This window comes from Stenotrophomonas sp. PvP093, assembly GCF_017876915.1.
GTDB classification, from domain to species: Bacteria; Pseudomonadota; Gammaproteobacteria; order Xanthomonadales; family Xanthomonadaceae; genus Stenotrophomonas; species Stenotrophomonas muris.
Genome location: NZ_JAGIOX010000004.1, coordinates 1530819 through 1985437 on the forward strand (window position 1 = coordinate 1530819; position 454619 = coordinate 1985437).

At 66.8% G+C, this 454619-nt stretch carries 404 protein-coding genes, 13 tRNA genes and 3 pseudogenes (2 of these 420 cut by a window edge); 217 read left to right on the forward strand and 203 right to left on the reverse strand.

The window, feature by feature from the left end; genetic code table 11:
- The 5 genes from J3A72_RS09585 to J3A72_RS09605 form a co-directional block, all read right to left on the reverse strand.
- On the reverse strand, positions 1–696 hold the start of the coding sequence (locus J3A72_RS09585) for an acyl-CoA dehydrogenase C-terminal domain-containing protein (RefSeq protein WP_075076312.1). The gene continues 1095 nt to the left of window position 1, outside the view; 696 of the gene's 1791 nt are visible here — the first part of the coding sequence; its start codon is at positions 694–696; its stop codon lies off the left edge, out of view.
- A 64-nt stretch (positions 697–760) separates the two neighbouring features.
- On the reverse strand, positions 761–1237 hold the full coding sequence (locus tag J3A72_RS09590) for an LEA type 2 family protein (RefSeq protein ID WP_075076313.1): 477 nt from the start codon (positions 1235–1237) through the stop codon (positions 761–763).
- Between the two features lie 165 nt (positions 1238–1402).
- Positions 1403–1954 carry a lipocalin family protein gene (locus tag J3A72_RS09595; protein WP_049405026.1) on the reverse strand — a complete coding sequence of 184 codons (552 nt, stop codon included), beginning with the start codon at positions 1952–1954 and terminating at the stop codon, positions 1403–1405.
- A gap of 142 nt (positions 1955–2096) precedes the next feature.
- Positions 2097–2172, reverse strand: a tRNA-Phe gene (locus tag J3A72_RS09600).
- Between the two features lie 72 nt (positions 2173–2244).
- Positions 2245–2320, reverse strand: a tRNA-Phe gene (locus J3A72_RS09605).
- A 334-nt stretch (positions 2321–2654) separates the two neighbouring features.
- Here J3A72_RS09605 and J3A72_RS09610 point away from each other — a divergent pair.
- Positions 2655–3680, forward strand: coding sequence for an NADP-dependent oxidoreductase (locus J3A72_RS09610; protein WP_075076314.1), 1026 nt, complete (start codon positions 2655–2657; stop codon positions 3678–3680).
- Positions 3681–3762: 82 nt separating this feature from the next.
- On the opposite strand, the gene J3A72_RS09615 is transcribed toward J3A72_RS09610, so the two are convergent.
- Positions 3763–4605 carry a methylated-DNA--[protein]-cysteine S-methyltransferase gene (locus J3A72_RS09615; RefSeq protein ID WP_075076315.1) on the reverse strand — a complete coding sequence of 281 codons (843 nt, stop codon included), beginning with the start codon at positions 4603–4605 and terminating at the stop codon, positions 3763–3765.
- Between the two features lie 132 nt (positions 4606–4737).
- On the opposite strand from J3A72_RS09615, the gene J3A72_RS09620 reads away from it, so the two are divergent.
- Positions 4738–5499 (forward strand): SDR family oxidoreductase, encoded by a 762-nt coding sequence (locus tag J3A72_RS09620; RefSeq protein WP_075076316.1) that lies wholly within the window; start codon positions 4738–4740, stop codon positions 5497–5499.
- Positions 5500–5505: 6 nt separating this feature from the next.
- Here J3A72_RS09620 and J3A72_RS09625 read toward each other — a convergent pair whose 3' ends face one another.
- Entirely contained in the window at positions 5506–5991 is a 486-nt protein-coding gene (locus tag J3A72_RS09625; RefSeq protein WP_075076317.1) for a hypothetical protein, read from the reverse strand.
- Between the two features lie 158 nt (positions 5992–6149).
- On the opposite strand from J3A72_RS09625, the gene J3A72_RS09630 reads away from it, so the two are divergent.
- Entirely contained in the window at positions 6150–6323 is a 174-nt protein-coding gene (locus J3A72_RS09630; RefSeq protein ID WP_006457496.1) for a hypothetical protein, read from the forward strand.
- A 61-nt stretch (positions 6324–6384) separates the two neighbouring features.
- Here J3A72_RS09630 and J3A72_RS09635 read toward each other — a convergent pair.
- Positions 6385–6460: transfer RNA gene (locus tag J3A72_RS09635), tRNA-Ala, on the reverse strand.
- A 231-nt stretch (positions 6461–6691) separates the two neighbouring features.
- Between J3A72_RS09635 and J3A72_RS09640 the strand changes: the two genes are divergently transcribed.
- Positions 6692–9022, forward strand: coding sequence for a TonB-dependent receptor (locus J3A72_RS09640; protein WP_049419229.1), 2331 nt, complete (start codon positions 6692–6694; stop codon positions 9020–9022).
- A 71-nt stretch (positions 9023–9093) separates the two neighbouring features.
- Here the strand turns inward: J3A72_RS09640 and J3A72_RS09645 are convergent, their stop codons facing one another.
- Together J3A72_RS09645 and rnd are read right to left on the reverse strand one after the other, a co-directional pair.
- Positions 9094–10167, reverse strand: a complete 1074-nt coding sequence (locus tag J3A72_RS09645; protein ID WP_053496412.1) for a hypothetical protein — start codon at positions 10165–10167, stop codon at positions 9094–9096.
- Between the two features lie 90 nt (positions 10168–10257).
- Positions 10258–11337, reverse strand: a complete 1080-nt coding sequence (gene rnd / locus J3A72_RS09650; RefSeq protein WP_032956162.1) for a ribonuclease D — start codon at positions 11335–11337, stop codon at positions 10258–10260.
- An 84-nt stretch (positions 11338–11421) separates the two neighbouring features.
- Between rnd and J3A72_RS09655 the strand changes: the two genes are divergently transcribed.
- Together J3A72_RS09655 and J3A72_RS09660 are read left to right on the forward strand one after the other, a co-directional pair.
- On the forward strand, positions 11422–13308 hold the full coding sequence (locus J3A72_RS09655; RefSeq protein WP_075076318.1) for a formylglycine-generating enzyme family protein: 1887 nt from the start codon (positions 11422–11424) through the stop codon (positions 13306–13308).
- Positions 13309–13392: 84 nt separating this feature from the next.
- Positions 13393–14289, forward strand: coding sequence for a M48 family metallopeptidase (locus tag J3A72_RS09660; RefSeq protein WP_005417787.1), 897 nt, complete (start codon positions 13393–13395; stop codon positions 14287–14289).
- Positions 14290–14917: 628 nt separating this feature from the next.
- Here J3A72_RS09660 and xseA read toward each other — a convergent pair.
- Complete coding sequence (gene xseA / locus J3A72_RS09665) at positions 14918–16249, reverse strand: exodeoxyribonuclease VII large subunit (protein WP_046431756.1); 1332 nt, start codon at positions 16247–16249, stop codon at positions 14918–14920.
- Positions 16250–16293: 44 nt separating this feature from the next.
- Positions 16294–17364 carry a tRNA epoxyqueuosine(34) reductase QueG gene (gene queG, locus J3A72_RS09670; RefSeq protein ID WP_032956157.1) on the reverse strand — a complete coding sequence of 357 codons (1071 nt, stop codon included), beginning with the start codon at positions 17362–17364 and terminating at the stop codon, positions 16294–16296.
- Positions 17365–17387: 23 nt separating this feature from the next.
- On the opposite strand from queG, the gene J3A72_RS09675 reads away from it, so the two are divergent.
- The 6 genes from J3A72_RS09675 to J3A72_RS09700 all read left to right on the forward strand — a co-directional run bounded on the left by J3A72_RS09675 (position 17388) and on the right by J3A72_RS09700 (position 24959).
- Positions 17388–18872 (forward strand): bifunctional ADP-dependent NAD(P)H-hydrate dehydratase/NAD(P)H-hydrate epimerase, encoded by a 1485-nt coding sequence (locus J3A72_RS09675; protein WP_075076319.1) that lies wholly within the window; start codon positions 17388–17390, stop codon positions 18870–18872.
- A complete protein-coding gene (gene tsaE, locus J3A72_RS09680) occupies positions 18869–19351 on the forward strand; it encodes a tRNA (adenosine(37)-N6)-threonylcarbamoyltransferase complex ATPase subunit type 1 TsaE (RefSeq protein WP_049405932.1) in 483 nt (160 codons plus the stop codon). Before J3A72_RS09675 ends, tsaE begins: the two co-directional genes overlap by 4 nt.
- 82 nt (positions 19352–19433) lie before the next feature.
- Positions 19434–21002 carry an N-acetylmuramoyl-L-alanine amidase gene (locus tag J3A72_RS09685; RefSeq protein WP_075076320.1) on the forward strand — a complete coding sequence of 523 codons (1569 nt, stop codon included), beginning with the start codon at positions 19434–19436 and terminating at the stop codon, positions 21000–21002.
- Positions 21003–21148: 146 nt separating this feature from the next.
- Positions 21149–23053, forward strand: a complete 1905-nt coding sequence (gene mutL / locus J3A72_RS09690) for a DNA mismatch repair endonuclease MutL (RefSeq protein WP_075076321.1) — start codon at positions 21149–21151, stop codon at positions 23051–23053.
- Between the two features lie 11 nt (positions 23054–23064).
- Entirely contained in the window at positions 23065–23994 is a 930-nt protein-coding gene (locus J3A72_RS09695) for a DUF1684 domain-containing protein (RefSeq protein WP_075076322.1), read from the forward strand.
- A gap of 2 nt (positions 23995–23996) precedes the next feature.
- Positions 23997–24959: a TraB/GumN family protein gene (locus J3A72_RS09700; protein ID WP_049405938.1), complete on the forward strand. Its 963-nt coding sequence runs from the start codon at positions 23997–23999 to the stop codon at positions 24957–24959.
- Positions 24960–25033: 74 nt separating this feature from the next.
- On the opposite strand, the gene phaR is transcribed toward J3A72_RS09700, so the two are convergent.
- The 3 genes from phaR to gluQRS form a co-directional block, all read right to left on the reverse strand.
- A complete protein-coding gene (phaR, locus tag J3A72_RS09705) occupies positions 25034–25567 on the reverse strand; it encodes a polyhydroxyalkanoate synthesis repressor PhaR (protein ID WP_041864232.1) in 534 nt (177 codons plus the stop codon).
- Between the two features lie 182 nt (positions 25568–25749).
- Complete coding sequence (locus J3A72_RS09710) at positions 25750–26490, reverse strand: beta-ketoacyl-ACP reductase (protein ID WP_053496487.1); 741 nt, start codon at positions 26488–26490, stop codon at positions 25750–25752.
- A 17-nt stretch (positions 26491–26507) separates the two neighbouring features.
- Positions 26508–27428 (reverse strand): tRNA glutamyl-Q(34) synthetase GluQRS, encoded by a 921-nt coding sequence (gene gluQRS / locus J3A72_RS09715; protein WP_053496486.1) that lies wholly within the window; start codon positions 27426–27428, stop codon positions 26508–26510.
- Positions 27429–27521: 93 nt separating this feature from the next.
- On the opposite strand from gluQRS, the gene htpX reads away from it, so the two are divergent.
- Positions 27522–28388: a protease HtpX gene (gene htpX / locus J3A72_RS09720; protein ID WP_014647806.1), complete on the forward strand. Its 867-nt coding sequence runs from the start codon at positions 27522–27524 to the stop codon at positions 28386–28388.
- Positions 28389–29059: 671 nt separating this feature from the next.
- Here htpX and J3A72_RS09725 read toward each other — a convergent pair.
- Positions 29060–29887 (reverse strand): inositol monophosphatase family protein, encoded by an 828-nt coding sequence (locus J3A72_RS09725; RefSeq protein ID WP_005417749.1) that lies wholly within the window; start codon positions 29885–29887, stop codon positions 29060–29062.
- A 120-nt stretch (positions 29888–30007) separates the two neighbouring features.
- On the opposite strand from J3A72_RS09725, the gene J3A72_RS09730 reads away from it, so the two are divergent.
- The 3 genes from J3A72_RS09730 to J3A72_RS09740 all read left to right on the forward strand — a co-directional run bounded on the left by J3A72_RS09730 (position 30008) and on the right by J3A72_RS09740 (position 33880).
- A complete protein-coding gene (locus J3A72_RS09730; RefSeq protein WP_032956141.1) occupies positions 30008–30778 on the forward strand; it encodes an RNA methyltransferase in 771 nt (256 codons plus the stop codon).
- A 103-nt stretch (positions 30779–30881) separates the two neighbouring features.
- Positions 30882–31757, forward strand: a complete 876-nt coding sequence (locus J3A72_RS09735; protein ID WP_230374571.1) for a phosphate/phosphite/phosphonate ABC transporter substrate-binding protein — start codon at positions 30882–30884, stop codon at positions 31755–31757.
- Entirely contained in the window at positions 31754–33880 is a 2127-nt protein-coding gene (locus J3A72_RS09740) for an EAL domain-containing protein (protein ID WP_014647803.1), read from the forward strand. Before J3A72_RS09735 ends, J3A72_RS09740 begins: the two co-directional genes overlap by 4 nt.
- Before the next feature lie 66 nt (positions 33881–33946).
- Here the strand turns inward: J3A72_RS09740 and epmB are convergent, their stop codons facing one another.
- Positions 33947–34987 carry an EF-P beta-lysylation protein EpmB gene (gene epmB / locus J3A72_RS09745; RefSeq protein WP_087948696.1) on the reverse strand — a complete coding sequence of 347 codons (1041 nt, stop codon included), beginning with the start codon at positions 34985–34987 and terminating at the stop codon, positions 33947–33949.
- Positions 34988–35083: 96 nt separating this feature from the next.
- Between epmB and efp the strand changes: the two genes are divergently transcribed.
- From efp to J3A72_RS09770, 5 genes are all read left to right on the forward strand, one after another.
- Complete coding sequence (efp, locus tag J3A72_RS09750) at positions 35084–35650, forward strand: elongation factor P (protein ID WP_005410381.1); 567 nt, start codon at positions 35084–35086, stop codon at positions 35648–35650.
- 206 nt (positions 35651–35856) lie between these two features.
- Positions 35857–37200, forward strand: coding sequence for a TRZ/ATZ family hydrolase (locus tag J3A72_RS09755; protein ID WP_014647801.1), 1344 nt, complete (start codon positions 35857–35859; stop codon positions 37198–37200).
- Positions 37201–37226: 26 nt separating this feature from the next.
- Positions 37227–37943: a bifunctional 2-polyprenyl-6-hydroxyphenol methylase/3-demethylubiquinol 3-O-methyltransferase UbiG gene (gene ubiG, locus J3A72_RS09760; RefSeq protein ID WP_032956138.1), complete on the forward strand. Its 717-nt coding sequence runs from the start codon at positions 37227–37229 to the stop codon at positions 37941–37943.
- Positions 37940–38635 carry a phosphoglycolate phosphatase gene (locus tag J3A72_RS09765; RefSeq protein ID WP_075076324.1) on the forward strand — a complete coding sequence of 232 codons (696 nt, stop codon included), beginning with the start codon at positions 37940–37942 and terminating at the stop codon, positions 38633–38635. Before ubiG ends, J3A72_RS09765 begins: the two co-directional genes overlap by 4 nt.
- Positions 38636–38646: 11 nt before the next feature.
- Positions 38647–39351, forward strand: coding sequence for a squalene/phytoene synthase family protein (locus tag J3A72_RS09770; protein WP_032956133.1), 705 nt, complete (start codon positions 38647–38649; stop codon positions 39349–39351).
- 89 nt (positions 39352–39440) lie between these two features.
- Here the strand turns inward: J3A72_RS09770 and J3A72_RS09775 are convergent, their stop codons facing one another.
- The 3 genes from J3A72_RS09775 to yidD are packed head-to-tail and all read right to left on the reverse strand — an operon-like array spanning position 39441 to position 41888.
- Entirely contained in the window at positions 39441–40286 is an 846-nt protein-coding gene (locus J3A72_RS09775; RefSeq protein WP_032956132.1) for a M23 family metallopeptidase, read from the reverse strand.
- Entirely contained in the window at positions 40286–41632 is a 1347-nt protein-coding gene (locus J3A72_RS09780) for a dihydroorotase (RefSeq protein WP_032956131.1), read from the reverse strand. Before J3A72_RS09780 ends, J3A72_RS09775 begins: the two co-directional genes overlap by 1 nt.
- Position 41633: 1 nt before the next feature.
- Positions 41634–41888 (reverse strand): membrane protein insertion efficiency factor YidD, encoded by a 255-nt coding sequence (yidD, locus tag J3A72_RS09785; RefSeq protein WP_014037867.1) that lies wholly within the window; start codon positions 41886–41888, stop codon positions 41634–41636.
- A gap of 271 nt (positions 41889–42159) precedes the next feature.
- Here yidD and dksA point away from each other — a divergent pair, with 271 nt between their 5' ends.
- Positions 42160–43386 carry an RNA polymerase-binding protein DksA gene (gene dksA, locus J3A72_RS09790; protein ID WP_075076325.1) on the forward strand — a complete coding sequence of 409 codons (1227 nt, stop codon included), beginning with the start codon at positions 42160–42162 and terminating at the stop codon, positions 43384–43386.
- 555 nt (positions 43387–43941) lie between these two features.
- Here dksA and J3A72_RS09795 read toward each other — a convergent pair.
- The 3 genes from J3A72_RS09795 to cysS are packed head-to-tail and all read right to left on the reverse strand — an operon-like array spanning position 43942 to position 47070.
- Positions 43942–45189 carry an MFS transporter gene (locus J3A72_RS09795; RefSeq protein WP_032956128.1) on the reverse strand — a complete coding sequence of 416 codons (1248 nt, stop codon included), beginning with the start codon at positions 45187–45189 and terminating at the stop codon, positions 43942–43944.
- Entirely contained in the window at positions 45186–45638 is a 453-nt protein-coding gene (locus tag J3A72_RS09800) for a SufE family protein (protein ID WP_053495087.1), read from the reverse strand. The genes J3A72_RS09795 and J3A72_RS09800 overlap by 4 nt, the downstream gene beginning before the upstream one ends.
- Positions 45639–45693: 55 nt before the next feature.
- Positions 45694–47070 carry a cysteine--tRNA ligase gene (cysS, locus tag J3A72_RS09805; protein WP_014647791.1) on the reverse strand — a complete coding sequence of 459 codons (1377 nt, stop codon included), beginning with the start codon at positions 47068–47070 and terminating at the stop codon, positions 45694–45696.
- 188 nt (positions 47071–47258) lie between these two features.
- Here cysS and J3A72_RS09810 point away from each other — a divergent pair, with 188 nt between their 5' ends.
- From J3A72_RS09810 to J3A72_RS09860, 11 genes are all read left to right on the forward strand, one after another.
- Positions 47259–47822 carry a hypothetical protein gene (locus J3A72_RS09810; protein ID WP_014647790.1) on the forward strand — a complete coding sequence of 188 codons (564 nt, stop codon included), beginning with the start codon at positions 47259–47261 and terminating at the stop codon, positions 47820–47822.
- Positions 47823–48153: 331 nt separating this feature from the next.
- The gene (locus tag J3A72_RS09815; RefSeq protein ID WP_014647788.1) at positions 48154–49164 is read left to right on the forward strand and encodes an N-acetylornithine carbamoyltransferase; all 1011 of its coding nucleotides are present in this window, start codon (positions 48154–48156) and stop codon (positions 49162–49164) included.
- A 119-nt stretch (positions 49165–49283) separates the two neighbouring features.
- Positions 49284–50480 carry an argininosuccinate synthase gene (locus tag J3A72_RS09820; RefSeq protein ID WP_014647787.1) on the forward strand — a complete coding sequence of 399 codons (1197 nt, stop codon included), beginning with the start codon at positions 49284–49286 and terminating at the stop codon, positions 50478–50480.
- A 151-nt stretch (positions 50481–50631) separates the two neighbouring features.
- Complete coding sequence (locus J3A72_RS09825) at positions 50632–51720, forward strand: acetylornithine deacetylase (RefSeq protein WP_032956124.1); 1089 nt, start codon at positions 50632–50634, stop codon at positions 51718–51720.
- A gap of 75 nt (positions 51721–51795) precedes the next feature.
- Entirely contained in the window at positions 51796–53124 is a 1329-nt protein-coding gene (locus J3A72_RS09830; protein WP_049406136.1) for an acetylglutamate kinase, read from the forward strand.
- 4 nt (positions 53125–53128) lie between these two features.
- Positions 53129–53728 (forward strand): GNAT family protein, encoded by a 600-nt coding sequence (locus tag J3A72_RS09835; protein ID WP_014647784.1) that lies wholly within the window; start codon positions 53129–53131, stop codon positions 53726–53728.
- Positions 53725–54678, forward strand: a complete 954-nt coding sequence (gene argC / locus J3A72_RS09840; protein ID WP_046431732.1) for an N-acetyl-gamma-glutamyl-phosphate reductase — start codon at positions 53725–53727, stop codon at positions 54676–54678. Before J3A72_RS09835 ends, argC begins: the two co-directional genes overlap by 4 nt.
- A 20-nt stretch (positions 54679–54698) precedes the next feature.
- Positions 54699–55994, forward strand: coding sequence for an argininosuccinate lyase (argH, locus tag J3A72_RS09845; protein ID WP_014647782.1), 1296 nt, complete (start codon positions 54699–54701; stop codon positions 55992–55994).
- The gene (locus J3A72_RS09850) at positions 55994–56257 is read left to right on the forward strand and encodes a YciI family protein (protein ID WP_014647781.1); all 264 of its coding nucleotides are present in this window, start codon (positions 55994–55996) and stop codon (positions 56255–56257) included. Before argH ends, J3A72_RS09850 begins: the two co-directional genes overlap by 1 nt.
- An 11-nt stretch (positions 56258–56268) precedes the next feature.
- Entirely contained in the window at positions 56269–57426 is a 1158-nt protein-coding gene (gene proB / locus J3A72_RS09855) for a glutamate 5-kinase (protein ID WP_053495084.1), read from the forward strand.
- Entirely contained in the window at positions 57423–58694 is a 1272-nt protein-coding gene (locus J3A72_RS09860; RefSeq protein WP_014647779.1) for a glutamate-5-semialdehyde dehydrogenase, read from the forward strand. Before proB ends, J3A72_RS09860 begins: the two co-directional genes overlap by 4 nt.
- 112 nt (positions 58695–58806) lie before the next feature.
- On the opposite strand, the gene pgaD is transcribed toward J3A72_RS09860, so the two are convergent.
- From pgaD to J3A72_RS09910, 10 genes are all read right to left on the reverse strand, one after another.
- Entirely contained in the window at positions 58807–59277 is a 471-nt protein-coding gene (gene pgaD / locus J3A72_RS09865; RefSeq protein ID WP_014647778.1) for a poly-beta-1,6-N-acetyl-D-glucosamine biosynthesis protein PgaD, read from the reverse strand.
- Positions 59274–60524, reverse strand: a complete 1251-nt coding sequence (gene pgaC, locus J3A72_RS09870) for a poly-beta-1,6-N-acetyl-D-glucosamine synthase (protein ID WP_169410987.1) — start codon at positions 60522–60524, stop codon at positions 59274–59276. The genes pgaD and pgaC overlap by 4 nt, the downstream gene beginning before the upstream one ends.
- Before the next feature lie 7 nt (positions 60525–60531).
- Complete coding sequence (gene pgaB, locus J3A72_RS09875; protein ID WP_209572011.1) at positions 60532–62418, reverse strand: poly-beta-1,6-N-acetyl-D-glucosamine N-deacetylase PgaB; 1887 nt, start codon at positions 62416–62418, stop codon at positions 60532–60534.
- A 1-nt stretch (position 62419) separates the two neighbouring features.
- Positions 62420–64447 carry a poly-beta-1,6 N-acetyl-D-glucosamine export porin PgaA gene (pgaA, locus tag J3A72_RS09880; RefSeq protein WP_075076328.1) on the reverse strand — a complete coding sequence of 676 codons (2028 nt, stop codon included), beginning with the start codon at positions 64445–64447 and terminating at the stop codon, positions 62420–62422.
- A 342-nt stretch (positions 64448–64789) separates the two neighbouring features.
- Positions 64790–65995 (reverse strand): MFS transporter, encoded by a 1206-nt coding sequence (locus J3A72_RS09885; RefSeq protein ID WP_075076329.1) that lies wholly within the window; start codon positions 65993–65995, stop codon positions 64790–64792.
- A gap of 221 nt (positions 65996–66216) precedes the next feature.
- Positions 66217–66293, reverse strand: a tRNA-Pro gene (locus J3A72_RS09890).
- Between the two features lie 140 nt (positions 66294–66433).
- Positions 66434–66510: transfer RNA gene (locus J3A72_RS09895), tRNA-Pro, on the reverse strand.
- Positions 66511–66565: 55 nt separating this feature from the next.
- A complete protein-coding gene (gene cydX, locus J3A72_RS09900; protein ID WP_005410354.1) occupies positions 66566–66682 on the reverse strand; it encodes a cytochrome bd-I oxidase subunit CydX in 117 nt (38 codons plus the stop codon).
- A gap of 58 nt (positions 66683–66740) precedes the next feature.
- On the reverse strand, positions 66741–67892 hold the full coding sequence (gene cydB / locus J3A72_RS09905) for a cytochrome d ubiquinol oxidase subunit II (protein ID WP_014647773.1): 1152 nt from the start codon (positions 67890–67892) through the stop codon (positions 66741–66743).
- Positions 67893–67907: 15 nt separating this feature from the next.
- Positions 67908–69497 carry a cytochrome ubiquinol oxidase subunit I gene (locus J3A72_RS09910; RefSeq protein ID WP_005410352.1) on the reverse strand — a complete coding sequence of 530 codons (1590 nt, stop codon included), beginning with the start codon at positions 69495–69497 and terminating at the stop codon, positions 67908–67910.
- Positions 69498–69725: 228 nt separating this feature from the next.
- Between J3A72_RS09910 and cydD the strand changes: the two genes are divergently transcribed.
- Positions 69726–71471, forward strand: a complete 1746-nt coding sequence (gene cydD / locus J3A72_RS09915; protein WP_014647772.1) for a thiol reductant ABC exporter subunit CydD — start codon at positions 69726–69728, stop codon at positions 71469–71471.
- Positions 71468–73147 carry a thiol reductant ABC exporter subunit CydC gene (gene cydC, locus J3A72_RS09920; RefSeq protein WP_075076330.1) on the forward strand — a complete coding sequence of 560 codons (1680 nt, stop codon included), beginning with the start codon at positions 71468–71470 and terminating at the stop codon, positions 73145–73147. The genes cydD and cydC overlap by 4 nt, the downstream gene beginning before the upstream one ends.
- Positions 73148–73259: 112 nt before the next feature.
- Here the strand turns inward: cydC and J3A72_RS09925 are convergent, their stop codons facing one another.
- From J3A72_RS09925 to ccmA, 11 genes are all read right to left on the reverse strand, one after another.
- Positions 73260–73604 carry a DUF1294 domain-containing protein gene (locus tag J3A72_RS09925; protein WP_075076331.1) on the reverse strand — a complete coding sequence of 115 codons (345 nt, stop codon included), beginning with the start codon at positions 73602–73604 and terminating at the stop codon, positions 73260–73262.
- A complete protein-coding gene (locus tag J3A72_RS09930; protein ID WP_046431707.1) occupies positions 73605–74717 on the reverse strand; it encodes a homoserine O-acetyltransferase in 1113 nt (370 codons plus the stop codon).
- A 180-nt stretch (positions 74718–74897) separates the two neighbouring features.
- Positions 74898–75887: a cytochrome C biogenesis protein gene (locus J3A72_RS09935; protein WP_075076332.1), complete on the reverse strand. Its 990-nt coding sequence runs from the start codon at positions 75885–75887 to the stop codon at positions 74898–74900.
- A complete protein-coding gene (locus J3A72_RS09940; protein WP_005417657.1) occupies positions 75881–76330 on the reverse strand; it encodes a cytochrome c-type biogenesis protein in 450 nt (149 codons plus the stop codon). The genes J3A72_RS09935 and J3A72_RS09940 overlap by 7 nt, the downstream gene beginning before the upstream one ends.
- Positions 76331–76334: 4 nt before the next feature.
- The gene (locus J3A72_RS09945) at positions 76335–76952 is read right to left on the reverse strand and encodes a DsbE family thiol:disulfide interchange protein (protein WP_014647766.1); all 618 of its coding nucleotides are present in this window, start codon (positions 76950–76952) and stop codon (positions 76335–76337) included.
- A gap of 8 nt (positions 76953–76960) precedes the next feature.
- Positions 76961–78880, reverse strand: a complete 1920-nt coding sequence (locus J3A72_RS09950) for a heme lyase CcmF/NrfE family subunit (protein ID WP_075076333.1) — start codon at positions 78878–78880, stop codon at positions 76961–76963.
- On the reverse strand, positions 78881–79342 hold the full coding sequence (gene ccmE / locus J3A72_RS09955; protein ID WP_075076334.1) for a cytochrome c maturation protein CcmE: 462 nt from the start codon (positions 79340–79342) through the stop codon (positions 78881–78883).
- Positions 79339–79527: a heme exporter protein CcmD gene (gene ccmD, locus J3A72_RS09960; RefSeq protein WP_005410342.1), complete on the reverse strand. Its 189-nt coding sequence runs from the start codon at positions 79525–79527 to the stop codon at positions 79339–79341. The genes ccmE and ccmD overlap by 4 nt, the downstream gene beginning before the upstream one ends.
- Positions 79524–80294, reverse strand: coding sequence for a heme ABC transporter permease CcmC (gene ccmC / locus J3A72_RS09965; RefSeq protein ID WP_032960090.1), 771 nt, complete (start codon positions 80292–80294; stop codon positions 79524–79526). The genes ccmD and ccmC overlap by 4 nt, the downstream gene beginning before the upstream one ends.
- Before the next feature lie 43 nt (positions 80295–80337).
- Entirely contained in the window at positions 80338–81033 is a 696-nt protein-coding gene (gene ccmB, locus J3A72_RS09970) for a heme exporter protein CcmB (protein ID WP_006456616.1), read from the reverse strand.
- A complete protein-coding gene (ccmA, locus tag J3A72_RS09975; protein WP_014037834.1) occupies positions 81030–81659 on the reverse strand; it encodes a heme ABC exporter ATP-binding protein CcmA in 630 nt (209 codons plus the stop codon). Before ccmA ends, ccmB begins: the two co-directional genes overlap by 4 nt.
- A gap of 186 nt (positions 81660–81845) precedes the next feature.
- Between ccmA and J3A72_RS09980 the strand changes: the two genes are divergently transcribed.
- The 3 genes from J3A72_RS09980 (at position 81846) to J3A72_RS09990 (ending at position 84361) form a co-directional block, all read left to right on the forward strand.
- A complete protein-coding gene (locus J3A72_RS09980) occupies positions 81846–82994 on the forward strand; it encodes a pyridoxal phosphate-dependent aminotransferase (RefSeq protein ID WP_075076335.1) in 1149 nt (382 codons plus the stop codon).
- Positions 82995–83008: 14 nt separating this feature from the next.
- A complete protein-coding gene (locus J3A72_RS09985; RefSeq protein ID WP_075076336.1) occupies positions 83009–83815 on the forward strand; it encodes an amidohydrolase in 807 nt (268 codons plus the stop codon).
- Positions 83816–83926: 111 nt separating this feature from the next.
- Positions 83927–84361, forward strand: a complete 435-nt coding sequence (locus tag J3A72_RS09990) for a hypothetical protein (RefSeq protein ID WP_014037831.1) — start codon at positions 83927–83929, stop codon at positions 84359–84361.
- Here the strand turns inward: J3A72_RS09990 and J3A72_RS09995 are convergent.
- Positions 84348–85478, reverse strand: coding sequence for an MFS transporter (locus J3A72_RS09995; protein ID WP_075076337.1), 1131 nt, complete (start codon positions 85476–85478; stop codon positions 84348–84350). The two genes, J3A72_RS09990 and J3A72_RS09995, sit on opposite strands and share 14 nt — an antisense overlap.
- A 90-nt stretch (positions 85479–85568) precedes the next feature.
- Between J3A72_RS09995 and J3A72_RS10000 the strand changes: the two genes are divergently transcribed.
- Positions 85569–86357: a helix-turn-helix transcriptional regulator gene (locus J3A72_RS10000; RefSeq protein ID WP_075076342.1), complete on the forward strand. Its 789-nt coding sequence runs from the start codon at positions 85569–85571 to the stop codon at positions 86355–86357.
- Between the two features lie 115 nt (positions 86358–86472).
- Here J3A72_RS10000 and J3A72_RS10005 read toward each other — a convergent pair whose 3' ends face one another.
- From J3A72_RS10005 to J3A72_RS10015, 3 genes are read right to left on the reverse strand one after another with little or no spacing between them, the layout of a single operon-like run.
- Entirely contained in the window at positions 86473–88110 is a 1638-nt protein-coding gene (locus J3A72_RS10005; RefSeq protein WP_075076338.1) for a pseudouridine synthase, read from the reverse strand.
- Positions 88103–88978, reverse strand: coding sequence for an SMC-Scp complex subunit ScpB (scpB, locus tag J3A72_RS10010; protein ID WP_075076339.1), 876 nt, complete (start codon positions 88976–88978; stop codon positions 88103–88105). The genes J3A72_RS10005 and scpB overlap by 8 nt, the downstream gene beginning before the upstream one ends.
- A gap of 13 nt (positions 88979–88991) precedes the next feature.
- Positions 88992–89900, reverse strand: coding sequence for a ScpA family protein (locus J3A72_RS10015; protein WP_014647754.1), 909 nt, complete (start codon positions 89898–89900; stop codon positions 88992–88994).
- Between the two features lie 375 nt (positions 89901–90275).
- Between J3A72_RS10015 and J3A72_RS10020 the strand changes: the two genes are divergently transcribed.
- From J3A72_RS10020 to J3A72_RS10065, 10 genes are all read left to right on the forward strand, one after another.
- Entirely contained in the window at positions 90276–90575 is a 300-nt protein-coding gene (locus J3A72_RS10020; protein WP_014037825.1) for a YciI family protein, read from the forward strand.
- Positions 90572–90847 (forward strand): BolA family protein, encoded by a 276-nt coding sequence (locus tag J3A72_RS10025; RefSeq protein ID WP_014647753.1) that lies wholly within the window; start codon positions 90572–90574, stop codon positions 90845–90847. The genes J3A72_RS10020 and J3A72_RS10025 overlap by 4 nt, the downstream gene beginning before the upstream one ends.
- Before the next feature lie 148 nt (positions 90848–90995).
- The gene (locus tag J3A72_RS10030) at positions 90996–92033 is read left to right on the forward strand and encodes a LacI family DNA-binding transcriptional regulator (RefSeq protein WP_032960106.1); all 1038 of its coding nucleotides are present in this window, start codon (positions 90996–90998) and stop codon (positions 92031–92033) included.
- Positions 92034–92111: 78 nt separating this feature from the next.
- On the forward strand, positions 92112–95168 hold the full coding sequence (locus tag J3A72_RS10035) for a TonB-dependent receptor (protein ID WP_032960107.1): 3057 nt from the start codon (positions 92112–92114) through the stop codon (positions 95166–95168).
- A gap of 243 nt (positions 95169–95411) precedes the next feature.
- Positions 95412–97016, forward strand: coding sequence for a glucoamylase family protein (locus J3A72_RS10040; RefSeq protein WP_014647750.1), 1605 nt, complete (start codon positions 95412–95414; stop codon positions 97014–97016).
- Between the two features lie 4 nt (positions 97017–97020).
- Positions 97021–98361, forward strand: coding sequence for a sugar ABC transporter substrate-binding protein (locus J3A72_RS10045; protein WP_014647749.1), 1341 nt, complete (start codon positions 97021–97023; stop codon positions 98359–98361).
- Positions 98358–99239, forward strand: coding sequence for a sugar ABC transporter permease (locus J3A72_RS10050; RefSeq protein ID WP_005410323.1), 882 nt, complete (start codon positions 98358–98360; stop codon positions 99237–99239). The genes J3A72_RS10045 and J3A72_RS10050 overlap by 4 nt, the downstream gene beginning before the upstream one ends.
- Positions 99236–100072 carry a carbohydrate ABC transporter permease gene (locus J3A72_RS10055; protein WP_006456347.1) on the forward strand — a complete coding sequence of 279 codons (837 nt, stop codon included), beginning with the start codon at positions 99236–99238 and terminating at the stop codon, positions 100070–100072. The genes J3A72_RS10050 and J3A72_RS10055 overlap by 4 nt, the downstream gene beginning before the upstream one ends.
- On the forward strand, positions 100069–103236 hold the full coding sequence (locus J3A72_RS10060) for a discoidin domain-containing protein (RefSeq protein WP_069116070.1): 3168 nt from the start codon (positions 100069–100071) through the stop codon (positions 103234–103236). Before J3A72_RS10055 ends, J3A72_RS10060 begins: the two co-directional genes overlap by 4 nt.
- Positions 103237–103238: 2 nt before the next feature.
- On the forward strand, positions 103239–104126 hold the full coding sequence (locus J3A72_RS10065; RefSeq protein WP_032960121.1) for an endonuclease/exonuclease/phosphatase family protein: 888 nt from the start codon (positions 103239–103241) through the stop codon (positions 104124–104126).
- Between the two features lie 169 nt (positions 104127–104295).
- Here J3A72_RS10065 and rne read toward each other — a convergent pair whose 3' ends face one another.
- The gene (gene rne / locus J3A72_RS10070) at positions 104296–107511 is read right to left on the reverse strand and encodes a ribonuclease E (protein WP_075076681.1); all 3216 of its coding nucleotides are present in this window, start codon (positions 107509–107511) and stop codon (positions 104296–104298) included.
- A gap of 407 nt (positions 107512–107918) precedes the next feature.
- Here rne and J3A72_RS10075 point away from each other — a divergent pair, with 407 nt between their 5' ends.
- Entirely contained in the window at positions 107919–108893 is a 975-nt protein-coding gene (locus tag J3A72_RS10075; RefSeq protein ID WP_049403782.1) for an RluA family pseudouridine synthase, read from the forward strand.
- Between the two features lie 102 nt (positions 108894–108995).
- On the opposite strand, the gene zupT is transcribed toward J3A72_RS10075, so the two are convergent.
- The 3 genes from zupT to J3A72_RS10090 form a co-directional block, all read right to left on the reverse strand.
- A complete protein-coding gene (gene zupT / locus J3A72_RS10080; RefSeq protein WP_075076680.1) occupies positions 108996–109805 on the reverse strand; it encodes a zinc transporter ZupT in 810 nt (269 codons plus the stop codon).
- Between the two features lie 98 nt (positions 109806–109903).
- Entirely contained in the window at positions 109904–110320 is a 417-nt protein-coding gene (locus J3A72_RS10085) for an energy transducer TonB (protein ID WP_014647742.1), read from the reverse strand.
- Positions 110317–110667 (reverse strand): 4a-hydroxytetrahydrobiopterin dehydratase, encoded by a 351-nt coding sequence (locus tag J3A72_RS10090; protein ID WP_014647741.1) that lies wholly within the window; start codon positions 110665–110667, stop codon positions 110317–110319. The genes J3A72_RS10085 and J3A72_RS10090 overlap by 4 nt, the downstream gene beginning before the upstream one ends.
- A gap of 90 nt (positions 110668–110757) precedes the next feature.
- Here J3A72_RS10090 and J3A72_RS10095 point away from each other — a divergent pair, with 90 nt between their 5' ends.
- Positions 110758–111357, forward strand: a complete 600-nt coding sequence (locus J3A72_RS10095) for an NfuA family Fe-S biogenesis protein (RefSeq protein WP_014037813.1) — start codon at positions 110758–110760, stop codon at positions 111355–111357.
- 10 nt (positions 111358–111367) lie between these two features.
- Positions 111368–113128: a hypothetical protein gene (locus J3A72_RS10100; RefSeq protein ID WP_053495369.1), complete on the forward strand. Its 1761-nt coding sequence runs from the start codon at positions 111368–111370 to the stop codon at positions 113126–113128.
- A gap of 128 nt (positions 113129–113256) precedes the next feature.
- Here J3A72_RS10100 and J3A72_RS10105 read toward each other — a convergent pair whose 3' ends face one another.
- Together J3A72_RS10105 and J3A72_RS10110 are read right to left on the reverse strand one after the other, a co-directional pair.
- Entirely contained in the window at positions 113257–113670 is a 414-nt protein-coding gene (locus J3A72_RS10105; protein ID WP_053495370.1) for a barstar family protein, read from the reverse strand.
- Positions 113670–114122, reverse strand: a complete 453-nt coding sequence (locus tag J3A72_RS10110) for a ribonuclease domain-containing protein (RefSeq protein WP_041863621.1) — start codon at positions 114120–114122, stop codon at positions 113670–113672. The genes J3A72_RS10105 and J3A72_RS10110 overlap by 1 nt, the downstream gene beginning before the upstream one ends.
- Positions 114123–114341: 219 nt before the next feature.
- Here J3A72_RS10110 and J3A72_RS10115 point away from each other — a divergent pair, with 219 nt between their 5' ends.
- Positions 114342–114953 carry a superoxide dismutase gene (locus J3A72_RS10115; protein ID WP_005410310.1) on the forward strand — a complete coding sequence of 204 codons (612 nt, stop codon included), beginning with the start codon at positions 114342–114344 and terminating at the stop codon, positions 114951–114953.
- A 131-nt stretch (positions 114954–115084) separates the two neighbouring features.
- Here J3A72_RS10115 and J3A72_RS10120 read toward each other — a convergent pair whose 3' ends face one another.
- The gene (locus J3A72_RS10120; RefSeq protein ID WP_049405898.1) at positions 115085–115933 is read right to left on the reverse strand and encodes an endonuclease/exonuclease/phosphatase family protein; all 849 of its coding nucleotides are present in this window, start codon (positions 115931–115933) and stop codon (positions 115085–115087) included.
- 162 nt (positions 115934–116095) lie between these two features.
- On the opposite strand from J3A72_RS10120, the gene J3A72_RS10125 reads away from it, so the two are divergent.
- Positions 116096–117661 carry an oligopeptide:H+ symporter gene (locus tag J3A72_RS10125; RefSeq protein WP_014647736.1) on the forward strand — a complete coding sequence of 522 codons (1566 nt, stop codon included), beginning with the start codon at positions 116096–116098 and terminating at the stop codon, positions 117659–117661.
- 7 nt (positions 117662–117668) lie between these two features.
- Complete coding sequence (locus tag J3A72_RS10130; protein WP_014647735.1) at positions 117669–118295, forward strand: rhomboid family intramembrane serine protease; 627 nt, start codon at positions 117669–117671, stop codon at positions 118293–118295.
- Positions 118296–118338: 43 nt separating this feature from the next.
- On the opposite strand, the gene J3A72_RS10135 is transcribed toward J3A72_RS10130, so the two are convergent.
- Positions 118339–118500, reverse strand: a complete 162-nt coding sequence (locus J3A72_RS10135) for a hypothetical protein (RefSeq protein WP_014037806.1) — start codon at positions 118498–118500, stop codon at positions 118339–118341.
- Positions 118501–118708: 208 nt separating this feature from the next.
- Between J3A72_RS10135 and J3A72_RS10140 the strand changes: the two genes are divergently transcribed.
- The 3 genes from J3A72_RS10140 to cfa are packed head-to-tail and all read left to right on the forward strand — an operon-like array spanning position 118709 to position 121065.
- Positions 118709–119011 carry a GNAT family N-acetyltransferase gene (locus tag J3A72_RS10140; RefSeq protein WP_006455911.1) on the forward strand — a complete coding sequence of 101 codons (303 nt, stop codon included), beginning with the start codon at positions 118709–118711 and terminating at the stop codon, positions 119009–119011.
- 37 nt (positions 119012–119048) lie between these two features.
- Positions 119049–119930, forward strand: a complete 882-nt coding sequence (locus J3A72_RS10145; RefSeq protein ID WP_049405891.1) for a DUF3298 and DUF4163 domain-containing protein — start codon at positions 119049–119051, stop codon at positions 119928–119930.
- Between the two features lie 19 nt (positions 119931–119949).
- A complete protein-coding gene (cfa, locus tag J3A72_RS10150) occupies positions 119950–121065 on the forward strand; it encodes a cyclopropane fatty acyl phospholipid synthase (protein WP_046431639.1) in 1116 nt (371 codons plus the stop codon).
- Positions 121066–121216: 151 nt separating this feature from the next.
- On the opposite strand, the gene J3A72_RS10155 is transcribed toward cfa, so the two are convergent.
- Complete coding sequence (locus tag J3A72_RS10155; protein ID WP_014647732.1) at positions 121217–123385, reverse strand: M3 family metallopeptidase; 2169 nt, start codon at positions 123383–123385, stop codon at positions 121217–121219.
- Between the two features lie 130 nt (positions 123386–123515).
- On the opposite strand from J3A72_RS10155, the gene J3A72_RS10160 reads away from it, so the two are divergent.
- Positions 123516–123995, forward strand: coding sequence for a glutathione peroxidase (locus J3A72_RS10160; RefSeq protein ID WP_014647731.1), 480 nt, complete (start codon positions 123516–123518; stop codon positions 123993–123995).
- 75 nt (positions 123996–124070) lie between these two features.
- Here the strand turns inward: J3A72_RS10160 and J3A72_RS10165 are convergent, their stop codons facing one another.
- The 4 genes from J3A72_RS10165 to J3A72_RS10180 all read right to left on the reverse strand — a co-directional run bounded on the left by J3A72_RS10165 (position 124071) and on the right by J3A72_RS10180 (position 128375).
- Positions 124071–124850 carry a ferredoxin--NADP reductase gene (locus J3A72_RS10165; protein ID WP_014647730.1) on the reverse strand — a complete coding sequence of 260 codons (780 nt, stop codon included), beginning with the start codon at positions 124848–124850 and terminating at the stop codon, positions 124071–124073.
- Between the two features lie 79 nt (positions 124851–124929).
- Entirely contained in the window at positions 124930–126801 is a 1872-nt protein-coding gene (locus tag J3A72_RS10170; RefSeq protein ID WP_075076679.1) for an ABC transporter ATP-binding protein, read from the reverse strand.
- Positions 126802–126989: 188 nt separating this feature from the next.
- The gene (locus tag J3A72_RS10175; protein WP_075076678.1) at positions 126990–127442 is read right to left on the reverse strand and encodes a carboxymuconolactone decarboxylase family protein; all 453 of its coding nucleotides are present in this window, start codon (positions 127440–127442) and stop codon (positions 126990–126992) included.
- 36 nt (positions 127443–127478) lie between these two features.
- Positions 127479–128375, reverse strand: a complete 897-nt coding sequence (locus J3A72_RS10180) for an RNA polymerase sigma-70 factor (RefSeq protein WP_075076677.1) — start codon at positions 128373–128375, stop codon at positions 127479–127481.
- Positions 128376–128521: 146 nt separating this feature from the next.
- Here J3A72_RS10180 and J3A72_RS10185 point away from each other — a divergent pair, with 146 nt between their 5' ends.
- From J3A72_RS10185 to J3A72_RS10195, 3 genes are all read left to right on the forward strand, one after another.
- The gene (locus J3A72_RS10185) at positions 128522–130039 is read left to right on the forward strand and encodes a fumarate hydratase (RefSeq protein WP_014647726.1); all 1518 of its coding nucleotides are present in this window, start codon (positions 128522–128524) and stop codon (positions 130037–130039) included.
- Positions 130040–130164: 125 nt separating this feature from the next.
- Entirely contained in the window at positions 130165–130503 is a 339-nt protein-coding gene (locus tag J3A72_RS10190) for a hypothetical protein (RefSeq protein ID WP_014647725.1), read from the forward strand.
- A gap of 57 nt (positions 130504–130560) precedes the next feature.
- A complete protein-coding gene (locus J3A72_RS10195; protein WP_014647724.1) occupies positions 130561–131196 on the forward strand; it encodes a glutathione S-transferase family protein in 636 nt (211 codons plus the stop codon).
- Between the two features lie 71 nt (positions 131197–131267).
- On the opposite strand, the gene arsC is transcribed toward J3A72_RS10195, so the two are convergent.
- From arsC to J3A72_RS10210, 3 genes are all read right to left on the reverse strand, one after another.
- Complete coding sequence (arsC, locus tag J3A72_RS10200) at positions 131268–131609, reverse strand: arsenate reductase (glutaredoxin) (protein ID WP_014647723.1); 342 nt, start codon at positions 131607–131609, stop codon at positions 131268–131270.
- Complete coding sequence (locus tag J3A72_RS10205; RefSeq protein WP_209572013.1) at positions 131609–132763, reverse strand: phospholipase A; 1155 nt, start codon at positions 132761–132763, stop codon at positions 131609–131611. The genes arsC and J3A72_RS10205 overlap by 1 nt, the downstream gene beginning before the upstream one ends.
- A 118-nt stretch (positions 132764–132881) precedes the next feature.
- Positions 132882–133367: a DUF456 domain-containing protein gene (locus J3A72_RS10210; protein ID WP_075076676.1), complete on the reverse strand. Its 486-nt coding sequence runs from the start codon at positions 133365–133367 to the stop codon at positions 132882–132884.
- 235 nt (positions 133368–133602) lie between these two features.
- Between J3A72_RS10210 and J3A72_RS10215 the strand changes: the two genes are divergently transcribed.
- On the forward strand, positions 133603–133812 hold the full coding sequence (locus tag J3A72_RS10215) for a cold-shock protein (protein ID WP_014647720.1): 210 nt from the start codon (positions 133603–133605) through the stop codon (positions 133810–133812).
- 72 nt (positions 133813–133884) lie between these two features.
- On the opposite strand, the gene J3A72_RS10220 is transcribed toward J3A72_RS10215, so the two are convergent.
- Complete coding sequence (locus J3A72_RS10220; RefSeq protein ID WP_005417545.1) at positions 133885–134379, reverse strand: glycine zipper 2TM domain-containing protein; 495 nt, start codon at positions 134377–134379, stop codon at positions 133885–133887.
- 136 nt (positions 134380–134515) lie between these two features.
- Positions 134516–134950, reverse strand: a complete 435-nt coding sequence (locus J3A72_RS10225) for a cytochrome c (RefSeq protein WP_075076675.1) — start codon at positions 134948–134950, stop codon at positions 134516–134518.
- Between the two features lie 79 nt (positions 134951–135029).
- On the opposite strand from J3A72_RS10225, the gene J3A72_RS10230 reads away from it, so the two are divergent.
- Positions 135030–135854: a tRNA threonylcarbamoyladenosine dehydratase gene (locus tag J3A72_RS10230; RefSeq protein WP_046431617.1), complete on the forward strand. Its 825-nt coding sequence runs from the start codon at positions 135030–135032 to the stop codon at positions 135852–135854.
- A 34-nt stretch (positions 135855–135888) separates the two neighbouring features.
- Here the strand turns inward: J3A72_RS10230 and J3A72_RS10235 are convergent, their stop codons facing one another.
- A complete protein-coding gene (locus tag J3A72_RS10235) occupies positions 135889–136662 on the reverse strand; it encodes a TatD family hydrolase (protein ID WP_075076674.1) in 774 nt (257 codons plus the stop codon).
- Positions 136659–136874: a DUF6116 family protein gene (locus J3A72_RS10240; protein ID WP_014647716.1), complete on the reverse strand. Its 216-nt coding sequence runs from the start codon at positions 136872–136874 to the stop codon at positions 136659–136661. Before J3A72_RS10240 ends, J3A72_RS10235 begins: the two co-directional genes overlap by 4 nt.
- A gap of 163 nt (positions 136875–137037) precedes the next feature.
- Between J3A72_RS10240 and J3A72_RS10245 the strand changes: the two genes are divergently transcribed.
- The 11 genes from J3A72_RS10245 to J3A72_RS10295 all read left to right on the forward strand — a co-directional run bounded on the left by J3A72_RS10245 (position 137038) and on the right by J3A72_RS10295 (position 150755).
- Positions 137038–137883, forward strand: a complete 846-nt coding sequence (locus tag J3A72_RS10245; RefSeq protein ID WP_032958908.1) for a glycine zipper 2TM domain-containing protein — start codon at positions 137038–137040, stop codon at positions 137881–137883.
- Between the two features lie 126 nt (positions 137884–138009).
- Positions 138010–138552 (forward strand): GNAT family N-acetyltransferase, encoded by a 543-nt coding sequence (locus J3A72_RS10250; RefSeq protein ID WP_053495598.1) that lies wholly within the window; start codon positions 138010–138012, stop codon positions 138550–138552.
- A gap of 214 nt (positions 138553–138766) precedes the next feature.
- Positions 138767–139423, forward strand: coding sequence for a glutathione S-transferase family protein (locus tag J3A72_RS10255; protein WP_075076673.1), 657 nt, complete (start codon positions 138767–138769; stop codon positions 139421–139423).
- A gap of 78 nt (positions 139424–139501) precedes the next feature.
- Positions 139502–141781 carry a thiamine pyrophosphate-dependent enzyme gene (locus J3A72_RS10260; protein WP_075076672.1) on the forward strand — a complete coding sequence of 760 codons (2280 nt, stop codon included), beginning with the start codon at positions 139502–139504 and terminating at the stop codon, positions 141779–141781.
- A 3-nt stretch (positions 141782–141784) separates the two neighbouring features.
- Positions 141785–143728: an asparagine synthase (glutamine-hydrolyzing) gene (gene asnB / locus J3A72_RS10265; protein ID WP_075076671.1), complete on the forward strand. Its 1944-nt coding sequence runs from the start codon at positions 141785–141787 to the stop codon at positions 143726–143728.
- 66 nt (positions 143729–143794) lie between these two features.
- Positions 143795–144355 (forward strand): NAD(P)H-dependent oxidoreductase, encoded by a 561-nt coding sequence (locus J3A72_RS10270; protein WP_075076670.1) that lies wholly within the window; start codon positions 143795–143797, stop codon positions 144353–144355.
- 298 nt (positions 144356–144653) lie between these two features.
- Positions 144654–146084: a replicative DNA helicase gene (locus J3A72_RS10275; protein WP_014647708.1), complete on the forward strand. Its 1431-nt coding sequence runs from the start codon at positions 144654–144656 to the stop codon at positions 146082–146084.
- A gap of 173 nt (positions 146085–146257) precedes the next feature.
- The gene (locus J3A72_RS10280; RefSeq protein ID WP_075076669.1) at positions 146258–148495 is read left to right on the forward strand and encodes a TonB-dependent receptor; all 2238 of its coding nucleotides are present in this window, start codon (positions 146258–146260) and stop codon (positions 148493–148495) included.
- Entirely contained in the window at positions 148495–150087 is a 1593-nt protein-coding gene (locus J3A72_RS10285) for an alkaline phosphatase D family protein (protein ID WP_075076668.1), read from the forward strand. The genes J3A72_RS10280 and J3A72_RS10285 overlap by 1 nt, the downstream gene beginning before the upstream one ends.
- Before the next feature lie 210 nt (positions 150088–150297).
- Positions 150298–150510, forward strand: coding sequence for a hypothetical protein (locus tag J3A72_RS10290; RefSeq protein ID WP_032958903.1), 213 nt, complete (start codon positions 150298–150300; stop codon positions 150508–150510).
- Positions 150507–150755, forward strand: a complete 249-nt coding sequence (locus J3A72_RS10295) for a hypothetical protein (RefSeq protein ID WP_075076667.1) — start codon at positions 150507–150509, stop codon at positions 150753–150755. Before J3A72_RS10290 ends, J3A72_RS10295 begins: the two co-directional genes overlap by 4 nt.
- Positions 150756–150903: 148 nt before the next feature.
- Here the strand turns inward: J3A72_RS10295 and lpdA are convergent, their stop codons facing one another.
- From lpdA to purB, 6 genes are all read right to left on the reverse strand, one after another.
- Positions 150904–152340, reverse strand: a complete 1437-nt coding sequence (gene lpdA / locus J3A72_RS10300) for a dihydrolipoyl dehydrogenase (RefSeq protein ID WP_014647703.1) — start codon at positions 152338–152340, stop codon at positions 150904–150906.
- 63 nt (positions 152341–152403) lie between these two features.
- Positions 152404–153606 (reverse strand): dihydrolipoyllysine-residue succinyltransferase, encoded by a 1203-nt coding sequence (gene sucB, locus J3A72_RS10305; RefSeq protein ID WP_014647702.1) that lies wholly within the window; start codon positions 153604–153606, stop codon positions 152404–152406.
- Between the two features lie 40 nt (positions 153607–153646).
- Complete coding sequence (locus J3A72_RS10310) at positions 153647–156478, reverse strand: 2-oxoglutarate dehydrogenase E1 component (protein WP_014647701.1); 2832 nt, start codon at positions 156476–156478, stop codon at positions 153647–153649.
- Between the two features lie 186 nt (positions 156479–156664).
- On the reverse strand, positions 156665–157561 hold the full coding sequence (locus tag J3A72_RS10315) for a GNAT family N-acetyltransferase (RefSeq protein WP_075076666.1): 897 nt from the start codon (positions 157559–157561) through the stop codon (positions 156665–156667).
- 9 nt (positions 157562–157570) lie between these two features.
- Positions 157571–158983 carry a cupin domain-containing protein gene (locus J3A72_RS10320; RefSeq protein WP_075076665.1) on the reverse strand — a complete coding sequence of 471 codons (1413 nt, stop codon included), beginning with the start codon at positions 158981–158983 and terminating at the stop codon, positions 157571–157573.
- A gap of 659 nt (positions 158984–159642) precedes the next feature.
- The gene (gene purB, locus J3A72_RS10325) at positions 159643–161010 is read right to left on the reverse strand and encodes an adenylosuccinate lyase (protein WP_014647697.1); all 1368 of its coding nucleotides are present in this window, start codon (positions 161008–161010) and stop codon (positions 159643–159645) included.
- A 293-nt stretch (positions 161011–161303) separates the two neighbouring features.
- Between purB and J3A72_RS10330 the strand changes: the two genes are divergently transcribed.
- On the forward strand, positions 161304–162731 hold the full coding sequence (locus tag J3A72_RS10330; RefSeq protein ID WP_049408551.1) for a class II fumarate hydratase: 1428 nt from the start codon (positions 161304–161306) through the stop codon (positions 162729–162731).
- A gap of 104 nt (positions 162732–162835) precedes the next feature.
- On the opposite strand, the gene J3A72_RS10335 is transcribed toward J3A72_RS10330, so the two are convergent.
- The 7 genes from J3A72_RS10335 to J3A72_RS10365 all read right to left on the reverse strand — a co-directional run bounded on the left by J3A72_RS10335 (position 162836) and on the right by J3A72_RS10365 (position 167415).
- Positions 162836–163261: a hypothetical protein gene (locus J3A72_RS10335; protein ID WP_014647695.1), complete on the reverse strand. Its 426-nt coding sequence runs from the start codon at positions 163259–163261 to the stop codon at positions 162836–162838.
- A gap of 106 nt (positions 163262–163367) precedes the next feature.
- The gene (locus J3A72_RS10340) at positions 163368–163973 is read right to left on the reverse strand and encodes a hypothetical protein (RefSeq protein ID WP_049408554.1); all 606 of its coding nucleotides are present in this window, start codon (positions 163971–163973) and stop codon (positions 163368–163370) included.
- 30 nt (positions 163974–164003) lie between these two features.
- Positions 164004–164891: a DUF2807 domain-containing protein gene (locus tag J3A72_RS10345; protein WP_049408555.1), complete on the reverse strand. Its 888-nt coding sequence runs from the start codon at positions 164889–164891 to the stop codon at positions 164004–164006.
- A gap of 25 nt (positions 164892–164916) precedes the next feature.
- Positions 164917–165945 carry an ABC-2 transporter permease gene (locus J3A72_RS10350; RefSeq protein WP_046431579.1) on the reverse strand — a complete coding sequence of 343 codons (1029 nt, stop codon included), beginning with the start codon at positions 165943–165945 and terminating at the stop codon, positions 164917–164919.
- Entirely contained in the window at positions 165942–166817 is an 876-nt protein-coding gene (locus tag J3A72_RS10355) for an ABC transporter ATP-binding protein (RefSeq protein WP_014647691.1), read from the reverse strand. Before J3A72_RS10355 ends, J3A72_RS10350 begins: the two co-directional genes overlap by 4 nt.
- The gene (locus J3A72_RS10360; protein ID WP_005410261.1) at positions 166817–167176 is read right to left on the reverse strand and encodes a GntR family transcriptional regulator; all 360 of its coding nucleotides are present in this window, start codon (positions 167174–167176) and stop codon (positions 166817–166819) included. Before J3A72_RS10360 ends, J3A72_RS10355 begins: the two co-directional genes overlap by 1 nt.
- A gap of 2 nt (positions 167177–167178) precedes the next feature.
- Entirely contained in the window at positions 167179–167415 is a 237-nt protein-coding gene (locus tag J3A72_RS10365; RefSeq protein WP_049408559.1) for a hypothetical protein, read from the reverse strand.
- A 365-nt stretch (positions 167416–167780) separates the two neighbouring features.
- Here J3A72_RS10365 and J3A72_RS10370 point away from each other — a divergent pair, with 365 nt between their 5' ends.
- From J3A72_RS10370 to J3A72_RS10395, 6 genes are all read left to right on the forward strand, one after another.
- Positions 167781–168368 carry a glutathione peroxidase gene (locus J3A72_RS10370; RefSeq protein WP_014647689.1) on the forward strand — a complete coding sequence of 196 codons (588 nt, stop codon included), beginning with the start codon at positions 167781–167783 and terminating at the stop codon, positions 168366–168368.
- Between the two features lie 96 nt (positions 168369–168464).
- Entirely contained in the window at positions 168465–169442 is a 978-nt protein-coding gene (locus J3A72_RS10375) for an FKBP-type peptidyl-prolyl cis-trans isomerase (RefSeq protein WP_075076586.1), read from the forward strand.
- A 23-nt stretch (positions 169443–169465) separates the two neighbouring features.
- Entirely contained in the window at positions 169466–170815 is a 1350-nt protein-coding gene (locus J3A72_RS10380; RefSeq protein WP_032962083.1) for a UDP-glucose/GDP-mannose dehydrogenase family protein, read from the forward strand.
- A complete protein-coding gene (locus J3A72_RS10385) occupies positions 170808–171050 on the forward strand; it encodes a SlyX family protein (protein WP_005410256.1) in 243 nt (80 codons plus the stop codon). The genes J3A72_RS10380 and J3A72_RS10385 overlap by 8 nt, the downstream gene beginning before the upstream one ends.
- Positions 171051–171060: 10 nt before the next feature.
- Positions 171061–171741 carry a DUF2058 family protein gene (locus J3A72_RS10390; RefSeq protein ID WP_049408561.1) on the forward strand — a complete coding sequence of 227 codons (681 nt, stop codon included), beginning with the start codon at positions 171061–171063 and terminating at the stop codon, positions 171739–171741.
- Between the two features lie 48 nt (positions 171742–171789).
- Entirely contained in the window at positions 171790–173862 is a 2073-nt protein-coding gene (locus J3A72_RS10395; protein ID WP_075076587.1) for an acyltransferase family protein, read from the forward strand.
- Positions 173863–173874: 12 nt separating this feature from the next.
- Here the strand turns inward: J3A72_RS10395 and J3A72_RS10400 are convergent, their stop codons facing one another.
- From J3A72_RS10400 to J3A72_RS10415, 4 genes are all read right to left on the reverse strand, one after another.
- Positions 173875–175059 (reverse strand): MFS transporter, encoded by a 1185-nt coding sequence (locus J3A72_RS10400; RefSeq protein WP_075076588.1) that lies wholly within the window; start codon positions 175057–175059, stop codon positions 173875–173877.
- An 85-nt stretch (positions 175060–175144) separates the two neighbouring features.
- Positions 175145–177829 (reverse strand): methionine synthase, encoded by a 2685-nt coding sequence (gene metH, locus J3A72_RS10405; protein WP_075076589.1) that lies wholly within the window; start codon positions 177827–177829, stop codon positions 175145–175147.
- A 57-nt stretch (positions 177830–177886) separates the two neighbouring features.
- Entirely contained in the window at positions 177887–178978 is a 1092-nt protein-coding gene (locus tag J3A72_RS10410; RefSeq protein ID WP_075076590.1) for a homocysteine S-methyltransferase family protein, read from the reverse strand.
- Positions 178979–178991: 13 nt separating this feature from the next.
- Positions 178992–179921 (reverse strand): metalloregulator ArsR/SmtB family transcription factor, encoded by a 930-nt coding sequence (locus tag J3A72_RS10415; protein WP_014037755.1) that lies wholly within the window; start codon positions 179919–179921, stop codon positions 178992–178994.
- Positions 179922–180074: 153 nt separating this feature from the next.
- Between J3A72_RS10415 and J3A72_RS10420 the strand changes: the two genes are divergently transcribed.
- Together J3A72_RS10420 and J3A72_RS10425 are read left to right on the forward strand one after the other, a co-directional pair.
- On the forward strand, positions 180075–181223 hold the full coding sequence (locus tag J3A72_RS10420; RefSeq protein WP_049408570.1) for an acyl-CoA dehydrogenase family protein: 1149 nt from the start codon (positions 180075–180077) through the stop codon (positions 181221–181223).
- Between the two features lie 130 nt (positions 181224–181353).
- Positions 181354–181641, forward strand: a complete 288-nt coding sequence (locus J3A72_RS10425) for a hypothetical protein (protein ID WP_075076591.1) — start codon at positions 181354–181356, stop codon at positions 181639–181641.
- A gap of 151 nt (positions 181642–181792) precedes the next feature.
- On the opposite strand, the gene J3A72_RS10430 is transcribed toward J3A72_RS10425, so the two are convergent.
- From J3A72_RS10430 to J3A72_RS10440, 3 genes are read right to left on the reverse strand one after another with little or no spacing between them, the layout of a single operon-like run.
- Positions 181793–184966 (reverse strand): multidrug efflux RND transporter permease subunit, encoded by a 3174-nt coding sequence (locus tag J3A72_RS10430; RefSeq protein ID WP_209572015.1) that lies wholly within the window; start codon positions 184964–184966, stop codon positions 181793–181795.
- A 15-nt stretch (positions 184967–184981) separates the two neighbouring features.
- Positions 184982–186250 (reverse strand): efflux RND transporter periplasmic adaptor subunit, encoded by a 1269-nt coding sequence (locus J3A72_RS10435; protein ID WP_032962064.1) that lies wholly within the window; start codon positions 186248–186250, stop codon positions 184982–184984.
- Positions 186250–186906 carry a TetR/AcrR family transcriptional regulator gene (locus tag J3A72_RS10440; protein ID WP_046431559.1) on the reverse strand — a complete coding sequence of 219 codons (657 nt, stop codon included), beginning with the start codon at positions 186904–186906 and terminating at the stop codon, positions 186250–186252. Before J3A72_RS10440 ends, J3A72_RS10435 begins: the two co-directional genes overlap by 1 nt.
- 250 nt (positions 186907–187156) lie before the next feature.
- Between J3A72_RS10440 and J3A72_RS10445 the strand changes: the two genes are divergently transcribed.
- The 3 genes from J3A72_RS10445 to J3A72_RS10455 all read left to right on the forward strand — a co-directional run bounded on the left by J3A72_RS10445 (position 187157) and on the right by J3A72_RS10455 (position 194180).
- Complete coding sequence (locus J3A72_RS10445; protein ID WP_046431556.1) at positions 187157–192133, forward strand: NAD-glutamate dehydrogenase domain-containing protein; 4977 nt, start codon at positions 187157–187159, stop codon at positions 192131–192133.
- Positions 192134–192414: 281 nt separating this feature from the next.
- Complete coding sequence (locus J3A72_RS10450; protein WP_032962058.1) at positions 192415–193188, forward strand: NAD kinase; 774 nt, start codon at positions 192415–192417, stop codon at positions 193186–193188.
- Positions 193189–193235: 47 nt separating this feature from the next.
- Positions 193236–194180 (forward strand): 5'-nucleotidase, encoded by a 945-nt coding sequence (locus J3A72_RS10455; RefSeq protein ID WP_005410242.1) that lies wholly within the window; start codon positions 193236–193238, stop codon positions 194178–194180.
- Between the two features lie 138 nt (positions 194181–194318).
- On the opposite strand, the gene J3A72_RS10460 is transcribed toward J3A72_RS10455, so the two are convergent.
- The 12 genes from J3A72_RS10460 to asnS form a co-directional block, all read right to left on the reverse strand.
- A complete protein-coding gene (locus J3A72_RS10460) occupies positions 194319–194870 on the reverse strand; it encodes a DUF2939 domain-containing protein (protein ID WP_075076592.1) in 552 nt (183 codons plus the stop codon).
- A 42-nt stretch (positions 194871–194912) separates the two neighbouring features.
- Positions 194913–195893 carry an aldo/keto reductase gene (locus J3A72_RS10465; protein WP_075076593.1) on the reverse strand — a complete coding sequence of 327 codons (981 nt, stop codon included), beginning with the start codon at positions 195891–195893 and terminating at the stop codon, positions 194913–194915.
- Positions 195893–196579 carry a DUF2461 domain-containing protein gene (locus tag J3A72_RS10470; RefSeq protein ID WP_032962055.1) on the reverse strand — a complete coding sequence of 229 codons (687 nt, stop codon included), beginning with the start codon at positions 196577–196579 and terminating at the stop codon, positions 195893–195895. The genes J3A72_RS10465 and J3A72_RS10470 overlap by 1 nt, the downstream gene beginning before the upstream one ends.
- Positions 196576–198015: an exodeoxyribonuclease I gene (sbcB, locus tag J3A72_RS10475; RefSeq protein WP_075076594.1), complete on the reverse strand. Its 1440-nt coding sequence runs from the start codon at positions 198013–198015 to the stop codon at positions 196576–196578. The genes J3A72_RS10470 and sbcB overlap by 4 nt, the downstream gene beginning before the upstream one ends.
- Positions 198015–199382 carry an NAD(P)/FAD-dependent oxidoreductase gene (locus J3A72_RS10480; RefSeq protein WP_075076595.1) on the reverse strand — a complete coding sequence of 456 codons (1368 nt, stop codon included), beginning with the start codon at positions 199380–199382 and terminating at the stop codon, positions 198015–198017. Before J3A72_RS10480 ends, sbcB begins: the two co-directional genes overlap by 1 nt.
- A 31-nt stretch (positions 199383–199413) precedes the next feature.
- On the reverse strand, positions 199414–200688 hold the full coding sequence (gene kynU / locus J3A72_RS10485; RefSeq protein ID WP_014647667.1) for a kynureninase: 1275 nt from the start codon (positions 200686–200688) through the stop codon (positions 199414–199416).
- Between the two features lie 170 nt (positions 200689–200858).
- The gene (locus tag J3A72_RS10490; RefSeq protein ID WP_075076631.1) at positions 200859–201380 is read right to left on the reverse strand and encodes a 3-hydroxyanthranilate 3,4-dioxygenase; all 522 of its coding nucleotides are present in this window, start codon (positions 201378–201380) and stop codon (positions 200859–200861) included.
- Positions 201381–201399: 19 nt separating this feature from the next.
- Positions 201400–202062 (reverse strand): carbonate dehydratase, encoded by a 663-nt coding sequence (can, locus tag J3A72_RS10495; protein ID WP_010480460.1) that lies wholly within the window; start codon positions 202060–202062, stop codon positions 201400–201402.
- Between the two features lie 72 nt (positions 202063–202134).
- On the reverse strand, positions 202135–202773 hold the full coding sequence (locus J3A72_RS10500) for an FMN-binding negative transcriptional regulator (RefSeq protein ID WP_140222856.1): 639 nt from the start codon (positions 202771–202773) through the stop codon (positions 202135–202137).
- A gap of 7 nt (positions 202774–202780) precedes the next feature.
- A complete protein-coding gene (locus J3A72_RS10505; RefSeq protein ID WP_006453002.1) occupies positions 202781–203095 on the reverse strand; it encodes a hypothetical protein in 315 nt (104 codons plus the stop codon).
- Positions 203096–203102: 7 nt separating this feature from the next.
- On the reverse strand, positions 203103–203402 hold the full coding sequence (locus tag J3A72_RS10510) for a hypothetical protein (protein WP_005410232.1): 300 nt from the start codon (positions 203400–203402) through the stop codon (positions 203103–203105).
- 30 nt (positions 203403–203432) lie between these two features.
- Positions 203433–204827 (reverse strand): asparagine--tRNA ligase, encoded by a 1395-nt coding sequence (asnS, locus tag J3A72_RS10515; RefSeq protein ID WP_014647663.1) that lies wholly within the window; start codon positions 204825–204827, stop codon positions 203433–203435.
- A gap of 128 nt (positions 204828–204955) precedes the next feature.
- Between asnS and J3A72_RS10520 the strand changes: the two genes are divergently transcribed.
- From J3A72_RS10520 to zipA, 7 genes are all read left to right on the forward strand, one after another.
- Positions 204956–205294 carry an iron-sulfur cluster assembly accessory protein gene (locus tag J3A72_RS10520; protein ID WP_046431542.1) on the forward strand — a complete coding sequence of 113 codons (339 nt, stop codon included), beginning with the start codon at positions 204956–204958 and terminating at the stop codon, positions 205292–205294.
- Between the two features lie 94 nt (positions 205295–205388).
- The gene (locus tag J3A72_RS10525) at positions 205389–205931 is read left to right on the forward strand and encodes a CbrC family protein (protein ID WP_075076598.1); all 543 of its coding nucleotides are present in this window, start codon (positions 205389–205391) and stop codon (positions 205929–205931) included.
- Positions 205932–206116: 185 nt separating this feature from the next.
- Positions 206117–206554: a 30S ribosomal protein S6 gene (rpsF, locus tag J3A72_RS10530; protein WP_006452997.1), complete on the forward strand. Its 438-nt coding sequence runs from the start codon at positions 206117–206119 to the stop codon at positions 206552–206554.
- An 11-nt stretch (positions 206555–206565) separates the two neighbouring features.
- Entirely contained in the window at positions 206566–206796 is a 231-nt protein-coding gene (gene rpsR, locus J3A72_RS10535; protein WP_002804494.1) for a 30S ribosomal protein S18, read from the forward strand.
- Positions 206797–206901: 105 nt separating this feature from the next.
- Positions 206902–207351 (forward strand): 50S ribosomal protein L9, encoded by a 450-nt coding sequence (rplI, locus tag J3A72_RS10540; protein WP_014647660.1) that lies wholly within the window; start codon positions 206902–206904, stop codon positions 207349–207351.
- Positions 207352–207610: 259 nt separating this feature from the next.
- A complete protein-coding gene (smc, locus tag J3A72_RS10545; protein WP_075076599.1) occupies positions 207611–211114 on the forward strand; it encodes a chromosome segregation protein SMC in 3504 nt (1167 codons plus the stop codon).
- Between the two features lie 46 nt (positions 211115–211160).
- Positions 211161–211898 (forward strand): cell division protein ZipA, encoded by a 738-nt coding sequence (gene zipA, locus J3A72_RS10550; protein ID WP_014647658.1) that lies wholly within the window; start codon positions 211161–211163, stop codon positions 211896–211898.
- A gap of 67 nt (positions 211899–211965) precedes the next feature.
- Here the strand turns inward: zipA and J3A72_RS10555 are convergent, their stop codons facing one another.
- Complete coding sequence (locus tag J3A72_RS10555; RefSeq protein ID WP_075076600.1) at positions 211966–213090, reverse strand: pyridoxal phosphate-dependent aminotransferase; 1125 nt, start codon at positions 213088–213090, stop codon at positions 211966–211968.
- 240 nt (positions 213091–213330) lie between these two features.
- Here J3A72_RS10555 and ligA point away from each other — a divergent pair, with 240 nt between their 5' ends.
- The 8 genes from ligA (at position 213331) to J3A72_RS10595 (ending at position 229030) form a co-directional block, all read left to right on the forward strand.
- The gene (gene ligA, locus J3A72_RS10560; protein WP_172617738.1) at positions 213331–215802 is read left to right on the forward strand and encodes an NAD-dependent DNA ligase LigA; all 2472 of its coding nucleotides are present in this window, start codon (positions 213331–213333) and stop codon (positions 215800–215802) included.
- 49 nt (positions 215803–215851) lie between these two features.
- On the forward strand, positions 215852–216337 hold the full coding sequence (locus J3A72_RS10565; RefSeq protein ID WP_010480482.1) for a GNAT family N-acetyltransferase: 486 nt from the start codon (positions 215852–215854) through the stop codon (positions 216335–216337).
- Positions 216334–217290, forward strand: a complete 957-nt coding sequence (epmA, locus tag J3A72_RS10570) for an EF-P lysine aminoacylase EpmA (RefSeq protein WP_014647654.1) — start codon at positions 216334–216336, stop codon at positions 217288–217290. The genes J3A72_RS10565 and epmA overlap by 4 nt, the downstream gene beginning before the upstream one ends.
- Positions 217291–217428: 138 nt before the next feature.
- Positions 217429–218160: a DUF3011 domain-containing protein gene (locus tag J3A72_RS10575; RefSeq protein ID WP_032962032.1), complete on the forward strand. Its 732-nt coding sequence runs from the start codon at positions 217429–217431 to the stop codon at positions 218158–218160.
- Positions 218161–218207: 47 nt separating this feature from the next.
- Entirely contained in the window at positions 218208–219272 is a 1065-nt protein-coding gene (mtnA, locus tag J3A72_RS10580) for an S-methyl-5-thioribose-1-phosphate isomerase (protein ID WP_014647652.1), read from the forward strand.
- A gap of 297 nt (positions 219273–219569) precedes the next feature.
- Positions 219570–222296, forward strand: a complete 2727-nt coding sequence (gyrA, locus tag J3A72_RS10585; RefSeq protein WP_049442467.1) for a DNA gyrase subunit A — start codon at positions 219570–219572, stop codon at positions 222294–222296.
- Between the two features lie 131 nt (positions 222297–222427).
- Positions 222428–224956 (forward strand): membrane-bound PQQ-dependent dehydrogenase, glucose/quinate/shikimate family, encoded by a 2529-nt coding sequence (locus J3A72_RS10590; RefSeq protein WP_075076602.1) that lies wholly within the window; start codon positions 222428–222430, stop codon positions 224954–224956.
- A 732-nt stretch (positions 224957–225688) separates the two neighbouring features.
- Positions 225689–229030, forward strand: coding sequence for a metallophosphoesterase (locus tag J3A72_RS10595; protein WP_075076603.1), 3342 nt, complete (start codon positions 225689–225691; stop codon positions 229028–229030).
- A gap of 150 nt (positions 229031–229180) precedes the next feature.
- Here J3A72_RS10595 and J3A72_RS10600 read toward each other — a convergent pair whose 3' ends face one another.
- Both J3A72_RS10600 and J3A72_RS10605 read right to left on the reverse strand, forming a co-directional pair.
- A complete protein-coding gene (locus J3A72_RS10600; protein ID WP_075076604.1) occupies positions 229181–229573 on the reverse strand; it encodes a DUF3037 domain-containing protein in 393 nt (130 codons plus the stop codon).
- Positions 229551–230327 carry a HipA family kinase gene (locus tag J3A72_RS10605; protein WP_075076605.1) on the reverse strand — a complete coding sequence of 259 codons (777 nt, stop codon included), beginning with the start codon at positions 230325–230327 and terminating at the stop codon, positions 229551–229553. The genes J3A72_RS10600 and J3A72_RS10605 overlap by 23 nt, the downstream gene beginning before the upstream one ends.
- Positions 230328–230565: 238 nt before the next feature.
- On the opposite strand from J3A72_RS10605, the gene J3A72_RS10610 reads away from it, so the two are divergent.
- A complete protein-coding gene (locus tag J3A72_RS10610) occupies positions 230566–230895 on the forward strand; it encodes a hypothetical protein (protein ID WP_049465874.1) in 330 nt (109 codons plus the stop codon).
- A 54-nt stretch (positions 230896–230949) separates the two neighbouring features.
- Here J3A72_RS10610 and J3A72_RS23020 read toward each other — a convergent pair whose 3' ends face one another.
- On the reverse strand, positions 230950–231477 hold the full coding sequence (locus J3A72_RS23020) for a hypothetical protein (protein ID WP_230374583.1): 528 nt from the start codon (positions 231475–231477) through the stop codon (positions 230950–230952).
- Between the two features lie 101 nt (positions 231478–231578).
- Complete coding sequence (locus J3A72_RS10620; RefSeq protein WP_140222855.1) at positions 231579–232040, reverse strand: hypothetical protein; 462 nt, start codon at positions 232038–232040, stop codon at positions 231579–231581.
- Positions 232041–232542: 502 nt separating this feature from the next.
- On the opposite strand from J3A72_RS10620, the gene J3A72_RS10625 reads away from it, so the two are divergent.
- Together J3A72_RS10625 and J3A72_RS10630 are read left to right on the forward strand one after the other, a co-directional pair.
- On the forward strand, positions 232543–235005 hold the full coding sequence (locus tag J3A72_RS10625; RefSeq protein WP_075076607.1) for a prolyl oligopeptidase family serine peptidase: 2463 nt from the start codon (positions 232543–232545) through the stop codon (positions 235003–235005).
- Between the two features lie 198 nt (positions 235006–235203).
- Complete coding sequence (locus J3A72_RS10630; RefSeq protein ID WP_049442473.1) at positions 235204–235524, forward strand: hypothetical protein; 321 nt, start codon at positions 235204–235206, stop codon at positions 235522–235524.
- A 13-nt stretch (positions 235525–235537) separates the two neighbouring features.
- Here J3A72_RS10630 and J3A72_RS10635 read toward each other — a convergent pair whose 3' ends face one another.
- Positions 235538–236521 carry a hypothetical protein gene (locus J3A72_RS10635; protein WP_075076633.1) on the reverse strand — a complete coding sequence of 328 codons (984 nt, stop codon included), beginning with the start codon at positions 236519–236521 and terminating at the stop codon, positions 235538–235540.
- 138 nt (positions 236522–236659) lie between these two features.
- On the opposite strand from J3A72_RS10635, the gene J3A72_RS10640 reads away from it, so the two are divergent.
- From J3A72_RS10640 to J3A72_RS10650, 3 genes are all read left to right on the forward strand, one after another.
- A complete protein-coding gene (locus J3A72_RS10640; protein ID WP_140222854.1) occupies positions 236660–237625 on the forward strand; it encodes a DUF2268 domain-containing putative Zn-dependent protease in 966 nt (321 codons plus the stop codon).
- A gap of 97 nt (positions 237626–237722) precedes the next feature.
- The gene (locus J3A72_RS10645; RefSeq protein WP_230374585.1) at positions 237723–238457 is read left to right on the forward strand and encodes an SGNH/GDSL hydrolase family protein; all 735 of its coding nucleotides are present in this window, start codon (positions 237723–237725) and stop codon (positions 238455–238457) included.
- A 141-nt stretch (positions 238458–238598) separates the two neighbouring features.
- On the forward strand, positions 238599–239276 hold the full coding sequence (locus tag J3A72_RS10650; protein WP_209572018.1) for a hypothetical protein: 678 nt from the start codon (positions 238599–238601) through the stop codon (positions 239274–239276).
- 3 nt (positions 239277–239279) lie between these two features.
- On the opposite strand, the gene J3A72_RS10655 is transcribed toward J3A72_RS10650, so the two are convergent.
- Entirely contained in the window at positions 239280–239825 is a 546-nt protein-coding gene (locus tag J3A72_RS10655; RefSeq protein WP_075076611.1) for a thioesterase family protein, read from the reverse strand.
- A gap of 69 nt (positions 239826–239894) precedes the next feature.
- Here J3A72_RS10655 and J3A72_RS10660 point away from each other — a divergent pair, with 69 nt between their 5' ends.
- Positions 239895–240470, forward strand: coding sequence for a TetR/AcrR family transcriptional regulator (locus J3A72_RS10660; protein WP_049408615.1), 576 nt, complete (start codon positions 239895–239897; stop codon positions 240468–240470).
- 34 nt (positions 240471–240504) lie between these two features.
- Here the strand turns inward: J3A72_RS10660 and J3A72_RS10665 are convergent, their stop codons facing one another.
- A complete protein-coding gene (locus tag J3A72_RS10665) occupies positions 240505–240828 on the reverse strand; it encodes a hypothetical protein (RefSeq protein WP_075076612.1) in 324 nt (107 codons plus the stop codon).
- Positions 240829–241034: 206 nt separating this feature from the next.
- Between J3A72_RS10665 and J3A72_RS10670 the strand changes: the two are divergent.
- Positions 241035–241516, forward strand: a pseudogene (locus J3A72_RS10670) (hypothetical protein); the annotation flags it as partial.
- Positions 241517–242285: 769 nt separating this feature from the next.
- Here the strand turns inward: J3A72_RS10670 and J3A72_RS10680 are convergent.
- From J3A72_RS10680 to hutI, 6 genes are all read right to left on the reverse strand, one after another.
- Positions 242286–244394 carry a TonB-dependent receptor gene (locus tag J3A72_RS10680; RefSeq protein ID WP_075076614.1) on the reverse strand — a complete coding sequence of 703 codons (2109 nt, stop codon included), beginning with the start codon at positions 244392–244394 and terminating at the stop codon, positions 242286–242288.
- A 194-nt stretch (positions 244395–244588) separates the two neighbouring features.
- Positions 244589–246025, reverse strand: a complete 1437-nt coding sequence (locus tag J3A72_RS10685; RefSeq protein ID WP_075076615.1) for a serine hydrolase domain-containing protein — start codon at positions 246023–246025, stop codon at positions 244589–244591.
- 148 nt (positions 246026–246173) lie between these two features.
- Entirely contained in the window at positions 246174–247841 is a 1668-nt protein-coding gene (gene hutU / locus J3A72_RS10690) for a urocanate hydratase (protein ID WP_075076616.1), read from the reverse strand.
- Positions 247838–248692 carry an N-formylglutamate deformylase gene (hutG, locus tag J3A72_RS10695; protein WP_075076617.1) on the reverse strand — a complete coding sequence of 285 codons (855 nt, stop codon included), beginning with the start codon at positions 248690–248692 and terminating at the stop codon, positions 247838–247840. Before hutG ends, hutU begins: the two co-directional genes overlap by 4 nt.
- The gene (hutH, locus tag J3A72_RS10700) at positions 248689–250230 is read right to left on the reverse strand and encodes a histidine ammonia-lyase (RefSeq protein WP_075076618.1); all 1542 of its coding nucleotides are present in this window, start codon (positions 250228–250230) and stop codon (positions 248689–248691) included. The genes hutG and hutH overlap by 4 nt, the downstream gene beginning before the upstream one ends.
- On the reverse strand, positions 250227–251450 hold the full coding sequence (gene hutI, locus J3A72_RS10705; RefSeq protein WP_049407859.1) for an imidazolonepropionase: 1224 nt from the start codon (positions 251448–251450) through the stop codon (positions 250227–250229). Before hutI ends, hutH begins: the two co-directional genes overlap by 4 nt.
- Before the next feature lie 67 nt (positions 251451–251517).
- On the opposite strand from hutI, the gene J3A72_RS10710 reads away from it, so the two are divergent.
- From J3A72_RS10710 to J3A72_RS10725, 4 genes are all read left to right on the forward strand, one after another.
- Complete coding sequence (locus J3A72_RS10710) at positions 251518–252888, forward strand: formimidoylglutamate deiminase (protein ID WP_140222852.1); 1371 nt, start codon at positions 251518–251520, stop codon at positions 252886–252888.
- 28 nt (positions 252889–252916) lie between these two features.
- The gene (gene hutC / locus J3A72_RS10715; protein WP_032957259.1) at positions 252917–253645 is read left to right on the forward strand and encodes a histidine utilization repressor; all 729 of its coding nucleotides are present in this window, start codon (positions 252917–252919) and stop codon (positions 253643–253645) included.
- A gap of 94 nt (positions 253646–253739) precedes the next feature.
- Positions 253740–253919 (forward strand): type II toxin-antitoxin system HicA family toxin, encoded by a 180-nt coding sequence (locus J3A72_RS10720; protein ID WP_075076634.1) that lies wholly within the window; start codon positions 253740–253742, stop codon positions 253917–253919.
- A gap of 8 nt (positions 253920–253927) precedes the next feature.
- Positions 253928–254320: a type II toxin-antitoxin system HicB family antitoxin gene (locus J3A72_RS10725; protein ID WP_046431440.1), complete on the forward strand. Its 393-nt coding sequence runs from the start codon at positions 253928–253930 to the stop codon at positions 254318–254320.
- A gap of 146 nt (positions 254321–254466) precedes the next feature.
- Here the strand turns inward: J3A72_RS10725 and J3A72_RS10730 are convergent, their stop codons facing one another.
- The 3 genes from J3A72_RS10730 to J3A72_RS10740 form a co-directional block, all read right to left on the reverse strand.
- On the reverse strand, positions 254467–255477 hold the full coding sequence (locus J3A72_RS10730) for a restriction endonuclease (RefSeq protein ID WP_075076620.1): 1011 nt from the start codon (positions 255475–255477) through the stop codon (positions 254467–254469).
- 236 nt (positions 255478–255713) lie between these two features.
- A complete protein-coding gene (locus J3A72_RS10735) occupies positions 255714–256205 on the reverse strand; it encodes a phasin family protein (protein WP_032961659.1) in 492 nt (163 codons plus the stop codon).
- A gap of 80 nt (positions 256206–256285) precedes the next feature.
- On the reverse strand, positions 256286–256561 hold the full coding sequence (locus J3A72_RS10740) for a polyhydroxyalkanoic acid system family protein (protein WP_005417302.1): 276 nt from the start codon (positions 256559–256561) through the stop codon (positions 256286–256288).
- A gap of 125 nt (positions 256562–256686) precedes the next feature.
- Between J3A72_RS10740 and J3A72_RS10745 the strand changes: the two genes are divergently transcribed.
- The 4 genes from J3A72_RS10745 to aroA all read left to right on the forward strand — a co-directional run bounded on the left by J3A72_RS10745 (position 256687) and on the right by aroA (position 261694).
- A complete protein-coding gene (locus J3A72_RS10745; RefSeq protein ID WP_049407843.1) occupies positions 256687–257493 on the forward strand; it encodes an FHA domain-containing protein in 807 nt (268 codons plus the stop codon).
- Positions 257494–257967: 474 nt separating this feature from the next.
- A complete protein-coding gene (serC, locus tag J3A72_RS10750) occupies positions 257968–259053 on the forward strand; it encodes a 3-phosphoserine/phosphohydroxythreonine transaminase (protein WP_075076621.1) in 1086 nt (361 codons plus the stop codon).
- A gap of 45 nt (positions 259054–259098) precedes the next feature.
- On the forward strand, positions 259099–260310 hold the full coding sequence (gene pheA / locus J3A72_RS10755) for a prephenate dehydratase (RefSeq protein WP_172617737.1): 1212 nt from the start codon (positions 259099–259101) through the stop codon (positions 260308–260310).
- Between the two features lie 76 nt (positions 260311–260386).
- On the forward strand, positions 260387–261694 hold the full coding sequence (gene aroA / locus J3A72_RS10760; protein WP_075076623.1) for a 3-phosphoshikimate 1-carboxyvinyltransferase: 1308 nt from the start codon (positions 260387–260389) through the stop codon (positions 261692–261694).
- A 376-nt stretch (positions 261695–262070) separates the two neighbouring features.
- On the opposite strand, the gene J3A72_RS10765 is transcribed toward aroA, so the two are convergent.
- Both J3A72_RS10765 and J3A72_RS10770 read right to left on the reverse strand, forming a co-directional pair.
- Positions 262071–262643, reverse strand: a complete 573-nt coding sequence (locus J3A72_RS10765) for an energy transducer TonB (RefSeq protein WP_075076624.1) — start codon at positions 262641–262643, stop codon at positions 262071–262073.
- A 119-nt stretch (positions 262644–262762) separates the two neighbouring features.
- Positions 262763–263401 (reverse strand): energy transducer TonB, encoded by a 639-nt coding sequence (locus tag J3A72_RS10770; protein WP_049404494.1) that lies wholly within the window; start codon positions 263399–263401, stop codon positions 262763–262765.
- 113 nt (positions 263402–263514) lie between these two features.
- Here J3A72_RS10770 and serS point away from each other — a divergent pair, with 113 nt between their 5' ends.
- Entirely contained in the window at positions 263515–264795 is a 1281-nt protein-coding gene (serS, locus tag J3A72_RS10775) for a serine--tRNA ligase (RefSeq protein WP_014647612.1), read from the forward strand.
- Between the two features lie 66 nt (positions 264796–264861).
- Here serS and J3A72_RS10780 read toward each other — a convergent pair whose 3' ends face one another.
- A complete protein-coding gene (locus J3A72_RS10780; RefSeq protein ID WP_053495993.1) occupies positions 264862–265224 on the reverse strand; it encodes a ligand-binding protein SH3 in 363 nt (120 codons plus the stop codon).
- 136 nt (positions 265225–265360) lie between these two features.
- On the reverse strand, positions 265361–265948 hold the full coding sequence (locus J3A72_RS10785; RefSeq protein ID WP_075076625.1) for an NAD(P)H-dependent oxidoreductase: 588 nt from the start codon (positions 265946–265948) through the stop codon (positions 265361–265363).
- Between the two features lie 127 nt (positions 265949–266075).
- Here J3A72_RS10785 and J3A72_RS10790 point away from each other — a divergent pair, with 127 nt between their 5' ends.
- Entirely contained in the window at positions 266076–267068 is a 993-nt protein-coding gene (locus J3A72_RS10790) for a LysR family transcriptional regulator (protein ID WP_005410175.1), read from the forward strand.
- A 55-nt stretch (positions 267069–267123) separates the two neighbouring features.
- Here J3A72_RS10790 and J3A72_RS10795 read toward each other — a convergent pair whose 3' ends face one another.
- Entirely contained in the window at positions 267124–268197 is a 1074-nt protein-coding gene (locus J3A72_RS10795) for a DUF4241 domain-containing protein (RefSeq protein ID WP_075076626.1), read from the reverse strand.
- Positions 268198–268321: 124 nt separating this feature from the next.
- Here J3A72_RS10795 and J3A72_RS10800 point away from each other — a divergent pair.
- Positions 268322–268411, forward strand: a tRNA-Ser gene (locus tag J3A72_RS10800).
- Positions 268412–269057: 646 nt separating this feature from the next.
- Here the strand turns inward: J3A72_RS10800 and J3A72_RS10805 are convergent.
- Both J3A72_RS10805 and J3A72_RS10810 read right to left on the reverse strand, forming a co-directional pair.
- Positions 269058–271811 (reverse strand): UvrD-helicase domain-containing protein, encoded by a 2754-nt coding sequence (locus tag J3A72_RS10805; RefSeq protein WP_209572152.1) that lies wholly within the window; start codon positions 271809–271811, stop codon positions 269058–269060.
- 150 nt (positions 271812–271961) lie between these two features.
- Positions 271962–272951, reverse strand: coding sequence for an MDR family oxidoreductase (locus tag J3A72_RS10810; RefSeq protein WP_075076629.1), 990 nt, complete (start codon positions 272949–272951; stop codon positions 271962–271964).
- Between the two features lie 103 nt (positions 272952–273054).
- Here J3A72_RS10810 and J3A72_RS10815 point away from each other — a divergent pair, with 103 nt between their 5' ends.
- Complete coding sequence (locus tag J3A72_RS10815; protein ID WP_049415019.1) at positions 273055–273408, forward strand: winged helix-turn-helix transcriptional regulator; 354 nt, start codon at positions 273055–273057, stop codon at positions 273406–273408.
- Positions 273409–273462: 54 nt separating this feature from the next.
- Here the strand turns inward: J3A72_RS10815 and J3A72_RS10820 are convergent, their stop codons facing one another.
- Positions 273463–273918 carry a DUF3592 domain-containing protein gene (locus tag J3A72_RS10820; protein WP_075076630.1) on the reverse strand — a complete coding sequence of 152 codons (456 nt, stop codon included), beginning with the start codon at positions 273916–273918 and terminating at the stop codon, positions 273463–273465.
- A gap of 632 nt (positions 273919–274550) precedes the next feature.
- Between J3A72_RS10820 and J3A72_RS10825 the strand changes: the two genes are divergently transcribed.
- The 5 genes from J3A72_RS10825 to J3A72_RS10845 all read left to right on the forward strand — a co-directional run bounded on the left by J3A72_RS10825 (position 274551) and on the right by J3A72_RS10845 (position 279596).
- Entirely contained in the window at positions 274551–274958 is a 408-nt protein-coding gene (locus J3A72_RS10825) for a hypothetical protein (protein ID WP_014647606.1), read from the forward strand.
- 76 nt (positions 274959–275034) lie between these two features.
- Positions 275035–275898 carry a hypothetical protein gene (locus J3A72_RS10830; RefSeq protein ID WP_140222904.1) on the forward strand — a complete coding sequence of 288 codons (864 nt, stop codon included), beginning with the start codon at positions 275035–275037 and terminating at the stop codon, positions 275896–275898.
- Positions 275899–275922: 24 nt separating this feature from the next.
- The gene (locus tag J3A72_RS10835; protein WP_088375516.1) at positions 275923–277248 is read left to right on the forward strand and encodes an XVIPCD domain-containing protein; all 1326 of its coding nucleotides are present in this window, start codon (positions 275923–275925) and stop codon (positions 277246–277248) included.
- Positions 277249–277387: 139 nt separating this feature from the next.
- Positions 277388–278254, forward strand: a complete 867-nt coding sequence (locus J3A72_RS10840) for a hypothetical protein (RefSeq protein ID WP_014647603.1) — start codon at positions 277388–277390, stop codon at positions 278252–278254.
- 19 nt (positions 278255–278273) lie between these two features.
- The gene (locus J3A72_RS10845; RefSeq protein WP_140222903.1) at positions 278274–279596 is read left to right on the forward strand and encodes an XVIPCD domain-containing protein; all 1323 of its coding nucleotides are present in this window, start codon (positions 278274–278276) and stop codon (positions 279594–279596) included.
- Between the two features lie 49 nt (positions 279597–279645).
- On the opposite strand, the gene J3A72_RS10850 is transcribed toward J3A72_RS10845, so the two are convergent.
- Both J3A72_RS10850 and J3A72_RS10855 read right to left on the reverse strand, forming a co-directional pair.
- Positions 279646–281787 carry a TonB-dependent receptor gene (locus J3A72_RS10850; RefSeq protein WP_140222902.1) on the reverse strand — a complete coding sequence of 714 codons (2142 nt, stop codon included), beginning with the start codon at positions 281785–281787 and terminating at the stop codon, positions 279646–279648.
- A gap of 73 nt (positions 281788–281860) precedes the next feature.
- On the reverse strand, positions 281861–282505 hold the full coding sequence (locus tag J3A72_RS10855; protein WP_032957418.1) for a TetR/AcrR family transcriptional regulator: 645 nt from the start codon (positions 282503–282505) through the stop codon (positions 281861–281863).
- Between the two features lie 82 nt (positions 282506–282587).
- Between J3A72_RS10855 and J3A72_RS10860 the strand changes: the two genes are divergently transcribed.
- On the forward strand, positions 282588–284111 hold the full coding sequence (locus J3A72_RS10860) for an FAD-dependent monooxygenase (protein WP_075076702.1): 1524 nt from the start codon (positions 282588–282590) through the stop codon (positions 284109–284111).
- Between the two features lie 7 nt (positions 284112–284118).
- Here the strand turns inward: J3A72_RS10860 and J3A72_RS10865 are convergent, their stop codons facing one another.
- The 7 genes from J3A72_RS10865 to J3A72_RS10895 form a co-directional block, all read right to left on the reverse strand.
- Entirely contained in the window at positions 284119–285822 is a 1704-nt protein-coding gene (locus tag J3A72_RS10865) for a PAS domain-containing sensor histidine kinase (protein WP_041864224.1), read from the reverse strand.
- Positions 285823–286007: 185 nt separating this feature from the next.
- Complete coding sequence (locus J3A72_RS10870; RefSeq protein ID WP_075076701.1) at positions 286008–286190, reverse strand: hypothetical protein; 183 nt, start codon at positions 286188–286190, stop codon at positions 286008–286010.
- 10 nt (positions 286191–286200) lie between these two features.
- Positions 286201–286449 (reverse strand): hypothetical protein, encoded by a 249-nt coding sequence (locus J3A72_RS10875; RefSeq protein ID WP_014647589.1) that lies wholly within the window; start codon positions 286447–286449, stop codon positions 286201–286203.
- Between the two features lie 114 nt (positions 286450–286563).
- Positions 286564–286809, reverse strand: a complete 246-nt coding sequence (locus J3A72_RS10880) for a hypothetical protein (protein WP_032957423.1) — start codon at positions 286807–286809, stop codon at positions 286564–286566.
- A 125-nt stretch (positions 286810–286934) separates the two neighbouring features.
- Positions 286935–287204 (reverse strand): hypothetical protein, encoded by a 270-nt coding sequence (locus J3A72_RS10885; RefSeq protein ID WP_014647587.1) that lies wholly within the window; start codon positions 287202–287204, stop codon positions 286935–286937.
- Between the two features lie 103 nt (positions 287205–287307).
- Positions 287308–287784 carry a hypothetical protein gene (locus J3A72_RS10890; RefSeq protein ID WP_046431353.1) on the reverse strand — a complete coding sequence of 159 codons (477 nt, stop codon included), beginning with the start codon at positions 287782–287784 and terminating at the stop codon, positions 287308–287310.
- 92 nt (positions 287785–287876) lie between these two features.
- On the reverse strand, positions 287877–289115 hold the full coding sequence (locus J3A72_RS10895; protein WP_075076700.1) for an NADH:flavin oxidoreductase/NADH oxidase family protein: 1239 nt from the start codon (positions 289113–289115) through the stop codon (positions 287877–287879).
- Positions 289116–289204: 89 nt separating this feature from the next.
- Here J3A72_RS10895 and J3A72_RS10900 point away from each other — a divergent pair, with 89 nt between their 5' ends.
- Complete coding sequence (locus J3A72_RS10900; protein WP_053495385.1) at positions 289205–289684, forward strand: MerR family transcriptional regulator; 480 nt, start codon at positions 289205–289207, stop codon at positions 289682–289684.
- A gap of 16 nt (positions 289685–289700) precedes the next feature.
- Here the strand turns inward: J3A72_RS10900 and J3A72_RS10905 are convergent, their stop codons facing one another.
- Both J3A72_RS10905 and J3A72_RS10910 read right to left on the reverse strand, forming a co-directional pair.
- A complete protein-coding gene (locus tag J3A72_RS10905; RefSeq protein ID WP_069118282.1) occupies positions 289701–290912 on the reverse strand; it encodes an MFS transporter in 1212 nt (403 codons plus the stop codon).
- 130 nt (positions 290913–291042) lie between these two features.
- Complete coding sequence (locus tag J3A72_RS10910) at positions 291043–291462, reverse strand: HD domain-containing protein (RefSeq protein ID WP_075076698.1); 420 nt, start codon at positions 291460–291462, stop codon at positions 291043–291045.
- A 130-nt stretch (positions 291463–291592) separates the two neighbouring features.
- Between J3A72_RS10910 and J3A72_RS10915 the strand changes: the two genes are divergently transcribed.
- The 21 genes and pseudogenes from J3A72_RS10915 to J3A72_RS11015 all read left to right on the forward strand — a co-directional run bounded on the left by J3A72_RS10915 (position 291593) and on the right by J3A72_RS11015 (position 311570).
- Positions 291593–291850, forward strand: coding sequence for a hypothetical protein (locus tag J3A72_RS10915; RefSeq protein ID WP_014647581.1), 258 nt, complete (start codon positions 291593–291595; stop codon positions 291848–291850).
- A gap of 35 nt (positions 291851–291885) precedes the next feature.
- Positions 291886–293565 (forward strand): type IV secretory system conjugative DNA transfer family protein, encoded by a 1680-nt coding sequence (locus J3A72_RS10920; protein ID WP_014647580.1) that lies wholly within the window; start codon positions 291886–291888, stop codon positions 293563–293565.
- A 424-nt stretch (positions 293566–293989) separates the two neighbouring features.
- Positions 293990–294436 carry a hypothetical protein gene (locus J3A72_RS10925; RefSeq protein WP_032957008.1) on the forward strand — a complete coding sequence of 149 codons (447 nt, stop codon included), beginning with the start codon at positions 293990–293992 and terminating at the stop codon, positions 294434–294436.
- Positions 294437–294525: 89 nt separating this feature from the next.
- Positions 294526–295581, forward strand: coding sequence for a type IV secretion system protein (locus tag J3A72_RS10930; protein ID WP_049408147.1), 1056 nt, complete (start codon positions 294526–294528; stop codon positions 295579–295581).
- Positions 295578–296357, forward strand: coding sequence for a TrbG/VirB9 family P-type conjugative transfer protein (locus J3A72_RS10935; RefSeq protein WP_014037652.1), 780 nt, complete (start codon positions 295578–295580; stop codon positions 296355–296357). The genes J3A72_RS10930 and J3A72_RS10935 overlap by 4 nt, the downstream gene beginning before the upstream one ends.
- The gene (locus J3A72_RS10940; protein ID WP_049408143.1) at positions 296354–297625 is read left to right on the forward strand and encodes a TrbI/VirB10 family protein; all 1272 of its coding nucleotides are present in this window, start codon (positions 296354–296356) and stop codon (positions 297623–297625) included. Before J3A72_RS10935 ends, J3A72_RS10940 begins: the two co-directional genes overlap by 4 nt.
- A gap of 14 nt (positions 297626–297639) precedes the next feature.
- On the forward strand, positions 297640–298683 hold the full coding sequence (gene virB11, locus J3A72_RS10945) for a P-type DNA transfer ATPase VirB11 (RefSeq protein ID WP_075076696.1): 1044 nt from the start codon (positions 297640–297642) through the stop codon (positions 298681–298683).
- Positions 298684–298698: 15 nt separating this feature from the next.
- Positions 298699–299163, forward strand: a pseudogene (locus J3A72_RS23230) (lytic transglycosylase domain-containing protein); the annotation flags it as partial.
- 580 nt (positions 299164–299743) lie between these two features.
- Positions 299744–300151, forward strand: a complete 408-nt coding sequence (locus J3A72_RS10955; protein ID WP_046431329.1) for a TrbC/VirB2 family protein — start codon at positions 299744–299746, stop codon at positions 300149–300151.
- Complete coding sequence (locus J3A72_RS10960) at positions 300144–300452, forward strand: VirB3 family type IV secretion system protein (protein WP_019660289.1); 309 nt, start codon at positions 300144–300146, stop codon at positions 300450–300452. Before J3A72_RS10955 ends, J3A72_RS10960 begins: the two co-directional genes overlap by 8 nt.
- Before the next feature lie 81 nt (positions 300453–300533).
- Positions 300534–302981 (forward strand): VirB4 family type IV secretion/conjugal transfer ATPase, encoded by a 2448-nt coding sequence (locus J3A72_RS10965; RefSeq protein WP_049408136.1) that lies wholly within the window; start codon positions 300534–300536, stop codon positions 302979–302981.
- 52 nt (positions 302982–303033) lie between these two features.
- Entirely contained in the window at positions 303034–303849 is an 816-nt protein-coding gene (locus J3A72_RS10970) for a hypothetical protein (protein WP_053091844.1), read from the forward strand.
- An 83-nt stretch (positions 303850–303932) separates the two neighbouring features.
- Positions 303933–305096 (forward strand): type IV secretion system protein, encoded by a 1164-nt coding sequence (locus J3A72_RS10975; RefSeq protein WP_235650358.1) that lies wholly within the window; start codon positions 303933–303935, stop codon positions 305094–305096.
- A gap of 33 nt (positions 305097–305129) precedes the next feature.
- Positions 305130–305651, forward strand: coding sequence for a DUF4189 domain-containing protein (locus tag J3A72_RS23160; RefSeq protein ID WP_075075738.1), 522 nt, complete (start codon positions 305130–305132; stop codon positions 305649–305651).
- Positions 305652–305830: 179 nt separating this feature from the next.
- Positions 305831–306529, forward strand: a pseudogene (locus J3A72_RS10985) (type IV secretion system protein); the annotation flags it as partial.
- Positions 306530–306580: 51 nt separating this feature from the next.
- Positions 306581–307117, forward strand: a complete 537-nt coding sequence (locus J3A72_RS23165; protein WP_080291817.1) for a DUF4189 domain-containing protein — start codon at positions 306581–306583, stop codon at positions 307115–307117.
- Between the two features lie 111 nt (positions 307118–307228).
- The gene (locus J3A72_RS10995) at positions 307229–308323 is read left to right on the forward strand and encodes a type IV secretion system protein (protein ID WP_345776749.1); all 1095 of its coding nucleotides are present in this window, start codon (positions 307229–307231) and stop codon (positions 308321–308323) included.
- Between the two features lie 66 nt (positions 308324–308389).
- Positions 308390–308878, forward strand: coding sequence for a DUF4189 domain-containing protein (locus J3A72_RS11000; RefSeq protein WP_140222893.1), 489 nt, complete (start codon positions 308390–308392; stop codon positions 308876–308878).
- Positions 308879–309329: 451 nt separating this feature from the next.
- Positions 309330–309710, forward strand: a complete 381-nt coding sequence (locus J3A72_RS11005) for a DUF4189 domain-containing protein (RefSeq protein WP_230374523.1) — start codon at positions 309330–309332, stop codon at positions 309708–309710.
- Positions 309711–309713: 3 nt separating this feature from the next.
- Entirely contained in the window at positions 309714–310190 is a 477-nt protein-coding gene (locus tag J3A72_RS11010; protein WP_075075610.1) for a DUF4189 domain-containing protein, read from the forward strand.
- Positions 310191–310556: 366 nt separating this feature from the next.
- On the forward strand, positions 310557–311570 hold the full coding sequence (locus J3A72_RS11015) for a hypothetical protein (protein ID WP_075075581.1): 1014 nt from the start codon (positions 310557–310559) through the stop codon (positions 311568–311570).
- A 302-nt stretch (positions 311571–311872) separates the two neighbouring features.
- Here the strand turns inward: J3A72_RS11015 and J3A72_RS11020 are convergent, their stop codons facing one another.
- A complete protein-coding gene (locus J3A72_RS11020; protein WP_075076136.1) occupies positions 311873–312853 on the reverse strand; it encodes an IS5 family transposase in 981 nt (326 codons plus the stop codon).
- A 369-nt stretch (positions 312854–313222) separates the two neighbouring features.
- On the opposite strand from J3A72_RS11020, the gene J3A72_RS11025 reads away from it, so the two are divergent.
- From J3A72_RS11025 to J3A72_RS11035, 3 genes are all read left to right on the forward strand, one after another.
- A complete protein-coding gene (locus J3A72_RS11025; RefSeq protein ID WP_014647568.1) occupies positions 313223–313759 on the forward strand; it encodes a hypothetical protein in 537 nt (178 codons plus the stop codon).
- A gap of 57 nt (positions 313760–313816) precedes the next feature.
- Positions 313817–314824, forward strand: coding sequence for an XVIPCD domain-containing protein (locus J3A72_RS11030; protein WP_075075582.1), 1008 nt, complete (start codon positions 313817–313819; stop codon positions 314822–314824).
- Between the two features lie 519 nt (positions 314825–315343).
- Positions 315344–316189, forward strand: coding sequence for a hypothetical protein (locus J3A72_RS11035; RefSeq protein ID WP_230374524.1), 846 nt, complete (start codon positions 315344–315346; stop codon positions 316187–316189).
- 54 nt (positions 316190–316243) lie between these two features.
- On the opposite strand, the gene J3A72_RS11040 is transcribed toward J3A72_RS11035, so the two are convergent.
- Genes J3A72_RS11040 through J3A72_RS11050 form a run of 3 tightly spaced genes read right to left on the reverse strand, consistent with a single transcriptional unit; the run spans position 316244 to position 318922 of the window.
- Positions 316244–317572 carry an XVIPCD domain-containing protein gene (locus tag J3A72_RS11040; RefSeq protein WP_075075584.1) on the reverse strand — a complete coding sequence of 443 codons (1329 nt, stop codon included), beginning with the start codon at positions 317570–317572 and terminating at the stop codon, positions 316244–316246.
- Entirely contained in the window at positions 317569–318222 is a 654-nt protein-coding gene (locus J3A72_RS11045; RefSeq protein ID WP_075075585.1) for a hypothetical protein, read from the reverse strand. Before J3A72_RS11045 ends, J3A72_RS11040 begins: the two co-directional genes overlap by 4 nt.
- A gap of 43 nt (positions 318223–318265) precedes the next feature.
- A complete protein-coding gene (locus J3A72_RS11050; RefSeq protein ID WP_075075611.1) occupies positions 318266–318922 on the reverse strand; it encodes a hypothetical protein in 657 nt (218 codons plus the stop codon).
- A 260-nt stretch (positions 318923–319182) separates the two neighbouring features.
- Here J3A72_RS11050 and J3A72_RS11055 point away from each other — a divergent pair, with 260 nt between their 5' ends.
- Positions 319183–319689, forward strand: a complete 507-nt coding sequence (locus J3A72_RS11055; protein WP_049441675.1) for an N-acetyltransferase — start codon at positions 319183–319185, stop codon at positions 319687–319689.
- 33 nt (positions 319690–319722) lie between these two features.
- Here the strand turns inward: J3A72_RS11055 and J3A72_RS11060 are convergent, their stop codons facing one another.
- Positions 319723–320160: an acetyltransferase gene (locus tag J3A72_RS11060; protein ID WP_049441672.1), complete on the reverse strand. Its 438-nt coding sequence runs from the start codon at positions 320158–320160 to the stop codon at positions 319723–319725.
- 68 nt (positions 320161–320228) lie between these two features.
- On the reverse strand, positions 320229–320996 hold the full coding sequence (locus J3A72_RS11065) for an NAD(P)H-dependent oxidoreductase (RefSeq protein WP_069118271.1): 768 nt from the start codon (positions 320994–320996) through the stop codon (positions 320229–320231).
- A gap of 78 nt (positions 320997–321074) precedes the next feature.
- Between J3A72_RS11065 and J3A72_RS11070 the strand changes: the two genes are divergently transcribed.
- The 5 genes from J3A72_RS11070 to J3A72_RS11090 all read left to right on the forward strand — a co-directional run bounded on the left by J3A72_RS11070 (position 321075) and on the right by J3A72_RS11090 (position 325049).
- Positions 321075–321434, forward strand: a complete 360-nt coding sequence (locus tag J3A72_RS11070; RefSeq protein ID WP_075075586.1) for a helix-turn-helix domain-containing protein — start codon at positions 321075–321077, stop codon at positions 321432–321434.
- Between the two features lie 75 nt (positions 321435–321509).
- A complete protein-coding gene (tadA, locus tag J3A72_RS11075) occupies positions 321510–322034 on the forward strand; it encodes a tRNA adenosine(34) deaminase TadA (protein WP_014647558.1) in 525 nt (174 codons plus the stop codon).
- Between the two features lie 75 nt (positions 322035–322109).
- Positions 322110–322682, forward strand: a complete 573-nt coding sequence (gene orn / locus J3A72_RS11080; RefSeq protein ID WP_014647557.1) for an oligoribonuclease — start codon at positions 322110–322112, stop codon at positions 322680–322682.
- A gap of 170 nt (positions 322683–322852) precedes the next feature.
- Positions 322853–323725 carry an EcsC family protein gene (locus J3A72_RS11085; protein WP_075075587.1) on the forward strand — a complete coding sequence of 291 codons (873 nt, stop codon included), beginning with the start codon at positions 322853–322855 and terminating at the stop codon, positions 323723–323725.
- Positions 323726–323933: 208 nt separating this feature from the next.
- Positions 323934–325049, forward strand: a complete 1116-nt coding sequence (locus J3A72_RS11090) for an alkene reductase (protein WP_075075588.1) — start codon at positions 323934–323936, stop codon at positions 325047–325049.
- 129 nt (positions 325050–325178) lie between these two features.
- Here J3A72_RS11090 and J3A72_RS11095 read toward each other — a convergent pair whose 3' ends face one another.
- Together J3A72_RS11095 and ppsA are read right to left on the reverse strand one after the other, a co-directional pair.
- Positions 325179–326072 carry a mechanosensitive ion channel domain-containing protein gene (locus J3A72_RS11095; RefSeq protein ID WP_049408109.1) on the reverse strand — a complete coding sequence of 298 codons (894 nt, stop codon included), beginning with the start codon at positions 326070–326072 and terminating at the stop codon, positions 325179–325181.
- A 148-nt stretch (positions 326073–326220) separates the two neighbouring features.
- Entirely contained in the window at positions 326221–328599 is a 2379-nt protein-coding gene (gene ppsA / locus J3A72_RS11100) for a phosphoenolpyruvate synthase (RefSeq protein WP_032956111.1), read from the reverse strand.
- A 144-nt stretch (positions 328600–328743) separates the two neighbouring features.
- Here ppsA and J3A72_RS11105 point away from each other — a divergent pair, with 144 nt between their 5' ends.
- The 14 genes from J3A72_RS11105 to J3A72_RS11170 all read left to right on the forward strand — a co-directional run bounded on the left by J3A72_RS11105 (position 328744) and on the right by J3A72_RS11170 (position 343397).
- A complete protein-coding gene (locus J3A72_RS11105) occupies positions 328744–329565 on the forward strand; it encodes a pyruvate, water dikinase regulatory protein (protein WP_014647552.1) in 822 nt (273 codons plus the stop codon).
- Positions 329566–329743: 178 nt separating this feature from the next.
- The gene (locus J3A72_RS11110) at positions 329744–330253 is read left to right on the forward strand and encodes a DUF1249 domain-containing protein (RefSeq protein WP_032956108.1); all 510 of its coding nucleotides are present in this window, start codon (positions 329744–329746) and stop codon (positions 330251–330253) included.
- Between the two features lie 41 nt (positions 330254–330294).
- Positions 330295–330783: an 8-oxo-dGTP diphosphatase gene (locus J3A72_RS11115; protein WP_075075589.1), complete on the forward strand. Its 489-nt coding sequence runs from the start codon at positions 330295–330297 to the stop codon at positions 330781–330783.
- Positions 330784–330907: 124 nt separating this feature from the next.
- Positions 330908–331525: a DUF2239 family protein gene (locus J3A72_RS11120; protein WP_032956104.1), complete on the forward strand. Its 618-nt coding sequence runs from the start codon at positions 330908–330910 to the stop codon at positions 331523–331525.
- 118 nt (positions 331526–331643) lie between these two features.
- The gene (locus tag J3A72_RS11125; RefSeq protein WP_075075590.1) at positions 331644–333005 is read left to right on the forward strand and encodes an MATE family efflux transporter; all 1362 of its coding nucleotides are present in this window, start codon (positions 331644–331646) and stop codon (positions 333003–333005) included.
- A 456-nt stretch (positions 333006–333461) separates the two neighbouring features.
- Positions 333462–334076, forward strand: a complete 615-nt coding sequence (locus tag J3A72_RS11130) for a phosphatidylcholine/phosphatidylserine synthase (protein WP_014647547.1) — start codon at positions 333462–333464, stop codon at positions 334074–334076.
- Between the two features lie 22 nt (positions 334077–334098).
- Positions 334099–335178, forward strand: coding sequence for a class III poly(R)-hydroxyalkanoic acid synthase subunit PhaE (phaE, locus tag J3A72_RS11135; RefSeq protein ID WP_075075591.1), 1080 nt, complete (start codon positions 334099–334101; stop codon positions 335176–335178).
- The gene (gene phaC / locus J3A72_RS11140) at positions 335175–336242 is read left to right on the forward strand and encodes a class III poly(R)-hydroxyalkanoic acid synthase subunit PhaC (protein WP_046431281.1); all 1068 of its coding nucleotides are present in this window, start codon (positions 335175–335177) and stop codon (positions 336240–336242) included. Before phaE ends, phaC begins: the two co-directional genes overlap by 4 nt.
- 33 nt (positions 336243–336275) lie before the next feature.
- The gene (locus J3A72_RS11145) at positions 336276–336644 is read left to right on the forward strand and encodes a YfeK family protein (RefSeq protein WP_053495886.1); all 369 of its coding nucleotides are present in this window, start codon (positions 336276–336278) and stop codon (positions 336642–336644) included.
- Between the two features lie 64 nt (positions 336645–336708).
- Positions 336709–336912 (forward strand): PspC domain-containing protein, encoded by a 204-nt coding sequence (locus J3A72_RS11150; RefSeq protein ID WP_014647543.1) that lies wholly within the window; start codon positions 336709–336711, stop codon positions 336910–336912.
- Positions 336909–337361 (forward strand): hypothetical protein, encoded by a 453-nt coding sequence (locus J3A72_RS11155; protein ID WP_046431279.1) that lies wholly within the window; start codon positions 336909–336911, stop codon positions 337359–337361. Before J3A72_RS11150 ends, J3A72_RS11155 begins: the two co-directional genes overlap by 4 nt.
- Before the next feature lie 828 nt (positions 337362–338189).
- Positions 338190–338405: a hypothetical protein gene (locus J3A72_RS11160; protein ID WP_005410085.1), complete on the forward strand. Its 216-nt coding sequence runs from the start codon at positions 338190–338192 to the stop codon at positions 338403–338405.
- A gap of 207 nt (positions 338406–338612) precedes the next feature.
- The gene (locus tag J3A72_RS11165) at positions 338613–341000 is read left to right on the forward strand and encodes a Tex family protein (protein ID WP_075075592.1); all 2388 of its coding nucleotides are present in this window, start codon (positions 338613–338615) and stop codon (positions 340998–341000) included.
- Between the two features lie 207 nt (positions 341001–341207).
- Entirely contained in the window at positions 341208–343397 is a 2190-nt protein-coding gene (locus J3A72_RS11170; protein WP_014647539.1) for a PAS domain S-box protein, read from the forward strand.
- A gap of 140 nt (positions 343398–343537) precedes the next feature.
- Here J3A72_RS11170 and J3A72_RS11175 read toward each other — a convergent pair whose 3' ends face one another.
- The 3 genes from J3A72_RS11175 to J3A72_RS11185 all read right to left on the reverse strand — a co-directional run bounded on the left by J3A72_RS11175 (position 343538) and on the right by J3A72_RS11185 (position 345145).
- Positions 343538–343684 (reverse strand): hypothetical protein, encoded by a 147-nt coding sequence (locus J3A72_RS11175; protein ID WP_154582529.1) that lies wholly within the window; start codon positions 343682–343684, stop codon positions 343538–343540.
- 19 nt (positions 343685–343703) lie between these two features.
- Positions 343704–343994: a putative quinol monooxygenase gene (locus J3A72_RS11180; protein ID WP_075075594.1), complete on the reverse strand. Its 291-nt coding sequence runs from the start codon at positions 343992–343994 to the stop codon at positions 343704–343706.
- A gap of 62 nt (positions 343995–344056) precedes the next feature.
- Positions 344057–345145 (reverse strand): DUF5694 domain-containing protein, encoded by a 1089-nt coding sequence (locus tag J3A72_RS11185; protein ID WP_100450265.1) that lies wholly within the window; start codon positions 345143–345145, stop codon positions 344057–344059.
- 580 nt (positions 345146–345725) lie between these two features.
- On the opposite strand from J3A72_RS11185, the gene J3A72_RS11190 reads away from it, so the two are divergent.
- Positions 345726–347552: a methyl-accepting chemotaxis protein gene (locus J3A72_RS11190; protein WP_075075596.1), complete on the forward strand. Its 1827-nt coding sequence runs from the start codon at positions 345726–345728 to the stop codon at positions 347550–347552.
- On the opposite strand, the gene J3A72_RS11195 is transcribed toward J3A72_RS11190, so the two are convergent.
- Both J3A72_RS11195 and J3A72_RS11200 read right to left on the reverse strand, forming a co-directional pair.
- On the reverse strand, positions 347549–348988 hold the full coding sequence (locus J3A72_RS11195) for a GGDEF domain-containing protein (RefSeq protein ID WP_075075597.1): 1440 nt from the start codon (positions 348986–348988) through the stop codon (positions 347549–347551). The genes J3A72_RS11190 and J3A72_RS11195 overlap by 4 nt on opposite strands.
- A gap of 305 nt (positions 348989–349293) precedes the next feature.
- A tRNA-Leu gene (locus J3A72_RS11200) sits at positions 349294–349379 on the reverse strand.
- A 132-nt stretch (positions 349380–349511) separates the two neighbouring features.
- On the opposite strand from J3A72_RS11200, the gene J3A72_RS11205 reads away from it, so the two are divergent.
- The gene (locus J3A72_RS11205; protein WP_032957303.1) at positions 349512–349892 is read left to right on the forward strand and encodes a response regulator; all 381 of its coding nucleotides are present in this window, start codon (positions 349512–349514) and stop codon (positions 349890–349892) included.
- A gap of 123 nt (positions 349893–350015) precedes the next feature.
- On the opposite strand, the gene J3A72_RS11210 is transcribed toward J3A72_RS11205, so the two are convergent.
- Complete coding sequence (locus tag J3A72_RS11210) at positions 350016–350972, reverse strand: SOS response-associated peptidase family protein (RefSeq protein WP_075075598.1); 957 nt, start codon at positions 350970–350972, stop codon at positions 350016–350018.
- Between the two features lie 76 nt (positions 350973–351048).
- On the opposite strand from J3A72_RS11210, the gene J3A72_RS11215 reads away from it, so the two are divergent.
- Positions 351049–351465 (forward strand): GNAT family N-acetyltransferase, encoded by a 417-nt coding sequence (locus J3A72_RS11215; RefSeq protein ID WP_014647532.1) that lies wholly within the window; start codon positions 351049–351051, stop codon positions 351463–351465.
- Positions 351466–351566: 101 nt separating this feature from the next.
- Here J3A72_RS11215 and J3A72_RS11220 read toward each other — a convergent pair.
- The 7 genes from J3A72_RS11220 to J3A72_RS11250 form a co-directional block, all read right to left on the reverse strand.
- Positions 351567–351642, reverse strand: a tRNA-Glu gene (locus J3A72_RS11220).
- A gap of 47 nt (positions 351643–351689) precedes the next feature.
- Positions 351690–351765: transfer RNA gene (locus J3A72_RS11225), tRNA-Ala, on the reverse strand.
- Positions 351766–351810: 45 nt separating this feature from the next.
- Positions 351811–351886: transfer RNA gene (locus tag J3A72_RS11230), tRNA-Glu, on the reverse strand.
- A 49-nt stretch (positions 351887–351935) separates the two neighbouring features.
- Positions 351936–352011 (reverse strand) — tRNA-Ala (locus J3A72_RS11235).
- Positions 352012–352195: 184 nt separating this feature from the next.
- A tRNA-Glu gene (locus J3A72_RS11240) sits at positions 352196–352271 on the reverse strand.
- A 54-nt stretch (positions 352272–352325) separates the two neighbouring features.
- Positions 352326–352401: transfer RNA gene (locus J3A72_RS11245), tRNA-Ala, on the reverse strand.
- Positions 352402–352479: 78 nt separating this feature from the next.
- Positions 352480–352878 (reverse strand): heavy metal-responsive transcriptional regulator, encoded by a 399-nt coding sequence (locus J3A72_RS11250; RefSeq protein ID WP_014647531.1) that lies wholly within the window; start codon positions 352876–352878, stop codon positions 352480–352482.
- 186 nt (positions 352879–353064) lie between these two features.
- Between J3A72_RS11250 and J3A72_RS11255 the strand changes: the two genes are divergently transcribed.
- The 8 genes from J3A72_RS11255 to J3A72_RS11290 all read left to right on the forward strand — a co-directional run bounded on the left by J3A72_RS11255 (position 353065) and on the right by J3A72_RS11290 (position 363138).
- Entirely contained in the window at positions 353065–354132 is a 1068-nt protein-coding gene (locus tag J3A72_RS11255) for a helix-turn-helix domain-containing protein (RefSeq protein WP_032957296.1), read from the forward strand.
- 81 nt (positions 354133–354213) lie between these two features.
- Positions 354214–355017, forward strand: a complete 804-nt coding sequence (locus tag J3A72_RS11260; protein WP_041863574.1) for a redoxin family protein — start codon at positions 354214–354216, stop codon at positions 355015–355017.
- 30 nt (positions 355018–355047) lie between these two features.
- Positions 355048–355890 carry a thiol:disulfide interchange protein DsbG gene (gene dsbG, locus J3A72_RS11265; RefSeq protein ID WP_032957294.1) on the forward strand — a complete coding sequence of 281 codons (843 nt, stop codon included), beginning with the start codon at positions 355048–355050 and terminating at the stop codon, positions 355888–355890.
- A 525-nt stretch (positions 355891–356415) separates the two neighbouring features.
- Positions 356416–357849 (forward strand): DcaP family trimeric outer membrane transporter, encoded by a 1434-nt coding sequence (locus J3A72_RS11270; protein WP_075075599.1) that lies wholly within the window; start codon positions 356416–356418, stop codon positions 357847–357849.
- A 76-nt stretch (positions 357850–357925) separates the two neighbouring features.
- The gene (gene adiC, locus J3A72_RS11275; RefSeq protein WP_021204506.1) at positions 357926–359278 is read left to right on the forward strand and encodes an arginine/agmatine antiporter; all 1353 of its coding nucleotides are present in this window, start codon (positions 357926–357928) and stop codon (positions 359276–359278) included.
- 20 nt (positions 359279–359298) lie between these two features.
- Positions 359299–361587, forward strand: a complete 2289-nt coding sequence (locus J3A72_RS11280; protein WP_075075600.1) for an Orn/Lys/Arg decarboxylase N-terminal domain-containing protein — start codon at positions 359299–359301, stop codon at positions 361585–361587.
- A gap of 28 nt (positions 361588–361615) precedes the next feature.
- A complete protein-coding gene (locus J3A72_RS11285; RefSeq protein WP_032957286.1) occupies positions 361616–362518 on the forward strand; it encodes a cation diffusion facilitator family transporter in 903 nt (300 codons plus the stop codon).
- A 185-nt stretch (positions 362519–362703) separates the two neighbouring features.
- On the forward strand, positions 362704–363138 hold the full coding sequence (locus J3A72_RS11290; protein ID WP_075075601.1) for a Rid family hydrolase: 435 nt from the start codon (positions 362704–362706) through the stop codon (positions 363136–363138).
- On the opposite strand, the gene J3A72_RS11295 is transcribed toward J3A72_RS11290, so the two are convergent.
- The 9 genes from J3A72_RS11295 to J3A72_RS11335 form a co-directional block, all read right to left on the reverse strand.
- The gene (locus J3A72_RS11295; RefSeq protein WP_075075602.1) at positions 363135–363848 is read right to left on the reverse strand and encodes an energy transducer TonB; all 714 of its coding nucleotides are present in this window, start codon (positions 363846–363848) and stop codon (positions 363135–363137) included. The two genes, J3A72_RS11290 and J3A72_RS11295, sit on opposite strands and share 4 nt — an antisense overlap.
- A complete protein-coding gene (locus J3A72_RS11300; protein WP_014647521.1) occupies positions 363841–364641 on the reverse strand; it encodes a ChaN family lipoprotein in 801 nt (266 codons plus the stop codon). The genes J3A72_RS11295 and J3A72_RS11300 overlap by 8 nt, the downstream gene beginning before the upstream one ends.
- On the reverse strand, positions 364628–367099 hold the full coding sequence (locus tag J3A72_RS11305; protein ID WP_075075603.1) for a TonB-dependent receptor: 2472 nt from the start codon (positions 367097–367099) through the stop codon (positions 364628–364630). The genes J3A72_RS11300 and J3A72_RS11305 overlap by 14 nt, the downstream gene beginning before the upstream one ends.
- 64 nt (positions 367100–367163) lie before the next feature.
- The gene (locus tag J3A72_RS11310; protein ID WP_046431232.1) at positions 367164–368090 is read right to left on the reverse strand and encodes a FecR domain-containing protein; all 927 of its coding nucleotides are present in this window, start codon (positions 368088–368090) and stop codon (positions 367164–367166) included.
- A complete protein-coding gene (locus tag J3A72_RS11315) occupies positions 368087–368596 on the reverse strand; it encodes an RNA polymerase sigma factor (protein ID WP_014647518.1) in 510 nt (169 codons plus the stop codon). Before J3A72_RS11315 ends, J3A72_RS11310 begins: the two co-directional genes overlap by 4 nt.
- Before the next feature lie 123 nt (positions 368597–368719).
- Complete coding sequence (locus J3A72_RS11320; RefSeq protein WP_075075604.1) at positions 368720–369226, reverse strand: hypothetical protein; 507 nt, start codon at positions 369224–369226, stop codon at positions 368720–368722.
- 99 nt (positions 369227–369325) lie between these two features.
- Entirely contained in the window at positions 369326–369550 is a 225-nt protein-coding gene (locus J3A72_RS11325) for a hypothetical protein (RefSeq protein WP_014647516.1), read from the reverse strand.
- Positions 369547–370248 carry a glutamine amidotransferase gene (locus tag J3A72_RS11330; protein WP_049406205.1) on the reverse strand — a complete coding sequence of 234 codons (702 nt, stop codon included), beginning with the start codon at positions 370246–370248 and terminating at the stop codon, positions 369547–369549. The genes J3A72_RS11325 and J3A72_RS11330 overlap by 4 nt, the downstream gene beginning before the upstream one ends.
- The gene (locus J3A72_RS11335) at positions 370245–371018 is read right to left on the reverse strand and encodes a YggS family pyridoxal phosphate-dependent enzyme (RefSeq protein WP_041863572.1); all 774 of its coding nucleotides are present in this window, start codon (positions 371016–371018) and stop codon (positions 370245–370247) included. Before J3A72_RS11335 ends, J3A72_RS11330 begins: the two co-directional genes overlap by 4 nt.
- Positions 371019–371094: 76 nt before the next feature.
- Here J3A72_RS11335 and ptsJ point away from each other — a divergent pair, with 76 nt between their 5' ends.
- Positions 371095–372381 carry a transcriptional regulator PtsJ gene (ptsJ, locus tag J3A72_RS11340; RefSeq protein WP_075075605.1) on the forward strand — a complete coding sequence of 429 codons (1287 nt, stop codon included), beginning with the start codon at positions 371095–371097 and terminating at the stop codon, positions 372379–372381.
- Positions 372382–372483: 102 nt separating this feature from the next.
- On the opposite strand, the gene J3A72_RS11345 is transcribed toward ptsJ, so the two are convergent.
- From J3A72_RS11345 to J3A72_RS11375, 7 genes are all read right to left on the reverse strand, one after another.
- The gene (locus J3A72_RS11345) at positions 372484–372990 is read right to left on the reverse strand and encodes a hypothetical protein (protein ID WP_049440952.1); all 507 of its coding nucleotides are present in this window, start codon (positions 372988–372990) and stop codon (positions 372484–372486) included.
- Between the two features lie 81 nt (positions 372991–373071).
- Positions 373072–376182, reverse strand: a complete 3111-nt coding sequence (locus J3A72_RS11350; RefSeq protein WP_032957267.1) for an error-prone DNA polymerase — start codon at positions 376180–376182, stop codon at positions 373072–373074.
- 6 nt (positions 376183–376188) lie between these two features.
- Positions 376189–377598, reverse strand: a complete 1410-nt coding sequence (locus tag J3A72_RS11355) for a DNA polymerase Y family protein (RefSeq protein WP_046431214.1) — start codon at positions 377596–377598, stop codon at positions 376189–376191.
- Between the two features lie 9 nt (positions 377599–377607).
- Positions 377608–378222 carry a translesion DNA synthesis-associated protein ImuA gene (gene imuA, locus J3A72_RS11360; RefSeq protein ID WP_046431211.1) on the reverse strand — a complete coding sequence of 205 codons (615 nt, stop codon included), beginning with the start codon at positions 378220–378222 and terminating at the stop codon, positions 377608–377610.
- Positions 378223–378441: 219 nt separating this feature from the next.
- Positions 378442–379449, reverse strand: a complete 1008-nt coding sequence (locus J3A72_RS11365) for a cyclase family protein (RefSeq protein WP_014647508.1) — start codon at positions 379447–379449, stop codon at positions 378442–378444.
- A gap of 36 nt (positions 379450–379485) precedes the next feature.
- Positions 379486–380136 carry a DsbA family protein gene (locus J3A72_RS11370; RefSeq protein ID WP_053496081.1) on the reverse strand — a complete coding sequence of 217 codons (651 nt, stop codon included), beginning with the start codon at positions 380134–380136 and terminating at the stop codon, positions 379486–379488.
- 92 nt (positions 380137–380228) lie between these two features.
- A complete protein-coding gene (locus J3A72_RS11375) occupies positions 380229–381179 on the reverse strand; it encodes a LysR family transcriptional regulator (protein ID WP_172617720.1) in 951 nt (316 codons plus the stop codon).
- A gap of 132 nt (positions 381180–381311) precedes the next feature.
- Here J3A72_RS11375 and J3A72_RS11380 point away from each other — a divergent pair, with 132 nt between their 5' ends.
- Positions 381312–382202: a sterol desaturase family protein gene (locus J3A72_RS11380; RefSeq protein WP_075075606.1), complete on the forward strand. Its 891-nt coding sequence runs from the start codon at positions 381312–381314 to the stop codon at positions 382200–382202.
- Between the two features lie 9 nt (positions 382203–382211).
- Here the strand turns inward: J3A72_RS11380 and J3A72_RS11385 are convergent, their stop codons facing one another.
- Positions 382212–382916, reverse strand: a complete 705-nt coding sequence (locus J3A72_RS11385) for an AraC family transcriptional regulator (protein WP_075075607.1) — start codon at positions 382914–382916, stop codon at positions 382212–382214.
- A 166-nt stretch (positions 382917–383082) separates the two neighbouring features.
- A complete protein-coding gene (locus J3A72_RS11390; RefSeq protein WP_075075608.1) occupies positions 383083–383517 on the reverse strand; it encodes a glyoxalase in 435 nt (144 codons plus the stop codon).
- Between the two features lie 337 nt (positions 383518–383854).
- Here J3A72_RS11390 and J3A72_RS11395 point away from each other — a divergent pair, with 337 nt between their 5' ends.
- The gene (locus tag J3A72_RS11395) at positions 383855–386650 is read left to right on the forward strand and encodes a glycoside hydrolase family 3 C-terminal domain-containing protein (protein ID WP_014647502.1); all 2796 of its coding nucleotides are present in this window, start codon (positions 383855–383857) and stop codon (positions 386648–386650) included.
- A 98-nt stretch (positions 386651–386748) separates the two neighbouring features.
- Here J3A72_RS11395 and J3A72_RS11400 read toward each other — a convergent pair whose 3' ends face one another.
- Entirely contained in the window at positions 386749–387645 is an 897-nt protein-coding gene (locus tag J3A72_RS11400; RefSeq protein WP_075076137.1) for a LysR family transcriptional regulator, read from the reverse strand.
- A gap of 105 nt (positions 387646–387750) precedes the next feature.
- Here J3A72_RS11400 and J3A72_RS11405 point away from each other — a divergent pair, with 105 nt between their 5' ends.
- The 3 genes from J3A72_RS11405 to J3A72_RS11415 all read left to right on the forward strand — a co-directional run bounded on the left by J3A72_RS11405 (position 387751) and on the right by J3A72_RS11415 (position 391627).
- Positions 387751–389109, forward strand: coding sequence for an MFS transporter (locus J3A72_RS11405; RefSeq protein ID WP_075076138.1), 1359 nt, complete (start codon positions 387751–387753; stop codon positions 389107–389109).
- Entirely contained in the window at positions 389109–389495 is a 387-nt protein-coding gene (locus J3A72_RS11410) for a DUF4440 domain-containing protein (protein WP_014647499.1), read from the forward strand. Before J3A72_RS11405 ends, J3A72_RS11410 begins: the two co-directional genes overlap by 1 nt.
- Before the next feature lie 221 nt (positions 389496–389716).
- Positions 389717–391627 carry a CocE/NonD family hydrolase gene (locus J3A72_RS11415; protein ID WP_075076139.1) on the forward strand — a complete coding sequence of 637 codons (1911 nt, stop codon included), beginning with the start codon at positions 389717–389719 and terminating at the stop codon, positions 391625–391627.
- A 742-nt stretch (positions 391628–392369) separates the two neighbouring features.
- On the opposite strand, the gene J3A72_RS11420 is transcribed toward J3A72_RS11415, so the two are convergent.
- Positions 392370–393323: an AraC family transcriptional regulator gene (locus J3A72_RS11420; protein WP_075076506.1), complete on the reverse strand. Its 954-nt coding sequence runs from the start codon at positions 393321–393323 to the stop codon at positions 392370–392372.
- Between the two features lie 394 nt (positions 393324–393717).
- On the opposite strand from J3A72_RS11420, the gene J3A72_RS11425 reads away from it, so the two are divergent.
- The 7 genes from J3A72_RS11425 (at position 393718) to J3A72_RS11455 (ending at position 401595) form a co-directional block, all read left to right on the forward strand.
- Positions 393718–394476, forward strand: a complete 759-nt coding sequence (locus tag J3A72_RS11425) for an SDR family NAD(P)-dependent oxidoreductase (RefSeq protein WP_075076507.1) — start codon at positions 393718–393720, stop codon at positions 394474–394476.
- A 129-nt stretch (positions 394477–394605) separates the two neighbouring features.
- Positions 394606–395058: an MgtC/SapB family protein gene (locus J3A72_RS11430; protein ID WP_014647495.1), complete on the forward strand. Its 453-nt coding sequence runs from the start codon at positions 394606–394608 to the stop codon at positions 395056–395058.
- Positions 395059–395281: 223 nt separating this feature from the next.
- Positions 395282–396940: an L-lactate permease gene (gene lldP, locus J3A72_RS11435; RefSeq protein ID WP_075076508.1), complete on the forward strand. Its 1659-nt coding sequence runs from the start codon at positions 395282–395284 to the stop codon at positions 396938–396940.
- Positions 396941–396993: 53 nt separating this feature from the next.
- A complete protein-coding gene (gene lldR, locus J3A72_RS11440; protein ID WP_053495068.1) occupies positions 396994–397758 on the forward strand; it encodes a transcriptional regulator LldR in 765 nt (254 codons plus the stop codon).
- Positions 397759–397762: 4 nt separating this feature from the next.
- Positions 397763–398902 carry an FMN-dependent L-lactate dehydrogenase LldD gene (gene lldD, locus J3A72_RS11445; RefSeq protein ID WP_075076509.1) on the forward strand — a complete coding sequence of 380 codons (1140 nt, stop codon included), beginning with the start codon at positions 397763–397765 and terminating at the stop codon, positions 398900–398902.
- A complete protein-coding gene (dld, locus tag J3A72_RS11450; RefSeq protein ID WP_075076510.1) occupies positions 398899–400599 on the forward strand; it encodes a D-lactate dehydrogenase in 1701 nt (566 codons plus the stop codon). Before lldD ends, dld begins: the two co-directional genes overlap by 4 nt.
- A 111-nt stretch (positions 400600–400710) precedes the next feature.
- Positions 400711–401595 carry a hypothetical protein gene (locus tag J3A72_RS11455; protein WP_075076511.1) on the forward strand — a complete coding sequence of 295 codons (885 nt, stop codon included), beginning with the start codon at positions 400711–400713 and terminating at the stop codon, positions 401593–401595.
- Positions 401596–401664: 69 nt separating this feature from the next.
- On the opposite strand, the gene J3A72_RS11460 is transcribed toward J3A72_RS11455, so the two are convergent.
- Positions 401665–401961, reverse strand: a complete 297-nt coding sequence (locus tag J3A72_RS11460) for a hypothetical protein (protein ID WP_014037553.1) — start codon at positions 401959–401961, stop codon at positions 401665–401667.
- A gap of 169 nt (positions 401962–402130) precedes the next feature.
- Between J3A72_RS11460 and J3A72_RS11465 the strand changes: the two genes are divergently transcribed.
- Positions 402131–402790, forward strand: a complete 660-nt coding sequence (locus tag J3A72_RS11465) for a decarboxylase (RefSeq protein WP_075076512.1) — start codon at positions 402131–402133, stop codon at positions 402788–402790.
- A 68-nt stretch (positions 402791–402858) separates the two neighbouring features.
- Positions 402859–403638 (forward strand): CDP-diacylglycerol diphosphatase, encoded by a 780-nt coding sequence (locus J3A72_RS11470; RefSeq protein WP_046431172.1) that lies wholly within the window; start codon positions 402859–402861, stop codon positions 403636–403638.
- On the opposite strand, the gene J3A72_RS11475 is transcribed toward J3A72_RS11470, so the two are convergent.
- Positions 403635–404270, reverse strand: a complete 636-nt coding sequence (locus tag J3A72_RS11475) for a GNAT family protein (RefSeq protein WP_075076513.1) — start codon at positions 404268–404270, stop codon at positions 403635–403637. The genes J3A72_RS11470 and J3A72_RS11475 overlap by 4 nt on opposite strands.
- Positions 404271–404449: 179 nt before the next feature.
- Between J3A72_RS11475 and J3A72_RS11480 the strand changes: the two genes are divergently transcribed.
- Positions 404450–407176: a TonB-dependent receptor gene (locus tag J3A72_RS11480; protein ID WP_075076514.1), complete on the forward strand. Its 2727-nt coding sequence runs from the start codon at positions 404450–404452 to the stop codon at positions 407174–407176.
- 80 nt (positions 407177–407256) lie between these two features.
- Here the strand turns inward: J3A72_RS11480 and J3A72_RS11485 are convergent, their stop codons facing one another.
- Positions 407257–407898 (reverse strand): hypothetical protein, encoded by a 642-nt coding sequence (locus J3A72_RS11485; RefSeq protein WP_075076515.1) that lies wholly within the window; start codon positions 407896–407898, stop codon positions 407257–407259.
- Positions 407899–408082: 184 nt separating this feature from the next.
- On the opposite strand from J3A72_RS11485, the gene J3A72_RS11490 reads away from it, so the two are divergent.
- Positions 408083–409243 (forward strand): amidohydrolase family protein, encoded by a 1161-nt coding sequence (locus J3A72_RS11490; RefSeq protein WP_075076516.1) that lies wholly within the window; start codon positions 408083–408085, stop codon positions 409241–409243.
- 77 nt (positions 409244–409320) lie between these two features.
- Here J3A72_RS11490 and J3A72_RS11495 read toward each other — a convergent pair whose 3' ends face one another.
- Positions 409321–409758, reverse strand: a complete 438-nt coding sequence (locus tag J3A72_RS11495) for a DUF3806 domain-containing protein (RefSeq protein ID WP_069118246.1) — start codon at positions 409756–409758, stop codon at positions 409321–409323.
- A 208-nt stretch (positions 409759–409966) separates the two neighbouring features.
- Positions 409967–410848, reverse strand: coding sequence for a LysR substrate-binding domain-containing protein (locus J3A72_RS11500; protein ID WP_075076517.1), 882 nt, complete (start codon positions 410846–410848; stop codon positions 409967–409969).
- 122 nt (positions 410849–410970) lie between these two features.
- On the opposite strand from J3A72_RS11500, the gene J3A72_RS11505 reads away from it, so the two are divergent.
- On the forward strand, positions 410971–411672 hold the full coding sequence (locus J3A72_RS11505; RefSeq protein WP_049440918.1) for an ankyrin repeat domain-containing protein: 702 nt from the start codon (positions 410971–410973) through the stop codon (positions 411670–411672).
- Between the two features lie 51 nt (positions 411673–411723).
- Entirely contained in the window at positions 411724–413181 is a 1458-nt protein-coding gene (locus J3A72_RS11510) for an amidohydrolase family protein (protein WP_209572020.1), read from the forward strand.
- A 67-nt stretch (positions 413182–413248) separates the two neighbouring features.
- Here J3A72_RS11510 and J3A72_RS11515 read toward each other — a convergent pair whose 3' ends face one another.
- The gene (locus tag J3A72_RS11515; protein WP_075077228.1) at positions 413249–414178 is read right to left on the reverse strand and encodes a LysR family transcriptional regulator; all 930 of its coding nucleotides are present in this window, start codon (positions 414176–414178) and stop codon (positions 413249–413251) included.
- A gap of 93 nt (positions 414179–414271) precedes the next feature.
- Here J3A72_RS11515 and J3A72_RS11520 point away from each other — a divergent pair, with 93 nt between their 5' ends.
- Positions 414272–415462, forward strand: a complete 1191-nt coding sequence (locus J3A72_RS11520) for an MFS transporter (RefSeq protein ID WP_075077227.1) — start codon at positions 414272–414274, stop codon at positions 415460–415462.
- Between the two features lie 425 nt (positions 415463–415887).
- Here the strand turns inward: J3A72_RS11520 and J3A72_RS11525 are convergent, their stop codons facing one another.
- Together J3A72_RS11525 and J3A72_RS11530 are read right to left on the reverse strand one after the other, a co-directional pair.
- A complete protein-coding gene (locus J3A72_RS11525) occupies positions 415888–416541 on the reverse strand; it encodes a response regulator transcription factor (protein ID WP_014647476.1) in 654 nt (217 codons plus the stop codon).
- Positions 416534–419563, reverse strand: a complete 3030-nt coding sequence (locus J3A72_RS11530) for a sensor histidine kinase (RefSeq protein WP_075077226.1) — start codon at positions 419561–419563, stop codon at positions 416534–416536. The genes J3A72_RS11525 and J3A72_RS11530 overlap by 8 nt, the downstream gene beginning before the upstream one ends.
- 96 nt (positions 419564–419659) lie before the next feature.
- Here J3A72_RS11530 and J3A72_RS11535 point away from each other — a divergent pair, with 96 nt between their 5' ends.
- The 7 genes from J3A72_RS11535 to J3A72_RS11565 all read left to right on the forward strand — a co-directional run bounded on the left by J3A72_RS11535 (position 419660) and on the right by J3A72_RS11565 (position 426436).
- A complete protein-coding gene (locus J3A72_RS11535; RefSeq protein ID WP_046431144.1) occupies positions 419660–419992 on the forward strand; it encodes a hypothetical protein in 333 nt (110 codons plus the stop codon).
- A 77-nt stretch (positions 419993–420069) separates the two neighbouring features.
- Positions 420070–420486 carry an AraC family transcriptional regulator gene (locus J3A72_RS11540; protein WP_049407118.1) on the forward strand — a complete coding sequence of 139 codons (417 nt, stop codon included), beginning with the start codon at positions 420070–420072 and terminating at the stop codon, positions 420484–420486.
- Complete coding sequence (locus J3A72_RS11545) at positions 420483–421139, forward strand: hydrolase (RefSeq protein ID WP_014647472.1); 657 nt, start codon at positions 420483–420485, stop codon at positions 421137–421139. The genes J3A72_RS11540 and J3A72_RS11545 overlap by 4 nt, the downstream gene beginning before the upstream one ends.
- A gap of 2 nt (positions 421140–421141) precedes the next feature.
- Positions 421142–421567: a DoxX family membrane protein gene (locus J3A72_RS11550; RefSeq protein ID WP_014647471.1), complete on the forward strand. Its 426-nt coding sequence runs from the start codon at positions 421142–421144 to the stop codon at positions 421565–421567.
- Between the two features lie 119 nt (positions 421568–421686).
- Positions 421687–423534 carry an amidohydrolase gene (locus J3A72_RS11555; protein WP_172617721.1) on the forward strand — a complete coding sequence of 616 codons (1848 nt, stop codon included), beginning with the start codon at positions 421687–421689 and terminating at the stop codon, positions 423532–423534.
- Positions 423513–424796 (forward strand): alginate export family protein, encoded by a 1284-nt coding sequence (locus J3A72_RS11560; RefSeq protein WP_075077224.1) that lies wholly within the window; start codon positions 423513–423515, stop codon positions 424794–424796. Before J3A72_RS11555 ends, J3A72_RS11560 begins: the two co-directional genes overlap by 22 nt.
- The gene (locus J3A72_RS11565) at positions 424790–426436 is read left to right on the forward strand and encodes an MFS transporter (RefSeq protein ID WP_049440904.1); all 1647 of its coding nucleotides are present in this window, start codon (positions 424790–424792) and stop codon (positions 426434–426436) included. The genes J3A72_RS11560 and J3A72_RS11565 overlap by 7 nt, the downstream gene beginning before the upstream one ends.
- A gap of 113 nt (positions 426437–426549) precedes the next feature.
- Here J3A72_RS11565 and J3A72_RS11570 read toward each other — a convergent pair whose 3' ends face one another.
- On the reverse strand, positions 426550–427374 hold the full coding sequence (locus J3A72_RS11570) for an alpha/beta hydrolase (protein WP_014647467.1): 825 nt from the start codon (positions 427372–427374) through the stop codon (positions 426550–426552).
- Between the two features lie 186 nt (positions 427375–427560).
- Here J3A72_RS11570 and J3A72_RS11575 point away from each other — a divergent pair, with 186 nt between their 5' ends.
- The gene (locus tag J3A72_RS11575; protein ID WP_014647466.1) at positions 427561–427947 is read left to right on the forward strand and encodes a hypothetical protein; all 387 of its coding nucleotides are present in this window, start codon (positions 427561–427563) and stop codon (positions 427945–427947) included.
- Between the two features lie 75 nt (positions 427948–428022).
- Here J3A72_RS11575 and J3A72_RS11580 read toward each other — a convergent pair whose 3' ends face one another.
- From J3A72_RS11580 to J3A72_RS11640, 13 genes are all read right to left on the reverse strand, one after another.
- Positions 428023–428733 (reverse strand): DUF2968 domain-containing protein, encoded by a 711-nt coding sequence (locus J3A72_RS11580; protein WP_014647465.1) that lies wholly within the window; start codon positions 428731–428733, stop codon positions 428023–428025.
- A gap of 105 nt (positions 428734–428838) precedes the next feature.
- Positions 428839–430989, reverse strand: a complete 2151-nt coding sequence (locus J3A72_RS11585) for a TadG family pilus assembly protein (RefSeq protein ID WP_075077223.1) — start codon at positions 430987–430989, stop codon at positions 428839–428841.
- Between the two features lie 8 nt (positions 430990–430997).
- Positions 430998–431468, reverse strand: coding sequence for a DUF3613 domain-containing protein (locus J3A72_RS11590; RefSeq protein WP_075077222.1), 471 nt, complete (start codon positions 431466–431468; stop codon positions 430998–431000).
- Complete coding sequence (locus J3A72_RS11595) at positions 431465–432355, reverse strand: Flp pilus assembly protein TadD (protein WP_075077221.1); 891 nt, start codon at positions 432353–432355, stop codon at positions 431465–431467. Before J3A72_RS11595 ends, J3A72_RS11590 begins: the two co-directional genes overlap by 4 nt.
- The gene (locus J3A72_RS11600; protein WP_075077220.1) at positions 432355–433290 is read right to left on the reverse strand and encodes a type II secretion system F family protein; all 936 of its coding nucleotides are present in this window, start codon (positions 433288–433290) and stop codon (positions 432355–432357) included. The genes J3A72_RS11595 and J3A72_RS11600 overlap by 1 nt, the downstream gene beginning before the upstream one ends.
- Before the next feature lie 28 nt (positions 433291–433318).
- Positions 433319–434275 carry a type II secretion system F family protein gene (locus tag J3A72_RS11605; protein WP_075077219.1) on the reverse strand — a complete coding sequence of 319 codons (957 nt, stop codon included), beginning with the start codon at positions 434273–434275 and terminating at the stop codon, positions 433319–433321.
- 2 nt (positions 434276–434277) lie between these two features.
- Entirely contained in the window at positions 434278–435627 is a 1350-nt protein-coding gene (locus J3A72_RS11610) for a CpaF family protein (protein ID WP_075077218.1), read from the reverse strand.
- Complete coding sequence (locus J3A72_RS11615) at positions 435612–436868, reverse strand: fimbrial protein (protein ID WP_041863560.1); 1257 nt, start codon at positions 436866–436868, stop codon at positions 435612–435614. Before J3A72_RS11615 ends, J3A72_RS11610 begins: the two co-directional genes overlap by 16 nt.
- A gap of 27 nt (positions 436869–436895) precedes the next feature.
- Positions 436896–438254, reverse strand: a complete 1359-nt coding sequence (locus J3A72_RS11620; protein WP_075077217.1) for a type II and III secretion system protein family protein — start codon at positions 438252–438254, stop codon at positions 436896–436898.
- 18 nt (positions 438255–438272) lie between these two features.
- Positions 438273–439307, reverse strand: a complete 1035-nt coding sequence (gene cpaB / locus J3A72_RS11625; protein WP_075077216.1) for a Flp pilus assembly protein CpaB — start codon at positions 439305–439307, stop codon at positions 438273–438275.
- A 25-nt stretch (positions 439308–439332) separates the two neighbouring features.
- Positions 439333–439809, reverse strand: coding sequence for a TadE/TadG family type IV pilus assembly protein (locus J3A72_RS11630; protein WP_032962550.1), 477 nt, complete (start codon positions 439807–439809; stop codon positions 439333–439335).
- Positions 439806–440351 carry a prepilin peptidase gene (locus J3A72_RS11635; protein ID WP_075077215.1) on the reverse strand — a complete coding sequence of 182 codons (546 nt, stop codon included), beginning with the start codon at positions 440349–440351 and terminating at the stop codon, positions 439806–439808. The genes J3A72_RS11630 and J3A72_RS11635 overlap by 4 nt, the downstream gene beginning before the upstream one ends.
- 89 nt (positions 440352–440440) lie before the next feature.
- Entirely contained in the window at positions 440441–440629 is a 189-nt protein-coding gene (locus J3A72_RS11640; protein WP_005416979.1) for a Flp family type IVb pilin, read from the reverse strand.
- A 693-nt stretch (positions 440630–441322) separates the two neighbouring features.
- Between J3A72_RS11640 and J3A72_RS11645 the strand changes: the two genes are divergently transcribed.
- From J3A72_RS11645 to J3A72_RS11660, 4 genes are all read left to right on the forward strand, one after another.
- Entirely contained in the window at positions 441323–442303 is a 981-nt protein-coding gene (locus J3A72_RS11645; protein ID WP_032962548.1) for a helix-turn-helix transcriptional regulator, read from the forward strand.
- Positions 442304–442538: 235 nt separating this feature from the next.
- Entirely contained in the window at positions 442539–448364 is a 5826-nt protein-coding gene (locus tag J3A72_RS11650) for an ESPR-type extended signal peptide-containing protein (protein ID WP_075077099.1), read from the forward strand.
- 61 nt (positions 448365–448425) lie between these two features.
- Positions 448426–449268: an OmpA family protein gene (locus J3A72_RS11655; protein WP_075077100.1), complete on the forward strand. Its 843-nt coding sequence runs from the start codon at positions 448426–448428 to the stop codon at positions 449266–449268.
- Positions 449269–449416: 148 nt separating this feature from the next.
- Positions 449417–449680, forward strand: coding sequence for a hypothetical protein (locus J3A72_RS11660; protein ID WP_230374615.1), 264 nt, complete (start codon positions 449417–449419; stop codon positions 449678–449680).
- Between the two features lie 80 nt (positions 449681–449760).
- Here the strand turns inward: J3A72_RS11660 and J3A72_RS11665 are convergent, their stop codons facing one another.
- Complete coding sequence (locus J3A72_RS11665) at positions 449761–450588, reverse strand: class I SAM-dependent methyltransferase (RefSeq protein WP_209572021.1); 828 nt, start codon at positions 450586–450588, stop codon at positions 449761–449763.
- A gap of 63 nt (positions 450589–450651) precedes the next feature.
- Between J3A72_RS11665 and J3A72_RS11670 the strand changes: the two genes are divergently transcribed.
- A complete protein-coding gene (locus J3A72_RS11670; protein ID WP_075077103.1) occupies positions 450652–451059 on the forward strand; it encodes a MerR family transcriptional regulator in 408 nt (135 codons plus the stop codon).
- 73 nt (positions 451060–451132) lie between these two features.
- Here the strand turns inward: J3A72_RS11670 and J3A72_RS11675 are convergent, their stop codons facing one another.
- From J3A72_RS11675 to J3A72_RS11685, 3 genes are all read right to left on the reverse strand, one after another.
- Positions 451133–451849, reverse strand: coding sequence for an MgtC/SapB family protein (locus tag J3A72_RS11675; RefSeq protein WP_014647448.1), 717 nt, complete (start codon positions 451847–451849; stop codon positions 451133–451135).
- Positions 451850–451950: 101 nt separating this feature from the next.
- Positions 451951–453723 carry a chloride channel protein gene (locus J3A72_RS11680; protein ID WP_075077104.1) on the reverse strand — a complete coding sequence of 591 codons (1773 nt, stop codon included), beginning with the start codon at positions 453721–453723 and terminating at the stop codon, positions 451951–451953.
- Positions 453724–453785: 62 nt separating this feature from the next.
- Positions 453786–454619, reverse strand: the end of a protein-coding gene (locus tag J3A72_RS11685) for a TonB-dependent siderophore receptor (protein ID WP_075077105.1). 1248 nt of this gene lie beyond the right edge of the window; the window shows 834 of its 2082 coding nt (coding positions 1249–2082); its start codon lies off the right edge, out of view; it ends in the stop codon at positions 453786–453788.

A 454619-nucleotide genomic window follows, 5' to 3' on the forward strand; every position in this document is an offset into this window, starting at 1 on the left:
GACGAACAGCGAGATGCCCTTGGCGCCCGGAGGGGCGTCGGGCAGCTTGGCCAGCACCAGGTGCACGATGTTCCCGGTCAGGTCGTGCTCGCCGGCGGTGATGAAGATCTTGGTGCCGGTGATCGAGTAGCTGCCGTCGGCGTTCGGCTCGGCCTTGGTCTTGAGCAGGCCCAGGTCGGTGCCGCAGTGCGGCTCGGTCAGGCACATGGTGCCGGTCCAGCGGCCCTCGATCAGCGGCTTGAGGAAAGCCTCGTGCTGCCAGGCCTCGCCGTGCTGCTTCAGCGCTTCGATGGCGCCATGCGAGAGCAGCGGGAAGTTGCCCCATGCCAGGTTGGCGGCGTTGATCATTTCGTTGAGCGGCACGCCCAGGGTGTGCGGCAGGCCCTGGCCGCCCAGCTCCGGCGAGGCGGTCAGGCCGGTCCAGCCGCCATCGACGAACTGGTCGTAGGCCTGCTTGAAGCCGGGCGGGGTGGTCACTTCGCCGGTGGCCTGGTCGAGCACGCAGCCGATCTCGTCGCCGACGCTGTTGAGCGGGGCCAGCACGGCGGCGCTGAAGCGGCCGGCTTCTTCCAGCACGGCATCGACCACGTCGGCGGTGGCGTCGGTGAAGCCCAGGCGGGCGAACAGGGGTTCGACCTTGAGCACGTCGTGCAGGGCGAAACGGAGGTCGGAAAGCGGGGCGGTGTAGCTGCTCATCGGTACGTCTCGATTTGATCAGGGCAGAGGGGAGCGGCGCCGGGCGCCGCGACGAAAGGCGGGTTCAGCGCAGCACGCCGGGCAGGCCGGGGGCCTGGTTGAGGGTGCTGCGGCTGCTGATGTCGAAGCTGCGCTGCTTCTTTTCCTGCGGCGTGGCCGCCACCGTTCCCTTCAGGGCGTAGGCCAGGGTGCGGTTGCTGGCCAGCGCGTCGGCCACCACCAGGCGCGCGGTCGAGCTGGGCACGAGGTCGACATTGATGACGTCGGCGGAGGTGCCGCCGATGGAGATGCCGGGCTTGACCTGCAGGGTGCCGGCATCGCTGTCGCCGACGGTCAGCGCCAATGAGACATCATCGAAGGTCATCGGCATCGAGCTGAAGTTCTGCAGGCGCAGGGCCACGGTCCAGTTGCCGTCGGCACGCACGGTCAGCTGCTGCAGGCTGGCCGCCGGTTCCGAAACACGCTTGACGATGCCGTTGCCGCAGGCAACAAGGGCGAGGGTGCACAGGACGATCAAGGCGGTACGGAAGCGGTGGAGCATGGGCGCAAGTCCTCTGGAGGGGGTGCGTTGGGGTAAGCATACTACGGCGTATGGTTTTATGGATCGCCCGGGGCGACCCGTCCGCAGAGGGTAGCGCGTGAAGATGGCGGTCGGGCATGCACAACGCCGGATGGCGCGCGCACGATGCGCCGGATGCGAAGCGGTTCAGTCGGCCGCGGGATCGCGCAGCGGGGCCATCAGGCGCAGTGGCCCGAGGTCGTACCCCATCGACTCGGCCTTGGCTTTCAACTGTTCGAACCGATCGCGCTCCATCTCCGGCAGGCGCGAGAGGATCCACAGATACTTGCGGCCGGGTTCGCCGACCAGGGCCCATTGATAGTCCGGGTCCAGCGCCAGCACCCAGTAGTCGGCCCAGACCAGGGGCGCCCAGCTCAGCCAGTCGGGGACGAAGCGCACCTGCAGTTGCCCGGGATGGCCGGCCACCGGGCGTGCCACGCCTTCGGCGACCACGCGCTCGCCGTCACCCTTGCGGCAGGCATTGGTGACGCTGATGCGGCCGTCGCGGCGCAGGCCATAGTTGGCGGTGATGTCGCCCACGCACTGCTTCTGGAACGAGACTGGAAGATGCGCGATCTCGTGCCATTGGCCCGCGTAGCGATCAATGTCCAGGTGCTCGACCGCGCGCACCGGTTCAGTGGCGATCACCGGGAAGGCGGCCAGCAGCAGGCAGGCGAGCAGGGCGGGGCGCAGATGCATCGGCAGGCTCCAGGCAGGAGTCTGGAGCGTAGGTGCCGCGGCCCGTGCCGGTGTAAATGTTTCGTCAACCGAGCCACGGTGGTCGCCGCTTGCGCGAAGCGCGAATAAAAAAAAGACCTGCATTTCTGCAGGTCTCTGAAGATGGTGGCCGAAGACGGAATCGAACCGCCGACACGGGGATTTTCAATCCCCTGCTCTACCAACTGAGCTACTCGGCCAAATTGTGTGGCTACCGCGGTGAGTGCGGTTTCCGGAAAAAAAAGACCCGCATTTCTGCAGGCCTTCGAAAGTGGTGGCCGAAGACGGAATCGAACCGCCGACACGGGGATTTTCAATCCCCTGCTCTACCAACTGAGCTACTCGGCCACATGTTTCGTTGCAGCGAGGTCGCTGCCAAGGACGCGTATATTACGGAGGTCGGCTGCCTTCGGCAAGCGTTTTGCCAAGATTTCTTCACATTGCCCTCTGCGCGCTCGCAAGTGCTTGATCCTCCGTTGTGGAGCGGGGCGTGGCCCATCGATTGTCGTCTGCGGTGGAAATCTGCAGGTCGCCGCGTTCGCCAAAGCTGCAAGGGCAAGGGGTGCGCCGGACCCGCGCGGGTCCGGGCAGTGGAACGCTGTTTTCGTGGCCGCCATCGGGGATCGCCGCAGCGTAGTGTCGGCAGTCCTTTCCCGATGCTGGCAACAGCAGAGACCTGGCCATGTCCGATTCCTCCGCCGCGTCCCGCATCGTGCTTGCCTCGCGTCCGCAGGGGGCGCCAAGTGCAGCCAATTTCCGCCTGGAACAGGTTGCGCTGCCGGCACTGGCCGATGGCGAAGTGCTGCTGCGCAACCGCTACCTCTCGTTGGACCCGTACATGCGAGGACGCATGGACGAGGGCCCGTCGTATGCCGCGCCGGTGGCGGTAGGGGCGGTGATGGAAGGCCAGACCGTGGCCGAGGTGCTGCAATCCAAGGCCGAGGGCGTAACCGCAGGCGAGCTGGTGCTGGCGCCGGGGGGCTGGCAGACCCACGCGGTGCTGCCGGCCAAGGCGCTGGGGCGTCGTCTGGATCCGGCCGGGCTGCCGCTCAGTACGGCGCTGGGGGTATATGGCATGCCCGGTTTCACCGCCTATTCCAGCCTGCATGAAATCGCCCGTCTGAAGCCGGGCGAGACGTTGGTGGTAGCCGCCGCGACCGGGCCGGTGGGCGCGACCGTGGCGCAGCTGGCCAAGCTGCAGGGCGCGCGCGTGGTCGCCATCGCCGGTGGCGAGGCCAAGCGTGCCTATCTGCAGACGTTGGGCGTGGACGTGGCGCTGGATCATCGCGTGGCTGATTTTGCGGACCAGCTGCGCGCGGCAGTGCCTGCGGGCATCGACGTGTACTTCGAGAATGTCGGCGGCCATGTGCTGGATGCGGTGCTGCCGCTGCTCAACGACTTCGCCCGCATTCCGGTCTGCGGCACCATCGCTACCTACAACGAGCGGGGCGTCGAGCAGCCTGGCCCGGATCGGCTGCCGTCACTGTTCAGCCAGATCCTGCGCCAGCGCCTGACCGTGCGTGGTTTCATCGTGCACGACTTCAACCACCTGTGGCCGGACTTCGAACGCGAGATGCCGCAGTGGCTGCGCGAGGGCCGCATCCAGTACCGCGAGGATGTGGTGGAAGGTCTGGAGAAGGCGCCGGAGGCGTTCTTCGGGCTGTTGCAGGGGCGCAACTTCGGCAAGCTGGTGGTGAAGCTGGATTGAGTGCTTGGTGGGTGTGCCGACCAAGGTCGGCCACTACCGGAAGCTGGGTGTGCCGACCAAGGTCGGCGGCTATCGGGTGGCGTCAGCCGTTGGCGACCTTTTCCCGGCGCAGCAGTTCGCGCTTGCGCGCAACGCCCCAGGCATAGCCGGACAGGTCACCGTCGCGGCGCACCACGCGGTGGCAGGGCACGGCTACCGCCAATGGATTGCTCGCGCAGGCACGTGCCACCGCACGACTCGAGCGTGGTGCACCGATATGCGCGGCAATATCCGCATACGACGCGGTCTGGCCGCGCGGAATCTGCTGCAGTGCCTCCCATACCCGCTGCTGGAAGGCGGTGCCGCGGATATCCAGCGGCAGTGTGGCGCCTCGCGAGGGATCCTCGACCAGGCCCACCACCTGTGCCACCAGTTGCTCATAGCCGTGGTCGGCACCGACCAGTTCGGCCTGGCGGAAGCGTTGCTGCAGTGACTGCAGCAGCGCCTCCGGATCGTCGCCGAGCAGGATCGCGACCACGCCGGTCCCGCTGCTGGCCACCAGCACGCTGCCCAGTGAGCTTTCGGCAAGCGCGAAGTGGATGACTTCGCCGCGACCACCTGCGCGCCATTGCTTGGGAGTCATGCCCAGCAACTTCGGTGCGTTCTCGTAGAAGCGCCCGCTGGAGCCGAAGCCGGCATCGTGGAAGGCATCGGTGATGCGCTCCTGCTGTTCGAGCCCGGTGCGCAGGCGGTCGGCGCGCAGCGCGGCAGCGTACTGCTTGGGGGTCAGCCCGGTGGCCTGTTTGAACAGGCGATGCAGGCGCGTCGGGCTGCAGCCGGCGATGTCGGCCAGCTCCTGCAGCGAGGGCTCGTCGAGGCTGGCCTGCAGATGGCGGCAGACCCGTTCGACGCGGGCGTCGAGGGCGGTGGTGGCGGTGCTGTCCATGGGCGGATTCTGGCACGTGCCGGTTCTGCGGAAACTCCGTTTCCTGCACCTGGCCGCGAGGCCCGGAAACGGAGTGTTGGTGGGCCGGAGGCGCGGCATCGTGGCGGCCACTCCACAACCGGTACCACTCTCATGCGCCTGAACAACAAGATCGCCCTCATCACCGGTGCCAGCGCCGGCATTGGCCGCGCCAGTGCGCTGCGCTTCGCCGCCGAAGGGGCAAAGCTGGTGCTCAATGCGCGTCGGCCGCAACCGCTGCACGCACTGGCCGAGCAGATCCGTGCCGGCGGCGGCGAGGTGGTGGTGCATGCCGCCGACGTGGCCGAGCCGGGCACGGCACAGGCGTTGGTCGATCTGGCCCAGCAGTCATTCGAAGGCCTGGACATCGCGCTCAACAATGCCGGGATGCTCGGCCCCGGCGTGCCGGCAGCAGAGTTCCCGGCGGATGCGTGGCGCGAGGTGATGGCCACCAATCTCGACGCCGCCTTCCATGCCGCACGCGCGCAGTTGCCGGCATTGCTGGCACGCGGGGGTGGCTCGCTGGTGTTTGTCGGTACCTTTGTCGGCCATACCGTGGGCTTCCCGGGTATGGCCGCCTACGCGTCGAGCAAGGCCGGACTGATCGGCCTGAGCCAGGTGATCGCCGCCGAGTACGGCGCGCGTGGCGTACGCAGCAACGTGCTGCTGCCTGGCGGTACCGATACCGAGATGGGCCGGCAGGCCGCACCCACCGGCGATGCCCGCGACTTCGTGCGCTCGCTGCACGCACTCAAGCGCATGGCCGAGCCGGAGGAGATCGCCAACGCGGCGCTGTTCCTGGCCAGCGATGAAAGCAGTTTCGTTACCGGTACCGCGATGCGTGTTGAAGGTGGAGTGTCGATCACCCGTACCTGAGCGGCGTCATGAGCGCGGCGTGTAGCGGATACCGCTGCTGGCCATGAAGCCTTTCGGGTCGAACCGGGCCCATGCCTCGCCCCACTCGAACCGGGCGCGGCCACCTGCCAGTTTGCGCCCCAGAGCCGTGGCCAAGGTGCGACGCATGAAAGCGACTTCGGCATCGATTGCGACCTGGGTCGGCCAGCCGTCTTCCAGTGTCGCACCCGGCAGATCGACGCCGATCGTCACCATGTCGAGCTGTTGCCCGTGGAAGCACAGGCTGATGCCGGCGGGCGCACCGCCCAGACTGACCCGGTGCAGGCTGAGCCAGTGATAGCCGGTGCCGGCATCGCGCTCGCCATGCATCAGCGTGGCGAAGGCGATGCGCGCCTCCTCCAGTGACAGGGTGGGGCAGATCAACGTCGTCAGGTGGCCGAGCTGGATGCTGCCGTCCGCTGGATCGAGGCGCATTGGCAGCGTACGCGCGGCGTGCTGGGCGGGAGGTGACATCGCGGACTGGCTAGGCATGTTGGTCCGGATTCTGCAGAGCCGTGAGCTGCGGCGGCAAGCGGAACTGCACACGCTGTTCGCGCGGGCCTGACCTGCGGATCACTGCGCAGCCTCTAGCGTGAAGTCCTGATCGGCCTTCGCCGGCACAGGAGACTTCGATGAGCGAGCGCGACAAAGACCCTGGCGATCCGAAACAGGGCGTACAGGAAAGCCGTCAGGACAGGGCGCAGGAGGACGTGGCAAAGCAGCGGCCGGGGCAGCGCGATCAGCAGGTGCGTGATACGCATTCGCGTGGTCCACGCCGCAAGGACGGGGATCAGGAACCTGCCTGACTCGTGATCGATGCAAGAAAAAACCCGCAGATCGCGACGATCGGCGGGTCTTCTTTATGAGTGGTGGAGCCAAGGAGGATCGAACTCCTGACCTCGTCATTGCGAACGACGCGCTCTCCCAGCTGAGCTATGGCCCCACGGCAGGGCTTCAGTGTAGCCAACTGGCTGCGCCTTGCCAAGCCGACCCGGGATGTGCCGGACGGCGTGGCATGAAGGCGTGCACTGTGCCGAAACCGTCCGGTTTGTCGGGCCCGGATGCCGCGCAACGAAATCGTAACAATTTGGGGGATAATGGCGGCTTGCGCAGTTCTCCTCCTTTTTGCCGCCCGGCTCGCGCAGGCCGCACGGACGCCTCCTCAGAGCATTCCATGCCCTCCCATTCCGATTCCCGCCGCCTGTCGGGTATGTCGTCTTCCTTCGTTTCCTTCCGCCGCCATCCGCTGGCCCTGGCCTGTGCCGGCCTGGCCCTGGTCGGCAGCTTTGGTGCCGCCGCGCAGGACAGCGCGCCGACCCCGACGGGCCTGGACACGATCACCGTGACCGCCGAGCACCGCGAACAGAACCTGCAGGAAGTGCCGGTCTCGGTGGGCGTGGTGCAGGGAGAGCGCATGCGTGACTTCACCGCCGGCGGCGACGACACCCTGCTGGCGCTGTCCGGCCGCGTGCCGAGCCTGTATGCGGAAACCACCACCGGCCGCATCTTCCCGCGCTTCTATATCCGCGGCCTGGGCAACATCGACTTCTACCTGGGTGCCTCGCAGCCGGTGTCGATCATCCAGGACGATGTGGTGCTGGAGCACGTGGTGCTGAAGTCCAACCCGGTCTATGACGTGGACCAGGTGGAAGTGCTGCGCGGCCCGCAGGGCTCGCTGTTCGGCCGCAACACCACCGCCGGCATCATCAAGTTCGACACGCTGAAGCCGACCCAGGACTACACCGGCCGCGTCAGCGCCAGCTATGCGACCTACAACAGCGTGTCGATCGACGGCGGCTTTGGCGGCCCGATCAACGACATCGCCTCGTTCCGCGTGTCGGCGCTGTACCAGCACCGCGACGACTACGTCGACAACACCTACAGGGGCCCGAGCGCTGACGGCACGGTCAGCCCGAAGAAGAACGCCATGGGCGGCTTCGATGACCGCAACGTGCGCGCGCAGCTGCTGCTGACCCCGAGCGACCAGTTCTCGATCCTGGCCTCGGCCCACGCCCGTGATTACGAAGGCACCTCGACCCTGTTCCTGCGTGGTGCGCTGACCAAGGGCTCGAACAAGACCGACGTGCCGCGCGACCAGGTCGCCTACGACGAAGCCGACAACAACCCGCAGGCCTACAAGACCTACGGTGGCTCGGTGAAGGCGCGTTACGACTTCGGCGCGATCGACTTCACCTCGATCACCGCCTACGAAACCACCTCCGGCTACAGCCGTGGCGACACCGACGGCGGCGCGGCGGTGAACTTCCCGGTGAACGGTGTGCCGAACGGCTACGGCCAGTCGATGGGCCGCATCCGTGATCTGGACCAGTGGACCCAGGAATTCCGCCTGGCCAGCCATGACGACAGCGCCCTGCAGTGGCAGGCCGGTGCGTTCTACTTCAACGGCAGCGACACCACCGACTTCTACCAGCGTGCGTGGTTCCTGCAGGGTGCGGCCCGCAACCCGAACAACTGGGTGCGACTGCGCAACAAGAACACCTCGTGGGCCGGTTTCGGCCAGCTGAGCTACGCCTTCACCGACAAGTTCACCGTCACGGCCGGCCTGCGCCAGACCAAGGACGAGAAGCACACCCGCCTGCTGAAGACCGCTGACACCGCCGCCGGCGTGGTGACCTACAAGGGCCGCACCGACGTCAAGATGTCCGACACCACCCCGAGCTGGGATCTGAGCGCGATGTACCAGATCACGCCGGACGTGAGCGTCTATGCGAAGGTCGCACGCGGCTTCCGCGGCCCGACCATCCAGGGCCGTTCGGCGGTGTTCAATGCCGACTTCACCACCGCCGATTCCGAGACCATCCTGTCCTGGGAAGCCGGCGTGAAGAGCAGCCTGTGGGACAACCGCCTGCGCCTGAACGCCACCGCGTTCACCTACACCGTCAATGACATCCAGCTCAACGGCAACGATTCGGACGGCAACGGCGTGCTGTTCAATGCCGACAAGGCCAAGGCCTACGGTTTCGAAGCGGACATGGAGCTGCGCCCGATCCCGAACCTGACCCTGAGCGCCGGCGTCAGCCTGCTGCACAGCGAGATCAAGGACAAGCGCGTCTACGCGCAGGTCTGCGGCCTCAACGGCAAGGTGGTGTGCACGGTGAATGACCCGACCATCAAGGTCGGTGCCAACACCTTCGCGCAGATCGACGGCAACCCGCTGCCGAACGCGCCGAAGTACAACGTCAACCTGGCCGCCCGCTACGACTTCCCGGTCAGCGACGCGGGCACCATGTTCGTGTCCACCGACTGGAACAAGCAGGGCTACACCAGCTTCGTGCTGTACGACAGCAAGGAGTTCAACTCCAAGGGTGATTTCGAGGGCGGCCTGAAGATCGGCTACTCGGGCAACTACGGTGCCTATGAAGTGGCGCTGTTCGCGCGCAACATCACCAACGAGAAGAACCTCAAGGGTGTGATCGAGAACTACATGGCCGCGGTCTACAACGAACCGCGCACCGTCGGTGTCTCGTTGAACATGAACTGGTAAGGCTTACCCCGTCGTGTAACGGAAACGGCGCTCATCGAGCGCCGTTTTTCGTTGCTCGGCATCATCCGTGCTCACGGCGTGGCGCTGACGCCCTTGCCCAGCGCTGCATCGGACGGCGCACTGGGGCCCAGCACCTGCAGCTGCATCGCCTCCATCCGCTCCAGTACCTTGCGCTGCTTGCCGTTGAGGCCGCGCGAGGTGATTGCGATGTGCTTGCGTGCAGCGTCCAGCGGCGCGGGTTGGTAGTGCACCGTGAAGCGGCGCAGGGCGCATCCCGTCAGCTTGTCGACCGGTGCGCAGTCGTTCGCGTTGAAATCGATATCGCCGTCGGCGGCAACAATGAAGGGGCTGAGCAGGATCTGCCCTTCGCGGGCAGTGAAGGCCAGTGGCGCGTGGGCCTTGGCGATGACCGCCTGGATGCGTACGGCAGGGATGTCTTCAGGGACGATCCTGTCATCCCAGTAGCCTTCGGTCGGGCGCGAGGTTTCGTAGTTCTGGGTGCCCCATGCCACGCAGTTGCCGGAGGCCACATGCACCGAGATGCAGACCTGCTGGGAGTGCTGATCGGTCAGGACGCCGGGTGGTACCCAGACCTTCTTCCAGGAATAGAAACGGTAATCGACGTCGGCCAGGCGGGTGGCGCCGATGTCCTTCGATACTTCGTCCGTAGTCCCCAGCGGCTTCAGCTTGGCCACGCGGGTGTTCAGGCGGTAGTTCTCCGCACCGTTCAGCAGATAGGTGCCCGGCGGAATCAGATGCACCTCGAACACGTCCATCAACACCGTCCGCTGCGGGCCGGTTTCCAGTTCGTTGGTGTTGAACAGCTGCACATAGCCCTGGGAGGGAATGTCCTTGTGCTGGAAGGACACCCGCGTCGAGAACCCGGGCAGGTCGGTCGAGCGCTTGCCCAGATGAAAGCCGGGGACCGGAGAGCCGACGCCTGGCCCGCCGTTGTGCACGACATACGGGGCCGGCACCAGCACGGCAACCAGACCGTCGCGGGTGGCACCGTCAATGATGTCCACCAGATTGGCTGTGTTCTCCTTTTCCTGTGCATAGGAAAGCGGTGCGGCCTGCCCAGAGCATGCCAGGCCCAACGTGGTTAGCAGCAGTGCGCAGGCGGTCGCGATCTTGAGGGTCTGCATCGACGTCTCCTTGTCAGTACCGGTAAACCCTAGCACGGCCCCTGCAGGCTCGAGGTGCATGGCGCCGGCGTGGTCCGGCGCCTTGTGCCATCAACGTGCGGGCAGCAGCGCCTGCAGCCGCGATTCCAGTTCCTGCTGGCGCCAGCCGGCCAGTGCGGCCGGCCACTGGCGGCGTTCCAGATAGCTTTCCAGGTGCTTGCGTGAGGCCAATACGCCATCCGGCAGGCCCAGTTCGCGGCTGCGCTCGGCAACCGCGTCCTGCAGCTTCTTCAGTGCCTGCTTGTTGCTGTCGTTGGCCGGCAGCGCCAGCGGTGCTTCGGCCTCATCGGCCAGCGGCGTATCCAGCGCCTGCCACACAGCGCCCGCGAGCTTGCGCGGTGCCTTCGGGAACTGTTCGAACAGCTTGCCCAGTGCGGCGGCATCGGCCGGTGGCGTGCGTGCCAGCGTGGCGGCCAGTTCGTTGTCCAGGATCCAGCTGCGCGGGCGGTCGCTGCTGCGTGCCTGCACATCGCGCCAGCGCAGCAGACGCAGCAGCCGATGCTGTGCGGCCGTGTCGAGGAACTGCGCCGAGCGCATCGCCAGGTGCGGCCAACGGTCTTCGTCATTGGCGACGCTGGCCAGCAGGCGCTCGCCGTCGTCGTGCAGCCACTGTTGGCGGCCCAGCGCCTGCAACCTGGCATCGATGGCGTCATGCAGCGCGAACAGGTGCTCGACATCGTCGGCGGCGTACTGCAGCTGCGACTCGGACAACGGGCGGCGCATCCAGTCCGAACGGGTTTCGCCCTTGGCCAGCGCCACGCCGGTGATTTCCGCGACCAGCTTCTGGTAGCCCATACCGCCACCGATGCCGGCCAGCGAGGCGCCGATCTGGGTGTCGAACAGCGGACGTGGCAACACGCCGCAGGCCCACTTGAAGGCGACCAGGTCTTCGCTGGCGCTGTGCATCACCTTGACGATCGATTCATCGGCCAGCCACGGCGCCAGCGCCTCGGTCATGCCGGGAATCAGGGGGTCGATCAGCAGGATGTCCTGCCCGACCGCCATCTGCACCAGGGCCAACTGCGGCCAGAAGGTGCGTTCACGGATGAATTCGGTGTCCAGGCCGATGCGGGCCGGACGCTGCTGGAAGTACGGATCCAGCTCGGCGGGGGTGGTGATCCAGATTGCCACGGGTCAGGGCCTACTACTCGGGTTTGCTCAGGCAGGGGAGAATAGCCTAACGTCGGTCCGCATCCGTGCCGAAGGAGATCCTGCTTGCGTTTTCCGCTGTCGTCCGTGCTGTGCACCGCCCTGGCCCTGGCCGGCTGCACGCCGTCGCCCTCGGCGACACCGGAGCCGGGACCGGCTGCTGGCGAAGACGCACGGCCGCAGCAAGGCATGCAGGCGGACGCGACGCCGGAGGCGGCGCAGGGCAGTGTCGCCATCGCCGGTGAGGATGCCGCCGAGGATGTGCAGCGGTGGACGCCACCGCGGGTCGATCGGCAGGGGCGCAGCCTGGCCCAGCTGCGTCGCGCGGCCGAGAAGGCGTTCGCCGAAGGGCGCCTGTACGAGGACGCCGACGCGGCGGTTCCGCTGTGGCTGGCGGTGCAGGAAGAAGACCCGGATGACCGCCAGGCCCGCAACGGCCTGCAGCGCGCCCGCCAGCGCCTTCAGCAGCAGGCCGATGCCCTGCTGGTCCGGCCGCTGCAGCAGCGCGAGGCGCTGGCCGAGGCCAGCCGCCAGGCACTGGTGCTGCTGAGCCTGGCGCCGAAGGATGAGAAGGTTCGCGCGCTGCAGGGACGGGTGGAGCTCGCCCAGCGCGTGGTGGCCTACAACCGTGCCGGCGAGGAAGACCTGCGTTCGGGGCGGATCGGTGAGGACGGTGACGGCGCGATCGGCAACTTCCGTGAAGCGCTGGCCCTGGATGAACACAACAGCCGGGCACGGCAGGGCCTGGCGGCGGCCGAGAGTGGCCTGATCCGCCGTGCCGAGGACGCCGCGCGGGTGCGTGACTTTGCCAGCGCCGGCACCTGGCTGGCCGAAGCCAGCAAGGTCCGTGATTCGTCACCGGCCATTGCCGATGCCTTCGAACGTATCGAACAGATCCGCGCGGCGGCACTGCTGCAGCTGCGCGATGATGGCCTTCGCGAACTGGCGACGCCACAGGGCCTGAAGCCGGCGCGCGAGAAGCTGGCCGAGGCCCTGCGCATCGCCTTGCCAGGGGATGCGGTGGTGGCCCAGTTGCGCGAACGCATCGACCTGGCCACCCATTACGGCAGCTTCCGTCCCGGGCAGGTGTTCAGCGACGCCATGCGCGATGGCGGGCGCGGCCCGCAGATGATCGTGGTGCCGCATGGTGGCTTCCAGATGGGCGCGGGTGATGCCGAGCCCGGTGCCAGCGATGCCGAGCGGCCCTCGCATTATGTGCGCTTCGACCGCGGGTTTGCGATGGCGATCACCGAGATCACGGTCAGTGATTTCGAGCGCTATGTGAAGTCGACCAATGCGCGGCCGCGTGCGACCCGGCGCGGCCACTCGGTGGTCTATGACGAGCGCAGCGGCAATTTCATCCGCCGCAGCGGTGTGGACTGGCGTTCCGATTACGATGGCGCGCGCGCACTGGGCAATTCGCCGGTGATGCATGTGAGCGTGCGTGATGCCGAAAACTACGCGGCGTGGCTGTCCGAGCAGACAGGACGCAGCTACCGGCTGCCCAGCGAGGCCGAATTCGAGTACGCGCTGCGTGCCGGCAGCAGTGGCCGTTATCCGTGGGGCGACGCCGGCACGCCGCCGCCCGGCGCTGGCAACTTCACCGGCAGCAAGGATGTCTCGCCCTCGGGGCGGCACTGGCACAACGCCTTCGTCGGCTATGGCGATGGCTGGTGGGGGCCCGCGCCGGTGGCCAGTTTCCAGGCCAATGCCTTCGGCCTGCACGACATGGCTGGCAATCTCAGCGAGTGGGTGGCCGACTGCTGGCATGCCAGCTACCGGCGTGCGCCGTCCGATGGTGTCGCCTGGTTCAACCCGGGCTGCCGGTCGCGGGTGATCCGGGGCGGCAACTGGGCCAATGCGCCCGAGCAGACCCGTGCGGCCTGGCGGCAATCGCAGGACTCAGACACCACCAACGCGCGCATCGGCTTCCGTCTGGTGCGGGGCATCTGAGCATCGGGCTTCACCCGCTGCTGGCGTCCGCGCACTAAGATTGCGCCGTGCCCGCCGGCCGGCGGGGCCTGCTGGAAGACACCGATGCGCAACGATCCCTTTTCCCGCTCGCCGCAAGGCCCGCAGCGGCGCGGCCTGTTCGGCAACATCCGCTGGTGGGTGCTGCTGCTGGCAGCGGGCTATGCGGTGTTCTACTGGTTCTCCAATCGCACGGTCGATCCCTACACTGGCGAGAAGGTGATGATCGACAGCAGCCTGGATGCGCGTCAGGAGACCGCGCTCGGGCTGCAGGCCTACCAGCAGATCCTGTCGCAGGAACGGCCGATGGATCCGAATGCGCCGATCGCGCGTGATGTGCGCGACATCGCCCAGCGCCTGATCGCCAAGGTGGACGTGGTGGAGACCGCGCTGGCACAGGAGCACGGCGTGCAGCCGGCGCATTTCGCGCGGGATTTCCAGTGGGAAGTGAATGTGATCCCGTCCGAGCAGGCCAATGCGTTCTGCCTGCCGGGTGGCAAGATGGCGGTCTACACCGGCCTGGTGCCGGTGGCGCGTACGCGTGACGCGATGGCGGTGGTGATGGGCCATGAGATCGCCCATGCGCTTCTACGCCATGGTGCACAGCGGATGGCGCAGCAGAAGCTGACCCAGATCGGGCAGATGGCTGGTGCCGCCAGCGGCATGGATGCGCAGCAGCAACAGATGATGATGTCGGCGATGGGCTACGGCTACCTGCTGCCCTATGCGCGCAGCCACGAGACGCAGGCCGATGAAGTGGGGCTGATGCTGGCCGCAGCGGCCTGCTTCGATCCCCGCGAGGCGGTGCCGCTGTGGCAGCGCATGGGCCAGGCCAGTGGCGGCCAGGCGCCGCCGGAGTTCGCCTCCACCCACCCGAACCCGGGTACCCGCATCCAGAACCTGCAGGCGCTGATGCCGAAGGCGCTCGAGTACCGGCAGAAGTTCTGCGAGCAGGCAAAGTAGGGGGAGGGGCGGCAGGGCTTGCAGCCCTGCACCCGCGGTAGGTAGTGCCAGCCGCTGGCCGGCAGCAGCAACAGCGGAAGCGGGTTTCCTGAGGGATGGCGGGGTGGGTCCGGTTGCGGGAGACGCCGTAATCCCTTCCATGGGGGCTTGGCCGCGGCATCCATGCCGCGGACACCCCCGCAACCGGACCCACCCTGCCTTCGACAGTTTGCTGCGGTCTGTGGGAAATGCTCTTGGGGTCAGATCCGTTTTCCGTAGGAAAACGGATCTGACCCCGAATTGATTCGATATCTGACAGGATCTACCGTGTCGACCAAGCTCGACACCTACCAACAGTCATCGGAATCTGTCAGAGGTGGGGCGGTGTGGCTGTGCAGGACCGTTGGCGCCATCGAGCCCCCAGGGGTGAGGGCGCTTTGCTTGCGAAGCACTGCTTCGCAAGCGCCCGAACGCACAGCCGCCAGCGGCTGGGCCGGACCGCGCAGCGGGGTTTACGGCGTGTCCTGCACAGCCACACCGCCCCGCCAAACCATCAGCAATCCAGAGCCGCTTTTGCTGTTGCTGTTGAGGTTGCCGGCCAGCGGCCGGCACTACCGCAGGTGCAGGGCGCAGCCCTGCCGAACACCCCTTACTTGACCTGTACGTCGATCACGCCGTCGCCGACGCGGGCCTGCAGGGCGTCACCGGACTGTACCTGATCAAGCTTTCGCACCAGCGTACCGTCATCGCTGCGGGTCAGGATGCTGTAGCCACGCGCCACGGTCGCCAGCGGGCTGACTGCTTCAAGTGAACGCGCCAGTCCGCGCAGTCGCAGTGCATCGCGCTCCAGCAGGCGCTGCATTGCGGCCTGCGGCCGCCCGCGCAGGGCAGCCAGACGGCGCTGCATCGCATCGAGCTGGCGCTGCGGATGGTGCCCGCGCAGCACTGCCGCCGCATGACGCAGGCGCGCGGCGCGACGCTCCTGCTGCTGGTTGAACGCAGCATGCAGGCGCCGGCCCAGATCCAGCTGGCGCCGGCGCAACAAGTCCAGCCGCGCCTGCGGGCTCTGGGCGTTCAGGCGCAGCAGGGCGCGGTCGGCGCGCTGCATCGCCTGCTGCATCGCATGCCGTTGCAGCTGCACCATGCGCGCGGCCGTGCGGCGCAGGCGCAGGGCCAGTTCGCGCTGGTCGGGTACCAGCAGTTCAGCTGCCACCGAAGGCGTCGGCGCACGCAGGTCGGCGGCGAAGTCGCTGAGGCTGAAGTCGGTTTCGTGGCCGACCGCCGAAACCACTGGGGTGTGGCTGGCGGCGATCGCACGGGCCAGGGCTTCGTCATTGAAGGCCCACAGGTCTTCCAGCGAACCGCCGCCGCGGGTCAGCAGGATCACGTCGTAGCGACCACTGGCATCGGCCGCCTGCAGCAGGCGGGTGATCTGCGCGGCGGCGCTGCTGCCCTGCACCAGGGTCGGCAGCAGGTCGACTTCCAGCAGCGGGAAACGGCGGCCGAGCACGCTCAGCACATCGCGCACGGCGGCGCCGGTCGGCGAGGTGATCACTGCCAGACGTTGTACATGCGCCGGCAGTGGCCGTTTGCGCGCCGGGTCGAACAGGCCCTCGGCCTCCAGCCGTGCCTTCAGTTCCTCGAAGGCGCGGCGCAGTGCGCCTTCGCCCGCCTCCTCCATGTGGTCCAGCACCATCTGGTACTCGCCACGGGCGTCGTACAGGGTCACCTTGCCGCGCACCAGCACGCGCATGCCTTCGCGCGGCACGAACTTCAGGTACTGCGCCTTCATCCGGAACATTGCGGCACGCAGCTGCGCACGCGCGTCCTTCAGGGTGAAATACAGGTGACCGGAGGCAGGACGCGCCACGCTGCCCAGTTCGGCCTCGACCCAGATCGCCGGGAAACTGCCTTCCAGCAGGTCGCGGGCCAGGGTGTTGAGCTGGCTGGGGGTGAAAATGTCGTTGTTGCGTGGCTGCATGGGAACGGCGTGCTGCGGGTGGAGCGGGGGCTCAGGATCGCACGTCAGCGCGCCGTGTGCTGGCCCAGCGCCCACTGCACGTGTTCACGCACCAGCGGCGAGGGATCATCGACGCGGGTCTGCAACGCGGCCAATGCTTCGGCCGAGGACGGTGCGTTGCCCAGTGCCACGGCGATGTTGCGCAGCCAGCGCTCGTGCCCGCTGCGGCGGATCGGGCTGCCCTCGGTGCGGCGCAGGAACTCGGCCTCGTCCCAGGCGAACAGCTGGTCCAGGCGCGCGGTATCGAGGTTGTTGCGCGCGCGGAAATCGGCTTCGTCGGTGCGCTTGGCGAACTTGTTCCAGGGGCAGACCAGCTGGCAGTCGTCGCAGCCGTAGATGCGGTTGCCGATCAACGGACGCATGTCTTCGGGAATGGCGCCGTCGTGCTCGATGGTGAGGTAGGAAATGCAGCGCCGCGCGTCCAGCCGCTGCGGGCCGGTGATGGCCTGGGTCGGGCAGACATCGATGCAACGCGTGCAGGTGCCGCAGTGCGCCGTGGCCGGCGTGTCGATCGGCAACGGGATGTCGATGTAGATCTCGCCGATGAAGAACCATGAACCGCCATGGCGGTCGATCAGGCAGGTGTGCTTGCCGATCCAGCCGAGGCCGGCGTTGCGCGCCAGTGCGCGTTCCAGCACGGGGGCGGAATCGACGAACACGCGGTAGCCCAGTGGCGCTACTTCATCATTGATCTGCGTCGCCAGCTTCTGCAGGCGGTTGCGCATCAGCTTGTGATAGTCGCGGCCCAGCGCGTAGCGCGCCACGTAGGCGCGGCCCGGGTCGGCCAGGGTCGCCCAGGCTTCGGTGTCGTCCTTGTGGCTGTAGTCCATGCCCACTGAAATCACGCGCACGGTGCCGGGCAGCAGCTCGGCCGGTCGCGCGCGCAAGGTGCCGTGGCGCGCCATCCAGTCCATCGTGCCGTACAGGCCCTGGCCCAGCCAGTCGGCCAGATGCGCTTCATCCTCGCCCAGTTCGATACCGGCGATGCCGCAGCGCTGGAAGCCATGCGCACGCGCCAGTTCGCGGATGCGCTGCACGGCCTGGACCGGATCGACAGGGGTGGGGGCGGGGGACATGTGCACCAGTATAAAATCCCTGCATGGCCAACCTTGCCGATCTGTTCGATTCCGCTGCCGCGCGTGCGCTTGATGCGCAGGCCTCGGCGTTGGCCGCCGACGGCGGCTGGGGCCTGATGGCGCAGGCCGGCCAGGCCGCCTGGCAGTGCCTGCTGCAGCATTGGCCCCAGGCGCGGCGGATCGGCGTGGTGGTCGGCGCTGGCAACAATGGGGGCGATGGCCATGTGCTGGCCCGTCACGCGCTGCAGGCCGGGCGCGAGGTGACAGTGATCGCCCTGCCGGGCAGGCCGCCCTCGACCGCGCTGGCACAGCGTGCAGCATCTGAATTCAGGTCCGGCGGCGGCACCATCACCGATTTCGACGGCATGCTGCCCGAGGCCGACGTCTGGGTCGATGCCCTGTTCGGGCTGGGCTTTGATCGCGCGCCGGAGGGTACGGCGCAGGCGTTGATTACCGCGCTCAACGCGCAGACTGCGCCGGTGCTGGCGCTGGATGTTCCCAGTGGCGTCGATGCCGACCGTGGGGCGGTGCCGGGTGTAGCAGTGCGCGCTGCACTGACCCTGCAGTTCATCCTGGCGCATCGCGGGCTGTATTCCGGCGATGCGCTGGATCATTGCGGGCACAAGGTCCTGGCGCCCCTGCTGTTGCCCGCGGCGGCCTGGCAAGGCGTGGTACCCGCTGCGGAGCACTGGACGCAGGTGAGGTTGCGGGCCCTGTTGCCACCGCGCCGCGCCAATACCCACAAGGGCGAATCCGGGCACGTGCTGTGCGTCGGCGGCAACCATGGCAGCGGCGGTGCCATCGCGATGGCGGCCGAAGCCGCCTTGCGCGCGGGTGCGGGGCTGTTGAGCCTGGGCACCCGCCGCGACCACGTCGGTCCACTGCTGGCCCGGTTGCCCGAGGCCATGACCCATGCACTGGAAGATGGCGATGTGCTGCCGGCGCTGCTGGACAAGGCGAAGGTGGTGGCGATCGGGCCCGGTCTGGGCCAGGACGAATGGGCACGCGCCTTGTTTGCGCGGGTGCTGGCCAGCAACAAGCCATTGGTGGTCGATGCCGATGCCCTGAACCTGCTGGCGCAGGATCCGCGCGCGTTGCCCGATGCCATTCTCACACCGCACCCGGGCGAGGCCGCGCGCCTGCTCGGCTGCAGCACGGCTGAAATCCAGGCCGACCGCTACACCTGTGCGCACATGCTGGCCGAGCGCTTCCACGCCGTGGTGGTGCTGAAGGGCGCAGGCAGCATCGTGGCGGCGCCTGGGCAAACGCCCCGGTTGATCGCTGCCGGTAACCCAGGGATGGCCGTGGGAGGCATGGGCGACCTGCTCACCGGCATCATCGCCAGCCTGCGCACGCAGGGCCTTGCGGCCTTCGATGCCGCGGCCGCGGGCGCGCTGCTGCATGCGCTGGCGGGCGATGCAGCTGCCGCCGATGGCGCGCGCGGCCTGCTTCCTACTGATCTGCTGGCGCCGCTGCGGCGACTGGCCAACCCGGACCTCTCCCCATGACCGAATTCTTCCTTGCCGACAGCGACGCCACCGAACTGCTCGGGCAGTGGCTGGCGGCCACCCGGCCGCCGCAGGCGCTGATCGAACTGCGCGGCGACCTGGGTGCCGGCAAGTCCACCACGGCCCGCGCGCTGCTGCGCGCGCTGGGCGTGCAGGGTGCGATCCGCAGCCCCACCTACACCCTGGTCGAGCGCTATCCGCTGGCCAGTGGCGGCGAGGCGTGGCACCTGGACCTGTATCGCATCGGCCAGGCCGGTGAGCTGGATTTCCTCGGCCTGGACGAGGGCAGCGCGGTGCTGTGGCTGGTCGAATGGCCGGAACGGGGCGCCGGCGCGCTGCCGCCGACCGACCTGGTAGTGGCGCTGGAGATCGAGGGACAGGGACGACGCGTCCGTCTCACTGGGGCCAGCGACGTAGGACATGAATGGCTGGAACGGCTGCCGCAAGGGGGCGACTTGCAGGCCATTTCTGTCGGCTGACGAGAACAAAGACCGGCAGGTTACGGATTATTAAGGAAAAAGGTGTTGCATTCCGTTCAGCGCGGTGATTGAATCCTGAGCCATGCGCCCGGGGAACCGTCTCATCGCCATCTGTGCCGCCGTCGGACTGGGTCTGGCGAGCGTCAGTGCGTGGGCGGGTGAAGTCCGACAGGTCCTGCTGAACACCGGCGCTACCGGCACCCGTGCCGAGATCTCGCTGGTCGGCAGTGGCGGCTACAAGACCCTGTCGCTGGCCGGCCCGAACCGCCTGGTGGTCGATTTCCCCGACTCCAGCGCCATACGCAACCTGAAGATGCCGGCCGCGCAGGGCGTGGTCACGGCGGTGCGTACCGGACAGCCGGTCCCGGGCACGTTCCGCGTCGTTTTCGACCTCGCCGAATCGGTGGCGCCGTTCCGCCCGCAGATGCAGCGCGAGGGCAATGAATCCAAGCTGGTGATCGAATGGCCGGGCGATGGCCCGGCCGTGGCCAGCAGCCGCGCGGCGGCGACGCCAGCCGTGCAGCCGCAGGCGCCCGCGGCGGGAGCTGCACCTGTACCGACTCCGGCCGAGAGCGCGCAGTCGCGCACCGATGCCGCGCGTGCCACGGCCCTGCTGACCGCACAGGTACAGCAGCAGGCCAGCGCCACTGCCGCCGCACCGGCCACGCCGACCCCGGCACCGACCACCGCGCCGGCCCAGGTTGCTGCGGCCGGTGTCACCGCCAGCAGCACGCCGTCGTCCTCGCCGGCCGCGATCCTCGCCGGCCAGCGCACCGCAGCGGTGGTGACCACGCCGCCGGCCACCGTGCCTACACCGGCACCGACGCCGGTGGAACCGCCGCGTCCTGTCATGCCCAGCGATGCGTCGCGTATCCGCATGCAGGCCGGCATGCGCCACCTGGTGGTGGCGATCGATCCCGGACACGGCGGCCAGGACCCGGGTGCGATCGGCCCGACCGGCAAGCGCGAGAAGGATGTCACTCTGGCAGTGGCGCGCGAGCTGGCCCGCCAGGTCAACGCCACGCCAGGCCTGAAGGCCTACCTGACGCGCGACAGCGACGTGTTCATTCCGCTGCCGATGCGTGCGCAGAAGGCGCGTGCGAACAAGGCGGACATCTTCATCTCGATCCATGCCGACGCGGCCGAAAACCGCTCGGCCACGGGCTCATCGGTCTACGTGCTGTCGACCAAGGGCGCCTCTTCGCAGCGCGCCCGCTGGCTGGCGGACAAGGAAAACGCGGCCGACCTGGTCGGTGGCGTGCGCCTGCAGCAGACCGAAGGCACCCTGGCCAACGTGCTGCTGGACCTGGCGCAGAGCGGCTACATGAAGGCGTCCGAAGACGCGGCCGGCCACGTGCTGGGCGGCCTGAAGCGGATCGGCAACAACCACAAGCCGAACATCGAGCGCGCCAACTTCGCGGTGCTGCGCACCTCGGACATGCCGGCGATGCTGGTGGAAACCGCGTTCATCTCCAATCCGGATGAAGAGCGCCGCCTGATGGACCCGGCGTACCAGCGCAAGATCGCTGGCGCCGTGCTGGATGGCGTGCACACCTTCTTCAGCCGCCAGCCGCCGCCGGGGACGTTGTATGCGGCCCGCGCCCAGGCCGAGATCGACGCGGCCGGCACCATGGCCGGCGGCAGCAAGTAAGCCGCCGAAGGCGGGTTACTGCTTTCCGTAGAGTCGAGCCGCGCTCGACTGGGCCTTGTCGGTAGCCCGCAGTCGAGCATGGCTCGACTCTATCCTCGGCAGCTCCGCTATCATCGACCCATGAAGTCTGCTGCCCATCACCTCCCATGAGCGCGCCCGGTCCGCGCCCGATCCGGCCGTTGCCGGAGATCCTCATCAACCAGATCGCCGCTGGCGAAGTGGTCGAACGGCCCGCGTCGGTGGTCAAGGAACTGGTCGAGAACGCGATCGATGCCGGCGCCAGCCGCGTCGACATCGATCTGGAAGAGGGCGGTGTGCGCCTGATCCGCATCCGTGACAATGGCAGCGGCATCGCACCGGAGCAGCTGCCGCTGGCGGTATCGCGCCACGCCACCAGCAAGATCGCCGACCTGGACGATCTGGAATCGGTGGCAACGCTGGGGTTCCGCGGTGAAGCGCTGCCTTCGATCGCCTCGGTCAGCCGCTTCACCCTGGCCTCGCGCCGCGCGCATGACGAGCACGGTTCGGCGTTGCAGATCGAAGGCGGCAAGATCGGCGAGGTGACCCCGCGCGCGCACGCGCCGGGCACCACGGTGGAAGTGCGCGAGCTGTTCTACAACGTGCCGGCGCGGCGCAAGTTCCTGCGCGCCGAGCGCACCGAACTGGGCCATATCGAAGAGTGGCTGCGTTCGCTGGCGCTGGCACGGCCGGATGTCGAGCTGCGCGTGTCGCACAACGGCAAGGCCTCGCGTCGTTACAAGCCGGGCGATCTGTATTCCGATACACGCCTTGCCGAAACGCTGGGCGAGGATTTCGCCAACCAGGCCGTGCGCGTGGACCACAGCGGTGCCGGACTGCGCCTGCATGGCTGGATCGCGCAGCCGCATTATTCGCGCGCGAGCGCCGACCAGCAGTACCTGTACGTCAACGGTCGCTCGGTGCGTGACCGCAGCGTCGCCCACGCAGTGAAGATGGCCTACGGCGATGTGCTGTACCACGGCCGCCAGCCGGCCTATGTGCTGTTCCTGGAACTGGATCCGACCCGCGTCGACGTCAACGTGCACCCTGCCAAGCACGAAGTGCGCTTCCGTGATTCGCGGCTGGTCCATGATTTCGTCTACCGCACGCTGAAGGATGCGCTGGCCGATACCCGCGCCGGCATGTCGGCGCAGGAGATCGGTGCCGGTGCTGCGCAGCCGGTGGATGCCACGGCCATGCCGATGGCATCGAGCGCAGGCGCGTCGGGATTCGGGCTGGTGCGTGGGCCCGCGCCGGGTGCCGGCTCGGGAGGTGGTGGTGGCGGATTCTCCGGATGGCGCCCGCAGCAGCCGCTGGGCCTGCAGGTGGCCGATGCACCGGCTGCCTATGCCGCGCTGTATGCCGCACCGGCCGGCGCCGAGCGCGGTGCTGCGCTGCCGCCGATGCCGACCGAGAACGGACTGCCGGTCACCAGTGCCGACGCAGGCGTGCCGCCGCTGGGCTATGCGATCGCGCAGCTGCATGGCATCTACATCCTGGCCGAGAACGCCGAAGGCCTGATCGTGGTCGACATGCATGCGGCCCACGAACGCATCGGCTACGAGCGCCTGAAGAACGCGCACGATGGCATCGGCCTGCAGTCGCAGCCGTTGCTGGTGCCGATCACGCTGGCAATGGGCGAGCGCGAGGCCGACACCGCCGAGAGCGAAGCTGAAACCCTGGCGGCGCTCGGCTTCGAGGTGACCCGTGCCGGCCCCGGTTCGCTGCACGTGCGGAGTATTCCGGCATTGTTGGCGCATGCCGAACCGGAAGGGCTGCTGCGCGACGTGCTGACCGACCTGCGCGAGCATGGCCAGAGCCGCCGCGTGGCCAGTGCACGCGACGAACTGCTGTCGACCATGGCCTGCCACGGCGCGGTGCGTGCCAACCGGCGCTTGACCCTGCCGGAAATGAACGCGCTGCTGCGCGACATGGAAATCACCGAACGGTCCGGCCAGTGCAACCACGGCCGACCGACCTGGGCCCGTTTTTCGCTGGCGGAGATCGACCGCTGGTTCCTGCGCGGACGTTGAGGGGAGCATCGATGCGTTATCGGGGAATGGCGGGCCTGCTGGCCGCCGTGGTGTTGGCCGCCTGCAGCCCGGCAACACCGCCGGTGCCGACGGCCGCTGAAGATCCGGCCTACGCGGCCGCGCAGCAACAATGGCGTGTAGCGCGCTACCAGGACCTGACCCGGCCCGATGGCTGGACGGCGCTGGTGGGCCTGCACTGGCTGCAGAACAAATCGCATTTCGTTGGCAGCGGCGCTACCAACGGCATCTGCCTGACGGTTGGCCCGGACAAGCTGGGCCTGCTGCGTCGCGAAGGGACGCAGTGGTGGTTCACGCCTGAAGCCGGTGTCGATGTCAGTCATGATGGCCTGCCGGTGCGCGGCCGCATCCGCGTTGACACCGACAAGGACGCGCAACCGACGCTGCTGGCCTTCGATGGCGGCAAGGGCCAGCTCAGCATCATCCGCCGGGGGCCGCGGGACGCGCTGCGGGTCAAGCATGCCGATGCGCCTGCGCGGCGTGACTTTGCCGGCCTGCAGTACTGGCCGGGCGGCGTGGACTGGCAGGTGCAGGCGCGCTTCATCGCGCACCCGCCGGGCAAGACCCTGCCGATCGTCGACATCACCGGCCTGACCACCGAGATGCCCAATGCCGGCGCGGTCGAGTTCGAACGCGATGGTCGCAGCTGGCGGCTGGAAGCGATCGGTGCGCCCGGGCAGCCGCTGTTCCTGATCTTCGCCGACCGCACCAGCGGCCGCGGCAGCTATCCGGCCGGTCGCTACCTGGATACCGATGCGCCCGCCGCAGACGGCACCGTGCGCATCGATTTCAACCATGCCTACAACCCGCCGTGCGCGTTCACCGCCTACGCCACCTGTCCGCTGGCGCCACCGGAAAACCGGCTGGACCTGCACGTGGAAGCGGGCGAGAAGGCGTACCACCTGCCTGAAGGAGAAGGCTGACCATGCCGATCAAACACCTGTTCCGTGCCGCGCTGCTGATGGCGGCGTGCGCGATGGCACCCCTGGCCACTGCCCGCGATGCGCCGGGCACCACGGCTGCGGCCGCGACCGCGGCGGCGGCCAAGCCGCCCGTACCGCTGTTGTGGAAAGTCACCGGCCCGGGCGATGCACGCGTGTACCTGCTGGGGTCGTTCCACCTGCTGAAGCCGCAGGACTACCCGCTGTCGCCCGATGTCGAGCAGGCGTTCGAGGCCTCGCAGCGGGTGGTGTTCGAACTGTCGCCGGAAGACATGCAGTCGCCGCAGCTGGCCAGCCGCATGGTGCAGGCCGCGACCCGCACCGATGGCAGCGAGCTGAAGCGTGATCTGGATGCGCCGACCTGGCAGAAGCTGCAGGCCTTTGCTGCCCAGAACCAGCTGCCGCTGGCGCAGATGCAGGGGATGAAGGCCTGGTTTGTCGGCCTGAGCATTTCGGTCGGGCAGATGCAGAAGCTGGGCCTGGACCCGGCGCTGGGCCTGGACCGCCACTTCATGGAGCGTGCGCAGAAGACCGGCCGCAAGACGGCGGGCCTGGAGGACATCGATACCCAGATCGGCATGCTTGACGGGATGACGGTGCAGGAGCAGCGGCAGATGCTGGCCGAAGCGCTGGACCAGGCCGGCAAGGCCGATGAGCAGGCGCGGCTGCTGCATGATGCATGGCGTCGCGGCGACGAGCGCCTGCTGTGGACCAAGATGGCGGCGGAGATGCGCCAGCAGTATCCGCAGCTGTACCAGCGCATCAACACCGGGCGCAACGATGCCTGGGTGCCGAAGCTGCAGCCGTACCTGCAGGCCGGGCAGGGCGGTACGCTGGTGGTGGTCGGCACGCTGCACCTGCTGGGCAGTGATGGCGTGGTCGAGAAGCTGAAGGCCAAGGGCTACAAGGTCGAGCGCGTGTGCACGGGGTGCAAGGCGAAACGCTGACGCATCGTTGGCGCGATGCCAAACAGAACGGCGCGCCAGGGGCGCGCCGTTTTCGTATCAGCCGTAGCTGCCGTTCAGCGGCGGGTCTTGCCGCCGGTGCCGGTGCCCGGTTCGCCGGGCTTGTTGCCGGTGCCGGTTCCCGTTCCGGTACCGCCGGGGCGCGGGCCACCGAAACCGCTGCCCATGCTGCGCTGGAATTCCTGCCACAACTCCAGGTTGCGCTCGGTCAGCTGGTTCATCATCGCCCACGGGGTCTGGCCCAGCAGGTTGCCCATCTGCTGGCGGAACTGTTGCTGCTGGTCGAGGAAGACCTGCATGCTGCGCTCCAGATAGTTGCCCATGAAGCCCTGCAGGGAATCGCCGTAGAAGCGGATCAGCTGGCTCAGCAGCTGGGTGGACAGCATCGGCTCGCCGTCCTGTTCCTGGTCGGCGATGATCTGCAGCAGGACTGATCGAGTGAGGTCGTCGCCGCTCTTGGCGTCGCGGACTTCGAAGTCTTCACCATCCAGGATCAGCTGGCGCACGTCCTCGATGGTGATGTAGCTGGAGATCTCGGTGTCGTAGAGACGGCGGTTCGGATACTTCTTGATGATGCGGGTCGCAGCCATGAAGCGGTACTCGTCACAGTAGACGCGCAGCATGGCGCAGTGCAGCAGCGGTTGCAACCGCCCCAGCCCCCGCCAGGCTTGGCTTTCAGGGGCGATCATGTTGCGCAACAAGGGTTTGCGTGCTGCGCAGCATGACCATCGGCAGGGGCCGCCGGTGCATGCCGCGGCGCCCCCTGCGCGGCTCACCAGCCCATGTGGTGTCCGCCGTTGATGTCCAGGTTGCTGCCGGTGATCCACGAGGCTTCCTCGGCCACCAGGAAGGACACGCCATAGGCGATTTCTTCCGGCTTGCCGAGGCGTCCGGTCGGGATGTCGGCGATGATCTTGGCGCGCACGTCCTCCGGAACCGCCATCACCATGTCGGTGGCGACGTAGCCAGGCGAAATGGTGTTGACAGTGATGCCGAAGCCGGCGTTCTCGCGGGCCAGCGAGATGGTGAAGCCGTGCATGCCGGCCTTGGCCGCAGCGTAGTTGGCCTGGCCGTACTGGCCCTTCAGGCCGTTGATCGAGCTGATCTGGATGACCCGGCCCCAGCCGCGGCGGCGCATGCCCTCGATGACCGGCCGGGTGACGTTGAACACCGAGTTGAGATTGGTGTTGATCACATCGTGCCACTGGTCCGCGCGCATGCGGTGGAAGGTGGTGTCACGGGTGATGCCGGCGTTGTTGACCAGGATCTCGACCGGGCCCAGCTCGGCCTCGACGGCGCGCACGAGTGCTTCGGCGCTGTCCGGATCGGAGACATCGCCCGGGTAGATCGCCACGTGGTAGCCGCGCTCGGTCATCGCCTGCTGCCAGGCGCGGGCCTTGGCCTCGTCGCGGTAGTTGGTGGCGACCCGGTGGCCCTGGTCGGCCAGGCGTTGGCAGATTGCGGTACCGATGCCGCCGGTTCCGCCGGTGACCAGTGCGACGCGAGATGTCATGGAGTGCTGTCCGGGTATCAGGTGGGGGAAGGGGGATTCTGCAACATCGGCGCGGAAAGTGCGCCGGCCGGCAACAGGATGTCGGTCCGCGGCAGCCGCGCCGGGTCGAACGCCCGTTGCGCAGCCTCCAGCAGCGCATCCCGGTCATCGGCGCCGTCCAGTGCGGCAGGCGCCTGGCCCAGCAGCTGCCAGAGCGCGCGCAATACCGGCACCGGCCGCGTGCTGTCCACCGGCAGCGACGCCAGCGACTTGGACAGTTTGTGCCCCGGTGCATCGAGCAGCAGCGGCAGGTGCCAGTAGCGTGGCACGGCCAGGCCCAGCGCCTGCTGCAGCAGGATCTGCCGCGCGGTGGAATCGAGCAGGTCGGCGCCGCGCACCACTTCGGTCACGCCCTGTTCGGCGTCATCGACCACCACGGCCAACTGGTAGGCCCAGCAGCCATCTGCACGGCGCAGCACGAAGTCGCCAACCTCGGCATGCACGTCCTGTCGCTGCGGGCCGCGCAGGCCATCATCGAAGTGCACGACGCTGCCGCGTGGCACGCGGAAGCGGACGGCAGGGTCCGGTCGTGGCTGTCGCGCAACGCAGCGGTGGTGGATGCCGCCGCTGGCGGCCAGTTCGCTGCGGCTGCAGTGGCAGACAAAGGCCAGATCGCTGGCCAGCAGCACGTCGAGCGCGGCCTGGTAGGCCTCCCCGCGCGCGCTCTGCCACAGGACCGGGCCGTCATGGGTGAGGCCGAAGGCGGCCAGCGCCTGCAGTTGTGCCTCCGCGGCGCCAGGCACCGTGCGCGGCGGATCGACGTCTTCAATGCGCAGCCGCCACAGGCCGCCGTGATGGCGGGCGAGCAGCCAGCTGCCGAAGGCGGCAAGCAGGGATCCGGGGTGGAGCAGGCCGGTCGGCGAGGGCGCGAAGCGGCCGCAGGAAATGGGGGAGGTCATGCTGGCTGAATCGTCGGTCAGGTTGGCGCTTGAATTCAAGCTGACCACACCGCAAATTGACTGGTATCGACCCCTTCCGAGCCGGATTTTCCCATGTTTACCCGCATTGCCCTGTTCCTGGCGACCAACTTCGCGGTCCTGATCCTCGCCAGCATCGTGATGTCGTTGCTGGGGGTCAATCCGAGCCAGATGAGTGGCCTGCTGGTCATGGCCGCGATCTTCGGCTTCGGTGGCTCCTTCATCTCGCTGCTGCTGTCCAAGTGGATGGCCAAGCGCTCCACCGGTGCGGTGGTGATCACCGAGCCGCGCAACCAGACTGAGCGCTGGCTGCTGGCCACCGTCGAGCGGCAGGCCAAGGCGGCCGGCATCGGCATGCCCGAGGTGGCGGTCTATGACGGCCCGGAGATCAATGCCTTCGCCACCGGTGCCAACCGCAACAATGCGCTGGTGGCGGTGTCCACCGGCCTGCTGCACAACATGAGTGAAGACGAGGCCGAAGCGGTGCTGGGCCACGAGATCGCCCATGTCGCCAACGGTGACATGATCACCATGGCACTGCTGCAGGGCGTGTTGAACACCTTCGTGATCGTGCTGGCCCGCGTGGTCGGCGGCATCATCGACAGCGCGCTGTCGGGCAACCGCGAAGGCGGCGGCCGCGGCTTCGCCTACTACATCATCGTGTTCGTGCTGGAGATGGTGTTCGGCCTGTTCGCCACGATGATCTCGATGTGGTTCTCGCGCCATCGCGAGTTCCGTGCCGATGCGGGTGGTGCCTCGCTGGCGGGCCGCCAGAAGATGATCGCCGCGCTGGAGCGCCTGCAGCTGAACCACGGCCAGAGCACGCTGCCGACCCAGATTGCCGCCTTCGGCATTTCCGGTTCGACGGCCAAGAAGCTGTTCATGAGCCACCCGCCGCTGGAAGAGCGCATCGCCGCGCTGCGGGCGTCGACGGCGGCGTAAGCCACCGCTCCACGGTAGTGCAGGAACGCCTGGCCCCGCGCCGGGCGTTTTTGTTTGCGCGATGCATTGCTGATGCCGGATCGTGCCCGGCGGATCGTTTCCGCGCCTGCGGGGAGGTGTCACTTTCTTTGCTCGTGCAAAGAAAGTAACCAAAGAAATACGCCGCCGGGGCGCGAGCCGTCGCTGCGCGACGGTTCCCTGTGCTTCTCGGCGAATCAGGGGACGGCGCCGAACTCGCTGCGCTCAGACACCGGCGCCTCTTCGCCCCTGATTCCCCTGCGATGCTCGGCTCGCTCAAGGCGGACTGGAAGATCAAGATCAAGATCAAGAACAACAGCATCCACACGTGGCGTGGATTTACTGGGTGCAGCTGTGGCATTTGACCTTGGGTCCGCCTTGAGCGAGCCGAGCACCGCAGGTCCGGCGAGGGCGAAGAGGTGCGGGTGTCTGAGCGCAGCGAGTTCCCGCACCGTCCCTCGACGGGCCGAGGAGCGCAGGGTACCGATGCGTAGCATCGGCTCGCGCCCTGGCGGCGTGTTTCTTTGGTTACTTTCTTTGCACGAGCAAAGAAAGTAACACCCCTCCGCGGTCGCGGAAACGACTCTCCGTGCGCACAAACGAAAACGGCACCCTCGCAGGTGCCGTCTCCATGAACCGCATTACGCGAAACCTCAGAACTTCGCGTCGAACTCCGCCGCATAACCGGTGTTGACCAGCACCTTCTGCAGCGACTCGGCCACCTTCAGGTTGCCGGCCACGATCTGGTGGGTCTCCGGGCCACGGTTGTCCATGCGGCCCAGGGTCGCGCCCTTGAAGTCGCAGACCTTGCCACCCGCCTCGCGGACCAGCAGCAGGCCGGCGGCGATGTCCCACGCCTTCACGCCGGCTTCGAAGTAGGCGTCGGCGCGGCCGCAGGCCACGTAGGCCAGGTCCAGTGCGGCCGAGCCGGTGCGGCGGATGTCCTCGCCGTGCACCAGCAGGGCGTCAACCGCCTTCAGCTGGGCGCTGGCACGGCTGCGCTCGCGCGGTGCGAAGCCGGTGTGGATCATCGTGCCTTCCAGGTCCTTGCGATCGGCCACGCGGATGCGGCGGTCGTTCAGCACGGCGCCAGCGCCACGGCTTGCGGTGAACAGTTCATTGCGCAGCGGGTCGAAGATGACCGCATCGGTCGGTTCGCCATTCTCGACCAGGGCGATCGACACGCAGTAGTGCGGCACGCCGCGCAGGTAATTGCTGGTGCCGTCCAGCGGGTCGATGACCCACATCTGGCGGCGCTCGCCCTGCACGCCACCTTCTTCGCCGAAGATGCCGTAGTCCGGGTAAGCGCGCTTGAGTTCCTTGACGATGACCTTTTCCGCGTCCGCATCCACTTCGCTGGCGTAGTCCATCCGGCCCTTCTGCACCACGTTCAGTGCCTCGAGCTTGTTGATGTTGCGCAACAGGACGTTGCCGGCGAGGCGGGCGGCCTTGACCATGACGGTGACGGCGGGTTTCTGCATGGCGTGGGCTCCCGGAAAGGCAGAAGAGATGGACTGGCGGGGGAAAAGAGCGGGTCCGGCGCAGTGGCCGGCCGCACAGTTTACCATTGGTCATCGTCCAGCTCGACCTTTTCCCTGTTCATGTCCCAGTTTCCCGCCGCCACCCGCCTCCGATTCGTCCTGGTCGGTACCCAGCACCCCGGCAACATGGGCGCTGCCGCCCGTGCCCTGAAGACCATGGGCCTGGCCCGCCTGGTGCTGGTCGCCCCCGAAAAACCGCTGGACGAGGAGGCTTTCCGCCGCTCGGCCGGTGCCGAAGACGTGCTGGGGGACGCCCCGGTGGTGGCCACCCTGGCCGAGGCCGTGGCCGATTGCCGACTGGTGCTGGGCTGCACCGCCCGTGCCCGCCGCGTCCAGCTGGAGGAGTACCTGCCGGCCGATGCCGCCGCCCGTGCGGTGGCCAAGGCGGGCGAGGGCGCCGAGGTGGCGCTGGTGTTCGGTCGCGAGCGCACCGGGCTGACCAACGAGGAACTGCAGCTCTGCCATGCGGCGGTGCATATTCCATCCGACCCGGCGTTCAGCTCGCTCAACCTGGCAGCCGCGGTGCAGGTGCTGGCCTATGAAACGCGCATGCAGCTGCTGGGCGCGCAGCCGGCCGCCGACGCCGAGCCGGGTTTCCGCGAACAGGCCGCCAGCCATGAGCAGATGGAGAGCTTCTTCGCCCAGCTCGGCGACACCTTGGACGAGATCGATTTCCACAAGGGCCGCGCACCGGAATCAGCGATGCGCAAGCTGCGCCGCCTGTTCCTGCGCAGCGAGCCGAGCGAGCAGGAAGTGCGCCTGTTGCGCGGCATCCTGGCCGACACCCAGCGCATGGCGCGACTGGCACAAGCGGGCAACAAGGACAGCTGACGACGTTCTCATTTTTTCGGGTAGTCTGTCCGGATACCCAGGGGGGATGAAGCCTGTGTCGGGTCTGCGAAGGGCAGTGCAGAGGGGACTGCTGAGCCTGGTCATGATCCTGCTGGCCGGGACGGTGCATGCAGCACCGGACCCGGTGCTGGTGCTGGGCCGGATCAGCGATGATCCCAAGGCCCATTACGAGCAGCTGCAGCCGTTGCTGGACTATGTGGTGGCACGCATGCATGACGTCGGCATCAAGGAGGGGCGGATCCTGATGGCGCGCGACCCGCAGCAGATGGCCAGCTATCTGCGGCGGGGGCGGGTCGACTGGGTCACGGAAACGTCGGGTACGGCGGTGGCACTCGGCCAGCGCAGTGGCGCGCGGCCGTTGTTGCTGACCGAGCGCAATGGTGTGCGTGAGTACCAGACCGTGTTCTTCGTGCGCCGCGACAGTCCGGTCCAGCGCATCCAGGATATGCGTGGGCATCGCCTGGCGTTGCAGAACACGGCGTCCACCAGTGCCTACCTGGTGCCGGTGATGACGCTGCTGCAGGAGGGGCTGGCGCCGCAGATCCTGGCCGGCGTGTGGGACATGCCGGGCCGGGACAGTGTGGGGTATGTGTTCGCGCGCAGCGAGTTGAACATCGCTACGTTCGTGCACAAGGGCGTGGTTGACGTGGGGGCGGTGAGCAGCGTGGACTGGAACGACGAGCGACGGATGCCGGCGGCATTCCGGCGCGACTTCCGCGAGCTGCTGCGCACCAGGCCCTACCCGCGGGCGGTGGAGATGGTGCGCGCCGACCTCGACCCGCGGGTGCGTGACCGGCTGCAGGACGTCCTGCTGCAGGCGGCCAGTGACCCGCAGGCGCAGGGGGAGTTGCATCGGTTTTTCGGTACTTCCGGTTTCCACCGCGTCGATGCGCATGCGCAGCAGCGGCTGGATGAATTGAAACAAGGATTGACGCGCGTGCGGATGGAAGTGGAATGAAGTGGCTCGGCTCGGGAATGCAGGCCCGGTTCCTGCTCGCGATGGGCGGGGCGATGGTCGTGGTGGTGGCGATCCTGGCAGTGTTGCTGGGGCGGCAGGCGGCGATGCAGGGCGAGGTGCGCAACCTCAGTGGTGGCGTCATCCATGAACTGTTCGACCGCAGCGTGCGCAGCCGCGGCGAAGCGATGGCGCGCGAGCTGTCCGACGCGCTGGCCAACCCGTTGTACTACCGCGACCTGGACCAGGTCGGTGCGCTGGTGCGCAGCACCGCACGGCAGCCGGTCGTGCGCTATGTGCTGGTGTTCGACGACCGTGGCCGGCTGGTGCATGACGGCTCGATCGAGGTGTCCGGCTTCGGCCAGCCGATGGCCGACCCGCTCGCTCCCAAGGCCGCGGTGGCGCAGGCGCTGGTGGTGCAGGAATCGCCCAAGGTGCTCGACAACACCATGCCGATCATGGTCGGCAACCAGCGCATCGGCGGCGTCCGCGTCGGCATGGCGCTGGACGAGGTGCAGCAGCGCGAACAGGCAGCCAATGCCACGCTCGGCGAGCGCCTGCAGCAGGTCGGCAGCCGCCACCTGGGCTGGCTGCTGCTGATGCTGGGCCTGCTGGTGGTGATCGGCGTGGCGGTGATCCTGTACGTGCAGCGCACCCTGGTGGCGCCGATCCGGGACCTGGCCGCTGCGGCACGCCGCATCGAGGCTGGCGACTACCAGGCGCCGCTGGCCGAGAACACCCGCAATGACGAGGTCGGCGAGCTGGTGCGCGGCTTTGCCCGGATGCGCGATTCCATTGCCCGCCATGACCGCGAGGTACGGCGCATGGCCTATACCGATGCGCTGACCGGGTTGACCAACCGGCTGGCGTTCCGGGAAGCACTGGACCATCGCCTGATGGCGGCGCGCGCATCCAATCATCGGCTGGGCCTGCTGTTCGCCGATATCGACGACTTCAAGCGCGTCAACGATACCCTCGGCCATGAGGCCGGTGACGAAGCGCTGTTGCAGTTCGCACAGCGCATCGGGCGCGCGGTTGCCGAAGCGGGAGGCGATGAGGCGCTGCTGGCCCGCTTCGGCGGCGACGAGTTCGTGATCCTGGTCGGCGATGGCGACGTGGCCGCGAACGCCCGGCTGCTGGCCGAGGTGCTGGTGCGCGAACTGGGCAAGCCGCTGGTGGTACAGGGCAGGGAGCTGTTCCTGGGGACCTCGATCGGCGTGACCCTGTTCCCGGACGATGCCGCCGATGCGACCACGCTGCTGAAGAACGGCGACATCGCCATGTACCAGGCGAAGATGGCCGGCAAGAACTGCTACCGCCATTACAGCCGGGCGATGGACCATGCGGTCGAGCGCCGCGTGCACATGGAGCAGGAGCTGCGCGGGGCCTGGGAGCGCGGCGAGCTGCGCCTGGCCTACCAGCCGATCTTCCGCATGCGCGACCGGCGCATGGTGGGCGTCGAAGTGCTGCTGCGCTGGCAGCATCCGACCCTGGGCACAATTCCGCCGTCGGTGTTCATCGAAGTGGCCGAGCAGAGTGGACTGATCGAGATCATCGGCCCGAAGGTGCTGCGTGCGGCCTGCATGGAAGCCTCGCAGTGGCCACGGGGTGCGGGCGGCGACGATCTGTTCGTGTCGGTGAACGTATCACCGCGGCAGCTGCGCGGCGGCGAGCTGCCGGCGCTGGTTGCACAGTGCCTGCATGAGTCCGGGCTACCGGCCTCGCGCCTGCACCTGGAGCTGACCGAAACCGCAGTGATCGGCGACGAGATGGTTGCCGCGCAGCTGCTGGACAAGCTGCACCGCACCGGCGTGAAGGTCTGGCTGGATGATTTCGGAACGGGCTTCTCCGGTCTCAGCCACCTGCGCCAGGTGCCGGTGGACGGCGTGAAGATCGACAAGAGTTTCGTGGCCGACATGCAGCGCGATCCCGACGATCTGGCACTGACCACGGCCATCATCGCCATGGCCCACGCACTGGGCATCACGGTGGTGGCCGAGGGCATCGAGCAGCAGGCGCAGTTCGAACTGCTGGTGCAGCGCGGCTGCGATCTTGGCCAGGGCTACTGGCTGAGCCACCCGGTGACCGCCACCGAAGTGGTGCGGATGATCGAATCGGGTCTCTGACCGACGGTTGTTGTGTCGGGGTCAGATCCCTTTTCCGCAGGAAAAGGGATCTGACCCCCTGCGGAATTACAGCGGGCGCTTGCTCGGGTCGCCGGGCAGTTCGCGCACCAGCTTGGGGATCAGGTAGCCGGACAGGCGTGCGGTCAGGCCGGCAATCAGCGCCTTGGCCTGGCTGTCGTCCACTTCGAAGTGGGCCACGCCCTCGACCCGGTCCAGCTGGTGCAGGTAATAGGGCAGCACGCCGGCGGCGAAGCTGCGCTCGCTCAGGTCCTGCAGGGCCTGCACGCTGTCGTTGACCCCGCGCAGCAGGACGGCCTGGTTCAGCAGCTGGGCGCCGACGCCGCGCAGGCGGCTCATCGCAGCGTCCACGCTGGCGTCGAACTCATTGGCATGGTTGGCGTGGACCACGATCGCCAGCGGCCACGGCAGGCTGCCCAGCCAGGCCAGCAGCTCCTCGTCCACGCGCTCCGGCAGCACGATCGGCAGCCGGGTGTGGATGCGCAGGCGGCGGATGTGCGGGATCGCGCGCAGCGCATCGGTCAGCTCGGCCAGCTTGTGCGTGGCCAGTGACAGCGGGTCGCCGCCGGACAGGATGACCTCGTCGATGTCCGGGTCGGCCGCGATGGCCGCTACGGCCTCCTGCCAGCCGCCCTTGGCGGCGTTTTCCGCGGCATAGTCGAAGTGGCGGCGGAAGCAGTAGCGGCAGTTGATCGCGCAACTGCCGGTGGCGACCAGCAGGGCGCGTCCACGGTACTTCTGGATGACGCCGGTGGCCTTCCTGGCGGCACCATCACCCACCGCATCGAAACTGAACCCGGGTGCCGGGCGCATTTCCTCGTCGACGGGCAGCACCTGGCGCAGCAGCGGGTCGGCCGCGTCGCCCACGCGCATGCGCGCCACGAAGCCCTCCGGCACGCGCAGTGCGAACTGGGCAATGGCCGCCTCCGAGACACCCAGCGCGGCCGGGTCCAGCTGCAGCCGGGCCAGCAGGGCGTGCGGGTCGCGCAGCGCCTGGCGCCAGAGCTGCTGCCAGCGCGCAGGCGCGCCTGGCGACTGGGGCCGGGGGAAGGCGGAAAGCTGCATGGAGAGGGGGCCTGCGGTTATCATGGGGGCAGAAAAACAGTCGCCCACCGGCACCCGGTGGGCTTTCCATTCTAACGGCTCGCCGCACCCGCGGCGTTTTTGCCACTCAGGAGTTTACGCATGGCCAGCTACGGCATGAACGACGTCAAGAACGGGATGAAGATCCTGGTCAACAACCAACCGGCCGTCATCATCGACACCGAATACGTCAAGCCGGGCAAGGGCCAGGCCTTCACCCGCGTGAAGTACCGCCTGATCAAGGACGGCCGTACCCAGGAAGTGACCATGAAGTCGACCGACTCGCTGGATGCAGCCGACGTCGTCGATACCGACATGAACTTCATGTACAGCGACGGTGAGTACTGGCACTTCATGGACCCGGAATCCTTCGAGCAGGTCCAGGCCACCAAGGCCGGCATGGGCGGCGCCGAAAAGTGGCTGAAGGGCGAAGAGTCCTGCGTGGTCACCCTGTGGAACGGTGAGCCGATCTTCGTGCAGCCGCCGAACTTCGTCGAACTGAAGATCACCGAAACCGATCCGGGCGTCCGTGGCGACACCTCGGGCGGCGGCGGCAAGCCGGCCACCCTGGAAACCGGCGCCGTGGTCCGCGTGCCGCTGTTCGTCAACCAGGACGAAGTGATCCGCGTCGACACCCGTTCGGGCGAATACTCCGCACGCGTCAAGTAAGGTTCCGGCCATAGGCCGACCTTGCGGTAGTGCCGGCCGCTGGCCGGGTACGCGCCAGCACATTCGCGCTGGCGCTCCCATGATCTGCTTCGGCAGATCATGGGCCCCGCTTCACGGGTCTCCAGACCCCGCCGCTTCGCGGCAGCCCCTGACTCAGGGGCGTGTCCCCCAGAAGTATCTCGCCGCCCCCCAGCCAGTGAGCCCGCATGAGCGATAGCCCGCACCTCCCCGAAGCCTGCGACCTGCTCATCGAAGCCGGTTACGTCGTTCCGATCGAGCCGCATGCGGTGGTGCTGGAAGACCATGCCGTTGCCGTGCGTGGCAGCGAGATCGTGGCCATCCTGCCGCGTGCCGAGGCGCGCGCACGCTTCCGCGCCACCCAGGTGGTGAGCCGTCCCGAGGCTGCGCTGATGCCGGGCCTGGTCAACGCGCACACGCACAACCCGATGACCCTGCTGCGCGGCGTTGCCGACGACCTGCCGCTGATGACCTGGCTGCAGCAGCACATCTGGCCGGTGGAAGCGGCGGTGATCGGCCCCGAATTCGTTGCCGACGGTACCACCCTGGCCATCGCCGAGATGCTGCGCGGCGGCACCACCTGCGCCAACGAGAACTACTTCTTCGGCGACGTGCAGGCCGCGGTCTACAAGAAACACGGTTTCCGCGCGCTGGTGGGCGCGGTCATCATCGATTTCCCCACCGCTTGGGCCAAGACCGACGACGAGTACTTCGCCAAGGCCGGTGAACTGCACGACCAGTGGCGCACCGATCCGCTGATCGGCACCGCGTTCGCGCCGCATGCGCCTTACACGGTCAACGATGCCAACTTCGAGCGGGTGCGGATGCTGTCCGACCAGCTCGACATGCAGGTGCACCTGCATACCCACGAGACCGCGCAGGAAATCAACGATTCGATCAGGCTGCACGGCCAGCGCCCGCTGGCGCGGCTGGATCGGCTCGGCCTGGTCAACGACCGCCTGATCGCGGTGCACATGACCCAGCTGACCGATGCGGAAATCCACCTGTGCGCCGAACGTGGCGTCAGCGTGGTGCATTGCCCGGAATCGAACCTGAAGCTCGCCTCCGGTTTCTGCCCGGCCTGCGCCCTGCAGCGCGCCGGCGTGAACCTGGCGATCGGCACCGACGGCTGCGCCAGCAACAACGACCTGGACATGTTCAGCGAGAACCGCACCGCGGCGATCCTGGCCAAGGCCGTGGCCGACGACGCCACTGCACTGGACGCGGCAACCACGCTGCGCGCGTCCACGCTGGGTGGCGCACGCGCGCTGGGCTTCGGCGACCGCATCGGCTCGATCGAAGTCGGCAAGCAGGCCGACCTGGTCTGCGTTGATCTGTCCGCGCTGGAAACACAGCCGCTGCACAACGTGCTGTCGCAGCTGGTGTACGCCACCGGCCGCCAGCAGGTCAGCGATGTCTGGATCGCCGGCAAGCCGAAGCTGGTGCAGCGCGAGCTGGTCGGCATGGACCTGCCGGGCATCATCGCCAACGCGCGCCAGTGGCGCGAGCGCATCCGCCATATCCGCGCCTGAACCCTGGCGCCGCAAGGACATCCCACATGACTGCCCCCCACGCTTCCTCAAATTTCGATCAGGCCGAGCTGGACAAGTTCGCTGCGCTGGCCAACCGCTGGTGGGACGCTGACGGCCCGCAGAAGCCGCTGCATGCGCTGAATCCGGTGCGCCTGCAGTACGTGGCTGACCGCGTGCCGCTGCGCGGCGCCCGCGTGCTCGACATCGGCTGCGGTGGCGGCCTGTTGAGCGAAGCGCTGGCCCAGGCCGGTGCTGACGTCACCGCCATCGACCTGGCCCCGGAGCTGGTCAAGGTCGCGCGCCTGCATGCGCTGGAGAGCGGCGCCCAGGTCGATTACCGGGTGCAGGCCGCCGAGGATCTGGCCGCCGAGCAGCCAGCCAGCTTCGACGTGGTCACCTGCATGGAAATGCTGGAGCACGTGCCGGACCCGGGCGCGATCATCGAGGCCTGCAAGCGCCTGCTGAAGCCGGGCGGCCACCTGTTCCTGTCGACCATCAACCGCACCGCCGCCGCGTTCGCGGTGGCGATCGTCGGCGCCGAGTACGTGGCGCGCCTGCTGCCCAAGGGCACGCACCACTACCAGGAATTCATCAAGCCGGCCGAGCTGGCGCGCTGGCTGCGCGAGGCCGACCTGCAGCTGGTGGATGTCAGCGGCATGGCCTACGAGCCGTGGCGCAACCATGCCCGCCTGAGCAGCCGCACCGACATCAACTACCTGGCCTACGCGGTCAAGCCGGCATGACCGCCGCCCGCTTCCCGCGTGCGGTGCTGTTCGACCTGGACGGCACCCTGCTGGACAGCGCGCCGGACTTCGTCGCCACCTGCAACGCGATGCTGGCCGAGCGTGGTCGTGCGCCGATCGATCCGGCGGTGCTGCGCCCGGTGGTCTCCAAGGGCTCGCGCGCGATGGTCGGGGCCGCTTTCCCGGACCTGGATGCCGCTGCGCGAGATGCACTGATTCCGGAATTCCTGCAGCGCTACGAAGCGCTGATCGGCCAGCACGCGGTGCTGTTCGATGGCGTGGCCGGCATGCTCGCCGCGCTGGATGACGCCGGCACGGTGTGGGGCATCGTCACCAACAAGCCCGAGTACCTGGCACGCCTGATCCTGCCGCAGCACGGCTGGCAGCAGCGCTGCGCAGTGCTGGTCGGCGGTGACAGCCTGGCCGAGCGCAAACCTCACCCACTGCCGCTGCTGCACGCTGCGCAGGCCATTGGCGTTGTTGCCGAAGACTGCGTGTACGTGGGTGACGACGAGCGCGACATCATCGCCGCGCGGGCCGCGGCCATGCCGTCGGTGGCAGCCCTGTGGGGCTACCGCCTGCACAGCGACGATCCGCTGGCCTGGCAGGCCGACGTGCTGGTCGAGAACGCTGAACTTCTGCAACTGGCCAGTCTCTGGCCGACCCGGCCGGCAGCCCCGGCCCAGCCGTAAGGAATGGTGTAGTGAGCAGTACCGCGCTGGACAGTTTCCTCGACAAGTGGCGCAGCCGTTGGCCGGAATGGTCGGTGGCCGCCCCGTTCGTGGCCGAATCGCAACGCGAGCTTGCAGTGGCGTGGTTCGCGCTGCTGCAGGAGTTCGACGACATGCTCAACACCAGCGGCGATCCGCTGCCGGCCGACGCCAAGCTGGCGTGGTGGGGCGAGGAGCTGCGCAGCTGGGCGGGACATCGCTCGCGCCATCCGCTGGGCAGGCTGCTGGAGCCGGTGCGTGCACCGTGGGCCCAGTTGGCCGAAGCACTTCCGGATCTGGTTGAAGCGCGCACGGTCGCGCTGGATGCGGCCGGCGCCGAGCGCGCGCTGGCGAACTACGCCGAGGCCGTAGCCGCGGTGGAGGCGGCCTTGTTCGCTGACAAGCCGCGCACCGGCGCCGGTCGTGCGGTGCAGCTGCAGACCCTGGCGCAGCGCCTGCAGGACGCTGGCGTGGCGGGTGTGCCGCGCAGCCTGCTGGACGAGGACGCCAGCAATGCCGCACAGCGCTGGGCGCAGCATCTGTTGAAGGGGTGGGGCACCCGCGTGCCCGGCCCGCGCCCGCGCCGTGTGTGGTCCAGCCTGGCGCGTGCGCGGGTGGCGGCACAGGCCGCAGGCAAGCCGATCGAGGCCACCCCGGTGCGCACCCTGCTGCGCGTGTGGTGGGCCGCGCGCGGTTGATCCAACGTACCTGGTAGTGCCGGCCGCTGGCCGGCATCCAGCAGGGCGCGGAAGAGGATGAGGTTGCCGGCCAGCGGCCGGCACTACCGTTACTTGCGCTCCAGCACCAGCAGCGGGTCGATACGGGTCTCGAACCAGTTCATGCCCCAGTGCAGGTGCGGGCCGGTGGCACGGCCGGTGGCGCCGACCGCAGCGATCACCTGGCCCTGTTCAACCCGGTCGCCGACCTTTACGTCGATGCGCGAGAGGTGCAGGAAGTTGGAGCTGACCCCGAAGCCGTGGTCGAGCAGCAGCGTACCGCCGGTCAGGTACAGGTCCGGCCCGGCGAAGGTGACGATGCCGGCGGCCGGTGCCTTCACCGGGGTGCCGGTCGGTACCGCGATGTCCATGCCCGAATGACCGGCACCGGGCTGCCCGTTGTACACGCGGGCATTGCCGAAGCGACCGCTGATGCGGCCCTGCACCGGCCAGATGAAGGTCTGGGTGAAGTCGGTGCGGTCGTCATCGCGGGCACGCGCGGCGGTCACCTGCGCCTGTTCGCGCTTGATCCGCTCGGCAATCGCCGGCGGCGGATTGACCGTCTTCGGCGGCACGCCGTTGACCCGCTCGGTGGGCCAGTCGCGCGGCGTCACCGCAATGGTCGCGGTCTCGCTGCCACCATCGGGGCGCTGCACCTGCACGCGCAATGGTCCCTTCTCGTCACGGCCGATGCCGAACACCACGCTGCCGTAGCCGCTCACCCGCAGCTGGCGACCGGCGTACTGCACGCGGCTGCCGGCGGGAACCTTGCCGATCACCAGTGCGCCCTGCGACGCACTGGCCGGGAACACCACGCGGCTGTCGATCAGGCTGCCAATGCCATCCTGCGCCTGCGCCGCGGGTACGGAAAACAGGGGCGCGGCCAGCAGCGCCCCGATCAGAAGTGCCGAGCGCATCAGCGGTTGTAGGTCATGCGCTGGCCGGCGGGTTCGCCCACCAGGTTGCTGCCGTCCCACACCAGCTGGCCGTTGACCCAGGTGGAGGCGACGCGCGAACGGAAGGTGGTGCCCTCAAACGGCGACCAGCCGCACTTGGACAGCACGTCCTCGCGCTTGACCGTGAACGGCACGTCTTCGACCAGGACCAGATCGGCGAAGTAGCCTTCGCGCAGGAAGCCACGTTCTTCCACGTCGAACAGCTGCGCCGGGGCGTGGGCGAACTTCTGCACCACCTGCTCGCGGGTCAGCTTGCCTTCGTGCACGCGCTCCAGCGCGGCCACCAGCGCGTACTGCACCAGTGGCAGGCCGGAGGGGGCCTGCGCGTAGGGCTTCTGCTTCTCTTCCCAGGTGTGCGGCGCGTGGTCGGTAGCCAGCACGTCCAGCACGTCGTCGGCCAGCGCAGCGGTGATCGCCTCGCGGTCGGACACTTCCTTGATGGCCGGGTTGCACTTGATCAGGTTGCCCTTGGTCGCATAGTCCGGGCGCGCGAAGTGCAGGAAGTGCACGCAGGTTTCAGCGGTGATCTGCTTGCGGCTGCCATCGGCGCGGATCAGCGGGCCCTTCTCGAACAGCGCCAGTTCATCGGCGGTGGAGATGTGCAGCACGTGCAGGCGGGTGCCGTGTTTGCGCGCCAGCGACATCGCCAGGCGGGTCGACTTGATGCAGGCTTCGCGCGAGCGGATGTCCGGGTGCATGTCCGGGGTCAGCGCATCGCCGTACTTTTCCTGGAAGGCCTTCAGGTTGGCATCGATCATCGGCGTGTCTTCGCAGTGCGTGATGATCGGGGTCGGGCATTCGCGGAAGATCGCGTCCAGCGTTTCGGGGTTGTCGACCAGCATGTTGCCGGTCGAAGCACCCATGAACACCTTCACGCCCGGCGCCTTCTTCGGGTCCAGCGCACGGATGGCGTCCAGGTTGTCATTGCTGGCGCCGTGGTAGAAGCCGTAGTTGGCCCAAGCGCGGCCGCGCGCGAGCTCGTACTTGGCTTCCAGGATGGTCGAATCCAGCGTCGGCGGGTTGGTGTTGGGCATGTCCATGAAGCTGGTCAGGCCACCGGCCACGGCCGCCGCCGATTCGCTGGCGATGTCGCCCTTGTGGGTCAGGCCCGGTTCGCGGAAGTGCACCTGGTCATCGATCATGCCCGGGAGCAGCCAGCGCCCGGCCGCGTCCACCACCTGCTCGCCGTCGCGCGGCGCCAGCCCGTTGCCGATCTGCGCGATGCGGCCGTTCTCGATGCGCAGGTCGCCGTCGAAGGTGCGGCCTTCGTTGACCATGCGGGCATTGGTGATGAGGGTGGAGGACATGTCAATGTTTTCCTGTGCAACGGCAAGAGGGGGCGTTGGGGGACTCGGGCACGGGGTCGAAGCCGCCGGGATGGAACGGGTGGCAGCGGCCCAGCCTGCGCGCAGCCAGCCAGCTGCCGCGCAGCGGGCCGTGCCGCGAGATCGCGTCCATCGCGTATTCAGAACAGCTCGGCACGAAACGGCAGCGGGGCCCCAGCAAGGGGCTGATGAAGCGCTTGTAGAAGCGCAGCAGGGCAATGAGCAGGCGCGAGATCACCCAGTCATCTTATGCCAGTTGGCATGAAGGCCGCATTTGTGCAGGATGGGCCGTTGGTCGCATGTCGCCGATGGCCTGCGACCGGTACCAGCACCGTCGGGTGCTGGCCAGGTTCCGTACCGCGCAAGGCGGTCCGTGTTCGTCGGACTGCCCATTGGGCGCCTTGGCTCCAGGACTGAATGGAGCAGGGTGCCGAGGTTGCTGCTGCGGGTCGGGTAGGCTATAAAGGCCCGCTTTCCCGGGCCCCGGGGAATCCAAGGAAGAGCGTTTCGTGGCTGCTAAAAAAACTGCAAAGAAGGCCGCAACGGCCGCCAAGAAAACCGCCAAGCCTGTTGTGAAGAAGTTGGCGGCAAAGCCCGTTGCCAAGAAGCCGGCGAGCAAGCCGGCGACCAAGGCAGCGTCCTCGCAACCGGCGGCCAGGAAGGCCACCGCAAAGAAGACGCCGGTCAAGGCAACCAAGCCGGTGGCGAAGAAAGCCGCTGCGCCCGCCAAGGCCAAGCCAGCCGCTGCCAGCAAGAAGGCGCCGGTGAAAAAGGCCGTCAGCAAGGCTGCGCCGGTGAAGAAGACCGTCGCCAAGCCGGTGGTCAAGAAGGCAGCAGCCAAGCCGGCGCCGAAGGCGGTGGTGAAGAAGGCTGCAGCCAAGCCGGTCGCCAAGCCGGCGGCAAAGAAGGTCGCTGCGGCCAAGCCGGTCGCCACGCCTGCCGCTGCAAAGAAGGTTGCCAAGAATGTTGCCGCACCGGCCGTAAAGCCGGCCCCGGCCCCAGTAGTGAAGTCCGCACCGAAGCCTGCTGCCAAGCCGGCTCCGGCCAAGCCTGTCCCGGCCAAGACCGTGGCAGTGGCAGCAGCCCAACCGGCCTCCAAGCCGGCCCCGGCCGCCGCTCCTGCCGCTTCGAAGGCCCCGCAATCCAAGAATCCCGTGCCCGTTTCGAAATCGCCTGCCAAAACCGCCGTGAAATCCGATTCCGCCCCGAAGACCGTGTCGCGCCCTGTCGGCAAGGTTGCCGTGGCCGTCGCCGCCCGCTCGGCAGCACCGGCCCCGCGCAGCAAGTACAAGGTGGTCGAATACAAGACCGACGAGGCCACCGGCCGCCCGATCCTGCCGGCTGGCTACAAGCCGTCCTCGGAAGAGGAATACATGAGCCCGCTGCAGCAGGAGTATTTCCGCCAGCGCCTGCAGAACTGGCGCGCGGACCTGGTGGAAGAGTCCAAGCAGACCATCGAGAACCTGCGCGAGGAAGTGCGTGACATCGGCGACGAAGCCGAGCGCGCGACCCGCGAAACCGAGAACTCGCTGGAACTGCGTACCCGCGACCGCTACCGCAAGCTGATCGGCAAGATCGACAGCACCCTGAAGCGCCTGGAAGCGGGCGACTACGGTTACTGCGTCGACACCGGCGAAGAAATCGGCCTGGAGCGCCTGGAGGCGCGCCTGACCGCCGAGCGCACCATCGATGCCCAGGAGCGTTGGGAGCATCTGCAGAAGCAGCAGGGCGACTGATTCCTGATCGTTGTCTGGTCATGCAGAAAACCCGGCTTCGGCCGGGTTTTTTGTTGGGTTCGAGTTGGCTGTGTAGAGCGCCTTCCGGGTATCGGGTGGAGCCTGCGGGTGGGTCCGATGTAGAGCCGAGCCCACGCTCGGCTCAGGCCGAAGCCGGAGGGCAAGGAAGAGCAAAAGCAAAAGCAAAGGCAGCCAAGCATGGCTTGGCTCTATCAGGAGCGGTCTTGCGTGCGCTCGCGGCTGTTGGGTCCGCCTTGTAGCGAGCCGAGCACCGCAGGGGAATCAGGGGCGAGGAGGCGGCTCTATCCTGTAGAGCCGACTGCTGGTCGGCTGGCTCTCCGCGCCGTCCCCTGATTCACCGAGGAGCACAGGGCACCGGCGCGCAGCGCCGGCTCGCGGATGGCGGAGCGTTTCTTTGGTTACTTTTCTTTTCGCGCGAAAAGAAACGCGACACCCCACCGCGGTCGCGGAAAGAGCCCGCCGGGCATGGCCCGGCGCTATCGGCGCGTGGGCGCACGGAAATACGCAGCCGAGCATGGGCTCGGCTCTACAGGCTCACTGCAGGTCGCGAAGATTCAACTTCCGCAGCGTCGGGTTCTTCCACGCGGTGATCCCGGCCACGCTCAGCACCGCGAACCCGCCCAGCACCACGGCCGGTACCAGGCCGAGCAGCTTCGCCATCGTGCCGGCATAGAACGCGCCCAGCTCGTTGGACGAACTGATGAAGATGCCGTTGATCGACGATACGCGACCGCGCATTTCTTCCGGCGTGGCCAGCTGCAGGATGGTCGAGCGGATCACCACCGAGACGCCATCGAAGGCGCCGTAGAACAGCAGGATCAGCGCCGACAGCCAGAAGTGCTGCGACAGCCCGAAGCTGATCACGCACAGGCCGAAGCCGGCCACCGCGAACAGCAGCACGCGGCCGGCATTGCGGTGCAGCGGGTGGCGGGCCAGCCACAGGCCCACGCACACCGAGCCCAGCGCCGGCATCGCGCGCAGGATGCCCAGGCCTTCCGGGCCGTGGTGCAGGATTTCGTGCAGGAACGCCGGCAGCATCGCCACCACGCCGCCCAGCAGCACCGAGAACATGTCCAGCGCCATCGCGCCGACCATGATCCGGTTGCCGACCACGAAGCGCGCGCCTTCGGCGATGCTCTTGAAGATCGGCGCGGCAGGTCCGGTGTGCACCGGCTCCTCCACTTTCAGCGTGGCCAGGCAGGCCATCGCCACCAGCGCGAAGGCGGTGGCCACCGCGTAGGACAGGCCCTTGCCACCGAAGCCGACCAGCACGCCGCCCAGTGCCGGGCCGGCGATCATGCCGGCCTGGAATACCACCGCGCCCAGGCCGGCGCCACGCGCGAACTGGTCACGGGCCAGTACGCGGGCGAACAGGGCGTTGTAGATCGGCGACAGGAAGGCGCGGACCATGCCGGTCAGCGCAATGGCTGCGTAGATCGGCCACACGCCGTCGATCGGCAGCCAGCCCATGGCCACGCTGGTCAATACCAGTGCGGTGGCGATCAGTCCGCAACAGGCGACCATGCCCAGGCGGCGGCGCGGCAGGTGATCCACCAGGTAACCGGCGAACGGCGCCACGCAGAAGAACGGCAGCACCTCGGCCAGGCCGATCAGGCCCAGCGAGAACGGATTGCGGGTGACTTCGTAGATGTGCCAGCCGACGGTGACCGCGACCACCTGGTAGGACAGCATCGCGAAGATGCGGTACGCCAGCAGCCTGGCGAAACCGGGCCGGGACAGCAGGCCCAGCGCGCTGTCTTCGGCTGTGGCAGGCTCGCTCACGACGGGTCGCGCTGCAGCTGGGCCTGCGCGGTCTCGCGGATGAAGGCCAGCATCGCCGCCACGCCGTTGCTGCGGGTCGGCGAGAGGTGGCGGGCCAGGCCGATGTCCTGGATGTAGCTCGGCTGGGTGGCCAGGATCTCCTGCGCCGAGCGCCCGGAGTACACACGCAGGGCCAGGAAGATCAGGCCTGAGACAATCGCCGAATCACTGATGGCATGGAAGCGCAGCGACTGCGCGTTGCCTTCGGGCACGATCCAGACCATCGACTGGCAGCCGAGCAGGCGATGCTCTTCGGTCTTCCATTCTTCCGGGAAGGCCGGCAGCTTGCGGCCGAGGTCGATCAGGTACTGGTAGCGCTCGGACCAGTCGCCGAAGAAGCCGAATTCCTCGGCGATGGCAGCCTGTGCCTCGGCGGCGGTGGGTTCAAGCGGGAACGGGGAGTCGGTCACAACAGTCTCTACGGTGGGGGGCGTGGCCGGCGTACCGGCCACGGGGCAGGGCGGGTCAGCCGCGCTTGCGCGACCAGCGCACGCCCTGCGGGGTGTCTTCCAGCACGATGCCTTCGGCGGCCAGCTGGTCGCGGATGGCGTCGGAACGGGCGAAGTCGCGCGCCTTCTTGGCAGCGGCACGCTCATCGATCAGGCCCTGGATGCGGGCATCGTCGCCGCCGTCGCTGGCCGCAGTGCCGAACCACTGCGCTGGATCGGCCTGCAGCAGGCCCAGTGCCAGTCCTGCGCCGAGCAGTTCACCCTTCAGGCGCGCCTGCTCGGCCGGATCGGTGGCACGACGCGCATCGGCGGCGATGCGGGCCACTTCGGCCAGTGCCTGCGGAGTGTTCAGATCGTCATCCAGGGTCGCCTCGACCGTGGCCGGGATCGCAACGACCGCCTCGACTGACGCCAGTTCGCGCAAGGTGCCGTACAGGCGGTCCAGGGTGCGCACCGACTGTTCGATCAGGCCATCGGACCAGTCCAGCGGTTGCCGGTAGTGGGCCGACAGCAGGGCCAGGCGCAGTGCTTCCGGCGGGTGCTGGCGCACCAGGTCGTGCACGCGCTCGATGTTGCCCAGCGACTTGCTCATCTTGGCGCCGCCGAAGTTGAGCATGCCGTTGTGCAGCCAGAAGCGGGCGAAGATCTTGCCGCCGTGGGCGCACTCGCTCTGCGCAAGCTCGTTCTCGTGGTGCGGGAACTGCAGGTCGACGCCGCCGGCATGGATGTCGATGGTCTCGCCCAGGTGGGCGGCGGCCATTGCCGAGCACTCGATGTGCCAGCCCGGGCGGCCACGACCCCAGGGCGACGCCCAGCCGGGCAGGTCGTCGCTGGACGGCTTCCACAGCACGAAATCACCCGGATCACGCTTGTACGGGGCCACGTCGACACGGGCGCCGGCCAGCATTTCGTCCGGATCGCGGCGCGAGAGCTTGCCGTAGCCATCGAAGCTGGCCACCGCGAACAGCACGTGGCCTTCGGCAGCGTAGGCATGCCCGTTGGCGATCAGCTGCTCGATCATGGTGATGATCTGCGGAATGTGCGCGGTCACCTCCGGCTCGATGTCCGGCGGCACCACGCCCAGCGCGGCCATGTCCTCACGGTAGGCGGCGGCAAACCTGTCGGTGATGGTGCTGATCGGTACGCCCTGCTCGCGCGCGGCGGTGTTGATCTTGTCGTCCACGTCGGTGATGTTGCGCGCGTAGCGCAGGCCACCGAAACGGCGCCGCAGCAGGTCGGCCAGCACCCCGAACACCACCGGGCCACGGGCGTTGCCGATGTGCACGTAGTTGTAGACCGTCGGGCCGCACACATACAGGGTCGGACAGGCCGGATCGAGCGGGGTGAACGGTTCGAGCTGGCGAGTCAGGTTGTTGTGCAGGCGCAGGGTCATGGGGCTGTGGCTGGGGGACAAGCCTGTGATTTTAGAACGTGTCGGCCCCCTTTGGGGGCACCCGTTGCCACCGGTGGACGCCGGGGCCACCCGGGGTGGGGTGGGCAGGAGCGGCGTGGACGGGTAATGTTCAGCCCCTTGCGCTCGCCACTGCCTACACTATTGCCGTGTCCTTGCTCCCGTCGCCAATGAAATCCACCGCGTTGCTGACCCTGGCCTGCCTGTCGGCGCTGCCCGCCGTGGTGCTGGCGCAGGAGGCCGAGCCCCGCAACCGGGTGGTGATCGTTGAGAACGTGAAGTTCGACTACGCCCAGGTGCTGAACGTGGAGCCGGTGTTCCAGACCCTGCGCGCGACCCGCACCGAGGAGCACTGCGAGCCGGTGTCGACCCGGACCCTGGCCCCGGTGAACGTGACCGGCGAGGAGCCGGTCGAGGACAAGGGCCGGATCAGCCGCTTCTGGGACTCGGTGCGCTCGATGTTCAAGCGCAGCGACGAAGAGGCCGTTGAGGAGCCCGGAGCCGAGACGCCGGCCCCGGCACCGGCCAACACTGGCCCGATGCTGACCCGCGACTGCCGCATCGTGCCGGTGGGGCGTGAATTCCGCCGGCCCATCGCCTACGACGTGGATTACGTTTACAAGGGCACCAAGTACCGTTCGCGGCTGCCGGAAGACCCCGGCAACCGGCTCAAGATCCGGGTGTCGATCACGCCCTGGGTCGGCCCGGAGCAGGGCACGGCCAGCAATCCCTGATTCTGGGACCCCGGCCCTTGCGCCGGCCTCGGCCGCATGCAAAGATGGTTGACCATGAAGCTCACCGACTTCCAGCACGACAGCAGCGCAGCCCGACAGGCGTCGGGCATGACCTCGCGTGCGCGTCGACCGGAACCCCACATCCTCGCTGGGTAACCGGAGCTTTTTGCTGTTCGTCCGAAAAAACCCAGCCCGCCGGCTGGGTTTTTTCGTTTCCGCGCTTCGAAAATGCATCTTCTGAAAGCTGCAACTGCAATCTTCCCGCTCCACCTTTGATTCCTGTTTTCCCTTCCACCGCGTCGAAACCGGCGCCGCCACGCAAGGAAAGATGATGTCCCCCAAGCACTTCCTGAACACCCAGGACTGGAGCCGCAGCGATCTCGACGCGCTGTTGACCCAGGCGGCGCTGTTCAAGCGCAACAAGCTCGGCGACCAGCTCAAGGGCAAGTCGATCGCGCTGGTGTTCTTCAACCCGTCCATGCGCACCCGCACCAGCTTCGAACTGGGCGCGTTCCAGCTCGGTGCCCACGCGGTGGTGCTGCAGCCGGGCAAGGATGCGTGGCCGATCGAGTTCAACCTCGGCACGGTGATGGACGGCGATACCGAAGAGCACATCGCTGAAGTGGCCAAGGTGCTGGGTCGCTACTGCGACATCATCGCCGTGCGTGCGTTCCCCAAGTTCATCGACTGGGCCTACGACCGCCAGGACATCGTCCTCAACAGCTTCGCCAGGTACTCGCCGGTGCCGGTCATCAACATGGAGACCATCACCCACCCGTGCCAGGAGCTGGCCCACATCATGGCCCTGCAGGAGCACTTCGGCACCCAGGACCTGCGTGGCAAGAAGTACGTGCTGACCTGGACCTACCACCCCAAGCCGCTGAACACCGCCGTTGCCAATTCGGCGCTGACCATCGCCACCCGCATGGGCATGGACGTGACCCTGCTGTGCCCGACCGCCGACTACATCCTCGACGAGCGTTACATGGGCTGGGCCGAGCAGAACGTGGCCGAGAGCGGCGGCTCGCTGAAGATCAGCCATGACATCGACAGCGCCTACGCCGGCGCCGACGTGGTCTACGCCAAGAGCTGGGGCGCGCTGCCGTTCTTCGGCAACTGGGAACCGGAGAAGCCGATCCGCGACCAGTTCAAGCACTTCATCGTGGACGAGCGGAAGATGGCGCTGACCAACAATGGTGTGTTCAGCCACTGCCTGCCGCTGCGCCGCAACGTGAAGGCCACCGACGCGGTGATGGATTCGCCGCAGTGCATCGCCATCAACGAAGCCGAGAACCGCCTGCACGTGCAGAAGGCGATCATGGCGGCGGTTGCCGGGCGCTAGATCGAACAAGGGGTAGAGCCGACCGTTGGTCGGCTGCTCCCGCAGCGGCGCATCCAATATTCCAGCCGACCAACGGTCGGCTCTACCGAATTCCCATCCCCCAAGTGGACCTGACCCCCATGAGCAACAAAGACGTCGTTCTCGCCTTCTCCGGCGGCCTGGATACCAGCTTCTGCGTGCCGTACCTGCAGGAGCGCGGCTACAACGTGCACACCGTGTTCGCCGACACCGGCGGCGTCGATGATGAAGAGCGTGACTTCATCGAGAAGCGCGCCGCCGAACTGGGCGTGGCGAGCCACCTTACCGTCAACGGTGGCCCGGCCATCTGGGAGGGCTTCGTCAAGCCGTTTGTGTGGGCCGGCGAAGGCTACCAGGGCCAGTACCCGCTGCTGGTCTCGGACCGCTACCTGATCGTCGATGCCGCGCTGAAGCGTGCTGCCGAGCTGGGCACCAACATCATCGCCCACGGTTGCACCGGCATGGGCAACGACCAGGTCCGCTTCGACCTGGCCGTGAAGGCGCTGGGCGACTACCAGATCATCGCGCCGATCCGCGAGATCCAGAAGGAACACACCCAGACCCGCGCCTACGAGCAGAAGTACCTGGAAGAGCGTGGCTTCGGCGTGCGCGCCAAGCAGCAGGCCTACACCATCAACGAGAACCTGCTGGGCCTGACCATGTCCGGCGGCGAGATCGACCGGTGGGAAGCTCCGGGCGAGGGCGCGCGTGGCTGGTGCGCACCGCGCAGCGAGTGGCCGGAGCAGGCCCTGACCGTGACCCTGAAGTTCGTTGAAGGCGAAGCCGTCGAACTGGACGGCAAGGCGCTGCCGGGCGACCAGATCCTGGCCCAGCTCAACAAGCTGTTCGCCCCGTACGGCGTGGGCCGCGGCGTCTACACCGGCGACACCGTGATCGGCCTGAAGGGCCGCATCGTGTTCGAGGCCCCGGGCCTGGTTTCGCTGCTGGCCGCACACCGTGCGCTGGAAGATGCGGTGCTGACCAAGCAGCAGAACCGCTTCAAGCCGGACGTGGCACGCAAGTGGGTGGAGCTGGTGTACGAAGGCTTCTACCACGACCCGCTGAAGACCGACATCGAAGCCTTCCTGAAGTCCTCGCAGGCCAAGGTCAACGGCGAAGTGGTGCTGGAAACCCGTGGTGGCCGCGTCGATGCGGTGGCCGTGAAGTCGCCGCACCTGCTCAACACCAAGGGCGCCACCTACGCGCAGTCGGCCGACTGGGGCGTGGAGGAGGCTGAAGGCTTCATCAAGCTGTTCGGCATGAGCTCCACCGTTTACGCGCAGGTCAACCGCGGTTGACCTGTGACGGGGTGCCGGCCGCTGGCCGGCGCCTCGCAACGTCGATGGAGGGTAGTGCCGGCCGCTGGCCGGCTCGTGGCACGGCTGGATCATTGCGGAGCCGGCCAGCGGCCGGCACTACCGATTTCGAACCCTACGGATATTCAGACACATGCTTGAACAGACGCTCGATCACCTGCAGGCCCTGGTGTCCTTCGACACCCGCAACCCGCCGCGTGCGATCACCACCGGTGGCATCTTCGATTACCTGCGCGACAACCTGCCCGGCTTCAACGTCGAGGTGATCGACCATGGCGCCGGTGCAGTCAGCCTGTACGCCGTGCGCGGGACGCCGAAGTACCTGTTCAACGTGCACCTGGACACCGTGCCGGACTCGCCGCACTGGAGTGCCGACCCGCATGTGATGCGCCGCCTGGACGACCGCGTGGTCGGCTTGGGCGTGTGTGACATCAAGGGCGCCGCCGCTGCGCTGGTGGCGGCGGCCAATGCCAGCGATGGCGATGCCGCCTTCCTGTTCTCCAGCGACGAGGAAGCCAACGATCCGCGCTGTATCGCCGCGTTCCTGGCCCGTGGCCTGCCGTATGAAGCGGTGCTGGTGGCCGAGCCGACCATGAGTGAAGCGGTGCTGGCGCATCGTGGCATCAGCTCGGTGCTGATGCAGTTCGCCGGCCGCGCCGGCCATGCGTCCGGCAAGCAGGACGCGGCCGCCAGCGCGCTGCACCAGGCCATGCGCTGGGGCAACCGTGCACTGGACCATGTGGAATCGCTGGCCTCGGCCCGCTTCGGCGGGCTGACCGGGCTGCGCTTCAACATCGGTCGCGTCGAAGGCGGGATCAAGGCCAACATGATCGCACCGGCTGCTGAGGTGCGCTTCGGGTTCCGCCCGCTGCCGTCGATGGACATCGATGGCCTGCTGGCGACCTTCGCCGGTTTCGCCGAACCGGAAGCCGCCGTGTTCACCGAAACGTTCCGTGGCCCCAGCCTGCCGGCCGGTGACATCGCCGAGGCCGAGAACCGCCGCCTGCTGGCGCGCGATGTGGCCGATGCGCTGGAGCTGCCGATCGGCAACGCGGTGGACTTCTGGACCGAGGCCTCGCTGTTCTCCGCCGGTGGCTACACCACGCTGGTGTTCGGCCCGGGCGACATCGCCCAAGCCCACACCGCCGATGAGTTTGTGACGCTGGAGCAGCTGCAGCGCTACGCCGACGCCGTGCATCGCATCATCGCCGCCGGCGCCTGATCGACCCTACAACGCCGCCCGGCCCTGGCCGGGTGGAACTGCAACGCGGCGACCGCCGCCTGTGACGAAACCGAAATGTCTCCTGCCCTCCAGCCCCACCGCCAGACCCGCCAGACCATCGTGCGCCTGCTTTCCAGCATGGCCAGCGCGAAGGAGATCAGCCAGTACCTCAAGCGCTTCTCGCAGCTGGACGCCAAGCGCTTCGCCGTGGTCAAGGTCGGCGGCGCGGTGCTGCGCGACGACCTCGACGCGCTGACCTCCTCGCTGTCGTTCCTGCAGGAAGTCGGGCTGACCCCGATCGTGCTGCACGGCGCCGGCCCGCAGCTGGATGCCGAACTGTCGGCCGCCGGCATCGAGAAGCAGACCGTCAACGGCCTGCGCGTGACGTCGCCGGAAGCGCTGGCGATCGTGCGCCGGGTGTTCCAGCAGTCCAACCTGCGCCTGGTCGAGGCGTTGCAGCAGAACGGCGCGCGCGCCACCTCGATCACCGGCGGCGTGTTCGAGGCCGAGTACCTGGACGTGGACACCTACGGCCTGGTCGGCGAGGTGAAGAAGGTCAACCTGGCACCGATCGAGGCCAGCCTGCGTGCCGGGTCGATCCCGGTCATCACCAGCCTGGGCGAGACCGCTGGCGGCCAGATCCTCAACGTCAACGCCGACTTCGCCGCCAACGAGCTGGTGCAGGAACTGCAGCCGTACAAGATCATCTTCCTGACCGGCACCGGCGGCCTGCTGGACGAGCAGGGCAACGTGATCGATTCGATCAACCTGTCCACCGAGTACGACCACCTGATCGCGCAGCCGTGGATCCACGGCGGCATGAAGGTGAAGATCGAACAGATCAAGGATCTGCTCGACCGCCTGCCGCTGGAATCGTCGGTGTCGATCACGCGCCCGGCCGATCTGGCCAAGGAACTGTTCACCCACAAGGGTTCGGGGACGCTTGTGCGCAAGGGCGAGAAGGTGCTGCGCGCCACCGCCTGGAACGCGCTGGACCTGCCGCGCCTGAAGGGCCTGATCGAATCCAGCTTCGGCCGCACCCTGGTGCCGGAGTACTTCGAAAAGACGAAGCTGCTGCGCGCCTACGTCAGCGAGAACTACCGCACCGCGGTGATCCTCACCGACGAGGCCGAGGGCGTGTACCTGGACAAGTTCGCCGTGCTCGACGATGCGCAGGGCGAGGGCCTGGGCCGCGCGGTCTGGAACGTGATGCTGGAGGAAACCCCGCAGCTGTTCTGGCGTTCGCGCCATGGCAATCCGATCAACCACTTCTATTACGCTGAATCCGACGGCTGCTACAAGCAGGACCACTGGAAGGTGTTCTGGTTCGGCGCCGACGGCATCGACCGGATCAAGACCTATGTCGACCATTGCGCCCGGCGCGCGCCGAGCCTGCAGGGCTGAACACATGAACCATGCCGACTGGACCAAGGTCCCTACGCTGGCGGGCACCCATGCGCGGCTGGAGCCGCTGCAGATGGGGCATATCGATGGCCTGCGCGGCGCGCTTGGCGATGGCGCGTTGTCCAGGCTCTGGTACACCCAGGTGCCCGATGCGAAGACCATGGCCGGCTACGTGCAGGCAGCGCTGCAGGCGCAGGCCGAAGGCAGGGTGCTGCCGTTCGTGGTGTTCGATGCCAACGACCAGATTGTCGGTACCACCCGCTACTACGATCTGCAAGCGGACGTGCCGCGCCTGAGTATCGGTTACACCTGGTATGGCGAGTCTGCGCAACGCACCGGGGTCAACACCGAGACCAAGCTGATGCTGCTCAGCCACGCGTTCGAGCGGTTGCAGTGCCTGAGCGTCGTGTTCGAGACCAGCTGGTTCAACTTCACCTCGCGCACCGCCATCGCACGCCTCGGCGCCAAGCAGGATGGCGTGCTGCGCAACCACAAGCGGCATGCCGACGGCACGCCGCGCGACACCGTCATCTTCTCCATCATCGATGCGGAATGGCAGGGCGTGAAGCGCCACCTGCAGTACCGCCTGGACAGCCACGCATGAACGATTCGACTTTCACCCTGGGCATCGTCGGGGCCCGCGGCCATACCGGCGCCGAGCTGATCAAGCTGGTGGCCGCCCATCCGCGCCTGGAACTGGCCTTCGTCTCCTCGCGCGAGCGCGCCGGGCAGCGCCTGTCCGACCACCACCCGGAATTCCAGGGCGAGCTGCAGTACGAGAACCTGGATGCCGACGCGGTGGCCGCCAAAGCCGTGGACGCGGTGATCCTAGCCCTGCCCAACGGCCTGGCCGCACCGTTCGTGGCCGCGCTTGAAGCCGCCAAGCCGGACACCGTCATCGTCGATCTCTCGGCCGACTACCGCTTCGACAACAGCTGGTATTACGGCCTGCCGGAGCTGACCCGCGGCCGCTACAACGGCCAGAAGCACATCAGCAACCCGGGCTGCTATGCCACGGCGATGCAGCTGGCGGTGCATCCGCTGCTGGACCTGCTGGCCGGCCCGCCGCAGTGCTTCGGTGTCTCCGGCTACTCCGGTGCCGGTACCACGCCGTCGGACAAGAACAACGTCGAACTGCTGGCCGACAACCTGATGCCGTATGCGCTGACCAACCACGTGCACGAGCGCGAGGTGTCGGTGCAGCTGGGCGTGGCCGTCGAGTTCATGCCGCACGTCGCGCCGCATTTCCGCGGCATCACGCTGACCGCCAACCTGTGGCTGAACCGCGTGCAGACCCGCGAACAGATCGTCGAGCGCTTCCAGCAGGCCTATGCCGGCGAACCCCTGATCGAAGTGGTGGATGAAGCGCCGTGGGTCAGCCGCATCGCCGGCCGCCACGGTGCCCAGGTCGGTGGCTTCACCCTGGCCCCGGGCGGCAAGCGGGTGGTGGTGGTGGCGACCTTGGACAACCTGCTCAAGGGCGCGGCCACCCAGGCCATGCAGAACCTCAACCTTGCGCTGGGCATCGACGAACTGACGTCGATCCCGCACTGAACACGCCTTCCGGAGCCCCCATGGCAGACCTTCTTTGGCAGAAGCCCGGCGTCGCTGTCGACGCCCAGATCCAGACCTTCCTCGCCGGCGACGATGTGATCCTCGACCGCGAGTTCTTCCTGCATGACATCGCTGCCAGCGCCGCGCATGCGCAGGGCCTGCAGCACATCGGCATCCTCAGCGCCGACGAGCTGGCAGGCCTGCTGCGCGAGCTCGACGTGCTGGCGCAGGATTTCCGTGAAGGCCGCTTCGTGCTGGATACGCAGTACGAAGACGGTCACTCAGCAATCGAAGCGCGTTTGACCGAACGCCTCGGCGACGCTGGCCGCAAGATCCACACCGGCCGCAGCCGCAATGACCAGATCCTGGTCGCCACCCGCCTGTGGCTGAAGGAGAAGCTGCTGCGCGTGGCCGGGCTCAGCACCGACGTGGCCAAGATCGCGCTGGACCGTGCGCAGGCCGAGAAGGACCTGCCGATTCCCGGCTATACCCATATCCAGCGCGCCGTGGTCTCTTCGGCCGGCATGTGGTGGGCCGGATGGGCCGAGGCCTTCATCGACAACGCCATCCGCGCCCGTGACACCCATGCGCTGGTCGACGCCAATCCGCTCGGCACCGCCGCCGGCTACGGGGTGAACCTGCCGCTGGACCGCGAGCACACCACGGCCGCGCTCGGTTTCGCGCGCATGCAGATCTCGCCGATCTACGCACAGCTGTCGCGCGGCAAGTTCGAGCTGGCCGCGCTGGAAGCACTCGGTGGCGCTACGCTGGACCTGCGCCGCATCGCCTGGGACCTGTCGCTGTTCACCAGCGCCGAGTTCGGCTTCGTCGCGCTGCCGGCGCAGTACACCACCGGCAGTTCGATCATGCCCAACAAGCGCAACCCGGACGTGATCGAGCTGATGCGTGCGACCCACGCCAGCGTCGCCGCCGCGCGCACCGAGATCGAGCAGCTGCTGTCGCTGCCTTCGGGTTATCACCGTGACCTGCAGTCGTCCAAGGGCGCCATCTTCCACGGCTTCGGCCGTGGCCTGGCCGCGCTGGAACTGCTGCCGGCGCTGCTGGCCAATCTGGAGTGGCGTGACGACAGGCTGCGCGCAGCGATCGATTCGGGCATGTATGCCACCGACGTCGCCGTGGAAGCGGCGGTGGCCGGTGTGCCGTTCCGCGAGGCCTACAAGGCCGCTGCAGCCGGTGCCGACAGCGCAGGGCAGGGACGTACCCCGGAAGGCAGCCTGGCTGCGCGTGTATCGCCGGGCTCGGCTGCCGATCTGCGCCTGGACGAACTGCGCGCACGCTGGCAGGCGCTGTCCTGATGGCGGGCACTGTCTATCTGGTGATGGCGATGCGCCGGCCGGACTTCAACGATGCGGCGGTGCAGCCGCACCGCGATTTCCTCGAGGCGTTGCAGGCACAGGGAAAGCTGCAGCTGACCGGTGGTTTCGCCGATGGCAGCGGTGGCGCCTATGTGCTGTGCAATGTCGAGAGCCTGGAACAGGCGCGGGCCATCGTCGCCACCGATCCGCTGGTGACGATGCACGCTTCCGAGCTGACCGTGCACGAATGGAATACCCGTTGAGGCCCTGACCGATGACCGTGCACGCCGCCACCGTCGCTTCGCCGTTCCCGCAACAGGCGCTGCCGCCATGGCGGCGTGCGGTGCTGAAGGTTGGCAGCAGCCTGCTGGCGGCCGATGGTGGCGGCCTGTCGCCACGCCACGCGCTGGGCCTGGCCCAGTTTGTATCCGCCAACGTACTGGCTGGGCGCGAGGTGGTGATCGTCTCCTCCGGCGCGGTTGCGGCGGGGCGCGCGATCCTGCCGCGGGCCGATGAACCCGGTGCGGCGATGGCGGCGCGGCAGGCCCTGGCCGCGCTCGGCCAGGCGCAGCTGATCGGGCTCTGGCAGCGCTTCTTCGAGCGCCCGGTGGCGCAGGTGCTGCTGACCCACGACGACCTGCGCAACCGCCGCCGCTACCTCAATGCACGCGCCACGCTGAGCGAACTGCTGCGGCTGGGTGCGCTGCCGGTGGTCAACGAGAACGACACCGTATCGGTGGACGAGCTCAAGCTCGGTGACAACGACAACCTGGCCGCGACCGTGGCCGCGCTGGTCGATGCCGATGCACTGTTCATCGCCACCGACATCGACGGCCTGTACAGCGCAGATCCGCGCACCGTGGCCGACGCGCGGCCACTGCACGACGTGCCGGAACTGAGTGACGATGTGCTGGCGATGGCCGGCGGCGCCGGCTCGCGCGCCGGCACCGGCGGCATGCGTACCAAGCTGGAGGCGGCGGCCAAGGCAGGCCGCCTCGGCATCGAGACCTACCTGTTCAACGGCCGCAGCAGCGATGTGGTGCGCGCGCTGGCGCAGGACCGCCTGTTCGGCACCCGCATCCACGCCGCACGCAGCCGCGAGGCTGCCCGCAAGCACTGGCTGCGGCACGCGCCGCTGGCCGAGGGCGCGATCGTCGTCGATGCCGGTGCGGCACAGGCGATGCGGGAGAAGGGCGCCTCGCTGCTGCCCGGCGGCATCACCGCTGCCGAGGGGGCATTCCGCCGCGGCGACATGGTGCAGGTGTGCTGGATCGCACCGCAGGGGCGTGTCTGTGTCGCCCGCGGCGTCAGCCAGTACGCGGCCGACGACGTGCGCCGGATCGCCGGCCATCATTCGCGCGACATCCAGGCCGTGCTGGGCTACAACTACGGTGGTAGCGTCGTCCATCGTGACGACCTGGTGCTGCCATGACCGGTTTGAAGGACACCCCGATGAGCGAAATCGAAGCCCAGGCGCGCGCCTGCCGTGATGCAGCGCAGATCGTTGCCGGCCTAGACAGTGCGGCGCGACGCACGCTGCTGCTGGCGATGGCGCAGGCCCTGGAAGTAAATGCCGGACTGATCCTGGCCGGCAACGCACGCGACCTCGCCGCCGCGCGCGACAAGGGCGTTGGCAGTGCCATGCTCGACCGCCTCGCACTGGACCCGCCGCGGCTGTTCGCGATGGCCGAGGCGGTGCGCGAGGTGGCCGCGCTGCCTGACCCGGTCGGCCAGGTGACGCGCGACGACGTACGTCCCAACGGCATCCGTGTGCAGAAGGTGCGCGTGCCGCTGGGCGTGATCGCGATGATCTACGAGGCGCGCCCGAACGTGACGGCCGAAGCCGCCGCGCTGTGCCTGAAGGCCGGCAATGGCGTGATCCTGCGCGGTGGTTCCGAAGCGATCCACTCCAATACCGCCATCGCCCAGGCGCTGGCCGGTGCATTGAAGGCCAACGGCGTACCGCCGGCGGCGGTGACCGTGCTCACCGACCTGCGCCGCGAGGCGATGCTGGAACTGCTGCAGCTGCATGAGCTGATCGACCTGGCCATTCCGCGTGGCGGCGAAGGCCTGATCCGTTTCGTGGCCGAGCACGCGCGCGTGCCGGTGATCAAGCATTACAAGGGGGTGTGCCACCTGTTCGTGGACGCCAGCGCCGACCTCGGCAAGGCCATCGACCTGCTGGTGGACGGCAAGTGCAGCCGGCCGGCGGCGTGCAATTCGCTGGAGACGCTGCTGGTGCACCGCGCCGTGGCTGACGCGTTCCTGCCGCGCGTGGCGCAGGCGCTGGGTGAGCGTGGGGTGCAGCTGCGCGCCGATGCGCAGGCGCAGCCGTTGCTGCCGGGCAGCACGGCGGCGACCGAGGAGGATTACGCCGCCGAGTTCCTCGATCTGGTGCTGGCGGTGCGCGTGGTCGATGATCTTGATGCAGCCATCGCGCACATCCGCACCTATACCTCCGACCACACCGAAGTGATCGCCACCGAGGACACCGGCCACGCCGAGCGCTTCGTCAACGCGCTGCGCTCGGCGGTGGTGATGGTCAACGCTTCGTCGCGCTTCTCCGATGGTGGCCAGCTGGGCCTGGGCAGTGAGATCGGTATTTCCACCACGCGCCTGCACGCCTACGGCCCGATGGGCTTGGAAGCCCTCACCGTTGAACGATTTGTCGTGCGCGGCGAAGGGCAGACGCGTACATAAGTGGATCCACGCCGCGCGTAGATGCTCTTCGCGGCAAACCCCGGTGCCGACCAAGGCCGGCAGCTACCAGGCCCAAGCGCCGACCAAGGTCGGCAGCTACCAGGTCGTCGGGTTACACCACCTCGCGGCGGATTCCGACCGGCCGTGCGTGATCATCCATGTGCAGCGTGGCGGCCTTGCAGCCCATCAGGCGTTCGGCCAGCCCGGTGCTGGCGCCCAGATCGGCGGCCACTTCGTTGAGGCTGGCCAGGGGCCGCGGCAGGCGGCGTTCGCGGCCACGGAAGCGGGCGCGGTTGTACTCGGCCCAGGCGATCAGCAGCACGCTGGCGCACAGCAGCATCAATGGCAGCGCGACCAGCACGTACGGGTCGAACTGGTTCTGCCGTTCGTAGAGCTGCCGCCAGGCCAGCTGGCCACCGATCAACCACGAGAGCAGGGTCACCAGGGGGGCCCACAGATAGAAGTAGAAGCCCCAGAACGCCAGGGTGACGAAGCCCCAGGCCGTGCGCTGGAAGTGTGGCTGGCGATGCGGCTTGCGGATCATCCGCGAGTCGAAGCGGTTGGACGGGCGTTGCGCGTTCATCGGATCCCCCGGTCAGGGCTGGTCCAGGTGGCGCGCTTGCTGCGACGGCGCAGCAGCGTCTTGGGCAGCGCCACCAGGGTGGTGGAAAGGCTGATCAGCCAGTACGCCATCGGGTACCAGATGACCCAGAAGTAATTGCGTCCAATCTGTGTTTCGTAACGCCGGTCGATGATCAGGCTGCTGGCGAACTGCAGCAGGCAGACCAGCGCCAGGATCACGCCATGCCACTCCGGCAGCAGGCTGGCGATATGCAGCTGCGGCGGCAGCTCGATGAACTTGCCCAGTGCCCACAGCAGCACGATGAACAGCATCGTGTAGGCCCAGACCACGCTCAACACGTACTCCAGCAGCACGCCCCACATGCGCCGCTCTTTCCAGTGCAGCAGCGAGCGCGCGTGGCGCAGCATCACTTCCACGCCGCCCTGGGCCCAGCGCAGGCGCTGCCGCCAGAGGCCCTTGAGCGTCTCCGGCATCAGGATGAAGCACAGCGCATTGGGGTCGTAGCGGATGTCCCAGTGCGCGCGCTGCAGGCGCCAGCTGATGTCGATGTCCTCGGTCACCATGTCATCCGACCACCAGCCGACCTGGTGCAGGGCAGTGCGGCGGAAGCCGGCGATCACGCCGGAGATGGTGAAGATGCGGCCATACACGCGCTGTGCCCGCTTGATCATGCCGATGATCGAGGAGAATTCCGCCACCTGCAGGCGTCCGAGCAGGGTGGAGCGGTTGCGGATGCGCGGGTTGCCGGTGACCGCACCGACCCGGTTGCCACTGACCAGGTGCCAGACCATCCAGTGCAGTGCATGCTCTTCCAGCATCGCATCGCCATCGATGCACACCAGGTACTCCGAGCGTGCGGCCAGTGCGCCCATGCGCAGCGCATTGGCCTTGCCCAGGTTGCGGTCCAGGTGCAGCACGCGAAGCCGTGGATGCCTTGCCGCCAGCGCATCCAGCCGTGCGCCGGTGTCATCGCTGCTGCCATCGTCGATGGCGATCACTTCGTAATCGGCGGGGTAGCGCTGGGCCAGCGCCGCAGTGAGCGTGTCGTCCAGGTTTTCTGCTTCGTTGTGGCAGGGCACCAGCAAGGTCGCGAAGGGAGGGGCGATCATCAAGGGCGGATCGTTGCGCGGACGTGAGTGACGCTCGCGCCGGAAGTAGTAGTACAGGCCACCGGACATCCAGAAGAACGCCATCACCATCGGGTAGTAGAAGGCGAACTGGAACAGGACCTGCAGCAGCGGATGCATGTCCACGTCACTTCTCCGGGTACGGGAAGTTGCCGGCGGACATTGCCGCGCGGGCATCGCGGGTGGAGGGCTGGTCGGCGATGAAGTCATCGGGGTACCAGGCGAAGTGGTGCACGCCCTGCGCCTGCAACTGGCGGATCTGCGCACGCAGGCGCCCGGCGGGAATCGGCTGCCCGCTGCGCCAATCGACGGTCTGCAGCTCGAACAGCGTGTGCTGAAGCTGCGGGTCGTGCGCGCGTACCGCGGCCAGCAACTGGTCGAGCCAGCGCTCGGGGTGCCTGCTGCCTTCCATCCACGGCATCGCCATCAGCGCCGTCTGGTCGTAGGCCTTGTTGAACAGGTCCAGGCGCTGCGCGAACCAGGCTTCGCTCTGCGGGCGGAGTACCGGCTCGGCATACAGGTTGCGCACCGTTGCCAGTTTCGGCCGCCAGCGCTGCGCGCTGTTGCGCAGGGCCAGGGTGAAGTCGATCAGTGCCTGGGTACGTGCGCTGCCATCTTCGCCGGCCGCCAGGGCGGGCAGCTCGGTGTCGCGCAGGTAGCCGTCGTCATGGAAAAGCAGGCCTTCGAAGTAGGAATTGACCGCCAGGTCCTCGTAGATGTCGAGCATGATCTGCCTGGCCTTCGGGTTGGTGAAATCCAACCGGTACATGCCGTCGGCATCCCCATTGCGGATCGCCAGCACCTTGCGCTGCTCCGGGTCGGGCAGTTCGAAGCCGAGCACTGGCAACCACGCGTAGACCTTCACGCCCGCGCGGGATTTCAGCTGCCAGGCGACGCGGCTGAACAGGTCCGCCCGCATCGGCATGTGCCGGTTCGGGAAATACAGCGCACCGGCGGTGTTGTTGCCGTCCGGGTCGGCAAAGGCCTGCAGATAGACATGGGTCGGCGCGATGCGCTTGACCCGCTCGATCAATGCATCGAGATTGCGTGCCTGCTGCGCTGGATCCGGGTCATACATGTCATCCAGATCGATCTGCAGGGCGCGGATGCCATCGAGCGCCACGTCACGGCGCAGTTCGTAGGCCAGGCCTTCCACGGTCGGGTTGTTGCTCACCAGCAATCGTGCCAGCCCGTGCAGGTCGCTGGCCACTGGCGTGCTACGGCCTTCCAGGTCGAACGAAACCGGCATGCCCAGCTGCTCGGCGATGTCGTTGCTCAACTGGTTGTACGCGGCATATGGCCAGACGATGGCGCGCGGGCGCACGCCCAGGTGCTGCTGGATGCGCTGCACGCTGCGCGAAAGATCAGTGCGCAGGCGCTGCTCATACTGTGTCCCGCTCTCGTAGCTGCGCGTGGCCGGGGTGTAGATGCGGGTGACCACGGCGGGCGTGGAGTTTCCCTGCGGATTGGCAAGCACGCCGTGGTGCAGGTCGTCGGTATGGCTGGCCACTTCGATCAGGCCACTGTCGTGCATCTGCTTCAGCTGCGCCCAGGTCACGAAGTCATCATGGCCGAACGGGCGGTAGCCGTAGTCGATGGTGCGGCCCGGTGCCATGTCCACGTAATCGGTGATCACCGCCACCAGGGCCGGGTAGTGGTAGGCCTGCAGCAGCGGGAACGCCTTGTCGTAGACGCTGCGCAGGCCATCGTCGAAGGTCAGCAGCACCGGCTTGGGAGGCAGCGTGGCGCGGCCCTGCGAGGCCTCGATCAGCTGCGACAGCGAAACCGGGTGGTAGCCGTGCGCGCCCAGCCAGTCCAGGTGCGCGGCGAAGTTCTGCGTGCTCACCGCATAGGAATCGGCATCACCCTTGGCGGCCACCTTGTCGCGGATGTCGTGGTAGCTGAGGATCAGCAGGCCGTTGTCGATCGCATCAAGATGCAGGGGCTGCTGCGCGAACGCCGGTGGCACGCAGGCCAGCAGCAGGAGCACGATCAGTCGCAGGAAGCGGGCCATGTCAGTCTCCCCAGCGCAATGCGGCTTCGAAGCCGATATGGCGCTCGCGATGGCCGTCGTAGACCGGTCGTGACCACCGCACGCCATACTCGAACACGCGGCCAGGGCCCAGCTGCCACTCGTGCATGTAGGACACCGACGGCACCAACGCGCTGCCGAAGCCGTCCTGCCAGTAGTCGCCCAGCGAGACGGTCAGCCGGTGCCGGAAGTGGCGCTCGTAGTGCCGCCACAGCTGCTGGTCGATGCGCAGGCCGATCTCGACCATGCGGTCGCGCTTCGGGTTGAAGTAAGGCGCATCATCGCGGCTGCCGCGACTGGTGTAGGCACTGGCCAGGCCATCGACCAGCCAGCGTGGGCGGGTCAGCAGGCGCTGTTGGACGCTGGTGCCGAACAGCTCGCGGTGGTTGCCGTCGTCATAGCGGAAGCGGCTCGCGCCGAACGTCCAGTGGGTGAGCTCGCTGCGCCGGTAGTCCACCTGTGCGCTCACGCTGTCGGCGGTGATGCCGGCCGCGCGCGCCTGCATCGAGGCCTCCGGGTCATTGCGTGCGACCACCACGCCGGCGTGCCAGGAATCGTTGAACTGCCAGCCGACGCCGACGCGCAGGCCGGTGTCGCCGATGTGATCGTTGGCGCGCAGGACCGCCGCTTCCGCATCCAGCTGCCCGAAGCGGTAACGCACGCCCGCACCCAGCCACAGGGGATCGATGCGCTGGTCCTGGAAGTCGGTCACGCGACGGTCGGCGAGGGCGAACAACCGCCAGCGGTCATCAAGGATCGGCGTCTCCACGTCCACGCCGTAGTGGCGGTCGTTGTTGCCCAGGGGCGAAGTACCAGCGCCCCCGGAGCTGCGGCCGATGTCGGTCCATGCCTTCAGCTGCCAGCCGCGATGCGCGCGCCAGGCCTGGTCCATGCGCTCGACTGCCGGCTGGGTGGGGTAGCGTGCGACCAGGTCATCGTGCAGCGGCCGCGCCAGGTCGTCGCGCTGCAGGGCGACATAGGCCTCTTCCATGCCCAGCCGCGGTTCGATGTCCCGCGGATCGAGCGCGTGTGCCATCTGCTGGCGCTGCAGCGCCCGGCGTGGCCAGCCGCGCATCATGTAGACGCTGCCCAGCGCACTCTGCAGCCCGCCGTTGCCGGGTGCGATCTCGACCATCGACTCCAGGTCGTGCTGCGCGGTGTGCAGGTTGCCGCTGTAGGCGCGCACCATCGCCAGGTTGAGATCGGCCTCGTAGCGCGACCAGTTCGCGTACGGCGACTTGCCGTTGCTCCAGCGCCACGCCGGCTCCTTGTCGCGCCATGCCTGCAGCAGGTCGATGGCCTTTTCCTGCTGCTCGCTTTCCAGGTAGGCGTAAGCCAGTTCCGAATGCGAGGCGTCGCGCGTCGGGTCGCCAGCGACGGCCGCCTGCAGCACCGGGATGGCTTCTTCCGGGTGCAGGGTGCCCATCAACGAATCGCCCACTGCGGGCAGCACGTAGTCGGGCAGGGTGTGGCCTTCGGCCTGCAGTGCCCGCGCTTCCTCGCGGACCTGTGCATGGCGGCCCAGCCGGTTGAGCAGGATCAGCCGGTCCATGCGGATCCGCAGTGGTGCCTGCGAGGGCGGGGTGCCTTCGCCGCCGAGGTAGCGCTGCATGCGGGCCAGGGTCGATTCGGCTTCTTCCAGGCGGCTGTCCTCGCTGCTGCTGTAGGCCAGGCTCCAGACCACCAGCTTGGCCAGGTAGTCGCCTTCCAGGCGCTGTTTCTGCGCAGCGTCGAACAGTTGCGGGCGCTGCTGGTACAGCTCCCACGCACGCCAGGCGTTGCCAATGTCGCCCAGCGTCAATACGCGCAGCTTGAACAGCAGGTCGTCGTTGGGTTGCTGCTGGCTGGCGCGCTCGATCGCGCCCAGGGCGTCCAGCCAACGCGCCTGGTCTCGATAGCGGCCGATCTCGGCCAACGCTGCTTCGCGGTCCGGCGGGGCAGCGCCGCTGGCCCAGGCCAGGGCGGTGCAGGCAAGGCCGACGCAGAGCGCCAGCCGGCGGTGGACAACCATTGGGGACCCCCTTGGCTTCCGAACCAGACAACCTGAAAAATGTGACGCACATCACATGCCAGCTTTTGGCGTGGCCGTGGCCCGCGTCACTCCCTTCGTGCATTCCCGCCCAGCGAAGACGGATACAACCCGGACAGCGACCTGCGATGTCTTGTCTGAAACGAAAGTCCCCCGCACACCGAGTGGTGGCCCGGGCGGCGCTGCCGCCCCCATGCCCGATGCCGGCACGCGGCAAGGATGGGCATTCGTGGGCACTATCCGCCCGGAATTGTCAGCCCGGCGTCAAAATGCGCAGACGGGCTGACGAATGGTAGGTGGGCCCGGTTGCGGGCCCGACGTGGCTTACCAGAGATCTTCCAGCTTGCGCGGCTTGCAGGCCACCCACGAGGCGCACAGCATCAGGGCGGCGCAGCCGAACAGGAAGCTGAACGGGAGGGTCCAGCCGTCGCTGACCGTGTGCAGCCAGCCGACCAGGAACGGGCCCAGGCAGCTGAAGCTGTAGCCCACGCCCTGCATGAAGCCGGACAGCGCCGCCGAGCCGGTCGGGGTGCGGGTGCGCAGGTTGATCAGGGTCAGTGCCAGCGGGAAGGTGGATGGGCCGACGCCGAGCAGGCAGGCCCACAGCAGGGGGGCCTTCATCGGTGCCAGCAGCAGGCCGGTGAAGGCGATCACGAACGAGAAAAAGCCGATCAGCACCAGCGGGAACGGGTTCTGCATGCGCACCGCCATCGACGGAATGACCAGCGATGGCAGCAGGCCCAGCGCCGAGAACACGGCGACCATCACGCCACCGAACGCGGGCGTGCCACCGGCCTCGACCACGATGCGCGGCAGCCAGGTGAACATCGAGTAGGTCATCAGCGAGGTCATGCCGAACATCAGCGTCATGCTCCAGCCCAGTGACGTGCGCCAGACCTTGCCATGCGGCTGCGCGGTCGGATCGGACGCGTCGGACTGCGGCTTCGGCGCGCACGTGGCCAGCACCAGCCACGGCAGTGCGGCAGCCAGCGCCAGCAGCGCCCACATGCCCAGCGACACGCGCCAGCCTGCGGCGTTGGCCACCGGCACCGCCAGCAGTGCCGGCAGCATCGTGCCCAGTTGCAGCACGCTGATGTAGAGCGTGCTCATGGTGCCGACCTTGTTGGCGAAATAGCGCTTCACCAGCGGCGGCACCACCACGTTGCCGATGCCCATGCCGGCCAGTGCCACCACCGAACCCAACAGCAGCGTGCCGACGTTGCCGGCGCTGGAACGCAGCAGCAGGCCGGCCATCGCCATCACCATCGCCAGCAGCGTGGTGCGCTCCAGCCCGAGGCGCCGCGCCAGTGCCGGCGTGGCCACGCCGAACAGTGCGAACGACGCGGTCGGCAGCATGCCCAGCACGCCGGTCATGGTGGTACCGAAACCGAACTGCTGGCCGAGCACGTCCAGCAGCGGGGTGATCGAGGTGACCGCGGTGCGCAGGTTGATCGCTGCCAGCAGGATCGCGACGAATGCGAGGACGCGGCCGTGCAGCAGCGACGGCGAATCGGAAGGGGAGGAACTCATCGGTGGTCCTTGCAGGTGTCGCACGCCGGGGCAATGGCATGCAGCGCCGGCATCGGTCTACGCCGAAGCGGCAGGTGGGGGAGGGGCTGCTGGCGGGCCGGCAGCGCGGCCATTGTACGTGCGGGCTCCGGCAAGGTCCCGTCATGCGGGCGGCCAGGTGCCTGATACAAAAAAACCCGGAGGACAGTGATGTCTTCCAGGCTTCTTGGTGACCACCGAAGTGGTCGGGGAGACAGGATTCGAACCTGCGACCTCTACGTCCCGAACGTAGCGCTCTACCAGACTGAGCTACACCCCGAAGGGAGCCGCCTATTCTAGCGATTCACCCCGATGGCGGCAAGGGGTGAATGCTGTTTTCTTCACACTGCCGAAGCAGTGCCACTTCAGGGAACAAAAAAGCCTGGACGACTTCACCAGGCTTCAATGCGACCACCGAAGTGGTCGGGGAGACAGGATTCGAACCTGCGACCTCTACGTCCCGAACGTAGCGCTCTACCAGACTGAGCTACACCCCGAAGGAGCCGCCTAAGATACCGTGTGAAGGCCAAGGCGGCAAGGTTTTTTTACAGCTCAGCGACGATTTTCTTTCTCGATGCGGTTCTGCTCGCGGGCTTCGAACCACATGCCGTTGAGGATGGCCACCGTCGAGGCGAGGCCGGCACCGAGAATCCAGGCGAAATACCACATGATCAGTCTCCTTCATTCCGGGTAGGTGCCGACCGTTGGTCGGCACACGTGCAAGCAATCAATACGCGTTCGGGTTGTTGCCCATCTCTTCGGTGGTGGTCTTGCCCTTCAGCACGCGGTACACCCAGGTGGTGTAGGCGAGGATGATCGGCAGGAACACCGCCGTGGCCAGCAGCATGATCCACAGGGTCAGGTGGCTGGACGAGGCATCCCACACGGTCAGGCTGGAGGTGGGCTGGCTCGAGGACGGCAGCAGGAACGGGAAGATGGCGAAGCCGACGGTCAGGATGATGCCGGCGATGGCCGCACCGGAGGCGATGAAGGCCAGGCCGCCGCGGCGGGCACGCAGCAGCACCGCACTGGCCAGCAGGCCGGCCAGGCCGAGCAGCGGGGCCAGGATCGTGGCCGGCATCGTGCTGTAGTTGCGCATCCAGCCACCGGCGGCGCCGAGTTCGGCGGTCTTCAGCAGCGGATTGGTGGCGCCGTCGGTGACCACCTGCGAGGTGATCTGGTAACCCGGCAGGCCGAAGGCCACCCAGGCGCCGCCGACCGCAAAGAGCACGAAAGCGATGATCGCGGCGATGCTGCCGAAGCGGGCCGCACGCTCGGCCACCGGGCCGTCGGTCTTCAGCACCAGCATGGCGGCACCGTGGGCGACCAGCATCGACACGCTGAGCAGGCCAGCCAGCAGTGCGAAGGGCATTAGCAGGCCGAAGAACGAGCCGGTGTAGAAGATGCGCATGCTGTCATCGAAGTGGAACGGCACGCCCAGCACCACGTTGCCCACCGCCACGCCCATGATCAGCGCCGGTATGAAGCCACCGATGAACAGCGCCCAGTCCCAGGTGTTGCGCCAGCGCTCGCTGGGCATCTTGCTGCGGAACTTGAAGCCGACCGGACGCAGGATCAGGGCGAACAGGATCACGAACATCGCCAGGTAGAACCCGGAGAAGCTGACCGCGTAGAGCGGCGGCCAGGCGGCGAAGATCGCGCCGCCGCCCAGGATCAGCCACACCTGGTTGCCTTCCCAGACCGGACCAATGGTATTGATCACCAGCCGGCGCTCAGCGTCGTTGCGGGCGACGAAGGGCAGCAGGGTGCCCACGCCCAGGTCGAAACCATCCATCACGGCGAAACCGATCAGCAGGATGCCGAGCAGCAGCCACCAGATCACGCGCAGCGTGGTGTAGTCCAGAAGAATGAAATCCATCTTGGTTCTCCTGCCTCAGGCCTGGCCGGCGGCCGGCGCCGAGGCATTGTGGGAAGCATGCGGCTGGGGCGACTGCAGCGACGGCAGCACCTCGTCCGGACCCTTGCGGATCGCCTTGAGCATCAGCTTGATCTCGACCACGATCAGCGCGGTGTAGATGGCAGTGAAGCCGGCCAGGGTCAGCACGATTTCATGCAGGGCCAGGCCCGACGCCGCATAGAAGGTCGGCAGCACGCCATCGACCGCCCACGGCTGGCGACCATACTCGGCCACGAACCAGCCGCACTCGATCGCGATCCACGGCGCCGGCAGCGTCCACAGGGCCAGCTTGAGGAACCAGCGCTTGTCCTGGAAGTTGTTGCGGCACGAGTAGTAGAAGGCCAGCGCGAAGAAGGCGATGAGGTAGAAGCCCAGGCCGGCCATCACGCGGAAGGTCCAGAACAACGGCATCACGCGCGGCACCGTGTCCATCGCCGCCTGCGAGATCTCCTGCGGGGTGGCGTTGAGGATGTCATCGCGATAGCGCTTGAGCAGCAGGCCGTGGCCCAGGTCCTGCCAGTGGCGGTCGAACATCTCGCGCGCTTCAACGTCGTTCTTGTTGGCGCGCAGGCGTTCCAATGCACCGTAGGCCAGCTGGCCGCCACGCACGCGGTGTTCGGCGCGCTCGACCAGTTCCAGGATGCCGGGAATCGGCTGGTTCAACGAGCGGGTGGCGATCAGGCCCATCAGGTAGGGGATCTTCACCGCGTAGTCGTTCTGGTGAGTCTCCTGGTTGGGGATGCCGAAGGCGGTGAAGTCGGCCGGCGCACGCTCGGTCTCCCACATCGCCTCGATCGCGGCCAGCTTCATCTTCTGGTGTTCGCTGGCGGCGTAACCGCTCTCGTCACCCAGCACGACCACCGACAGCGATGACAGCAGGCCGAACGCCGCGGCCACCGCAAACGAACGACGGGCCAGGTCCTTGTGCTTGTTGCGCAGCAGGAACAGGGCGCTGATCGCCATCACGAACACCGCACCGGTCACGTAGCCGGCGCTGACGGTGTGCACGAACTTGGCCTGCGCCACTGGGTTGAACACCACCGCCATGAAGTCGACCACTTCCATGCGCATGGTTTCCGGGTTGAACACCGCACCGGTCGGGTTCTGCATCCAGCCATTGGCTACCAGGATCCAGATCGCCGACAGGTTGGTCCCCAGCGCCATCAGCCAGGTCACCATCAGGTGCTTGACCTTGCTCAGGCGGTTCCAGCCGAAGAAGAACAGGCCGACGAAGGTCGCTTCCAGGAAGAACGCCATCAGGCCTTCGATCGCCAGTGGCGCACCGAAGATGTCACCCACGTAGTGGCTGTAGTAGGACCAGTTCATGCCGAACTGGAATTCCATGACGATGCCGGTGGCAACGCCCATGGCGAAGTTGATGCCGAACAGGACGCCCCAGAACAGGGTCATCCTGCGCCAGATCTCCTTGCCGGTCATCACGTACACGCTCTCCATGATGGCCACCATGAAGGACAGGCCGAGGGTGAGCGGTACGAATAGGAAGTGGTACATCGCGGTCAGCGCGAATTGCAGCCGCGACAGTTCTACGACTGTCTGATCAATCATGGCCTGGCTACCTCGTTGGATAGTGCCGTTGCAGGTGGCGGGAAGGGTGGTCTACGACGTGAATGATGTGACCGACTACTTCAAACAGCCTTGATCCAGATCAATGTATGAACAGGTGCCCCGATTGATCGTATGCCAACCTGATGAAGACTGCGACCGCCGGCCGCAGGGGCGGGCTATTGCCTGCGCCTACAATGCCGTGTCTCCCCCGCTGCCCGTGAAGACCTCTTGAGCGCTGCCGAAACGACCCCTGACGGCCTGTCCCCGGAAGCTGAAACCGCCCGCCAGCGGCGTGTGCGCACGGCCTGGCTGGCCGACCTGGCACGCTCCGCCCGGGGCCGCCAGCGCTTGGCCGCGCTGTGCATCAGCCTGTCCGGCGCGCTGTTGATCGGCCAGGCTGCCGCCATCGCCTGGCTGGTGCAGCAGGTGCTGGTGGAGCGCGTGCCGCTGGCCTCTGGCCTGCCGGTGCTGGCGGGATTGGCGGTGATCCTGGTGCTGCGCACCCTGCTGGGCAGCGCCACCCAGGCCGCCGCCGGTGACGTGGCCGACGCCGCCCGGCTGGCACTGCGCGAACGCGTGTTCGCGCGCCTGCTGGGCCAGGGCCCGCTCTGGCTGCGGCAGCGCCGCACCGGTGAACTGGGCGAACTGATGCTGCATCACGGTGATGCGATCGAGAGCTATTACAGCGGCTTCCTGCCGGTGCGCACCGAAGTGGTGGTGGTGCCGCTGCTGATCCTGGCCGCTGTCGCCTGGGTGGACTGGGTGGTGGCGCTGATCCTGCTGTTCACCGCGCCGCTGGTGCCGTTCTTCATGATGCTGGTGGGCTGGGGCGCTGAAGCCGCCGGGCGCGCGCAGCTGGGCGAACTGGCGCGCATGAGCGGCCATTTCGCCGACCGCATCAAGGGCCTGGGCCTGCTGCGCCTGTATGGCCGCGGCGAAGCCGAACTGGCCGGCATCGAGGCCGCCGCCGAAGGCGTGCGCGTGCGCACCCTGAAGGTGCTGCGCATCGCCTTCCTGTCGTCCACCGTGCTGGAATTCTTCGCCTCGGTGAGCGTGGCGATGGTGGCGCTGTACCTGGGCCTGAGCTATCTGGGCATGATGTCGCTGCATGCAGCGGTGCCGACGCTGGGTGCGGGCCTGTTCTGCCTGCTGCTGGCGCCGGAGTTCTATGCGCCGCTGCGACGGCTGGCTGCGCACTACCACGATCGCGCCAATGCACTGGCCGCCGCCGCCGAAGTGGAACGCCTGCTGCAGTCGCTGCCGGACGAGCAGGGCCTGATCGAGAACGAGGTTGCGCCGCTGGCGGTGGAGCCGGCCGAGGCCGCCTTGCCGCCACTGCAGGCGCAAGGGCTGGTACTGCGCCCGTTGGGGGCGCCGCAGGATGTGCTGCGGGATCTGGACCTGCTGCTGGAGCCGGGCCAGCGCCTGGCCCTGGTCGGTCCCAGCGGGTCCGGCAAAAGCACGCTGCTGGAGGCGCTGGCCGGTTGGTTGCCGCCGCGTGCCGGCAAGCTGCAGCTGCGCCCCGGCGTGCAGGTGGCCTATGCCAGCCAGCGACCGTACCTGTTCCATGGCAGCATCGCCGACAATCTGCGCCTGGCCGATCCCGCAGCCAGCGATGCGCGGTTGCGCGCGGTGGCCGAGGCTTCGCAGGTCCTGCAGTTTGCCCAGCGCCTGCCGCAGGGGCTGGACACGGTGATCGGCGAACGCGGCTTCGGCCTGTCCGGTGGTGAAGCCCGCCGCATTGGCCTGGCCCGCCTGCTGCTGCGTGACCCGCAGGTGCTGCTGCTGGACGAACCCACCGCGTTCCTCGATGCCGATACCGAGGCGGCGCTGCTGCGCAGCCTGGCCGCGTATGCGCGCGGGCGCAGCGTAGTGGTCGCCACCCACAGCCCGGCGGTGATCGCCTGGGCCGATCGTTGCCTGCTGTTGCCGGAAGGCCGCCTGGTCGAGCCGGCACAGGCGGTGCGCGCATGAGCCGTTCGCCTGATTCGCTGCGCGCGATATTCCTGCGGCACCGGCCGCGCCTGTTGCTGACCCTGCTGCTGCTGTGGACCACGATGCTGGCCGGCACGGCGCTGCTGGGCCTGTCCGGTGGTTTCCTCACGGCGGCCGCGCTGGCCGGTGCGGCCGGCCTCGGCCAGGGCTTCAACTTCTTCTCACCCTCGGCCGGCATCCGTGGCCTGACCATGGCGCGCATCGTGTCGCGCTACTTCGAAAAGCTGGTCGGCCACGATGCCACCCTGCGCATCGCCCGTGATCTGCGCGTGTGGTTCTTCCGCCGCGCGCTGCCACTGGCACCTGCACGGCTGGGGGCTACGCGCACCGGCGAGCTGCTGGCGCGCCTGCTGGGGGACATCGGTGAGGTGGATGGCCTGCTGGTGCGTGCGATCGGGCCGCTGGTGGCGCTGGGTGCGCTGTCGCTGGTGGCGGTTGCCTCGGCAGCGCTGATCCTGCCCTCGGCGGCGGTACTGCTGGCGGTGCTGGCGCTGCTGATCGCCTTCGGCGTGCCGTGGCTGGGCGTGCGTGGCCATGACGACGAAGAGGCCGATCGTGCCGCGCACCGCGCGGCGTTGCGCACCGCTGCATTCGAAGGGCTGGAGGGGGCCGGTGACCTGGCTGCGCTGCATGCCGATGCGGCTTGGCAGCTGAAGCTACGCGTGGCCGCCAAGCAGCTGGCCTCGCGTGATCGTCGTCGGCGTTGGCGCCTGATCGCGGCCTCGACCCTGCACGGCCTGGTGGCGGGGCTGGGCCTGGTGGCGATGCTGGCGTTGGCCCTGCACGCCGCCGAACAGCAGCACATCGCGCCGGAAATGGCCGCGGGCCTCGTCTTCCTGACCGTGGCGCTGATCGAACTTTGGGCCGGCATGGGCCTGGCCTGGCAGTCGCTGCAGTCCGGGCGCATCGCTGCCGACCGCCTGCAGGCCATCGTCGAACAACCGCCGACGGTGGAGGATCCGCAGACGCCGCAGCCGGTACCCCAGGCGGCGCGCGTGCATTGGGATGACGTGCACTTCCAGTGGCCAGGTGCCGCGCGGCCGGTGTTGTCCGGCCTGCAGCTGACCCTGGCGCCGGGAGAACGCATCGCGATCCGTGGCGACAGCGGCAGCGGCAAGACCACGCTGTCCAGCCTGCTGCTGCGGTTGTGGGATCCGCAACAGGGGCGAATCACCTATGGCGGACGCGACCTGCGCGACGTCGCCCAGGCCGAGTGGCACCGCCAGCTGGCCTGGCTTCCGCAGAACGCACCGGTGTTTGCCGGTACCGTGGCCGAGAACCTGCGGCTGGGGGATCCCGACGCCCGTGATGCCGCGTTGTGGGCGGTCCTGCGTCGCGTGCGCCTGGGGGACTGGGCCGAGTGCAACGGTGGCCTGCAGGCCTGGGTGGGCGAGAACGGCGCGACGATGTCGGCCGGCCAGGCGCGGCGGTTGGCACTGGCGCGCGCGCTGCTGCGCAATGCGCCGATCCTGCTGCTGGACGAACCCACCGAAGGCCTGGACGTGGATACCGCACGTGCGCTGTTGCAGGACCTTTCCGGGTTGCTGGACGGGCGCAGCCTGCTGATGATCACCCACGACGACCTGCCCGAAGGCGTGGTCGATGCGCAGTACCGGTTGCGCGATGGGGTGTTGGAGCGCGAAGTGCTTCGGTAGATGCCGACCTTGGTCGGCACATCCACGCATGGCGTGGATCTACTGTAGAGCCGAGCCCATGCTCGGCTCCGGAAGCAAGCCAGCCGAGCATGGGCTCGGCTCTACAGGCCGGTCAATGGGAGAACTCGCGCAGCATCACCGCGATCGAGGCCACGTTGGCCAGCACGCACAGCCAGAACACCCACTGGAATGCGGCTTTGCGATGCTTGTGGCGGAACCGCGCCTGGCCCAGCAGCGCGCCGGGCCAGCCTCCGGCGAAGGCCAGCAGCTGCAGGGTGCGCTCGGGAATGCGCCATCGCTTTCGCTGCGCCGCGCGCTTGTCATGGCCATAGAGGCCGAACGACACCGCACTGGCCAGCAGGCACCAGCCACCCAGCCACAACGGCAGCACACCGCTGATCATCAAGGCGGTCAGCGCGCCGAAGGCGGCCAGCGCGAGGTTACGCCGCCACGCCACTTACAGCGCGTCGAGGAAGCCGCGCACGGCCGGGCCGAAACGCTCGAAATCGACGAGGAAGGCATCATGGCCCTGTGGCGATTCCAGGCCGATGAAGCGCGCATCGGCACCGCCGGCACGCAGGCCGTCGGCGACCTGTTGCTGCTGCTGCACCGGGAACAGGATGTCGGTGTTGGCGCCGATGGCCAGTGCCTTCTCCACCCGGATCTTCGCCAGCCCGGCCAGCACGTCGCCGTCGGCGTACTCGGCCAGGTCGAACCAGTCCATCGAGCGGCTCAGGTACAGATAGCAGTTGGGATCGAAGAAACGCACGAAGCGCCGTGCGTGGCCTTCCAGATAGCTTTCCACCTGGAATTCCAGGCCGAACGGATCGTCGTCGGCCTGGTCCGAATCCAGCCGCACGCGGCCGAAGCGGCCATCCCATTCCAGTGCCGAGCGGTAGGTGATCACGCCCAGCTTGCGCGCCATGCGCATGCCGGACTCGGGGTACTCGGCATCGTCGTAGTGGCCGCCATTCCAGCGCGGGTCGAGACGGATCGCCTCGCGCTGCAGCGAGCGGATCGCGATCGAGAACGGCAGCGCCTGCGCACTGCCGGAAATGTTGACGTGGCTGCGCGCGATGCCCGGGTGCAGCATCAGCACGGCCAGCGCGGTCATCCCGCCCATGGAATTGCCGACCACGCAAGCCAGCTGCGCGATGCCCAGCGCACGCACGACTTCGATCGCGGCGCGAGCGCCGTCTTCGATCGACAGCTCGGGGAAGTCCAGGCGGTAGGGCTCACCGCTGGCCGGGTTGATCGAGGCGGGGCCGGTCGATCCCTTGCAGCTGCCCAGCGAATTCACGCAGACCACGAACCAGCGGCGGGTATCGATGGGTTTGCCGGGGCCAACCATCGCTTCCCACCAGCCCGGCGCAGGATTGGCCTCGTTGGCCGCCGCATGCGCATCCGGCGACAGGCCGGTCACGATCAGGATCGCATTGCCGGCGTCAGCGGCCAGCGTTCCCCAGGTCTCGTAGGCCACCCGTGCGCCGTGCAGGGCGCCACCGCGCTTGAACGGGAACGGCGAGGGCAGGGCGTGGAAGCGGGTGCCGGGCGGGATGAATTCGGTCATGCAGTCATTCTAGCGGGGCTGCATGTGGAGCTGGCGACACGCTGGTTTCCATGGATGGATGGACGCGGACCGGACCGTCGCATCCACGCATGGCGTGGATCTACTGTAGAGCCGAGCCCATGCTCGGCTGCGGTTGAGTTGCCGGCGCCGGGCAGCCGAGCATCGGCTCGGCTCTACAGGTCAAGGGAAGCGCAGCTCCACAACACCGTCGTGGGGCAGGCTTACCTTCACCGGAACGCTCTGCAGGTCGTCCTCGCTGCGGTTGGCGCTGCCGCTGCGCGAGATGCGTGCCACCACTTCCACTTCGCGATGGGCCGACAGCGGTGCGGTCGGCATCGGGCTGTCACCGTCGCCCAGCCCGACCGTGTCCGGGAATCCGCTCAGCGGCAGCTTGCGAGCGGCCACCGGCATCGGCGGGCCGCCGACGGCACGGGCCAGCACGAACACCTGGGTGCTGGCTGGCCACTCGGCGTTCTTCAGTGCCGGCAGCTGCACGCGCACCTGCAGCAGCGCCGGTGGCGCCGCAGCGCCAGCATCGGGCGCCTGGCCAGCGGCCTCGCGCGCGAGGGCGATCTGTGCCTGCAGCGCCTGCGCGGCACCCGGCTCCAGTCGTGGCAGCAGGCCGCTCCACACATCCGCGGCCTCGGCGTTCCTTCCGCGCTGGCGCAGGGCGATGCCAAGCAGCCAGCTGGCGCGCTCGGCATCTGGAGCCTGTGCGCGCGCCTGCTGCAACCAGGCCATTGCGGTGTCATCGAACTGCTTGCCGGCATCAGCCTGCGCGCGCGCCTGCGCGGCTTCCACCAGCACGCCCGGATCTTCCGGTGCCAATGCGGCGGCCCTCGCGAAGGCATCCGCCGCGGCTGCGGCGTTGCCCAGTTCGGCCTGCGAACGGCCGAGCAATGCCCAGCCGTCGGCACGCTGCGGGTCGCGCTCCAGTGCGTCCTGCAGTGCCTGCACGCCATCGCGCAGGGTGGCTGCCGACGGGGTCGGTTGTACCTGTGCCCCCCTTGGGTCACCGACCAGCAGATACAGGCAGGCACCGGCCACGCCCAGCGCGAGCACGCCGACCACGAAACCGCGCCGACCGCGCTGGCGCAGTGGCCACAGCACCAGCGCTGCCATCAGCGCGGCGACCAGCCCGGCCAGCATCGGCAGCCAATGGTTCACCATTCGTCTCCTTCATCGGCCTTGCCGGCCGGCGCCGCGCCGACGGTGCGTCCACGTCGGCGGACGATGCCCAGCACTACCAGTGCACCGGCGCCGAGCACCAGCAGGGGGCCACCCCACAGCAGCCAGGTGCCCGGCTGCAACGGTGGTTGATAGAGCACGAACTCACCGTAGCGCGCGACCAGGAACTGCTTGATCTGTGCGTCGTCGTGCCCCTGCTGCATCAGCTGCAGCACCTCGCGGCGCAGGTCCTGGGCGATCTGCGCGTTCGAATCGGCCAGCGACTGGTTCTGGCACTGCACGCAGCGCAGCTGCGCGGCCAGGTCATGGAAGCGGCGTTCCTCGGCGTCATCGCGGAACTGCAGCGGCTGCGGATCGTGCAGCGGCTGCTGGGCCAGCGCGGCCAGCGGCAGCATCAGGAGCAGCAACGCCAGCAGCCAGCGCATGGGCTCAGGGCGCCGTATGCAGGGTGTTGCCGGCACTGCCCTGGGCCTTCTCGATCTTCTGCAGCGCCGGGATCAGCTTCTCGTCGACCACGCGCTGGGTCATCGCACCGCTGTACTTCCAGCGCACGATGCCGCTGCCATCGACCAGGAAGGTTTCCGGTGCGGCGGTCACGCCCCAGTCGATCGCGGTGCGGCCCTCGACATCGCTGAGCACGACCATGAACGGGTTGCCCAGCTGTTCCAGCCAGTGCAGCGCGTCGGTCGGGTCGTCCTTCCAGTTGTAGCCGATCACGCGCACACGCTTGCTTTCCGCGAAGCGGGTCAGCACCGGGTGTTCTTCGCGGCAGGCCGCGCACCAGCTGCCCCACACGTTCAGCAGGTAGGGCGCGCCGCGCAGGTCGTCGCTGTGCACGATCATTTCCGGGTCGTGCAGCACCGGCAGCGCGAATGCCGGCGCCGGTTTGTCGATCAGTGCCGACGGCAGTACGTCGCGCTGCGGATCGCCTGATTTCATCACCCCGTAGATCATCAGCCCGAGCAGGCCGAAGAAGAACAGCACGCCGATCACGATGGCTACCGGCGGCAGCGGGCGGGAGGGACGCGGGGTGGGGGACTCGGACATGGGAACTCCTACGGACGACGGAAACGGCGATCGGCGGCGGTGATGAATCCGCCCAGGGCCATCAACAGCGCGCCCAGCCAGATCCAGCGCACGTACGGTTTGATGTGCACCCGGACCGCCCATGCATTGTTGCCCAGCGGCTCGCCCAATGCCACGTAGACATCACCATTGAAGCGTGCATCGATGCCGGCCTCGGTCATCACCTGGCCGCCGCTGGCGTACTGGCGCTTCTCCGGGTGCAGCAGGGCCAGCTCGCGGCCGTCGCGGAACACGCGCAGGTGGCCGCGGTCGGCGATGAAGTTCGGGCCTTCGCGATGGTCCACGCCTTCGAAGCGCACTTCGTGGCGACCGACCACCAGCTGCTGGCCTGGTGCCAGCGCCACTTCGCGCTGCACGTTCAGCGCCTCCACCAGCAGCGCGCCGGCCAGGAACACGGCAATGCCGGCGTGGGCGACGATCATGCCGAGCATTTCGGCGGTGAAGCGGCCATTGCCGCGCAGGCGCTGCCAGACGAAGCGTGCGGTGCCGAGCGCGACCCAGGCCGCAGCGGCCACGCCGATGCCGGCCTTCCACCCGTTCTGCGGCGCCTGCCACCAGGCCAGCGCGCCCAGCAGCAGCGCCAGGCCCAGCCACGGTGCCAGCAGCGCGAAGGCGCGCGAGGGCTGGTCACGCTGCCATTTCACCAGCGGGCCAAACGGCAGCAACAGGATCATCGGCGCCATCAGCAGCAGGAACAGGCTGCCGAAGTAGGGCGGGCCGACCGAGATCTTGCCCAGCGACAGCGCATCGGCCAGCAGCGGGTACAGCGTGCCGAGCAGCACCATCGCGCAGGCGGTGGCCAGCAGCAGGTTGTTGGCCAGCAGCAGGGTCTCGCGCGAGGTGGCGGTGAAGCCACGGCGTGGGTCCTCGGCGTCCACGCTCAGCTGGCTGGCACGCAGCGCGTACAGCAGCAGGCTGCCACCGACCAGCACCGACAGGAACACCAGGATGAACAAGCCGCGCGAGGGATCGGCGGCGAACGAATGCACGCTGGTCAGCACGCCGGAGCGCACCAGGAACGTGCCCAGCAGCGACAGCGCGAAGGCGGCGATCGCCAGCAGCAGGGTCCAGCTGCCGAAGGTGCCGCGCTTTTCAGTGACGGCCTGCGAATGGATCAATGCCGCACCGACCAGCCACGGCATGAAGCTGGCGTTCTCCACCGGGTCCCAGAACCACCAGCCGCCCCAGCCCAGCTCGTAATAGGCCCACCAGCTGCCCAGCGCGATGCCCAGGGTCAAAAAGCCCCAGGCGACGTTGGTCCATGGCCGCGTCCAGCGCAGCCAGCGTGCGTCGACGCGGCCTTCCAGCAGTGCGGCAACCGCGAAGGCGAACGGCACCGCGAAGCCGACATAGCCCAGGTACAGCATGGGCGGATGGATGATCAGCCCCGGGTCCTGCAGCAGCGGATTGAGGTCGCGGCCTTCCAGCGGTGCCGGGTTCAGGCGCAGGAACGGGTTGGAGGTGAAGATCAGGAAGGCGAGGAAGCCGACGCTGACCACGCCCATCACCGCCAGCACGCGCGCCTGCACCGGTGCCGGCAAGTGCCGCGAGAACAGCGCCACCGCGCCGGTCCACAGCGCCAGCACCAGCGCCCACATCAGCAGCGAGCCCTCGTGCGCGCCCCAGACCGCCGAATAGCGGTAGACCATCGGCAGCAGCGTATTGGAGTTCTCGGCCACGTAGCGCACCGAGAAGTCCTGCTGCACGAACGCGGCGGTCAGTACCGCGAACGCGCCGGCGACCAGCAGCAGCTGCGCGAACGCGGCAGGTCGTGCCACCGCCATCCACGCCGTATTGTTGCGCTGCGCACCGACCAGCGGCAGGCCGGCCTGCAGCAGCGAGGCCAGCAACGCGCACAGCAGCAGGATCTGACCCAGTTCGGGCAGCACTCAGCGCACCTCGGGTGCCGTCATCGGCACGTCGTGCTTGCGATGGGCGTCGCCCATCTTGTCGGCCACTTCCTTCGGCACGTACTTCTCATCGTGCTTGGCCAGCACCTCGTCGGCGACGAAGGTGCCGTCCTGCAGGCGGCCGCTGGCGACCACCGCCGTGCCTTCGGCGAACATGTCCGGCAGGATCCGCGACGTGGTCACCGCCAGCTGCGCGTCGCCGTCGGTCACCTCGAAGCGCGCCTCCAGCGAGCCGACCGGTCGGTTGAAGGAACCTTTCACCACCATGCCACCGAGGCGGAAGCGCGACTGTGCATCGACATCGCCGCGCAGCACTTCCGACGGCGTGTACAGGTAGGCGATGTTGCGCTCCAGTGCCATCGCCACCAGTGCGGTGGCCAGGCCGGAGGCGAGCAGGGCCAGCAGCACCCACACCAGGCGGCGGCGCTGTACCGGGGTCATCGTTCCAGCTCCGTCGACAACGGCGCCGCTGCGTCCTGCCTGCCGGCGCGGGTCTGCTGGCGCTGCTGGCGGGCCAGTGCCAGCCGGCGCGCCACGCGCAGGCGCAGCCACGAACCGATGGCATCGGCGCCGAGCACCAGCACGAACACCGCGTAGGCACCGATCACATAGGGCAGGTGGGTCATGGCTGGGCCTCCCGGGCCGGGCGTCCGGCATCGACGCGGCCGCCGACCCAGGCCTTGCCGGCCTCGCGGTCGAGATTGTCGGCGCGGGCCTTGGCCAGCACCGAACCGGCGAACCAGAACTTGGTGCCGATCACCATCCACCACAGCGGCGCGATCATCGCGCTGCTGATCGCCGATTCACCGAATACGTTGATCGACTGGCGCTGGTGCAGGCCGCCCCACCAGTCCACCGAGTAGCGGATCACCGGCAGCAGGCTGACACCGACAATGGCCAGCAGGCCAGCGGCGCGCGCGGCGCTGCGGCGGTCCTCGATGGCGTGGTACAGGCCGATCACGCCCAGGTACAGGAACAGCAGTACCAGTTCGCTGGTCATGCGCGGGTCCCAGTCCCACCAGGTGCCCCAGGTGCCCTTGCCCCAGATGCTGCCGGTCAACAGGGTGATCAGGGTGAAGCCGGCGCCCATCGGCGCGCAGGCCATGGCCAGGATCTCGCAGACCTTGATCCGCCAGACCAGTGCGATGGCCGCATACAGCGCCATCAGCGCGAAGACGAACAGGCTCATCCAGGCACTGGGTACGTGGATGTAGAGGATGCGGAAGCTATCCAGCTGCTTGGCTTCCGGTGGCACCACCAGCAGCGCCTGCCACATGCCGACCAGCAGCACCGGCACCGCCGCGAGATAGAACACCCGCGACCAGCGGGCAGCGAAACGGTCGAACGTGGGGGGCGAACCGAGTTGGTGGAACCAGCGGACAATCGGATTCATGCGTGGCGGCTATCCAGCAGGGGTGGATTGGCTCTCAGCTCGGTCAACTCAGAGAAATACGTATTGCAGCGGCAGTGGCCAGCGGCGCCAGCACCAGCGCGACCAGCAGGCCGGCGCCCAGCATCAGCAGCGCACCGACCGGATCCTGTCCGCGTCCGGCTGCCGCCAGGCTGCCTGCGCCGAATACCAGCACCGGCACGTACAGCGGCAACGACAGCAGCGCCACGAGAATACCAGAGCGTCGGATGCCAACGGTCAGTGCAGCGACCACGCCACCGATCAGGCTCAGCAACGGCGTGCCCAGCAGCAACGATGCCAGCAACATCGGCAGCTGGTCATGCGGCAGATGCAGCATTTCGGCCAGCAGCGGGCTGACCACGATCAGCGGCAGCGCAGTGGTGGCCCAATGCAGCAGCACGCGCACCAGCACCAGCCAGGCCAGCGGCACCGGCGCCAGCAGCCATTGTTCCAGCGAGCCATCCTCGGCGTCGGAACGGAACAGCGAATCCAGCGACAGCTGTCCGGCCAGCAGCACGGCCAGCCACAGCACTGCACCGGCGGTGGCGGCCAACAGCTGTGGTTCGCGGCCCTGGGCCAGGGCGAACAGCACTACTACCAGCACCGCGAACAGCAGCGGCTGCAGCGCGTCGCCGCGGCGGCGCCAGAGCAGGCGCAGGTCGCGCTTGAGCAGGGCGCCCGCGGTCTGCCACAGGCCCGGTTCGGTACCCGGCGCGATCATGCGGCACCGCCGAGGTCGAGCTGGCGGGTACGCACCGGCGGTGCGGCATAGGCGCCATGGGTGGTGACCAGCGCAGCGCCGCCGGCGCGCAGGTGCGCCGAGATCATCCGGTTGACCAGGGTGATGCCCTCCAGGTCGAGGTTGGCATAGGGTTCGTCCAGCAGCCACAACGGCGCCGGCGACAGCCAGATGCGCGCCAGTGCCAGCCGCCGCTTCTGTCCGGCCGACAGATGCCGTACCAGGGTGTCCTCATAACCGGCCAGGCCGACGATGGCCAGCGCGTTGCCGGGCATCTGCCGCGCACGCCGTCCGTGCAGGCCGCACAGGAAATGCAGGTTTTCCAGCGTGCCGAGGTCCGGTTTCAGCGCTGGCAGGTGGCTGAGGTAGGCGACATAGCGCGCGCGCTCGGCATTGCTGGCCGGCTTGCCGTCGATCCGCACCTGGCCGGCACCGGGCCGGGCCAGGCCGGCCAGCACGCGCAGCAGGGTGGTCTTGCCGGCGCCATTGCCGCCCTGCACCAGCAGGGCTTCGCCGGCGTCCACATGGAAGTCCAGCGGGCCGAACACCGGCTCGTCATTGCGGGAGAAGCTCAGGCCGCTGGCAGCCAGCAATGCAGGGGTGTTCAAGGGGCAGGGGTCTTCATGCCGGAGTGCGGCGGCAATTGTAGCGGTGAATTCACAGGGTAGTGCCGGCCGCTGGCCGGCAGATGCGACCAAGCGTCGCAGAGTGGCCGAGGTTGCCGGCCGGCGGCCGGCACTACCGAGGCAGGGATTGCGTAAACTCAGGGGCTGTCTCCCCATATCCCCAGGCCGATGCAACCCACCACCAAGCTGCCCAAGGTCGGTACCACGATCTTCACCGTGATGTCCCAGCTCGCCGCCGAACACGGCGCGGTCAACCTGGGCCAGGGTTTCCCGGACTTTTCGGCGCCGCAGCGCCTGATCGACGAGACCGCCAGGGCGATGGCCGCCGGGCTGAACCAGTACCCGCCGATGACCGGCGTGGCGCCGCTGCGCCAGGCCATCGCACAGAAGGTGCTGGACTGCTACGGCGCGCAGGTCGATGCGGACAGCGAGATCACCGTCACCAGCGGTGGCACCGAGGCCATCTTCAACGCCATCCACGCCGTGGTGCGTGCCGGCGAGGAAGTGATCGTGCTGGACCCGGCGTATGACTGCTACGAACCGGCGATCGACCTGGCCGGAGCCAGGGCCGTACATGTGTCGCTCGATCCGCAGACGTTCGCGGTCGATTGGGACCGCGTGCGCGCAGCGATCACCCCGCGCACCCGCATGCTGATCGTCAACACCCCGCACAATCCGTCCGGTGCGATGCTGTCGGCGCAGGACATGCAGGCGCTGGCCGAACTGCTGCGCGGCACGCAGATCTACCTGATCTCCGATGAGGTGTACGAACACATCATCTACGACGGCCGCCGCCATGAATCGGCGCTGCGCTACCCGGAACTGCGCGAGCGCGCGTTCGTCATCTCCAGCTTCGGCAAGACCTACCACTGCACCGGCTGGAAGATCGGCTATGCGATCGCCCCGCCGGCGCTGACCGCCGAGTTCCGCAAGGTGCACCAGTACAACACCTTCACCAGCTTCGGCCCGGCGCAGCATGGCTTCGCCGCGATGATCCGCGACGAACCCGAACACCACCTGGAACTGGGCGCGTTCTACCAGGCCAAGCGCGACCGCTTCCGCGAGCAGCTGGCCGGCACCCGCCTGAAAGCGCTGCCGGTCCCGGGTGGCTACTTCCAGCTGGTCGACTATTCGGCGATCAGCGACCTGCCGGACCATGAGTTCGTGAAGTGGCTGACCATCGAGAAGGGCGTCACCGCCATTCCGCTGTCGCCGTTCTATGAGACTCCGCCGGTCGGCCAGCGCCTGGTGCGCCTGTGCTTTGCCAAGAACGAAGCGACCATGGACGCGGCGATCGAACGCCTGCGCCTGCTGTGAGCGGAGACACGGACATGCAGGACCTGCGCATTTCCCTCGTCCAGGGCGACACCCGCTGGCATGACCCGGCCGGCAACCGCGCCTACTACGGTGCGTTGCTGGCACCGCTGGCCGGCAGTACCGACCTGGTGATCCTGCCGGAGACCTTCACCAGTGGCTTCTCCAACGACGCCATCGCCCAGGCCGAAGGCATGGACGGGCCGACCGTGGCCTGGGTGCGCGAACAGGCCAGGGTCTTGAACGCGGCAGTGATCGGCAGCGTGCAGCTGCGCGAGGGCAACGGCGTCTACAACCGCCTGCTGTTCGCAACGCCAGAGGGCAGCCTGCAGTACTACGACAAGCGCCACCTGTTCCGCTACGGCGGCGAGCACGAGCGCTATGCCGCCGGCCGTGAGCGCCTGAGCGTGGAATGGAAGGGCTGGCGGATCAATCCGCAGGTCTGCTACGACCTGCGTTTCCCGGTGTTCTGCCGCAACCGCTACAACGTCGAACGCCCGCAGCAGCTGGATTTCGACCTGCAGATCTTCGTCGCCAACTGGCCGTCGGCGCGCGCCTATGCATGGAAGACCCTGCTGCGTGCGCGGGCGATCGAGAACCTGTGCTTCGTGGCGGCGGTGAACCGCGTCGGCGTGGACGGCAACCAGCTGCACTACGCCGGCGACAGCGCGGTGATCGACTTCCTCGGCCAGCCGCAGGCGGAGATCCGCGAACGCGAACAGGTGGTGACCACCACCATTTCGGCCGAAGCACTGGCTGCACATCGCGCGCGTTTCCCTGCGATGCTCGATGCTGATGCCTTCCACCTGGACGAGCAGGCCTGAAACAGCACGACGGCGGCTGAATGCCTGCCACGCAGCGCGCGCGCCTGCATCCAGCGTGCACGCGCGCGCTGCTAGATTCGCCGGCAGTCCGACCGAACTGGAAGTCCTGCCATGAACAAGCCCTTCGCCCTGCTGCTGGCCCTGTCCGCTGCTACGCTGGCCCCGGCCGCGCACGCCGCCGGCAACCTCGATTGCCAGCTGCGCTACAACCTGTCCGGCTGGTCACTGATCTACAAGACCGCTTCCGGCAACGGCACGGTCAGCTGCAGCAACGGCACCAGCCTGCCGGTGCGTATCGAAGTGAAGGGCGGCGGCCTGACCGTGGGCAAGTCGAAGATCACCAATGGCCGTGGCAGCTTCACCGGCGCCGTCAGCGTCAACGAGCTGCTGGGCACCTACGCCTCGGTTGGCGCGCATGCGGGTGCCGTGAAGTCCAGCAACGCGCAGGTGATGACCAAGGGCGACATCTCGCTGGCCCTGTCCGGCACTGGCAAGGGCTGGGATCTGGGCGTGGACGGCGCCGCCTTCACCATCAGCCGGCGCTGAGCCGTGCCGGACGCTGCAGCCACAATGCAAGCAGGCCGCACACGATGAGTGTCGGTGCCAGCAGTTGCAGTGCACCGACCACGGCCATCGCCACGCCGATCAACAGGTAGTAGAGCAGGCCGAACAGGGCGCCGGCGCTGCCCAGGCAGTGCGGGTATCCGCGCAGGGCCTGGCCCAGCACATTGGGAATGGCCAGGCCGAACCCGGCCACCACCGGCACCATCGCCGCGACCAGTGCCGGCTGATTGTGCAGCAAGGCAGCCAACAGCCCACCGGCCAGCACCAGGCCTGCGGCGAGCCGGATGCGCGTGGCGGAGGCAACGCCTGCGCGCAGCAGGCGAGCATTGCCCCATGCACCCAGCGCCGAGCCGAGCGCCAGCAGCGCGCCGCTGGCACCGAACCAGGCCAGCGGCCAGTGCAGGCGTTCGAACACGAACGGGCCCAGCGCGTACCAACTGTACATCGCCACGTTGAACGCCATCACCAGCAGCGCCTGTGACCAGATCCAGCGATCACGCAGCAGTTGCCACAACAGTGGCAGCAGGGGCGTGTGCGCGACTTCCGCAGGGCGGCTCTCGCGCAGGCCCGTTGCGCATCCGAGCATCAGCAGGCTGACCATCAGCAGCAGGCCGGCCTGCACGCCGGCATAGCCATGGCTGTCCACCAGCAGCACACCCAGTGCCAGCCCGATCGCCGGGCTCAAGGCCAGCGCCATGCCGATCCACGAGAACGCCTGCGCCAACGCCGGCCCCTTCAGGTAGTCGCGCAGTACGGTCTGGGTTACCACCGAGGCCGCCGCCGCACCCAGTGCGGCCAGTGCTTGGGCCAGCAGGACCTGGCCGAACGTGCTGGCCAGCAGGCCGCCGCAGGCGGCCAGTACGAACACGGCCAGGCCGCAGAGCAGGGCAGGGCGACGACCGACATGGTCGGCCAGCCGCCCCCATAGCAGGACACCGGCGGCAAAACCGAACAGGTACAGGCTCATGGCCTGGCTGGCGGCGCCGGGGGGCAGTGCGAAGCGCCCGGCGAGGTCGGCCAGGGCCGGGCTGTACAGGGTCTGCGCCAACTGGGGGAACATCAGCAGCGCGATGGTGAGCAACAACAGGCGACGCGACATGCGGGTGCTCCGCAGACAGGGCCGCGTATTGTGGTGGCCGGCGTAGTGGCGCACTCTGTCGGTCCGGCCAGGAAATGGATGAAATCGGACATGGCGTGGCTGCAACCGGATGCGCACTTCGATGCGGATGCCTGGAGCGCACCGGTGCTGGGCATCGCGTCGTCGCTGGCCGATCATGATTCGGGTTGGCACCAGCACGCGCGCGCGCAGTTGCTGTACACCCGGCGGGGCTGCACGCGGCTGACCTTCGGCGACCGCATCAGCCTGCTGCCGCCCTCGCGCGCGGCATGGATTCCCGGCGGCCTGCGCCATCGCGCACAGATGCGCCAGGCCGTGGACTACCGCTCGCTGTATTTCGATGCCATGTTGTCGGCACGGCTGCCGCAGCAGCCGGCGATCATCGGCGTCGGCCCCCTGCTGCAGGCATTGCTGGAACCGATCGCGCAGGCGCCGTTCGACCATGACTGGCGGGCGCCACGCGCGCACCATCAATTGGCGTTGTGCGTGCTGGAGATCGCCGCCGCACCGGTGGCGCCGATGGACCTGCCGCTGCCACGCGATCCACGCATCGCGCGCTGCCTGCCGCTGGCCGAGCAGTTGCCGCCTGAACTGGGTGAGCTCGCCGCGCGTGCGGGCCTGAGCGTGCGCACGGTCGGCCGGTTGATGCAACGCGACACCGGCATGGGCTACCAGGCCTGGCGCCAGCAATGGCGCCTGATGCGCGCCATGGAGCTGCTGCTGCTTGGCCATCGCATCGGGCACGTTGCGCAGGACACTGGTTTTTCCGCCGAGAGCCCGTTCATCGCCTTTTTCCGCAGCATGACCGGCACCACGCCCGCCGCGTTCCAGCGCCACGCAAAAGGGGACGGAGGGGATTAAGTCGCTTTCGCCCTTCGACGCACAGCGTGGCGAAAACGACTTAATCCCCTCCGTCCCCTTTTCAAAGAAAAACCCCGGCCGGAGCCGGGGTTCTGCATTTCAACGTGGCTGCCGATCAGCCGCCGCGCGGGCCGCTGCGGCGCGGGCCGCCGGGACCGCGGTTGCCACCGGGGCCGCCCGGGCCTCGGTTGCCACCCGGACCACCGGGACCACGGTTACCACCCGGGCCACGGTTGTTGCCAGCGCCCGGACCGCGACCGCCCGGACGGGCGCCCTGTGCCGGCTTCGGGCTGCCATACGGGTTGAAGCCCGGGGTGGCGTGGTCGGACGGGAAGCTCGGGGCGTTGCCCGGATGGCCGTACGGGTGCTTGTTGCCCTGGCCCTGCGAGCGGTTGCCGCCACCGGCCGGACGACCCTGGCCGCCTGCGCCGCCACGGCCTTCGCCGCCGAAACCGCCACGGCCCTGGCCGCCACCGGCGCCTGCGCCCGGGCCCTTCGGCTTGCCGTACGGACGGCCCTGGCCGCCTGCACCCGGACCACGGGCACCGGGGCCGCGTGCGCCCGGGCCGGCGTTGCGATGGCCGCTCGGGCCGGTGCTCACGCCATCCGGCACGTACCAGGTGCGGAACGCGGCCGGATTGCCTTCCGGCAGCGAACGATCATTCTTCGGCGCGCGCTGCTTGAACGGCTTCTGCGACTGCTTGGCTGCCGCTTCACCACTGACCGTCAGGCCGCCCTTGAAGCCGCCACCCTTGCCGCCGCGACCACGGCCGCGGTCTTCGCGGACGTTGTCGAAACGACGCAGCTCGCGGCCTTCGTCGGCGGTGTTGTGGCCGTTGACGTAGGCGTTGCCACGGCCACCTTCGCGCACGCGCACGGTGGTCTTGGCCGCGCGGCGCTGGCCGATCACCGGCTGCAGCGTCAGTGCCGACGGTGCGCCTTCTTCCAGCTTCAGCTGGGCGCGCAGGGCTTCAACCTGCGTGGTGCCCAGTTCCACCGAATGGCCACGGGCCAGTTCGCGCGGCAGGCTCACCTTGCCATAGCGGGTGCGCTTCAGGCGGCTGACCTGGCAGCCCTGCGACTCCCACAGCCGGCGCACTTCGCGGTTGCGGCCTTCCTTTACCACGACGCGGAACCAGTCGTGCGAATCGGTGCCGCCGATGCGTTCGATCTCATCGAACTTGGCCGGGCCGTCTTCCAGCGCGACGCCACGGGTGAGGCGGTCGACGATGGCGTCAGAGACCTTTTCCTCGCCCTCCGGCGCACGCACGCGCACCACGTACTCGCGCTCGACCTCGAACGACGGGTGCATCATGGCGTTGGCCAGCTCACCGTCGGTGGTGGCCAGCAGCAGGCCGGTGGTGTTGATGTCCAGGCGGCCGATGGCGATCCAGCGCGCGCCCTTCAGCGGCGGCAGCGACTCGAACACGGTCGGGCGGCCTTCCGGATCATCGCGGGTGGTCACTTCGCCTTCCGGCTTGTTGTAGACCAGCACGCGCGACGGCTCGGCCAGGGCGGTGGCGACGAAGCCGCGGCCATCCAGTTCGATCTTGTCGCCGCTCTTGACCGACATGCCGGTCTGCGCGACTTCACCGTTGACCTTGACCAGGCCTTCGGCGATGCGCTGTTCCAGCGCGCGGCGCGAGCCGAGGCCGGCCTGTGCGAGCACCTTGTGCAGGCGTTCTTCCAGCTTGAACTGTTCGGAGGTGGCTTCGCGCTTCAGCGAGAGCTTGTTACGGGGGGTGTCACTCATCAGTTTTGCTCCGGCCGACGGTTTCGAGGTCGGCCTCTGGTTCGGAATCGGCTTGGTCAACAGCCACGGTCGTCATCGCGACGGCGTTGTCTTCGCGTTCGTTCACTGGCACCGCGCGCTCGCCCGGCGCGGAATCGGGGTGCCCATCATCGAGGGGCGAAGGTGCTTGCTCATCGGTGGCCGACGCAGGGGCTGCATCGGCGGAATCGGGGGTGTCACTGCCGGCCAGGCTGGCATCATCGTTCGCGGCAGCGCCATCGGCGCCGGCCGAGATGTCCGGACCCTCGGCACCGGCGACGGCCGGCGCATCGCGGTCCAGGGCAAGCTGCGGTTCCAGCTCGCCCAGGTCCTTCAACTCCGACAGCGGCGGCAGTTCGTCCAGCCGCTTCAGCCCGAAGTAATCCAGGAAGCCCTTGGTGGTGCCGAACAGCGCCGGTTTGCCGGGCACGTCGCGATGGCCGACCACGCGGATCCACTCGCGTTCTTCCAGCGCCTGGATGATGTTGCTGCTGACCGCCACGCCGCGCACCTGTTCGATCTCGCCGCGGGTGATCGGCTGCCGGTAGGCGATCAGCGCCAGGGTTTCCAGGGTGGCACGGGTGTAGCGGGTCTTGCGTTCGGTCCACAGCCGGCTGATCCAGCCATGCACTTCGCCGGTGACCTGGTAGCGGAAGCCGGAGGCGACCTCGACCAGTTCCACGCCGCGGCCTTCGCAGGCCTCGCGCAGGCGTTCCAGCGCACGTTCGATGCTGCCCGGCGGTGCCGGTTCCTCTTCCGGGAACAGGTCCTTCAGCTGGGCCAGGGTGAGCGGCTGGCTGGAAGCCAGCAGGGCACCCTCGACAATGCGGTTGATCAGCGATTGATCCATCGGCAGTCAGCGCTCACTCGTCTGCATTGGCGTCGTCGTCGTTGTCGTCGAACTCGCTGCTGAACTGCAGCGGGGCATTGGTGTTGCCGGCCGCCAGCGACTTCACGTAGATCGGCGCCAGCGGTTCTTCCTGGACGATGTCCAGCAGCTGTTCCTTGGCCAGCTCCAGCACCGCCAGGAACGTGACCAGCACGCCCAGCTTGCCTTCTTCGGCGGTGAACAGCCCTTCAAAACGATAGAACTTGCCATCTTCCAGGCGTCCCAGCACTTCGCCCATGCGTTGCCGCACGCTCAGTGCCTCACGCTTGATGGCGTGGCCGCTGAACAGCTCGGCGCGCTTGAGCACGTCGTGCAGGGCCAGCAGCATTTCCTTCAGGTCCACCGGCGGCGGCAGCTTCACCGTGGCACGTTCGGGCATGAAGGCATGTGCCACGGTGGTATCGCGGTCCTGGCGGGGCAGGGCGTCGATGTTCTCGGCGGCCTGCTTGAAGCGTTCGTACTCCTGCAGCCGGCGCACCAGTTCGGCGCGCGGGTCGGCTTCATCGCCTTCCTCGCTGACCGGGCGCGGCAGCAGCATCCGCGACTTCACCTCGGCCAGGATCGCGGCCATCACCAGGTATTCGGCCGCCAGCTCGAAGCGCAGCTCGCGCATCACGGTGATGTACTCCACGTACTGCCGGGTGATCTCGGCAACGGGAATGTCCAGTACATCCAGGTTCTGGCGGCGGATCAGGTACAGCAGCAGGTCCAGCGGGCCTTCAAAGGCATCCAGGATGACTTCCAGCGCGTCCGGCGGGATGTACAGGTCCTGCGGAATCTGCAGGACCGGTTGCCCATGCACCACGGCCAGCGGCATTTCCTGCTGCTGGGGGGCGGGCGGCCGGGTTGGCGGGTTCGCGTCGAGCGCGAGTTCGGAAGTCATCTAATGGAGATCAGGATTGCAACGGACCAGTCGCGGCACCGGGTTCGCCGGGCCAACGCCACGGAGCCCCAAGGCGCCAGACACGCCGGGATCGGCGCGATTCCACACATATCAAACAGCGGGACGCGCCGCGGTAAACGGCAGCGACAGAACTACGGGGAGGTCGTCTACGTGGCCCGGCCGGGTGGTCCGGTTTGAAGCAGCGGGACGGTCGTCGGGGGCTGCGTTGGCCGCAAAAACCGACGGGCCGCTGCATCCAGCCACGTGCAATGGAGTCTAGGGTAAGCCTTTGCCGCGCCAGTGTCCAGCCGGACCGGGGCGGGGGCTGCATTGGCTAGAATCTGCGGACCCGACAACGCAAGCGAGGAAATGCCGGTGTGGTATGTGATCGAAGGGTATGACGGCCAGGATGTGCTGGCGCAGCGGCTGCAGGCGCGGCCGGAACACCTGGCGCGGCTGCACGCGCTGCGCGACGAGGGACGCCTGCTGCTGGCCGGCCCGTGCCCGGCGGTGGACAGTGAAGACCCGGGCCCGGCCGGTTTCAGCGGCTCGGTGGTGATCGCGCAGTTCGAGTCGTTGCCGCAGGCCCAGGCCTGGGCCGATGCCGACCCGTACGTGGCTGCCGGCGTCTACACCCGCGTGCAGGTACGCCCGTTCCGCAAGGTCCTGCCGTGAACGCGGAACGGATCGAGCGGATCCGTGATGCGCTGCAGCAGGCGTTGGCACCCAGCGTGCTCGAGATCGAGGATGACAGCCATCGCCATGCCGGCCATGCCGGCGCGCGCGACGGGCGCGGCCATTTCAACGTCCATGTGGTGAGTGAACGCTTCGCCGGACTGGCTCCGTTGGCCCGGCATCGCGCGGTCTATGCCGCGCTGGGGTCGATGATGGACACCGATATCCACGCGCTGTCCATCCGCGCACATACCCCGTCAGAACAGGGCTGAGCCCTTGTCCCGCACTGTCCTGGCGGGTCCGCAAGGGCCTGGCCACGGACAGGTTTTCATGTCCATTTCGGGACATTCGCCTAACGGACTGTTTACAAGCCCAGATGGAAACGCTTACATTCCGCGCCAATGCTGGTAGGTCCAAGCCGTGGAGGGCGGCTTCGTGAACAAGGCAGCTATCACAATCAAAGACGTCGCACGCGAAGCCCGGGTCTCCGTGGCCACGGTTTCCCGCGCGCTCAACGGGCATGAAAATGTCGCCGAACCGGTCCGCCAGCTTGTGCTGGAGGTGGCCGCACGGCTGCGCTACACCCCGCATGCCGCCGCCCGCAGCCTGAGCAGCCGCCGCACCAATACGGTGGGCGTGGTGCTGCCTGACCTGTACGGCGAATTCTTCTCCGAACTGATGCGCGGCATCGACGGCGTGGCCCGCAACCGCCGCCAGCACCTGCTGGTGTCCAGCTACCACGGCGACCAGGAACAGCAGGGCGCCGCCCTGCGTGCCATGCGCGGCCGCGTCGACGGCCTGCTGGTGCTCTCGCCGTATGCCGAGAGCCCGGGCTTCCTGACCGACAACCTGCCGCAGTCGCTGCCGACGGTGTTGATCAACACCTATCTGCCCGGGCAGGACCATCCGGTGCTGAGCATCGACGATCACGCCGGTGCGATGGCGATGACCCGCCATCTGCTGGATGCCGGCCACCGCCGCATTGCCTTCATTTCTGGCCCGGACCTCAACTTCGACGCGCGCGAGCGCCTGCGCGGCTTCCGTGACGCGCTGGTGGCGTTTGGCAGTGGCGCCGAGGGCATCGAGCTGCCCGGTGATTTCGACGAAGCTTCCGGCCATCGCGCCGGTCAGGAGTTGCTGGCAGCCGGAGCGCTGCCCGATGCCGTGTTCGCCGCCAACGACATGATGGCCCTGGGCTGCCTGTATGCGTTCACGCAGGCTGGTGTCCGTGTGCCGGTCGATGTTGCCCTGGCAGGTTTCGATGACATTCCACTGGCGCGTTTCGTCCACCCGTCGCTGACCACCATGCAGGTCAGCATCGCCGAGCTCGGCGACCGGGCCATGACGCGCCTGATGCAGTTGATGGACGGCACCTCCACGGATGGGACAGGGGACAAGCAGACCCTGGTTCCCCGCTTGATAGTTCGCGATTCCACCACTCCGCCATCCGGCCATTGAAGCCAGAGGCGTTCCTTCTTTTTTTTGACTGATCGCAGGGACCGCGCAAGCGGTTACCGCCACCCGGAGATTGAGTTGATGATGCATACCACCTTCCGCATGCCGGCGCGCCGGCTGCTGAGCACCGCACTGGTCAGCTGCCTGATGCTGGCCGCCGCCCCCAACGTCATGGCGCAGTCGGCCAACGCCAGCCTGCGCGGCCAGGTTGCCGGCGCCCAGGCAGGTACCGAAGTGACCGCCACCAACGTGGCCACCGGTACCGTCCGCCGTGGCACCATCCGCGCCGACGGCAGCTACTCGCTGATGGGCCTGGACCCGGGTACCTATGACGTGGTCGCCAACGGCCAGACCCAGAAGGTCACCGTCACCGTGGCCTCGACCGCGACCCTGAACTTTGCCGGTGCCGCCAGCAGCACCCCCGGTTCGACCGCGGCCACCAACCTGGACACCGTCAACGTCGTCGCGCCGACCCTGCTGCAGGAAGTGCGCACCTCCGAAGTCGGCAAGACCGTCAGCCTGCAGCAGATCCAGACCACCCCGCAGGTCTCGCGCAACTTCCTGGAGTTCGCCGACGCGGTGCCGGGCCTGATCTTCACCCGCGACGCCAAGGGCAACACCTCGCTGCGCGGCGGCGCCACCAATGCCGACGGCACCAACGTGTACATCGACGGCGTAGGCCAGAAGAGCTACGTCAAGGGTGGCGGCGTGGCCGGCCAGTCCGGCAGCGCCGGCAACCCGTTCCCGCAGCTGGCCATCGGCGAATACAAGGTCATCAGCGGCAACTACAAGGCCGAGTACGGCCAGGTGTCGAGCGCCGCCGTGACGGCTGCGACCAAGTCCGGCACCAATGAGTTCAAGGGCGAGGCGTTCTACCGCTACACCGATGAGGACATGCGTGCCAAGACCCCGGCAGAGCGCCAGGGTGGCAAGGAAAAGATGGTCTCGGCCGAGAAGGAATACGGCTTCGCCCTGGGCGGCCCGATCATCCAGGACAAGGCGCACTTCTTCGTGACCTACGAAGCCAAGCGCTTCGACCTGCCGGTCACCATCGCGCCGGATGGCGCGGTCACCGGCGCTGCCGGCCTGCTGCCGCCCGCCGGTGCCGCCGGCCTCGGCCCGGCCAGCCAGCCGTTCCAGCAGGATCTGATCTTCGGCAAGATCGACTTCGAGCCGACCGACAACGACCGCATCGAGCTGACCTTCCAGGACCGCGACGAAACCCAGTCGCAGTTCAGTGGCCAGACCTCGCCGGAAGCCGGCCGTGAAGTGGTCAACACCGACCGTCGTTATGCCCTGCGCTGGAACCACAGCGGTGAGCGCTACTACAACGAGTTGATGGTCACCCACGAAGATTCGTTCAACAATCCGACCCCGCTGACGCTGGCCAACGGCATCACCTACACCGCACCGGACGGCCCCGAAGACCGCACCATCGTGAAGATCGGTGGCGCCTCGGCACTGGATTCGCAGGTGAAGGGCCAGAAGGGCTGGTCGATCGAAGACAACCTGACTCTGGATGGCATCCAGTGGGCGGGCGACCACACCATCAAGATGGGCGTGAAGTACAAGCAGATCGACCTGTACGCGTCCGATGCGGCGCAGATCAACCCGACCTTCACCTACTCGCTGGGTGATCCGGACTTCCCCGATTCCATTCCGTACAAGGCGCAGTTCGTCAAGCCGGTGACCGGCGTGACCGGTGTGTCCGGCGAAGTGCGTTCGAAGTCCAAGCAGTACGGCGTGTTCATCCAGGACGACTGGCAGGTCAATGACCACCTGCAGCTGAACATCGGCCTGCGCTGGGACTACGAAAAGACCCCGTCCTACCTGGACTTCGTGACCCCGCAGCAGGTGGTCGACGCCATCTATTCGCAGGATCCGCGCGCTCCCGCCGGCCAGACCTATGCCGATTCGCTGGCACTGGGCGGCCTGGACATCAGCGACTACATCAGCAACGGTCACAACCGCAAGGCATTCAAGGATGCCTGGCAGCCGCGCCTGGGCTTCTCGTATGACATCAATGCCGACGAGCAGCACGTGATCCACGGTGGTGCCGGCCGTTCCTACGACCGTGACCTGTTCGACAACCTGCAGCTGGAAACCACCAAGCTGGCCCTGCCGCAGCCGACCATCTACTTCCGCAACCCGGCCACCGGCGCCTGCATCAACGGCCAGGCCGCCTGCTATGACTGGAACCCGAACCTGCTCAACGGCATCGGCAACCTGCAGGCACTGGTCGGCGCGACCAGCAATGCCGGCCTGGAAGTGGACCTGCTGAACAACAAGCTGAAGGCGCCGTACTCGGATCAGTTCAGCCTGGGCATGAGCAACCAGATCGGCGACTGGCTGACCGACGCCACCATCGCTCGAACCCTGAGCTACGACGGCTTCGCCTTCACCCTGGGCAACCGCTACCCGACCGGCCAGTTCTTCGATGATCCGCGCCTGTGTGGTGGCACCTCCCCGGGCCTGAGCCAGGCCTGGAGCTGCAACGTGCCGGGCTTCGGCAGCCTGATCATCGGCCAGCAGGGCATCAAGACCCGTGCCACCCAGGTCCTGCTGTCGGCACAGAAGCCGTTCACCAAGGAAAGCGGTTGGGGCACCTCGATCGCCTATACCTGGACCACCGCGCGCCACAACCGTGACATCAACGAGAAGTACGCCTTTGATCGCGGTCTGATCGGTGATTACCCGACCATCCGTTCCAACGGCGCGCCGCGCCACCGCCTGGTGGTGACCGGTTCCTACGCGGGCTTCTGGGGCATCACCTTCGGCGGCAAGATCACCCTGGCCACCCCGACCGCCGTCAACGACTGGTACCCGGTGATGCAGGCCAGCGGCTACACGCTGCCGACTCCGCAGGCGGCCGTGCCCAACGCAACCGGCAAGTTCCTGGTGGGCGGCAAGATCTTCGGCTACCGTTCGGTCGACCTGCAGGCGACGAAGACGTTCAAGATGCCGGGCAACACTGAGCTGTACGCCCGCCTGGACATCATCAACGTGTTCAACTTCGACAACTTCTCCACCTACAACTACGTCAAGACCAACGGCAAGCTGCAGGCCAGCTACAACGAGACCGGCGACATCATCGGTACTCCGCGCCAGGTCAAGGCCGAAGTGGGCTTCCGCTTCTAAGCCCGGGCGGTGATGCATGACCCGATGCCGCCGGCTCGCTGGCGGCATCGGTGAGAACGGCAATGGCCGGCCCCGTGCCGGTCCATTGCCCACGCCGCTGCCGGCCAGGGGGCAGCGGCGTGGGCAATGATCGCGGTGTCAGGCCACGTTTTTCGTGGTTTTTTAAGCACACACCTTGTAAACGATTTCAGATCATTGGACGGTATGCTTTCCCATCGATCAGACCACCGGAGGAACCGCGCCATGCAGGCACGCCATCTGTTGTCCGCCGCAGCGCTGAGCCTGGCCGTGGCCGCCTGCCAGCCGGCCCAGCAGGAACCTGCCAAACCGCGCCCGCCGGTGATCCTGATCGAGGCCGATGCACCGCCGCGGCCGATGAAGCCTGAGCTGCCGCCGCTGTTCGATGACATCGAGCGCCGCACCTTCCAGTTCTTCTGGGATACCACCAACGAGGTCAACGGGCTGACCCCGGACCGCTACCCGTCGCGGCCGTTCGCCAGCATCGCCTCGGTCGGCTTCGCGCTGACCGCCTATCCGATCGGCATCGAGAACGGCTGGGTCAGCCGCAACCAGGCGATCGACCGCACGCTGACCACGCTGAAGTTCTTCCGCGACGTGCCGATGGGCCCGCAGCGCACCGGCAAGGCCGGTTACAAGGGCTTCTACTACCACTTCCTGGACATGCAGGAAGGCCGTCGCTACGACAGCTGGGTCGAGCTGTCATCGGTGGATACCGCGCTGCTGATGATGGGCGTGCTGTTCGCGCAGTCGTACTACGACGGTGATGATCCGCGCGAGAAGGAAATCCGCCAGATCGCCGATACGTTGTACAAGAAGGTCGACTGGCCGTGGCTGCAGCAGCGTGCACCGCTGATCTCGATGGGCTGGTTCCCGGAGAGCGGTTTCATCGACCACGACTGGATGGGCTACAACGAGGCGATGATGGTGTACATCCTCGCCCTGGGCTCGCCGACGCACCCGGTCAGCCCGGACGCGTGGACGGTGTGGACGCGTACCTACGACAACGACTGGGGCGTCTACCAGGGCCAGGAATACCTGTCCTTCGGCCCGCTGTTCGGCCACCAGTACAGCCACGTCTGGATCGACTTCCGCGACATCCAGGACGCTTACATGCGCGAGCGCGGCAGCACCTATTTCCTCAACAGCCGGTCGGCCGCGCTGGCCCAGCGCGAATATGCCATCGCCAACCCGATGCAGTGGAAGGAGTATGGCGAGAACGTGTGGGGCCTGACCGCCAGCGATGGTCCGCAGAACACCACGCAGGAGTACCGCGGCGAGCAGCGCCAGTTCCGCCACTACTCCTCGCGCGGCGCCGGCCTGCGCGAGAACTTCGATGACGGCACCATCGCCCCGACCGCTGCGATCGCCTCGGTGGTGTTCGCCCCCGAGCAGGTGATCCCGGCCACGCTGGAGATGCACAAGCGCTTTGGCGACTACATCTATTCCAGCTACGGCTTCCTGGATTCGTTCAACCCCAGCTTCAACTACGACATCCCGATCAAGACCGGTCGTCTGGTTCCCGATCGCGGCTGGGTCGCCAGCGACTACATCGCCATCGACCAGGGCCCGATCCTGACCATGATCGCCAACTACCGCGATGACTTCGTCTGGGAAGTGATGAAGAAGAACCCGTACATCCGCAAGGGCCTGGAGCGGGCCGGGTTCAGCGGTGGCTGGCTGGCGCCGGAAGGCTCGTTCCAGCCGCTGGAACTGCAGAAAGACGAAAAGGCCGCGGCAGCACGCGCGGTGGGTATCGCCGAATCACGCGCGGCTGCCGCGCAGGAACAGAAGAACAATGCCAACCGCACCACAGGCCAGGGCAAGTAGCCCGATGCCGAACTGGATCGACCGCCTGCGCCGCTGGGCGCTGCCTGCCCTGGCCGCGTTGGCCGTGGCCGGCTGCGCCCGTACCGAACCGGGCACCACCACCGTGCGCTTCTGGGCGATGGGCCGCGAAGCCGAGGTGGTCAGCGAGCTGATCCACGAATTCGAGGCCGAAAACCCCGGCATCAAGGTGGACGTGCAGAACATCCCGTGGACCGCTGCACATGAGAAGCTGCTGACCGCGTTCGCCGCCGACGGCCTGCCGGACGTGTGCCAGCTTGGCAACACCTGGGTGCCGGAGTTCGCCGAACTCGACGCGCTGACCCCGCTGCAGCCGTTCGTGCAGCGCTCCACCGTGGTCGACCCGAAGGACTACTTCCAGGGCATCTGGGATACCAACGTGATCCACGGCGGGCTGGTCGGCGTGCCGTGGTACGTCGATACGCGCCTGATCTACTACCGCAAGGACCTGCTGGCCAAGGCCGGCTACGACCACCCGCCGCGTACGTGGCAGGAATGGGAAGAGCAGATGGCGGCGATCAAGCGCATGCAGGGCCCGAGCCGCTACGCGGTGCTGATGCCGATCAACGAGTTCGAGCAGCAGCTGTCGCTGGCCTTGCAGCAGCCCGACCCGCTGCTGCGTGACGACGACACCCGGGGCAATTTCTCCAGCCCGGGGTTCCGCCGCACGCTGGGCTTCTACGCCAACATGTTCGAGCAGGGCTGGGCGCCGAAGATGTCCGAGACGCAGATCTCCAATGTCTGGGACGAATTCTTCCGCGGCTTCAACGTGTTCTACATCTCCGGCCCCTGGAACATCCGCGAGTTCAAGAAGCTGCAGCCGAAGGAACTGGAAGGGCAGTGGGGCACCGCCGCGCTGCCGGGGCCGGACGGTCCGGGCGCGGGCATCGCCGGTGGTACCAGCCTGGTGATCTTCCGCAAGTCGCAGCAGAAGGAGGCGTCCTGGAAGCTGATCGAATTCCTGTCGCGGCCGGAAATCCAGGCACGCTTCCATTCGATCATTGGCGACCTGCCGCCGCGCCGCAGTGCGTGGAACACGCCGTCGCTGGCCAATGACCCGCTGGCGGCCGCGTTCCGCGATCAGCTGGAGCGGGTCAGGCCGACGCCGAAGGTGCTCGAATGGGAGCGCATCGTGCAGGAAATGCGCATCGTCACCGAGAAGGTGGTGCGCGGTGGCCTGCCGCAGGACAAGGCCGTGGAAGAGCTGGACCAGCGCGTGGACAAGGTGCTGGCCAAGCGCCGCTGGATGCATGAACAACAACGCCTGCAGGAGCGCGCGCCGTCGCCGCAATCGAGCAGCGCCGTGGCCGCCGGGAGCGCGCAATGAAACGTACTTCGCTGGCCGGCTGGATCTTCGCCGGCCCCTCGCTGATCGTGCTGGGCGTGTTCTTCGGCCTGCCGGTCGCCTCGGCGCTTGCACTGAGCGTGACCGACTTCGACCTCTATGCACTGGCCGACAGCAGCAACCTGCGCTTCGTAGGCCTGGGCAACTACATCGACCTGCTGCAGACGCCGATGTTCTGGAAGTCGCTGTGGAACACCACCTACTTCGTGCTGATCGGCGTGCCGTTGTCGATCGGCGTGTCGCTGGGCGCGGCGATGCTGCTCAATGCACCGGCCGCGCGCTTCAAGGCCCTGTTCCGCACGGCCCTGTTCGCGCCGGTGGTGACCACGCTGGTGGCGGTGGCGGTGATCTGGCGCTACCTGTTCCATACCAGCTATGGCCTGGTGAACTACGGCCTGGGCCATCTGGGCATCAGCCCGATCGACTGGCTGGGTGATCCCAACTGGGCGATGCCGACCATCATGCTGTTCGCGGTGTGGAAGAACTTCGGCTACAACATGGTGATCTTCCTGGCCGGCCTGCAGGCGATCCCGCATGACCTGTACGAAGCGGCGCGCATCGATGGTGCCTCGCGCTGGAAGCAGTTCCTGCACATCACCCTGCCGATGCTCGGCCCGGTGCTGCTGGTGGTCGGGGTGATTACCGTGTCCGGCTACTTCCAGCTGTTCGCCGAACCCTACGTGATGACCCGCGGCGACCCACTGCAGAGCACCGTCAGCGTGCTGTATTTCATGTTCGAGGAAGGCTTCAAGTGGTGGAACCTGGGACGTGCCTCCGCCGTGGCGTTCCTGCTGTTCCTGATCATCCTGGCGGTGACCACCGTGATGCTGCGTTTCGGCCGCAAGAGGCAGTTGGTATGAGTCGTGAAATCGGCCAGTCGCGCTGGTACCCGTGGATGATCAATGGTGCGTTGCTGGTGCTGGCCCTGGTCAGCCTGGCACCGCTGCTGTGGATGGTCTCGGTCTCGTTCATGCCGCAGGGCGAGGCCAGCCATTTCCCGCCGCCGCTGCTGCCTTCGAGCATCACCACGCACAACTACCATGAACTGTTCGCGCGCACCGGCATGGGCGGCAACTTTGCCAACAGCCTGCTGGTGTCGCTGGGCATCACGATCGGCTCGCTGCTGCTCAACACCATGGCCGGTTACGCTTTCGCCAAGCTCAACTTCGTCGGCCGCGAGCGCCTGTTCCAGGTACTGATGGCGGCGCTGGTGATTCCGGCGCAGGTGGCGATGCTGCCACTGTTCCTGCTGATGAAGCAGCTGGGGCTGGTCAACAGCTTCGGCGGCGTGATCGTGCCGGCGCTGGCCAGCGTGTTCGGCATCTTCCTGGTACGCCAGTACGCACGTTCGATCCCGGACGAACTGCTGGAAGCGGCGCGCATCGACGGGGCAGGGGAGCTGCGCATCTTCTTCCAGATCGTGCTGCCGATGCTCAAGCCGGTACTGGTGACCCTGGCGATCTTCACCTTCATGGGCGCATGGAACGATTTCATGTGGCCGCTGATCGTGTTGACCGACCAGGAGCACTACACTTTGCCGGTGGCGCTGGCCACCCTCTCGCGCGAACACATCATGGACGTGGAAATGATGATGGCTGGCGCGGTGGTCACCGTGGTTCCGGTGCTGGCGCTGTTCCTGGTGCTGCAGCGGTACTACATCCAAGGTCTGTTGCTGGGGAGCGTCAAGGGATGAAGCGAGCGATCGCCGTTGGACTGGGACTGTTGTGGACCTCCCTGGCGATCGCCGCACCACCGGCACTGCCGGCGCCGAAGGTGCTGGACGACTTCGACGATATCGGCGCCTGGAAACTGGTGCTGTCCGACCAGGTCAGTGGTTCGCTGCGGCCGGTCAGTGGCGCCGGCGGCGGCCGTGCCCTGTGCCTGGACTATGATTTCCACAAGGTCTCCGGCTACGTCGGCATCCGCCGCGCGCTGAACATCGACTACCCGGTCAACTACCGTTTCGGCTTCCAGTTGCGTGGTGATTCGCCGGCCAACGACCTGCAGTTCAAGCTGATCGATGCCAGCGGCGACAACGTCTGGTGGGTCAACCGCCCGGGCTACAGCTTCCCCAAGGCGTGGACACCGGTCGAATACCGGCGTCGCCAGATCGACAAGGCGTGGGGGCCGTCGCCCGAGAAGGAGATGGCGCGCAGCGCCGCGGTCGAGTTCACGATCTACAGCAAGGTCGGTGGCCGCGGCACGGTGTGCTTCGACAAGCTGACCCTGCAGGGCCTGCCACCGCAGGATGATTCGGCACTGGTGCCATCGGTCATCGCCGATACCGCCACCGCGCTGCAGGACCGCATGATCGATGGCAAGGGCGATACGTTCTGGATCAGCGGCGGGGTCAAGCAGCAGACCATCAGCCTGGACCTGCACAAGAGCCGCGAGATCGGCGGTGCGGTGATCGACTGGCTGCCGAACCTGGAAGCCAATCGTTACACCGTGCGGACGTCCGAAGATGGCCGGGACTGGCGCACTGTGCGCGAGGTGACCGGCGGTGCGGGTGGCCGCGACTGGCTGGCGCTGCCGGACACCGACGCACGCTACGTGCGTTTCGACCTGCTCGATGGCCCGAACTGGCGCTATGGCATCCGTGACATCACGCTCAAGCCGCTGGCGTTCGCCGCCACGCCGAACGCCTTCCTGTCCTCGGTGGCGGCCGACCTGCCGCGCGGTTCGCTGCCGCGTGCGTATGTGGGCGAACAGCCGTACTGGACCCTGCTCGGCCTCGATGGCGGCCAGGAACAGGCGCTGATCAGCGAGGACGGTGCGCTGGAGCCGGCCAAGGGCAGCTTCAGCATCGAGCCGTTCATCCGCCTCGACGGCAAGCTGCTGGACTGGTCGAAGGTGGCCACTACCCAGTCGCTGCAGGACCACTATCTTCCGATCGCCAACGTCGACTGGGTGCACGAGAAGGCCGGCCTGGCGGTGACCAGCTTCGTGCAGGGCACGCCGGAGCGCGCGCAGTTGATCGGCCGCTACCGGCTGAGCAATCCGGACAAGGTGGCGCACGAGTACACCCTGGCGCTGGCGATCCGCCCCTGGCAGGTCAACCCGCCGACCCAGTTCCTCAACACCGTCGGCGGCTTCAGCCGCATCGATGCGCTGGACGTGGGCGAACAGCTGGTACGCATCAACGGCGAGCCGCGCATCTATCCACTGCAGGTGCCCGATGCCCGCTTCGCCAGCACGTTCGATGGCAAGCTCGATGCGGTGCATCTTGCGTCCGGAAAGTATCCGGCCACTACGGCAGTGAAGGACAGTACCGGCATGGCGTCCGGTGCGCTGCTGTATACGATCAAGCTGGAACCCGGGCAGAGCCGCGAAGTGGCAATGGTGCTGCCGCAGACCGGGAGCTGGGCGCCGCAGGCGCTGGACGTGGCCAAGGCGCAGGCGCAGGTGGCCGAACAGTGGCGGCACGCGCTGGGCGTGGTCTCGCTGCAGGTGCCGGCGGCAGGCCAGGCCCTGGTCGACACCCTGCGCACCGCCGTGGCGCACATGCTGATCTCGCGGGTCGGCCCGCGCCTGCAGCCGGGCACGCGCTCGTACGCGCGCAGCTGGATCCGCGACGGCGCGATGATTTCCGAAGGCCTGCTGCGCATGGGGCGCAGCGATGCCGTGCGTGACTACATCAACTGGTATGCGCCTTACCAGTTCGAGAACGGCAAGGTGCCGTGCTGTGTCGATGCGCGCGGCAGCGACCCGGTGCCGGAGAACGACAGCCACGGTGAGCTGATCTACAGCATCGCCGAATATGGGCGCTATACCGGCGACAGCACCTTCGCCGAGCTGATGTGGCCGCACGTGCAGGGCGCCTACAGCTACATGGAGCAGCTGCGTGCCAGCGAGCGTACCGAAGAGAACCGTGCGCGCAATCCGGCGTTCTACGGGATGATGCCGGCCTCGATCAGCCACGAAGGCTATTCGGCCAAGCCGATGCATTCGTACTGGGATAATTTCTGGGCGTTGCGCGGCTACAAGGACGCGGCATCGCTGGCGGCCCAGCTGGGCAAGGTCGAAGCGATGCAGATCGCCGAGTCGCGTGACCAGTTCCGTGATGACCTGCAGGCGTCACTGCTGTCGGCGATGCAGCAGCACAACATCGACTACCTGCCGGGCTCGGCCGAGCTGGGCGATTTCGACGCGACCTCGACCACCATCGCGCTGGCGCCGGGCGGCGAGCAGGGCCGGCTGCCGCAGCAGGCGTTGGAGGCGACCTTCGAGCGCTACTGGAAGGAATTCGTGGCCCGCCGCGATGGCAAGCGCGAGTGGAAGGACTACACGCCGTACGAATGGCGCAACGTGGCCGCCTTCGTTCGCCTGGGCTGGCGCGATCGCGCCTGGCAGGCGACCGAGTTCTTCTTCAAGGACCGTGCGCCGCAGGCCTGGAACCAGTGGGCCGAAGTGGTCTCGCGCACGCCGCGCAAGCCGTTCTTCGTCGGTGACCTGCCGCATGCCTGGGTCGCCTCGGACTTCGTGCGCTCGGCCCTGGACATGTTCGCCTACAGTCGTGACATGGACGATGCGCTGGTGTTGGCCGCCGGCATCCCGACGGCCTGGCTGCAGGGCGAGGGCATCGCCGTGCAGGGCCTTCGCACGCCGCAGGGCCAGCTCAATTACCGCCTGCAGCGCAGCGACAAGCAGCTGGTGCTGGAGGTGCAGCCGGGCCTGGTGCCACCGGTCGGTGGCGTGGTGTTGCCGTGGCCGTACGCCGGTGATCCGGGCGAGGCGACCATCAACGGCGAAGCGGCCGAATGGATCAACAAGGAACTGCACGTGCACCAGCTGCCGGCACGGGTCGAGATCGATGTACCGGGCGCGGTGCGCCGCGCCGAGCGCAAGGGGCAGTAACGATGAAGCAACAAGGGGAGGGAGCGCGTGCGACGGTGCGCGCCCTGGGGCTGGCCATTGCATTGGCATTGCCAGGGCTGACGCTGGCGGCGGTGCCGCAGGTCGCATCGCCAGCGGTGGACATCGCCAGCGCGCCAGGCATGAGCATGGTCACCTTCAACCTCCATCATGACCGCGAAGACTGGCCAAGCCGCCGCCGTACCATCCTGGCCGAACTCAAGCGCCTGCAGCCCGATGCCATCGCGTTGCAGGAGGTGATCCAGCGCCGCAACGTGCGCAACCAGGCGCAGTGGCTGGCCAGCCAACTCGGCTACAAGTACGTATTCGTGTCCACCGATCCGGTGGGTGCGCCGAAGCGTTACGGCAATGCGTTGCTGACCCGGCGGCCGATCCTCGCCCAGGGGGATCATCTGCTGCTGCCATTGGACGACTACCGCACGGTGGCCCACCTGCGCATCGACGTCGACGGCACGCCGGTGAACGTCTACGCCACGCATCTCAACGAGCGCAACGACGAGAGTGGTCAGCGCATCCGCCGTACCCAGGTCGAGGACCTGCTGCGCTTCATCACCGCTACCTCGGCCGGCGCGCCGGTGGTGATCGCGGGCGACTTCAATGCGCTGGTGGACGCAGGTGACCTGAGCGAGCTGCGCAGCCATTACGGCGACAGCTATGGCAGCGTGCACGTCAACACCGACCTGGCCGGGGTCAGCACCTTGAACCGGCACTATTACCAGGCACCTTCGCGTATCGACCACATCTTCTTCCAGCAGGACCGGATGGTCGCGCGCGAAGCGAAGCTCCTGTTCGACCAGCCCGATGACAGCGGTCGCTGGGCCTCGGACCACTACGGCGTGTGGACCCGGTTGCAGTTCGCGCCGACGCGCTGATGTCCTGGTAGGTGCCAACCTTGGTTGGCACGGACGTGTCCGCGTTCGCTCGAACAACGGCGCCAACCAAGGTTGGCCTCTACCAGAGCGCTGCACGCGCCCGGCGCACAAACAGAAACGGCGGGGATCATCGATCCCCGCCGTTCTTTTTCACGCGACCAGATCGCGATCAGTTCGCCGGCGGCGTGCGCTTGGCGGCGTCTTCGTCTTCTTCGTCGGCCTTGGCTTCGGCCGCCTGGGCGGCGGCATCGGCGTGACCATCGGCGACCGGATCGATCGACGGCGTCACCACCGCATCGGCGACCGGGGCCGCAGCTTCCACCGGTGCGGCTTCAACCGCCACCGGAGCGACCGGCTGTTCGGCGACCGGCGCGGTCTCGACAACCGGCTTGGCTTCAACCGCGGGAGCGGCCTCCGCCACCGGGGCGGCCTCAACGGCCAGCGGCTCGGCTTCGACCACCGGGGCTGCTGCAACAACCTCCGGCTTCGATTCCACGACCGGAGCAGCCTCGACCACGACCGGCTTGGCTTCGACCGCCGGTGCTGCAGCCACCACCGGCTGGGCCGGGGTCGCCGCGTCGATGGCATCGAGCATGCTGGTCTGCACCGGCGAAGATGCCGGTTCGGCCTTGGCCACGGTATTGATCGGGGCCTGTACCTCGGCCACCACCGGTGCAGCGGCATCGACCACGGCGCTGCTCACCACCGCGACCGGCGCGGCGACAACAGCGGCGGCGGCACGGACCGGCTTTCCGGATTCGGCAGCGGTCGGTTCGACTTCGTCATCGAAATCGAATTCCGGTTGCGAACGGGCCGGCTGCGCGGCCGCGACCGGAGTGGTCCCGGCGACGCTGTCGTTGCTCTGCTCGGCGACATCAGCGGCATCGGTGTCATCACTGTCGTCCGCGTCGTCCTGATCATCGCCCAGGCCATCGCTGCCGGCAGCGTTCTCGGCGCCACCACGACGGCGGCGACGGCCACCACGACGGCCACGGCGGCGGCGGGTCGCGCCTTCACCGGCCTGCTCGCCGTTGGCGTCGACAGCAGCCTCTTCACCGGTCACGGCAATCGCCTCGGCCTCGTTGCCGGCGTTGGCAGTGGTGTCGGCCGGTGCAGTGGCTTCCGCCGGAGCGGAGGCGGCCGGCGCAACCGGCGCCACCGGCGCAGTGGCTTCCTGAGCGGTCACCCCATTGGCGGCGACCGCCGTGGCGGCCACGGCGGCAGCCGCGGTCACGGCCTCGGCCGGTGCCTCGGCGGTGCTGCGCTGCGGCTTCTCGGCCGGCTTGTCACCGTCCTGCGGCTGGCGCGGCTGCTTGGGCTGCTTCAGCTTCGGCTGCTGCTGGTTCTGGTTCTGGCCCTGCTGCTCGTTGCGCGGCTTGTTCTGCTGATGCGGCTGCTGGCCGTCCTTCTGCTGAGGCTCCTTCTGCCTGCCCTGCTGCGGCTGCTGCTGGGCATTGCCGTTGTTGCCGTTGCGGCCGTCCTTGCGCTGCTCACCGCGCTCCTTGCGGTTGCCGCCATCCTTCTGCTGCTGAGCGTTGCCGTTGCCACGGTTGTCGTCGCGGCGATCCTTGCGGTCCTTGTTGCGATCCTTGTTGCGGTCCTTGCGGCCGCCGTCCTGCTGCTGGCGGGCAACAGGAGCCGCCGGCGCCGGCGCCGGCGCCGGTTCGCCACCGAACACGCGCTTGAGCCAACCGATCACGCCGCCGCTCGGGGCCGCTGCAACCGGCGCTGCCACGACCGGGGCCGGTGCCGCTGCGGCCGGCTCCACTTCCTCGCGCACCGGGGCGGGGGAGGTGTGCTTGACCTGGGTCACCGCCGGCGGCGGGATGTTCAGCTGGCCCTTGGTCAGGGCATGCACCGGCAGCTTGCGCGGGGTGCCGCGCTGGTAACTGGGCTTGTTGCTCTCTTCACCCAGCTCGTTCTCGCGCAGGCGGGTGACGGTGTAGTGCGGGGTGTGCAGCTGCTCGTCGGCGACGATCACGATCGGCGCCTCGTGGCGCTGCTCGATCTCGCGCAGGGCACTGCGCTTTTCGTTCAGCAGGTAATTGGCGATCTCCACCGGCGCCTGGACCAGCACCTGCCCGGTGTTTTCCTTCATCGCATGCTCTTCGGCAACGCGGATGATCGACAGCGACAGCGACTCGACGCTGCGCATGCGGCCGTGGCCGTCGCAACGCGGGCAGACGATCTGGCTGGATTCACCCAGGCTCGGGCGCAGGCGCTGGCGGCTCATTTCCAGCAGGCCGAAGCGCGAGATGCGGCCGACCTGGACGCGCGCACGGTCGTACTTCAGCGCGTTGGCCAAGCGGTTCTCGACCTCGCGCTGGTGCTTGTTGGAGGCCATGTCGATGAAGTCGATCACCACCAGGCCGCCCAGGTCGCGCAGGCGCAGCTGGCGGGCCACTTCCTCGGCCGCTTCCAGGTTGGTCTGGAACGCGGTGTCCTCGATGTCGCTGCCCTTGGTGGCGCGCGAGGAATTGACGTCGACCGCGGTCAGCGCTTCGGTCTGGTCGACCACGATCGAGCCGCCCGACGGCAGGCGCACGTTGCGCTCGTAGGCGCCCTCGATCTGCGACTCGATCTGGAAGCGGTTGAACAGCGGGATGTCGTCCTTGTAATGCTTGAGCTTGCGCAGGGTCTGCGGCATCACCTGCTGCATGAACTCGCGGGCGTGCTCGTACATCTCCTCGGTGTCCACCAGGATCTCGCCGATGTCGGCGCGCAGGTAGTCACGCAGGGCGCGCACGATCAGGCGCGATTCCTGGTAGATCAGGAACGGAGCCGGCTTGCTCAGTGCGGCTTCGGCGATGGCGCGCCAGACATTGAGCAGGTAGTCCAGGTCCCACTGCAGCTCTTCCGCATCGCGGCCGACGCCGGCGGTACGGATGATCACGCCCATGTCGTCGGGAATGTTCAGCTTGTCCAGGGCGTCCTTCAGCGCGGCCCGGTCTTCGCCCTCGATGCGACGGGAAACGCCGCCGGCGCTGGGCGAGTTCGGCATCAGCACCATGTAGCGGCCGGCCAGCGAGATGAACGTGGTCAGGGCGGCGCCCTTGTTGCCACGCTCTTCCTTGTCGACCTGGACGACGATCTCCTGGCCTTCCTTCAGCAGCTCGCGGATGCCGGCCTTGTTGTGGTCGACACCGGCCTGGAAGTAGTCGCGGGAGATTTCCTTCAGCGGCAGGAAGCCATGGCGGCCACCGCCGTACTCGACGAAGGCGGCTTCCAGCGAGGGCTCGATGCGGAAGATCCGGCCCTTGTAGATGTTGGACTTCTTCTGTTCCTTCGACGGCTGTTCGATGTCGATGTCATACAACGACTGGCCATCCACGATGGCAACACGCAGCTCTTCAGCCTGCGTGGCGTTGATCAGCATTCGCTTCATTGTTGCGTTCCTCGCAAGCGGCTACCGCGCGGAACGCCATGGGGTTTCGCCTCTGGACACGGTTCGCCGCCCATTCGCGCAAGCGCGGGGAGGGCGGCTTGGGTTTCCAGCGCTACGACACCACGGCAGGCCGCGGGAGCGCTTCACTCTTATGGGTTTTGGGGTGTTACAGGCCGCAGGCAGCTGTCAGCCAGGCTGGAGCGCCACGCGGGACATGTTCAGCACGGTTGCGTGTCAGGCATCCGGCGATGGCCGGGAAGGCCGGTGAGCCGCTAACATGGCCGCCCCGCGGGCGGTGGTCGCGCACTGTGCCGGATTCGTCGGAAGCTGGGCTTCTGGCCCTGAGTAACTTCCAACGAAATCAATCCCTTATCTCGCCCCCCGAGTGTAACAGAATAAACAGCCTGATGACCGCCCAAGACCCCACCAAACCCGCTGGCGACAAGCCTTCCGTGCGCATGATCACCGTTCCCGCCGACCGCGCCGGCCAGCGCCTGGACAACTTCCTGCTCGGCCAGCTGAAGGGCGCCCCGCGCAGCCTGGTCTACAAGCTGGTGCGCAGTGGCCAGGTTCGGGTGAACGGTGGCCGCGCCAAGGCCGAACGCAAGCTCGAGGCCGGTGACGAGGTGCGCGTGCCACCGGTCCGTCTCACTGAGGAGGGAGACAAGGCCGGTCCGCCGGAGGCGTTCATGCGCCGCCTGGAGCAGGCCATCGTCTTCGAGGACGCCCGCCTGCTGGCCCTGAACAAGCCGACCGGCGTGGCCAGCCACGGCGGCAGCGGCATCAGCTTCGGCGCCATCGAGACCCTGCGCGCGCTGCGCCCGGGGCAGACCCTGGAGCTGGTCCACCGGTTGGATCGCGACACCTCGGGCCTGCTGATCGTGGCCAAGAAGCGCTCGGCGCTGAGCGAACTGCAGGCCTTGCTGCGTGAAGACCACGGCGCCGGCATCCGCAAGCGCTACCTGACGCTGCTGGCCGGGCGCATGCCCGACGGCGTGATGACGGTCGACGCACCGCTGCACGTGGGCCTGCGCCAGGGCGGCGAGCGCCATGTGCAGGTCAATGCGATCGGCAAGGAGTCGATCAGCCACTTCCGGGTGCTGGAACGCCGCGGTGGCCATTCGTACTGCGAAGTCCGCATCGAGACCGGCCGTACCCACCAGATCCGCGTGCACGCCCAGCATCTGGGGCATCCGGTGGCCGGTGACGACAAATACGGCGATCCAGCGGTCAACAAGCGGCTTCGTGAGCAGATCGGGCTGAAGCGCTTGTTCCTGCATGCGGCCTCGCTGGAGTTCGCGCTGGATGACGGCAAGAGCCCATACGTATTGAACGCGCCGCTGGCGGATGAGCTGGTCGAGGCGCTGGACCGGCTGAAGTAAGGATCTCCCGTAGCGTCGAGTCACGCTCGACTGCGCCTCGGTCGGGCCGCGCGGAAAGCCAGTCGAGCATGGCTGGACTCTACAGGGCGAGCCGGGAACCCCTCACCACTTGAACAGCACCAGGCTGATCGCCAGCGTGCCCATGCCGGCCACCAGTCCGTAAACCGTCTCGTGGCCCTTGGCATAGCGCTTGGCCGCCGGCAGCAGCTCATCCAGCGCCAGGAACACCATCACGCCGGCGATCAGGCCGAACACCCAGCCGAACGTGGCGTGCGACAGCGATCCTGACAGAAGCCAGTAGCCAAGCGCCGCGCCCACGGGCTCGGCCAGGCCGGACAGCAGGCTGGCACTGAACGCGTAGAACTTGTTCTGGGTGGCGAAGTACACCGGCACCGCGATCGCGATGCCCTCGGGAATGTTGTGGATGGCGATGGCGAAGGCCAGTGGCATGCCCACCGATGGGCTTTCCAGCGTGGCAAAGAAGGTCGCCAGCCCTTCCGGGAAATTGTGTGCGGTGATCGCAACCGAGGTCAGCAGCGCGACCCGCTTCAGGTACTCGCGGCTGTTCTCGCGGAACGCAGGGTCCTGTTTGTCCAGGCTGTCATGCGGATTGGGAATGAAGTGGTCGATCAGTACGATCACGATCACGCCCAGCAGGAAGGCCAAGATGCCGTAGGTGAAGCCGGTGCGCTCGCCATACGCCAGTGCAAACGACGCAATGGACTTGTTGAGGATCTCCGACAGCGACACATAGACCATCGCGCCACCGGCAAAGGCCAGGCCGAACGCCAGCAGGCGCGGGCTGGGGCGGCGCGAGAACAGCACCAGCAGGCTGCCGATCGCGGTGGCCAGGCCTGCGGCAAGCGTGACCGCCAGTGCGATCCAGATGTTTTCAGGGGGAATCTGCAGCATCAACCCACGCGATCCTGGTCAACAGACAGCCGCCCCGGGCAGGGCCGGGGCGGCGAGGGCGAGGCGGGCGTCGGCAGGCCCCGTCGGGGTGCGCGCGATCAGCCGCCGCGGCGCAGGCGTTCTTCGATGGCGAAGCACTGGTCCGGCTTCGGCTGTGGCGGGTTGAAGCTGACAGGAACCTGGATGGTGGCCGGCACCGGTTGGCCGTTACGGGTAGCGGCCTTGAACTGCCAGCCCTGCACGGCGGTCTTGGCCAGTTCGTCCAGCTGCGGGTTGCCAGCCCCGGTCAACAGCGCAACCTCGCTCGGCTTGCCGTCGGTGCCGATGGTCACCTTGAAGGTGCTGGTGCCGCCCACGCCCATGCAGGCCAGTTCCAGCGGGTACTGCGGCGGCGGCGTCTTCACCGCGGCCACTTCGGTCGGCGGCGGTGGTGGCGGTGACGGCGGTTCGGACGCGCCACAGCCGGCCAGGCCGGTCGCAGCGATCAGGGACAGGCTCAGCAAACGTACGTTCATGGCAGTTGCTCCGTCAGGGCCGAAGTCTTGGCCGCGCAGATGAAGTCGTTCTCGCTCAGCCCGCCCACATCGTGGGTGGAGAAGCGCACGACCGCGCGGTCGTAGTGCACGCCCAGGTCCGGGTGGTGGTCCTCGCGGTGGGCGATCCAGGCCAGCGCGTTCACGAAGGCCATGGTGGCGTAGTAATCCTTGAAGCGGAAGGTACGCGACAGGGCCTGGTCACCCTCGCTCAGCTCCCAGCCGGGAACCTGCGGCAGCAGTTCGGCCAGGCGGGCCTCGCCGAGCTTGTGGTCGCTGCCTTTGCGCGGCACGCAACGGGCCTGGGCCAGTGGAATCAGGTCGGCCATGGGAATCTCCACCTCGTGTTGACTGAACAATGCGCCGGACGGTGTATAAACCGAATGAGCGGCTGACGCTTACTTGGCTAGAATAGCCTGATGATCCAGATCTCCGACACTGCCCAGACCCATTTCCGCAAGTTGATCGAACGCGAGGGCGTGCCCGGCATGGGCGTGCGCCTGAGCGCGGTCGACCCCGGTACGCCGCGCGCCGATGCCCGGCTGGAATTCGCCGAACCGACCGACCTGCTCGGTGACGAGTGGGCGGTGGACTGCGATGGTTTCACCCTCTATGTCGACGCCGGCAGCGTTGGCTGGCTCGATGGCGCCGAGATCGACATCGTCGCCGGCACCGCCGGTGCCCAGCAGCTGACCATCAAGGCGCCGCGCATCAAGGGCGAAGCGCCGGGTGATGCGGCCTCGCTGGTCGAACGCGTGCACTGGGTGGTGGAGAACGAAGTCAATCCGCAGCTGGCCTCGCATGGCGGCAAGGTGGCCGTGCAGGAAGTCTCGTCCGACGGCGTGGTGCTGCTGCGCTTCGGTGGTGGCTGCCAGGGCTGCGGCATGGCCGATGTGACGCTCAAGCAGGGCATCGAAAAAACCCTGATGGGCCGCGTGCCGGGCGTGACCGCCGTGCGTGACGCGACCGATCATGACAGCGGCCACGCGCCTTACATTCCGCGCGGCAACGTCGCCTGATCGCTGACGCGTGCCTCTGACCCGGGCCGAGCAACTCATTGATCTGCTGCTGGCGCGCCAGCAGCCCCGCGCCGTCCTCGAGAAGTCCACGCGCCTGCCCTATGGCTGGGCGCTGTGGCTGCGCTCGCTGGGGCCACTGCCGCGGCCGTTCCATGCCCGCGAGGTTATCGCAGTTTTCCTGCCGCGCCCGCTGCCGGGCCCGCCAGGCCAGTCGCCGCGGCTGTCGCCGTGGCAGGCGCTGCGCCGATTGTTCTGGCAGGACTGGGACGCCGCGCCGCGCGACCAGCGCTGGATGCGCTGGACCTCGGCACTGGTCAGTGCACTGCTGCACCTGCTGTTCTTCGTGCTGTTGCTGTGGGTGGCGGTGATCCGTACCAGCGCGCCGGACGAAGAGGGCACCGAGGGCGAGCGCGTGCAGGTGGAGTTCGTCGGCCGCGCGTCGCAGGAAGGCGGTGGCGATCAGCCGGGCGCCGAAGCGGCTGCGGCTGCGGCGGCAGGTCGGGTTGCGCCGGGCCAGGAGGCGGGCGCTGCCTCGGCCCCTGCGCCGCGTCCGGTGGCTGCCGAAACCACCGCCTCATCCCCGGCATCCGCGCCGACCGCCAGCGTTCCACCACCGCCAGCCGACGCCGAGCCGGCGCCGGTGGCCGCGCCGCCGCCTTCGCCCGTCCAGGCCACCGAAGTGGCGCAGGCCAGCACGGATTTCGTGGTGCCGCCGGTCAGTGTGCCGCGCACCGAAGTCAGCGTCGTGCCGCGTGACAGCACACCCGCCGTGCGCGAGCGCAGCGTGCAGCCGGTGCAGGCGCCGCCGACACCAAGCCCGGTGCGTACCCCGGAACTGGCCGTGCGCACGCCGCAGGTGCGTGACATCCAGGTGCGCGAACGCGAAGTCAGTACGGTCGACGCGCCGGTGGCTCCCCAACCGCTGCGCAGCGCGGAAGTGCAGGTGCGCGTGCCGCAGCAGGACGTGCAGGTGCGCGAACGTGAAGTGCAGGCCGTGGCCGATCCGCAGGTGCGGATGGCGGCGGTGGCCGGGCGTGAGCCCGCCGTACGCGCGCCCACTGGCCGCGACGTGCAGGTGCGGGAACGTGAAGTGGCCTCGGCACCGGTGGCAGCGCCGGCATCCTCCAGTGGCAGTGCCACGGCGACGCCCGCGACTGCGGCCCAGGGCAGCGCGACGCAGGCGAGCAGCAGCGCGCGTCCGTCAGCATCCAGCAGCACACCCGCAAACGCGGGAGCGCGCCCGGCGCCTGATCCAGGCAACTGGGCGACGCCTGCCAAGGGCGATGACTGGGGGTCTTCCAGCCGCAACCGCGACGGCAGCAGCAACGGTACCCGCCAGGCCAGTACCGCCGGCAAGGGCAGCGGCCTGTTCAATGCCGATGGCAGCGTGCGCGTGCCTGGCCAGGAGGGCGATGGCCATGCCGCGCGCGGTGCGCCCGGCGGTGCCAACGACGGCTGGAGCAAGGAGCGCATTGCGCAGTCCGGCACCTGGCTGAAGCGCCCGCCGTACGACTACACGCCGACCTCGTTCGACAAATACTGGGTGCCGCAGGAATCGCTGCTGGCCGAATGGGTGCGCAAGGGCGTCAAGGCGATGGAGATTCCATTGCCGGGCACCAACACAAGGATCTCCTGCGTCATTTCGATCCTGCAGGCCGGTGGCGGCTGTGGCCTGACCAACCCCAACATGCAGGACCAGCCGGCCGTGGCACGACCGCCGCCGGACATCCCGTTCAAGAAGGAACTGCAGGAAGACAACGGGAGCCGCTAAAGCTTCGGCCGCGCCCGATGCGCTGGCCGGCCCGCGCTTTGGTAGATGCCAACCTGGGTTGGCACAGAAGCGCCGACCAAGATCGGCCTCTGCCAAGGCGTCAGTGCATGCCGGCCAAGGCAGTGACCTTACGCGCTCTGCGACAGGAACACCCAGAACGGTACGTCGCGGCCGACCCAGTCACGGCTGGTCTCGTCCATCACGTCCAGCAGGGTGTCGAAGTCCTTCTGCGCACCGGCGCGCAGCGCGTCCACGTCGGCCAGGAACAGCGCGTAGCCATTGGCCGGCAGCCATTGCAGGTCGCGCAGGTTGTCCGACAGCGCATCCCAGTTGCCGCCGAAACCGGCCGGGAAATCCAGCTGTGCGGCCAAACGGGCGAGCAGGGTGCGCTTGTCCGCGACGCCCTCCAGATCGATGCGGATCACTTTCAGGCCGGCATCGCGCATCGCCGCGGCCAGTGCGCCGATGTCGTCGCTGTCGATGGCGTAGACGCCGGCGTTGTTGATGTCATGCAGGCCAAGGCCGAAATCATCGTGGCTCATCACTGCGCTCCCTGGGCCGGTACGGTGAAGCTGCGGAATGACGCGTAATGGTCGTCGGTGTAGTACCACGCTTCCGGCGGATCGCCGCCGGTGACGATGCGACGCGTGCCACGCGTACGCGCGCCAGGGGTGTCGACGGTGTATTCGCGGTAGTAGCCGCGCGCGCGCTGCGGCAGTTGCTGCTCGCGGTTGCCGAAGGTACTGCCGTCCTGGCGGTGCGGGAATGGACCGCCACGCTGGATCAGGGCGATGGTAGCGCGCGCTTCGGCGGGCAGGAACGCGGGAAGTCCGCTGTCCTTGCCGGGCGAGGCGGTGGCCGGCGCGCGCGCGACAGGCGTGCCCTGCAGGTCGGGCGCGAACTGCGGCGCTGGCGGCCTTTGCAGGAAATGGTTGGCGACCAGGCCGAGCAGCAGCAGGGCGATGGCGGTGATCAGCAGCCGGGGGTTGCGCATGGGCAGGGGCGGGCGAGGGTAGTACACGCACTGTAGCGCCTGTGCGCTGCACGGTGCATGAGGAGAGCGCTGCGTCACTGCTGCGTAACAATTGCCGTCGTGCTCACTGGCAGGACGCAATTTCCTTTACATCCCCCTTGGTAATCTGGCGGTCTGTCCCCATCATTCACCGCGCACCGCCCGACATCGTCGGGTGCCCTCGCAATCAGGAGATGCATCATGGCCTACACCCTGCCCAAGCTGTCCTACGCCTACGACGCGCTGGAACCGCATATCGATGCGGCGACGATGGAAATCCATCACACCAAGCATCACCAGACCTACATCAACAACGTCAACGCGGCGCTGGAAGGCACCGAGTACGCTGACCTGCCGGTCGAAGAGCTGGTGAAGAAGCTCAAGTCGCTGCCGGAGAACCTGCAGGGCCCGGTGCGCAACAACGGTGGTGGCCATGCCAACCACTCGCTGTTCTGGACCGTGATGGCCCCCAATGCCGGCGGCAACCCGGTGGGCGACGTGGCCAAGGCCATCGACAAGGACCTGGGCGGTTTCGACAAGTTCAAGGATGCCTTCACCAAGGCCGCGCTGACCCGTTTCGGCAGTGGCTGGGCGTGGCTGAGCGTGACCCCGGACAAGAAGGTCGTGGTCGAGAGCACCGGCAACCAGGACAGCCCGCTGATGGAAGGCAACACCCCCATCCTCGGCCTGGACGTGTGGGAACACGCGTACTACCTGAAGTACCAGAACCGCCGCCCGGAATACATCGGCGCGTTCTTCAACGTCATCGACTGGAACGAAGTCGAGCGCCGTTACCAGGAAGCGATCGCCTGATCGCGTGACGGGATGACATGAGAAGGCCGGGGGAGACCCCGGCCTTTTCTGTTGCAGCAGTCGTTCGATAGTGCCGGCCGCAGGCCGGCAACCGTGCAGTACCGGGGGAGCCGGCCAGCGGCCGGCACTACCTATTCCGCAGTGGCCGTATCGCCCTGCAGGCGCAGGGTCGCCATCACACCCAGACGCAGGCCGGGCAGGTCGCCGTCGGCCGGCAGCAGGATCGGCTGCTGGCGGATGCCGCCGAAATGCTTGACCTGGAACAGCACATCCAGGCCGTGGCCGCTGCTGCCGCCCCCACTGGCCGCCGGCGCCTCGGCACGGCCGCCGGGATTGCGCCGGGCCGGCTGGAACCCCGGCGTGCTGCGCACCAGTTCCACCGTGCTGGCCGAGAAATCGCCGGCAATCAGGCTCGGCATGCCTTCGGCGGTGGCGCCGATCCAGGTCATCAGGTCGCTGGTCTGGTGCTGGCGGGCGCTGGCCTCGTCCGGGTCCGGGCGCAGCCGCGCCACATAGATGTTGACCAGCGCCTCGCCCAGCCTCAGCCGCATCATGCCGGCCGCGCTGAAGGTGCCGGGAGGATGCAGCAGGGTCACGCCGTCCTCGCTGACCGGCAGCCGGGTCAGCATGGCGTTGCCATGCCGCAGCGGCTGGCTGGGCGGATCGGCGGTAACGAAGTCGCAGCTGTAGCGCAGCCGGCTGGCCAGCCAGCAGGCCGGGTTGCGGCCCTGCTGCTGCAGCACCTGCTGCACCGAGATCACGTCCGGCTGCAGCTCGGTCAGCAGCTGTGCGACCTGCTCGCGGCGCTGCTTCCATTGCGCGTCATCGCGGCTGGGCAGCTCCAGCGCGGCGACCGTCAGCTGCCTGGGGTCGCTCTCGCTGGCAACGGCGGCCGGCGCCTGTGGTCGTGCCTGCGCCTGCAACGCCAGCAACAGCGCAAGGCAGCTGAGCAGGAGGCGGGCGTGGGCGAGGGGGCGCATAACGATAAGTTTACGCTTTTGTCGTGCAGGTGCCGTGACTTCCGGCAGGGCCTGCACTGCCTGCCATGGATTGGCACCGTTGTCATGCAGCCCTGCAGCGTGCTTCGCAAGCCCCGGTTCCGGTAACCTTGCGCCTTTCGCTTTGCAGGAATGCCTTACAGGATGAGCCACGACGCAGTCGCCCCCATCGCCGGCCAGGGAAAGATGCCGCGCCAGATTCCGTACATCATCGGCAATGAGGCCTGCGAGCGGTTCAGTTTCTACGGGATGCGCAACATCCTGGTGCAGTTCCTGATCACCTCGCTGCTGCTGCAGGAAATCACTGCCGAAGGCCGTGCCGGTGAAGCCAAGGACATCATGCACAGCTTCATGATCGGCGTGTATTTCTTCCCGCTGCTCGGTGGCTGGCTGGCCGACAGGTTCTTCGGCAAGTACCACACCATCCTCTGGTTCAGCCTGGTCTACTGCGCCGGCCACCTGTGCCTGGCGCTGTTCGAGAACAGCCGCGAGGGCTTCTTCCTCGGCCTGGGCCTGATCGCGCTCGGTGCCGGCGGCATCAAGCCGCTGGTGGCCTCGTTCATGGGCGACCAGTTCGACCAGAGCAACAAGCACCTGGCCAAGATCGTCTTCGACGCCTTCTACTGGATCATCAACTTCGGCTCGCTGTTCGCCTCGCTGCTGATCCCGCTGGTGCTGAAGAACTGGGGCCCGCAGTGGGCGTTCGGCATCCCGGGCATCCTGATGTTCATCGCTACCTTCGTGTTCTGGCTGGGCCGCAGGCGCTACGTGCTGGTGCCGCTGCCGCCGAAGGACCCGCATTCGTTCGCCAACGTGGTGCGTACCGCGCTGACCACGCGCGTGGCTGGCCAGGGCCGTCCGGGCCTGGTGATCGCCGTGCTTGGCCTGGCGCTGGCGGTGGCCTCGTTCGGCCTGGTCGGTTCGCTGGGCATCGTGATCTGCCTGTGCCTGGCGCTGGTGGCCATCCTTGCCGGCATCGGTGGCGGCACCTGGCTGCAGCTGGACCGCGCCCGTGGCCAGCATCCGGCCGAAGCCGTGGAAGGCGTGCGCTCGGTACTGCGCGTGCTGGTGATCTTCGCGCTGACCACGCCGTTCTTCTCGCTGTTCGACCAGAAGGCCTCGACCTGGGTCCTGCAGGGCCAGCAGATGCAGATGCCAAGCTGGTTCACCGCCTCGCAGATGCAGGCGCTGAACCCGCTGCTGGTGATGATCCTGATTCCGTTCAACAACCTGGTGCTGTATCCGGCCCTGCGCCGCTTCGGCTTCGAACCGACCGCGCTGCGCCGCATGACCGCCGGCATCGCCTTCAGTGGCCTGGCCTGGATCGTGGTGGGTGGCATCCAGGTGGTGATGGACGGCGGCAACGCCATGTCGATCTTCTGGCAGATGCTGCCGTACGCGCTGCTGACCTTCGGTGAGGTGCTGGTCTCGGCCACCGGCCTGGAGTTCGCCTACAGCCAGGCACCGCAGGCGATGAAGGGCGTGGTGATGAGCTTCTGGAACCTGACCACCACCATCGGCAACCTGTGGGTGCTGCTGTCCAACGCAGCGGTGCGCAACGACACGGTCACCCACCAGATCGCGGGCACGGGCCTGAGCGAGGCGGCGTTCCTGATGTTCTTCTTCGCCGGCTTCGCCTTCGTCGCGGCGTTGGCCTTCGGTTGGTACGCGAAACGCTATCGTATGGTCGACAACTACCGTAGCGCCTGAGCCTGACATGACCCCCGTCAATCTGCTGTTGATCGCCATCACCGCCATCCTGTCGTGGATGGCGTTCAACAACCGCAAGCTGGCCGACCGCCTGATCCTGTGGCCGCCGGCCATCGACCGTCACCGCCAGTACGACCGGCTGGTGACCTATGGCTTCATCCACGCCGACTGGTCGCACCTGATCTTCAACATGATCACCCTGTTCTTCTTCGGGGGATTCATCGAGAGCGTGATGGTGCAGCTGACCGGCAGCTACCTGACCTACCCGGCGTTCTACATCGGCGCGCTGCTGGTCTCGATCCTGCCCAGCTACCTGAAGAACCAGAAGAACCCGAACTACCTCAGCCTCGGGGCGTCCGGGGCGGTATCGGCGGTGCTGTTCGCCTTCATCCTGATCAAGCCGTGGTCGATCATCCTGGTGTTCTTCATCCCGGCACCGGCGATCATCTATGCCGCGTTCTACGTCGGCTACAGCATCTGGATGGACAGGCGCGGTGGCGACCGCATCAACCACAGCGCGCACCTGGCAGGTGCGGCGTTTGGCGTGATCTTCATGCTGGCCATGCAGCCGAGCATCTTCACCCACTTCCTGCGCGAACTCTCCAACCCGACCTTCCGCCTCGGCGGCGGTTGATGCGGGTAGCGGGGCGGATCGGGTCCGATCCGCCCCGGCCGGGTCAGGCTGCGGTCTGCTGGCCGTAGGTATCCAGCAGGCGGGCGAACACTTCCTCGCCGATGCGCTGGAAATCCTGATCCTCGGTCTGCCCTTCCACCGCCAGTTGCAGCAGGCCCTCCAGCAGGGCGCGGTCGGTATCGGAATGGGAATTGCTGGCGTGCATGGGAGCCTCCACGGTGGTGCGCATGGTCAACGGTCGCAAGGGTCGTGCCAGCCTGGCCGTACCCCTCCATAGGCGATAGCGGCCGGCCCGCCTCCAGCTTGAGGGCGAAAACTGACGTGAATGGACTGGACTTGCCCCTGTTCAGGCTTCACGCGATCATGGCGCCCGGCTGCGCACCATCCACGCAGTCGCCGCAGGAGACAGTTCCATGGCTTCGGTCACGCCCCCCGGTCTGGCCTATGAGGTCGAGCACGACCTGGCCAACCACCGCTTCACCGCACGTGTGCGCGGACAGCTGGCGGTGCTCGATTACCAGATCAAGCGCAGGCGCATGGTCATCACCCATACCGAGGTGCCCGAGCCGATCGCCGGCCGTGGCATCGCCGGTGAGCTGACCCGCGTGGCACTGCGTTTCGCGCGCGAGCAGAAATACAAGGTGGTGCCGGCATGTTCCTACGCCGAAGCCTTCCTGCAGCGCCACGAGGAGTACCACGACCTGCTCGTTGGCTGAACGCCAGCGGGTCACGCTTCAGCCATGGCAGGCGATGATGTACAAACATGAACAGGGGATCCCGATGAAGATTGGAAACAACCGGCCATTGCACGGCAGCGTGTTGGCCGGCGTGGTGGGCGTGCTGTTGCTGGCCGGTTGCCAGCGTGAAAGCGAGCCGGCACCGGCGACCGACGCGGCGCCCGCCGCCGAAGCCACCGCCGCAGGCGAAACGCCGGCCACGGAAGCGCCGCTGGACCTGCGCGACGTGATCGAGAACAACGAGCGCGAAGTGGTAGGCATCAGCTACCCGGCCGGTATCGACCGTTATCCGGGCCTGGCCCGCGCGCTGCAGAGCTATGCGACGAGTGCGCGCAGCGACCTGCAGCAGGCGCTGGACGGGCTGGGCAACGACAAGCCGACCATGCCCTACGAGCTGTCGCTGAGCTTCGAGAAGCTGCTTGAAACCCCGCAGCTGGTGGTGGTCAGTGCCGACGGCAGCCGCTACACGGGTGGCGCCCACGGCGAGCCGCTGGTGGCGCGCTTCGTGTGGCTGCCGCAGCAGCAGCAGATGCTCAGTGCCGACAAGCTGGTGGCCGATGCCAAGGGCTGGAAGGCGATCAGTGATTTCGTCGCCGACCAGCTGCGCGAACGCGTGGCCACCCGCCTCAGTGGCGAGGACATGGACCCGGCCCAGCTGCAGGAATCGCTGCGCAACGCATCGCGCATGATCGCCGACGGAACCGGCCCGCAGGCCGACAATTTCAGCCAGTTCCAGCCACTGACCGACGACAAGGGGCAGATCACCGCGCTGCGCTTTGTTTTCCCGCCGTACCAGGTGGGTCCATACTCGGACGGCACCCAGACCGCCGATGTACCGGCGGCGGTGCTGTTGCCTCACGTGGCCAAGGACTACGTGGAGCTGTTCGCACGCGGTTGACCGCAGTCGAGGAGGTGGCGTGGATACAGGGTTGCAGGAGCGGGTCGCCGGCCTGCTCCACGAAGCCGGGGTCCGCATCGGCGGCACCCAGCCACAGGACATCCAGGTGCATGACCCGCGTTTTTTCGCGCGGGTCATGGGCCACGGCTCGCTCGGCCTGGGCGAGAGCTACATGGAGGGGTGGTGGGATGCCAATGTCCTGGATGAATTCCTCGTCCACCTGATGCAGGCGCACCTGGATGAACGGGTGCACGGCTGGCGCGAAGTGGCAGACGCGCTGAAGGCGCGCCTGTTCAACCTGCAGGCGGGGCAGGGCAGTTACGAAGTCGGTCGCCGCCATTACGACCTCGGCAATGATCTCTACCAGGCCATGCTCGGCCAGCGCCTGGTCTACAGCTGTGGCTATTGGCGCGACGCCGACGACCTCGACGCCGCACAGGAGGCCAAGCTCGACCTGGTCTGCCGCAAGCTGGGCCTGCGCCCGGGCCAGCGCGTGCTGGACATTGGCTGCGGTTGGGGCGAAGCCCTGAAGTTCGCCGCCGAGCGCTACGGTGTCAGCGGCGTCGGCGTGACCATATCGCAGGAGCAGGCCGAGTTCGCGCGGCAGTTGTGCGCTGGCCTGCCGATCGAGATCCGCCTGCAGGATTACCGTGAACTGGACGAACCGTTCGATGCGATCTTCTCGATCGGCATGTTCGAGCACGTCGGTGACAAGAACTACGCCGGTTTCTTCGAAGTGGCCAAGCGCTGCCTGTCGCCACGTGGCCTGCTGCTGTTGCATACCATCGGCACCAACGTCTCACGGCATCGCACCGATCCATGGATTGCACGCTACATCTTCCCCAACTCGATGCTGCCGTCGGCGGTGCAGATCACCAAGGCGTTCGAAGGCCGTTTCGTGCTGGAGGACTGGCACAACTTCGGCACCGACTACGACCTGACCCTGCAGGCATGGCGGCGCAACGTGGAAGCAGCGTGGCCGCGGCTGGATGCGCACTACGACGAGCACTTCCGGCGCATGTGGCGCTTCTACCTGGCCGGGTCGATGGCCACCTTCCGCTGCCGGCACGCGCAGCTGTGGCAGCTGGTGCTGTCGCCGGAAGGCGTGCCGGGTGGGTACGTGGCGCCGCGTTGATGGCGTGGCTGGGGTCGGAGCCCTTTCCGTCGGAAAGGGATCCGACCCCGGGGTCAGATCCCTTTTCGCAGAAGAGGGCTCTGACCCCGACCACAACAAAAAACCGCCCGGTCTCCCGGGCGGTTTTCGTTTCAGGCGACTGCGCTGGCGATCAGTTGCCGGCGCCGGTCAGGCCGCGCTTTTCCAGCAGCGGTTCGATCTGCGGCTCGTGGCCGGCGAAATCGCGGAACAGCTGCATCGCGTCGACGCTGCCGCCCTTGGACAGCAGGGTGGCGCGGAAGTGGTCGCCGTTCTTGCGGCTCAGGCCGCCGTTGTCCTTGAACCACTTCTGGGTGTTGGCGTCGAGCACTTCCGACCAGATGTAGGCGTAGTAGCCGGCCGAGTAGCCGCCCATGATGTGGCTGAAGTACGGGGTCTTGTAGCGCGGCGGAACCGGCGCGTAGTAGATGCCGTCCTTCTCCAGCGCGGCGCGCTCGAACGCCATCACGTCCTTGGCCGCCGGCACCTGGTCCGGGCCGATCTGGTGCCAGTTCTGGTCCAGCATCGCCGCCCCCAGGTATTCGGTGGTGGCAAAGCCCTGGTTGAACTTCGATGCGGCAATCACCTTGTCCAGCAGGGCCTGCGGCATCGCCGAACCATTCTGGTAGTGCTTGGCGTAGTTCTTCAGGATGACCGGGTTGTCGGCCCACATCTCGTTGACCTGCGAGGGGAACTCGACGAAGTCGCGCGGCACCGAGGTGCCCGAGAAGTAGGGGTACTTCACGTTGGAGAACATGCCGTGCAGGGCGTGGCCGAACTCGTGGAAGGTGGTGTTCACCTCATCCCAGGTCAGCAGGGTCGGCTGGCCGGCCGGCGGCTTCGGGATGTTCAGGTGGTTGGCGACCACCGGCTTGAAGCCGGTCAGCTTGGACTGCGAGACGTAGGAGTTCATCCACGCACCGCCACGCTTGGAGGCGCGTGCATACGGATCGAAGATGAAGATCGCCAGCTGGCTGCCATCGGCGTCGAACACGTCGTAGACGGTGACGTCATCGTGGTAGACCGGCAGGTCGGTGCGCTGCTTGAAGGTCAGGCCGAATTCCTGGCCGGCGGCGTAGAAGACGCCGTTCTCCAGCACGTTCTTCAGTTCGAAGTATGGCTTCAGCTGCGACTCGTCGAAGTTGTACTTGGCCTGGCGCACCTTCTCGCTGTAGAAGGCCCAGTCCCACGGTTCCAGCTGGAAGGTCGGCTTGCGCGCGGCCTTCTGCTCCTTGTCGATCATCGCCTGCAGGTCGGCGGCTTCGCGCTTGGCATTGGCCACCGCGGCCGGAGCCAGCTTGCCGAGCATCGCGTTGACCGCTTCGGGGGTCTTGGCGGTCTGGTTGGTCAGGTTGTAGGCGGCGAAGTTCGGGAAGCCCATCAGCTTGGCCTTGTCGGCACGCAGCTGCATGATGCGCGAGACCAGCGCGGTGTTGTCGAACTCACCGCCGCGGCTGCCGCGGGTGGTCGAGGCTTCGTAGATCTTCTGGCGCAGGGCGCGGTTGGCCAGGTTGGTCAGCGGCGGCTGGCCGGTGGTGTTGAGCAGGGTGATCACGTACTTGCCTTCCAGGCCACGCGCCTTGGCGGCTTCGGCGGCGGCGGCGATCTGCTCCTTGGACAGGCCAGCCAGCTCCTTGACGTCGTCGACAGTGATTGCCGAAGCGTTCACTTCCGACTGCACGTTCTGGCTGAACTTGGTGCCCAGATTGGCCAGTTCGGCATTCATGTCCTTCAGCGTGGCCTTGTCGGCCTCGGACAGCTTGGCGCCGGCGCGCACGTAATTGTCGTAGTACTTCTCGACCAGGCGCACGCCTTCGGCGTCCAGGCCCAGCTGGCTGCGGGTGTCGTACAGCGCCTGGATGCGGGCGAACAGCTTGCCGTTCAGCGCGATCGCATCGCTGTGCGCGGCAAACTTCGCCGAGTAGTCGGCCTGCAGCTTCTTGCGGGTGTCGTTGGTATCGGCGCCGACCAGGCTGAAGAACACGGTGGTCGCACGGTCGAGGATGTCACCGCTCTTTTCCAGCGCGATGATGGTGTTGTCGAAGGTCGGCTTGGCCTTGTTGTTGGCGATCGCCTCCACTTCCTTCAGCTGCTGCGCCATGCCGGCGTCGAAGGCCGGTGCGAAGTCGCTGTCCTTGATCTTGTCGAACTGCGGGAAGTGCAGCGGCAGCGGGCTTTCGGCGAAGAACGGGTTGGCCTGCTGGGCATTGGTGCTGGCAGCCGGGGTGGCGGCGCCGGCCGAGAAGGCGGGCAGGGCAAGGCCGAGGGACATGGCCACGGCAAGGGCAAGTCGAGTGGTCAAGGTAGAAGCTCCGGTAAGGCAAACAAGGGCCCGAGGGTAACCCGGCCGGCGGCGACTGCACTTGTGTCAAAAGGCATGTTGCCGGGGCCGGGCGCGGGTACCATGCGTTCACCGCCCACGGCCCGCTGCCATGACCACTGCCTACGATTTCAGCTTCCGTGACCTCGACGGCCAGCCGCAGGCGCTGGCCCGGTACCAGGGCCACCCGTTGCTGCTGGTGAACGTCGCCAGCCGCTGTGGCTTCACGCCTCAGTACACCGGGCTGGAGCAGCTGTGGCAGGACTACCGCGAGCGCGGCCTGGTGGTGATCGGCTTCCCGTGCAACCAGTTTGGCGCGCAGGAGCCCGGTGATGCCGCGCAGATCCGCCAGTTCTGTTCGCTGGACTATCCGGTCAGCTTCCCGCTGTCGGAAAAGATCGAGGTCAACGGCGAGGGGGCCGACCCGCTCTGGAGGTGGCTCGCGCGGGAGAAGCGCGGCGTGCTCGGCAGTGCCCGCATCAAGTGGAATTTCAGCAAGTTCCTGGTCGATCGCCAGGGGCGGGTGGTGTCGCGGCATGCGCCCACCACCCGGCCGGAGCAGCTGCGCGGCGAGATCGAAGCGCTGCTGTGAGGTCGTGCCGGCCGCTGGCCGGCAACCCCGTGGGCCAGGAAGAGCCGGCCAGCGGCCGGCACTACCGTTGCAGCATCATTTCTCGACGAACGCGCGCTCGAACACGTAGTGGCCCGGCTGGCCGATGCGCGGCGAAACCTGGAAACCACGGGCATCGAGCACAGCACGCAGGTCGGCCAGCATCTGCGGGCTGCCGCAGATCATCGCGCGGTCGTTTTCCGGGCTCAGCTCCGGCAGGCCGAGGGTGCGCTGCATCTGGCCGCTTTCCATCAGCGAGGTCAGGCGGCCCTGGTTGGCGAACGGCTCGCGGGTGACGGCCGGGTAGTACAGCAGCTTGTCGCCGATCATCTCGCCCAGGAACTCGTGCTCACGCAGCTCCCTCTCGAAGTAATCGCGGTAGGCCAGATCCTTTTCGTAGCGCACGCCGTGGCAGAGGATCACCTTCTCGAAGCGCTCGTAGGTCTCCGGGTCCTTGATGACCGACAGCCACGGCGCCATGCCGGTACCCGTGCCCAGCAGGTACAGGTTCTTGCCCGGGTGCAGGTCGCTGATCAGCAGGGTGCCGGTGGGCTTCTTGCCGACCAGCACCTTGTCGCCCGGCTTGATGTGCTGCAGGCGCGAGGTCAGCGGGCCGTCCTGCACCTTGATGCTGAAGAACTCCAGATGCTCTTCCCAGTTGGCGCTGGCGATGGAGTACGCACGCAGCAGCGGCCGTGCCTCGGTTTCCAGGCCGATCATCACGAACTGGCCGTTCTCGAAGCGGAAGCCGCTGTCGCGGGTGGTGGTGAAACTGAAGTAGGCGTCGGTCCAGTGACGGACCTCAAGCACCGTTTCGGCGCCAAAAGCGGAGGACATGGGCGTATCTGTCAAAAGTCGTCGGGGGAATTCTATCTCAAATGAGACGGGTTCTCATTGGGCGGAACGAGAGGCGTTCTCAGCGGTAACCCGCCGCCTGCAGCTCGAACAGCTCGGCATAGCGGCCGCCCTGTGCCATCAGCTGGGCGTGGGTGCCACTGGCCTCGATCCGGCCATCGGCCAGCACCAGGATGCGATCGGCCATGCGGACCGAGGAAAAACGGTGGGAAATCAATACGGCGGTGCGATTATCCGCCAGTTCCCTGAACCGCTGGAACACCTCGAATTCACTGCGCGCATCCAGTGCTGCCGTTGGCTCATCCAGGATCATCACCTGCGCATTGCGCATCCACGCGCGGGCAATGGCGATCTTCTGCCACTGGCCACCGGACAGGTCCACGCCCTGCTTGAAACGGCGGCCGATCAGCTGGTCGTAGCCACCGGGCAGCTCCTCGATCACTTCCTCGGCCATGCCGCGGCGCGCGGCGTCGGCGATGCGCGCCCGGTCGTCCATGGCCTCGACCTGGCCGACGCCGATGTTCTCGCCGGCGCTGAGGTTGTAGCGCACGAAGTCCTGGAAGATCACCCCGAGGTTGGCGCGCAGGTCGTCCAGGTCGTAGTCGCGCAGGTCGCGGCCATCGAGCAGGATGCGACCCTCGTCCGGTTCGTACAGGCGTGCCAGCAGCTTCACCAGGGTGGTCTTGCCGGCGCCGTTCTCGCCGACCAGGGCCAGCACTTCGCCGGCCTGCAGCTGGAAATCGAGGTGGCGCACCGCCCACTGTTCGGCATCGGGATAGCGGAAGCCGACGTTCTCGAACACGAAGCCCTGGCGGATCGGCTGCGGCACGCGTATGGCGCCTTCGCGCGAGTGGATTTCCGGCTCGATCTGGAAGAACGAGAACAGGTCGTCCAGGTACAGCGCCTGGCTGGCCACCTGCGAGAAGCCGATCAGCAGGCCTTCCAGCAGCTGGCGCAGGCGCAGGAAGCTGCCGGCAAGGAAGGTCAGGTCGCCGATCGAGAAATCGCCGCGCACCGTGCGCCAGGCGATGTAGGCGTAGGCGGTGTAGTAGCCCAGCGTACCCAGCGCAGCCAGCAGCGTGCCCCAGAACGCCCGGCGCCGTGCCAGGGCACGGTTGGCCTGGAACAGCGCCACCGACAGGCGCCGATAGCGCTCGACCAGGAAGCGGTGCAGGTTGTAGATCTTCACTTCCTTGGCCGTTTCCACGCTGGCACCGAGCTGGCGCAGGTAGTCGAGCTGGCGGCGCTCGGGCGTCCATTGGAAGTTGAGGCTGTAACCGGCCGCGTTGAAGTGCGATTCGCCGATGAAGGCCGGCACCAGTGCCAGCGCAAGCAGCAGGATCAGCCACGGCGCGTAGACCAGCAGGCCGACGGCGAGGCTGGCCACGGTGATCGCGTCCTGCACCTGGCCGAACAGCTGGCTCATCAGGTTCATCCGGCCCATGGTCTGGCGCCGCGCACGGTCGAGCTTGTCCTGCAGGTCCGGGTCCTCGAAGTCCTCCAGATCCAGCGTCGCCGCGTGTTCCATCAGCCGGATGCTGGTGACGTTGGCGAACAGCTCGGAGAGCAGGGCATCGGCGTAGCTGACCAGCCGGCCGAGCAGGTCCGAGGCGATGGCCAGGCCGAATTCCAGCGCCAACAGGCCCAGCAGCGGATTGAGCATGCCGCTGGACAGCGCCTCGCCCAGCGGCGGGAAACCGGCGTCGTGCTGGCTCAGGTGCAGGGCGCTGTCGATGATCAGCTTGCCGACGTACAGCATCGCCACCGGCAGCAGCGCACGGATCAGGCGCAGCCCCAGGCTGGCCAGGGTGAGCGCGGGGCTGGTCTGCCAGACCATGCGCAGGAACGGCGGCAGGTTGCGCATCGCCTTGAAGCGCTGGCGCAGGCTGGGTTTCTTCGCGGCGGCAGCGCCAACGGGGGGGATGGCAGGCATGCGCGTATTGTGCGCGCGTGATACGTGCAGGGGGAGTCAGTGCAGCCGTGTTGCCGGCACCGGGGTCAGATCCCTTCGCGAAGCGAAGGGATCTGACCCTCCTGCATCCACGCATAGCGTGGATCCACCGTGCCGACCAAGGTCGACACCTACCAGCAGCACCGATGAACTGTCGAAGGCGGGGTGGGTCAGGCCGGCAGCGGCGGCAGCAACCCCGCACCGAGGCGGTTCCAGGCATTGATCACCGCGATGCCCATGCTCAGGTCACTGATGCCCTTCTCATCGAAGTGCGGTGCCAGGGCATCGAACGCGGCCTGCGACGGCGCGCCGTCGGTCAGCCGGGTCAGCGCCTCGGCCCAGCCCAGTGCCGCGCGCTCGCGTTCGTCGAAGAAGCGGCTGTCGTGCCATGCGGGCAGCGTGTCCAGCTTGCGCGGCTCGATGCCGCCCTTGCGCAGCGCGGTGCCGTGCATGTCCATGCAATAGCCGCAGCCGTTGAGCTGCGACACGCGCAGGAACACCAGTTCCATCAGGGTCGGATCGATCGAGCTGTCATGCACGGCCTGGCTGGTGGCCAGCAGGCCCTTGAAGGCCTCGGCGGCCAGGCGGGTGTAGGGGACGCGGGGAGAGGCGTGGTCGGACATTTTCGGCTCCACGGCGGCCACGGTGGCCGCCTTTCACTACCAGGACGCCGTACCGTCATCGCGCGTGACAGCACCCGGCAGCTTTTCCGGATTCAACACGCTGTACACGTTGGCGATGCGGCCATCGACCACTTCGATGGTGGTGACCGAATGCAGGCGCTCACCCTGGAAGCGCAGGATCGCCGGCTCGCCGTTGACGTAGCCCAGCTGGGCGGGATGCACCGCGCCGCGGCGGGCGATGGCCCAGAACAGGCGGCCGATGCGTTCGGCGCCCAGCAGCGGCCGCACCGCCGCAGTGACCACGCCACCGCCGTCGGAAACCAGCACCGCGTTGGCGTGCAGCAGGGCCTGGATCGCGTCGCTGTCGCCGCGCTGCGAGGCCTCCATGAAGCGCGCCAGCAGCTGCCGGTGCTGGCTGGCATCGGCATTGAAGCGCGGTCGTCCGGCCTGCAGGCGTTGCCGGGCACGGTGCACCAGCTGCCGGCAGTTGGCCTCACTGTGGCCGATCAGCTCGGCGATCTCACGGTAGTCGTGGTCGAACGCCTCCTTCAGCAGGAAGGCGGCGCGTTCCTCCGGGCCGAGCTGTTCGAGCAGGGTCAGGAAAGCGACCGAGACGTCGTCGGCCAGCGCATGCAGCTGGGCCGGACCGGGCGCCGGGTCCGGCTCCAGGGTGACCGCCAGCGGTTCGGCCAGCCATGGGCCGACGTAGTGGACGCGCTCGCGCTTGGCCGCACGCAGCCGGTCCAGGCCGAGCCGGGTGGTGGTGGTGACCAGCCAGGCCTCGGCATCGCGGACGGCCGCAGGATCGGCGCCGGACCAGCGCAGCCAGGCGTCCTGGACCACGTCTTCGGCGTCGGTGCGGCTGCCGAGCAGGCGGTAGGCCAGCGCCATCAGGCGCGGGCGGTGGGTCTGGAAAGCGGTTTCGGCGTTCATGTGGGCAAGGACGCCGCAGTGGCGCGTGGCGTGACAGAGCGTCGGGGGAATCTTGCCGGCCAGCGGCCGGCACTACCACCCCGGGGCCGGGGGAGGGGGTAAAATGGGTGGATTACCCCCGCCAGCCTCGAGCAAGCGAGCAAGACGTGACATCGATCAAGCAGGAAGACCTCATCCAGTCCATCGCCGACGCGCTGCAGTACATCTCGTACTACCACCCGGTCGACTACATCAAGAACCTTGCCGCCGCCTACGAGCGCGAGGAGTCGCCGGCCGCGAAGGAAGCGATGGCGCAGATCCTGATCAATTCGCGCATGTGCGCCGAGGGCCACCGCCCGATCTGCCAGGACACCGGCATCGTCACCGTGTTCCTGGAAATCGGCATGGACGTGCGTTGGGATGACGCCACCATGGGCGTGGAAGACATGGCCAATGAAGGCGTGCGCCGCGCCTACATGCACCCGGACAACAAGCTGCGCGCCTCGGTGCTGGCCGATCCGGCAGGCAAGCGCATCAACACCAGGGACAACACCCCGGGCGTGGTCAACGTCAAGGTGGTGCCGGGCAACAAAGTCGACGTGATCGTCGCCGCCAAGGGCGGTGGTTCGGAAGCGAAGACCAAGTTCGCCATGCTCAATCCGTCCGACTCGATTGTCGACTGGGTGCTGAAGACCGTGCCGACCATGGGCGCCGGCTGGTGCCCGCCGGGCATGCTGGGCATCGGCATCGGTGGCACCGCCGAGAAGGCGATGCTGCTGGCCAAGGAAGCGCTGATGGAGCCGATCGACATCACCGAGCTGCAGGCCCGTGGTGCGTCCAACCGCATCGAGGAGCTGCGCCTGGAGCTGTACGAGAAGGTCAACGCGCTGGGCATCGGTGCGCAGGGCCTGGGTGGCCTGACCACCGTGCTCGACATCAAGATCAACGACTACCCGACCCACGCGGCCAACCTGCCGGTGGCGATGATCCCGAACTGCGCGGCCACCCGCCATGCGCACTTCACCTTGGATGGCAGCGGCCCGGTGATGCTGGACCCGCCGTCGCTGGAAGACTGGCCGAAGTTGACCTACGACGCATCCAAGGGAACCCGGGTGGACCTGGATACGATCACCCCGGAAGACGTGGCCAGCTGGAAGCCGGGCCAGACCCTGCTGCTCAACGGCAAGCTGCTCACCGGCCGCGATGCCGCGCACAAGCGCATGGTCGACATGCTCAACAAGGGCGAGCAGTTGCCGGTCGATCTGAAGGGGCGCTTCATCTACTACGTCGGCCCGGTCGATCCGGTGCGTGACGAAGTGGTGGGCCCGGCCGGCCCGACCACGGCGACCCGCATGGACAAGTTCACCGAGCAGGTGCTGGCACAGACCGGCCTGCTGGGCATGGTCGGCAAGGCCGAGCGCGGCCCGGCCGCGATCGAGGCGATCAAGAAGCACAAGTCGGCCTACCTGATGGCCGTCGGTGGCTCGGCCTACCTGGTGTCCAAGGCGATCAAGGCGGCCAAGGTGGTCGGTTTCGCTGACCTGGGCATGGAGGCGATCTACGAGTTCACCGTGCAGGACATGCCAGTGACCGTGGCCGTCGACTCCGCCGGCGAATCGGTGCACAAGACCGGCCCGCGCGAGTGGCAGGCCCGCATCGGCAAGATTCCGGTGGTGGTGGAGTAATTCCCGCACGCTTCGGTCCGGACAACGGCGCCCCTGTGGCGCCGTTGCTGTATCTGGAGGCAGGATTAACGCGCCTGTAGCCCTGGCTCTGCTACGGTTGGCACACCCTCGCACAGGACGTGTCCATGGCCCTGCATCGCTTCATCGTGGCCGGCGTGCTGCTGGCCCTGGCCGGCTGCAGCACCCCGGCGTCGTACGAAGGCGCGGATTTCCCTGCATCGGCGCAATGCCGCATGCAGTGCCAGGCCAGCTACCGCAGCTGCATGGCGCAGAATGACTCTCTCGGCAGCCGCCAGAGCAATTGCGAGCAGCGGATGGTGCCGGCGCCGGACAAGCGCTGCAAGGACGTGGACAACCCGGACCTGCGCCGTGCCTGCGAACTGAAGACGCATGACTGCACGCTGCGCGCGCCGATGATGTCCTGTGGCGAGCGCCGCGATACCTGCATGAGCAGCTGCGGCTGAGCGACGGCTCCCGCACGGGCGCATAATCGGCCGGCCCACCTGCACAGGATCCGCCGCATGAGCACCACGCTGTATGGTTCGACAAGCACCGCCGCGCTGGTGGTGCACTGGCTGCTGATCGAGCTCGGCATCGAGCACGAGTTGGTGCTGCTGGATTTCGACGCGCGCGAGCACAAGTCGGCGGAGTACCTGGCACTGAATCCGGCCGGCGTGGTGCCGACGCTGCTGATCGATGGCCTGGTACTGACTGAAGCGGCGGCGATCGCCCTGTACCTGGCCGACCGCCATCCGGACGCCGGTTTGTTGCCGGCACTGGGCACGCCGCAGCGCGCCGATGCCTACCGCTGGATGTTCTGGTGTGCCAATACGTTGCAGCCGGCCTATCGCGCTTGGTTCTATCCGCACGAGGTGGCGGGCGAGGCAAACGTGGAGGCCAGTCGCGAGATGGCGCGACAGCGCCTGGAAGCGGCCTGGCAGCATGTGGCCACGCACCTGCTGGCGCATGGGCCCTACCTGCTGGGCGCCACGCCCTGCGTGGTCGACTACATGCTGGTGATGCTGATGCGCTGGTCGCGCAACATGCCCAGGCCCAGTGACACCTGGCCGTCGCTCAAGGCACATGCCACCTCGATGAAGGCGCGCCCGGCGTTCGCCGAGGCCTACCGCCGCGAAGGCATCACCGACTGGCGGTAACCAGAAAAGGGGACGGAGGGGATTAAGTCGTTTGTGCACAAACGACTTAATCCCCTCCGTCCCCTTTTCCGTTACAGGATCTCCAGCACCGTTTCCGGCGGGCGGCACAGCCGTGTGCCCTTGGGCGTGCGCACCACGGGGCGGTTGATCAGGCGCGGGTGTTCGGCCATCGCAGCCAGCAGGGTGGCATCGTCGGCATCTTCCAGCCCGAGTTCGGCGAACTGGGTCTCCTTGCTGCGCACCAGGTCGCGCGCGCTCAGGGCCGACTCGGCCAGCACCTGGCGCAGCGTGGCCGCGTCGGGTGGGGTGCCCAGGTACTCGATCACCACCGGGTCGAAGCCCGCATCGCGGATCAGCTTCAGTGCGCCGCGCGAGTTGCTGCAGGCCGGGTTGTGCCAGATCGTCACGTCCATCAGAACCACTCCAGCAGCGACACGCCCACGCCCACATAGGTGGCCTTGTGGTTGTAGTCGATCATGCTCTCGCCATAGCCGTCGAAGACCTGCACATGGCCACGCAGCAGATTGCTGATCGGAAAGCCGTAATCCAGCTGCAGTGCACCGTGGGAGCGGCTGCCGGTGCGCAGCGAATGACGCGCCATCAGCGCGACTTCATGCCCGTTGCGGTTCCAGATCAGGGTCGCGTCACCCCGGCCCATGTAATCCTCGATGTCCGGATTATTGTCTTCGCTGCGGCTTTCCGGGATGCGGTACCACGGGCGCAGCACCAGCGCCCAGTTCTCGCGATCCAGGCCGATGTTGAGCATGACCCGGTTCCAGCTGCGCGAGAGCGGATCGGCCCGTCCGTTGGACTGGTGGTTGAGGCTGATACCGGTCATGCGCCCGCGCCAGCCACCGATCGAGTAGCCGTTGCGGAACACCATCATCACTTCGGGTTCGTAGTTGGTTTCGCGGAACGGGCGCGAATCCTCGCTGTTGTAGGCCTGCCAACGTGAACTCTGGGTATAGCCAGCCCAGATGTCGCCGTTGTCGCCGAACAGGTTCTCGGCGATCTTGGTCTTGAAGCTGATCTGGAACTTCAGCTCGGTACTGTCGAGTACCTGCGGGGTCGTCACGCTGTTGGCCGGGTTCGGCGAATGCGGCGTGGTGTTGCGGTCGCTGGTCCAGAACGCCGGCAGCAGGTACACCGGCTTGTAGGCACGCAGCTGGGAGGGCCCCAGCTTGGAGTCCTCGGCCAGCTCCCAGCGGCTATCCAGCAGCGAACCGCGGCCAGCATTGGCCAGCGCGCTGTCCGGTGCCGCCGGACGGAACAGGTCGCTGACCCGCTCGCGCAGCTTTTCCTCGCCCTGGCTCACGCGCGCGGTCTGTCGTTCCTCGCGGCGCGCCTGCGCAGCCGATTCGGCGGCGGCATCGGCGGCGGCGGTGGCCTCCGGGGTATGCCCGAAGAGGCGGTCATAGCAGGCCAGGCGGGCCGCGTCGGTGGTGATCGCCGCGCAGGCGGCCGGCGAGGTGTCGGCGCTGGGCGCGAACTCCTGCGCAGCCAACGGTGCACTGGCCAGGGCAAGCGCCAGCGGCGCCAGACGGGGAAGCAGCGTGGGGAGGGTCATTGCAGCAGGCCCTTCGATGGATACGGGAATCGCACAGTGTGGCGGCTGCACCGGATCGCGGCCAGCCCCACCGTTTATGCACGGCCACGGCGTGCGCGTGGCGTGAAGGCTAGGTGGCTCAGAAGAACCAGGCGAACGCGAACAGGCCCAGCATCGCGATCACCACCGCCAGTTTCAGTGCCAGGCCGAGCAGGATGCCGAGCCAGGTCGCCAGGCCCACCTTGGTCGAGCGGCCGAGTTCGCGGGTGTGCCAGTACTCGCCGAGCAGGGCGCCGATCAGCGGTCCGGCAAACAGGCCGATGGGCATGAAGAACAGGCCGACGATGCTGCCGACGAAGGTGCCCCACAGGGCCTTGCGGCTGGCGCCGACGCGCTGCGCGCCAACTACGGTGGCGAGCACGTCCACCAACAGTGAAAGCAGGGTCAGCACGCCCAGCGCGACCAGGGTGGGCCAGCCGACGTGGGCGAAGCCGTCGGCCCAGGCCGCCAGCAGCAGCCCGATGAACACCAGCGGGATGCCCGGGAGGGCCGGCAGGATGATGCCAGCGATGCCGATCAGGACAAAAATGACCGCTAGCAGATATAAGATGAATGAGAGTCCCATGCTGTCCCGTATGGTGGCCGTTTTGGGGTTGACAGTGAAAGATTTTGCCAGTTGCTTTTTCGTTTTGGGCGGGTTAAGTTGCAGTCGCTGAGCTTGGCAAGGTCACCGTGGATCGTGGCCTGATGAAGCAAGATCTTTCCGATCCGCTGCATCGATGCACCTCGCTTCCCCCTTGCTTGTCAGCCGCCCACCGGGCGTTTCCAACAACAAGAGAGAGTCAAAGGGAGTTAGTGAGATGGCTGAGCGCGAGACCGGTACCGTAAAGTGGTTCAATGATGCGAAGGGCTTCGGCTTCATCAGCCGGCAGAATGGCGAGGACGTGTTCGTGCACTTCCGCGCCATCGAGACCCAGGGCTTCAAGAGCCTCAAGGAAGGCCAGACTGTGAGCTTCGAAGTCGTGCAGGGCCAGAAGGGCCTGCAGGCTGACAAGGTGCAGCCGGTGTAATACCCGCCGCCCGTCGGCATGAAAAAGGCCCGCGCAAGCGGGCCTTTTTCTTTGCCGTTGGCCCGGTGCAGGTCAGCGCAGGATGACCTTGCCATTGACGACGCGCACGTAGGTGTTCTCGCGGATGCCGCCGAGATCGCGCTGGTTGACCACGATGGTGCGGCCATCATCCATGCGCACGCTGATGTCATAGGTATCGCTGGTGACGTTCTTCTGGATCTGGTTGCCGGCCAGGGCACCACCGACCGCGCCTGCGGCGGCGGCGATGTTCTTGTTGCCACGGCTGCCACCGGTGTGGTCGGAGATTTCATGGCCGGCCACGGCGCCGACGATGCCGCCGAGGATCGCGCCGGTCGCGCTGGGCGCGGTGCGGCCCGAGGGCACGGTGTTGATGCGGGTGACGATGCCACAGTCAGCGCAACGGCCCTGGTTGTAGCCGCCATTGTTGCCGTAGCCGCCGTTGTTGTAGCCGTTGTTGTAACCACCGCCGCTGTAACCGGGCGAGGTGGCACAGCCAGCCAGCGCGAGGGTAGCGATGGCGCTGGCGGCGATGAGCTGGATCTTCATGGGGCGTCTCCTGGCCGTGAAGGCGGGTGGGTTGGGTGGTACTGCGTCGTGCAGCAGGGTGGACGAATCCTCTCCTTTCGAACGTGAACAACGCGCCAACCGTGTGCGTGCTGCCCGGCTGCAGGATGAATGCGGCTCAGCGGAAATCCTGGTGGCAGGCGCGGCAGTCCGCCTGCAGTGTTTCCACCAGCTGGGCGAGGGCCCTGCAGTCGCCGGGGGGTGAGGCCAGCGCCGTGTTGAGGTTGCCGCGCAGCTGGCTGGCGTGCTGCTGGAACTGCGCACTGTCCTTCAGCCCGGGAAACGCCTGGTCCAGGTCATTGGACAGCAGGCGCAGCACCTGCAGCCGCAGCACGCTGTCAGCCAGGCTGCAGCGGTTCTGCAGCTGGGCCTGCTGCAGCAGCTGTGACTGCCGCTGCATCACCTGCATCAGGCTGCCCGGGAACGGATCGCGACGCGCCTGCAGGGCGCGGCCGACCATTACCGTGGCGATCAGGCCGATCAGCAGGCCCAGGCAGAGCACGAACAGGTAGCGATGGGCGCTGGACAGGCTGCGGGGCGGGCTGGCATTCATGCGGGCACTCCGGGCGTGCAACGGTGGGTTCGACGCCGGCGTACTGCGGGCGCCAGCACCTGCACGTTAAAATAGCCCGATGAACGAACAGGTCAAACAACGCTTCGCCGGCATCGAACGGCTGTACGGCGTGGGTGCACTCGAGCGCCTGCAGGGCAGCCGCGTGGCGGTGGTCGGCATGGGCGGCGTCGGCTCGTGGGTGGTGGAGGCGCTGGCCCGTTCGGCCGTCGGCCACCTGACCCTGATCGATGCCGACGATATCTGCGTGTCCAACACCAACCGGCAGCTGCCGGCGATGGAAGGCAACTACGGCCGCAACAAGGCCGAGGCGATGGCCGAGCGTTGCCGTGCGATCAATCCGGACATCGGGGTCGACGCGGTGCAGGCATTCCTGACCGTGTCCAACATGGCCGAGCTGCTGGACCGGGGGTTCGATCTGGTGATCGATGCCTGCGACAGCTTCCGGGTCAAGGTCGAGACGATCGCATGGTGCCGCCGCCGCAAGCTGCCGTTGCTGACCGTCGGTGCCGCCGGTGGCCGTACCGACCCGACCCTGGTGCGCATCCGCGATGTCTCTCGCACCGAGCACGACGCCATGCTGGCGCTGATCCGCAAGAAGCTGCGCAGCGAATTCAACTTCCCGAAGAACGCCAAGCGCTATTTCGGCGTACCGGCGGTGTATTCGCTGGAGAATGTGAAGTACCCGCAGGCCGATGGCAGCGTCTGCGGCATCCGTCCGAACCTGGGCGCCGATGCGGCGTTGAAGCTGGACTGTGGTGCCGGCCTGGGCGCGGCAACCCACATCACCGGCGCGTTCGCCTTCGCGGCGGTTGGCAAGGCGCTGGAGATGCTGCTGGAGCCGAAGAAGGTGAAGGTGGATGCGGTAGAGGCCAGCGAGGTGTGATGGATCGTGCCGGCCAGCGGCCGGCACCTGCCCGTTACATTGCCGGCAGCGCGAACAATCGCCGCGCATTCTCCGTCGTGGCCTGGGCCACGGCTTCCAGCTCCATCCCGCGCAGTGCGGCCACGTGCCGGGCAATGGTCGCCAGCCGCGCTGGCTCGTTGCGCTGGCCGCGGATGCCGGCGTCGGGCTGGTCGGGCGCGTCGGTTTCCAGCAGCAACTGTTCCAGCGGCATCTCGCGCACCAGCCGCTGCAGCCGTTGCGCGCGATCGTAGGTCAGTGGGCCACCGAGGCCGAGCAGGAAGCCCTGCCTGTGCAGTTGCGCGGCCTGTTCCGGGCTGCCGGAAAAGCTGTGCACCACGCCGCGCAGGCCGCCGACGCGGCGGATGGCGGCGATCACCGCATCCACCGCGCGTCGCGCGTGCACGATCACCGGCAACTCGAATTCGCGGGCCAGTTCCAGCTGGCCGATGAAATACGCCTGCTGGACGTCGGCGTCCAGCCCTTCGACAAAGAAGTCCAGGCCGCATTCGCCGATCGCACAGGGGCGTTCGCGCTCGATCCACTCGCGCAGCAGTGGCAGGTGCCCGGGCTGGTGATCGGCCAGGAACATCGGATGCAGGCCGTAGGCCGGGTACAGCCCCGGCGCCTGCTGGCAGACCTCACGCAGCTTCGGCCAGCTGGCCGCGGTCACCGCCGGTACCACCTGCTGGCGCACCCCCGCGGCCTGCGCACGCTCGATCACCGCAGCGCGGTCACGGTCGAACCCGCTGGCATCCAGATGGCAGTGGCTGTCAACCAGGATGCTCAACGCTGTTCCAGCGGCGGAGGTGTTGCGGCGTTACGGCTCTTCCAGTTGGCCAGCAGCAGCGTGCCGAAGCCCAGCACCAGCTCATCGACGAACGGGATCGGGTCCGGGATGAACAAGGTCAGCACGAACAGGCCGGCGGTGAGCTTGAACAGGGTGGGGTAGCGCAGCCGGCGGGCCCATTGCAGTACCGGCAGCAGCATCGGGTTGGCCATGGCGGGAAGCCTCGTGGGGAATATGCAAACGCTACCACGGGCCCAGCATTTCCCGATGCTGAATGGGTTATCGGAATGAGCAGGAAATGTGGAGATTCCGTTCAGGCAGCGCATGCTGCAATCTGCCCCGAGAACGTTGCGGATGGTCCGCAAGGAGCAGGTCATGAAAAGCACAACTACAACTGTCCTGGTCGCAGCGGGCGCGCTGCTGGTCGGTGGCATCGCCACCGCCGCCTTCATGAAGAGTGGTGACAAGTCGCCCGATTCCATCAGCGCCGGAACCCCCAATGGTGAATCGCGCCTCGTTGAAGGTAACGCTTCTGACGACGGCGCACGTGGTGACAAGCTGGACCCGTCCGCGCCGCGCGGGCTTGAATATGCCGATGTGCTGAAGGTTGACCCGATCACCGAGAAGCAGAAGGCCTACGCCACCGTGATCGGCACCGATGCGGTGCGCGAGACCTCCACCACCCAGACCCCGCACGAGGTCTGCCAGGACGTGACGGTGCAGGAACGCCTGCCGGAACGTGATGGCAACGTCGGCGGCACCGTGGTCGGCGCTGTGGTCGGTGGCCTGCTCGGCAACCAGGTCGGTGGCGGCAACGGCAAGAAGGCCGCGACCGCCGCCGGTGCCGTGGCCGGCGGCTTCATCGGCAACCAGATCGACAAGCGCCATGTGGGTGGCCGTGTGGTCAACCGCACCGAGCGCCAGTGCCACACCGAGACCGCCACCTCCGAGTCGAGCCGCGTCACCGGCTACAACGTGACCTATCGCAATGAGGATGGCACCACCGGCACCATGCGCATGGCCAGCAAGCCGGGCAACCGCATTGCCATGGGTACCAACGACGTGGTGAAGGGTTACAACGTGACCTACCGCTATGACGGCGCGGAGAAGACCGTGCGCATGGACAACAAGCCGGCCAGCGATCGCCTGCCGGTGGTCGATGGCCAGCTGGTCACGCAGACCGCTGCCGCCGGTGCCACTGCCGCAGCCACGCGCCAGTAATCCCGGCGCAGCATGCAGTACCTGACGGGCCGGCTCATGCCGGCCCGTTTCATTGCGACCGGCGATATTCATCCGCGCAGGGAAGCCATCCTCCATCATGGGTGCCCCCTTCGACATGGAGCCGGCATGAGCATCTTCGACCTGCGCATCGAAACCGAGCGGCTGATCCTGCGCCCGCTGCTTCGCGAGGACTACGAGCCGTACCTGGCGTTCTGCGCCGACGAGGCCACGATGCGTACCCTGGGCGGCGTGCAGCCACCCTCGGTGGCCTGGCGCGGTTTCTGCAGCCTGGCCGGCGCCTGGCAGCTGTTCGGCTTCTCAATGTTCAGCGTGATCGAGAAATCCAGCGGCGACTGGATCGGGCGGATGGGACCGTGGCAGCCGCAGGACTGGCCGGGTACCGAGGTCGGTTGGGGCATCCGCCATGCCAGCTGGGGCCGGGGCTATGCGCCGGAGGCGGCGGTCGCGGCGATCGACTGGGCGTTCGATACGCTGGGCTGGGCTGAGGTGATCCATACCATCGCCGAGGACAACGACAACTCGCGGGCCGTGGCACGCAAGCTGGGAAGCACCCTGCTGCGCATGGGGGAGTTGCCAGCGCCATACAACGACAAGCCCATGCAGATCTGGGGCCAGTCGCGCGAACAGTGGCGGCAACGCGCGCGCTGAGCGTGGCTTGGTAGTGCCGGCCGCTGGCCGGCAATCGCTTGGATCCAGCCGCATCGAGGATGCCGGCCAGCGCCCGGCACTACCAGCTGCATCGAGGTTGCCGGCCAGCGGCCGGCACGACCGTGTAGTCATGCTGCACCCGCGCTTGGCATTCACTGGCGTGCTTGCCAGACTGCACGCAGCCGGCCGCCGGCCGGATCCGAGGGAGCAGGCAATGGTGGAAGAGCGCGTCCCGTTGACGGTGCACGGCATGTCGGTGTCAGGCAATTGCCACAAGGTCCGCCTGCTGCTGGAGCAGCTCGGCAGCCGCTACCGCTGGGTGGAAGTGGACAGTGCCCACGGCCAGACCCACACCCCCGAGTTCCTCGCGCTCAATCCCAATGCCAAGGTGCCGTTGATCGTCCGCGACGATGGCCGCGTGCTGACCGAGTCCAATGCGATCCTTTTCTGGCTGGCCGAAGGCACGCCCTACCTGCCCACCGATGGCTGGGAGCGCGCGCAGGCACTGAGCTGGATGTTCTTCGAGCAGTACACGCACGAGCCGTGCGTAGCGGTCGCGCGCTTCATCCGCGGCTGGACCCCGCCTGGGTCGCCGCGCCGCGCCGAACTGCCACGCCTGCACGAGCGCGCCGCCACTGCACTGGCGGTGATGGAGCAGCACCTGCGTAATGCGCAATGGTTCACCGGCAGTGGGTACGGCATCGCCGACATCGCGCTGTTCGCCTACACCGACGTCGCAGGCGAGGGTGGAATCAGCCTGCAGCCGTTCCCGGAAGTTCGCGCCTGGTTGCAGCGCGTGCGCGGGCAGCCGCGCTTCCTGCCGATGCCGGCGGTGACCGCTGAGGTGCGCGCCCGCTTCGAGGCCGCATGACTCTCACCAAGGTGATCCCCACAGGGTAGCGCCTGGCCAACCCCGGGCGGAATGCAACAACGACACGGAGGGTGTTCGATGTTCGCTGTGGTTCCAGATCCGATTCCCGCACGCATGCGCGTGCTCAACCGCGCCGACGTGTGCGACGCCAATTTCCTCGACGCGGTGCGTGGCTGGCGCGGTACCCCGCGCCCGCGCCCGGCGCCGGATGCGCCGATCCTGCCGGGCAGCACGCTTACCGCCGCCGCGTTTGGCGAGCTGTTCGATTCGCAGCTGGCCAGCCGCCAGCTGGACTTGATGGCGCGCGTGCTGCGCGTGCAGAACAAGGTCTTCTACACCATCGGTTCATCCGGCCACGAAGGCAACGCGCTGCTGGCGCGGGCCTGCCGGCATACGGATCCTGCATTCCTGCACTATCGCTCCGGTGCCTTCATGGCCGAGCGTTCACGCCAGGTGCCGGGGATCGACCCGCTGCGCGATGCCGCGCTGTCCTTTGCTGCCAGCGCCGATGACCCGGCCAGCGGGGGGCGGCACAAGGTGTGGGGCAGCAAACCGTTGTGGGTGCTGCCGCAGACCTCGACCATCGCCTCGCATCTGCCGAAAGCGCTGGGCACCGCGCTGGCCCTCGAAAGCGGCAAGCGGCTGGGCCACGAACTGCCGATTCCGGCCGACAGCATCGTACTGTGCTCGTTCGGCGACGCCTCGGCCAACCATGCCACCGCGCAGACCGCGTTCAACACCGCGATGTGGTCGGCCTACCAGAAGCTGCCGGCACCGGTCCTGTTCGTCTGCGAGGACAATGGCCTGGGCATCTCGGTGAAAACGCCTGAAGGCTGGATCGCCGAACGCTTCAGCGGTCAGCCCGGGCTGGACTATTTCTACGCCGATGGCCTCGACCTGGCCACCGGCCATGCGCAGGTGCAGGCGGCGGTGGAGCACTGCCGGCGTACGCGGCGGCCGACCTTCCTGCATCTGCGCACCACGCGCCTGATGGGGCACGCCGGCACCGACTTCGAGGTGGAATGGCGCGCGTTGCCGGAGCTGTGCGCGGCCGAGGCGCAGGATCCGCTGCTGCGCTCGGCACAGATCGCGATGGAATCGGGCTGGATGGATGCGGCCGCCATCGAGGTGGCCTACGAGACGATGCGCGCGCGCTGCATGGCCGCCGCCGCCGATGCCGAAGGACGGCCGAAGCTGCAGTCGCTGCGGGAAGTGATGGAGCCGCTTGCGCCCTATACGCCGGCTGCGGTGCAGGCCGAAGCACGGCGCGAGGTGCCCGCCGGAACGCGTGAAGCGCTGTATGGCGGTGCGGAGGCGTTGCCCGAACGGCAGGCGCCACGCCACCTCGCGATCCAGATCAACCATGCCCTGCAGGAACTGCTGGCGAAGTATCCGCAGAGCCTGCTGTTCGGTGAGGACGTCGCACAGAAGGGCGGTGTCTACACCGTCACCAAGGATCTGCTGCGCCGCTTCGGCCCACGCCGGGTGTTCAACACCCTGCTGGACGAGACCATGATCCTGGGCATGGCTCAGGGCCTGGCCAACCTGGGCATGCTGCCGATTCCGGAGATCCAGTACCTGGCCTATCTGCACAACGCCATCGACCAGGTGCGCGGCGAAGCGTGTTCGCTGCAGTTCTTCTCCAACGACCAGTACCGCAACCCGATGCTGGTGCGGGTGGCCGGGCTGGGGTACCAGAAGGGCTTCGGTGGCCACTTCCACAACGACAACTCGATCACCGCGTTGCGCGACATCCCGGGGCTGGTGGTGGGCTGCCCGTCGCGTGGCGACGATGCGGTGATGATGCTGCGCACGCTGGCCGCACTGGCGCGGGTGGATGGGCGGGTGGCGGTGTTCCTGGAGCCGATCGCGTTATACATGAGCAAGGACCTGCACGAAGCCGGCGATGGCCAGTGGCTGTTCGACTTCCCCGCACAGGGCCAGTCGCTGGTGCCGGGGGAGGGCCGGGTCTATGCGCCGGAGGCCGGCGACCTGGTGATCTATACCTATGGCAACGGCGTGCCGATGGCATTGCGCGCATCGCGGGCGATCGAGCAGCAGCTGGGCTGGCAGGTGCGGGTGGTCGACCTGCGCTGGCTGGTACCGCTGGACGCCGGCTTCATCACTGCCCAGGCCGCCAGCGCACGGCGGGTGCTGGTGCTGGATGAAGGCCGCCACAGCGGCGGGGTGGGCGAGGGCGTGGTCACCGCGCTGGTCGAGGCCGGGTTCGGCCATCTGCCGTTGCGCCGGGTCTGTGGTGCCGACACCTACACGCCACTGGCGGGGGCAGCAATGTTCGGGCTTCCAAGCGACAATGCGGTGATTGGCGCCGCCCTCGACCTGGCGCAGGAACCCTGATGCATGTGTGGATTGGCGGGAATGTTGTTGCCGGCGCCGCTGGCGTCGGCCGAGGCGCTGCAGGCGCAGGCCCTGGCCATGGGCCAGGCGCTGCACCACCGCGGGCCCGATGATGGCGGCAGCTGGGTCGATGCCGAGGCGGGCATCGCGCTGGCGCATCGCCGCCTGAGCATCCTCGACCTGTCCCCGCTGGGCCACCAGCCGATGGCCTCGGCCGACGGCCGCTACGTGATGGCCTACAACGGCGAGGTCTACAACTTCGCCGCCCTGCGCGAGGAACTGGAGCTGCTGGGGCATGCCTTCCGCGGCCATTCCGATACCGAAGTACTGCTGGCGGCGATCCTGCAATGGGGCGTGGAAGACACCCTGCAGCGCTGCAACGGCATGTTCGCCATCGCGCTGTGGGACCGCCAGGAGCGTTGCCTGTGGCTGGCCCGCGATCGCGTCGGCAAGAAGCCGCTGTACTACGGCTGGGCCGGCGACACGCTGGTGTTCGGTTCGGAACTGAAGGCGCTCTGGCAGCACCCGGCGTTCGACAACGACATCGACCGCGATGCGCTCACCTTGCTGCTGCGGCTGGATTACATCCCGGCGCCGCACAGCATCCACCAGCGCTGCTACAAGCTGATGCCGGGCCGGGTGTTGCGCCTGGACGCGGCGGCCGTCGCTGCCGGCGCATCCGCGCATCGTCCGGAACAGGCACAGCGGCCGTACTGGGATGCGCGCGCGCGCATGCAGGCGGCGCTGGCCGCACCCTTCCAGGGCCGCATCGAGGATGCCGAGGAACAGCTGGACACGCTGCTGCGCGACGCGGTGGCGCTACGCATGGTGGCCGACGTGCCGGTCGGCGTATTCCTGTCCGGTGGCACCGATTCCTCACTGGTGGCGTCGCTGATGCAGGCCCAGAGCGGGCAGCCGGTGCACAGCTTCAGCATCGGCTTCACCGATTCGGGACATGACGAGGCGCCGCTGGCCCGGGAGCTGGCGGCCCACCTGGGCTGTGACCATACCGAGTTGTACGTCAGCGGCGCCGACGCGCTGGCGGTGGTGCCGCAGTTGCCGGCGATGTTCGATGAGCCTTTTGCCGACGCGTCGCAGGTGCCGACCGCGCTGGTCGCCCGGCTGGCGCGGCAGGGCGTGACCGTGGCGCTGTCTGGTGACGGTGGCGATGAGCTGTTCTTCGGCTATACCCGGTATGTACGCGCGCTGCGCAACTGGCAGATGCTCGGCCGCGTGCCGGGGCCGCTGCGGCGCTGGATGGGCGCGCGTGCGCAGCAGCAGGGCGAAGCCTCGCGCACCGGCGGCCTGGCCGCGCTGCTGGCTGAGACCGGTGCGCGTGGCATCGGCGACGTCTACCGCAACCGCATCTCGCGCTGGCGCGACCCGGCCGCGGCGGTGACCGGCGCGCGGGCCGCCGGCAGCTTCTACGACCTGGCCGATCCGCTGCACGGCGCGGGTACGCCGGCCGACGCGATGATGCTGGCCGATTTCGTGACCTACCTGCCGGACGATCTGTTGTGCAAGGTCGACCGCACCTCGATGGCGGTCAGCCTGGAGGCGCGCGCACCGCTGCTGGACTGGCGGGTGGCCGAGTTCGCCTGGTCGCTGCCGTTGGGCTTCAAGCGCAGCGAGACCACCAGCAAGGTGCTGCTCAAGCGCGTGCTGGGCCGTTACGTGCCGCATTCGATGGTGCACCGTCCCAAGCGCGGTTTCGGCGCGCCGGTCAGTGACTGGCTGAAAGGCGACCTGCGGCCCTGGGCCGAGGACCTGCTGCTGCCGGCGCGGCTGGAGCGTGAGGGCGTGCTGTCGGCGGCGGCGGTGCAGCCGCTGTGGCAGCAGTTCCTGGGAGGGCAGCGCAAGTGGCATACCCATCTGTGGAACGTGCTGATGTTCCAGGCCTGGCAGGCGCATTGGCGGCAGGTGCGCGCAGGCATTGTGGGCGGCTGATCTTCACCGGCCTGCACGGGCCCGGCGACTAGGCTGGGCCTCCCGCACCATGAGGAGTATGTCCCGATGTCCGTCCCCACCATCGCCGTGTTCGTCGGCAGCCTGCGCAAGGACTCGTGCAACCGCAAGCTGGCCCATGCGCTGGAGAAGATCGCCGGTGATCGCGCACGCTTCCAGTACGTGCAGATCGGCGACCTGCCGTTGTATGACCAGGACTTCGACGCGCAGTACCCGGCGCAGGGTACCCGACTGAAGGACCAGGTGCGCGCCGCCAACGCGGTGCTGTTCGTCACCCCCGAATACAACCGGTCGGTGCCGGGCGTGCTCAAGAACGCCATCGATATCGGCTCGCGTCCCTACGGTGACAGTGCGTTTGCCGGCAAGCCGGCGGCGGTGATCGGCGCCTCCATCGGCCAGATCGGTACCGCCGTGGCCCAGCAGCACCTGCGCAACACCCTGGCCTTCCTGGACATGCATGTGCTTGGGCAGCCCGAGGCGTTCATCCACTTCAAGGAGGGCCTGATCGATGCCGACGGCACGATCCACAACGAGGGCACGCAGAAGTTCCTGCAGGGCTACGTGGACCGGTTCCTGGCGCTGATCGCGGTGCACGTCAAGGGCGATTGACGCCTGCGGGGTCGGAGTTCCCTGCGTCGCAGAGGGATCCGACCCCAACCACGCCCCGGGGTCGGATCCTGACGCGCAGCGACGGGCTCCGACCCGTGGCGCCTGATCTGCGATAATGCTCCGCTCGGGTGCCGCAATGGCGCCTGTCGCAGGCAGTGCGACGCCCCCACGCCAGTCTGGCCAGGCGCCGGCGGATATCCCCCGTTTCTCCACGGCTTATCCACAGGCTTGTCCATGGTCGCCGGGGTCGGCGCATGCCTACACTCGTCTGGCCCACTTTTGCAGGAAACACCGCAGCATGTCCGCTCGTCCCGGCTTCCGTTCCAACCGCAGAGAGCGCGGTGATGGCTTCGATCGCGATCGCGACGAGTCGCGCATCGACCAGTTGCGGGTACCGCCGCATTCGGTGGAAGCCGAGCAGGCGGTGCTGGGGGGGCTGATGCTGGCGCCCGAAGCGTATGACCGCGTCAATGACCAGCTGACCGAAGGCGACTTCTACCGTCGCGACCACCAGATGATCTATCGGGCGATCCGCGAGCTCTCCGAGCGCGAGCGTCCGTTCGATGCGGTGACCCTGGGCGAGTGGTTCGAGTCGCAGGGCAAGATGGAACTGGTGGGCGACGGCGCCTACCTGATCGAACTGGCCAGTACCACGCCGTCGGCTGCCAACATCGTGGCCTACGCCGAGATCGTGCGTGACAAGGCAGTGTTGCGCCAGCTGATCCAGGTGGGCACCGACATCGTCAACGACGGTTTCCAGCCCGAAGGCCGCGACAGCAGCGAGCTGCTGGCCTCGGCGGAAAAGAGCGTGTTCGCCATTGCCGAACAGGGCGCACGTGGTCGCACCGATTTCGTGGCCATGCCCGGTGCGCTGAAGGATGCATTCGAGGAGCTGCGCAACCGCTTCGAGAACGGCGGCAACATCACCGGCCTGCCGACCGGGTACACCGATTTCGATGCGATGACCGCCGGCCTGCAGCCGACCGATCTGATCATCCTCGCCGCGCGCCCGGCCATGGGCAAGACCACCTTCGCGCTGAACATCGCCGAGTACGCGGCGATCAAGTCGAAGAAGGGCGTGGCGGTGTTCTCGATGGAAATGTCGGCATCGCAGCTGGCGATGCGCCTGATTTCCTCCAATGGCCGCATCAACGCGCAGCGCCTGCGTACCGGCCAGCTGGAAGACGAGGACTGGAGCCGCGTCACCAGCGCGATCAAGATGCTGAAGGAAACCAAGATCTTCATCGACGATACGCCGGGCGTGTCGCCGGAAGTGCTGCGCTCCAAGTGCCGCCGCCTCAAGCGCGAGCATGACCTCGGCCTGATCGTGATCGACTACCTGCAGCTGATGAGCGTACCCGGCAACAGCGAAAACCGCGCGACCGAAATCTCGGAGATCTCGCGTTCGTTGAAGGGCCTGGCCAAGGAATTGAATGTGCCGGTGATCGCGCTGTCACAGCTCAACCGCTCGCTGGAAACGCGTACCGACAAGCGCCCGGTGATGGCCGACCTTCGCGAGTCGGGCGCAATCGAGCAGGACGCGGACATGATCGTGTTCATCTACCGCGACGACTACTACAACAAGGAAAACTCGCCGGACAAGGGCCTGGCCGAGATCATCATCGGCAAGCACCGTGGTGGCCCGACCGGCTCGTGCAAGCTGAAGTTCTTCGGCGAGTACACCCGCTTCGACAACCTGGCCCACGATTCGGTCGGCTCGTTCGAATAACGGCCATGCCGGCCGCTGGCCGGCAATCGCCTTCCGGACGGTAAACCATTCGGAACGCAAGGATTCCGCATGTGGCGTGTAAATGACATGTAACGCGCCGCTTCTACGATTCCGCCGCTGCTGCCCTTCGACGCCGCCCTTCGGCGTCCAGCGTGCCCAAGGAATCCACCTCCATGTCGTCCCACGCTTCGCTTCGCCGCAATCTGCTGGCCCTGCTGGTCTGTGCTTCGCTGCCGTCGCTCGCTGCCGCTGAAACCGCCCCCGACGCACCGTCGGCGACCACCCTCGATTCGATCTCGGTGATCGGCCGCGGTGAAGCCCGCCAGGTGCAGCGCGTGACCGCCGAGGACATGAAGATCCTGCCGCCCGGTGCGAACCCACTGAAGCTGCTGGCCAGCAAGCCGGGCGTTCACTTCGAGTCGGCCGATGCCACCGGCGCCTACGAATGGTCCACCACCATCAGCCTGCGTGGCTTCAACCAGAGCCGCCTGGGCTACACGCTCGATGGCATCCCGCTGGGCAACATGGCCTATGGCAACAGCAACGGCCTGCACATCAGCCGTGCCGTGATCAGCGAGAACCTGGGCGGAGCCGAAGTGTCCACCGGCATCGGCGCGCTGGGTACGCCGTCCACCAGCAACCTCGGTGGCGTGTTCCAGTTCTATTCGATCGATCCGTCCACCGAGTACGGCGTGGTGCTGGCGCAGGGCTTCGGCAGCGACAGCGCGCGGCGCAGCTATGCGCGCCTGGAGACCGGTGAGCACCAGGGCTTTGCGGCCTATCTGTCCGGCGTGTACTCCGAAGGCGACAAGTGGAAGGGCAAGGGCTCGCAGGAGCTGAAACAGTTCAACGGCAAGGCCACCTACAATTTCGCAACGGACAGCAGGATCACCGCGCTGTTCAACGCCTCGCGCCGCGTCGAGGCGGACTACCAGGACCTGTCGCTGGAGATGATCGATCGCCTTGGCTGGGACTGGGACAACTACGCGCCAGACTGGGATCGTGCCGTCGCCGCCGCGCGCGGCAGGTTCACGGGCGGCGTCAACAGCCCCTGGGATGCGTACTACTCCGGCCACGGCCTGCGCAACGATGACCTGTCCAGCATCGCCGGCGATTTCGGCCTGAACGAGTCGATGCGGCTGAAGGTCAACGTCTACAACCACAGCAACCGTGGCCAGGGCCACTGGTTCAGCCCGTCCAATCCGTCCAACCCGGGCACCGGTCGCGAGATTCCGATCTCGATCCGCACCACCGAGTACGCGATCGACCGTACCGGCGTGACCTCGGCGTTCACCTGGAACGTCGGCGGCCACGACCTGGAAGCCGGCCTCTGGTACGAGGACAACGGCCACAGCGTGCAGCGCAACTTCTACTACATCGACGGCCCGGTCACCGACGACTTCTTCCTGCGCAACCCGGACCAGCGCGTGTGGCACCAGCGCTACACCACCATTACCCGCCAGTTCTACGTGCAGGACCGCTTCCGCCTGTTCGATGACCGGCTGACCATCGACATCGGTGCAAAGTCGCCGCACACCCGCACCCGCGTGCGCACGCCACTGGGCAGCTATGCCAACAACAGCAGCCTGACTTCGAAGAAGGGCCTGCTGCCTCAGGCGGGTTTCAACTTCAAGCTCAACGAAGGCAACGAGATCTTCGGTTCGTTCGCCAGGAACATCGCCGCCTACGCGTTGGGCGTGGGCAGCCCGTTCAACGTGCCGCAGGCGGCGTTCGATGCCAGCGCGCAGGACTTGAAGCCGGAACAGTCACGCACCCTGGAACTGGGCTGGCGCGGCTACGGGAAGGGCTATGAAGCCTCGGTTGCGGTGTACGACGTCAAGTTCGACAACCGCCTGCTGGCGATCGCCCAGTGCGTGGGCATCCTCGGCTGCCCGGCGCTGTTCTCCAACGTCGGTTCGGTGACCAGCCGCGGCGCCGAGGCGACACTGCAGCTGAAGCCGATGCAGGACCTGGCCTGGTCCAACGCGCTGTCCTGGAATGACAGCGCCTACGACAACGACTACGTGAACAATGGCGTGGTGCCGACCCGCGGCAAGAAGACCGTCGACACCCCCGAATGGATGTTCGCCAGCACCCTGGCCTGGACCCCGGGCCCCTGGGACATGCGCCTGTCGGCCAACCACGTCGGCAAGCGCTACGTGACCTATACCAACGACGAGTCGGTGCCGAGCTACTGGCTGGTCAATGCCTCCGTGGCCTATGACTTCGGCGCGCTGGGCCCGGCGCAGAACCTGACCATGGCGCTGAACCTGACCAACCTGACCGACAAGCGCTACCTGTCTTCGATCAACACCAACGGCACCTACGCCGCCGACCCGACCCGCAGCCTGGCGACCATGCAGGTCGGCGCGCCGCGCCAGGTGATGGCCACCGCCACCGTGCGCTTCTGATGCGCGGGCCTGTGGATCCGGAACGCCGTCGTCGCCTGCTGCGCATGGCGTGGCAGGGCACGGGGGCGGCGATCGCGCTGGCGGCGATGCCGGGGCGGGCCACGGCCGGCCCACGGCCGCGGCTGGGGCGTGATCCGTTCACCCTTGGTGTCGCCGCCGGTGATCCGGATCCACAGGGGGCCGTGTTGTGGACGCGGCTGGCGCCGGACCCGCTCAACGGCGGCGGCATGCCGTCGCGGGCGGTGCCGGTGCGCTGGTTCGTGGCCGAAGACGCCGGCATGCGCCGGCTGGTACAGCGGGGCGTCGCTGCCGCGGTGCCGGAGCTGGCCCATTCGGTGCACGTGGAGGTCAATGGCCTGCGCCCGGGCCGCGACTACTACTACCGCTTCGCCTGCGATGGCGATGAGGAAAGCGCGGTCGGCCACTTCCGCACCGCGTCGCTACCGGACACGCAGCTGCAGCAGCTGCGGCTGGCCCTGTGCACCTGCCAGGCCTGGAACAGTGGCTACTATCCGGTGCTGCGCGATATCGCACGGAGCGATGTCGACCTCGTGCTGCATGCCGGCGACTACCTGTATGAATACAGCCCGCTGCAGAACGTGCGTGGCACCATGCTGGACGCGGCGCGTTTCAGTGGCGAGACGGTGAGCCTGGAGCGCTACCGTGACCAGTACGCGCTGTACAAGCTCGACCCGGATCTGCAGGCGGCCCATGCCGCACACGCCTTCGCGGTGATCTGGGACGATCACGAGGTGCAGAACGACTACTCGGGCATCCATCCGGAGAAGCCCGGCGTGTCGATCGAGGACTTCATCGTTCGCCGCGCGGTGGCCTACCGCGCGTTCTACGAACACCTGCCGATGCGCAGCACGCCTGCGGGCAATGGCGGCCTGCGCGTGCACCGGCGCCTGCGTTACGGCGATCTGGCACAGCTGACCCTGCTCGACTGCCGCCAGTTCCGCCCGGCCAATCCCTGCGGTGTGGGCGAGTCACCGCGCTGCGAAGCGGCGCTGGATCCGCGCATGAGCATGCTCGGCACGGGGCAGGAAGCGTGGTTCACGCAGTCGATGGCCGCCGCGCAGGGCACGCGCTGGAACGTGGTGGTGCAGCAGCTGCTTATGTCGCAGCTGCGGCTGGACGGCGGCACGCCACGCGAGCGCTTCTGGAACGACGCCTGGGATGGCTATCCCGCCGCACGCAGGCGTCTGCTGCAGGCGATGCAGGCAGGCGGGCAGGGCAACGCCATCGTGCTGGGCGGCGACTGGCATTCCACCTTCGTCAACGACCTGAAGCTGGATTTCGACGCGGCCAGCGCGCCGGTCGTGGCCACCGAATTCATCGCCCCGGCGATCAGCAGTGGCGGCGACGACACGCCGTACGGGCCGTACTACGGGCCATCGATTCCGCAGAACCCGCATATCCGCTATTTCGACGGCGACCGCCGCGGCTGGTGGAAGCTGCAGCTGAACCGGCAGACCGTGGACGCCGAGCTGCGCTTCGCCGACAGCGTGCTGCGCCCGGATGCCGCAGTGCGTACCGCGGCGCGATTCCAGGTGGCCCATGGCCGCCCGGGCGCGGTGCAGCTCCTGTAGAGCCGAGCCTGCGCTCGGCTGTCGCGCGCAGCGCGGGTTTTCTGTGATCGCAACGAAGAGCAGCCGAGCGCGGGCTCGGCTCTACAACGACGGCCCTGCACCGGATTTCATCGCCCCCAGCCCGGGTTTCGTCGCAAACCGTTTGCCGGCGGCGAGGGCGGGGCGCCAAGGTGTCCGCAGGCGGCAGGGTGCCGCCCCAAGGAGACCGTGATGAAGACCCTGTTCGCGCTCGGTGTGTGGTGCCTGCTGTTCGTGCTGTGCTGGCCGCTGGCGATCCTCGCCCTGATCGCCTGGCCGCTCGTGTGGCTGCTGAGCCTGCCGTTCCGCCTGGTCGGCATCACCTTCTCGGCGTTGTTCGCCTTCCTGCGCGCGCTGTTCATGCTGCCGGCGCGGTTGCTTGGCGGCCGGGCGGTTCCCGCATGAGGAGGGTGCTGCTGGCCGGTCTGGTCCTGTTGCCAGGCCCGGTGCTGGCCGCACCCCCGGCACCCCCGTCGGCGTGGCTGGAGCGCGAGCAGAGCGCTGCGGCTGACGAAGCCAATGCAGCGGCGGTCCCTGCGCCGAAAGCCGAGGTGCGCTGCCGGGTGGTCAAGCAATGGAAGGCCGGCGATACGGTGGTACAGCACAAGGTCTGTGAGGATCCACCGAAGAAGCCGGCTGGAAAGGTGTAGCGCCGAGCCCATGCTCGGCGGCCTTTGCAGGGCAGCCGAGCGTGGGCTCGGCGCTACAGGGAAACGGGCAACAAAAAACCCCGCCGAAGCGGGGTTTTTCGTCTGCAGGTGAGTGTCGACCAACGGTCGGCACCTACCATGATGCCGATCAGTTCGCCTTGTGGATGGCGCGCTTGCTGACCGCCATCGCCGCGTCGTGGACTACTTCCGACAGCGACGGGTGGGCGTGGCAGATGCGGGCCAGGTCATCGGCCGAACCGCTGAACTCCATGGTCAGCACGCCTTCGTGCACCAGCTCGGAGACGTTGGCGCCGACCAGGTGCATGCCGAGGATGCGATCGGTTTCGGCATGGGCCAGGATCTTCACGAAGCCTGCCGGCTCGATCATCGCCACGGCACGGCCGTTGGCGGCGAACGGGAAGCTGCCGGCCTTGTACGGAATGCCTTCGGCCTTCAGCTGCGCTTCGGTCTTGCCGACCCAGGCCAGTTCCGGTTCGGTGTAGATGACCCACGGGATGGTGTCGAAGTTGACGTGGCCCGGCAGGCCGGCGATCAGCTCTGCCACCGCGATGCCTTCCTCGAAGCCCTTGTGCGCCAGCATCGGGCCGCGCACGCAGTCGCCGACTGCCCACACACCGTTGACGCCGGTGTGGCAGTGCGCATCGACTTCGATCTGGCCGCGCTCGTTGATCTTGACGCCGGTGCCTTCGGCCAGCAGGCCCTTGGTGGCGGCGCGACGGCCAACGGCCACCAGCAGCTTGTCCACGGTCAGGGTCTTTTCGCCTTCCGCGTCGGTGTAGGTGACGATGACTTCCTTCTTCTTGCCCTTGCCGGTGATCTCGGTCTTGGACACCTTGGCATTGAGCTTGATGTCCAGGCCCTGCTTCTTGAATTCCTTGGCAGCCGCCTTGGCCACTTCGGCATCGGCAGCCGCCAGGAACTCCGGCATGGCTTCCAGGATGGTGACTTCAGCGCCCAGGCGCTTCCACACGCTGCCCAGTTCCAGGCCGATCACGCCGGCGCCGATCACGGCCAGGCGGTTCGGCACTTCGGTGAAGTCCAGGCCGCCAACGTTGTCGACGATGGTCTCGCCGTCGAACTTGGCGAACGGCAGTTCGATCGAATCCGAACCGGCCGCGATGATGACGTTGGTGCCCTTCAGCTCGACGATGGAACCGTCATGCTGGGTGACCTTGACCACGTTGCCCGGCTGCAGTTCACCGAAGCCGTAGTAGGCGGCGACCTTGTTGGCCTTGAACAGCATGCCGATGCCGCCGGTGAACTGCTTGACGATCTTGTCCTTGCGGCCAACCATCGCCTCGACGTCGATCTTGGCATCCTTGAAGCTGATGCCGTGGTCGCCAAAGATGTGGCCCATGTTCCAGAACTGGCGCGAGGAATCCAGCAGCGCCTTGGACGGGATGCAGCCCACGCGCAGGCAGGTGCCGCCGAGGGCCGGCTTGCCGTCCTTGCCCAGCGCTGCATCGATGCAGGCGGTCTTCAGGCCCAGCTGGGCCGCGCGGATGGCAGCGTGGTAACCGGCCGGGCCGGCACCGATGACGACGACGTCGAATTGTTCAGCCATTGAATTATTCCTTGATGCATTACCAGAACCCCTCCGCGCAGGCGCGGAGGGGCGGGAGGTGTCTTACAGGCCGAACAGCATGCGGCCCGGGTTTTCCAGCTGGTTCTTGATGTCCACCAGGAACTGCACCGAGTCCTTGCCGTCGATGATGCGGTGGTCGTAGGACAGCGCCAGGTACATCATCGGCGCGATCACGACCTGGCCGTTCTGGGCGATCGGACGCTCCTTGATGGCGTGCATGCCCAGGATGGCGCTCTGCGGCGGGTTGATGATCGGGGTCGACAGCAGCGAACCGAAGGTGCCGCCGTTGGTCACGGTGAAGGTGCCGCCCTGCAGTTCTTCCAGGCCCAGCTTGCCGTCACGGGCCTTCTTGGCGTAGTCGGCGATGGTCTTCTCGATGTCGGCGAACGACATGCGCTCGACGTTGCGCAGCACCGGCGTGACCAGGCCCTTCTCGGTCGAGACGGCGATCGAGATGTCCGAGTAGCCGTGATAGATGATGTCGTCGCCGTCGATCGAGGCGTTGACCAGCGGGAAGCGCTGCAGCGCGTTGGCGGCGGCCTTCACGAAGAAGCTCATGAAGCCCAGCTTGATGCCGTGTGCCTTGACGAACTCGTCCTGCAGTTCCTTGCGCGCCGCCGACACCTTGGACAGGTCGACTTCGTTGAAGGTGGTCAGCATCGCGGTGGAGTTCTTCGACTCCATCAGGCGCTCGGCGATGCGCTTGCGGATGCGGGTCATCGGCACGCGCTCTTCCGGGCGTGCGCCACCGGCCTTGCCGGCGCCGCCGTTGCGGGCGAAGTTGACGATGTCTTCCTTGGTGACCGCGCCGCGACGGCCGGTGCCGTCGACATCGGCCGGGTTCACGCCTTCAGTGATGGCGGTGAAGCGGGCGCCCGGCGGCAGCGCATCGGCGGCCGACTTGGCGGCCGGGGCCGGCGCAGCGGCAGCGGCCGGAGCCGGAGCGGCGGCGGCCGGAGCAGCGGCCGGAGCGGCCTCGGCGGTCGGTGCCGGAGCAGCTGCAACGGCGCCTTCCTCGATGATCGCCACGACCTGGCTGGAGGTCACGGTCGAGCCTTCGGCGAACTTGATTTCCTTCAGCACGCCGTCGACCGGCGACGGCACTTCCAGGACGACCTTGTCGGTTTCCAGGTCAAGCAGGTTTTCGTCGCGCTTGACGGCGTCGCCCACCTTCTTGTGCCAGGTGGCGATGGTGCCGTCGGCGACGGATTCGGGCAGTACCGGGGCTTTGACTTCGGTGGCCATTGCGGGAGCTTCCTGGTTTGTCTTCTAAATAGGGGGAGGATTATTCAGCGAACGTGTCGTTGAACGGGTTGACCAGTGCGTCGGCGATCAGCTGCTGCTGCTCGCGGACGTGGTCAGCCATGTGACCGGCAGCCGGCGAGGCCGAACGTGCGCGACCGGCGTAGTGCAGGTTCTGGCCATCGGCCAGGCAGAACTGCAGGTGGTGGCGGATCTGGTACCACGCGCCCTGGTTCTGCGGTTCTTCCTGCGTCCACACCACGTCGGTAGCCTTGCCGTACTTCTTCAGTTCGGCCGCCAGCAGCGCACGCGGGAACGGATACAACTGCTCCACGCGGATGATCGCCACGTCGTCCTGGCCACGCTTGATCTGGTCCTCCAGCAGGTCGTAATAGACCTTGCCCGAGCACAGCACCACGCGCTTGACCTTCTTGGCGTCTGCGTTGGCGTCGCCGATCAGGTGCTGGAACTCGCCGTTGGCCAGCTCGTCCAGGGTCGACACGGCCAGCTTGTGGCGCAGCAGCGACTTCGGCGACATCACCACCAGCGGCTTGCGGGTGGTCATGTGCAGCTGGCGACGCAGCATGTGGAAGGCCTGGGCCGGGGTCGACGGCACGACCACCAGCATGTTCTCCAGCGCGCACAGCTGCAGGAAGCGCTCCAGGCGCGCCGAGCTGTGTTCCGGGCCTTGCCCTTCATAGCCATGCGGCAGCAGCAGGGTCAGGCCGGAAATGCGGCCCCACTTGGCTTCACCGGCGGCGATGAACTGGTCGATCACCACCTGGGCACCGTTGGCGAAGTCGCCGAACTGGCCTTCCCAGATGCACAGCGTGTTCGGATCGGTGGTGGAGAAGCCGTACTCGTAGGCCATCACCGCTTCTTCGCTCAGCAGCGAATCGATGACGGTGGCCTTCTCCGGCGAATCCACCAGCTGCCGCAGCGGCATGTAGTAGTTGTCGGTCTTCTGGTCGTGCAGGATCGCGTGGCGATGCGTGAACGTACCGCGGCCCACGTCCTGGCCGACCAGGCGCAGTGCATGGCCTTCGTCGAGCAGGGTGGCGTAGGCCAGGTTCTCGGCAAAGCCCCAGTCGCCCGGGATCTCGCCGGCGGCCATCTTGCGGCGGTCGTCGTAGACCTTGGCCACGCGCGAGTGCAGCTGCACTTCATCGGGAATGGTGTTGATCAGCTTGGCCAGCTCGACCAGCTTGTTCTTCTCGACCTTGGTCGAGACCGGGTCGGACAGCTTGCCTTCCAGCAGCTTCGGCCAATCGACGAACAGCGGGCTGCTCGGCGGGGTCTTCTCGACCTTGGCCAGCTCGGTGGTCACTTCACCGGCGTCCAGCTTCTCGCGGTAGGCATCGACCATCGCCTTGCCGGCGCCGGCGGCGATCACGCCCGCCTTTTCCAGCTGCTCGGCGTACATCTCGCGGGTGGTCGGGTGCTTGCGGATCACCTGGTACATCAGCGGCTGGGTGATCGCCGGTTCGTCGGCCTCGTTGTGGCCCCAGCGGCGGTAGCACATCAGGTCGATGACCACGTCCTTGGCAAACGTCTGGCGGAACTCGAAGGCCAGCTGTGCGGCGAACACCACTGCTTCCGGATCATCGCCGTTCACGTGCAGGACCGGCGCGGCGATCATCTTCGCCACGTCGGTGGCATAGCGCGTGGAACGCGTATCCAGCGGGTTGGAGGTGGTGAAGCCGACCTGGTTGTTGACCACGATGTGCACGGTGCCGCCGACGGCGAAGCCGCGGGCCTGCGACATCTGGAACAGTTCCATGACCACGCCCTGGCCGGAGAAGGCCGCGTCGCCGTGGATCAGGATCGGCATGACCTGCTTGCGCGCGGTGTCCTTGCGGCGCTCCTGGCGCGAACGCACGGAACCGGCCACGACCGGGTCGGCGATTTCCAGGTGCGACGGGTTGAACGCCAGCGCCAGGTGCACCGGGCCGCCATCGGTGGCGACGTCGGCGGAGAAGCCCATGTGGTACTTCACGTCGCCGGCCGAGGCGTGCTCGTCGTGCTCGAACTTGCCTTCGAACTCGTCGAACAGCTTGCGCGGGTTCTTGCCCAGGGTGTTGACCAGCACGTTCAGGCGGCCACGGTGGGCCATGCCGATCACCACATCCTTGACGCCATCCTTGCCGGCGTTGCGGATGATGGTGTCCATCATCGGGATCAGCGAATCGCCGCCTTCCAGCGAGAACCGCTTCTGGCCGACGTACTTGGTGTGCAGGTAGCGCTCCAGGCCTTCGGCCGCAGTCAGGCGCTCCAGGGTGCGGCGCTGGGTGTCAGCGTCCAGCTGGTAGTTGCCACCGGCGGCTTCCAGCTTCTTGTAGATCCACTGGCGCTGCTCGACCTCGGAGATGTGCATGAACTCCGCACCGATCGAGCCGGTGTAGGTCGCCTTCAGGCGTGCCAGCAGGTCGCGCAGCTTCATGCGCGGCTGGCCGCCGACGCCGCCAGTGCTGAACTCGCTGTTGAGGTCGGCATCGGACAGGCTGTGGAACGGCAGGCCCAGATCCGGGGTGTTGACCGGTGCGGCCAGGCCCAGCGGATCGAGGCGGGCGTCCAGGTGGCCGCGCGAACGGTAGGCGGTGATCAGACGACCGACATTGCGCTCGCGCTCGTCGCCTGCACCGTTACCGGTACCGGCCTTCAGCGCATCCTTGGCCGCGTCCGCAATGTGGGAGATGACGGCCGAGTGCGGAATGTCACCTGCTTCGCGGCCCTTGAAGCCGTCGAAGTAGGTTTTCCATTTGGGATCGACACTATCCGGGGAGACCAGGTACTGCTCGTACAGGTCCTCGACATAGGAGGCGTTGCCGCCGGCGAGTTGCGAAGATTGCGCAAACTGCTTCAGTTGATTGTCCACGATGGAGGGTGTTGATTCGCTTTGTGGGGTATGGCTTCAGAAGGACCCGGCAGGAAGATGAATAGCCCTGCGCGGGCGCGTTCAAACAGCCAAATTGTACCCCCAACCGGACACGAAGGGGCACCACCACAGGTATCCCGCGTCCGCCGGTGCCGGTTCCAGACAGGTTCGGTCGGCTGTGCCGACTCAGATGCCGAGCGCACGCAGTTCGCTGCAGACGCGCGAACGGTCCCAGACACGCTGCAATTGCTGCTCGAACGGCTGCGAACGTGCTGGCAGCGCGATGCCGGCCTCGCCGTCGAGGCGATGGCCGATCAGACGAAAGTAGAAGTCGCCCGCATCGTTGAGCAGGCAGGCCGAGGCCAGCGCGCGGTCGACCGGATCGCTGACCTCGCGGAACTGGATCACGCTGGGCAGGCGCTGGGCCAGCGCCAGCAGCGGCGACCCGACAGACGCGATCGCGGCGGCGTCGTGCACGATCACCCGCAGCTGCTTGTCGTGGCGGGCGGTGACGAAGCGGCGCAGGGCGGACTGTACCGGGGGGGCGTCGAGCAGCCCCGGGTCCAGTTGGCGGCTGTGCAGCCACAGCTGGCGACGCGCGCGGTGGATGATGGCCGTGGTGATCGCCACCGCCTCGGCGCGGCTGTCGATGGCGCTGGCCTCGCCCAGCCGGCGGCGCATCTGCTGGTGTCCGATGCCGGCTTCCTCGAACACCTCGCCCTCGGGCAGGAAGCCCTGGCGTGCATAGAAATCGCGCGCGGGCAGCTGGGCGTGCAGGTGCAGTTCGGCCAGGCCGAGCCGGCGCCCGGCCTCGACCAGGGCCTCCAGCAGGGCCTCGCCGACCCCGTTGCTGCGATGGGTGGCCAGCACGGCCATGCGGCCGATGCGGCCGTCCGGAGCCAGCCTGCCGGTGCCGACCGGCTGGCCGTCACTGTCCAGCGCCAGCACATGGGCACTGACCGGGTCCAGCGCATCGCGTTCCAGCTCGGCGGCGATGCCCTGTTCCTGCACGAACACGCGTTGGCGCACGTCGTGGATGGCAACGTGGGCGTCGGCGTGGCTGACCTGCTGGACCCGGATCATGACGATGGCTCAGGCCCGGCCGGTGCTGTCGTCTTCGTCGTCGTCCTCGAAGTTGACGATGACCTCGATACCGTCGTCGTGCACGGTCACGGAGTGGACATCGTCGGACACCGCGTCGGCGTCGATCGCCTCGACGCGGTCGCGGCCTTCGACGACCTCGCCGAGCACCACGGCATCCTCGCTGTCTTCCTCGTCTTCGGCCTCGTACACCTCATTCGGGTCGATCAGCTGGAACACACCCCCGACCAGCAGCTGCTGGACCACGGCACGGCCCTTGTCGGACAGGCCGCGATAGGCGGCGGCGGCGAGCTGCTCGGCGCCGGCCAGGCGCTGCGCGTCCTTCACCGGCAGCGCGAAGTCCTGGCCGCTGACATACAGGCTGGCGCCACGCTTGGCCCGGCGCCAGGCCAGGCGGGCCCACGGGTGGCGCTGCAGCAGCATGCCCGAGGCCAGGGCCTGGACCACTTCCTCCGGGGCCGGCGCGGCCTGGTGGGCCATCACTTCGCCCGCTGCACGGTAGGTGGTGATGAAACGGCCGAACCAGTCGCCCAGCTTGTCCGGGTCGTTCATGCGGATGGCGTTGAGGGCGGTGATCACCCGCGCCATCGCCACCGTGTCGATTTCGTTCGGGTCGGCCGGCACCTTCAGGTCGGCATCCTGGTAGCGGATGTTCTCATCGGCATCGGCGATCAGGGTGTCCAGATAGTCGCTGATCAGCTCGGCAGAAGACGGCGCACGCATGCCGAACGAGAAGGTCAGGCAGGGGTCTTCGGCGACGCCGTGGTGCGGCACGTTCGGCGGCAGGTACAGCATGTCGCCCGGCGCCAGCACCCAGTCGTGGGTGGGCTTGAACACCTTCAGCAGTTTCAGCTCCACGTCCGGGCGGAAGCCCAGCGGCGGCTGCCTGCCCTTGATCGATTCGCTGGCATCGATCTGCCAGCGGCGGTGGCCGTGGGCCTGCAGCAGGAACACGTCGTACTGGTCGACATGGGCGCCGACCGAGCCGCCGGTGGCGGCGAAGCTGATCATCACGTCATCCATGCGCCAGCGCGGCAGGAAGCTGAAGTGCTCGATCAGGGCGCGCACGTCCGGGTCCCACTTGTCCACGTCCTGCACCAGCAGGGTCCAGTCGTGGTCGGGCAGGGCGGGGAACACGTCTTCCTGGAACGGGCCGGTGCGCACGCGCCAGCCGTCCTGGGCCTTGTCGTGCTCGATCAGGCGCGCCAGCACACCTTCCTCGCAGGCCAGCCCGGCCAGGTCTTCCGGCTGTACCGGGGTCTGGAAATCCGGGAAGGCATTGCGGATCAGCAGCGGGCGCTTCTGCCAGAAGTCGCGCAGGAAGGTGGCCGGCGCCATGCCCAGCGGCTGGCCGGGGCGGGCGGTGACTTCGATGAGGGGGGCGGAGGACTTGCGGGCGGCCATGGGGGAATCCTTGCAGCGGAAAGCGGGAGGGGCGGCGCAGCGGGCCGCCTGAGATCTCCATTGTCCGCCGTTCGCCGGGATTGCGCACGTGCGCGGGTTTGTCGCGGGGTGTCCGGCCAACGGCGGAGCCCCTCGTGGCGGGGTGGTTGGTCGCGCAAAGCGCTGGCTTCATGGGCTGGGCCGGGCGGGGTGGGTTCGCGGGACACGCCGTGAACCCGTCCCTGGGGGCTCGATGGCGCCATCCATGGCGCCAACGGTCCCGCGAACCCACCCCGCCCGGCCCCTGACAGTTTCCTGCGCGGCCCGCCACGGAATGGAAAGAAGAAGATCAAAGGCAACAGCGGGTCGCGCGCTGCGCTTGCTCATCCCAAAACAAAAGAGGGACGCGGCGAAGCCGCGTCCCTCTTTCAAATTCCGTCCCGACAACCCAATGCTCTTCGATCCGTCACCGGGAATCTGCCAAAGGTGGGGCGGGAGGGGCCAGCGGGACCGTTGGCGCCATGGATGGCGCCATCGAGCCCCCATGGATGGGTTCACGGCGTGTCCCGCTGGCCCCTCCCGCCCCACCCAGCTAGCAGCAATCCAGAGCCGCTCTTGACGTTGATGTTGCCGTTGCCTGCCGCAGGCAGCGCCCGCGGCCGCCGCCGCAAGCAAACCCCTTAAATCTTCTTCGCCAGCGACTCAGCCAGGCCGGTGTAGCTGCCCGGGGTCATCTCCAGCAGGCGCTGCTTCGCATCCGCCGGCAGCTCCAGCCCCTGCACGAACGCACGCATCGACTCGGCGGTGATGCCCTGGCCGCGGGTCAGCGCCTTCAGCTGCTCGTACGGGTTCGGCAGGCCGTGGCGGCGCATCACCGTCTGCACGGCCTCGGCCAGCACTTCCCAGGCCGCGTCCAGATCGGCATCCAGGCGCTGCGGGTTCACTTCCAGCTTGCCCAGGCCCTTGGCCAGCGAATCCAGTGCCACCTGGCTGTGGCCGAACGCGGTGCCCAGCGCACGCAGCACGGTGGAATCGGTCAGGTCACGCTGCCAGCGGCTGATCGGCAGCTTCGCGCTGAAGTGCTCGAACAGCGCGTTGGCGATGCCGAAGTTGCCTTCCGCATTCTCGAAATCGATCGGGTTGACCTTGTGCGGCATCGTCGACGAACCAACTTCGCCTTCCTTCAGGCGCTGCTTGAAGTAGCCCAGCGAAACGTAGCCCCAGATGTCACGGGCCAGGTCGATCAGGATGATGTTGGCGCGGCGTGCGGCATCACCGATCTCGGCGATGTTGTCGTGCGGCTCGATCTGCGTGGTGTACGGGTTGAACACCAGGCCCAGGCCGGTCACGAAGCGCTCGGCGAAGGCTGGCCAGTCCACGTCCGGGTAGCTGGCGATGTGGGCGTTGTAGTTGCCCACCGCGCCGTTGATCTTGCCGGTCAGTTCGACCGCGGCAATCTGCCGGCGCTGGCGCTCCAGGCGCGCGACCACGTTGGCCAGTTCCTTGCCCAGGGTGGTCGGCGAGGCGGTCTGGCCGTGGGTGCGCGACAGCATCGGCTGGCCAGCCTCGGCGTGGGCCAGGGTGCGCAGGGTGCTGGCGATGCCGTCCAGGGTCGGCAACAGCACCTCGCGGCGCGCCTGTTCCAGCATCAGGCCGTAGCTGAGGTTGTTGATGTCTTCGCTGGTGCAGGCGAAATGCACGAATTCCAGCGCCGGCGCCAGCTCGGCGTCGTCCTTCAGCTGTTCCTTGATGAAGTACTCCACCGCCTTGACGTCATGGTTGGTGGTGCGCTCGATCTCCTTCACGCGCGCGGCCTGGGCCGGGCTGAAGCTGGCGGCCAGCGCGCGCAGGCGGGCGATGGCAGCGTCGGAGAACGGGGCCAGTTCGACGATGCCCGGCTCGGCGGCCAGGGCCAGCAGCCATTCCACCTCGACCGTGATGCGGGCCTTGATCAGGCCGTACTCGGAGAAGATCGGGCGCAGGGCGTCGACCTTGCCGGCATAGCGGCCATCGAGCGGGGACAGGGCGAGCAGGGCGGAATCGGACATGTCGGCAGGGCTGGGACGAGCGGAGGGGCCGATATTCTACGACGTGCCGGTCAGGTAGTGCCGGCCGCTGGCCGGCAACCACGCCCGGCCCACGCCGCCATGGCTTGCCGGCCAGCGGCCGGCACTACCCTTGCGCACGCACAACGGCCCTGCGGACGGAACGATCTGGCCCGTCCTCGTCATCCCACGCTGCGGGCAAGGGAGTATCGTTGGCGCAGCCGCCAGCCCGGGAAGCGACACCCTGCCAGCCGCCGCTTCCCTTTCCCCAACTGAAGTAGTGCGGAGTTGATGCAATGAGCAGAGCTGCAAGCAAGGGTTTCAGAATCGAACACGACAGCATGGGCGAGCTGCAGGTGCCTGCCGACGCCCTGTGGGGCGCGCAGACCCAGCGTGCCGTGCAGAATTTCCCGGTGTCGGGCCAGCGCATGCCGCGCGGTTTCATCCGTGCCCTGGGCCTGGTCAAGGGCGCTGCCGCCGGCGTCAACGCCGAGCTGGGCCATCTGCCCAAGAGCGTGGCCAAGGCCATCCAGACCGCTGCCGCCGAAGTGGCCGCCGGCACCTGGGACGCGCAGTTCCCGATCGACGTCTACCAGACCGGTTCTGGCACGTCCTCGAACATGAATGCCAACGAGGTCATCGCCACCCTGGCCAACCGTGCCGGCAAGGCGGGCAAGACCGCGGTGCACCCCAATGACCACGTCAACCAGGGGCAGAGCTCCAATGACGTGATCCCGACCGCGTTGCGCGTATCGGCGGTACTGGCGGCACATGAGCAACTGCTGCCGGCGCTGGTGCACCTGCGCAAGACCCTCGACAAGAAGGGCCGCAGCCTGCGCAAGGTGGTCAAGACCGGCCGCACGCACCTGATGGATGCGATGCCGCTGACCTTCGAGCAGGAGTTCGGCGCATGGTCGGCACAGCTGGCCTCGGCACAGGAACGCATCGAAGACAGCCTCAAGCGTGTGCGCCGGCTGCCGCTGGGCGGCACCGCCATCGGTACCGGCATCAATGCCGACCCGCGCTTCGGCGCGCAGGTGGCCAAGGCGTTGAAGCAGCAGACCGGGTTCAAGTTCGACAGCGCCGAGAACAAGTTCGAGGGCCTGGCCGCGCAGGATGACGCGGTGGAACTGTCGGGCCAGCTCAATGCACTGGCGGTGGCGCTGATCAAGATCGCCAACGATCTTCGCTGGATGAACGCCGGTCCGCTGGCCGGGCTGGGCGAGATCGAACTGCCGGCGCTGCAGCCGGGCAGCTCGATCATGCCGGGCAAGGTCAACCCGGTGATTCCGGAAGCGACGGTGATGGCCTGCGCGCAGGTGATCGGCCACCACACCGCGATCACCGTGGCCGGGCAGACCGGCAACTTCCAGCTCAATGTCACCCTGCCGCTGATCGCGGTGAACCTGCTGGATGGCATTGGCCTGCTGGCCAATGTGTCGCGCCTGCTGGCCGACAGCGCGATTGCCGGGCTGAAGGTGCGTGAGGATCGCGTTGCCGAAGCATTGGCGCGCAACCCGATCCTGGTCACCGCGCTGAACCCGATCATCGGCTACGAGAAGGCGGCGGCGATTGCCAAGCGTGCCTACAAGGAGCAGCGTCCGGTGCTGGATGTCGCGCTGGAGGACAGTGGCCTGGATGAAGCAGAGCTGCGCCGCCTGCTGGACCCGGCCGCACTGACTGCCGGTGGCATCCACGCGGGGGGCGGTGGCGGCGGCGGTTGATCTGCCGGTCGTAGGGCCGAGCCCATGCTCGGTTGCTTCCTGGACCTGGGCCGAGCATGGGCTCGGTTCTACAAGAGGAAACGCCGCCCAGGGGCGACGTTTTTTCAGCGACGGTCGGCGACGATGTTGCCGAAGGTGTCGGTGTAGTCCTTGAACTCGGGGATGCGCTGGACCAGGTCGGCCGGGATCACTTCCATGCCTTCTGGCGGCTGGATCTTCACCGGCTGCATGTTGGGATCGGCCGGGGCGGCGACCAGGGTGTTCTGGCGCAGCACCTGCAGCTTGCCGAACATGGTCTGCAGCATCTGCTTCTGTGCCTCGTCCAGCGGAATCTGGATCTCGTCCACCTTCATCGAACCATCGCCGAGGATGATGATGTTCGGCGCCGGCGGGCGACGCACAGTGACCATGCCTTCGCTGACGGAGATCTTTGGCTTGCCGCGCTCGGCGCGGTGGTTGCGGTAATCCTTGTCACAGCCGACCAGGCCCAGGCAGAGCAGGGCGGCCAGCAGCAGGAACAACTTCTTCATGGCATTCGGTTCGGGGGCCTCCGGGGCCGCCATTGTAAGCCGGCCGGCGCACGACGGCCGGCAGCGGGACGCCGCTGCCGGCCGGGTGCGCTGATCTGTCACAGGCCTAGCGCTTGACCACGGTGTCCTTGCCGCAGTCGTCGACGTCACTCTGGTCCATCGTTGCGTAGGGCTTGAACGCCGGCAGCTCGCGCGCCAGTGCCTGCTGGCTGGCCAGCATCGCCGGCAAGCGGTTGCAGATGCGCTTGGCCTGGGCTTCGATCTTCTCGGCCTCGGCGTTGATCCGCTTCTCGATGCCTTCGCTGTCGCCGCTGAAGATGCCCTTCAGTGCCTCTCCGGCAGCGCTGGCGCCGAGCTTGGCGCCGGCCAGGCCGACATCCATGCCGTCCATCGCAATGGCGACGACGTGGCCGCGGTACTCCAGCAACCGCTGGCGCTGGGCCTCGTTGGCCGGCACGTCCTTGCCGTCGATCAGCAGGTGGCCATCCGGCGTGATCTCCGCACGCGGCTGCTTGTCGGCGGAGATGTTGATGTTGCCCTGGGTGATGTCCTTGCGGGCATCAACCATGGCCTCCTTGACGGTCTGGCCGACGCCGCTGGTGGCTTCGGCGACGCTTTTGCCGACGGTCTTGTCGGGCGTGGAAGAAGTGCCGCCGCAGGCGATCAGCGGCAGGCACAGCAGGGTGGCAGGCAGCAGGCGCAGCAGGTTCATGGCAACTCCCTCGAATTGGTCCGGTGGCGGTTACTTGTTGCGGGGCAGGGTGACCGTGCCGCCGACGTTGCGGTGGCCGACATCGCCGCTGCCGCTGTGGTCGACGGTCAGGCTGCCGCGCACGCCGTCGACCTGGATGTCGCCCGAACCATGGCTGCGCACGTGCACGTTGCCGCCGATGTCGGACAGATCGACATCGCCCGAGCCGACCACGCCGACCTCGACGTTGCCTTGCACGCGCTTGAACCCGATGTCGCCGGAACCGACCGTGTCCAGCCGGGCGTTGCCGCGGACATCGCTGATCTTCAGGTCACCGGAGCCGACGGTGCCGGTGACCGCATCGCCGCCGATGTTGCGCGCCTTGACGTCGCCGGAGCCGAGCGACAGCAGGTTCAGCGAGCCGCCACCGTCGATGTCCAGGTCACCCGAACCCACCGCTGCGTGGATGCTGCCGCGGGTGCCGCGAACGATCGCGTCGCCCGAGCCGACGTCCACGCTCAGCGACTGGGCGTTGTCCATGCTGGCATCGCCGGAGCCGACCTTGAGCTGCAGGGGCAGGTTGTCGGGCACGCTGCCACGGATGTCCAGCCACGCATAGCTGTTGCCCAGGCTGATGCCGCTGTGGCGGCCGTCGCGGCGCAGGCTGACGACCAGCTTGTCGCCTTCCCTGCGCTGCTCCAGTACCAGCTGGTCCAGCCATTCCTGGCTGGAGGCGCAGGCGCGGCCATCGAGCTGGCCACCGCCCTTGCTGGCGACGACCTTCAGGTCATGCTGGTTCACCTCCAGCACCACCGCCTTGGCGCCGGACACATCCAGCTTCAGCGTGCGGGCGGCGGTGAACTTGCAGTTCGGAGCATCGGCGGCCAGCGCCGACAGAGGCAACAGCAACAACGCAGAACAGGCGAGCAGGGAACGCATGGGTGGTGCCTCCGGGTGGATGGAATCAGATCTCGCCGGCGCGCTTGCGCAGGCGGATGGCGAGGACGATGAACACGACACCGACGGCGGCACCGATCCATAGTTCCGGCATCGCCAGCGACTTCAGCTGCGAGGCCGGGGACATCAGGCTGACCACCGATTCGAGATCGCGACGCGTGCCTTCCTCGGCGCTGAGGCGATACACCAGGTCGGTGCCCGGCACGCCGCCCAGCAGCAGTCGGCCAACGATGTTCTGCCAGAACCAGCCGGTGGTCAGGCCGATCAACGGCATCACCTTGGTAGTGCTGACAATGACGCCGGCGAACAGCGGCAGCATCACCGCCCACAGGAACGGTTTGGTACGGGCCCAGGCCGAGCACAGCAGCAGCCAGCCGGCGGTGGGCAGGGCCCACAGGGCGTAGACCGGAATCCAGGCCAGGTGACCGGCGGCCAGGGTCAACGGGCTGGCCGGGCCCCAGATCAGGGTCATCGGGCTGCCACCGTGCATCAGCGCGACGATGCTGATCACCAGCATGAAGCCGAACATGGTGATGATGCCGGCGATCACCGCGATCAGCGGGGCCACGACCAGTGCGCTGATCACCTTGGACAGCACGGTCTGGGTGTCCGACAGCGGCAGCGACTTCCAGAACAGGATGCTGCGGTCGCGACGGTCGTCGTACAGGGCGCCCAGGCAGTAGAAGAACACCACGAAGGCCAGCACCAGGAACGGCCAGGCCGAGCTGAGCACCAGCGTCAGGTCGAGGCCGTTGCCGAGGTCGGCCAGGTCCTTGGCGCTGATGTCGCGGGTCAGCAGGGCCAGGTCCAGGCCGTTGATGTTCACGCTCTCGCCGTCGACATGCAGTGCGCCGTTGCGTGCTGCACGGTTCAGTGCAAACAGGCCGAAGGCGATGCCGACGGTGCTCATCACCAGCGAGATCAGGCCGGCGATCAGCGGCGCATACAGGAAACCGCCACGGTTCTCCCAGTACTCGCGCTTGAGCAGCCAGCGCAGGGTGCCCATCGGGCTGACGGGGTGGTTGACGGCAGTCATGCGTAGGTCCCCTTCATGATGGCGACGAACAGATCGGCCAGGCCCGGGCTGCGGGTCTCGCCAAGGGTGGAGAGCTGGGTGCGCGGCACACCGTCGAACAGCATTACGGTCTTGCCGAACGTCAGGCTGCGCTCGTCGATCGGCTTCAGCGCACGCGCGGTCTCCAGCTGGTCGGCGTTGACCAGAAGCTCGGTGTAGCGCTGGCCGACATCGTCCATTTCTGCATCGAGCACGATGCGACCATCACGGATGAACATGACGTCGCTGAGGATGTGCTCGATCTCCTCCACCTGGTGGGTGGTGACGATGATGGTCTTCTGTTCGTCGAAATAATCTTCCAGCAGGCGCTGGTAGAACTCCTTGCGGTACAGGATGTCCAGGCCCAGGGTGGGCTCGTCCAGCACCAGGATGCGCGCATCGATGGCCATCACCAGCGCCAGGTGCAGCTGCACGATCATGCCCTTGGACAGTTCGCGCACGCGCTGCTTCGGCTGCAGCTTGGTGTTGGCCAGGAAACGCTCGCAGCGGGCACGGTCGAAGCGCGGATGGACACCGGCGACGAAATCGATCGCTTCGCGGACCTTCAGCCAGCGCGGCAGCACGGCGACGTCGGCAATGAAGCAGATGTCGTTCATCAGCGCGTCGCGGTGCTGCCGCGGGTCGCGGCCGAGCACGCTCAACTCACCTTCCACCGAGGTCAGGCCAAGGATGGCCTTCAGCGCGGTGGTCTTGCCGGCGCCGTTGGGCCCGATCAGGCCGACGATGCGCCCGCTCGGAATGCTGAAGCTGGCATTGTCGAGGGCCACGGTGGTCTTGTAGGCCTTGCGCAGGCCTCGGGCGGTGATGACCGGTTCACTTGCAGTGCTATTCATCAGACTTTCCCCTGGGGCAGCAATTCGTCGAGGCTCAGGCCCAGGCGCTGGATGCGCTCCAGCACCGCCGGCCATTCTTCGTTGAGAAAGCGCTCGCGCTCGCTGCTGCGCAGCTGCGTGGCCGCCTGCTCGGTCATGAACATGCCCAGGCCGCGGCGCTTCTCGACCAGGCCTTCATCGGCCAGTTCCTGGTAAGCGCGCGAAACGGTGATGGGGTTGAGCTGGTAGTCGGCGGCCACCTGGCGCACCGAAGGCAGGGCATCGCCCGGCTTGAGGATTCCGTCGAGCATCATGGCGATCACGCGCTCCTTCAACTGACGGTAGATGGGAGCGCCGTCGCTCCACTGGATGTCGCTCATATTCAGCTCCGTGGGGTCAGCGGCTGTGCGAACGAGAAATACGGCATGGACAGGGAGCTGTGCAGCCGACGCGGGGGAGGGGGGGAGGAATCGGCGTTCCCGGCCGGCGAAACGGATGCATCCTGCGCACTGTCGGCGGAGGCGGGGGCGGTTGGCATGGCCAGCCAGGCCAGCACGATCAGGGTCGAAACGGCAGCGGCCGCGGGTGCGGTGAGGTTGCGACGGATCCGGGCGTTCATGGCTCCCCCTGTCTCAGGTGACTGGTGTTGTATGCAACTATAACACCGGCACGCCTACGTGCAACCCCTTGCCGTGCCCAACTGATGGCAGGGGTGGTCAAGCCGCTGAAATATCCCCTTATCCCTTTGATTGAAAAGGGAAATGGAATTGTCGTGCGGGCCGATCACGCCCTGCCTTCCATTCAGCGTTGTCCATGCTAAGTCATCCCTGCGCCGTTGAGGGTGGGTCCTCCCGGGAAAGGCCACGCCACGCAAAGCCGCCGGCGCCCGCCGCAACAAGGGGCAACGGAGCCCGGTGCTATAGTTCGGCCGATTCCCGGCCGCTATCGGCCGGCCCTGTGAATGGCTACCGCGGACTGCTCTCGATGCCCCTGCCGACCGTTGTCCCGCGCCGACTGCGCGGCCTGTCCCTGTTGACCCTGCTGGTGGCCGGCCTGGCCGGTTCCGCCCATGTGCTGGCGGCCGATCTGCTGGACCTGGACTATCGCCCGCTGGCCAGCAAGCAGCAGGTCAACCTGCAGCAGCGCTACCACGGGCAGGTGCTGCTGGTGGTCAATACCGCAAGCAAGTGCGGCTATACCCCCCAGTACGAAGGCCTGGAGGCGCTGCAGAAGCGTTATGCCGGCCGCGGCTTTGCCGTGCTGGGTTTCCCGTCCAACGATTTCAAGGGCCAGGAACCGGGTGACGAGAAGCAGATCCAGGATTTCTGCACGCTTACCTATGGCGTCAAGTTCCCGATGTTCGAGAAGGTGCACGTCGTCGGTGCGGAGGCCACGCCGCTGTACCAGCGGTTGACCGCAGCCACCGGCGTGGCGCCGGGCTGGAACTTCCACAAATATCTGGTCGGCCGCGATGGCAAGGTCATCGCCCAGTTCGCCAGCAAGGTGACGCCGGACGATCCACAGCTGACCGCCGCCATCGACAAGGCGCTGGCCGTCGCTCCTACGCATTGATATCCGGCACGGATGCCTCGACATCGACGGCATGCGTGCGACAATGCTTCTTTTCGCGCCGACGTCGGCGCCCAGACACTTCCAGGAATGCAGCGAATGAAGATGGGAATGCGCGGCGCCGCGGCGTCGGTTCTGATTCTGGCGATGGGCACTTCGGGTGTCGCTCTGTCGCAACAACCGGCTGCCCCCGCAGCCGCCAAGGAGACCGCAACCTTGAATTCCCCCAAGCAGAAGCTGGGCTACGCCATCGGCCTGGACGTCGCCAAGTCGTTCACCCCGATCGCCGATGAGATCGATGTGGCCGCGCTGCGCACCGCCGTGGAACGTTCGTTCGAAGGCCTGCAGCCGCAGATCACCCAGGAACAGGCCAAGGCCACCGATGCCGGGCTGCGCCAGGTCGTGATGGCCCGCAGTGGGCAGCAGGTGCCGGGCATGGCGCCGGGTTCGCAGCCGCCGAAGGTCGACCGCGTCAAGGTGTCGCAGATGATCGGTTCCTACTCGGTCGGCCCGTCGCTGGCACAGCTGAAGGACGACATCGACGTCGCCTCGCTGTTTGACGCGATCAGCACCGGCCTGAGCAAGGGTCAGCCGAAGATGACGGAAGCTGACGCGACCGCCACCATCCAGGCGTTCATGGGCAGCAAGCAGGCCGAAATGCAGGCCAAGGCCGCCGCTGCCGCGCAGACCAACCGCGAGGAAGGCAATGCGTTCCTGGCCAAGAACAAGACCCAGCCGGGCGTGGTAACCACCCCGTCGGGCCTGCAGTACCAGGTCATCCGCCCGGGCAGCGGCGAGCGTCCGCTGCCGAGCAGCAAGGTGCGCGTGAACTACGAAGGCAAGCTGCTCAACGGCACCGTGTTCGACAGCTCCTATGGTCGCCAGCCGGCCGAGTTCGGCCTGGACCAGGTGATCAAGGGCTGGACCGAAGGCGTCGCGCTGATGCCGGTCGGTTCGAAGTACCGCTTCTGGATCCCGGGCGAGCTCGCCTACGGTGAGAACGGCACCCCGGGTGGCCCGATCGGCCCGAACGCGACTCTGACGTTCGACGTCGAGCTGCTGGGCGTCCTGCCGTAAGCGACCACGGAGCCAGCACGGACATGCGCGTTGCGATTTTCGGTACCGGTTACGTAGGGCTGGTGACCGGTACCTGCCTGGCCGATGTCGGCCACCAGGTGGTCTGCGTCGATATCGACCAGGCCAAGGTCGATGGCCTCAACCAGGGCATCATCCCGATCTATGAGCCGGGCCTGGAACCGATGGTGAAGGCCAATCACGCCGCGTCGCGGCTGACGTTCACCACCGACGCCGCAGCCGCGATCGGCCACGGCCAGGTCGTGTTCATCGCCGTCGGCACGCCGCCGGACGAGGATGGCAGCGCTGATCTGCAGTACGTGCTGGCCGTGGCCCGCACCATCGGCCAGCACATGAGCGTGCCGACCGTGGTGGTCAACAAGTCGACGGTGCCGGTGGGCACCGCCGACAAGGTCCGTGCCGCCATTGCCGCAGAGCTGGCGGCACGTGGCGCCGACATCGCCTTCGACGTGGTGTCCAACCCGGAATTCCTGAAGGAAGGCGACGCCGTTGCCGACTGCATGCGTCCGGATCGCATCATCATCGGTGCGACCAGCGCCGAGTCGGTGGCGGTGATGCGGCGCCTGTATGCACCGTTCAACCGCAACCACGACCGCGTGGTGGAAATGGACGTGCGCTCGGCCGAGCTGACCAAGTACGCCGCCAACGCGATGCTGGCGACCAAGATCTCGTTCATGAACGAAATCGCCAACATCGCCGAACGTGTCGGCGCCGATGTGGAGCAGGTCCGCCAGGGCATCGGCTCGGATCCGCGCATCGGCTGGCATTTCATCTACCCGGGCGCCGGCTATGGTGGCTCGTGCTTCCCCAAGGATGTGCAGGCGCTGGCCCGCACCGCGCAGCAGGCCGGCCTGGAGCCTAAACTGCTGAACGCAGTGGAAGCGGTCAACGATGCGCAGAAGGGCCATCTGTTCGCCCTGGTCCAGCGCCATTACGACAAGGGCGAGGATGAAGGCGTGCGTGGCAAGACCTTTGCCGTGTGGGGCCTGGCATTCAAGCCAAACACCGACGACATGCGCGAAGCCTCCAGCCGACGCCTGCTGGCGCAACTGTGGGAAGGCGGTGCGACGGTGCGTGCCTACGATCCGGAAGCGATGCATGAGGCGCAGCGCATCTTCGGTGAACGCGATGACCTGGTGTTCTGCAGCAATGCCAACGAGGCGCTGCAGGGCGCCGATGCACTGGTCGTGGTGACCGAGTGGAAGCAGTTCCGCAGCCCCGATTTCCAGACGCTGCGCGAGCAGTTGAAGGACGCGGTGGTGTTCGACGGCCGCAACCTGTACGAGCCGGCGGACGTGGAAGCAGCGGGCCTGGCGTATTACGGCATTGGCCGGGGGCGCTCGCTGCATGTCTGATCTGCTGCCAACCGAACGCGAGCAGGCGCTGGAAGCGCGCCTGGTCGAACTGGAAATGCGCGTGTCCTTCCAGGAACAGGCGCTGGCCGAACTGAGCGATGCGCTGGCCGATGCCCGCATGCAGGGCATGCGCAACGCCGACGTGCTGCGCGTGCTGCTGGAAGATCTGGGCAAGGTCCGCAACGCGCTGAATTCTTCCGATCCGGCGAGCGAACCGCCGCCGCCGCACTACTGATCCGAATCCTATGAGCGATACCCTCCGCGACCAGCTGATGGGCCTGGGCTTCAAGCCTGCGCCCAAGCCAGAGCGCAAGAATGATGGCCCCCGCCGTGATGGCCGCCCGCAGGGCAAGGGTGGCAACGGCAATGGAAAGCCGCAGGGCGCTGGCAAGGGCGAGCACAAGCCCGGCCAGCGTCGTGGTCCTGGCCATGGCGGCCCGGGCAAGCCCGGCCAGTCGCGTGGCCCGGGCCAGCAGGGCCCGCGCAAGCCGCGCAGCGCAGAAGAGATGGACCTGGCCAAGGCCTACGCCATCCGCGCGCAGAAGGAAAAGGAAGAGCGCATCGAAACCGAGCGCCTGAAGCAGGAAGAGGCGCGTGTGCGCCGCGAGGCCAAGGCCAAGCTGGAAGAACTGCTGAAGGACAAGGGCCTGAATGCCGAAGCGGCGGACATTGCCCGCCACTTCCCCTACGGCGGCAAGATCAAGCGCATCTATGTAACCGCCGAACAGCTGACCGCGCTCAACGCCGGTGAGCTGGGTGTGGTCCAGCTCAATGGCCGCTACCTGCTGGTGACCGCCGAGGTGCTGGCGCAGTGCGAGGCGGTGTTCGCCGCATCGGTGGCGCTGAAGGTCGATCCGAATGCGCCGGCCGAGGAAGATCCGTACGCGGACCCGCAGTACCAGGTGCCGGACGACCTGGTCTGGTAAACGCGTGACCGCCGCGGGCGCGCTGCCGTCGCGGCCGTGGGGGAAGGGATGACCGCTGATCCAAGCCGTGGCTACGTGCCGCACATTGACGGCCTGCGCGCGATCGCTGTGCTGGCCGTCATCGTGTTTCACCTGGACCCGGCCTGGTTGCCAGGCGGGTTCACCGGCGTGGATGTGTTCTTCGTCATCTCCGGTTTCGTGGTCAGCGCGTCGGTACACCGGCTGCCGCCGCTGTCGCTGGGGCAGTCGATGCTGCGCTTCTATGCGCGCCGCATCCGTCGCATCGCGCCGGCGCTGTTGACTTGCCTGTTGCTGACTGCCGTGGCAAGCGTGCTGTTCATTCCCGAGTCCTGGCTCAGCGAAGCCAGTGACAGGACCGGACTGATGGCGTTCTTCGGCTTCAGCAACTGGGTGCTGGCAGCGATCGGCAACGACTATTTCGCGCCCAGGGCCGAATTCAATCCCTACACCCATACCTGGTCGCTGGGCGTGGAAGAGCAGTTCTACCTGCTGTTCCCGCTGCTGTTCCTGGCTTGGGCGCGCGGTGCGCGCGGGCGCTGGATCAGCCTGGGCCTGTTCGGCCTGGTCAGCATGGCGTCGCTGCTGCATGCGGCGGTGCTGGGTCTGCGCGAGGCGCCGCCATCGTGGGCGTTCTATGCCACCAGCACCCGCCTCTGGCAACTGGGGGTGGGCGTGCTGCTGTTCCAGCTGCTGCATGTGCGCGAATCGCTGGACCCGGCAACCGGCCAGGCACTGAAGCGCGCCGCGCCGGTGTTCTCCCTGCTGGCCATGGTGGCGCTGGGCCTGCTGGGGTGGGCGTTGTGGTCCGCGCGTGCCGGGCGGTCACCGTGGCCTGACGGCCTGCTGCCGGCCTTCGCCACCGCGGGCCTGCTGTGGGCGCTGCATCATCATCCGCAGGCATGGGTGGCGCGCCTGTTGGCCAGCGCCCCGATGCGCCGTATCGGCCAGCTGTCGTACTCGCTGTACCTGTGGCACTGGCCGGTGTTCGTGCTGATGCGCTGGACCGTGGGCTTGCAGACACCCTTGCAGATGACCGCCGCGATGGCGTTGGTGCTGCTGCTGTCATGGCTGTCGTGGCGCTGGGTGGAACAGCCGTTCCGCGGCACGTTGGCGCAGCGCCTGCGTCCCGGGCGTTGGGTGCTGGCCGGCGCGGTCGTACTGCTGTGCGCCGCCGGCATCCAGACAGTGCTCTACCTGCAGGCGCCGCGGCTGTCGTTGAGTACGGTCAGCCGGCATCCGGCCGATTGGTACCCCAATGGCAAGAGCGTGGCCGGTGACTATCCCGAGTGCGCACTGGTGGTCGCCAAGCATCGTTTCGAAGGCGGTAGTGCGCGCACCTTTGCGCGTGGAGACTGCGACCGCCCGCTACCGGTTGGCGCGCCGAAGCGGGTGTTCGTTGCTGGTGATTCGCATGCGATGGCCTACATCGAACTGCTGCAGCGACTGGCCCTGGAAACCGGCTCGGCGGTCTCCCTCTATGGCCGCGGCGGATGCCCGCAGGTGAGCCTGCAGAAGTGGCGCGGTGCCGGTGCCGGTTGCGCTGATTTCGACGCCGCGGTGTTCGCCGATATCGCGCGGCGTGCGCAGCCGGGGGATGCCGTGGTGCTGGTGTCGTTGCGCGTGCCACGCCTTTCCGATCAGTTCGTGCTGTTCGATGCGCAGGCGCAGCTGGCGGGCGAACTGACGGCAGAGGCCGCGGCAGGACGCGACGCCGAAGTGGCCGAGGCGGTCGCGCAGTGGAGACCCCTGGCCGAGCGTGGCGTGCGCATCGTGCTGGAGGCGCCCAAGCCAGTGCTGCCAGCGCCTCCTTATCGCTGCTCGGACCGCTTCAATGCCCGCAACGAGGTCTGCCGCAACGGCCTGGACAGCACGCGCATCGCGATGGAAACGTTGCGGGCACCCATGCTGGGCAGCCTGCAGCAGGTGGTCGATGGACTGCCAGGTGGCGTGCTGTGGGACCCGATGCCGGTGCTGTGCGACGACGCGTTATGTCCAGCCCAGCGCGATGGGCGGCCGCTGTTCTTCGATGGCGATCATCTCAGTGCGCATGGCAACCGGGTGCTGCTGCCCTCGCTGCAACAGGTGCTGTTGCAGCGCTGAGCCGGGCAGGGGTCAGCGCACGCGGCTGTTCCGTCGCGCACGTATGAGCGGCAGGCTCAGTGCGAAGAAACAGAGCAGGGCGCCAATCAGGGCGAAGCCGCTGCCGGCCAGGAACGCGGTGCGACCATCGTCGATCTTCCACAGTTGGCCGGCAACGAGTGCGCCGAGCACACCGCCGACACCGGACGAGAATCCGTACAGCAGCCCCTGGCCATGCCCATTGAGGCGACCGGGGAAGTAGGTCGCCAGCATCTGCATCGCTGCTGCGAAGAACGCCGCAAAGCCCAGCGCGTGCGCGCTCTGCGCCAGCAGCATCACCGGCAGGTTTTCCGGGAACAGTGCGGTCACGGCCCAGCGCAGGCAGGAACTGACCAGCGCGATCAACAGCATCCAGCTGGCGTCATAGCGGCGGAAGAAGCGGCCGATGGTGAAGAACACGCCCACTTCGAAGACCACACCGATGGTCCAAAACAGGCCCAGGGTGGAGGTGCGGTAGCCGTGATGGTCCATGTAGACCGAAAAGAACGTGTAGTACGGGCCGAAAGACAGTTGCTCCATGAAGGCGGCCAGGAAGAACGCCAGCACCGGCGGTCGGCGCACGATCTGCCAGAAGCCGCTGGCGTCGCCGCCGGTCTTGCCGACGCCGCGCGCGTAGTGGTTGCTGAAGGCCGAGGCGACCAGCAGCGCGAACAGTGGCAGCATCATCCACGGCAGCAGCCCGGCGTGGCTGGCCGTGCCGTCATCTTCGATCAGCCAGCCGAACAGGGTCACGACGGCGATGAAGCCGAGCGAGCCCCAGACCCGGATCAACCCGTAGCGATGGCTGTCGTTGCCCAGATGGGTGAGGGTGATCGACTCGAACTGCGGCATCACCGCGTTGTAGAAGAAGCAGAACACCACCATCGCCGGGTACATCCACGGCTGTGGCAGCGGCAGCAGGAATACCGCGAAGCTGAGCAGGGTCAGCACGCAGCCCGCGCGCAGCAGGCGGATCGGTCGTGGCGATGCGGCCGCCAGCGAGGTCCAGGTGCTGGGCGCGATCACGCGGGTGGCGTACCACAGGCCCATCATCACGCTGACGGCCGTCACGCTCATGCCGCGCGCGGTCAGGAACAGGCTCCAGTACGGAGTGAACGCGCCCAGCGCCGCGTAATAGAACAGGTAGAAGCTGGAGAGACGGGCAACGGGAACGGTCATCGCGGGATGATGAGGCAAAAAGGGGACGGAGGGGATTAAGTCGTTTGTGCATAAGCGACTTAATCCCCTCCGTCCCCTTTTTGTGTCATTCGGGGTCGTAGTCGAGGTTGGAGGCCAGCCAGCGTTCGGCCTGGGCGCGGTCCACGCCCTTGCGGCGGGCGTAGTCGCTGACCTGTTCGCGGCTGAGCCGGCCGACCACGAAGTACTGGCTCTGCGGATGGCTGAAGTAGTAGCCCGAGACAGCGGCCGTGGGCAGCATCGCGAAGCTCTCGGTCAGTTCCATGCCGGCGTTTGCTTCGGCCTGCAGCAGGTCGAACAGGCGCCGTTTCTCGCTGTGTTCCGGGCAGGCCGGATAGCCAGGCGCCGGCCGGATGCCGCGATACTGCTCGTCGATCAGGGCGTCGTTGTCCAGCGCCTCGGCGCGCTCATGGCCCCAGAATTCGGTACGCACGCGCTGGTGCAGGCGCTCGGCCAGCGCCTCGGCGAGGCGGTCGGCCAGTGCTTTCAGCAGGATCGCGTTGTAGTCGTCATGCTCGGCCTCGAAGCGCGCGACGTGCGCGTCGATGCCGATACCGGCAGTGACTGCGAACGCGCCGATCCAGTCCTGCTTGCCACTGTCGAGGGGCGCGATGAAATCGGCCAGGCAGAAGTCCGGGCGCTCGGCCGGCTTGTCCACCTGCTGGCGCAGGAAGTGCAGGGTGGTTTCGCCCTGCGGGTGCTGCACGCGGACGTCGTCGCCGATGCTGTTGGCCGGCCACAGGCCGAACACGGCCTTGGCCGTCAGCCACTTCTCGCCGACGATGCGCTCGAGCATCGCGCGCGCATCGCGGTACAGCTCGCTGGCCTGGGTGCCGACGATCTCGTCGGTGAGGATGGCCGGGAACTTGCCGGCCAGCTCCCAGGCCTGGAAGAACGGCGTCCAGTCGATGTAGTCGACCAGCTCGTCCAGCGGGTAGTCGTCGAATACGTGCAGGCCGGGTTGTTCCGGTGCCGGTGGCGTGTAGCTGTCCCAGCCGCCCTGGAATTTCTGCGCGCGCGCATGTTCCAGCGTCACCAGGCGCTTGGCGTCGCCACGGTTGCGGTGGCGGGCGCGGATCTCGGCATAGTCGGCTTCGTTGGCGGCGACGAAGGCTTCGCGCAGGTCGCGTGAGATCAGCGACTGGGCCACGCCCACCGCGCGCGAGGCGTCCTTCACCCACACCGTAGGCGCTTTGTAGTGCGGGTCGATCTTCAGCGCGGTGTGCGCGCGCGAGGTGGTGGCGCCGCCGATCAGCAGCGGCAGGTCGAAGCCCTGGCGCTCCATCTCGCGGGCGACGTGGCTCATCTCCTCCAGCGACGGGGTGATCAGTCCGGACAGGCCGACCAGGTCGGCGTTGTGCTCGCGGGCGGCATCGAGGATCTTCTGCGCCGGCACCATCACGCCCAGGTCGACCACCTCGAAGTTGTTGCAGGCCAGGACCACGCCGACGATGTTCTTGCCGATGTCATGCACATCGCCCTTCACCGTGGCCATGATGATCTTGCCATTGCTCTTGGCGGTATCACCGCTGCGTGCCTTCTCCGCCTCGATGTACGGCAGCAGGTAGGCCACCGCCTTCTTCATCACGCGTGCGGATTTCACCACCTGCGGCAGGAACATCTTGCCGGCACCGAACAGGTCGCCCACGATGTTCATGCCGTCCATCAGCGGGCCCTCGATCACGTCCAGCGGGCGGCTGGAGGCCTGCCGGGCCAGCTCGGTGTCTTCCTCGACAAAGGCATCCAGGCCGTGCACCAGCGCATGTGCCAGGCGCTGCGCCACCGGCTTCCCGCGCCAGGCCAGGTCCTCGGTCTTCGCCGCGCCCTTGCTGCCCTTGTAGCGCTCGGCGATCTGCAGCAGGCGCTCGGTGGCATCGCTGCGGCGGTTGAGGATCACGTCCTCGACGCGCTCGCGCAGCTCAGGCTCCAGCTCGTCGTAGATCGGCATGGCGCCGGCGTTGACGATGCCCATGTCCATGCCGGCGGCGATGGCGTGGTAGAGGAACACCGAGTGGATGGCCTGGCGCACCGTTTCGTTGCCGCGGAACGAGAACGAGACGTTGGAGACGCCGCCGGAGACGTGGCAGTACGGCAGGGTCTGCTTGATGATGCGGGTGGCTTCGATGAAGTCCACCGCATAGTTGTCGTGCTCTTCGATGCCGGTGGCGACAGCGAAGATGTTCGGGTCGAAGATGATGTCCTGCGGCGGGAAGCCGATCTCGTCGACCAGGATGCGGTAGGCGCGGGTGCAGATCTCGACCTTGCGCGCGCAGGTATCGGCCTGCCCGCTTTCATCGAAGGCCATGACCACCGCGGCGGCGCCATAGCGCAGGACCTTGCGCGCGTGTTCGCGGAACAGCGCCTCGCCTTCCTTCAGCGAGATCGAATTGACCACGCTCTTGCCCTGCAGGCACTTCAGCCCGGCCTCGATCACGCTCCACTTGGAGGAGTCGACCATGACCGGGATGCGGGCGATGTCCGGCTCGGACATGATCAGGTTAAGGTAACGGGTCATCGCCGCTTCCGAATCGATCAGGCCCTCGTCCATGTTGACGTCGAGGATCTGCGCGCCGCTGGCGACCTGCTGGCGGGCCACGTCCACCGCTTCTTCGTAGCGGCCTTCCTTGATGAGCTTGCGGAACTGCGCACTGCCGGTGACGTTGGTGCGTTCGCCGACGTTGATGAACAGCAGGTCCGGAGTGATGACCAGGGGTTCCAGGCCGGACAGGCGGGTAGGGCGGACAGGCGTCATGGCAGGCGTCGGCTCAACAGCAGGAGGGCGGGAAGTGTGGAACGGTGGCGGCGACATTCATGCGGCCTGCTCCTGGACACCGGGCAGGGCGCGGGGCGGCAGCCCGGCCACGGCCCGGGCGATCGCACGGATGTGGTCGGGGGTGGAGCCGCAGCAGCCGCCGACCAGGTTCAACAGGCCAGCCTCGGCGAAGCCGCGCAGGGTGGTGGCCATCTCTTCAGGCGTTTCGTCGTACTCGCCGAAGGCGTTGGGCAGGCCCGCGTTGGGGTGCGCGCTGACGTAACAGTCGGCGACCTGCGAGAGGGTCTCCACGTGCGGGCGCATCGCCTCGGCGCCCAGCGCGCAGTTCAAGCCGATCGACAGCGGGCGCGCATGCGCCAGTGACGCATGGAAGGCCTCGGCGGTCTGCCCGGACAAGGTGCGCCCGGAGGCGTCGGTGATGGTGCCGGAGATCATCACCGGCAGGCGTGCACCACGCGCGTCGAAGGCCTCCTCCAGCGCATACAGCGCGGCCTTGGCATTGAGCGTGTCGAAGATGGTCTCGACCATGAGGGTGTCGGCGCCGCCATCGATCAGGCCCTCGATGGCTTCGCGATAGGTGTCGCGCAACGCGTCGAAGCTGGTGTTGCGGAAGCCCGGATCGTTGACGTCGGGACTGATCGAAGCGGTGCGGCTGGTGGGACCGATCACCCCGATCACGAAGCGCGGCTTGCTTGGCGTGGCCGCAGCCACCGCATCGCAGCAGGCGCGTGCAACGGCGGCGCCGGCCTTGTTCAGCTCGTACACCAGGTGTTCGAGGTGGTAGTCGGCCTGGCTGACCGAAGTGGCGTTGAAGGTGTTGGTCTCGACCAGATCCGCCCCGGCGTCCAGGTATGCGGTATGGATGTCGGCGATGACCTGCGGCCGGGTCAACAGCAGCAGGTCGTTGTTGCCCTTCAGGTCATGGCCTTCAGGCGTGCCGTGGTCGCAGCCGGGACCGTGCGCATGGTCATAGCCACCGGCGAATCGCTCGCCGCGGTAGTCGTCTTCCTGCAGACCATGGCGCTGGATCATCGTGCCCATCGCGCCGTCGATGATCAGGATCCGCTCGCGCAGGGCGTCGAGCAGGGCGTTGGCACGGTCAGGATGCAACCAGGGCAGGGCGGGCATGGTGGTCTCGGGCTCAGGGCTTGTTGGCGATCAGCGAAATCACTTCGAAGTGCGGCGGACGCTTCTCGCGGGTGACCGTTTCCAGGCTGGACACCTGCAGGCCGGCCTTGTCGACGAACTTGCGCAGCTCCTTGTCGCTGAAGCCGAGGTTGACGTGGCCATAGGCCTCCACCGCTGCCTTGTGCTCGTGACGGGCCAGGCTGCACAGCAGCAGGCGGCCGCCCGGGCGCAGCACGCGTGCGGCTTCGGTTACGGCCTGCGCCGGCTTGCTGGCATAGGTCAGCGCGTGCATCAGCACCACCAGGTCGAAGCTGCCGTCCTTGAACGGCAGGGCATGCATGTCACCCTCGCGGACTTCCACATTGGGCAGCCGGCGCAGGCGCTCGCTGGCAGCGGCGACCACGCGCGCGCTGGTATCGATGCAGATGTAGCGCTTGGCGTGGGGGGCGACCAGTTCGGCCAGCACGCCGTCACCGGAGGCGATGTCCAGCACGTCGCCGGTCTCCAGCAACGGCAAGGCGGTGCGCGCCAGCGCCTCCCAGGTACGGCCCGGAGAGTAGTGGCGCTCCATGTCGCCGGCCACGCTGTCGGCCCAGTTCTGGTCAGAGGCGCGATGGGCCAGCACTGCAGCCACGCGCTCGGCATCCTGGCGCAGCAACGGGTCGTCGCTTCCGTTGCTCAAGGCATGCCACAATGCACGCTGCGCCGGGTCCAGCTGGGCTTCGTCGAAACGGTAGTAGGCCGACACGCCGGCACGGCGGTCGCGGACCAGGCCGGCTTCCTTCAGGCGCGCCAGGTGGGTGGACACGCGCGGCTGCGCCAGCCGGGTGATTGCCGACAGTTCGGCCACGGTCAGTTCCTCCTGCTCCAGCAGCGCCAGCAGGCGCACGCGGGTGGCATCGGCGAACACCTTCAGGCGGGTCGACCAGTCTTCCAGATCCATAAATATCTACCTATCGCGATATAGAGATATATTCGCCGAGAAGGCCTGCCGCGGTCAAGTCGCCAGCGTACGGAAACAGCCGGCCCCCGGTACAATCGGAGCACCTGGGCGCGCCGTATGCGGCCCATAACTTCATGTACCCGGGAGGGTGTTGTGGATTTCAGCTTTACCGAAGAGCAGTTGATGCTGCAGGACGTTGCGCGGCGCATCGCGCAGGAGAAGATCGCCCCGAGCGCGGAGCACCATGACCGTACCGGCGAGTTCCCGCTCGACAACATCCGCCTGCTGGGCGAGAACGGCCTGATGGGCATCGAAGTGCCGACCGAATACGGTGGCGCGGGCATGGACCCGGTTGCGTACGTGCTGGCGATGGTGGAGGTCGCCGCCGCCGACGCAGCCCATTCGACCATCATGTCGGTCAACAACTCGCTGTTCTGCAACGGCATCCTCACCCACGGTACCGAGCAGCAGAAGCAGACCTACGTGCGTGCCATCGCCGAGGGCGAGGCCATTGGCGCGTTCGCGCTGACCGAGCCGCAGTCCGGCTCCGATGCCACCGCCATGCGCTGCCGCGCGGTGAAGCAGGCCGACGGCACCTTCGTCATCAACGGCAAGAAGAGCTGGATCACCTCCGGCCCGGTGGCCAAGTACATCGTGCTGTTCGCGATGAGCGAGCCGGACAAGGGCGCGCGCGGCATCACCGCCTTCCTCATCGATACCGACAAGGCCGGTTTCGGTCGTGGCAAGACCGAGCCCAAGCTGGGCATCCGCGCCTCGGCCACCTGCGAGATCGAGTTCAATGATTACGTGGCGCAGGCCGAGGACGTTCTGGGCCAGGAAGGCGAGGGCTTCAAGATCGCCATGAGCGTGCTCGATGCCGGCCGCATCGGTATCGCCTCGCAGGCCATCGGCATCGCCCGTGCCGCCTATGAAGCGACCCTGGAGTACGTGAAGGAGCGCAAGGCCTTCGGTGCCGCCATCGGCACCTTCCAGATGACCCAGGCCAAGATTGCAGACATGAAGTGCAAGCTGGATGCAGCGCTGCTGCTGACGTTGCGCGCGGCTTGGGTGAAGGGCCAGGGCAAGCGCTTCAGCAACGAAGCCGCCATCGCCAAGCTCACCGCCTCGGAAGCGGCGATGTGGATCACCCACCAGGCGGTGCAGATCCACGGCGGCATGGGGTACTCGAAGGAGATGCCGCTGGAGCGTTACTTCCGTGATGCCAAGATCACCGAGATCTATGAAGGCACCTCGGAAATCCAGCGCCTGGTGATCGCCCGCAACGAAACCGGGCTGCGCTGAGACGCAACGGCCGCGCCGCTGCAAGGGCGGCGCGGCCGGTCGATCCGCGCCACGCGTGGATGCGCTGTGCTCTTGGCCGAACGATGCCGGATCTGTTCCAATGCAGGCCGTTTCCATACGGTCTGCACAGATGATCTATCGTGGTTGGGGAATCCTGACACTGATCACGCCGATCGCAGCGATCCTGCTGCTGGCGTATTTCTTCCCGCACGCAGGCCCCAAGGGCGACACCCCACTCTCGCAGGTGTTGCTGGGTGCCAGCATTGGCGCGGCGGTGAACGTGCTGCTGGGCCTGTGGCTCAACCGGGCACCCCGGCAGAAGGGCGAAGTGGCGCCCCATCATTTCTTTTTCGTGCCGATGCAGTGGGCTGCACTGGTAATCGTGGCAGTGTGCGTGGTGGTCGCGCTGTTGCGCTGAGACGTGACTCGAACGGAGCCCACCAAGGTTGGCGGCTACCGGGCATGCCGTTGCCCTGGTAGATGCCAACCTTGGTTGGCATGAATTCAAAGGCGGCAAGAAAAAGGCCCCGGATCGCTCCGGGGCCTTTTCGTTTCAGCGCACTGCCGGATCAACGATCCGGGCGGTGTGCAGCATCCGCGTCGCGCTGGCGTTCCATGAACTCCTTGGACGGTTCATCCAGCTTGTCGCCCAGCATGCGGCGCACGACCACGAAGAACGCCGGGATCATCAGCAGGCCGAGCAGGGTGGCGAACAGCATGCCGCCGATCACGCCGGTACCGATGGCGTGGCGGGAATTGGCGCCGGCGCCGGTGGAGATCGCCATCGGGATCACGCCCATGATGAACGCGAACGAGGTCATCAGGATCGGGCGGAAGCGCAGGCGGGCCGCTTCGATGGTGGCATCGCGCAGGTTCTTGCCGGCTGCGCGCTGCTCCACCGCGAACTCCACGATCAGGATCGCGTTCTTCGCGGCCAGGCCGATCACGGTGATCAGGCCGATCTTGAAGAACAGATCGTTGGGCAGGCCGCGCAGCATCGACAGGCCCAGTGCGCCCAGCACGCCCAGCGGCACCACCAGCAGCACCGCCACCGGGATCGACCAGCTTTCATACAGGGCGGCCAGGCACAGGAACACCACCACGATGGACAGCACCAGCAGCAGCGTGGCGGCATTGCCGGCCAGGATTTCCTGGTAGGACATGCCGGACCAGTCGTAGCCGAAGCCGGCCGGCAGGTCGTCGTTGACGATGCTCTCCATGGTCTGCATCGCTTCGCCCGAGCTGGTGCCCGGGGCCTGCGAGCCGACGATGTTGATCGCCGAGTAGCCGTTGTAGCGGCTCAGCGACGGCGGTGCCGACACCCATTCGGACTTGACCACCGTGTTGAGCGGGATCATCGCGTTGGTGCCATCGGCGTTCTGGGTCAGGGTGGAGGGGCTGTAGAAGCTCTTCAGCGACTCCTGGCCGGTGCGGTACGGGCCATCGGCCTGCATGGTCACGCGCTTGATGCGGCCTTCGTAGAAGAAGTCGTTGACATAGACCGGGGCCAGCATCAGCTGGATGGTGCTGTACACGTCCGACACCGACATGCCCATCGACTGCGCCTGCACGCGGTCCACGTGCAGCTGCAGCTGCGGGGCGTTCTCCAGCCCGTTCGGACGCACGCCGACCAGGGCTTCGGGCTTCTGCGCGGCCTTGCCCAGCAGGATGTTGCGCGCCTGGGTCAGCTGTTCGTAGCCGGCACCACTGCGGTCCTGCAGCCACATGTCGAAGCCGCCGAACTGGCCGAGGCCCTGCACGGTGGGCAGGTTGACCACGAAGATCTGCGCTTCCTTGATGCCGTAGAACGCGCCGTTCATGTTCTGGATGAACTCGGGCGCGGTGAACTTGCGTTCCTCCCACGGCTTCAGGCGGATGAAGCCCATGCCCACGTTCTCGCCGGAACCGACGAAGCTGAAGCCGGCCACCTGCAGCATGCCTTCATAGCCATCCTGCTTTTCCAGGATGCCACGCATCTGCGCGAACACTTCGTTGGTCTGGCCCTTGGTCGAGCCTGGCGGCAGCTGCACGATCGCCAGCGCATAGCCCTGGTCTTCTTCCGGCAGGAAGCTGCCCGGCATGCGGGTGAACAGGAAGCCGCACAGCGCGGTCAGCACCACGAACAGGATCATCCAGCGCGGCGCATGGCGCACCGCCGAGGTGATGTGGCCCACGTAGGTGTGGCTGATCTTGTCGTAGTACTTGTTGAAGGTGCGGTAGACGATGTTCGGGTTGTCGTTGTGCGTCGGCTTGAGGAAGGTCGCGCACAGCGCCGGGGTGAAGCCCAGTGCCAGGAACGCCGAGAACGCCATCGAGATGGCGATGGTCAGGGCGAACTGCTTGTAGATCTCACCGGCGGCGCCGCCCTGCAGGGCGGACGGGATGAACACCGCCGCCAGCACGACGGTGATCGCCACCACCGCGCCGGTGATCTGGGTCATTGCCTTCTGCGTGGCCGGCTTCGGCGCCAGGCCTTCCTCGCTCATGATGCGTTCGACGTTCTCGATCACCACGATCGCATCGTCGACCACGATGCCGATCGCCAGCACCATCGCGAACAGGGTCAGCTGGTTGATCGTGAAGCCGATCATCCACATGCCCAGGAAGGTACCGAGCAGGGCGACGGGGATGACCAGGGTCGGGATCAGTGTGGCGCGGAAGTTCTGCAGGAAGATCAGCATCACCAGGAACACCAGCAGGACCGCTTCAAACAGGGTCTTGACCACTTCCTGGATCGAGATCTTGACGAAGGTGGTGCTGTCGTACGGCGAGAACCAGGTCACCCCGGACGGGAAACTGGGCTGCAGCTCGTCCATCTTGGCGCGCACCGCTTCGGCCACGTTCAGGGCGTTGGCGCCCGGCAGCAGCTGGATGGCGAAGGCGCCGGTCGGCTTGCCGTTGTACTGGGTGTCGAAGCCGTAGTTGTTGGCACCGAAGGCGACGCGGGCGATGTCCTTGAGCAGCACGCGCGAGCCATCGGCGTTGGCGCGCAGGATGATGTTCTCGAATTCCTGCGGCGAGCTGAAGCGGCCTTCGGCCGAGACCGTGGCGGTGAAGTGCTGGCCTTCCGGCGACGGGTCCGAACCCAGCGCACCGGCGGCGAACTGCACGTTCTGCGCACGTACCGCGGCCAGTACCTGGCTGGCCGACAGGCCATAGCCCTGCATCTTCTCCGGGTTCAGCCAGATGTTCATGGCGTACTCGGAACCGAACTGCTGGGTGCTGCCGACGCCGGGGATACGCGAGACCTGGTCGAGCACGCGCGAGCCGACGATGTCGTTCAGGGCGTCACGGTTGATGGTCGGGGTATCGGACTGCAGCGCCACCACCATCAGGAAGCCGGCATTGGCCTTGGCCACCACCACGCCCTGCTGGGTCACTTCCGAAGGCAGTCGTGGCGTGGCCAGCGACACCTTGTTCTGCACCTGCACCTGGGCGATGTCCGGATCGGTACCGGTCTCGAAGGTCAGGGTGATCTGCGCGCGGCCGTTGGAGGCCGACGAGGAGCTGAAGTACAGCAGGTGATCGATACCGGTCAGCTGCTGCTCGATCACCTGGGTGACCGATTTCTCGGTGGTGTCCGCGCTGGCGCCCGGGTAGGTCGCCGAGACGGTGACCTGCGGCGGGGCGATGTTGGGATAGGACTCCACGCCCAGGTTGAGGATCGCGATCACGCCGCTGAGCGAGATCAGGATCGCAACCACCCAGGCGAAGACTGGATGTTCGATGAAAAATTTAGGCATGACGGAAGGTTCCCGTTACTGCTTGTTCGAATCGGTGGCGGCCGGCTTGGCCGCATCGGCCTGTTCCGGCTTGGCCGCGTCGGCCGGTGCCTTGCCTGCCGCCGGTGCTGCGCCCGCCGGAGCGGCGCCGCCTGCGGCAGGCTTGCCGTTGGCGTCCTGCCCCGGGGTCCACGGCTTGGCCACCGCCGGTGCACCTTCCTTGACCTTCTGCACGCCGGCCACGATCACCTTGTCACCGGCGGCCAGGCCGTCGCTGACCAGCCAGTTGCCGTTCTGCGCGCCATCGGTCTTCACGTTCTTGCGCACCACCTTGCCGTCGGCACCGACCACCATCACGTAGCCGCCGGTGGTGTCACGCAGCAGCGCCTGCTGCGGCACCAGGTAGGCATTGTTGCGCTCGCCCAGGTTGGCCTGGAAGCTGACGAAGGCGCCCGGCAGCAGGATCTGCTGGGGGTTCGGCAGCAGCGCACGCAGCGACACCGCACCGGTGGCCGGGTCGACCGTGGTCGAGGAGAAGTCCAGCGTGCCCGGCTCACCATAGGTGCTGCCGTCGGCCAGCTTGACGTTGACCGTGGCCTTGCCGTCGCCGGACAGCGCCAGCGAGCCCTTGGCCTGCTGCGCGCGAAGCTGGGTCAGCTCATCCACGCTCAGCGAGAAGTTCACATACAGCGGGTCGAGCTGGTCAACGGTGGTCAGCAGGGTCACATCGCCCTGGCCGACCAGCGCGCCCTCGGTGACCTGCTGCTTGTTGGCCACGCCACTGATCGGCGCGGTCACTTCGGCGTAGCCCAGGTTGATCCGCGAAGAGGTCACTGCCGCTTCGGCCTGCTTGACGGCGGCCAGGGCGGTGCGCTCGGCCGATTCGGCGTTGTCCAGGTCGGACTTGGAGACGAACTGCTGCGGCGCCAGCGAGCGCGCGCGATCGGCGGCGACCTTGGCATTGGCGTAGGTGGCGCGGGCCGAAGCCAGCTGGGCCTCGGAGGCGTTGAGCGAGGCACGCAACGGCGCCGGGTCGATCAGGAACAGGGTCTGGCCCTGCTTGACCTGCGAACCTTCCTGGTAAACGCGCTTGAGCAGCACGCCGGGTACGCGTGCGCGGACGTCGGCGCTGCGGAACGGCGACAGGCGGCCGACCAGCTCGCGCTGCAGCGGCAGGGTCTGCGGCTTGGCGTCGATCACGCCCACCTCCGGCGGCGGGGGCGTCTGCTGTTCCGGCTTCTTGCAGGCAGCCAGCGCGACAGCAACGGCGCACGTCAAGGCAAGGGTGCGGAGTGGGGCGGTCATCAGGAGGAACTCCGGGGTTGGTTTGTAGACGGGGCCGGCGACGGCTGTGGCGCGAACGCGCGCAGGAAGCTGTCGACGGAGAACTCTGCCCAGCGCCGACGCAGGAGCGCGTCATCACGATGGGGGGTATGGAAGCGCTGTTTGTCGAAATCCTGACCGGCGATCATGCTCAGCAGCAGTTCGGCCATGAAGTGCGGGTCGTCATGCCGGAGCTGGCCTTGCATGCAAACGGTTTCAATCCATTCAGCAAGATGAAGCGTCAGCGCGCCGGCACCGTGCCGGTACAGCGTACGCGCCTCTTCGGGAAACTGGGCTGCCTCGGCTGCAATCAGCCGGCAGGCCTGTCCTACGTGCGGTTGGTTGAAATGCTCCAGGAAGTCGGTGGCGAACTGGAGAAGGCTGGCACGCAGGTCGTCACCGCGGAGTGCACGCAGCATGGCCCCGGTGGCGTGGCCGACGTGGCGCTGCATCACCCGGCGCAGCAGTTCCTGCTTGCTGCCGTAGCGCGAGTACAGGGTCTGCTTGGAGCAGCCGGCATGCTGGGCCACCGCGTCCATGCTCATCTGCATGCCCTGCTCGGCCAGCAGTCTGCGCACGGCATCGAACACGCGCTCATCGCGCGCGTCGAGGGCAACGGGGAGGTAGGCCGGGTTCACGCGGTGGACTATACCGTCCAGTTCAGGATTGTGGAATCGAATCGGCGTCGCCGCGTGTGTCTTCCGGTAACACGCTTTGCCGATCCTGTCGGCAGTGCTGAAGCAGGCGCCAGCTCCATACCGGAGCGAACTGAATAGGCGTCTAAACCGCAGCAAACCCGAATCTGCTTATTCCGTCCTGCAGCAAGGCCTTTTCGTGCGGTAGGGCTACAATTTCATTTTCCCAACTGAGCAAGCGCATCGCTCTGCCATGAAACCGCAAAAAACCGCAGCCAAGACCGTGAAAAACAAGACGAAACCAGCAGAGTCGGAGGTCGCAGTGACCGCTGGTTTCTCCCTGGAGCCGGTGTACACGGCCTTGCGCAAGCGCTACCCCGCGGCCGCACAGGCCGAAGCGGTGGCCTTCGCCACTGACTTCTACAAGCGCATGGAATCGGACGAGTTCCCGCACCACAGCGCTGAAGAGTGGGCCGCGCTCGCGGCTGAGACGCTGGAATTCGCCCGTGCCCGCAAGGCCGGCAAGGCCAACGTCCGCGTGTTCAATCCGACTGCGAAGGCCAACGGTTGGGAATCGCCGCACACCGTGCTGCAGATCGTCAACGACGACATGCCGTTCCTGGTCGATACCGTCACCATGTCGCTGGCCGAGCAGGGCGTGGGTGTCCACGTGCTGGGCCACCCGGTGCTGCGCTTCACCCGCGACAAGGCCGGCAAGCTGGTCAAGGTCGGCGAGGGCGATGCCGAGTCGGTGATGCTGCTGGAGATCGACCGCCAGCCGGCCGACGCCATGGCTGCCATCGAACAGGCCATCAACAAGGCGCTGGACGAAGTGCGTGCGATCGTGCGCGACTGGCAGCCGATGAAGGACAAGGCGCTGGCGCTGGCCGACGACCTCGGCAGCCGCCAGCTGCCGGTCGACGACGCATCGCGCAAGGAAGCACAGGAGTTCCTGCGCTGGGCCGCCGACAACCACTTCACCTTCTTCGGCTACCGCGAATACCGCGTCGAGAAGCAGGGCAAGGAAGAGGTGCTGGCGCCGCTGAACGACACCGGCCTGGGCCTGATGCGCGGCAAGGACAAGTCCGCCGCCCGTCCGGTCAAGACCCTGGCCGCGCAGGGCCTGAACACCACGTCCGGTCTGAAGGATGCGCTGATCCTGACCAAGACCAATGCCCGTTCGCGCGTGCATCGCGCTGGCTACATGGATTACATCGGCGTGCTGGAATTCGACGCCAAGGGCAAGATCATCGGCGAGCAGCGCTTCCTCGGCCTGTTCACCTCCAGCGCCTACAACCGCCGCCCGTGGGAAATCCCGCTGGTGCGCCAGCGCCACGAGCACGTGATGAAGCAGTCGGGCCTGGCCCCGGCCAGCCACAGTGGCAAGGCCCTGCGCCACATCCTGGAAACCCTGCCGCGCGAAGAACTGTTCCAGTCCAGCGAGGACGAACTGTTCCGCACCGCCATGGGCGTGCTGGGCCTGCAGGAGCGCGTGCGCAGCCGCCTGTTCCTGCGCCGCGACAAGTACAGCCGTTTCATCTCCGCGCTGGTCTACCTGCCGCGTGAGCGCTTCAACACCGACGTGCGCCTGCGCATCGAAGCGATGCTGAAGGACGCGCTGCACGGCGAGTACGTCGACAGCTCGGTGGTGCTGGGCGAATCGCCGCTGGCCCAGGTGCACCTGATCGTGCGCCCGAAGCCGGGTGAGATGCTCGACGTCGATACCGCCGAACTGGAGCAGAAGCTGGCCCAGGTGCTGCGCAACTGGCAGGACGACCTGCGCGAAGCGCTGGTGGCCCGCCACGGCGAGACCGAAGGCCTGCGCATCGCCGCCCGTATCGGCAAGGCGCTGCCGGCCGGCTACATCGAAGACAACAGCACCGCGGTTGCCGCCAACGATGTCAGCCAGCTCGACGCCCTGACCGGCCCGGACGACCTGCGCCTGAGCCTGCAGGCCGTGCCGCGCGAAAGCGGTGATGGCCTGCGCCTGAAGCTGTATCGCCAGCTTGACGACATTCCGCTGTCGGACGCGCTGCCGATGATGGAAAACATGGGCCTGCGCGTGATCGCCGAGCGTCCGTACCGCCTGTCGGTCGACAACGCCCCGGTGTACGTGCAGGACTTCGAGGTCGAGTCGACCGCCGGCGCGATCGATGCCGCCAGTGTCGATGAAGCCTTCGGCGAGACCTTCGCCCGCGTCTGGCACGGCGATGCCGAGAACGACGGCTTCAACCGCCTGGTGCTCGCTGCCGGCCTGCACTGGCGCCAGGTCGCCATGCTGCGCGGCTACTGCAAGTACCTGCTGCAGACCGGCGTGCCGTTCTCCCAGGCCTACGTGGAAGGCACCTTCGCGCGCTACCCGCTGCTGGCCCGCCTGCTGGTCGAGCTGTTCGAAGCCCGCTTCGATCCGGCCACCGGGCACGAAAGCAAGGACGACATCGCCGCCGGCCAGGCCCAGCTGAAGGCCCACTTCGACGTGCTGGCTGCCGGTGACGATGCCACCCTGAAGGTGCTCAAGACCGTGGTCGACGCCCGCAAGGGTGACCGCGACGCGCAGATGCAGGCCGCGCGCGATGCGCTGCTGAAGCTGATGGACCGCGTGTCCAGCCTGGACGAGGACCGCATCCTGCGCTCGTTCATGGGCGTGATCGACGCGACCCTGCGTACCAGCTACTACCAGACCGATGCCAACGGCCAGCACGGCCATGTCATCAGCTTCAAGTTCGATTCGGCGCTGGTGCCGGACCTGCCGAAGCCGCGCCCGTACCGCGAGATCTTCGTCTACGGCCCGCGCGTGGAAGGTACCCACCTGCGCTTCGGCGCGGTCGCCCGTGGTGGCCTGCGCTGGTCGGACCGTCGCGAGGACTTCCGTACCGAAGTGCTGGGCCTGGTCAAGGCACAGATGGTCAAGAACACCGTCATCGTGCCGGTCGGCGCGAAGGGCGGCTTCTTCGCCAAGACCCCGCCGGTGAACGGCGACCGTGATGCGATCTTCGCCAACGGCGTGGCCTGCTACAAGCTGTTCATCCAGGGCCTGCTGGACATCACCGACAACATCGTCAACAACAAGATCGTGCCGCCGGTGGATGTCGTGCGCCACGACATGGACGATCCGTACCTGGTGGTGGCCGCCGACAAGGGCACTGCGACCTTCTCCGACATCGCCAACGGCCTGGCCATCGCGCACGGCTTCTGGATGGGCGATGCGTTCGCCTCCGGTGGTTCGGTCGGTTACGACCACAAGGGCATGGGCATCACCGCACGCGGTGCGTGGGAGTCGGTCAAGCGCCACTTCCGTGCGCTGGGCCGTGACAGCCAGAGCCAGGACTTCACCGCGGTCGGCGTCGGCGACATGTCCGGCGACGTGTTCGGCAACGGCATGCTGCTGTCGCGCCACATCCGCCTGGTGGCTGCGTTCGATCACCGCCACATCTTCCTGGACCCGAACCCGGATGCGGCCACCACGTTCGTCGAACGTGAGCGCCTGTTCACCGTGCCGCGTTCGAGCTGGGCGGACTACGATGCCAAGCTGATCAGCAAGGGCGGCGGCGTGTACCCGCGCAGCCTGAAGTCGATCGAGATCACCCCGCAGGTGCGTGAAGCGCTGGGCCTGGACGAGAACGTCAAGGCGCTGTCGCCGAACGAACTGATGAGCGCGATCCTGAAGGCACCGGTCGACCTGCTGTGGAATGGCGGCATCGGTACCTACGTCAAGGCCGCCAGCGAGCAGCACAGCGATGTCGGCGACCGTGCCAACAACGCGCTGCGCGTGAACGGTGGCGAGCTGCGCTGCAAGGTGGTGGGCGAGGGCGGCAACCTGGGCATGACCCAGCTGGGCCGCATCGAAGCCGCGCAGGCCGGCGTGCTGCTCAACACCGACTTCATCGACAACTCGGCCGGTGTCGACACCTCCGACCATGAAGTCAACATCAAGATCCTGCTCAACGATGTGGTGCGGGCCAAGAAGCTGACCGTCGAGCAGCGCAACAAGCTGCTGGCCTCGATGACCGATGAAGTCGCCGAGCTGGTGCTCAACGACAACTACCGCCAGAACCAGGCGCTGAGCCTGATGGAGCGGATGGCGGTCAAGCGCCTGGGTTCCAAGCAGCACTTCATCCGTACCCTGGAACAGCAGGGCCTGCTTGATCGCCAGATCGAGTTCCTGCCGTCCGATGCCGAGCTGTCGCAGCGCAAGGCGCGCGGCCAGGGCCTGACCCGTCCGGAACTGTCGGTGCTGCTGTCCTACTCCAAGCTGGTGGCATTCGCCCAGCTGCTGGATTCGGACATCCCGGAAGATCCGTACCTGTCCAAGGAACTGCAGCGCTACTTCCCGACCCCGCTGCAGAAGAAGTACGCCGACGCAATGGAGCGTCACCGCCTGAAGCGCGAAATCATCGCCACGGCCGTGACCAACCAGACCATCAACCGCATGGGCGCCACCTTCCTGATGCGCATGCAGGAAGACACCGGCCGTTCCATCGCCGAGGTCGCCAAGGCTTACACCATCAGCCGTGAAACGCTGGATGCACGCGCGCTGTGGGCGCAGATCGATGCCCTCGACGGCAAGGTGCCGGAGTCGGTGCAGATCGACGCCCTGGAAGTGATCTGGAAGCTGCAGCGCTCGTTCGTGCGCTGGCTGCTGTCGCGCCCCGGCGCGATGCCCGGCATCACCGAAGCGGTCAACCGCTACCAGGGCCCGTTCAACGATATCCGCGTTGCCTCGGGTGTGCTGCCGGATTCGCAGCGTCCGACCTACGAAGCCCTGGTGGCCGAGTGGAAGGAAAAGGGCCTGCCGTCCGCGCTGGCGCAGCAGCTGGCCGAACTGCACTTCCTGGAGCCGGCGTTCGACATCATCGAACTGGCCCGTACCCGCAAGCTGAAGCCGGTGGACGTGTCCAAGGTCCACTTCCGCCTGGGCGATGCCCTGCAGCTGCCGTGGCTGTTCGAGCAGGTCGATGCGCTGGAGGTCAATGGCCGTTGGCACGCGGTGGCACGTGGCGTGCTGCGTGACGAGCTGGCCGCCAACCACCGCAACCTGGCGGGCCAGGTGCTGGGTACCAAGGGCAGCAGTGCTGAAGCAAAGGTGGCGGCCTGGATGGGTCGCGACGACAGCAGCCTGCGCTTCACCCTGGCGATGCTGGCCGAACTGGCCGAGCAGAAGACCCTGGACTACCCGACCGTTTCGGTCGCGGTGCAGCGCCTGGGTCAGCTCGCTGCGCATGGTGCGTAAGCGCATTCGCGCTGACGCCCCACGGTTTGCTCTGCAAACCGTGGGCCCCATGCCAACCATGCTCCCAGACCCCCGCGCCGTTGGCGCGCCCCCCTGACTCAGGGGGGGCTCCTGATCTGCAGCAGTTGGAGGAACGGCCCCGCGAAAGCGGGGCCGTTCTGCATTGCCGGGTAGTGCCGGCCGCTGGCCGGCAACCGCATGGACCGCAATCGGTGCAGCTGCCGGCCAGCGGCCGGCACTACCGGGTATGCTCTTGCTGGCATACCCACCCGGATCCACCGATGAGCGACACCCCCCGCATCGCTTTCCTGGCCAGCGCCACCGAACCTGCACAGATGGCCCGCGCCGCGATGGTCTCGCGTTATGGCGATCACGCGCCGGAGCAGGCCGACGTGCTGTGTCCGCTGGGGGGCGACGGCTTCATGCTGCAGACCCTGCACCGGCATGGGCACCTGGGCAAGCCGGTGTTCGGCATGAAGCTGGGCACCGTCGGCTTCCTGATGAACCAGTACCGTGGCGACGACGACGTGCAGGCCCGCATTGCGCGTGCCGAACCGGCCAACCTGCGCCCGCTGGAAATGGTGGCGCTGACCGAGTCGGGCACCAGTACCGGTTCGCTGGCCTACAACGATGTCTCGCTGCTGCGCCAGACCCGGCAGGCCGCGCATATCGGCATCGACCTCAACGGCCAGGAACGCGTGGCCGAGCTGATCGGTGACGGCGTGCTGGTGGCCACCCCGGCGGGCAGCACCGCCTACAACTATTCCGCGCATGGACCGGTGCTGCCGCTGGGCTCGCACACCATCGCGCTGACGCCGTTGGCCCCGTACCGGCCGCGTCGCTGGCGCGGGGCGATCCTCAAGGCCGATACCGAGGTGCGCTTCCGCGTGCTCGATCCGTACAAGCGCCCGGTCAGCGTCACGGCGGATTCGCACGAGACCCGCGACGTGGTCGAGGTGACCATCCGCGAGTCGAAGGACCGCCGCGTGACCCTGCTGTTCGACCCGGAGCACAACCTGGAAGACAGGATCCTGAGCGAACAGTTCGTTTTTTGAGGACAATGGGCGGCCGGCCCCGCCGACCGCTTGAAGGACCCCCACCGATGGGCGACAACTCCCCCCGTTTGCTGACCGTCGCGGTGACCTCGCGCGCGCTGTTCGACCTCGAGGAAAGCCATGCGCTGTTCGAAAGTGATGGCGTGGCGGCCTACGCCGAATTCCAGCGCCAGCACGAGGACGATATCCTCGGCCCCGGCGTGGCCTTCCCGGTGGTGCGCAAGCTGCTGGCGCTGAACCAGGGCGCCAGCCCGGAGAACCCGCGGGTCGAGGTGATCCTGCTGTCGCGCAACTCGGCCGATACCGGCCTGCGCATCTTCAATTCGATCCAGCACTATGGGCTGGGCATCATCCGCGCGACCTTCACCGCCGGCGAGCCGACCTGGCCGTACGTGAAGCCGTTCGGTACCGACCTGTTCCTGTCGGCCAACCCCGAATCGGTGCGCAGCGCGCTGCGTCATGGCATCGCGGCGGCAACCATCCTGCCCAAGCCGCCGGGCGAGACCGCTGCGGCAGCCGCCGACCAGATCGATACTGGTCGCCCGGCCGGCCAGCTGCGCATCGCCTTCGATGGTGACGCGGTGATCTTCGGTGACGAGAGCGAGCGCATCTCGCGCGAGCAGGGCGTGGAAGCGTTTGGCCGCCACGAGCGCGAGCGCGCCCGCGAGCCGCTCAGCGGCGGACCCTTCCGTGGCTTCCTGTCGGCCCTGCATACGCTGCAGGAAGTGTTCCCGGCCGGCGAGAGCGCGCCGATCCGTACCGCGCTCGTCACCGCGCGTTCGGCACCGGCGCATGAGCGGGTGATCCGCACCCTGCGCGAGTGGGGCGTGCGCCTGGACGAGGCACTGTTCCTGGGAGGCCGTCACAAGGGCCCGTTCCTGCAGGCCTTCGGTGCCGACATCTTCTTCGACGATTCGCAGCACAACATCGACAGCGCCCGCGAGCATGTGGCCGCCGGCCACGTGCCGCACGGCGTCGCCAACGAGGGGTAGGGCGGACTCGACCGGTAGGTGCCAACCGTTGGTTGGCACTGCCTAGGACCCATGCCCACCAAGGTGGGCATCTACCAGAGCCACATGCCCCGGTAGTTGCCAACCTTGGTTGGCGCTGCCGTCAGGCCACGGGTCCGATCAAGGGCTGCCCGACATTCCCAGCTGCAGGTCCACCACCTTCCAGCGCAGGCCCTGCGGCTCCAGCACCACCTTCAACGGTGGCTGGCCGGGGCCGCGATCGACGTCGATCACGAATCGGTCCAGTGCTTCGAAATGATGCTCGGCATGCTTCAGCGGCCGCGCCGGTTCGGTCGCACCGAAGGCATCGCCGCCCTGCAGTTCATTGCGGCCACGCTTCCACAGCACGTGGCCCTGCAGCATCGCGCCGATCCCGGTCGGGGTCACCATGGTCTCCACTGCGGCACCGCCAAGCTGGTCGCCCAGCCCATGGAGCAGGGCGCCGAACGGGCTGGATGCCACGTCGGGGCCGGCCTGGCGCACCAGGTAGTCGTTGAGCTGCGCACGCAGGCTGCTGCGCACGCGCGGGAAGTCGACGTAACGCTCCAGTCGGGCGGTGTCGCGCTGCTCGATGGCCTTGGACAGGCCATTGACGGTCATGTAGGGGCCGCCGAACCACCAGGCGGCGACGGCCAGGACCAGCAGCACAATGAGTGCGGTGAGTTTCTTCATGTTGACCAGACTGCCGCAATGGCGGCAGTGCCGGGTGAAGACTCAATGACTGGGCGAGCCACGGCCGTCACCGAAGGCATCGACCAGCTGTTGCCGTTCGGCCGGGGTCAGCGCTTCCAGCCGCGTCGCCAGCACCTCGTCGAGGCTGCGGGTACGGGTGGTGCCAAGGATGCCGCTGGCCACGCCGGGATGGCCCAGCGCATAGGCGAAGGCGGTCTGGGCCGGGCGTTGGCTGCGGATCGCGGCCACTGCCCGGCGCATCTGGCGGGCACTGCGCATCAGCTGCCGGCTGCTGGGCTTCAGCCAGGCGCGCGCCAGGTACCAGCCATCGGCCAGCCGTGGCAGGCGCGGGCGCGCGGGCAGCAGGTGGCCCTGCGCCAGCACGGTCCCGGCCAGCACGCCGATGCCCACCGCCTGCAACTGGTCGATCAGCGGTTCGCGGTCCTGCTGCAGGGCGTTGTAGTCCAGCAGCACCACATCGAAGGCGTCGGGATGGGCGATCATCCAGCGCAGGGTCGAGGCCGAGTGGGTGTTGATGCCGGTGTGCCGGATCAACCCGCGTTCGCGCAGACGCTGCAGCGCCGCCAGCAGGTCGTCGTTGATGTCGTGCTGGCTGGCGCCGTGCAGCTGGTAGATGTCCAGGTGATCCAGGCCGAGATTGCGCAGCGAAGCCTCGCAGCTGGCGATGATGGCTGCCGGCGAGAAATTGCGTTGCTCGGCGCCGCTGACGCCGGCCTGGCCGGTCAGCGTGCCGCCTTTGCTGGAAATCACCAGCGCGTCGCGCGGGTATTGTTTCAGCAACGGGCGCAGGATGCGGCCCAGCCGCGGCTCGGCGTGGAAACCGGAGTAGTTGTGGCCGGTGTCCAACAGGTTCACGCCCTGTGCCAGTGCATGCTCGACCACGTTCGCGGCCGATTGTTCCGGGAATCGGCGATGCCCCCAGAAGCCGGAACAGCCCAGGCCCACCGGCGAAACCGCCAGGCCGGTGCGGCCCAGCGTGCGGCGTTGCTGTGCCAATGGCATCAGAATTCCAGGTCCAGCGCCGCGCACAGGTAGTCGACGAACGGGCCGAGCGCGGCCAGATCCTTGCCCAGCGTGGACAGCAGGCGCGGACCGGTCATGGTGGCGTCGTCCAGCGAGCGCCACATCACCCAGTTGCGGTGCTTGAGGTCGTCGATGAACTCGAAGTCGGCGGGGAAGCCACGCGGAGGACGCACCAGCTTTTCGCTCTCCTCGAAATCGAAGCGCTTGCGCAGGCCCGGTGCGTGCGCGGCGGCCTTCCAGCTGCCCGGGTTGTCGAGGATGAAGTGGCGCACACGGCGCTGGGTTTCCGGTTCCGGATGCCACAGGCCGGCACCGACGAAGCTCTCGCCCGGCTGCAGGTGCACGTAGAACGAAGGCGCGGCTACTTCACGGCGGCGCTCATGGAACAGGCGCGCGCCCTGCCAGGTCTTGTACGGTGACTTGTCGTTGGAGAAGCGCGCGTCGCGGTGGATGCGGAACAGCGAGCCGCCGACGCCGCGCGTATCGGCACGGAAGTGTTCGCTGACCTCGGCCAGGGCCGGTTGCAGGTCGCCCAGCAGGCGCAGGAACGGCTGCCGTACGTGGTCTTCATACTGCTGGCGGTGGTCGTTGAACCAGGCCTTGTCGTTGTGCCGCGCCAGGCTGCGCAGGAACCTGAAACTGGCGTCCGAGAAGTAGGTGCTCACAGTGTCTCCTGCAGGTGCTGGCCCCAGTCGCGCAGCGATTGCAGCAGGGCCTGGCGCCGCGCATCGTCGGGCGCTTCGGCGGCCAGTGCATCGAGCTGCTGCTGGTACTGGGGCAGGTTGAGTTCGCCCAGCCCGCCGTCGCCGAGCAGGCGCTGGCGGCGGTAATCCTGCCAGCGCTGGCGTTCCGCCGGCGCGAGGCTGCCGGGATGGTTGCGCGCGCGGTAGCGGAACAGCAGCTCCGGCAGGCGCGGGTCGCGGAAACGGCCTTCCAGCGCGGCCAGCTGCTCGGGCGCGGTGGTGCGTGCCAGCGCAAGCAGTGGTTTGTCGCCGTTGCCGAGGAAACCGTCGTACAGCGAGGCATCGACGTCGGCCACGGTGGCGACGCGGGGCTGGTTGTAGACCTGGCGCGCCTTCTCGGCCAGCTGCGGGGCGAACGCGCGCAGCCGTTCCACCTTGGCCTCGATCGCGGCCACGTCCAGGCCGAGGCGCGCGTGGTCATCGGCGCGCAGGTGGTTCCAGGCGATCAGCGCTGGCACCTTGTTCAGATGCACTTCCTTCAGCGGCACCCGCGCCACGCCTTCGGGCAGCTCGCTGGCGCGCAGGTAAAGGCGCTGTGCGATCACCTCGGCCGGCAGTGCCAGCAGGTCGTCGATCTCGCCTTCCAGGTCGAACACGATCACCCGGTTGTTGATGGTGGGGTGCACGGCCAGCGGCAGTACTGGCGCCGCGCACAGGCGACTGGCCGGGTAGCGCATGGAAATGTGCAGTACCGGCTTCATCGCGGCCACGTCCAGCAGGCCGCCGACGAAGCGCTTGTCACGCAGCTTCAGCGCGTACTCCCACAGGCGCGGCTGCGACTGCTTGAACAGGCGTGCCATGCCGATGGTGGCACGTACGTCGGACAGCGCTTCGTGCGCATCGCCCTCGCGCACGTTGTTGGCCTCGGCCAGGTGTTCGAGCTTGAACGAGGTGGCGCCGTCCTCGCGCAGCGGCCAGTGGATGCCGTCCGGGCGCATCGCGCGCATCAGGCGCAGCATGTCCAGCAGGTCCCAGCGCGAATTGCCGTTGCGCCACTCGCGCTCGTACGGGTCGTGGAAATTGCGGAACAGCCCGTAGCGGACGAATTCATCGTCGAAGCGCAGCGTGTTGTAGCCCAGCGCGCAGGTGCCGGGGCGCGACAGCTGTTCGTTGATGCGGTCGAAGGCCTCGGCCTCGCTGATGCCCTCGGCCAGGGCCTGCTGCGGGGTGATGCCGGTAACCAGGGTGGCCATCGGTGAGGGCAGCAGGTCATCGGCCGGGCGCACGAAGAAGCTGACCGGCGTATCGATCTCGTTGAGGTCGGCATCGGTACGGATTGCGGCGTACTGCGATATGCGCGTGCGCCGCGGGTCCTGGCCGAAGGTTTCCAGGTCGTAGAACAGGAAGCTGTCGGCCATCAGTGCGCGCCCTCCAGGACCGGCAGCTGCGCGTGGATCTGCGCTTCCAGCGCGGCCCAGTCGATGTTGTCCAGTGAATTGTGACCGGTGGTGGCGGCCACCAGCATGTCGCGTTGCAGTTCGGTGCGGCGCAGCGCCTCGGCGTACGGTGTGTGCAGGAAGGTGACCATCGTGTAGTGCGGCACGAAGCGGGTCGGCCAGCGCCGCTGCAGTTCCTGCTCCAGTTCGCGCTGCAGCAGGAACGCAGGATCGGCGACACGGTCGCGCATCTCCAGGTAGTTCTCCAGCGCCATCTGCTGGATGGCACGTGCATTCGGCTTGCGCTCGGCTTCGAACGCGGCGAACGCGCCTTCCAGGTCATCCGCTTCCATCAGGTGGCGGGCCAGCGCAACGCAGTCCTCGAACGCGCAGTTCATGCCCTGGCCGTGGAACGGCACCATCGCATGCGCGGCATCGCCGATCAGTACGGCGCGACCGTGCTGGTGCCAGCGCTCCAGGGTGAGCGTGCCGAGCAGCCCCGGCGGGTGCTGTTCCCAGTCCGCGCGCAGGTTCGGGATCAGCGGCAGGGTGTCGGCGAACTCCCGTGCGAACAGCGCCTCGGCCTGCGCGCCGGTGTTGACCGTGGCGAAGCTGGGATCGCCCTGGTTGGGCAGGAACAGGGTGACGGTGAAGGTGCCTTCGTGGTTGGGCAGGGCGATGCACATGTAATGGCCGCGTGGCCAGATGTGCAGCGCATTGCGCTCGATGCGGAAGCTGCCGTCGGCGGCCGGCGGGATCTCCAGCTCCTTGTAGGAGTGGTCGAGGAAGGCGATGTCCTCGCCCAGCGGGGCACGGCGGTTCATCGCCGCGCGCAGGGCCGAACCGGCGCCGTCGGCACCGATCAGGGTGTCGAAGCGGATGTCGTGCGGGCTGTCGTCGCGGTCATCGATGAAACGCGCATAACCGGCGTCGAAATCAACGGTGTGCAGGCGCCGATGGAAGTGCACGGTGGCGCCGGCCTGCTCGGCCAGTTCCAGCAACGTGGTGTTCAGATCGCTGCGGTGGATCGACCAGATCACTTCGCTGTCGTCACGGCCATAGCGCTGCAGCTGCGGTTCGCCGTCGCGGGGGTGCACCATGCGGCCGCGCATCATCACCGCGCGTGCCATCACTTCGTCCTCCACACCCGCCTGGCGCAGCGCATTGCGCCCACGCTCGGCCAATGCCAGGTTGATCGAGCGGCCACTCTCGTAATCAGCCACGCGCGGATCACCGCGGCGTTCGTACAGGGTGATGCGCCAGCCTTGCCGCGACAGCAGGATGGCCAGCAGGGACCCGGCCAGGCCGGCACCGATAATGCTCAACGAGCGGGAAGCATGTGCGATCAACGAACTGTCCAGCAGCAGGGGAGGGACCGGCTCAAAGGCCGGCCCAGGCTTCCACTTCCTCGACGAAGTGGTGCACGTCCAGGTAGCGGTTGTAGAGCGGGGTGGGCGAGATGCGGATCACGTCGGGTTCGCGCCAGTCGCCGAGCACACCGATGCCGCGCAGGTGCTCGAACAGTGCGCGGCCACGCTCGCGGCCACCGATCACGCGCAGCGACAACTGGCAGCCGCGGCGCTGCGGATCGGCCGGGGTGATGATGTCCAGCACCTGCGGCAGGCGTGCGCGCACCAGTGCTTCGAGCATGCCGGTGAGCGCCAGCGATTTGCTGCGCAGCGCCTCCATGCCGGCGCGCTCGAACAGGTCCAGCGAGGCGCGCAGCGGTGCCAGGCCGAGGATCGGTGGATTGCTCAGCTGCCAACCCTCGGCGCCGATGGCCGGGGTGAACTGCGGCGCCATCTGGAAGCGGGTGGCTTCCTCATGGCCCCACCAGCCAGCAAAGCGCGGCAGGGTGGTATCGCGGTGGTGGCGCTCGTGCACGAAGGCGCCAGCCACTGCGCCCGGGCCGCTGTTGAGGTACTTGTAATGGCACCACACGGCGAAATCGGGGGCCACGTCATGCAGGCGCAGCGGCAGGTTGCCAACCGAGTGCGCCAGGTCGAAGCCGATTCGTGCGCCCTGCAGGCGGGCGGCGCGGGTGATCGCATCGAGGTCGAAGGCCTGGCCGGTGCGGTACTGCACGCCAGGCCACAGCACCAGCGCCAGGCGCGGGCCGTGTTCGGTCATGGCGCGCTCGATGGCGTTCAGTGAAATCGTGCCGTTGGCTTCGTCCGGCTGCACTTCCACCAGGCACTCGGCCGGGTCGAAGCCATGGAAGCGGATCTGGGCTTCCACCGCGTGGCGATCGGTCGGGAACGCGCCGGCTTCCATCAGGATCACCGGGCGCTGCGTGGTCGGCCGGTAGAAGCTGACCATCATCAGGTGCAGGTTTACGCTCAGCGTGTTCATCGCCACCACTTCGCTGGGCAGCGCGCCAACCACGCGGGCCAGCTGCGCGCTCACCAGGCGGTGGTAGGACAGCCACTGCGTCGGGCCGGTGAAGTGCCCTTCCACCGCCAGTTCGCCCCACTGCTTCATCACTTCCTGCACCGCTGCCTGCGCGCCGCGCGGCTGCAGGCCCAGCGAGTTGCCCACGAAGTAGGTCTGCTCGCCGCCCTCATGGCGCGGAATCAGGAATTCACTGCGCAGCGGGCGCAGCGGATCGGCGGCGTCCAGGGCGATGGCGTGGGTGCGGCTGAGCAGGTCGGACATGGTCGGGCAACAGGCTGCAACGGGACCGCCAGTGTAGCGCTTGGGATGGTGGGACCGACGCCCTGAACGCCTGCGCGCCGGTTGAACTGTAGAGCCGAGCCCATGCTCGGCTTCGCGGCCCGGCAGCCGAGCATGGGCTCGGCTCTACAAGGGCCATGCCCGGCGACCGTTCAGCCCACCGCCGGCACCGGCAGCGGATCCACGTGCCCGCACTGGCTGCAGGTACGCAGCTCCAAGCTGGCGTGGTAGCGCGCAAACACCTTGGGCAGGTCGGTCTCGATGTTCTGCAGCGGGAAGAACTCTTCGTGCAGCTTGTGGTTGCAGCGCTCGCAGTGCCAGATCACGCCGTCCATCTCGTGCGGCAGGCGCTTGCGCTCGACCACCAGGCCGATGCCACCGGGCGGGCGGCGCGGCGAGTGCGGAACCTTTGCCGGCAGCAGGAAGATCTCGCCGGCGCGGATCGGGATGTCGCGCACCGCGCCGTCTTCCTGCACCTTCAGCAGCATCTCGCCTTCGAGCTGGTAGAACCACTCGGGGCCTTCGTCGTAGTGATAGTCGGTGCGCGAATTCGGCCCGCCGACCACCATCACGATGAAATCGCCGTTGTCGATCATCTTGTTGCCCACCGGCGGCTTCAGCAGGTGGCGGTTCTCTTCGATCCAGGCGTGCAGGTTGATCGGCGAAGCGAGCATGATGGTCATCCGTAAGGGATCAGTCGCGCTTGCCCTTGCGCGGGATGTAGGACAGGGCCTTTTCATATGCAGGCTGCAGCTCTTCCTGCGAACCGACGTCGATGCCCATCTCGCGCACGCGTCCGTCCTTCAGGCTGTAGACCCAGCCATGCACCATCAGCTTCTGGCCGCGGGCCCACGCATCCTGCACGATGGTCGAGCGGCACAGGTTGGCCACCTGCTCGATCACGTTCAGTTCGCACAGGCGCGCGTGCTTGAGCTCATCGGTCTCGATCGCATCGAGGATGCCAGTGTGCTTCTGCATCACGTCACCGACGTGGCGCAGCCAGTTGTCGGCCAGGCCGACGCGGGTGTTGTGCAGGCAGGCATGCACACCGCCGCAGCCGTAGTGGCCAACGATCAGGATGTGCTTCACCTTCAGCTGGTCCACCGCGTACTGCACCACGCTCAGGCAGTTCAGGTCGGTGTGCGCGACCACGTTGGCGACGTTGCGGTGCACGAACACTTCGCCCGGGGCCATGCCGATGATCTGGTTGGCCGGCACGCGCGAATCGGAGCAGCCGATCCACAGGTATTCCGGGTGCTGCTGCTTGGCCAGCTGGTGGAAGAACTCGGGGTCTTCCTTCTCGATCCGGTCGGCCCAGTCGCGGTTGTTCTGCAGCAGCTTGTGGATGTCTTTCATGTTCGGGTCCCTGGCGTCGGGTGGGGGCGCGCCGCAGCCGTCCGGCTGCGTCGTCGCGGGAATCTGCGGCGTTCAGTCGCTGCGGGCGGCCTGTTCGCGGTGCCAGCGCATCCACTGCGCCAACTCGGTGGAAGAGGGGGTGTCCAGCTGTTCCAGTGCCGCGATCACGGCGCGCTGGTTCGCGTCGGGATGGTTCTGGCTCAGCTTGAGCTTCATCTGCACATGTTCGACCTGGAAACGGAAGCCGACGATGGCGCGCAGCTCCGGGCCATGTTCGGCACGCGTGGCATCGAACTGCCAGGCCTGGCCGACACTGGCTTCGAAGCGGTCGCTGATCGCGCCGACCAGCTCCGCCAGCGCGCCGGCATCGTCGAAGGTCTGCAGCTGGCCACGCAGCTCGGCAGCCGCATAGTTCCAGGTGGGTACCCGCGCGGCCGGCTCCTTGTCCGGATACCAGCTGGCCGAGACGTAGCCGTGCGGTCCATCGACCAGCACCTTGGCCGCGCCGCTGTGGCGCGACTGCGGGTTGGCGCGGGCCCAGTGGCCGCACAGTTCGATCTGGTCGCCGTCACGCCGGTACAGCACCGGCATCCGGGTCAGCTCCGGCAGGCCATCGCTGCCGGGGGTGAGCACGGTAACGAACGGGTCGCGCGCCAGCAGGCGGTCCAGCCAGAGCAGGTCGGTCTCGGCGAAGGCGCGCGGGGTGAACATGCAGGGGTCAGGCGCGCCCGCCGAGTGACTGGATCATGCGGCCACGCAGACCCTCGTCGCTGTCGGCCTGCGGCGGCTGCACTTCGTGCAGGCTGAAGCCGCGCACCAGTGCGTCCTCCTCGTCCAGGCCGTCGTACTCGACGAACTCGGCGTCGAACAACTGCGAGCGGGCGGTGTCTTCGCTGTCGTAGCTCAGCGTGTTGCCATCGCTGTCGAGCACTTCGGCGGTGCCGGCCGGGCGAACGCGCAGGCGCGCCCAGATGAGGGTGTTGCCGAGGCTGGCCAGCCACCAGCTGTCGCGCGAGGCGGTGATGTCATTCATGAGCGTATTACCAGAGCGAGGCCAGCCAGAGCAGGGCGGCCATGCCCAGTCCGGCCAGCAGGGTCAGCAGCGATACCCAGGCCGGTGTCGCCAGCCCGGACAGCGAGCGGTCCGGTTGCTGCCGATAGTCGCGTCGCAGCAGCCAGGCCAGGGCATCGGGCTTGAGGAAGGCGCCGCTGCCGAAGCGCGCGGCGAGCGCCGGATGGCGGTCGCGCACGTGCACCAGGGTCAGCGGCCAGAAGATCACGAAGGCACTGAACCCGGCCACTGCAACGCCGACGAAACAGAGGGCGAAGAACAGGGTCATGGGGGCGGTACCTCCGTGGTCGTGTGGGGCTTAGAAGTCCGCGCTGCCCGGCGCGCGCGGGTAGGGGATCGCATCGCGGATGTTGGACAGCCCGCAGACGTACACCACCAGGCGCTCGAAGCCCAGGCCGAAGCCGGCGTGCGGCACCGAACCATAGCGGCGGAAATCGCGGTACCAGCTGTAGTGCTCGCGATCCAGGCCGAACTGGGCCATGCGCGCGTCCAGCACGTCCAGGCGCTCTTCGCGCTGGCTGCCGCCGATGATCTCGCCGATGCCCGGGGCCAGCACGTCCATCGCGGCAACGGTCCTGCCGTCGTCGTTCAGGCGCATGTAGAAGGCCTTGATGTGCTCCGGATAGTTGGTCACCACCACCGGGCGGCCGACGTGTTCCTCGGTCAGCCAGCGCTCGTGCTCGGTCTGCAGGTCCAGGCCCCATTCAACCGGGAAGTCGAACTTCCTGCCGGACTTCTGCAGCAGGCTGACCGCGTCGGTGTAGTCGATGCGCTCGAACGGTGCGTTGATGAAGTCTTCCAGCTTGGTGATCGCGTTCTTGTCCACGCGCTCGGCAATGAAGGCCAGGTCGTCGCTGCGTTCGTTCAGCACTGCGCGGAACAGGTACTTCAGGAACTCTTCGGCCAGGCGCGCGTCTTCGGCCAGGTCGGCGAAGGCGATTTCCGGCTCGATCATCCAGAACTCCGCCAGGTGGCGGGTGGTGTGGCTGTTCTCGGCGCGGAAGGTCGGGCCGAAGGTGTAGACCTTGCTCAGCGCCAGGCAGTAAGCCTCGACGTTCAGCTGGCCGGACACGGTCAGGAAGGTTTCCTTGCCGAAGAAGTCGCGGCTGAAATCGATCGCGCCCTTCTCGTCACGCGGCAGGTTCACCATGTCCAGGGTGGACACACGGAACATCTGCCCGGCGCCTTCGGCGTCGGAGGTGGTGATGATCGGGGTGCTGATCCAGTTGAAGCCGTTCTCGTGGAAGAAGCGGTGCACGGCCTGGGCCAGGCAGTTGCGGATGCGGGTGACCGCGCCGAACAGGTTGGTGCGCGGACGCAGGTGCGCCACTTCGCGCAGGAACTCCGGCGACATCGGCTTGGGCTGGATCGGGTAGGTGAGCGGGTCTTCGACCCAGCCGACCACGTCCAGCGTGCTGGCCTGGATCTCGAACGACTGGCCCTTGCCCTGCGACTTCACCAGCGTGCCGGTGGCGATGACCGAGCAGCCGCTGGTCAGGCGCTTGATCTCATCGAAGTTGGCCAGGCTGTCGCCGGCCACGACCTGGATCGGGGCGAAGCAGGAGCCGTCGCTCACATTCACGAAGGCCAGATTCGCTGAACCGCGCACCGTGCGCACCCATCCGCGTACCGTGACTTCGCCGCCTTCCGGGATCTTCCCGGCAAGCGCATGTTCAACGCTGACCACCGTCATGACTTGAATCCTCTGCTGATCGACTCGATCTGTGAACACGGGAGTTTACCGGTTGCAGCGTTCTGCTTGCGAGGCATTTTTCGTGGCAACGGCTCCTTATAATGTCCCCGTACCTCTGGAGTAGCCCCATGGCCGTCAGCCTGACCCCCATTGCCTTCGAGCGCGTGCAGCGCTTCGTCGCCCAGACCCCCGGCGCGCTGGGCCTGCGTTTCGGCGTGACCAAGACCGGCTGCTCCGGCTGGGGCCACGTGACCGACCTGGCCCGCGAAGAGCGCGAGGGCGACACGGTGTTCGAGCAGGAGGGCGTGAAGATCTACGTCGACGCCAAGAGCCTGGCGCTGGTGGACGGCACCGTGATCGACTTCGGCAAGCATGGCCTGAGCGAGACCTTCACGTTCAGCAACCCGAACGCCACCGCCGAGTGTGGCTGCGGCGAGAGCTTCACCACCGACGCCGACAAGGCCTGAGGGCCGGCCACCGGGCATGGCCCGGCGCTGACCAGGCGTGCTCTGGTGGGCGCCGACCTTGGTCGGCACGCTGGGCTCGGCAGGGACCCCACGGATGGAACGACCGCTTTTCACCTATCACCCCAATGCCTACGACCTCTCCTTCGAAGAGGTCGAGGGGATCTGCGACTGCTGCGGCCAGGCGCGCGCACTGCGCTATCGCGGACCGTTCTACACCCGCCTGCGCCCGGATTACCTGTGCCCCTGGTGTATCGCCGATGGCAGGGCTGCGGCCAGTTACGAGGGGGAGTTCATCGGCTGGAGCGATATCGAGGGGGTATCCCCGGATCCGGCTGATCCGCCGCCGACCATCGCCCGTGAGCTGCTGCTGGAGGTCTGCGAGCGCACCCCGGGCTACTCCTCCTGGCAGCAATCGGTCTGGTTGAGCCATTGCGAACGGCCCTGCGCCTTCCTCGGCTACGCCGGCAGCGACGATCTGCTGCCGATCCTCGACCAGGTCCGGCCGGACGTGGCGGCGGTCAATCCGCGCGACGCCGACTGGGTGCTGGAGCATCTGAGCCGGGACGGGATGATGGTCGGCTGCCTGTTCCAATGCCTGGAATGCGGCCAGCATCGTCTTCACGTCGATCTGGAATGAGCACGTGCCGGACATGGGCCGGCGCTCCCGTTCAGGTTGCCCGGTTTGCGCCCGGTTGCCCGGTGGCGCCGCTTGCCGCATAATGCGCGGCTTCCTGCCTTCCCGGCGGGAATCCTTGCCCCACCGCGGTCTCAACGGCGGGGGGCTGTCCGGCCGCAAGGCCACATCCGAAAGGTAGAAAAAACATGAGTCGTCATTACGAAATCGTGTTCATGGTCCACCCGGACCAGAGCGAGCAGGTCCCGGCCATGATCGAGCGCTACAAGTCGCTGGTCGAGAACGGCAACGGCACCATCCACCGTCTGGAAGACTGGGGCCGCCGCCAGCTGGCGTACCCGATCCAGAACCTGGTGAAGGCCCACTACGTGCTGATGAACATCGAAGCCGACCAGGCCGTTCTGAACGAACTGACCGAAAGCTTCCGCTTCAACGACGCCGTGCTGCGCAACCTGGTCATCAAGCGTGACGAGGCTGACACCGAGCAGTCGCTGATCATGAAGAGCAAGGACGAGAAGGGTGACAAGCCGGAGCGCGGTGAGCGCCGTCGTCGTGACGACGAAGAAGGCGAGTCCACCACCACCGCTGACAACGAAGCCGGCGACGACGCCGCTTCCGCCGCCTAAGGAGCCTTCCCATGTCCAAGTTCTTCCGTCGCCGCAAGTTCTGCAAGTTCACGGCTGAAGGTGTGAAGGAGATCGACTACAAGGATCTCAACACCCTGCGCCAGTACCTGACCGAGAACGGCAAGATCGTGCCGAGCCGCGTCACCGGTACCAAGTCGAAGTACCAGCGCCAGCTGGCGACCGCCGTCAAGCGCGCCCGCTTCCTGGCCCTGATCCCGTACACCGACAACCACGACGTCTGATGCCCGGCGGGGCGGCCCGGTGCCGCCCCCGCTGTGCCAGCTATTCGGACAGCCTTTGTTGCGGGGCATCGCCTCGCTAACGAATAACTCATCTGGAGCAATACCATGCAGCTGATCCTCCTGCAGAAAGTCACCAACCTCGGCAACCTGGGCGACCTGGTCGACGTGAAGCCGGGCTACGGCCGTAACTTCCTCGTGCCGCAGGGCAAGGCCGTGCCGGCCACCGAGAGCAACAAGGCCGAGTTCGAAGCCAAGCGCGCCGAATACGAAGCCAAGGCCCAGGCCATCCACGCCGACGCTGACGCCCGCAAGGCCAAGCTGGACGGCGCGAGCGTGACCATCCCGGCCAACGCTTCGACCGAAGGCAAGCTGTACGGCTCGGTCGGCGCCCGCGAAATCGCCGATGCCTTCACCGCTGCCGGCCTGCCGGTCAGCAAGAGCGAAGTCATCCTGGGCGAAGGCGCCTTCCGCAACATCGGCGAGTACGACGTGCTGATCCACCTGCACGCCGACGTCGAGACCACCGTCAAGGTCGTCGTCGTCGCCGAAGCCTGATCCCACGCCGCAAGGCCTGGCATCACCGCAGAACGGGCGCCCGCAAGGGTGCCCGTTTTGTTTTATGGCTCCGTTTCGTGGCGTGCGGCCACGTCCGGCCGACGGGGTGGGGCTGGACAATGTTCCACGCCCATTCGTAGAACACGGCCACATCGGTATACTCAGGGCGTCACACCCGTTCCACGGGCATCGATCCCAGCAGGATCAATGACTTGGAGGGTAAACGCAGGCCGCTTGCCGGCCCCAGTCCGGAACCCCTATGCGTCTTTCCACGATCAAGCTGTCCGGCTTCAAGTCGTTCGTCGATCCGACCACCCTGCACCTGCCGACCAACATGACCGGCGTGGTGGGCCCCAATGGCTGCGGCAAGTCGAACATCATCGATGCCGTGCGCTGGGTCATGGGCGAGAGTTCGGCCAGCCGCCTGCGTGGCGACTCGCTGACCGACGTGATCTTCTCCGGGTCCAATGCCCGCAAGCCGGTCTCGCAGGCTACCGTCGAGCTGATCTTCGACAACTCGGACCACACGATCTCCGGCGAATACGCCTCGTTCAACGAAATCTCGGTCAAGCGCACGGTCAGCCGCGACGGCACCAGCAACTATTACCTCAACGGCACCAAGTGCCGCCGCCGCGACATCACCGACCTGTTCCTCGGCACCGGCCTGGGCCCGCGCAGCTACTCGATCATCGAGCAGGGCATGATCAGCCAGATCATCGAGGCGCGCCCGGAAGACCTGCGCGTGTACCTGGAAGAGGCAGCCGGCATCTCCAAGTACAAGGAGCGCCGCAAGGAAACCGAGACCCGCATCCGCCACACCCGCGAGAACCTGGACCGGCTGGGCGACCTGCGCGACGAGATCAGCAAGCAGCTCGAACACCTCAAGCGCCAGGCCAGGCAGGCCGAGCAGTACCAGGCCCTGCAGGAAGAGCGCCGGGTCAAGGATGCCGAGTGGAAGGCGCTGGAATTCCGTGGTCTCGACGGTCGCCTGTCGAAGCTGCGCGAAGGCCTGTCGCAGGAAGAGACCAAGCTGCAGCAGCTGATCGCCGACCAGCGTGATGCCGAGGCCCGCATCGAGACCTCGCGCGCGCGGCGCGAAGAGGCCGCCGACGCGCTCAACACCGCGCAGGCCGCGGTCTACCAGGTCGGCAGCACGCTGGCGCGCCTGGAACAGCAGATCCAGCACCAGCGCGAGCTGTCGCAGCGCCTGCACAAGGCGCGCGATGAAACCCAGCAGGCCCTGGCCGAACTGGGCCAGCACATCAGCGGCGACGAGGCCAAACTGAGGGTGCTGCGCGAGGCAGTGGAGGCCGCCACCCCGCAGCTGGAAGCGCTGCAGGAAGAGAACGAGATCAAGCAGGAAAGCCTGCGCGAGGCCGAAGACCGGCTGGCCAGTTGGCAGCAGCGCTGGGAGCAGCACACCTCGCAGAGTTCGGAGGCGTCGCGCGCCGGTGATGTCGAGCGCACGCGCGTGGACTACCTGGACAAGCAGATCCTCGACGCCGACCGGCGTCGCGAGGCCCTGGCCGCCGAGCGCGCCGGGCTGGACGTGGACGCGCTGGAAGAAGCCTTCGAGCAGCTGCACCTGCAGCACGACACGCAGAAGGCCGCGCTGGATGAACTGAGCGAAGACGTCGAGCTGCGCAAGCAGGGCGTGGCGGCCGTGCAGGAACAGCAGCGCAATGGCCAGAACGAACTGGCCGAACTGCGCAAGCAGGCCAACGGCCTGCGCGGTCGCCTGGCCTCGCTGGAAACCCTGCAGCAGGCCGCGCTGGGCCAGGAGCAGGGCGCGGCCGTCGCGTGGCTGAAGGCGCGCGGGCTGGATTCGGCGGCACGTGTCGGCGAACGCCTGGACGTCGATGCCGGTTGGGAAAACGCGGTGGAAAGTGCGCTCGGCCAGCTGATCGAAGGCGTGCTGGTCGATGACCCGGGCAGCCTGGTCAACGCCCTCGGCGAACTCGGCGACGGCCACATTGCGCTGGTCGCCAGCGCGGATGCCGAGGTCAAGGCTGCACCGACGTCGCTGGCCGCACGCGTGCGTGGCCCGGCGGCGATCCGTCGCCTGCTGGCGCACCTGCATGGTGCCAAGGACCTGTCCGAGGCGAAGGCCCTGCAGGCCAGCCTTCCGGAAGGCGATTCGATCATCACCCAGAGCGGCGAGCGCCTGGGCCAGGGCTGGCTGCGCGTGTCGCGCTCCGGTGCAGCCCAGCAGGGCGCGCTGCTGCGCGAACGCGAGATCAACGAGCTGCGCGAGCAGATCGAGCAGCTGCAGGACCGCGAGGTCGAGCTGGAAGAACAGCTGGCCGGTTTCCGCGAGCAGCTGCAGGCCGCCGAACAGCAGCGCGAGGACGCGCAGCGCGCGCTGTACCAGGCCCACCGCGCGGTCTCCGAGCTGGCCGGCCAGCTGCAGGGGCAGCAGGGCAAGGTAGAGGCTGCACGCACGCGCATCGACCGCATCGAAGGCGAGCTGAAGCAACTGCAGGAAACGATTGAAGCCAACAACGCGCAGGCGCGCGAAGCGCGCTCGCGGTTGGAGAACGCGGTCAGCAGCATGGGTGACCTGGAGTCGACCCGGCAGCGGCTGGAGGGCGAGCGCCGCCAGCTGACCGAGGCGCGCGACCTGGCCCGCGATGCCGCCCGTGCAGTGCGCGAGCGCTCGCATGCGCTGGCCCTGACCCTGGAATCGCAGCGTGCGCAGCTGGCCTCGTTGAGCCAGGCGCTGGAGCGCATGGGCACCCAGCGCGGGCAGCTGGATTCGCGGCTGGGCGAGCTGCATTCACAGCTGGACGAAGGTGATTCGCCGGTCGAATCGTTGCAGGCCGAGCACCAGAATGCACTGGAAGAGCGCGTGCGGGCGGATCGCGTGCTGACCGAAGCGCGTACGTTGCTGGACGGCATCGACGCCGAGCTGCGCAATTACGAGCAGACCCGTCACCAGCGCGACGAACAGGCGCTGGCCCAGCGCGAGCGGATTTCGCAGCGCAAGCTGGACCAGCAGGCGCTGGTGCTCAGCGCGGACACCCTGCAGGGCGCGGTGGAGAAGGCCGGTTTCGTGCTGCAGGACGTGCTCAACGCACTGCCCGAGGATGCGCGCCTGGGCGACTGGGAGCAGGCCGTGCATCAGATCGACGCACGCATGCGCCGGCTGGAGCCGGTCAACCTGGCCGCCATCCACGAGTACGGCGAGGCTTCGCAGCGCTCGGATTACCTGGATTCGCAGCACACCGACCTGACTACGGCGCTGGAAACCCTCGAGGATGCCATCCGCAAGATCGACCGCGAGACCCGCGGCCGTTTCAAGGACACCTTCGACCGCGTCAATGCTGGCGTGCAGGCGCTGTACCCGCGCCTGTTCGGTGGCGGCCACGCCTACCTGGAGCTGACCGGTGAAGACCTGCTCGACACCGGTGTGACCATCATGGCGCGCCCGCCGGGCAAGCGCGTGTCCAGCATCTCGCTGCTGTCCGGCGGCGAGAAGGCGATGACGGCAGTGGCGCTGGTGTTCGCCATCTTCCAGCTGAACCCCGCGCCATTCTGCCTGCTGGACGAGGTGGACGCGCCGCTGGACGAAGCCAACGTCGGCCGGCTGGCCAACATGGTCAAGGAAATGAGCGAGAAGGTGCAGTTCCTGTTCGTCAGCCACAACAAGGCGACGATGGAGGCCGCGCACCAGCTCTCGGGCGTGACCATGCGCGAACCGGGCGTCAGCCGCCTGGTCAGCGTGGACCTGGAAGAAGCCGCGCGATTGGCGGGCGCGGCCTGACGTGCCATCCTAGTTACCTGAATGAACTAGCCGGAGAACCTATCGAATGTCCGACACGGCACTGTTGCGCATCGGCATCCTGGCCGCCGGCCTGCTGTTGATCGCCGCGATCTTCCTGTTTGGCCGTCCGAAGAAGAAGCCCCAGGGACGCCGCGTGGAAAGCGCGGAACCGGCCAGCGGCGAGCGCCGCGAACCGGTATTGGGCGAGGACGGCGTTGTCGTGGCCGATGGCCGCGTCGAACCGGGCATGGGCACGGAAGGCGAACAGGCCGAACTCGGCCTGGGCGATACCGACCCGGGCGCCAGCGATCTCGGCAAGCGCGCCACCCAGGATTTCGACAAGATCGTTTCGCTGTTCGTGGCCGCCCGTGCCGGTGAGCAGCTGCGCGGCGAAGACATCGTGGTAGCGGCGGAGAAGACCGGCCTGGTGTTCGGCCACATGAACGTGTTCCACCGTCTGGTGGAAGGCCATCCCGAGCGCGGGCCGATCTTCTCGATGGCCAGCATCATGAAGCCAGGCAGCTTCGACATGGCCAACATCCGTGCCATGGAAACCCCGGCCATCGCCTTCTTCCTGACCCTGCCGGCGCCGCTGACCGCGCTGGATGCCTGGGAGAAGATGCTGCCGACGGTGCAGCGCATGGCCGAACTGCTGGATGGCGTGGTGCTGGATGACAGCCGCAACGCCCTGGGTCGCCAGCGCATCGCGCACATCCGTGACGAGCTGCGCGCCTACGACCGCCAGCACCAGGCGCCGCCGCTGACCAAGACCCCGCGCTGGTGAGCGCCATGGCGTGCCGACCAACGGTCGGCACCCACAACAGTAGATCCACGCCCTGTGTGGATGGGGTCTACGCTGGTACGCCGGCCACCTTGGCAAACGCGCGGCGGAACGCGGCCATCTCGTCCTCGCTGCCGACGGTCACGCGCACGTGCTGCGGCCAGATCGGCCAGCTGCGCCCGATCACCACACCGTTGTCGGCCATCGCCTTGGCGAACGTGCTGCCGTCGCGTTGCACGTCGACCACGAAGCAGTTCGCTTCCGACGGCAGGCAGCTGAAACCACGCTTGCCCAGCCATGCGACGGTGGCCTGGCGCACCTTGGCGTTCTGCAGGCGACGCTGCGGAATCAGCTGCGGATCCTGCAGGCTGGCCAGCGCCGCCGCCAGCGCGGGCACCGGTAGCGGGTTGTCGCCGGGGCTGGCCAGCTCGCGCAGACGCTCGGGATGTGCGGCCGCCAGGCCCAGGCGCAGGCCGGCCATGCCGTACAGCTTGGAGAAGGTGCGCAGCACGATCAGATCGTCGCGCTGTGCCACCTGCGCGATCAGGCTGGGCTGCTCGCTGTATTGCAGGTAGGCCTCGTCGACCAGCACGCGGGTGGAAGCAGGCTTGTGGGCCAGCAGCCAGGCGAGCTCATCCGGTGGGCTGATCGAACCGGTCGGGTTGTTCGGATTGCACACGTACAGCAGCCCGGTCGGGCGCGCATGCGCGGCTGCGACCATCGCACGCAGGTCGTGTGCGCCGTCATTGCGCAGCGGCACCTTCTGCACGTGTGCACCATGTGCGGCAGCGACCTCGCCCAGGGTCTCGAAGGTGGGGTCGGCCACCACCAGTCCCGCCCGCGGGCCGGTCCACAACGTGGCGGCGCGGTTCAACGGTTCGCTCGAGCCCGGATAGAGGCGCACATGGTCGGCCGGGATACGGGCCTGCTCGATGAACGCATCGCGTACCTGTGCCGCCAGGGCGAAGCGGTAGCGGCCGCAGCTGGCGATGCTGTCGCGTGCCGCCTGCTGGGCAGCGGGGGAGGGGCCGTAGGGGCATTCGTTGAAGTTCAGTAGTACCGCGCCTTCGGCAGGGGCCGCACCGACGGTGGCCGCGGATTGGGCCTGGCCACGCAGCGGCAGGCCGCTGCCGGCGACGGCAAGGCTGGCACCGGCCAGCTGCAGGAAGCGTCTACGGGAGTCAGGCAGGGTCATGGGCAGGATTCCGATGGGGCCGTCGCACGCTAGCGCCGGCGTGAGCGGGCGGCAAGGTGCTTTTTGTGGCGTCGCGCCATGCAGATGTGCCAACCAAGGTTGGCACCTACCGGAATGAGAGAGAAGGTTGGCACCGGAGCGGGGAGTGCCCGTCGAGCACGCTCGACGCTGCAAAGGCGGGGCGTTACAGGGCCTGACGGCCGGGCGCGGTAGAATCCCCGGCCATCCCAGAACCACCGGATCCCGATGAGCCCCAGCCCCGCCGAACGCGCCGAAGATCTCCGCCGGCAGATCGCCCAGGCCAACCGCGCCTACCACGAGCTGGACGCGCCGGAGATCCCCGACGTCGACTACGACCGGATGGTGCGCGAGTTGGAAGCGTTGGAGCGCGAGCACCCGGAACTGGCCCGTGCCGACAGCCCGACCCAACAGGTCGGTGCACGCCCGTCCGGCCGCTTCCCCGAAGTGCGCCATGCGGTGCCGATGCTGTCGCTGTCCAATGCCTTCAGCGATGAGGAAGTGGCCGACTTCGTGCGCCGCATCGATGAGCGCCTGGGCCGCCGCAGCCTGCAGTTCTCGGCCGAACCGAAGATGGATGGCCTGGCGATCAGCCTGCGCTACGAGGACGGTCATTTCGTACTCGGCGCAACCCGCGGTGATGGCAGTACCGGCGAGGACGTGACCGCCAACCTGCGTGAAATCGGCGATGTTCCCAAGCGCCTGCACGGCAAGGACTGGCCGGATGTGCTGGAGGTGCGTGGCGAGGTGTACATGGCCCGCGCCGACTTCGAGGCCTACAACGAACGTGCGCGTCAGCAGGGCGGCAAGGTGCTGGCCAACCCGCGCAACGCGGCAGCGGGTTCACTGCGCCAGCTCGATCCGAAGATCAGTGCGCAGCGCCGGCTGAGTTTCTTCGCCTACGGCACCGGTGAAGTGCAGGGCGGCGAGCTGCCGGACACCCATTCGGGCACGCTGGCCCAGCTCGGCGCCTGGGGCTTCCCGGTCAGCGGGTTGTGCAAGGTGGTGCAAGGCGCCGACGGCCTGCTCGGCTACTACCGTGACATCGGCGAGCGTCGCGATGGCCTGCCGTTCGACATCGATGGTGTGGTCTACAAGCTGGATGACCGCGCCGGCCAGCAGGCCATGGGGTTTGTCTCGCGTGCGCCACGCTGGGCCATCGCGCACAAGTTCCCGGCACAGGAACAGAGCACCACGGTGGAGGCGATCGAGATCCAGATCGGCCGCACCGGTGCCGCCACGCCGGTCGCGCGGCTGGCGCCGGTGGCTGTGGCCGGCGTGATCGTGTCCAATGCCACGTTGCACAATGCCGATCAGATCGCGCGTCTCGATGTGCGTGTCGGTGACAGCGTGATCGTGCGACGTGCTGGCGACGTGATTCCGGAAGTGGTCAGCGTCATCCTCGACCGCCGTCCACAGGGCACCTCGCCCTGGCAGATGCCGACGCGCTGCCCGGTGTGCGGCTCGGAAATCGTGCGCGAGGAAGGTGCAGCTGCGTGGCGCTGTTCGGGCGAACTGTCCTGCCCTGCGCAGCGCAAGGAGGCCATTGCCCATTTCGCTTCGCGCCGTGCGATGGATATCGACGGCCTCGGCGACAAGTACATCGAAACCCTGGTCGACGCCGGCATCGTCAGGAGCGTGGCCGATCTGTACCGGCTCAACCGTGACCAGCTGTTGCACCTGAAGCTGGTGCTGGATGCCGGGGACCCTTCCGCACTGGCCGCCGCGCTGAAGCTGCACCTGCCGGCAGAAGGCAGCGGCGCGGTGCTCAATGCGGTGCTCAAGCTGGATGGCAACGATCCGGCGTGGCGCGCGCAGGCGCTGGCACAGCCGGCCAGCTTCGAATGGAACACGAAGAAGATCGCCACCAGATGGGCCGACAACCTGATCGCGGCAATCGACGCCAGTCGCGCAGCCACGCTGGAGCGCCTGCTGTTCGCGCTTGGCATCGAGCACGTCGGCGAGAGCACGGCCAAGGCGCTGGCGCAGTGGTTCGGTGACCTGGAACTGATCCGCCACCTGCCATGGCCGTTGTTCAAGCGCGTGCCGGACATCGGTGGCGAAGTGGCGCGTTCTCTCGGCCATTTCTTCGAGCAGCAGGGCAACCAGCAGGCCATCGACGACCTGCTGCAGGTCGGGCAGGTGCGCATCAGTGATGTGCACGCGCCCAGTGCCAAGCTGCGCGAAGGCCTGGATCTGGCGCAACTGCTGGTCGAATCGGAAATCCCCGGCATCACCCGCCTGCGTGCGGAGAAGCTGGTGGCTGCCTTGCCGGGTGCCCAGGCGGTGCTGGATGCCGAGCATGGCCAGTTCGTCAACGCCGGCCTGCCGGACGACACTGCGCGCGGTCTGGCCGACTGGCTCGATGCCGATGGCCATGGCGCGATGCTGCTGGCAGCCGAGAAGGCGATGCAGCAGATCCTGGCCAAGGCGCCGGCGCTGGCCGAGATCGTGGCCGGCCCGCTGGATGGGCAGACCGTGGTGCTGACCGGCACCCTGGCCCAGCTCACCCGCGATGCCGCCAAGGAACGCCTGGAAGCGCTGGGTGCCAAGGTTTCCGGCAGCGTGTCGAAGAAGACCAGCTTCGTGGTCGCCGGCACCGAGGCCGGCTCCAAGCTGGACAAGGCGCAATCGCTGGGCGTGCCGGTGTGGGACGAAGACCGCCTGCTGGCCTACCTCGCCGAACACGAATGATGACCCCGCCGGGTGCCTGGCGCCCGGCATGAAAGACAAAGGAACGCCGATGCAGACCGCCCCGCTGGATTTCCGCCTGGCCACCCGTGCCGACGAAGAACTGTTGATCGCGTTGATGCGCGAGTTCTACGCCGAAGACAGGATCGACTTCGATGACGCGCGCGTGCGTCGCGGCGTGGACGCGCTGCTGGCCGATCCGCGCAATGGCGAAGTGCTGCTGTGGCTGGACGAGGCCGGCGAGGTGGTCGGCTACGCGGTGATCGCGATGGGCTTCAGCCTGGAGCAGGGCGGCCACTTCATGCTGCTGGACGAGCTGTACCTGAGTCATCGCGCGCGCGGTCGTGGTCGCGGCAAGCAGGCGCTGGCCATCTGTGAACAGCGCGCTCGCGGGCGTGGTGTCAGCCGCCTGCGCCTGGAGGTGAACCACCACAACGAACTGGCCCGCCGCCTGTACCTGGCCAGCGGTTACATCGACGACACCCGCGATCTGCTGACCCTGCCGCTCGACCATCCGCGCCCGGAGGGCATCCTGTGAGCGAGGCCCTGCTGCGCGCGCTGCAGCAGCGCGCCACGCTCAACGCGCTGGTGCGCCGCTTCTTCGCCGAGCGCGATGTGCTGGAGGTGGAAACGCCGATCCTGTCGGTGGCAGGCAACACCGAGCCGAACATCGACAGCTTCCATACCGATTTCACCGGCCATGTCGATGCCGGTGGCCGTCGTCGCTGGCTGCGCACTTCGCCGGAATATCCGCTCAAGCGCCTGCTGGCGGCCGGTGTGGGCGACTGCTACGAACTGGGCCGGGTGTTCCGCAACGGCGAGGCCGGTGGCCGCCACAACCCGGAATTCACCATGCTGGAGTGGTATCGGGTCGGCTGGGACCACCACCGGTTGATGGAGGAAACCGCCGAGTTGGTCGGCCAGGCGCTGGCCCTGGTCGGACGCCGTGCAACGCTGCGTGTGTTGAGTTACCGCGAGCTGTTCCAGCAGCACGTGGGCCTGGATCCGTTCGAGGCCGATGAAGCCGCGCTGCGTGTTGCACTTGGCGACGTGCACATCGACCCGGTCGGGTTGACCCGTGATGACTGGCTGGACCTGTTGATGACCCACCACATCCAGCCGCAGTTCGATGACGCGGTGATGACCGTGGTGCATGACTGGCCGGCCAGCCAGGCCGCGCTGGCCCGCATCCGTCCGGGCACGCCGCCGCTGGCCGAGCGTTTCGAGCTGTACCTGGGTGCAGTGGAGCTGGCCAACGGCTATCACGAACTGAACGACGCCCACGAGCAGCGCGCCCGGTTCCAGCGTGACCAGCAGCGCCGCCACGAACGTGGACAGGTGCAGCCGGCCGTGGACGAGGCACTGTTGTCGGCGTTGCCGTCGATGCCTGCCTGTGCCGGCGTGGCGGTGGGTGTCGATCGCCTGTTGATGGCGATGAACCGCACGCCACGCATCGCCGATGTGCTGGCCTACGACTTCGCCCACGCGTGATCCCCGCGTGTTGCTGAACATCGCAGGCTGAACGAAACGCGGGTTCGGTGCGCTTGCGTCGGTAAGCACGATGATGCTCTTATCACGGCCAATGCCGGACACTGGCATCCAGTTCATCCATTCCTGCTGGGGAAGGCTTTGGTCAAGTGGTTCGCGGTTGTCGCTGCACCGGTGTACTCCATTGCGCTCTGGGGTGCCTGGCTGCCGTCGCCGGCGTCGGCCCAGCAGGTGGGCTACGACGATGAAGTGGTGACCTGCGAATCACGCGACATGGGTTGGGTGCACTGCGATATCGAGGTTGCCAACGGCGTCGACCTGGTGCGCCAGCTGTCCAGCAACAGCTGCATCCGCGGCAGCGAGTGGGGCACTGACCGCAGTGGTGTGTGGGTCACCCTGGGCTGCCGTGCCGAGTTCCGCGCCCGGCGCGCAGCGGGCGCGGCGCCGCCGGCTGGCAGCTCGGGCAAGCGCCTGGTGCGCCGTGTGGTGCGCTGCGAATCCAATGGCCGTCCGCAGAGTTGCCCGGTACGACTCGATGGCGCGCCGGTGCGCCTGCTGCGCCAGTTGTCGGTGTTGCCGTGCCGCGAAGGGCAGGGCTGGGGCTACAAGCGCAATGAAGTCTGGACCAGCCGTGGCTGCCAGGGTGACTTCGAAGTGGCCGATGACGATGGCCGCTTCGTCGACATGCCGCGCCGCCTGACCTGCGAATCGAAGTCGAAGAAGCGGCGCTTCTGCGGTGCCAGCATCTCGGTTGGCGCCGTGGTCTCCGAGCAGCTGTCCAGCACGCCCTGCGAGGAAGGCAGTACCTGGGGCTGGAGCCGCAACGGGATCTGGGTGGACGGCGGCTGCCGCGCCGAATTCTCGGTGAATTGAGCCCGGGCAGGCTCCAACCCTGCGGGGCGTGGCCCTACAATGGGCCCATGAACACTGCCTCTGACATCGACTACGCCCGTTACGACCACATCCGCCCGATCCTGTGGACCGGCGATGCCCTGCAACTGCTGGACCAGCGCAAGCTGCCGTTCGTGGTCGAGCACGTGGTCTGCCATGACAGCGACGAGGTTGCCAGCGCGATCCACGCATTGACCGTGCGTGGCGCGCCGGCGATCGGCATTGCCGCTGCCTGGGGTGTCGTGCTGGCTGCACGCGAGGTGCAGGCCGCCGATGGTGCGCACGCCCTGCAGCAGCTGGAACCGGCCCTGCAGCGCCTCAATGCGTCGCGCCCGACTGCGGTCAACCTGGCCTGGGCGCTGGCGCGCATGCGCCGTTGCCTGAACGCCGCCGGCGCCGACTGGAAGGCGTTGCTGGAATCGGAAGCGCAGGCCATCGCCGAGGAAGACCTGGCCGCCAACCGCCACATGGGTGCACTGGGCGCGGGCCTGATCGAGGCTGGCAGCGGCGTGCTGACCCACTGCAATACCGGCTCGCTGGCCACTGCGGGGTTCGGTACCGCGCTGGGCGTGATCCGCGCCGGCATGGCCCAGCACCGCATCGCCCGCGTGTTCGCCGGCGAAACCCGGCCGTGGCTGCAGGGGGCACGCCTGACCGTGTGGGAACTGCAGCAGGACGGCATCGATGCCACCCTGATCGCCGATTCGGCTGCCTCGCACCTGATGAAGACCGGCGCCGTGCAATGGGTGATCGTGGGCGCGGACCGCATCTGCGCCAATGGCGATACCGCCAACAAGATCGGCACCTACCAGCTGGCCATCGCCGCCCGCCACCACGGGGTCAAGTTCATGGTGGTCGCTCCGTCCTCGACCGTGGACATGGAGACCGTGGACGGCAGCCAGATCGAGATCGAGCAGCGCGACCCGGGTGAGCTGTACGGCGTGGGGGGTACCCGTACCGTCGCCGAGGGCATTGCTGCCTGGAACCCGGTGTTCGACGTCACCCCGGGCGAGCTGATCGACGCCATCGTGACCGAGCGCGGGGTCATCCTGAACCCGACCGCCGGGAACATGCGCACCGCCTTCGGCGGCTGAGGCGGGCAGGAAGGTCCCGGGGTCGGACCCCTTTTCGCAGGAAAGGGCTCTGACCCCAGGCAGGCCTCATCCACGCACGGCGCGGATCTACTGATTTCGCGCAGCCGAGCATGGGCTCGGCTCTACAGGGGCGGTATGGGGCCCTAAGTTCCTGATTTGTGCCGGTAAAATCCCCGTAAAGGGAGGCGGAAAACGGCCTGTTGTGGTAGTATCCACAGGTTGAATCGAGGTTCCGGCGCGACCCCCTCCCGCAGAGGGCTGCGCCGGACTGGACCGCTACCAGACAACGGAACCCGAATGGCAGAAACCGCCAAGGAAATCATCCAGGTCAACCTGGAAGACGAGATGCGCAAGAGCTACCTCGATTACGCCATGAGCGTGATCGTGGGCCGCGCGCTGCCGGATGCGCGCGACGGCCTCAAGCCGGTGCATCGCCGCGTGCTGTACGCGATGAACGAACTCAACGCGCACAGCAACAAGCCCTACTTCAAGTCGGCGCGTATCGTCGGTGACGTCATCGGTAAGTACCACCCGCATGGCGATCAGTCGGTGTACGACACGCTGGTGCGCTTGGCACAGCCGTTCTCGCTGCGCTACATGCTGGTCGACGGCCAGGGTAACTTCGGTTCGATCGACGGCGACTCCGCTGCAGCAATGCGATACACCGAGGCGCGCATGTCGCGCCTGGCGCATGAGCTGATGGCGGACATCGACAAGGAAACCGTCGATTTCCAGCCCAACTACGATGAGAAGGAACTGGAGCCGACGGTCATGCCGACCCGGTTCCCGAACCTGCTGGTCAATGGTTCGGCTGGCATCGCGGTGGGCATGGCGACCAACATTCCGCCGCACAACCTGAGCGAATCGATCAACGCCTGCATCGCGCTGATCGACAACCCGGACATCGATGTCGACGGCCTGATGGAATACATCCCGGGCCCGGATTTCCCGACTGCCGGCATCATCAACGGCACTGCCGGCATCGTCGCCGGCTACCGCACCGGCCGTGGCCGCGTGCGCATCCGTGCCAAGGCCGATATCGAAGTGGCCGACAACGGCCGCGAATCGATCATCGTCACTGAAATTCCTTACCAGGTGAACAAGGCGCGTCTGATCGAGAAGATCGCCGAGCTGGTCAAGGAAAAGAAGATCGAAGGCATCAGCGAGCTGCGCGATGAGTCCGACAAGGACGGCATGCGCATCTACATCGAGATCAAGCGCGGTGAATCTGCCGAGGTTGTGCTGAACAACCTGTACCAGCAGACGCAGATGGAATCGGTGTTCGGCATCAACATGGTGGCGCTGGTCGATGGCCGCCCGCAGTTGATGAACCTCAAGCAGATGCTGGAGGCGTTCGTCCGCCACCGTCGCGAAGTGGTCACCCGCCGCACCGTGTTCGAGCTGCGCAAGGCGCGCGCCCGTGCCCACGTGCTGGAAGGCCTGACCGTTGCGTTGGCCAACATCGACGAGATGATCGAACTGATCAAGACCTCGCCGAACCCGAACGAAGCCCGCGAGCGCATGCTGGCCCGCGTGTGGGAGCCGGGCCTGGTCGGTGCGATGCTGGGTGCGGCCGGTGCCGAGGCCTCCCGTCCGGAAGACCTGCCCAAGGGCGTGGGCCTGATCGAGGGCGGCTACCAGCTGACCGAGATCCAGGCCACCCAGATCCTGGAAATGCGGCTGCACCGCCTGACCGGGCTGGAGCAGGACCGCCTGACCGACGAGTACAAGCAGCTGCTGGAAGTGATCGCCGGGCTGATCCACATTCTGGAAGATCCCGACCGCCTGCTGCAGGTGATCCGCGAGGAGCTGGTCAACGTCAAGGCCGAATTCGGCGACGAACGTCGTACCGAAATCCGCCACAGCGAAGAAGACCTGGACATCCTCGACCTGATCGCGCCGGAAGACGTGGTGGTTACCGTGTCGCATGCCGGTTACGTGAAGCGGCAGCCGGTGAGCGTATACCGCGCACAGCGCCGTGGTGGCCGTGGCCGCAGCGCGGCGGCGACCAAGGAAGAGGATTTCATCGAACAGCTGTGGCTGGTCAACACGCACGACACGCTGCTGACCTTCACCAGCTCGGGCAAGGTGTTCTGGCTGCCGGTCTACCAGCTGCCCGAAGCCGGTTCCAACGCCCGCGGCCGTCCGATCATCAACTGGATCCCGCTGGAGCCGGGCGAACGCGTGCAGGCCGTGCTGCCGGTGCGCGAGTACGCCGATGGCCAGTTCGTGTTCTTCGCCACGAAGAACGGTACGGTCAAGAAGACCCCGCTGAGCGAGTTCGCCTTCCGCCTGGCCCGCGGCAAGATCGCGATCAACCTGGACGAGGGCGATGCGCTGGTCGGCGTCGGCTTGACCGACGGCCAGCGCGACATCCTGCTGTTCGCCTCCAACGGCAAGACCGTGCGCTTCGGTGAGGACAAGGTCCGCTCGATGGGCCGTACTGCCACCGGCGTGCGCGGCATCAAGATGCCGGCCGGCGAGGAAGTGGTCAGCCTGATCGTGGCCGAAAGTGCCGGTGGCAGCGAGGACGAGAACGAGGACGACAGCGGTGTCGAGGAAGCCGCTGCCAATGGCGACGCGGTGATCGACGGCGCCGACGACGCCAGCGTTCAGTACATCCTTACCGCCACCGAGAACGGCTACGGCAAGCGCACTCCGCTGCCGGACTACCCGCGCAAGGGCCGTGGTACGCAGGGCGTGATCGGCATCCAGACCACCGAGCGCAACGGCAAGCTGGTCGCCGCAGTGCTGATGGGCTCCAGCGACGAAGTCCTGCTGATCTCCGATGGTGGCACCCTGGTGCGTACGCGTGGCTCGGAAATCAGCCGCGTCGGCCGCAACACCCAGGGCGTGACCCTGATCCGCCTGTCCAAGGACGAGAAGCTGCAGGCGGTGGAGCGCATGGATGCCTCGATCGACGAGGACGAGGATGAGGTGGCAGTGCCTGGCCCGGCCCCGGCCGCGACCACGACCGATGGCGCCCCGGCGGCTTCCAGCAGCGAGGACGCCGCGCAGGAGTGATCCTGCCGCAAGGTTGAGCTACGCGACGACGCCGGCCCTGTGCCGGCGTCGTCGTATCCGGATGCCGCACATACGCGCGCGCTTCACGTCGGCGGTGGGATAACGGCGCATGCTGCCCCCGGAGATCGACGATGTCCGCCACGCCGCCGTCCGCTCCTGCTCCCGTCCGCGCCTCCCGGCATCCTCTTGTTACCGTGCTGTCGCTGCTGCTGGTCCTGCTCGGCCTGGTCATCGGCGGGCTCGGCGCGTGGTTGCTCAGCCTGGGCGGCTCGGCGTACTACGCCATCGCCGGGGCCGGCCTGCTGGCCAGTGGCCTCCTGTTGTTCGGCAATCGCCGCAGCGGCGCGCTGCTGTATGCGCTGGTGTTCGCCGGTACGCTGTTGTGGACCTGGTGGGAGTCGGGCAGCGACTACTGGCGCTGGGTACCGCGGCTCGGCCTGGTGACCGCGCTTGGCATCGTGCTGGCGCTGCTGGCGCCCACCCTCCACCAACCGGTTTCCAGGCGCCTGTCGCGCAGCGTGGCCGGCGTGCTGATGCTGGTGTTCGTCGCTGCCTTCGGATTGGCGTTCGCGCCGCACGGCGAAGTGGACGGGCACCAGCCGTTCCCGGAAGGCGCGGCCAGCGTCGGGCTGGAACCGACCCGCGACACCACCGGCCTGCAGCCGGCCGACCAGCCTGCCGAAGGGGACTGGCCGGCGTGGGGGCGCAGCAATGCCGCCACCCGCTATTCGCCGCTGCAGCAGATCACCCCGGCCAACGTGGCCACGCTGCAGCTGGCCTGGCAGTTCCGCACCGGCGATATGCCGAAGAAGCGCTGGGGTGCGGAAACCACGCCACTGAAGATCGGCGACCGTCTGTACCTGTGCACCGCCCGCAACCGCCTGATTGCACTGGATGCGGCCAGCGGCAAGGAAGTGTGGCGGTTCGATCCGAAGGTAAAGGACGCTTCGATTCCATACACCGCCGCCTGCCGTGGCGTGAGTTATTACGAGCAACCGGCCACGCCGATCCTCGCCGATGCCGCATTGGCCGATGCCGCTGCTGATCTGGCGTTGCCGGAACCGCCGCCCAGTGCCACCCGCAGCGCTGCACCGGGCAGTCGTCCGGCATGCTGGGCGCGCATCATCGAGGGCACGCTGGACGGGCGCATCATCGCGGTGGATGCCGACAGTGGCCGCCCCTGTGCGAATTTCGGCAACAACGGCCAGGTCGACATCACTCTGGGCATGGGCGAGGTGCCAGCGGGCTATGTGTCGATCACCTCGCCACCGGCCATCGTGCGCGGGGTGATCGTCACCGGCCACCAGGTGCTGGATGGTCAGCGCCGCGACGCGCCGTCGGGCGTGATCCAGGCCTACGATGCGATCACCGGCAAGCTGCGCTGGGCGTGGGACATGGACCAGCCCGAACGCAGCGGCCTGCCGCCGCATGAGCAGACCTACACGCGCGGCACGCCGAACATGTGGACCACCGCGACCGGTGATGAGGCGCTGGGGCTGGTCTATCTGCCGCTGGGCAATTCCGCTGGCGATTACTGGAGTGGCTCACGCACGGAAAACCAGAACCGCTATGCGACGTCGCTGGTGGCGATCGATGTGGCCACCGGCAAGCCGGCCTGGCATTTCCAGGCGGTGCGCAAGGATGTGTGGGACTACGACCTGGGTTCGCAGGCCAGCCTGATCGATTACCCGACGGCGGCTGGCAAGGTGCCGGCGCTCCTGCTGCCGACCAAGCAGGGTGATCTCTACATCCTTGACCGCCGCAACGGCCAGCTGCTGACCGCCGCCGAAGAGCGCAGGGTGCCGGTCGGCGGTGTCGAACCGGAACAACGCTCACCCACGCAGCTGTTCTCGCTGTATCACACGCTGCGCCGGCAGCATGACCTGACCGAGCGCGACATGTGGGGCATCACCCCGGTCGACCAGCTGATCTGCCGCATCCAGTTCCGCAAGGCGTACTACGAAGGCTTCTACACCCCGCCGAGCAGTGATCGCCATTCCATCGAATATCCCGGCTACAACGGCGGTTCGGATTGGGGAAGTGTGTCCATCGATACGCGCCGCGGCGTGATCGTGGCCAACTACAACGACATGCCCAACTACAACCGGCTGGTGCCACGCGCCGAGGCCGACAGGCTGGGCTGGCTGCCACGCGAGAAGGTCCGGTTCGACAAGGGCGGCGCCGAAGGCGCGGGCGACCCACAGGTGGGCACGCCCTACGCCATCCAGGTAAACGCCGGTTGGCGCCTGCCGTTCACTGGTCTGCTGTGCAAGCAGCCACCCTATGGCGGCATCCGGGCCATCGACCTGCGCACCGGCAAGCTGCTGTGGGACCGTCCGTTCGGCAGTGCGCGCGGCAACGGACCATTCGGCATCCGTTCGGGCCTGCCCATCGAGATCGGCACGCCGAACAATGGCGGTTCGGTAGTCACCGCCAGCGGCCTGATCTTCATCGCCGCCGCCACCGACGACCTGCTGCGCGCCATCGACCTGAAGACCGGCAAGGAGCTGTGGCATGCGGCGCTGCCCGCGGGTGGTCAGGCCAATCCGATGGTGTACGCGCAGGGCGGGCGCCAGTACGTGGTGATCATGGCCGGCGGCCACCATTTCATGGAAACGCCGAAGGGCGATTACGTGATGGCGTTTGCGTTGCCGAAGTAGCAGAATTTGAATGAGAACACTAAGTCGTCATCACTGCCAGTTCGTGAGAAGAAGGCCGCGATACTGCTGAACTAATGCGAAATATTGGGTTCGCCCAAACGGGTGGTCGAGAAGAGGCGAACACACCAAGCTTTGGTTTGCATATGGCCCATTCAAAGCGATTGCGAAAGCGAGGATCGAGCATTTGCAAGAGGTGCGAGCAACTTGCGTATTAGTCGAGTCTCAGGCCCGCAATGACTTCTTCACTATTAGCCTACAAGTCCTGCAATGAACTGCCAGCGGCTGGGGCCAATTCTTCATGTTCTTACTCTCGCCATTTGGCGTTTGATATCAGTTGGCGCTGTGCATGTTGGATTGGTTCAAGCGCGAGAATTCGGGCGCTTCTCTCGCTGTAGGTAAATTCTGAATCAGGCGAACATACGAGTGAAATCCATCGAACTATGTACTTGTATCCCCAAGTTGGCGGCAGTGCTGTTGGCTGTGCTCATGAAAAGGCTGACGGTGTTGCCCATCGACTCGCCTTTCCACAACTGGAGACAAGCACAATGCTACTTGTTGGTCACAGGGGGGGGCGGGAAGGGATTGCCAGAGGTGGTCAGGAACTTCTAAAGTGCTCGTCAAGGGATCAGCTTTCCGAACGATCGTCTGAAGTCTACGACATCTGTTCTCTAAGCTCAGCATGAGATGGCCACTGTACAATTAATTCATAGTATTTGACATGGAAGCGGGGATATGAGTAAGGAATTTCGCGCGCGAGATAAGAGTTCGGTTCTGAGTTGGATTCATTTGAGTGATGCCCATATTGGGATGAAAGAGCAGCGGCGCTTATGGGGGCGTTCGTCCACTCGTCTCAAAGAGGATTTGAAGTATCTTCTGGGAAATGTAGGTCCGGTTGATTATGTGATTTTTTCGGGGGATATGACGCAGGCTGGGACGCCTGAGCAATTTGATTCATTTGACTCGGAGATATCTGAATTCATCTCATGTGTTGAGGCCGAGGTCGGGTCTCGTCCGAAGCTGATATCTGTGCCGGGAAACCACGACTTGGTTCGTCCAGCAGCCATTAGATCCGAGGCGCTGGCGTTGAAACAGTATTGGAATTCTGAGGAGCTTCAGGGCTGCCTTTTGCAGGAGGAGGGGAGGCAGTATTCGGATTTTATTGCAGAAATGTTCGGTCCGTACTCCGCATGGCTCCAGTCCTCAATCAAATCAGGCGTTCATGCCCAGCCGGAATTACGGGGGGCTTTTCCAGGCGATTGCGCGTACTTGCATTCTAGTGAGCATGGGACGGCCAATCTGGTCACCCTGAATTCTGCCTGGCTTCAAGTGGCCGGGGGGAATTTCAAGGGTAAGCTCAATGTGGATGCATTGCAGTTAATTGGATTGGTGGGGGGGAATGTGGACGAATGGTTGTCCGCGAGCGCTGCAAGCATATTGGTCACTCATCATCCCGTCGATTGGCTGCATGAGCAGGCGAGAGATTCGTGGAATCGAGATATTTGTCCGGCGGGGCGTTTTGATCTGCATCTATATGGTCATATGCATGAGCATAACGTCGCGAGTGTTCGATATGGCGGTTCAAAGCAGCGACAGACAGTGCAGGCTTCGTCCCTGTTCGGACTGGAGGGCGGGGAAGGGCGGATTTCCAGGGTTCAAGGTTATAGCGCCGGTGCCATTAAGCACGATCAATCTCGATTCTTCGAGTCGTGGCCAAGGATACTTCGGGAAATGTCTGGTGGCGATGTTAAGTTCGTTCCAGATACCTCGCTGGATATTGATGAGAGGACAAGTAGCTTTAGGATTGATTTGAGTGATCGTGAATCGGGTGGAAGTTCCAAGCTATCTCCGGATGCATCTGTCTTGAGTTCCGATAATGCCAACTTAGTTCCAACACTTGGGGTGCGGCCTTTCGACTTGGCTAAGGTTCGACGATCGATGTTGCCGGGTAGAGCTCATTTGTCAGTCCGGCGTCTGGAACAAAAGGCTGTCATTGATTGCTTAAGGGCCCGAAGAATTACTTGGCTCGTATCAGATTGGGGTCTTGGGCACGAAGAGTTCTATGCCTGTATAGAGCATGGTCTAGTTGGCTCGGGATCGGGCTATCTGCTGGATTTTTCCGCATATGAGAGTCGGGGCGATTTTCTTGATTCAATACAGCAGAACTTAGGGGCCTCTTTTCAGTCTATATCCGACGCTATAGCAGACTCTGGCCCGTCGCTTGTCATTTTTAGCGATATTGATCCCGGAAGAACGGAGGACGAGGGGCGGCGAGTTCAGCTTGACGTGGAAGCTCTTGCTCAAGCATTTTCGGATTTTGCTCCTGAATCATACGTAATTCTGCTTGGCAGGAATTTCCCTCGATCCTCCAGTTTTGGTGTGAGTGAGCTGAAACCTTTGGATGAGGCTGACTTGGCCGTGTACCTCAGGTGCAGCGAGTTTGGCGACGGTGATCAGATAAGATCGGAGGTGGTTTCGCGTGTCATGCGGCATACCGACGGATTCCCCGACCGTATAAATTCAACTCTCAAAGAACTTGAGGTTGGGTCCCTAGGAGATCTTGTCCCCTCTAATCCGGATCTGGCTTCAACAGTTATAGCGAACGTAGAAGCTCCCTCTGCATTGGTCGAGACCGTTGCGGAGCTCAGGTTGTCTGAAGAGAGGCAGGAGAAGAGGGCATATAACTTGCTCCTTGCCCTCTCGGCGCTTCCGCAGGGAGAGCGGATTGCTCGAATGAAGCGATTCTTTGGCGTAGATCCCATCCATACAAGGCATGCGATCGAGCTTCTTGATCGTTCGCTTATAAAGCCTAGATCAATATCAGCTGGGGGGCTCGAGGACTCTATGGAGAAGGTCCTGGTGGTCCCAAAGGTGGTTAGGGATTACATTAGAGAGAGTATCGGGCAGGCTGAGGCTAAAAGTATTGATCGAAAGGCCCTTGAGTTATATTTTGGTGAATCATGGTCGATGGGTGATATATCAGGTTCACAAGCTGCTAGAAGTGTTCGTGAGGCAAATTGCGATGGCTATGAAATTCAAAATGTCAGCGTTCTTTCCTTTCGTGCGGTTTGTCGGGCATTGGAGTCGAAGGATTCTTTTGAGACTTCCTCCGCCGTAAGGCTCTCTATTGCACTTGTCGAAAGCTTGCACAGTGGAAACCACTTCAGGTCTGCGGCCTCGCTCTGTGAAGACCTGCTGTCAGTGCTCTGTGACGAATCTGACTATACAGACGATCTGAACTTCATTCGGAGGCTTTACGCTGAGTCGCTCCGGATGTCGGGAAACTCGGATGCTGCGATTCGCGAGTTCGAGAAAGTTGATAGGAATGCGCTGAGTAAACGAGATCGTCAAAGCACAGAGCTCCACATGGCACTTTGCTACAAGCGATTGGGGCGGTTTGAAGATTCTGGAAAGCTCGCTAAGTCATTGATTCCTATCTCTCCCAAGTCTGCTAGCGCGAATCACGCTAGGGCCATTCTCGCTAACATGGTTGAGGATGAGCAGGATCGCATTGTAGAGCTGCAGAGAATGCTGGCGGTTGCTCAGAAGGCTAAGCAGTACACGATTTGCAGTAATATTAGAATCGATCTCGCTGGGGATATGAAGGACTCCGCAGAGGCTCGTGCAATTTTGCGAGATGCCCTCAAAGAAAGTGATGGGGTTGATTTCTATACTAGAGCGAGAATCATTGTTCAGTTGGCAGGGCTGGAGGGCGCTGCCGAGTGGTTCACGTTGGAGGAGCGGGATCTTCTCATTGATTGCTATTACTACCTCTACAGCGAGCGGCTCCTAGCTATGTTTGAGAGATGTCATTCCGCGCTGTGGAATATGTTTGAACGAGATGGTGACTACGGAAACTTGCTTAATCTATTTAGGCACAGTTCATTCATATGGCGATTGACTGGGGAGGAGGTTAAGGAGGTGAAGTATCTTGAATTGCTGTCCGCAGGGGCTAGTAATATGGTTGTGGGGACAAATTCGGTATTTGATAAGAATAAAGCGTATCTGGTCGTTCGAATTGCAGTCGTGCTCGGTGAGCGTGCGATCCAGGTCAATAATGACGGACGAACATTGTAGGGTCGGCGTGGTATCGCAGATATGAGTCGTGGAATGTAATTTGAACTTCGCGGCGATTTGGGCGCATTGCTATCTACCGAAAGCGCCATCTCTGATGGTTTCGGTAGATTAACCGCCTTCGGGCGCACGATGTGAATGGGCGGGTGCCGGTTACGCCGGTACCCGCACCATCTTCGTCATCAAGTGTTCCACCACACCCGCCGGGTCCGCAGTGCGGCCGACATGCGTGCTCGACATCTGCACAACCGAGCTGCGCTTGGCGGTGAGGAAATGAAAGCGGGCGCGCGCGGGCAGCTTTGCGATGGGTCCGGCGCTGGCGTCGCCACGGCAGATGGCCACGATTGCATCCAGCCATGGCTGCAGCGCGTCCTGGTCCAGCGCCGGCGCGAAGGCACGCAGGCGCTCAGGATCGATTTCGATGGCCGCCTCCAGATGGCGCGCGCCAGGGCAGGAGACGATCACCCCGACGTTGATGAATTCCTCGCGTTCCACCCGCGGCACGACGCGGATGACCGCATAGTCATACGTGTGCAGCGTGGGCACGGATGGCCTCCTGCACGAACACCGCACGCACTTTCAGGCGGTGCTTGAGATAGTCGATATAGCCCTGGCGATAGGCCCGTGGGCTGTCGAACGCCGGTTCGTCCACCAGCCAGCTGTCCGGCACCAGGCCAACGATGCGCTCGATTTCGGCATCGGTCAGGCACGCAGCCAGTTCTGCGTCCACCTCGGCAATGCGGCTGGCGAACGACAGCAGCACGTGGTCGCGGATCAGCACGAACGGCTTCTCGCAGGCATCGCCGGCGCTGGCCCAGTCGTGGTGGAAGTACATGGCCGCACCGTGGTCGATCAGGTACAGCTTGCGATGCCATACCATCAGGTTGGGGTTGCGGGTGGTGCGATCGACGTTGCTGGTGAATGCATCGAACCAGACGATGCGCGAGGCCAGCTCGGCATCCACCGGCATCGCGGCCGGGTCGTAATTGATCGCACCGGGCAGATAGTCCAGGCCCAGGTTCAGGCCCTCGCTGGCGCGGATCAGCTCCTGGATTTCCGGGTCGGGCTCGGTGCGGGCGAACTCGCGGTCCAGCTCGACGAACAGGATTTCCGGAATCGGCAGGCCCAGCGTGCGTGCCATCTCGCCGGCGATCAGCTCGGCGATCAACGCCTTCGGGCCTTGGCCGGCTCCACGGAATTTCAGCACGGCCATGCCGTCGTCGTCGGTCTCGACCACGGCGGGCAGGGAGCCGCCTTCGCGTAACGGGGTGATGTAGCGGAGGGCATGTACGGTGCGCATGCCTGCATTCTAGCGTGGGTGCAGGGGCAACCCGGCGGCCCGATCGGGCAGGCTCGGCCTTCACCTGTCCGTTCCGTCTGTGGTGGCAGCATCGGTGTCACGAACCCTCGGGTTCAGGGCGTGCTGGCGCTCCCCATGCGGGTAGTTCAGGCAGGGCAGGTGCCCCGCCGCCAGCAATGCGCGCACTGCGAAGCGGAAACCTCATCCACGATGTCCAGCAGGCTACGGAGGTGCACCGATGAGCGATGAATTCACTCCCATGCTGCCGCCCTTGGACGATGCCAAGGTCGAGGAAATGATCGGCAAGGTGGTGCTGGTGGGCGTCACCCGCTATGGCGGTGACGGCCAGGTGCAGGGGCTGGAGCAGTACGCCGGTACCGTGCTGCGCATCAGCGCCGACGAAGGCGTGGTGCTGGCGGACGAGAATGACGGCCATGAGCGCTATCTGCCGCCGATGCTCGACCACTACCTCCCTGCCGAACCGGGGGAGTACTGCATGCGCAGTAGCGGCATGATCGTGGTCGACCCGGACTACCTGGCCACCTGGGACCTGCATGCCCAGCAGTAGTGCCAGGCCATGCCTGGCAGGTGCAACGGATTGCCCTGCCGGAACCGAACTCAGCTAGCGCAGCCGTTCGGGCAATCTGCGGGTTAGCGGGCTCAATGCCTGACGATCGGGCCAAAGATCGGGAAAGATCTCAAATTTGAGATCGTCCCGATCTATCCCGGTGGTGAAATGTCGAACAAGCCTGTCCTGGAGGTCGTCACTCCCCCACATGTTGGTCAGCTCGAACGCTTCGATCGCTTCCCGGTCTTCGTCGACTGAGAGGCTGTGCTTGATTACGGGAGCTTGTGTGACATCAAGATCATTCCCGGGTCCTAGATCGATCAGCCGTCCGCCAGAGAATAGGCTGTCGGCGGAACCCGTGAAATACTGCCGATCCATTGAGCTGTAGGGGCGAATCCAGTAGTTGGGAAGCTCAATCAGGCAACGGGTACCAATGGCTATCTTCCGCATTGCCAGTCGTTGGTGGACCACCGTTCCGACGAACACTTGGAACAATGGACGATATTGGCTCAAGTCAGGGGAATCCCAAGAATCTTCACTTGAGCAGACATCGAAAAAGCGCATTACTGGTCTGTTGCGCATCTGCGCAATCGTGAATAGACCGTCCCTCAGCTTGAGTACGACATGCTGCCCAGGCTTCCATCTGATGGTACCTGTCGACCTTTTGGCTGGATTTGAGGGATTCATATGCTTGTAGAGCGACAGAGGATCGTCCCATCCTTCTGGCGGACTGTGATCGTGTCCTCGCACCGCTCAAGGCTGCCAAGTCGATGGGAGAAAGTGATTTCGTCCGGCAGGCATTCCAGCATGACCTCCCTCAGCGCGGTATGTCCGTCCTTGCTGATGCCCAATATCAATGTGAAGCTGTTTGGTGTGAGGCTATAGTTGACCGTTGCCCGAAGACGATCAATGCGGCGGTACTTGGATTGATGGACCCATTCGTTCTTGTACCCGCCGGCCCTGAATTCGGCGATCCCGTTGAGGATCTTCGAAATGGGAATGGTCTGGTGTTTCGCGAGGCTGGAGATTCCGTCCAAGATCATTGAGATGTAAAGTTCATGCCTGCTGTGGTCGTTAAGCGGCGTACCGGCTGGCGTCAAATGAAGACCGCGGAACAACGGCATTGACGCCTTAGTATGGCCCACGCTTCGGTTTCCAGCTTTGATCCTTGAATGCAGATCTTGTTGAAGCCAGTTGTTCTGAATCGCAGCTTCTTGAGGTGGCGCTCCAGACGGTTGCAGATATATCTGGTTCTGAACCGAATGCGGTATCCAACGGAAACCCGAAATCTGAAATCAGATCGTCCCAATGCTCGTCTGGGTTCAGGTATAGATGGAATTTGCGCAGGATCATGAATCACGGGTTGGGTGGGGCGCGTTTCCAATTTTAGGCGCCGTGCAGACTCACAGCCCATTGTTGACTCGAACGGCAATTTGCGCGGACAGAGCCGAAATTCGCTGGAATCCTTGGCCCGAAAGGCTTAGCGCGCTCTGCGGCTGGCTGTTGACAAGCGGGGAGGCTGCGCTTCGGACCACACTTTGCCCCATCCGGCCACTAGTCCTTCCGGCCCATTCACGACAACCCTTGCAGTGCTAGATTCGGGTCCATGCCCGATTCCGGGTACCCATTCACACCCAGGGGATAAGGATGCTGATCCGTCGAACCTCTCTGGCGGCGGCTGTTGCCGTTGCCACCGTCGGCCTGTTGGCCGCTGGCCCGGCCTTGGCCGACTACGCCAAGCCGCCGGAACACCTGCTCAAGGTGCTGAAGGCACCGCCACCGCCGGCGCCGAACGTGGCCCCGGGTGGCCAGCGCCTGCTGCTGACCACCGCGCAGACCTACCCCTCGATCAGCCGCGTGGCCCAGCCCTACCTGAAGCTGGCCGGCGTGCGGCTGGAGCCGAAGAACCGCAGCCGCCATGACACCCCGGGTGGCTACGGCATTCCGGCCTGCGTGGCCGACTTCACCCTGGTCGACATCGGCAGTGGCAAGGAGACCAAGGTCAACCTGCCGCAGGGCTGCGCCACCGGCGCGCTGTGGTCGGCCGATGGCAGCCATTTCGCCTTCCAGAATGCGGTCGATACCAGCGTGCAGCTGTGGGTGGGCGATGCGGCCACCGGGCAGGTGAAGCAGGTGCCGAACGTGCAGCTGAACCCGATCTTCGGCTACACCGTGCAGTGGCTGGGCGGCAGCCAGAACCTGCTGGTGAAACTGGTACCGGCCAACCAGGACCCGGCACCGTCCAACGGCGGCGTACCGACCGGCCCGGATGCACAGGAGTCGCTGGGCAGCAGTGGCGAGAGCAGCACCTATGAGGCCCGCGACACGCTGACCAGCGTGCACGAGGAAAAGCTGTTCGCTTACTACGGTGCCTCGCAGTTGGCCGTGGTAGATACCGCCGCAGGCAGCGTGCGCCCGGTCGGGCAGCCGGCACTGTTCAACGAAGTCAGCGCCGCGCCCGATGGCGTGCACGTGCTGACTGAATCGATCAAGGCACCGTATTCGCACGCGGTGACCTACCAGCGTTTCGCCAACGACGTGGCCGTGCTGGATATCAGCAGTGGCCGCAGCACGCCGATCGCCAGCCTCCCGCTGGCCGACCGCGTGCCGGTGCACGGCGTGCCGGAAGGCCCGCGCGGTTTCGACTGGCGCGCCACCGATCCGGCTACCCTGGTCTACGCCGAAGCGCTGGACAAGGGCGACTGGAAGGTCAACGTGCCGCATCGCGATCGCGTGCTGATGCTGAAGGCGCCGTTCAACGGCAAGCCGACCGAAATCACCCGCACCGCGCAGCGCTTCGAAGGCTTCGCGTGGACCGCCGATCCGGCCGTGGCCTTCCAGTACGAGAACGACGAGAATCGTCACTGGATGCAGACCCGCATCGTCGATGTGGGCCAGCCGAAGAAGGAAGGCCGCCTGCTGTGGGACATGTCCAGCGATGAGCTGTACGGCAACCCTGGCAATCTGGTCTTCACCCGCCTGCCGAATGGCGCGCAGGTGGTGCGCCGTGAGGGCAACCATGTGTTCCTCAGCGGCCGCGGTGCCTCGCCGCAGGGCGACCGTCCGTTCCTCGACCGCCTCGACCTGGCCACGTTGAAGAGCGAGCGCCTGTTCCGCAGCAGTGCAGACGCCTACGAACAGTTCCTCGGTTTCAGCAACACGCCGGGCCGCTACCTGACCTGGCATCAGTCGGTGATCGATCCGCCGAATGCCTTCGTCCGCCAGCAGGGTGAGGCGGTGGCTGATGCGAAGGCCGGCGAGGCGCAGTTCGCGTCCACCGCGACCGCACTGACCAAGCTGGTCGACCCGACACCGGAAGTGCGCCAGATCAAGAAGCAGCTGGTGACCTACAAGCGCGCCGACGGCGTGGACCTGTCGTTCACCCTGTACACGCCGCCGGGCTACAAGGAAGGCCAGCGCGTGCCGGCGATCCTGTACGCCTATCCGGCCGACTTCGCCAACGCCGCGCAGGCGGGGCAGGTGTCCGGTTCGCAGCAGACCTTCACCCGCCTGCAGCCGTACCGCCTGATGCTGCTGGCCGGCTACGCGATCATCGACAACGCCTCGTTCCCGATCGTGGGCGATCCGAAGAACGCCTACGACACCTACCTGGAGCAGCTGGAAGCCGACGCCAAGGCGGCGGTGGACAAGGCCGTGGACATGGGCGTGGTTGACCGCAACCGCATCGGCGTGACCGGCCACAGCCACGGCGGCCTGATGACCGCCAACCTGATCGCGCACACCAAGCTGTTCAAGGCCGGTGTGGCGACCAGCGGTTCGTACAACAAGACCTTTACCCCGTTCGGCTTCCAGAACGAGCGTCGCTCGGTGTGGCAGGCGCAGGACGTGTACCTGAAGGCCTCGCCGTTCTTCTATGCCGACAAGATCAAGCTGCCGCTGCTGCTGGTCCACGGCGAGGACGACGCCAACCCGGGCACCGAGCCGTTCCAGTCGCGCAAGCTGTACCAGGCGATCCGCGGCAACGGCGGCACCACCCGGCTGGTGATGCTGCCGAACGAGCCGCACTGGTACACCGCGCTGGAATCTAACGAACAGTTGGTGGCGGAAATGCTGAACTGGTTCGATACCTACGTGAAGAACGCCAAGTGAAGGAACAGGAAGGCCGCCTCAGAGCGGCCTTCCTGCATCCTGTAGAGCCGAGCCCATGCTCGGCTGCCGCTGGCCTGTAAACAGATTGAGGTGCTCTGCAATCAACTGTGGAGACACGGTAACGGCGTGTTACCGGCACATTCGCACGCCACGCAAATGATCTAGGCTGAACCTGATAGCTCGTTTCAGGTCACTGCGATGAAAGCCATTCTCCTTGCTGCAACGTTGTCGTTGGCCCTGGTTTCAACCGCCCATGCCCAGTCGTTTCCTGCTGAGCTGACGCAATTGGGCATCGTCGCCGGCATGCCCTATGCCAAGGCCAAGCGCCTGCTGGATGCGGCAGGTTGGCAGGCGAGTCCGGCACAGGGCGCCCCCGAGTCACTTGAGGGCTTTCCGGAAGTCGGATGCCAGAAGGGCGGAAAGCAGTGCGCGACAATCTTCGAGAAGGGCGGGCAGCAGATCGCGGTGCAGCTGGGCACTACCTTGGCAGGGCAGCCGTTCGTGCAGGGCGCTGATTGAGCGTCTGCCACTCTCACGCCAGCGGTAGGCGATCCTGCGCGCGTGACAGCCGGTCATGCAGGTCACGCACATGCTCGGCCTTGGCATGCACCCGGGTGGTATCACCGAAGCTGCGCAGGTAGGCGCAGGCGGCGAAGCCGGCACTCTTCTTTTCGTAATCGGCAATCCAGGCCAACCGGTCCGGGTTGTTGGCCTGTTCGGCTGACCACGCAGCCACCGGTGGCCTGATGCGATAACGCAGACCGACGCGCCACGGCTTCGGTGTCAGTCGCGCACGGAAGCAATGCTGCAGCCGGCACATGCGCGCGTACAGGGTGTCGGTGCCCAGTGTCTTGAAGAATGCCTGGAGCTGCTCGTCCTCGGGTGAGAACGTGGCATGCATCGCCAGCACGCGCAGCCCCGCCGGGGTGCGGTAGACGCGCAGATGCCAATCGGGATGCTGCTCGCTGAAGGCGTCCACGCGCTTCAGCGCAAGCCCTTCAGCACCGCCGGCAGCGGCCAGGCGCTGCTTCCGCCGCATCAGCAGTGCCGCGTTGACCAGCAGCACTGCCGCCACGCCCAGTACCAGGCCCACCAGCCAATGCCAGAGCACGGTGCCGATGACGGCGCCGGCAAGCAGTACGACCGCCGCGACGATGGCCGGTATCACGCATCCAGCCGGTGGCTGCGCATGGTCGATGTCGGCGAACAGCACGTCGGGGCTGTTGAGGCACAGCGCGCCATAGCTGTTGCGGGTGATGATGACATCGCCATCGCGCTGTACGATCTGCTCGCGGATCGGCACGCCCTCCACACCGTAGTTGCTGCGCACTTCGCGACGCGGCAGCACCTGCCCGGCGATGATGGCGTTGAGGGCTTCATGGGCACGTGCGTCGGCGTGGGCCTGGGCGTGGGCAGGCCCCTCGTCGGACCAGCCGAAGCGGCGCACGACCATCGGCCGGCCACGGAAACGGGCCTGCAGGCGGGCTTCGGCCCAGTACGCGGGAACGATCATCATCGTGCGGTGCTCCATCATCCATGGCAGGTGCCTGAGTGAGTCTGGCACAGCCCCGAAGGGCCTGCATGTGCCCGCTGCGGTGGCCGGGGCGGAGTGATAGATTGCGCGCTTCGCATGCACTCCACCAAGGACGGAGCGATGTCCAGTTTCCTGCGTTGCCTGATTGCCCTGGCCTGTGCCGGGGCGGTCGGCGTGGCGTCGGCGGGAACCCCGCCGGGGCCGCAGATCCTCACCACCGATGCCAGCCGCTTCTACGCGCTCTACGACAGCACCGGCGGCAAGCCCAGCATCGCCCAGCTGGCCGGTTACCTGGCCGAAGGCAGTCCGGGCCTGGGTGAACTGGCGAAGGCGCGCCGGGTCACGCCCGAGCGTATGGCCGAGGCCATTGCCAGCCAGCCCGGGGTGTATGCGCAGGGACGCGGTTGCCTTGCAGAGCTGCCGGCGGTGAAGCAGCGCCTGGTGCAGGTGTTCGGCAACCTGCAGGCGATCTATCCGCAGGCCGCGTTTCCGCCGGTGACCATCGCGGTCGGCCGCGGCCGACCGGTCGGGTTGACCTCCAAGAGCGGGGTGATCATCGGCCTGGAAGCGCTGTGCGCAGCCGATTTCATGAATCCCAATGTGCAGGACCGCTTCGTGCACGTGATCGCGCACGAGTACGTGCACATCCAGCAGACCGGCCTGACCGACGTCGAGCCGGGCGACCCGCATGCGACGGTGCTGCGTGTTTCACTGGGCGAAGGCATCGCCGAGTTCATCGGCGAGCTGATTTCCGGCAATGTCGGCAACGGTCGCCACGCGGCCTGGACCCGTGGCCGGGAAGTACATATCGAAAGCGCCTTCGCACTGGATGTGGACAGCACCGATCTGTCGCCGTGGCTGTACAACTACAAGCCCGGTTCGCAGGAACCCTATGATCTGGGCTACTGGGTGGGCTATCGCATCGCCAAGGCCTATTACCTGCAGGCCAAGGACAAGCGTGACGCGGTGCGTGCGCTGATCCAGCAGGACAACCCGAAGGCGATCCTGGCCGCCAGTGGCTGGACGCCAGGCATGTGGATGCCGGCCAAGGTGACCGGCGTGGCGGCGCGGTCGGCGGCACGCTGAGCGCGGGGCCGCGCGCTAGACTGGCGCAGACATCCAACGGAGAGACCCCATGCGTTCCTTGTCCGCTGGCCTGGCCGCGGTTGCCCTCGGTAGCGCGATGAGCGCCCATGGGATGGCGGCCGACGTGCCCGCCGTCAATCCGTTGTTGGTGGAACCTGTCGAGCGACTGCGCCCGGACGAGGTGCGCTTCATGCAGCAGCGCCTGGCCGATTGGCCGGAACTGCAGCGTTACCGCGATGCCAACGCGCGACTGCCTGCCGCCGTACCGGGGCAACCACGCGTGGTGCTCTTCGGTGACTCGATCACCGAAGGCTGGGGCGGGGAGGGCAGCGCGACGTTCTTTCCCGGCAAGGGTTGGCTCAATCGCGGGATCAGCGGCCAGACCACGGCGCAGATGCTGGTGCGTTTCCCGCAGGACGTGCTGGCACTCAAGCCGCAGGTGGTGGTGATCCTGGCTGGCACCAACGACATCGCCGGCAACACCGGCCCGTCCACGCAGGCGATGATCGAAGACAACCTGCACGCGATGGTGGACCTGGCTCGTGCACATGGCATTGCCGTGGTGCTGGCATCGGTGCTGCCGGTCAGCGATTACCCGTGGTTGCCGGGCACGGCACCTGCGCCCAAGGTGCGCGCATTGAACGCGGCATTGAAGCGCTATGCCGATGCGAAGCAGCTGGTCTATCTGGACTACTACACGCCGATGGCCAATGCCGCCGGAGGGCTGGATCCGCAGCTGGCCGACGACGGCGTGCATCCCACGGCGAAGGGCTATGCGGTGATGGCGCCGTTGGCCGAGGCGGCGGTCAAGCGCGCAATGGCGCTGGAGTAGGCACAGTACCCGCACTGCACAGGATCCAGCCCGCCAAGGTACAGTGGCGCCGAAGCTGGCCACGCCGCGTGGCCGCCAGGGACGATGGGGTAGGTGATGCGGAAGGGAATCCAGGGATGGCTTTGCCGCAGTGGCGCAACGATGGCCTTGCTGCTGGCCGCCGTGCCGGCGTTCAGTGCAGACACGGCGGTGCCTTCGCCGCTGACGCGTGAACCGGTGGGCGGCGTTTCGTTGGCCGAATGGACCGCCCGCTGGTGGCGCTGGGCCGACGCCCAGGGCGGCGCGCCCTATCTCGACCCGGATGGCCGTGTGTGTGATCTGGGCCAGGAAGGCCCGGTCTGGAACCTGGCCGGCACCAATGGCCGTTTCCGGCCACATCGCGAATGCGTGGTGCCGGCTGGCAAGTACCTGTTGCTGCCGATCATCAACATGGCGCACTACCAGGTGGATGAGGCTGTGTCCTTCAAGGAGCTGCAGGCCGGGGCGGCGGTCAACAACGATTACCTGATCAGCGCGGTGGTGCTGCTGGACGGCCAGCCACTGGGCGACATGCGCAGGCATCGGGTCCGCAGCGAAGGCTGCTTCCGCATGGATGCCGGCGACGAACACTCTCGGCTGGCCGCCGCCGACGGCTACTGGGTAATGCTCAAGCCGTTGCCGCCGGGCCGGCATACCCTCAGCGTGGGTGCCAACTACGGCGTGCCGGATGGCGGCGCATACAGCCGCATGCGGCAGTCCTTCGAGTACGTGCTGCACGTGGGAGGGCGCACCCAGGTCGTGTCGCGCGAACCGCACGCGGTGCCGGTGGCGGCCCCCTGAAGCTCAGGCGTCGTCCTGCTTCAACGCCGCATCGGCGGCCAGCAACGCTTCGGCGGCCGCAGTGAGCGGCGGCGACGGCGGGGCGACCACGCCGATCGCTTCCATCATCTTCGGCATGCCCAGGAACTGGCGCGCACGCCGGTCGTAGATGCCGGTGACCAGCAGCGCGCGCGTGGCGATCTTCTGCTCGGCGCCGATCAGCACGCGCTGCTCCATGATGCCGCGCGAGCCGACCCAGCCCACCAGGCGCGTTTCCAGGGTGAAGCGCTGGAACGGCTTCAGCTCGCGACGGAACTGGATGGTGCCGGCGCCTACGATGGGCGCCCACTTCTCGCGCAGCGCCACCCGGCCCAGGCCCATGCGCAGGATCAGGTCCAGCCGGCCCAGGTCGAAGATGTTCCAGTAGCGACCGTTGGTCATGTGCAGGTTGCTGTCCAGATCGTTGGGCAGCACCCGGAACTGCAGGCGCGAGACCCCGAACGGGGCCTCCAGCTTCGGCCGGAACAGGCTGCACAGCAGCAGGTGGAGCAGGCGGAACCAGAGATTCATGGCTATGACGACTGTTATAGAATCGCCGGTACGCTAATCTATGACGACTGTCTTAGCAAGGAGCCCACCGTGAGCCCGCGTCCCTCTGATGCGCCACAACGCGTGATTGATGCTGCGGCACAGATGCTGGCGCGCGTGGGTCTCAATGCCACCAGCATCCGTGAGGTGACCAAGCTGGCCGAGGCACCGCTGGGCTCCACCTATCACCACTTTCCCGGCGGCAAGCAAGAGTTGCTGGCGCGCGCCACCCACATGGCTGGCGACAAGGTAGAAACGCTGCTGGTGGAGCTGCTGAAGGGTGGGGCGGTGCAGGGCCTGCAGCAGTTCCTGGCGATGTGGCGTGAGCGCTTGCTGCGTTCCGGGTTCCGCGCGGGCTGTCCGGTGCTGGCCGCGGCAGTGGAAGAGCCGGTGGAGGCCGTGCCCAGCCAGGCACGCGTTGCCGCTGCCGAAGTGTTCGCGCGCTGGCAGGGGCATCTCGCCGCAGCCTTCATTGCCGACGGCCACGAACAGTCGGCTGCGAACGGGCTGGCCAGCCTGGTGATTGCCAGCGTGGAAGGCGCAGTGGCGATGTGCCGCGCACTGCAGGACATCGCCCCGTTCGACCAGGTGACCGCGCAGTTGCTGAAGGCGGCCGCGCGTCCTTGATCCGGCTATCCGCGTGCGGAAGACGCGCAGCAGGTCATCGGAAGATCATCAGATAGCCCCAGCCGAGCACGATGGGCAGGAAGGCAGCGATGGCCGACGCGCCCAACCAACGCAGGTAGCTGCGGGAGGCGGGGGATCCCTGCCGCTTGAGGGCCCAGGCATGCGTCGGGAGCACCAGCAACGCCTGCACCGCAAAGGTGGCCACGGCGGCAAGCCATGCCACCAGGACGCCGAGGCAGCCATCGCTGATGCAGCGGCTACCAAACCACGAACCCCAACCGGCGAGGCCAATCATTGGAACGAACATCACGAGGGCGGTGGAGCGGGTGAGCTGGGAGACGTGCATGCCGTAGAGCATGCTTTTTCGTGGCGGAAAGTCATGATCCAGCCGCCGGCGCGCGGGTACAAGGCCGGCGCCAGTGCGGCCTGTGGGTGATGGACCCACGGCCCCATCGCGCTGGAATCCGTCCACCACCGCCTACGCGTGCCCGGCGAGGATGTCCGCATGCAGCATCAGGTTCCCGAGGTCCCTTGCCGCGCTGCCTCCCGCCCCCTCGCGGCGGCATGAAGCGATCGCGCCATTTTTCACGCAGCCCACTGAAATTGCCCGTAAACCACGGCAGCGAAGTCGTGCGTGCGCGCCGGTACCTGCAGCAGCGGGGTTGGCCACGCCTGCAGATGGCGCTGATCGTCTCCCTGACCGGTGCGGCCGGATTCCTTGCCTCGTACCTGCTGCGCCTGGCCGGCATCGACGCGATGTTGCTTCGCTACCCGATGGCCGTGTTGCTGGCCTATGGCGTGTTCCTGCTGCTGGTGTGGATCTGGATCCGCTGGCGCTGGGCAACGTACTGAAGGGACTGTCGCAGGATGTGGGCGGTGGCAGCCCATCGCCTCGCATGCAGGGCATGCAGGAACAGGGATGGTGGCGGGTATGCGTGTCGCATACGATCTGGCCGCTGCTCGGCCTGCTGCTGTTTTTCGCCGTACTGGGCTGGCTCGCGCAGGAATGCGTGCCGGGTGCGAGCCATCTGCTGCAGGTCATCCAGGGGGGGGAGTGCGGTTGGCTCCTTCATATCGCCTGGACCCGCCCCGTTTTCAGCTGCACTGAACAGTGGGCTATGATCGCGGTCGGCCGGGATTCGTGTCCCGGCGGTGTCACCTATCGGGAGCTTGTCGTACTGCATCTGAAACAGGGGCGCTGGATGGCCGGACGCCCACTGGGACACACAACCACTGACGAGGAAGAGCGCATGGATGTCGCTGCACGCAGGAACAGGACGTTGTTTCGTTGGATCATGGTGACGCTGCTGGCGGCGTTGTTGCCGTTTGCAGCCCTGGCGCAGCCCGCAACCGGGCAGGCCGATGGCGCCGAAGCCGCCACCGCCGCGGAAGAGGCGCAGTGCCGCGCCTGTACCTATGAGCGCATTGGAACCAAGGTCGATATCGGCTTGGTGGCACTGGTGTCGCTGCTGGTGGTGGGCGTGCTGACCGCGGCGTCACGGGAATGGGGCACTACCTCGCAGCGCTGGACCTGCCGCACGCTGGCCCTGCTGCTGGTGGGTGTCGGTCTGGCGTTGCTGTGGTGGGCTGGCAGCGTCGTCTACCTGGGCTACAACCCGTGGCAGGAAATGGCCGCCCCCGCCGATGGCTCGCTCACCTCGACACTGCTCAGTACCTCGCCGAAGTGGTTGGCGGCACTGGTGCTGATCGGCTTGGCGCCTTCCATCTGGAAGCGCAGCGAGCGCCTGCCGGCCTGGCGTATCGGCTGACACTGGAACGGCGGCGCCGGATCACACCCGGCGCCGCCTGCGGCAATCAGTCAAAGCGCCAGCGCATGCCCGCATAGACGCCACGACCTTCGCCCGGGGTCGAGCGCGCGACATCCTTGCCGGCGTCGTCGTAACCCGGCGTGACCGTAGCGGCGTAGTGGCGGTTGCCCATGTTGCGCATCTCCACCCAGGCCTGCCAGCGGCCACCGGGTGCGTCGTAGCCGATGCGGCTGCCGAAGATCACATGGCTGTCGGCCCAGTAGCTGTTGGCGTAGTCGACGGCGATGCGCGAGGCGTGTTCGGTATTGAGCGCGGCGTACAGGCCGGATGCATGATCGAAGCGCAGCTCGGCCTGGTAGGCGTGGCGCGGCAGGCCGGGCAGGCGGTTGCTGCCGAAACGCCCGTCGTGGCGGTAGCGGAAATCGCTGAAGGTATAGGCCTGGCGAAGCGACAGCCGGCCCGGTGCAGCCTGCCACAGCGTGCTGTCCAATCCGGCCTCGATGCCGCGGTGAACGGTGGGGCTGGCGTTGTTCTCGGCGATGAACAGGTTCGGCACCGGTTGCAGTTCAACGCTCAGCAGTTCGTGGTTCACGTGCGCGTAGTAGCCGGTCAGTTCCCAGCGGCCCAGCGCCGCGTCACCGCGCGCGCCCAGTTCCAGCGTGGTGGCGGTCTGGTTCTGCATCGGCACCGGCGCGCGCTGGCGGCCGGTAGACGGGCCATTGCCTGGCCCGAAGTACTGGTTCGAGCCCCAGATCATCGACCACGGGTGCGGCGCCTCCACCGAGCGGCTGAGGTTGCCGAACCACTGGGTCTGGGCGCTGTGCTGCCAAGTGAAGCCCAGTCGCGGCGCATGGTCCCAGTCGTGGTCGCGCAGGCGGCCACCGCTGCTCGGCCAGGTCACCTGCACATCGCGACGTGTGTTGATCAGTGCCAGCCCGGCCTGCATGCGCAGGCGGTCATTGAAGGCGAGGGTATTGCTGACGTGCAGCGTGCTGTCGGTGCCGTGGTGGCGGAAGTCACGCGTGCGCGTGCCGGCGGCATAGCCGTTGCTGGCAAAGCGCAGCGACTCGCGCACATCGGCGTCCAGATCGTGGGTGACGCGCAGGCCGACCGTGGTTTCGCTGTCCAGGCCGAACAGCCGGTGGCGGCGGCGGTAGTCCAGCGTGGCGTTGAGGTTGGCGTAGTCCAGCTGCTGCCGGTACAGGCTCTCGTTCAAGTCCATCGGGTACGTGTGATAGACCAGCCCGGCCTGCAACGAGGAGTCTTCATCGATCTGCAGCGTGGTGACGTTGCCCACCCAGGTGCTGCCCGGCTGCGGGCGACGCGCATCGATGGCCAGGTTGGCCGCATTCGCGGCACGCGGATCGTTACGGATCTGATCGCGGGTCAGGCGACCGGGCGTTTCATGATTGGTTTCGCGGTAGCGCACGAAGAAACGCGTCTGCAGGTCGGGCGTGATCTGCCAGCCGATGTTGGCCATCGCGCCCTTGCCATCGCCGCGCGCATGACGCTGGTAACCGTCGAATTCGGTATCGGTGTAGGCCAGGAAGTAGTCGACATCACCACTGACGCCGCCCCAGCTGATGCCGCGCTTCTGGTAGCCACGGCTGCCGGCTTCGTAGTGCAGCTGCACGCCCGCCGAATCACGACCGCTGCGGCTGACGTAGTCGATGGCACCGCCCAGCGCCAGCGCGCCACGCTCGAAGCCGTTGGCGCCGCGCAGCACTTCCACGCGCGACAGCCACAGCGGTTCCAGCAGCTCGTAGGGCGTGCCGCCCGGGCCGGTCAGTGGCAGGCGGTCGATCGACACCGCAATGCCCGAGGCGTGCGCGCCCGGGCCCCGGTTGATGCCCGAGCCACGGATCGAGATCCTGGTGCCCTCATTACCCGGCGACTGCGCGCTGATACCCGGCTGGTAGGCCAGCACATCGGCGCTGGTGGATAGTCGGCTGTCGGCCTTGGCCACGTCGATGACGTTGCTGGCGCCGGGGATGCGCTTCAGCGCTTCGCGCGCCTGCGCGCTGGTACCGGCGGCGGTGACCTGTACGGCATCCAGCGTGGTGGCCTGCGGGGCGGCGGCGGCGGTGGAAGCCAGGGCGAGGGAAACAGCCAGGAACAGCAGCGACGGGTGGGGGCGGTACGACGGAAGCGACATGCGGGAATGCTGTAAACCACGAAAGTGGCGCGCAAGTTAACAGGTCGGCAGCGCCGCGTCACCCGCCGGCGGCGTATGGCCGCCCGCCGTGTTCCTGTAGAGCCGAGCCCACGCTCGGCTAATCGCGCGCAGCGCGGGTTGTCTGCCATCGCGGCGAAGATCAGCCGAGCACGGGCTCGGCGCTACAGCAGGGTTTATGGCGAGGGCTTCGCCAGCTTCTTGGCCTTCGCGTACAGCCGATCAGCCGCTTCCCTCTCCCCCAATGCAGCGTGGCACTCGGCCAGGCTGTCCCACGTGTTGGCGGACTGCGGATACAGCTCGGTGTTCAGCGCGAACACCTTCAGCGCCTTGCGTGCACCGAGGCTTTCGCGGATGGCATAGCCATCACTGTTGATCGCACGTTCCAGTTCGCCGTTGGGAACGCCATTGCTGTCGCGCAGCCAGCTACGCATCTGCGGTTTCGCATCGGTGCTGTCATCCAGCGCATACGCAGCCAACCGCTCGGACAACACCGCATGCGGAAACTCCCCCGGCGCAACCACCGCCATCGTGCTCTCCACCAGCGTGCTGGACCAGACATTGCGGGCGCTGCCGTTGGTCAGGTACACGAACACCCAGTAGCCACTGGCCAGCGTGTCCTTGTAGGCCAGCCGCGCCCTAACGCGGGTGCCGCCATCGTGGCCGACCTGGGTGTAGCCGTCGCTGCGGGTGGTGTCCCAGCCGGTGGAGAAGAAGTTGCTGCCGCCACCGCTCAGCTTCTGCGGCTGCCAGAGTTTTTCCAGGGTCCCCGTGCGCACCAGCTTGCCGGTCGCCAGCGCCTGCAGGAAACGGTTCATGTCGCCCACGGTGGTCTGCAGGTCGGCATGCCCCCAGCCGTAGTTGGGCCAGGGATCTTCATTGGCCGGTTGCAACGCGCCATCCTTGCCGATGTACGGCACCGCCGCGCGCTCGACCGGCACGTTGGCGATGCCCCATGACGTGCTGGTCATCTTCAATGGCTGCAGGATGCGTTCGCGCGCGATGGCCGGGTAGGGCGTGCGGTAGTGTGCTTCCAGCAGCGCTGTCAGCACCAGGTAGTTGGCCTGGGTGTACTGCACGCGGCTGCCGGTGGCGAACTGCATCGGTGCCGCACCGGCCACCTTCAGTGCCGCGCCAAGGTCAGGCGCTACACCGGGGTAGCCCTTGCTCACCCAGCGGTTATCCACCCGGTCGTAGTACTCGCCGATGCCGGAGCTGTGGTTGAGGAAATCACGCACGTGGATCGCCTGCCACGCAATCGGCAGGCCCGGCACGTAGCGGCTGGCCGGCGCATCCAGATCCACCTTGCCCTGATCGACCAGTTGCATCACCAGCGTGCTGGTCAGCAGCTTGGCCATCGACTGCGCGGCGAAGATGGTCTCGACGGTGGCAGGCGCATGGGCAGCGGGATCACGTTCACCGCTGGCGCCCTGGTAGAGCACCTGGCCGTTGTGTGTGACCAGTACCGCCTGGCCGACAATGCCGTAGCGCTCGCGGTTGCTCTGCAGTTGGGCGTCGAGCTGAGTGGAGAGATTCGTGGGGACGTCACGCGCCGAAGCGGGCGGGATCGCAAACAGCGTGCAGAGCAATGCGGCAGCGAGCGTGCGGTACATCGCGGTGATCCATCAGCGGTGATGGCGCATGTTGGTCACGACCGACGAGCGGGTCAAGGCCGCCGATTCCCGCATCGGGGAGAGCCGGCCAGCGGCCGGCACTACCACACGTTTCGGTAGTGCCGGCCGCTGGCCGGCACCTCCGTGATCAGCCGAGGATCCCCGGCAGATCCAGTCCCTTTTCCTTCGCGCAGTCGATCGCGATGCCATACCCCGCATCGGCATGGCGCATCACGCCAGTGGCCGGGTCGTTCCACAGCACGCGGCCAATCCGCTTCGCCGCCGCTTCGGTGCCATCACAGACAATCACCATGCCGGCGTGCTGCGAGAAGCCCATGCCCACGCCGCCACCGTGGTGCAGCGACACCCACGTCGCGCCGCTGGCGGTGTTGAGCAGGGCGTTCAGCAGCGGCCAGTCGGACACCGCATCGGAGCCGTCGGCCATCGCTTCGGTTTCGCGGTTCGGCGAAGCGACGCTGCCGCTGTCCAGATGGTCACGACCGATCACCACCGGTGCCTTCAGTTCGCCGTTGGCCACCATTTCATTGAAGGCCAGGCCGAGGCGATCACGATCACCCAGGCCGACCCAGCAGATGCGTGCCGGCAGGCCCTGGAACTTGATCTTCTCGGCGGCCATGTCCAGCCAGCGGTGCAGGTGCGGGTTGTCCGGAATCAGTTCCTTCACCTTTGCATCGGTCTTGGCGATGTCTTCCGGATCACCGCTCAGTGCAGCCCAGCGGAACGGGCCGATGCCGCGGCAGAACAGTGGACGGATATAGGCCGGCACGAACCCCGGGAAATCGAAGGCATTGGCCACGCCTTCTTCCAGTGCCATCTGCCGCAGGTTGTTGCCGTAGTCCACGGTCGGCACGCCCAGCGCGTGGAAGCCGAGCATGGCGCGGATGTGGTTGGCCATCGATGCACGCGCAGCCTTCTCCACTTCCTTCGGTGCACTCACACGCTTCTCGTCCCACTGTTCGACCGTCCAGCCCTGCGGCAGGTAGCCGTTCACCGGGTCGTGCGCGGAGGTCTGGTCGGTCAGCAGGTCCGGCTTCACGCCGCGCTTGAGCAGTTCGGCCAGCACATCGGCAACGTTGCCGAGCAGGCCCACCGACTTCGGCGTGCCGGCCTTGCACGACTCGTCGATCAGGCGCAGCGCTTCGTCCAGATTATCGGTCCAGGTGTCGAGGTAGCCGGTGCGCAGGCGCATGTCGATGCTGCTCTTGCGGCACTCAACGGCCAGGCAGGAGGCGCCGGCCATCACGGCAGCCAGCGGCTGTGCACCACCCATGCCGCCGAGGCCACCGGTGAACAGCCACTTCCCGGTCAGGTCGCCGCCGAAATGCTGGCGCCCCATTTCCACGAAGGTCTCGTAGGTGCCCTGCACGATGCCCTGCGCACCGATGTAGATCCAGCTGCCGGCGGTCATCTGGCCGTACATGGCCAGGCCTTTCCTATCCAGCTCGTTGAAGTGGTCCCAGTTGGACCAGCGCGGCACCAGGTTGGAATTTGCGATCAGCACGCGCGGCGCGTCGGCGTGGGTGCGGAACACGCCCACCGGCTTGCCCGACTGCACCAGCAGGGTCTGGTCGTCGTCCAGGCGCTTGAGCGTCTCGACGATGGCATCGAAGCTTTCCCAGTCGCGCGCGGCGCGGCCGATGCCGCCGTACACCACCAGTTCCTGCGGGCGCTCGGCCACGTCCGGGTGCAGGTTGTTCATCAGCATGCGCAGCGGCGCTTCGGTCAGCCAGCTTTTGGCGTTGAGCGTGGTGCCGGTCGGCGCGGCAATGGTGCGGGACGGGTCGTTGCGGGTCATGCGGCGCTCCGGTTCGTAGCGAATTCAAGGCAGGCGTTGAGCACCTGCGCCAGGGTGTGGCGCAGTGGTGCGGCGAGGTCGGGGTCGAGCGGGGTGGGCCAGCTGTGTTCGTCTACCTGGTCGGGCAGCGGCTCGTGCATGTAGCCGCGGCAGGCAAGTTCCATCTGCAGGCTGTGCACGCCGCCCGGGATGTTGCTGTAGTGGCGGGTGATCCAGCCGCCCTTGAAGCGGCCGTTGCGCACCTGGCTCATGCCGCTGATTTTCAGCAGGTTCTCCACCACATCGCTCAAGGCGTTGTCGCAGGAGGTGTCCGGTGCACCGGAGGGGCCGGCGGTACCCAGGTTGAACTGCGGCAGCTCGCCTTCGAACAGGTGCGGGATGTGTGAGCGGATCGAGTGCGCGTCGTACACCACCACGGTAGCGTGGCGTGCGCGCAGGCGCGTGATCTGCGCCGCCAGCGCATCGTGGTAAGGCAGGAAATACGTGTCGCGGCGACGGGCGATTTCCGCTTCGTCCGGTTCGCGCCCGGCATGGTACAGCGGCTGGTTGTCGAAGGTGGTCAGCGGACACAGGCCGGTGGTGTTCTGGCCCGGGTACAGCGACACGCCGCTGGGATCGCGGTTGAGGTCGATCACCGAACGCGAGATCGCCGAGCGCACCGTGGTCGCGCCCATGCCACGCACGAAGTCGTACAGTTCGTGTACCCACCAGTCTGCGTCGCGGCGGGCCAGCCACGGTGAGTGGTAGTCGCCGATCAGGTCGTGCGGCAGCTCGCTGCCGGTATGCGGAAAGCTGACGATGAGGGGGGCGTCGCCTTCGTGCACCGTCAGCCATTCGGGTTGGGTATTCATGCCTGCGGTTCCACGGTTGGCAGCAGGTCGGTCAGGCCCTGCGCCAGCGCGCCACTGCGCACCAGATTCGTGGCGGTCACCATGTCCGGATGGAAGTAGCGGTCTTCTTCCAGCGTCGGCACCTGCGCACGCAGGGTGGCGCGCACGGCTTCCAGCGCGGCGCTGGAGCGCAGCGGGGCGTGGAAGTCGCAGCCCTGCGCAGCGGCCAGCAGCTCGATGCCGATCACGTTGGCCGCGTTCTCGGCCATCTGCATCAGCCGGCGCGCGCCGTGCGCGGCCATCGACACATGGTCTTCCTGGTTGGCCGAGGTCGGGATCGAGTCAACGCTGGCGGGGTAGGCGCGCTGCTTGTTTTCCGAGACCAGCGCGGCGGCGGTCACCTGCGGAATCATGAAACCGGAATTCAAACCGGGACGCGGGGTCAGGAACGCCGGCAGGCCAGACAGTGCCGGGTCCACCAGCATCGCCAGGCGGCGCTCGCTGATCGAACCGATCTCGCACACGGCCATGGCCAGCATGTCGGCAGCGAAGGCCACCGGCTCGGCGTGGAAGTTGCCACCGGACAACGCTTCGCCGGTATCGGTGAACACCAGCGGATTGTCGGACACGCCGTTGGCTTCGATTTCCAGCGTAGTCGCGGCCTGGCGCAGGATGTCCAGCGCCGCGCCCATCACCTGCGGCTGGCAGCGCAGGCAGTAGGGATCCTGCACACGCACGTCGTTGTCACGGTGCGATTCACGGATGTCCGAGCCCTGCATCAGCGTGCGCAGGGTGGCGGCGGTGGCGATCTGCCCGCGCTGGCCGCGGATGGCGTGGATGCGGGGGTCGAAGGGCGTGTCGGAACCCTTGGCCGCTTCCACCGACAGCGCCCCGGTGACCAGCGCGGCCTGGAACACGGTCTCGATCTCGAACAGGCCAGCCAGCGCATAGGCGGTGGAGAACTGGGTGCCGTTGAGCAGCGCCAGGCCTTCCTTCGCGCCCAGCTCGATCGGTTGCAGGCCGGCACGTGCCAGTGCATCGACCGCCGGCAGGCGCTCGTCGCCAATGAAGGCTTCGCCCACGCCCAGCATCACGCTGGCCAGGTGCGAGAGCGGCGCCAGGTCACCCGAGGCACCCACCGAGCCCTGCGCGGGCACCACCGGCAGCACGCCCTTGACCAGCATCGCTTCCAGCAGCAGCAGGGTTTCCTCGCGGATGCCCGAAGCACCCTGCGCCAGGCTGACCAGCTTCAGCGCCATCATCAGGCGCACCACGCTGGCCGGCATCGGCTCGCCCACGCCGGCGGCATGCGAGAGCACGATGTTCCGCTGCAGGGTGGCCAGGTCTTCGCGCTCGATGCGCACGCTGGCCAGCTTGCCGAAGCCGGTATTGATGCCATACACCGGCGCGCCCTTGGCGACGATGGCGGCCACCGCCGCCGCACTGGCGCGCACCACCGGCAGCGCGGCCGGGTCCAGTGCGAGCGGCGCACCGCGATAGACCTGCCGCCACTGGGCGAGAGTGACATGGCCGGGGCGAAGAACCAGGGTGTTGCTCATGTGTTGCTCCAGGAGGCAGGCAGGTCGGGCTGTCCGCGCACCACGCGCGCGTGCAGCGGGTTGAATCCAATGCGATAGACCAGGTCGGCGGGGGCATCGATGTCCCAGATCGCCAGGTCGCAGTCCATGCCCACCGCCAGGCGGCCGATGCGCTCGCCATGGCCCAGTGCGCGCGCCGCTTCACGGGTGAAGCCGGCGATGCACTCGTCCACGGTCAGGCGGAACAGGGTGGCGCCCATGTTCATCGCCAGCAGTGGGCTGGTCAGCGGCGAAGTGCCCGGGTTGCTGTCGGTGGCCAGCGCCAGCGGTACGCCGGCCGCACGCAGCGCGGCGATCGGCGGCAGGGTGGTATCGCGGGTGAAATAGAAGGCACCGGGCAGCAGCACGGCGACGGTACCGGCAGCGGCCATCGCGGCGATGCCGGCATCGTCCAGATGTTCGATATGGTCGGCCGACAGTGCCCCGAAGCGGGCCGCCAGTTCGGCGCCATGCTGGTTGCTCAGCTGCTCGGCGTGGATCTTCACCGACAGCCCGTTGGCGCGCGCCGCTTCAAAGACCTGGCGCGCCTGCGCCGGCGAGAAGGCGATGTTCTCGCAGAACACATCCACCGCTTCGGCCAGGCCTTCGGCGGCGATGGCCGGAATCATCACGTTGCACACCTCGTCGGTGTATTCCTGTGCTTCGCGGCCTGGCGGAACCGCGTGGGCGCCGAGGAAGGTGGTCACCACGTTGACCCGGCATTCCTCGCCCAGCGCGCGTGCGACCTGCAGCTGCTTGCGTTCGTCGGGCAGGGTCAGGCCGTAGCCGGACTTGATCTCGATCGTGGTCACGCCTTCGGCACGCATCGCCAGCAGGCGCGGCCGGCTTTCGCTGGCCAGCTGTTCCGGGGTGGCAGCACGGGTGGCGCGCACGGTGGAGACGATGCCGCCGCCGGCACGGGCGATCTCGGCATAACTGACGCCCTGCAGGCGCTGCTCGAATTCATTGGCGCGGTTGCCGGCGTAGACCAGGTGGGTGTGGCAGTCGATCAGGCCGGGCGAGATCCAGCGGCCTTCGCCATCGATGCGGGTGGTCGGCTGCAGGTGGGCGTCGCTGCCGGCCGCGCCGACGTGGACGATGCGGCCGTCGGCGCAGGCCAGGACGCCATCGCGGATGACACCCAGCCCTTCGCCATCAAGGGTGATCAGGTGGACGTTGGACCAGAGGGTATCGACGTGCATGGCATCCACAACGCGGCTGTGCTTATATGTCTATACAATATAGGCGTCCATTTCGGGTTGTCCAGCCATGTCCGATTCGCGTTCCCCGCACAGTTTCCATGCCGCCCACGCCCTGCTGGCCGAGGGTTGGGTCCGCGATGTCCGCCTGCAGGTGCAGGACGGTCGCATCGCGGCCATCAGCACGGGGCAGGGCGCGCAGTCGGGCGACACCCGCGTCGGCATCCTGGTGCCGGGCCTGCCCAACCTGCACAGCCATGCTTTCCAGCGCGGCATGGCCGGGCTGACCGAGATCGGCGGCGGCGACGGTGACAGCTTCTGGAGCTGGCGCGAGCTGATGTACCGTTTCCTGGCCCACCTGCGCCCAGACGCGGTGCAGGCCATTGCCGCCCAGGCCTATATGGAAATGCTGGAAAGTGGCTTCACCCGCGTCGGTGAATTCCATTACCTGCACCACGACGCCGAGGGCCACGCCTATGCCAACCGCGCCGAGATGAGTGCACGGATCGCGGCGGCAGCCGAGCAGACCGGCATCGGCCTGACCCTGCTGCCGGTGTTCTATGCGCATGCCGATTTCGGCGGGGCGGCGCCGAATCCAGCGCAGCGGCGCCTGATCCACGACGTGGACGGCTTCGCGCAGCTGCTGGAGGCCGCCAAGCCGGCATTGGCCGCGCTGCCCGACGCGGTGCTCGGCATCGCACCGCACAGCCTGCGTGCGGTCACCGGCGAGGAACTGAGTGCGTTGCTGCCGCTGACCGACGGCCCGGTCCACATCCACATCGCCGAGCAGGTGCGCGAAGTGGAGGCCTGCCTGGCCTGGAGCGGCCAGCGCCCGGTGCAGTGGCTGTACAACCATGCGCCGGTGGATGCGCGCTGGTGCCTGGTGCATGCCACCCACATCACCGATGACGAGCGCGCGGCCATTGTGGCCAGCCAAGCCGTGGCCGGCCTGTGCCCGATCACCGAGGCCAACCTGGGCGACGGCCTGTTCCCGATGCAGGCGTTCGCGCGCGAAGGCGGGCGCTTCGGCGTCGGCTCCGATTCCAATGTGCTGATCGACCCGGCCGAAGAACTGCGCCTGCTCGAGTACGGCCAGCGGCTTACCCTGCGCGGGCGCAACGTGCTGGCGCCGGATGCCACCCGCAGCAGCGGTCGTTTCCTGTTTGAAGGTGCACTGCACGGTGGCGCACAGGCGCTGGGCGTGGCCGCCGGCCTGCAGGTCGGCGCCAGTGCCGACCTGGTTGAACTGGACGCCGCACACCCGGCGCTGCAGGCGCGACAGGATGACGCATGGCTTGACAGCTGGGTGTTCGCCGCACGTAATGGCGCGCTGCGATCGGTCTGGCGCCATGGCCGCCAGTGCGTGGCCGAGGGCCGCCACCTGCAGCGCGAGGCGATCACCAGCGCCTTCGCTGCCGCCCTGCGCGGCGTGCTGGGCTGATCGCCTCCCGCCACCGAGACCCCATTACGTGAAGGCCAGCAAGTCCGCCACGCTCAACCAGCGTATCCGCAGCGATCTGGAAAGTCGCATCCTCAGTGGAGAGTGGGCGCCGGGCTTCCGGATTCCGTACGAGCACGAGTTGATGGAGCAGTACGGATGCTCGCGGATGACGGTGAACAAGGTGCTGACCGCACTGGCCGAGAGCGGCATGATCGAGCGCCGCCGTCGCGCGGGTTCGTTCGTGGCGCGTCAGCCACCGCACCTGGAGCAGGTGGCGCTGGAGATTCCCGATATCGCGATGGAAGTCGGCTCGCGGGGACATCAGTACGCCTATCGACTGCTGCAGCGCGATCTGCGCCTGGCCGATGCCGGCAATGCCGGCGAAGTCGAGCTGGCCGGCAGCGAAATGCTGCTGGCGATGCGCTGCCTGCACCTGGCCGATGGCCGCCCGCTGGCACTGGAGCACCGCCTGATCAGCCCGGTGGGCGTGCCCGAGGTGTTGGAGGTCGACTTCAGCACCACCGCCCCGGGCAGCTGGCTGCTGCAGAACGTGTCCTGGACCCGTGCCCAGCATCGCATCAGTGCCTGGGGGGCAGATACCGCCACCGCCAGGCTGCTGGATGTGAAGCCCGGTACCGCCTGCCTGGTGATCGAACGCCTGACCTGGCGTGGCGAACAGCCGATCACCCGCGTTCGCCAGGTGTTCCTGGGTGATGCCTGGGACCTGGTGGCGCGCTTCGCGCCGGGCGCGCGATAGGGATTCCATCCACGCATGGCGTGGATCTACTCTGCCGAAACGACTGTCGCCTTGAACTCTGTCGGGGCGTGTGTACGATGTGTATCGTCCCTGCATGAAGAGCAGGGACCTCATCCGGGAACTGGAAGCGGCAGGTTGGATCTGTCGTCGGATCCGCGGATCCCATCATGTATTCGTGCACCCGCAGTACCCTCACATCATCTTTCCTCACCCAAGGAAGGATCTGGGGAAAGGGCCGGTGCAGGCGTTGCGGAAGCTCGCAGGACTGACGTAGGAGGGCCCATGCGATATCCAGTCTTGATCGAGGCAGGCGATGAGCGCACCGCGTGGGGTGTGGTCGTTCCAGATCTGCCGGGGTGCTTCTCAGCGGCCGACACGCTTGATGATGCGCTCACTGCGGCGGAAGAGGCGGCGCTCGCCTGGATTGATGTGGCCCTGGATGAGGGGCGCTCGATTCCGACACCTTCCGCGCCGCAGAAGATCGCCGCCGAGGCATCCAAGGACATCTGTTGGATTCTTGCGTACATCTGCATTGATCCGGCTCTGCTGGACGACACCATCGAGCGGGTCAATATCAGCCTGCCACGCCGGATCCTGGCGAGGCTGGATGCGCAGGCCAGAGCGGCGGGTGAATCGCGCTCCAGTTACATCGCCCATCTCGCGGCATTGGGCTGAGCAGGCGCCATGTGGAGCCGAGCCCATGCTCGGCTGCTGTTCGCGCGTGGCTCAACTCTGCAAAGGCATCCACGCGTGGCGTGGATCTACCAAGGGGTCGCGCATCGGGGTTCAGTAAATCCACGCCACGCGTGGATGCAGCCCCATCAGTACGTGGCGCACTGCCGCCAGCGCACCGGCTCATCCACGCCGGGGCGGGCGTTGAGCTGGATGCGCACGTTGCGCAGGGCGGGGTAGTGCAGCACTTCCTCGCAGACCTGCGGCCAGACCTTTTCCAGCTCGCCGGTGCGGTTGATCGCCAGCGTCTGCCGGGTCAGCCAGACCCCGCTGGCGATGCCGGGCTTGCCGGCCAGGGCACGGGCCAGATCGGCCTGGAAGCGCTCCAGCGTGGCGGCATCCGGGTTGGGGTTGCTGCGCGCGTCGGCTGAGGGCGCGGCCGGTGCAGGCGCAGCGGCCGGCGGCGTGGTGGCGGGGGCCGGCGCCGGTTCGGGTGCCGCTTCAACCACAGGCGCAACCGGCGCGGGGGTATCCGCCACCTCGGCAACAGGCGCGGTGTCCTGCACATGCAAGCCTTGCAGGCTCAATCCCACCAGCAGGCCCAGCGTGACCGCGCCGAGCGCGGCAATGGCGATCCGGCGCAGGGCTTCATGGCGGGCGCTGGCGCGCACACGGGTTTCGATTTCCGCCGGCAGGTAGGGCTGCAGCAGCGGCCACAGGCGTGGACCGTCCAGCACCTCGACCGCCTGCTTCTCGGCAGCGCTGCGCCCGTCGCGTTCCATCCGGCCTTCGGTCAGCAGCACGCCACCCTTGGCGCCGGCCAGGCGCGCGGCCGCACCCAGTTCGTTCACTGCGGCGGTGCCGATGCGGTAGGCCAGGCCGTGCTTGCACGACACCAGCCATTGATTGGGGCCATCGCTGAGCAGGAAGTCCCTGCTCGGCTCGCGGGCATCTTCGGCCGGATCGATCAGCTCACGCAGGCCGCGCTGTTCGCGCAGCATGCGCTTGACCAGAACCGAGAATTCGCGCCAGTGCATGCCTGCCAGGGCCTGCAGGCCGAGTTGCATCTCCTTCTGCCGCCGCTTGATCCACCACAGATAGACAACGGCCAGGGAACAGGTAAGCAGGGCCGACAGCAGGGCCAGGATCCAGGGGAGCATGCAGGAGTAGGGCGGAAGGGGCGAAAGCGGAGAGCGACAGTGTAAAGGTCGCGGTGCCCGGCTGGGTCAGGATGTTCCTGACAGGAAGCGTGATGGAGCGCGCAGATCGGTATACGGCGGACACGAAAAACCCGCCAATCCTGAAGCCGTGAGGGGAGGGAACAAACGGCAGCCGAAGCGATTGGCGGGTTGCTCGCGATTGTCAATCAAAATTTATTGCATTGCAACAATTGCGCTCAGGGAATGCTGTCCGGCGATTGATGGCTGCCCGGGGCGGGGGCATCTGCACCCGAAGCTGCCCGGTTTTCCAGCCTGGCCAGGCGCGCGTGCAGGGCATCGATGCGGGCTTCCAGCGCAGTCACCTCGTCGGCAGTGGGTACATGCAGGCGCTTGAGCACGCCCTGTACCTGGTCATCAAAGGCCTTCTCGACCTTGTTCCAGGTGCCGGAGGCCTTCTCGCGGGCCTCGTCCAGTGAGGTTTCGACGTTGTCACGCCAGCCCGGGCCCTGTTCGCCGCTGCGTTCACGGCGGCGGGCTTCCCAGGCTTCGCCTTCCTTCACCAGGCCGTCGAAGAAGCGGCTGCCCTCGGCCTGCGCGCGCCCCAGCGCACCCAGCCCGGCCAGCCAGACCTGTTGCGCCGAATCGCTGAGCTTGCGCGAGAAGCGCTCGGCCTGGTCACCGAAAGAGGCGTCGTCGTTGCGGCGGTCGTCGTTCTCGTAGTGGTTCATCGCACTTCCCGTGGGAGTTGGGCCTGCCCCGAGAGTAGCGCGCGACGGCGTTGCACGGCCGTGATGGCCGCCGCCAGGATTCAGCCCAGCTTTTCCTTCAGCACGCGCTGGATCTCGCCTTCGACCATGCCCTTCATTGCCGACAACAGGAAGCCCAGCTTGGCGGTCACGCGCACAGCACCCGGCTGCAGTTCGATCGCGCCGTCCACGCCGCTGCCGGAGAAGTTCAGGACGTCGGCGGTCCAGGACGACTTCAGGCCGAAGCGTTCGGACAGCTTGGCAGCGACCTGTTCGATCGCGGCGCGCGCCTGTGCGTCGGGCAGGGCGTGGGCGTGGCGGACATCGATGGTGGACATGCAGGCTCCTGGCGCAGGGCGGGGATGATCAAAGAGGGCGAGCATTGTGCGCATCAAGGGCCGCCGCGCCAAGCACTCATCGTGGGTTCTTCTTCGTTGGCGACCAACCTGCTAGGCTGCGCCGCGTGCAGAACCTGCTAGTTCACTTCAGTCAGCAACAACAGCCCGACCAGCCCCTGCGGCCCGGGGTGCAGCGCATCGTGCGCCAGGCCAACGGCAGTGTGCGGCTCGGTGATGCCGGCCACGGCGCCCTGCTGCTGGCCCAGTTCTGCATGGACGATCGCGGCCTCTGGCTGCAGGTCGGCAATGGCATCCGCGGCATCCACGTCAATGGTCGACCGGTGCGCCGGATGGCCCTGCTGCGCGCGGGCGATGCGGTATACGTGGATGGCGTGGAGATGGTGCTGCAGGGCGAAGTCGAGAGCCTGCTGCAGGCGCCTGCGCCGAAGAACGAGGATGGCAGCGACGAGCAGCAACGACTGCTGCGCGGTGTCGGCGGCCTGCACCATGGCCGCAGTTTCACCCTGTCGCGGGCCCGCCTGATCGGCCGCGGCAACGAGGCCGACATCGCCATCGATGACCCGGCCTTCGCCGAACAGCATGCCCGCGTGGAAGTGCACGGCGAGCGCGTGCTGCTGCGCGACCTGGGCAGCGCCGACGGTACCCGGGTCAACGGCGTGGCCGTGCGCCACTGCTGGCTGCAGGCCGGCGACCAGGTCGTGTTCGATGGCCAGCACCGGTTCGTGCTGGAAGTGCCGCACGATCCGCGCCGGCGGCCGCTGCCCGCCGAGGACGACGCCAGCCACGAGGCCGAGCAGGCGCCGGTGCTGCCGGCCGCGCCGCGCAGGGTCCGGCGCTGGCCGTGGCTGCTGGTGAGTGCGCTGCTGCTGGCCGCACTGCTCAGCCTGCTGCTCTGGTTCGGCGCGCGCTGATCTGAATCCGCTGGGTCCGCCGCCCTGGTGGGTGCCGACCTTGATCGGCACGCTCCGTCGGCGGGCTTGACGCCTGGCAGCACACGGCTTTGGTAGGTGCCGACCTTGGTCGGCACGCTTTTTCGGCGGGCATGACGCCTGACGGCGTACGCCGACCAAGGTCGGCCACTACCGGGGGCTTTGCTGCTGATCTGAATCCGCTGGGTCCGCGCGCTGGTGGGTGCCGACCTTGGTCGGCACGCTCCGTCGGCGGGCTTGACGCCTGGCAGCACAAGGCTTTGGTAGGTGCCGACCTTGGTCGGCACGCTTTTTCGGCGGGCATGACGCCTGACGGCGTACGCCGACCGAGGTCGGCGACTACCGGCGCCACGCCGGCGGCGAATGGATTCCAATGAAACCAAATTTCCCTTGCCGCACTAGGCCGCAAGGCTGGTGCACTGCGGCATACTAGGGGTCTTGCCCCACAGGTGTGACATGACGCGCGCGTTCAACTTCAGTGCCGGCCCTGCGACCTTGCCGGAATCGGTCCTGCGCCAGGCGCAGGCGGAAATGCTGGACTGGCACGGTAGTGGTGCCTCGATCGTGGAAATGAGCCATCGCGGCGCGGAATTCATGTCCGTGGCCGCCGAGGCCGAGGCCGACCTGCGCCGCCTGCTCGATATCCCCGACGACTACGCGGTGCTGTTCCTGTCCGGTGGTGCCACCACCCAGCAGGCGCTCATCCCGCTCAACTTCGCCAGCCCCGGCCAGCGCGCCGACTACGTGGTCAGTGGCCATTGGGGAAAGACTGCGGTCAAGCAGGCCGGCGTCTACGTCGACGTCAACATTGGCGCCAGCAGCGAGCCCGACGGCTATCGCACGCTGCCGCCCCGCGCCGACTGGCAGCTCTCGCCCGACGCCGCCTATGTGCACATCACCGCCAACGAGACCATCCACGGCGTCGAGTTCCGTGATGTGCCGGATACCGGCGATGTGCCGCTGGTGGCGGACTTCAGCTCGTCCATCGCCAGCGAGCCGCTGGATGTACGCCGCTACGGTGTGATCTATGCCGGCGCGCAGAAGAACCTGGGCCCGGTCGGCATCGCAGTGATGATCGTCCGCCGCGATCTGCTCGAGCGTACTGGCCAGCCGCGCGCGGACATCTTCGATTACCGCTCGCATGTCGCCCGCGATTCGATGCTCAACACCCCGCCAACCTGGAACTGGTACCTGGCCGGCCTGGTGTTCAAGTGGATGCTGGCTGAAGGCGGCGTGGCCGAATTCGCCAGGCGCAATGCCGCCAAGGCGGCACTGGTGTACGGCGCCATCGATGGCTCCGGCGGCTTCTACCGCAACGAGGTCGCGCATGCGGCACGCTCGCGGATGAACATCCCGTTCTTCCTGCCCGATGCCGGGCTTGATGCCCGCTTCGTCGCCGAAGCCAAGGCCGCCGGCCTGCTGGCGCTGAAGGGACACAAGGTGGTCGGGGGCATCCGTGCCTCGCTGTACAACGCCATGCCGCTGGCCGGGGCCGAGGCGCTGGTCGCCTTCATGGCTGATTTCCAGCAGCGTCACGGCTGAGCAATGAACGGCGCGCACCGTCGGGTGCGGGTCCCGCAACAAGGAATTCCGATGGCAAGCAGCAAATCCAGCAAGACGGCGCCGAAGAAGGCCGAACCGGCCAAGGACAGCGCGCCCAGCAAGGCGAAGGGCAAGGCCAAGGCCAAGGCCGCCTCGAACCCGGCACCCACCCTGGCACCGCTGGCGCTGGCCGATGTGCGCTCGAAGATCGACCAGATCGACCGTGACATCCAGAGCCTGATCGCCGAGCGCGCGCGCTTCGCCCACCAGGTCGGCAAGGCCAAGGGCAAGCTGGCCGCCGCTGTCGACTACTACCGCCCCGAGCGCGAAGCGCAGGTGCTTCGCATGGTGGTGGACCGCAATGAAGGCCCGCTCAGCGATGAGCTGCTGGTGCATGTCTATCGCGAGATCATGTCGGCCTGCCTGGCCCAGCAGGAGCCGCTGAAGATCGGCTACCTCGGCCCGGAAGGCACCTTCAGCCAGCAGGCCGTGCTCAAGCACTTCGGCCGCTCCGCGCTGGGCCTGCCGATGGCCAGCATCGAGGAAGTGTTCCAGGAAGTGGAAGCAGGCAACGCCGATTTCGGCGTGGTGCCGGTGGAGAATTCGGGACAGGGCACCATCCAGATCACCCTGGACATGTTCCTGACCTCCAACCTGAAGATCTGTGGCGAAGTGGAACTGCGCGTGCAGCAGTTCCTGATGTCGCGCAGCGGCCGCATCGAGGACATCGAGCGCATCTACGCGCATCCGCAGTCGTTCATGCAGACCTCGGCGTGGCTGCGCGCCAACCTGCCGAAGGCCGAGAAGATTCCGGTCTCGAGCAATGCCGAGGGTGCGCGTCGCGCGCGCAACGCCGACGACGCAGCGGCCATCGGCGGCGAGAGTGCCGGCCACGTGTACGGCCTGAAGAAGGTGGTCACCAAGCCGATCCAGAATGATGCCGACAACACCACCCGCTTCCTGGTGGTGGGCCGCAACATCTTCCCGACCTCCGGTCACGACCGCACCTCGGTGCTGGTGTTCATCCATGACAAGCCCGGTGCGCTGTTCGATGTGCTCAGCCCGTTCGCCCGCCACGGCATCAGCATGAACCGCATCGAGTCGCGGCCGTCGCACCACGGAAAGTGGGAATACGGCTTCTTCATCGACCTGGCCGGCCACATCGACGACGCGCCGATGCAGGCGGCGCTGGCCGAACTGGAAGCGCACTCGGCGCAGATCAAGGTGCTGGGCTCCTACCCGGTGGCCGTGCCCTGAGTGCTGCTGTGGCGGCCCTGGCCGCCGCTCCCTGATGCATCGCCGGCGCTGCCGGCGTTTACGGAACGATCGAACGATGAGCAACGCGCAACACTGGATCGCCCGCAAGGGCCAGCCGCTGCAGGGCAGCCTGACCATTCCCGGCGACAAGTCGGTCTCGCACCGCTCGGTGATGTTCGCCGCGCTGGCCGATGGCACTTCGCATATCGAAGGCTTCCTGGAAGGCGAGGACACCCGCGCCACCGCGCGCATCTTCAGCCAGCTGGGTGTGCGCATCGAAACCCCCAGCCCGTCGCAGCGCATCGTGCATGGTGTGGGTATCGACGGCCTGAAAGCGCCGGAGGCACCGCTGGACTGCGGCAATGCCGGTACCGGCATGCGCCTGCTGGCCGGCCTGCTGGCGGGCCAGGCGTTCGACTGCACGCTGATCGGCGATGAGTCACTGTCCGGCCGCCCGATGCGCCGTGTCACCGGCCCGCTGTCGCAGATGGGTGCAAGGATCGATACCCAGGACGACGGCACGCCGCCGCTGCACGTGCATGGTGGCCAGACGCTGCATGGCATCGACTTCGCCTCGCCGGTGGCCAGCGCACAGATCAAGTCGGCCGTGCTGCTGGCCGGCCTGTACGCGCAGGGCGAAACCCGCGTGCTGGAACCCCACCCGACCCGCGACTACACCGAACGCATGCTGTCCGCGTTCGGCGTGGACATCGAATTCTCGCCGGGCAAGGCGCGCCTGCGGGGCGGCCAGCGCCTGCGCGCCACGGACATCGTAGTGCCGGCCGATTTTTCCTCGGCGGCGTTCTACCTGGTCGCCGCCAGCATCATTCCCGGCTCCGAGCTGCGCCTGAAGCAGGTCGGCCTGAACCCGCGTCGCACCGGCCTGCTGCACGCGCTGCGCCTGATGGGGGCGGATATCACCGAAGAGAATCCGGCCGAGCAGGGCGGTGAGCCGGTGGCCGATCTGGTGGTGCGCTACGCTCCGCTGAAGGGCGCGCGTATTCCCGAAGCACTGGTGCCGGACATGATCGACGAGTTCCCGGCGCTGTTCGTGGCCGCCGCCGCCGCCGAAGGCCAGACCGTGGTGAGCGGTGCTGCCGAACTGCGGGTGAAGGAATCCGATCGTCTTGCGGCGATGGCCACTGGCCTGCGCGCGCTGGGCATGCAGGTGGACGAGACCGAGGATGGCGCCACCCTGCATGGCGGGGCTCGGCTGGGGAGTGGCACCATCGAAAGCCACGGCGACCATCGCATCGCCATGGCATTCGCCATTGCCGGCCAGATCAGCGACGGCGAAGTGCGCATCAACGACATCGCCAACGTCGCCACGTCCTTCCCGGACTTCGATGGCCTGGCGCGCAGCGCCGGCTTCAACCTGGCCTGATCGGCGGATCGCGTTTTCCGGTAGGTGCCAACCTTGGTTGGCACGCCCACATCACCCGGTAGGTGCCAACCTTGATTGGCACGCTCGCATTACCCGGTAGGTGCCAACCTTGATTGGCACGCCCACATCACCCGGTAGGTGCCAACCTTGATTGGCACGCTCACATCACCCGGTAGGTGCCAACCTTGGTTGGCACGCTCACATCACCCGGTAGGTGCCAACCCTGGTTGGCACGCTCACATCGCCCGGTAGGTGCCAGCCCTGGTTGGCACGCTCACATCGCCCGGTAGGTGCCAACCTTGGTTGGCACGCCTCTCCAGATAAAAGGACGGAGGCCGAAGCCTCCGTCTAAACATCACGAACCCCTCGTCCGCGATCAACGCTGTTCGGTACGGAAATCCACCGGGACCCGCACCACACTGGCCACTGCACGGCCTTCATGCATCGCCGGCTGGAACTTCCAGTTCTGCACGGCGCTCAGCACCGCGCGATCCAGGTCACGGCTGCGTTCGCCGCTGCGCGAAACAATCGCGGCATTGGTCACCTGGCCGCGGCTATCGACATTCAGGCTGGCGATCACGCTGCCCTGTACGCCATTACGCAGCGCGGCGGCGGGGTAGGTCGGCTTGATGTTGCCTGCCAGCGGGCGCGCCTCGCGATTGCGTACCGCAGGGGCGGCTTTGCGCTGGTTGCCGACCGGTGCGGCCTGGCGGGCCGCCGGCTCCTGCGCGTCGGCCACCGGCGCCTGCTCGGGGGCGGGCAGCATGCGCTCGCCGACCGGTGCCGGCGCCACGTCTTCCTGATTCGAGTGACGCAGCCAGAGCAGCGCGGCGGCAAACATCGCCACGATCAGCGCGATCCACATCCAGGGCGACGTGGGCTTGTGCTGTTCGCCGGCGTCTTGCTGCAGCTGCGGCGAATGAAGGTCTTCGTGGGTGGTGGCGGTCATCGCAAACTCCTTCCGTCAATGGACGACGGGGAGAGTGTTGCGCGGGCCAGTGGCGGGAAGTGTCAGCGTTGCGTCAACGTCACCGGCAGGGTTCAGGTTGCCCGCCGGGAAACGTTCAGTTACTGGGTCTTGAAGTCGAACGGCACTTCAATGCTGCCCGGTACGGCCTGGCCGTTGCTCTGCGCCGGGGTGAAACGCCAGCGGCGCACGGCGTCGGTGGCGGCACGGTCGAGCTCGCGTGAGCCGCTGCGCTGGATGACCGTGGCATTGTTCGGGTAGCCGGTGGCATCCACGTCCACGCGCACCACCACGCTGCCGGTCTCGCCCGCGCGCAGGGCCGCGGCCGGGTAGGCCGGCGGCGGCGACTGGCCGGCAATCGGCATCGGCTGGCTGTTGCCGGTGGCGGCTGGCGCAGGGCTCGGCGTGGCCGGGGCCGGTTCAGCGGTGGGCGCCGGCGGCGGCGGGGCGGTTTCGACCAGCTTCGGGGCGTCGTCCTCTACCGGGGCCGGCTTGGCATCGGGCATGTCGCTGGAGCCTGCGGCGGCGGCCAGCGGTTCCGGCAGCGGTTCCACCTGCGCGGTCTCCTGCGGGGTCTGCGCGGCCGGATCGGCACGGAAGAACTCCTTGTCGCGGCCGGTCAACCAGACCAGCACGAACAACAGCACGCCCACGCCGAAGGCGATGCCGGCGATCTTCAGGGCGTTGCGCGGGATATGCACAGTGAACGACTTGGCGGACGACGAGCGGGGTGCAGACATGGACCGGACCAGTACGGAATAGCCCGATTCTGCCACGCCAGGAATGAACCGGGCGGCAGAAATCCGTATAACAAGCGATAATCCCATCCCTGATACCCACCACGACACCTGCCATGCTTGATCCAGCCCTGCTCCGCCACCAGCCCGCCGACCTCGCCGAACGCCTGCGCACCAGCCGCGGCTTCGAGCTCGACGTGTCTGCCCTGGAGTCCCTGGAGGCGGATCGCAAGCGCATCCAGGTGCGGACCCAGGAGCTGCAGAGCCTGCGCAACAGCCGTTCCAAGGCCATCGGCCAGGCCAAGGCCAAGGGCGAGGACGTCTCGGCCATCATGGCCGAGGTCGCTGCCTTCGCCGACGAGCTGAAGGCCTCGGAAGTGGCGCTGGACGAACTGCGCGAGAAGATCGAAGCGATCTCGATGGGCATTCCGAACCTGCCGGCCGACGATGTGCCGGCCGGTGCCGACGAGAACGACAACGTCGAGCAGGCGCGCTGGGGTACCCCGCGCCAGTTCGATTTCAAGGTGCTCGACCACGTCGAACTGGGCGCCCGCAACGGCTGGCTGGACGGCGAGACCGCGGCCAAGCTGTCCGGTTCGCGCTTCACCGTGCTGCGTGGCCCGATCGCGCGCCTGCACCGCGCCCTGGCCCAGTTCATGGTCGACCTGCACACCGGCGAGCACGGCTACGAGGAGACCAACGTGCCGCTGCTGGTCAACGCCGACTCGCTGCGCGGCACCAGCCAGCTGCCGAAGTTCGAGGACGACCTGTTCAAGACCGCCGTGGGCGACTCCACGCGTTACCTGATCCCGACCTCGGAAGTGCCGCTGACCAACATCGTGCGCGATGAGATCGTCGACGCCGAGCGCCTGCCGCTGCGCATGACCGCCCACTCGATGTGCTTCCGTGCCGAGGCCGGCAGCGGTGGCCGCGACGTGCGCGGCATGATCCGCCAGCATCAGTTCGAGAAGGTCGAGCTGGTCTCGATCAGCCGCCCGGAAGACAGCGACGCCGAACACCAGCGCATGACCCGCTGCGCCGAAGTGGTGCTGGAAAAGCTGGGCCTGCCGTACCGCAAGGTGCTGCTGTGCACCGGCGACATGGGCTTCTCGGCGGTGAAGACCTACGACCTGGAAGTCTGGCTGCCGTCGCAGGAAACCTACCGCGAGATTTCCTCGTGCTCGAACTGTGGTGACTTCCAGGCCCGCCGCATGCAGGCGCGCTGGCGCAACCCGGCCACCGGCAAGCCGGAGCTGGCGCACACGCTGAACGGCTCGGGCGTGGCCGTTGGCCGCGCGATGATCGCGGTGATGGAGAACTACCAGAACGCCGACGGCAGCATCACCGTGCCGGAGGCCCTGCGCCCGTACATGGGTGGCCTGGAAACCATTGGCTGATAGCCGGCGCTGCGCGCCGCCGCCCGAGCATGGGCTCGGGCGCTACAGATCTGTGTAGAGCCGAGCCTATGCTCGGCTCTCCTTTATGGCCCGCAGCTTCTCCAGCGGCACCCATCCCGGTTCGCCGTTCTCCGGCACGCACCATGCCCAGCCATTGAGCGTGCGCATCCCGCGCAGCGTCTGCCCGGGGTCCACATCCAGTTCGCGCGCGCAGTAATCCTGCGTGGCAAACGCGCCACCCTGCGCATCGCGGCCGATCACCGGCGCCGGCACGAATCCGGGCTGCTGCCCCTCGGCCTCGCAGAGGAACCAGTCGTCCCAGCCCTCCGGGCCTTCATAACGTTCGCCCACCACCAGCGCCTGGCCGCGGCGCAGGATGATCGGGTGCGGAAATTCGCTGCGGTGCGCAGCCGTCACGATGTAGTTCATGCCCCCAGCCTAGCGCGCCGCAAAAGAAAACGGCCCCGCACAGCGGGGCCGCCAGGGTGGGCCGGGAGGGGGAGGGGATCCCGGCCCGCGTTCAGCGCCCAGACGAGGAGAGAGGGGCGCCGAACGTTGGAACGCGTTACGCCGCGACGGCTTCGGCCGCTTCGTGCGACGGCAGCGCCGCCAGCGCACCGGCGATGGCGTCTTCACGGTGCTGCGGCGAGTAGGCGATGCCCTCGGCGCGCACGAACTCGACTTCGTTGATGCCCATGAAGGCGAACACCTGACGCAGGAACGGCTCCTGGAAGTCGGCCGGCGAGTCGGTATAGATGCCGCCACGGCTGCTGGCGATGATCACCCGCTTGCCACCGGCCAGGCCCACCGGGCCGTTCTCGGTGTACTTGAAGGTGCGGCCGGCCACGGCCACGCGGTCGATCCAGGCCTTCAACGTGGATGGGATGCTGAAGTTGTACATCGGCGCGCCGATCACCACGATGTCGGCCTCCAGGAACTGCTGCATCACCTGTTCAGCATCGGTCGCTTCAGCGGCGTCGGTCTTGGCCAGCGAGCTGCTGCGCAGGTGCGGTACCGGATTGGCGTCAAGATCGCGATAATCGACCTGCAGGCCGTTGATCTGGCTGGCGAGGCGGGCGACCACGGCGGCCGACAGCTGGCGCGAGACGGAGTTGTCGCCAAGCACGCTGGCGTCGAGATGCAGAAGCTTCATGGCAGTCACCTATGTTCTGGGAGGAAGGGGCGGGGTGGCCCCGCCGACGGAGAGAACGATAGGTTGTTGCAAAGGCGGAATAAAGGTGATTGAATGCCACGTATTGTTCTAGATATGGAACTCGGGCATGCATGACCTGAATGACCTGTACTACTTCGCGATGGTGGTCGACCACGGCGGATTCGCCGCCGCCGAGCGCGCTTTGGGCATCCCCAAGTCGCGACTGAGCCGCCGCATCAGCCAGCTGGAAACCGACCTGGGCGTGCGCCTGCTGCAGCGCTCCACGCGCCGTTTCGCGGTCACCGACGTCGGCACCAGCGTGCACCGGCATGCGCAGACGATGCTGGCCGAAGCGCAGGCCGCACGCGAAGTAGTGGACCGCCTCAGCGCGGAACCGCGCGGCGTGGTGCGCGCCAGCGTGCCGGTGTCACTGGCGCAGATGCAGCTGCCCAAGCTGCTGCCCAAGTTCCTTGAGCAGTATCCCAAGGTGCGGCTGCAGCTGAACATCAGCAACCGCCGCGTGGACATCATCAACGAAGGCTACGACGTGGCCCTGCGCGTGCGTTCGCGCCTGGACGACGACGGCAGCCTGGTGATGCGCAGCTTCGGCCAGGTGCAGGAACTGCTGGTGGCCAGCCCGAAGTACCTCGACCGCGCCGGCCGCCCCAAGGACCCGGAAGAGCTGACCCAGCACGTCACCCTCAGCATCAGCGAAGACGAAGCCCGCCAGCGCTGGGAACTGCATGGCCCGGAAGGCGAAGTGCGCCGGGTCGACCTGCAGCCGCGCGTGGCCGGCTTCGACTTCCCGCTGCTGCAGAGCATGGTGAAGGACGGTTTCGGCATCACCATGCTGCCGGAAACCGTGTGCGCCGACGCCGTGCGTAATGGCGAGCTGGAAGTGGTGCTGCCGGACTGGTCGCTGCCGCAGGGCGTGTGCCACGCCGTGTTCGCCTCGCGCCGCGGCCTGCTGCCGGCGGTGCGCGTGTTCATCGACTTCCTGGCCGAGCACCTGCCGCCGCAGCTGGAGGCCTCGCGCCTGGATTGCGGTGGCGCCTGTGAAAAGGCCAAGGAGCGGATCAAGGCCAGTGCACTGGGTGCGCTGGCGGTGGATGCCGGCTGAGAAGGCGCGAAGGTAGCGCCGGGCCATGCCCGGCGTTGCTGTATTCCGGCGCCGATCAGTTCCGGCCGAACAGCCGGTCCCAGAAACTACGGCGTCGCGGTGCGGCCGCTGGCGGTCCGGCTGCAACGACGGGCGCTTCCAGCACCGCCATCAGCTCCGCGCTGCGTGGCTTCTTCAGGAATCGCGCATAGTCCAGATAGCTGGTCACCTTGCTCATGTGCAGGCGTTCGGGCATTGCCGGCAATGCGCCGCCCTGCAACAGCACCCGCAATGCCTGCGGACGGTCCAGGCGGATCGCCTCGTACAGGGCGGTACCGCCACAGCCCGGTTCGATCAGGTTGGCGCGCTGCGGCGCATCCTCCAACAGGGTTTGCAATGCCTCCGCGTCGTCTCGTTCTACTGCAGCCACCAGCCGCGCCAGCGCCTCGGCTTCCGCAGCTGGCAGGTTGTCGCGATAGGCCTGGTCGGCAATCTCGCGCTCGTCGCGCCCATCGCCGCCCTGGATGCACAGGAAATCGGTGACCAGGGCGACCGGAATGCCGGACGTATCCAGCGCCCAGTAGCTGGGATAGACACCGTCGCCCCAGCCGCTGGTGAACACCACCAGGCCGTGCGGCGAGTCCTCGCCCCAGGGGCGATATTCGGCGCCTTCATCCAGGCCATCGTGGTCGATCAGCGCATCCGACCACTCGCTGTCTTCGTCGCCATCGGCCTGTTCGATCAGGGCCAGCAGCGCCTGCTGGGTGTCGGTGTCCATGAAGCAACCGATGCCGGCGTCGACCGGGTAGCCGATGAAGCTGTCCTCATCCAGGCCGGTCAGGTCCTGCGTGGTCCAGCGCGCCATCTGCCAGTGCAGGGCGGTCGCGGTGAGAGCTTCGCGTGGCTTGAACCAGACCACGGCCAACGCCGGGCGGCCGCTGTGCACGATGATCTCGACCGGATGCCGGCCCAGCGGGGCGGTGTAGTCGGCCAGCGCAGGCGCCTCGGCCTGCACCAGCGGATCGCAGACCACCACGTGCCCGCTGCTGACCGGCAGGTGCCCGGCGAAGGTGCGGTGCAGGGCCACAGCGGCCAGCTGGGTGTCGTCCAGCAGGCAGGTGCGCAGGTTGGCCAGATCGAGATGGGCCATGGCGGCTCCGAGTGCGGTGAAGGCCCCCACCGTGCCGGATGCGGAGGGCAGGGGCAAGGTGGTCTTGGGCAAATGCCCTTCACGTGCGAGAATACGGCGCTGCCCGGGCGACCGGGACCCGATTGGAGAGATGGCCGAGCGGTTTAAGGCACCGGTCTTGAAAACCGGCGAAGGGTTAAACCTTCCGTGGGTTCGAATCCCACTCTCTCCGCCAAGAAGTTCAGAAGAGCCCCTGGAAGCAGGGGCTTTTCTGTTTCTACGGCCCTTGCTGGCCAGCCATCCGGCAACCAAGGTCAGGTGAACGAATGAACCGGTGCATTCCTCTGACCCAACAGGGAATTGCTTCATTCAAGGACGTAATCGTTGCAGGTGCACAAGCGCTGACGTTGGCGCCGGGCAATTTGAATGTGCCAGACACCCGCGCTAGGCTTCGGATGCCCAAGGAGGGCGACCAACGGAGTCATGGCATGAAGATTGGATTCAAGCTTTCTGTTGCTGTTGCGGCCTGTGCGTTGACCTTTGGAATCAGCAGCGCCACGGCGAAAGCCCCTGGCCCATGTTCCGTCTGCGAGGTCCAATACGTTGCGTGCGAGGCGTCAGGTACAAACTTGAGTATCTGTACCCGCAACTATATGCAATGCCTGCGTCGGAACGGCTGCATTATCCCGTAGCAGGGCGCGGCGGGGACGTGTGGGGACCTTGCGATACCCTGCAACCTTGCCACCCTCCAGACAAAAGCCTCGGTCCTGCCGGGGCTTTTTCGCTTCCGGAAACGCCATGGCGCGCATCGTGCCGGGGGCGAAACCGAGACGGTGCCTATGTGCCCTGATGCAGGCAGGCATATGTGGAGGGAGCGGCATTCAGCCCCGACGCCCACCTGTTGGCTTGTTGTGGCACAACGGGTAACTCGAGCACGACCGGAAAGCCCCATGTGGCCCATTCCGGTCCACGAATACGCCCACCTTGCACACCGGGCAGCGCTCATCGTGGATGGCCGCGCCTGAAATCGCGGTTACTTCCACTGCCCCGTCCTTCACCAGCTCATCCAGGAATGGCGAGTGCTTGCCCTGCAGGGTGAACATCGCGACCGACCGTCGCGCACGCGTCAGCGCGACATAGAACAGGCGCCGTTCTTCGCTCAGCGGATAGGTATCGCCTTCCGGCATTGCCAGCGAAAGCACCGGGTCATCCGCGCGCAGGCTCGGGAAGCTGCGGTTGATCATGCCCGGCAGGATCACGTAGTCCGCCTCGCGCCCCTTCGATCGATGTGCGGTAAGGAACTCGACGTCCATCGTGCTGCCGAAGGCCGTCTTCCAATCCGAAGGCATCGCACCGCGATCCGCGCGATACCGCCCCAGAACAAAGACCGTCACGCGCCCGGTGCGGCCCTGCGGCACTGCACCTGACAACAGTTGCTGGTGCAGCTTCGCAAGGTACTGGCGAACGCCATCCTGCACCTCCTCACGCCGGTTCACCTGGAACGCCTGCAGCACCGGGCCCATGGTCGGCGCAGCAGAGCGAACTTCCTTGGCGATCTGCGCGGGGTTGCGGCTGATGAAGCGGCTGGAAACATCACACAGTGCCTGTGGGCAGCGGAACGTCTGCTCCAGTTTCAGCACCTGGCCATGGCCCATCCATTCGCGGAATCCAGTCATCACCGCAACGTCAGCGCCAGCGAAGCGATTGATCGATTGCCAGTCATCGCCCACCGCAAACAGATGGCGGCCCGGTTGGCTGACCAGCGCACGGCAGAGGCGCGCGCGGGCGCGCGATGCGTCCTGGAATTCGTCGGCCATCACCAGTTCGTAGGGCGATTCATAGTGGCCCTGTTCCAGCAGCCCGGCCGCCATGTTGAGCATGTCCTCGAAATCGATGCTGCGCTCGTCAGCCAGTGCGTTGTCCCAGGCCCGGAAAACCGGCCCGGCGATCTCCAGGAAGCGCCGGTAGCGTTCCTTGAACTGATCCTCGGGCATCTGCCGCAGGCGCGCCGCCATATCGTCCAGTGTCAGGCAGTTGCTCTTGGCATGGGCAATGAAGGTGCGCATCAGGCCAATCAGGTCTGCGTCCGGCATCGGCTTGGCGCCTTGATCAGGCAGCTCGCGGTCCGGGTTCGGGTCGAGCTCGACATCAGACGCGCCAAGCCGCTCGGCAAGATGCTGCAGGGCCTGTCCACTGCGCAGGCCAAACGACGTCGTCTCGACCAGAGCGGTGCCGCGCGCCACATGCTGCTGGCGCTTCCAGTGCATCCCTTCGCTGTAGTTGGCAAAGTGCTTCGGCGGCTGGCCATCGGCATCCAGCGCAAAGTGCTCGTGATACAGCTGGGCGTCCGGATAGTAGAAGTCCGGGCGATACTGGCGATGGGTGTCTGTCGCGGTATCGAATTCGTAGCGCCGCTCGTAGTCGTACGCCACGCCGTTGTAGAACAGCCAGTCGGCGATGACGCACTCCTCCAGGCTCTTCACCCGCTCACCCTTCAGGGTGCGGATGTAGGGCGTGCCATCGCGGTCGTAACCATCGGCCATCATGTCGGCACCGAACGGCGGCAGGTCGCGCCCGAACACCAGGCGGAACATGTCCCACTGGGTGCGGAAATGGGTCGAGCGGTCCTTCAGGTCGTCCAACAGTTCGGCCAGCTTGTTGAAGCCCAGCGTCGCGTCGACCGCCCATTCCGGGATATCCGGCTTGCGCCCTGTGGCTTTGGCGATGATGGACAGGCCCAGGGCGTGGAAAGTCCGGGCTTCCACCACGGTGTCGCCCATGCCGAGCCGGTCGAAGCATCGCTGCGCGCGCTCCTTCAGCTCCTGGGCGGCGTCCTTGTTGAAGGCGAGCATCACGATCCGTTCGGGTTCGACAAAGCCGCGGTCGATGGCATACGCGGCCTTGGCGACCATTGTGGAGGTCTTGCCAGAGCCGGCCGCGGCCACGACCTGCACCCGGTTGTCGAAGCAGATGACGGCGCGGGCTTGTTCCTCGGTCAGGGGCTTGCTCTCGACCCGGTCCAGGAAGTCCTTGGCCAGCACCCGCTCGCGCTCTGCCATGGTCGCGTTGGCCTCGGCCCAGACGGCGGGCCAATCCAGCTGCCAGTCGTGCAGGGCGTCCAGCGCCATGCGGTGGCCGGGCGCGTGCAGGTCGTCGTGCACCTCCTCGTCGAGGAACAGCTGCTCCAGCTCGGCGGGCGGCAGGGGCAGGGCGGGGCGGTCGGCCAGCAACGCCTGCTGCTGTTCGTGGGTGATCCAGCGGCGTCCGGTGGTGCCTCGGTCGGTAAGCGCGTCTGCTTCGGCCAGCCACGCCTGGATCTGCTCCAGGATCGTGTCAAACAGGGCCTTGCGTCCCCGTGTGGTGCGCGCAAAGCGCACCTGCTGCAGCGCCGCCGCAAGCCGGGAGCCCTGGCTGTTGGGCAGCCCATCCACGGACAGTGCTTCACCGCGCTCGGTCGTCAGTTCGACCCGGGACCAGAGCACGCCGCGAACGACCCGCACGCTGTGTTCGTTCGCCACATGCTGGTGGTATTGCCTGCCGTCGATCAAAAGCGCGAGCTGTTCGCCATCCAGCCGCAACTGCCAGTCCGGCGAGCGGGTCACACGCTGGCCCCAGCCCGAGGGGCGCCATTCCATAGACATCCAGATACTGCCTTGCGTACGTCACCGGGCGTAAAGTGCCCTTGCCGCCCCATGATAAGGCCGCTTGGCATGGCACGCTGGGTTTCCGGTCACTCGCGCACGCGCGCCAGCGATGGCATTGCACCCTCGCCGGCGCGGCAGGCGTCAGGCGTTCACATCCACGACAATGCGGCCACGCACCTTGCCGGGGATGATCTGCTCATAGACATCCAGCACCTCGGCGAGGCCGATCTGCTGCACGGTGCTTTCCAGCTTCTGCGGGTCCAGGTCGGTCGCGAGCCGATCCCAGGCGCGCTGGCGAACCTCTTGTGGGGCATTCACCGAATCCACACCCGCAAGGGTCACGTTGCGCAGGATGAAGGGCAGCACCGAGCCGTGCAGTGCATCGCTCTGGGCCAGGCCACAGGCGGCCACGGCACCGCGGTACTTCGTTTCGGCGATGGCATTGACCAGCGTTGGGCCGCCGGCCACATCCACCACACCGGCCCATCGCTCGGCACTCACCGGCCGCTCGCGCGGCTCCGAAAGCTGCGCACGATCGATGATCTCGGCCGCACCCAGGTTGTGCAGATACTCAGCATGCTCCGGGCGTCCGGTGGCGGCCACCACGCGATAGCCCAGCTTCGACAGGATCGCCACCGCGATCGAGCCGACGCCACCGTTGGCGCCGGTCACCAGCACATCGCCCTTCTCGGGCGTCACGCCGGCATGTTCCAGGGCGAGCACGCACAGCATCGCAGTATAGCCAGCGGTGCCGATGGCCATGGCATCGCGGGTGCTCAGGTTGCCGGGAATCCGGTTGAGCCATTCGCCGCGGACGCGGGCGCGCTGTGCCAGGCCGCCGTGGTGGCCCATGCTCAGGTCCCAGCCATTGAGCACAACGCGGTCGCCTGGCTTGAAGTCGGGCGTGCTGGATTCCAGCACCACGCCTGCCAGATCGATGCCGGGAATGAGCGGGAACGTCCGGATGACCGGACTCTTGCCGGTGAGGGCAAGCGCATCCTTGTAGTTGAGCGTGGAGTACTCGACCTGTACCAGGACGTCGCCGTCCACCAGGTCGGCTTCATTGAAATCGACCAGTTCCGTGGATACGCCGTCGTTCGTCTTGCGGGTCAGCAGTGCCTTGAAACTCATGGTTGGGGGCTCACGTTCAGTGGATGGCCCCATGCTAGGCTCGCACCGTTATCGCAACAAGAACGACGATTTTCCGTAGGTACTATGGTTTTCCGGAGTATGCATGCGTAGCAAGCGTTGGGATGGCAAGAGCGGTTGCGCGGTGGAAGTCACGCTGTCGGTGATCGGCGGCGTGTGGAAGCCGATCATTTTGTTTCACCTGATGACCGGCAAGCGGCGTTTCATGGAATTGACGCGACGGGTGCCCAATGCCACCCAGTCCATGCTCACCAGCCAGCTGCGTGAACTGGAAGCCGATGGCGTGGTGATCCGCCACGTGTACCCGGAAGTGCCGCCGAAAGTGGAATACGAGCTGTCCGAGTTCGGGCGCACGCTGGTACCGGTGCTGCTGGCCATGCGCGAGTGGGGTGAAACCTATCGTGGCCATGGAAGCACGGAAGGCGATTGCCAGAGTTGAAGACACTTTTGGCTCTGCGCGAGCGCATTCTGGATGCGCCCGCGCCTGGATGGCTCAGGCCGGCTGCGCTTTCCGGCCCTGCACCACCCGGGTGGCCAGCAGTGCCAGGGTGACCAGCGCGGAGGCGATTGCCAGCCACAACAACAGCAGGGAGTTGTCCGCTTCGCCCGCGGCCACAGCCACAGCCACCGATGGATCCTCGGCGTTGTAGCGGATATCAATCTCTTCCGCCTCGTCGGTGGCACGCATCCGATTGCCAAGGTCGTTGGAGACCGCGATCTTCTCGACGCGTGATTGGCCGTCTTCGGTTTCGAACTCGACATTCAGGACGAAGTTGCTCTTTCTGCCCCTTTTCTCATCCCAATGCACCTCGGTGACGAGGCCCACTGCATCGCGCCCTTCAGCACCGTCAGTGAGGGCATGACGGTGATGGTCGTTGTAGGCGGCCACGGAAAGTGCGACCGCCACGCCAGCGGCAACAAGAATGTTGCGCCAGGAAGTGAATTCCATAATGAGCTCCTGATCCATTGAGGTCGGCGACTATAGTCCTCACCTCGCGGATCTCGTACGAAAATGGCGTGGCGCAGACATTTCGTTGTGATCAGATCGCGCTCGAATGTGCCTGTGGGCTCCTCCATGCAAGCGTTCCCGGTGTGCATCCAGCGCGGAACGTCTGTGCTCCAGCTGAAGGCGGAGGCCGTGCGTATTGCGACTTTCTGCGCGATCGCCATGGTCGGCGTGTCGCGTTCGGCTCGATGTGATCGTTGGGTAGTACGCGCAGGCAGGCGCGATGTATCAACGAAGCACGTCAGTCGGTGGACGGTTCGCCATCCTGTGACGCAACCAGCGTAGGAACGCCTCAGCGCGGACTTTTCCTACTTTGCTTCGGCGATGGAGTGCGCCCATCATCGCCGCGCCAAGGCACTCGCCCTGGCCGGGATTGGCGTCCCGAACTTACGTACCGCTACCGGTCGCGATTGCAGCCGAAGCTGCAACCGCGACAATGCACCGCCTACCGGCTCATGGTGGACGGTGCGTGGGGATCTTCCGATCCGCCGGCTTTAGCGGTACGTATCCGGCACGCCAACCCGCACCGTCCGCCACCTTGCATCTGCAGGTGGCCACATCGTGAGGTTGCCGTCATGCCCGAACGTCTTCCCGACCATCCCCGCCTGCACGCGCTGCTGGGTGCCGCTGTACTTGATCTTCCCGCTGCCTTGGCCGAAACGCTGGAGGACGCGCTCCGCGAATCAGCCGAGTTCGTCACCCCATCGGCATTCTTTGCACACCTGAAAGGCCACGGCAGGAACCTGCGCGCTGATGGCGAGGCCTGGAGTGAAATGTGCCTGAGCCCCGGCCGCGCCTTCGACATGGCCCTGGCGACCCGCAGCGTTTCGGGCATCACGGCGTTGACCGCGGTGCTGCATGCCGCGCATGTGGCACGGGAGAACGACGATCCTGCCTGCTGTCCCTCCGCCGCCGTGGTCGAAGGTCTGTTCAACGCCTGCCAGGCGCTGTCGCTGCAGGTGGAACGCTGCCTGGTGCCGTGAAGGGCTGCGACGCGGTTCCTGTTCCGTTGACGCCCGGTTCCCTATAGTGGCGCTGGAACCCTGCAATGGAATGCCCATGCACGTGATGTCCCCCGGCCGTTGCCTGACGCTTGCACTCGCCGTCGCAACGAGTGCCAGCGCGTGTGCACGGCCGCCGTCCACCGAACACGAAAGGAATCCCGCCATGTCCGGCGCACCCCAGACCGGCCGCACGATCAACGGCCACACCTATACCGATGCGCCCGTGGACGTGAAGCTCGGGCCGAACACTTTCCGCATTCCGGCCAACTACCTGGACAGCCAGATCGCACCGTGGCCCGGCGAGGGCGTGACGCTGGTCATCGAGTGGCCGGACATGAAGCCGACGCCGCCGGGTGCCCGGGCCAATCCGCGTACGAATGATTTCCGGAAGGAGATTGCTGTTCGTATCAACTACATCGATCGCATTCCAATTGAGACTTCGCTTTCAAGGCTTTCCTCAAATGAAGCCATCACGGAGGAGGGTTCTGTGGAAAGGGAGGATCCCAGGGACCGTCTCGATCAACGCGTTGCACAGCCGGAGACCTTGGGCCTGACGCCCTATGCAATCGATGAAGCGAAGATGGTGTTGTACGCGAAGAAGTACGAGTCCCGGTATGGGAAGCCGCCTGTCCGCAATCCGGCATTCGAGCGCGACTGGTATGTTGCACGGGACGGTGCTGGGGGACTGACAAGCTTCATCAAGTGCGATAGCGCAACGTTCCTGGGGGACGGAGTGCGCCTGACGCAGGACGAGGTCATTGATCTGGACGATCCTGTGGCTGCCGGATGCGTTCACTACTTTGTCGATATCTCTGACAGCCTATCCATCTCCCTGCATTACAAGAGAGCTTTCTTGAAAGACTGGAAACGCATGGAAGATGCTGTTCGCGATGTTCTTGCTGCAGCACGGACGCGCTAAACGACGAGGCTCAAGGAGAAAGCAATGAGCGGCCTGACCCAGAAGGACATCAGAATCCTCATCGATTATGCAGATGCCGGTAATCGTGAGCTGTACTGGAACTACCTGTCGCAACTGCCGGGTTCGGACGGCTACGGTACGCTGGCGCTAGGTGTGGTACGTAATGACAGTTTGCCTGGACGCGTGGCCAATGCCTACGCGCAAAGCCATGCCAGATCTCAGAATGACGAAGGTTCGCGCTTTCCAAATGCCGAGCTGAGCGAGCGCCAGTGGGAAGCATTCGGGCGGACACTGCTGCGGGAAGATCTGGAGCTTCGACAGGCGTGGATGGGAAACGGACGTGCGGATCTCGCGCTGAATCTGCCTGGCGCTGACGTCATGCTGGCTCATGACCGCGCTTTCGAGCAGCACAGACTGGACCCCAATTGCTGGACTCCTCGAGTGCTCCTGCAAGCCGCCTCGGACAAGAGCGGCCCCGAGAAGCTGGAACAGATCTGGACCAACATGCTCAACAATGACTACGCCGGGGGCCCGCGCGTAGGCAACACCAGCGTCGATGCCATCAGCCAGATGGGATGGGCGAAGGGCGGGCAGTACCTGACCCGGTTGAGCGTGCTGGAAGCTACCCAGGCATTGGAAGGACGCTCGGCGGTCGATCCGAACGTCATCGGTGGCAACAGCTACTACGCGATGTACTTCGAAGCGGACAGGAAGTGGGCCAGTGTCAGCGCGGGTGGCGGCCATATGTCGATGCGGGAGATCACTGACCCCGCCCGTATCGCCGAACTCAACGACGCGCGCGAGGTTCGTCTGGAACGGCAGGAAAAGCGAACCCAGTTCCACCCGGACGACCCGTACCGGACCATCACCCGCAGTCCGCTTACCGCAGCCGTGGACGACGTACGGGATCCCGCGCAGGCCCCGACCCGTCTGGCCGACATTGGTCCTGGCCACCGTGAGTACGCCTTGATGCAGCAGGTGCGCGAAGGCGTGGCCGCGATCGATGCCAGCGCGGGACGTACCCATGATGAGAACAGCGAGCGCCTGGTGGCGAGCGTGATGGCCTTGGCGCGTCACAACCAGCTTGAACGTGCCGACCATGTCCTGCTGAGCGCGCAGACCGCCGATCATCCGGCCGGCCGCAACGTGTTCGTGGTGCAGGGCGAGTTGAATGATCCGGCGCATCTGCGGGCCTCCATGCCCACGGACCGGGCGGTGCAGACGCCGGTCGAGCAGTCACTGCAGGCCCTGCAGGCAGTGGGTGCGGAACGTGAACAGGCACACGCGCAGCGCCAGCAGCAGGAGGTCGATGCGCGGGCGCGCGACACCCCGGCCATGCGGATGGCCTGACCGGCCCCCCGGGTGAGCCGGTCACGGGCTCGGGTCTAAAGTGGTTTTCGCCTAGGCCTTTAAGCCTTGGGGCGCGGACCCTTCGTTCGCCTCCGCAGTTTTACCTATAATCGATTGGGAACTCTGCAATGGAATGCCCATGCACGTGATGTCCCCCGGCCGTTGCCTGACGCTTGCACTTGCCGTCGCGGTGAGTGCCGGCGCGTGTGCGCGGCCGCCGTCCACCGAACACGAAAGGAATCCCGCCATGTCCGGCGCAACGCAGACCGGCCGCACGATCAACGGCCACACCTATACCGATGCGCCCGTGGACGTGAAGCTCGGGCCGAACACTTTCCGCATTCCGGCCAACTACCTGGACAGCCAGATCGCACCGTGGCCCGGCGAGGGCGTGACGCTGGTCATCGAGTGGCCGGACATGAAGCCGACGGCGCCGGGCGCCCGGGCCAATCCGCGTACGAATGATTTCCGGAAGGAAATTGCTGTGGCGATCGACTACATCGATCGTGCGCCAATCGAAACATCATTGGAGCGATTGTCCTCCAACCAGGCATCCACCGAGGAAGGATCGGTGGAGCGAGGGGATCCTCGGGATCGACTCGATCTGCGTATTGCGCGGCCCGACGTCATGGGACTGACGCCTTACGCCATCGATGAAACGAGGATGGGGATTTTCTCGAAGGAATACGAGGCACGCTATGGAAAACCGCCCACCCGTAATCCTGCCTATGAAGATGACTGGTACATCGCGCGCGCTCCCAACGGCAGCCTGACCACATTCATCAAATGCGAAAGCACGGCGTTTCGGGGGGATGGCGTTCGCCTGCAGGGCGATCAGGTCATCAGTGAGCAAGGGCAAGCCGCTGCGGGGTGCTTCCACTATTTCTCGGATGTGGAGAACAAGCTTTCCATCTCGCTGAACTACAAGCGGGCCTTCCTGGCGGACTGGAAGCGGATGGAAGATGCGGTGCGGGATCTTCTCGCGCGCTCCCGCGTCCGGCAGTGAGTGCATTCAGGAGCAGGCGATGGGCGGATTGGCGCAAGAGAATCTCAGGATTCTGGCCAGCTATGCCAAGGCCGGAAACCGTGAGTTGTACTGGAACTATCTGTCGCAGCTGCCAGATGCGGATGGCTATGGCACGCTTGCGCTGGGTGTTGTTCGCAACGACAGCCTGCCAGGCCGCGTTGCAAACAGCTACGCACAGGATTACGCCCGAGATCAGGAAGGCAAGGGCTCCGGCTTTCCCGATGCGCAGCTGAGCGAGCGGCAATGGGAGATGTTTGGGCAGACGCTTCTGCGCCAGGACCTGGAGCGACGCCTGTTCTGGATGGAGCAGGGGCGTCCCGAATTTGCACTGAATCTTCCCGGCAAGGATGTAATGCTGGCACACGACCGGGCATTCGAACGGCATGAACTCGATCCGAACTGCTGGACGCCGCGCGTGTTGCTGCAGGCGGCTGAGCAGAAGAGCGGCCCCGCGAAGCTGGAGCAGATCTGGACCAACATGCTCAACAACGACTACGCCGGCGGCCCGCGCGTAGGCGACACCAGCGTCGATGCCATCAGCCAGATGGGATGGACGAAAGGCGGCCAGTACTTGACCCGGTTGAGCGTGCTGGAAGCTACCCAGGCATTGGAAGGACGCTCGGCGGTCGATCCGAACGTCATCGGTGGCAACAGCTACTACGCGATGTACTTCGAAGCGGACAGGAAGTGGGCCAGTGTCAGCGCGGGTGGCGGCCATATGTCGATGCGGGAGATCACTGACCCCGCCCGTATCGCCGAACTCAACGACGCGCGCGAGGTTCGTCTGGAACGGCAGGAAAAGCGAACCCAGTTCCACCCGGACGACCCGTACCGGACCATCACCCGCAGTCCGCTTACCGCAGCCGTGGACGACGTACGGGATCCCGCGCAGGTAGCGACCCGTCTGGCCGACATTGGTCCTGGCCACCGTGAGTACGCATTGATGCAGCAGGTGCGCGAAGGCGTGGCCGCGATCGATGCCGGCGCCGGGCGTACCCACGACGAGAACAGCGAGCGCCTGGTGGCGAGCGTGATGGCCTTGGCGCGCCACAACCAGCTCGAACGTGCCGACCATGTGCTGCTGAGCGCGCAGACTGCCGATCACCCGGCCGGCCGCAACGTGTTCGTGGTGCAGGGCGAGATGAGCGATCCCGCGCATCTGCGAGCGGTCATGCCTACGGACACGGCAGTGCAGACGCCGGTCGAACACTCGCTGCGGCAGATCGAGGCCGCCAGCCTGGAGCGACGGCAGGCGGCCATGCAGCGCCAGCAGGACAACGACGTCCACGCGCGTGACAACCCTGCGATGCGGATGGGCTGAGGTTACGTAGCAGAGCCGAGCGGGCGCCCGGCTCTGCTGGAAGGCCTTCTCAGAAGCGGTAGGCCGCCTGCACATACACCCGCCGCGGCTCGCCCGGGAAATGCCCGTTGCGCTCGATGAAGCCGCTGGCTGCGTACACCTTGTCGAACAGGTTCTTGACGTTGGCCTGGAACTGCCACTGCTTCCACGTGGTCTTCCAGCTCATGTCGAATACCGTGTACGCCTTGACCGTCTGCCCATCCAGGCTGACACGCTCGCCCACATGGTCGGCGCCGAAGCCGATGGCCGAGTTGATCGACGGCAGGTCGTAGCGCGTCCACACGCCGAGCTTGTTGCGTGGCGCATTGGCGAAGCGGTCGCCGGAGGCATTGGTGATGCCGTTCGGTCCGGCATCCTTCACCCGTGCGTCGTTGTAGGCGTAGGTCAGGTTCACCACCCAGCGCTCGGTCACGTCGGCCAGCAGGTCCAGTTCCATGCCCGTGCTGCGTACCAGGCCCAGTGCAGCGAGTTGGTTTACCCCGCCGATCACCTCGCCGGTGGCCTGCACGATGTTGCTGCGGTCGATGCGGTAGGCCGCCATGTTCAGGGTCACACGGTCGGCCAGCAGGGACTTCAGACCGACTTCCCATTGCCTGCTGCGCTCCGCGTCGAACGGTCCGCCGGCCGCCGGGTTCTGGCTGGTGGCACTCTGCGGCACGAAGCCGCTGGCGATGTTGGCGTACAGGTTCACGCCGTCCCGGACGGTAAAGGTACTGCCCAGGCGCCAGCTGAGATCGTTGCCATCCACGCTGCCGCCACCCATGCGGTCCTGATCCTTGAAGCCATCCCAGCGCAGCCCGGCCAGCACATGCCAGCGCGCGCCCAGTGCCAGCTCATCCTGCAGATATCCGCCGTAGCGCTTGCTGCGGGTGGCGGTGCTGCGCCAGGGCAGAGCGGCCAGGTTGTAGTCATGCCAGGTGCTCGCGCCATAGACCGGGTTGAACAGGTCAATGCCCCGCACCGGGCCGGCGCCGCGTGCCAGGTCGGCGCTGTTGGCGGTCTGCGCGGTGAAGTCGGCGTCGAGCTGGTACACGTCGGCGCCGAACAGCACCTTGTGTTCGATACGGCCGGTGTTGATCCGCCATACGGCATTGCCGCTGGCGGCGAAGGCAGTGTTGTCACGGATCTGGTTGCGCAGCTGGCGCGTCATCCACTCGGCCACGCCGTCGCGATCACGATCAATCAGCCCCATCGGCTCGTGGTACATCTGGTGCTCGTTGTTGCTGAACCAGCGCGCAGCAAGGTCCACGTCCAGGTTGTCGCGCGGTGCGAAGCGATACTGCGCCAGTGCGACCTTGGCGCGCATGTCGAGGAAGTCACTGGCCTCGTTGTGGTTCCAGCGGCGGTCGGTCAGGAAGCTGCCGGCATCGTTCACCGGCACGCCGCGCAGGCGGTTGCCGCCCAGGTTCTGGGTGATGTCGGTGAACTGCAGCACCAGTTCGCCGGTCTGGCCGACATCGAAGGCCAGCGAGGCATCGCCGATCACGCTTTCGCTGTCGGCATTCCAGCGCACGCCCTGCTCGCTGTCGGCATACAGGCCGGCGCGATAGCGAATGCTGCCGCTGGCATTCAAGGGGCCGGTGCCTTCGATCGATCCGGCGCGGAAGTCCTTGTCGCCTGCCTGCAGCTCGATGCGGCGTTCGGCGCGCGCCTTGGGCTTGCGGGTTACATAGTTGATGACACCGCCCGCATCACCACCGCCGTACAGCGCACCGGCCGGACCTTTCAGTACTTCCACGCGTTCGATGTTGAACAGTTGCGGCACCGAGAAGCCCGCATAGGGATCACCACGCAGGCCGTCGTAGAGCACGTTCTCCTGGCGGAACCCGCGCAGGGTGACGCCGGCATAGCTGAAGAAGCTGATGCCGCTGATGCTGCGGTACAGATCGGTGACCTGGCGCGCGGCCTGGTCGTCGATCAGCTCGCGCGGCACGACCTGGATCGACTGCGGCACCAGTTCCAACGGGGTATCGGTGCGGGTGCCGACGGCCGCATCGTTGGCGCGGTACAGGGTCTGCGCGCGGCCGCGGACTTCGACCTTGTCCAGGTCCTTCGGGGTGTCAGCGGAGGCCTCGGAGGCCAGTGCAGGCGTAGCCAGGGAAAGGGGCAGCGCCAGGCAGAGGGCGTGCTTGAGCGGGGTTGGAAGCGGCATGAGGGGGTCGGGGCGGGCTGCAAATGAGAAAGATTAGCATTTGCAACGCTTCGTGACCTATCCCCCGAGTGCGCTATGGACGCAGGCCCGGGTCGGTATATGGGGTGCCGGCCAAGGCCACCAGCACGCCGGTGCCACCGCGCACGATCAGCTGCAGCATCGCTTGGCGCGGATCCTCGCCCCTCTGCTGGCTGGCCAGTCCACTCTCATAGGCGGCCACCATCGACGCCAGTAGCATGGCTGCGCCCAGGCGTGCCTCCGCGTCCTGCGCGGGCCGACCGGCCGCGTCGGCCATCAGCTGGGCCAGGTCGTCGGCCAGCTGTGCCTGCAGCCGTCGCGCGTGCGCCACCAGCACCGGACTGTCGGCCACGGTTGCCCAGAAGGCCGCTGCACCGGAGTTGATCCGTAACAGCGGATGGCCGCTGTCCAGCAGCTCCCGCACCAGCGACTGGAAGGCGGCCAGCGGGGTCATGCCACGGCGCGCCGCCATGCCTTCGCGAAGCAGGGTCCGGGCCTCCTCATCGCGGTCGAACACCAGGTCTTCCTTGCTGGCGAAATAATTGAAGACCGTCTTGCGCGAGACCCCCGCCGCATCGGCAATCTCGGACATGGACACGGCTTCGAAGCCGCGGCGGATGATCAGTTCGGTGGCGACGTCCGAAATGGTCTGTCGGGTCTCGGTCTTGCGCTGCTCGCGGCGGCCCGGAGGCGGGGTCATGGGCGGTTCACTTGTGGAAACGTACACCGAGTGTAACATTGGCGTTGCCAGAGCGCCGGCCCGGCGCTCACAGGGAAATCCCATGTTGTACGACGTCGTCATCGCCGGGGCCGGCCCGGTTGGCCTGTTCCTGTCCTGCGAGCTGGCCCAGGCCGGCTGTTCGGTCCTGTTGCTGGAGCAGGCAGCGTCGCCCGAGACGCCCTTGAAACGCCTGCCCTTTGGCTTGCGCGGCTTGAATGCGCCCACCCTGGAGGCCCTGGATCGACGTGGCCTGCTGGATGCGGTTGCCGCCAGTCAGGTGCTGAAGCCGGACAACGGCGCACCGCCGCCCGGCACCGCCCATTGGCTGGCGCAACCGCGGCCACTGGGCGGCCACTTCGCCGGCATTCCTTTTGCGCTGGACAACGTGGACAGTGCGCGCTGGCGCCATCGCCTGCCGACGCCGGTGCCCACCCAGATGGCGGTCGAGCTGCAGTCGCTGGAGGCGGTGCTGGCCGAGCGTGCGGTGTCGCTGGGTGTACAGATCGAGCGTGGCTGCACGGTGCAGGCGGTGCACGCACGCGAAGCACAGATGGTGGTCCAGACCGGTCGCGGGCTGATGCGGGGCCGCTGGCTGGTCGGTTGCGATGGCGCCCGCAGCACGGTACGCAAGCAATCGGGGTTCGTGTTCGCAGGGACGGCGCCGGAGTTCACCGGGCACACGCTGCAGGTCGAACTGGCAGACCCGTCGGTGCTCGTCCCGGGGCGTCAGTTCACCGAACACGGCATGTGCAATTTCAATCCGCCGGGCATGCTGGCGCTGGCCGATTTCGACGGTGGCGCCGGCCATCGCACGCCGCTGGACCGGCACACCGCCCAGGCGCTGCTGCGGCGTGTCTCCGGGCGAGAGGCAACGATCACGGCGTTGCATCTGGCCACCACATGGACCGATGCCGCGCGCCAGGCCACGGCCTATCGCAGCGGCCGCGTGCTGTTGGCCGGTGATGCCGCGCACATGCATTCGCCGTTGGGCGGGCAGGGGCTGAACCTCGGCATCGGCGATGCGATGAACCTGGGGTGGAAGCTGGCCGCGGTGGTGCGAGGTGATGTGGCAGAGTCGCTGTTGGACAGCTATCAGGCTGAGCGCCATCCGATCGGCGCCCAGGTGCTCGACTGGTCACGTGCGCAGGTGGCGTTGATGCGGCCAGGCCCCGGGTCGCGCGCGCTGGCGGCGGTCATCGCCGACCTGGCCGCGACCCGCGACGGTGCCACCTATCTCGCCGAGCGGCTGTGGGGTGTAGCACCGCCACCGGTGCTCGACGGCAGCCATCCGCGGGTTGGCCGAAGCGCACCGGACGTCCAACTGGCTGATGACCGTCGGATGGGAGAGCTGCTGCGTGCAGGGCAGGGCGTGCTGCTGGGGCTCGATACCGGCGATCCGCTCGGTCCGATCATTGAGCGCTGGCAGCGGTCGGTCACCTGCGTGATGTCCACGGCGCGCGACACGCTGGGACTGGGCGCCGTGCTGGTCCGCCCCGACGGTATCGTCGCCTGGGCCTGCGATGCTGGCGGTGACACGTCGGGGCTGGAGCCTTCGCTGGAACGCTGGTTCGGTTCGCTGCGGTGACCGCCCGCTAGGGCGACGCCACCACGGCCTGCGCGCAGCGCCCGGCTTCGGTCATCACCGAGGCCAGCTGCTTCAATGAGTAAGGCTTGCGCAGCAGGGTGAAGCCATGGCCAGGGTCCCGGGCCAGCAGTTCGCTGTAGCCGCTGGTAAGGATCACTGGAAGCCCAGGCAGGCGGCTGCGGATGGTACGGGCCAGATCCAGGCCGTTCATGCCAGGCATCACTACGTCGCTGAACACTACATCGAAGCGGGAGGCATCCCGTTCGAGCTCCGCCAGGGCCTCGTCCGCATTGTGCGCAAGTACCACGTTGTAATCGAGCTCGCGCAGGGCGCCGACGGCAAATTCGGCCACATCGACGTTGTCTTCCACAACCAGCACGCAGACACCGTGACCATGCTGCAGCCCCGGTAGCGTCGCCGGCCGTTCCGTCATTTCTCTCGCCTGCGCCAGCGGCAGGTACAGGGTGAAGCGGGTACCGGCGCCCGCCTGGCTCTGCACGTCCACCTCGCCTTCCGACTGCTTGACGAAGCCGAACACCTGGCTGAGGCCGAGGCCGGTTCCGGCGCCGACGCTCTTGGTGGTGAAGAAGGGCTCGAAGATGCGGTCGACGACGGCGGGGTCGATGCCTGCTCCGGTGTCGGTCACGCTGATCGCGGCGAAGTCGCCCTTCATCGGCGCGGCGAAGCGCACCGAAGGCACGGCGGTTACCTGCTCCACCTCGATGGTCACCCTGCCGTGTCCCTCGATCGCATCGCGCGCGTTGACCGCGATGTTGATCAATGCAGTGTCCAGCTGGGTCCGGTCCAGCAGCACCGGCAACGGCGTGCCGGGCAACGTCAACGACACCTGGATGCGTGCACCCAGTACCGTGGTGATGATGTCCGAAAGCGCGTGCACGCTCTCGCAGAGATCGAAGACCTCCGGCGACAGGCTCTGGCGACGCGAGAACGCAAGCAGTTGCGCGGTCAGCTTGGTGGCGCGGTCCGAGGCTGTGGCAATGGCCTGGATGTAGCGGCGCCGGGTGTCGTCTGACGGCCACGTGTGCAGGAGCATGTCCACCGAACCGGTGATGACCTGCAGCAGGTTGTTGAAGTCGTGGGCCACACCGCCGGTGAGCTGGCCGATCGCCTCCAGCTTCTGCGACTGGCGCAGCTGCTCGCGGGCGCGCACCAGTTCCAGATGGGCCTCCCGCGCCTGCTCGGTGATCGCCGCGACCTGGCGGCTGTGCAGGTCGCGCTCGATCACCCGTTCGGTCTGCTCGCTGACCACGCACAGGATACCGGCGACACTGCCGCAGCCGACGCGCAGCGGTGAATAGGAAAACGTCCAGAAAGTTTCGCGCAGCGTGCCGTCGCGATCCATCATCAATGGCAGGTTCTTGAAGCTGCGGCTGGTGCCGGCAAAGGCGTCGTCGACGGCATGCACCACGTCCGGCCATACGTCCGCCCAGACATCCTCCAGACGGTTGCCCATCGCGCCGTGCAGCTTTTCCCCCAGCATCGGCAGATAGGCATCATTGAAGAAGAACGCCTTGTCTTCCTTGCCCCAGGCAAGCCACAGGGGTTCCGGCGAATCCAGGATCATCGCCAGCAAGGTGCGAAGTTCGGCAGGTGCGCTTGCGGCAGTGGCCGAGCGGGCCCAGTCACTGTCCTGCAGCAGTCGGTAGGCGAGCTGATCAGGTGCGGAGACTGGCAGGGGAAAAGGATGCATGGCCGCCATTGGCGCAGGGAGGTGGCGCAGCATAGCCGAGCGCATGTCATGACGCCCTGCACACCGTCGGCATGAAGGGCCTCGCCACTTCGCCGTTGACGTGGCAGGGATGCACCCTTTGTTCAGCAGGTTGCCGCTATCGCGGCGCAGCGCGGAGGGAGGCGAAGCTGGCCTGATCGGCGGGTCTAGCCCTTACGATCTGCCTGCGCGGTGAGCACATCCCGGCCAGCCTCGGTCAGATCGATATCCCCGTCTTCCGCCTGTACCGCCCATCCGGCGGTCACCGCCCACGTTGCGGCATCGCCGCGCACCGGCTCTGCAGCGGCGATTGCCTGGAGTATTTTCCGCTGTTCCGCAGTCATTTCCACGTGGCGGCCCTCAGATACCCAGCAACGACGCCGGTTGCCAGTCCGACAGGCGGGCGTGGCTGACCGGTTGATGGCAGCCGCACCCATCACAACGGAACAACGCCCCGCCCGGAAGTTGCACCAGGTTGTCTTCGCTGGCAGAGCTGGTCGACGAGCAATGCCGGCAGGTGACCGTGAGCGCAGTGATGCGCTGCACGCTGCCTGATAGATCGAACACGGCCTCGAACGCGCGAATGACAGGGTGGGCAGTGTCCGGCATCTGAGTCTCGACAGGGTGGGGAGACCTCATCGTCGCGCGCCGGCTGTGATGGAGCAGTCAGCCGGATGCATGGGCGCGATCAAGACAGGCGCGGCAACCGGGCGCGCACCTTCGTCAGGGATTGTTCTTCTTTCCGCTCAGGTCCAGCGGCTTGTCACTGCCCTTGCGCTCGCTCGACCACACTTCCATGCCCTTGTTGCAGCGGCTCTCGCGGGCAGCGACCTCGGGCGGCAGGTCCTTCAGGTGCGGCGACTCCTGGCAGGCTTGATGCATGTTGCTGTCGTCATAGGTGGCGCAGGCGCTGAGCGATGCGAGGGCGATGGCAATGAGGGTCACGCGGAGCGGGGGCTGCAGGTTCATGGGGGGGCCTCGGGTGATGCCGGGATGGCCATGGAATTCAAATCCGTGACACCGGGCATGCACAATCGGACCAACCGCACTTGTTATTCTATAACAGATGCGCGATAGTCCGGCCCCTGCCGGCGTCAGGCGATGCAGATCACCAGTACCGTGCACAGCACCAGCATCAGCACGAACACGCGCCGGCTCAGTGCCAGGCAGGCCAGATAGGCTGCGAGCGCCCACGCTGCCAGCAGCGCGCAGGCCATCACCCATAGCCCGATACCCATCATCGAACCCGTCGCCAACGCAGACAGTGCGATGGCCTTGAACAGCGCCACGCCCAACACGCTGCCCAGCATGCCGGCCTGCAAGGCGATGGCATCATGGCGGGCAGGTGCGCGATGGGGGGGCATTGCGGGTCCGGTACGGGCCGAGAGCGCGGCGTCGGCTGCACTGTGCCCAAATGCACATCCACGAAATGTGTTCATCGCGCGCGAAGACCGCGATGAAGCCCGTTCAGTCGAACTCACCCTCGGCCGATTCCAGACGCTGCCGGTACGCCGCGCGATGCTGGTACAGGCGCTGGCACTCGGCCGACCTGTGGATGCGGCTGCCGGGTTCATTGGCCACCGAGTCGCACATCCGCGCGATGTGATTGTTCTCCGCCAGTTCGGTGACGAAGAACACGGCAGTGATGCCGGTGCCAAGCAGCACGACATACAGCAGACGGCTGAGCCAGCGTGACAATTTCCGCTCGAAGTGCTGCTGGATGGTCAGGTCGAAGCGGATGATGCTGAGCACGATCCAGACGATGGCGACCAGGAAGCAGAGCGTGGGCAGCAGGTCGCGCCAGATGCCTGCTTCGTAGACCGACTCGCTGTAATGGACCGCAGCTCCGGCACCTGCGATGGCAATGGCCAGCGCCCAGTTGCGGCCCAGTGAGAGCAGGTCATCGAGCAGCTTTTCGTGGTTCCTGGTTGGTCCTGCTGCCACGAGGGTTCCTTCTGCGTGTTGCGACCGGCGACGGGCTGCCGCCGATCGTGCAGATGGTGAAGCATCGATTCGGTGATGAGAAGCCTGCCCGCTCAGTATCCTCCTGCGCGTGCACCGATCCAGCGCCGGTAGCGGCGGGTCCGGCACTTTGCGGCCGCCTGTGCCAGCAGCAGTGCCCAGACGGGCGAAACACCCGGCGCCGTGGGCCGGAGCCTGCTCAGCCGCGCCAACTGGTACTTCACTGCGGCCATGTGTGCGCTGGCGGCCAACGGTTTGTTGCGCCAGTCGATGGTGCGCAGTGTCGGCACCGGGTCGCGGCCCTGCTGCCAGCGGTGTGGCAGATCCGGCTCGATCGCCAGCGCGGTTGCGACGCCGACCATGGCCACACCGCTGTCAAGTACCTGATCGGCCACGGCGCGACGGCGGATGCCACCGGTGACCATCAGCGGCATGGTTGCCACCGTGGCGATCTCACGCGCGAACTCAAGGAAGTAGGCCTCGCGGGCCAGGCTGCGCTGGTCGCGTGCGGCACCGGTCATGGCCGGTGCTTCGTAGCTGCCACCGGACAGTTCGACCAGGTCCACGCCGAGCGGCGCCAGCATTTCCACCACTGCGCGCGCATCCTCGGGCGAGAAGCCACCGCGCTGGAAATCGGCGGAATTGAGCTTCACGGCCACCGCGAACGTGGGCGACACGGTGGCGCGCACCCCCTGCACGATCTCCAGCAGCAGGCGCGCACGGTTGTGCAGGCTGCCGCCCCAGCGGTCGTCGCGGCGGTTGGACAGCGGCGACAGGAACTGGCTGAGCAGGTAACCGTGCGCGGCATGGATCTGCACGCCACTGAACCCGGCGCGCTCGGCCAGCTCGGCGCTGCGGATGAAGCGGGCGATCACCTCTTCGATGTCCGCCTCGGTCATCGCCCGCGGCGGTGCGAACTCCCTGGACAGCGCGCCCATCTCCAGGGCGACGGCTGACGGCGCGAGTGCCGGTTGGCCGAGTGCGGCCGGCATCTGCCTCCCGGGATGGTTGATCTGCATCCACATCTGCGCGCCCCGTGAGCGTGCCGTTTCGGCCCAGGCGATGAAGCGGTCAAGGTGGCGGTCGTCTTCCAGCACCACGCCGCCGGGGCCGGTCATGGCGCGGCCATCGACCATCACGTTGCCGGTGATGATCAGTCCTGCGCCGCCATCGGCCCAACGCTGGTAGAGCTGCAGCAGCGCAGCGGACGGCGCGTGGTCGGCGTCGGCCATGTTTTCCTCCATCGCGGCCTTGGCAATGCGGTTGCGGATGATGGCACCGGAGGGTAGTGCCAGGGGCGAGAACAGCGACATCGGACAGCTCCGGGACAGGGGAATGGCGCTACGCTAACCTTCAAGTTTTATTGAAGGTCAACAGGCTCCCATGGCGAGGATTCAGGCAGATGAAGATCGGTGAGCTGGCCCGCCTCACGGGCCTCGCGGCGTCGCGCATTCGCTTCTATGAAGACGCGGGGCTGCTGGTGGCGCAGCGCCAGGCCAATGGCTACCGCGACTATCCGGAACAGGCGGTGCTGTTGCTGGAGTTGATCACGGGCGCGCAGCGTGCAGGCTTCAGCCTGGAAGAGATCCGCGCCCTGCTGCCACCGGACATGGGCCAGTGGCAGCATGAGGCGTTGATCACGATGCTGCAGCAGAAGGTGGCTGACATCGAAGCGTTGCAGCTGCGGCTGGCAGAGAGCCGGGCGCATCTGCTGGCCCTGATCGAGGACATCCAGGCGCGGCCGGACGGCATCGACTGTGCAGCCAATTCGCGGCGGGTGCTGGACCGTGTGAAGCGCGGTGAGCTGGCGCGGCCGACCCTGGTGGCCGGCGATACAGCGTTGCTGCGACCAGATCGCCGTCGCCGCAGAGGCAGCGACTGACGATCCGGCGCAATGTTCAGTGGCTGCCGGCGACGGCGGTGCTGCGCTTCTTGTCCAGCATCACCGCCACGCACCACAGCAGCAGGCCGCCGATCGCGGTAGCCGCGCCGACATAGCCGGTACTGGCCGGACTGAAGCCGGCGCTGATTGCCATGCCGCCCAGCCACGGGCCGAGTGCGTTGGCAGTATTGAAAGCGGCGTGGTTGGAGGCCGCCGCCAGCGTCTGCGCCTCACCGGCCACGTCCATCAGGCGGGTCTGCAGCACCGCCGCCAGTGCGCCCATGGTGCCGACAGTGATGATCATCGGGCCGATGGTCCACACCGACTGTGCGGCCAGCGGATACAGCAGCAGCATCACGATCGACCACAGCAGCACCACGGCGGCGGCCTTGAAGTGGAACTTGTCCACCAGCCAGCCACCGGCGATGTTGCCGATGATCGCGCCGATGCCGAACACGCCCACCGCCAGCGGCATCCACGATTCGGCCACGCCGGTGACCTGCACCAGGGTCGGTGCCAGGTAGGTGAACACGCAGAACATGCCGGCGAAGCCGACCGCGCCGATCGCCAGCGCCAGCCACACCTGGGACGTGTTGAAGGCGCGCAGCTCGCGCATCGGCGAGGTACGTACTTCATCCGGGTCCGGCAGCAGGAAGCGCGCGATCATCGCCACGGTGGCGATGGCCAGCACGCTGACCAGGGCAAAGGCGGTGCGCCAGCTCAGCTGCTGACCCAGCCAGGTCGTCAGCGGGTTGCCGACCAGGATCGCGATCGACAGGCCCAGCAGCACGCGTGACATCGCCTGGCCGCGCTGGCCTGCGGGACTGATCGCCGCGGCCACCAGCATCGCCACGCCGAAGTAGGCGCCATGCGGCAGGCCGGCAACGAAGCGCGCCACCAGCATCGTGCCGTAGTTCGGTGCCAGCGCGCTGGCCAGGTTGCCGACCGCGTAGAAGCCCATCAGTGCCAGCAGCAGCTTGCGGCGGGGGAAGCTGGCGCCGACGAAGGCGAGGATCGGGGCGCCGACCACCACGCCGATGGCATAGGCGCTGATCAGATGCCCGACCTGGGTTTCGGAAATCGACAGGCCGCGGCTGATCTCCAGCATCAGGCCCATGCTGGCGAACTCGCTGGTGCCGATGGCGAAGCCACCCAGTGAAAGGGCGAGGATGATCAGGGTGCGCTGGCGGGGCGTCAGCCGCGCAGCCAGGGAAGAGTTGGGGCTCATGCGGGGGCGCGATGGGGGGGGGCGGGAGCCGCCCATTGTACTGCTGCACTGCAGCAGGAGCAGCAGCACTCAGGGTAAATCAGCGTTTGATCGGTGACACGCCGGCCCGCCGCGCCTCGTCGCGTCCGGCTCAGATGCCCAGCCCCGCCCGGGCATGAGCATACTTTCCGTGCAGGCGCGCGGCCGTCGCCGCATCGAGCATCGCCAGCCGCTGCGGATCGGCGTTGTCATCCAGATCGGCGCGCTTCACTTTCAGTGCCAGCGGGTGGGCGGCAATGCGCGCGTAGTAGCTGTCCGCGTCGGGTGCTGCATCGCGGTTGAGCAGTTGCACCGCCTCGCGCAGCGGTGCGGGAAATACCTCGATCCGCGCGGCAAACGCCGGGCAGTCCTCGGCCACGTCATGCAGCCAGGCCACCACTTCGGCGTCATCGTCGCCGCGCACCGCAGCCGCCACCCGCGCCACATGGCCGATGTAAGGCTGGCCGGCCTTGTCGATCTGCCCCGCGTGGGCCTCGGTGGCCAGCGTGCGGGCAAGTGCTACCCAGTCCATTGCGGTCTCCTTGGATATCCGCGCACAGTTTCGCGCAGAAGCCGCAGCGGTTGTGGATGCGCCCATGACGCTGCCACCGGCATGATGGCGGGGCAGGGGGCGCAGTGTTGCCCCGACAAGGAGGAGTGCGATGCAGGAATTCAGGCATGTGCTGGAAACCCGTGGCCGCTACCAGCTGGTAGCGGTGTCCCACGAGCCGGTGTACGCTCCCGGCGATGTGGTCGGCCATGCGGTCGTCGCCGACGATGGGGATCGTCTGACCGACCTGATATCACTGGCCGAAGCGCGCCAACGCTTGCTGCAACTGGTGCGTGAAGAGGGCGAGGAGCCCGGGCTGGAAAACGAGAACCACCTGCGGAAGAAGGCGTCGCGCTGGCGCCACCGCTAGGCCGTCGCGCCGCGTGCGCATCATGGAGGATTCGGGTGTTGCCCAGTAAGAAGTATCTGCTCATCGCCATCATCACGCTGGCGACCCTGTTGCTTGGTTTCGTGTTCTCCGGCTACTTGACCTTGCTGTTCCTGGGGCTGGACACCCAGCTGTTCACCTGGAACACCTACTACCAGTACGTCCACGCCATCGGCCAACCGCAGGTCGCGCCCTTCGTGGGCAAGATCAAATGGGCGGGCTACGTAGGCTTCGGCCTGCCCCTGCTGGTGCTGCTGGTGGCCGGCCTGGTGCTGCTGCTGAAGAAGGACAAGCGCTCGCTGCACGGCGACGCGCGCTTCGCCACCGGTGCCGACCTGGCCAAGCACGGCATGTTCAAGAAGACCGGCCAGAGCATCGTGGTCGGCAGCCATGGCGGCAAGCTGGTGCGCCTGGATGGCCAGCAGTTCGTGATCCTGGCCGCGCCCACCCGCTCGGGCAAGGGCGTGGGCGTGGTCATCCCGAACCTGCTGGAGTACGGCGAATCGCTGGTGGTGCTGGACATCAAGCAGGAGAACTTCGACCTGACCAGCGGCTGGCGCGCCAGCCAGGGCCAGGAGATCTACCTGTTCAACCCCTTCGCCGAGGACCGGCGCACGCACCGCTGGAACCCGCTCAGCTACGTCTCCGACGATCCGGCCTTCCGGGTGTCGGACCTGATGAGCATCGCCGCGATGCTGTACCCAGACGGGGCCGAGGACCAGAAGTTCTGGGTCAGCCAGGCACGCAATGCGTTCATGGCCTTTACCCTGTACCTGTTCGAGAACTGGGACGACGAGCGCAGCAGCGGTTTCCCGGGCGGCGCCGGCACGCCCACGCTCGGTGCGGTGTACCGTCTGTCCTCCGGCGACGGCACCGACCTGAAGAAGTACCTCAAGACCCTGTCGGAGCGACCGTTCCTCAGTGCCAATGCCCGTTCGGCGTTCGCCAACATGCTGTCGCAGGCCGATGAGACCTTCGCCTCGATCCTGGGCACCTTCAAGGAGCCGCTCAATCCCTGGATCAACCCGGTGCTGGACAAGGCCACCAGCAGCAACGACTTCCTGCTGACCGACGTCCGCAAGAAGAAGATGACCATCTACATCGGCATCCAGCCGAACAAGCTGGCCGAGAGCCGGCTGATCATCAACCTGTTCTTCAGCCAGCTGATCAACCTCAACACCAAGGAACTGCCCAAGTCCAACCCGGACCTGAAGTACCAGTGCCTGCTGCTGATGGACGAATTCACCTCGATCGGCAAAGTGGAGATCATCGCCTCGGCGGTCTCTTACATGGCCGGCTACAACATCCGCCTGCTGCCGATCATCCAGAGCATGTCCCAACTCGACGCCACCTACGGCCGGGAAGTCTCGCGCACGATCATCACCAACCACGCGCTGCAGATCCTGTACGCGCCGCGCGAACAGCAGGATGCCAACGACTATTCGGACATGCTGGGCTACACCACGGTGCGCAGGAAGAACGTCACCCATGCCCGCGAGAAGACCCACAACTTCACCGAGGAACGGCGCGCGCTGATGCTGCCGCAGGAGCTGAAGGCGATGGGGCCGGACATGGAGGTGTTCCTGTACGAGGGGATACCTCACCCGGTGAAGTGCGACAAGATCCGGTACTACAAGGATCGCTACTTCACCTCGAGGCTGCTGCCGAAGGTGGACGTTCCGATGCTGAACGTCTAATTCACGTCGCTGAATTTGTGATCACCATTCGTAGTTAAGAATGTGAATTCGTGATTTCGGTCAAGAATTTGGCATTTGTTCATGGATTTTCAGACTTGTCTGACATGGAATTGACGCGTGGTTGTGCGACCCTGTGCATGTCGTTCAGAAATGTGTGATGGATGGCAGATGTTGTAGAGCAGGGTGGCCAGGAGTTTGTGCCATGAAACAAGGATGGTTTCGACGTTGGTGAGGTATGCGGGTGTGTCGTCGGCAGTGTCTGGCGGCCCCGCGACTTGGTTGGCAGCCGTTGGCTGCAGGGGAGCCGGAGCAGGTGTGCTGCCAGTCAGTGCGTCGCTCCGATTCCGGCGTGCGCGACGCAGCGCCGGACGACCAGTGGGCCAATGCTCGGGACTGCTTTTTCGTACGTCAAAGTGAAGCCCGTATGAATCAGGCGTTTATCGCGAAAATGTCCATCGCCGCAGTGGCGGCGTTGATGGTGGCCGGTTGCGCCACCAAGTCCGCTCCCGATTTCGGAGGCCGCTGGAAGCCGGTCAACCGCTTTGCTGCGGCACCCACCGAGATCCCGCTGTACTCCAGCTACGTCTACCAGGCCTCGCCGATGGATGGCACGCTCAAAGCCATGCTCGAGCGCTGGGCCAAGGATTCCGGACGCACGCTGGATTACCGCCTGAGCTCGGACTTCACCCTGTACGGCGCGGTCTCCAGCATCGACACCACCAACGCTCAGCAGGCCGTGATCGATCTGACAGCGGCCTATGCAGCGCAGGGCATCTCCGTCTCCATCGTTGGCAACCAGATCGTTGTGCAGAGCGCTGGCTCGACGCCGACCGCGTCGGCACAGGGCGCTGATTCCAACAGCGGCACCTGAGTCCACCTCGAAATCATCGAACGTGCTGCTCCCCGCGCCTGTCGCAGGGGTGCCACGCCCATTGATGTTTCAGCAGTACGGAAGAATCCATGTTCCGCAAGAAGGATCCCGGCAATAGTCCCAAGGTCGAGCAGTCGGTCGCCAAGGCGGTCAGCTACGAGATCACCGTGGCCGACATGGCGCGCCGCAGCGAGCGGCGCGCATGGTGGGTCGCCACAGGCTCGTTGCTGATGTCGCTCGCACTGGCGGGCGGCTACTACTACATGCTGCCGCTGAAGGAAAAGGTGCCGTTCCTGGTCATGGCCGATGCCTACACGGGTACGGCGACCGTCGCGCGGTTGAGTGGCACCTTCCAGGGCGAGACGATCACCACCAACGAAGCGATCAATCGCAGCAACGTCGCCCAGTACGTGCTCGCGCGCGAATCGTATGACTCGGCGGTGATGGGCCTGCGTGACTGGGAACTGGTGTTCGTGATGTCCACCGATCCGGTGGCGCAGTCCATGCGTGTCCGCTATGCCGGCAACAATCCGCAGAACCCGTTCGTGATGTACGGTCGCGAGCGCGCCATCCGGGTCAAGATCCTCAGCATCACGCCACTGGGGGCCGAGCCGAACGGCAGCTTCCGCGGCGCTTCGGTGCGCATACAGCGCAGCCTGCTGGACAAGCGCACCGGCGTCTCTACCTACCTGGACAACCAGCTGGTGACGATGCGCTTCAGCTACAACCAGAACCTGGCGCTGTCCGAACAGGATCGCATCCTGAACCCACTGGCGTTCCAGGTCACCGAGTACCGCGTCGACAACGACTACTCGCGTGGCGTGCCGGTGCCGGATGACGGCGCCATGCAGGCGCAGGCGCAGCAGGCCGCACAGGCGGCGCAGCAGGCACAAGGTGTCTACGATCCCAACAATCCGGCCGCGGCCACCATGATCGATCCGGCCACCGGCCAGCCGGTCGCGGCTCCGGTCAACGGCCAGGTGCCGGGCCAGGCAATGCCGGGCCAGCCGGTACAGGGTCAACCCATGCCGGGTCAGCCGGTGCAGGGGCAAGCAATGCCGGGGCAGGCCATGCCCGGACAGCCGGCCATGAGGCCGGCGCAGAACAATTCCACCGGAACTGCTGATGGAGCAAGCAACCGATGAGTAGTCGAAATATCAGGGGAAGCGCGCTGGCGCTGCTGTCGATGTTGTCGTTGCTGTTCTCAGCAGCGGCGATGGCGCAGGCGGTTGACCACTACGAGTACGAGAAGGACCGTATCTATCCGGTTCGCACCGGCCTGGGCCTGACCACCCAGATCGAGTTGAGCCCGAACGAGAAGATCCTCGACTACAGCACCGGCTTCAGCAGCGGCTGGGAACTGACCCGTCGCGAGAACGTGTTCTACCTCAAGCCGAAGAACGTCGACGTCGACACCAACATGATGGTGCGCACCGAGACCCATTCCTACATCTTCGAGCTGAAGGTGGTGGCCACCGACTGGCGCCAGCTGGAACAGGCCCGTCGTGCCGGTGTGCAGTACAAGATCGCCTTCGTCTATCCGAACGACACCGTGTTCGGCGTCGCCCAGGAAGCGGTCGAGGAAGAGGCCAAGCCGTTGCTGAGCTCGGAACTGGCCAAGGACCGCCAGTACAACTTCAACTACTCCTATTCGACCAGCAAGGCGAAGAAGATGGGGTGGCTGATCCCGGTCAACGCCTATGACGATGGTCGTTTCACCTACCTGAAACTGCCGAATTCGCCGGAGTACAAGACCGGCATCTTCCCGGCGGTGTTTGGTCGTGAAACAGAATACGGTGAAGACTTCGTGGTCAACACCACGGTTGAAGGCAATACGCTGATCGTGCACGGGACACACCCGTACCTGGTCATCCGCCACGGCGACTTCGTCGTCGGCCTGCGAAGGAACGTGAAGAAATGAGCCAGCAGAACACTCCCGGAAACGACCCGAACAACGGACGCGACGAGAGCCAGAGCCCGTACGGCGCACAGGGTGCCGCGGACGCGCCGTCGAACCCGTACTTCGGCACGACCCAGGCCGAGCCTGCGCCGGATCTGGATGCGGCCGCGCCGCAGCTGCGCTCGGCCGAAGAGCAGCGGCTGAACCGAAAGGCGCTGCTGTTCCTGGGCGGCATCGTGGTGCTGCTGGTGGCCATGGGTTTCCTGCTGTTCCGCAAGGGCCAGGATGACAAGGACGCTGTGCAGAAGGTGCCGGACGTTGCGCGCGTGTCTACGCCGACTCTGCCGGACGCCGTGCAGACGAGTCCGGTGCCCTCCCAGGCCATGCAACCGGTTGATCCGATTCCGATGACGCCGCCGCTACCGCCGCCGCCGCTGGATTCCACCCCGCTGTTCGTTCCCCAGTCCGATTCGGCGCGCGAGATTGACCGTGGCCCGACTTTGCTGGACCGCCGCATCGGCTCCGGGAGCGGGGTGGGTGGTGGTGATGGACAGGATGGCAACGGGAGCAATGGCGGCCGCGGCATGGATGAGTACACCCGTGCCATGCTGGCCCAGCTGCCCAACAATCAGGCGGCGCCGGCAAAGGTTCGCCGCGGCCCGGACGTCGAGGATGTCTCCAGCGCCACCTACATCCAGAGCCCCGACGCGCTGCTGGTGCGTGGCACCTACCTGCGTTGCGTGTTGGAAACCCGAATCATCACCGATCTCGCCGGCTATACCTCGTGCCTGCTGACCGAGCCGGTGTACTCGATCAACGGTCGCAACCTGCTGCTGCCGAAGGGCTCCAAGATCTATGGCGCCTACGGCGGCGGTCCGATGGGCAAGCGCGTGGAAGTGATCTGGGATCGCATCACCACTCCGAATGGCATCGACGTTGCGATGTCCAGCCCGGGCGTGGATCAGCTGGGCGGTGCCGGTCATCCGGGCCAGTACAGCGCGCACTGGGGCAGCCGTATCGCCTCGGCGCTGATGATCAGCCTGATTTCCGATGCCTTCAAGTACGCGGCCGCCGAACACGGTCCGGAGACGACCACCATCGCCAACAACGGCATGACGGTGCAGTCGCCCTATGAGAGTGCTACCGCACGCACGATGGAGCGCCTGGCCAACGAAGCACTCAGCAGCAACCGTCGTCCGCCGACCGTCACCATCAACCAGGGCACGATCGTGAACGTCTACGTCGCCAAGGACGTCGACTTCACCAACGTGCTGCACCCCCGCCGGTAACCCAACGAACGATCATGGACGCCGAAGTGTCACCCCTCGCCCTCGTCTCCAGCGATTTCCTGCGCTATCAGTACGAAGTGCTGGGCATCGCCGAGTACATGACGTCTCCGGAAGTGACGGAAATCTGCATCAACCGTCCCGGTGAGCTGTACCTGGAAACCCGGGCGGGGTGGCAGCGGGTGGACGTGCCGAGCCTGACCTTCGAGCGGGCCCGGCAGTTCTGCACGGCGGTGGTGAACGAGAGCAACACCGGCCAGCGCATCACCGATGCCGATCCGGTCGTGTCGCTCACGTTCCCCACTGGCCAGCGTGCGCAGTTCGTGATTCCGCCGGCATGTGATGCAGGCAAGGTGTCGATCACCATCCGTCTGCCGTCCAAGCACACCAAGTCGCTCAGCCAGTATCACGAAGACGGCTTCTTCAATCAGATCCTGGAAACCGATGGCAGCATCAGCGAGCAGGATCGCGAGCTGCTGGAGCTGCGCCATTCGCGCGAGTACGCCGAGTTCTTCCGGCGTGCGGTGATGTACCGCAAGAACATCGTGGTATCCGGTGCGACCGGTAGCGGCAAGACCACCTTCATGAAGGCCTTGGTCAACCATATCCCGGACAACGAGCGCCTGGTCACGATCGAGGACGCGCGCGAGCTGTTCCTGACCCAGCCCAACGTCGTGCACCTGTTGTATTCCAAAGGCGGGCAGAGCACCAGCAATGTGACGGCCAAGAGCTGCATGGAGGCCTGCCTGCGCATGAAGCCCGAACGCATCATCCTCGCCGAGCTGCGCGGTGACGAGGCGTTCTACTTCATCCGCAACTGCGCGTCCGGTCATCCGGGTTCGATCACCAGCTGCCATGCGGGCAGCCCGGAGCAGACCTGGGACCAGTTGGCGCTGATGGTGAAGGCCTCGACCGAAGGTTCGGGCCTCGAATTCAACGTGATCAAGCGACTGTTGATGATGACCATCGACATCGTCGTGCATATCAAGGCGCATGCCGGCTCGCGCTACATCACCGGCATCGACTTCAATCCTGGGCGTGCCCAGGGGCAGGGGGGCTGAAGGATGCTGCCAGGACTGGAAATGATGGCGTGCCCGGAGATGGCCGTCTCGATGGATGTGATGCAGCATGTAATCAACGTCGAATCGTCGCGCAATCCCTACGCCATCGGCGTGGTCGGCGGCGCACTGGTGCGCCAGCCCAAGGCCTTGGACGAAGCGCTGGCGACGGTGCGCATGCTGGAAGAGAAGGGCTACAACTTCTCCATCGGGCTGGCCCAGGTCAATCGCTACAACCTGGGCAAATACGGCCTGGATTCCTACGAGAAGGCCTTCCAGCAGTGCCCGAACCTGCAGGCTGGTTCGCGCATCCTCGCCGAGTGCTACAAGCGCTCCGGCGGTGACTGGGGCAAGTCTTTCAGTTGCTACTACTCGGGCAATTTCGAGACCGGCTTCCGTCACGGCTACGTGCAGAAGATCTACGACTCGATCCGCCGCGGGCAGCAGGTCGCCAGTAATGGTGTCGCACCGATCGACGTGGTCAGTCGGGGGGAGCGCCGCGCGGTGAAGGTCGAGCATCATCCGCAGCTGGCTTCGCCGGCGCAGGCGCGCATCGTTGCTCAATCCAATGGCCCCGTGTACGTGCCGTCGGAAGATCCCGCACGCGCCTATGTCGTGTACCCGTCCACCGGGGCAATGGCGCGGGGCAGCCTCCTGAACATCGCCGACCAGGCACTGTCCAAGGTGGTACTGGGTTCGGTGGATCGGATGATGCAGCCGCAGGCGCAGCCGGCCCAGGCGGGCGCTTATCCGCAGCAGCAGGCCGGCGGCATGCCGCAGCAGCTGCCACAGCAGGGCCCCGCACAGGCGATGGCCATGCCGCAGCAATTGCCGGGCGCGGCTGGCGCCGGCAATGAGGGGCCAGTGATGCTGCGGCCCTGGAGCGAGCGTAACCAGCCTGTGGCCGGTACCGACAATTCGTACAACGCGCCGGTGCAGGCCGCACCGGTGCAGCAGATTCCCGCAGGGGATGCGGCCTTCGTGTTCTGACGAAGTCGTGGTGCGGCCAGTCCCCCGGCTGGCCGATTCAGTTGTGTTAGTCCATCAACAAGGAAATCAATCCATGAAGCGATCCAATCTCGACCTCGTCCAGGCCCAGCGCACGCTGAAGACCCTGCTGATGGCCACGATCTTCGTTGGCGCACTGTTCGCCCCGCAGGTGTTCGCAACCGGCACCGACTTCGGCGGCACCGACAAGAAGGTCTGCGGTTTCTTCTCCAACATCAACGGCCTGCTGAACATGGCCTCGATCGCCGTCGTGACCATTGCGGTGATCTTCGCCGGCTACCAGATCGCCTTCGCGCACAAGCGCATCGGTGACGTCGCGCCGATCCTGATCGGTGGCGTGCTGATCGGTGCCGCCGGCCAGATTGCGCGCATGCTGCTGGGCGAGGGTAGCGACGGCAAGTGCGGTGGTGGCACCAGCACCTCCTACCTGATCAACCACGTGATCCAGTACTACAGTGCATAAGAACGTCGTGTTCCGCGGCTGCACGCGCCCAGCGATGTTCCTGGGCGTCCCCTACCTGCCATTTTTCATGGTGGCAGGTGGGTTGCTGCTGCTCAGCATGTACACGAACTTCTGGTTCCTGCTCACCATTCCGGTGGCGGTCTTCATCATGCGGCAGATGGCCAAGCGTGACGAAATGATCTTCCGCCTGTTGGGCCTGCGCCTGATGTTCAAGCTGAAAGTCCGCAACGTGCAGGAACACGATGGCATGTGGGTATTCAACCCCAACCATTACCGCGACAAGCCGGCCCGAATGGATTGAGGTCCGGATCCGGCCTGGCGGGCGTCTGCGCCCGCCGGGTCTTTTGTAACTCCTTGGCACTACCTCTTTGGAAGCAGTCGTATGTTCAGCCCTGACACCTCCATCAGTGAGTTCATTCCGTTGTCGTCGCATGTCGCTCCGAACGTGGTCAAGACCACGGGCGGCGATTACCTGCTGACCTGGCATCTGGAAGGGCTGCCGTTCGTCGGCCGCGAGGAGTGGGAGCTCGAACATCGCCACAACACGTTCAACCGCCTGCTGCAGACGCTGCGCGCGCCGGATTTCGTCAACGTCGCCTTCTGGGTGCACGACATCCGTCGTCGCCGCACCCTGAAGGGCAAGAGCAACTACAAGCAGCGCTTCAACCAGGATGTGTCCGATCAGTACATGGGCATGTTGTCCTCACAGCGCATCATGCAGAACGAGCTGTACCTGACCATGATCTACCGCCCCGTGGTGGCGGGTAAGCGCTTCGTAGAGAAGTCGGCGAACGTGGACAAGCTGCGCGCCGAGCAGGAGCAGGCGGTCGAAAAGCTGATGGAGCTGGCCGGCAACGTCGAGGCCGTCATCCGGGACTATGCGCCATACCGCTTGGGAATGTACGAGGCCAAGAACGGTGTGGTGTTCTCCGAAACGCTGGAGCTGTTCGGCTACCTGATCAATCGCATCGACGAGCCGGTGCCGGTGCTGTCGGCACCGATCAAGGACTACCTGCCTGTCAGCCGCCATATGTTCTCGGCCAAGACCGGCGATTTCGCGATCAATACCCCCAATGGTGCCAATCACTACGGCGCCATCCTGAACATCAAGGAGTATGCCGAGGGCACTTACCCGGGCATCCTCAACGGCCTGAAGTACCTCGACTACGAGTACGTCATCACCCATTCGTTCAGCCCGATGGGGCGGCAGGACGCGCTGAAGGTGCTTGATCGCACCAAGGGCATGATGATCTCCTCCGGCGACAAGGCGGTCAGCCAGATCGTCGAGCTCGACCAGGCCATGGATCAGCTGTCGTCCGGCAACTTCGTGCTGGGTGAATACCACTTCATCATGGCGGTCTACGGTGACACTCAGGCCAAGCTATCGCAGAACGTCGCATCGACCCGCGCCGAGCTGTCCAACGCCGGCTTCGTGTCGACCAAGGAAGACCTTGCGGTCACCTCGTCCTTCTATTCGCAGCTGCCGGGCAACTGGCGCTATCGTACCCGCCTGGCCAATGTCAGCTCGCTGAACTTCCTGGGCCTGTCGCCGCTGCACAACTTCGCGACCGGCAAGCAGCACAACAACCCGTGGGGCGACTGCGTCACCACGCTGCAGACCACCAACGGCCAGCCGTACTACTTCAATTTCCACGCGACCCATCCGTCGGAAAACTCGCTGGGCGAGAAGGCGATCGCCAATACCATGGTGATCGGCAAGTCCGGTACCGGTAAGACCGCGCTGATCAACTTCCTGCTCAGCCAGGTTCAGAAGTACGAGCCGTCACCGACCATCTTCTTCTTCGACAAGGATCGTGGTGCGGAGATCTTCGTGCGCGCCTGCGGTGGCAACTATCTGGCCCTGGAGAACGGCGCGCCGACCGGTTTCAACCCGTTCCAGTGCGAGAACAACGAAGCCAACGTGCAGTTCCTGGCCGACCTGATCAAGGTGCTGGCCGGCAAGCGTGAGTACAGTGCGCGCGAGGAAGAGGACATCTACCGCGCGGTGGAAAGCATGCTCGATACGCCGATGCACCTGCGCAGCATGACCAACTTCCAGAAGAGCCTGCCCAACATGGGCGACGATGGGCTCTACGCGCGCATGCGCCGCTGGACCTCGGGCAATTCGCTGGGCTGGGTATTCGACAATCCGGTCGACACCGTTGATCTGAGCAAGGCCAATATCATCGGCTTCGACTACACCGACATCATCGACAATCCCGAAGTGCGCGTGCCGGTCATCAATTACCTGCTGCACCGCCTGGAGTCGCTGATCGATGGTCGTCCGCTGATCTACGTGATGGACGAATTCTGGAAGATCCTGGATGGCGAAGGTGGCCTGAAGGAGTTCGCGAAGAACAAGCAGAAGACCATTCGTAAGCAGAATGGCCTGGGCATCTTCGCGACGCAGAGCCCGGAGGACGCGCTGAAGAGCGACATCTCGGCAGCGCTGATCGAGCAGACTGCCACGTTGATCCTGCTGCCGAACCCGAACGCCAGCAAGAGCGACTACATGGACGGCCTGAAGCTGACCGAGGCCGAGTTCAAGGTGGTCACTGCCCTGGACGAGCGCTCGCGCTGCTTCCTGGTCAAGCAGGGTCACGCGTCCAGCGTGTGCCAGCTCAACCTGCGCGGCATGGATGACATTCTGTCGGTGATCTCGGCGTCCACTGACAACATCGACATCATGCATCGGGTATTGCAGACAGCTGCGGTACGCGCACGGGTGACGGTGGATGAGCTGACGCCGGAACAGTGGCTTGAAGATTTCTACAAGAATCGAAAGGGCTCGGGCAAGGCGGCTGTCGCAGCGCGCGACACTGTTACCTGATCCGCGAGACGGCCTGCCCGAAGACTACGAGTTCCGATCAATGGAGACTGATATGAACAATACCAAGCAAGCTTCCTCGCCCCGCCGCCGCGCGCCCCGTCTTGCAGCGATGACCGTGGCAGCCATGATGGCGCTCGGCACCGGCAATGTCAGCGCCTGGATTCCCGTGCAGGAGACCGGTACCAGCCTCATCCAGCACCTGCTCAATCAGATCAACACCTACAAGACCGAGGCGACCGTCTACGCGGCCAAAGCGCAGGACGCGGCCGAGTACGTCGAGCAGAACACCCGCTGGATCCGCACGCTGGAGCAGTATCGCCAGGCGCTGATCCAGGTGCAGGCGGCGGTGAACAGCTTCGGCATGCCCGACAGCGCGCCGCTGGTGCCGGTGGCACCGAACTATCTGGTTGCCGAAACCTGCGGCAAGGCGCTGGACTTCAGCCTGGAGTCCGCCTTCAAGGTGTTCGTGTTCAATCCGCAGGCGGATGTGAAGGAGCAGCAGATGCAGATCTGCGTCAACATCCGGATGATGCAGAACCGCAAGTACAACGACGCGATCGATTTCCTGACCCAGACCGTTCCGCGCATCAACAACTCCTTGACCCGCATCCTCAAGATCCGCCTGACCAACAACGATCAGGGCACCGTGCAGGGTGCCGACAGCGAATCGCTCCGCACCGCCAATGACATTGCCGCACTTGCCCAGAGCTGGGAAGCACGGATGAAATCCTATGATGCCTATATCGAGGTCATGGAGGCCAACCAGAAGGTGGTGGCGCAGGCCGCATTGAAGGGGGACCCGACCAAGCAGCTGATCAGCGACATGGTCAAGACCACCGCACTGAAGGCCGCGCTCAGCGTCAAGTGATCGCAGGCCGCTAATACGTAGACATGCGCTGCAAAGCAATGCGGCATTTCATGCAGTAACGGAATTACCAAGGGATTGTGGAAATGACGATCAGGTGGCTGGCCAACTTTGATTTCTCAGGCGGATTGCAGGATCTGCTGGGCTACGCTGTGCGTGTCCAGTCGATCGGCGATTTCGTCTTCTTCAAGCTGATCATGGATTACCTGCGCGACAGGATCAGTGACTACGGCATCGACCTGATGGGGCGCATGATGTCCTGGGTCGGTGGCATTGCCCTGGTGCTGATGACGCTGTGGGTACTGATCCAGGGCTTCCGGATCGTCACCGGCCGCAGTCGCGACTCCATGATGGTGCTGGTGACCAACATGGCGCGCGCGGCGTTGATTGTGAGTGTTGCCACCAGCATGGCGATGTTCGGCAGCAACCTGCAGAAATTCCTCAACGAGGACGTCAAAGGCCTGATCACCCACGTGGTGACCGGCAAGGACCAGCAGCCGGAAGACCAGATCGACAAGAGCCTGGCGTGGATGCAGGTGGCGCTGTCGAGCATTGATGGCATCAAGATCCTGAATGATCCGGGGTTGCAGGCGGACAAGACACGGGCGCTTTGGTTCATCGGCATGGGCACGGGCGGTCCGGCCGTCACCGCTGGTGCGATGTTGCTGCTCTACGAGGTCGCGCTGGCGCTGTTCATCGGCCTGGGTCCCTTGTTCATTCTGTGTCTGTTGTTCGACCAGACCAAGCAGCTGTTCCAGCGATGGCTGTTCTACGGCATCGGCACGATGTTCTCGATGGCGGTACTGGCAGCGATGGTATCGATCGCGCTGGACATGGTGATCCGTGTCTCGACCGCGTTCTGGTCCACCGCCCTGGTCAACAAGTTCCTGCTCGAAGGCGCCTCCAGCGACGGCATGACCAGCCAGGCGATGCAGCAGGGCGGCATGGGCCTGATTCTCACGACCCTGATCCTGACCGCTCCCCCAATGGCAGCGATGTTCTTCCAGGGCACGCTGGGTAGCTTCATGGCATATTCGCAGATAGGCGGCAGCCCGGTTGCTGCTGCGCCGGGCCCGAATGGGCAGCCGCCGGGTAGCTACTACACGCCGGCCGCTCCGGAGAAGGGGCAGTCCGGCCAAGACAGTGGTGCGCATGATCGACATGCGACCGCACGTTCAACCCTTCCGTCGTCGGAATCCTCCAGGGTTGCCGAAACCGGTCTCAGAGCTGCACATCCCGGCAATCAATAGCCCCCATGCGTACGGAGTAGAAGTGTGAAATACATGTTTCCTCTCATTCTTGTCGGCTTGCTCCTATGTTTGTTTGTGGCGGGTGAGGCGAGAGCGGAAGGGCGTTGTCCGCCAGGGCAGTACCCCATTGGTGGTCAGGGCGTAGGTGGATGCGCACCTATTCCGGGCTCCGGTACCGGTACCGGTGGCGTCCAGAGCGGCCCCATTGCTACTGGGCGTTGGATCAAGACTTGGGGGGCTATTGCGGGGGCGGCAAGCACGGGCGATATGGGGGCTTCCGTTGGAAGGCGCTCCAAGCGAGAGGCTGTCTCAGAAGCGCTTGCTCGGTGCGCGACACATGGAGCGAAAGACTGCAAGATCGATACAACGTACAAGAACCAGTGCGTCGCATATGCTGACCCTGAGCCGGGCAGTAAGGGAATAGTTTCTATTTCAGTCGCCGGCTCAAGAGAGGACGCGACCAGTCGGGTTCTCTCCTACTGCGCGAAGAACGGTGGAGGGCAGTGCAAGGTGTTGTACACGGATTGTGCTGAGCCAATATTTGAATCTTTCTAAGCTATGCCAGTCGAATCATGGACGGGATCCTTGAATCGGCCTTTGCATGTTGGGAATGGCCTGCTGAAGAGCAGGCCATCTCATTTGTGGGTGAGCTGGAACGGCCGATCTAGGTGGTAATGTTGAGTGTGTGACCTTGCCCCTGAATTTCGTATCCCATAGCCGGGACCAGGAAGCGGATGCAGGTGGCGCTGTCGAGCATTGATGGCATCAAGATCCTGAATGATCGAGGGTTGCAGGCGGACAAGACGCGGGCGCTGTGGTTCATCGGCATGGGCACGGGCGGTCCGGCCGTCACCGCTGGTGCGATGTTGCTGCTCTACGAGGTCGCGCTGGCGCTGTTCATCGGCCTGGGTCCCTTGTTCATTCTGTGTCTGCTGTTCGACCAGACCAAGCAGCTGTTCCAGCGATGGCTGTTCTACGGCATCGGCACGATGTTCTCGATGGCGGTACTGGCAGCGATGGTATCGATCGCGCTGGACATGGTGATCCGTATCTCGACCGCGTTCTGGTCCACCGCCCTGGTCAACAAGTTCCTGCTCGAGGGCGCCTCCAGCGACGGCATGACCAGCCAGGCGATGCAGCAGGGCGGCATGGGATTGATCCTGACGACCTTGATTCTGACTGCGCCCCCCATGGCACCGATGTTCTTCCAGAGCACGCTGGGTAGCTTCATGGCATATTCGCAGATAGGTGGCAGCCCGGTTGCTGCTGCGCCGGGACCTAATGGACAGCCGCCGGGTAGTTACAAGCCTACTGATCCCACGAGTACCGAGAGGCGCGCAGAGAGCAGTCAGTTGACGATGCCGAAGGTGGCGCGAAGTCATGATGCGCCGAGCCACACTCCCGGAGTGCTTGGAAATGCGCCCACTCGTTGACTGAAAGCGGAAGCGTTTCCGCAGAAATTGGAGAGTCGTCATATCATGCGCATGTATCCGTTCATTGTGTTGGCATCGTTTGGTGTTCTTGGCGCCTTTCTTCCAAATCTTGGTCGTGCAGAGGGCGGAAGTTGCCCTCCGGGCTTCTACCCAATTGGGGGGCAGGGCGCGAGCGGCTGCGCTCCAATTCCTGGCGGCGCTGCTGGATCAGGTGACCAGATACCCTTGCCGCCTCGGCCCACAGGCGAATGGATCAGCACTTGGGGAGCGATAGCGACCTCTCTTGCTACTTCCGAGGTGGGAATGGTCTCAGATATGCGATCTGCAGAGCTTGCTGCTTCTGAAGCCATGCGGCGGTGCGCTGGTGGTGGAGCACGGGATTGCAAGGTTACGGTATCCTACTCAAACCAATGCGTGGCATGGTTAGTTCCATCTGCTGATTTACCTGGAGCTCAATCTGCGGTTGGCCGTGCTCCAAAAAAGAGGATTGCGATTGCAGAAGCGCAGAGAAAGTGCGTGGATCCGAGTGGCAAAAAGTGCACCGTTTTTTACGCTGATTGCTCCGAGCCAGTTTTTCGAAAATTTTGAAAGTTGAGTTGACTCAATTGAAGTCTGTTCAACGGCGCCACGTTCGTGATCAGGCTCAATGCATGTGCGTTGGCTGGATGCTTATCTCAAAACGCCATGTGGGTCTGATCGATCGGGGACTTCGTGTTCTTCCGGTCGATCCTGTCGTATCCGCGCAAGAGGATTGACGAGTTCGGCATCGAATTGCTCGGCAACATGATGGCGTGGGTCGATAGCATCGCCCTGATACTGATGACCCTGTGGGTGCTGATTCAGGGCTTCCGGATCGTCACCGGCCGCAGTCGCGACTCCATGATGGTGCTGGTGACCAATATGGCGCGCGCGGCGTTGATTGTGAGTGTTGCCACCAGCATGGCGATGTTCGGCAGCAACCTGCAGAAATTCCTCAACGAGGACGTCAAAGGCCTGATCACCCACGTGGTGACCGGCAAGGACCAGCAGCCGGAAGACCAGATCGACAAGAGCCTGGCGTGGATGCAGGTGGCGCTGTCGAGCATTGATGGCATCAAGATCCTGAATGATCCGGGGTTGCAGGCGGACAAGACGCGGGCGCTTTGGTTCATCGGCATGGGCACGGGCGGTCCGGCCGTCACCGCTGGTGCGATGTTGCTGCTCTACGAGGTCGCGCTGGCGCTGTTCATCGGCCTGGGTCCCTTGTTCATTCTGTGTCTGCTGTTCGACCAGACCAAGCAGCTGTTCCAGCGATGGCTGTTCTACGGCATCGGCACGATGTTCTCGATGGCGGTACTGGCAGCGATGGTATCGATCGCGCTGGACATGGTGATCCGTGTCTCGACCGCGTTCTGGTCCACCGCCCTGGTCAACAAGTTCCTACTCGAAGGCGCCTCCAGCGACGGCATGACCAGCCAGGCGATGCAGCAGGGCGGCATGGGCCTGATTCTCACGACCCTGATCCTGACCGCTCCCCCAATGGCAGCGATGTTCTTCCAGGGCACGCTGGGTAGCTTCATGGCATATTCGCAGATAGGTGGCAGTCCGGTTGCTGCTGCGCCGGGACCTAATGGACAGCCGCCGGGTAGCTATTACACGCCGGATAAGCCATCTAGTAATACAAGTGCACCCACCAACATTCAGGATGCGACAGCTGGGATATCGCGCATGACATTGCCGCAGAACTCCACTTTGGGGACCAGGATACGGGCCTTCGAGGGGCGAATCGCTAGCCTTCTTGTTGGGAATCCTTAACTTGAGTTGGCTTCATTACATGGCTATTGAGTAGAGTTCATGAATTTTGGAAAATTCGTTCTGCCGATGCTTCTGTTCGCCTTGCCTGTACTCGCATATGCAGAGGGCCGCTGTCCACCTGGTCAGTATCCGATTGGTGGCCAAGGGGTTGGTGGCTGTGCTCCAATCCCCGGGGGCGTGGGTGGAACTGAACCACCGAGTCCTAGGGCGACCGGGCGCTGGATAAAAACATGGGGGGCCATCTCTCGTTCGGTTGCAACGGGTGACGTCGGTGCATCGGTTGGGAAACGTGCGAAGGCAGAAGCTGTCGCGGAAGCTCAATCTCGATGCGCAGCTTATGGCGCGCAGGACTGCGCTGTGGGTCTTATGTACAAGAATCAGTGTGCTGCCTTGGCAGCTCCCGAGCCGGGTTCTGGCGGAAAGATATCAATGGCAGGTGGTTCTTCGAGAGAGGTTGCTACTGAGGCAGTTTTGAAGTATTGCGCAGAAAATGGTGGCGGAACTTGTACAATTAAGTACACCGATTGCAGTGAGCCCCTGTTCGAAGCATTCTGAGTTTCCTTTGGATTTGACTGGGATTTCATTCGGCGGCTTTGTCAATCACCCCGACTTTCCTAGACACATTGCAGCCATAATTCAAAGCAGCACTAGGGATGCTCTGAACAACCCTCGTTGCGCGCAGCATTTCTGAAGCCTCGGCTTTCCAGAGCCGGCAGTCGCAGAAGTACTACCCTGTTTTGCCGCGGCCAACAAGCATGCCTGTCATTCCAATTGCTAAGGATGGAAATAGCTTGACCGACGGGAAGTTCGGATCTGCCCGTTAAGTAAAACTCTCTGCTTTTGGTGTTAGGAGATTCCCGATATGAGGCGTTCAATAGCAGCATATTTGGTCGCAGCAATTGTGGTGGCGGGTACTGCGCTCACGTCTGAGTCGGTCCGGGCCGAGGGGCGGTGTCCACCTGGTCAGTATCCCATCGGTGGCCAGGGTGTTGGTGGGTGTGCTCCTATGTCTGGCGGCGCAGCTGCCGCGGATACTGGGCCCAAAGCAACCGGCCGTTGGATAAAGACTTGGGGTGCCATTGCGCTATCCCCAAGCGGCGCATCCGGTGCGTCGTCAGGAAAAAAGAGTAAGTCTTTGGCTGCGATGGAGGCCGAAGCAGTCTGTGCGCAAGGGGGGGCTAGCGGCTGCAAAGTTGCTTTTACCTATAAGAATCAGTGCGCAGTTGCAGTGGTGCCCAAGTCGGGGACAGGGGGAACTCTTTTCAGTAGCTCGCCGACAGTTGAAGAATCAAAAGCCCGTGCATTGAAACAATGTGAGAATGGCGGAGGCAGCGATTGCCAGGTGATCTTCGAGAATTGCGCTGAACCTGAATTTCAGGAATTCTAGTTGATGAGCGCTGGGGAGTGCTCGCTGGGGCTCTTCAGATGTCCTCTTGGGCAGTACCCGATCGGCGGGCAGGGTGCGGGTGGCTGTGCCCCGATTCCAGCCTCTCATGGTGAGGGGAGTTGCGGGCCGCGTGCGATAGGTAAGTGGATCAAAGCCTGGGGAGCCATATCCCGTTCTGTTGCGACCGGTGATGTGGGAGCTTCGGTTGGAAAGAGATCAAAGGCCGAGGCTGTCGCTGAGGCTCAGTCCCGGTGTGCGACATATGGTGCGAAGGATTGCACTGTAGGGATAACGTATAAGAACCAGTGCGTCGCTTACGCGGATCCGGCTCCGGGCTCTAAAGGCTTGATTTCAATCGCCGGCGGCCCAGCGAGAGAGGCTGCTTCCACTGAGGTTCTGAAGTACTGTGCTGCTCACGGCGGTGGGCAGTGCACGATCAAGTACACCGATTGCAGTGAGCCGATCTTCCAAGAATTCTGATTGCTCGATGGAGCTGCGTTGATACATCCGACGTCCAGCGTCTATCGCATTCTGGCAGATTGGTGGTATCTGTCTCTAGGTGAGACTGCTGCTTGGCGCTTGAGTCACGTAGGTAGCCACTCATGGTGATTGCGCTTTTTTTCAATCAAGATCGCCTCTCAATCCAAGTTCCGTTAGGCGACCAATCCCTCCTCGAAGTAGGGTGCGTTCGCGTCAAAAATGTTGACGCTTCAGCCCCTCATTTGCTCTCGCTTGATGCGCGGGCTTTGCGCTTAGGTGGGCGTCCCTCGATGCGACGCGCCAGACCGTGCTATAAGGCCCCATTCGCGATGCCGTAGGTCTTCGCGCCATTCGAAGGAACGAATCATGCCGAATCCCGGCCGTGTTGCCTCGCTGATTGGCGGACTGCTGTTCGCCTCGTCGGCCCATGCCGCTGATAGCTGGGTCATCTTCACCGGTGGCGAAACGCCGAACCGCGAGGCGTGGGTGGTCGATGCACAATCGCTCGCCGACCGCTCGGATCTGGTCGGTTTTCTGCAGCGTGCCACGCCGGCAGAGCAGAACGCGTACCTGAAGCAGTTGCGCCGCAGGGAGCCGGCGAAGCCCGGTGACCCAGTTGCGGGTCCGGAGCCGGTGTACGAAATCCAGGTCAATACCGTCTACGAGAACGCGACCAAACCGAATCGACTGGTCAGAAAGTACTGGGTGAACTGTTCACAGAACAGCGTGGCCATCAGGACGAGTCTGATCCAGTGGCGCGATCGGCCAATGGAGAACGTCCCGCCGGATAAGTTCGAACCGCAGGCCGAGGCGATTGCTCCCTGGCAGGTGCAACTGGTGCGGTTTGCCTGTCTAGTTGGGCCTGATCCCAAGGCCAAGGTGCCAGCGGAAATGATGAAGCGTGGCTTCCTTTCCATCGGTGACGTCGGGCAATCGCCTGTGGATTTCATCTGGGCCAGCCTGTGGAAGGACGGCAAACGTCCAGCATTCACCTATCTGCCGGGCAACGCTGAAATGGATCGTACTGTGCGTAGCCTGGAAGCGACTGTGGCGCGCGGCCAGAGTGAAACCAGCAAAGCTCTGGATGAGTCGCGGCGCGCAGCCAACCGAGTGGGTCGCAACAATCTCATGGACCTGTGGATCGGCAAGACAGAGCAGGAATTCGTGCGGACGTGGGGCCCACCGGATCGTGTGGAGAACGGGGCCGATGGTTCGCGCACGTTGTACTTGCATCGTGGCGAGCGTGTGCAGGGATTGAATGCTTATGGGCATGTCGTCAGTGACGTAAACAATCGATGCGATATCACGGTGCTGACGACGGACGGCTACGTCCGCGACTACGCCACACAGGGGGCCGCATGCGCCCAGCAGTTGCGCTGAGCGCGATTGCTGGCCACGACGCGAGGAAGCATGGCTTGTGCTGGGCCCCGCACCCGTCGACTTAAGCGGCGTAGGCTTTCCGTGCAACATCGCCCCGGCCGGACCAGACCGTATGTGGGAATGCGAGCCATACCTGCGGTGCCATCCACCGCGTGTCTGATTGTCGGATAAGCCACCATTCACGTTAAGGAGGGTCTGAACAACGCACTCTGACACTTGGATTTCAGCGTCAGAGCGCCGGACCAGCGTCGATTTGATCAATTTCCCGCCCTTTCAGGCGGTTTCTGGCGGGTTTTCCCGCCTTACAGGCGCACCACCCCCATCGCCGGCAACAGGCGCCGGCGCGCCATCCACAGGTTCGACAGCGCGAACAGCGTCAGCACCTGCGCCGCGTTCTTCGCCAGGCCGCGGTAGCGCACCTTCGTGTAGCCGAACTGGCGCTTGATCACCCGGAACGGATGCTCGACCTTCGCGCGCAGGCTCGCCTTGTACCGCTCCCAGCGCTCGGTGTAACGCCGCTCGCGCGGGTTCTTCATCGCCCGCAACTTCGACGGCTTCTCCGCGATCAGGAAGCCGGCCTCCACATCCTTCAACTCTTCACGCTTGTCGGCACCGGTATAGCCGCTGTCGCCACAGATCGTGTCTTCCCGGCCGTGCAGCAGCCTGTGTACCCGGGTCACGTCGGCCACGTTCGCCGCCGTGCACTCGACGTGGTGCACCAGGCCGGATTCATCATCGACGCCGATGTGCGCCTTCATGCCGAAGTGCCACTGGTTGCCCTTCTTCGTCTGGCACATTTCCGGATCGCGCTTGCCTTCGGCGTTCTTCGTCGAGCTCGGCGCGGCGATGATCGTCGCGTCCACGATCGTGCCCGCGTGCAGGCTCAGGCCCTTGCGCGCCAGATGCGCATTCACCCGCTCGAAGATCCGCCCGGCCAGGCCGTGGGTTTCCAGCAACCGGCGGAAGTGGAGGATCGTGGTCTCGTCGGGAATCGCGTCCACGCCGCCCAACCGCGCGAACCGGCGCATCACCGGCGTGTCGTACAAGGCCTCTTCCATCGCCGGGTCGCTGAGCGCGTACCACTGCTGCAGGAAATGGATGCGCAGCATCGTCGCCAGCGGGTACGGCTGGCGGCCGGGACGGCCCAGCTTCGGGTAGTGCGGCTCGATCAGCGCCAGCAGCGCCTGCCACGGCACCACCTGCTCCATCTCGGCCAGGAAGATCTCCCGCCGCGTGCGCTTGCGCTGGCCCAGGGTCTCGGCATCACCGAACGTCAGCTGCATCGATCGTCACCCCAATCTGGTGCGCTATTGTCGCCTGCAGCAGCGGAGTTGTTCAGACCTTCCTTAACCGCGCTGTTTCTGTGATCAAGTGCGCTTTTCATCCCAAGCACCCTTCGACGAGCGCTGCCTCCTCGAAGTAAGCTGCGTGCGCGTCAAAATCCCGACGCGCCGGTGCCATCGAACACAGGAGCTTTTCCGTCCATGAGGACTGTGTCCCCCCGCGGTGCGGGTGACGCTTGCCACCATCGCGGTTGCCGTGGGCTCGGGGCTATCATCCGCCATGGCGGCCGCAGGGCACGTGCGAGGCATCGCCCCGTTTCCGGCCTCCGCTCGGGAACTGGCAAGACGGGATTGAAGGAGTTGCAGGGGATGGAGAAGGGGAGTGGCACGCACATGGACAATGCCCTGGCGTTCGTTCCGTCCGGCGCGAACCTGCTGGAAGCCGTACGCGGCGATCTGACCGGTAATGGTTTCCAGGACCAGCTCCTGGTGATCGACCAACCTCCTCCGGAGGGCTTGCTGCCCGGCGAGCACGGACCGAACCGGGTCCTGTTGTTGCTGCTGGGCGATGCCACGGGCCGCTGGCAGCTGGCGGCACGCAACGACAAGCTGGTGCCGTGCTCAACGCGCGGTGGCATTGCCGGTGATCCCTTCGCCTACGTGACGATTGAAGACGGCGCGTTCAGCGTGATCACCAACGGCGGGAGCCGCGAACGCTGGAGCAGCATCTACACCTTCCGGTATGCACCTGCCGAGCAGGCGTGCTGGGTGCATGGCGTGCAGCGCAAGGTGGTGGACACCGAAACCGAAGCAACCCACACGCGCGATTTCTCCGCGGCCGAGCTTGGCCGGGTGCGGTTCGAGGATTTCGATCCGTCCGTCGTCGCCGACGTGAGCTTGCCTTGAGTGCCATGCCTGTGAGGAGGCGGGAGTATCCAACGATGATCGAGCAGGAGTTTCACCGTGTCGCAGGATAGGGAGTCGTTGCTGTTGCGGCAGGCCACGGAGGCCGGCATGACTTCGTCCCGGGAACTGGCCAACTTCATGGCGCAGGCCGGGCATGAATCCCGTGGCTTGAGCCGTCTCAACGAGAGTTTCAACTTCACCCGGGGCATCTCGCAGATCCCGGTGGAAGCAGCGTGGCGCAATGGCAACGGCGCGCTTGAGAGCGCCCGCCAGGAGGCGCTGCGTGGGCGGCCGGAGAACCTGGCCGAACTGATGTATGGCGGGCGCATGGGCAATGACGCGCCCGGTGATGCACTGAAGTATCACGGCCGTGGCTATCTGCCGCTGGTCGGCAAGGAGAATTACGAGCGTGCCGGCAAGGCGCTGGACCTGGACCTGGTGAATCAGCCGGAGCTGGCCGCGCAACCCGAGCACGCAGGCCGTATTGCCGTGTGGCAGTGGCAGACGCGGGTGCCGGAAGCGGCGCGCGAGGACGTGCGCGAAGCGACGCGTGCCCTGAATGGCGCGCTCAACGGCATCGAAGCCCGCCAGCAGCGTTTTGACGTGTGGCAGCAGAAGCTGACCCCCGATGTGATGGCGCGCCTGGAGCGTGGCGAAGTGGGGGCGCCTGCCCAGCCCACAACGGGACGCGACATGTCGCAACCGGGCGAGCCGGGATACACGCTGTTCTCGGGAGCGCGCCAGCACCTGCAGCAGATGGGGCCGCAAAGCGGTCTGCGCAGCGTGCAGGAACTGGACAATGCCGCCGGCGCACTGGCGCTGAGCGCGCAGAAGGCGGGGATGTCGCGCATCGATCATCTCCTGGCGGGTAATGACGGTCGCACGCTGTTTGCTGTACAGGGCGCGCTGGGCGATCCGGCCATGCTGCGCGCATCGGTCGATCGCGAACAGGCGGCGCAGCAGCCGCTGGCGCAGAGCAGCCAGCAATTGGCTGCCAATGTCGCCCAGCAGGACCCGGCGGCCGCGCTCGCCCGCGAGCAGGAGCAGCGTTCTCGATCCCTGTAACACCGATGCCGGCGGGCAGGGTGCCCGCTGGCGCTTTACGTACGACGCGTGGCGCCCTGTGGCGCCGACATGGAAACCCACCCGTAAGGACACCACATGCGAATCGTTCCCCCGAATGCCCGCCACGCCGCTGCCCGCTGCAATGCACCCGTGCGCCGCCTGCCGCCGCTCTGGCTGCTGTCACTTGGACTTGCCGCAGCGTCGGCACAGGCTCAGGAGGCAGCGGCGCCCGTCGTGGAGACGCGCCCCGCTGCCGAGGCTACCGTTGAGGCGCCTGCAGGGGCGGCGCCCGTTGCAGCGCCCGCGGCGGCCGACGCCGTTGTCGCGGCGCCGGCTCCCGAAGTACCGGCTGCCGCGACACCCCCTGCGACACCGGTGGTGGACACGCAGCCGGCGCCGGCTGCGGACCCGGCGCCTGCGCCCCTTCCGCCCGCAGCGGCGGCGCCTGTGGCTGCACCGCCTACAGTCGTCGAGTCAGCGGTCCCGGCGGTAGCGCCGGCACCGCCTGCATTGGCCATCGTGCCGTTGCCGCCCGAGCAGGCGACCGAGCGTGCGCTCGGTGCCCGCTGCCCGGTGGATCTGGCCGGGCGGCTGGCGAGCCAGGGCGACCTGCTTATCGGCGCCTGCCAGGGCACCATGCCGGCGCATCTGGCTGCGATGCTGGTCGCGCTGCCCGAGCAGGACATCCACCTGCCGCGCAGCTGGCGCGAGCGTGAGGTGCGGCAGAAGGCCTGGTTCAAGGCGGTGCCGGGCTACGGCCAGCGCCCGGACTTCATCGTGCGGATGGGCGACATCTGGGTGCGCTCGTTGGAAGGGCGCGACGCCGACAGCACGTTCTACCTGGTGTCGGCGCCGTTCACCTGCAGCGACCAGGTCGCCAACCGGGATGAGTACGGCGCGGAGCCGGTCCGCGTGCCAGCGGGTGAATGCCGCGAGGCCTATGTGGCCCAGCGTGTGTACCAGGTCCGCGGGGATGCGGCGCCGAGGGATGTAACCACCGATGCCATGCCGGCCATGCCGCAGCAGGCGGAAGCTGATCGTGCGCGCCAGCTCTCGCGTGAGGGACGGATCAGCCTGGACCACAGCAAGTTGCAGTATGGCCCGGTCATGCGCTGGTTCGTGCAGTATCCGGAGTCGGCGCAGAAGGGTGGTCCGCGCGCCTACGGTGACTGGAACCGCGAGCACATCGCGTTCGTGGTCTGGACCGGCGATCGCTTCGAGCTGCGCGACAAAGTCGCGCGGGCGCAGTGGCCCTGTGATCCGGTGGCGCCCGGCGATCGCGCCTGCGGTGGATTCCCGGATTCCGGGCCGGATCTGTTCGTGACGGCCGGAGCATCGCTGCCGGTGGCGGCCTCCAGCCCCTGAACCAGAGTGCCGATGTACAACGGGAGCCGGAAAGACCGGCTCCCGTGCTGTCCATCAGGCCTGCAGGCTGCGGGTCTGGTTCTGCTGCTGTTCCAGCTGCTGGTCGCGCTCCAGTGCAAGGCGCTGACCTGCGGCCTGCTGGTCGATGCGCTGGCTGCTCTGTTCCAGCGGTGTGTTCATCGCCACCGCCGTATCCACTGACACGCGGAGGTGGGCCGGGTCACCGCCCTGGCCCTGCACGGCGAAGCTGCGCGAGGCATCGGCATTCATGACCACCTCGTCGATGCGCTTGCCGCCCGCCGCATGCATTTCGGCGGCCAGGCTGCCGGCCAGTTGCGTGCTCATTACGTCCGGTACCCGGCCGACGCGGACGTCCTGCGCGTGCACGCCACGGATCGCGTCGTTGAACAGTGGGTTGCCCACATGGTTGGCGTCGTCCATGCGCAGCATGCTGGTGTGATGGCCGTTCTTCTCCGCTTCGCGGCGTGCCGGCTCACCGGGCTGCAGCGGGCCGCGGATATGGTCGTACAGATCGACGGCGCCGCCCGGAATGCCGCGCGCCGCGCGGGTGACACCACGGCGCAGTGATTCAACGTCGTCGCGGTACTCCTCGATCATCCTGGCGTTGTCTTTTGCCAGCTTCTGCGTTTCCGGGTGTTGCAGCACCGAGCCGTCACCGAGGAAGTTGCCCAGCTTGTGCGCACCGAACGAGCTGCCTGCGGCGATGATCGGCCGGTCGGGGATCAGGGCGCGCAACGAATGATTGCTGAAGCCGTTCGCGGCAAGCGTGCTGATTTCATTTGGCCGGGCGTAGATGCGCACCTGGCCGAAGTGCGGCGACGCCGCGCTGACCGGATCGGAGGCCATGACATGGTTGATCATGGTGTTGCCGCCTTCCGGGATGCGGTAGCTGAGGCTGACCGCGCCATAGGCGTTGAAGGTCTCGCCCTTGACGTTGAAATGGTGCGAGGTGATCTGGGCCAGAGCGCCGCCGAGGGAGTGACCGGTGACGGTGACCTGGGGGGCATGTCCGCCATTCAAGCGTCCCTGCAATGCGGCAGTTTCGAGTGTTCGCTGTGTCAACGCGATCGCGTCCGGCGCCTGCACATTGGTGCGCGCAACCACCATGCCGCCATCGGTCAGAATCGCGTCGCGAGCTATCTGCTCGGTGCCACGATGCGCAATGACGATCTCTTTGCTGTCTACGCGCTGATAGACGGTCCCTTGATAGCCGTTGAGACGATTATTGACATGCTCAAGAATCTTGTACTCATGGCCGTTTAAGGTGACTTTCTCTTCTTGGCCGGGTTCACGTCGGCCGACGGCCCGATCCTTGTAGGCGTCATCAGATAACGCAGCGTAATCCTGGGAGGTGATGGTCACGGCGCCACCTCACTTGCGGAGAGGGTGATCGTAAACAGCTTGTCCTGAAGATCAGGGGCGTAATTGCTGCGATCGGGTTCGCCACTGGCGGGGAAATTGGGAACGCGATCTGCCTTCGGATAGACCAGATCCGGATAGTAGAGCGTATGCGCGCAACCTTCGGTCAGTGGCTTGGCGTCAACGAAGGTTAGGAAGCGGGTCTCTTCTTCAGCGCCCGTTGCCTTCAACATCGCCCCAGCGCCAGTGAACTCCCAACGGCACACGCCGCGGCCGTAGTAGTCTTCATCCAGCATGCGATCCACATACAGCGTGCCGCGGTACTCGCCATCAGCGACCTTGCGCAGTTCCACCGGTTCCTGGCTGGTAATCCGTGCAGCCGTGCCGGTGGCCGGCTCGATATAGCCACACTGGTCTTCGTTGGTGACGTCGTATTGCGCGACACCTTCGACCACCGCGAAATCGCCCGGGGCGTCCTTCAGGCGCAGCACCAGTTCATAGGCCTTGCGCGGGCTGGGGTTGAGCTTGGCGAGGCCGCGCCCACCCTGGGCGACATCGGCTTCAGCAGCGGCACGTTCCTGGTTCATGGCGGTCTCCGGATGGCAGGCGGTCAACAGAAGCAGAGCAAGGCACGGAATCATCTTGTGGCGCAATGTCGGCCTCCTGGTGTGTAGGGGGAAATGTGGCACTGGCAGCTCATGGCGCGAGCGTCCGCACAGTGGTTGTGGTCGAGAACAGCGCGTCGCGCAGTTCCTCCTTGTAGGCCGACGGATCTTCTTTGCCGCTGGCAGGGAAGTTGGCAGCGAGCTCGGCGCGGGGATAAGCAGTCTTCGGATAGTAGAGAGTCAACGGCGATCCCGCGTCCATGCGCTTCCTGTCGATGAACGTCAGGAATCGCGTATCAGCTTCGCCGGTCGTGGCACGCAACATCGCGCCAACGCCGGTCAGCGTCCAGTGGCACGTACCGCGATCGTAATAGTCCTGGTCCTGCATGCGGTCGAGGTAGAACGTACCGCGGTATTCGTTCTCGCCCGTCCTGCGCAGTTCCACCGGTTCCTGGCTGGTGATGCGGCTGGCCGTGCCGGTGGACCAGATGACCCTCCCGCAGTCTCCGTAGTTGCTCACGTCATACTGGGCCACGCCCTCAACAACCGCGAACGGGCCTGGCGCGCCCTTCAGTGTCAGCACCAGCTCATAGGCCTGCTTCGGCGCCGGGTTGAGTTTGGCCAGGCCGCGTCCACCCGCGGCGACGTCGCGCTCGGCATCGGCGTAGGGCGAGCATGCCGCCAGCAGGACGAGGGCGAGCACTGCCAGCAGCGGCCGTCCCCTGTGTGCGAGGTGCGCTACACCCATGGCCCGATCCTGCATCGTGCGTCCATGTCCATCTATCCTTCCTGGGTGGCAGGTTTCTCGATTATGGAACGTGCCGGGAGCCCTGTGCCACCCCTTGGAGACGGATTTTTGACGCTCCCGGGGCGCGCCGCCGGCAGATCGCTTGCCGCACAGGGCATCCGATCGTCGCGTTGGCTCTGACGCCGGACGCAGGTTCGCAGCTGAATCCGTGACCGGAATCGATCATTCACATGTCCATCACTTCATCAAAGGTGTTGTCCTTGAACTGCACGATCCGCCCTGAAACCCGCGAAGACCACGCGGTCATCCATGCACTCACCGAGGCGGCCTTCCGCGAAGCCCCGCACAGCAGCCACACCGAGCAGTTCATTGTGGATGCGCTGCGTTCGCGTGGAGAGCTGAGTCTTTCGCTGGTCGCCGAGAAGGACGGACAGGTCGTCGGGCACATCGCGCTGTCGCCGGTGACGATCAGCGATGGCAGCACCGGCTGGTTCGGCCTCGGGCCAATCTCGGTGCTGCCGGACTGGCAGGGGCAGGGCATCGGTGCGGCGCTGATGCACGCGGCGCTCGGCGCATTGCGTGAGCAGGGGGCACAGGGCTGCGTATTGCTGGGAGAACCCGCGTATTACGGTCGATTCGGATTCCGCGCCGAGCCGGGCCTGGTGCTGCCGGGTGTGCCGCCAGAGTACTTCCAGGCGCTGTGCCTGCGGCCACCGATGGCGCAGGGAGAGGTGCAGTACTCGCCGGCATTCGAGGCCACGGCCTGATGATCGGGGCGGGCCTCGAACATCCGTCGAATGTCAGCCGTTGTACCGGAGATGAATCAGGGGATACGGGCGGCCCTGCGAATCCAGCGGTGAACGTCCGGTTTCGACGAAGCCCATGCGCTGGTAGAAGCCGACGGCCTGCGCGTTCTGTTCGTTGACGTCGGTACTCAGCTGCGGATGCAGGGCCAGCGCGTGCTGCAGCAACTGCCGGCCGATACCGGTGCCGCGTACGTCCGGATCGATGAACAGCGCTTCCATGTGCGTGCCGTCGATCAGCATGAAGCCAAGGGGGCGGTCCTGAGCGTCGACGGCCACGGTCATCGGAGCCTGCGGCAGGAAGCCGGCGACTTCGGCATCGATGGCCTGGCGGTCGTCGGCGCTGAGGAAGTTGTGGGTGGCGTCGACGGCGCGGCGCCAGAGGTCGACGAGGGCGGCGCCGTCGTCGGCGCGCGAGGGACGGAGGGTGGTCATGAGTTCACCAAGGTGCTTGCAAAGAGCGCGTAGTATGGCGCGTCCCGACCCAGCGCGCAGGCGTGGATTCATCCGGTGTTGCGATGGCGGATGAAGGGGCTGTAGGCAGTGGCCTCCGCGCGCAGCACCACGCCATCCTCGAAATCGCCGCTGTCGTTGAAGGGCACGGTGGGCCACCGCGGCCATTGCGCCAGGCGTTCGCGGTAGTAGTGGGTTGCTGCAGCCAATGCCTCGTCGTGTGCCTGCACGCGCTCCGCTGCCAGCCCGGAACGCACGCCATGCACCAGATGCGGCTCCAGCACGTCGAAGCCGACGTAGCGCAGGCTGTACATCAAGGGCCACAGCAACAACCGGGTATCTCCCTCGCGGCCGTCGACGGCGCAGGCCCGTGCCGATGAGCCGGTGGTGACGCTCAGCAACGCACGCTTGCCGCGCATCGCGCCGTGCTCGTGGCGCAGGCGGCTGTTGTACATCGGCCCGTAGACCAGCACGCGATCCAGCCAGCCCTTGAGGATTGCCGGCGGCGCGAACCACCACAGCGGGAACTGCAGGATGACCAGATCCGCGGCCTGCAGCAGCTGCAGATGGCGCTGCACATCGGCGGGCAGCCGACCCTGTTCGGCGCCGTGGCGTTGTTCGCGCTGGGCATCGAAACGGCCGGGCTGCAAGCGACTTGAATGATGGCGGGCCGCTTCCAGCGGATCGAAGCCCTCTGCATACAGGTCGACCACGTCCACCTGCAGCGCGTCATGCCGCAGCTGTTCGGCGGCCTGTGCGGCCAGGTGGGCGTTGAAGGAGCGGGGTTCGGGATGGGCAAGCAGGATCAGGGCGCGCATGGGGCGAGGTGTTCGAGGAGTGTGCGACCATCCTCGCGGCGCCGGTATGCCCCGGCAATTACGCACCTTGAGGTAACCATGGCCTACCCGGGCGATGTCTATGCCGCCGATTGCTCGGCACGCGATGCGCTGGCGCTGATCTCCGGCAAGTGGGTGATGCTGCTGTTGCGGGCGCTGGCGCAGGGCCCGCAACGCAATGGCGCGCTGCTGAGGAAGATCGAAGGCATCTCGCAGAAGGTGTTGACCCAGACCCTGCGGCAGCTGGAGCGCAATGGCCTGGTCGAGCGGTGTGAGCGGGGCAGCAAGCCACTGCATGTGGAATACCGGCTGACCGAGGTCGCACATGGACTGGTTGACACGCTGTCCGCCCTGGATCGTTGGGCCGAGCACAACTTCCCGGCGCTGGACGCCGCCCGCGAGCGCTTCGACGCACGTTAGCGGCGCCTGCACGGCCGCGGGCGTACAATGCGACCCCGGCGGCCATCCTGGCCCTGCAGACACGCGAGAACCGCCATGACCGACGCCCTGGGTGTACCGGTGCACGACGCCGATGAACACTGGATGCGCCATGCGCTGGCGCTGGCCGAGCGTGCGCAGCGCGAGTACGACGAGATCCCCGTTGGTGCGGTACTGGTGGGCGCCGATGGCCAGCTGCTGGGCGAGGGCTGGAACCTCAACATCGCCTCGCACGATCCCAGTGCGCATGCCGAGATCGTGGCCATGCGGGCCGGTGGCACGCGGCTGGCCAATCATCGGCTGCTCGGCAGCACCCTGTACGTGACCCTGGAACCGTGCGCGATGTGCGCGATGGCCATCGTGCATGCACGCGTTGCCCGCCTGGTCTACGGCGCCAGCGACCCCAAGACCGGCGCCTGCGGCAGCGTGTTCGACCTGCTGGGCGATGCCCGCCACAACCACCGGGTGGAGATCCACGGTGGGGTGCTGGCCAAGGAGGCCAGCATGCGCCTGACCAATTATTTCCGTGCCAAGCGTGGCAAGCCGCCGCTGCTGCTGGAAGACCATGCCGGCGAGGCCTGAGGGGGCGAACCGGTATGATGGGCGCCTCTTTCCATCACCGGCAGGCCGCGCGCCTGCCCAGCAACGAGGCGACACATGGCGGACAACGGCGCGGCCAACGAGCGACTGATCTGGATCGACCTGGAAATGACCGGGTTGGATACCGACAACGATTCGATCATCGAGATCGCCACCGTGGTCACCGATGCCCAGCTCAACGTACTGGCCGAAGGGCCGGAATTCGCCATCCACCACCCGCTGGAAACGCTGGAAGCGATGGACGAGTGGAACCGCAACCAGCATCGCCGCTCGGGCCTGTGGCAGCGCGTGGTGGACAGCACCACCACCCTGGGCCAGGCCGAGGCGCAGACGGTGAACTTCCTGGCGCAGTGGATCCCGGCCGGCCTGTCGCCGATGTGCGGCAACTCGATCTGCCAGGATCGCCGCTTCCTGCACCGCCAGATGCCGCGACTGGAGAAGTACTTCCACTACCGCAACCTGGACGTGTCCACGGTGAAGGAACTGGCCAAGCGCTGGGCGCCGAGCGTGGCCGCTGGCGTCGGCAAGAACAGCAACCACACCGCGCTGAGCGACGTGCACGATTCGATCGCTGAGCTGCGCCACTACCGCCAGTTCATGGGCGCGCTGTCGGGGCTGCCGGTTGCCTGAACAACGACGCCGGGCATGGCCCGGCGCTATCGGATGACACGCCAACGGGTAGTGCCGGCCGCTGGCCGGCAAGGCGCCGGGGTCGGATCCCTTTCCTGCGGAAAGGGCTCTGACCCCTCTGTCGTACCCCGCGACGAACCGTTCAACTTTCTGGCGCTAAGATCGGCGCCATGAACGAGCCGATCCTGCTCCCCCGCGACATCGCCCATGACGCCCGCGACTGGTCCGACCTGCAGCGCGCGGTGGCCCTGCTGGAAGCGCCGACCCTGACCGCGCGCATGGCCAACCTGGTCGGCACGCCGCTGGAGTTCGCGGTGAAGGCGCTGCCCAGCTCGGTCTCCAACCGCATCCACGGCGCTGTGCAGGCGGCGCTGAGCAAATCGGCGCAGGCCGCGCTGTGGAGCATGGACAACACCCCCGGCAAGGGGGCGTCCACCCGCTGGCACAAACTGGCGGCGGCCACCTCGGGCGCGGTCGGTGGGGCCTTCGGCTTCGCGGCCTTGTTCATCGAGCTGCCGGTGTCGACCACCATCATGATGCGTGCGGTGGCCGACGTGGCCCGCAGCGAGGGCTTCGACCTGTCCGAGTTCAGCACCCGCCAGGCGTGCCTGGAGGTGTTCGCGTTGGGCGGCAACTCGCCGCGCGATGATGCCAGCGAGACCGGCTACTACCTGGCCCGCGGCTTCACCACGGATGTGATGCGCCACCTGTCGGCCGAGCTGGCCGGGCGCGTGGTGACCGGCCGCGACCTGACCCTGGGCGTGGCGCCAAAGGAAGCTGGCAAGCTGCTGGCGAAGATGGTGGAAAAGGTGGCGGCGCGCTTCGGCGTGGTGGTTACCGAGAAATTCGCTGCGCAGGCGGTGCCGATCGTCGGTGCCGCCGCCGGTGCAACACTGAATACCATGTTCACCGACTACTACCAGGACATGGCGCGCGGCCACTTCATCGTGCGCCGTCTCGAGGTGAAGTACGGGGAAGACGTGGTGCGCGCCTGCTATGACCGCGTGGCGCATGGCGGCGTACTGATCGAGCCCACGCTGTAACCGGCTTCGGGGTCGGAGCCCTTTGCGTTGCAAAGGGATCCGACCCCGGTTGCGCGCGGGGTCGGATCCCGTTCCGCAGGAAGGGGCTCTGACCCCCGGCCGGCCATCCTTGCCTTGGGGGAACAATTGTTTTGCCAGTGCATGCCTGTTGCCTGGCAGCTGGCATCCCCATCCTTTGCGGCAGTCCCCCCCGCAAGAGATCGCCGCCATGTTGTTCACTCCCCACCGCTTGGGCGCCTTGACCCTGCCCAACCGCATCGTGATGCCGCCGATGACCCGCTCGCGTGCCGCCGACGGCAACGTCGCCACCGCGGACATGGCCGCCTACTACGCCCAACGTGCCAGTGCTGGCCTGATCGTCAGCGAAGGCACCCAGATCAGCCCGCAGGGCCAGGGCTATGCCTGGACCCCGGGCATCCACAGCCCGGAACAGGTGCAGGGCTGGCGCCAGGTGACCGATGCGGTGCACGCCGCTGGCGGCCGCATCTATGCCCAGCTGTGGCATGTGGGCCGGGTCTCGCATGTGGCCCTGCAGCCGGGTGGTGCCGCGCCGGTGTCGTCGTCGGCGCTGCTGGCCGAAGGCGTGAAAGTGTTTGTCGACCCTGCAGGCGCTGGCCCGGAAGCGGGCGTGGGCGAGATGATCCAGCACTCGATGCCGCGCGCGCTGGCCGAGGACGAGATTCCGGGCATCATCGCCGACTATGCACAGGCCACCCGCAATGCACTGGCCGCCGGCTTCGATGGCGTGGAGTTGCACGGTGCCAATGGCTACCTGATCAACCAGTTCATCGACTCGCAGGCCAACCGGCGCACCGACGGCTATGGCGGCGCGTTGCAGAACCGGCTGCGTTTCCTGCGAGAGGTCGTGCAGGCGGTGACGGCCGTAACCGGTGGTGACCGCGTCGGTGTCCGTCTGGCGCCGCTGACGACGTTGCAGGGCGCGGTGGACGATACGCCACAGGCGACCTATCTGGCCGCGGCGCACCTGCTGGGTGAGCTGGGCGTGGGCTACCTGCACATCGCCGAGGCCGACTGGGACGATGCACCGCTGATGCCGGTGGCGTTCAAGCAGGCGCTGCGCATGGTCTACCCGGGCACGCTGATCTACGCCGGCAAGTACACCGCCGAACGCGCCGAGCAGGCACTGGCTGAAGGCTGGGCTGACCTGATCGGCTTCGGTCGCCCGTTCATCGCCAACCCGGACCTGCCGGAGCGACTGCGTACCGGTGCGGCGCTGAATCCGCCGGATCGTGCGACATTCTTTGGCGGTGGCGCGGCGGGCTTCACCGATTATCCGACGCTGGAAGAGAGCGTCGCGGCCTGATCCTGGACGCTGCCGGCCAGCGGCCGGCACTACCAGTGGGCGAGGGGTAGTGCCGGCCGCTGGCCGGCATTCCGATGTCGTATCGCCGATGGGTGGGTGCCGACCGTTGGTCGGCACTACCGGCATGGATCAGGGCTTGTCGCGCACCAGCGCGTCAGCCTCTATCACGCCGCCATCCTTTCCATGCAGGTACAGGTGCATGTCCTGCTGCGGGTACGGGATGTTGATGCCGGCCTTGTCAAAGCCCAGCTTCAGCTGCTCCAGCAGCGTGACCTTGGTACCGAACCAGTCGGCCGACTTCACGTAGCAGCGGATGCCGAGGTTGATGGCGTGCGCGCCCAGCTCATACACCACCACGTCCGGTGCCGGTGTCTGCAGCACGCGTGGGTCGGCCTTCATCAACGCCAGCGCGGTATCGCGCGCCAGCTGGATGTTGTCTTCATAGCCGATGCCGATCACCAGTTCGACGCGGCGGGTCGGTTCGGCGGTGAGGTTGATGATCGGTGCAGCGGTGATCAACGTGTTCGGAATGGTGGTGTGCTGGTTGTCGGCACCGGTGATGACGGTCTGGAAGATGCGCACTTCGCGCACCGTGCCGGTCTGTCCGGCCACGGTGACCACATCGCCCACGCGGAACGGTCGCAGCGTCACCAGCATCACGCCCGAGGCGATGTTGGACAGCGAATCCTTCAATGCCAGGCCGACGGCCAGGCCAGCGGTACCGAGCACGGCCAGCAACGGGGTGATCTGCACGCCCAGCGTGCCGATCGCCAGCACCACCACGATCACAAGCGATGCGGCATACACCACGTTGCGCAGGAAGCTGCCCAGCATCGGGTCCACGCCCATGCGAGCCGTAGCGCGCGGCATCGCGTTGGACAGGCGCCGTGCCACCCACAGGCCCACCAGCAGCACCACGATCGCGGCCAGCAACGGTACGCCGTAGGTTTCCAGCAGGCGCTCCCAGTTGAGCGAGTGGAACCAGGGCGTTGCGGCGGGGGCGGGTCGGGCGGCGGCGATCATGCGGGAGTTCCTTTGCTGCTGAGGGACAGGCGCGAGGTGCGCGTGGCGTGCACGGACGCCAGAAACAGCAAGCCCCGCAGAGGCGGGGCTTGCGTGCGGCAGCAGTATGGGCGGACATCGATGAAAGCGACGTCAGCCCATTACGGCATCAGCCGTTGGCCTTCAGCTTGGCCAGGCGCAGCCAAGTATCGACCACGGTGTCCGGGTTCAGCGACACCGACTCGATGCCTTCCTGCATCAGCCATTCGGCCAGATCCGGGTGATCGGACGGGCCCTGGCCGCAGATGCCGACGTACTTGCCCTTGGCGCGTGCGGCCTTGATCGCCATCGACAGCAGCTTCTTCACTGCCGGGTTCCGTTCGTCGAACAGGTGCGCGACGATCGACGAGTCGCGGTCCAGGCCCAGGCTGAGCTGGGTCAGGTCGTTGGAGCCGATCGAGAAGCCGTCGAAGATCTCCAGGAACTCGTCGGCGAGCAGTGCGTTGGACGGCACTTCGCACATCATGATGATCTTCAGGCCGTTCTCGCCCTGCTTCAGGCCGTTCTGTTCCAGCACCTCGACGACCTTGCGGCCTTCTTCCAGGGTGCGCACGAACGGAATCATGACCCACAGGTTGTCCAGGCCCATTTCGTTGCGCACGCGCAGCACGGCCTTGCACTCCAGCGCGAAGGCGGCCGAGAAGCTCGGGTCGACGTAACGGCTGGCGCCGCGGAAGCCGATCATCGGGTTTTCTTCGTGCGGCTCGTAGTTGCTGCCGCCGATCAGGTTGGCGTACTCGTTGGACTTGAAATCCGACAGGCGCACGATCACCGGGTTCGGTGCAACCGAGGCGGTGAGCGTGGCGATGCCTTCGGCCAGGCGGTCCACGTAGAAGCTGACCGGATCACCGTAGCCGGCGATCTTCTCATCGATCTTCTTCTTGGTCGCCGCATCCTGGCGGTCGTATTCCAGCAGCGCGTTCGGGTGGATGCCGATGTGGCTGGCGATGATCATTTCCAGGCGGGCCAGGCCGATGCCGGCGTTCGGCAGCTGGCCGAAGTCGAAGGCACGTTCCGGGTTGGCCACGTTCATCATGATCTTCAGCGGTGCCGGCGGCATGTTGCCCAGATCGGTGGTGGTGCGCTCGAAGCCGAGCTTTCCTTCGTAGATGAAGCCGGTATCACCTTCAGCGCAGCTGACGGTGACCAGCTGGCCATCTTCGATCACCTTGGTGGCGTTGCCCGAACCGACCACGGCCGGCACGCCCAGCTCGCGCGCGATGATCGCGGCGTGGCAGGTACGGCCGCCACGGTTGGTGACGATGGCCGAAGCGCGCTTCATCACCGGTTCCCAATCGGGATCGGTCATGTCGGCGATCAGTACGTCGCCCGGCTGCACGCGGTTCATGTCGTCCAGCGTCTTCACCACGCGGGCCACGCCCGAGCCGATCTTGGCGCCGACGGCGCGGCCTTCGGCCAGCACGTTGCCGCCCTTTTCGGTCAGCGCGAAGCGCTCGATCTGGGTGGCGTGGCTGCGCGACTTCACCGTTTCCGGGCGCGCCTGCACGATGAACAGCTTGCCGCTGACGCCGTCCTTGGCCCACTCGATGTCCATCGGGCGGCCGTAGTGCTTTTCGATGACCAGCGCCTGCTTGGACAGTTCCTGCACGTCCTCGTCGCTGATCGAGAAGGTGTTGCGCAGTTCGACCGGGGTATCTTCGATCTTGACGCGCTCACCCGGAACATCGGAATACACCATGCGGATCGCCTTGCTGCCGAGCGAGCGGCGCAGGATCGCCGGCTTGCCGGCCTGCAGGGTGGGCTTGTAGACGTAGTACTCGTCGGGATTGACCGCGCCCTGCACGACCATTTCGCCCAGGCCGAACGAAGAGGTGACGAACACCACGTCGCGGAAGCCGGACTCGGTGTCCAGGGTGAACAGCACGCCGGACGAACCGACGCCCGAACGCACCATCAGCTGCACGCCGGCGGACAGGAACACGTCCTCATGCTTGAAGCCGTGGTGCACGCGGTAGGCGATGGCGCGGTCGTTGTACAGCGAGGCGAACACTTCCTTGACCTTGTGCACGACGTCGTCGGCACCCGTGACGTTGAGGAAGGTTTCCTGCTGGCCGGCGAAGGACGCATCCGGCAGATCCTCGGCGGTGGCCGAGGAACGCACGGCCACGGCCACGTCGCCGCCGCCGTTGTCGGCGCTCAGCTTGGCGTAGGCGGTGCGGATGTCCTGATCCAGCTGCGGCTGCAGCGGCGCATCGATCACCCAGCTGCGGATTTCCTTGCCGGCGGCGGTCAGCGCGTTGACGTCCTCGACGTCCAGCGTGGCCAGCCTGTCGAAGATGCGCTTGGACAGATCGTTGTGCGCAATGAAGTCCTTGAAGGCTTCAGCGGTGGTGGCATAACCGCCCGGCACCGAAACGCCCAGACCGGCCAGGTTGCCGATCATCTCGCCCAGCGACGAATTCTTGCCGCCTACGCGGGCCAGATCGGCCAGACGCAGTTCGTGCAACCACAGGATGTTCTCGTTCAAGCGCGATGCTCCGTTTGGCCATCGCCCGAGGCGGGCTGAGTGGCCGCGTCCGTAGGAAGAAGCCGATATGATGCCGGGCAGAGCACCGTCGGCACAAGCTTGTGCTGGCGGCCTTTTTAAGCTTCGTAGGGGGTAAAAGCGCGCATGTCGACCATCCGTCCGGTGTTCTACGTTTCCGATGGAACCGGTATCACCGCTGAAACCATTGGGCATAGCCTGCTGACCCAGTTCTCCGGGTTCAGCTTCATTACCGACCGCATGTCGTTTGTCGACGACCCCGAAAAAGCGCGTGAAGCCTGTGCCCGGATCCAGGCGGCAGGGGAGCGCTACCAGGTCCGGCCGATCGTGGTGAACTCCTGCGTGGACCAGAGCCTGAGCCTGATCCTGGCCGACAGCGGGGCGCTGATGCTGGATGTGTTCGCGCCGTTCATCGAGCCGCTGGAGCGTGAACTGGCCAGCCCGCGCCTGGCCCGGGTCGGCCAGGCCCACGGCATGGTCGATTTCGATACCTACCACCGTCGCATCAACGCGATGAACTTCGCCCTGACGCATGACGACGGCATCGCGGTGAACTACGACGATGCCGACGTGATCCTGGTGGCGGTGTCGCGCGCGGGCAAGACGCCGACCTGCATCTACCTGGCCCTGCATTACGGGGTACGCGCGGCCAACTACCCGCTGACCGACGAAGACCTGGAAAGCGATCGCCTGCCGCCGCGACTGCGCAATTACCGGCGCAAGCTGTTCGGCCTGACCATCGATCCGGACCGGCTGCAGCAGATCCGCCAGGAGCGCCGTCCGAACTCGCGCTACGCCAACCTGGAGACCTGCAAGCGCGAGGTGGCTGCGGCCGAGACCATGTTCCGCATGGAGCGGATCCCGACCCTGAGCACCACGCATACCTCGATCGAGGAGATTTCCAGCAAGGTGCTGGCGACGCTGGGGCTGCAGCGCGAGCTGTATTGAGCCTTTCCGGCGCGCTGCACTTCGCCCTGTAGAGCCGAGCCCGCGCTCGGCTGGGCCGCCGGGTTCTTCCCGAACAGCAGCCGAGCATGGGCTCGGCTCTACACGGGGATCGTCGCTGACGGGTTGGCTGTGGCTTGAGGCGCCCCCACGTTGAAGCACCAACGTGTAGGATCGACCCATGGCCCAAGCCTCGCCCCGCACCGAACGCATTCCCCGCCTGAGCCGGCTGAGCTGGCTCATGGGCCTGTACGCGGAGAACTACCGCCATCTGGTGCGCCTGTTCGAACCGGCCGGACTGGTGGCGGGCAGCTACATTTCCTCGATCGGCGACGGCCTGGACGTACGCCTGGACGTGATCGAGTGCCACCGCTACACGGTGGAACTGCGCCTGACCTACGACCTGGCCGACCCGGTCACCGGTGAGCCGGATCCCTCGGCGTATGTGCGTCTTTACCGTGACGCACGCCAGGCCGAGACCACCCATTGCTACGTCGGCCGCCGCTGGCAGGACACGATGGGCCTGTACCCGCCGCCGGCCGAGCTGATCAGCCACCGCATGCGGATGAACACCTTCCTCGGCAAGTGGCTGGAATACCTGGCCGAGCGCGGTCACGGCGTGGCCACCCTGCGCCGCGATCCCGATGGCGCAGGCACACCCGCCGAGCGCCGCCTGTCGCTGGTGCGCTGATCGGCCATAATCCACGGCTGACCTGCCGCTGGATGCCGCCCATGCCGTACACCCCGATCGTCGCCACCCTGGGCTACGTGCTGTCGCCTGATCGTCGCCAGGTGCTGATGATCCACCGCAACACCCGTCCGGGTGACCACCACCTGGGCAAGTACAACGGGCTGGGCGGCAAGATCGAAGCGGACGAGGACGTGGCATCCAGCATGCGTCGCGAGATCGCCGAGGAAGCCGGCATCGACTGCACCGGCATGCGCCTGCGCGGCACCCTCAGCTGGCCGGGCTTCGGCAAGCACGGTGAAGACTGGCTGGGCTTCGTGTTCGTCATCGATACTTTCGAAGGCACCCCGCACGGCGGCAACCATGAAGGCACGCTGGAGTGGGTGGACCTGGACAAGCTGGACACGCTGCCGATGTGGGAGGGCGACCGCAACTTCCTGCCGCTGGTGTTCGACACCGACCCGCGCCCTTTCCACGGCGTGATGCCGTACAAGGACGGCCGCATGGTCAGCTGGTCCTACAGCCGGCTGTGAGGTGACGAATCGGGTGGGTGCCAACCTTGGTTGGCACGCTCTTCTGGCAAATTAATACCCGGACAATATTGACTCGGTTAAATTACCCGGGCAATATTCGCGCATCGCCTCTGATGCCATTGCCATGCCTGTGTCCCGACTTCCTCCCTTCAGCTGTTTCGACGGCCATCGCCTGGTCGCTTCCGGTACCCCGGAAGTGGCAGCGCTGGCGTTGAAACAGCTGCGTGCCGACAACGCAGCCGGTCCGCTGCTGGTGTTCGACAACGCCAGCGGGCGAACCCGCGATTTCGACACGCGCGGCAGCGACACAGAGCTGCTGGCACGGGTGACCGAAGCGTTTCCCTCCGCCGTGGAGGCGGATGCCGACGTCACTACCGGAGAGGCGCCCGCAACCCCGCGTGGCCGTGGCCGCCCCAGGCTGGGCGTGGTCGCCCGCGAAGTGACGCTGCTGCCGCGGCATTGGGCGTGGTTGGCCGAACAGCCGGGTGGGGCTTCGGTGGTGCTGCGCAGGCTGGTGGAAGCGGCCAGCCGTGCCGGTGCCGACGAGGATCGGCAGCGCCGCCACAGCGAGCGTACCTATCACTTCCTGCAGGCCATCGCCGGTGACCTGCCGGGCTTCGAGGAGGCCATTCGGGTGCTGTTCGCGCATGACCGCGCGGGCCTGGAAGCGGCGCTGCATTCCTGGCCCAGGGATGTGCGCGACCACGCCCTGCGCCTGGCGTTCGAAGACGCTGACGGCTGAGCCATCGCGCTGTTGCTGAGCGACGGCGTCATCTGATCGCGGGCCGCGGCCCGCTTCCCCTGTGCTTGCTTTGCTGGCGGAAACGCCGGGCAGGGCGGCGCTTTGCCCAGAGAATCCCATGAGTCCCCCTGTACATCCGACACCTCCGGCAGCACTCCCGCTGTGGCGCACCTACCTGACGCTGCTGCTGCCGATGCTGCTGACCAATGCGTTGCAGCTGGCCGCAGGCACGCTGGACAACATCTATCTCGGCCACCTGCTTGGCACACAGGCGGTGGCTGCGGCCGCGGCGTTCTTCCCGGTCTTTTTCCTGCTGCTGGCCCTGGTGATGGGCCTGGCCACGGGCGCGATGGTGCTGATCGGCCAGGCCTGGGGCGCGGGCCGCCCGCAACAGGCGCGCGCGGTGGCCGGCAGCGCGGTGGCGCTGATCCTGCTGTTGTCGGTGCCGGTGATGGCCCTGGGCGGCGGTTTCGCGCCACAGCTGCTGGCGGCACTGGGCACGCCGGCAGCGATCCTCGGCGAGTCCATCGTGTACGCGCGCGTGCTGTTGCTGGCGGCTCCGGTGTTCTTCCTGCTGTGGCTGGCCACTGCCGTGAGCCGCGCGGTGGGCGATGCAAAGACGCCGCTGCAGGCGCTGCTGCTGGCCACGGTGGTCGGCCTGCTGTGCACGCCGCTGCTGATCCTGGGCTGGGCCGGCCTGCCGCGGCTGGGGTCGGCCAGTGCGGCTGTATCGGCGGCGTTTGCCTCATTGTTGGCCCTGGGCTGGTTGCTGTGGCGCTGGCAGCGGGTAGGACATCCCCTGGCACCACGGCGTGAGCTGTTGCGTGTCATCCGTTTCGATGGCGCGCTCATCCGCGCGATGCTGCGCATCGGCGTACCGTCTTCGCTGCAGATGCTCAGCCTGGCCATTGCCGAGATCGTATTGCTGGGCTGGATCAACCGCTACGGCTACACGGCCACGGCCGCCTACGGTGCGGTCAACCAGTTGATGAGCTGGGTGCAGCTGCCGGCCATGTCACTGGGCATTACCGCCACCATCCTCGCGGCGCATGCGATGGGCGCGGGACGTACGGCACGGCTGCCCGCCATCGCCCGCACCGGCGTGCTGCTTGGACTGGCGATGCTGAGTGCAGTGGTGCTGCTGGTGATGGCGCTTGCGCCCTGGCTGACCGGCCTGATCCTGGTGGCTGCCGAAGCGCGTGAACTGGCCACGCTGCAGTTGCGCACGGTGGCGTGGGGCGTGCTGGCGATGGGCGGCAGCACCGTGCTGGTAGGGGTGATGCGCGGCAGTGGCACGGTATGGCGGCCAGCGCTGCTGGGCATGACGGCGGTATTGCTGCTGGAGCTGCCGCTGGCGATGTGGTTGCAGGCGCGGCATGGGCTGGCCGGCGTATGGTGGGCGTGGCCGCTGGGGTTGCTGGCGATGCTGGTGATGCAGGTGTTCTGTTTCGAGCGCTGGCGGCGGGTGCAGGCTGGGTAGTGCCGGCCGCTGGCCGGCAACGCGGAACGGTCGGGGCAGCCGGCCAGCGGCCGGCTCTACCACTTCAGGGCCGCTGCGCCAGCGGCAGGTGGAAGCACTCCGGCATCATCGCCGCCCGTCACCAGGAATCGGACGCGGCGGCGGCGGGCCCGCCGGTGACCATAGCGCCGACTCTGCGGCTTGGGAAGTAGGGAAACCCCGCGGAAGAGTGATGAGGAAATGTCCACCGTCGCAGTCGGTGAGATCTGGTTGTCCACAGGGGGTGTGGATTACGCGTGGGCAACTTTGTGGATAAGCCCCGACAGGCGCCACCCCCCTAGGCTGTCAAGATGGGTGGCGAAAAATTCACCGCCAGTGAGGACGGGTGAGGGGGCGGTGAAGGATCGGCTGAGCCAGCGCTGTCGCCAGCGGCGGCGCTCGCGGTAACCTGTGGGCCTTGATGCTCCGTGAGACCCCATGAAACGTCACTTCTCGATGCTGCGCGAATTCCAGCTGGCCGACTGGTTCACCCTGGCCAATGCTTTCTGCGGCACCGGTGCGGTCTTTGCCGCGATGCGCTTCCTGCAGGACGGCGAGCGCGGCTATCTGCTGTTCGGCATGGCGCTGATCCCGCTGGCCTTCATCTTCGACGCCCTCGACGGGCGCATCGCGCGCTGGCGCAAGTCCAGCTCCACCCTGGGCCGCGAGCTGGACTCGCTGTCCGACGTGATCTCCTTCGGCGTGGCGCCGGCGGCGCTGGCCTATGCCTGCGGCATGCAGGGTGGCTGGGACTGGCTGGTGCTGAGCTACTTCGTCTGCTGCGGCGTCAGCCGCCTGGCACGCTACAACGTCACTGCCGAGGCGCTCGCCGGCGACGAGGGCAAGGTCACGTATTTCGAGGGCACCCCGATCCCGACCAGCCTGGTGCTGGTGATCGTACTGGCGATTGCCGCCGGCACCGATGCCATCGGCCAGAACATCTGGTTCGGCCAGTGGCAGATCGGCCCGTGGCAGCTGCACCCGATGGTGCTGTTGTTCGCCCTGTCCGGGTCGCTGATGATCAGCAAGACCCTGCGTATTCCCAAGCCATGAGCCAGCCCTGCGGAGGCCTGCGATGACCAGCTCGGCCCACGACACCGGCAGCAGCGATTTCGAAACCCTGGCCCGGCAGTATTTCGGCGCCTGGGGCGATGCCCTGCGCCATGCGAGCACGCCCGGCGCACCCGCCGGTGACGATCCCGGCAGTTGGCAGCGGTTGTTCGACTGGTGGGGCCAGCTGTTGCCCGAGCAGGCGCAGGGCGCGCCGGAAGATGCCGTGCGCCGGTTCCGCGAACAGGCGGGCAGCTGGTACGGCACCATGCAGGAGGTCGCCGCACGGTTTGCGGGCCGCGACGCCAGCAGTGCCGATGTGGCCCAGGCCTGGCGCGAGGCGGTGCAGGGGCAGGGCGACGGCATGCTCCAGTGGATGCTGCAGGGCGCCCGTGGCAGCACGCACGCCGGCGCCGCGATACCCGAATTCGCCGCCTGGCTGCAGCAGTTCCAGCTGCAGGCGGGCCCGTGGCTGCAGAGCCCGGCATTCGGCCCCAGCCGCGAGCACCAGGCGCGCTGGCAGGCCCTGCTGCGTGCGCAGGAGGAATACCAGCAGCATTCGCGCGCCTATGTCGATCAGATCAAGCAGGCACTGGACGAAGCCTTTGCGCTGTTCGAGCAGCGCCTGGCCGAGCACGAACAGCCCGGCAGCCAGCTGACCAGCGCCCGCGCGATGTTCGACCTGTGGATCGAAGTTGCCGAGGAGGCCTACGCCAAGGTCGCCATGTCCGAACCGTTCCAGCAGGTGTACGCCTCGCTGGGCAACGCGCAGATGCGCCTGCGCGCCGGCCTGCAGCGGGAGGTGGAACAGATGAGTGAACGGATCGGCCTGCCGACCCGGAGCGAGATGGATGCCGCACACCGCCGCATCGCCGAGCTGGAGCGCAGCCTGCGCCGCCTGCAGGCGCAGGTGGCTGTGCTGGCCGGAACCGCTGAGGTCGATCCGGTGGCGCAGCCGGCGCCGGCGAAGGTGAAGCCAACTGCGCGCAAGGCCGCGAAGAAGGCCGCGCCGGCAAAGAAGGCGCCTGCGAAGAAGACATCTGCAAAGAAGACATCTGCGAAGAAGGCCGCACCTCGCGCTTCCGCTCGGGCGCGTGACCGATGAAGGGACCATTGGGCTTCAACGCCGATGACCTGATGCAGGAGAGCCTGGCCATGCAGCGCAAGCTGATGGAAGGGCTGAAGCTGCTGCCGCAGGTGGAAGACGTGGACTATGGCGTGACCGCGCGCGAGGAAGTCTGGCGCGACGGCAAGGTGGTGCTGTATCGCTTCGTCGGTGAGCAGGCGCCGACCCGGCGCACGCCGCTGCTGATCGTCTACGCGCTGGTCAACCGGCCGTACATGGTCGACCTGCAGGCCGACCGTTCGCTGGTGCAGAAGCTGCTGGCGCTGGGCCAGGACGTGTACGTGCTGGACTGGGGCTACCCGGACCGGTCCGAACGCTTCCAGACCCTGGAGGACTACCTGCTGCGCTACATCGACGGAGCGGTCGATGCGCTGCGCGTGCGCAGTGGTGGCCCGGTCGACCTGCTCGGCATCTGCCAGGGCGGCGTGTTCGCGCTGTGCTACGCAGCGTTGCGCCAACAGAAGCTGGGCAAGCTGATCACCATGGTCACCCCGGTCGATTTCCAGACCGCCGACAACATGCTCTCGCACTGGGCGCGGCAGGTGGACGTGGACCTGCTGGTCGATACGCTGGGCAACATCCCGGCCGACCTGATGAACGCCAGCTACCTGATGCTCAAGCCGTTCCGCCTGAACGTGCAGAAGTACGTCGGCCTGCTCGACATCCTCGATGACAAGGCGGCGCTGGAGGACTTCCTGCGCATGGAGAAGTGGATCTTCGATTCGCCGGACCTGGCGGGCGAGGCGTTCCGCGATTTCATCAAGCAGTTCTACCAGGCCAATGGCCTGATGAAGGGCACGGTACGGATCGGCGAGGAAGCGGTGGATCTGTCGCAGGTGACGCTGCCGGTGCTGAACATCTACGCCGAGCAGGATCATCTGGTGCCGCCGGACGCCTCGCGCGCGATGCGCGGGCGCCTGGGCACGGACGACTACACCGAGTCCAGTTTCCGCGGTGGCCATATCGGCATCTACGTGTCCGGGCGCGCGCAGCGCGAAGTGCCGGCCACGATCGATGGTTGGCTGAAGGCGCGCGACCTGTAGAGTCGAGCCCTGCTCGACTGACTTGGAGGGATGATGACGTACCGGATTTTGTTGATTCTTGCGGTACTGCTGGCAGCGCCCCTTGCCCAGGCCGCACCCAGTGCGGATGCACGGCGGGAGATCGCCCAGTTGATCGCCAGCCTGGACGGCTCCCAGTGCCGGTTCCAGCGCAATGGCAGCTGGTATGACGGCGGCGATGCGCGCGCGCATCTGCAGCGCAAGTACGACTATCTGCTGAAGAAGGACATGGTGGACAGCGCCGAGCAGTTCATCGAGCGCGCCGCCAGCCAGAGCAGCATGAGCGGCAAACCCTATCGCATCCAGTGCCCGGGGCAGCCTGAACAGACCGCAGCCGCCTGGTTCGGTGCGCGCCTGCAGGCGCTGCGTCACCGCACGCCGTAGACATGGGCAGGGTGTAGAGTCGAGCCACGCTCGACTGCCCTGTCCGTTGCCCGGAGCCGCCGCCATGAACACCACGCCCAAGACACTGTCGCGTTCATTGAACGACCGCATGATCGCCGGCGTGATGGGTGGCATTGCCCATCGCTTCGGCTGGAATGCCACCCTTCTGCGGGTGGTCTACGTGCTGCTGTCGCTGGCCTCGGCGGCCTTCCCCGGCATCCTGGTCTACCTGATCCTGTGGCTGCTGATGCCGAACGAGGCCGATTGAACACCGCCTCCCGGCCTTGGCCGATCTGGCTGCGCGCGCTGCAGGTGCTGGGCGCGGTGTGGACCCTGCCCAACACCCTGATCGGCCTGATGGGTGGGCTGGCCGGCATGCTCGGCGGCGCGACATTGCGCTGGAGCCGGCGTGACTGCGCGCTGGTGTTCGACCGCTGGCCGTGGGGGCCGGGTGGGGCGATCACCTTGGGCAATGTGATCCTGCACACGGGCCACGATCTTGGCATTTCCTGCCGGACCTACGCGCATCAGGCGGGGTGGGGCGTGGAGCCGCTGATCCGGCTGGACGACCATGAGCGTGCGCATGTCTACCAGTACATGGTGCTGGGGCCGCTGTACCTGCCGGTGTACCTGCTGTGTGGCGGGGTGAGTGCGCGCAATCCGTTCGAGCGGGCGGCCGATCATTTCGCCCGGTTCGGGCAAGGCTGGTGGCCGTAGTTTCCAGCCAACGGCACCGCCCCTCGTGGCTTGGTCGCGGAATGCCTGCTTCCTGGGGGCTGGCCGGGTGGGTGGGGCCAGCGCGGACGCCGTGACCCCATCCATGGGGGCTTGGCCGCGGCTTGCACGTGTGCGCTGTCCTGCGCACACGGCAAGACCGGGGTTGGGCGTCCTGCCCAACCCGTCGGGCGCATGCGCCCGACCCATGCCGCGGATACCCCGCCACCCCCACCCTCCCGGCCGCTGACAGATTCCGTGCGCGTCCAGCCACGGAAGAGATAAAGAACAGCAAAAGCGGGTCGCGCGCTGCGCTTGCTCGTGTAGAGCCGAGCCTGCGCTCGGCTTCGCGGACTGGCCTGAAAGCAGCCGAGCGCGGGCTCGGCTCTACAAAAAGCGGCCAGCCAAGCTGTTTTTGCTTTTGATCCTCTTTTTTCTTTTCCGTGGGTGAACGTGCCCGAAAAACTGTCAGGGGCCGGACGGGGTGGGTGCGCGGGACCGTTGGCGCCATGGATGGCGCCATCGAGCCCCCAGGGACGGGTTCACGGCGTGTCCTGCGAACCCACCCCGACCGACCTAATCACATGAAGCGCATTTCGCGACCACCCACGAGGGGCTTCGCCGTTGGCGGGAACGACCCTGGATTCGTTAGCCGGAAGTTAAAGATCCGTAAGCATTGTGCTGCGATCCCGCGGTCATCTGCATGCAACCGATCGTCATTAGCCTTCGTGACGTTCCAGTCAGGTTCGACGCGGTAAGCTCTCCCCCGATGAGCTCGCAGCATCGCTCATCGAGTGCAGTACGCAGTAGCAATTTGGAGGAATACATCACATGGCAATCGTTCTTTATGTCGGTGGTAGCAAGGATGGCGAGAAGGGCGTGGTGCCCTACGGCTTCAGCAAATCCCGCGCCGACACCGCGCTGGGGCCGGAGTTCTACACGGAGCGGTTCATGGAACTGCAGGGTGTCGGCAAGGTTCGCCTGATGGCCCTGGAAGGCATGCGTGACGAGATCGTCATGCAGCGCGCTGCCCGCCACTACCGCTGACCTTCGCAACACGCGGCAGGGCGCGCCCACCATCGCGCGCCCGCGCCGGCATCCCAGCCCCGGGCCAGTCCGCGCCCGCTCTTTGCCAGGATGCCGGCGTCCACTCCGGCTACGCCGCTGAACCCCGTCCCCTGTCAATGCCTTGTCCGGCTCCGTCGTCGGTTGCCAGAATGGGGTCTTCCCGTAACGCGGCTCAGACCTGAAGCAATGCACGACGCCAAGAACGCCCAGAGCGCGCTCGCCCAGCAGATCGCCCAGACCATCGCCGACGAGATCGGTGCCCAGTCCGCCCAGGTACGCGCCGCCGTCGGCCTGCTCGACGAGGGCGCCAGCGTTCCGTTCATCGCGCGCTACCGCAAGGAAGTGACCGGTGGCCTGGACGACACCCAGCTGCGCAACCTGGAAACCCGGCTGACCTACCTGCGCGAGCTGGAGGACCGCCGTGCGGCGGTGCTGGCCAGCATCGGCGAGCAGGGCAAGCTCAGCGACGAGCTGCGCAATGACATCCTGGCCGCCGATACCAAGAGCCGGCTGGAAGACCTGTACCTGCCTTACAAGCCCAAGCGCCGTACCCGCGCCCAGATCGCCCGCGAGGCCGGTCTGGAGCCGCTGGCCGATGGCCTGCTGGCCGATCCGACGCAGGACCCGCAGACGTTCGCGGCAACCTTCGTCGATACCGACAAGGGTGTGGCCGACACCAAGGCCGCGCTGGAAGGCGCCCGCGCGATCCTGATGGAGCGCTGGGGCGAAGATGCCGCGTTGGTTGGCGAGCTGCGCACCTGGCTGGGCGAGACCGGCGTGATCCGTGCCCGCGTGGCCGAGGGCAAGGAAACCGAAGGCGCCAAGTACCGCGACTATTTCGAACATGCCGAATCTCTGGCGAAGATTCCCTCGCACCGGTTGCTGGCGCTGTTCCGCGCGCGCCGCGAAGAGATCCTGTTCCTGGAACTGGACCCGGGCAGCGATGCCGAAGCGGGCCACCAGTACGCCGAGGGTCGGGTGGCACGCAAGGCCGGCATCGCCGACCAGGGTCGTGCCGCCGACCGCTGGCTGCTGGATGCCTGCCGCCTGACCTGGCGCGCCAAGCTGCACACCCATCTTCTGCTGGACCTGTTCAACCAGGCCCGCGAAAAGGCCGAAGCCGAAGCCATCGCGGTGTTCGGCGACAACCTGAAGGACCTGCTGCTGGCCGCACCGGCCGGCCCGAAGACCGTACTCGGCCTGGACCCGGGCATCCGTACTGGCTGCAAGATCGCCGTGGTCGATGCCACCGGCAAGCTGGTCGCCACCGACACCATCTACCCGCATGAGCCACGTCGCCAGTGGGACCAGTCGGTGCAGACGATCAAGCAGCTGTGCGCCAAGCACAACGTGGAGCTGATCGCGATCGGCAATGGCACCGCCAGCCGCGAAACCGACAAGCTGGCCGGCGAAGCGATCAAGGCTGCCGCCAACCCGAAGCTGCAGAAGGTCGTGGTCAGCGAGGCGGGCGCCTCGGTGTACTCGGCCTCCGAGTTCGCGGCCAAGGAGTTCCCGGGGCTGGACGTGTCGCTGCGTGGCGCGGTATCGATCGCTCGTCGCCTGCAGGACCCGCTGGCCGAACTGGTCAAGATCGAACCCAAGGCGATCGGTGTCGGCCAGTACCAGCACGACGTGGACCAGTACCGCCTTGCGCGGGCGCTGGACGCGCGCGTGGAGGACTGCGTAAACGCCGTGGGCGTGTACGTGAACACTGCCTCGGCCGCGCTGCTGTCCCGGGTGTCCGGCCTGTCGGCCACGGTGGCCGAGAACATCGTGCGCCATCGCGACGACAACGGCCCGTTCAAGCGCCGCAAGGACCTGCTGAAGGTCGCGCGCCTGGGCGAGAAGACCTTCGAGCAGTGCGCCGGCTTCCTGCGCATCGCCGATGGCGACCAGCCGCTGGACGCCTCGGCGGTACACCCCGAAGCCTATCCGGTGGTTGAGCGCATCGTGGCCAGCACCGCGCGCCCGATCAAGGCGCTGATCGGTGACGGCAGCTTCCTGCGTGGCCTGAAGGCAGAACAGTTCACCGACGACACCTTTGGCGTCCCGACCGTGCGCGACATCCTGAAGGAACTGGAAAAGCCGGGCCGCGACCCGCGCCCGGAGTTCAAGGCGGCGCGCTTCGCCGAGGGCGTCGAGGACATCAAGGACCTGCGCGAGGGCATGGTGCTGGAGGGCGTGGTCAGCAACGTGGCCGCCTTCGGGGCCTTTGTCGATATCGGCGTGCACCAGGACGGCCTGATCCACATCTCGGCGCTCTCCGATACCTTCGTGAAGGACCCGCGCGACGTGGTCAAGGCCGGTGACATCGTCAAGGTGAAGGTGCTGGAGGTGGACGTGGCGCGCAAGCGCATCGCCCTGACCCGGCGCCTGGACGATACCCCGGGCCAGGCCACCAGCCGCCCGGGCCAGCGCGATGAGCGGGGCCAGGGCCAAGGGCCGCGCCGTGACGCTGGCGGCCAGAACCGTGGACCGAACCGCGGCCAGGGCGCTGGCGGCCGTCCGGCCCAGTCTGCGCCGCCGGCCAACAATGCCCTGGCCGAAGCCTTTGCCCGGGCCAAGCGCAGCTGAGGATCGTGCCCCCCGTCACGGTTGATCCGGGGCGGGGGGCTTGTCGGTTTTCCCCGTGATTGCGCACACTTGCGCCTGAGGGGGGCGTTTGGCCTCCCCGCTGTCGCTGGGGAGGACCATGACGCCAGCACGACCCGCCGTCTTCGTTGCAGGCCGCAGTGCTTCGCTGCGGTCGGCGCCTGCCCGTGCCGGCAGGGGACCGGAGTGATGCCGGGCCAGGGCACCCACGGCAATGGACTGCTGGAGCGCCGCCTGCAGGCGTTGGCTGAAGAGCGTCGCCGGCTGGCGATGATCATCGACGGTACCGCTGCGGGTACCTGGGAATGGAACGTGCAGACCGGCGAGATGCGGGTCAATGCGCGCTGGGCCGAGATTGTCGGTTATCGCCTGGATGAGCTGGAACCGATCTGCCAGAAGACGTTCCTGAAGCTGGTCCATCCCGATGACATTGCGCTGTCCGATGCAGCGCTGGACGACCATTTCGAAGGGCGCAGCGACAACTACGCCTGCCTGCTGCGCATGCGCCACAGGAACGGCCAGTGGATCTGGATCCAGGACCGTGGCCGGGTCTTTGAATGGGACGGGCAGGGCAAGCCGCTGTGGATGGCCGGTGCCCATGCCGATGTCACCGAACTGCAGCAGGCAAGGCAGGACGCGGCCGAGACCCGGCAGCGCCTGCAGGCCGTGGTCGATGCGTCCGATGAGGTGGCGGTGATCGCCACCGATACCGATGGCACCATCACCCTGTTCAACACGGGGGCGGAGCGCCTGCTGGGCTACAGCGCGGCGGAGGTGGTCGGCCAGCGCCGGCTCGACGCCTTCCACGATCCAGCCGAACTGAAAGCGTGGTTGCAGCCGCTGGCTGATGCTGATGGCAATCTTCCCGGCGTGTTCGAGGCGCTGAGCGCGCGTGCCGACGGGCAGACCTACTCGCGGCAGTGGACGCTGCTGCGCAAGGATGGCCAGTCACGCCAGGTACGCCTGTCGATCAGCCGCATGGAGAGTGCCGATGGAACGCGCATCGGCTACGTCGGCATGGCCATCGACATTACCGAGATCCTGCAGGCACGCGCCGAAGCACGACTTTCGGCAGAGAAGTTCGCTGGCGCGTTCACCTCCGCCGCACTGGGCATGGCGCTGGTGTCGCTGGAAGGACGCTGGCTGGATGTCAACGACGCGCTGTGCCGGATACTAGGCTACCCGCGAGAAGAGCTGCTGCAGGTCGATTTCCAGCGCCTGACCCATCCCGATGACCTGCAGACCGACCTGGCCCTGGTACAGGACCTGTTGGCCGGGCGACGCAGCCACTATCACCTGGAAAAGCGCTACCTCGACCGCGACGGTCGCATCATCTGGGCGCGGCTGTCGGTGTCGCTGGTGCGCAACGAGCATGGCGAACCGCTGCATTTCGTGTCGCAGATCCAGGACATCACCGCCCAGCGCAGCAGCGAGCAGCGCCTGTTCGAGAGTGAACAACGCAGCCGAATCACGCTGGATGCGGTGGCCGACCTGGTGCTCAGCGTCAGCCTTGATGGCCGCATCGACTACGCCAACGCGGCTGCGGTGCGCACCCTGGCCGGTGATGGCGCATTGTCGCTGGCCGGGCACAAGGTTCAGGACGTGCTGGCGCTGACCACCGAGTACGCGCCCGGTTCGGTACTGGATGTGACGGTGCTGCTGGACCCGGAGAGCAACGCGGTGGACCTGCACGCCGACCTGCTGCTGCGCCTGGGCACGGCAACGGTGCCGGTGGACCTGACCCGCGCCTGGCTGCGCGATGACGAAGGCCACGTGCGCGGCGCGGTGTGGGTGCTGCGCGACGACACCCAGCAGCGGGCACGCCAGCGCGAAGCCCGCCACCTGGCCGAGATCGATCCGCTCACCGAACTGAGCAACCGCCGCGGTTTCGAGGTACACCTGCAGCAGGCGATCACCCGCGTGGAGCGCACCGGCCAAGCTGCCTCGCTGATGTACATCGATCTGGACCGCTTCAAGCCGGTCAACGACACCTGGGGCCATCTGGCCGGCGATGCCGTGCTGTGGGCGGTGGCCAGCGTGCTGCGCCATGGCGTGCGCGATTCGGACGTGGTGGCGCGGTTGGGCGGTGACGAATTCGCGGTCATCCTGTCCGGTTGTACGCCACGGCGTGCGGCCCGCATCGGGGGCGAGCTGCTGCACACCCTGGCCGCGCTGTCCATTCCGTGGGACCAGGACCGGCTGCGGATCGGTGCCAGCATCGGTATCGCGCCGCTGGCCGGCGGCATGAGCGTGGACCAGGCGGTGGCTGCGGCCGATGCCCAGTGCTACCGGGCCAAGGCGATGGGGCGCAACAACGTGCAGGTGCAGGGCGAGTTGTCCCAGCTTCCGGGTGACGATCCCGACGCCGCGGAGGACTGATCTCAGCCTGTGAGAGGACGCGCGCGAATACTGCGCGCACTCCACTCACGCAGGTAACCCCCATGAATGCCTGGAACCCGGTTGCGGTACGCAAGTTCATTCCGGCCCTGATCGGCTGGTGCCTGGCGCTGGCCGCCTGTCTACGCGCCGAACAGCTGCGCGGCGACCTGCACGCACGGGCGTTGTTGCCCGTGTTGCAGCAAGGTGCGGTCGCGCTGCTGGTCCTGAGCCTGTCCTGCACGGTTGCGGCCTGCCTGTTGCTGTGGCGGCATGGCCGCAGCGATCATGTGCATCCCGCTGCAGGCATTACACCCGTACGGCATCCATCAGCAGGACCCGGCACGGCGCACACTGGAAGGCATTGATCTGTGGCACCAGGCGCTGGAAGTGTTCGCTGGCACAGTGCAGGTCGAGCGCGGCGCGGTCGGGCCACAGCTCGATGAAGATGAAGTGGCCCGGATCCTTCTGGTCGACGAACAGTTCATAGCCGAGGCAGAGCGGCTCGCGCAGCGTGCACGCGACCAGCTCCCGGTACAGGGGAAGCACGGTGTCCACCGCATCGGGATGGATGAAATCCTCGGCGATCACTTTCAACATGTCGGCACCTGCGAATCGGGCCTTGCAGGATAGCGCCGGCGCATGGCCGGCACCTGTTCCCGTCAACGCAATACCGTGTCCGCACTGACCAGCCGCACGTCATGCATCTGATTGAGGTAGGCCTCGTAGTAGCCCTTGTGCGAGGCACCCACGATGGCCAGCATGCGTCTGCCAGGATGCTGGCTCAGCACGTCGCGGATGTTGGCGACCATGCGCAGGTTGCGGGTTTCCCAGTAACCGACGTACATCCGGCCGAACGCCTTGGAGGACGGCTCGACGAGCGTCGCGCCGAAGTCGCTCTGGTAGGCGGCCATCGCCGCCGCCGGGCTGTTGTAGTCCCGATACAGCGCCATGACGCCGCCGGGCTTGTCCAGACCGGCCACGAGGCGTTCATCGGCCTCCCGCCGCGCGCGCGAGTGCGTATTGTTCCAGGCACCGGTGATGGCCGCGCTGGCCGCCGCTTCATCCTCGGCGGGCGTGGGCGAATCGGCCGTGTGGTCGTCCACGGCCCACAGGCGTTCCTGCCCGAGGCGGGCGGCGACCTCGGCGGCGATCAGGTGGGTTTCATTGCGGCGAACCAGGCCTTTTTCGAGGATCTCGACCAGGGCAGGTGTCAGTCCATCACCGCCTTTGCGCTCGGACGCAGGCAGGCGCAGCCACTGCACCTGCGCCGAGCCGCGTTCACCCGCTGCCAGGAACAATGCTGCGAGCCGACGACGCTGGGCGGGCGTCGGCTCGTCCGGCCAGGTCGCAAGCAGGTGCTCGGCCTGGGTGTTCGCCGTAGGCACGTCCAGTCCGGTCGCAGCCTGCGCAGCGGTGGTGTCGAAGCAGTAGGTGGCCACGCTCTCCGCATAGCGTGCCGGATAGCGACGCATGAAATCGCACTGCAGGCCTGACAGGTCTTCGGTGGCGATCAGCTCGGGCTTCCAGGCGACCAGTCGCTGCAGCAACGGTTCAAGCAAGGCGGGCTGGAAGGACTTGGGCAGGCCGGACAAGTGGGTGGTGCCCAGTACCAGCACTTCGTTCGGGCGCCCGGCAGGCGGGCCCTTCAGCTGGTCGGGATGGAAGCTGGGGCGGTAGGTGGCGTCGGCAGCGAAGGCGCCGCTGCTGCACAGGCCCAGGATGAGGAAACTGGCCAGGCGTGGGAACATGCGATCTCCGTGTCAGTGAGCGTCCTGCGGTTCGCTGCATGCTGGCCAGTTTCATCTACCACCGGATCTCCCGTTGGTCATGCAAACCTTTTCCGCTTGAACTGCATCCGCGTGCCGGGCAAGGCCATGCCCAGTGACGGCGACAACGCGCGACATATGCCCTGACGACACCCGGTGCCGAGCAGAACCTGCCCAGCCGGCGCCTGGCGAAACCGCTCGGCGGTGCCCCTGTCTCGCGTGAGCAGAATGTGAAGTGCATCGCGATTGTCTACCGCATCCCTGCAGCAGCATCTGAAGATGCGACGGACGTCGCGGAATCCGGCTAAAGCCACCGATCGCATCGCCGATATTCCCTCTGGATCCCGCTCAAGTCGCCCGCTGCAGGACCCCAGGCTGCCCCCGACGGGCGGCCCGCGCTGTGTGTTCCGCCGCTCCTTATGCCGATCGCACCCGCACCAGACGTTCTTGCCAGCCGCTCGAGGGGTGCCTGCCGGTACCTGTAGTCCCAAGCAACTGAAGTTGCCGCCGGGCATCCCGCCCGTCGGGTCGCAACCGCTTACCGGACACCGAGGATCAGACAATGCTCATTCCAGGCTTTACGGCGGGCGCGCAGGCGCCGGCCGAGCTGCATACCCGTTGGTCGCCGTGGCGCGCCCTGCTGGGCGCGCTGGCACCGCAGCACCGCAGCGGCGTCGAGGCGGCGGCCGATGGCCGTGCCCAGCTGGAGGCGCAGGTCGCGGCGCTGCACCGGGTCCAGGCGGTCATCGAGTTCGCCCTCGATGGCACCATCCTGCAGGCCAACGCGAACTTCCTGCAGGCGATGGGTTACCGGCTGGAGGAGATCCAGGGCAAGCATCATTCCCTGTTCGTCGACCCCGAGCAGGCGCGCAGCGCCGGATACCGTGACTTCTGGGCGCGGCTGGGTCGTGGCGAATATGACGCGGGCCAGTACCGGCGTTTTGGCAAGAACCAGCGCGAGATCTGGATCCAGGCCTCGTACAACCCGGTGCTGGACCGGCAGGGGCGTCCGTACAAGGTGGTCAAGTTCGCCACTGACATCACTGCGCAGAAGCTGCAGGCGGCCGACTCGGCCGGCCAGCTGGCGGCGATCGACAAGTCGCAGGCGGTGATCGAGTTCAGCATGGATGGCCGCATCCTGTCGGCCAACGACAACTTCCTGGCTGCCACCGGTTACAGCCTGGATGATGTGCGTGGCCAGCACCACTCGCTGTTCGTCGAACCTGAGTATCGCAGCAGTGCCGAGTATCGGCAGTTCTGGGAAAAGCTCGGCCGTGGCGAATATGATGCCGGCCAGTACCGGCGCCTCGGCAAGGGCGGACGCGAGGTCTGGATCCAGGCGTCCTACAACCCGATCCTGGACCTCAACGGGAAGCCGTTCAAGGTGGTCAAGTACGCCACCGACATCACCGCGCAGGTGCATGAGAACCAGGCCATGCAGCGTGCCGTGGCGCAGACCCGTGAAGTGGTGGCGGCCGCCAAGGAGGGCGACCTGACCCGGCGCGTGGCCACCGCCGACAAGAACGGGCCGATCGCCGAGCTGTGCGAAGGGGTGAATTCGCTGGTCGAGGCGATGGCCGCGATCATCGGCCAGATCAAGTTCGCCGCTGACACCATCGCCGTCGGCGCCACCGAGATCGCGCAGGGCAACAGCGATCTGTCGCAGCGCACCGAGCAGCAGGCAGCGTCGCTGGAGGAGACCGCGGTGTCGATGAAGGGCCTGGCCGAGACCGTGCAGCGCACCGCGACCAACGCTCGGCAGGCCAGTCAGCTGGCCGGTGGTGCCGCCGATGTCGCCGCGCGCGGCGGCAACGTAGTGCACGAAGTGGTGGAAACCATGGCGGTGATCAACGCGTCCTCGCGGCGCATCGTCGACATCATCGGCGTGATCGACGGCATCGCCTTCCAGACCAACATCCTTGCCCTGAACGCCGCGGTGGAAGCCGCGCGTGCGGGCGAACACGGGCGTGGCTTCGCCGTGGTCGCCACCGAGATCCGGGAACTGTCGCAGCGCTCGGCCAGTGCCGCCAAGGAGATCAAGCAGCTGATCGATGCGTCGGTGGCCAATGTCGGTGCCGGTACCGCGCAGGTTGAGAGCGCCGGCCGCACCATGGACGAGATTGTGGTCAACGTGCGCCGGGTCAGCGACCTGATGTCCGAGATCAGCACGGCCGCGCAGCAGCAGAGCGACGACATCCAGCAGATGAACCATGCCGTCGATCTGATCGACCAGGGCACCCAGCAGAACGCCGCGCTGGTCGAGGAAGCTTCGGCCGCGGCGCGCAGCATGGAAGAACAGTCGGCGCAGCTGCTGCAGACGGTGGCCAGCTTCCGCGTGCAGGGTGGGGCGGGGCACCTGCATGGTGCGGCGGTGCTGCGCGCGGTCTAGGCGCGGCGGTCGGCGTGTTGTTCCCCGGCCTCGACGGCCGGGGCGGCGTGCACGCAGTTGCGGCCGGCATGCTTGGCCCGGTACAGGGCCTGGTCGGCACGCTCGACCAGGCTGCGCGGGTCACCCTGGTCATGCGCGGCCTGCCAGGCCACGCCGATGCTGATGGTCACATGGGCCTGGGCGGCGGGCAGGGCGGCGGCTTCCACGGCGGCGCGCAGGCGCTCGCCCAGGCCCAGGGCGTGGCCGATGTCGGGCGCGGGCAGGGCGGCGATGAACTCCTCGCCGCCGTAGCGGGCCAGCAGGTCATCACCGCGTTGCAGGCAGCCGTCGAGGATCGCGGCGACCGCCTGCAGGCGGCGATCACCTTCCGGATGCCCGTAGGTGTCGTTGAGTCGCTTGAAGTGGTCGATGTCGATCATCAGCACCGCCAGCCCCACGCCCTGGCGACGGGCGCGGCCGTGCGCGCTGCCGAGCGCCTCATCGAAGTTCCGCCGGTTGCCGAGCCCGGTCAACGGATCGCGCCGGGCCAGCAGCGCCAGCTCGTCGCGCTCACGCTGGATCTGCACCTGGGTGAGCACGCTGCGCAGGGCATGGCCGAGCATGGCACCGATGAACCCCACGGTGGCCAGGGTCGGCTGCAGGCGTGCCACCAGCAGCGCCACCATCATCAGCAGCAACGGCAGCATCAGCGGCACGCCGGCATCGACGATGCGGCGGAGGTTGCGCGGCACAGCCACCGCCGGTGGGCGGTACGTGCTGCCGGCCAGCACTGCCAGCAGCACGAACAGCCCGCTGATCAGCAGGTCGCCCCAGCCACCATCGGGTACCTGCGGCTGCCAGGTATTGATGTAGAGCGCCATCAGGAAGTAGCCGAGCGCGTAGATCGTCAACGTGCGGAAGAAGTCGCGGCGGTCGGCATTGTCCTCGGCCAGGAAGCGGATCAGCGCGAAGCAGAACACCAGGCTGTTCTGCACGTTGCTCAGGGTGTGCAGGCATTGCGTCCACAATGCGGTGTTGAGGTGTGCCATCGCCCGCGTATGCACGAAGTACAGCAACCACAGCAGCGCGATGACCGTCAGGTCCACCGCACGGATACAGCGGTTGCCGCCGCCTGGGCTGGCGGCCACGTAGGTCAGCGGAATCCGGTAGAACACATACAGGATCAGCGACGAGGCGGTCATCTGCGCAGGGCTGAGGCCGGCCACATTGCGATACAGCAGGGCCAGCAGGGCCAGCGAGAACAGGCCGACGGCAGCGCCCAGCGTTCGCCACTTGCAGGCCGCCTGGCTGTCGCGCGCGCGTCGCACGCAGGCCAGAGCGGCCAGAAGGGGGGCGGTGATCAGCATCAGGTAGGAGCCAACCGGGTCCTGCGGGCCGATCAAGGCAATGACGAGCGCGTGCGTGACCATGAAAAACAGTGCCGCACGCAACGTCATGCATTCCCCCGCCCCCAGATCCGGCTGGGATCACGATAGGCAGAAGTAGGTGAGGCTGGCAAGAAAAGTGTGAGCTAGTGCTATTCGCAACCTTGTCGGCTGTCACATTTTCGTTTCAGCGGGGTGACACGACGGCGTTGACGTGGGCGTACGTCCAGAAGTCGCGGGGCTGCCCCCGCACGTGGCGATGGGCGCGCAGTATGTCGGCAAGCGTGGGAGGGGCATGCTGGGGCATCCTCGCCAGTGCCGGCGCTCCGGCCCGGGAAATGCAAAAGGCCAGGTCATGGACCTGGCCTTTGATGCAGTGGTGCCGGTGAAAGGACTCGAACCTTCATGGGGTCACCCCCGGCTGATTTTGAGTCAGCTGCGTATACCATTCCGCCACACCGGCAGGCAGCGTGCGAGTGTAACCGAGGTCGGCAGGAGATGCCTAGTAGGAGAGCCTATCAGGGCGGTTCCTGTCGGCATTGGCCCCTTGGTAGCTATACTCCCGACGTGCAATTGCCTCCAGGAGCGGTAGCTGATGACAGTGTTGCAGGACCTGAGGGTGCTGGTGGTCGAGAACGACGAGATGAGTGCGGCCCTGCTGCAGATGCAGCTGGTGCATGCCGGTGCGACTGTGGTCGGGCTTGCCGCGAGTGTGTCCGAGGCCCTGCGGCTGCTGGAGCAGAGCACTCCTGACGTGGCCCTGCTGGATTACCGGCTGGCCCGCAACGAGACCAGTGAGCCAGTGGCTGCAGCGCTTTCGGCGCGTGGCATTCCGTTCGTGCTGGCCACCGGGATGCTGGCCGAGCAGCTGCCTGCGCCGATGCTGGCCGGCCTGTTGCTGGTCAAGCCGTACCTGTCGGCCGATCTGTCGCGGGCGCTGGCGCGTGCGGTGGGACGCTCCAGCGCCAAGGCCTGAGCCGCTCGCCACGCACCGGCAGGGGGAAGCTGCGGGGGCTGAATCCTCACGTCTGCGATGCGCGGCGGCAACCCCTGATCCAGGAGCCCTGCCCACGCGCGGTTTTTCATTCGCGTCCGGCGCTCAGCCCGCTTCCTCGTACACGTAACGGATTTCCTCGCGGTCATCGAGGATGCGGTACTGGCGCGCCAGATCATCCGGTTCGGGGTTGAGCCAGGCGTCCAGGTGTTCCCTGCGGATCGGTACCACGCCGCGGTCATGCCCGGCAGCGGCGACGTCGCTGGGCGGTGTGTCGGTGATCGTGGCAAACGAAAGCAGGCGGCCTTCCGGTCCTTCCCATTCCGCCCAGAGGCAGGCCAGCAGCAGGTCGCGGGGTGGATCGGGGCGGAATTCGAGCACCACGTCCTGCTCCTTTTCGTCGGCATCGAGGCTGCGGCCGGCGATGGCGTGGCGGGGCACGTGCTCGTAGAACGCCTGCACCACCACCACGCCGTGGCGCAGTCCGAACGCACCCCGCCAGTAACCTTCCAGGCTGTCGCGCCGCGCGTTGTAGGTGCCGGGGTACAGCACGTCGTTGCGCGCCGGCTTGTCCGGCAACCGGCACTGGTAGCGCATCGGCTTGATCACGCGCCGGCCGTTCTCGCTGACCATCACCGGCGCGTAGGTGCCGGGGAAAATGCGGTTGTCGCGCGGCAGCAGCTGCACCCGATGCAGGTCGTCCAGCCGGGCCTGCGCGCGCTCGATGCGGTTGCCAGCCACGCGCAGGTCATTGCGCGCTTTCTGCGTGGGCCGGGTGGCCAGCGTGGCATGGGCAATATCGCGTCGTTCGCGCTGCCGGACCAGTTCAGCCTCCAGCGCCTGCTGCTCCTGCGCATGCCATTGCTGGATCTTCGCCACGATGTCCCGGCCCTGTTCGGTACGCGCACCGGCGAACCCGTCATTCATCGCCTTCGGCGTCTTCGGCCGCTTCTTGCCTGGATCGTGTGCGTACAGTTCGGCGAACTCCTCCAGCGACAGGATGGCGCCGAACTCGCGTACCAGCTTGGCGTAGTCAGCGCGGATCAGGGCGGAATAGCACATGGGACTCTGGGGGCCTGGGTCGCAGCGGCTGCGACGTGGATGCGGCAGGATAGCCCGACCCATCTGGAGATGCCGCATGACTGATTCCATCACCTGCCAGTTCCGCGAAGCCGTGCCCACGGTCGAGGACTACTGCCGGTTGCGCGTGCTTGCAGGCCTCAGTGCCAAGGCCCGGGAAGCGGCCGCCCGCGCGCTGCCCAATACGCTGTTCGGCGTGTGTGCCTACCAGGGCACTGAGCTGGTGGCGATGGGCCGTATCGTCGGCGATGGCGGCTGCCACCTGCAGGTCTGTGATATCGCGGTGCTGCCGCGGTTGCAGGGGCAGGGCCTGGGCAAGGAAGTGATGCGGCGCCTGGATGGCTGGATGCAGGCCAACCTGCCGCCATCGGCGTACGTCAGCCTGCTGGCCGATGGCGAGGCGCATCGGTTGTACGCACAGTTTGGTTTCGCGCCCACGGCACCGGCATCGATCGGGATGTATCGGCGGTTCTGAGCCGTAATCGGGGTGAAGCCATCCACACCATGCGTGGATAGGGCCTTCCCAGGAATCACAGGCAAAGAAAAACCCCGATCGGAGTCGGGGTTTTCAAGAATTGGCGTCCCCACGGGGATTCGAACCCCGGTCGCCACCGTGAAAGGGTGATGTCCTAGGCCTCTAGACGATGGGGACGCACGAAAACTTCAAGTTGTAGATCCTTCGACGGCCTAATGTCGAAGTGGTGGAGCCAAGCGGGATCGAACCGCTGACCTCCTGCATGCCATGCAGGCGCTCTCCCAGCTGAGCTATGGCCCCATGAAACTCCGGATGATCTGCCGGGAGCAGAGTCCGTTTTGAAACTGGCGTCCCCACGGGGATTCGAACCCCGGTCGCCACCGTGAAAGGGTGATGTCCTAGGCCTCTAGACGATGGGGACGCACGAAAAACTTCAAGTTGTAGAACCTTCGACGGCCTAATGTCGAAAGTGGTGGAGCCAAGCGGGATCGAACCGCTGACCTCCTGCATGCCATGCAGGCGCTCTCCCAGCTGAGCTATGGCCCCGTGTTACCGAGCCGCCTATCATACCTGCGTGTTCACGTTTGTGGAAGTTTTTTTTGAACTTTTTTCGTTCCGGTTCGACCATCGCCACGAGGGCAGGGGAACCGCAACGCCACAACCTGAATGCCGGTAGGCGGTGAACAAAAAAGACCCGGTTATCGGCCGGGTCCTCGTTGTTCGTGATGAGTGGCGTCCCCACGGGGATTCGAACCCCGGTCGCCACCGTGAAAGGGTGATGTCCTAGGCCTCTAGACGATGGGGACGCAATTCTCATCAATGTTCTTTAGCGACCTTTCGACGGCCTAATGCCGAAAGATTGGTGGAGCCAAGCGGGATCGAACCGCTGACCTCCTGCATGCCATGCAGGCGCTCTCCCAGCTGAGCTATGGCCCCACGTCGCTGAGGAGCGAAATAATAGCCTTGCCCCCGGGGGTTGGCAAGCATTTGTTGCACTTTTCTTCACGCGCGTTGCTATGCCGCGTCGTCGGTCAGCGCCGCCAGGATCGGGCACTGATCCAGCGTGCCGTGGCCGGGGCAGGCGTCGACCAGCTGAGAAAGCGCGGTGTGCATGCGCTGCAGTTCGGCCATGCGTTGTGCAATGTCCTGCAGCCGGGCCTGCGCCGTGTCGCGCACACTGCCCATGTCCTGTGAGTGGCGGTCACTGAGCGCCAGCAGTTCGGCGATTTCTTCCAGGCTGAAGCCCAGCGTCTTGGCGCGGCGGATGAAGCGCAGCCGGCGCAGGTCCTGCTCACCGAAGATGCGGTAGCCCCCGGCCGAGCGTGCCGCCGTGGGCAGCAACTGCTGGCGTTCGTAGTAGCGCACCGTATCGATCGGCACGCCGGCCCGGCGTGCCAGTTGACCAATGTTCATGGCGGATTCCTGCGGATGCTGCCGCTCATTGTGAAGCCTTGAGTCTGGTCCAGGGTCAAGGTCTCGTCGCTGACGGCGCATTCAGCGCACTTTGCAACTTTCTTCATAGCCCCACCGTCGTGGCAGTTCCTACCCTGCGCCTGAACCGGCCGCTGGACGGCCTGCAACGAACCGAGGAGATGGTCTGTGGAAGGATTCAGGAACGAAGGATTCGTCGAGGTCGCGGTGGTCGAATACCCGGGAGGCGACCCGTCGGCCGCCTCCGTGCTGACCGAGATGGCACATGTCGCCAACCGGCTTGCCCAGCAGCAGCGCCGTCCGTTCAAGCGTGTCCTGGTGACCCGCTGGATCGTGCCGGCCAGCCAGACCGGCGTGCATCGCATTGCCGGCGCGGAGATGCTCGAGGCGGACATCCCCGCCGTGATCGCCGTGCCTGGCCAGATCAGCCAGGGCGTCTGCCTGCGCGCCGATGAGGTGCTGCTGGATTGGCTGCGCGCGCATTACGACGGTGGCAGTCTGCTGGCTGCCGCCAGCGACGGTGTCAGCATGCTGGCACGCGCCGGTCTGCTGGCTGGGCGCACCGTCAGTGGTCCGGACCTCGGGCGCCATCCGGGCCTGCAGGGGCAGTCGGCCAGCTGGGTACCCAGCGAGCGCGCGCTGGTCGATGACGGCGACCTGCTGACGGTGGCCGGTTCCCAGGCCTGGCGCTTCCTCGCCCTGCGCCTGCTGTACCGGCTGCACGGCCAGGGCGTGGCGAGTTCCGTGGCGCAGCAGCTGGGGATCACGGTTCCGGCGGCGATCCAGCAGGATCTCGAGCGTTTCAGTGCCAACTTCGCCCACGGCGATCGCGATGTACTGAAGGCGCAACGCTGGCTGCATACCACCGCTGCGCGCGGCGCCACGCTCGGTGCGATCTGTGAGATTTCCGGGCTGGAGCCGCGCACCCTGCAGCGGCGCTTCCTGAAGGCCACCGGCCTGCGCCCGATCGAGTATTGCCAGCGGTTGCGTATCGCCAAGGCGCAGACGCTGTTGCAGCAGGGGGCGGGCATCGATGAAGTGGCCTGGGGCGTGGGCTATGCCGACCAGAGCGCATTCCGTCGTCTGTTCCTGCGCATTGTTGGAATGACGCCGGCCAACTATCGCCGGCTGGTCAACAACAAGCGGCGCGAGCGGCCGCTGTTGTCATCGGTGGCAGGCAGCCTGCGCGGGCTGCAACCGGCGCCCGGCATGCAGATGCCGCGCAGCGTGGCCTGATGCCTGCAGTAGGCGTCGCGCTTGCAACCTGGGCGCGACGCTTCGACCATGCAGGTAACGGATGATGGGGCAGGTGGGCTGATGTCGAGTGTGGGACCGGTGCCGATGCCGGTGGTGTTGATCCTGATGTGCGTGCTGCTGGCCATGGCGGTAGCACGCCTGTGGCCGCGTCGGAAAGACGGGATGGCAGTGCCTTCCGCGGCCAGCCTGGTTCTGGACATGTTGCTGATCGGCCTGCTGTGCGGACGCATCAGCTTCGTCGCCTTGAACTTCGCGCTTTACCGTGAGGCCCCGTGGAGCATCCTGCAGATCGCCGACGGTGGGTATCACCTTGCAGTCGTGCTGGCTGCGGGCCTGGCGTGGGGCACCTGGCGGCTGCGGCTCTGGCGCGCGTTGCGTGCGCCGGTGCTGGCGGGCGCACTGGTGGGCGTGGTGTCGTGGGTGGTGGGCAGCCACCTGCTGGCAGCCTGGCAGGAGCAGCGGATGCCGCTGCCGGCGGTGCAGGTGGCCGATCTGCAGGGGCGCGTGATCGACCTGCAGCAGTTCCGGGGCAAGCCACTGGTGCTGAATCTCTGGGCCAGCTGGTGTGGGCCCTGCCGGCGCGAGATGCCGGTGCTGGCATCCGCACAGCAGACCCACACCGACGTGCAGTTCGTGTTCCTCAACCAGGGGGAAACCCTGGACGAAGTGAAGGGTTTCATTGCATCCGAACAGCTCCGGCTGGGCAATGTGCTGCTGGACGATACCGCCTCGGCGTCAACCGTGCTGGGTGTGCAGGCCTATCCGTCGACGCTGTTCTTCGACGCCGAAGGTCGCCTGCGTGAACTGCACCTTGGCGAACTGACGGCCGCGGGTCTTGAACACAAACTGCGCCGGCTGCGGTAGCCTGCGCGGGCATCTCATTACGGAGTTCCCATGTTGTCGACTTCCCTGCGCATCGCTCCGGCGGTGCTGTTGCTGCCGGTCATGCTGGCATTGGCCGCCTGCAGCCAGGCCCAGACCCCGCCGGGCAAGACGGCGGCGGCGCCGGCCGCCGGCGCTCCGGCCACCGCGGCCAAGGGTGACCGTCCCGCAGTGCTGAAAGGCATCGAGAAGCACGGCTTCGAAGTCGTTGCCGAGTTTGATGCACCGGGTGGCCTGCGTGGCTTCGCCGGCGTGGTGGGGGGGCAGCAGCCCGCCGCCGCGTACGTGACCGCCGACGGCAAGCATGTGCTGGTGGGCAGCCTGTTCGATGCCGAAGGCAACGATGTGGCCGCCGAGGCGGTGGAGAAGCTGGTCGCTGCACCGATGTCGGCCAAGATGTGGACCAAGCTGGAAGCCAGCGCCTGGGTGCGTGACGGCAAGGCCGATGCACCGCGTGTGGTCTATACCTTCAGCGATGCCAACTGCCCGTACTGCCACAAGTTCTGGGAAGCGGCGCGTCCGTGGGTTGACGCCGGCAAGGTGCAGTTGCGCCACATCATGGTTGGCGTGATCCGCGAGGACAGCCCGGCCAAGGCCGCCGCCATCCTCGCCGCGCGTGATCCGAGCGCGGCGCTGCTGGAGAATGAGCACCAGTTCGACCGTGGCGGCATCAAGGCGCTACCGAGCATCAGCCGCGAGATCGCAGGCAAGCTTGATGCCAACCAGGTCCTGATGATCGAGATGGGCTTCCAGGGCACGCCGGGCATCCTGTTCCAGGATGCACAGGGGCAGGTGCAGCGTCGCGCGGGCCTGCCGCAGGGCGCCGACCTGCAGACGGTGCTGGGTCCGCGCTGATCGCCGCCAACGTCGTGATGTAACCGACAGGCCCGCATGGCAGCATGCGGGCCTGTTGCATTTCGGCGCTCCTGCGGCGGGCGGAGAGGGCAGCAGGGCTGCGCAGCAGCTGTTCGTCGTCACATCTGAATCGTGACTGACATCAAGCATCGCGCCTTGATTCCAATCAAGGTCAAAAACGACAGGCGGATTAGCCTGTTGACGCATGGAATACAGCGTCAACGCGCCATGGATGCCGCGCCAGACATGCCTTGAACCAGGGCGGTCGGCACAGCCATTCACGACACTCTCACTCCCCGATTGTTACCCAGACCGCTGCGGTCGCCACCTCTCTGGCAGCGCGGCCTTGATGGGCTCGACACCGGTGCGGGCAGGGCAGTGTCATCGTCCTGTTGCCTGCCGGATGCAGGCTGGCCGGTGTCGTCAACGCAGTATCCGCATTTCCAGCAACGGCGACGCGAGGCCAGGGCACTGTGCGCCTGTATCCGGCCAGCGCGCTGCGAATGTTTGTCCAGGGAGGATGCAATGCGCTTGGCGGTACTGAGTCTGGCCTGTTCGACCGCACTGGCGATCGCGCCAGCGTATGCGCAGCAGCATGGCCAGGAAGATGCGCAGGCGTTGCGGCAGGAAATCGCTGCCATGCGCCAGGCATTGGAAGGCATGCAGCAGCGCCTGGATCGGCTTGAGCAGCGCGAGGGCTCAGCGCCTGCCGCCGTGGCGCAGGCCCCGACCCCGGCAGCAACGGCGGGCGGCAGCGCCAGCATGCTGCACCCGACCCAGGTGCCGGGCGTGGCGCAACCGGTGCTGCCGCAGCGCGAATCGGTGGCCGATCCCTCAACGGCGGCGTCGCGTCCCGACAGCGCAGCCGGTCCGACCGACCCCGATCTGAAAGGCTTCTTCACCATTCCCGGCACCTATACGGTGATCCGCATCGGCGGCTACGCCAAGCTCGATGCGATTGCCGATTCGCGTGCGGCCGGTGACGAAGATCAGTTCATTCCGTCGTCGATGCCGGTGGGTGGCAGCCATCGCGATGTCTCCAACTTCAACATCCATGCCAAGCAGACCCGCTTCAGCTTCGAGGCGCGGCGCCCGACCACGCACGGCAACCTGCGTTTCTACCTGGAGAACGATTTCTTCGGCAGCAGTGAGGGGTATGAGTTCCGCCTGCGACACGCCTATGGGCAGCTTGGCAACACCTATGCCGGCTATGGCTATTCCAGCTTCATGGACCCGGACAGCCTGCCCGATACGCTTGACTTCGCCGGGCCGGGCGGCGCCGGATACCTGTTGGTGGCGGGCATCCACCACAGCTTTGCGATAGGCAAGGGCAACACCCTGACCGTCGCCGCTGAAGACCCGAAGACTGAACTCGCCGGCGCCAGCGATGCTCGCACGGCAGTCAACCGCCTGCCCGACGTGACGGTGACCGCGCGCCTGGAGCGCGACTGGGGCCACCTGCAGCTGGGCGCGGTGGCACGCAGCCTGGCCTACGACGGCGATGGCGAGCGCGACCGGCGCATGGCCGGTGGCCTGCAGCTGAGCGGCTCGGCGTCAGTGGGCGAGCGCGACCTGCTGCTGTTCGGCGTACTCGGCGGGCGCGGCCTCAGTCGCTACACCGCCGACCTGACCGGCTCCGGACTGGACGCAGTGGTCGGTGCCGATGGCCGCCTCGCCGCGTTGGACCTGCACGGCGGTTTCGTCGGCTACACCCATTACTGGTCCGCGCTGTGGCGCTCCAACCTGATCTTTGGCCAGCTGACCCTGGAGCGCAACGCCGCACTCGCCGCTGATGCATTCCGGCAGAGCCGCTACGGCGTGTTCAACCTGATCTGGAGCCCGGCGCCGTCCTGGACGATGGGCATGGAGCTGCTGTACGGCCGGCTGGAACAGCAGGGCGGCGCACGCGGCGACACGGTCCGGGTGCAGGGCAGCCTGCAATACAACTTCATCAAATAGACGCCAGCGGTCGTACGCCAGCGTAACCGTCCCCACGCCCGGTGCTGCCGGGCTCATGCCAGTACCGGAGATCGTCATGGCAGAAGCAAAGAAAATCGGGGTGGTCGGAGCCACCTTCCTCGTCGCCGGCAACATGATGGGCTCAGGCGTGTTCCTGTTGCCGTCCAGCCTGGCCAAGATCGGTACCGCCTCGATCTGGGGCTGGCTGATCACCACCGCCGGTGCGCTGCTGCTGGCCTTCGTGTTCGCCAAGCTGGGCAAGCTCGCACCCAAGGCGGGCGGTCCCTATGCCTACGCGCGTGACTGGTTCGGGCCGTACATGGGCTTCCAGACCAACACCATCTACTGGTTCGCCAACTGGATCGGCAACGTCGCCATTCCGATCGCGGCGGTGGGCTATTTCAGCTATTTCTTCCCGATCCTGTCCGAGCCGCTGGTGCGTTGCATCGCGGTGCTGGTGCTGGTGTGGGCGCTGAGCTTTGCCAACGTGATCGGCCCGGCCTTCGTCAGCCGCGTGCAGACGGTCACAACCAGCTTTGCGTTGGTGCCGATCCTGGGCATCGCCATTTTCGGCTGGTTCTTCTTCGATGCCGACATCTTCAAGGGCGCCTACAACGTGTCTGGCGAGTCGAACTTCGGTGCGATCTCGAGCGCCGCGGCACTGACCCTGTGGGCCTTCATCGGCGTCGAGTCTGCATCGGTGACTGCCGGTGTGGTCGAAAATCCGGAGAAGAACGTCGCCCGCGCGACGCTGGCCGGCGTGTTCCTGGCTGCCATCGCCTACATCGCCAGTTCGTCGGTGATCATGGGCATGGTGCCGAACGCGGAACTGCAGGTGTCCGACGCACCGTTCGCGCTGGCGGCGGCCAAGGCGGTCGGTGGCTGGGGCGGCGCGCTGGTCAGCCTGTGCGCCTTCATCGGTGCCGCCGGCTCGCTGGGTGGCTGGATCCTGCTGACCGCGCAGAGTGCCAAGGCAGCGTCGGATGACGGCCTGTTCCCGAGCATCTTCAGCAAGACCAACAAGGACGACGTGCCGGTCAAGGGCGTGCTGATCGTGGCGGTGCTGATGACCCTGGCGGTGCTGGTGACCTCCACCTCGGAAACCGCGTCGGCCCAGTTCGACGTGATCACGTCGGCGGCCGTGGTGCTGACCCTGCTGCCCTACATCTACTCGTGCGTGGCGTGCTACTTCGTGGTCGAGCGTTCGCACACCCTGGTCCACACCGGTGCGTTCTGGACGCTGACCAGCCTGACCGTCGTGTACTGCCTGTGGGCGATCTACGGCTCGTCGGGGACCATCGTGCAGTACGCCTTCCTGTTCGTGCTGTTCATCACCGTGTTCTATCCCTTCTTCAGCGAGGAGCGCCGCCAGCAGCGGCAGCGCGCCCGCGAGGCCTCGGCGATCAGCGCCGGCGCCCGGCATTCCTGAGTTCGACAAGGAGAATCAACGTGTACTTCAAGTCCCTGGACTACCCGGTCATTGTCATCGACAACGACTACGAGTCGCCGCGCATCGGTGGCATCCTGATCCGTGCGCTGGTGGAAGAGCTGCGCAGCAACGACCAGCGCGTGCTGTGCGGGCTGAACCTGGATGACGCCCGGGCCGGTGCCCGCACCTACGTGGCGGCCTCGGCGGTGCTGATCTCGATCGATGGCAGCGAAGAGGTGGATGGCGAGTTCCAGCGCCTGACCGCCTTCCTGCGCGAGCAGAGCGCACGCCGTGCCAATCTGCCGGTGTTCCTGTACGGTGAGCGCCGCACCATCGAGAAGGTGCCGAGCAAGCTGCTCAAGTACATCCACGGTTTCATCTTCCTGTTCGAAGACACCAAGAGCTTCATCTCGCGGCAGGTGATGCGCGCGGCCGAAGACTACATGAAGAACCTGCTGCCGCCGTTCTTCAAGGCGCTGATCCATCATGCGGCCGAGTCGAACTATTCCTGGCATACGCCGGGCCATGCAGGCGGCGTGGCATTCACCAAGTCGCCGGTCGGCCGCGCATTCCATCAGTTCTATGGCGAGAACACCCTGCGCAGCGATCTGTCGATCTCGGTGCCGGAGCTGGGCTCGCTGCTCGATCACACCGGCCCGATCAAGGATGCCGAGAACGAGGCGGCACGCAACTTCGGTGCCGACCACACCTTCTTCGTCACCAATGGCACCTCCACCGCCAACAAGATCGTCTGGCATGGCACGGTGGCCCGCGGCGACGTGGTGTTCGTTGACCGCAACTGCCACAAGTCGCTGCTGCACGCGCTGATCATGACGGGTGCGGTGCCGGTGTACTTCACGCCCAGTCGCAACGCGCACGGGATCATCGGCCCGATCAGCCTGGACCAGTTCACGCCGGAGTCGCTGCAGCAGCGCATCGCCGCCAACCCGCTGGCCAGCCAGGCGTACAAGGCCGGTTCCAAGCCGCGCATCGCGGTGGTCACCAACTCGACCTACGACGGCCTGTGCTACAACGCCGAGAAGATCGCTGACGAGATCGGCAGCGCAGTCGATTTCCTGCATTTCGACGAAGCCTGGTACGCCTACGCCGCGTTCCACCCGTTCTACGAGAACCACTACGGCATGGCCAAGGGCAAGCCGCGTGAGCAGGATGCGATCATTTTCACCACGCATTCCACCCACAAGCTGCTGGCGGCGTTCTCGCAGGCGTCGATGATCCACGTCCGCAACTCGGCGCAACGCAACCTTGATGCCGAGCGCTTCAATGAGTCGTTCATGATGCACACCTCGACCAGCCCGCACTACGGGGTGATTGCCGCCTGTGACGTGGCCTCGAAGATGATGGAAGGCGATGCCGGGCGCTCGCTGGTGCAGGAAATGCATGACGAGGCAATTGCCTTCCGCCGCGCGATGCTGCACGTCCGCGATGATCTCGGTCGCGACGACTGGTGGTTCAGCGTGTGGCAGCCAACCCAGGTCGAGCGCAGCCTGGACAAGGGCGATACGCCGGCACCGCTGGTGGCCAAGCGCGAGGAGTGGTACCTGCGGCCGGACGCGCACTGGCACGGCTTCGAGAACCTGGTTGACGACTATGTGTTGATCGATCCGATCAAGGTGACCCTGCTGACCCCGGGCCTGGCAATGGACGGCAGCATGGGCAGGCTGGGCATCCCGGCGGCGGTGCTGAGCAAGTTCCTGTGGGGCCGCGGCATCACCGTGGAAAAGACCAACCTGTACTCGGTGCTGTTCCTGTTCTCGATGGGCATCACCAAGGGCAAGTGGAGCACCCTGGTCACCGAGCTGATGGCGTTCAAGGAACTGTACGACCGCAATGCGCCGCTGAGCCAGGCACTGCCGACGCTGGCCGCCGATTATCCGAATGCCTACGCCGGCTGGGGCCTGCGTGACCTGTGCGACGCGCTGCATGCGTTCAACCAGGAATTTGCCGTGGCCAAGGTGATGCGCGAGATGTACGTGGACCTGCCGACGCCGGTGATGACCCCGGCCGATGCCTACAACCACCTGGTCAAGGGCGAGATCGAGCGGGTCGACATCGAGCAGATCAGTGGCCGCATCGCGGCGACCATGCTGGTGCCGTACCCGCCGGGCATCCCGACCATCATGCCGGGCGAGCGCTTCGGCGACAGCGACGAGCCGATCATCCAGTCGCTGCGCATCGCCCGCGAGCAGAACGCCCGTTTCCCGGGCTTCGAATCGGACGTGCACGGGCTCATCATCGAGCAGGAGGGTGATGCGGTCTCGTACGAGGTGGAGGTGCTGAAGGCCTGACCCGTAACGGTCGGCTCATCGGCGAACGATGGATACCGCGCGCGAGCAACGCATCCTGACGTTCTCGATCGGGGTCACCCTTGCGGTGAGCGCGGTCGGCTTCGGCGGTGGCCTGCTGGTGGGATCGCAGGCCATCCTGTTCGACGGCGTGTACAGCCTGGTCGACGTCGCCCTGACCCTGGTGTCGTTGTCGGTGCTGCGGCTGGTGGCGCGGGAACAAAGCCCGCGCTTTCAGTACGGCTACTGGCACCTGGAGCCGATGGTCGAAGCGCTGGGTGGTGTGATCCTGTCGCTGGCCTGCGTGTATGCGCTGGCCAACGCGGTGATCGGCCTGACCACGGGCGGGCACGAAGTGAAATTCGGGCCCGCGCTGTGGTGGGCGGCGCTGCTGAGTGCCAGCAACCTGGCGATGGCGGCGTTCGTTGCGCAGCGGGCGCGGCATCTGCGCTCCGCGCTGTTATGGCTGGATGTGCGTGGCTGGCTGCTGGGCGGGTTGATGAGCCTGGCAGTGGTGCTGGCCTTCGTGTTGGCGCTGGTCCTGCACGGTGGTGAGTGGCACCATTGGGTGCCGTACCTGGATTCGATCGTGCTGGCATTGATCAGCCTGGCGATGCTGCCGGTGCCGGCGCGCAGCGCGTGGAAGGCCATGCGCGAAGTGCTGCAGGTGGCGCCGGATGATCTGGACCGGCGCGTGCAGCAGGTGATGCAGGCGTTCGTGGCCGAGCGTGGCTATGCCGGTTTCACCAGCCATGTGGCGAAGATGGGGCGGATGCGCTTCATCGAGATCCATGTATTGGCTGACCCGATCACGCCGCTGGGGTCGGTAGGCGAAGTCGATGCGATGCGCGATGAGATCGCGGTGCGGCTGGATGCGCGGGGCAGTACTTTCTGGTTGACCATCGATTTCACCGCAGACCCGGCGTGGACGTGAGCCGGGAACGGTAGAGCCGAGCCCATGCTCGGCTGCCATTCGCGCTGAGCAGCCGAGCGTGGGCTCGGCTCTACACGTGGGCACGATCGTTGCGCATGGCGGACCGGACTGTTGCAGCGGCTCGGTTTGACCTCAACTCTGGTTGAGGTCGCAGACTGCCTCGCATCCCCCACGAGGCATGCGGCATGAACCTGTTGACCACCCCGGACCTCAGTCACGGCCTGCTGGAGCTGTTCAATCCTCCCGGCCTCTACGACCCTGCCGCCAATGGGTACTCACACGTGGCCGTGGTGCGGTTGCCGGCGCGGGTGATCCATATCGCCGGGCAGGGCGGTGAGGATGCCGATGGTCATCTCTCCCCCGGCTTCGGGGAACAGGTCGAGCAGGCACTGGACAACCTGCAGATCGCATTGCGTTCGGCGCAGGCCAGCCTGGCCGATGTCGCGCGGTTGCGCATCCTGGTGGTCGACCACGACGAGGACCGGCTGGGCATCATCGCCCGGCAGGTACGGCGGCGTTGGCCGAACGGCGCAGCGCCGACCTGCACCCTGATTCCTGTGCCACGGCTGGCGCTGGACGGCATGCTGTTCGAGATCGAGGCGGAGGCCTACGCCGCCTAGCGCAGGTAGTACTCCACCGGCACCACCAGTTCCTGCGGTGCCTTCATTTCCATGGGAATGGGCGGCAGCGGCTGCGCGCGGCGGAACGTCTGCAGTGCGGCGTCGTCGAGCATCGGTTGGCCGCTGGACTGCTCCAGCCGCAGGGCCTGCAGGCGTCCCTCGCGATCGATGCTGGCCCTGACCCAGGCCGTTCCCTGCTGCCGGCGCGAGCGCGCGACGGCGGGGTAGTAGCGATAACGCTCCAGCCGCGCCATCAGGCGGGCTTCCCAATGGTCGCTGGCGGCGCCGGCCTGGAAGTCCGCCGGTGGTGCGTCGGGAGCGGGCGGCGCGGCCGTGATCGATGCCGGTGCGGGACTTGCATCGGTCACGGCCGCAGGCGGGGCGACCGGCAGGGCTTGCCGGCCAGGGCCACCGAGCTCGCTGGCGGCCACCTCGCCCTCGCGCGCGGCTGTGGGCTTTGGCGGAGGGGGCGACTTCGCCGGTTGCGACGCGCGCGCCTGCTGCGCCTGGCTGGGGGTGTCGGCCTGGCGCTCTTCGACCGGCTGGGGAGGCGTAGCCGGTGCCAGCAGGCGCAGGCTGATGCGCACATCCTGCTCAGGCGGCGGCAGCAACGGTGGCGCGGCCATCCAGTGCACCAACAGCAGCAAGGGCAACAGGTGCAGGCCGATGCTGATGGCAATCGCCTGCCAGTGTTGGCCGCGTTCACTCATCGCCCGGCACCCACAGCAGATCGGCGTCGGCCGCATCGACGCCTTCGTCGGGTGACGCAAGCGCGATCACCAGTGCCGGTACCTCCGGTGGCAGGTAGCCCGGCACGCCGGTGCCGCGCAGTACATGCCAGCGGCCGGCCACCAGCAGCGCGGGTGCAGGGGCTGCGGTCAGTGCCTGTGCCATGCGGGTGTCGCGGGCCTGTTGCACGGCCAGCATCCCTTCCAGCATCGGTGCGGCGTCTGCGTGCTGGGCCAGCACCACGGCCGACAGGCGTTGCCGGGCGGTGGGCATCGGAAACCGCACCGACGTGTTGGAGGCAAGCAACGCATTGACCTCGGCACGCGACAGGTTGCCGCCGAACAGGGGGATGCCGGCGGCGGTGGCGTCCTGTACCAGCCCGCCATAGGTGGCCCACGGCCAGCGTGTATCCCAGCCCAGCAGCGCCTGCAGGCGCGCACCATCGGCGTGGTTGCCCTTGGCCAGCCAGCGCTGCACCCGCTGCAGGCGCGGTTGGCGTTCACTGGCGATCATCTCCATCACCAGCGCGCCTTGTGGACGCTGCCGTTGCAGCGCGTGCAGCAGCCAGCGCTGGGCGGCGTGGTCACCGGCCAGGTCGTGGCGTTCGCCCAGCAGCAGCCGCGGGGCGTTCGCTGCACGCTTCACGAACGCGGCTTCGTCCAGGCGCTGCCCGCTGGCCAGGTCGATCACCGTGCCGGGCATCGGCTGCGCGCTGGCGATTGCGGCCAGTGCGAGCAGGCACAGCGGCAGCCAGCGACGGCTAGAACGCCACATTGACGCCCATCGAGACGGTGCGGCCACGGCCGTTGCCGCGGTCCAGGATCGGGCTGAAGATGCTGTCGATCGAGGCATTGTTGTCATAGGCCTTGTTCTGCAGGTTTTCGATGTTCAGCCACAGCGTGGTGTTGGGCTGGGGCTTGAAGCTGGCGTAGAAGTCGAGCAGTACACCGGTACCGCCGGTCCTGCGGGTCTGGAAGAAGTCGTAGCCTTCTTCGGTGGGCCCGGAGTATTCGGCGCGCAGGCCGGCCTGCACGCGCTTCTGCCACCAGCGGCCGCCGACATCCAACGTCCAGAAGCGGTCGGGCAGGGCGGTGATGTCTTCCAGGTTGACGAATTCGATGGCAGGCGCACTGGTGCGCGAGCGGGTCCAGCTCAGCGTGGCGTGGTAGTGCGCGCTGGCGTAGTGCGCTTCCAGCTCGATACCGCGCATGCGCACCACGCCGGGGTGGTTCATCCAGCGCGTGGTGGTGCTGAAGTCGTCCACGTCCAGGGCATCGGTCCAGGTAGTGAGCTGCTGATCGCTGTCGATCGGTACCACGAAAGGCCCCACCTCCGGCGGGTGCACGATCAGCAGGTACTGCGGCTTGATGTAGTCGCGGATGCGGTTGTCGAAGCGGGTGACGCGCAGCTGCGCGAGGTCACCGTCGGTCAGCAGCGAGGAGGCGCTGAGGTTGGCGCCGAACTGCAGGTTGCGCGAGCGCTCACGGCGCAGGAACGGGTTGGCACCCACGCCGTCGGCATCGCTCATGCCTTCCAGAGGGATCTTCTCGAAGAACATCTCCTGCACGCGCGGCGGGCGGGAAGTACGCGAGGCTTCGGCGAACAGTTGCAGCCAGTCGGTGGCCTGCCACGATACCGCCAGGCTGGGGCTGAGTGCGCGCTGGGTACGGCGCACGTCGATGCCGCCGCCGTTGATCTCGGCGCACTGGCCAGGCACATCCGAGCACACCGGGACGTGGCCGCGGATGCCATAGCGATCCTGGCGCAGGCCTGCAGTCAGCGCGTAGATGTCGTACTGCAGTTCCAGCGTGCTGAACACGCTGTCCAGCTGGCTGCGGCCCTGGGGGTTGGCGCCGCGCAGGATGGGGGTGTCGGCCACGTAGACGTCCGACTGGTGCTTGATGCCGGTGTTCCAGCGTGCCTGCAGTGCACCGATATCGAAGCGGCTCGTGTTGTCGAGCGTCCAGCTGCTCAGGCTGCTGTGGGTGCGGCGGCCGATGTAGCTGGAATCCTCCACGGGTGGATAGAACAGCCGGGTCTTGTTGCCGGCGAAGGTCGCGCGCAGGTCGATCCACGGCGTGTAGGGCGTGTAGTGGTAGCTGGCGCGCTGGTTGCGTGCGGAAATCTGCCACGGGTAGTTGTGGTAGAAGTCGTTTTCGTATCGCATGTGGCTCAGGTCCAGCCGATGCTGGTCACTGGGCTGCAGGCGTGCTTTCAACAGCCAGCTGCTGGGCTGCTGGCTGCCGGGGTCGGCATTGTTCTTCTGCCCGCGTGCCGTGGCGTACTCGCCGCTGCGACTGCTGCTGGCAGCGGCCAGCAGGCCGAACTGGCGGTCACCGCCGTCCTCGCTGTGGCGCCATGCGCCGGCGAAGGTGCGGCCGCTGCCATAGCCGTTGCTGCCATGGCGATAGCCCGCACGCAGGCCCCAGTCACGGCCTTCGCCGAGCAGGTCGTCGATGTCCAGCGTGCGGAAATTGGCACTGCCGGCCAGCGTGCCGGCACCATCACCACCGGCGACCGCACCGCGTTGCACGTCCACACCGGCCAGCAGGAAAGGGTCGACGTAGGCGAACGGACCGCCGGAGCCATGGCCCGCGTTGTTGCGGAAGGTCTGGGTGACACCATCGATCATGGTGTTGACCCGCCCGGCGCCGGTCATGCCGCGGATGTTGACCTGCAGGCCGGGCTGGCTGCGCGAGTGGAAACTGTGGGTGCCGGGCATCGAACGCAGCAGGCTGTTGCCGTCCTGGCGTTCGGCCATCGCCACGCGCTCGCTGCCGACGGCGGGCGCAAAGCCATCGCGGGCCGCCGGGACATACTGGCTGGCGCCTGCACCGGGGGAATGGCCGTGTGCGATATCGCCCTGTACGCGCAGCGGGCCGGTTCGACGGCTGCCATCGGAGGGGGCGGCCGGCGCCGGTTCCAGGGTGGCGCGGCGCGCGTCGATGAAACGGGGGCGCAGGCCGCTACCGGCCAGCAGGCGCGACAGGGCCTGCGCGTCGTCGAACCGTCCGCGTAGTGCCGGCGCCGTCTGGCCGCCTGGCAATGCCGCGCCGATCACCAGATCGACACCGGTCAGCCGGCTGTAGGCATCCAGCGCGCTGGCCAGCGGTTGCGCAGGAAGATCGAAGTGGCGGGAGGCGGCCTGCGCGTGTGCGCTGGCAGGTAACAACGGAAGCGGACCGGCGCAGGCCAGTGACAGGGCGAGGACAAGGGGACGGTGAAACAGCATCGGGAGCTCCAGGGGCTGACGCAGCGCGTCGTCATCCTGGGTAGACGCAGTGGCAGGGCCGATGTCAGGGTGCATCGCGATGTTCCCTGCGTGGCGGCAGCCACACCTGCACGCCCGCGCCCAGGCGCAGCACGCGTACATGCAGCTGCGTGGCCAGCTGGTCGCGGCTGCGCGCCGCACCGTCTGCACTGCCGAGCAGGGTGACCGGCTGCTGGCGCAGGTGTGCGCCGATGATCCAGGTGTGGCCGCCATGCCAGCGATCCAGGCCCTGGGTGACCTCGGCCAAGGGCGTGGAGACCCAATGCAGGCGACGCTCGCGCCAGGCCAGGGCACTGTGGCTGGCGGCCAGGCCGATGATCGGTGCCTGTCCATCGAAGCGCAGCTGCTGCCCTTCGATGGCCTGCTCACTGCGGGTGCCGCTGTCCACACGGACGCGATGCTCGGTGACGGTGACCACGCTGTCGTTGTCCTGCACGGCAAGGTCGAAGGCCGTGCCGAGCGCGGTGACCATGCCGTGCGTCGTATGCACCTGGAACGGATGCTGCGCATCGGCGGCTACCTTGAACCAGGCTTGGCCGTGCTGCAGCTGCAGCTGGCGGCGCTGTGCATCGATGCGGACATGGACTTCGCTTCCGGGTGACAGCAGCACGTGCGAGCCATCCGGCAGTACTTCTTCACGGATCTCGCCTGTCGCCGTGCGCATCACCTGCGCGGCCGGTGGTGCGGCCTGGCGGGTATACAGGCCCAAGGCGCAAAGCAGCAGCACGGCAGTGCCGGCGTCGCGCAGGTGCCGGCGCTGCCGCTTGCGCTGATGCCGCTGCAGGCTGGGCGTGGCATCACCGGCCTGCCAGAGCGCCTGCAGGTGCTGGTACTGCGCGGCGTGGCGGCAATCGGCGTAGTACCACTGGTTGAAGGCACGCTCGTCGCGGCCGCCGTCGTGGCCGTCCAGCCACCAGCGCGCGGCCTCGCGCGCGATCGCCTCCGGGCTCATGCGCCGGGTACCTGCTGCAGCGCCACCAGCGCACGCAGCAGATGGCCGTGCGCGGTCTGCCGGCTGATGCCGAGCCGGCGGCCGATCTCGGCCAGTGCCATCTGCTCCACCCGGGCCAGCAGGAATACCTGGCGCGAGCGCGGTGGCAGCGCGGCGATGATCGCGTCGAGATGGCGCAGCTGTTCGGCGTCCAGCAGGTGCTGCTCCGGCAGCGGTGCAGGGTCGGCGAGGGCGTGCAGTTGGGCGTCATCCAGCGCTTCCTCACGACGGCGCTGGCGTTGCCGGTAGTGATCGGCGATCAGATTGTGGGCGACGCGGTACAGGTAGGCGCGGCCGTTGCTCAGCAGGCCGCTGGCGGCGACCTTGATGACACGCAGCCAGGTTTCCTGGACGACGTCATCGGCGTCGCTGCGTTGCGGGAGTTTACGGCGGACATGGGCGTGCAGCGGCCGGTAATGGGCCGCGCACAGCTGCGCGACATCCGTCGGTTCGACAGGCGTGGACACGGGGCGGGCGACAACTGGGAAAGGGAACAGCCCGCGGCGGCAAGGGCAGCGGCTGCACCTTACAGCAAAAGAGAATCATTTGCATCTATCGATGGGCGTGACACGCCTGCCCGGGACGGGAGATCAGCGCGGGCGATAATCGCAGTGGATCTGCAGGGCTTCGGTGGGGTTGTGATGCAGCTTGAAGCCGCAGCGCTGCAGGCTGCGCTTCACCCGCGCGACCGCTTCGGCATGGCGGGCGACGCGACGATCCTGCCAGCGTGGCGGGGTGAATACGCCCACGGGCAGCAGCCGTAGCCGCTTGCCGTGCAGTACCAGCGAGACATCGATATGACGGCCATCGATGTCGTGGCCGTTGGCGCCGAAGATGGCATCGACCTCATCATGGCGTTGCGGATAGCAGGCCCGGAACAACGCGATACCGAGCCAACGCACGCCACGACGGGAGCTGCCGAGCCGGCTGTGGCTGGGTTCGAAGCCGCGCGTGAGCAGCAGTCGCAGCCCGGCAGGCAGCATTGCCTGCGCATCGAGCAGGCGTTGCAGTACCTCTTCTTCCAGCTGGATATGGGTGGAGGGCCAGCGCGGGGCGACCAGCAGCCCGTGGTGGCTGCCGCGTTGCAGGGTCAGCATGCGTGAAGCTTCGCACGCGGGCGAACAGCCGTGGTAGTGCCGGCCGCTGGCCGGCCAGATTCGGGTGCCGGCCAGCGGCCGGCACTACCGTGACGATCGTCAGATGTCGCGGTACTGGATCTGCGAAGCCAGTACGCGCAGGCCGTCGGCATTGCTGGACAGGATGCGCTCTTCGCCGACACCTTTCTGCCGTTTCAGCTGGAAGCCCTGTTCGGCAGGCAGCTGCGCGGCGATGGTGTCCATGCGTTGCATGGCATCGGGGCCGCTGCAGTCGAAGTGGCCCCAGTGGGCGCCATCGCGGTGGATCTGCAATCGGTAGTTCATTGCGGTGTCTCCGGCAGCTCCTGCAGCCAATGGTCGAACATCGCGGTGGCCGCCGCTGCCAGCGGTGCACCGTAACGGCGTGCCTGGGCGCGAAGATCGTTCGGATCGATGCCGGCCTGCGCCAGCTCCAGGGTGTGGCCGATCAGCCAGCGTTCGAACTGGCGGGCATCCAGTTCCGGGTGGCATTGCAGGGCCAACGCATGGCTGCCCATGGCGAAGGCCTGGTGGCGGCAGGCCGGCGTGCTGGCCAGGCGACGTGCACCGGCCGGGAGTTCGAACGCCTCGCCATGCCAATGCAGTACCGGAATGCCCTGCAGGGACTGCAGCGGAGAACGCTGGCCTTCATCAGTCAGCAGCAGTGGCGCAAAGCCGATCTCCTTGCCACCACTGGCGGCGACGTCGGCACCGAGTGCGCGCGCCATCAGCTGCGCGCCGAGGCAGATGCCCAGCGTGGGCCGTTGCTGCTGCAGCCGACGTTGCAACAACGCGATGCTGTCGTTGAGGAAGGGATAGCGATCAACATCGTTGACGCTGACCGGGCCGCCCAGCACGACCAGCAGGTCGGCGGTTTCGGCGGAGTCGAGCGCGTCGATACCGGCCTGCAGCACCTGCAGCTGCCAGCCCTGTGCCGACAGCAGTGGCTGCAGGGTGCCGAGGTCTTCAAAGGCGACGTGTTGCAGGACGACCGCGTGCTTCATGCGGAGGCTCCATTGCTGGGCCAGTAGAAACTGTCCGGGGTGGCGCGTGCGCCGAAGATGGCCTGCCCGACGCGGACCACGGTGGCACCTTCCTCGATCGCCACTTCGAAGTCTCCGGACATGCCCATCGACAACTGCGAAAGGTCGATGACGGGAGGTGCAGTGCGCTGCAGCTGGTCGCGCAGTTCGCGCAGGCGCACGAAGCAGGCACGCACGCGCTCGACCTCCGGGGTGAAGATGGCCAGCGTCATCAGGCCGCGCACGCGCAGGCGATCGAACGCTGGAAGCTGCTGCACAAAGGCCTCGACGGCAGCGGGTTCCAAGCCGTACTTGCTGGGTTCGGCGGAGGTGTTGACCTGCACGAACACATCCAGCGTGCGGTCTTCCAGCTGCAGGCGCTGCTGCAGTGCTTCGGCCACGCGCAGGCTGTCCAGCGCCTGGAACTCGCTGGCGAAGCGCGCCACGTAGCGCGCCTTGTTGGTCTGCAGATGCCCGATCACCGACCAGTGCACGCCAAGATCGGCCATCGTCTCGGCCTTGCGTTGCGCCTCCTGCACCTTGTTCTCGCCCAGCTCGCGGCAACCGGCGGCCACCGCCATGCGGATGCGGGCGTCATCGACGGTCTTGCTGACCGGCAGCAGGCGCACGCTGGCCGGGTCACGGCCGACGCGGGCGCAGGCATCGGCGATGCGTTGGCGCACCGTGACCAGGTTGGCGGCGATCTGTTCAACGGACTGGGCGACGGGCCAGTCGGCAGCGGCAAGGGGCATGCGGGCACCTCCAATGCAGGGTGGCCAGGGTGGGATACACTGGCACAGGACAAGAGATATTTTGGCATAGGACAAAATGAAAATCACCGGGCACAGCGCCGAGTCGATCTTCGACAGCATCCGCGACGGCATCGGCAAGGGCCGCCTGCCGGCCGGTAGCGTGCTGCCGCCGGTGCGTGAACTGGCCGAGCAGCTGGGCGTGAACCGCAACACCGTGGCTGCTGCCTACAAGCGCCTGGATGCGGCGGGACTGGCCAGCACGGCGGGCCGCCGCGGCACGGTGGTGCGTGGCCTGCCGCCGCCGCTGGCGCGCGAGGGCAGCACCCCGGGGCTGGCGCTGCAGGACCTGGCCGGTGGCAACCCGGATCCGCGCCTGCTGCCGAACCTGCGCCTGACCCCGGCGGCGCCGCGGCTGTATGGCGTGGGTACGGTCGACACGAGGTTGCAGGTGCTGGCACGCGCCTCGCTGGATGCGGATTGCCCCGAGGGATATGCGCTGGAGCTGACCCATGGCGCCGTCGATGGCATCGAGCGCCTGCTGGCGGCGTGGCTGCTGCCGGGTGATCGCATCGCGGTGGAGGATCCATGCTTCCTCGGCAGCCTCAATGTGCTCAATGCGTCGGGTCATGCGCCGTTGCCGGTGGCGGTGGATGCCCAGGGCATGCAGGTCGAATCGCTGCGGCAGGCGCTGGAGGCTGGTGCACGTGCGGTGCTGCTCACCCCCCGGGCGCACAATCCGACCGGGGCCAGCCTGGATGCGAAGCGGGCGCGGGCGTTGCGGCAGTTGCTGGCGGCGTACCCGCAGGTAGCAGTGCTGATCGACGATCACTATGCGCTGCTCTCGCAGCAGGCCTATCACTCGGTACTGCCGCTGGATGGGCGGCGCTGGGCGCTGCTGCGTTCGTTGTCCAAACCGCTCGGCCCCGACCTGCGGCTGGCCTGGCTGGCCTGCGATGAAGAAACCGCGATGCGGTTGCGGCTGCGATTGGCATCCGGTATCGGCTGGGTCAGTCACCTGCTGCAGGACGCGGCAACCTCGGTGCTGGCGTCGTCAACGCAGCGGGCAAAGATCGCCTCGGCAGGCGAGCGTTACCAGCAGCGCCTGCAGTCGCTGCAGGAACTGCTGCGCGCGCGTGGCGTGCCGACGCCGCTGCCGATGGAGGGATTGAACCTGTGGCTGCCGTTGCCGGGCGACAGCCATCCGCAGGTGCTGGCGCTGGCCGCGCGCGGATGGCATGTGCGCGCTGGCGAGGTGTTCGCGGTGGCGGCGCCGGCACATGGCCTGCGCATCACCTGCGCGGCGCTGGGCGCGGCGCAACTGCGGCCGCTGGCTGACGACCTGGCGGCGGTGTGCGGTCTGTAGCGTCGAGCGATGCTCGACGTTGCTTCGCCTTTGTAGAGCCGAGCCATGCTCGGCTGCTGTTGGTAGAAGCAGTCGAGCATGGCTCGACGCTACAGAAGCAGATCAGGGCGCGGCGTTGGCGCCCGGGCGCACGTAGTGGGACTGGCCGCTGTCATCGACGAACATCAGTTCCGGCTTGCCCTGCCATGAGGTGAGCATGGCGCCGGTGTTGTTCTGGTGCTTGACCATCAGGCTGGCACCACGGTCCGGGTTGGCCACCACCTTGAACACTTCCGTGGTGCCATTGGCATCGTCCAGGGTCAGCACGGCTTCACCGCCGCGATCGCTGGTGCCATATCCCCCGCGTTCGGAGCCATCCGGGCCGAGCAGGATCAGGCCGGACAGGGCGGTAGCGCGCGGCCCCTGGATACGGCCCCGGCTGAGGGGGTCGGGCACCGGCGCGCCTAGGATCACCCGGGGTTGGCCCGTGCCATCGTGGATGATCAGCCCGCGCGCTTCGATGATGCGCTGTGGCGATTGGCTGCGATGCAGGCTCCAGGCGGTCCAGCCGGAAACCAGCAGGGCGAGTGTGGAGACCACCAGCGTGGTCAGCAGCAGTGCGCGCGGCATCGTGTCGTCCTTCCTTGGATGCAGCGACGATAGCGGATGCGGGCGACCGATGGCCAGTTCATTGTGTGACGCTGTGTATCGTCAATGGAAATCGCGGCTGTGGCTGCGCAACCCCTGCAACAGTTCATCCAGGCAGTGCATGCGCTGCACGATGACATGCTGCACGCCATCGACGCGTTCCAGGCGGCCGTCGATCTGCATCAGCCGGGTATCGACCAGGACCCGGTGCTGGCGATCGGCCAGGTGCCGCCAGACCACGGCATTGACCATGCCGGTCTCGTCTTCAAGGGTGAGGAAGGTAACGCCACTGGCGGTCTGCGGGCGCTGGCGCATGCGGACCAGGCCGGCGATGCGCACGCGACGGCCATGGCCGTGGCCCGCAAGCTGCGCGGCATCCAGGCAGCCGCGGCTGCGCAGCTGCGTGCGCAGGAACGAGATCGGGTGGCGGCCGAGGGTGGTGCCGATGCTGCGGTAATCGGCCTGCATGTCCTCCCAGGCGCTGGGCAGGGGCAGCGGCACACGTGCTTCAGCGGTGGCGCGGGCCTGGTCGAACAGCGGCAGCCGGTTCTCCACGCCGGAGATATCCCAGCGTGCACGATGGCGATGGCCGCTGAGCCCGCGCAGCGCACCGGCATCGGCCAGCAGGCCCTGCTGGCGGCGATCCAGGGCGGTGCGCTGGCACAGGTCGCCCACATCGTCGAACGGGCGCCGTGCACGTTCGCGCATGATGGCCTGTACAGCCGCTTCATTGCAGCCGTCGACCAGGCGCAGGCCGAGCCGGATCGCGGCCGCGCCCCTGCTGAAATCCAGCGTGCAGTCCCAGTCGCTGTGGCGCACGTCCACGGGAAGCACGCGGATGCCATGCCGGCGCGCGTCCTGCAGCAGCTGGTCGGGGCTGTAGAAACCCAGCGGCTGGCTGTTGATCAGGCTGGCGGTGAACGCGGCCGGATGGTGGCATTTCAGCCAGCAGCTGTTATAGGTCAGCAGGGCGAAGCTGGCGGCGTGGCTTTCCGGGAAACCGTAATCACCGAACCCTTTGATCTGCTCGAACAGGTGCTCACCGTATTCGCGGCTGAAGCCGTTTTTCAACATGCCTGCCAGCAGTTTTTCACGATGCGGTTCCAAGCCGCCACGGCGTTTCCAGGCCGCCATCGAACGGCGCAGGGCATCGGCCTGGCCAGGCGTGTAACCGGCTGCTTCGACCGCCAGCTGCATCACCTGTTCCTGGAACAATGGCACGCCCAGCGTGCGTGCGAACACGCGTTCCAGCTGCGGTGGGTAAAGCGGGTTGTCCGGGTCGTTCAACGCGTCCGGTCCCTGTTCGCGCAGGATCCGGCGCCGCTCCAGATAGGGGTGCACCATGTCGCCCTGGATCGGGCCAGGGCGCACGATTGCCACCTCGATCACCAGGTCATAGAACGTGCGTGGCTGCATGCGCGGCAGCATCGCCATCTGTGCGCGCGATTCGATCTGGAACACGCCGATGGTGTCGGCGGCGCAGATCATGTCGAAGGTCTTTGCATCCTTGGGCGGGATCGCATCCATGCGTCCTTCATGCAGGCCATGCTGTTTCAGCATGGCCAGGCACTTGCGGATGGCGGTAAGCATGCCCAGCGCCAGGCAGTCGACCTTCATCAGGCCGGTGGCATCCAGATCGTCCTTGTCCCATTGGATGACGGTGCGGTCGGCCATCGCCGCGTTTTCCACCGGCACCAGGGTCGACAGGGGATGTTCGGAAATCACGAAACCGCCGGGGTGCTGCGACAGGTGGCGCGGGAAGTCGATCAGCTCGGCGGTCAGCGCCAGCAGGCGCCGCATCAAGGGCGTGTCCGGATCGAAACCGCGCTCGCGCAGGGTTTCCGGCAATGGGATGTTGCCGCCCCAGTGGTCCATCGCCGCGCCCAATTCGTTGACCTGGTCCATCGGCAGGCCAAGTGCACGCGCCACGTCGCGGATCGCGCTGCGGCCACGGTAGCTGATTGCCACCGCGGTCAGTGCGGCGCGCTCGCGGCCATAGCGCTTGAACACGTACTGCAGCACTTCCTCGCGGCGCTCGTGCTCGAAATCGATGTCGATATCCGGTGGCTCGTCGCGCTCGGCGGAGATGAAGCGCTCGAACAGCAGGTTGCTGCGTGCCGGGTCGATCTCGGTCACGCCCAGCACGAAGCACACCGCGGAGTTGGCCGCCGAGCCGCGGCCCTGGCAGAGGATGTCCTGGCTGCGCGCGAAGCGCACGATGTCCTGCACGGTGAGGAAGTACGAGGCGTAGTTCTTCTGCTTGATCAACGCCAGTTCGTGTTCGATCTGCTCGCGTTGTTTCGGTTCGATGCCGCCTTTCCAGCGCCAGGGGATGCCACGCTCGACCAGCACGCGCAGCCAGCTGTCCGGGTCATGCCCCTCGGGCACCAGCTCGCGTGGGTAGGTGTACTGCAGCTGTTCCAGGGTGAAGTGGCAGCGCTCGGCGATGCGCAGGGTCTCGGCCAGCAATTCGGGTGGATACAGTTGGGCCAGCGCGGTGCGCGGACGCAGATGGCGCTCGCCGTTGGGAAACAGGCGCCAGCCAGCCTCGGCCACGCTGCAGCGGTGGCGGATCGCGGTCAGGGTGTCCTGCAGGGCGCGGCGGCGGCGCACGTGCATGTGCACGTCGCCACTGGCGACCAGCGGCAGGCGGTGGCGTTGGCCGAAGGCCTGCAGCTGCTGCAGGCGGCGTGCGTCGTCGTGTTCGTGGTGCAGCTCCACCGCCAACCACAGCCGATCATTGAAGCCGGCGCGCAGCAGTTCCAGGTCGGTGGCGGCCGGTTGCCGGTCCAGCCACAGGCACAGCAGGCCGTCGGGCAGGCCGAGCAGATCCTCGCGCAGGCAGCGGTACTCGCCCTTGGCTGCGCGCCGCCGGCAGGTGGTGATCAACTGGCAGAGCCCGGCATAGGCGGCCTGGTCGGTGCACAGCAGGGCCAGCTTCGGGCCGTCCTCGACCTGGAATTCGGCGCCGACGATCAGCGCCACGCCATGCGCCTTCGCCGCCTGCCAAGCGCGCACGATGCCGGCCAGCGAGCATTCGTCGGTGATCGCCAGTGCCCGGTAACCCTGGCCAGCGGCGCGCGCGAACAGTTCTTCGGCGATCGAAGCACCGCGCTGGAAACTGAAGGCCGACAGGCAGTGCAGTTCGGCGTAGCCGGGCAGTTCGCTGTGCATGGCGGCTCAGCCGAACCAGCCGTGCAGCATCCACGGCGCATGCGGATCGTTGCGCTCACGGAAGGCCCAGCCGCGCTGGCCGTGTGCGGTTTCCACCACGTAGTAGTCGCGGCGTGCGTCGGCCTGGTCCCACCAGCCCGATTCGATCCGCTCCGGCCCGGCGACGATGCGCAGGCGCGGGTCACGCAACGGTTGTGGGGTGTCCAGCAACCAGCCGGGGCGCAGTGGCCAGTACGACGGGGGCTTGGCCGGTGGCTGGGTGCCACTGGCGCGTTCGGGGCGATGGTCGGCCTGCACCGCCAGCGGCTGCACGGCGTCATCACCCAGCCGCGCACGCAGGCGCTCGCGCAGCTGGTTCCAGGGCATCGCCTGCGCCGGCCGGGTATCGAACAGGTCGCGCGCGGCGGGCACGAACGGTGGCAGCTGCTCGGCCTGCAGTCGCAGTGCGCGGCTGCCGGCCGGCAGGGCGAACGCTTCCATGCGGTTGCGTGCGATCTCGAACAGCAGCGCAGGATCGCGTTCGGGGGCCAGCAGGCCGATGGTCAGCACGCTGGCCGGCAGCAGGTCGTGCTCGAAATGCAGGTCGAAGCGCTGCACGCCGCCATCGCGCGAACACAGGAAGGCGGCCAGGTCCAGCAGCAGGCGGCGCAGCGGGAACAGCAGGGCCTGGCTGGATTCGATCTCGTATTCGAATTCGATGCGCGCATCGAAACGGTCCGGTGGCTGGTAGTAGCGCAGCGGCGCGGTGGGCAGGCCGCGCAGTGCATCCAGCTGCTGCAGTACCTCCGGGGCGAAGCGCCGGGCCAGGCTGTCACGCGGCAGCTCGAGCACCGCACCCAGCGTGCGCAGGCCGGAACGGCCGAGCACGGTCACCGCGTCGCTGGGCAGGCCGCAGCGCGGCAAGGGTAGCTGCGCCAGTGCCGCTGGCAGCTGCTGCGCATCGATGCCGAGGCCGTCGTGGACGTTGGCCAGCACGCGCGCGGCATGTGCCGTGGGGGCGGCCACCAGGCGGTGGCGGAAACCGAGTTCATGCAGTTCGTTGCGCAGGCGCTTTTCGATCGTCAGCCAGTCACCGAACAGGGCACGGCTGGCGCCGATTTCCAGCACCAGTGCATGCGGGAAATCGAGGCTGACCTGCGAGCTGTAGGCGTAGGCCCAGCTGGCCAGCAGCTGCCGGGTGTGCTGTTCCGCGTCAGGGTCGTAGTCGTGCAGGTGCATGTCCTGCACCAGCACCTGCGCAGCCGACAGCAGCATGCCCGGGCGCAGCCCTGCTGCGCGCGCGGCCGGGCTGACCGCACGCAGCACGCGGCGCTGCGCTGGGCCCTGCAGCAGCACCAGTGGCCGCTGGGGGTCCGGCTGCAGGCGCAGCACGCTGTCCAGCGCCAGCTGCGGCAACAACAGGCAGGCCCAGTGCATGGCGCGGCCTCAGTGGGTGATGGCCAGTGGCAACGGCTGCGCGGGTGGCAGGCCGCCACGGCACTTCAGCACCCTTACCTGGCCGTGGTCGAGCTGCAGGCGCAGGCTGGCCGGGGAGGGGTTGCGCGCTGCCTGCGCCTCGCGGAACACGAAGCCCAGGCACTGGCCGCTGTCGGCGGCGACCTGCAGCCGGCGCAGGGCGCGATCGTCGGCCTGGTGCGGCCAGCACAGCACCGCCGCGCAGGCCGCAGAGCGCAGGCATTGTTCGGCCGCCCACAGCGCCTGCTTCGGCGCAGCATGGATGATCTGCAGCTGGGCCAGATCCAGCCCGGCCGCGGCCCAGGCCGGGGCATGCGGGCGATAGGGTGGGGCGACCAGCACGATCGGGCGGTCGCGCTGGCTCAGCCTGGCCAGCGCCGGCCAGACCAGTGCCAGTTCGCCAACGCCCGGCGCCGCCTGCAGCACCTCGCACAGCCCGCTGGCCGGCCAGCCGCCGCCGGGCAGGCGTGCGTCCAGCGACGGGTGGCCGCTGGCCAGGTGGTCACTGGCCGGCCCCTGGCGGGCCGGGCCGCGCCACAACTGGCGGCCGTCCAGCAGCCGGTCGAGGGCGACGACGGCGCCCATCAGCCGGTCCTCCAAGGGAGGCGCCGGGCGGGCTGGAAGCGGCAGGAACGGGCGGAAACGACAGGCATGGAGCGAGTATCGGCGGGCTGGTATCAGGGGCTGAGACCAGACATGCTACTCGCCTTGTGAGTAGAATTACTAATGAAATTGGCGGGCCGGGTTTCAGGTTGCTGAAGTGGGAAAGGAGTGCCGACCCAGGTCGGCACCCACAGGGCCCGGTTACGGGCGGACCGGCAGCGCGACCGGGCGCAGCGGCGCGGCATCGCCGCCGCGGATCTTCAGCGGGCCGCCGATGAAGGCGAACTCGTAGACCTTGTCGCGGGCCAGTTCATCCAGCGCCACCAGTTCGATGATCGGCGCGCCCTGCTGGGCCAGCAGGTAGGTGTGCAGCGGCACGTAGTCGTCGGCCACCTCCGAGGGGAAGGTCTCGAAGCTCAGGTTGTCGGCGCCGACGATCATCGCGCCGCTGTCCTCAACCAGGAAGCGCGCCGCGTCCAGGCCCATGCCCGGCGGGTTGGTCATGTAGGCCTTGGGCTGTTCGAACAGGCGCATGCGGCCGGTGCGGATCAGCACCACGTCGCCCTGCTGCAGCTTCACCCGCTGGCGTGCCAGCGCATCCTTCAGGTCCTGGCGGGTGACGCGGTAGCTGTCCGGAAGCATGTCCACGCCCTTGGCGGCGGCCACGTCGATCAGTACGCCACGCGCGATCAGCGGCGGGAATTTCTCGATGCCGGTGACATTCCAGCCACGATCGCCGAGATGCTTGTCGGCCTCGAAGCCGTTCCAGATCTTTCCGTGGATGCCAAAGTGGTTCAGCGCATCGATGTGGGTGCCGGTGTGGCTGTACATCGAGAACGCGGTGCCGGTGTAGCTGCGGGTGAGGTTCATGGTCTCGCCCACGCCCATCGGGTCGTCCATCACCGTGCCGCGCGGGGTGTGGGTCATCCAGAACTGGTAGTGCGGGTCGCCGGCGTCCTGCCAGCTGGGCATGCCGACGTAGTAGTCGGTGGCCAGGTCATAGGCCTTGCCGCCGCTGACCCGCGACAGGATCGCCGCACGCGAGGCTTCGGTGATCAGGTTGAGCCGGCCGATCTCGTCCTTCGGCCCCCAGGGGCTGGTGCCGACCTGCTGGCCGGAGGGAACGCGTTCGTGCGCGGACACGGTGGTGGACGCCGCGGTGCCGGCCAGCAGCAGGGCCAGCGCGCTGGCCAGGATACGTGGGGTCATGGGGGAATCTCCTTGCAGGGTGGGGGAGGGTGCGGCTCAGGCCGCGACCAGGGGCGCCAGGGCCTGGCGCAGTTGCGGCAGCGGCAGGGTCTGCAGGCGCAGGCCGTTGCCGCCGATCACGGTGGGAATGGAGCGGATGCCGAGGGCAGCGGCGTCGGCACGATCGGCCTGCACGTGCTGGCGTACTGCGTCGCTGCGCATGTGGTCAGCGAAGGCACCACGGGGATGGCCCAGTGATTCGGCGATATCCAGCAGCACTTCGGCGTCGCCGATGTTGCGGTGCTGGTGCAGGTGCGCCCATTGCACCGCGTCGAACATTGCGCCATGGGCATCATTGCCGCCGATCAACCCTGCGGCCTGGCAGGCCAGTGCGCCGAGCCAGCCGGAGGGATATTCGAAGTCCTGTGCGCGCATGCCTTCGATATCGATGCGCGCGCTGTCTTCATGCGCGGCGCAGTCGGTCCAGTGGCGCAGGATGATCGCCTTGGCGCGCTCCATCGAGCCGAACACCTCGACCATCTGCGCGCGCGAGTCCTGCAGCACGAAGCTGCGATGGCGCACCTGGATGCCGAGTTCGGCCGAGACCTGCTGCAGGCGCGGGGCCAGCACGAAGCACCAGCCGCAGACCACGTCGTGGAAGAAGTCGACCACCGGCGCGGCGGTGGCGGGGGAAGGAACGGGAGACATCTGCCTGCCATCGGTGAGAGGGGAGGCGGCAGATTAGGCAGCGCGGCGGGGCCGAAACAGCGCGCCGTGGGCAGCTCAGTTTTCGCTGGCGGTTACGAATCCAGGCCGGCGCAGCGGGGCAGCTCGGCGTGCAGGAAATCGATGAAGGCACGCACCTTGGGTTGCAGGTGGCGCGACGTGGGATAGACCGCATGCACGAAGCGTGGCGGATAGCGGTGGTCGGGCAGCACCTGTTGGAGTTCGCCACGGGCCAGCGCTGGTGCCGCCAGGAACGAGGGCAGGGCGCCGATGCCCATGCCGGCCACCAGCAGGTCGCGCAGCAGCAGGCTGTTGTTGACGGTGACGCGTGCCGGCAGGGTGATGGTCACCTGCCCATCCGGGCCGAGCAGCGGCCAGCTGCCGGGGGAGTCGGACAGGCTGTAGGCCAGTACGCTGTGCGCCTGCAGATCGTCCACCGCCTGCGGTGCTGGATGCTGCCGCAGGTAGGACGGGGCAGCGCACAGCACCTGTTGCAGCGAGGCAAGCCGGCGCGCCACCAGTCGCGAGTCGTCCAGCTCGGCACGCAGCCGCAACGACACATCGAAACCCTCACCGACCGCATCGAGCAGGCGATCTTCCATCACCAGGTCCAGCGACAGCTGTGGATGCTGTTGCAGGAAGCGTGGCAGCAGCGGCGACAGCGTGCTCAGTGCGAACGACTGCGGTGCATTGACACGCAGGCGCCCGGCCACCTCGCCACGCTGTTCGGCGATGCCACGTTCCAATGCGTCCAATTCGTCGAGCAGGCGGCAGCATTCGCGGTAATAGGCGTGGCCGGTCTCGGTCAGGCTCATGCGCCGCGTGGTCCGCTGCAGCAGCACCACGCCCAGGTGCGTTTCCAGCGTGCGCAACTGCTTGCTCAGCCCGGCCGGCGACATGCCCAGGTCTTCGGCAGCGCGGGCCAGCCCGCCGCGTTCGACGATGCGGCGGAAGGCGCGCATCAGGTTGAAGGAATCCATGCCGGTACCGGGCGCGATGAGGGCGCCATTGTAGATCCACGCCATCCGTGGGTGGGGGAAACGCGGTGTCGGCCAAAGGGGGGATATCCACCGAGACGGGGCGGGTTGCGCCGTTTGTTCAAGCGCGCAACCGTCGTGCCGCGCCAGCATGCAGGCCCCTCACGTTCCGGGTTGCCCATGAAACACTGGATCCTCCGCCTGTATGCCCCGTTGTTCCTGCTCGGTTTCGTTGCCGCCGCCGTCGTCTGGGTCGGCCACCTCCATGGCGATCCGCTATGGCTGCTGGCCTTGCTGGCGGTCGCCATCGCAGTTTCGTTCGCTGCCGAACGTGCCTGGCCGTATGACCCCGCGTTCAACCACGACCACGGCGACAGTCTGCGTGACACCCTGCATGCACTGGTCAACGAAAGCCTGAACCTGCTGTCGATCGCTGCGGTGCCGCTGCTGGCAGCGCTCCTTCCGTGGCAGCTGTGGCCGCTGCAGTGGCCGTTCGTTCTGCAGGTACTGCTGGCCATCGTCTGCGCCGACCTTGGCATTACCCTGGTGCACTACGCCAGCCATCGCGTCGGCTGGCTGTGGCGGTTGCACGCGGTGCATCACAGCGTCACCCGCATGTACGGCTTCAACGGCTTGATGAAGCATCCGTTGCACCAGGCGGCCGAAGCAGTGGGCGGCGTACTGCCGCTGCTGCTGTTGGGCCTGCCGATGCCGGTGGCTGCGGTGCTGGCCTTCGCCATTGCCATCCAGCTGCTGCTGCAGCACTCCAACGTGGACATGCGCCCGGGCCTGCTGGGCCGGGTGATGGCGTGGGCACCGCTGCACCGCTTCCACCACATGCGTTACGGCACCGCTGGCGACGTCAACTTCGGCCTGTTCCTGACCGTCTGGGATCACCTGCTGGGGACCGCCTTCGATGCGCCGGGCTATCGGCTGCAGCAGCGCGACCTCGGCATCGGCAGCCAACCGGACTATCCGCGCGATTATCCGGGACAGCTGCTGGCGCCGTTCCGCGAACTGCCGCACGGCGAGGTGCCGGAGCTGCCGGAAGGTCTGCGCAGGCGCGGATGATGGGCCGTTTCAGGCCGCTTGAAGCTGCAGGCCCTGCAGCTGCGCGGCACCGATACCGAACATGCGGCGCAGGCTGCGCGACAGATGGGCCAGATCGGCGAATCCAGCGGCATGCGCACTGTCGGTCAGGGTGTGCCCGCGCAGATGATGCATGAGTGCGCGGCGCAGCCGCTGCCACAGCACCCAGCCGCGCAGGGTCACCGCCAGATCAGACTGGAAACGCCGGTGCAGCTGGCTGGTCGACAGGTGCGCCGCCCCGGCGATATCGGCGGCCGGCACCGGGCCGGGCAGGTGCTGGGCGATACGGGCCAATGCCGCCTGCACGCGGCGGTCCAGCGGTTGCGGGCGGCTCAGCCGTGGCAGCCAGCCGTGCAGTTCCAGCGCGTTGCCCGGCAGTGCGTGCAGGTATTGCTGGATCTGTGCGGGATTGGCATGCGTCGGCTCAAGAAACACCGTGCAGCCTGCTTCTGGCGCTAACAGGATCGCGTGCGGCTGGAATGATGGCAGCCACAGCCGCTGGCCTTGCTGCTGCACGCCATCGACCTCGACCTGCCAGGCTGCGCCGTCGCTGAGCAGCAGTTGATGGGCGTAGTGCGCGTGCGCGGCGCTGTCACCGGCATGACCCTGCAGCACGGCCACGTGAGCATCCAGCAGCAACGTGCCATTCCAGGGCAGGGCGGGGGAGGACATTGAGGGATTGTAGATCCACGCCATGCGTGGATGAATCTCAATCGAAATCGATTATTTCGACAGACGGATTGCACGGCGTCAACGCAACCGGCCCTACCCCGCCAACCCACAGGAAGCCCGCTTTTGCTTCGGCTGTTGCTTCTGAGGTTGCCTACCGCGGGTGCCGGGCGCTGCCCGGCCGTGCGCCCCCTCAGCGCCCGTTCGGATCCGGCCGGTGATGCACGTATTCAACCACGGTGCCATCGGGATGCACCGCGTTGAACGCCGCCCCGGTCGGGACTACCTGCAGCGGGAAGATGATCTCGGCGCCGGCGGCGACCAGTTTGTCGTGATAGGGCCGAACATCATCGACCAGCAGTGTCCCCGTGGTAGAGGTGAACGGGGCCAGTGCCGCCTGGCTGCCTTCGATCAGCAGGAAGGCGCCGACCATCGCCAGGCGCAGCCCGGCTTCCGGGAACGGGAACCCCGCATCGGCTACCACGCCCTGCAACTGCTCGTAGAACGCCACGCTGCGCTCCAGCTCGCCCGGGGCCACGAACACCCGGATCAGCACGCGCGGCGCGCGCTGGCTGGAGGTGTCACAGCGGTCGCGCCAGTGATGATCGAAGTCGCGATGTACGGTCATGGGCTCGATTCGTGGCCAGGGATCTCCATTATCAGCAGCCTCGCGCGGCGCGCTGATGACCGCCAGTGATGGCCTGATAACCATTGGCCGGGTTGCCTCTGTGACTTAGGTCCTGTTGACAGGTGTGAACGCCCTCGCACAATCTTCACAGGATTGGGTCGCCCTGCGCGGCCCGGGCAGGCAGGTTGTCACGCCGGGAGGAGGGTCCCGCGCGCAGACCGGCCCGTCCATCGGCCTGCGGGGCGTTGCCTGGCAACCCCTGCGCGGCATGAACGCTGCACCCTTCGGCGGCACTTTCCCTGGACCGATTGCCTTGGCAACGGAATTACGCCTGCCGATGAAAACGTTTACAAAACCGCTTGCACTGTCTCTGGCCCTGTCTGCCGCACTGGCCGCTCCGGCCTGGGCCGACCCGGCCGCGTTCACTGTGCTGACCCTGGAACAGGCGCCCCACGCCGAGGCGATGCCGGCGCTGGCCGCGCAACTGAAGAGCCTGAAGGTGGACGCGGTGAGCGTGCGCCAGGTGCAGCGCGGCATCGGCCAGGTCGATCCGCTGCAGGTGCTGGCCGATGGCCTGGGCTACGAGTACCGCTTCATTGCCGCCGGCAAGGACGATGGCCAGACCCAGCGCGGCCAGGCTGTTCTGACCCGGCTGCCGATCGCCGCTGAATCCGGCCCCGACCAGCCGGGCCTGAACTACCTGCGCCTGGACGATGGCCGCCACACTGTGGCGGTCTATACCGATGCCGGTGCAGGTGCGGCGCAGCTGCCGGCGCTGGTCACCCGTTCGCGGCTGGGTGCACCGGCGGTGCTGCTCGGCGCGGTGGCCGGTGAATCGGCCAAGGCCGCAGGCTTCGATCCGGCGCGTGTGGCGCTGGAAGCCGATGCCAGCTATTTCAGCGACGGCTTCCAAGCCGCCAGCAGCGCGCCGTTCAAGGTGGAAGGCAGCACGCTGCGTGCCACCCTGCTGACCCTGGCCTATGCCGCCGACAAGCACGGCGACACGCCGTGGATGGACACCACGCTCAACGCCGATGCGCGCGCTGCGCTGCTGCTGAAGGCGATGACCGAGGATGAGAAGTTCCAGATGCTGCACAGCTACTTCGGGCTGGGCAAGGACGGCGGCCCGCTGCCGGAAGGTGCGGTCGGTTCGGCCGGCTTCGTGCCGGGCGTACCGCGGCTGGGCATCCCGTCGCAGCAGTCGGCCGATGCCGGTGTCGGCGTGACCAATCCGGGGGGCATCCGCCCGGGCGACTTCGCCACGGCGATGCCATCGGGCCCGTCCACCGCATCGAGCTGGAACCGCGAAGTTGCCTTCGCCGGTGGCGCCACGATGGGCCGCGAGGCGTGGCAGCAGCGCTTCAATATCCTGCTGTCGGGCAGCGTCAACCTGCAGCGTGACCCGCGCAACGGCCGCAACTTCGAGTACGCCGGCGAAGACCCGCTGCTGGCCGGCTCGATGGTTGGCGCGCTGATCCAGGGCGTGCAGAGCCAGCACGTGATCTCCTCGATGAAGCACTTCGCGCTGAACGACATGGAGACCCGTCGCAACTTCCACGACGTGCGCATCGGCGAACAGGCCATGCACGAGTCGGACCTGTTGGCCTTCGAGATCGCGCTGGATGCCGGTCGCCCGGGCGTGGCGATGTGCTCGTACAACAAGATCAACGGCACCTACGGCTGCGAGAACGGCTACCTGATGAACCAGGTGCTGAAGCAGGAATGGAAGTTCCCCGGTTTCGTGATGTCCGACTGGGGTGGCGTGCACAGTGGCTCGAAGGCTGCGCTGGCCGGCCTGGACCAGCAGTCGGCCGGTGAGGTGTTCGACGCGGCGGTGTTCTTCGATGAACCGCTGCGCCTGGCCGTGCATGGCGGCGTGGTGCCGCAGGCGCGCCTGAACGACATGGTGGCGCGCATCCTGCGCACGATGTTCCTGCATGGCAACTTCGACAACCCGCCGCAGCACCAGAAGGTGGATGCCGAGGCCGGCTTCGCCGTTGCCCAGCGTACGGTGGAGGAGGGCAGCGTGCTGCTGCGCAATGAGGGCAACCTGTTGCCGCTGGCCGACAGCGTGAAGCGCATCGTCATCATCGGCGGCCATGCCGACAAGGGCGTGATCGGTGGCGGTGGTTCATCGATGGTGGGCGTGACCGCCAAGGGCACCAACGCGGTGCCCGGCGTGATGCCGACCACCTGGCCGGGCCCGGTGATCTTCCATCCGTCCTCGCCGCTGGAATCGCTGCGTGCGGCGCGCCCGGACGCGACTATCACGTATGTGGATGGCACCAACGCCGCTGCTGCGGCCAAGGCGGCCGCGCAGGCGGATGTGGCCATCGTGTTTGCCACGCAGTGGGCTGCCGAATCGGTGGACCTGCCGGACATGCAGCTGCCGGACAACCAGGATGCCCTGATCTCGGCAGTGGCCAAGGCCAACCCGAAGACCGTGCTGGTGCTGGAAACCAACGGCCCGGTGCGCACACCGTGGCTGGCGCAGGTGCCGGCGATGCTGCAGGCCTGGTACCCGGGCATCCGCGGTGGCGAAGGCATTGCCGCACTGCTGACCGGCCAGGTCAATCCGTCCGGCCGCCTGCCGGTGACCTGGGTGACGGACGAATCGCAGCTGCCGCGCCCGCACATCGACGGCCTCGGCTTCAAGCCGGCCAAGCCGTTCGGTGATGTGTTCGATTTCGATATCGAAGGCGCCAACGTCGGCTACAAGTGGATGGCGGCCAAGGGCCTGACCCCGACCTTCGCCTTTGGCCATGGCCTGTCCTACACCTCGTTCGCCTATGACAACCTGAAGGTGAGCGTGGAAGGTTCGCGCCTGGTCGCCAGCGTCGACATCCGCAACACCGGCAAGCGCGCCGGTGCCGACGTGGCCCAGCTGTACCTGAAGCTGCCGGCCGGCAGCACCACGCCGATCCGCCTGATCGGCTATGACAAGGTGACCCTGCAGCCGGGCGAACAGCGCCGCATCCGCATCGAGGCCGAGCCGAAGACGCTGGCCCACTACGATGCACAGGCGCGCCAGTGGAAGATCGACGGTGGCACCTACCAGGTGCAGCTGTCGCGCAACGCCGCCGAACCGCTGCAGACGGTGGACGTGCAGCTGGTGGAGCAGGTGCTGCGCTGAGGCTTGAAGGCACGGCCCGCAAGGGCCGTGCCTGAAAAAGGGGACGGAGGGGATTAAGTCGTTTATGCATAAACGACTTAATCCCCTCCGTCCCCTTTTCATATGGCGAACCACCCGCGCAGGAAATCGATCAGCTGCCGCACCTTCGGCGAGGGCTGCGTGCTGTGCGGGTAGACCGCGTACACGCTCTGCTGCGGGAAGCGGTGCTGGCGCAGCACCGGGCGCAGGCGGTCCTGGGCCAGGTCGTCCTCGATCAGCCAGCTTGGCAGCACGGTGACCCCGGCGCCGGCCACGGCGAAGGCGCGCAGGCTGCTGGCACCATCCACGCGCACCACTGCATTGCCCGGATTGGTGGCAAACAAGGCGTCGCTGCCGTCGGGCGCGACCACCGGCACGTCCGCCAGGCGCGGGTAACCCAGGCGGGGCAGGGTGCCCAGTTGCACGGGGTCATTGGCCGCATCGGCAGAGGGCAGGCGTGCCAGCAGGGACGGAGCCGCCACCGCGCACAGCGGGTGCCGTTCCAGTTCACTGGCATGCAGGCCCGAATCGGGCAGACGGCCGAGACGGATCGCCAGGTCGAAGCGCTCGGGAATCAGGTCTGCCGGCGCGGGAGACGTGGACAGATGCAGCTGCAGGGCCGGATGCCGCGCACGGAAGGCTTCCAGTGCGGGAATCAGGCGAAGCTGCGCGTACTCCGGGGTGGTGGTCAGGCGCAGCACACCCTGCAGCTGGTGCTGGTCGCGCCGCGCGGCATCGATTGCCGCCTGCGCGGCATCCAGCGCCTGTACGCAGTGCTGCAGGAACTGTTCGCCAGCGTCGGTCAGGGCCAGGTGGCGGGTACTGCGCAGCAGCAGGGTCACGCCCAGCTCCTGCTCCAGCCGCTTCAGGTTGAAGCTGACCACCGCACGGCTCAGGCCGAGCCGATCGGCCGCTGCGGTCAGGCTGCCGGCCTCGACCACGGCACGGAAGATATCGAAGCGATCGAGGCTGACCATGGCGATTCATTGTCAAAACAGATTTGACAGTGTTGCAGGTGTTGTCGTGTTTTTCCAACAAAGCCCGGACGGCATGCTGGACGCTTCCTTGCTGGAGCGCCGCCGATGCCGTCCCCCCGCCTGCGCCATGAGGCGATCTTCCTGCTGGTGTTCGCCCTGGATCTGGTCAACATGTTCATCGCCACGGTGGCCTATCCGGCACTGGCAGCGGAACTGCACGCTGATGTCGGTACCCTGGCCTGGGTGGGCACCGCCTACATGCTGGGCCTGAGCGTGGTGATTCCGCTGGCGCCCTGGTTGGCCGCGCGCTGTGGTGAGCGTCGCCTGCTGCTGGTGGCGTTGCTGTTGTTCGCGGTTGCCGCTGTGCTGGCCGGCGCCGCACCGGGTATCGGCTGGCTGCTGGGCTGGCGCCTGCTGCAGGGGCTGGCCGGTGGCCTGCTGATTCCGGTGGCACAGGCGGCAGCGTACCGACAGTGCACGCCGGACCAGCGTGGCGCGCTGACCCGCCGCATCCTGCTGGTGGCGCTGCTGGTGCCCGCACTGGCGCCGGCGCTGGGCGGGTTGCTGGTGCAGTGGTTGTCCTGGCGCGGCGTGCTCTGGGCCAGCCTGCCGTTGGCGGTGGTGGCGATCAGCCTGGTGCTGGCCTGGATGCCGGCCGATGGCGCGCGCACTGCGCCGCGCCTGCAGGCCTATGCGCTGTCCACCGCGATGCTGGCGCTGGGCGCGCTGCTGCTGGCGTTGACCTGGCTGGGTGAACCCGGCCATCGGGCCGCCGGTGCCGTACTGCTGTTGATCGCAATGCTGTTGGCGGCGGCCCACCTGCGGCATGCACGGCAGCAGGCGCAGCCCCTGCTGCGCTGGTCGCTGCTGTCCCATCGGGGCCTGCGCCTGGCGATGCTGGTCTATCTGGCAGTGCCCGGTGTGTTCATCGGCAGCCAGCTGGTCAGTACCCTGCAGCTGCACCAGGCCGGTTACAGCGCGGCACGCATCGGCGCGTTGATGCTGCCCTGGGCGCTGGCCTCGGCCATTGCGATCACGGCCAGCAAGCGCCTGCTGGCGCGCTTCGGCCCGGCCACGGTACTGCGTACGGGCATGCTCCTGCAGGCCAGCGGCCTGCTGTTGATGGCGCTGCTGCCGCAGCCGGCCTTCGCGTTGGCCGGGCTGCTGTTCGCGCTGATGGGCGCCGGCGGCAGCCTGTGCAGCAGCACCGCGCAGACGCTGGCCTTCCATGGGGTCGAGGGCGAAGCATTGGGCGATGCCAGCGCACTCTGGAACCTCAACCGCCAGCTCAGCTTCTGCCTGGGCACCGCGGCCATCGCGCTGCTGCTGGCATTGGCCATGCAATGGCTGCCGGCCCACGCCACCGGCATGGCGCTGGGTCTGGCCGCGGTACTGACCCTGCTGCCGATGGCGCTGCTGCGCCGGCCGCAGTTGCTCACCCTTTCGCAACCGGAGAACATCTGATGGATACCACCGCAGAACATGAAATCCACCACCTGCACGACAAGCTGCAGGCCTGGTTCCGTGCCGATGTCGGCGCCGATGCGCTGGAGGATCTGATGGCGCACTTCAGCGCGGACTTCAGCATGGTCGGCATCGCGGGTCGCCGATTGGATCGGCAAGCCGTGCAGGCGTTGTTCGCGGGCGGTCACGGCGCGCGCCCCGGGCTGCGGATTTCCATCGACGCCGTGCACGCGGTGGAAGCGCCTTCACCGCTGGCGGTGCTGCGCTATCGCGAAGGGCATTCGCTCGATGGCGGCACGCCTGCATGGCGGGAGTCACTGGCGGTGCTGCGGCAGGAAACCGGGCGCTGGCGCTGGCTGGCCTTGCATGAAGTGCCGGTAGCCTGACCGGTAGTGCCGGCCGCTGGCCGGCAACCGCGTAACGCGCCGCAGGATCATGAAGTTGCCGGCCAGCGGCCGGCACTACCGGTCGCCGGCGAGCGCAGCGGCAACGCAGGCACATGTGCCATCAGTCCTGCCTGCATCCACCGCAGAATGCAAAGCCCGCACACACTTCATGGCTCGGGGCAGGAGTAGGCTTGGAGCTTTCCTGCCGGGAGGGGTTGTCCATGCGTGTGCGTGCCGTCGCTGTAGCCATTGCCCTTTGCCTGTCCAGCGCCGTGCTGGCCGCCGATACCCCGCCGATGACCCCGGACATCAGCGGCAAGTCCTTCGTTGCCCCCGATGTCGGTCGTGACTACGACAAGCGCGTGGTGATGGTGCCGATGCGTGATGGCACCAAGCTGTATACGGTGATCGTGGTGCCCAAGGGTGCCCGCAATGCCCCGATCCTGCTGACCCGCACCCCCTACGATGCCGCCGGCCGCGCCAACCGCAGTGACTCGCCGCGCATGCGCGACCTGCTGCCACAGGGCGACGAGGTGTTCGTCGACGGCGGCTACATCCGCGTGTTCCAGGACATCCGTGGCAAGTACGGCTCCGAAGGCGATTACGTGATGACCCGGCCGCTGCGCGGGCCGTTGAACAACACCAGGGTGGATCACTCCACCGATGCCTGGGACACCATCGACTGGCTGGTGAAGAACGTGCCGGAGAGTAACGGCAAGGTCGGCATGCTCGGCTCGTCGTACGAGGGTTTCACCGTGGTGATGGCGCTGACCGACCCGCACCCGGCACTGAAGGTGGCCGCGCCGCAGAGCCCGATGGTCGATGGCTGGATGGGTGACGACTGGCTCAACTACGGTGCGTTCCGCCAGGTCAACTTCAACTATTTCGCAATGCAGACCGAGAAGCGCGGCAAGGGCACGCCGCTGCCCAGCCTCGGCTATGACGACTACAGCACCTTCCTGCGCCTCGGTTCGGCCGGTGACTACGCGCGTTTCACCGGCGTGGACCAGCTGACCTGGTGGAAGAAGCTGGTCGAGCACCCGGCCTATGATGGCTTCTGGCAGGGCCAGGCGCTGGACGCGGTGATGGCCAAGACACCGTTGAAGGTGCCGACCATGTGGCTGCAGGGCCTGTGGGACCAGGAAGACATGTGGGGTGCCAACCACGCCTACCAGGCGATGGAAGGGCGCGACAGCGGCAACAACCGCAACTACCTGGTGATGGGCCCGTGGCGGCACAGCCAGGTGAACTACGGCGGCAGCGAGCTGGGTGCGCTGAAGTTCGATGGCGATACCGCGCTGCAGTTCCGTCGCGATGTGCTCAAGCCGTTCTTCGACCAGTACCTGGTGGATGGCGCGCCGAAGGCCGATACGCCGCCGGTGCTGATCTACAACACCGGCGAGAACCACTGGGAGCGCCTGAAGGGTTGGCCGCGCAGCTGCGACAAGGGCTGTGCCGCCAGCAGCAAGCCGCTGTACCTGCGCGCTGGCGGCAAGCTGGCGTTCCAGGCACCGGCGGCGGGCGAGGGGGACTTCGAGGAATACGTGTCCGACCCGGCCAAGCCGGTACCGTTCGTGCCGCGCCCGGTCCGCTTCGGCGACCGCGACATGTGGACCACCTGGCTGGTCAAGGACCAGCGATTCGTTGATGGCCGCCCGGACGTGCTGACCTTCATCACCGAACCGCTGACCGCGCCGCTGCGCATTGGCGGCGCGCCGGTGGTGCACCTGCAGGCTTCGACCAGTGGCACCGACAGCGACTGGGTGGTGAAGCTGATCGACGTGTATCCGGACCAGGAAGCGTCGACGCCTGAGATGGGTGGCTACGAGCTGCCGGTGTCGCTGGCGATCTTCCGTGGCCGTTACCGCGAAAGCTTCAGCGATCCGAAGCCGCTGGCCGCCAACCAGGTGCTGCCGTACCGCTTCGACCTGCCCAACGCCAACCACACCTTCCAGAAGGGCCATCGGGTGATGGTGCAGGTGCAGTCCAGCCTGTTCCCCCTGTATGACCGCAATCCGCAGACCTACGTGCCGAACATCTACCTGGCCAAGCCGGGCGATTACCAGAAGGCCACGCAGCGGGTCTGGCACAGCGCAGCGCAGGCCAGTTACATCGATCTGCCGGTGTATTGAGGTTGATGAGGTACGCCGGGTGCGCGATGCCCGGCGGCGGTAGTGCCGGCCGCTGGCCGGCATCGGCGACGGTGCAGGACCGTGTCGACCCAGGTCGACACCTGCCAGGGCTGAGCCATGGCATGTCGAATCAGGCGGCTTTGGTAGTGCCGGCCGCAGGCCGGCATCCGCGACGGCGCGAGAGCATGTCGACCAAGGTCGACACCTACCGGGGCTGAGTCATGGCATGTCGAATCAGGCGGCTTTGGTAGTGCCGGCCGCTGACCGGCTACCGCGACGATGCAGGAGCGTGTGGACCAAGGTCGACACCTGCCAGGGCTGAGCCATGGCATGTCGAATCAGGCGGCTTTGGTAGTGCCGGCCGCTGGCCGGCATCCGCGACGGCGCGAGAGCGTGTCGACCAAGGTCGACACCTACCGGGGCTGGCCATGACATGTCGAATCAGGCGGCTTTGGTAGTGCCGGCCGCTGGGCGGCATCCGCGACGGTGCAGGAGCGTGTGGACCAAGGTCGACACCTACCGGGGCTGAGTCATGGCATGTCGAATCAGGCGGCTTTGGTAGTGCCGGCCGCTGGCCGGCTACCGCGACGATGCAGGAGCGTGTGGACCAAGGTCGACACCTACCGGGGCTGAGTCATGGCATGTCGAATCAGGCGGCTTTGGTAGTGCCGGCCGCTGGCCGGCATCCGCGACGGTGCAGGAGCGTGTCGACCAAGGTCGACACCTACCGGAGCGGGGATCCTCACCCCACCTTCGAGGGGCCCGTACGCCAGCGGCTGGGGACCAGGCCGAAGCGCTTGCGGAACGCGGCGGCGAAGTTGCTGGGGTGGCGGTAGCCGCTGGCGGCGGCGGCCTGCTCAACCGTCCATCCGTTTTCGCGCAGGCCCTGTTCGGCATGGCGCATGCGCTGTTCATGCAGGTAGTCGAACACCGAACTTCCATACTGCTGGGCAAAATGGCGGCGCAATGAGCTGGGGCTCATGCAGGCCAGCCGGGCCAGCTCGACCAGGCTGTGTGCATGGCTGGGGTCGTCATGCAGGTAACTGCGTACCCGTTCCAAGCGCTCGCGCTGGCCGGCACGCAGCGTGCGCACCGGGTCGGTCTGCAGATCCTCGGCCTGCAGGCCGAGGGCCAGCAGCTGCAATGCCACGCCTTCGCGCCACAGCGCGTCGATGCCGTCCTGCCACGGGCTGTCGAACAACTGGCCCAGCACCGGCAGCATGGCGTGGGGAATGGCCCAGTGGCGGCATTCCAGGTGCGTGCCAAGCGCTTTTTCCAGCTGTGGCATCTGCAAAACATCCGCGTCGATGCCACCCGGCACGATCACGCTGACCCCGCGCAGGCGCGTTTCGCCGGGGTGCGCGCCGGTCATCTCGATCTGGTTGCGATGGTGGGCGGTCATCGCGGTGCCGGCACGCAGGGTGAAACTTCCGCGTCGCGGGATACGCACGTCGACCTGGCCCTGCAGCATCACGCGGATGGCGAGCCCGGGCCGCTGTTGCGCGGTCGCCACATAGGGGAACCGGTTATGCACGTCGGAGGCGATCAGGCTCATGCCACCGCGCATGAACTGTTCGTTGACTTCGCCGCGGCCGGCCCACTGGTCGTCGCGCAGGTGTTCCGGATCAGCGCGGTAATCGAAGCCGTGGCGTTGGCCGAAGCGGCGGTAATCGGCAAAGGTGAAGTATCGGGACATCGCTCGGCACGTACAGGAGGGGAGGCGCTGGCACCATGGCCCATGTGCTGCCCCGCGTAGCGGGCAGCCTGGAAGGCCGGAAAACGCCAGGTTGGAAAAAATGTGTCGAAGAAACTGGAAACGTTTCCCATTGTCGCTGCGAATCATTCGCAGGGGATTTGAATACGGTCAAACCGATTGGTCATTACGGCCAAGTTGAACGGGGTGCCGGACATACGCCAGCGTTTTGCCGCTATATCCGTACTTGATTCCCTACATGAACTTCGGTTGAGGTTTCATTGCTGGAACGATCATCCGCGGACAGGCTGTTGGTCTGCTCGTCACAGCGGCCGGCGTAAGGTGATGGATTGGCGGCCGCGCGCCGCATCGCTCCCCCCACCGATGGAGAATGCAGATGATTGATTACCAGCTGACCGGCAAGACCGCGATCGTGACCGGCGGCGTGTCGGGCATCGGCTTGGCCGTGGCACAGACGCTGGCCGCATCCGGTGCCCGTATTTCGGTCTGGGACCTCAAGCAGGATGCGGTGGATGCCACCGTGGCGCAGTTGCGCAGCACCGGCGCACAGGCCATCGGCATCGCGCTGGACGTCACCGACGATGCAGCGGTGGAGGCGGCGGTGCGGCGCACGGTCAAGGAACTTGACGGCCTGCATGTGGCGGTCAACAACGCCGGTATCGGCGGGCCGGCGGCCAGCAGCGGCGACTATCCGATCGAGGGCTGGCAGCGGGTCATCGACGTCAACCTCACCAGTGTGTTCCTGTGCCAGCGTGCGCAGATCCAGGCAATGCGGGCCGCTGGAACCGGCGGCAGCATCATCAACATGGCCTCGATCCTGGGCCAGGTGGGCTATGCCGGTTCCACCGCTTATGCGGCGGCCAAGCACGGCGTGGTCGGGCTGACCCAGACCGCCGCGTGGGAACATGCGGCCGACGGCATCCGTGTCAACGCGGTGGGTCCGGGTTTCATCAGCACACCGCTGCTGGAGAAGATGGACCCTAAGGTGCGTGCCACGCTGGAAGGACGGCACGCGCTGAAGCGGCTGGGCACGGCCGAGGAAGTGGCGGCATTGGTGGCCTGGTTGGCCAGCGACGACGCCTCGTTTGCGACCGGCGCGTACTACGCCATCGATGGTGGCTACCTGGCGCAGTGATGCGTTGAACGCAGGGTGCGGTGCCGCCGGGTGTCGCCCGGCGCTACCGGGTGAACGGACTGTGGCGTGGCCTTCACCTCTGTGCCACGGGGGCCACGCGACGCTCCGGGAAAACCCCGGAGCTTGGCCATGGAACTCACCCAGGATGTCTCGATCCTGCTGCGCGTAGCCGCAGCGATGCTGTTTGGCGGCGTGCTGGGCGTCGAGCGCGAGATGGGCAAGCACGCCGCTGGCCTGCGTACGCACATGCTGATCGCGGGGGCCGCTGCGCTGATCGTCGGCCTCGGCGACTCGGTGGCCGAGCATTTCCAGCAGGAGCGCTACCGCGACCTGCTGCAGGTCGATCCGGTGCGCCTGATCGAAGCGGTGGTGGCCTGTGTCGGCTTCGTTGCCGCTGGCACCATCCTGCGTGGGTCACGCGAGGACCAGGTCAGCGGCCTGACCACGGCCAGCTCGCTGATCATGGCAGCGGCCATCGGGATTGCGGTGGGGATCAGCAAGTACGTGATCGCCATCGGGGTGAGCGTGCTGTGCGTGCTGGTGCTGGCGGTGATGCGGCGGTTGGAGAAAAGGATTCCGTAGGGAAGGGCTAGTTGCCGGCCAGCGGCCGCCACTACCATGAGAGCCGTAATGGTCAGACCAATATGAAGTCTAGCTCTATGGTCTAATAGGCACTTCGTCGGAGCGGCGGTTAAATCCGCCGCAGGTGGTCTGATCGAAATCATTATTGGTACGACCAATAATCGACAGCCATGGCGACCCACCGCCTGCGGTGGAGCACATCCCGCCCCAGTCGAGAGCCTTCATGCAGCCCTGGCAACACCTGTACGACCCCGCCGGCAACCTGTGGTTGTCCAGCCTGATCGCGCTGCTGCCGATCGCGTTCTTCTTCATTGCCCTGGCCGTGCTGCGCATGAAGGGCTGGCTGGCCGGCACGATCACCGTGGCCATCGCGCTTGGCGTGGCCCTGTTGTTCTACCGCATGCCGTTGAGCCAGGCGCTGGGCGCGGCCGGTTTCGGCTTCGTCTACGGCCTGTGGCCGATCGCCTGGATCATCATCGGCGCGGTGTTCCTCTACAAGGTCTCGGTCAAGACCGGTCAGTTCGACATCATCCGCGCCTCGATCCTGTCGGTGACCGAAGACCAGCGCCTGCAGATGCTGATGGTCGGTTTCGCGTTTGGTGCCTTCCTGGAAGGCGCGGCCGGCTTCGGTGCGCCGGTGGCGATCACGGCGGCGCTGCTGGTCGGGCTGGGCTTCAAGCCACTGTATGCCGCCGGCCTGTGCCTGATCGTCAACACTGCGCCGGTGGCGTTCGGTGCGATGGGCATTCCGATCATCGTGGCCGGGCAGGTCACCGGCCTGGATGCATTCGAGATCGGCCAGATGGCCGGCCGCCAGCTGCCGTTCCTGACTGTGATCGTGCTGTTCTGGATCATGGCCATCATGGATGGCTGGCGTGGCATCAGGGAAACCTGGCCGGCGGTGCTGGTGGCCGGTGGCTCGTTCGCCATCGCGCAGTACCTCACCTCGAACTTCATCGGCCCGGAGCTGCCGGACATCACCGCCTCGCTGGCGTCGCTGGTGTGCCTGACCCTGTTCCTGCGCCGCTGGAAGCCGGCACGGATCTTCCGCTTCGATACCGAAACCAGCGCCGAGGCGGCCGCGCAGGCACTGGAGGCACCACGCTACAGCGTCGGCCAGATCGCCAAGGCGTGGTCGCCGTTCCTGATCCTCACCGCGATGGTCACGCTGTGGAGCATCAAGCCGTTCAAGTCGCTGTTCGCGGCAGGCGGCCCGTTGGAAGGCTGGGTGCTCAAGCTCCCGGTGCCGGGCCTGGACCAGAGGGTGCAGAAGATGCCGCCGATCGTCGACGCGCCGCTCAGCTATGAGGCGATCTACAAATTCGACTGGTTCTCGGCCACCGGCACCGCGATCTTCCTTGCGGCGGTGATCGCGATCATCGCACTGCGCATGCCGGCCCGCTCGGCGCTGCAGACCTTCGGCGAAACCGTGCGTGAGCTGCGCATGCCGATCTACTCGATCGGCATGGTGCTCGCCTTCGCCTTCATCGCCAACTACTCGGGCCTGTCGGCAACACTGGCGCTGGCACTGGCACACACCGGCGATGCGTTCCCGTTCTTCTCGCCGTTCCTGGGCTGGCTGGGCGTGTTCCTGACCGGTTCGGATACCTCGTCCAATGCGCTGTTCTCGGCGCTGCAGGCCACCACCGCGCAGCAGATCGGCGTATCCGACGTGCTGCTGGTGGCGGCCAATACCACCGGCGGCGTTACCGGCAAGATGATCTCGCCGCAGTCGATCGCCATTGCCTGCGCGGCGGTCGGCCTGGCCGGCAAGGAGTCGGACCTGTTCCGCTTCACCGTCAAGCACAGCCTGATTTTCACCACGATGGTCGGCCTGATCACCCTGGCCCAGGCCTACTGGCTGACCTGGATGATTCCCTGAGCCATGCATGGCTGGCCGACCACCCGCTGTGCGCTTCGGGCCACAATGGCGCCATGAGCACGCAACGTATTTCGGACAGGGTGGCCGCGCAGCTGCGCGGCCTGGTGCAGGAACAGCGGCTGCGGCCGGGCGACCGGTTGCCCGCCGAGCGCACCCTGGCGGTGCAGCTGGGGGTCTCGCGCACCGCGCTGCGCGAGGCGATCGCGCAGCTGGCCAGCCAGGGCCTGCTGACCGCACGCATCGGTGGCGGCACCTACGTGGCCGAACCGGCGGCGCGCGCGCGGCAGGCGCTGGATGAACCGCTGGCGCCGTACCTGCCGCTGTTCCAGGGCGACCCGGAATACCGTTTTGACGTGCTGGAGATCCGCCACGCGCTGGAAGGTGCCACTGCCTGGCATGCGGCGCTGCGAGCCACCGATGAGGACCGTATGCGCATCGCGCAGGCCTTTCAGACCATGATGGACGCGCACGGCAAGGACGACCCCACCGGTGAAGCAGAGGCTGACGCGGCCTTCCACCTGTCCATCGCCGAGGCCTCCCACAACCTGGTGCTGCTGCAGGTGATGCGCGGCCTGTTCGAACTGCTGCAGACCAACATCTCGCAGAGCCGCGAGAAGCTCTACACCTCGGCGAGGACCTTCTCGCCCCTGTCCGACCAGCACCGCGAAATGATGGATGCGGTGCTGGCCGGCGACCCCGAACGCGCGCGCGCCGCCGCGCATGCCCACCTCGAGTTCGTGCACACCACGCTGCGCACGCTCGATGACAACGAAGCCCGGCGTGCGCGGGCCTCGCGCCTGCCTTCCCCACACGGTTGACCCCATGATCATCTCCGCCTCCACCGATTACCGTGCCGCAGCGCAACGCCGGCTGCCGCCGTTCCTGTTCCACTACATCGATGGCGGCGCGTATGCCGAGCACACGCTGAAGCGCAACGTTTCCGACCTGTCCGACATCGCGCTGCGCCAGCGCATCCTGCGCAACATGTCCGACCTGAGCCTGGAAACCGAGCTGTTCGGCGAAACGCTGGCAATGCCGGTGGCGCTGGCGCCGGTCGGCCTGACCGGCATGTATGCCCGCCGCGGTGAAGTGCAGGCGGCGCGCGCGGCCGACAGCCGGGGCATCCCGTTCACCCTGTCCACCGTATCGGTGTGCCCGATCGAGGAAGTGGCACCGGCCATCCAGCGGCCGATGTGGTTCCAGCTGTACGTGCTGCGCGACCGTGGCTTCATGCGCAATGCGCTGGAGCGGGCACAGGCCGCCGGCGTGACCACGCTGGTGTTCACCGTGGACATGCCGGTGCCGGGCGCGCGCTACCGTGATGCACACTCCGGCATGAGCGGCCCGAATGCCTCGCTGCGCCGCATCGGCCAGGCCGTCACCCATCCGCACTGGGCGTGGGACGTCGGCCTGTTCGGCCGTCCGCATGACCTGGGCAACATCTCCACCTACCGCGGCAACCCGACCGGGCTGGAGGATTACATCGGCTGGCTGGGCAGCAACTTCGATCCGTCCATTTCGTGGAAGGACCTGGAGTGGATCCGCGAGTTCTGGAAGGGCCCGATGGTGATCAAGGGCATCCTCGACCCGGATGATGCGCGCGATGCGGTCAGGTTCGGTGCCGATGGCATCGTGGTTTCCAACCACGGTGGTCGCCAGCTGGATGGCGTGCTGTCTACCGCACGTGCATTGCCGGCCATCGCCGATGCGGTGCAGGGCGACCTGAAGATCCTCGCCGATTCGGGCATCCGTACCGGCCTGGACGTGGTGCGCATGCTGGCGCTGGGGGCCGATACCGTGCTGCTGGGGCGCGCCTTCGTCTATGCGCTGGCCGCGCAGGGCGAGGCCGGCGTGGCCAACCTGCTGGACCTGATCGCCAAGGAGATGCGCGTGGCGATGACACTGACCGGCGCGCGCCGCATCGCCGACATCGGGCGCGATTCGCTGGTCAACCTGCCATGAGTGGCCATGACGCCGTGCTGGCGCAGTTGCGCGACGCGGTCGGCAGCCGCCATGTGTTGACCGGCGACAAGGCCACGCGCCGCTTCCGTCGTGGCTACCGCTTCGGCGATGGCCCGGTGCTGGCGGTGGTGCGCCCAGGTACCTTGCTGGAACTGTGGTATGTGCTGCAGGCAGCGGTGCAGGGCGGAGCGGCGATCATCCTGCAGGCGGCCAATACCGGCCTGACCGGTGGCTCGACCCCGGATGGGGACGACTATGGGCGCCCGATCGTGCTGGTCAGCACGCTGCGCCTGACCGGCATCCAGCTGTTGAACGAGGGCCGCCAGGTGCTGTGCCTGCCCGGCGCCACGCTCGACCGCCTGGAGCAGACCCTGGCACCGCTGGGCCGCGAACCGCATTCGGTGATCGGCTCCTCCTGCATCGGCGCCTCGGTGCTGGGCGGCATCTGCAACAACTCCGGCGGCGCGCTGGTGCGCCGTGGCCCGGCCTATACCGAGCTGGCGCTGTATGCGCAGGTCGATGCGCAGGGCCAGTTGCAGCTGGTCAACCACCTCGGCATCGCGCTGGGTGATACGCCCGAGCAGATCCTGCAGCGCCTGCAGGCCGGTGACTATGCCGCTGAGGACGTGGGTGACGGCGATGGCCGCGCCGCGTCTGATCCACGCTACGCCGAGGAAGTGCGCCGGGTCGATGCCGATACGCCGGCACGCTTCAACGCCGACCCCAGCCGCCACTTCGAAGCGGCCGGTTCGGCCGGCAAGCTGGCGGTGTTCGCGGTGCGCCTGGATACCTTCGAAAAGGAGCCCGCCGAGGTCTTCTACATCGGCAGCAACCGCACCGACAGCCTCACTGCGATCCGGCGCCAGCTGCTGACCGGCTTCGAGCGCCTGCCGATTGCCGGCGAGTACATCCACCGCGATGCCTATGACATCGGCGAGCGCTACGGCAAGGACAGCTTCCTGTTGATCGACCGCCTCGGCACTTCCCGTGTGCCCGCCGCGTTCGCATTGAAGAGCCGGGTCGATGGATGGTTCGAGCGGCTGGGCCTGCGCGGGGTGACCGACCGGGTGATGCAGGTGCTGACCGGCCTGCTGCCCTCGCACCTGCCCAGGCGCATGGGTGAATTCCGCCAGCGCTACGAGCATCACCTGTTGCTGAAGGTCTCCGCACAGGACGCGGCGGCAACCGAGGCCTGGCTGCGCGGCTTCTTCGCCGATCATGAGGGTGGTTACTTCCACTGCACGGCCGATGAGGGGCGCAAGGCGTTCCTGCATCGCTTCGCGGTGGCCGGCGCGGCGGTGCGCTACCGCGAAGTGCATCGGGACCAGGTGCAGGATATCGTGGCGCTGGACATCGCCCTGCGCCGCGATGATGCCGACTGGTTCGAGCAGTTGCCGGCCGATATCGATGGCCGCCTGCTGCACAAGCTGTATTACGGGCACTTCCTGTGCCATGTGTTCCACCAGGACTACATCGCACGCAAGGGCGAAGACCCGATGGCGATCGAGCACGCGATGTGGGCGCTGCTGGACCAGCGCGGCGCCGAGTATCCGGCCGAGCACAATGTCGGCCACCTGTACCCGGCCAAGCCGGCCCTGGCCGGGTTCTATCGGCAGCTGGACCCGAGCAATACGTTCAATCCGGGCATCGGCCAGACCTCGAAGGAAAGAGGGTGGGGTGGCTGCGACTGCGGATGATGTAGAGCCGAGCCCATGCTCGGCTGCTCTTCCCGACAGACAGCCGTCGAGCATGGCTCAGCCCCACCCGGACAGCGGTTACCATCGGAATCCCGTACGCAGGAGCCGCCCATGCCCACCATCGTTGCCCGCGCGACCCTGTGCGCTGCATTGCTGGCAACACCGCTGCTGGTGCTGGCGCAGTCCGCGATCCTGCCGCAGCAGCGCGACGCCGCCGGCAACGTGATGGAGCCGCTGGGGCAGGTGCTGGAACAGGGAGGGCAGGGCGAAGCACGCATGCAGTACTGCACCCTCGATCGTGCCTGGTGCGTGCGTGTGCATCCGGTGACCGAGGACGGCGATCGGCCGACGACGCTGGAAGTCTCTGAACGGGAGGCTGGCGAAAGCGAGCCACACGTCTACCACGTCAGCATCGACGTGCCGCAGGAAAGCGAGCTTTCGCTGTGGCCGTGGATCGTGCGGCTTGCGCCTGGCGTTGGCAGCGATGAGGCAGTGAGCGACCCGCGGCAGCGCGCCCGCCAGAACGTGCTGGTGGGCGGTATCGTCAAATTCAGCACGATGTACTCAGGCGGTGGTGCCGACGCGTCCACGCTGCAGCTGGCGCGCGTGCGTCACCTGCAGGATGACATCCAGGTGGACGACGACGTGCTGACCCTGCCATGGCTGGGCAACGCGATGATCCGCGCCTGTTTCAGCGAGCAGGACATGAAGCAGCGCGCAGGCGCCTGCCACGACGAGTATCGGTTCTCGGCAAGGCTGGCGCTGGATACCGCCGCCGGGGGCATGCCGGTGTTGCGCTACCAGACGGTGGCGACGCGGTTCCCGGCCGGTGTCTCACGCTTCGAGGATTCGCTGGCCAAGGGGCCGTTGAAGAAGAAGGACCTGCGCACCGAGCAGGACCCGGCGTGCAGCTACACGCGGTTGTTCCGCTTCAGTGATGGGGTGTTCCACCCCGACCAGGCGCTGCCGGACTGCGCGGGGTATACCGAGCCCTGAGCTGTAGAGCCGAGCCTGCGCTCGGCTGTCACGGAAGCGCAGCCGGGCATGGGCTCGGCTCTACAGCGCCTACTCGCAGCGGGTGGCGGTGATGATGTTGTCCTTGTCCACGTACACACGCAGGCGGTCGTGGCGGATGTCCTTGGTGGTGATGGTGTTGGGGCCGATCGGGTTGACCAGGCCGGCACCGCTTTCGCTGGACAGGCGGCGGATGTTGGGCTCATTGGCAGGCTGGCCGATTGCCCAGCCCAGCTGGCTGGCGTCGCAGTGGCCGGTACCCTTGACCTGCGGACCGGGGGTGCTGACGCAGGCCGACAGCAGCAGGGCCGACGCGGGTAGCAACAGGGACAGACGGAAGGCGGACATGCAGCGCTCCTGCGCAGGGAAGATGGGCGGAACGATAGCACCCGGCGCGCGAAAGGCGTCAGCGCCCCGGTCATTGCCGGCACGGCGTAGCCACTGCATAGTGGGAGGGATGACTGGCATCGCGCCAGCGGGCAGGCCGGGCCATTCCGGTGCAGGTGCTGGATACGGTATGACGGCAGACAGTTTCCGCGACAAGCGCAGGGCGATGACGGTACTTGCAGTATCGGTGCTGGCCGTGGCGTGTGCCGCCACTGCCGCCGAGCCAGTGCTGGCCGCAGCCGCGGAAACGCCGGTGTTCGGCGCGTGGCGCAACCTTCAGACCGAGGCCGGCTACGCGCCGGCCCAGCGCAATCTGGCCTTCGCCATGCTGCCGCAGGCGGCGACCCGCGGCGACCGTTTCGCCGTCCTCGACCGTGAAGGCAAGCGGGCGGTGTGTTGCCTGCAGGTGGCCAGCCCGTCGCTGGGCGTGGCCGCGCTGCGCGAGCAGTACCACCTGCCGCAGGCCTGGGTGACCGACCTGAGCAATGGCCGCAGCCCGGCGCGTCCTTATCTGCCGCATGTCTATGCGATGCAGCGTGTGGACGAACTGGCAGACTACGGCTTCGCCGATGTGCCCGGGGCCTACAGCGACCTGGGTGGGCTGCTGATCCCCGAGGGCGCCGCCCTGGAGGACGATGGCAGTGCCGTCCTGCTGGGCGACAACCGTTATTCCCTGCATTTCCAGCGCCAGCCGCACGCCGATGATGATGGCGCGCTGGACCGCTACACCCTGCAGGGCGGCGACGGCGAGGCCCCGTTCGTGGTTGAAGTGCCGTTCGGCACCTACTGACTGCAGCACTGCACTGGCTAGAATGCAGCGCGGCGCCGTCTGCCGTGCCTGTTCCGTGAGTTGCTGCCGTGTCCCTGCGCCCTTTGCTGCTGTCGTCCCTGCTGCTGTTGTCCGCCTGCGCCAGCGCGCCACCTCCACCGCCGGCCCATTCCGATGCGCTGTGGCGCTTGATCGAGCGTGACTGCAAGGCGGTGGAAGGACCGCGTGGCAGTTGCCTGCGGGTGGAGACGGCGGCCGACCGCCGCGACGTGCTGGTCAAGGATGCGCACGGTGACTACCAGTTCCTGCTGATGCCGCTGGACAAGGTCAGTGGCATCGAGAGCCACGGCCTGTACCAGCGTGGGGTACCCAACTATTTTGCGGCCGCCTGGCAGGCGCGCGGGCATACCGAACAGGCCCTGGGCCGGCCGCTGCCGCGCAGCGTGGCCAGCCTGGCACTGAATTCGCCGCACGGTCGCTCGCAGCACCAGCTGCATATCCATGTCGACTGCCTGCGCGCGGATGTGCTGCAGGCACTGGATGCACATGCCGGTGCGCTCGGTCCGCGCTGGTCACCGTTTCCGGTGCCGCTGCGCGGGCATCAGTACCAGGCCTATCTGCTGCCCGGTGCAGAACTGACCGCCAATCCGCTCAATCTGCTGGCCTATGGCCTGAGCGGCGTGGGCGATGTGGGCCAGTGGAGCCTGGTGGTGGCCGGGCGCGGCGAGGTGCAGGGCGGCCCCGGCTTCATCCTGCTGGCTACCCGCGTGGATGCCGCCAGCGGCAACGATGCCAGCGGCGAGGAACTACAGGACCATGCCTGCACGGTCTTGACCGGTGCCGGTGCGGCACTGGAGCGGGTGCGCTAGCCGATCGGCTGCTGGCAGCTGCGCCAGGCCGACGCGGTCAGCGCCAGCAGCTGACGGTCATGCCATCCCTGCGCGTCCAGATGGTAGTCGCGCAGGATCCCTTCGCGGATGAACCCATGGGCCTGCAGCGCCTGGGCAAACGGGCTGGTGCAGCCTGGCGGCAGCAGCACGAAGAGGCGGTGCAGGCCGACATCGTCGAACAGGAACGGGCACAGTGCCCGCAGTGCCGCCTGCGGATGGGGGTGCCGGTGCTGCAGCGATTGCAGCTCGGCGCAGCGCGAGTGCAGCGACTGCAGGCGGATATGAAGCTGGTCGTGCAGTACGCCCTGCACGTCGTCGAACACACCCAGCACCAGCAGGTCGTTGTCTTCCTGCAGGCGTGAACGATAGACGCTGGCGAGGAACCGCGCCTCTTCATCAATGCCGTAGGACGGCCGTTGGCCGCGCTGGCGACGGTCGTCGAAGGCACGCCAGCGTGGCAGGTCGGTGCGCTGGAACGAACGCAGGGTGATGGGCGTGGCCTGGAGGTGGAGCAAGTGGCGGCGCAGGACGGGTCGTAGTGGGGCGAAGTGGGTGGAAGGGGCGCTGTTGGTCATCCCGGCACGATGCGCATCACTGACGCGCCAGGCCATGCAATTCATTGCAAAAGTGGGGTGGTGCCGTAAACGCGTCTGATTCGGTTCAGGCATAAGCCCATCAGGGCTGGTCATTTCCGTTGAAACCACCCATTCAGGACACTTTCGTTACGGGATCGTTATGTGTCGTACCGGCTGCGGCTCCCGTACCACCCGCCCACTCCCCCAGGAAGCCCATGTCCGCCTCCCACAAGGCGATGCGCCCGCGTCCGCTGGTGCTCGCGCTGTCGTCCCTGATGCTGGCCTCGCTGCCGGCCTTCGCGCAGGAAAGCGCGCCCACCACATTGCAGGAAGTGAAGGTCACCGGCTCGCGCATTCCACGTGCCAGTGTCGAGGGACCCTCGCCGGTGACGGTGATCAGCCGCGAGCAGATCGACGCACAGGGCTACCGCAATGCCTTCGACGCCCTCAGCGCGCTGACCGAGAACACCGGCAACGTGCAGGGCGAGGATTTCGGCAATACGTTCACGCCGGCCGCCAACACCATCAATCTGCGCGGGCTGGGTCCGAACCGCACGCTGGTGCTGGTCAACGGCCGTCGCCAGGCCGACTACCCGCTGGCCTACGAAGGCTCGGTGAACGTTGTCAACCTGGCCAACATTCCCAGCGCCCTGATCGAACGCATCGAAGTGCTGGCTGCCGGTGCGTCGGCGGTGTACGGCTCCGACGCCATTGCCGGTGTGGTCAACATCATCCTCAAGGACCGCTTTGAAGGCGTGGACGTGAACGTGCGCGCCGGCGGCACCCAGCAGGGCGGCGGTGACAACCAGCGCGTGCAGGTGGTGGGCGGCAGTTCCGGCGAGCGCTGGGACGGCCTGTTCGGTTTCGAGTTCGACGTGCGCAAGGCGATCCACGCGCGCCAGCGCGACTTCATGGATTCGCTGGACGATGACCCGGCCGGCAAGGCGCCGCAGGCGACCGCGATCGCCTATCGGCGCAATGCTGCCACCGGCCGCAACATCGATCCGGGCGTCAACGGCTGCGACGCCGCGTCGGACATCTATGGCGGCAGCGTGTTCCGTGCCAACAACCCGCGCCAGGGCTGGTACTGCGGCAGCAACGAGGCCGCCGCCAGCTACTGGACCGTGCAGACCCAGAAGCGCAATCTCAACGGCTACGGTCTGCTGACCTTCCACGTCAACGAGACCACCGACCTGTTCGCCGATGTCGCCGTGGGCAGCGCGCGGATCTACAACAACACGCGTGCACCGACCTGGACCTCGGCCCGCAACTACTTCTACAACCAGGGCACCGGCAACCTGGAAAGCTGGTACCGCCGCTTCGCGCCGGAGGAAATCGGCGGCCTGCCGCGCAATGCCAACCGCTTCCTGGAAAACTCGTGGTCGTTCAATGTCGGCGCACGTGGCCAGATCGGCGACAGCGGTTGGGATTACGAAGCGGTCTACAGCCGCTCGCGTTACGAGAACCGTACCCGCCGACCGGTGCTGCTGGCCGGCATCAACGAATACCTGCTCGGTCCGAAGCTGGGCGTACGCAATGGCGTTGAGGTCTATGCGCCCGACCCGGCACGCCTGTTCAAACCATTGACCCCGGGCGAATACGAGGGCCTGTCCGGCTACCAGGAAAGCCGCAATGCGGCGTGGCTGCAGACCTTCAGCGCCAGCGTCAACGGCCGTTTGTTCGCGCTGCCCGGTGGCGACGCTGCATTGGCGGCGGTGGTCGAGGCCGGCAGCCAGGGCTACCGCAACCGCCCGGACCCGCGACTGGGCACGGGCGAGTTCTGGAACACCAGCGCCGGTATCGGTGCCGGCGGTGATCGTGACCGCTATGCGGCCGGCGTGGAGCTGCAGTTGCCGTTGCTGAAATCGCTGACCACGACGCTGGCCGGTCGCTATGACCAGTATCGCGCCGGTGGCGAGCACATCGGCAAGGCGACCTGGAGCTTCGGCGTCGAGTTCCGCCCGATCGAGAGCCTGTTGATCCGCGGCTCTGCTGCGACCAGCTTCCGTGCGCCGGACATGAACTATGTGTTCGCGACCGAGACCCGCGGCTACAACCCGGGCATGACCGACTACTGGCGCTGCCGCACCGCAGGCCAGTCGTACGACAACTGCGACTACAACGGCCTGTCGATCGACTACAGCAACCGCGCCAACGCGCAGCTGCAGCCGGAAACCGCGAAATCCTATGGTTTCGGCGTGGTCTGGTCGCCGCTGTCCGGCCTGGATTTCAGTGCCGACTACTACGACATCCGCATCGACAACGAGGTCACCAGCCTCGATGCCAGCCGCATCCTGCGCGACGAAGCCGATTGCCGCCTGGGCCGCACGCTGGGTGGCGAAGCGCGCGATATCGGTTCACCGCTGTGCCAGGACGCGCTGTCGCGGGTGATCCGCAACCCGTCCACTGCAACCGTGCAGCCGGACCAGGTGACCCGCGTGCTGATCAATCCGATCAACGCGGCCTCCGAATCGGTGCGTGGCCTGGACCTGAAGGGTAACTGGCGTTTCGATGCCGGCCGCTATGGCCGCTTCACTACGCGCCTGGCCTATACCGTGGTGCTGGAGCACACGTACCGGCAGTTCTCCGATGATCCGGAGCGTGACATCCGCAATTCGCTGGATGACTACCAGTGGCGCAGCAAGGCCAATGGCAGCATCACCTGGAACCAGGGTGACTGGACCACCACGCTGTACGGCAACCGTTTCGGTTCACTGCCGAAGACCGATGGCAGTGGCCGCATCGCGCCGTACATGACCTACAACGCCAGCGTGTTCCGCCAGTTCGGCGAGAACCTGTCGGTGGGCGTGATCGTCAACAACCTGCGTGACAGCCGCCCGCCGGCGGACAGGAACGGTGGCGGCTGGCCGTTCTATCCGGTTGGCAACTACGACCCGTATGGCCGCCAGTACTGGCTGCAGCTGGACTACCGGTTCCGCTGATCCGGCTGGCAAACAGAAGGCCCGGCAATGCCGGGCCTTCTGCTGTGTCGATGTCCGCTGTGATGGCGGGCGCCGGTGGCCTAGGGCAGTGCCTGCTGCAGGTACGACTCGATGACGTAGCTGAAGGGCTGCTGCTGGCGATCGCGCAACAGGGCGCGCACTTCCAGGATCACGCTGCGGTCGCCTTCGCCACGCGGTGGCCAGAAGGTCTGGTCAGCCAGTGTCTGGCGCTGGAAGCCGAGCGGGCCAACCACGCGGCCAAAGGGTTCGTCGGTGCTGTCCAGCACCTGGTTCATGGCGGGACTGAGGTGGTCCGGCAGGTACCAGTTGTCGGCCTCGGAGAGTACGCGGCTGCCACAGACCAGCTGCACACGGCGGTAGCGAAGGGCGGTGCCGGGTTTCGCACCCAGTGCCTGCAGCACGTCGGCCGGTGCTGTCTTGTCCTGGCCGTGTACACGCACCGCGCGCACCCGCGCCTGTTCGGCCAGGCCGTGTTCGGCGCACCAGTATTCCAGGGTGGCGGTGGCGCTCTGCCCGGAAAGCACACGCTGGTGCAGCCGCTCGACCAGCGCCGCCGGGGCGATGCGCTGTTGGCCAGGCGGCGCCTGCAGCGGCGCGGTGGCGGCCGCATCAGTGGCGGACAGGCTGGCCATCGGGGCAGCAGCCAGCAGGGACGCGGCCTGCCAGCGGCGGAGACGATCGTGGCGGTCGGACGGGCCCATGCGGCATCACAGCGGAAACAGGTGCCTATGGTACCCGTTCAGGCGTGTGCACGGCGTGGCTGCGAGCCGCCGTCGCGGCGGCATTCATCGTTCTGATGAATGTGTGGCATCCAGATATTTCGTTGGCCGATGGCAGTGCCAGCGCGCAGGATGGCGCCATGACTTGGCTTTCCGGGAGTTTCCGATGACGCTTCAGTTCGTCCATGGCGGTGTAGACCGCTACGGCGCGCCACTGCATTTCCACATCCGTGGCGGCCGCATCAGCGGCCTCAATGGCGAGGCCTCGCCGGCCGACGGAGCGGAATGCGTCGACCTGCAGGGCTTCGCAGTCCTGCCCGGGCTGGTCGACGGCCACATCCATCTGGACAAGAGTTTTGTCGGCGACCGCTGGCACCCGCATCAGCCGGTGAACAGCCTGCGTGAGCGGCTGGCGGTGGAGAAGGCCGCGGTGGCGGGCGCGGCGCCAATGGTGGACCGTGCCGAGGCCTTGATCCGCCAGTGCAGCCGCTTCGGCACGGTGGCGATGCGCTGTCACGTCGATGTCGACGGCAGCACCGGCCTGCGTCATCTCGAAGCAGTGCGCGAGGCCGCGCTGCGCTGCGCCGACATCATGCGGATCCAGCTGGTGGCGTTCCCGCAGGCCGGGGTGATGTCCTGTCCCGGCACCGCCGCCGTACTGGAGCAGGCCCTTGCCGCAGGGGTGGAGGTGCTGGGCGGCATAGATCCGACCACGCTCGACGGCGATGCCGAAGGCCAGCTGGCCCTGCTGTTCGGCCTGGCCGAGCGCTATGGCGTGCAGCTGGACATCCACCTGCATGAGCCCGGAGAAACCGGACTGGCCCAGCTGCTGCGCATCGCCGCACGCACCCGTGCCGCCGGCCTGCAGGGACGCGTTGCGGTCAGCCATGCCTACTCGCTGGGCGACGTGCCGCTGGCGCGCGCGCTGCAGGTGGGTGAAGCACTGGCCACGGCGGGCGTTGCGATCATGAGCAACGCGCCGGGCGACCATCCGTTCCCGCCGCTGCGTGCATTGCACGACGCCGGCGTGCGCATGTTCGCCGGCAATGACAACATCCGCGACTGCTGGTGGCCGTATGGCAATGGGGACCTGCTGCAGCGCGCGATGCTGCTGGGCTACCGCTCGGGCTTCTACACCGATGGCGACCTGATGCTGGCGCTGGACATGGTCACCACCCATGCCGCGCAGGTGATCGGGCTGCCGCAGCACGGCATCGCCGAAGGCCGGCCGGCGACGTTCGTGGCCGTGCGTGCGGACCATGGCCCGGCGGCCGTGGCCGGGGTGCCGGTGGAGCGCCGGGTGGTGGTTGACGGCCGTTGGTTGTAGATCCACGCCGTGCGTGGAGGGAGCCATCGCGTGGTCTCATTCATCCACGCATGGCATGGATCCACCTCGATGTGTCGTCAGGCGTAATCGTCGGCGCGGGTAGCGACGAACGCTTCCAGCCACGCAAGCAAGTGGGCGATGTCGATGACTTCGCCCTGTTCGACGCGCTTGAGCAGCAGTGTGCTGGCGCCGATCTGCAGGCTGCTGTCGGCATAGCGCAGCACTGCATCGATGCCCCAGGCGTCGGTGACCTGCATCCAGGCCAGGCCCGGCACGCGTTGGGCCAGGGTATCGCCGAACGCCACGCCCAGCGCTTCCCAGCCATCGCAGTCGTCAGGCTCGATCAGCTCGGCATCGATCACGCGCTGCAGCGTGCTGGCCGCCAGCGGCCATTGCACCGGCAGCGTCGGGAAGCCGGCGGCGACGCGCGCGGCGATCAGCGAGCGCTGGTGCTGCAGGTGCGTCTGCAGGGCGGCGGGCAGGGGGTCGAAGCGGGCGGGGATTTCGTCGGACATGACACGATGCCGTGGAGCACGGAAACAGGAGGCACTCTAGCGGCAGAGCCGTGACTTCCGCGCGACAGGCGTGATCAGCTTTCGATGGTCAATGCGCGGATTTCGCTTCGGGGTCAGATCCGTTTCGGAAAACGGATCTGACCCCACGCGGGACGATGTTGCCGTCGCGGCTGCCGGCCAGCGGCCCACGCTACTGCAGTTGCAGTGGTCAATCCGGTTCGCGCTGCACCTGCCGCCACAGCTCGCTGGCCAGCGCGCGCACCGCATCGTCGGCGTCCGCACGATGCAGCAGGCCGATTTCGTAGTTGTCGATCACCGGCAGGTCGCGCTCACCATCGATGATGCGATGATCGCGGGCGACCGCGCGGCGGGGCAGCAGGCTGATGCCGATGCCATCGGCCACGGCACCCTGGATGCCACTCAGCGACGAGCTGGTGAAGGCGATGCGCCAGCGCAGGCCCAGCGCTTCCACGGCGTGGATCATCTCGTCGCGGTACAGCCCGCGCGGCGGGAAGGTGACCAGCGGCAGCGGGTCCTGCTGCAGGCAGCTGCTGCGCAGGCTGTCGATCCAGTGCATCGGCTCGCGGCGGCAGTGCACCGCCTGGCGGCTGTTGCGTCGCTGCTTGACCAGCACAAGATCCAGTTCACCGTGGTCGAAGCCGTGCGCCAGGTCGCGGCTGAGGCCGCTGCTGATTTCCAGTTTCACCTGTGGGTGACGGCGGCTGAAGGCGGCCAGCACGCGTGTGGTCTGCGCGTTGACGAAGTCCTCGGGGACACCGATGCGCACCGCGGTTTCCACGGTGGCGCCGGCCAGCGCCTGCGCCATTTCCTCGTTCAGGTCGAGCATGCGCCGCGCATAGCCGAGCAGGGTGTGGCCGGCGTCGGTGGGGTGCACGTCGCGGTGGCCGCGCTCGAGCAGGCGATGCCCCGCCAGCTCTTCCAGGCGGCGCACCTTCTGGCTGACCGTGGACTGGGTCGAATGCAGGCGGGTGGCGGCCGTGGTGAAGCTGCCGCAGTCGGCCACCATCACCAGCGCCCGCAGCAGGTCCAGTTCGAACAGGGTTCTATTCGATTTGGCACTGTCTTGCATTTGAACATTTCACTTCTGGATACCCAGGCCGACTTCTACCATGCAGGGCAGGGGCCGGCAATGCCCGGCTGTTGCTACCGTCGCACGGCGTTCCGTGGCGACGGACATGAGGAGACACTGTCATGCGCGTCCATCATTCCGCTGGCTGGCCTGCGCCGTTCACGCGCGTGCTGCTGTTGTGCCTGCTGGCCATGGTCACCCCCGCCTGCACCGCCACGTCCCGGGCCGACGCAGACGCGCGCCTGCGGGATGCTGCCAGCCGTGGCGACGCCGATGCGGTGCGGCAGGCGATCGAGGATGGCGCCACGCTGGAGGCGCGCGATGGCCAGGGTCGCACGGCGTTGCTGCTGGCCACGCAGGGCAACAACGTGGATGCCGCGCGCGAGCTGATCGAAGCCGGTGCCGACGTCAATGCCAAGGATGTGTTGCAGGACAGCGCCTACCTGTACGCCGGCGCGCGGGGCCTGGATGAGATCCTGGCGATGACCCTGGCGCATGGCGCCGATCTGCGCAGTACCAATCGCTATGGCGGCACCGCGCTGATTCCGGCCGCCGAGCGCGGCCATGTCGCCACCGTGCGCACGCTGCTGCGTGCCGGTGTGGCGGTCGATCATGTCAACCGCCTGAACTGGACCGCGCTGCTGGAAGCGATCCTGCTCGGCGATGGCGGTGCGCGCCACCTGCAGATCGTGCAGTTGCTGCTGGAGGCCGGCGCCGACCCGGAGCTTGCCGACGGCGACGGCGTGACGCCGCTGGCGCACGCGCGCCAGCGCGGCTATACCGGAATTGAGACCCTGCTGCGCCAGCACGGCGCGGTGCGCTGAATGCAAACCCCTTCCACCCGCACGCTGGGCGTGCCCATCAGGATGCTGTCCATGTTCCGTTCCCGTCCGTTGTTCCTTGCCATCCTCCTTGCGGTGGCACCGCTGTCGGCGTCTGCCGCCGAGCGCGCCGACCTGCTGATCCGCAATGCCACCGTGGTCGATGTCGAGCACGCCAGTACCCGCGCCGGGCAGAGCGTGGTGATCCGTGGCGAGGACATCGTCGCCGTCGGCCCGGACGCGCAGCTGCGCAGCCAATGGAGCGCGGCCCGCCAGATCGATGCCAAGGGCAAGTACCTGATCCCGGGCCTGTGGGACATGCACGTGCACTTTGGTGGTGGCCCGGCGCTGATCGAAGAGAACAAGGCACTGCTGCCGCTGTACATCGCGCACGGCATCACCACGGTGCGTGACTGTTCCGGCGACCTGCCCGAGCAGGTGCTGCAGTGGCGCGGGGAAATTGCCAAGGGCACGCTGTTCGGTCCGCGGCTGCTCAGCTCGGGCGCGAAGATCGAAGGCCTCAAGCCGGTCTGGAAGGGCACGATCGAAGTGGGCAGCAAGGCTGACGTCGACAAGGCGATCACCCGCCTGCAGCACGACAAGGTCGATTTCGTGAAGATCACCGACAGCACGCTGAAGCCGGAACTGTTCCTGTACTCGGCCAGTGCCGCGCGCAATGCCGGATTCAAGGCGTCGGGGCACATCCCGATGGCGCTGACCGTGGAGCAGGCAATCGATGCCGGGCTGGCCTCGATCGAGCATCTGGACTACGCATTCAAGGCCGGGAGCAAGGACGAGGCGCAGATTGCCGGCGACTTCGGTGCCGGCCGCATCGACCGCGCCGAAGCCAACCGCCGCCTCGACGCCAGCTTCGACCGCGATACGGCGATGCATGCCTACCGCGATTTCGCCAGGCGCGGCGTGTTCGTGACCCCGACCCTCAACGGTGGCCGCATCCTCGATTTCCTTGACCAGGATGACCACGCGAACGATCCGTACCTGGCTTACATCGGCCCGGGCCTGCGCGCGACCTACCAGTGGCGCGTTGAACGTGCCGCCAAGGCAACGCCAGCGCAGATCGAAGCGCGCCATGTGCAGTACCACCAGGTGGCCGCCGTGCTGCCGATGCTGCAGGAAGCCGGCGTGACGATCATCGCCGGCACCGATGCGGGCTTCCTCAACTCGTTCAACTTCCCGGGCATCGCCCTGCACCAGGAGCTGCAGCTGTTCGTGAAGGAAGGCTTGAGCGCGCCGCAGGCGCTGTCGGCGGCGACCCGTTCCGGCCCGGCCTGGTTCGGCCAGATGAATCGTTACGGGGGTGTTGCTCAAGGCAAGGCCGCCGATCTGGTGCTGCTGACCGCCAACCCGCTGCAGGACATTGCCGCCACCGAAAAGATCGACAGCGTGATCCTGCGTGGCAACGTGTATGACCGCGCCGCGCTGGACAAGATGTTGGCTGATACCAGGGCCAAGGTGGCGGCGTGGAATGCCGAGGCGGCGAAGGCGCAGTGATCGACAGGGTCAGAGCCCTTCCCCGTGGGAAGGGATCCGACCCTGTGGCTTCTATGCGGTCGGTGACCTAGCGCGGTGCCGGCCGCATTCCGTGCAGCTGCGGCAGTGCGGCCTTCATCGCATCGATGAAGGCGCGCAGCCGTGGCGGCTGCTGGCGCGCGGCGGGAAATACCACGTGTACCGGCAGCGCCGGCGCCTGCCAGTCCGGCAGCAGCTGCACCAGCCGCCCTTGTGCGAGGTCTCCGGCCACCAGCCAGGCCGAGACCACCGCTGCACCCAGCCCAGCACATGTGGCCTGTTGCACCACGAACAGGTTGTCGCTGAGCAGGCGCGGGCTGATCGAAAGGGTATGCGCACGCCCCTGCGCGTCATGCAGCAGCAGGCGTTCGCGGTAGTAGGTGACCAGTGAAATCCACGGCAGTGCCTGCGCCTGTTCTGGTGTGCTGATCGCGGTGGCCTGCACCAGCGAGGGCGCTGCCACGACGATGCGCGGCACTTCGGCGAGCGGCAGTGCGACCATGCGCGGTTCGTCGACCGGTCCCACCCGCACCGCGCAGTCGATGCCTTCGGCGATGAAATCCGGGCGACGATCTTCCAGGATCCACTCCAGGCTCAGCTGTGGGTGCTGGGCGAGGAACGCGAGCATGGTCGGCAGCAGCTGCGCCTGGCCGAAGGCATGCGGCACCATCACCCGCAGGCGTCCGCGCAGCGTTTCCGGTTCGCCGTGCAGTTCGGCCTGCAGCGACTCCCATTCGTCGACCACGCGTTGCGCATGGCGCTGGCAGCGCAGGCCATCTTCGGTCAGCTGCAGGCCATGGGTGGAGCGCTGCAGCAGGCGCAGGCCGAGCTGCCGCTCCAGTGCCTGAAGGCGCCGGCTGACCGTCGGCTGGGTGGTGCCCAGCTGCACGGCGGCGGCAGACAGGCTGCCGGCATCGACGATGCGCAGGAAGGTGCGCAGCAGATCCAGGCGATCGGCGCCGGTGGCGAGGTCATTCATGCGTGTCACGTATGAAGCATATGTGCAAGAGCCTACTACAGACGCATGGCGAATACGGGCAGGATACGCCCACTTCCTCCACCGGACTCCCCCATGTCTACCCCTTCGCTGTCCGTCGTCGCACCCGCGAACGCGCCTTCCACCCCGCTGGTGCTGGCGATGGCGGCCGGCGCCGGCTTTTCGGTCGCCTCGCTGTACTACAGCCAGCCGATGCTGGGCCTGATCGCGCAGAACCTTGGCGCAGGTGAGCGCGCCGCCGGGCTGGTGCCGACCCTGACCCAGCTCGGCTACGCGCTGGGCATCCTGCTGCTGGCACCGTTGGGCGACCGCTTCGACCGCCGCCACCTGATCCTGTTGAAGTCCGCGCTGCTGGCGTTGGCACTGGGCGCCGCAGCGATGGCCGGGCACCTGCCGGGCCTGCTGATGGCCAGCCTGCTGGTCGGGTTGATGGCCACGCTGGCGCAGGACATCGTGCCGGCCGCTGCGGTGCTGGCGCCGGATGCACAGCGCGGCCAGATCGTCGGCCGGGTAATGACCGGCCTGCTGCTCGGCATCCTGCTGTCGCGCGTGGTCAGTGGCGTGGTGGCCGAGGCATGGGGTTGGCGCACGCAGTTCGTGCTGGCCGCGGTATCGGTGGCGGCGATGGGCGCAGTGATGGCGCGTGCGCTGCCGCGTTTCGCACCGACCAGCACGCTGCGCTATCCGGCGTTGCTGGGCTCGTTGCTGGCGTTGTGGCGCGAGCAGCCGCAGCTGCGCCGCGCGGTGGCGAGCCAGTCGTTGCTGGCGGTCGGCTTCAGCGCATTCTGGTCGACGTTGGCGCTGATGCTGCATGCCCGCCTGGGCCTGGGCAGTGCGGCGGCGGGTGCGTTCGGTATTGCGGGTGCGGCCGGTGCGCTGGCCGCACCGTTCGCAGGACGTTTCGCTGATCGCCTGGGTTGCCATGCCGTGGCGCGGTTGGCGATCGCGGTGGCGCTGCTGGGCTTCGGCCTGCTGCTGGCCGAAGCCTGGCTGCCGGCCGCCGCGCTGCTGCCGCTGCTGGTGCTGAGTGCGCTGCTGTTCGACTTCGGTTTCCAGTCGGCGCTGGTGGCGCACCAGACGCTGGTCTATGGCCTGGTGCCGCCGGCACGCAGCCGGCTCAACGCGCTGCTGTTCACCGGCATGTTCATCGGCATGGCCGCTGGCGGTGCGCTGGGCAGTCTGGCGCTGGCGCAGTGGGGGTGGCACGGCGTGGCCTGGCTGGCGGTGATGTGCGCGGGCGGCAGTCTGCTGCTGCGTTTGAAGTAGGGGTGGTGTTCGGCAGGGCTTGCAGCCCTGCACCTGCGGTAGTGCCGGCCGCTGGCCGGCAACAGCGCAAACAGCGGATTTTCAGTAGCCTTCGACAGGTTCCTGCGGTCTGTTGGAACGGCTCTTGGGGTCAGATCCGTTTTCCGAAGGAAAACGGATCTGACCCCTGATTGATTTCGATATCTGACAGAAGTGTCGACCAAGGTCGACACCTACCAAACGCCATCGGAATCCGTCAGAGGTGGGGCGGTGTCGGAGTGCGGGGTGTCAGCCGCATGGATGCGGCTGCCAAGCTTGCAGGGACGTACTTGCAGCGTCCCCGCAGTCCGACACCGCCCCGCTATCCCACGGAATCCATGCTGTTGCTGTTGCTGTTGCTCCAGCGCGTAGCGGGTGCAGGGCTGCAAGCCCTGCCGAACAACCCCCTAATCGTGACCGCTGTCGTCCAGGCTGATGATGCCGCGCCGCAGCGCCTGGGTCACCGCGTGCGTGCGATCACCCACCCCGAGCTTGTCCATCAGGCTCTTCATGTGCGCCTTCACCGTCTGCTCGGAAATCTGCATGCGCTCGCCGATGCGCTTGTTCGACAGGCCACCGGCCACATGCCGCAGCACCTCGGTCTCGCGCGGCGACAACCGGTCCTCCACCACATGTGCGGCAATGCTCGCAGCGACTGCCGGTGGTATCGGTGCGCGCCGGCCGCCAGCGACCATGCGGATCGTATCGACCAGCTCGTGGCGCAGCATGTCCTTCAACAGGTACGCACTGGCGCCGGCCTGCAGCGCCCGTACCGCACGCACGTCACCGCGATAGGTGGTCAGCACGATGATGCGCGCACGCGGGTCCATCGCGCGGATCCGCACGATGGCTTCCACACCATCCAGGCGTGGCATCTGCAGGTCCATCAGCACCACGTCCGGCTGCAGCTGCTGATAGCGCTCGATGGCTTCCTCGCCATCGGCGGCCTCGCCGAGCAGGCGCAGGTCGGAATGGGCGCCCAGCAGCGCGGCCAGGCCGTCACGCAGCAGTGGGTGGTCGTCGACCACCAGCACGCCGATCGGGGCAGGGGACTCAGTCATGGTGGCTTCTACTCCAGGGCCAGCGCCAACGCGATGGGCGGCGGTGATACAGGCGACGGGCGGGAACCGCCAGCGCGACTTCAGTGCCCAGCCCGGGGCGGGTCCACAGCCGCAGCTCCGCGCCGAGGCGCTGCGCGCGCTCACGCATGCCCTGCAGGCCCCAATGGCCATGCCCGGCATTTTCGTCGGCGATGCCGACGCCATCGTCGCGCACGTGCAGCAGGAAGCACCGCGCGCCGTAGGACAGCTCTACCTCGATGGCGCTGGCATTGGCGTGGCGCAGTGCATTGCGGATGGCCTCGCGGCCGATCAGGAACACCTCCTCGGCGGCATCGGCCTGCAGCGCTGGTGTTGCGCCTTCCACAGTCAGGCGCAGCGGATTGGTGCCGTGCCCGGCGTATTCGGCGTGAACATCGGCCAGCGCCGAAGCGAGGTCGCGGCCCGCGAAAGGAGCGTCGCGCAGTGCGTTGACCCGCTCCCGGCCCTCGGCCAGGTTGCGTTCGGCCAGCTGCATCGCCGATTCCAGCTGGCCGCGCACCCTGTCCGGGGTCTGCGGCGACTGGCTGATCGCGTGCAGCCGCAGGATCAGGCCCTGGCTGCCCTGCAGCAGCGTGTCGTGCAGGTCGCGGGCAATGCGTTCGCGTTCGCCATGGCGTTCCTGCAGGCGCGCACGGAACAGTGCAGCCAGCTGCCCGCTGCGGATGCGCACCGCCAGGACCAGCAGCGCAAGCACCGCGGCGGCGCACAGCAGCTTGAACCACAGGGTCTGCATGAAGGTAGGGGCGATGCGGAAGGTGCGGCTGGCGGGTGCAGTGCTCCAGATGCCGTCTTCGTTGGCGGCTTCCACCTCGAACCGGTAATTGCCCGGTGCGAGGTTGGTGTAATACGCGCGCGTGCTGCTGCCGGCATCCTGCCAGCCGTCGTCGACCCCGGACAGGCGATAGCGGTAGCGGTTGCGCTCCGGGCGCGCCAACGACAGCGCCACGTAATCGATCTGCAATTGGCTGGTGCCGGCCGGAAGGCGCAGGCCGTCGCGCAGTGGCTGGTGTTCACTGCCGTACAGCACGTCGCCGATGCGCACGCTGGGCGCCATGGTGTTGACGTGCGAGCGGGTGGTGTCCAGCCAGGCCAGGCCCTGGTTGGTGGCCAGCCACAACAGGCCATCGCTGGCCAGCGCGGTGGTGGAGATCGGTCCGCTCTGCAGGGCGATGCCCGGCATGCCATCCACCGCATCGAACAGGCGGGGCGTCACCGGCTGCCGGCTGCGCAATGCGCGCCGCAGCTGATCGCTCCCGAGCCGGACCAGGCCACGACTGCCATTGAGCCAGAGGTAGCCATTCGCATCGGCCACCATGCCGGTGATGCCTTCCATGACGCCGGCCATGTCGGTGCTCACCTGAACGAACCGGCCATTGCCCGGGCGCACGGCCAATCCGGCCTCGCCGGCTACCAGCAGGAGGTCCTGATGATCGAGTACCGCCGTGATCGGCCCGACCGACAGGCCGTGGCTGGCGTCGAAGGTTTCGATCTGCGTCGCCCCCATGCGGCGCAGCCGGCCGTCTGCATAGCCGAGCAGCAGCTGGCCGTTGGCATCCAGCGCCAGTGACGAGCAGGCCTGTTCGGGCAGGCGGCGTTCGCGTTGCCACTGGCCCTGCTGGTAGTGCAGCACCCCCCGTTCGCCGGTGCAGACCCAGGCCTGTTCGTCGTCGGGGAACAGCAGGGCATGCAGTGGTTGCCCGGTGAACGGCGCAGGCAGCGGAATCCGCGTGGTGCGGCCGGCCACGGTGCGCGCAAGGTTGACCCAGTCGAACTGCCAGATCGGGGCAGCTGCCTGGCGCGCGGCGGCCTGCAGCTGCGTGGCGCTGCCATCGAGCAGGGTGCGCTCGAGGTCGTAGGGCTTGAGGTCTTCGCCATAGCCATACACATGGCCATCGCTGGCCCGCACCAGCGAGCGGTAGGGATCACTGGGACCAACCGCCAGCGTGTGCACGCTGCGCGCGCGGAAGCGGTTGAGGCCGAGATTGGTGCCGACCCAGAGATTGCCTTCGCGATCAACGATGATCGGCACGGCCGAGGTGGCGGTCAGCCCGTGCGGCGAATCGAAGCGCTCCATGCGTATGGCGCGGTCGCCATCGAAGGTGACCCGGGCGACACCGCCATGCGGGCTCATCGTTGCCCACAGCGCGCCATCGGCAGTGAACTGCAGGCGCGCCGCCACCAGCTCCGGCAACCGCCGTGCCTCGCGCTCGCTGTCCGGCAGCAGGCCTCGTGCGTTGGCCAGCGGCGACGTACCGCGCACGCGGTCGGCCAGCCACACTTCCCCCTGCGGACTTTCGGCCAGCGTCGCCATCTGCGAAACGGCGATGCCGGTGTCCTTGAAGGCCGCCTGGCCGGCCGCGCGCACCCAGATCTTCAGGTCGGCCAGTACCCAGAAGGTGCCGCGGCTGTCGTGCAGCAGCCATTGCACGCGATGTTCCGGCACCCCCATGCCAGCGGGCAGCGGCTGCCAGCGTTGGCCAGTGAATTGGCGTAGTCCACCATTGATCGCGGCCCACAGCCGGCCGTCACGGTCCTGGCTGAAGTGTGGCACCACACCCACCGGCACGCCCTGGTCGCGGCCGTAGTTGTGCAGCTGGCCGCGCGCAAACTGGCTGATGCCGGCCTGGAAGTAGCCGATCCACAGTGCATCGTCGCGGCCCCGCGCAAGGGTGACCATGTTGGTGGACGGGAAATGGCTGCCCGCGGGAGCGGCCTGGCGTTCAAAGCGACGACCGTCGAAGCGGTACAGCCCTGAGCCGGTGGCCAGCCACAACAGGCCATCGCGATCCTGGGTGATGTCCCAGATGTCACCGGGGGCGCCCTGGCCGACGCGCCAGGCCGTGTGCTCGTAATCGGGCAACCCGCCGCTCACCGGCGGGCGCTGCACGGCAAGGGCGGGCAGGGCGGTCAACAGCAGCAGGCAGGTCAGCAGCGTCCGCAGGTGACGTTGCAACGGGAAGGGGCGGCCACGCATGGCGCGCATTCTGGCAGGTGCGGGGCAGTCCGGGGTGACCCGAACGGGGTAGGCAGTGGCCGCCGTGGTCGGCTATCACGCCGGCATGACCCCTGGAGCCCGGCCATGCAGCGCCTGTTCGTGATGTTCCCTGATCGCGGTCCGGGCATCGGCCTGCTGTGGCTACGGCTGTGCCTGGCCGCCGCGCTGTGCGCGCCTGGCACGCATGCTGGTTGGGGGGCGGTGCTGTGCGGGCTGGCGGCGGCCATGCTCGTGCTGGGCGTGTTGACGCCGCTGGCGACCCTGATGGCAGCCGCGACCATGTTCGCGCAGCAGGCACCGTGGCCGCTGGTGGCGTTGCCTGCGGCGCTGCTGATGCTGGGGCCGGGCGCCTACTCGGTGGATGCGCGCTTGTTCGGGCGCCGCCTGCTCGGCCGTCGGCCTCCCCCATTCGGGTAGGTGCCGGCCTCGACCGACGGGGGTAGGGCATCGTGCGCCGGCCACGCACCATGGGCCACCCCCTCGCGGCGCCCCGCATGGCCACCGTCAGTCCGTCCGATCCGTCCGCCACCCCGCTTGCCCCGCAGCAGGCCGCCGCACTGCAGCGCGCCCTGCGCTATGTCGATGAGCACCTGTCGCAGCCGCTGCGGGTGACCGAGCTGGCGCAGGCTGCCTGTGTCAGCCGCTTCCACCTGGTGCGCCTGTTCCGTAGCGGCACCGGTGCCAGCCCGCTGCGCTACGTGCGCCGCCGCCGCATCCAGCGTGCCTGCCAACTGCTGCCCAGCGCGCAGTTGCCGATGGCGTGCCTGGCCCAGCAGCTGGGCTTCTTCGACCAGAGCCATTTCGTCCGCAGCTTCCGCGCCGAGACTGGCTGCAGCCCCGGCCAGTATCGGGCCGGCGATGCGGCCCTGCTGCTTCCCCCTGATCATGTTTCCCACGGAGTCCACCCATGAGCCTTGCCACCGCCACGCCCGCCCCGGCCCTGCTGTCGCCCACCGACCATGCCCTGGTGCTGATCGACTTCCAGTCGCAGATGGCATTTGCTACCCACACGATCGACATCTCCGCGCTGCGCAACAACGTGTCGCTGATCAGCAAGGGGGCCAAGGGGTTCAACGTGCCGGTCGTGTTGACCACGGTGGCCGAGACGTCATTCTCCGGCCCGATGTTCCCGGAACTGCCGCAGATCTTCCCGGGCCAGCCGGTGTTCGACCGCACTTCGATGAATACCTGGGAAGACCAGCCGGTAATCGATGAGATCAACCGCATCGGCAAGCGCCGGCTGGTTCTTGCCGGCCTGTGGACCAGTGTCTGCATCGTGGGTCCGGCGCTGTCGGCGCTGGCGCAGGGCTTCGAGGTCCACGTGATCACCGACGCTTGTGGCGATGTCAGCGAAGAAGCGCACGAGCGTGCGATCACCCGCATGGTGCAGGCCGGCGCGGTGCCGATGACCAGCGTGCAGTACCTGCTTGAACTGCAGCGTGACTGGGCACGCGGTGAAACCTACGACCTGACCACCGGCATCGCCCGCGACCACGCCGGCGGCTATGGCATCGGCATCCAGTACGCCAAGCGCATGTTCGGCGCGCAGGAAGGCGGGCACTGAGCATGCTGGCCGGCCACGGCCTCGACCTGGCCCTGCTGATGCTGCGGGTGGCGGCAGGCGGCTTCCTGCTGCCGCACGCGCTGGGCAAGCTGTTTGGCTGGTTCGGCGGACCGGGGCTGGCCGGCTTCGCCACCGAGCTGCGCGGTTTCGGGCTGCCGGCAGTGGCGCCGTTGCCCCTGCTGTTGTCCCTGCTGCAGGTGCTGTCCGGGCTGGCCGTGCTGCTGGGCTGGCAGACCCGCATCGCCGCGCTTGCCGCCGCTGCCTTCATCGGCTTCACCGTCCTGTTGGCCTTGCCCAGGGGCTGGTTCTGGATGCGTGGCGGCAGTGAGTACCCGCTGATGTGGGCCACGGTGCTGCTGGCCATCGCCCTGGCCGGGCCGGGGGCCTGGGCGCTGGACGGCCAACGTCTTCCGGGAGCTTTCGCATGAGTCACGATCCCCCCGACCACGGCCGCCGCAACGTGGTGCTGGCCAGCGGTGCCGCGGTTGCGCTCGGCCTGGCCGGTCGCGCCGCTGCCGCACTCGATTCCACTTCCAAGGAGCGTCGCATGAGCACGCTGGTCATCCGCAATGCCCGCATCACCACACTCGACCCGCAGCAGCCGCACGCGCAGGCACTGGCCGTGCAGGAGGGCCGCATCGTCGCTGTCGGCAGCGATGAGGAGATCATGCGCGGCTGGGGCAATGAAGCGACCCTGATCGATGCGCAGGGCCGGCGCCTGCTGCCCGGCCTAAACGACAGCCATACCCACCTGATCCGCGGTGGCCTGAACTACAACCTGGAGCTGCGCTGGGACGGTTTGCGCTCGCTGGGCGACGCGCTGGACATGTTGAAGGCCCAGGTCGACCGCACCCCGGCACCGCAGTGGGTGCGCGTGGTCGGTGGCTTCACTGCCGCACAGTTCAACGAGAAGCGCCTGCCGACGCTGCAGGAGCTCAACGACATTGCGCCGGATACGGCGGTGTTCCTGCTGCACCTGTATGACCGCGCGCTGCTCAACCGCGCCGCGCTGCGCGCCTGCGGCTACAGCAAGGACACGCCGGATCCACCGGGCGGGCAGATCTTGCGTGACTCGCTGGGCAACCCGACCGGGCTGCTGCTGGCCAAGCCCAACGCGCTGATCCTGTATGCGACGCTGGCCAAGGGGCCACGCCTGCCGATCGAGTACCAGGCGAACTCGACGCGCCACTTCATGCGCGAACTGAACCGGCTCGGCATCACCTCGGTGATCGACGCTGGCGGTGGTTTCCAGAACTACCCCGAGGACTACCAGGTCATCGAGCAGCTGCATCGCGATGACCAGCTGACGGTGCGCATCGCCTACAACCTGTTCACCCAGAACAAGGGCAAGGAAGTGGACGACTTCCGCGGCTGGAGCGAGATACTGCAGCCGCGCCAGGGCGATGACCTGCTGCGCCACAACGGCGCTGGCGAAATGCTGGTGTTCTCCGCGGCCGACTTCGAGCTGTTCAACGAGCCGCGCCCGGAACTGCCGCCTGAGCTGGAACCGGAACTGCACGATGTGGTGAAACTGCTGGTCGAGAAGCGTTGGCCGTTCCGCATCCACGCCACCTATGACGAGAGCATCACCCGCATCCTCGATGTGTACGAACAGGTCAACCGCGAGGTGCCGTTCGATGGCCTGCACTGGTTCATCGACCACGCCGAGACCATCACCCCGCGCAACATCGAACGCATCCGCGCGCTGGGCGGCGGCATCGCCGTGCAGCACCGCATGGCCTACCAGGGCGAAGCCTTCGTCGAGCGCTACGGCGTGCAGGCGGCGCGGCACACGCCGCCGGTCAAGCGCATGCTGGCCGAAGGCGTGCCGGTCGGTGCCGGTACCGATGCCACCCGCGTGGCCAGCTACAACCCGTGGGTGGCGTTGTCCTGGCTGGTGACCGGGCGCACCGTGGGCGGGCTGGCCCTGTATGGCGATGAGAACCTGCTCGAGCGCGAACAGGCGCTGCGCCTGTGGACCCAGGGCAGCGCCTGGTTCTCCGGCGACGAAGCGGTGAAGGGCACGCTGAAGGTGGGCCAGCTGGCCGACTTCATCCTGCTCTCGGCCGACTTCTTCCGCGTTGATGACGCGCAGATCGCCGACATCACCAGCCTGCTGACCGTGGTCGGCGGCCGCATCGTGCACGCCGACGGCGATTACGCCGGCCTGGCGCCGCAGCTGCCGCCGGCGATGCCGGACTGGTCGCCGGTCAACCGCTTCGGTGGCTACCACGTTGGCGGTGCCGCCACCGGATTGGCCGCCGCGCATCGCCATCATCACGGCGTGGCCTGTAGTACGCATGGTGCTCACGGCCATGCCGCGCAGCACGCGGCGCCCACCGACGACCTGAGCGCCTTCTGGGGTGCGATGGGATGCTCGTGCTTCGCCTTCTGAGCCTGGCGCTGCTGGCCATGCCGTGGATGGCGCTGGCCTGTGACACCGGCCGCTGCACCGACATGGGCACCGGGCAACTGCAGTGGGACGCCTCGCTGCGCTTCAGGGGGATGTACTACGACCCGGCCCGATTCGGTATCGGCGGCAGTGAAGACGGCTACGGTCTGCTGCGTGCACTGGCGTCGGCCACGTATGTCGAGGACAACTGGCAGGCACGGGTGCAGCTGGGCGTGCATGCCGAGAATGGCAAGGCAGGTGGACCCGGCCGCACCGACCGCAGCGCGCTGGACGTGCAGCAGGCGTACTGGCGCTGGCAGCGCGGTGGCTTCCATCTGCAACTCGGCCGACAGGAAGCCGGCTATGGCAGTTCGCGGCTGTTGTCGGTGCGCGATGGGCCGAACATCCGCCTGGCGTTCGACGGTGCGCGCGTGGGTTGGAAGGGTAGATCCGGCACGCTTGAACTGATGGCGCTGCGTCCGCTGGAGAACCGACCGGGTGCCCTCGATGATCGCGGCGAACACGGCGCCCACCTGTGGGGTGCCTATGCCACCACGGCACGCGGGCGGGGCGCGGGACAGTGGGATCTGTACCTGCTGGACTACCGTCGCGACGGCGCGCGCTTTGCCGCCGGCAGCGGCACCGAACGTCGGCAGACCCTGGGCGCGCGCTGGTTCGGCCAGGCTGGTGCACTGGACTGGAACAGCGAGCTGGTGGCGCAGGGCGGTGAACTGCGAACGACCGCCGGCACGCTCGCTATCCACGCCTGGACGCTGGCCACCGATACGGGGTGGCGCTGGACGGACCTGCCGCTGCAGCCGCGTCTGGGGCTGAAGGCCGACATCGCCAGTGGCGATGGCAATCTGCACGACGGCCGCCTGGGCACCTTCAATGCCTTGTTCCCGAAGTCGGCCTATTTCAGCGAGGCCAGCCTGCTGGCCCCGGCCAACCTGATGGACGTCCAGCCGACCCTGACACTGCGCCTGCACGACGCGGTGACCACGGAACTGGGCGTACAGATGGCCTGGAAGCATCGTCGCGCCGATGCGGTCTACACCACGCCGGCACCGCTGGTGGCGTTGCCGGGCAGCGCCGGCGGCGCGCGCCGCATCGGCACGCAGTACAAATCCGAAACCCGCTGGCAGGCCAGCGAACACTGGCAATGGCAGCTGCAGCTGGCCTGGGTCGATGCCGGGCCTGCACTGAAGCAGGCCGGCGGCCGGGACACGCTGTTCGCCTCGATCGTTGGAGCATGGCAATGGTGAACGCAACCGCGTCGCAACCCCCCGCACAGGCCGCAGGCGCCTGGTCCCCACTGAAGATCCAGATGTTCCGCTCGATCTGGCTGGCGATCCTGGCCAGCAACATCGGCACCTGGGTCAACGACGTGGCCGCCGCCTGGGTGATGGCCGAACGTACCGGCTCGCCGTTGATGGTGGCCCTGGTGCAGTCGGCCACCACCGTGCCGATCGTGCTGCTGGCACTGGCCGCCGGAACCCTGGCCGACATCGTTGATCGCCGCAGGTACCTGCTGGCCACCCAGGGCTGGATGCTGCTGGTCGCCGCCGTGATGGCGGCGCTGACCGCGATGGACATGCTGACCCCGCAGCTGCTGGTGCTGCTGACCTTCTGCATGGGCTGCGGTGCGGCGATGGCGATGCCGGCGCAGGCCGCTATCGTGTCCGAACTGGTGCCACAGCCGATGCTGGCCTCGGCGGTGGCGCTGAACTCGATCGGCATCAACATCGCGCGCTCGATCGGCCCGGCCATCGGCGGCGTGATCGTCGCCCAGCTCGGTGCGGTCTGGGCCTTCGGCTTCAACGCCATCACCTTCGCCGCGATGCTGTTCGTGGTGTGGGGCTGGAAGCGCGACCCGAAGCAGTCCAGCCTGCCGCCGGAAGGCTTCGGTGCGGGCCTGAAAGCGGGCCTGCGCTATGCCAGCCGCGCCGGGCGGTTGCAGGCGGTGCTGATCAAGTCGGTCGGCTTCTTCTTCTTCGCCGCAGCGATGAATGCGTTGCTGCCGGTGGTGGTGCGTGGGCAGATGCAGGGCGGGGCGGGCCAGTACGGCATGCTGCTCGGCTGCATCGGCATCGGTGCGGTGGGGGGTGCGCTGCTGCTGCCGAAGCTGCGCGCGCAGCTGGATCGCGACCTGCTGGTGCTGCTGGCGACCCTGTCGCTGGCCATGAGCCTGGTCGGGCTGGCGCTGACCCGAAGCTGGTACGTGCTGCCGCTGGTGATGCTGGTCAATGGCTTTGCCTGGATCACCGTGCTGTCGTCGCTGCAGATCGCGGCGCAGACCGCAGTGCCGGCGTGGGTGCGTGCGCGTGCGCTGGCGCTGTACATCATGGTGTTCTCTGCCGGCATGGCCGCCGGCGGCCTGAGCTGGGGCGCACTGGCTCAGCGCACCTCGCCGGAGCTGGCCCTGCTGGTGGCTGCCGCGGGTGCGGTCATCGGCGGGTTGCTGGTGTGGCGCGTGCGCATCGCCGGCACCGAAGACCTGAACCTGCGTCCGGCGGGGCACTGGCCAGCCCCCGAACTGTCGGTACCGGTATCCAATGATCGAGGCCCGGTGCTGGTGACCATCGAGTACCGCATTGACGATGCTGATCGCGCCGCGTTCCAGGCGCAGATGCGCACACTGGGCACCATCCGCCGCCGCGATGGCGCCGTGGTCTGGGGCGTGGTCGAGGACGTGGCCAGTCCAGGCATCCACCTGGAGTATTTCGTGACCCCGTCGTGGCTGGAGCACCTGCGCCAGCACGAACGCATCACCGCCGACGACAGGGCGATCCAGGAAGTGCTGCGCGGATTGCATCGCGGTGAGCGTGCGCCGGTGGTGCGCCACTTCGTGGGTGGGCATGACCCGCTGCCTGTCGCTGTGCCGCATCACCACACCGACATCTGAAAAAAAAGGGGACGGAGGGGATTAAGTCGTTTGTGCACAAACGACTTAATCCCCTCCGTCCCCTTTTTGCGATCGAAGGGGCGGCGGCACCGTTACAGTGCCGCCGCGGCGCATCAACTGCGCGCGAACGCCAACAGGTCGGCGTTGAACTGCTCGGCGTGGGTGATGGTCAGGCCGTGCGGGGCACCGGCGTATACCTTCAGTTCGGCATTCTTGATGATCTGCGAGGAGAGCTTGGCCGAGGCATCGAACGGGACGATCTGGTCGTCATCACCGTGCACGACCAGTGCCGGCACGTCGATCTTCTTCAGGTCTTCGGTGTAATCCACTTCCGAGAATTCGTGCACGCAGTCGTACTGGCCCTTGACGCCACCGAGCATGCCCTGCAGCCAGAACGCATCACGCATGCCCTGGGTGACCGTGTTGCCATCGCGGTTGGCGCCGAAGAACGGGGTGGTCAGGTCCTTGAAGAACTGCGAACGGTCGCCGCCGGTGCCCTTGCGGATGCCGTCGAAGACCTCCAGCGGGGTGCCGGCCGGGTTGCCGGCGGTCTTGAGCATCAGCGGCGGCACGGCGCCGACCAGCACCACCTTGGCCACGCGCGTGCTGCCGTGGCGGCCGATGTAGTGGGCCACTTCGCCGCCGCCGGTGGAATGGCCGACCAGGATCGCGTCCTTCAGGTCCAGCGCCTCGATCACTGCAGCCAGATCGTCGGCGTAGGTGTCCATGTTGTTGCCGTCCCAGGTCTGGCTGGAACGGCCGTGGCTGCGGCGGTCGTGGGCGATCACGCGGTAACCGTTCTGGCCCATGAACAGCATCTGCGGATCCCAGGCATCGGACGACAGCGGCCAGCCGTGGGCGAACACGATCGGCTGGCCGTTGCCCCAATCCTTGTAGAAGATGCGGGCGCCGTCGGCGACGGTGACGAAGTTGCTCATTGCAGGTTCCTTGGCGGAAGGGAGGGAAGGCACCGGCAGGCTGCCGGTGCCTTCGGCAGTACAGCGCAGGTGCCGGCGACGGACTTGCACCGCTGTGCTGGATTGCAGAGGATGTGACGCATATCGCTCTGGCGGGACCCGAGTCGCGCGCCGAGGATGTCCGCAGCCCGCCTGTGGAATGCCCGGATGCCCGCCACGCGATGGTCCCTGCTGTTGTGCCTGCTGTTGCCGATGGCCGCGCCGGCTCAGACCAATGTCTACAAATGCGTGGATGGACCGCATCCGGTCTACCAGCAGACACCCTGCCAGGGCCGGGCGGCGTGGCGCTGGGATGTCCCGGCGGAGCAGTCATTGTCCCGTGGGGCGGTGGTTCCCGCAGTCACGCCATCGAAGCCGTCGCGTCGCCCGCGTCGTGCCGTCCGGGCGCAGGGCGCATTGATCACGATCAGTACGGATGCGGCGGCCTGCGAGCGTGTGCGCCGCCAGCGCGGACAGGCGCTGCTCAAACGTCGGCGGTTGGATTTCGTGCAGCGCCGGCAGCTGGATGACGCAGTCTACGACGCCTGCCAGTGAAGTGGTGCACTGAAGCGCCGAAAACAACAACGGCGCACTGGGGCGCCGTCGTGTGCAATGCCGTGAGTGCAGCTCTCAGCGGCCGTCGCTGGTGGCGGCCGGTGCCGGCGAGGGCACGCTGTCCGGCTTGGGCAGGCTCAACTCCGGGTTGCCCTGTTCGGCCTGCAGGATCTGGATGCGGCGCTGCAGGGCGTCCAGCTGGCTGTTGGTGCTCTGCACATCGGTGCTGAGGCTGACTGCCTGCTGCTGGGCCTGCTGCAGGGCGGCGCTGACCTGCGCCGACTGTGCCTGCTGCTGTTCCATTTCCTGCTGCAGGGTGCGCAGGCGTTCTTCGTTGTAGGCCACCAGGCGCTCGGTGTAGCGCTTGCCGGCTTCCAGGCGCGTGGTGTCGATGTAGACCTGGGCCAGCTGCTCGGACTGCTGCGCGAAGGTGCGGTAGACACGTTCGGCGTTGTCCACCGCATCGGTCTTGATCACCCGCCAGAAGTTCTTCTCCTGGAACAGGGCGACGTAGTAGGTCAGGGTATTGGCGTTGAACAGCAGGCTGGCGCCGTAGTTGCCGTTGTAGGTGGTGCGCAGCTCGGTCAGCTGGCGCGAATCCATCAACTGCTTGAGCTCGTCCACGGTATTGCGCACCACCGGCGCGCTGCGCGCCGGTTCGGCTGCAGCCTCGCGGTCGCCACGCGCGGCCATCGCCGCCGGTGCCACCAGCATCATGGCCACGGCCAGCACTGCTGCGTTGCGCGCGTGCCGGGCGAAGACCGCGCCCCCTGAAGTTTCTCGCATGTCTAGACCATCCACGGATGAGTGTGGGTTGAGATGAAGGTGGTTCCCCGCCGGGAGTCTAGCATGGGCGCGGGCGCCGCCAAGGGCGGCGGTCACGGCGCGATTTCAATAGACCAGCTGTGCCGCGCTGCACTGGATCGACTGCACGTTGACGTCGGTCCGGCCCAGTTCCAGGCCCAGCACGCTGGCCAGCAGGTTGGTCAGCAGAGTGCCGACACTGTTGAGCACCGGTCGCAGTGCGGCCAGGATCGGCTTCAGCACGGTGCACAGCAGGCCGCTGCAGCTGACGCTTCCGTCCGGGTTGGCGACGCCGCTGCCACTGGCGCCATCGAGGAAACCCGCCGGCGCGGTCTGGATGTACGACGCCAGGTTGTTGCGCACGCAGCCGTTGTAGTCGATCAGGTTGCCGAGCAGGCTGTCGCAGCGGTTGATCAGCAGGCCGCCGACCAGCGAGCCGAGCAGGCCATCGAGCAGGCCCAGGCCCTGACCGGTGACGGTCGTCCTGTAACCGGTCCACACCGAACCGTCTTCCCAGCAGGTGGTCAGGCCCAGCAGGCAGGGCTTGGGGACGCCATTCTTCACCGTCCAGTTGCCCAGCGGGGCGAGGTTGCGTGCCGGATCGCCATCGCGCAGCAGCGGGATGACCTGGTCGACGTTGTAGCGTCCGCCAGTGGGAAAGGCCGCCTGCAGGTAACGATCGGCCAGCGCCTTGGCCGTGTCGTTGGCACTCATGCCCTGCTTGGGCGAGCTGAGCATGCCCGACAGCACCCGCAGCAGCTCGTTGACCAGGCTCGACACTGCGTCACCGATCGCGAGCGGATTGATCCGGGTCGAGCCGGTCTCGCCCGCAGCCAGGGTCAGGTTCTGTGAGCCGGTGAGGGCGGGCAGGGTGATCCTGTCGTTGATCAGCGGCTGGCCCAGCAGCTTCAACAGCTGTTCGTTCTGCAGCGTGGCGTCGCAGACATTGGCCTTGGAGAATCGCTGTGCGGGGTCGACGTTGCCGACGCAGGCACGCAGCACCGATGAATCGACCTGGATGGTGGCCTTGGGGGGACTGCCGCCGCACTGGATGCCGGTCAGGGTACCCATGCCGTTGGCCACGTCGACGTGCAGCGGCAGGTGCAGGCGCGTGCCGAGCAGGTTCAGCAGCGGCCCAAGCGCGAACAGGTTGTTGCTGTCCACGTCCACCATCAGCCGCACCTGCGCATTGTAGGCGCGGGTGCCGACGCCGCCGATGGCGATCGACGGCGGCTCGACCACGCCGCCCTGGATGTTGATGCCCAGCAGGTCCAGCCCCTTGATCGTCACGCCGTTGCCATCGTTGGCGATGGAGATGGCGGTGCTGATCAGGTTGAGCACGTTGATCTTCGATTCCAGTGCGCTGCCGACGGTGCCGTCGGGTGAGACAACTTCCGCGAACAGCCCGCCGCCGCCGGCCTGGCTGCCGAGCACGATGTTGAGCTTGTTGATGTCCAGCTGGGTGGCGACCAGGTCGGACAGGGCGCGCAGCTGCACGCCCACCGTCGAGTCACGGCCGACCACGGTGGCGGTGGCATCGACCAGTTGCGCCAGCGAGATCTTGTTGACCGACAGCAGGCGGTTGAAATCGGCCACGCTGAGGTTGGCGCTCACCGGGATGTTGAGTGCCTTCAGCAGGCCGGATGGGGTGACGTTGGCCTGCGCCAGACCGTCATAGGACAGCACCGTGGCATTGCTGACATCCAGGCCGACCAGGCGCAGGGTCGACAGCAGTACGGAATCGCCATTGGTACGCAGCAGCTGCGAGCCCACCGCGAACACCGCCGTGGGCTCCGAGCGGCGGGCGACCGCCTGCACGCTGACGGTCGGCAGGCTGGTGTTCTGGCCGAAGAAGGGCAGCACGCTGCGCTCGGCGATCACCTGCACCGCATTGCGCGGGTTGCTGGCATCAACGCTGGTGACGAAACGGTTGCTGGTACCGCGGCTGGCACTCCAGTTGCCGCAGCGGACCTGCAAGGTGCCTGCGAACCTGTTCTGGGCCAGTGCGCTTTGCCGGGCGGCGCTGTTGTCGCTGTTGTCCGCGCTGCACAACTCCAGTCGCTGCGCGCCGGCCAGTGCGGCCAGATCGGCAACCTTCTGCGCATCGCGCTTGGCCCAGAACAGATAGCCGATCTCGATCAGGCCCAGCATCGCCAGCAAGGCCAGCATGACCAGCATCATGGTGACCGACATGCCGCCGCGTGCGCGGCCGAAACTGAACTGGCGTGGGCGTTTCATGGCCTACCTCAGCGTCCGGAGGAGGAGGCATCCTTGGACCGGGCAACATCGGTCTCAAAGAAGTCCGGGATCTCGTGTTCAAAGCTCTTCAGGTAACGCGCATAACTCAGGGTGGCCTGGTCACCCAGGATCGGCAGGCGCTGGCCGGCCTGCTGTCCCGACGCCTGCAGGCGGAACAGGTTGCGGGTGGCTTCGCCGCTCTGCAGGCGCGCACGCGGTGTTGCCGGCGGGGCACCGTCGGTTGCGGGGAGTGCCGGTGGCACCGCTGCCACCGCTGCCACCGCCGCGGATGCGGCGGGTGCGGCCAGCTCCACGGTGGGAAGCGGCTCGGCCTGCATCGGTGCTGCGGCCGGTGCCGACGGCAAGGGGCCACCTAGCATCTGTCCGGTCAATGGCTGTTGCTGGGCCTGCACGGCACCGGCAGCAAGCAGGCAGGACAGCACGGGCAACAGGCGTCGGGTCAGGCGCATCGCAGTCATGGTGTGCTTCCGGTCGGGTGTTCGGTGGTGCTGAAGCGTTCCAGCATCGACGGTGGCAGGCGCTGCGGATCGCGCTCGTCACGTGCTTCGCGGCGTGGTTCGGCTGCCAGCCGGGTGCTGCCCGACGCACGGGCGCCGTGTTCGCTGCTGGCCGCGGACGCAGGCGCAGGGGCGTTGACGGCGGCCGCCGCCTGCCGCTGCTGCAGGCGCGTGCGGATCTGCTGGGCCTGCTGCTGGATGCTGCGGCGCGTTTCGTCGTTGAGGTTGGCCTGTGCCGCCAGGCGCTCCGCGGTGGCCTGGTCGCCGCGCAGGAGCGCCCACAGTGCGAGATTAGCCGTGGCCTTGGCGTTGCCTGGCGACAGTTCCAGGGCCTTGGCCAGCGGCTCGCGCGCCTGGTCGAACTGGCCGGCGCGCAGCCGCGCATAACCCAGGTCGCCCAGGTAGTCGGTGTTCAAGGGCTGCAGTTGCGTGGCGCGCGCCAGCGCCTGTTCGCTGCCGGCGTCGTCATCGCGGCGTGCAGCGATCAGGCCCAGGCCGTGGGCGGCCGCAGCGGCCTGCGGCCCGCTGGACAGCTCGCGATACAGCGCGACCGCTGCGTCGCTCTGGCCAGTCTCGCGCAGGGCGTCGGCCTGCAGCAGGCGCAGGGCGGGGCGATCACCATAGCGTTGGCGGAAGGCCTCCACGTGGGCGAGCGAGGCATACCAGGCGCCCTGCTGCTGCATGCGCTCGATCAGCTCCAGATAGGTGTTGCGGCTGTCCTGCGGATCGGGCTCCGGCGGCGCAAGGCTGGGCGCCCGCACGTACTTCGGCGTGGTCGATGCGCAGCCACTGGCCAGGGTGGCGAGGGCGACGGCAAGCAGCAGGCAGGGGGGGCGCAGGGCAGGCATCAGGGCGATCCCATCTTGGACATGGTGGTGGCCAGCGCGACCAGCGCTGGACCGGCAAGCACCAGCATCAGTGCCGGCAACAGGGTCAGCATCATCACCACGGTCATCTTCACCGAGAGCTTGCCGACCTTTTCCTTCAACGTGTTGCGGCGCTGCTCGCGCAGGCGGATGCTGAACTGGCGCAGCGGTTCCTGCACGGCGCTGCCGTGCGCATGCACCTGCAGGATCAGCTGCATCAGGCTGGCCAGGTCGTCATCGGCGTAGACCTCGCTCAAGCGCCGCAGTGACTGCGCGCGGGTGCGGCCGTGGGTGTAGGCCACGTTGGCTTCCTGCAGTTCGCCGCCCAGTACCGGCAACGCATCGCGCAGCTTGTCGCCCAGCGTCTGCAGGCTCTGGTCCATGCTGAAGCCCACGCCCTGCAGCAGGCGCAGCAGGTCGATCAGCAAGGGCAGTTCGTTCTCGACCGCGCGGCGGCGGCGCTTGACCCACGACGACAGCACGAACTTGGGCAGCAGCAGCCCGGCCGCCAGCGCACCGATCACCACCATCACCCTGGCCATACCGTGCGCGCTGCTGAACGCCAGCGCCAGCGCCAGCACCAGCAGCGCAAGCAACAGGCGCAGGCCGAGATAGATGGCGGTGCCGCGGCGCGTGTTCCAGCCGGCCAGGTCCAGCAGCAGCCTGTCCTCGTTGGCCAGCAGCGCGGCCTCCAGGCGGCCACCACTGAGCGAGCGCCCGAAGCGCTCGAGCCAGCCCAGCGAGTCGCGGCGCGTGGCCTCGGTGTCGCGGGCTTCCTCGCGCGGCTGCAGGGCGGTCTTCAGCGCGGCCGAGGTGCGGTGCTCGCGATGGCTGCGCACCCAGCCGGCAATGCCGAGCAGGGCGACGCCCGCTGCCAGCACCAGCAGCGAAAGGGCGAACCAGGCGCTGGCGCTCATCGGGAACCTCGCGGGTAGCTGCGGGCGGTCATAGCGATTTGGCCAGGCGGTACAGCAGCAACGCCCCGAGCAGTTCCAGGCCCAGTGCGATCAGCAGGATCCTGTGGCCGAGCGGGTCATGCAGCACCGGCTGGAAGAACGCCGGGCTGGAGATCGCCATCAGCACCGCACTGGCCGGTGGCAGCAGCCCCAATACCCAGGCCGACATGCGGGTTTCCGAGGTGGTGGCGGCCAGCTCCTGCTGGGCCTGCTCCAGGTCGCGCATGAAATCACCCATGCGCTGCAGGATCTGGTCGGCGCGCCCGCCGATGCGCACGCTCACCCCGATCACCACCGCCAGCACCTTCAGCACGTCCATCCGGTACGGCTGTGCGGCCAGGCTCAATGCACGATCCAGCTCCATGCCGCTGCGCGCATAGCGCACCGTGGTGTCCAGCAGGCCGCGCAGTGGCGCGCTGGTCTGCATCGAAGACACCTGGAACGCGGCCTGCAGGCTGTTGCCCAGCGCGGTGAGGCGGACCAGGTTGTCGAGGAAGTCCGGCATCTGGTGCAGCAGCTGCGCGCGCAGTTTCGTGATCCGGCGCATCACCCACAGCCAGCAGCCCAGCAGGTACAGCAGAAGGGTCAGCGGAAACATCCAGGCCGTGCCCAGCCGCACCGCCGCCACGACCGCAAGCACCAGTCCCGGTACCAGCAGCATCAGTGGCAGCTTCCAGCCCGGCTGCAGGCCGGCGCGCTGCAGGACGCCATCCCAGGGTAATGCGCGGCTCCCACTGCTGGCGGGGCGGGCCGAATCGTTCGCCGCCACAACGGCAGGCCCGGCCGGCACCGCACCGGCCGTGCTGCCGCGTGCCAGCTGCTGCTCGGTGTGCTGCAGCGAGGCCTGGCGCTGTTCACGGCTGCTGGCGGTACCCCACAGCCAGACGGCCAGCGCCAGCAGCACCGAGATGATGCTCAACACGCCCAGCAGCAGGCCGGTGCCCATGTTCAGAAGTCCCCGTAGAGTGATTCGCGCAGCTGCTGGCGGAACGGCTCCAGCTTGTGCGAATGCGGATGGAAGCCCAGGCCGATCCAGCGGTCGGTCTCGCGGCCGGTGCCACCGATCTGCACCTCGTGGCGGAACATCTCCTGGGTGGTGATCAGGTTGTCGCTGACCCCGGTGATCTCGGTGATCGAGACCAGCACCCGGCGCCCGCTGCCCAGTCGCGAGATCTGCACGATGAAATCAATGGCGCTGGCGATCTGCCGGCGCAGGCTGTCTTCGCTGCCCTGGAAGCCGGCAAACCCGGCCAGCATCTCGATGCGGTACAGGCAGTCGCGCGGCGTGTTGGCGTGGATGGTGGCCATCGATCCGTCGTGGCCGGTGTTCATCGCCTGCAGCATTTCCAGCACTTCAGCGCCGCGCACTTCGCCGACCACGATGCGGTCCGGGCGCATGCGCAGGCTGTTGCGCACCAGGTCGCGGATGCTGACCGCGCCCTGGCCCTCGGCGCCGCCGATGCGGCTCTCCAGGCGCACCACGTGCGGATGGTTCAGCGAAAGCTCGGCGGTGTCCTCCACGGTGATGACGCGCTCATCGGCCGGCACGTAGCTGGCCAGGGCATTGAGCAGCGAGGTCTTGCCCGAGCTGGTGCCGCCGGAGACCAGGATGTTGCAGCGCCCCAGCACCATCGCCTTCAGCAGTGCCTGCATCGGTGCGTCGAAGGTGCCCTTGGCGAGCAGTTCGTCGGGGGTGAACGGGTCCTTGCGGAACTTGCGGATGGACACCATCGGTCCGTCCACCGCCAGCGGCGAGATGATCGCGTTGAGGCGGCCACCGTTGGGCAGGCGCGCGTCGACCATCGGATTGGAATCATCCAGCCGGCGGCCGAGCGGGGCGAGGATGCGGCGCAGGATGCGCAGCAGGTGGGTGTCATCGGTGAAGCGCTGGGTGGCGCGCTTGAGCTGTCCGCCCTGCGAAACGTGCACGTCCTTGAAGCCGTTGATCAGGATGTCTTCGATGGAGGGGTCGTGGAGCAGGTCGTCCAGCGGGCCGAAACCGGTCAGCTCCTTGACCAGTCCCTCGGCGACGACCTGCATCTCTTCTTCGTTGATCGGGATGCGCCATTCCTGGATGAAGCCCACGGTCTGCACCTGCACCCAGCGGGCGATGGTGTCCGGGGCCCAGGAATCGATGTCGATGCGCTCGTCCTCGATGCTGTTGAGCAGATGCTCATGCGCGGCCGACAGCACCTTCTGGTACTGCTCGGTCTGCGCGAACGGCAGGTGGCCCGGGGCAGATTCGGGCAGTACCGGGCGGGCAACGGCGTGCGGGAACGGGGTTACCTTGTCTTCCATTGCGATCCACCCAGGGCAAGGGAGAGTCTTTCCCGCAGGCCATGCGGCTGGACCGGGCAGGCGGCCGGATCCAGGCGCGACACGAGCGGGGCGAGGGCACGCAGATAGGGGTCGCGCGGGGCATCCTGCAGCAGCAGGTGTCCCTGGCTGGCGGCCAGGCGCACGCGCGGTCGTTCGGGCAGCGTCGCCAGCAGCGGTACTTCGAAGCGGCGTGCGATCTGTTCCGGGCTCATGCCGCTGCTGTCATCGTGGCGGTTGATCACCAGTTGCAGGCGCTTCTCGCGCTCACGCTGGCCCGCCAGGTGCTTCAGGGCCTGGTCCAGAGAAACCAGCGTGGCGATCGAGGCATCGGTGACCAGCCAGATCTCGTCGGCCTGGTCCAGCAACAGGGGCGGAAGCTGCCGCAACGGGCAGCCGCCGGCATCGCACAGCACGCTGGCGAACACGCCGCGCAGGCGCTGCAGCAGCGCGCCAGGATCCGAGGGCGGGACGGCATCGCTGCCACTGGCACGATCCAGCAGCACCAGCCCGGAGTCATGGCGCGCCATGGCCGTGCGGGCGAGGGTGGCATCGATGCGGCTGGCATTGCGCAGCGCGTCTTCGTAGTGGAAGCGGCTGTCGAGATTGAGGTACAGCGCGAGGTCGCCGGAGGGCTGCGCCAGCTCCATCAGCAGGCCGTCCTGCTGCACGGCTTCGCCCTGGGCCAGGGCGCGCGTCTGCTGCGCCAGCACCGAAAGATGTGCGGCCAGGGTGCTGGTGCCGACGCCGGCGCGCACACCCAGCAGCACGATCAGGCGTGCCTTGTGTGCGTGCTGGGCAACCGCTGCCGGGCGCGGAGACAGGGCGCGCCGCAAGGCCGCCTCGATGCCTGCGTCGTCACTGTCCAGGTCCAGTACATCGCGCAGGCCGGCGCGCAGCGCGATCACCACGCCTTCGACCTGGCCGGCGCTGGTGGCGCCCACGGCCACCAGCGGCAGGTCCGGTTGGGTCTGCTGCAGCTGCTGCGCCAGCACGCTCGAGGCGGCCGCATGCTCGGGCCGGAAGTCGAGCAGCACCAGGCTCTGCGGGCCGCGTTGCAGGTCCTGGGCGGAGGTGGGGGCGTTGCTGTCCTGCCAATGCAGGGCGGTGCTCGGCGGCAGCTTGGCGGCCAGCCGGGGCAGCAGTTCGCGGTCGATGCCGTACAGGACCAGGTTCATTGGCGGTCCTTGCGGATGCAGCGGCTGGGCGGTGGCGTAGGGCATGGGCGTGGTATCGCAGGCATCATGGAGTCAGCGCGAGAATCCGGGCACCGGGTCCTGGCTGACCGGACCCAGCAACCAGGAACCCCACTCGGGGAGATGCGGCCTGGCTTCGCGCTCGCCGGGCAGCGGCAGTTCGGTGTTGCGCGCCAGTGGCTGCACCAGGCGCGGGGTGACGATGATCACCAGCTCCTTGTCCTGGCGCTTGTAATCGAAGTTGCGGAAGAACGAGCCGATGATCGGCAGGTCGCCCAGCAGCGGAATCTTGCTGACGTTGGAGACGATGTTGGAGCTGACCAGGCCCCCGATGACGAAACTCTCGCCATCACCCAGCTCGACGGTGGTGTCGGCGCGGCGGGTGGTGATCGAGGGAATCTGCACGTTGTTGAGCACAATGGCATTGCTGTAGTCCAGGTCGCTCGCTTCGGGCGCTACCTTCAGCGCGATGCGGTTCGCTGCCAGCACGGTCGGGGTCACGGTCAGGCCGATGCCGAACGGCTTGTAGGTGATGGTGGTAGTGCCAAGCCCCTGCGGTTCCAGGATCGGCAGTTCGCCACCGGCCAGGAAACTGGCGCTCTGCCCGGACAGCGCCACCAGCGTCGGCTCGGCCAGTACGCGGGCCATGCCATTGGCCTGCAGCAGTTCGACATCGGCGTTCCACAGCCCCTTGGTCGAGCCGAAAACAAGGCGGAATGCCGAGGAAATCGGCGAGACGGCCTCGTTGCTGCTGTTGCCTTCCTTCATGCCGGGCAGCAGGCCGGTGTTGCCCGGCAACCCGGTGCCGGGCCGCGCGAAGCCGTAGGCGAAGCCGCCGTTGCGGTTCTGGAAGTTGATGCCGATCTGCTTCATCGCGGTCTTGTTAAACTCGACCACCTTGACCTCGACCTGGACCACACCGCCGCTGCTGATGGTGGACGTATCGGCAAGCGCACCTTCCTTGCCCAGTGCCATCGCCGCCGTGCGTTGTTCCTGCATGTGCGAGAGCACGCTGTCAGTGCTTCCCTGCAAAAGGCCCTGCTGGTCCTGCTGGGTGAACACCAGATCGTTGCCGCCGGTGCTGGCCGCACCCTGTACGGCGCTCTGCACCCGTACTGTCACCCGTTGCGGCTCGGCCTGCTTGCGGTGCCACAGCAGCAGGGTGGTGGTGCCGGGCATCCTGCCCACCAGCAGCGCCTGGCGCTGGCCGCGCAGCATCACGATGTCGGCAACGCCGGGGTCGGCAATGGCCACCCGTTCCAGGTCGGCCGGCAGGTTCCAGGGACGCTGCTCACGGGCCTGCAGCACCAGGTCATCGGCGGCCACGCTCGTTGCCGGTGCCAGCAGCACCAGCAGCAGGGCCAGCCGCCGCTGGCGGGGAGAAAGGCGTGGACGGCGGCGACGTTCGGTCATGGATGCGCTCGATGCAGGTCAAAGGGAGCCACGGGGGGCGGAACTGTCGCCACGGATGATCTCGATACCCGAAGCGCGCGGGGCGCTGCGACGGGGCGCCGGCGCACGCGCGGGTGCATCCGCGTTGCTGCGTGGCGGGGCACTGCCGCGGCCGGCCAGCGCGTCGCCGTCGATACCGGCGAAGGCGTGGTTCTCCGGGCGCTGCAGTGCCAGCTGCTGCTCTGCGTCGAGCCCACGCAGTGGATCGATCACGCCGCGCGACTGAGGGAACAGTGCGAGGTCGGGCAGGCCCGTATCAGCGGGATTGCGCAGCGCCAGGAACAGCTTGCCCTGCTGCGCACCCAGCAGCAGTCGATTGGCGTCGGCCACCGGTACCGCCAGCACCGCGCTGCGCGCGGGTTGCGGGGCTTCATTGCTGCTGTGGCTGCCGCCACTGCCGGTGATGTCGGCCGCGCGCGGGTCGTTGCGGGTGTCGGCCTCGCTATTGGAGGTGGCTTCCGAGGCGACCGGCGCGATGTCCTGCTGCCCATAGCTCAGCACGCGCAGGCGCGACAGCAGCAGGCGCGTCTGCGCGGCTTCGGCGGGGCTGTTGATGCCGGGCTGGGCATTGCGCAGGTTGAGGAAGACGTCGACGAAGTCACCGGGAAGGATGCGGTTGCCGGCACCAACCAGTTCGTCCACGGGCACGGCCAGTGCGCGCTCGCCCGGCCGCAGCTGCAGCGAGAAGCCCTGTGCCAATGCGCTGCTGCTGATCGGGCTGCCTTCGGCGATGTCCTGCACCGGCACCTTGCCGACCACGGCGGCGATGCTGGTGGCGGCACCGGCGACGGGGGAGGTGCGCTGGGCCAGGCGCAGGTCGTTGGCGCTGATCGGCTCGCCCGCGGGCAGGCGCGCCACGGCTTCCACCACCGTGATGGCCTGCACTTCGTTGTGCGCGATCGGCGCGGCCGTGACCGGTGCGGCCGGTTTGCGCCCGATCATGAAGGCGATCAGCGCCAGCAGCACGGCCAGGCCGATCAGGGCGACGGCAGCGATGCGGGTCAACTTGAGCATGGAACCGTCTCCAAAATACCGGTCATCAGTTGCCGCTGCCGAGATCGAGCTGGGCGACCGCGACGCTGCGGATGGGAGCCTGCATCACCCACTTGTAGAGCGTGGCGGTGCCGGGCAGGAAGGGATGGCTGGCGTAGTCGTAGCTGACTGTCACGGTCATGCACTGGGCCGTGGCCAGGCCGGCGCAGGGCGCCTGCGCGGACACCACGATGGCATTGCTGCCCCCCGCGCTGCAGTCCACGTTCTGCTTGGAGAACTGCAGCAGCCATTGCATCGAGGTGCGTGCGGCGACGCAGGCGGCGGTGCGCCGTTCGCCGGCGGTGCCGTAGCGCAGCGAGGCGCGCGCACCTTCGGCCGAGGCGGTGGCCAGGGTCTGCTGCGCTGCCATGATCATCACCCCGGAGAAGGTGAACAGCAGCAGCGGCAACAGGCCGAGCATCAGCATCAGGGCGAACTCGATGCTGGCGACGCCGCGTTGCCGGCGCGGGCTGCGGATGTTCATGGTGCACCTCCGTAGATGCTTGCCAGCACCCAGCCGATGGCGGCGAGTGCGAGGTAGGCGGCATAGGGAATGCGACGTCGTCCCTGGCGTGCGGCCTGCATGTCGCGCAGGGCCGGATGCGCGTGCCACTGCGTGCTGGTGCGATTCACCTGCATCTGCAGCTGGCCGGGCAGCAACACGCCCAGGCGCCGGCCCGCCAGCACCAGCACGGCGTGCAACCCGGCGGCGAGGCTGGCGACCAGCCAGACCGGCAGCAGCGCCTGCCAGCCCAGCATCAGCCCCAGCACGGCAAAGAACTTCACGTCGCCGGCGCCCATCCAGCGCAGGGCATAGAACGGCAGCAGCGCCAACAGGCCGAGCGCCGCGCCGGCAACGTGGGGCAGCCACGGCTGGCGCGGCGCACTGAACTGGCCGAAGACGATCACCACGGTGGCGATCACGCAAGCGGCGATCAGCCAGGCGTTGGGCACCCGACGGGCATACAGATCACTGATCGCGATCCGCAGGCATACGCCGATGGCCAACAATCCCAGCAGTGTCATCGCACACTCCGTCGTCCGTCACTGGACGGTCTTCGCCTGGTTCCATGCGCCCCACCGTCGCGGCTCTGCCGGCCGCGCGCGGTCGCCGCTCAGGTCGTCGAGCCCGACGCCTTGGTGGCCAGTGCGGAGAGGTTCTTGAACAGCGTTTCGAAGAACCCCTTGATCTGGTCGTTGCCGACCGCGATCAGGACACCAGCGATGACGGCAGCCAGCAGCCCGTACTCGAGCGCGGTGACACCGTCTTCTTCCTTCAGGAATTTGCGGATCGATGCGTTCATGACCAATGTCTCCCTCTACCTGTCTGCGGATGCAGTACACCTGCGTTGGGCGGTGGCCCGGCTCCGCCGGGATCGTCCGTGGGCCTCCGCGCGTCCTGGCGGAGGAGGCACGGCGGGATGGGCCCGCTGTGCTCAAGCAGGGTGATCGTCTCCAGGCAGGCCGCCAGCCGCACGGTCGCGACCGCTCGGCCCGGGGCCGGTGGTCGAGGCATCCAATGATGCGTGCGTGGTCATGCTGTCCCCCTGGGTGCGGCCGGATCAGTTGGCCGGATCACCGTGCTATCGACTTTGCCTGAATGGAAGTTGGCTGCAACAGGAACCTATATGCAAATTCGGCAGAAACCCCGCGATGCTGAAACTTTCAGGTCGTTTCTGTGACGAGAATCCGTTCGAAGCCAAAACGATTCATGGTCGTGCAGATTATGTGATTTCCATTTTCCGGCGCATGCGAGGATCGTGCCAATGGCGCCGACATTTTCTTCATCTGTGTATCTTTTTTCTTCATTGCAGCCCGCGGGTTTACCTTCGCCGATTATCGGGCATACTCCCATTCAAGCTGTTGCATTTCCATGGTTGGCCGCATCGGAGCCGATGCCGCCTGCGCGACAACGGAAGTGGTTTCTGGATCGCTGCGCGCCCTGTCAGGCAGTGGGGGCCGCATCGCATGGCGGATCAACGGGGGACAACACTGTCATGGTCGATGGTGGGGTAGGAGACAGCGGCGACAGCGGCCTGCGGTCGATAGACCTGGCCACGCTGAGCGGCGTGCTTCGTGTCTGTGATGTCGAACTGCTGCTGCTCGATGGCAATGGGCCACGTGCGGCATTCGCTTCGCGCGTGCACGAGGAAGCCCTGTTCTGCAGCATCAGCTGCGGTTTCCACTGCCGCGGCCGTTTCATGCTGCCGCCGGACTGGGCGATGCTCGGGTACCTGCACGCCACCGATGAGACGCTGAGCTGGTGCCATGGCGTACCGCTCACGCCGGGGATGGCGTTGACGATCATGCCGGAAGGCATCAGTGAGTTCACCCTGAGCCCAGGCACGCACATGACCCTGATGCTGCTGCCGGTGGCACGGGTGCAGCGCAAGCTGACCGAACTGAGCCTGCGCAGCACGCCTCCCGCTGGCCAGGCACTGTCACTGTTCAATCTGGCCAGCGAAGGCACGCCGTTGGCACGCCACTACCAGCAGCTGCACCTGCAGCTGGGGCAGGGTGCAGGCCTGCAGCCGGAAGAAACTGAAACCCTGCTGCACGAGCATGTGCAGGCCCTTCTGGGTGCCGGTGCGGCGGATCGCCCGGGTTGCAGCCGTGCACGGCGTACGCATTATCTGATCGCACAGCGGGCAGAGAACTTCATGCGGCTCAACCTGCGCCGCAATATCTACATGAATGAAATCTGCGATGCGGCTGGGGTCAGCGAGCGCGGCCTGCGTTATGCGTTCGAGGACCTGTTTGGAACCTCGCCCAACCGGTATCTCTCCATGCTGCGCCTGTGCGCGGCCTGCCGCAGCCTGTCGATGGCCGATTCCAGCCGTCGCTCGGTGAAAGCCATCGCCCTCAGCTGCGGCCTGTGGGATCTTTCGCGCTTCGCCGACAATTACCGCAAGGTATTCGGCGAACTGCCGCGCGATACCCTGATGCGCGCGCCCGCGCAGATCGGCCAGCCGGCCTGAGCCAAGCCCCGCAAGGGTTTTCGCGGCATTCGTGCCGGAATTGCACATCCGCTTGCCGATCATGTTGCCGCTTCTGCATAAACGGCTGCCGATTCCGGCCGTGGATTTGCCGGAATGCGCGATTGCCGTGCCGGATTGAAGTGCGCCGCCACCGTTGCAACCGCTGAAATGTCAGTCACCTGCCTAACGGCAAGTCCACTGACATTCCAGTTGTTCGCCTACGGGGGAAATGCTCATGAACCGCATCTACCGGCGTGTATGGAACCGCCAGCTCAATGCTCTGGTTGTGGCCTCGGAACTGGCCACCGGCGACAGCGGCGGCGGCGCCGCACGCGATCCGCGCGCCTTCTTGCTGATGCCCACCGCGCTGGCCCTGGCACTGCTGTGCGCGCTGGCCAGCGGCCACGCAGGGGCATCGGAAACCAATCAGTCGCTGCGCGACCTGCAAGCGCTTGCGGCGAAGTATGCGCAGCCGATGCCGGTCAAGGTCGATGCGGAAGTGGCCTTGGCTGCCGCCGCGCGACAGGCGCAGAGCAGCCCCGCGATCAGTGCGGACGCTCGCCTGGGCCTGCAGTTGAACACCACATCGCTGCCGGTGGTGCGTGACGTATTGCCGGCCGCCGTACAGGTGAAGCTGGCAGCGAACACCACGCCGAAGCAGGTGGCCGTGCCGGCGCTGGCGGCCGATGTACGCGCCACTGTCGGCCTGGGCAACACTGCGATCAAGGCGGCACAGGTGGATGCATCGCTGGCAGCGCACGTTGCGCCGGGCGCGCAGGCGCCGCTGGGCGTCGCTGCCGATGCGCGCGCCAGGGCCAAGGTCGGCATCGCTGGCCATCAGGTCGCTTCGATCGATTCGGGTGCCCGGGCGGCAGCGGGCCTCAGCGGTTCGTCCCTGAAGGCCTCTGTCGACGGCGACACCGACGCGCATCTGGCGGTGGCTGGCCATCACATCGAGGGGCAGGGCCAGGCCCGGGCGACGGCGGCGGTCACGCTGCCGGCCAAGGAGGAACTGCCGGGTGACACGCATGATCGCGCCATCAGTGCCGCGTTCGATGCCGGCGCCGCGGGCAAGGTGCGCGTGCAGGCGCCGGACGGCCAGGAAGTAGTCGCCGATCGCAACCTGAAGCTGGCCGGGCAGGCAACCGTAGCCGCGCAGCACAGCGCGCTGGGCGTCGGCGGTCTGGTGGGCGGAGCAGTGGATGCGGTCGGCGGGACGCTTCACGGTGCCGCGGGTGCGGTCGGTAGCACGGTGGGTGGTGCGCTGAACGGCACCGTTGGCACGGTTGGCGGTGCAGTGGGCGGCGCTCTGAACGATACTGTCGGAACAGTCGGTGGCGCAGTGGGCGGTGCACTCAACGGCACAGTCGGCGCGGTCGGCGGTGCAGTGGGTGGCACGCTCAACAACGCGGTGGGCGCAGTCGGTGGTGCGGTTGGCGGTGCACTGAACGGCACGGTAGGCACGGTCGGTGGCGCAGTGGGCGGCGCTCTGAACGGTACTGTCGGAACAGTCGGTGGCGCAGTGGGCGGTGCACTCAACGGCACAGTCGGCGCGGTCGGCGGTGCAGTGGGCGGCACGCTCAACAACACAGTCGGCGTGGTCGGTGGTGCAGTTGGCGGTGCACTGAACGGCACGGCAGGCACAGTTGGCGGCGCCGTGAGCGGCGCGCTCAACAACACGGTCGGTGCGGTCGGCGGCGCCGTGGGTGGCGCTCTGAACGGCACCGTTGGCCAGGTCGGCAGCGCAGTGGGCGGTACGCTCAACAACACGGTCGGCGCAGTCGGTGGTGCAGTTGGCGGTGCTCTGAACGGCACGGTCGGCACAGTTGGCGGCGCACTGAACGGCACCGTCGGTACCGTCGGCGGTGCGGTGGGCGGAGCTCTGAACGGCACCGTTGGCCAGGTCGGCGGCGCAGTGGGTGGCACGCTCAACAACACGGTCGGCGCAGTCGGTGGTGCAGTTGGCGGTGCTCTGAACGGTACTGTCGGCACTGTTGGCAGTGCAGTGGGCGGCGCGCTCAACAACTCGGTCGGTGCGGTCGGTGGTGCTGTGGGCAGCGCACTGAACGGCACTGTCGGTACCGTCGGCAGTGCAGTGGGTGGTGCGCTCAATGGCGCGGTTGGCCAAGTCGGCGGCGCCGTGGGTGGCGCTCTGAACGGCACTGTCGGTACCGTCGGCAGTGCGGTGGGTGGCGCTCTGAACGGCACCGTCGGCCAGGTCGGCGGTGCAGTGGGCGGCACGCTCAACAACACGGTGGGCGCAGTCGGTGGCGCATTGAACGGTACCGTCGGCAGTGCGGTGGGTGGCGCTCTGAACGGCACCGTCGGCCAGGTTGGCAGCGCGGTGGGCGGCACGCTTAGCAATACCGTCGGCACGGTCGGTGGTGCAGTGGGCGGCATTCTCAACGGCACCACCGGTAGCCCGGGCACAGGCCTGGGCGGCGTGCTGGGAAGCACGCTGGGCAACGTCGGCAGCGCGGTGGGCAACCTGCTCAACGGCAATCTCAATGGCACCGTCGGCAACCTGGGCAGCGCCGTCGGTGGCCTGGTGGGTGGCACGCTCGGCAGTCTCGGCCTGACCCAGCCGTCGGCGATCCCGCCGACCAGCCCGAAGGCACCGGCGCCGGCCGACCCGAATGCCGGCCTGATCATCGGCACCGGTGGCCTGGTCGGCAATGTCGGCCAGCTGATCGGGCCGACCACCACCAGCCTGTTCGGCGGCGATGGTTACGTCAGCAACGGCAATCTCAAGCTGAGCAACGCCAACGTCATGCAGACCTATTCGACGGTCAATGTGCTGGGCCTGCCGGTGGTCAACCTGTCACCGGTCGGCAGCACGCTCAACGGCCTGGGTGGCGCCGCCACGGGCGGCAGCTCGCACCTGACCCTGATCGGTGGCGTCACCTCCGACAGCTATATCTACAACATCAACAACGGCAATCCCGGTGGCCTGCTGGGCCTTCTTCTGCCGACCGATTCGCCGGCGTGGGCGGCCAAGTGCCTGGACATCGCGCTGGCCGACATCTCCTGCTGGGCCGTCAACGCGGCGCAGGACTACCAGGTGCTGATGGGTGACGGCGCCTTCGCCAACGGCTCGAAGGAAGTGGTGATCGGTGCCAACGCACGGCATGAACTGCCGAAGGTCGATGCCAATGTCGCCTTCCCCGGTGATGGCGTGAACGATCCCAGCAACCCGACCGGCGTGCCGACGGCCGACTATGCCGCGCGCATGGGCCATTCGGTGATCGTCGGCGACAGTGCCGTCGGCACCGCCAACGGGCAGACCCTGCTGGGTGCCGAGTCCACCTCCAACCAGGCCAACTCGGTCGCGCTGGGCTACCGCTCGGCCGCACTGCGTGGCGCGCAGGCCAGCTACAGTGCCTACGGCCTCACGGCGCCGCAGGTCTCGGCCGGTGAAGTATCGGTGGGCACCGCCGGTGGGGGCGAGCGCCAGATCACCAACGTGGCTGCGGGCAGCGGCAACACCGACGCGGTCAACGTGGCGCAGTTGAAGGGCGCGATCAGCCTGATCAACGGCGTGGCGGATGCTGCGGTGACCTACGATCTGGACGCCGGCGGCAATCCGAACTATCGACGGGTCACCCTCGGCGCAGGCACCGGCACCACCACCATCGGCAATCTCGCCGCCGGTGCGGTCACCGCGGGCAGCCTCGAGGCCGTCAACGGTGGCCAGCTGGCGGCAACGAACAGCGCGATCGCCAGCTTCTTCGGTGGTCGTGCAGCCTTTGACCCGGCCAGCGGCATCTTCACCGCACCGCTGTTCGAGATCAGCACGATCTCCACCACCGGCGCCATCGCCCAGGGCCTGTACACCAACGCCACCGATGCCTTCGCGGCGGTGGATGGTTCGCTGGTCAACCTCAACACGCAGATCATCGATATCCGCAACGGCGGTACCAAGTACCTGCGGGTGAACTCGACCGGTACCGAGGCCGTGGCCAGCGGCGCCGATTCGATCGCGGTCGGCACCAATGCGCGGGCGACGGCAGCCAACAGCATCGCAGTGGGTGCGGGAAGCCTTGCCGATCGTGCCAACACGGTTTCCATCGGTGCCGCTGGCGCAGAGCGTCAGGTCATCAACGTGGCGGCCGGTACCGCGGCCACCGATGCGGTCAACGTGGGACAGCTGCAGGCCTCGGAGCAGGGGGCACTGCGCTATGACCTCAACGCCGATGGCAGCGTCAACTATGCCAGCGCCACGCTGGGCCAGGCCGGCACCGCCACCACGCTGCGCAATCTCGGCCCGGGCCAGGTCAGCGCCACCAGCAGCGAGGCCATCAACGGGGCCCAGCTGTTCGCCGCCAACCAGGCTGTGGCCACCCACCTCGGCGGTGGTGCTGCGGTCAGCGCCAGCGGCGTGCTGACCGCACCGACGTACTCGATCAACAACGTCGCCGCCAACGGCACCGTGACCAAGGGCAGCTACAACGACGTCGGCACCGCCTTCGATGCGGTCAGCAACTCGCTGGCCAACGTTGCCGACCAGACCGGCGAGATCGACAAGCTGGCCGTGAAATACGATGTCGACGGCAGTGGCAACGTGCTCAACAGCGTGACGCTGGCGGGCACCGGTACCGGTGCGGTGAAGATCACCAACGTCGCCGCCGGCAGCATCCTGGCCGGCAGCAGCGACGCCATCACCGGCGACCAGCTGTTCAGCACCCACAGCACCATCGCCAACTACTTCGGCGGCACCACTGCCTACAACGGCACCACCAACGCGTGGACCGCGCCGACGTTCAGCATTTCCAGCATCGCCACCGATGGCGCCTTCACCAGCGGCGATTACAACAACGTCACCGCCGCCTTCACTGCCGTCGATGGCTCGCTGAAGGTCCTCAACCAGCGCATCACCAACGGTGGCGGTGGCAGTGCCTACCTGGCGGTGAACTCGACGGCGGCCGCAGCCACCGCGGCCGGTGCGGAAGCGGTGGCGGTCGGCCCGCAGGCCAGTGCAGCCGGTGCCAACAGCGTGGCGGTCGGCAACGGTGCCAGCAGCAGTGCCGGCAACAGCGTGGCGCTGGGTGCCGGTTCGGTGGCCAGTGTTGGCGCACAGAGCGGCTATACCGGCGCCTACGGCCAGACCGGTGCCAGCAACTCGGCCGGTGAGGTCTCGGTCGGCAGCAGCGGCAGCGAGCGCAAGATCACCCACGTTGCCGACGGCTCGGACACCTACGACGCAACCAATGTCGGCCAGCTGAAGAACGGCGTGAATTACGCCATCGACGAGTCGAAGAAGTACACCGACCAGAAGATCCAGAACATCACCAACGTGGCGGGCAGCTTCCGCGCCAACAACACCAACAACCTGGCCGATCCGTCCGCCAGCGGCGCCAACTCCGCCGCCGGTGGTGCAGGCTCCACTGCCGCCGGTGCCAACTCGACCGCGCTCGGCAATGGTTCACAGGCGCAGGCCGACAACTCGGTGGCATTGGGTGCAGGTTCGGTGGCGAACCGGGCCAACACGGTCTCGGTGGGTGCCAGCGGCGCCGAACGCCAGGTGGTCAACGTGGCCGACGGCTCGCAGGCCACCGACGCGGTCAACGTGCGCCAGCTGCAGGCGTCGCAGCAGGGCACCATCCGCTACGACACCACGGTGAACGGTGCGACCAACTACAACAGCGTCACCCTGGGCAGCACCAGCAGCGGCCCGACCACGGTGCGCAACGTTGCCGCTGGCACCGCCGGTACCGACGCGGTCAACGTGGATCAGCTGAAGTCGGGCATGGCGCAGACCCTGGACTGGTCCAAGGCCTACACCGACGAGCGCATGGGTGGCTTCGAGCGCGACCTGCGCAAGACCGACAACCGTGCTTCGGCCGGTATCGCCTCGGCGATGGCCACCGCAGCGCTGCCGCAGCCCAGCGAGGCGGGCCGCAGCATGGCCTCGATCGCGGCTGGCAGCTACAACGGCGAATCGGGCGTGGCGCTGGGCATCTCCGGTGTCTCCGAAGGCGGGCGCTGGATCTACAAGTTCAGCGGTTCGACCAACAGCCGTGGCGAGGCCGGCGTGGCCGTCGGTGCCGGCATCCAGTGGTGATCCCCGCCGCCGGGCCGCGCCCGCGGCCCGGCATCGCGGAAACGTCTACAGGGGGAATGACATGAAACAGCATCGCATCGCCCGCGCCGGCCAACATGCCGCTACGCTGGGCCTGATCCTGGGGATGGGCCTGCTGGCCGCCTGCCGCAGCCATGCGCCGGCCACCGACGGTCCTGCCGAGGCCACCGCCGTGCAGTTCCCGGAGGCCTCCAGGGCCTCGTTGAAGGAAGGCATCTATCCGGACGTCGCCGACCTGCGCCGCTTCGCGCCGGGCATGAGCAAGCGGCAGTTGTACACGCTGCTGGGCACGCCGCATTTCAATGAAGGCATGTGGGCTGTGCGCGAGTGGAACTACCTGTTCAACTTCCGCACCGCGCAAGGTGCGGAGTACTTCACCTGCCAGTTCCAGGTCCGCTTTGACAGCAAGGGCATTGCCCAGGCGGGGTACTGGAAGCCGGAATCGTGCGCGGCCGTGCTGGAGCCGCCGCGGCCACCGGTCCCGCCGGCACCGGCACCGGCACCGCTGCCGGAACAGCCGCTGCGGCTGTCGGCCGACGCGTTGTTCGGCTTCGACAGCGCGGTGCTGAGCGCGGAAGGGCAGCAGGCGGTGCAGGGCATCCTGGCGCAGGTACGCGAAGCCGCACAGGTGCAGTCGATCAGGGTGACCGGCTATACCGACCGTATCGGCAGCGCCAGCTACAACCAGGCGCTGTCGCAGCGCCGCGCCGAGGCCGTGCGCAGCGCGCTGGTGCAGGGCGGCGTGCCTGCGGCCAGCATCAGCGCCGAAGGACGCGGCGCGGCTGAGCCGATCGTGCAGTGCGGGCAGCGCAACCGGCGCGAGCTGATTGCCTGCCTGGCGCCGAACCGGCGCGTGCAGATCGCCGGGATGGCACAGCCACGTTGACCCTCCTGCGCCGGGGCTGTGCCCCGGCATCCCGAGTCCCCCCTGACCGCCGGCAGGCGTGGCAACGTCTCCCCCGTCGTCCACGCCTGCCTGCGGCTCAGGTCTTCAAACGGTGCACGCGATGAATGCCCAATTCCTGCCACTCTCCATGAAGACGGAAGCTACGCTCAGCGTGTACGGCCAGCTCGGCAACCATGCCGTGGTGCGCATCCCGGGCCGGCACCTGCCCGGCTTGATCCTGCAGGCCGATACCGTGGCAGGGTTCCTGGCCCAGCTGCAGGAAGCCCAGGCCTGCCTGCGCAGCGGCCGCGCACAGCGCACCGACGCCGAGCTGGACATGCTGATCGACGTGCTGCAGCAGTGGTACGCCTTGATCGAATCGCGCCTGGCCGACGCCGGCGAGGCGCTGTAAAGAAAAAGGGGACGGAGGGGATTAAGTCGTTTCCTGCACACGCGGGGCAAGAACGACTTAATCCCCTCCGTCCCCCTTTCCTACGCGCGGGCGCGGACCAGCCAGCAGGCGGCATCCACGCGTACGCGGTCGCCTTCGATGAACGGCGCGAATGCAGCCAGCGCCTGGTGGCGAAGCACGGCGGCACGGGCTTCCGGCATTGAGCGCAGGGCCAGCCCCAACGGGCCCAGCTGGCCGACATAGGTGGGCAGGTCTTCGCGGGCGATCGAGCAGGGCAGGTCTACCGCAACCACCTCCACATCCTTCCAACCAGCGGCCCGCACAAGCCGCTGTACCTGCCCGCCGTCGGCAAAGGCGAACTGTCCCGGCGCGCCGGGTACCCGGGGCGGCAGATCCAGTGCATCGCCGATGGCGCGCTCGGCCGTGGTCATGAATGGATTCTCGTCGGCACTGCGCCAGGCGATGAAGCGCAGCCCAGCGCCGGGTGTCGCGGCACGATGCAGGTTGGCGAACGCGGCCTGGCTGTCCTCGAAGAACATCACGCCCAGCCGCGACTGGATCCAGTCGAAGTGCGCGGACGGCAGAGGATGGCGCTGCGCGTTTGCCACGATGAAGTCCGCGTCCAGTCCCGCAGCCTCGGCGCGCTGGCGGGCCAGCGCCAGCATCGGCGCGGAGATGTCCAGGCCGGTGCTGTGTGTCGCTGGGCGTGCGGCGGCTGATGCCAGCAGGCTGGCACCGGTACCGCAGCCTACATCCAGCAGTTGCGTGACGGTCTCCGGAAGTTCGGCCACCAGCAGGTCGGCCATGGGCTGGAACAGGCTATCGAGAATGGCCTGCTGCGCAACCCAGACCTGGCCGCCAGGACCGTTCCACAGGGCGCTCTGATCAACGGGGGGTGTACGGGTCATGGTCTTGTCTTGCAGGGAAGTCGCCCATAGGGTGGCGCTTGAAGGTCACTTGAGGTCAAGCCCGTGCATGAACTGGATATCGGCGAAGTGGTCAAGCGCAGTGGCGTGCCGGCCTCGACCCTGCGTTACTACGAACAGCTTGGGCTGCTGCAGGCAGTGGGCCGTCGCGGCCTGCGCCGGCAGTACGACGAGCAGGTGCTGGAGCGGCTGGCACTGATCGGCCTGGGCCAGGCAGCCGGGCTGTCGCTGCGGCAGATCGGCGCATCGCTGCCGCCGCAGCGCGGATGCCTTACGCTGGATCGTGAGGCCCTGCTGGCGCAGGCTGATGTGCTGCAGCGGCAGATCATCCAGCTGCAACGGGTACGCCGGCACCTGCAACGTGCGGCGGCCTGCCCGCAGGCAGAGGATGCCCGGAAGTGCGGATCGTTCCGGAAGCTGCTGCGGGCACAGCAGCGCATGGCGGGTGGGTGAGAGAAGCGTATCCACGCATGGCGTGAATCCACTGCAGCACGACCTCGGCAGATCCACGCCCTGCGTGGATGAATCAATCGCGGGTGCTGACTTCCCACGTGGCATGCAGCACCCCCGGCACGTGCTCCATCCGTGCCAGCACCAGATCCAGCTCGTCGGCACTGACCGCGGTACTGACCAGGACCGCGATCACGTCGGTAGGCGCGTCGGCATGCTCGACCACCTGCACATCGCCCACCGGATACTGCGCGGCCTCCAGCGCATCGACCAGACGCTCGCGCACCCGCGGTACGGCTTCGGCATCCACGCTCAGGCGCACTTCGTAGGTGGCTTCGGTCGCCGCCTCGTTGATCGGGATGCGGTTGATCGCATTCACCAGCGGCCGCAGCAGCGTGTTGCCGGCGATGATCAGCACGGTCAGCAGCACGCCCTCGGCCAGCATGTCCGCGCCGGTGCAGCTGCCGACCGCCGCCGAGCACCACAGGGTGGCGGCGGTGTTCAGGCCGCGCACGTTCATCCCTTCCTTCATGATCACGCCGGCGCCGAGGAAGCCGACACCGGAGACCACGTAGGAGATCACCCGTACCGCCTCGGCGCTGCCGGCGATGCGCATGCCCAGGTCGACGAAGGCGGCGGCGCCCACTGCCACCAGCACGTTGGTGCGCAGGCCGGCGGTGCGTTGCCGGTACTGGCGCTCGGCGCCGATCAGCGTGCCCAGCACGAAGGCGGCCAGCAGGCTGACCACGGTGTCGGCGAAGGGACCGGCCTGGAAGGTCTCAATGAAGCGCATGGCCGGAGTCTACCCGGTCGAGGTGACAGTAGATCCACGCCATGCGCGGATTTCGAAAGTGTCAGAAACGACTTAATCCCCTCCGTCCCCTTTTGGCGGGGTCAGTCGGTGTCGTCGACGCGCTCGCCCATCAGTTCGCGCTGGCGCTTGTCCAGTTCCTCGGCGTAGCGCTTGCGGACGAAGGCTTCAGAGACCACGCCCAGGACCTGGCCGTCGGCGGCGACCACGGCCAGTTCATCGGCCTGGGTCTGGTCGAAGCGCTGCATCACGCTGACCACGTCCGCGGCCGGTGACAGTGACACGTCCCGGTTCTCGGCCAGCTCGCCGATCATGGTCTCCGGCTTCACGCCGTCGCCGTAGACGCGCGGAATCTGCACGATGCCTGCGTAATGGCCTTCGCTGTCGATCAGGATCACCCGGCTGCCCGAACCCAGCGGGAAGCGCTGGCGGAACGTGGCGGCATCGAGATCGGCCGGCGCGGTAGCCACGCCCTTGCGCATCAGCCGGCCGGCGTTGAGGTTCTGCACCCAGCCCACGTCGCGTGCGCTCTTGATGGTCTCGCCGCGCAGGTGCATGCGCCAGGTCGAGAACGAATAACCGAACCACTGCCGTACCAGCGTGCTGGAGACCAGCACCGCACTCATCACCACGCTGGTCAGCAGGAAGTCGTGGGTGCCTTCCAGCACCAGCATGGCCATGGTCATCGGTGCGCCGACCACGGCGGCGGCCAACGCTGCCATGCCAGCCAGCGCGGCGGACGTGGCATCGATCACCGGCACACCAGTGGCCATCGCCAGCAGGCCGGCGAACAGGGCGCCGACCAGGGTGCCCATGAACAACGAGGCGAAGAACAGGCCGCCGCGGAAACCAAACCCGAGCGAGATGCCCGAGGCCAGGCACTTCAGGGTCAGCAGGCCGCCGATCCAGATCAGCGGCAGGTGCGTGGTCAGGTCCAGGTGCAGTGCGCCATGGCCGGACGACAGCACCTGCGGGCTGGCCAGTGCCAGCGGGATCAGCAGCAGGCCGCCGACCACCGGCCGGCCCCACAGCGGCAACGGGCTGCGCTTGACCGTGCCTTCGATCGAGGCGATCAGCCGCATCACCGCGATGCCGACCATCGCGCAGCAGCAGCCAAGCAGGCCGTAGATGGCATAGTCGGCGGCGCGGACATCAATCGTCGAGGCAGCCGGCAGCAGGTAGGGCTCGATGCCGGCCTGGTCGGCCACGAATGCACCTGCCAGCGCGGCCACCGCCACCGGCGCCAGTGCGGCCGGGGTGTAGGCGCCGATGACGATCTCGAAGGCGTAGAACGCGCCGGCCAGTGGCGCCCCGAAGGCGGCCGCGATGGCACCGGCGGCACCGGCGCCGACCAGGATGCGCACGTCGTTGCGGCGCAGGCGCATCACCCGGCCCAGCTGCGAGCCGCTGCCCGCTCCCATCTGCGTATACGAAGCCTCCAGCCCGACCGAGGCGCCGCAGCCATTGGACAGCAGGGTCTGGGTCAGCACGATGAGGTTGTCGCGCATCGACATGCGCCCGCCATGCAGGGCATTGGCTTCGACCGCATCGAGCAGGGGCCGCTTGAGCCGGGTCGCGGCCAGGCTGACCAGGCCGACCAGCAGGCCACCCAGCGGCAGCACCAGCAGTGCGGTCCAGGTCAGCGCGGGCAGGGAGCTCAGGCGCATGCCGTCGTCCAGCCCGTACAGGGTGCCCTGCAGCCAGCGTGCGATGCCGGACTGCAGCAGGGTCAGGTAGCCGGCGATCAGGCCGACCAGCAGGGCAAGCGCGATGAACCACAGGTCGCTGCCGCGCAGGCGCAGGCGCAGGCCCTGGAAGGCCAGATGCAGGCGCGATGGCGAAACAGGCAGTGACATGGTGGCGGCATGATACGCCGCCACCGTGGTCGCCGCCGTCACTGCATCGGGCGGTTACCGCGTCAGAAGCGGTAGCGGCCCTGCACGTAGAAGGTGCGTGGCGCAGCCACCATGCGGCCGGCGTTGCCATCGACGTTGCGGGTGTACCAGCGCTTGTCGGTCAGGTTGTTCACGCCCAGCGCGATCTCGCTGTCGTCCAGCCCCGGCACCTGCCAGGCCACCTGCGCGTTCCACAGGCGCACGCCCGGCACGCGGCCCACGCGCGCGTCAGCGGTTTCTTCCCAGGTGTTGGCGGCATCGGAGAACTGGCCGCTCTGGTGGGTGCTGGAGACATTGAAGGTCCAGCCGGCCAGTGCGTAGCGGGCGCCGACGCTGTCGGTGTCGCGCGAGTAGAAGGGCACGTCCAGGCCGCGGTTGTCACCGGACTGCTGGATCGCCTGGGTCCAGGTGTAGTTGGCGTACAGCTCCAGCCCGGCCAGCGCACTGTCCTGGGCGAAGTGGTACTCCAGCGCGCTCTCCACGCCCTTGTGGTCGGTGGCACCAATGTTCTGGAAGGTCGGCGGGGTGATGCCCGGCACCTGCAGGATCTGGTTGTCGAAGCGCATCTTGAACACGGTCACTTCCGCGCGCAATGCACCGTCCTGCCAGCGCGCGCCCAGTTCGGCGGTCTTTGCCACTTCCGGTTTGAGCGGATTGCTGGCGGTCTGGGAATTCAGCTGGATGTTCTGCACCGGCCCGAACGAGGTGGTGTAGTTGCCGAACACAGTCAGCCGCGGCGTCAGCAGGTAGGCGATGTTGAGCGAGGGCAGGGCCTTGTCGTTGCGGCTGCTGAAGGTCGCCGTGCCACCGGCCTGGCGGCGGTCCATGTCGATCCATTCCATGCGCACGCCCGGGGT

Bases quoted from the DNA above. Each gene is read 5' to 3' on its own strand.
- J3A72_RS10000 (WP_075076342.1), top strand. From the start codon at position 85,569: ATGGCGTGGCTGCAACCGGATGCGCACTTCGATGCGGATGCCTGGAGC.
- J3A72_RS11600 (WP_075077220.1), bottom strand. From the start codon at position 433,290: ATGAGCGCCAGCGCCTGGTTCGCCCTTTCGCTGCTGGTGCTGGCAGCG.
- J3A72_RS10955 (WP_046431329.1), top strand. From the start codon at position 299,744: ATGAAGCGATCCAATCTCGACCTCGTCCAGGCCCAGCGCACGCTGAAG.
- J3A72_RS11380 (WP_075075606.1), top strand. From the start codon at position 381,312: ATGAAACACTGGATCCTCCGCCTGTATGCCCCGTTGTTCCTGCTCGGT.
- J3A72_RS09775 (WP_032956132.1), bottom strand. From the start codon at position 40,286: ATGCGCTCGGCACTTCTGATCGGGGCGCTGCTGGCCGCGCCCCTGTTT.
- J3A72_RS11385 (WP_075075607.1), bottom strand. From the start codon at position 382,916: ATGGCGTGGATCTACAATCCCTCAATGTCCTCCCCCGCCCTGCCCTGG.
- sucB (WP_014647702.1), bottom strand. From the start codon at position 153,606: ATGGCCACCGAAGTCAAAGCCCCGGTACTGCCCGAATCCGTCGCCGAC.
- J3A72_RS10190 (WP_014647725.1), top strand. From the start codon at position 130,165: ATGGCCCTGCATCGCTTCATCGTGGCCGGCGTGCTGCTGGCCCTGGCC.
- J3A72_RS10635 (WP_075076633.1), bottom strand. From the start codon at position 236,521: ATGATGATCGTTCCCGCGTACTGGGCCGAAGCCCGCCTGCAGGCCCGT.
- J3A72_RS10555 (WP_075076600.1), bottom strand. From the start codon at position 213,090: ATGACCCTGCCTGACTCCCGTAGACGCTTCCTGCAGCTGGCCGGTGCC.
- J3A72_RS10240 (WP_014647716.1), bottom strand. From the start codon at position 136,874: ATGGCCAACCCGATGCTGCTGCCGGTACTGCAATGGGCCCGCCGGCTG.
- J3A72_RS09850 (WP_014647781.1), top strand. From the start codon at position 55,994: ATGGCGGGCACTGTCTATCTGGTGATGGCGATGCGCCGGCCGGACTTC.
- scpB (WP_075076339.1), bottom strand. From the start codon at position 88,978: ATGGATCAATCGCTGATCAACCGCATTGTCGAGGGTGCCCTGCTGGCT.
- J3A72_RS11095 (WP_049408109.1), bottom strand. From the start codon at position 326,072: ATGATCGCCGCCGCCCGACCCGCCCCCGCCGCAACGCCCTGGTTCCAC.
- J3A72_RS09615 (WP_075076315.1), bottom strand. From the start codon at position 4,605: ATGGACAGCACCGCCACCACCGCCCTCGACGCCCGCGTCGAACGGGTC.
- ptsJ (WP_075075605.1), top strand. From the start codon at position 371,095: ATGAAAATCACCGGGCACAGCGCCGAGTCGATCTTCGACAGCATCCGC.
- J3A72_RS10510 (WP_005410232.1), bottom strand. From the start codon at position 203,402: ATGACCCTGTTCTTCGCCCTCTGTTTCGTCGGCGTTGCAGTGGCCGGG.
- J3A72_RS11675 (WP_014647448.1), bottom strand. From the start codon at position 451,849: ATGCGCTTCATTGAGACCTTCCAGGCCGGTCCCTTCGCCGACACCGTG.
- J3A72_RS09725 (WP_005417749.1), bottom strand. From the start codon at position 29,887: ATGCAGAAACCCGCCGTCACCGTCATGGTCAAGGCCGCCCGCCTCGCC.
- cydB (WP_014647773.1), bottom strand. From the start codon at position 67,892: ATGGATTTCATTCTTCTGGACTACACCACGCTGCGCGTGATCTGGTGG.
- J3A72_RS10250 (WP_053495598.1), top strand. From the start codon at position 138,010: ATGAGCATCTTCGACCTGCGCATCGAAACCGAGCGGCTGATCCTGCGC.
- J3A72_RS11145 (WP_053495886.1), top strand. From the start codon at position 336,276: ATGACGTACCGGATTTTGTTGATTCTTGCGGTACTGCTGGCAGCGCCC.
- J3A72_RS11365 (WP_014647508.1), bottom strand. From the start codon at position 379,449: ATGACCCCACGTATCCTGGCCAGCGCGCTGGCCCTGCTGCTGGCCGGC.
- J3A72_RS11495 (WP_069118246.1), bottom strand. From the start codon at position 409,758: ATGTCCGACGAAATCCCCGCCCGCTTCGACCCCCTGCCCGCCGCCCTG.
- J3A72_RS10640 (WP_140222854.1), top strand. From the start codon at position 236,660: ATGTCCAGTTTCCTGCGTTGCCTGATTGCCCTGGCCTGTGCCGGGGCG.
- J3A72_RS10360 (WP_005410261.1), bottom strand. From the start codon at position 167,176: ATGAGCGACATCCAGTGGAGCGACGGCGCTCCCATCTACCGTCAGTTG.
- J3A72_RS11330 (WP_049406205.1), bottom strand. From the start codon at position 370,248: ATGAAGCACGCGGTCGTCCTGCAACACGTCGCCTTTGAAGACCTCGGC.
- J3A72_RS11535 (WP_046431144.1), top strand. From the start codon at position 419,660: ATGCAGCGCCTGTTCGTGATGTTCCCTGATCGCGGTCCGGGCATCGGC.
- phaC (WP_046431281.1), top strand. From the start codon at position 335,175: ATGAAGGGACCATTGGGCTTCAACGCCGATGACCTGATGCAGGAGAGC.
- ccmD (WP_005410342.1), bottom strand. From the start codon at position 79,527: ATGACCCACCTGCCCTATGTGATCGGTGCCTACGCGGTGTTCGTGCTG.
- adiC (WP_021204506.1), top strand. From the start codon at position 357,926: ATGGCAGAAGCAAAGAAAATCGGGGTGGTCGGAGCCACCTTCCTCGTC.
- J3A72_RS11565 (WP_049440904.1), top strand. From the start codon at position 424,790: ATGGTGAACGCAACCGCGTCGCAACCCCCCGCACAGGCCGCAGGCGCC.
- J3A72_RS10370 (WP_014647689.1), top strand. From the start codon at position 167,781: ATGCCCCTGCCGACCGTTGTCCCGCGCCGACTGCGCGGCCTGTCCCTG.
- J3A72_RS10935 (WP_014037652.1), top strand. From the start codon at position 295,578: ATGAGTAGTCGAAATATCAGGGGAAGCGCGCTGGCGCTGCTGTCGATG.
- hutI (WP_049407859.1), bottom strand. From the start codon at position 251,450: ATGCACGTCGATACCCTCTGGTCCAACGTCCACCTGATCACCCTTGAT.
- J3A72_RS10830 (WP_140222904.1), top strand. From the start codon at position 275,035: ATGCACGTGATGTCCCCCGGCCGTTGCCTGACGCTTGCACTCGCCGTC.
- cysS (WP_014647791.1), bottom strand. From the start codon at position 47,070: ATGACCCTGCGCCTGCACAACAACCTGACTCGCCAGCTCGAACCGTTC.
- J3A72_RS10450 (WP_032962058.1), top strand. From the start codon at position 192,415: ATGAGCGACACCCCCCGCATCGCTTTCCTGGCCAGCGCCACCGAACCT.
- J3A72_RS10215 (WP_014647720.1), top strand. From the start codon at position 133,603: ATGGCTGAGCGCGAGACCGGTACCGTAAAGTGGTTCAATGATGCGAAG.
- cydX (WP_005410354.1), bottom strand. From the start codon at position 66,682: ATGTGGTATTTCGCCTGGATTCTCGGTGCCGGCCTCGCCTCGACGGTG.
- J3A72_RS10605 (WP_075076605.1), bottom strand. From the start codon at position 230,327: ATGCGCACCGTACATGCCCTCCGCTACATCACCCCGTTACGCGAAGGC.
- J3A72_RS10685 (WP_075076615.1), bottom strand. From the start codon at position 246,025: ATGTACCGCACGCTCGCTGCCGCATTGCTCTGCACGCTGTTTGCGATC.
- J3A72_RS10365 (WP_049408559.1), bottom strand. From the start codon at position 167,415: ATGAACGCCCGGATCCGTCGCAACCTCACCGCACCCGCGGCCGCTGCC.
- J3A72_RS09695 (WP_075076322.1), top strand. From the start codon at position 23,065: ATGCGTTATCGGGGAATGGCGGGCCTGCTGGCCGCCGTGGTGTTGGCC.
- J3A72_RS10810 (WP_075076629.1), bottom strand. From the start codon at position 272,951: ATGAGTTTCAAGGCACTGCTGACCCGCAAGACGAACGACGGCGTATCC.
- argC (WP_046431732.1), top strand. From the start codon at position 53,725: ATGAACGATTCGACTTTCACCCTGGGCATCGTCGGGGCCCGCGGCCAT.
- J3A72_RS10710 (WP_140222852.1), top strand. From the start codon at position 251,518: ATGTCCGATTCGCGTTCCCCGCACAGTTTCCATGCCGCCCACGCCCTG.
- J3A72_RS10115 (WP_005410310.1), top strand. From the start codon at position 114,342: ATGGCCTACACCCTGCCCAAGCTGTCCTACGCCTACGACGCGCTGGAA.
- dld (WP_075076510.1), top strand. From the start codon at position 398,899: ATGAGTGGCCATGACGCCGTGCTGGCGCAGTTGCGCGACGCGGTCGGC.
- J3A72_RS10375 (WP_075076586.1), top strand. From the start codon at position 168,465: ATGAAGATGGGAATGCGCGGCGCCGCGGCGTCGGTTCTGATTCTGGCG.
- J3A72_RS10900 (WP_053495385.1), top strand. From the start codon at position 289,205: ATGAAGATCGGTGAGCTGGCCCGCCTCACGGGCCTCGCGGCGTCGCGC.
- J3A72_RS11400 (WP_075076137.1), bottom strand. From the start codon at position 387,645: ATGGTCAGCCTCGATCGCTTCGATATCTTCCGTGCCGTGGTCGAGGCC.
- J3A72_RS10225 (WP_075076675.1), bottom strand. From the start codon at position 134,950: ATGAATGCCAGCCCGCCCCGCAGCCTGTCCAGCGCCCATCGCTACCTG.
- J3A72_RS11410 (WP_014647499.1), top strand. From the start codon at position 389,109: ATGGATACCACCGCAGAACATGAAATCCACCACCTGCACGACAAGCTG.
- J3A72_RS10425 (WP_075076591.1), top strand. From the start codon at position 181,354: ATGATCTATCGTGGTTGGGGAATCCTGACACTGATCACGCCGATCGCA.
- J3A72_RS09860 (WP_014647779.1), top strand. From the start codon at position 57,423: ATGACCGGTTTGAAGGACACCCCGATGAGCGAAATCGAAGCCCAGGCG.
- lldR (WP_053495068.1), top strand. From the start codon at position 396,994: ATGAGCACGCAACGTATTTCGGACAGGGTGGCCGCGCAGCTGCGCGGC.
- J3A72_RS11630 (WP_032962550.1), bottom strand. From the start codon at position 439,809: ATGAACATCCGCAGCCCGCGCCGGCAACGCGGCGTCGCCAGCATCGAG.
- J3A72_RS10230 (WP_046431617.1), top strand. From the start codon at position 135,030: ATGAACGAACAGGTCAAACAACGCTTCGCCGGCATCGAACGGCTGTAC.
- zupT (WP_075076680.1), bottom strand. From the start codon at position 109,805: ATGCTGCAGATTCCCCCTGAAAACATCTGGATCGCACTGGCGGTCACG.
- J3A72_RS09630 (WP_006457496.1), top strand. From the start codon at position 6,150: ATGAGCGAGCGCGACAAAGACCCTGGCGATCCGAAACAGGGCGTACAG.
- J3A72_RS11580 (WP_014647465.1), bottom strand. From the start codon at position 428,733: ATGCGAGAAACTTCAGGGGGCGCGGTCTTCGCCCGGCACGCGCGCAAC.
- J3A72_RS09990 (WP_014037831.1), top strand. From the start codon at position 83,927: ATGAACAAGCCCTTCGCCCTGCTGCTGGCCCTGTCCGCTGCTACGCTG.
- J3A72_RS11390 (WP_075075608.1), bottom strand. From the start codon at position 383,517: ATGACCGTACATCGCGACTTCGATCATCACTGGCGCGACCGCTGTGAC.
- J3A72_RS10145 (WP_049405891.1), top strand. From the start codon at position 119,049: ATGTACAAACATGAACAGGGGATCCCGATGAAGATTGGAAACAACCGG.
- J3A72_RS11635 (WP_075077215.1), bottom strand. From the start codon at position 440,351: ATGACACTGCTGGGATTGTTGGCCATCGGCGTATGCCTGCGGATCGCG.
- lldD (WP_075076509.1), top strand. From the start codon at position 397,763: ATGATCATCTCCGCCTCCACCGATTACCGTGCCGCAGCGCAACGCCGG.
- J3A72_RS23160 (WP_075075738.1), top strand. From the start codon at position 305,130: ATGTTTCCTCTCATTCTTGTCGGCTTGCTCCTATGTTTGTTTGTGGCG.
- J3A72_RS10395 (WP_075076587.1), top strand. From the start codon at position 171,790: ATGACCGCTGATCCAAGCCGTGGCTACGTGCCGCACATTGACGGCCTG.
- J3A72_RS11205 (WP_032957303.1), top strand. From the start codon at position 349,512: ATGACAGTGTTGCAGGACCTGAGGGTGCTGGTGGTCGAGAACGACGAG.
- epmB (WP_087948696.1), bottom strand. From the start codon at position 34,987: ATGATAACCGCAGGCCCCCTCTCCATGCAGCTTTCCGCCTTCCCCCGG.
- argH (WP_014647782.1), top strand. From the start codon at position 54,699: ATGGCAGACCTTCTTTGGCAGAAGCCCGGCGTCGCTGTCGACGCCCAG.
- gyrA (WP_049442467.1), top strand. From the start codon at position 219,570: ATGGCAGAAACCGCCAAGGAAATCATCCAGGTCAACCTGGAAGACGAG.
- J3A72_RS09780 (WP_032956131.1), bottom strand. From the start codon at position 41,632: ATGTCCTCCACCCTCATCACCAATGCCCGCATGGTCAACGAAGGCCGC.
- J3A72_RS10065 (WP_032960121.1), top strand. From the start codon at position 103,239: ATGAAGCAACAAGGGGAGGGAGCGCGTGCGACGGTGCGCGCCCTGGGG.
- J3A72_RS10335 (WP_014647695.1), bottom strand. From the start codon at position 163,261: ATGAAGAAGTTGTTCCTGCTGCTGGCCGCCCTGCTCTGCCTGGGCCTG.
- J3A72_RS10975 (WP_235650358.1), top strand. From the start codon at position 303,933: ATGACGATCAGGTGGCTGGCCAACTTTGATTTCTCAGGCGGATTGCAG.
- J3A72_RS10665 (WP_075076612.1), bottom strand. From the start codon at position 240,828: ATGCTCTACGGCATGCACGTCTCCCAGCTCACCCGCTCCACCGCCCTC.
- J3A72_RS11125 (WP_075075590.1), top strand. From the start codon at position 331,644: ATGAGTCCCCCTGTACATCCGACACCTCCGGCAGCACTCCCGCTGTGG.
- J3A72_RS11050 (WP_075075611.1), bottom strand. From the start codon at position 318,922: ATGGGTGTAGCGCACCTCGCACACAGGGGACGGCCGCTGCTGGCAGTG.
- J3A72_RS10410 (WP_075076590.1), bottom strand. From the start codon at position 178,978: ATGCCCGCCCTGCCCTGGTTGCATCCTGACCGTGCCAACGCCCTGCTC.
- lpdA (WP_014647703.1), bottom strand. From the start codon at position 152,340: ATGGCTGAACAATTCGACGTCGTCGTCATCGGTGCCGGCCCGGCCGGT.
- J3A72_RS10285 (WP_075076668.1), top strand. From the start codon at position 148,495: ATGCGCGGGCCTGTGGATCCGGAACGCCGTCGTCGCCTGCTGCGCATG.
- J3A72_RS09735 (WP_230374571.1), top strand. From the start codon at position 30,882: ATGATCCTGCTGGCCGGGACGGTGCATGCAGCACCGGACCCGGTGCTG.
- J3A72_RS10290 (WP_032958903.1), top strand. From the start codon at position 150,298: ATGAAGACCCTGTTCGCGCTCGGTGTGTGGTGCCTGCTGTTCGTGCTG.
- J3A72_RS10970 (WP_053091844.1), top strand. From the start codon at position 303,034: ATGAACAATACCAAGCAAGCTTCCTCGCCCCGCCGCCGCGCGCCCCGT.
- J3A72_RS11015 (WP_075075581.1), top strand. From the start codon at position 310,557: ATGCCGAATCCCGGCCGTGTTGCCTCGCTGATTGGCGGACTGCTGTTC.
- J3A72_RS09930 (WP_046431707.1), bottom strand. From the start codon at position 74,717: ATGACCGAATTCATCCCGCCCGGCACCCGCTTCCACGCCCTGCCCTCG.
- J3A72_RS11210 (WP_075075598.1), bottom strand. From the start codon at position 350,972: ATGTGCTATTCCGCCCTGATCCGCGCTGACTACGCCAAGCTGGTACGC.
- metH (WP_075076589.1), bottom strand. From the start codon at position 177,829: ATGACGCCTGTCCGCCCTACCCGCCTGTCCGGCCTGGAACCCCTGGTC.
- J3A72_RS11595 (WP_075077221.1), bottom strand. From the start codon at position 432,355: ATGCCTGCCCTGCGCCCCCCCTGCCTGCTGCTTGCCGTCGCCCTCGCC.
- J3A72_RS10050 (WP_005410323.1), top strand. From the start codon at position 98,358: ATGAAACGTACTTCGCTGGCCGGCTGGATCTTCGCCGGCCCCTCGCTG.
- J3A72_RS11250 (WP_014647531.1), bottom strand. From the start codon at position 352,878: ATGAACATTGGTCAACTGGCACGCCGGGCCGGCGTGCCGATCGATACG.
- J3A72_RS11530 (WP_075077226.1), bottom strand. From the start codon at position 419,563: ATGCGCGCCATGCGTGGCCGCCCCTTCCCGTTGCAACGTCACCTGCGG.
- J3A72_RS11300 (WP_014647521.1), bottom strand. From the start codon at position 364,641: ATGTGGCGTTCTAGCCGTCGCTGGCTGCCGCTGTGCCTGCTCGCACTG.
- J3A72_RS11620 (WP_075077217.1), bottom strand. From the start codon at position 438,254: ATGACCGAACGTCGCCGCCGTCCACGCCTTTCTCCCCGCCAGCGGCGG.
- J3A72_RS11000 (WP_140222893.1), top strand. From the start codon at position 308,390: ATGCTTCTGTTCGCCTTGCCTGTACTCGCATATGCAGAGGGCCGCTGT.
- J3A72_RS11180 (WP_075075594.1), bottom strand. From the start codon at position 343,994: ATGTTGAAAGTGATCGCCGAGGATTTCATCCATCCCGATGCGGTGGAC.
- J3A72_RS10095 (WP_014037813.1), top strand. From the start codon at position 110,758: ATGATCCAGATCTCCGACACTGCCCAGACCCATTTCCGCAAGTTGATC.
- J3A72_RS11025 (WP_014647568.1), top strand. From the start codon at position 313,223: ATGGAGAAGGGGAGTGGCACGCACATGGACAATGCCCTGGCGTTCGTT.
- J3A72_RS10650 (WP_209572018.1), top strand. From the start codon at position 238,599: ATGGCCTTGCTGCTGGCCGCCGTGCCGGCGTTCAGTGCAGACACGGCG.
- asnS (WP_014647663.1), bottom strand. From the start codon at position 204,827: ATGACGGTGGTCAGCGTTGAACATGCGCTTGCCGGGAAGATCCCGGAA.
- ubiG (WP_032956138.1), top strand. From the start codon at position 37,227: ATGACTGCCCCCCACGCTTCCTCAAATTTCGATCAGGCCGAGCTGGAC.
- J3A72_RS11335 (WP_041863572.1), bottom strand. From the start codon at position 371,018: ATGCCCCTTGCCGCTGCCGACTGGCCCGTCGCCCAGTCCGTTGAACAG.
- J3A72_RS11680 (WP_075077104.1), bottom strand. From the start codon at position 453,723: ATGTCACTGCCTGTTTCGCCATCGCGCCTGCATCTGGCCTTCCAGGGC.
- phaE (WP_075075591.1), top strand. From the start codon at position 334,099: ATGACCAGCTCGGCCCACGACACCGGCAGCAGCGATTTCGAAACCCTG.
- J3A72_RS09945 (WP_014647766.1), bottom strand. From the start codon at position 76,952: ATGTCCGAGTCCCCCACCCCGCGTCCCTCCCGCCCGCTGCCGCCGGTA.
- tadA (WP_014647558.1), top strand. From the start codon at position 321,510: ATGACCGACGCCCTGGGTGTACCGGTGCACGACGCCGATGAACACTGG.
- J3A72_RS11640 (WP_005416979.1), bottom strand. From the start codon at position 440,629: ATGAACGCATCGATCCGCAAATTCCTGAAGGAAGAAGACGGTGTCACC.
- J3A72_RS09675 (WP_075076319.1), top strand. From the start codon at position 17,388: ATGGCCAACCTTGCCGATCTGTTCGATTCCGCTGCCGCGCGTGCGCTT.
- J3A72_RS10280 (WP_075076669.1), top strand. From the start codon at position 146,258: ATGTCGTCCCACGCTTCGCTTCGCCGCAATCTGCTGGCCCTGCTGGTC.
- J3A72_RS10770 (WP_049404494.1), bottom strand. From the start codon at position 263,401: ATGTCTGCACCCCGCTCGTCGTCCGCCAAGTCGTTCACTGTGCATATC.
- J3A72_RS10930 (WP_049408147.1), top strand. From the start codon at position 294,526: ATGTTCCGCAAGAAGGATCCCGGCAATAGTCCCAAGGTCGAGCAGTCG.
- J3A72_RS11510 (WP_209572020.1), top strand. From the start codon at position 411,724: ATGTTCCGTTCCCGTCCGTTGTTCCTTGCCATCCTCCTTGCGGTGGCA.
- J3A72_RS09740 (WP_014647803.1), top strand. From the start codon at position 31,754: ATGAAGTGGCTCGGCTCGGGAATGCAGGCCCGGTTCCTGCTCGCGATG.
- J3A72_RS11430 (WP_014647495.1), top strand. From the start codon at position 394,606: ATGGAACTCACCCAGGATGTCTCGATCCTGCTGCGCGTAGCCGCAGCG.
- ccmB (WP_006456616.1), bottom strand. From the start codon at position 81,033: ATGATCGCGCCGGGTACCGAACCGGGCCTGTGGCAGACCGCGGGCGCC.
- J3A72_RS10490 (WP_075076631.1), bottom strand. From the start codon at position 201,380: ATGCTCGCTTCGCCGATCAACCTGCACGCCTGGATCGAAGAGAACCGC.
- J3A72_RS11590 (WP_075077222.1), bottom strand. From the start codon at position 431,468: ATGACTGCGATGCGCCTGACCCGACGCCTGTTGCCCGTGCTGTCCTGC.
- J3A72_RS10120 (WP_049405898.1), bottom strand. From the start codon at position 115,933: ATGCGCCCCCTCGCCCACGCCCGCCTCCTGCTCAGCTGCCTTGCGCTG.
- J3A72_RS09595 (WP_049405026.1), bottom strand. From the start codon at position 1,954: ATGCATCTGCGCCCCGCCCTGCTCGCCTGCCTGCTGCTGGCCGCCTTC.
- J3A72_RS10565 (WP_010480482.1), top strand. From the start codon at position 215,852: ATGCAGACCGCCCCGCTGGATTTCCGCCTGGCCACCCGTGCCGACGAA.
- J3A72_RS10345 (WP_049408555.1), bottom strand. From the start codon at position 164,891: ATGCGTTCCCTGCTCGCCTGTTCTGCGTTGTTGCTGTTGCCTCTGTCG.
- J3A72_RS10835 (WP_088375516.1), top strand. From the start codon at position 275,923: ATGAGCGGCCTGACCCAGAAGGACATCAGAATCCTCATCGATTATGCA.
- J3A72_RS11270 (WP_075075599.1), top strand. From the start codon at position 356,416: ATGCGCTTGGCGGTACTGAGTCTGGCCTGTTCGACCGCACTGGCGATC.
- J3A72_RS11175 (WP_154582529.1), bottom strand. From the start codon at position 343,684: ATGATCGCTGCGGCCATGCCGCCACAGCAACAGGCAGGCCGCAACCGT.
- J3A72_RS11105 (WP_014647552.1), top strand. From the start codon at position 328,744: ATGTCGACCATCCGTCCGGTGTTCTACGTTTCCGATGGAACCGGTATC.
- J3A72_RS11190 (WP_075075596.1), top strand. From the start codon at position 345,726: ATGCTCATTCCAGGCTTTACGGCGGGCGCGCAGGCGCCGGCCGAGCTG.
- J3A72_RS10840 (WP_014647603.1), top strand. From the start codon at position 277,388: ATGCACGTGATGTCCCCCGGCCGTTGCCTGACGCTTGCACTTGCCGTC.
- hutH (WP_075076618.1), bottom strand. From the start codon at position 250,230: ATGAGCAACACCCTGGTTCTTCGCCCCGGCCATGTCACTCTCGCCCAG.
- cpaB (WP_075077216.1), bottom strand. From the start codon at position 439,307: ATGCTCAAGTTGACCCGCATCGCTGCCGTCGCCCTGATCGGCCTGGCC.
- efp (WP_005410381.1), top strand. From the start codon at position 35,084: ATGGCCAGCTACGGCATGAACGACGTCAAGAACGGGATGAAGATCCTG.
- J3A72_RS10825 (WP_014647606.1), top strand. From the start codon at position 274,551: ATGCCCGAACGTCTTCCCGACCATCCCCGCCTGCACGCGCTGCTGGGT.
- J3A72_RS10315 (WP_075076666.1), bottom strand. From the start codon at position 157,561: ATGATCCGGGTCCAGCAGGTCAGCCACGCCGACGCCCACGTTGCCATC.
- J3A72_RS09830 (WP_049406136.1), top strand. From the start codon at position 51,796: ATGTCTCCTGCCCTCCAGCCCCACCGCCAGACCCGCCAGACCATCGTG.
- J3A72_RS10795 (WP_075076626.1), bottom strand. From the start codon at position 268,197: ATGGCCCATCTCGATCTGGCCAACCTGCGCACCTGCCTGCTGGACGAC.
- J3A72_RS10445 (WP_046431556.1), top strand. From the start codon at position 187,157: ATGAAACCGCAAAAAACCGCAGCCAAGACCGTGAAAAACAAGACGAAA.
- J3A72_RS11615 (WP_041863560.1), bottom strand. From the start codon at position 436,868: ATGCCCTACGCCACCGCCCAGCCGCTGCATCCGCAAGGACCGCCAATG.
- can (WP_010480460.1), bottom strand. From the start codon at position 202,062: ATGAAAGACATCCACAAGCTGCTGCAGAACAACCGCGACTGGGCCGAC.
- J3A72_RS11520 (WP_075077227.1), top strand. From the start codon at position 414,272: ATGTCTACCCCTTCGCTGTCCGTCGTCGCACCCGCGAACGCGCCTTCC.
- J3A72_RS11005 (WP_230374523.1), top strand. From the start codon at position 309,330: ATGTCTGGCGGCGCAGCTGCCGCGGATACTGGGCCCAAAGCAACCGGC.
- J3A72_RS11515 (WP_075077228.1), bottom strand. From the start codon at position 414,178: ATGAATGACCTCGCCACCGGCGCCGATCGCCTGGATCTGCTGCGCACC.
- J3A72_RS10220 (WP_005417545.1), bottom strand. From the start codon at position 134,379: ATGAAGATCCAGCTCATCGCCGCCAGCGCCATCGCTACCCTCGCGCTG.
- J3A72_RS11320 (WP_075075604.1), bottom strand. From the start codon at position 369,226: ATGCTGACCCTGCAACGCGGCAGCCACCACGGGCTGCTGGTCGCCCCG.
- J3A72_RS11605 (WP_075077219.1), bottom strand. From the start codon at position 434,275: ATGGGCACCGGCCTGCTGCTGGGCGTGTTGAGCATCATCTCGGTGCTG.
- J3A72_RS10820 (WP_075076630.1), bottom strand. From the start codon at position 273,918: ATGGAATTCACTTCCTGGCGCAACATTCTTGTTGCCGCTGGCGTGGCG.
- J3A72_RS10880 (WP_032957423.1), bottom strand. From the start codon at position 286,809: ATGAACCTGCAGCCCCCGCTCCGCGTGACCCTCATTGCCATCGCCCTC.
- J3A72_RS11110 (WP_032956108.1), top strand. From the start codon at position 329,744: ATGGCCCAAGCCTCGCCCCGCACCGAACGCATTCCCCGCCTGAGCCGG.
- J3A72_RS11290 (WP_075075601.1), top strand. From the start codon at position 362,704: ATGAACCTGTTGACCACCCCGGACCTCAGTCACGGCCTGCTGGAGCTG.
- J3A72_RS11345 (WP_049440952.1), bottom strand. From the start codon at position 372,990: ATGCCGCGCGCACTGCTGCTGACCACGCTGGTGGTCTCCACACTCGCC.
- J3A72_RS11150 (WP_014647543.1), top strand. From the start codon at position 336,709: ATGAACACCACGCCCAAGACACTGTCGCGTTCATTGAACGACCGCATG.
- J3A72_RS10720 (WP_075076634.1), top strand. From the start codon at position 253,740: ATGAAGAGCAGGGACCTCATCCGGGAACTGGAAGCGGCAGGTTGGATC.
- J3A72_RS10815 (WP_049415019.1), top strand. From the start codon at position 273,055: ATGCGTAGCAAGCGTTGGGATGGCAAGAGCGGTTGCGCGGTGGAAGTC.
- J3A72_RS10595 (WP_075076603.1), top strand. From the start codon at position 225,689: ATGAGTAAGGAATTTCGCGCGCGAGATAAGAGTTCGGTTCTGAGTTGG.
- J3A72_RS11115 (WP_075075589.1), top strand. From the start codon at position 330,295: ATGCCGTACACCCCGATCGTCGCCACCCTGGGCTACGTGCTGTCGCCT.
- J3A72_RS09640 (WP_049419229.1), top strand. From the start codon at position 6,692: ATGCCCTCCCATTCCGATTCCCGCCGCCTGTCGGGTATGTCGTCTTCC.
- J3A72_RS10295 (WP_075076667.1), top strand. From the start codon at position 150,507: ATGAGGAGGGTGCTGCTGGCCGGTCTGGTCCTGTTGCCAGGCCCGGTG.
- J3A72_RS09995 (WP_075076337.1), bottom strand. From the start codon at position 85,478: ATGTCGCGTCGCCTGTTGTTGCTCACCATCGCGCTGCTGATGTTCCCC.
- J3A72_RS11165 (WP_075075592.1), top strand. From the start codon at position 338,613: ATGCACGACGCCAAGAACGCCCAGAGCGCGCTCGCCCAGCAGATCGCC.
- J3A72_RS11585 (WP_075077223.1), bottom strand. From the start codon at position 430,989: ATGAAACGCCCACGCCAGTTCAGTTTCGGCCGCGCACGCGGCGGCATG.
- aroA (WP_075076623.1), top strand. From the start codon at position 260,387: ATGAGCAACGCGCAACACTGGATCGCCCGCAAGGGCCAGCCGCTGCAG.
- proB (WP_053495084.1), top strand. From the start codon at position 56,269: ATGACCGTGCACGCCGCCACCGTCGCTTCGCCGTTCCCGCAACAGGCG.
- J3A72_RS11405 (WP_075076138.1), top strand. From the start codon at position 387,751: ATGCCGTCCCCCCGCCTGCGCCATGAGGCGATCTTCCTGCTGGTGTTC.
- J3A72_RS11285 (WP_032957286.1), top strand. From the start codon at position 361,616: ATGGATACCGCGCGCGAGCAACGCATCCTGACGTTCTCGATCGGGGTC.
- J3A72_RS11395 (WP_014647502.1), top strand. From the start codon at position 383,855: ATGAAAACGTTTACAAAACCGCTTGCACTGTCTCTGGCCCTGTCTGCC.
- J3A72_RS10035 (WP_032960107.1), top strand. From the start codon at position 92,112: ATGATGCATACCACCTTCCGCATGCCGGCGCGCCGGCTGCTGAGCACC.
- J3A72_RS09910 (WP_005410352.1), bottom strand. From the start codon at position 69,497: ATGATTGATCAGACAGTCGTAGAACTGTCGCGGCTGCAATTCGCGCTG.
- J3A72_RS11370 (WP_053496081.1), bottom strand. From the start codon at position 380,136: ATGTCTCCCGTTCCTTCCCCCGCCACCGCCGCGCCGGTGGTCGACTTC.
- J3A72_RS10195 (WP_014647724.1), top strand. From the start codon at position 130,561: ATGAGCACCACGCTGTATGGTTCGACAAGCACCGCCGCGCTGGTGGTG.
- J3A72_RS10110 (WP_041863621.1), bottom strand. From the start codon at position 114,122: ATGCGCAACCCCCGGCTGCTGATCACCGCCATCGCCCTGCTGCTGCTC.
- J3A72_RS10915 (WP_014647581.1), top strand. From the start codon at position 291,593: ATGCAGGAATTCAGGCATGTGCTGGAAACCCGTGGCCGCTACCAGCTG.
- J3A72_RS11465 (WP_075076512.1), top strand. From the start codon at position 402,131: ATGACGGCAGACAGTTTCCGCGACAAGCGCAGGGCGATGACGGTACTT.
- J3A72_RS10385 (WP_005410256.1), top strand. From the start codon at position 170,808: ATGTCTGATCTGCTGCCAACCGAACGCGAGCAGGCGCTGGAAGCGCGC.
- tsaE (WP_049405932.1), top strand. From the start codon at position 18,869: ATGACCGAATTCTTCCTTGCCGACAGCGACGCCACCGAACTGCTCGGG.
- J3A72_RS09980 (WP_075076335.1), top strand. From the start codon at position 81,846: ATGCAACCCACCACCAAGCTGCCCAAGGTCGGTACCACGATCTTCACC.
- J3A72_RS10320 (WP_075076665.1), bottom strand. From the start codon at position 158,983: ATGGCCGCCCGCAAGTCCTCCGCCCCCCTCATCGAAGTCACCGCCCGC.
- J3A72_RS09820 (WP_014647787.1), top strand. From the start codon at position 49,284: ATGAGCAACAAAGACGTCGTTCTCGCCTTCTCCGGCGGCCTGGATACC.
- J3A72_RS11185 (WP_100450265.1), bottom strand. From the start codon at position 345,145: ATGTTCCCACGCCTGGCCAGTTTCCTCATCCTGGGCCTGTGCAGCAGC.
- J3A72_RS11060 (WP_049441672.1), bottom strand. From the start codon at position 320,160: ATGACCACCCTCCGTCCCTCGCGCGCCGACGACGGCGCCGCCCTCGTC.
- phaR (WP_041864232.1), bottom strand. From the start codon at position 25,567: ATGGCTGCGACCCGCATCATCAAGAAGTATCCGAACCGCCGTCTCTAC.
- ccmE (WP_075076334.1), bottom strand. From the start codon at position 79,342: ATGACCCCGGTACAGCGCCGCCGCCTGGTGTGGGTGCTGCTGGCCCTG.
- J3A72_RS10330 (WP_049408551.1), top strand. From the start codon at position 161,304: ATGAGCAGAGCTGCAAGCAAGGGTTTCAGAATCGAACACGACAGCATG.
- kynU (WP_014647667.1), bottom strand. From the start codon at position 200,688: ATGTCCGACCTGCTCAGCCGCACCCACGCCATCGCCCTGGACGCCGCC.
- J3A72_RS10130 (WP_014647735.1), top strand. From the start codon at position 117,669: ATGACCCCCGTCAATCTGCTGTTGATCGCCATCACCGCCATCCTGTCG.
- J3A72_RS10140 (WP_006455911.1), top strand. From the start codon at position 118,709: ATGGCTTCGGTCACGCCCCCCGGTCTGGCCTATGAGGTCGAGCACGAC.
- J3A72_RS10245 (WP_032958908.1), top strand. From the start codon at position 137,038: ATGAAAAGCACAACTACAACTGTCCTGGTCGCAGCGGGCGCGCTGCTG.
- J3A72_RS10625 (WP_075076607.1), top strand. From the start codon at position 232,543: ATGCTGATCCGTCGAACCTCTCTGGCGGCGGCTGTTGCCGTTGCCACC.
- J3A72_RS11545 (WP_014647472.1), top strand. From the start codon at position 420,483: ATGAGCCTTGCCACCGCCACGCCCGCCCCGGCCCTGCTGTCGCCCACC.
- J3A72_RS10355 (WP_014647691.1), bottom strand. From the start codon at position 166,817: ATGAATAGCACTGCAAGTGAACCGGTCATCACCGCCCGAGGCCTGCGC.
- J3A72_RS09590 (WP_075076313.1), bottom strand. From the start codon at position 1,237: ATGCTCCACCGCTTCCGTACCGCCTTGATCGTCCTGTGCACCCTCGCC.
- J3A72_RS10875 (WP_014647589.1), bottom strand. From the start codon at position 286,449: ATGCCGGACACTGCCCACCCTGTCATTCGCGCGTTCGAGGCCGTGTTC.
- serC (WP_075076621.1), top strand. From the start codon at position 257,968: ATGACGCGCGCGTTCAACTTCAGTGCCGGCCCTGCGACCTTGCCGGAA.
- J3A72_RS10790 (WP_005410175.1), top strand. From the start codon at position 266,076: ATGCATGACCTGAATGACCTGTACTACTTCGCGATGGTGGTCGACCAC.
- J3A72_RS11020 (WP_075076136.1), bottom strand. From the start codon at position 312,853: ATGCAGCTGACGTTCGGTGATGCCGAGACCCTGGGCCAGCGCAAGCGC.
- J3A72_RS11665 (WP_209572021.1), bottom strand. From the start codon at position 450,588: ATGACCCGTACACCCCCCGTTGATCAGAGCGCCCTGTGGAACGGTCCT.
- J3A72_RS10430 (WP_209572015.1), bottom strand. From the start codon at position 184,966: ATGCCTAAATTTTTCATCGAACATCCAGTCTTCGCCTGGGTGGTTGCG.
- J3A72_RS10460 (WP_075076592.1), bottom strand. From the start codon at position 194,870: ATGAAGAAACTCACCGCACTCATTGTGCTGCTGGTCCTGGCCGTCGCC.
- J3A72_RS10465 (WP_075076593.1), bottom strand. From the start codon at position 195,893: ATGCCATTGGCACAGCAACGCCGCACGCTGGGCCGCACCGGCCTGGCG.
- J3A72_RS10785 (WP_075076625.1), bottom strand. From the start codon at position 265,948: ATGAAGCTTCTGCATCTCGACGCCAGCGTGCTTGGCGACAACTCCGTC.
- J3A72_RS10390 (WP_049408561.1), top strand. From the start codon at position 171,061: ATGAGCGATACCCTCCGCGACCAGCTGATGGGCCTGGGCTTCAAGCCT.
- J3A72_RS11490 (WP_075076516.1), top strand. From the start codon at position 408,083: ATGACGCTTCAGTTCGTCCATGGCGGTGTAGACCGCTACGGCGCGCCA.
- J3A72_RS09815 (WP_014647788.1), top strand. From the start codon at position 48,154: ATGTCCCCCAAGCACTTCCTGAACACCCAGGACTGGAGCCGCAGCGAT.
- gluQRS (WP_053496486.1), bottom strand. From the start codon at position 27,428: ATGACCTCCCCCATTTCCTGCGGCCGCTTCGCGCCCTCGCCGACCGGC.
- J3A72_RS09935 (WP_075076332.1), bottom strand. From the start codon at position 75,887: ATGGTGAACCATTGGCTGCCGATGCTGGCCGGGCTGGTCGCCGCGCTG.
- J3A72_RS11195 (WP_075075597.1), bottom strand. From the start codon at position 348,988: ATGACGTTGCGTGCGGCACTGTTTTTCATGGTCACGCACGCGCTCGTC.
- J3A72_RS10415 (WP_014037755.1), bottom strand. From the start codon at position 179,921: ATGGATCTGGAAGACTGGTCGACCCGCCTGAAGGTGTTCGCCGATGCC.
- imuA (WP_046431211.1), bottom strand. From the start codon at position 378,222: ATGGGCGCCGTCGTCGCCCTCGACCGGCTGCTGGACGGCCGCCAGTTG.
- J3A72_RS10085 (WP_014647742.1), bottom strand. From the start codon at position 110,320: ATGAACGTACGTTTGCTGAGCCTGTCCCTGATCGCTGCGACCGGCCTG.
- J3A72_RS11460 (WP_014037553.1), bottom strand. From the start codon at position 401,961: ATGTCCGCCTTCCGTCTGTCCCTGTTGCTACCCGCGTCGGCCCTGCTG.
- J3A72_RS11065 (WP_069118271.1), bottom strand. From the start codon at position 320,996: ATGCGCGCCCTGATCCTGCTTGCCCATCCCGAACCCCGCTCCTTCAAC.
- J3A72_RS09620 (WP_075076316.1), top strand. From the start codon at position 4,738: ATGCGCCTGAACAACAAGATCGCCCTCATCACCGGTGCCAGCGCCGGC.
- J3A72_RS10910 (WP_075076698.1), bottom strand. From the start codon at position 291,462: ATGGACTGGGTAGCACTTGCCCGCACGCTGGCCACCGAGGCCCACGCG.
- J3A72_RS10925 (WP_032957008.1), top strand. From the start codon at position 293,990: ATGAATCAGGCGTTTATCGCGAAAATGTCCATCGCCGCAGTGGCGGCG.
- J3A72_RS10965 (WP_049408136.1), top strand. From the start codon at position 300,534: ATGTTCAGCCCTGACACCTCCATCAGTGAGTTCATTCCGTTGTCGTCG.
- J3A72_RS10645 (WP_230374585.1), top strand. From the start codon at position 237,723: ATGAGCGCCCATGGGATGGCGGCCGACGTGCCCGCCGTCAATCCGTTG.
- dsbG (WP_032957294.1), top strand. From the start codon at position 355,048: ATGTTGTCGACTTCCCTGCGCATCGCTCCGGCGGTGCTGTTGCTGCCG.
- J3A72_RS10125 (WP_014647736.1), top strand. From the start codon at position 116,096: ATGAGCCACGACGCAGTCGCCCCCATCGCCGGCCAGGGAAAGATGCCG.
- J3A72_RS11215 (WP_014647532.1), top strand. From the start codon at position 351,049: ATGACTGATTCCATCACCTGCCAGTTCCGCGAAGCCGTGCCCACGGTC.
- J3A72_RS09810 (WP_014647790.1), top strand. From the start codon at position 47,259: ATGAAATCCACCGCGTTGCTGACCCTGGCCTGCCTGTCGGCGCTGCCC.
- J3A72_RS09765 (WP_075076324.1), top strand. From the start codon at position 37,940: ATGACCGCCGCCCGCTTCCCGCGTGCGGTGCTGTTCGACCTGGACGGC.
- J3A72_RS11650 (WP_075077099.1), top strand. From the start codon at position 442,539: ATGAACCGCATCTACCGGCGTGTATGGAACCGCCAGCTCAATGCTCTG.
- J3A72_RS11575 (WP_014647466.1), top strand. From the start codon at position 427,561: ATGCCCGCCACGCGATGGTCCCTGCTGTTGTGCCTGCTGTTGCCGATG.
- J3A72_RS10435 (WP_032962064.1), bottom strand. From the start codon at position 186,250: ATGACCGCCCCACTCCGCACCCTTGCCTTGACGTGCGCCGTTGCTGTC.
- J3A72_RS11090 (WP_075075588.1), top strand. From the start codon at position 323,934: ATGTTGTTCACTCCCCACCGCTTGGGCGCCTTGACCCTGCCCAACCGC.
- J3A72_RS11560 (WP_075077224.1), top strand. From the start codon at position 423,513: ATGCTCGTGCTTCGCCTTCTGAGCCTGGCGCTGCTGGCCATGCCGTGG.
- mutL (WP_075076321.1), top strand. From the start codon at position 21,149: ATGAGCGCGCCCGGTCCGCGCCCGATCCGGCCGTTGCCGGAGATCCTC.
- J3A72_RS10500 (WP_140222856.1), bottom strand. From the start codon at position 202,773: ATGTTCACCCCGCGCGCCTTCGCCGAGACCGACCTGCTCTGGCTGGAC.
- J3A72_RS10455 (WP_005410242.1), top strand. From the start codon at position 193,236: ATGGGCGACAACTCCCCCCGTTTGCTGACCGTCGCGGTGACCTCGCGC.
- J3A72_RS11550 (WP_014647471.1), top strand. From the start codon at position 421,142: ATGCTGGCCGGCCACGGCCTCGACCTGGCCCTGCTGATGCTGCGGGTG.
- J3A72_RS11355 (WP_046431214.1), bottom strand. From the start codon at position 377,598: ATGCACTGGGCCTGCCTGTTGTTGCCGCAGCTGGCGCTGGACAGCGTG.
- queG (WP_032956157.1), bottom strand. From the start codon at position 17,364: ATGTCCCCCGCCCCCACCCCTGTCGATCCGGTCCAGGCCGTGCAGCGC.
- J3A72_RS09610 (WP_075076314.1), top strand. From the start codon at position 2,655: ATGTCCGATTCCTCCGCCGCGTCCCGCATCGTGCTTGCCTCGCGTCCG.
- rne (WP_075076681.1), bottom strand. From the start codon at position 107,511: ATGAAGCGAATGCTGATCAACGCCACGCAGGCTGAAGAGCTGCGTGTT.
- J3A72_RS10055 (WP_006456347.1), top strand. From the start codon at position 99,236: ATGAGTCGTGAAATCGGCCAGTCGCGCTGGTACCCGTGGATGATCAAT.
- J3A72_RS10735 (WP_032961659.1), bottom strand. From the start codon at position 256,205: ATGAACCACTACGAGAACGACGACCGCCGCAACGACGACGCCTCTTTC.
- J3A72_RS09755 (WP_014647801.1), top strand. From the start codon at position 35,857: ATGAGCGATAGCCCGCACCTCCCCGAAGCCTGCGACCTGCTCATCGAA.
- J3A72_RS11570 (WP_014647467.1), bottom strand. From the start codon at position 427,374: ATGAGCAACTTCGTCACCGTCGCCGACGGCGCCCGCATCTTCTACAAG.
- J3A72_RS10740 (WP_005417302.1), bottom strand. From the start codon at position 256,561: ATGTCCACCATCGATGTCCGCCACGCCCACGCCCTGCCCGACGCACAG.
- rplI (WP_014647660.1), top strand. From the start codon at position 206,902: ATGCAGCTGATCCTCCTGCAGAAAGTCACCAACCTCGGCAACCTGGGC.
- J3A72_RS11420 (WP_075076506.1), bottom strand. From the start codon at position 393,323: ATGTCCCGATACTTCACCTTTGCCGATTACCGCCGCTTCGGCCAACGC.
- J3A72_RS10725 (WP_046431440.1), top strand. From the start codon at position 253,928: ATGCGATATCCAGTCTTGATCGAGGCAGGCGATGAGCGCACCGCGTGG.
- J3A72_RS10765 (WP_075076624.1), bottom strand. From the start codon at position 262,643: ATGACCGCCACCACCCACGAAGACCTTCATTCGCCGCAGCTGCAGCAA.
- pgaB (WP_209572011.1), bottom strand. From the start codon at position 62,418: ATGGCCCGCTTCCTGCGACTGATCGTGCTCCTGCTGCTGGCCTGCGTG.
- virB11 (WP_075076696.1), top strand. From the start codon at position 297,640: ATGGACGCCGAAGTGTCACCCCTCGCCCTCGTCTCCAGCGATTTCCTG.
- J3A72_RS10505 (WP_006453002.1), bottom strand. From the start codon at position 203,095: ATGAATGACATCACCGCCTCGCGCGACAGCTGGTGGCTGGCCAGCCTC.
- J3A72_RS10610 (WP_049465874.1), top strand. From the start codon at position 230,566: ATGAGCGATGAATTCACTCCCATGCTGCCGCCCTTGGACGATGCCAAG.
- J3A72_RS09730 (WP_032956141.1), top strand. From the start codon at position 30,008: ATGTCCCAGTTTCCCGCCGCCACCCGCCTCCGATTCGTCCTGGTCGGT.
- J3A72_RS10060 (WP_069116070.1), top strand. From the start codon at position 100,069: ATGAAGCGAGCGATCGCCGTTGGACTGGGACTGTTGTGGACCTCCCTG.
- J3A72_RS10380 (WP_032962083.1), top strand. From the start codon at position 169,466: ATGCGCGTTGCGATTTTCGGTACCGGTTACGTAGGGCTGGTGACCGGT.
- J3A72_RS09645 (WP_053496412.1), bottom strand. From the start codon at position 10,167: ATGCAGACCCTCAAGATCGCGACCGCCTGCGCACTGCTGCTAACCACG.
- J3A72_RS10860 (WP_075076702.1), top strand. From the start codon at position 282,588: ATGTTGTACGACGTCGTCATCGCCGGGGCCGGCCCGGTTGGCCTGTTC.
- J3A72_RS10895 (WP_075076700.1), bottom strand. From the start codon at position 289,115: ATGTCGCTGTTCTCGCCCCTGGCACTACCCTCCGGTGCCATCATCCGC.
- J3A72_RS11500 (WP_075076517.1), bottom strand. From the start codon at position 410,848: ATGCAAGACAGTGCCAAATCGAATAGAACCCTGTTCGAACTGGACCTG.
- htpX (WP_014647806.1), top strand. From the start codon at position 27,522: ATGTTTACCCGCATTGCCCTGTTCCTGGCGACCAACTTCGCGGTCCTG.
- J3A72_RS11555 (WP_172617721.1), top strand. From the start codon at position 421,687: ATGAGCACGCTGGTCATCCGCAATGCCCGCATCACCACACTCGACCCG.
- J3A72_RS11160 (WP_005410085.1), top strand. From the start codon at position 338,190: ATGGCAATCGTTCTTTATGTCGGTGGTAGCAAGGATGGCGAGAAGGGC.
- J3A72_RS11295 (WP_075075602.1), bottom strand. From the start codon at position 363,848: ATGAGTGAACGCGGCCAACACTGGCAGGCGATTGCCATCAGCATCGGC.
- J3A72_RS10885 (WP_014647587.1), bottom strand. From the start codon at position 287,204: ATGCCCCCCCATCGCGCACCTGCCCGCCATGATGCCATCGCCTTGCAG.
- J3A72_RS10160 (WP_014647731.1), top strand. From the start codon at position 123,516: ATGACCACTGCCTACGATTTCAGCTTCCGTGACCTCGACGGCCAGCCG.
- J3A72_RS10270 (WP_075076670.1), top strand. From the start codon at position 143,795: ATGTCCGTCCCCACCATCGCCGTGTTCGTCGGCAGCCTGCGCAAGGAC.
- J3A72_RS09625 (WP_075076317.1), bottom strand. From the start codon at position 5,991: ATGTCACCTCCCGCCCAGCACGCCGCGCGTACGCTGCCAATGCGCCTC.
- J3A72_RS09710 (WP_053496487.1), bottom strand. From the start codon at position 26,490: ATGACATCTCGCGTCGCACTGGTCACCGGCGGAACCGGCGGCATCGGT.
- J3A72_RS10680 (WP_075076614.1), bottom strand. From the start codon at position 244,394: ATGTCGCTTCCGTCGTACCGCCCCCACCCGTCGCTGCTGTTCCTGGCT.
- J3A72_RS10865 (WP_041864224.1), bottom strand. From the start codon at position 285,822: ATGCATCCTTTTCCCCTGCCAGTCTCCGCACCTGATCAGCTCGCCTAC.
- J3A72_RS10045 (WP_014647749.1), top strand. From the start codon at position 97,021: ATGCCGAACTGGATCGACCGCCTGCGCCGCTGGGCGCTGCCTGCCCTG.
- xseA (WP_046431756.1), bottom strand. From the start codon at position 16,249: ATGCAGCCACGCAACAACGACATTTTCACCCCCAGCCAGCTCAACACC.
- J3A72_RS10275 (WP_014647708.1), top strand. From the start codon at position 144,654: ATGTCCGCTCGTCCCGGCTTCCGTTCCAACCGCAGAGAGCGCGGTGAT.
- J3A72_RS11070 (WP_075075586.1), top strand. From the start codon at position 321,075: ATGGCCTACCCGGGCGATGTCTATGCCGCCGATTGCTCGGCACGCGAT.
- J3A72_RS10015 (WP_014647754.1), bottom strand. From the start codon at position 89,900: ATGACTTCCGAACTCGCGCTCGACGCGAACCCGCCAACCCGGCCGCCC.
- J3A72_RS10655 (WP_075076611.1), bottom strand. From the start codon at position 239,825: ATGAATCTCTGGTTCCGCCTGCTCCACCTGCTGCTGTGCAGCCTGTTC.
- rpsR (WP_002804494.1), top strand. From the start codon at position 206,566: ATGTCCAAGTTCTTCCGTCGCCGCAAGTTCTGCAAGTTCACGGCTGAA.
- J3A72_RS09700 (WP_049405938.1), top strand. From the start codon at position 23,997: ATGCCGATCAAACACCTGTTCCGTGCCGCGCTGCTGATGGCGGCGTGC.
- J3A72_RS11475 (WP_075076513.1), bottom strand. From the start codon at position 404,270: ATGGCCTGGCGCGTCAGTGATGCGCATCGTGCCGGGATGACCAACAGC.
- J3A72_RS23165 (WP_080291817.1), top strand. From the start codon at position 306,581: ATGTATCCGTTCATTGTGTTGGCATCGTTTGGTGTTCTTGGCGCCTTT.
- hutU (WP_075076616.1), bottom strand. From the start codon at position 247,841: ATGACCCGCAACGACCCGTCCCGCACCATTGCCGCGCCGACCGGCACC.
- J3A72_RS09825 (WP_032956124.1), top strand. From the start codon at position 50,632: ATGCTTGAACAGACGCTCGATCACCTGCAGGCCCTGGTGTCCTTCGAC.
- J3A72_RS10350 (WP_046431579.1), bottom strand. From the start codon at position 165,945: ATGACTGCCGTCAACCACCCCGTCAGCCCGATGGGCACCCTGCGCTGG.
- J3A72_RS10105 (WP_053495370.1), bottom strand. From the start codon at position 113,670: ATGAGCCACGATGATTTCGGCCTTGGCCTGCATGACATCAACAACGCC.
- J3A72_RS10005 (WP_075076338.1), bottom strand. From the start codon at position 88,110: ATGAGTGACACCCCCCGTAACAAGCTCTCGCTGAAGCGCGAAGCCACC.
- J3A72_RS09685 (WP_075076320.1), top strand. From the start codon at position 19,434: ATGCGCCCGGGGAACCGTCTCATCGCCATCTGTGCCGCCGTCGGACTG.
- J3A72_RS10135 (WP_014037806.1), bottom strand. From the start codon at position 118,500: ATGCACGCCAGCAATTCCCATTCCGATACCGACCGCGCCCTGCTGGAG.
- J3A72_RS09835 (WP_014647784.1), top strand. From the start codon at position 53,129: ATGAACCATGCCGACTGGACCAAGGTCCCTACGCTGGCGGGCACCCAT.
- cydC (WP_075076330.1), top strand. From the start codon at position 71,468: ATGAGCCGTTCGCCTGATTCGCTGCGCGCGATATTCCTGCGGCACCGG.
- J3A72_RS10630 (WP_049442473.1), top strand. From the start codon at position 235,204: ATGAAAGCCATTCTCCTTGCTGCAACGTTGTCGTTGGCCCTGGTTTCA.
- rpsF (WP_006452997.1), top strand. From the start codon at position 206,117: ATGAGTCGTCATTACGAAATCGTGTTCATGGTCCACCCGGACCAGAGC.
- J3A72_RS10730 (WP_075076620.1), bottom strand. From the start codon at position 255,477: ATGCTCCCCTGGATCCTGGCCCTGCTGTCGGCCCTGCTTACCTGTTCC.
- J3A72_RS11525 (WP_014647476.1), bottom strand. From the start codon at position 416,541: ATGACTGAGTCCCCTGCCCCGATCGGCGTGCTGGTGGTCGACGACCAC.
- J3A72_RS10520 (WP_046431542.1), top strand. From the start codon at position 204,956: ATGGCCGTCAGCCTGACCCCCATTGCCTTCGAGCGCGTGCAGCGCTTC.
- J3A72_RS10340 (WP_049408554.1), bottom strand. From the start codon at position 163,973: ATGAACCTGCTGCGCCTGCTGCCTGCCACCCTGCTGTGCCTGCCGCTG.
- J3A72_RS11610 (WP_075077218.1), bottom strand. From the start codon at position 435,627: ATGGAAGACAAGGTAACCCCGTTCCCGCACGCCGTTGCCCGCCCGGTA.
- mtnA (WP_014647652.1), top strand. From the start codon at position 218,208: ATGAACACTGCCTCTGACATCGACTACGCCCGTTACGACCACATCCGC.
- J3A72_RS10090 (WP_014647741.1), bottom strand. From the start codon at position 110,667: ATGGCCGACCTGATTCCACTGGCCCAGGCCCGTTGCGTGCCGCGCAAA.
- J3A72_RS10180 (WP_075076677.1), bottom strand. From the start codon at position 128,375: ATGAACGCCGAAACCGCTTTCCAGACCCACCGCCCGCGCCTGATGGCG.
- J3A72_RS11375 (WP_172617720.1), bottom strand. From the start codon at position 381,179: ATGGCGTGGATCTACAATGGCGCCCTCATCGCGCCCGGTACCGGCATG.
- purB (WP_014647697.1), bottom strand. From the start codon at position 161,010: ATGTCCGATTCCGCCCTGCTCGCCCTGTCCCCGCTCGATGGCCGCTAT.
- serS (WP_014647612.1), top strand. From the start codon at position 263,515: ATGCTTGATCCAGCCCTGCTCCGCCACCAGCCCGCCGACCTCGCCGAA.
- J3A72_RS11310 (WP_046431232.1), bottom strand. From the start codon at position 368,090: ATGAGCCCGGAGGCGATCGCGCGCGAGGCCGCGCGCTGGTGGCTGGAC.
- J3A72_RS10400 (WP_075076588.1), bottom strand. From the start codon at position 175,059: ATGACCGTTCCCGTTGCCCGTCTCTCCAGCTTCTACCTGTTCTATTAC.
- J3A72_RS11305 (WP_075075603.1), bottom strand. From the start codon at position 367,099: ATGCTGTTTCACCGTCCCCTTGTCCTCGCCCTGTCACTGGCCTGCGCC.
- J3A72_RS11660 (WP_230374615.1), top strand. From the start codon at position 449,417: ATGAAGACGGAAGCTACGCTCAGCGTGTACGGCCAGCTCGGCAACCAT.
- lldP (WP_075076508.1), top strand. From the start codon at position 395,282: ATGCAGCCCTGGCAACACCTGTACGACCCCGCCGGCAACCTGTGGTTG.
- ccmC (WP_032960090.1), bottom strand. From the start codon at position 80,294: ATGAATCCGATTGTCCGCTGGTTCCACCAACTCGGTTCGCCCCCCACG.
- J3A72_RS09660 (WP_005417787.1), top strand. From the start codon at position 13,393: ATGCGCAACGATCCCTTTTCCCGCTCGCCGCAAGGCCCGCAGCGGCGC.
- J3A72_RS11325 (WP_014647516.1), bottom strand. From the start codon at position 369,550: ATGAACTACCGATTGCAGATCCACCGCGATGGCGCCCACTGGGGCCAC.
- J3A72_RS11415 (WP_075076139.1), top strand. From the start codon at position 389,717: ATGCGTGTGCGTGCCGTCGCTGTAGCCATTGCCCTTTGCCTGTCCAGC.
- J3A72_RS11130 (WP_014647547.1), top strand. From the start codon at position 333,462: ATGAAACGTCACTTCTCGATGCTGCGCGAATTCCAGCTGGCCGACTGG.
- J3A72_RS11010 (WP_075075610.1), top strand. From the start codon at position 309,714: ATGAGCGCTGGGGAGTGCTCGCTGGGGCTCTTCAGATGTCCTCTTGGG.
- pgaC (WP_169410987.1), bottom strand. From the start codon at position 60,524: ATGCATCCGCTGCTGCAGGTCCTGTTCCAGTTCGCCTTCTACTACCCG.
- J3A72_RS10805 (WP_209572152.1), bottom strand. From the start codon at position 271,811: ATGGAATGGCGCCCCTCGGGCTGGGGCCAGCGTGTGACCCGCTCGCCG.
- J3A72_RS10780 (WP_053495993.1), bottom strand. From the start codon at position 265,224: ATGAACTACATCGTGACGGCTGCGCACCGCAGCGAATTTCCGCACCCG.
- J3A72_RS11540 (WP_049407118.1), top strand. From the start codon at position 420,070: ATGGCCACCGTCAGTCCGTCCGATCCGTCCGCCACCCCGCTTGCCCCG.
- J3A72_RS10850 (WP_140222902.1), bottom strand. From the start codon at position 281,787: ATGCCGCTTCCAACCCCGCTCAAGCACGCCCTCTGCCTGGCGCTGCCC.
- J3A72_RS10905 (WP_069118282.1), bottom strand. From the start codon at position 290,912: ATGAGCCCCAACTCTTCCCTGGCTGCGCGGCTGACGCCCCGCCAGCGC.
- J3A72_RS11085 (WP_075075587.1), top strand. From the start codon at position 322,853: ATGAACGAGCCGATCCTGCTCCCCCGCGACATCGCCCATGACGCCCGC.
- asnB (WP_075076671.1), top strand. From the start codon at position 141,785: ATGTGTGGATTGGCGGGAATGTTGTTGCCGGCGCCGCTGGCGTCGGCC.
- J3A72_RS09940 (WP_005417657.1), bottom strand. From the start codon at position 76,330: ATGCGCTGGCTGCTGGCGTTGCTGCTCCTGATGCTGCCGCTGGCCGCG.
- J3A72_RS11350 (WP_032957267.1), bottom strand. From the start codon at position 376,182: ATGCACAGCGAACTGCCCGGCTACGCCGAACTGCACTGCCTGTCGGCC.
- J3A72_RS10590 (WP_075076602.1), top strand. From the start codon at position 222,428: ATGTCCGCCACGCCGCCGTCCGCTCCTGCTCCCGTCCGCGCCTCCCGG.
- J3A72_RS11425 (WP_075076507.1), top strand. From the start codon at position 393,718: ATGATTGATTACCAGCTGACCGGCAAGACCGCGATCGTGACCGGCGGC.
- J3A72_RS10210 (WP_075076676.1), bottom strand. From the start codon at position 133,367: ATGGGACTCTCATTCATCTTATATCTGCTAGCGGTCATTTTTGTCCTG.
- pgaA (WP_075076328.1), bottom strand. From the start codon at position 64,447: ATGGTTGTCCACCGCCGGCTGGCGCTCTGCGTCGGCCTTGCCTGCACC.
- J3A72_RS11645 (WP_032962548.1), top strand. From the start codon at position 441,323: ATGGTCGATGGTGGGGTAGGAGACAGCGGCGACAGCGGCCTGCGGTCG.
- J3A72_RS11260 (WP_041863574.1), top strand. From the start codon at position 354,214: ATGTCGAGTGTGGGACCGGTGCCGATGCCGGTGGTGTTGATCCTGATG.
- zipA (WP_014647658.1), top strand. From the start codon at position 211,161: ATGTCCGACACGGCACTGTTGCGCATCGGCATCCTGGCCGCCGGCCTG.
- J3A72_RS09885 (WP_075076329.1), bottom strand. From the start codon at position 65,995: ATGAGTTCCTCCCCTTCCGATTCGCCGTCGCTGCTGCACGGCCGCGTC.
- J3A72_RS11480 (WP_075076514.1), top strand. From the start codon at position 404,450: ATGTCCGCCTCCCACAAGGCGATGCGCCCGCGTCCGCTGGTGCTCGCG.
- J3A72_RS11505 (WP_049440918.1), top strand. From the start codon at position 410,971: ATGCGCGTCCATCATTCCGCTGGCTGGCCTGCGCCGTTCACGCGCGTG.
- J3A72_RS11655 (WP_075077100.1), top strand. From the start codon at position 448,426: ATGAAACAGCATCGCATCGCCCGCGCCGGCCAACATGCCGCTACGCTG.
- J3A72_RS10940 (WP_049408143.1), top strand. From the start codon at position 296,354: ATGAGCCAGCAGAACACTCCCGGAAACGACCCGAACAACGGACGCGAC.
- J3A72_RS09985 (WP_075076336.1), top strand. From the start codon at position 83,009: ATGCAGGACCTGCGCATTTCCCTCGTCCAGGGCGACACCCGCTGGCAT.
- J3A72_RS10075 (WP_049403782.1), top strand. From the start codon at position 107,919: ATGACCGCCCAAGACCCCACCAAACCCGCTGGCGACAAGCCTTCCGTG.
- J3A72_RS10255 (WP_075076673.1), top strand. From the start codon at position 138,767: ATGGTGGAAGAGCGCGTCCCGTTGACGGTGCACGGCATGTCGGTGTCA.
- J3A72_RS10205 (WP_209572013.1), bottom strand. From the start codon at position 132,763: ATGACCCTCCCCACGCTGCTTCCCCGTCTGGCGCCGCTGGCGCTTGCC.
- J3A72_RS10165 (WP_014647730.1), bottom strand. From the start codon at position 124,850: ATGTCCTCCGCTTTTGGCGCCGAAACGGTGCTTGAGGTCCGTCACTGG.
- J3A72_RS10525 (WP_075076598.1), top strand. From the start codon at position 205,389: ATGGAACGACCGCTTTTCACCTATCACCCCAATGCCTACGACCTCTCC.
- arsC (WP_014647723.1), bottom strand. From the start codon at position 131,609: ATGGACGTGACGATCTGGCACAACCCGGCCTGCAGCAACTCGCGCGGC.
- hutG (WP_075076617.1), bottom strand. From the start codon at position 248,692: ATGAATACCCAACCCGAATGGCTGACGGTGCACGAAGGCGACGCCCCC.
- orn (WP_014647557.1), top strand. From the start codon at position 322,110: ATGGCGGACAACGGCGCGGCCAACGAGCGACTGATCTGGATCGACCTG.
- J3A72_RS11120 (WP_032956104.1), top strand. From the start codon at position 330,908: ATGCCTGTGTCCCGACTTCCTCCCTTCAGCTGTTTCGACGGCCATCGC.
- J3A72_RS10855 (WP_032957418.1), bottom strand. From the start codon at position 282,505: ATGACCCCGCCTCCGGGCCGCCGCGAGCAGCGCAAGACCGAGACCCGA.
- pgaD (WP_014647778.1), bottom strand. From the start codon at position 59,277: ATGAACGCGCAACGCCCGTCCAACCGCTTCGACTCGCGGATGATCCGC.
- J3A72_RS10175 (WP_075076678.1), bottom strand. From the start codon at position 127,442: ATGTCCGACCACGCCTCTCCCCGCGTCCCCTACACCCGCCTGGCCGCC.
- J3A72_RS10170 (WP_075076679.1), bottom strand. From the start codon at position 126,801: ATGCCTGCCATCCCCCCCGTTGGCGCTGCCGCCGCGAAGAAACCCAGC.
- J3A72_RS11170 (WP_014647539.1), top strand. From the start codon at position 341,208: ATGCCGGGCCAGGGCACCCACGGCAATGGACTGCTGGAGCGCCGCCTG.
- sbcB (WP_075076594.1), bottom strand. From the start codon at position 198,015: ATGGCCGACAGCTTCCTGTTCTACGACCTGGAAACCTTCGGCCAGGAC.
- J3A72_RS11455 (WP_075076511.1), top strand. From the start codon at position 400,711: ATGCCCACCATCGTTGCCCGCGCGACCCTGTGCGCTGCATTGCTGGCA.
- J3A72_RS23020 (WP_230374583.1), bottom strand. From the start codon at position 231,477: ATGCGCAACAGACCAGTAATGCGCTTTTTCGATGTCTGCTCAAGTGAA.
- smc (WP_075076599.1), top strand. From the start codon at position 207,611: ATGCGTCTTTCCACGATCAAGCTGTCCGGCTTCAAGTCGTTCGTCGAT.
- J3A72_RS10260 (WP_075076672.1), top strand. From the start codon at position 139,502: ATGTTCGCTGTGGTTCCAGATCCGATTCCCGCACGCATGCGCGTGCTC.
- J3A72_RS10845 (WP_140222903.1), top strand. From the start codon at position 278,274: ATGGGCGGATTGGCGCAAGAGAATCTCAGGATTCTGGCCAGCTATGCC.
- J3A72_RS11485 (WP_075076515.1), bottom strand. From the start codon at position 407,898: ATGGGCCCGTCCGACCGCCACGATCGTCTCCGCCGCTGGCAGGCCGCG.
- J3A72_RS10040 (WP_014647750.1), top strand. From the start codon at position 95,412: ATGCAGGCACGCCATCTGTTGTCCGCCGCAGCGCTGAGCCTGGCCGTG.